The 461,373-nt window shown below is 54.6% G+C and carries 419 protein-coding genes, 2 pseudogenes and 1 riboswitch (2 of these 422 running past the window's edge); of the genes and pseudogenes, 187 read left to right on the top strand and 234 right to left on the bottom strand.

All coding sequences use genetic code 11. The annotated features are described in order from the left end of the window. Window positions 1-212, top strand: part of the annotated coding region (locus tag FHW17_RS14650) for an autotransporter domain-containing protein (RefSeq protein WP_182510186.1) (this coding region is incomplete at its 5' end). The annotated region extends 358 nt beyond the left edge of the window; 212 of its 570 annotated nt are in view. A gap of 77 nt (window positions 213-289) precedes the next feature. On the opposite strand, the gene ugpC (FHW17_RS14645) is transcribed toward FHW17_RS14650, so the two are convergent. From ugpC (FHW17_RS14645) to FHW17_RS14615, 7 genes are read right to left on the bottom strand one after another with little or no spacing between them, the layout of a single operon-like run. After that, window positions 290-1,378 carry a sn-glycerol-3-phosphate ABC transporter ATP-binding protein UgpC gene (ugpC, locus tag FHW17_RS14645; RefSeq protein ID WP_112527985.1) on the bottom strand — a complete coding sequence of 363 codons (1,089 nt, stop codon included), beginning with the start codon at window positions 1,376-1,378 and terminating at the stop codon, window positions 290-292. Between the two features lie 38 nt (window positions 1,379-1,416). Then, complete coding sequence (locus tag FHW17_RS14640) at window positions 1,417-2,469, bottom strand: carbohydrate ABC transporter permease (RefSeq protein WP_112527983.1); 1,053 nt, start codon at window positions 2,467-2,469, stop codon at window positions 1,417-1,419. Continuing rightward, window positions 2,462-3,430 carry a sugar ABC transporter permease gene (locus tag FHW17_RS14635; protein ID WP_113096515.1) on the bottom strand — a complete coding sequence of 323 codons (969 nt, stop codon included), beginning with the start codon at window positions 3,428-3,430 and terminating at the stop codon, window positions 2,462-2,464. Before FHW17_RS14635 ends, FHW17_RS14640 begins: the two co-directional genes overlap by 8 nt. Before the next feature lie 60 nt (window positions 3,431-3,490). Next, entirely contained in the window at window positions 3,491-4,768 is a 1,278-nt protein-coding gene (locus tag FHW17_RS14630; protein ID WP_182510185.1) for an ABC transporter substrate-binding protein, read from the bottom strand. A 44-nt stretch (window positions 4,769-4,812) separates the two neighbouring features. Further along, window positions 4,813-5,880 (bottom strand): Gfo/Idh/MocA family oxidoreductase, encoded by a 1,068-nt coding sequence (locus FHW17_RS14625; protein ID WP_112527977.1) that lies wholly within the window; start codon window positions 5,878-5,880, stop codon window positions 4,813-4,815. Continuing rightward, window positions 5,873-6,901: a Gfo/Idh/MocA family oxidoreductase gene (locus tag FHW17_RS14620; RefSeq protein ID WP_182510184.1), complete on the bottom strand. Its 1,029-nt coding sequence runs from the start codon at window positions 6,899-6,901 to the stop codon at window positions 5,873-5,875. Before FHW17_RS14620 ends, FHW17_RS14625 begins: the two co-directional genes overlap by 8 nt. Beyond that, on the bottom strand, window positions 6,902-7,945 hold the full coding sequence (locus FHW17_RS14615; protein ID WP_182510183.1) for a Gfo/Idh/MocA family oxidoreductase: 1,044 nt from the start codon (window positions 7,943-7,945) through the stop codon (window positions 6,902-6,904). It abuts the gene before it with no gap. A 137-nt stretch (window positions 7,946-8,082) separates the two neighbouring features. Between FHW17_RS14615 and FHW17_RS14610 the strand changes: the two genes are divergently transcribed. Beyond that, on the top strand, window positions 8,083-8,823 hold the full coding sequence (locus FHW17_RS14610) for a GntR family transcriptional regulator (RefSeq protein ID WP_112527971.1): 741 nt from the start codon (window positions 8,083-8,085) through the stop codon (window positions 8,821-8,823). Between the two features lie 17 nt (window positions 8,824-8,840). Here FHW17_RS14610 and FHW17_RS14605 read toward each other — a convergent pair whose 3' ends face one another. Next, window positions 8,841-9,929, bottom strand: coding sequence for a histidine kinase (locus tag FHW17_RS14605; RefSeq protein ID WP_210275892.1), 1,089 nt, complete (start codon window positions 9,927-9,929; stop codon window positions 8,841-8,843). A gap of 278 nt (window positions 9,930-10,207) precedes the next feature. Between FHW17_RS14605 and FHW17_RS14600 the strand changes: the two genes are divergently transcribed. Together FHW17_RS14600 and FHW17_RS14595 are read left to right on the top strand one after the other, a co-directional pair. Then, complete coding sequence (locus FHW17_RS14600; RefSeq protein WP_112527969.1) at window positions 10,208-10,882, top strand: GntR family transcriptional regulator; 675 nt, start codon at window positions 10,208-10,210, stop codon at window positions 10,880-10,882. Between the two features lie 96 nt (window positions 10,883-10,978). Next, entirely contained in the window at window positions 10,979-12,124 is a 1,146-nt protein-coding gene (locus tag FHW17_RS14595; RefSeq protein WP_182510182.1) for an alpha-hydroxy acid oxidase, read from the top strand. 16 nt (window positions 12,125-12,140) lie between these two features. On the opposite strand, the gene FHW17_RS14590 is transcribed toward FHW17_RS14595, so the two are convergent. Further along, the gene (locus FHW17_RS14590) at window positions 12,141-13,169 is read right to left on the bottom strand and encodes a GH25 family lysozyme (protein ID WP_112527965.1); all 1,029 of its coding nucleotides are present in this window, start codon (window positions 13,167-13,169) and stop codon (window positions 12,141-12,143) included. Between the two features lie 261 nt (window positions 13,170-13,430). Between FHW17_RS14590 and FHW17_RS14585 the strand changes: the two genes are divergently transcribed. Then, window positions 13,431-13,733, top strand: coding sequence for a DUF2809 domain-containing protein (locus FHW17_RS14585; RefSeq protein ID WP_182510181.1), 303 nt, complete (start codon window positions 13,431-13,433; stop codon window positions 13,731-13,733). A 160-nt stretch (window positions 13,734-13,893) separates the two neighbouring features. Here FHW17_RS14585 and FHW17_RS14580 read toward each other — a convergent pair whose 3' ends face one another. Beyond that, window positions 13,894-14,844, bottom strand: a complete 951-nt coding sequence (locus FHW17_RS14580) for an alpha/beta hydrolase (RefSeq protein ID WP_182510180.1) — start codon at window positions 14,842-14,844, stop codon at window positions 13,894-13,896. 78 nt (window positions 14,845-14,922) lie between these two features. Between FHW17_RS14580 and FHW17_RS14575 the strand changes: the two genes are divergently transcribed. After that, the gene (locus tag FHW17_RS14575; protein ID WP_112528003.1) at window positions 14,923-15,531 is read left to right on the top strand and encodes a TetR/AcrR family transcriptional regulator; all 609 of its coding nucleotides are present in this window, start codon (window positions 14,923-14,925) and stop codon (window positions 15,529-15,531) included. A gap of 107 nt (window positions 15,532-15,638) precedes the next feature. Here FHW17_RS14575 and FHW17_RS14570 read toward each other — a convergent pair whose 3' ends face one another. Then, window positions 15,639-16,481 (bottom strand): oxidoreductase, encoded by an 843-nt coding sequence (locus FHW17_RS14570; RefSeq protein ID WP_182510179.1) that lies wholly within the window; start codon window positions 16,479-16,481, stop codon window positions 15,639-15,641. A gap of 154 nt (window positions 16,482-16,635) precedes the next feature. Here FHW17_RS14570 and FHW17_RS14565 point away from each other — a divergent pair, with 154 nt between their 5' ends. From FHW17_RS14565 to FHW17_RS14545, 5 genes are all read left to right on the top strand, one after another. Further along, window positions 16,636-17,505 carry an AraC family transcriptional regulator gene (locus FHW17_RS14565; protein ID WP_112527959.1) on the top strand — a complete coding sequence of 290 codons (870 nt, stop codon included), beginning with the start codon at window positions 16,636-16,638 and terminating at the stop codon, window positions 17,503-17,505. A gap of 302 nt (window positions 17,506-17,807) precedes the next feature. Then, complete coding sequence (gene repA / locus FHW17_RS14560) at window positions 17,808-19,082, top strand: plasmid partitioning protein RepA (RefSeq protein WP_227989262.1); 1,275 nt, start codon at window positions 17,808-17,810, stop codon at window positions 19,080-19,082. Between the two features lie 8 nt (window positions 19,083-19,090). Beyond that, window positions 19,091-20,161, top strand: coding sequence for a plasmid partitioning protein RepB (gene repB, locus FHW17_RS14555; RefSeq protein WP_112527956.1), 1,071 nt, complete (start codon window positions 19,091-19,093; stop codon window positions 20,159-20,161). A gap of 206 nt (window positions 20,162-20,367) precedes the next feature. Next, complete coding sequence (gene repC / locus FHW17_RS14550) at window positions 20,368-21,711, top strand: plasmid replication protein RepC (protein ID WP_112527954.1); 1,344 nt, start codon at window positions 20,368-20,370, stop codon at window positions 21,709-21,711. Window positions 21,712-21,856: 145 nt separating this feature from the next. Then, window positions 21,857-22,930 carry a dienelactone hydrolase family protein gene (locus tag FHW17_RS14545; RefSeq protein ID WP_112527952.1) on the top strand — a complete coding sequence of 358 codons (1,074 nt, stop codon included), beginning with the start codon at window positions 21,857-21,859 and terminating at the stop codon, window positions 22,928-22,930. Between the two features lie 85 nt (window positions 22,931-23,015). On the opposite strand, the gene FHW17_RS14540 is transcribed toward FHW17_RS14545, so the two are convergent. The 10 genes from FHW17_RS14540 to FHW17_RS14495 form a co-directional block, all read right to left on the bottom strand. Beyond that, complete coding sequence (locus tag FHW17_RS14540; RefSeq protein ID WP_112527950.1) at window positions 23,016-23,804, bottom strand: transporter substrate-binding domain-containing protein; 789 nt, start codon at window positions 23,802-23,804, stop codon at window positions 23,016-23,018. Between the two features lie 49 nt (window positions 23,805-23,853). After that, the gene (locus FHW17_RS14535) at window positions 23,854-24,582 is read right to left on the bottom strand and encodes an amino acid ABC transporter ATP-binding protein (RefSeq protein ID WP_112527948.1); all 729 of its coding nucleotides are present in this window, start codon (window positions 24,580-24,582) and stop codon (window positions 23,854-23,856) included. Continuing rightward, entirely contained in the window at window positions 24,566-25,219 is a 654-nt protein-coding gene (locus FHW17_RS14530) for an amino acid ABC transporter permease (protein WP_182510178.1), read from the bottom strand. Before FHW17_RS14530 ends, FHW17_RS14535 begins: the two co-directional genes overlap by 17 nt. 10 nt (window positions 25,220-25,229) lie before the next feature. After that, window positions 25,230-25,913, bottom strand: coding sequence for an amino acid ABC transporter permease (locus FHW17_RS14525; RefSeq protein ID WP_091886614.1), 684 nt, complete (start codon window positions 25,911-25,913; stop codon window positions 25,230-25,232). 14 nt (window positions 25,914-25,927) lie between these two features. Beyond that, window positions 25,928-26,692 (bottom strand): 2-dehydro-3-deoxy-D-gluconate 5-dehydrogenase KduD, encoded by a 765-nt coding sequence (gene kduD / locus FHW17_RS14520; RefSeq protein WP_182510177.1) that lies wholly within the window; start codon window positions 26,690-26,692, stop codon window positions 25,928-25,930. Next, window positions 26,689-27,525, bottom strand: a complete 837-nt coding sequence (gene kduI, locus FHW17_RS14515) for a 5-dehydro-4-deoxy-D-glucuronate isomerase (RefSeq protein WP_182510176.1) — start codon at window positions 27,523-27,525, stop codon at window positions 26,689-26,691. Before kduI ends, kduD begins: the two co-directional genes overlap by 4 nt. Window positions 27,526-27,568: 43 nt before the next feature. Next, window positions 27,569-28,333: a GntR family transcriptional regulator gene (locus tag FHW17_RS14510; RefSeq protein ID WP_112527944.1), complete on the bottom strand. Its 765-nt coding sequence runs from the start codon at window positions 28,331-28,333 to the stop codon at window positions 27,569-27,571. Between the two features lie 408 nt (window positions 28,334-28,741). Beyond that, window positions 28,742-29,377, bottom strand: coding sequence for a LysE family translocator (locus FHW17_RS14505; RefSeq protein ID WP_112527942.1), 636 nt, complete (start codon window positions 29,375-29,377; stop codon window positions 28,742-28,744). Window positions 29,378-29,573: 196 nt separating this feature from the next. Next, window positions 29,574-30,203 (bottom strand): hypothetical protein, encoded by a 630-nt coding sequence (locus FHW17_RS14500; RefSeq protein WP_182510175.1) that lies wholly within the window; start codon window positions 30,201-30,203, stop codon window positions 29,574-29,576. 79 nt (window positions 30,204-30,282) lie between these two features. Beyond that, window positions 30,283-31,053: an AraC family transcriptional regulator gene (locus FHW17_RS14495; RefSeq protein ID WP_112527938.1), complete on the bottom strand. Its 771-nt coding sequence runs from the start codon at window positions 31,051-31,053 to the stop codon at window positions 30,283-30,285. A gap of 338 nt (window positions 31,054-31,391) precedes the next feature. On the opposite strand from FHW17_RS14495, the gene FHW17_RS14490 reads away from it, so the two are divergent. The 9 genes from FHW17_RS14490 to FHW17_RS14450 all read left to right on the top strand — a co-directional run bounded on the left by FHW17_RS14490 (window position 31,392) and on the right by FHW17_RS14450 (window position 40,120). After that, window positions 31,392-32,123 carry a FadR/GntR family transcriptional regulator gene (locus FHW17_RS14490; RefSeq protein WP_348643739.1) on the top strand — a complete coding sequence of 244 codons (732 nt, stop codon included), beginning with the start codon at window positions 31,392-31,394 and terminating at the stop codon, window positions 32,121-32,123. Further along, window positions 32,120-33,307, top strand: a complete 1,188-nt coding sequence (locus FHW17_RS14485; protein ID WP_113096499.1) for a PLP-dependent transferase — start codon at window positions 32,120-32,122, stop codon at window positions 33,305-33,307. Before FHW17_RS14490 ends, FHW17_RS14485 begins: the two co-directional genes overlap by 4 nt. Window positions 33,308-33,345: 38 nt before the next feature. Continuing rightward, complete coding sequence (locus tag FHW17_RS14480; RefSeq protein ID WP_182510207.1) at window positions 33,346-34,617, top strand: sugar ABC transporter substrate-binding protein; 1,272 nt, start codon at window positions 33,346-33,348, stop codon at window positions 34,615-34,617. A 114-nt stretch (window positions 34,618-34,731) separates the two neighbouring features. Continuing rightward, window positions 34,732-35,664: a sugar ABC transporter permease gene (locus FHW17_RS14475; protein WP_182510173.1), complete on the top strand. Its 933-nt coding sequence runs from the start codon at window positions 34,732-34,734 to the stop codon at window positions 35,662-35,664. Next, entirely contained in the window at window positions 35,664-36,512 is an 849-nt protein-coding gene (locus tag FHW17_RS14470; protein ID WP_091886596.1) for a carbohydrate ABC transporter permease, read from the top strand. Before FHW17_RS14475 ends, FHW17_RS14470 begins: the two co-directional genes overlap by 1 nt. Before the next feature lie 17 nt (window positions 36,513-36,529). Then, a complete protein-coding gene (gene ugpC, locus FHW17_RS14465; RefSeq protein WP_182510172.1) occupies window positions 36,530-37,609 on the top strand; it encodes a sn-glycerol-3-phosphate ABC transporter ATP-binding protein UgpC in 1,080 nt (359 codons plus the stop codon). A 186-nt stretch (window positions 37,610-37,795) separates the two neighbouring features. Continuing rightward, window positions 37,796-38,581, top strand: coding sequence for an amino acid ABC transporter substrate-binding protein (locus tag FHW17_RS14460; protein WP_091886590.1), 786 nt, complete (start codon window positions 37,796-37,798; stop codon window positions 38,579-38,581). A gap of 85 nt (window positions 38,582-38,666) precedes the next feature. Further along, the gene (locus tag FHW17_RS14455) at window positions 38,667-39,347 is read left to right on the top strand and encodes an amino acid ABC transporter permease (protein ID WP_091886587.1); all 681 of its coding nucleotides are present in this window, start codon (window positions 38,667-38,669) and stop codon (window positions 39,345-39,347) included. After that, window positions 39,347-40,120 carry an amino acid ABC transporter ATP-binding protein gene (locus FHW17_RS14450; RefSeq protein ID WP_182510206.1) on the top strand — a complete coding sequence of 258 codons (774 nt, stop codon included), beginning with the start codon at window positions 39,347-39,349 and terminating at the stop codon, window positions 40,118-40,120. The genes FHW17_RS14455 and FHW17_RS14450 overlap by 1 nt, the downstream gene beginning before the upstream one ends. A gap of 6 nt (window positions 40,121-40,126) precedes the next feature. Here FHW17_RS14450 and FHW17_RS14445 read toward each other — a convergent pair whose 3' ends face one another. The 3 genes from FHW17_RS14445 to FHW17_RS14435 all read right to left on the bottom strand — a co-directional run bounded on the left by FHW17_RS14445 (window position 40,127) and on the right by FHW17_RS14435 (window position 42,504). Beyond that, window positions 40,127-40,537 (bottom strand): VOC family protein, encoded by a 411-nt coding sequence (locus FHW17_RS14445; RefSeq protein WP_182510171.1) that lies wholly within the window; start codon window positions 40,535-40,537, stop codon window positions 40,127-40,129. A gap of 55 nt (window positions 40,538-40,592) precedes the next feature. Continuing rightward, complete coding sequence (locus tag FHW17_RS14440) at window positions 40,593-41,690, bottom strand: GSU2403 family nucleotidyltransferase fold protein (RefSeq protein ID WP_182510170.1); 1,098 nt, start codon at window positions 41,688-41,690, stop codon at window positions 40,593-40,595. Window positions 41,691-41,832: 142 nt separating this feature from the next. Further along, the gene (locus tag FHW17_RS14435) at window positions 41,833-42,504 is read right to left on the bottom strand and encodes a TetR/AcrR family transcriptional regulator C-terminal domain-containing protein (protein WP_112527922.1); all 672 of its coding nucleotides are present in this window, start codon (window positions 42,502-42,504) and stop codon (window positions 41,833-41,835) included. A gap of 196 nt (window positions 42,505-42,700) precedes the next feature. Between FHW17_RS14435 and FHW17_RS14430 the strand changes: the two genes are divergently transcribed. Continuing rightward, window positions 42,701-43,189: a RidA family protein gene (locus FHW17_RS14430; protein ID WP_112527920.1), complete on the top strand. Its 489-nt coding sequence runs from the start codon at window positions 42,701-42,703 to the stop codon at window positions 43,187-43,189. A gap of 248 nt (window positions 43,190-43,437) precedes the next feature. Continuing rightward, window positions 43,438-43,839, top strand: a complete 402-nt coding sequence (locus tag FHW17_RS14425; RefSeq protein ID WP_182510205.1) for a GFA family protein — start codon at window positions 43,438-43,440, stop codon at window positions 43,837-43,839. Window positions 43,840-44,017: 178 nt separating this feature from the next. On the opposite strand, the gene FHW17_RS14420 is transcribed toward FHW17_RS14425, so the two are convergent. Then, window positions 44,018-45,499 (bottom strand): sensor domain-containing diguanylate cyclase, encoded by a 1,482-nt coding sequence (locus FHW17_RS14420; protein ID WP_182510169.1) that lies wholly within the window; start codon window positions 45,497-45,499, stop codon window positions 44,018-44,020. Between the two features lie 257 nt (window positions 45,500-45,756). Here FHW17_RS14420 and FHW17_RS14415 point away from each other — a divergent pair, with 257 nt between their 5' ends. Both FHW17_RS14415 and FHW17_RS14410 read left to right on the top strand, forming a co-directional pair. After that, a complete protein-coding gene (locus tag FHW17_RS14415; protein ID WP_182510168.1) occupies window positions 45,757-47,148 on the top strand; it encodes an MFS transporter in 1,392 nt (463 codons plus the stop codon). 341 nt (window positions 47,149-47,489) lie between these two features. Then, a complete protein-coding gene (locus FHW17_RS14410) occupies window positions 47,490-48,215 on the top strand; it encodes an SDR family oxidoreductase (RefSeq protein ID WP_182510167.1) in 726 nt (241 codons plus the stop codon). A 32-nt stretch (window positions 48,216-48,247) separates the two neighbouring features. Here the strand turns inward: FHW17_RS14410 and FHW17_RS14405 are convergent, their stop codons facing one another. The 4 genes from FHW17_RS14405 to FHW17_RS14390 are packed head-to-tail and all read right to left on the bottom strand — an operon-like array spanning window position 48,248 to window position 51,472. Next, complete coding sequence (locus FHW17_RS14405; protein WP_182510166.1) at window positions 48,248-49,123, bottom strand: SMP-30/gluconolactonase/LRE family protein; 876 nt, start codon at window positions 49,121-49,123, stop codon at window positions 48,248-48,250. A gap of 2 nt (window positions 49,124-49,125) precedes the next feature. Beyond that, window positions 49,126-49,770 (bottom strand): 2-dehydro-3-deoxy-6-phosphogalactonate aldolase, encoded by a 645-nt coding sequence (locus FHW17_RS14400; RefSeq protein ID WP_182510165.1) that lies wholly within the window; start codon window positions 49,768-49,770, stop codon window positions 49,126-49,128. Window positions 49,771-49,781: 11 nt separating this feature from the next. After that, entirely contained in the window at window positions 49,782-50,708 is a 927-nt protein-coding gene (locus FHW17_RS14395; RefSeq protein ID WP_182510164.1) for a 2-dehydro-3-deoxygalactonokinase, read from the bottom strand. Further along, a complete protein-coding gene (locus FHW17_RS14390) occupies window positions 50,705-51,472 on the bottom strand; it encodes an SDR family oxidoreductase (protein ID WP_182510163.1) in 768 nt (255 codons plus the stop codon). The genes FHW17_RS14395 and FHW17_RS14390 overlap by 4 nt, the downstream gene beginning before the upstream one ends. A gap of 99 nt (window positions 51,473-51,571) precedes the next feature. Between FHW17_RS14390 and FHW17_RS14385 the strand changes: the two genes are divergently transcribed. Then, entirely contained in the window at window positions 51,572-52,354 is a 783-nt protein-coding gene (locus tag FHW17_RS14385; RefSeq protein ID WP_182510162.1) for an IclR family transcriptional regulator, read from the top strand. Between the two features lie 186 nt (window positions 52,355-52,540). Then, window positions 52,541-56,143, top strand: a complete 3,603-nt coding sequence (locus FHW17_RS14380) for an autotransporter serine protease (protein ID WP_182510161.1) — start codon at window positions 52,541-52,543, stop codon at window positions 56,141-56,143. 40 nt (window positions 56,144-56,183) lie between these two features. On the opposite strand, the gene pip is transcribed toward FHW17_RS14380, so the two are convergent. From pip to FHW17_RS14350, 6 genes are all read right to left on the bottom strand, one after another. After that, complete coding sequence (gene pip / locus FHW17_RS14375; RefSeq protein ID WP_182510160.1) at window positions 56,184-57,197, bottom strand: prolyl aminopeptidase; 1,014 nt, start codon at window positions 57,195-57,197, stop codon at window positions 56,184-56,186. Between the two features lie 440 nt (window positions 57,198-57,637). Next, on the bottom strand, window positions 57,638-58,264 hold the full coding sequence (locus FHW17_RS14370) for a nucleoside/nucleotide kinase family protein (protein WP_246706830.1): 627 nt from the start codon (window positions 58,262-58,264) through the stop codon (window positions 57,638-57,640). 34 nt (window positions 58,265-58,298) lie between these two features. Next, window positions 58,299-58,988: a D-lyxose/D-mannose family sugar isomerase gene (locus FHW17_RS14365; RefSeq protein WP_113096485.1), complete on the bottom strand. Its 690-nt coding sequence runs from the start codon at window positions 58,986-58,988 to the stop codon at window positions 58,299-58,301. Between the two features lie 16 nt (window positions 58,989-59,004). Continuing rightward, window positions 59,005-59,784, bottom strand: a complete 780-nt coding sequence (locus tag FHW17_RS14360; protein ID WP_113096484.1) for an ATP-binding cassette domain-containing protein — start codon at window positions 59,782-59,784, stop codon at window positions 59,005-59,007. Continuing rightward, window positions 59,784-60,866 carry an ABC transporter permease gene (locus FHW17_RS14355; protein ID WP_112527896.1) on the bottom strand — a complete coding sequence of 361 codons (1,083 nt, stop codon included), beginning with the start codon at window positions 60,864-60,866 and terminating at the stop codon, window positions 59,784-59,786. The genes FHW17_RS14360 and FHW17_RS14355 overlap by 1 nt, the downstream gene beginning before the upstream one ends. Before the next feature lie 92 nt (window positions 60,867-60,958). Further along, window positions 60,959-61,993 carry a sugar ABC transporter substrate-binding protein gene (locus FHW17_RS14350; RefSeq protein ID WP_091885563.1) on the bottom strand — a complete coding sequence of 345 codons (1,035 nt, stop codon included), beginning with the start codon at window positions 61,991-61,993 and terminating at the stop codon, window positions 60,959-60,961. Window positions 61,994-62,288: 295 nt separating this feature from the next. Between FHW17_RS14350 and FHW17_RS14345 the strand changes: the two genes are divergently transcribed. Genes FHW17_RS14345 through FHW17_RS14335 form a run of 3 tightly spaced genes read left to right on the top strand, consistent with a single transcriptional unit; the run spans window position 62,289 to window position 64,815 of the window. Beyond that, window positions 62,289-63,437, top strand: a complete 1,149-nt coding sequence (locus FHW17_RS14345) for an ROK family transcriptional regulator (protein WP_112527892.1) — start codon at window positions 62,289-62,291, stop codon at window positions 63,435-63,437. Between the two features lie 2 nt (window positions 63,438-63,439). After that, complete coding sequence (locus tag FHW17_RS14340) at window positions 63,440-63,886, top strand: RbsD/FucU domain-containing protein (RefSeq protein WP_112527987.1); 447 nt, start codon at window positions 63,440-63,442, stop codon at window positions 63,884-63,886. Then, window positions 63,883-64,815 carry a carbohydrate kinase gene (locus FHW17_RS14335; protein WP_112527890.1) on the top strand — a complete coding sequence of 311 codons (933 nt, stop codon included), beginning with the start codon at window positions 63,883-63,885 and terminating at the stop codon, window positions 64,813-64,815. The genes FHW17_RS14340 and FHW17_RS14335 overlap by 4 nt, the downstream gene beginning before the upstream one ends. A 10-nt stretch (window positions 64,816-64,825) precedes the next feature. Here FHW17_RS14335 and FHW17_RS14330 read toward each other — a convergent pair whose 3' ends face one another. From FHW17_RS14330 to FHW17_RS14290, 9 genes are all read right to left on the bottom strand, one after another. Continuing rightward, window positions 64,826-65,221 (bottom strand): type II toxin-antitoxin system VapC family toxin, encoded by a 396-nt coding sequence (locus tag FHW17_RS14330; RefSeq protein WP_112527888.1) that lies wholly within the window; start codon window positions 65,219-65,221, stop codon window positions 64,826-64,828. Beyond that, window positions 65,221-65,460 carry a type II toxin-antitoxin system VapB family antitoxin gene (locus FHW17_RS14325; RefSeq protein ID WP_112527886.1) on the bottom strand — a complete coding sequence of 80 codons (240 nt, stop codon included), beginning with the start codon at window positions 65,458-65,460 and terminating at the stop codon, window positions 65,221-65,223. The genes FHW17_RS14330 and FHW17_RS14325 overlap by 1 nt, the downstream gene beginning before the upstream one ends. Before the next feature lie 76 nt (window positions 65,461-65,536). Then, window positions 65,537-67,141, bottom strand: coding sequence for an ABC transporter ATP-binding protein (locus tag FHW17_RS14320; RefSeq protein ID WP_112527884.1), 1,605 nt, complete (start codon window positions 67,139-67,141; stop codon window positions 65,537-65,539). A gap of 1 nt (window position 67,142) precedes the next feature. Beyond that, a complete protein-coding gene (locus tag FHW17_RS14315; RefSeq protein ID WP_112527882.1) occupies window positions 67,143-68,273 on the bottom strand; it encodes an ABC transporter permease subunit in 1,131 nt (376 codons plus the stop codon). Beyond that, window positions 68,266-69,189 (bottom strand): oligopeptide ABC transporter permease OppB, encoded by a 924-nt coding sequence (oppB, locus tag FHW17_RS14310; RefSeq protein ID WP_112527880.1) that lies wholly within the window; start codon window positions 69,187-69,189, stop codon window positions 68,266-68,268. Before oppB ends, FHW17_RS14315 begins: the two co-directional genes overlap by 8 nt. Before the next feature lie 70 nt (window positions 69,190-69,259). Then, window positions 69,260-70,855 carry a peptide ABC transporter substrate-binding protein gene (locus tag FHW17_RS14305; protein ID WP_113096478.1) on the bottom strand — a complete coding sequence of 532 codons (1,596 nt, stop codon included), beginning with the start codon at window positions 70,853-70,855 and terminating at the stop codon, window positions 69,260-69,262. 63 nt (window positions 70,856-70,918) lie between these two features. Further along, window positions 70,919-72,511, bottom strand: a complete 1,593-nt coding sequence (locus tag FHW17_RS14300) for a peptide ABC transporter substrate-binding protein (RefSeq protein WP_182510158.1) — start codon at window positions 72,509-72,511, stop codon at window positions 70,919-70,921. A gap of 60 nt (window positions 72,512-72,571) precedes the next feature. Further along, complete coding sequence (locus tag FHW17_RS14295; RefSeq protein WP_182510157.1) at window positions 72,572-74,170, bottom strand: peptide ABC transporter substrate-binding protein; 1,599 nt, start codon at window positions 74,168-74,170, stop codon at window positions 72,572-72,574. Window positions 74,171-74,361: 191 nt separating this feature from the next. After that, entirely contained in the window at window positions 74,362-75,957 is a 1,596-nt protein-coding gene (locus FHW17_RS14290) for a peptide ABC transporter substrate-binding protein (protein ID WP_182510156.1), read from the bottom strand. Between the two features lie 574 nt (window positions 75,958-76,531). On the opposite strand from FHW17_RS14290, the gene FHW17_RS14285 reads away from it, so the two are divergent. After that, the gene (locus FHW17_RS14285) at window positions 76,532-77,329 is read left to right on the top strand and encodes a DUF1295 domain-containing protein (RefSeq protein ID WP_113096475.1); all 798 of its coding nucleotides are present in this window, start codon (window positions 76,532-76,534) and stop codon (window positions 77,327-77,329) included. A gap of 33 nt (window positions 77,330-77,362) precedes the next feature. Here FHW17_RS14285 and FHW17_RS14280 read toward each other — a convergent pair whose 3' ends face one another. Both FHW17_RS14280 and FHW17_RS14275 read right to left on the bottom strand, forming a co-directional pair. Continuing rightward, window positions 77,363-78,988, bottom strand: a complete 1,626-nt coding sequence (locus FHW17_RS14280) for a cisplatin damage response ATP-dependent DNA ligase (RefSeq protein ID WP_182510155.1) — start codon at window positions 78,986-78,988, stop codon at window positions 77,363-77,365. Beyond that, entirely contained in the window at window positions 78,985-80,004 is a 1,020-nt protein-coding gene (locus FHW17_RS14275; protein WP_112527868.1) for a ligase-associated DNA damage response exonuclease, read from the bottom strand. The genes FHW17_RS14280 and FHW17_RS14275 overlap by 4 nt, the downstream gene beginning before the upstream one ends. A 290-nt stretch (window positions 80,005-80,294) precedes the next feature. Here FHW17_RS14275 and FHW17_RS14270 point away from each other — a divergent pair, with 290 nt between their 5' ends. The 4 genes from FHW17_RS14270 (at window position 80,295) to FHW17_RS14255 (ending at window position 84,138) form a co-directional block, all read left to right on the top strand. After that, the gene (locus FHW17_RS14270; RefSeq protein WP_182510154.1) at window positions 80,295-82,814 is read left to right on the top strand and encodes a ligase-associated DNA damage response DEXH box helicase; all 2,520 of its coding nucleotides are present in this window, start codon (window positions 80,295-80,297) and stop codon (window positions 82,812-82,814) included. A 26-nt stretch (window positions 82,815-82,840) separates the two neighbouring features. Next, entirely contained in the window at window positions 82,841-83,527 is a 687-nt protein-coding gene (pdeM, locus tag FHW17_RS14265) for a ligase-associated DNA damage response endonuclease PdeM (protein ID WP_182510203.1), read from the top strand. A gap of 67 nt (window positions 83,528-83,594) precedes the next feature. Then, the gene (locus FHW17_RS25360; protein WP_112522394.1) at window positions 83,595-83,813 is read left to right on the top strand and encodes a type II toxin-antitoxin system PrlF family antitoxin; all 219 of its coding nucleotides are present in this window, start codon (window positions 83,595-83,597) and stop codon (window positions 83,811-83,813) included. Beyond that, window positions 83,800-84,138, top strand: a complete 339-nt coding sequence (locus FHW17_RS14255) for a type II toxin-antitoxin system PemK/MazF family toxin (RefSeq protein ID WP_182510153.1) — start codon at window positions 83,800-83,802, stop codon at window positions 84,136-84,138. The genes FHW17_RS25360 and FHW17_RS14255 overlap by 14 nt, the downstream gene beginning before the upstream one ends. A 26-nt stretch (window positions 84,139-84,164) precedes the next feature. On the opposite strand, the gene FHW17_RS14250 is transcribed toward FHW17_RS14255, so the two are convergent. Genes FHW17_RS14250 through FHW17_RS14240 form a run of 3 tightly spaced genes read right to left on the bottom strand, consistent with a single transcriptional unit; the run spans window position 84,165 to window position 85,199 of the window. Continuing rightward, window positions 84,165-84,446, bottom strand: a complete 282-nt coding sequence (locus FHW17_RS14250; RefSeq protein WP_182510152.1) for a type II toxin-antitoxin system RelE/ParE family toxin — start codon at window positions 84,444-84,446, stop codon at window positions 84,165-84,167. Beyond that, entirely contained in the window at window positions 84,436-84,681 is a 246-nt protein-coding gene (locus FHW17_RS14245; RefSeq protein ID WP_182510151.1) for a type II toxin-antitoxin system Phd/YefM family antitoxin, read from the bottom strand. The genes FHW17_RS14250 and FHW17_RS14245 overlap by 11 nt, the downstream gene beginning before the upstream one ends. Before the next feature lie 41 nt (window positions 84,682-84,722). Further along, on the bottom strand, window positions 84,723-85,199 hold the full coding sequence (locus FHW17_RS14240; protein ID WP_182510150.1) for an Lrp/AsnC family transcriptional regulator: 477 nt from the start codon (window positions 85,197-85,199) through the stop codon (window positions 84,723-84,725). Window positions 85,200-85,319: 120 nt separating this feature from the next. On the opposite strand from FHW17_RS14240, the gene hppD reads away from it, so the two are divergent. Next, window positions 85,320-86,432: a 4-hydroxyphenylpyruvate dioxygenase gene (hppD, locus tag FHW17_RS14235; protein ID WP_112522399.1), complete on the top strand. Its 1,113-nt coding sequence runs from the start codon at window positions 85,320-85,322 to the stop codon at window positions 86,430-86,432. Window positions 86,433-86,460: 28 nt separating this feature from the next. Here hppD and maiA read toward each other — a convergent pair whose 3' ends face one another. Genes maiA through hmgA form a run of 3 tightly spaced genes read right to left on the bottom strand, consistent with a single transcriptional unit; the run spans window position 86,461 to window position 89,441 of the window. Further along, window positions 86,461-87,105, bottom strand: a complete 645-nt coding sequence (gene maiA / locus FHW17_RS14230; protein ID WP_112522400.1) for a maleylacetoacetate isomerase — start codon at window positions 87,103-87,105, stop codon at window positions 86,461-86,463. 3 nt (window positions 87,106-87,108) lie between these two features. Further along, entirely contained in the window at window positions 87,109-88,128 is a 1,020-nt protein-coding gene (locus FHW17_RS14225) for a fumarylacetoacetate hydrolase family protein (protein ID WP_112522401.1), read from the bottom strand. Further along, the gene (hmgA, locus tag FHW17_RS14220) at window positions 88,125-89,441 is read right to left on the bottom strand and encodes a homogentisate 1,2-dioxygenase (RefSeq protein WP_162700298.1); all 1,317 of its coding nucleotides are present in this window, start codon (window positions 89,439-89,441) and stop codon (window positions 88,125-88,127) included. The genes FHW17_RS14225 and hmgA overlap by 4 nt, the downstream gene beginning before the upstream one ends. Before the next feature lie 83 nt (window positions 89,442-89,524). On the opposite strand from hmgA, the gene FHW17_RS14215 reads away from it, so the two are divergent. Further along, window positions 89,525-89,992, top strand: coding sequence for a MarR family transcriptional regulator (locus FHW17_RS14215; RefSeq protein WP_112522403.1), 468 nt, complete (start codon window positions 89,525-89,527; stop codon window positions 89,990-89,992). 15 nt (window positions 89,993-90,007) lie between these two features. Here FHW17_RS14215 and FHW17_RS14210 read toward each other — a convergent pair whose 3' ends face one another. The 5 genes from FHW17_RS14210 to FHW17_RS14190 form a co-directional block, all read right to left on the bottom strand. Continuing rightward, the gene (locus FHW17_RS14210; RefSeq protein WP_182510149.1) at window positions 90,008-91,477 is read right to left on the bottom strand and encodes a M81 family metallopeptidase; all 1,470 of its coding nucleotides are present in this window, start codon (window positions 91,475-91,477) and stop codon (window positions 90,008-90,010) included. Window positions 91,478-91,733: 256 nt separating this feature from the next. Further along, window positions 91,734-92,102 carry a RidA family protein gene (locus FHW17_RS14205; RefSeq protein ID WP_182510202.1) on the bottom strand — a complete coding sequence of 123 codons (369 nt, stop codon included), beginning with the start codon at window positions 92,100-92,102 and terminating at the stop codon, window positions 91,734-91,736. A gap of 19 nt (window positions 92,103-92,121) precedes the next feature. Beyond that, the gene (locus tag FHW17_RS14200; protein ID WP_162700297.1) at window positions 92,122-92,949 is read right to left on the bottom strand and encodes a carbohydrate ABC transporter permease; all 828 of its coding nucleotides are present in this window, start codon (window positions 92,947-92,949) and stop codon (window positions 92,122-92,124) included. Then, window positions 92,946-93,815: a sugar ABC transporter permease gene (locus FHW17_RS14195; RefSeq protein ID WP_091885482.1), complete on the bottom strand. Its 870-nt coding sequence runs from the start codon at window positions 93,813-93,815 to the stop codon at window positions 92,946-92,948. Before FHW17_RS14195 ends, FHW17_RS14200 begins: the two co-directional genes overlap by 4 nt. 203 nt (window positions 93,816-94,018) lie before the next feature. Next, window positions 94,019-95,248, bottom strand: a complete 1,230-nt coding sequence (locus tag FHW17_RS14190) for a sugar ABC transporter substrate-binding protein (RefSeq protein ID WP_182510148.1) — start codon at window positions 95,246-95,248, stop codon at window positions 94,019-94,021. 282 nt (window positions 95,249-95,530) lie between these two features. Here FHW17_RS14190 and FHW17_RS14185 point away from each other — a divergent pair, with 282 nt between their 5' ends. Genes FHW17_RS14185 through FHW17_RS14170 form a run of 4 tightly spaced genes read left to right on the top strand, consistent with a single transcriptional unit; the run spans window position 95,531 to window position 99,340 of the window. Beyond that, the gene (locus FHW17_RS14185) at window positions 95,531-96,322 is read left to right on the top strand and encodes an SDR family oxidoreductase (protein ID WP_112522533.1); all 792 of its coding nucleotides are present in this window, start codon (window positions 95,531-95,533) and stop codon (window positions 96,320-96,322) included. A gap of 1 nt (window position 96,323) precedes the next feature. Beyond that, window positions 96,324-97,391 carry a sn-glycerol-3-phosphate ABC transporter ATP-binding protein UgpC gene (gene ugpC, locus FHW17_RS14180; RefSeq protein WP_182510147.1) on the top strand — a complete coding sequence of 356 codons (1,068 nt, stop codon included), beginning with the start codon at window positions 96,324-96,326 and terminating at the stop codon, window positions 97,389-97,391. A 5-nt stretch (window positions 97,392-97,396) separates the two neighbouring features. Next, window positions 97,397-98,278, top strand: coding sequence for a MurR/RpiR family transcriptional regulator (locus FHW17_RS14175; RefSeq protein ID WP_112522409.1), 882 nt, complete (start codon window positions 97,397-97,399; stop codon window positions 98,276-98,278). A 3-nt stretch (window positions 98,279-98,281) separates the two neighbouring features. Further along, window positions 98,282-99,340, top strand: coding sequence for a D-TA family PLP-dependent enzyme (locus FHW17_RS14170; protein WP_182510146.1), 1,059 nt, complete (start codon window positions 98,282-98,284; stop codon window positions 99,338-99,340). Here the strand turns inward: FHW17_RS14170 and FHW17_RS14165 are convergent. Both FHW17_RS14165 and FHW17_RS14160 read right to left on the bottom strand, forming a co-directional pair. After that, window positions 99,337-100,044, bottom strand: coding sequence for a DUF3053 family protein (locus FHW17_RS14165; protein ID WP_112522411.1), 708 nt, complete (start codon window positions 100,042-100,044; stop codon window positions 99,337-99,339). The two genes, FHW17_RS14170 and FHW17_RS14165, sit on opposite strands and share 4 nt — an antisense overlap. 246 nt (window positions 100,045-100,290) lie before the next feature. Further along, complete coding sequence (locus tag FHW17_RS14160; RefSeq protein WP_182510145.1) at window positions 100,291-101,217, bottom strand: LysR family transcriptional regulator; 927 nt, start codon at window positions 101,215-101,217, stop codon at window positions 100,291-100,293. A 99-nt stretch (window positions 101,218-101,316) separates the two neighbouring features. On the opposite strand from FHW17_RS14160, the gene FHW17_RS14155 reads away from it, so the two are divergent. The 3 genes from FHW17_RS14155 (at window position 101,317) to FHW17_RS14145 (ending at window position 103,346) form a co-directional block, all read left to right on the top strand. After that, window positions 101,317-102,519: an MFS transporter gene (locus FHW17_RS14155; RefSeq protein WP_182510144.1), complete on the top strand. Its 1,203-nt coding sequence runs from the start codon at window positions 101,317-101,319 to the stop codon at window positions 102,517-102,519. A 134-nt stretch (window positions 102,520-102,653) separates the two neighbouring features. After that, a complete protein-coding gene (locus FHW17_RS14150; RefSeq protein ID WP_113094955.1) occupies window positions 102,654-103,076 on the top strand; it encodes a hypothetical protein in 423 nt (140 codons plus the stop codon). A gap of 81 nt (window positions 103,077-103,157) precedes the next feature. Further along, window positions 103,158-103,346, top strand: coding sequence for a hypothetical protein (locus FHW17_RS14145; RefSeq protein WP_182510143.1), 189 nt, complete (start codon window positions 103,158-103,160; stop codon window positions 103,344-103,346). Between the two features lie 2 nt (window positions 103,347-103,348). On the opposite strand, the gene FHW17_RS14140 is transcribed toward FHW17_RS14145, so the two are convergent. The 5 genes from FHW17_RS14140 to FHW17_RS14120 form a co-directional block, all read right to left on the bottom strand. After that, window positions 103,349-104,110 carry an ABC transporter permease gene (locus tag FHW17_RS14140; protein ID WP_112522416.1) on the bottom strand — a complete coding sequence of 254 codons (762 nt, stop codon included), beginning with the start codon at window positions 104,108-104,110 and terminating at the stop codon, window positions 103,349-103,351. Beyond that, window positions 104,107-105,033, bottom strand: coding sequence for an ABC transporter ATP-binding protein (locus tag FHW17_RS14135; protein WP_113094981.1), 927 nt, complete (start codon window positions 105,031-105,033; stop codon window positions 104,107-104,109). The genes FHW17_RS14140 and FHW17_RS14135 overlap by 4 nt, the downstream gene beginning before the upstream one ends. Before the next feature lie 222 nt (window positions 105,034-105,255). Beyond that, the gene (locus tag FHW17_RS14130) at window positions 105,256-107,445 is read right to left on the bottom strand and encodes a TonB-dependent siderophore receptor (RefSeq protein ID WP_182510142.1); all 2,190 of its coding nucleotides are present in this window, start codon (window positions 107,443-107,445) and stop codon (window positions 105,256-105,258) included. A gap of 156 nt (window positions 107,446-107,601) precedes the next feature. Then, window positions 107,602-108,483, bottom strand: coding sequence for an AraC family transcriptional regulator (locus tag FHW17_RS14125; RefSeq protein WP_182510141.1), 882 nt, complete (start codon window positions 108,481-108,483; stop codon window positions 107,602-107,604). A gap of 225 nt (window positions 108,484-108,708) precedes the next feature. Next, window positions 108,709-109,935 carry an MFS transporter gene (locus FHW17_RS14120; protein ID WP_113094952.1) on the bottom strand — a complete coding sequence of 409 codons (1,227 nt, stop codon included), beginning with the start codon at window positions 109,933-109,935 and terminating at the stop codon, window positions 108,709-108,711. A 131-nt stretch (window positions 109,936-110,066) separates the two neighbouring features. On the opposite strand from FHW17_RS14120, the gene FHW17_RS14115 reads away from it, so the two are divergent. Further along, a complete protein-coding gene (locus FHW17_RS14115) occupies window positions 110,067-110,894 on the top strand; it encodes a helix-turn-helix transcriptional regulator (protein WP_112522420.1) in 828 nt (275 codons plus the stop codon). On the opposite strand, the gene metH is transcribed toward FHW17_RS14115, so the two are convergent. The 16 genes from metH to FHW17_RS14035 form a co-directional block, all read right to left on the bottom strand. Further along, window positions 110,879-114,655, bottom strand: coding sequence for a methionine synthase (gene metH, locus FHW17_RS14110; RefSeq protein ID WP_182510140.1), 3,777 nt, complete (start codon window positions 114,653-114,655; stop codon window positions 110,879-110,881). The genes FHW17_RS14115 and metH overlap by 16 nt on opposite strands. A 145-nt stretch (window positions 114,656-114,800) precedes the next feature. Next, window positions 114,801-115,565 carry a precorrin-6A synthase (deacetylating) gene (gene cobF / locus FHW17_RS14105; protein ID WP_182510139.1) on the bottom strand — a complete coding sequence of 255 codons (765 nt, stop codon included), beginning with the start codon at window positions 115,563-115,565 and terminating at the stop codon, window positions 114,801-114,803. After that, entirely contained in the window at window positions 115,562-115,786 is a 225-nt protein-coding gene (locus FHW17_RS14100) for a hypothetical protein (protein WP_112522423.1), read from the bottom strand. Before FHW17_RS14100 ends, cobF begins: the two co-directional genes overlap by 4 nt. Continuing rightward, window positions 115,777-116,916 carry a ribonucleotide-diphosphate reductase subunit beta gene (locus FHW17_RS14095; RefSeq protein WP_113094948.1) on the bottom strand — a complete coding sequence of 380 codons (1,140 nt, stop codon included), beginning with the start codon at window positions 116,914-116,916 and terminating at the stop codon, window positions 115,777-115,779. Before FHW17_RS14095 ends, FHW17_RS14100 begins: the two co-directional genes overlap by 10 nt. A gap of 52 nt (window positions 116,917-116,968) precedes the next feature. Continuing rightward, on the bottom strand, window positions 116,969-119,848 hold the full coding sequence (locus tag FHW17_RS14090) for a ribonucleoside-diphosphate reductase subunit alpha (protein ID WP_182510138.1): 2,880 nt from the start codon (window positions 119,846-119,848) through the stop codon (window positions 116,969-116,971). A 103-nt stretch (window positions 119,849-119,951) separates the two neighbouring features. After that, window positions 119,952-120,179, bottom strand: a riboswitch (cobalamin riboswitch). A gap of 50 nt (window positions 120,180-120,229) precedes the next feature. Continuing rightward, window positions 120,230-121,021 (bottom strand): heme ABC transporter ATP-binding protein, encoded by a 792-nt coding sequence (locus FHW17_RS14085; protein WP_112522536.1) that lies wholly within the window; start codon window positions 121,019-121,021, stop codon window positions 120,230-120,232. 2 nt (window positions 121,022-121,023) lie between these two features. Continuing rightward, window positions 121,024-122,145, bottom strand: coding sequence for an iron ABC transporter permease (locus FHW17_RS14080; RefSeq protein ID WP_113094946.1), 1,122 nt, complete (start codon window positions 122,143-122,145; stop codon window positions 121,024-121,026). Then, window positions 122,142-123,047: a hemin ABC transporter substrate-binding protein gene (locus tag FHW17_RS14075; RefSeq protein WP_112522426.1), complete on the bottom strand. Its 906-nt coding sequence runs from the start codon at window positions 123,045-123,047 to the stop codon at window positions 122,142-122,144. Before FHW17_RS14075 ends, FHW17_RS14080 begins: the two co-directional genes overlap by 4 nt. A 4-nt stretch (window positions 123,048-123,051) precedes the next feature. Then, on the bottom strand, window positions 123,052-124,110 hold the full coding sequence (locus FHW17_RS14070) for a ChuX/HutX family heme-like substrate-binding protein (RefSeq protein ID WP_182510137.1): 1,059 nt from the start codon (window positions 124,108-124,110) through the stop codon (window positions 123,052-123,054). Window positions 124,111-124,134: 24 nt separating this feature from the next. Further along, window positions 124,135-124,275 (bottom strand): hemin uptake protein HemP, encoded by a 141-nt coding sequence (hemP, locus tag FHW17_RS14065; RefSeq protein WP_227989249.1) that lies wholly within the window; start codon window positions 124,273-124,275, stop codon window positions 124,135-124,137. Window positions 124,276-124,697: 422 nt separating this feature from the next. After that, window positions 124,698-125,642, bottom strand: a complete 945-nt coding sequence (locus tag FHW17_RS14060) for a substrate-binding domain-containing protein (RefSeq protein ID WP_112522428.1) — start codon at window positions 125,640-125,642, stop codon at window positions 124,698-124,700. 77 nt (window positions 125,643-125,719) lie between these two features. After that, window positions 125,720-126,730, bottom strand: coding sequence for an ABC transporter permease (locus FHW17_RS14055; protein ID WP_112522429.1), 1,011 nt, complete (start codon window positions 126,728-126,730; stop codon window positions 125,720-125,722). After that, entirely contained in the window at window positions 126,727-128,244 is a 1,518-nt protein-coding gene (locus FHW17_RS14050) for a sugar ABC transporter ATP-binding protein (RefSeq protein WP_182510136.1), read from the bottom strand. Before FHW17_RS14050 ends, FHW17_RS14055 begins: the two co-directional genes overlap by 4 nt. Window positions 128,245-128,433: 189 nt before the next feature. Then, a complete protein-coding gene (locus FHW17_RS14045) occupies window positions 128,434-129,606 on the bottom strand; it encodes a Gfo/Idh/MocA family oxidoreductase (RefSeq protein ID WP_112522431.1) in 1,173 nt (390 codons plus the stop codon). Window positions 129,607-129,624: 18 nt separating this feature from the next. Next, window positions 129,625-130,680 (bottom strand): sugar phosphate isomerase/epimerase, encoded by a 1,056-nt coding sequence (locus FHW17_RS14040; protein ID WP_113094942.1) that lies wholly within the window; start codon window positions 130,678-130,680, stop codon window positions 129,625-129,627. A 56-nt stretch (window positions 130,681-130,736) separates the two neighbouring features. Continuing rightward, on the bottom strand, window positions 130,737-131,753 hold the full coding sequence (locus FHW17_RS14035; RefSeq protein ID WP_210275905.1) for a LacI family DNA-binding transcriptional regulator: 1,017 nt from the start codon (window positions 131,751-131,753) through the stop codon (window positions 130,737-130,739). A 215-nt stretch (window positions 131,754-131,968) separates the two neighbouring features. Between FHW17_RS14035 and FHW17_RS14030 the strand changes: the two genes are divergently transcribed. Beyond that, window positions 131,969-133,006 (top strand): ABC transporter ATP-binding protein, encoded by a 1,038-nt coding sequence (locus FHW17_RS14030; protein WP_182510135.1) that lies wholly within the window; start codon window positions 131,969-131,971, stop codon window positions 133,004-133,006. A gap of 1 nt (window position 133,007) precedes the next feature. On the opposite strand, the gene FHW17_RS14025 is transcribed toward FHW17_RS14030, so the two are convergent. Together FHW17_RS14025 and FHW17_RS14020 are read right to left on the bottom strand one after the other, a co-directional pair. After that, the gene (locus FHW17_RS14025) at window positions 133,008-134,759 is read right to left on the bottom strand and encodes an iron ABC transporter permease (RefSeq protein WP_348643738.1); all 1,752 of its coding nucleotides are present in this window, start codon (window positions 134,757-134,759) and stop codon (window positions 133,008-133,010) included. Window positions 134,760-134,765: 6 nt separating this feature from the next. Continuing rightward, on the bottom strand, window positions 134,766-135,740 hold the full coding sequence (locus FHW17_RS14020) for an ABC transporter substrate-binding protein (RefSeq protein ID WP_112522435.1): 975 nt from the start codon (window positions 135,738-135,740) through the stop codon (window positions 134,766-134,768). 315 nt (window positions 135,741-136,055) lie between these two features. Between FHW17_RS14020 and FHW17_RS14015 the strand changes: the two genes are divergently transcribed. The 6 genes from FHW17_RS14015 (at window position 136,056) to FHW17_RS13990 (ending at window position 141,914) form a co-directional block, all read left to right on the top strand. Further along, window positions 136,056-137,165 (top strand): ABC transporter ATP-binding protein, encoded by a 1,110-nt coding sequence (locus FHW17_RS14015; protein ID WP_112522436.1) that lies wholly within the window; start codon window positions 136,056-136,058, stop codon window positions 137,163-137,165. Window positions 137,166-137,239: 74 nt separating this feature from the next. Further along, window positions 137,240-138,376, top strand: a complete 1,137-nt coding sequence (locus FHW17_RS14010; protein WP_112522437.1) for an extracellular solute-binding protein — start codon at window positions 137,240-137,242, stop codon at window positions 138,374-138,376. Between the two features lie 66 nt (window positions 138,377-138,442). Continuing rightward, window positions 138,443-139,264 carry an ABC transporter permease subunit gene (locus FHW17_RS14005; RefSeq protein ID WP_113094937.1) on the top strand — a complete coding sequence of 274 codons (822 nt, stop codon included), beginning with the start codon at window positions 138,443-138,445 and terminating at the stop codon, window positions 139,262-139,264. Beyond that, window positions 139,264-140,073, top strand: a complete 810-nt coding sequence (locus tag FHW17_RS14000) for an ABC transporter permease subunit (RefSeq protein WP_182510134.1) — start codon at window positions 139,264-139,266, stop codon at window positions 140,071-140,073. Before FHW17_RS14005 ends, FHW17_RS14000 begins: the two co-directional genes overlap by 1 nt. Window positions 140,074-140,083: 10 nt before the next feature. Further along, complete coding sequence (locus FHW17_RS13995; protein WP_112522439.1) at window positions 140,084-141,130, top strand: LacI family DNA-binding transcriptional regulator; 1,047 nt, start codon at window positions 140,084-140,086, stop codon at window positions 141,128-141,130. Between the two features lie 10 nt (window positions 141,131-141,140). Further along, entirely contained in the window at window positions 141,141-141,914 is a 774-nt protein-coding gene (locus tag FHW17_RS13990) for a phosphodiesterase (protein WP_182510133.1), read from the top strand. A gap of 44 nt (window positions 141,915-141,958) precedes the next feature. Here the strand turns inward: FHW17_RS13990 and FHW17_RS13985 are convergent, their stop codons facing one another. Next, window positions 141,959-143,140: a Hint domain-containing protein gene (locus tag FHW17_RS13985; RefSeq protein ID WP_113094934.1), complete on the bottom strand. Its 1,182-nt coding sequence runs from the start codon at window positions 143,138-143,140 to the stop codon at window positions 141,959-141,961. Window positions 143,141-143,272: 132 nt separating this feature from the next. Next, window positions 143,273-144,232 (bottom strand): helix-turn-helix domain-containing protein, encoded by a 960-nt coding sequence (locus FHW17_RS13980; protein ID WP_182510132.1) that lies wholly within the window; start codon window positions 144,230-144,232, stop codon window positions 143,273-143,275. Between the two features lie 319 nt (window positions 144,233-144,551). On the opposite strand from FHW17_RS13980, the gene FHW17_RS13975 reads away from it, so the two are divergent. After that, window positions 144,552-145,919 (top strand): dicarboxylate/amino acid:cation symporter, encoded by a 1,368-nt coding sequence (locus FHW17_RS13975; protein WP_182510131.1) that lies wholly within the window; start codon window positions 144,552-144,554, stop codon window positions 145,917-145,919. Window positions 145,920-146,341: 422 nt separating this feature from the next. Continuing rightward, the gene (locus FHW17_RS13970; RefSeq protein ID WP_182510200.1) at window positions 146,342-147,046 is read left to right on the top strand and encodes a L,D-transpeptidase; all 705 of its coding nucleotides are present in this window, start codon (window positions 146,342-146,344) and stop codon (window positions 147,044-147,046) included. A gap of 122 nt (window positions 147,047-147,168) precedes the next feature. Here FHW17_RS13970 and FHW17_RS13965 read toward each other — a convergent pair whose 3' ends face one another. Next, complete coding sequence (locus tag FHW17_RS13965; protein WP_182510130.1) at window positions 147,169-148,068, bottom strand: recombinase family protein; 900 nt, start codon at window positions 148,066-148,068, stop codon at window positions 147,169-147,171. A 441-nt stretch (window positions 148,069-148,509) separates the two neighbouring features. Here FHW17_RS13965 and FHW17_RS13960 point away from each other — a divergent pair, with 441 nt between their 5' ends. After that, the gene (locus tag FHW17_RS13960; protein ID WP_113094929.1) at window positions 148,510-148,863 is read left to right on the top strand and encodes a cupin domain-containing protein; all 354 of its coding nucleotides are present in this window, start codon (window positions 148,510-148,512) and stop codon (window positions 148,861-148,863) included. A 58-nt stretch (window positions 148,864-148,921) separates the two neighbouring features. Here the strand turns inward: FHW17_RS13960 and FHW17_RS13955 are convergent, their stop codons facing one another. From FHW17_RS13955 to FHW17_RS13930, 6 genes are all read right to left on the bottom strand, one after another. Then, window positions 148,922-150,745 (bottom strand): ABC transporter ATP-binding protein, encoded by a 1,824-nt coding sequence (locus FHW17_RS13955; protein WP_182510129.1) that lies wholly within the window; start codon window positions 150,743-150,745, stop codon window positions 148,922-148,924. A 22-nt stretch (window positions 150,746-150,767) separates the two neighbouring features. Beyond that, a complete protein-coding gene (locus FHW17_RS13950) occupies window positions 150,768-152,549 on the bottom strand; it encodes a gamma-glutamyltransferase family protein (protein WP_182510128.1) in 1,782 nt (593 codons plus the stop codon). An 18-nt stretch (window positions 152,550-152,567) separates the two neighbouring features. Further along, window positions 152,568-153,443 (bottom strand): ABC transporter permease, encoded by an 876-nt coding sequence (locus FHW17_RS13945; RefSeq protein WP_112522449.1) that lies wholly within the window; start codon window positions 153,441-153,443, stop codon window positions 152,568-152,570. Further along, entirely contained in the window at window positions 153,440-154,387 is a 948-nt protein-coding gene (locus tag FHW17_RS13940; RefSeq protein WP_112522450.1) for an ABC transporter permease, read from the bottom strand. The genes FHW17_RS13945 and FHW17_RS13940 overlap by 4 nt, the downstream gene beginning before the upstream one ends. Before the next feature lie 72 nt (window positions 154,388-154,459). Continuing rightward, a complete protein-coding gene (locus tag FHW17_RS13935; RefSeq protein ID WP_182510127.1) occupies window positions 154,460-155,965 on the bottom strand; it encodes an ABC transporter substrate-binding protein in 1,506 nt (501 codons plus the stop codon). 102 nt (window positions 155,966-156,067) lie between these two features. Next, window positions 156,068-156,799, bottom strand: a complete 732-nt coding sequence (locus FHW17_RS13930; protein ID WP_112522452.1) for a FadR/GntR family transcriptional regulator — start codon at window positions 156,797-156,799, stop codon at window positions 156,068-156,070. A 261-nt stretch (window positions 156,800-157,060) separates the two neighbouring features. Between FHW17_RS13930 and FHW17_RS13925 the strand changes: the two genes are divergently transcribed. Next, window positions 157,061-157,327 carry a hypothetical protein gene (locus FHW17_RS13925; RefSeq protein WP_112522453.1) on the top strand — a complete coding sequence of 89 codons (267 nt, stop codon included), beginning with the start codon at window positions 157,061-157,063 and terminating at the stop codon, window positions 157,325-157,327. On the opposite strand, the gene FHW17_RS13920 is transcribed toward FHW17_RS13925, so the two are convergent. The 10 genes from FHW17_RS13920 to FHW17_RS13875 form a co-directional block, all read right to left on the bottom strand. Then, window positions 157,324-157,953 carry a DedA family protein gene (locus FHW17_RS13920; protein ID WP_112522454.1) on the bottom strand — a complete coding sequence of 210 codons (630 nt, stop codon included), beginning with the start codon at window positions 157,951-157,953 and terminating at the stop codon, window positions 157,324-157,326. The two genes, FHW17_RS13925 and FHW17_RS13920, sit on opposite strands and share 4 nt — an antisense overlap. Before the next feature lie 184 nt (window positions 157,954-158,137). Then, window positions 158,138-159,586 carry a M20 family metallopeptidase gene (locus FHW17_RS13915; protein ID WP_182510199.1) on the bottom strand — a complete coding sequence of 483 codons (1,449 nt, stop codon included), beginning with the start codon at window positions 159,584-159,586 and terminating at the stop codon, window positions 158,138-158,140. A gap of 60 nt (window positions 159,587-159,646) precedes the next feature. After that, window positions 159,647-161,188: an ABC transporter substrate-binding protein gene (locus FHW17_RS13910; RefSeq protein WP_182510126.1), complete on the bottom strand. Its 1,542-nt coding sequence runs from the start codon at window positions 161,186-161,188 to the stop codon at window positions 159,647-159,649. Between the two features lie 22 nt (window positions 161,189-161,210). After that, a complete protein-coding gene (locus tag FHW17_RS13905) occupies window positions 161,211-162,842 on the bottom strand; it encodes an ABC transporter ATP-binding protein (protein WP_182510125.1) in 1,632 nt (543 codons plus the stop codon). After that, window positions 162,839-163,657: an ABC transporter permease gene (locus FHW17_RS13900; protein WP_182510124.1), complete on the bottom strand. Its 819-nt coding sequence runs from the start codon at window positions 163,655-163,657 to the stop codon at window positions 162,839-162,841. The genes FHW17_RS13905 and FHW17_RS13900 overlap by 4 nt, the downstream gene beginning before the upstream one ends. After that, a complete protein-coding gene (locus FHW17_RS13895) occupies window positions 163,654-164,598 on the bottom strand; it encodes an ABC transporter permease (RefSeq protein ID WP_091885327.1) in 945 nt (314 codons plus the stop codon). Before FHW17_RS13895 ends, FHW17_RS13900 begins: the two co-directional genes overlap by 4 nt. A gap of 184 nt (window positions 164,599-164,782) precedes the next feature. Further along, the gene (locus tag FHW17_RS13890) at window positions 164,783-165,691 is read right to left on the bottom strand and encodes a LysR family transcriptional regulator (protein ID WP_182510123.1); all 909 of its coding nucleotides are present in this window, start codon (window positions 165,689-165,691) and stop codon (window positions 164,783-164,785) included. 142 nt (window positions 165,692-165,833) lie between these two features. Then, window positions 165,834-166,106, bottom strand: coding sequence for a hypothetical protein (locus FHW17_RS13885; RefSeq protein WP_112522460.1), 273 nt, complete (start codon window positions 166,104-166,106; stop codon window positions 165,834-165,836). A 249-nt stretch (window positions 166,107-166,355) separates the two neighbouring features. Further along, window positions 166,356-167,057 (bottom strand): glycosyltransferase, encoded by a 702-nt coding sequence (locus FHW17_RS13880; RefSeq protein WP_112522461.1) that lies wholly within the window; start codon window positions 167,055-167,057, stop codon window positions 166,356-166,358. A gap of 30 nt (window positions 167,058-167,087) precedes the next feature. Then, the gene (locus FHW17_RS13875) at window positions 167,088-167,702 is read right to left on the bottom strand and encodes a hypothetical protein (RefSeq protein WP_112522462.1); all 615 of its coding nucleotides are present in this window, start codon (window positions 167,700-167,702) and stop codon (window positions 167,088-167,090) included. A gap of 470 nt (window positions 167,703-168,172) precedes the next feature. On the opposite strand from FHW17_RS13875, the gene FHW17_RS13870 reads away from it, so the two are divergent. The 3 genes from FHW17_RS13870 (at window position 168,173) to FHW17_RS13860 (ending at window position 172,147) form a co-directional block, all read left to right on the top strand. Next, window positions 168,173-168,691: a DUF992 domain-containing protein gene (locus FHW17_RS13870; protein ID WP_091885313.1), complete on the top strand. Its 519-nt coding sequence runs from the start codon at window positions 168,173-168,175 to the stop codon at window positions 168,689-168,691. Window positions 168,692-168,973: 282 nt separating this feature from the next. Then, window positions 168,974-169,825, top strand: a complete 852-nt coding sequence (locus FHW17_RS13865) for a formate/nitrite transporter family protein (RefSeq protein ID WP_182510122.1) — start codon at window positions 168,974-168,976, stop codon at window positions 169,823-169,825. A 21-nt stretch (window positions 169,826-169,846) separates the two neighbouring features. Next, window positions 169,847-172,147: an FdhF/YdeP family oxidoreductase gene (locus FHW17_RS13860; RefSeq protein ID WP_182510121.1), complete on the top strand. Its 2,301-nt coding sequence runs from the start codon at window positions 169,847-169,849 to the stop codon at window positions 172,145-172,147. 18 nt (window positions 172,148-172,165) lie between these two features. Here FHW17_RS13860 and FHW17_RS13855 read toward each other — a convergent pair whose 3' ends face one another. The 6 genes from FHW17_RS13855 to FHW17_RS13830 form a co-directional block, all read right to left on the bottom strand. After that, window positions 172,166-173,068: an alpha/beta hydrolase gene (locus FHW17_RS13855; RefSeq protein ID WP_246706844.1), complete on the bottom strand. Its 903-nt coding sequence runs from the start codon at window positions 173,066-173,068 to the stop codon at window positions 172,166-172,168. A 133-nt stretch (window positions 173,069-173,201) separates the two neighbouring features. After that, a complete protein-coding gene (locus tag FHW17_RS13850; RefSeq protein ID WP_112522466.1) occupies window positions 173,202-173,570 on the bottom strand; it encodes a response regulator in 369 nt (122 codons plus the stop codon). A gap of 99 nt (window positions 173,571-173,669) precedes the next feature. Beyond that, complete coding sequence (locus FHW17_RS13845) at window positions 173,670-174,299, bottom strand: response regulator (RefSeq protein WP_112522467.1); 630 nt, start codon at window positions 174,297-174,299, stop codon at window positions 173,670-173,672. Next, window positions 174,296-175,810, bottom strand: coding sequence for an ATP-binding protein (locus tag FHW17_RS13840; protein ID WP_112522468.1), 1,515 nt, complete (start codon window positions 175,808-175,810; stop codon window positions 174,296-174,298). Before FHW17_RS13840 ends, FHW17_RS13845 begins: the two co-directional genes overlap by 4 nt. A 100-nt stretch (window positions 175,811-175,910) precedes the next feature. Next, entirely contained in the window at window positions 175,911-177,275 is a 1,365-nt protein-coding gene (locus FHW17_RS13835; protein ID WP_113094914.1) for a sensor histidine kinase, read from the bottom strand. Further along, on the bottom strand, window positions 177,262-177,927 hold the full coding sequence (locus FHW17_RS13830) for a response regulator transcription factor (RefSeq protein WP_112522470.1): 666 nt from the start codon (window positions 177,925-177,927) through the stop codon (window positions 177,262-177,264). The genes FHW17_RS13835 and FHW17_RS13830 overlap by 14 nt, the downstream gene beginning before the upstream one ends. 115 nt (window positions 177,928-178,042) lie before the next feature. Between FHW17_RS13830 and FHW17_RS13825 the strand changes: the two genes are divergently transcribed. From FHW17_RS13825 to FHW17_RS13755, 15 genes are all read left to right on the top strand, one after another. Continuing rightward, window positions 178,043-178,819, top strand: a complete 777-nt coding sequence (locus FHW17_RS13825; RefSeq protein WP_182510120.1) for an ABC transporter ATP-binding protein — start codon at window positions 178,043-178,045, stop codon at window positions 178,817-178,819. Window positions 178,820-178,833: 14 nt separating this feature from the next. Further along, window positions 178,834-179,700: an ABC transporter permease gene (locus FHW17_RS13820; protein ID WP_112522472.1), complete on the top strand. Its 867-nt coding sequence runs from the start codon at window positions 178,834-178,836 to the stop codon at window positions 179,698-179,700. A gap of 43 nt (window positions 179,701-179,743) precedes the next feature. Further along, complete coding sequence (locus tag FHW17_RS13815; protein WP_112522473.1) at window positions 179,744-180,763, top strand: ABC transporter substrate-binding protein; 1,020 nt, start codon at window positions 179,744-179,746, stop codon at window positions 180,761-180,763. 252 nt (window positions 180,764-181,015) lie between these two features. Then, the gene (locus FHW17_RS13810; RefSeq protein ID WP_112522474.1) at window positions 181,016-182,188 is read left to right on the top strand and encodes an ABC transporter permease; all 1,173 of its coding nucleotides are present in this window, start codon (window positions 181,016-181,018) and stop codon (window positions 182,186-182,188) included. A 175-nt stretch (window positions 182,189-182,363) separates the two neighbouring features. Continuing rightward, window positions 182,364-183,386 carry a LacI family DNA-binding transcriptional regulator gene (locus FHW17_RS13805; RefSeq protein WP_112522475.1) on the top strand — a complete coding sequence of 341 codons (1,023 nt, stop codon included), beginning with the start codon at window positions 182,364-182,366 and terminating at the stop codon, window positions 183,384-183,386. A gap of 38 nt (window positions 183,387-183,424) precedes the next feature. Continuing rightward, window positions 183,425-184,378 carry a substrate-binding domain-containing protein gene (locus FHW17_RS13800; RefSeq protein ID WP_182510119.1) on the top strand — a complete coding sequence of 318 codons (954 nt, stop codon included), beginning with the start codon at window positions 183,425-183,427 and terminating at the stop codon, window positions 184,376-184,378. Continuing rightward, on the top strand, window positions 184,375-185,190 hold the full coding sequence (locus FHW17_RS13795) for an ATP-binding cassette domain-containing protein (RefSeq protein WP_112522477.1): 816 nt from the start codon (window positions 184,375-184,377) through the stop codon (window positions 185,188-185,190). Before FHW17_RS13800 ends, FHW17_RS13795 begins: the two co-directional genes overlap by 4 nt. Beyond that, window positions 185,187-186,188, top strand: coding sequence for an ABC transporter permease (locus tag FHW17_RS13790; RefSeq protein ID WP_182510118.1), 1,002 nt, complete (start codon window positions 185,187-185,189; stop codon window positions 186,186-186,188). The genes FHW17_RS13795 and FHW17_RS13790 overlap by 4 nt, the downstream gene beginning before the upstream one ends. 50 nt (window positions 186,189-186,238) lie before the next feature. After that, window positions 186,239-187,261 (top strand): phosphotriesterase, encoded by a 1,023-nt coding sequence (locus tag FHW17_RS13785; RefSeq protein ID WP_182510198.1) that lies wholly within the window; start codon window positions 186,239-186,241, stop codon window positions 187,259-187,261. Window positions 187,262-187,296: 35 nt separating this feature from the next. Continuing rightward, on the top strand, window positions 187,297-188,061 hold the full coding sequence (locus FHW17_RS13780; protein WP_182510117.1) for a glutamine amidotransferase: 765 nt from the start codon (window positions 187,297-187,299) through the stop codon (window positions 188,059-188,061). 47 nt (window positions 188,062-188,108) lie between these two features. After that, window positions 188,109-188,951 carry a BtpA/SgcQ family protein gene (locus FHW17_RS13775; protein ID WP_182510116.1) on the top strand — a complete coding sequence of 281 codons (843 nt, stop codon included), beginning with the start codon at window positions 188,109-188,111 and terminating at the stop codon, window positions 188,949-188,951. A 4-nt stretch (window positions 188,952-188,955) separates the two neighbouring features. After that, window positions 188,956-189,603, top strand: a complete 648-nt coding sequence (locus FHW17_RS13770) for a TenA family protein (protein ID WP_182510115.1) — start codon at window positions 188,956-188,958, stop codon at window positions 189,601-189,603. An 18-nt stretch (window positions 189,604-189,621) separates the two neighbouring features. Further along, window positions 189,622-190,521 (top strand): ribokinase, encoded by a 900-nt coding sequence (locus tag FHW17_RS13765; protein WP_182510114.1) that lies wholly within the window; start codon window positions 189,622-189,624, stop codon window positions 190,519-190,521. Window positions 190,522-190,702: 181 nt separating this feature from the next. Then, entirely contained in the window at window positions 190,703-192,853 is a 2,151-nt protein-coding gene (locus tag FHW17_RS13760) for a carboxy terminal-processing peptidase (RefSeq protein ID WP_182510113.1), read from the top strand. A 321-nt stretch (window positions 192,854-193,174) separates the two neighbouring features. Then, complete coding sequence (locus FHW17_RS13755; protein ID WP_113094903.1) at window positions 193,175-194,575, top strand: amino acid permease; 1,401 nt, start codon at window positions 193,175-193,177, stop codon at window positions 194,573-194,575. A gap of 142 nt (window positions 194,576-194,717) precedes the next feature. Here FHW17_RS13755 and FHW17_RS13750 read toward each other — a convergent pair whose 3' ends face one another. Further along, window positions 194,718-195,797: a porin gene (locus tag FHW17_RS13750; RefSeq protein WP_112522484.1), complete on the bottom strand. Its 1,080-nt coding sequence runs from the start codon at window positions 195,795-195,797 to the stop codon at window positions 194,718-194,720. A 233-nt stretch (window positions 195,798-196,030) separates the two neighbouring features. Between FHW17_RS13750 and FHW17_RS13745 the strand changes: the two genes are divergently transcribed. From FHW17_RS13745 to FHW17_RS13710, 8 genes are all read left to right on the top strand, one after another. Then, window positions 196,031-196,600: a nucleoside 2-deoxyribosyltransferase gene (locus FHW17_RS13745; RefSeq protein ID WP_112522541.1), complete on the top strand. Its 570-nt coding sequence runs from the start codon at window positions 196,031-196,033 to the stop codon at window positions 196,598-196,600. A gap of 440 nt (window positions 196,601-197,040) precedes the next feature. Beyond that, a complete protein-coding gene (locus tag FHW17_RS13740; protein ID WP_246706843.1) occupies window positions 197,041-198,633 on the top strand; it encodes an ABC transporter substrate-binding protein in 1,593 nt (530 codons plus the stop codon). Then, window positions 198,633-199,616 (top strand): ABC transporter permease, encoded by a 984-nt coding sequence (locus tag FHW17_RS13735; protein WP_182510112.1) that lies wholly within the window; start codon window positions 198,633-198,635, stop codon window positions 199,614-199,616. The genes FHW17_RS13740 and FHW17_RS13735 overlap by 1 nt, the downstream gene beginning before the upstream one ends. Beyond that, complete coding sequence (locus FHW17_RS13730) at window positions 199,613-200,515, top strand: ABC transporter permease (protein ID WP_113094899.1); 903 nt, start codon at window positions 199,613-199,615, stop codon at window positions 200,513-200,515. Before FHW17_RS13735 ends, FHW17_RS13730 begins: the two co-directional genes overlap by 4 nt. Further along, entirely contained in the window at window positions 200,512-201,327 is an 816-nt protein-coding gene (locus FHW17_RS13725) for an ABC transporter ATP-binding protein (RefSeq protein ID WP_182510111.1), read from the top strand. The genes FHW17_RS13730 and FHW17_RS13725 overlap by 4 nt, the downstream gene beginning before the upstream one ends. Next, a complete protein-coding gene (locus FHW17_RS13720) occupies window positions 201,324-202,265 on the top strand; it encodes an ABC transporter ATP-binding protein (protein WP_182510110.1) in 942 nt (313 codons plus the stop codon). The genes FHW17_RS13725 and FHW17_RS13720 overlap by 4 nt, the downstream gene beginning before the upstream one ends. A 15-nt stretch (window positions 202,266-202,280) precedes the next feature. Beyond that, window positions 202,281-202,757: a GNAT family N-acetyltransferase gene (locus tag FHW17_RS13715; protein WP_182510109.1), complete on the top strand. Its 477-nt coding sequence runs from the start codon at window positions 202,281-202,283 to the stop codon at window positions 202,755-202,757. Between the two features lie 17 nt (window positions 202,758-202,774). Next, window positions 202,775-204,715, top strand: a complete 1,941-nt coding sequence (locus tag FHW17_RS13710) for a beta-N-acetylhexosaminidase (protein ID WP_182510108.1) — start codon at window positions 202,775-202,777, stop codon at window positions 204,713-204,715. Window positions 204,716-204,751: 36 nt separating this feature from the next. Here FHW17_RS13710 and FHW17_RS13705 read toward each other — a convergent pair whose 3' ends face one another. Then, window positions 204,752-205,411: a TetR/AcrR family transcriptional regulator gene (locus FHW17_RS13705; RefSeq protein WP_113094895.1), complete on the bottom strand. Its 660-nt coding sequence runs from the start codon at window positions 205,409-205,411 to the stop codon at window positions 204,752-204,754. Window positions 205,412-205,585: 174 nt separating this feature from the next. Here FHW17_RS13705 and FHW17_RS13700 point away from each other — a divergent pair, with 174 nt between their 5' ends. Genes FHW17_RS13700 through FHW17_RS13685 form a run of 4 tightly spaced genes read left to right on the top strand, consistent with a single transcriptional unit; the run spans window position 205,586 to window position 211,932 of the window. Then, window positions 205,586-206,659, top strand: a complete 1,074-nt coding sequence (locus tag FHW17_RS13700; RefSeq protein ID WP_182510107.1) for an efflux RND transporter periplasmic adaptor subunit — start codon at window positions 205,586-205,588, stop codon at window positions 206,657-206,659. Next, the gene (locus tag FHW17_RS13695; protein WP_112522494.1) at window positions 206,656-207,741 is read left to right on the top strand and encodes an efflux RND transporter periplasmic adaptor subunit; all 1,086 of its coding nucleotides are present in this window, start codon (window positions 206,656-206,658) and stop codon (window positions 207,739-207,741) included. Before FHW17_RS13700 ends, FHW17_RS13695 begins: the two co-directional genes overlap by 4 nt. After that, on the top strand, window positions 207,738-210,827 hold the full coding sequence (locus FHW17_RS13690) for an efflux RND transporter permease subunit (RefSeq protein WP_182510106.1): 3,090 nt from the start codon (window positions 207,738-207,740) through the stop codon (window positions 210,825-210,827). Before FHW17_RS13695 ends, FHW17_RS13690 begins: the two co-directional genes overlap by 4 nt. Before the next feature lie 49 nt (window positions 210,828-210,876). After that, window positions 210,877-211,932 carry a CaiB/BaiF CoA-transferase family protein gene (locus tag FHW17_RS13685; RefSeq protein WP_182510105.1) on the top strand — a complete coding sequence of 352 codons (1,056 nt, stop codon included), beginning with the start codon at window positions 210,877-210,879 and terminating at the stop codon, window positions 211,930-211,932. A 45-nt stretch (window positions 211,933-211,977) separates the two neighbouring features. Here FHW17_RS13685 and FHW17_RS13680 read toward each other — a convergent pair whose 3' ends face one another. From FHW17_RS13680 to FHW17_RS13670, 3 genes are all read right to left on the bottom strand, one after another. After that, the gene (locus tag FHW17_RS13680) at window positions 211,978-213,078 is read right to left on the bottom strand and encodes a porin (protein ID WP_112522497.1); all 1,101 of its coding nucleotides are present in this window, start codon (window positions 213,076-213,078) and stop codon (window positions 211,978-211,980) included. A gap of 562 nt (window positions 213,079-213,640) precedes the next feature. Then, window positions 213,641-214,603, bottom strand: a complete 963-nt coding sequence (locus FHW17_RS13675) for a helix-turn-helix domain-containing protein (protein WP_113094892.1) — start codon at window positions 214,601-214,603, stop codon at window positions 213,641-213,643. Window positions 214,604-214,897: 294 nt separating this feature from the next. Beyond that, window positions 214,898-215,530 carry a TetR/AcrR family transcriptional regulator gene (locus FHW17_RS13670; protein WP_113094891.1) on the bottom strand — a complete coding sequence of 211 codons (633 nt, stop codon included), beginning with the start codon at window positions 215,528-215,530 and terminating at the stop codon, window positions 214,898-214,900. A gap of 166 nt (window positions 215,531-215,696) precedes the next feature. On the opposite strand from FHW17_RS13670, the gene FHW17_RS13665 reads away from it, so the two are divergent. Beyond that, window positions 215,697-215,951 (top strand): hypothetical protein, encoded by a 255-nt coding sequence (locus FHW17_RS13665; RefSeq protein ID WP_091883043.1) that lies wholly within the window; start codon window positions 215,697-215,699, stop codon window positions 215,949-215,951. Window positions 215,952-216,031: 80 nt separating this feature from the next. Here FHW17_RS13665 and FHW17_RS13660 read toward each other — a convergent pair. Further along, window positions 216,032-216,418: pseudogene (locus FHW17_RS13660) on the bottom strand (phosphotransferase); the annotation flags it as partial. A 531-nt stretch (window positions 216,419-216,949) separates the two neighbouring features. Between FHW17_RS13660 and FHW17_RS13655 the strand changes: the two are divergent. From FHW17_RS13655 to FHW17_RS13600, 12 genes are all read left to right on the top strand, one after another. Beyond that, complete coding sequence (locus FHW17_RS13655) at window positions 216,950-217,990, top strand: glutamine synthetase beta-grasp domain-containing protein (protein ID WP_112522501.1); 1,041 nt, start codon at window positions 216,950-216,952, stop codon at window positions 217,988-217,990. A gap of 492 nt (window positions 217,991-218,482) precedes the next feature. Continuing rightward, window positions 218,483-219,169 carry a hypothetical protein gene (locus FHW17_RS13650; protein WP_112551979.1) on the top strand — a complete coding sequence of 229 codons (687 nt, stop codon included), beginning with the start codon at window positions 218,483-218,485 and terminating at the stop codon, window positions 219,167-219,169. 167 nt (window positions 219,170-219,336) lie between these two features. Continuing rightward, the gene (locus tag FHW17_RS13645) at window positions 219,337-219,762 is read left to right on the top strand and encodes a hypothetical protein (protein ID WP_112522503.1); all 426 of its coding nucleotides are present in this window, start codon (window positions 219,337-219,339) and stop codon (window positions 219,760-219,762) included. 93 nt (window positions 219,763-219,855) lie between these two features. Beyond that, on the top strand, window positions 219,856-220,224 hold the full coding sequence (locus FHW17_RS13640; RefSeq protein ID WP_112522504.1) for a YbaN family protein: 369 nt from the start codon (window positions 219,856-219,858) through the stop codon (window positions 220,222-220,224). Between the two features lie 230 nt (window positions 220,225-220,454). Next, window positions 220,455-220,934, top strand: coding sequence for a GNAT family N-acetyltransferase (locus FHW17_RS13635; protein ID WP_112522543.1), 480 nt, complete (start codon window positions 220,455-220,457; stop codon window positions 220,932-220,934). A gap of 35 nt (window positions 220,935-220,969) precedes the next feature. Then, window positions 220,970-221,995 carry a glycoside hydrolase family 3 N-terminal domain-containing protein gene (locus tag FHW17_RS13630; protein ID WP_112522505.1) on the top strand — a complete coding sequence of 342 codons (1,026 nt, stop codon included), beginning with the start codon at window positions 220,970-220,972 and terminating at the stop codon, window positions 221,993-221,995. Window positions 221,996-222,027: 32 nt separating this feature from the next. Continuing rightward, window positions 222,028-223,680, top strand: coding sequence for an ABC transporter substrate-binding protein (locus FHW17_RS13625; RefSeq protein WP_112522506.1), 1,653 nt, complete (start codon window positions 222,028-222,030; stop codon window positions 223,678-223,680). Window positions 223,681-223,735: 55 nt separating this feature from the next. After that, a complete protein-coding gene (locus tag FHW17_RS13620) occupies window positions 223,736-224,713 on the top strand; it encodes an ABC transporter permease (protein ID WP_112522507.1) in 978 nt (325 codons plus the stop codon). 15 nt (window positions 224,714-224,728) lie between these two features. Further along, entirely contained in the window at window positions 224,729-225,607 is an 879-nt protein-coding gene (locus FHW17_RS13615; RefSeq protein WP_112522544.1) for an ABC transporter permease, read from the top strand. Next, a complete protein-coding gene (locus tag FHW17_RS13610) occupies window positions 225,604-226,419 on the top strand; it encodes an ABC transporter ATP-binding protein (protein WP_091883001.1) in 816 nt (271 codons plus the stop codon). Before FHW17_RS13615 ends, FHW17_RS13610 begins: the two co-directional genes overlap by 4 nt. Beyond that, window positions 226,416-227,342, top strand: coding sequence for an ATP-binding cassette domain-containing protein (locus FHW17_RS13605; RefSeq protein ID WP_182510103.1), 927 nt, complete (start codon window positions 226,416-226,418; stop codon window positions 227,340-227,342). The genes FHW17_RS13610 and FHW17_RS13605 overlap by 4 nt, the downstream gene beginning before the upstream one ends. A 136-nt stretch (window positions 227,343-227,478) precedes the next feature. Then, complete coding sequence (locus FHW17_RS13600; protein WP_227989148.1) at window positions 227,479-228,381, top strand: AraC family transcriptional regulator; 903 nt, start codon at window positions 227,479-227,481, stop codon at window positions 228,379-228,381. Here the strand turns inward: FHW17_RS13600 and ugpC (FHW17_RS13595) are convergent. The 6 genes from ugpC (FHW17_RS13595) to FHW17_RS13570 form a co-directional block, all read right to left on the bottom strand. Next, window positions 228,378-229,454, bottom strand: a complete 1,077-nt coding sequence (ugpC, locus tag FHW17_RS13595; RefSeq protein ID WP_112522509.1) for a sn-glycerol-3-phosphate ABC transporter ATP-binding protein UgpC — start codon at window positions 229,452-229,454, stop codon at window positions 228,378-228,380. The genes FHW17_RS13600 and ugpC (FHW17_RS13595) overlap by 4 nt on opposite strands. Next, window positions 229,451-230,386, bottom strand: coding sequence for a carbohydrate kinase family protein (locus FHW17_RS13590; protein ID WP_112522510.1), 936 nt, complete (start codon window positions 230,384-230,386; stop codon window positions 229,451-229,453). Before FHW17_RS13590 ends, ugpC (FHW17_RS13595) begins: the two co-directional genes overlap by 4 nt. A gap of 4 nt (window positions 230,387-230,390) precedes the next feature. Beyond that, window positions 230,391-231,413 (bottom strand): SIS domain-containing protein, encoded by a 1,023-nt coding sequence (locus FHW17_RS13585; RefSeq protein WP_182510102.1) that lies wholly within the window; start codon window positions 231,411-231,413, stop codon window positions 230,391-230,393. After that, on the bottom strand, window positions 231,410-232,255 hold the full coding sequence (locus tag FHW17_RS13580) for a carbohydrate ABC transporter permease (RefSeq protein ID WP_112522512.1): 846 nt from the start codon (window positions 232,253-232,255) through the stop codon (window positions 231,410-231,412). The genes FHW17_RS13585 and FHW17_RS13580 overlap by 4 nt, the downstream gene beginning before the upstream one ends. After that, window positions 232,255-233,136, bottom strand: coding sequence for a sugar ABC transporter permease (locus tag FHW17_RS13575; protein WP_112522513.1), 882 nt, complete (start codon window positions 233,134-233,136; stop codon window positions 232,255-232,257). The genes FHW17_RS13580 and FHW17_RS13575 overlap by 1 nt, the downstream gene beginning before the upstream one ends. Before the next feature lie 77 nt (window positions 233,137-233,213). Continuing rightward, complete coding sequence (locus FHW17_RS13570; protein ID WP_112522514.1) at window positions 233,214-234,452, bottom strand: extracellular solute-binding protein; 1,239 nt, start codon at window positions 234,450-234,452, stop codon at window positions 233,214-233,216. 216 nt (window positions 234,453-234,668) lie between these two features. Between FHW17_RS13570 and FHW17_RS13565 the strand changes: the two genes are divergently transcribed. Further along, a complete protein-coding gene (locus FHW17_RS13565) occupies window positions 234,669-235,883 on the top strand; it encodes an ROK family transcriptional regulator (protein ID WP_112522515.1) in 1,215 nt (404 codons plus the stop codon). Here the strand turns inward: FHW17_RS13565 and FHW17_RS13560 are convergent. After that, window positions 235,880-237,208 (bottom strand): aspartate aminotransferase family protein, encoded by a 1,329-nt coding sequence (locus FHW17_RS13560; RefSeq protein ID WP_112522516.1) that lies wholly within the window; start codon window positions 237,206-237,208, stop codon window positions 235,880-235,882. The genes FHW17_RS13565 and FHW17_RS13560 overlap by 4 nt on opposite strands. Before the next feature lie 149 nt (window positions 237,209-237,357). On the opposite strand from FHW17_RS13560, the gene FHW17_RS13555 reads away from it, so the two are divergent. Beyond that, window positions 237,358-237,906: a cupin domain-containing protein gene (locus FHW17_RS13555; RefSeq protein ID WP_112522517.1), complete on the top strand. Its 549-nt coding sequence runs from the start codon at window positions 237,358-237,360 to the stop codon at window positions 237,904-237,906. A 15-nt stretch (window positions 237,907-237,921) separates the two neighbouring features. Here FHW17_RS13555 and FHW17_RS13550 read toward each other — a convergent pair whose 3' ends face one another. Beyond that, window positions 237,922-238,509: a LuxR C-terminal-related transcriptional regulator gene (locus FHW17_RS13550; RefSeq protein ID WP_112522518.1), complete on the bottom strand. Its 588-nt coding sequence runs from the start codon at window positions 238,507-238,509 to the stop codon at window positions 237,922-237,924. Window positions 238,510-238,591: 82 nt separating this feature from the next. On the opposite strand from FHW17_RS13550, the gene FHW17_RS13545 reads away from it, so the two are divergent. From FHW17_RS13545 to FHW17_RS13525, 5 genes are all read left to right on the top strand, one after another. Further along, window positions 238,592-239,338, top strand: coding sequence for a CoA transferase subunit A (locus FHW17_RS13545; protein WP_112522519.1), 747 nt, complete (start codon window positions 238,592-238,594; stop codon window positions 239,336-239,338). A 1-nt stretch (window position 239,339) separates the two neighbouring features. After that, window positions 239,340-239,981, top strand: a complete 642-nt coding sequence (locus FHW17_RS13540) for a 3-oxoacid CoA-transferase subunit B (protein WP_112522520.1) — start codon at window positions 239,340-239,342, stop codon at window positions 239,979-239,981. 293 nt (window positions 239,982-240,274) lie between these two features. Beyond that, window positions 240,275-241,534 carry an efflux RND transporter periplasmic adaptor subunit gene (locus FHW17_RS13535; RefSeq protein WP_112522521.1) on the top strand — a complete coding sequence of 420 codons (1,260 nt, stop codon included), beginning with the start codon at window positions 240,275-240,277 and terminating at the stop codon, window positions 241,532-241,534. Between the two features lie 11 nt (window positions 241,535-241,545). Next, window positions 241,546-242,250, top strand: a complete 705-nt coding sequence (locus FHW17_RS13530; RefSeq protein WP_112522545.1) for an ABC transporter ATP-binding protein — start codon at window positions 241,546-241,548, stop codon at window positions 242,248-242,250. 2 nt (window positions 242,251-242,252) lie between these two features. Further along, entirely contained in the window at window positions 242,253-243,452 is a 1,200-nt protein-coding gene (locus FHW17_RS13525) for an ABC transporter permease (protein ID WP_112522522.1), read from the top strand. A gap of 707 nt (window positions 243,453-244,159) precedes the next feature. On the opposite strand, the gene FHW17_RS13520 is transcribed toward FHW17_RS13525, so the two are convergent. Further along, window positions 244,160-244,792 (bottom strand): outer membrane protein, encoded by a 633-nt coding sequence (locus tag FHW17_RS13520; RefSeq protein ID WP_182510101.1) that lies wholly within the window; start codon window positions 244,790-244,792, stop codon window positions 244,160-244,162. Between the two features lie 222 nt (window positions 244,793-245,014). Between FHW17_RS13520 and FHW17_RS13515 the strand changes: the two genes are divergently transcribed. Next, a complete protein-coding gene (locus FHW17_RS13515) occupies window positions 245,015-245,215 on the top strand; it encodes a hypothetical protein (RefSeq protein ID WP_182510100.1) in 201 nt (66 codons plus the stop codon). On the opposite strand, the gene FHW17_RS25460 is transcribed toward FHW17_RS13515, so the two are convergent. Further along, window positions 245,134-245,406, bottom strand: coding sequence for an ATP-binding protein (locus tag FHW17_RS25460; RefSeq protein WP_348643737.1), 273 nt, complete (start codon window positions 245,404-245,406; stop codon window positions 245,134-245,136). The two genes, FHW17_RS13515 and FHW17_RS25460, sit on opposite strands and share 82 nt — an antisense overlap. Between FHW17_RS25460 and FHW17_RS13510 the strand changes: the two genes are divergently transcribed. Beyond that, entirely contained in the window at window positions 245,334-245,501 is a 168-nt protein-coding gene (locus FHW17_RS13510; protein ID WP_182510099.1) for a hypothetical protein, read from the top strand. The genes FHW17_RS25460 and FHW17_RS13510 overlap by 73 nt on opposite strands. A gap of 47 nt (window positions 245,502-245,548) precedes the next feature. On the opposite strand, the gene FHW17_RS13505 is transcribed toward FHW17_RS13510, so the two are convergent. Together FHW17_RS13505 and FHW17_RS13500 are read right to left on the bottom strand one after the other, a co-directional pair. Then, on the bottom strand, window positions 245,549-246,511 hold the full coding sequence (locus FHW17_RS13505) for a DUF6454 family protein (RefSeq protein WP_182510098.1): 963 nt from the start codon (window positions 246,509-246,511) through the stop codon (window positions 245,549-245,551). Between the two features lie 65 nt (window positions 246,512-246,576). Beyond that, the gene (locus FHW17_RS13500) at window positions 246,577-247,149 is read right to left on the bottom strand and encodes a peroxidase-related enzyme (RefSeq protein WP_182510097.1); all 573 of its coding nucleotides are present in this window, start codon (window positions 247,147-247,149) and stop codon (window positions 246,577-246,579) included. Between the two features lie 471 nt (window positions 247,150-247,620). Here FHW17_RS13500 and FHW17_RS13495 point away from each other — a divergent pair, with 471 nt between their 5' ends. Beyond that, window positions 247,621-247,887, top strand: a complete 267-nt coding sequence (locus FHW17_RS13495; protein ID WP_091882948.1) for a helix-turn-helix transcriptional regulator — start codon at window positions 247,621-247,623, stop codon at window positions 247,885-247,887. Between the two features lie 88 nt (window positions 247,888-247,975). Here FHW17_RS13495 and FHW17_RS13490 read toward each other — a convergent pair whose 3' ends face one another. The 4 genes from FHW17_RS13490 to FHW17_RS13475 form a co-directional block, all read right to left on the bottom strand. Next, entirely contained in the window at window positions 247,976-248,800 is an 825-nt protein-coding gene (locus tag FHW17_RS13490) for an alpha/beta hydrolase (RefSeq protein WP_182510096.1), read from the bottom strand. A 112-nt stretch (window positions 248,801-248,912) separates the two neighbouring features. Continuing rightward, window positions 248,913-249,833 (bottom strand): ABC transporter permease, encoded by a 921-nt coding sequence (locus tag FHW17_RS13485; protein ID WP_112522527.1) that lies wholly within the window; start codon window positions 249,831-249,833, stop codon window positions 248,913-248,915. A 5-nt stretch (window positions 249,834-249,838) separates the two neighbouring features. Next, entirely contained in the window at window positions 249,839-250,621 is a 783-nt protein-coding gene (locus FHW17_RS13480) for an ABC transporter ATP-binding protein (RefSeq protein WP_113094973.1), read from the bottom strand. A 108-nt stretch (window positions 250,622-250,729) separates the two neighbouring features. Continuing rightward, entirely contained in the window at window positions 250,730-251,704 is a 975-nt protein-coding gene (locus tag FHW17_RS13475) for an ABC transporter substrate-binding protein (RefSeq protein ID WP_112522528.1), read from the bottom strand. Between the two features lie 117 nt (window positions 251,705-251,821). Here FHW17_RS13475 and FHW17_RS13470 point away from each other — a divergent pair, with 117 nt between their 5' ends. The 3 genes from FHW17_RS13470 to kynA are packed head-to-tail and all read left to right on the top strand — an operon-like array spanning window position 251,822 to window position 254,657. Then, window positions 251,822-252,565, top strand: a complete 744-nt coding sequence (locus FHW17_RS13470) for a GntR family transcriptional regulator (protein WP_112522529.1) — start codon at window positions 251,822-251,824, stop codon at window positions 252,563-252,565. A 20-nt stretch (window positions 252,566-252,585) separates the two neighbouring features. Continuing rightward, complete coding sequence (gene kynU / locus FHW17_RS13465; protein WP_113094972.1) at window positions 252,586-253,821, top strand: kynureninase; 1,236 nt, start codon at window positions 252,586-252,588, stop codon at window positions 253,819-253,821. Next, window positions 253,818-254,657, top strand: a complete 840-nt coding sequence (kynA, locus tag FHW17_RS13460) for a tryptophan 2,3-dioxygenase (RefSeq protein WP_112522530.1) — start codon at window positions 253,818-253,820, stop codon at window positions 254,655-254,657. Before kynU ends, kynA begins: the two co-directional genes overlap by 4 nt. A gap of 25 nt (window positions 254,658-254,682) precedes the next feature. On the opposite strand, the gene FHW17_RS13455 is transcribed toward kynA, so the two are convergent. The 7 genes from FHW17_RS13455 to FHW17_RS13425 form a co-directional block, all read right to left on the bottom strand. Continuing rightward, window positions 254,683-255,042, bottom strand: coding sequence for a hypothetical protein (locus FHW17_RS13455; protein ID WP_112522531.1), 360 nt, complete (start codon window positions 255,040-255,042; stop codon window positions 254,683-254,685). A 242-nt stretch (window positions 255,043-255,284) separates the two neighbouring features. Beyond that, window positions 255,285-256,601 (bottom strand): NAD(P)H-dependent oxidoreductase, encoded by a 1,317-nt coding sequence (locus tag FHW17_RS13450; RefSeq protein ID WP_182510095.1) that lies wholly within the window; start codon window positions 256,599-256,601, stop codon window positions 255,285-255,287. Window positions 256,602-256,668: 67 nt separating this feature from the next. Next, complete coding sequence (locus FHW17_RS13445; RefSeq protein ID WP_182510094.1) at window positions 256,669-257,691, bottom strand: aldose epimerase family protein; 1,023 nt, start codon at window positions 257,689-257,691, stop codon at window positions 256,669-256,671. Between the two features lie 2 nt (window positions 257,692-257,693). Continuing rightward, entirely contained in the window at window positions 257,694-258,668 is a 975-nt protein-coding gene (locus FHW17_RS13440) for an ABC transporter permease (protein ID WP_112526040.1), read from the bottom strand. After that, entirely contained in the window at window positions 258,665-259,663 is a 999-nt protein-coding gene (locus FHW17_RS13435) for an ABC transporter permease (RefSeq protein ID WP_112526042.1), read from the bottom strand. The genes FHW17_RS13440 and FHW17_RS13435 overlap by 4 nt, the downstream gene beginning before the upstream one ends. Then, window positions 259,660-261,198 carry a sugar ABC transporter ATP-binding protein gene (locus tag FHW17_RS13430; protein WP_246706828.1) on the bottom strand — a complete coding sequence of 513 codons (1,539 nt, stop codon included), beginning with the start codon at window positions 261,196-261,198 and terminating at the stop codon, window positions 259,660-259,662. The genes FHW17_RS13435 and FHW17_RS13430 overlap by 4 nt, the downstream gene beginning before the upstream one ends. A 99-nt stretch (window positions 261,199-261,297) precedes the next feature. Next, window positions 261,298-262,278 (bottom strand): ABC transporter substrate-binding protein, encoded by a 981-nt coding sequence (locus tag FHW17_RS13425; RefSeq protein ID WP_112526044.1) that lies wholly within the window; start codon window positions 262,276-262,278, stop codon window positions 261,298-261,300. Window positions 262,279-262,455: 177 nt separating this feature from the next. Here FHW17_RS13425 and FHW17_RS13420 point away from each other — a divergent pair, with 177 nt between their 5' ends. Continuing rightward, window positions 262,456-263,574: a LacI family DNA-binding transcriptional regulator gene (locus FHW17_RS13420; protein WP_182510093.1), complete on the top strand. Its 1,119-nt coding sequence runs from the start codon at window positions 262,456-262,458 to the stop codon at window positions 263,572-263,574. Here the strand turns inward: FHW17_RS13420 and FHW17_RS13415 are convergent. Continuing rightward, entirely contained in the window at window positions 263,571-264,932 is a 1,362-nt protein-coding gene (locus FHW17_RS13415; protein WP_182510092.1) for a sigma-54 dependent transcriptional regulator, read from the bottom strand. The two genes, FHW17_RS13420 and FHW17_RS13415, sit on opposite strands and share 4 nt — an antisense overlap. A 2-nt stretch (window positions 264,933-264,934) precedes the next feature. Next, a complete protein-coding gene (locus FHW17_RS13410; RefSeq protein WP_246706826.1) occupies window positions 264,935-266,791 on the bottom strand; it encodes an ATP-binding protein in 1,857 nt (618 codons plus the stop codon). A 244-nt stretch (window positions 266,792-267,035) separates the two neighbouring features. On the opposite strand from FHW17_RS13410, the gene FHW17_RS13405 reads away from it, so the two are divergent. Continuing rightward, complete coding sequence (locus FHW17_RS13405; RefSeq protein WP_182510090.1) at window positions 267,036-268,361, top strand: dicarboxylate/amino acid:cation symporter; 1,326 nt, start codon at window positions 267,036-267,038, stop codon at window positions 268,359-268,361. A gap of 48 nt (window positions 268,362-268,409) precedes the next feature. Here FHW17_RS13405 and FHW17_RS13400 read toward each other — a convergent pair whose 3' ends face one another. The 7 genes from FHW17_RS13400 to FHW17_RS13370 all read right to left on the bottom strand — a co-directional run bounded on the left by FHW17_RS13400 (window position 268,410) and on the right by FHW17_RS13370 (window position 275,545). Then, a complete protein-coding gene (locus FHW17_RS13400) occupies window positions 268,410-269,774 on the bottom strand; it encodes an FGGY family carbohydrate kinase (protein WP_112526052.1) in 1,365 nt (454 codons plus the stop codon). A gap of 1 nt (window position 269,775) precedes the next feature. Further along, on the bottom strand, window positions 269,776-270,099 hold the full coding sequence (gene rhaM / locus FHW17_RS13395) for an L-rhamnose mutarotase (protein WP_113095797.1): 324 nt from the start codon (window positions 270,097-270,099) through the stop codon (window positions 269,776-269,778). Then, entirely contained in the window at window positions 270,096-271,097 is a 1,002-nt protein-coding gene (locus tag FHW17_RS13390; RefSeq protein ID WP_182510089.1) for an ABC transporter permease, read from the bottom strand. The genes rhaM and FHW17_RS13390 overlap by 4 nt, the downstream gene beginning before the upstream one ends. Beyond that, on the bottom strand, window positions 271,094-272,092 hold the full coding sequence (locus FHW17_RS13385) for an ABC transporter permease (RefSeq protein ID WP_112526402.1): 999 nt from the start codon (window positions 272,090-272,092) through the stop codon (window positions 271,094-271,096). Before FHW17_RS13385 ends, FHW17_RS13390 begins: the two co-directional genes overlap by 4 nt. Before the next feature lie 11 nt (window positions 272,093-272,103). After that, window positions 272,104-273,624: a sugar ABC transporter ATP-binding protein gene (locus FHW17_RS13380; protein ID WP_246706825.1), complete on the bottom strand. Its 1,521-nt coding sequence runs from the start codon at window positions 273,622-273,624 to the stop codon at window positions 272,104-272,106. A gap of 67 nt (window positions 273,625-273,691) precedes the next feature. Further along, window positions 273,692-274,687 carry a rhamnose ABC transporter substrate-binding protein gene (gene rhaS / locus FHW17_RS13375; RefSeq protein ID WP_091882890.1) on the bottom strand — a complete coding sequence of 332 codons (996 nt, stop codon included), beginning with the start codon at window positions 274,685-274,687 and terminating at the stop codon, window positions 273,692-273,694. A gap of 45 nt (window positions 274,688-274,732) precedes the next feature. After that, complete coding sequence (locus tag FHW17_RS13370) at window positions 274,733-275,545, bottom strand: DeoR/GlpR family DNA-binding transcription regulator (RefSeq protein WP_182510087.1); 813 nt, start codon at window positions 275,543-275,545, stop codon at window positions 274,733-274,735. Between the two features lie 215 nt (window positions 275,546-275,760). Between FHW17_RS13370 and FHW17_RS13365 the strand changes: the two genes are divergently transcribed. The 7 genes from FHW17_RS13365 to FHW17_RS13335 all read left to right on the top strand — a co-directional run bounded on the left by FHW17_RS13365 (window position 275,761) and on the right by FHW17_RS13335 (window position 284,452). Next, the gene (locus FHW17_RS13365; RefSeq protein ID WP_182510086.1) at window positions 275,761-277,851 is read left to right on the top strand and encodes a bifunctional rhamnulose-1-phosphate aldolase/short-chain dehydrogenase; all 2,091 of its coding nucleotides are present in this window, start codon (window positions 275,761-275,763) and stop codon (window positions 277,849-277,851) included. A 20-nt stretch (window positions 277,852-277,871) separates the two neighbouring features. Beyond that, window positions 277,872-279,164 carry an L-rhamnose catabolism isomerase gene (gene rhaI / locus FHW17_RS13360; RefSeq protein ID WP_182510085.1) on the top strand — a complete coding sequence of 431 codons (1,293 nt, stop codon included), beginning with the start codon at window positions 277,872-277,874 and terminating at the stop codon, window positions 279,162-279,164. 144 nt (window positions 279,165-279,308) lie between these two features. Further along, entirely contained in the window at window positions 279,309-280,838 is a 1,530-nt protein-coding gene (locus FHW17_RS13355; protein WP_182510084.1) for an ABC transporter substrate-binding protein, read from the top strand. An 82-nt stretch (window positions 280,839-280,920) separates the two neighbouring features. Then, a complete protein-coding gene (locus tag FHW17_RS13350; RefSeq protein ID WP_182510083.1) occupies window positions 280,921-281,862 on the top strand; it encodes an ABC transporter permease in 942 nt (313 codons plus the stop codon). Continuing rightward, window positions 281,862-282,731 (top strand): ABC transporter permease, encoded by an 870-nt coding sequence (locus tag FHW17_RS13345; RefSeq protein WP_113095803.1) that lies wholly within the window; start codon window positions 281,862-281,864, stop codon window positions 282,729-282,731. Before FHW17_RS13350 ends, FHW17_RS13345 begins: the two co-directional genes overlap by 1 nt. A 2-nt stretch (window positions 282,732-282,733) precedes the next feature. Further along, complete coding sequence (locus FHW17_RS13340; RefSeq protein WP_182510082.1) at window positions 282,734-283,945, top strand: amidohydrolase/deacetylase family metallohydrolase; 1,212 nt, start codon at window positions 282,734-282,736, stop codon at window positions 283,943-283,945. 9 nt (window positions 283,946-283,954) lie between these two features. After that, a complete protein-coding gene (locus tag FHW17_RS13335; RefSeq protein ID WP_182510081.1) occupies window positions 283,955-284,452 on the top strand; it encodes a RidA family protein in 498 nt (165 codons plus the stop codon). 2 nt (window positions 284,453-284,454) lie between these two features. Here the strand turns inward: FHW17_RS13335 and FHW17_RS13330 are convergent, their stop codons facing one another. Next, window positions 284,455-285,267: an IclR family transcriptional regulator gene (locus tag FHW17_RS13330; RefSeq protein ID WP_182510196.1), complete on the bottom strand. Its 813-nt coding sequence runs from the start codon at window positions 285,265-285,267 to the stop codon at window positions 284,455-284,457. A 134-nt stretch (window positions 285,268-285,401) separates the two neighbouring features. On the opposite strand from FHW17_RS13330, the gene FHW17_RS13325 reads away from it, so the two are divergent. Together FHW17_RS13325 and FHW17_RS13320 are read left to right on the top strand one after the other, a co-directional pair. Further along, window positions 285,402-286,613, top strand: a complete 1,212-nt coding sequence (locus FHW17_RS13325) for an aminotransferase class V-fold PLP-dependent enzyme (RefSeq protein ID WP_182510080.1) — start codon at window positions 285,402-285,404, stop codon at window positions 286,611-286,613. Window positions 286,614-286,653: 40 nt separating this feature from the next. Then, window positions 286,654-288,504, top strand: coding sequence for an ABC transporter ATP-binding protein (locus FHW17_RS13320; RefSeq protein WP_112526070.1), 1,851 nt, complete (start codon window positions 286,654-286,656; stop codon window positions 288,502-288,504). A gap of 36 nt (window positions 288,505-288,540) precedes the next feature. On the opposite strand, the gene FHW17_RS13315 is transcribed toward FHW17_RS13320, so the two are convergent. The 3 genes from FHW17_RS13315 to FHW17_RS13305 are packed head-to-tail and all read right to left on the bottom strand — an operon-like array spanning window position 288,541 to window position 291,521. Next, complete coding sequence (locus tag FHW17_RS13315; protein ID WP_112526072.1) at window positions 288,541-289,737, bottom strand: extracellular solute-binding protein; 1,197 nt, start codon at window positions 289,735-289,737, stop codon at window positions 288,541-288,543. Between the two features lie 30 nt (window positions 289,738-289,767). Then, entirely contained in the window at window positions 289,768-290,787 is a 1,020-nt protein-coding gene (locus FHW17_RS13310; protein WP_182510079.1) for an N-acetylglucosamine-6-phosphate deacetylase, read from the bottom strand. Beyond that, window positions 290,784-291,521: a glucosamine-6-phosphate deaminase gene (locus tag FHW17_RS13305; protein ID WP_112526076.1), complete on the bottom strand. Its 738-nt coding sequence runs from the start codon at window positions 291,519-291,521 to the stop codon at window positions 290,784-290,786. Before FHW17_RS13305 ends, FHW17_RS13310 begins: the two co-directional genes overlap by 4 nt. 124 nt (window positions 291,522-291,645) lie before the next feature. On the opposite strand from FHW17_RS13305, the gene FHW17_RS13300 reads away from it, so the two are divergent. The 4 genes from FHW17_RS13300 (at window position 291,646) to FHW17_RS13285 (ending at window position 296,360) form a co-directional block, all read left to right on the top strand. Continuing rightward, window positions 291,646-292,824, top strand: coding sequence for an ROK family transcriptional regulator (locus FHW17_RS13300; RefSeq protein ID WP_112526078.1), 1,179 nt, complete (start codon window positions 291,646-291,648; stop codon window positions 292,822-292,824). 83 nt (window positions 292,825-292,907) lie between these two features. After that, entirely contained in the window at window positions 292,908-294,098 is a 1,191-nt protein-coding gene (locus FHW17_RS13295) for a glycine C-acetyltransferase (RefSeq protein ID WP_112526080.1), read from the top strand. Window positions 294,099-294,107: 9 nt separating this feature from the next. Further along, window positions 294,108-295,145 (top strand): L-threonine 3-dehydrogenase, encoded by a 1,038-nt coding sequence (gene tdh, locus FHW17_RS13290; protein ID WP_112526082.1) that lies wholly within the window; start codon window positions 294,108-294,110, stop codon window positions 295,143-295,145. A gap of 102 nt (window positions 295,146-295,247) precedes the next feature. Then, window positions 295,248-296,360, top strand: a complete 1,113-nt coding sequence (locus tag FHW17_RS13285; protein WP_112526084.1) for a (5-formylfuran-3-yl)methyl phosphate synthase — start codon at window positions 295,248-295,250, stop codon at window positions 296,358-296,360. 6 nt (window positions 296,361-296,366) lie between these two features. Here FHW17_RS13285 and fae read toward each other — a convergent pair whose 3' ends face one another. The 5 genes from fae to FHW17_RS13260 form a co-directional block, all read right to left on the bottom strand. Next, the gene (fae, locus tag FHW17_RS13280) at window positions 296,367-296,849 is read right to left on the bottom strand and encodes a formaldehyde-activating enzyme (protein ID WP_112526086.1); all 483 of its coding nucleotides are present in this window, start codon (window positions 296,847-296,849) and stop codon (window positions 296,367-296,369) included. 77 nt (window positions 296,850-296,926) lie between these two features. After that, complete coding sequence (locus FHW17_RS13275; RefSeq protein ID WP_348643736.1) at window positions 296,927-297,724, bottom strand: FkbM family methyltransferase; 798 nt, start codon at window positions 297,722-297,724, stop codon at window positions 296,927-296,929. Window positions 297,725-297,988: 264 nt separating this feature from the next. Further along, on the bottom strand, window positions 297,989-299,257 hold the full coding sequence (locus FHW17_RS13270; RefSeq protein ID WP_112526088.1) for a glycosyltransferase family 1 protein: 1,269 nt from the start codon (window positions 299,255-299,257) through the stop codon (window positions 297,989-297,991). Further along, on the bottom strand, window positions 299,254-301,374 hold the full coding sequence (locus FHW17_RS13265) for a capsular polysaccharide biosynthesis protein (RefSeq protein ID WP_182510078.1): 2,121 nt from the start codon (window positions 301,372-301,374) through the stop codon (window positions 299,254-299,256). The genes FHW17_RS13270 and FHW17_RS13265 overlap by 4 nt, the downstream gene beginning before the upstream one ends. 5 nt (window positions 301,375-301,379) lie before the next feature. Next, window positions 301,380-302,804, bottom strand: coding sequence for a capsular biosynthesis protein (locus FHW17_RS13260; protein ID WP_112526092.1), 1,425 nt, complete (start codon window positions 302,802-302,804; stop codon window positions 301,380-301,382). A 365-nt stretch (window positions 302,805-303,169) separates the two neighbouring features. On the opposite strand from FHW17_RS13260, the gene FHW17_RS13255 reads away from it, so the two are divergent. Further along, window positions 303,170-304,372 carry a Wzz/FepE/Etk N-terminal domain-containing protein gene (locus tag FHW17_RS13255; RefSeq protein ID WP_182510077.1) on the top strand — a complete coding sequence of 401 codons (1,203 nt, stop codon included), beginning with the start codon at window positions 303,170-303,172 and terminating at the stop codon, window positions 304,370-304,372. Continuing rightward, on the top strand, window positions 304,369-305,115 hold the full coding sequence (locus tag FHW17_RS13250; RefSeq protein WP_112526096.1) for an ATP-binding cassette domain-containing protein: 747 nt from the start codon (window positions 304,369-304,371) through the stop codon (window positions 305,113-305,115). Before FHW17_RS13255 ends, FHW17_RS13250 begins: the two co-directional genes overlap by 4 nt. An 18-nt stretch (window positions 305,116-305,133) precedes the next feature. Here FHW17_RS13250 and FHW17_RS13245 read toward each other — a convergent pair whose 3' ends face one another. Next, window positions 305,134-305,892, bottom strand: coding sequence for a class I SAM-dependent methyltransferase (locus FHW17_RS13245; protein ID WP_112526098.1), 759 nt, complete (start codon window positions 305,890-305,892; stop codon window positions 305,134-305,136). A 57-nt stretch (window positions 305,893-305,949) separates the two neighbouring features. Further along, a complete protein-coding gene (locus FHW17_RS13240; RefSeq protein ID WP_227989086.1) occupies window positions 305,950-306,717 on the bottom strand; it encodes an ABC transporter permease in 768 nt (255 codons plus the stop codon). A gap of 285 nt (window positions 306,718-307,002) precedes the next feature. Between FHW17_RS13240 and FHW17_RS25200 the strand changes: the two are divergent. Then, window positions 307,003-307,257 (top strand): annotated as a pseudogene (locus FHW17_RS25200) (Wzz/FepE/Etk N-terminal domain-containing protein); the annotation flags it as partial. Window positions 307,258-307,266: 9 nt separating this feature from the next. Then, on the top strand, window positions 307,267-308,097 hold the full coding sequence (locus FHW17_RS13235) for a hypothetical protein (RefSeq protein WP_246706850.1): 831 nt from the start codon (window positions 307,267-307,269) through the stop codon (window positions 308,095-308,097). A gap of 104 nt (window positions 308,098-308,201) precedes the next feature. Here the strand turns inward: FHW17_RS13235 and FHW17_RS13230 are convergent, their stop codons facing one another. The 11 genes from FHW17_RS13230 to FHW17_RS13180 form a co-directional block, all read right to left on the bottom strand. Next, window positions 308,202-309,029: a tetratricopeptide repeat protein gene (locus FHW17_RS13230; protein ID WP_182510075.1), complete on the bottom strand. Its 828-nt coding sequence runs from the start codon at window positions 309,027-309,029 to the stop codon at window positions 308,202-308,204. Beyond that, window positions 309,026-309,943, bottom strand: coding sequence for a hypothetical protein (locus FHW17_RS13225; protein ID WP_246706824.1), 918 nt, complete (start codon window positions 309,941-309,943; stop codon window positions 309,026-309,028). Before FHW17_RS13225 ends, FHW17_RS13230 begins: the two co-directional genes overlap by 4 nt. A gap of 37 nt (window positions 309,944-309,980) precedes the next feature. Beyond that, on the bottom strand, window positions 309,981-312,302 hold the full coding sequence (locus FHW17_RS13220; protein ID WP_182510073.1) for a glycosyltransferase: 2,322 nt from the start codon (window positions 312,300-312,302) through the stop codon (window positions 309,981-309,983). Window positions 312,303-312,460: 158 nt separating this feature from the next. After that, window positions 312,461-313,642 (bottom strand): Hint domain-containing protein, encoded by a 1,182-nt coding sequence (locus tag FHW17_RS13215; protein ID WP_112526111.1) that lies wholly within the window; start codon window positions 313,640-313,642, stop codon window positions 312,461-312,463. Window positions 313,643-313,700: 58 nt separating this feature from the next. Beyond that, window positions 313,701-314,405 carry an outer membrane protein gene (locus FHW17_RS13210; RefSeq protein ID WP_112526113.1) on the bottom strand — a complete coding sequence of 235 codons (705 nt, stop codon included), beginning with the start codon at window positions 314,403-314,405 and terminating at the stop codon, window positions 313,701-313,703. Window positions 314,406-314,553: 148 nt separating this feature from the next. Beyond that, on the bottom strand, window positions 314,554-315,702 hold the full coding sequence (locus tag FHW17_RS13205; RefSeq protein WP_182510072.1) for a hypothetical protein: 1,149 nt from the start codon (window positions 315,700-315,702) through the stop codon (window positions 314,554-314,556). Between the two features lie 8 nt (window positions 315,703-315,710). Beyond that, window positions 315,711-317,003, bottom strand: coding sequence for a glycosyltransferase family 1 protein (locus FHW17_RS13200; RefSeq protein ID WP_182510071.1), 1,293 nt, complete (start codon window positions 317,001-317,003; stop codon window positions 315,711-315,713). Window positions 317,004-317,096: 93 nt separating this feature from the next. After that, window positions 317,097-317,960 (bottom strand): FkbM family methyltransferase, encoded by an 864-nt coding sequence (locus tag FHW17_RS13195; protein WP_182510070.1) that lies wholly within the window; start codon window positions 317,958-317,960, stop codon window positions 317,097-317,099. Window positions 317,961-318,073: 113 nt separating this feature from the next. Next, window positions 318,074-319,336, bottom strand: coding sequence for a polysaccharide biosynthesis/export family protein (locus FHW17_RS13190; RefSeq protein WP_227989080.1), 1,263 nt, complete (start codon window positions 319,334-319,336; stop codon window positions 318,074-318,076). A 3-nt stretch (window positions 319,337-319,339) separates the two neighbouring features. Beyond that, entirely contained in the window at window positions 319,340-320,332 is a 993-nt protein-coding gene (locus FHW17_RS13185) for a helix-turn-helix transcriptional regulator (protein ID WP_112526123.1), read from the bottom strand. 492 nt (window positions 320,333-320,824) lie between these two features. Continuing rightward, a complete protein-coding gene (locus tag FHW17_RS13180) occupies window positions 320,825-321,097 on the bottom strand; it encodes a hypothetical protein (protein ID WP_112526124.1) in 273 nt (90 codons plus the stop codon). A gap of 430 nt (window positions 321,098-321,527) precedes the next feature. Between FHW17_RS13180 and FHW17_RS13175 the strand changes: the two genes are divergently transcribed. Together FHW17_RS13175 and FHW17_RS13170 are read left to right on the top strand one after the other, a co-directional pair. After that, the gene (locus FHW17_RS13175; protein WP_113095825.1) at window positions 321,528-322,427 is read left to right on the top strand and encodes an alpha/beta hydrolase-fold protein; all 900 of its coding nucleotides are present in this window, start codon (window positions 321,528-321,530) and stop codon (window positions 322,425-322,427) included. 27 nt (window positions 322,428-322,454) lie between these two features. Further along, on the top strand, window positions 322,455-323,213 hold the full coding sequence (locus FHW17_RS13170; protein ID WP_182510069.1) for a 4'-phosphopantetheinyl transferase superfamily protein: 759 nt from the start codon (window positions 322,455-322,457) through the stop codon (window positions 323,211-323,213). A 4-nt stretch (window positions 323,214-323,217) separates the two neighbouring features. Here the strand turns inward: FHW17_RS13170 and FHW17_RS13165 are convergent, their stop codons facing one another. Genes FHW17_RS13165 through FHW17_RS13155 form a run of 3 tightly spaced genes read right to left on the bottom strand, consistent with a single transcriptional unit; the run spans window position 323,218 to window position 328,839 of the window. Continuing rightward, window positions 323,218-324,564 carry a SidA/IucD/PvdA family monooxygenase gene (locus FHW17_RS13165; RefSeq protein ID WP_112526130.1) on the bottom strand — a complete coding sequence of 449 codons (1,347 nt, stop codon included), beginning with the start codon at window positions 324,562-324,564 and terminating at the stop codon, window positions 323,218-323,220. 36 nt (window positions 324,565-324,600) lie between these two features. Then, window positions 324,601-328,593 (bottom strand): non-ribosomal peptide synthetase, encoded by a 3,993-nt coding sequence (locus tag FHW17_RS13160; RefSeq protein WP_182510068.1) that lies wholly within the window; start codon window positions 328,591-328,593, stop codon window positions 324,601-324,603. Window positions 328,594-328,632: 39 nt separating this feature from the next. Next, a complete protein-coding gene (locus tag FHW17_RS13155; protein WP_227989078.1) occupies window positions 328,633-328,839 on the bottom strand; it encodes an MbtH family NRPS accessory protein in 207 nt (68 codons plus the stop codon). A 173-nt stretch (window positions 328,840-329,012) separates the two neighbouring features. Between FHW17_RS13155 and FHW17_RS13150 the strand changes: the two genes are divergently transcribed. From FHW17_RS13150 to fhuB, 7 genes are all read left to right on the top strand, one after another. After that, a complete protein-coding gene (locus tag FHW17_RS13150; RefSeq protein ID WP_246706822.1) occupies window positions 329,013-330,041 on the top strand; it encodes a GNAT family N-acetyltransferase in 1,029 nt (342 codons plus the stop codon). Then, a complete protein-coding gene (locus FHW17_RS13145) occupies window positions 330,038-331,474 on the top strand; it encodes an MATE family efflux transporter (protein WP_182510067.1) in 1,437 nt (478 codons plus the stop codon). The genes FHW17_RS13150 and FHW17_RS13145 overlap by 4 nt, the downstream gene beginning before the upstream one ends. Continuing rightward, window positions 331,471-332,658 carry a PLP-dependent transferase gene (locus FHW17_RS13140; RefSeq protein WP_112526134.1) on the top strand — a complete coding sequence of 396 codons (1,188 nt, stop codon included), beginning with the start codon at window positions 331,471-331,473 and terminating at the stop codon, window positions 332,656-332,658. Before FHW17_RS13145 ends, FHW17_RS13140 begins: the two co-directional genes overlap by 4 nt. Before the next feature lie 187 nt (window positions 332,659-332,845). Next, on the top strand, window positions 332,846-335,017 hold the full coding sequence (locus tag FHW17_RS13135) for a TonB-dependent siderophore receptor (RefSeq protein WP_182510066.1): 2,172 nt from the start codon (window positions 332,846-332,848) through the stop codon (window positions 335,015-335,017). A 12-nt stretch (window positions 335,018-335,029) separates the two neighbouring features. Further along, on the top strand, window positions 335,030-335,809 hold the full coding sequence (locus tag FHW17_RS13130; protein ID WP_091882769.1) for an ATP-binding cassette domain-containing protein: 780 nt from the start codon (window positions 335,030-335,032) through the stop codon (window positions 335,807-335,809). A 16-nt stretch (window positions 335,810-335,825) separates the two neighbouring features. Beyond that, on the top strand, window positions 335,826-336,695 hold the full coding sequence (locus tag FHW17_RS13125) for an ABC transporter substrate-binding protein (protein WP_182510065.1): 870 nt from the start codon (window positions 335,826-335,828) through the stop codon (window positions 336,693-336,695). Then, a complete protein-coding gene (gene fhuB, locus FHW17_RS13120; RefSeq protein ID WP_112526140.1) occupies window positions 336,695-338,692 on the top strand; it encodes a Fe(3+)-hydroxamate ABC transporter permease FhuB in 1,998 nt (665 codons plus the stop codon). The genes FHW17_RS13125 and fhuB overlap by 1 nt, the downstream gene beginning before the upstream one ends. Here the strand turns inward: fhuB and FHW17_RS13115 are convergent. Further along, window positions 338,679-339,197 (bottom strand): sigma-70 family RNA polymerase sigma factor, encoded by a 519-nt coding sequence (locus FHW17_RS13115; protein ID WP_112526142.1) that lies wholly within the window; start codon window positions 339,195-339,197, stop codon window positions 338,679-338,681. The genes fhuB and FHW17_RS13115 overlap by 14 nt on opposite strands. A 322-nt stretch (window positions 339,198-339,519) precedes the next feature. On the opposite strand from FHW17_RS13115, the gene FHW17_RS13110 reads away from it, so the two are divergent. Beyond that, entirely contained in the window at window positions 339,520-339,999 is a 480-nt protein-coding gene (locus FHW17_RS13110; RefSeq protein ID WP_091882757.1) for a class I SAM-dependent methyltransferase, read from the top strand. Here the strand turns inward: FHW17_RS13110 and FHW17_RS13105 are convergent, their stop codons facing one another. Next, entirely contained in the window at window positions 340,000-340,863 is an 864-nt protein-coding gene (locus tag FHW17_RS13105; RefSeq protein ID WP_348643735.1) for an FkbM family methyltransferase, read from the bottom strand. Window positions 340,864-340,922: 59 nt separating this feature from the next. Beyond that, on the bottom strand, window positions 340,923-342,656 hold the full coding sequence (locus tag FHW17_RS13100; RefSeq protein ID WP_112526144.1) for an adenylate/guanylate cyclase domain-containing protein: 1,734 nt from the start codon (window positions 342,654-342,656) through the stop codon (window positions 340,923-340,925). Window positions 342,657-342,921: 265 nt separating this feature from the next. Here FHW17_RS13100 and FHW17_RS13095 point away from each other — a divergent pair, with 265 nt between their 5' ends. After that, window positions 342,922-344,013, top strand: a complete 1,092-nt coding sequence (locus FHW17_RS13095) for a glycosyltransferase family 4 protein (protein ID WP_112526146.1) — start codon at window positions 342,922-342,924, stop codon at window positions 344,011-344,013. After that, window positions 344,010-344,783: a polysaccharide deacetylase family protein gene (locus FHW17_RS13090; RefSeq protein WP_112526148.1), complete on the top strand. Its 774-nt coding sequence runs from the start codon at window positions 344,010-344,012 to the stop codon at window positions 344,781-344,783. The genes FHW17_RS13095 and FHW17_RS13090 overlap by 4 nt, the downstream gene beginning before the upstream one ends. Here FHW17_RS13090 and FHW17_RS13085 read toward each other — a convergent pair. Beyond that, on the bottom strand, window positions 344,770-345,600 hold the full coding sequence (locus tag FHW17_RS13085) for an MBL fold metallo-hydrolase (protein ID WP_112526150.1): 831 nt from the start codon (window positions 345,598-345,600) through the stop codon (window positions 344,770-344,772). The genes FHW17_RS13090 and FHW17_RS13085 overlap by 14 nt on opposite strands. A gap of 200 nt (window positions 345,601-345,800) precedes the next feature. Between FHW17_RS13085 and FHW17_RS13080 the strand changes: the two genes are divergently transcribed. Continuing rightward, complete coding sequence (locus FHW17_RS13080) at window positions 345,801-347,570, top strand: metallophosphoesterase (RefSeq protein ID WP_112526152.1); 1,770 nt, start codon at window positions 345,801-345,803, stop codon at window positions 347,568-347,570. A 20-nt stretch (window positions 347,571-347,590) separates the two neighbouring features. Here FHW17_RS13080 and FHW17_RS13075 read toward each other — a convergent pair whose 3' ends face one another. From FHW17_RS13075 to FHW17_RS13060, 4 genes are all read right to left on the bottom strand, one after another. Further along, the gene (locus FHW17_RS13075) at window positions 347,591-348,040 is read right to left on the bottom strand and encodes a cyclic nucleotide-binding domain-containing protein (protein ID WP_091882740.1); all 450 of its coding nucleotides are present in this window, start codon (window positions 348,038-348,040) and stop codon (window positions 347,591-347,593) included. Between the two features lie 47 nt (window positions 348,041-348,087). Beyond that, window positions 348,088-350,802, bottom strand: a complete 2,715-nt coding sequence (locus FHW17_RS13070) for an ABC transporter ATP-binding protein (protein WP_112526154.1) — start codon at window positions 350,800-350,802, stop codon at window positions 348,088-348,090. A 258-nt stretch (window positions 350,803-351,060) separates the two neighbouring features. Then, window positions 351,061-352,386 (bottom strand): MFS transporter, encoded by a 1,326-nt coding sequence (locus FHW17_RS13065; protein WP_112526156.1) that lies wholly within the window; start codon window positions 352,384-352,386, stop codon window positions 351,061-351,063. Between the two features lie 32 nt (window positions 352,387-352,418). Next, entirely contained in the window at window positions 352,419-353,477 is a 1,059-nt protein-coding gene (locus FHW17_RS13060) for a histone deacetylase family protein (RefSeq protein ID WP_112526158.1), read from the bottom strand. Between the two features lie 714 nt (window positions 353,478-354,191). Between FHW17_RS13060 and FHW17_RS13055 the strand changes: the two genes are divergently transcribed. Both FHW17_RS13055 and FHW17_RS13050 read left to right on the top strand, forming a co-directional pair. Continuing rightward, window positions 354,192-354,872 (top strand): outer membrane protein, encoded by a 681-nt coding sequence (locus FHW17_RS13055; protein ID WP_112526160.1) that lies wholly within the window; start codon window positions 354,192-354,194, stop codon window positions 354,870-354,872. A gap of 86 nt (window positions 354,873-354,958) precedes the next feature. Continuing rightward, window positions 354,959-355,342: a VOC family protein gene (locus FHW17_RS13050; protein WP_112526162.1), complete on the top strand. Its 384-nt coding sequence runs from the start codon at window positions 354,959-354,961 to the stop codon at window positions 355,340-355,342. Here FHW17_RS13050 and FHW17_RS13045 read toward each other — a convergent pair. Then, complete coding sequence (locus FHW17_RS13045) at window positions 355,339-356,280, bottom strand: LysR family transcriptional regulator (protein WP_112526164.1); 942 nt, start codon at window positions 356,278-356,280, stop codon at window positions 355,339-355,341. The genes FHW17_RS13050 and FHW17_RS13045 overlap by 4 nt on opposite strands. A 113-nt stretch (window positions 356,281-356,393) precedes the next feature. On the opposite strand from FHW17_RS13045, the gene FHW17_RS13040 reads away from it, so the two are divergent. From FHW17_RS13040 to FHW17_RS13030, 3 genes are all read left to right on the top strand, one after another. Then, window positions 356,394-357,134 (top strand): SDR family oxidoreductase, encoded by a 741-nt coding sequence (locus tag FHW17_RS13040; RefSeq protein WP_112526166.1) that lies wholly within the window; start codon window positions 356,394-356,396, stop codon window positions 357,132-357,134. A gap of 49 nt (window positions 357,135-357,183) precedes the next feature. After that, window positions 357,184-358,089 (top strand): SDR family oxidoreductase, encoded by a 906-nt coding sequence (locus FHW17_RS13035; protein ID WP_112526168.1) that lies wholly within the window; start codon window positions 357,184-357,186, stop codon window positions 358,087-358,089. A gap of 71 nt (window positions 358,090-358,160) precedes the next feature. Further along, on the top strand, window positions 358,161-358,661 hold the full coding sequence (locus tag FHW17_RS13030) for a DUF1097 domain-containing protein (protein WP_182510064.1): 501 nt from the start codon (window positions 358,161-358,163) through the stop codon (window positions 358,659-358,661). 70 nt (window positions 358,662-358,731) lie between these two features. On the opposite strand, the gene FHW17_RS13025 is transcribed toward FHW17_RS13030, so the two are convergent. After that, window positions 358,732-359,784, bottom strand: coding sequence for a DUF535 family protein (locus FHW17_RS13025; protein ID WP_182510063.1), 1,053 nt, complete (start codon window positions 359,782-359,784; stop codon window positions 358,732-358,734). Between the two features lie 183 nt (window positions 359,785-359,967). On the opposite strand from FHW17_RS13025, the gene FHW17_RS13020 reads away from it, so the two are divergent. Beyond that, a complete protein-coding gene (locus tag FHW17_RS13020) occupies window positions 359,968-361,713 on the top strand; it encodes a cation:proton antiporter (RefSeq protein ID WP_112526419.1) in 1,746 nt (581 codons plus the stop codon). 39 nt (window positions 361,714-361,752) lie between these two features. On the opposite strand, the gene FHW17_RS13015 is transcribed toward FHW17_RS13020, so the two are convergent. The 4 genes from FHW17_RS13015 to FHW17_RS13000 form a co-directional block, all read right to left on the bottom strand. Further along, window positions 361,753-362,394 carry a response regulator transcription factor gene (locus FHW17_RS13015; protein WP_112526173.1) on the bottom strand — a complete coding sequence of 214 codons (642 nt, stop codon included), beginning with the start codon at window positions 362,392-362,394 and terminating at the stop codon, window positions 361,753-361,755. Between the two features lie 2 nt (window positions 362,395-362,396). Further along, window positions 362,397-363,824 carry a HAMP domain-containing protein gene (locus FHW17_RS13010; RefSeq protein ID WP_210275885.1) on the bottom strand — a complete coding sequence of 476 codons (1,428 nt, stop codon included), beginning with the start codon at window positions 363,822-363,824 and terminating at the stop codon, window positions 362,397-362,399. Between the two features lie 18 nt (window positions 363,825-363,842). Beyond that, on the bottom strand, window positions 363,843-364,181 hold the full coding sequence (locus FHW17_RS13005) for a hypothetical protein (RefSeq protein ID WP_112526177.1): 339 nt from the start codon (window positions 364,179-364,181) through the stop codon (window positions 363,843-363,845). Window positions 364,182-364,454: 273 nt separating this feature from the next. Beyond that, entirely contained in the window at window positions 364,455-365,156 is a 702-nt protein-coding gene (locus tag FHW17_RS13000) for a phosphatase PAP2 family protein (protein ID WP_112526179.1), read from the bottom strand. A gap of 188 nt (window positions 365,157-365,344) precedes the next feature. Between FHW17_RS13000 and FHW17_RS12995 the strand changes: the two genes are divergently transcribed. From FHW17_RS12995 to FHW17_RS12970, 6 genes are all read left to right on the top strand, one after another. Next, window positions 365,345-367,429 carry an FUSC family protein gene (locus FHW17_RS12995; protein WP_113095847.1) on the top strand — a complete coding sequence of 695 codons (2,085 nt, stop codon included), beginning with the start codon at window positions 365,345-365,347 and terminating at the stop codon, window positions 367,427-367,429. A 73-nt stretch (window positions 367,430-367,502) separates the two neighbouring features. Continuing rightward, entirely contained in the window at window positions 367,503-368,714 is a 1,212-nt protein-coding gene (locus tag FHW17_RS12990) for an RHE_PE00001 family protein (RefSeq protein ID WP_112526421.1), read from the top strand. A 147-nt stretch (window positions 368,715-368,861) separates the two neighbouring features. Further along, complete coding sequence (locus tag FHW17_RS12985) at window positions 368,862-369,956, top strand: siderophore-interacting protein (protein WP_112526183.1); 1,095 nt, start codon at window positions 368,862-368,864, stop codon at window positions 369,954-369,956. A gap of 209 nt (window positions 369,957-370,165) precedes the next feature. Next, entirely contained in the window at window positions 370,166-371,137 is a 972-nt protein-coding gene (gene exbB / locus FHW17_RS12980) for a tonB-system energizer ExbB (RefSeq protein WP_112526185.1), read from the top strand. Window positions 371,138-371,148: 11 nt separating this feature from the next. After that, complete coding sequence (gene exbD, locus FHW17_RS12975) at window positions 371,149-371,613, top strand: TonB system transport protein ExbD (protein ID WP_112526187.1); 465 nt, start codon at window positions 371,149-371,151, stop codon at window positions 371,611-371,613. Continuing rightward, complete coding sequence (locus tag FHW17_RS12970) at window positions 371,613-372,452, top strand: energy transducer TonB (RefSeq protein ID WP_112526189.1); 840 nt, start codon at window positions 371,613-371,615, stop codon at window positions 372,450-372,452. The genes exbD and FHW17_RS12970 overlap by 1 nt, the downstream gene beginning before the upstream one ends. Here FHW17_RS12970 and FHW17_RS12965 read toward each other — a convergent pair. Genes FHW17_RS12965 through FHW17_RS12940 form a run of 6 tightly spaced genes read right to left on the bottom strand, consistent with a single transcriptional unit; the run spans window position 372,449 to window position 378,660 of the window. Beyond that, a complete protein-coding gene (locus FHW17_RS12965; RefSeq protein ID WP_112526191.1) occupies window positions 372,449-374,047 on the bottom strand; it encodes a GMC family oxidoreductase N-terminal domain-containing protein in 1,599 nt (532 codons plus the stop codon). The genes FHW17_RS12970 and FHW17_RS12965 overlap by 4 nt on opposite strands. A gap of 1 nt (window position 374,048) precedes the next feature. Further along, the gene (locus FHW17_RS12960) at window positions 374,049-375,032 is read right to left on the bottom strand and encodes a branched-chain amino acid ABC transporter permease (RefSeq protein ID WP_112526194.1); all 984 of its coding nucleotides are present in this window, start codon (window positions 375,030-375,032) and stop codon (window positions 374,049-374,051) included. Window position 375,033: 1 nt separating this feature from the next. Further along, window positions 375,034-375,921: a branched-chain amino acid ABC transporter permease gene (locus FHW17_RS12955; RefSeq protein ID WP_091882678.1), complete on the bottom strand. Its 888-nt coding sequence runs from the start codon at window positions 375,919-375,921 to the stop codon at window positions 375,034-375,036. Between the two features lie 3 nt (window positions 375,922-375,924). Continuing rightward, on the bottom strand, window positions 375,925-376,635 hold the full coding sequence (locus FHW17_RS12950; protein ID WP_112526196.1) for an ABC transporter ATP-binding protein: 711 nt from the start codon (window positions 376,633-376,635) through the stop codon (window positions 375,925-375,927). After that, a complete protein-coding gene (locus FHW17_RS12945; protein WP_227989044.1) occupies window positions 376,628-377,449 on the bottom strand; it encodes an ABC transporter ATP-binding protein in 822 nt (273 codons plus the stop codon). The genes FHW17_RS12950 and FHW17_RS12945 overlap by 8 nt, the downstream gene beginning before the upstream one ends. 5 nt (window positions 377,450-377,454) lie before the next feature. Beyond that, a complete protein-coding gene (locus FHW17_RS12940; protein ID WP_112526198.1) occupies window positions 377,455-378,660 on the bottom strand; it encodes an ABC transporter substrate-binding protein in 1,206 nt (401 codons plus the stop codon). Window positions 378,661-378,965: 305 nt separating this feature from the next. Between FHW17_RS12940 and FHW17_RS12935 the strand changes: the two genes are divergently transcribed. After that, the gene (locus FHW17_RS12935; RefSeq protein WP_113095852.1) at window positions 378,966-379,877 is read left to right on the top strand and encodes a LysR family transcriptional regulator; all 912 of its coding nucleotides are present in this window, start codon (window positions 378,966-378,968) and stop codon (window positions 379,875-379,877) included. On the opposite strand, the gene FHW17_RS12930 is transcribed toward FHW17_RS12935, so the two are convergent. The 10 genes from FHW17_RS12930 to speB form a co-directional block, all read right to left on the bottom strand. Continuing rightward, on the bottom strand, window positions 379,859-380,983 hold the full coding sequence (locus tag FHW17_RS12930) for an FAD-binding oxidoreductase (protein WP_182510062.1): 1,125 nt from the start codon (window positions 380,981-380,983) through the stop codon (window positions 379,859-379,861). The two genes, FHW17_RS12935 and FHW17_RS12930, sit on opposite strands and share 19 nt — an antisense overlap. Beyond that, window positions 380,980-381,759, bottom strand: a complete 780-nt coding sequence (locus FHW17_RS12925) for a carbon-nitrogen hydrolase family protein (RefSeq protein WP_182510061.1) — start codon at window positions 381,757-381,759, stop codon at window positions 380,980-380,982. The genes FHW17_RS12930 and FHW17_RS12925 overlap by 4 nt, the downstream gene beginning before the upstream one ends. Next, window positions 381,756-382,556: an ABC transporter permease gene (locus FHW17_RS12920; protein ID WP_112526206.1), complete on the bottom strand. Its 801-nt coding sequence runs from the start codon at window positions 382,554-382,556 to the stop codon at window positions 381,756-381,758. Before FHW17_RS12920 ends, FHW17_RS12925 begins: the two co-directional genes overlap by 4 nt. After that, window positions 382,553-383,407 (bottom strand): ABC transporter permease, encoded by an 855-nt coding sequence (locus tag FHW17_RS12915; RefSeq protein WP_091882659.1) that lies wholly within the window; start codon window positions 383,405-383,407, stop codon window positions 382,553-382,555. Before FHW17_RS12915 ends, FHW17_RS12920 begins: the two co-directional genes overlap by 4 nt. Continuing rightward, window positions 383,404-384,441 carry an ABC transporter ATP-binding protein gene (locus tag FHW17_RS12910; protein ID WP_182510060.1) on the bottom strand — a complete coding sequence of 346 codons (1,038 nt, stop codon included), beginning with the start codon at window positions 384,439-384,441 and terminating at the stop codon, window positions 383,404-383,406. Before FHW17_RS12910 ends, FHW17_RS12915 begins: the two co-directional genes overlap by 4 nt. A 108-nt stretch (window positions 384,442-384,549) precedes the next feature. Further along, window positions 384,550-385,638, bottom strand: coding sequence for a PotD/PotF family extracellular solute-binding protein (locus FHW17_RS12905; protein ID WP_182510059.1), 1,089 nt, complete (start codon window positions 385,636-385,638; stop codon window positions 384,550-384,552). A gap of 70 nt (window positions 385,639-385,708) precedes the next feature. Further along, window positions 385,709-386,356 carry an amino acid ABC transporter permease gene (locus FHW17_RS12900; protein WP_112526213.1) on the bottom strand — a complete coding sequence of 216 codons (648 nt, stop codon included), beginning with the start codon at window positions 386,354-386,356 and terminating at the stop codon, window positions 385,709-385,711. Continuing rightward, window positions 386,353-387,021 carry an amino acid ABC transporter permease gene (locus FHW17_RS12895; protein WP_182510058.1) on the bottom strand — a complete coding sequence of 223 codons (669 nt, stop codon included), beginning with the start codon at window positions 387,019-387,021 and terminating at the stop codon, window positions 386,353-386,355. The genes FHW17_RS12900 and FHW17_RS12895 overlap by 4 nt, the downstream gene beginning before the upstream one ends. A 3-nt stretch (window positions 387,022-387,024) precedes the next feature. Next, the gene (locus FHW17_RS12890; protein WP_182510057.1) at window positions 387,025-387,834 is read right to left on the bottom strand and encodes a transporter substrate-binding domain-containing protein; all 810 of its coding nucleotides are present in this window, start codon (window positions 387,832-387,834) and stop codon (window positions 387,025-387,027) included. A 72-nt stretch (window positions 387,835-387,906) separates the two neighbouring features. Continuing rightward, window positions 387,907-388,971: an agmatinase gene (gene speB / locus FHW17_RS12885; RefSeq protein ID WP_182510056.1), complete on the bottom strand. Its 1,065-nt coding sequence runs from the start codon at window positions 388,969-388,971 to the stop codon at window positions 387,907-387,909. 221 nt (window positions 388,972-389,192) lie between these two features. On the opposite strand from speB, the gene gcvA reads away from it, so the two are divergent. After that, window positions 389,193-390,239, top strand: a complete 1,047-nt coding sequence (gene gcvA / locus FHW17_RS12880; RefSeq protein WP_113095857.1) for a transcriptional regulator GcvA — start codon at window positions 389,193-389,195, stop codon at window positions 390,237-390,239. 11 nt (window positions 390,240-390,250) lie between these two features. Next, a complete protein-coding gene (locus tag FHW17_RS12875; protein ID WP_182510055.1) occupies window positions 390,251-391,426 on the top strand; it encodes an aminotransferase in 1,176 nt (391 codons plus the stop codon). 40 nt (window positions 391,427-391,466) lie between these two features. On the opposite strand, the gene ggt is transcribed toward FHW17_RS12875, so the two are convergent. Then, on the bottom strand, window positions 391,467-393,212 hold the full coding sequence (ggt, locus tag FHW17_RS12870) for a gamma-glutamyltransferase (protein WP_182510054.1): 1,746 nt from the start codon (window positions 393,210-393,212) through the stop codon (window positions 391,467-391,469). A 149-nt stretch (window positions 393,213-393,361) separates the two neighbouring features. Here ggt and soxR point away from each other — a divergent pair, with 149 nt between their 5' ends. After that, complete coding sequence (gene soxR, locus FHW17_RS12865) at window positions 393,362-393,832, top strand: redox-sensitive transcriptional activator SoxR (protein WP_182510053.1); 471 nt, start codon at window positions 393,362-393,364, stop codon at window positions 393,830-393,832. A 57-nt stretch (window positions 393,833-393,889) separates the two neighbouring features. Here the strand turns inward: soxR and FHW17_RS12860 are convergent, their stop codons facing one another. The 6 genes from FHW17_RS12860 to FHW17_RS12835 all read right to left on the bottom strand — a co-directional run bounded on the left by FHW17_RS12860 (window position 393,890) and on the right by FHW17_RS12835 (window position 400,080). Beyond that, the gene (locus FHW17_RS12860) at window positions 393,890-395,029 is read right to left on the bottom strand and encodes a Gfo/Idh/MocA family oxidoreductase (protein WP_112526429.1); all 1,140 of its coding nucleotides are present in this window, start codon (window positions 395,027-395,029) and stop codon (window positions 393,890-393,892) included. A 14-nt stretch (window positions 395,030-395,043) separates the two neighbouring features. Beyond that, entirely contained in the window at window positions 395,044-395,790 is a 747-nt protein-coding gene (locus FHW17_RS12855; protein WP_182510052.1) for a sugar phosphate isomerase/epimerase, read from the bottom strand. A gap of 29 nt (window positions 395,791-395,819) precedes the next feature. Continuing rightward, window positions 395,820-396,920 carry a sn-glycerol-3-phosphate ABC transporter ATP-binding protein UgpC gene (gene ugpC / locus FHW17_RS12850; protein WP_112526225.1) on the bottom strand — a complete coding sequence of 367 codons (1,101 nt, stop codon included), beginning with the start codon at window positions 396,918-396,920 and terminating at the stop codon, window positions 395,820-395,822. 48 nt (window positions 396,921-396,968) lie between these two features. Then, window positions 396,969-397,871, bottom strand: coding sequence for a carbohydrate ABC transporter permease (locus FHW17_RS12845; protein WP_091882626.1), 903 nt, complete (start codon window positions 397,869-397,871; stop codon window positions 396,969-396,971). Then, window positions 397,868-398,761, bottom strand: coding sequence for a sugar ABC transporter permease (locus FHW17_RS12840; RefSeq protein WP_112526227.1), 894 nt, complete (start codon window positions 398,759-398,761; stop codon window positions 397,868-397,870). The genes FHW17_RS12845 and FHW17_RS12840 overlap by 4 nt, the downstream gene beginning before the upstream one ends. A gap of 74 nt (window positions 398,762-398,835) precedes the next feature. Continuing rightward, window positions 398,836-400,080 (bottom strand): ABC transporter substrate-binding protein, encoded by a 1,245-nt coding sequence (locus FHW17_RS12835; RefSeq protein WP_112526229.1) that lies wholly within the window; start codon window positions 400,078-400,080, stop codon window positions 398,836-398,838. A gap of 350 nt (window positions 400,081-400,430) precedes the next feature. On the opposite strand from FHW17_RS12835, the gene FHW17_RS12830 reads away from it, so the two are divergent. Then, window positions 400,431-401,507 (top strand): LacI family transcriptional regulator, encoded by a 1,077-nt coding sequence (locus tag FHW17_RS12830; RefSeq protein WP_182510051.1) that lies wholly within the window; start codon window positions 400,431-400,433, stop codon window positions 401,505-401,507. On the opposite strand, the gene FHW17_RS12825 is transcribed toward FHW17_RS12830, so the two are convergent. The 5 genes from FHW17_RS12825 to FHW17_RS12805 are packed head-to-tail and all read right to left on the bottom strand — an operon-like array spanning window position 401,497 to window position 406,883. Then, complete coding sequence (locus FHW17_RS12825) at window positions 401,497-402,264, bottom strand: SDR family oxidoreductase (protein ID WP_113095864.1); 768 nt, start codon at window positions 402,262-402,264, stop codon at window positions 401,497-401,499. The genes FHW17_RS12830 and FHW17_RS12825 overlap by 11 nt on opposite strands. Window positions 402,265-402,300: 36 nt before the next feature. Further along, window positions 402,301-403,158: a DUF296 domain-containing protein gene (locus FHW17_RS25455; protein WP_182510050.1), complete on the bottom strand. Its 858-nt coding sequence runs from the start codon at window positions 403,156-403,158 to the stop codon at window positions 402,301-402,303. Further along, window positions 403,151-403,954: an SDR family oxidoreductase gene (locus FHW17_RS12815; RefSeq protein ID WP_182510049.1), complete on the bottom strand. Its 804-nt coding sequence runs from the start codon at window positions 403,952-403,954 to the stop codon at window positions 403,151-403,153. The genes FHW17_RS25455 and FHW17_RS12815 overlap by 8 nt, the downstream gene beginning before the upstream one ends. Next, the gene (locus FHW17_RS12810) at window positions 403,954-405,855 is read right to left on the bottom strand and encodes a TRAP transporter large permease subunit (protein WP_182510048.1); all 1,902 of its coding nucleotides are present in this window, start codon (window positions 405,853-405,855) and stop codon (window positions 403,954-403,956) included. The genes FHW17_RS12815 and FHW17_RS12810 overlap by 1 nt, the downstream gene beginning before the upstream one ends. A gap of 11 nt (window positions 405,856-405,866) precedes the next feature. Continuing rightward, window positions 405,867-406,883: a TRAP transporter substrate-binding protein gene (locus FHW17_RS12805; RefSeq protein WP_182510047.1), complete on the bottom strand. Its 1,017-nt coding sequence runs from the start codon at window positions 406,881-406,883 to the stop codon at window positions 405,867-405,869. 225 nt (window positions 406,884-407,108) lie between these two features. Here FHW17_RS12805 and FHW17_RS12800 point away from each other — a divergent pair, with 225 nt between their 5' ends. Next, window positions 407,109-407,975 (top strand): IclR family transcriptional regulator, encoded by an 867-nt coding sequence (locus FHW17_RS12800; protein ID WP_112526435.1) that lies wholly within the window; start codon window positions 407,109-407,111, stop codon window positions 407,973-407,975. Next, a complete protein-coding gene (locus tag FHW17_RS12795) occupies window positions 407,972-409,579 on the top strand; it encodes an acyl-CoA synthetase (protein WP_182510046.1) in 1,608 nt (535 codons plus the stop codon). The genes FHW17_RS12800 and FHW17_RS12795 overlap by 4 nt, the downstream gene beginning before the upstream one ends. Here the strand turns inward: FHW17_RS12795 and FHW17_RS12790 are convergent, their stop codons facing one another. After that, complete coding sequence (locus tag FHW17_RS12790) at window positions 409,580-410,122, bottom strand: class GN sortase (protein ID WP_227989275.1); 543 nt, start codon at window positions 410,120-410,122, stop codon at window positions 409,580-409,582. Between the two features lie 74 nt (window positions 410,123-410,196). Continuing rightward, window positions 410,197-412,455 (bottom strand): marine proteobacterial sortase target protein, encoded by a 2,259-nt coding sequence (locus FHW17_RS12785; protein WP_182510044.1) that lies wholly within the window; start codon window positions 412,453-412,455, stop codon window positions 410,197-410,199. 179 nt (window positions 412,456-412,634) lie between these two features. Between FHW17_RS12785 and FHW17_RS12780 the strand changes: the two genes are divergently transcribed. Then, window positions 412,635-413,414, top strand: a complete 780-nt coding sequence (locus tag FHW17_RS12780; RefSeq protein ID WP_182510043.1) for a helix-turn-helix transcriptional regulator — start codon at window positions 412,635-412,637, stop codon at window positions 413,412-413,414. Here the strand turns inward: FHW17_RS12780 and FHW17_RS12775 are convergent. From FHW17_RS12775 to FHW17_RS12760, 4 genes are all read right to left on the bottom strand, one after another. Then, the gene (locus FHW17_RS12775) at window positions 413,411-414,379 is read right to left on the bottom strand and encodes a ribose ABC transporter permease (RefSeq protein WP_182510042.1); all 969 of its coding nucleotides are present in this window, start codon (window positions 414,377-414,379) and stop codon (window positions 413,411-413,413) included. The genes FHW17_RS12780 and FHW17_RS12775 overlap by 4 nt on opposite strands. Further along, a complete protein-coding gene (locus FHW17_RS12770; RefSeq protein ID WP_210275883.1) occupies window positions 414,376-415,890 on the bottom strand; it encodes a sugar ABC transporter ATP-binding protein in 1,515 nt (504 codons plus the stop codon). Before FHW17_RS12770 ends, FHW17_RS12775 begins: the two co-directional genes overlap by 4 nt. A gap of 91 nt (window positions 415,891-415,981) precedes the next feature. Then, complete coding sequence (locus FHW17_RS12765; protein WP_091883145.1) at window positions 415,982-416,881, bottom strand: substrate-binding domain-containing protein; 900 nt, start codon at window positions 416,879-416,881, stop codon at window positions 415,982-415,984. Window positions 416,882-417,089: 208 nt separating this feature from the next. Next, a complete protein-coding gene (locus tag FHW17_RS12760; RefSeq protein ID WP_210275882.1) occupies window positions 417,090-418,154 on the bottom strand; it encodes an FUSC family protein in 1,065 nt (354 codons plus the stop codon). Between the two features lie 275 nt (window positions 418,155-418,429). On the opposite strand from FHW17_RS12760, the gene FHW17_RS12755 reads away from it, so the two are divergent. From FHW17_RS12755 to arsH, 5 genes are all read left to right on the top strand, one after another. Beyond that, window positions 418,430-419,815 carry an FAD-containing oxidoreductase gene (locus FHW17_RS12755; protein ID WP_182510040.1) on the top strand — a complete coding sequence of 462 codons (1,386 nt, stop codon included), beginning with the start codon at window positions 418,430-418,432 and terminating at the stop codon, window positions 419,813-419,815. 81 nt (window positions 419,816-419,896) lie between these two features. Then, complete coding sequence (locus FHW17_RS12750; protein ID WP_182510192.1) at window positions 419,897-420,253, top strand: helix-turn-helix domain-containing protein; 357 nt, start codon at window positions 419,897-419,899, stop codon at window positions 420,251-420,253. 151 nt (window positions 420,254-420,404) lie between these two features. Continuing rightward, complete coding sequence (gene arsB, locus FHW17_RS12745) at window positions 420,405-421,466, top strand: ACR3 family arsenite efflux transporter (RefSeq protein WP_182510039.1); 1,062 nt, start codon at window positions 420,405-420,407, stop codon at window positions 421,464-421,466. Then, window positions 421,466-421,888, top strand: a complete 423-nt coding sequence (gene arsC / locus FHW17_RS12740) for an arsenate reductase (glutaredoxin) (RefSeq protein ID WP_182510038.1) — start codon at window positions 421,466-421,468, stop codon at window positions 421,886-421,888. Before arsB ends, arsC begins: the two co-directional genes overlap by 1 nt. Further along, window positions 421,863-422,591, top strand: coding sequence for an arsenical resistance protein ArsH (gene arsH, locus FHW17_RS12735; protein ID WP_182510191.1), 729 nt, complete (start codon window positions 421,863-421,865; stop codon window positions 422,589-422,591). Before arsC ends, arsH begins: the two co-directional genes overlap by 26 nt. Window positions 422,592-422,776: 185 nt before the next feature. Here arsH and FHW17_RS12730 read toward each other — a convergent pair whose 3' ends face one another. The 4 genes from FHW17_RS12730 to FHW17_RS12715 all read right to left on the bottom strand — a co-directional run bounded on the left by FHW17_RS12730 (window position 422,777) and on the right by FHW17_RS12715 (window position 427,514). Next, window positions 422,777-423,745 carry an ABC transporter permease gene (locus tag FHW17_RS12730; protein WP_112526263.1) on the bottom strand — a complete coding sequence of 323 codons (969 nt, stop codon included), beginning with the start codon at window positions 423,743-423,745 and terminating at the stop codon, window positions 422,777-422,779. Window positions 423,746-423,793: 48 nt separating this feature from the next. After that, complete coding sequence (locus FHW17_RS12725; RefSeq protein ID WP_182510037.1) at window positions 423,794-425,368, bottom strand: sugar ABC transporter ATP-binding protein; 1,575 nt, start codon at window positions 425,366-425,368, stop codon at window positions 423,794-423,796. A 32-nt stretch (window positions 425,369-425,400) separates the two neighbouring features. Beyond that, entirely contained in the window at window positions 425,401-426,393 is a 993-nt protein-coding gene (locus FHW17_RS12720; RefSeq protein WP_112526267.1) for an ABC transporter substrate-binding protein, read from the bottom strand. A 134-nt stretch (window positions 426,394-426,527) separates the two neighbouring features. Then, window positions 426,528-427,514, bottom strand: a complete 987-nt coding sequence (locus FHW17_RS12715; RefSeq protein ID WP_182510036.1) for an aldo/keto reductase — start codon at window positions 427,512-427,514, stop codon at window positions 426,528-426,530. Window positions 427,515-427,707: 193 nt separating this feature from the next. On the opposite strand from FHW17_RS12715, the gene FHW17_RS12710 reads away from it, so the two are divergent. Continuing rightward, window positions 427,708-428,619 carry a GntR family transcriptional regulator gene (locus FHW17_RS12710; protein WP_112526271.1) on the top strand — a complete coding sequence of 304 codons (912 nt, stop codon included), beginning with the start codon at window positions 427,708-427,710 and terminating at the stop codon, window positions 428,617-428,619. On the opposite strand, the gene FHW17_RS12705 is transcribed toward FHW17_RS12710, so the two are convergent. After that, window positions 428,616-429,209 carry a TetR/AcrR family transcriptional regulator gene (locus FHW17_RS12705; RefSeq protein ID WP_246706834.1) on the bottom strand — a complete coding sequence of 198 codons (594 nt, stop codon included), beginning with the start codon at window positions 429,207-429,209 and terminating at the stop codon, window positions 428,616-428,618. The genes FHW17_RS12710 and FHW17_RS12705 overlap by 4 nt on opposite strands. Before the next feature lie 313 nt (window positions 429,210-429,522). Between FHW17_RS12705 and FHW17_RS12700 the strand changes: the two genes are divergently transcribed. The 5 genes from FHW17_RS12700 to cysE all read left to right on the top strand — a co-directional run bounded on the left by FHW17_RS12700 (window position 429,523) and on the right by cysE (window position 435,677). Next, on the top strand, window positions 429,523-429,999 hold the full coding sequence (locus FHW17_RS12700) for a (2Fe-2S)-binding protein (protein ID WP_182510034.1): 477 nt from the start codon (window positions 429,523-429,525) through the stop codon (window positions 429,997-429,999). Beyond that, a complete protein-coding gene (locus FHW17_RS12695; RefSeq protein ID WP_182510033.1) occupies window positions 429,996-430,979 on the top strand; it encodes a xanthine dehydrogenase family protein subunit M in 984 nt (327 codons plus the stop codon). The genes FHW17_RS12700 and FHW17_RS12695 overlap by 4 nt, the downstream gene beginning before the upstream one ends. Next, complete coding sequence (locus FHW17_RS12690; RefSeq protein ID WP_182510032.1) at window positions 430,976-433,270, top strand: xanthine dehydrogenase family protein molybdopterin-binding subunit; 2,295 nt, start codon at window positions 430,976-430,978, stop codon at window positions 433,268-433,270. The genes FHW17_RS12695 and FHW17_RS12690 overlap by 4 nt, the downstream gene beginning before the upstream one ends. 257 nt (window positions 433,271-433,527) lie before the next feature. After that, a complete protein-coding gene (locus FHW17_RS12685; RefSeq protein WP_182510031.1) occupies window positions 433,528-434,859 on the top strand; it encodes an FAD-binding oxidoreductase in 1,332 nt (443 codons plus the stop codon). An 8-nt stretch (window positions 434,860-434,867) separates the two neighbouring features. Continuing rightward, on the top strand, window positions 434,868-435,677 hold the full coding sequence (gene cysE, locus FHW17_RS12680) for a serine O-acetyltransferase (protein WP_113095887.1): 810 nt from the start codon (window positions 434,868-434,870) through the stop codon (window positions 435,675-435,677). Between the two features lie 21 nt (window positions 435,678-435,698). Here the strand turns inward: cysE and FHW17_RS12675 are convergent, their stop codons facing one another. Next, complete coding sequence (locus FHW17_RS12675) at window positions 435,699-435,860, bottom strand: hypothetical protein (RefSeq protein ID WP_162700364.1); 162 nt, start codon at window positions 435,858-435,860, stop codon at window positions 435,699-435,701. A 289-nt stretch (window positions 435,861-436,149) separates the two neighbouring features. On the opposite strand from FHW17_RS12675, the gene FHW17_RS12670 reads away from it, so the two are divergent. The 8 genes from FHW17_RS12670 (at window position 436,150) to FHW17_RS12635 (ending at window position 444,943) form a co-directional block, all read left to right on the top strand. After that, window positions 436,150-437,124, top strand: coding sequence for a GAF domain-containing protein (locus tag FHW17_RS12670; RefSeq protein ID WP_112526285.1), 975 nt, complete (start codon window positions 436,150-436,152; stop codon window positions 437,122-437,124). Window positions 437,125-437,319: 195 nt separating this feature from the next. Further along, on the top strand, window positions 437,320-438,837 hold the full coding sequence (gene adh, locus FHW17_RS12665; RefSeq protein WP_182510030.1) for an aldehyde dehydrogenase: 1,518 nt from the start codon (window positions 437,320-437,322) through the stop codon (window positions 438,835-438,837). A 65-nt stretch (window positions 438,838-438,902) separates the two neighbouring features. Beyond that, window positions 438,903-439,259 carry a DUF779 domain-containing protein gene (locus FHW17_RS12660; protein ID WP_182510029.1) on the top strand — a complete coding sequence of 119 codons (357 nt, stop codon included), beginning with the start codon at window positions 438,903-438,905 and terminating at the stop codon, window positions 439,257-439,259. A 207-nt stretch (window positions 439,260-439,466) separates the two neighbouring features. Next, on the top strand, window positions 439,467-440,471 hold the full coding sequence (locus tag FHW17_RS12655; protein ID WP_182510028.1) for a LacI family DNA-binding transcriptional regulator: 1,005 nt from the start codon (window positions 439,467-439,469) through the stop codon (window positions 440,469-440,471). A 72-nt stretch (window positions 440,472-440,543) separates the two neighbouring features. After that, window positions 440,544-441,920, top strand: a complete 1,377-nt coding sequence (locus tag FHW17_RS12650; protein ID WP_182510027.1) for a sugar ABC transporter substrate-binding protein — start codon at window positions 440,544-440,546, stop codon at window positions 441,918-441,920. Between the two features lie 27 nt (window positions 441,921-441,947). Continuing rightward, complete coding sequence (locus tag FHW17_RS12645) at window positions 441,948-442,874, top strand: sugar ABC transporter permease (protein WP_182510026.1); 927 nt, start codon at window positions 441,948-441,950, stop codon at window positions 442,872-442,874. Then, window positions 442,867-443,718, top strand: a complete 852-nt coding sequence (locus tag FHW17_RS12640) for a carbohydrate ABC transporter permease (protein WP_112526296.1) — start codon at window positions 442,867-442,869, stop codon at window positions 443,716-443,718. Before FHW17_RS12645 ends, FHW17_RS12640 begins: the two co-directional genes overlap by 8 nt. A gap of 28 nt (window positions 443,719-443,746) precedes the next feature. Next, on the top strand, window positions 443,747-444,943 hold the full coding sequence (locus FHW17_RS12635) for a glycoside hydrolase family 172 protein (RefSeq protein ID WP_182510025.1): 1,197 nt from the start codon (window positions 443,747-443,749) through the stop codon (window positions 444,941-444,943). A 25-nt stretch (window positions 444,944-444,968) separates the two neighbouring features. Here the strand turns inward: FHW17_RS12635 and FHW17_RS12630 are convergent, their stop codons facing one another. Beyond that, window positions 444,969-446,009: a LacI family DNA-binding transcriptional regulator gene (locus FHW17_RS12630; RefSeq protein ID WP_113095896.1), complete on the bottom strand. Its 1,041-nt coding sequence runs from the start codon at window positions 446,007-446,009 to the stop codon at window positions 444,969-444,971. Between the two features lie 225 nt (window positions 446,010-446,234). Continuing rightward, the gene (gene pepT / locus FHW17_RS12625) at window positions 446,235-447,467 is read right to left on the bottom strand and encodes a peptidase T (protein ID WP_113095897.1); all 1,233 of its coding nucleotides are present in this window, start codon (window positions 447,465-447,467) and stop codon (window positions 446,235-446,237) included. Window positions 447,468-447,831: 364 nt separating this feature from the next. On the opposite strand from pepT, the gene FHW17_RS12620 reads away from it, so the two are divergent. Continuing rightward, window positions 447,832-448,221 carry a nuclear transport factor 2 family protein gene (locus tag FHW17_RS12620; protein ID WP_162700363.1) on the top strand — a complete coding sequence of 130 codons (390 nt, stop codon included), beginning with the start codon at window positions 447,832-447,834 and terminating at the stop codon, window positions 448,219-448,221. A 93-nt stretch (window positions 448,222-448,314) separates the two neighbouring features. Here the strand turns inward: FHW17_RS12620 and FHW17_RS12615 are convergent, their stop codons facing one another. Together FHW17_RS12615 and FHW17_RS12610 are read right to left on the bottom strand one after the other, a co-directional pair. After that, the gene (locus tag FHW17_RS12615) at window positions 448,315-449,769 is read right to left on the bottom strand and encodes an MDR family MFS transporter (RefSeq protein WP_182510024.1); all 1,455 of its coding nucleotides are present in this window, start codon (window positions 449,767-449,769) and stop codon (window positions 448,315-448,317) included. 208 nt (window positions 449,770-449,977) lie between these two features. Further along, complete coding sequence (locus tag FHW17_RS12610; protein ID WP_113095898.1) at window positions 449,978-450,523, bottom strand: hypothetical protein; 546 nt, start codon at window positions 450,521-450,523, stop codon at window positions 449,978-449,980. Window positions 450,524-451,019: 496 nt separating this feature from the next. Between FHW17_RS12610 and FHW17_RS12605 the strand changes: the two genes are divergently transcribed. Then, window positions 451,020-452,135 carry a branched-chain amino acid ABC transporter substrate-binding protein gene (locus tag FHW17_RS12605; RefSeq protein WP_182510023.1) on the top strand — a complete coding sequence of 372 codons (1,116 nt, stop codon included), beginning with the start codon at window positions 451,020-451,022 and terminating at the stop codon, window positions 452,133-452,135. 83 nt (window positions 452,136-452,218) lie between these two features. On the opposite strand, the gene FHW17_RS12600 is transcribed toward FHW17_RS12605, so the two are convergent. Then, window positions 452,219-453,364 (bottom strand): helix-turn-helix transcriptional regulator, encoded by a 1,146-nt coding sequence (locus tag FHW17_RS12600; RefSeq protein ID WP_182510022.1) that lies wholly within the window; start codon window positions 453,362-453,364, stop codon window positions 452,219-452,221. Between the two features lie 375 nt (window positions 453,365-453,739). Between FHW17_RS12600 and FHW17_RS12595 the strand changes: the two genes are divergently transcribed. Beyond that, a complete protein-coding gene (locus tag FHW17_RS12595; RefSeq protein ID WP_227989005.1) occupies window positions 453,740-454,429 on the top strand; it encodes a GntR family transcriptional regulator in 690 nt (229 codons plus the stop codon). 245 nt (window positions 454,430-454,674) lie between these two features. Beyond that, a complete protein-coding gene (locus FHW17_RS12590) occupies window positions 454,675-455,046 on the top strand; it encodes a hypothetical protein (RefSeq protein ID WP_182510021.1) in 372 nt (123 codons plus the stop codon). Window positions 455,047-455,098: 52 nt separating this feature from the next. Here FHW17_RS12590 and FHW17_RS12585 read toward each other — a convergent pair whose 3' ends face one another. Beyond that, window positions 455,099-455,623, bottom strand: coding sequence for a DUF1003 domain-containing protein (locus FHW17_RS12585; RefSeq protein WP_112526312.1), 525 nt, complete (start codon window positions 455,621-455,623; stop codon window positions 455,099-455,101). Between the two features lie 138 nt (window positions 455,624-455,761). After that, window positions 455,762-456,676 (bottom strand): LysR family transcriptional regulator, encoded by a 915-nt coding sequence (locus FHW17_RS12580; protein ID WP_113095901.1) that lies wholly within the window; start codon window positions 456,674-456,676, stop codon window positions 455,762-455,764. Window positions 456,677-456,763: 87 nt separating this feature from the next. Between FHW17_RS12580 and FHW17_RS12575 the strand changes: the two genes are divergently transcribed. After that, on the top strand, window positions 456,764-457,597 hold the full coding sequence (locus FHW17_RS12575) for an NAD(P)H-dependent oxidoreductase (protein ID WP_112526316.1): 834 nt from the start codon (window positions 456,764-456,766) through the stop codon (window positions 457,595-457,597). A 16-nt stretch (window positions 457,598-457,613) separates the two neighbouring features. Here the strand turns inward: FHW17_RS12575 and FHW17_RS12570 are convergent, their stop codons facing one another. The 3 genes from FHW17_RS12570 to FHW17_RS12560 all read right to left on the bottom strand — a co-directional run. Further along, on the bottom strand, window positions 457,614-458,291 hold the full coding sequence (locus tag FHW17_RS12570; protein ID WP_182510020.1) for a DUF2161 family putative PD-(D/E)XK-type phosphodiesterase: 678 nt from the start codon (window positions 458,289-458,291) through the stop codon (window positions 457,614-457,616). Window positions 458,292-458,381: 90 nt separating this feature from the next. Continuing rightward, window positions 458,382-460,007: a GMC family oxidoreductase gene (locus FHW17_RS12565; protein WP_182510019.1), complete on the bottom strand. Its 1,626-nt coding sequence runs from the start codon at window positions 460,005-460,007 to the stop codon at window positions 458,382-458,384. After that, window positions 460,004-461,373, bottom strand: partial view of an FGGY-family carbohydrate kinase gene (locus FHW17_RS12560; RefSeq protein ID WP_112526322.1) — the 3' portion only. The gene runs 160 nt beyond the window's last position; the window shows 1,370 of its 1,530 coding nt (coding positions 161-1,530); its start codon lies off the right edge, out of view; it ends in the stop codon at window positions 460,004-460,006. Before FHW17_RS12560 ends, FHW17_RS12565 begins: the two co-directional genes overlap by 4 nt.

Below are 461,373 nucleotides of genomic sequence, written 5' to 3'. Positions count from 1 at the left end.
GCGATATTACACCAAATTCGACGCTTGCCTTTGCCACCGGCAATGCTTTCTCGGTGGCGGGTGTGCCAATTGCCGAGGATACGGCGATGGTTGAGGCAGGTGTCGACGTCAAGCTCAGCCGCAATGCAACGCTCGGTCTCACCTATACCGGACAGTACGGCTCGGGTCTTACGCAAAATGCCGTTGATGCGAAGCTGAATGTCAGTTTCTAGGAAGACGGTTCGTCTCTCTGCTCATGGCGGTTGTTTTGCCGCCATGGCACATTACGCGCAACCGTCGAATGTCAAATTCAACGTCGAAGCGTCCCGCCAGTGTTACGCGAAAAGAGCTGAATTTTGCTGGTATCAAGTTTAAGCCCAATTGTGTCGCCGAGTGCAATCTCGGTTTGACCATCGACATGCACGGCTGTCGGGGTGCCGTCGGCGGCACTGATATACAGATGCGACTCTCCGCCCAGCTGCTCGATGTTTTGAACCACGCCTTTGATATCTGTTGTTTCGACAGGGCCGAGCGTGACATGACCTGGGCGAATTCCCAGTGTCACGGGCAGGCCATGGGACACAAGGAACGTCTCGCGGCTCACGGGAATGCGCTCGCCAGAGTTGAACTGAACAAAGGCCTCCTGGCCATCAGCGGCATGGATTGTTCCCTGAAAGAAGTTCATTTTGGGCGAACCAATGAACCCCGCGACGAAGACATTGGCAGGGTTGTTGTAAAGTTCAAGCGGTGCGCCGAACTGTTCAACTTTTCCACTGCGTAACACGGCAATCTTGTCAGCCATGGTCATGGCTTCGACCTGATCATGGGTAACGTAAATCATTGTATTACCGAGACGTCTGTGCAACCGGGCGATCTCGCCGCGCATTTCCACACGCAGCTCCGCATCGAGATTGGATAGCGGTTCATCGAACAGGAATATTTTCGGCTCACGCACCACGGCGCGGCCAATGGCAACGCGCTGGCGCTGTCCGCCCGATAGCTGCCCGGGGCGTCTGTTCAGCAAAGGCTCGATTTGGAGCATCTTTGCAACCTCAGCGATCTTCTGCGCAATCGCAGCCTTTGGTGTGTTGAGATTTTCAAGACCAAAGGACAGGTTCTGGCGAACAGACATGTGCGGATAGAGCGCATAGGACTGGAACACCATGGCAAGGCCCCGGTCAGCGGGCGGAACGTCGTTGACCACTTCATCATCAATGGCAATCTCGCCATCACTGATCGGTTCAAGACCGGAAATCATCTTGAGCAATGTGGATTTGCCGCAACCTGACGGGCCGACAAAGACACAAAACTCACCAAAGGCAATATCGAGATCAACACCCTTGATGACCTCAAGCCCACCATAGTTTTTCCTGACGTTGCGAAGCACAAGTCTCGACATTGGCGGCTAACTCCCCGTGGTCAGGTTGACGTTACGCATCATTTGCCACCCGTAGAGGCGATGCCGGTCGCGATGTATTTTTGCAGAAATGCGAAGACAATGGCGATTGGAACAAGCACCAGCACCGTCATGGCGAGCAGATTGCTCCACTGGGTTGTCAGCTGTCCCTGGAATGAATTGAGCGCCAATTGCAATGTGAACTTGTCGTTCTGGGACAGGACGATAAGCGGCCAGAGAAAATCGTTCCAACGCCACATGATGGCAAGGATGGCAAGGACAGCGATTGCCGGGGCACTGAGCGGCAGGACAATACGCCAGAAGATTTTCCACTCGCTGGCCTTGTCCATGCGGGCTGCATCGAGAATTTCATCAGGAATGGTGAGCATGTACTGACGCAGCAGAAACACGCCTGTGGGTGTCGCGGCGCCGGGAATGATGACACCCCAGAGACTGTTCAGCATCCCAAGCTCGCGGGTGATCAAAAAGAGCGGGACCAGCACCACAGTTTGCGGAACCATTAAAGTGCCGACAATCATGGCGAGCACGGTGCTGCGTCCGCGGAAATGATATTTTGATAGGGCAAAGGCGGCCATGGAATTGACCAGCAACATGATGAGCGTTGCCATGGTTGTGATAAACACACTGTTCCAGAGATAGCGCAGAAAATCAAAACGCTTGAACAGATCGCCATAGTTTTCGAAGGCAAAATCAATGCGTTCGACTGGTTTGCGGTCGGCCAGCGGCACCTTGATAAGGTCCTTGGGCGCTTCGGGTCTGACAAGCTGCGAGACAAGGCCAATGCGCCTGACCTGACCGGCTTGCTTGCCCGCAAATTCGCCATTGGTAATTTCGAACAGCGGGAGCGGTTTGTCGTACCCGTCAATGCTGATCATCTCCTGAGCATAGGGCAGGAGCGTGGGTGGAAAGCGTTGCAGCTCCGCTTCACTCTTGAAGGATGAAAGCACCAGCCAAAGCACCGGCCCGAACGTGATGACAATACCGAACAGGAGATAGGCGTAAGACGCCCAATCCGTCCAATGCAACCGGCCTATGCCACGGGTTTTCGTCAGGAAGGCAAAAATCTTACCCATCGGCTTTGCTCCTCGTGACAGAAAGCTGGATGAGGGTGAGTCCAATCAGGACGATCGCCAGCAGGATGGAAGCGGCGGCGGCCAGACCGAACAGACGCGGCGTTCCGGCGAAACCCGTTTCGTAAATATACTGGATAATGAACGTCGTCGCCGAACCCGGTCCGCCACCGGTAAAGGCATAGACCTCGTCAAAGGTCTGGACGCCCTTGATCAAGGCAAGCAGCAGGACAACAATCATGGTTGGCATAAGCAGTGGCAGCGTGATCCGCCGGAACGTCCGGAAGGGTGAGGCGGCATCCATGAGCGCGGCGTCGTAGACATCGCGTGGAATAGCCTGCAGCCCGGCAAGCAGGATCAATGTGTAAAAGCCCATATGGGCCCAGACTGACAGGAAAATTGACCAGATAAATGCCCAGTTCCGGTCAAGTAACCAGTTGTACGGGGTGAGGCCGAACGCATCCATTCCGGCGTTGAGAAGTCCCTCGCGCTGCAAAATCCACTTCCAGATCAGCGCAACCACCACCGGCGATAGAAGAACAGGAAAGAAGAACACGCTGCGGAAAAAGCCGCGCGCCCGTATTTTGCCATTCAGAACAATGGCCGTAACGAGAGACAGACCGACCATAAACCCGACCTGTAAGGTCACGAACCAGAGCGAATTGTAAATGGCGCGCCAGAACAGATCCTGCGTGCAGGTGTTCGGGTCAAGATGGTTGGTGCAGGTGGCCAGCGTTATGAAATTGTCGAACCCGGCAAATGTCCGGTCACTCAGCATGACCTGATCGGTTCCAGTCAGGGCATAGATGACGTTCAAAATGACAGGCAGAAAAGCGAATATCCCGAAGAGGATGAGATTAGGCAGAAGAAACACCCATGCGATGCGCCGCAGGCCAAGCCGCCTTTGAGCAAAGCGCATGGGTATTTCGATAATGTTCATGATCGCATTCAGGAGGGCGGTCATGTTGCACATCCCTTCACGGTTGATATTGCGTCAGGTCGGTCAGCGAGCAGTTTATCGGCGTTATTTGCCTGCCGACTGAATCGCCGCCGTCACATCCTGCTTGGCCTTTTCCATTGCTTCATCAATAGACATTTCGCCGACGATCGCCTGCGTCACGCGTTGCACCGTTATGTTGTACATGGTGCGGCTGTTCTTATAGCCCTGATAGGAATAAGCGATGGGTGACAGTTTGGCGATCTGGGCATTCCAGCCCTTGAGAGCCTTTGCCACGTTCTGCGAAGCATCTGAATAGGCCACACCCTCCTTTGCCACACCTTCATGGGCAGGGACGTTGCGGGTCTTGCCGATAAACTCGGCGTAATTGTCTTTCTGGGCGATATAATTAATGAGTTTGGCTACAGCCTCAGGGTTTTTGGTCTGCTTGAAGCCGACGAGACCCGAACCACCGGGCATGCCGGAACAAGCGGCAGGTCCACAGGGCGAGCCGACAACTTCCCAGTCGAAACTGTCGCCGATTGCCTTGTCGAGACGCTGAACCTGCCAGCTTCCGGAGTAGTAGAATACGAGTTGGGCATTGATGAATTCCTGCGCCGCATCCTGATAGCTTGTGCCACCGATACCAGCCCAGACATCCTTTGCCATGGTGCCGTCCTTGTTCCAGTCGACAAACTTGCGCATGAAGTCTGCAAATGGTGCGTCGACAAGAATGGGATTTCCGGCATCGTCAAAGATTTTCGCGCCGTTGGAAATGGCCGGACCCGCTATGCGATGTCCTGAGCGGTCCATTGCCATGGGGAATGGCACGCCTGTTGCCTTGGCAACCTGACGCGATGCCTCAGCCCATTCGTCCCAGGTTGCCTTTTCACCCGGCACCGCAACACCAGCCTGTTCGAACAGGGTCTTGTTGATATAGGCGCCGGTAATGGTCAACTGGATGTTCATGCCATAGATGCCCTTATCGTCAGGGCTGGTGCGTGACCACCGCAGCGTATTGCCAAAATTGGTGTTCCAGTAATTGGCGTCGACATAGGGCGTCAGGTCGAGAAAATACTTGGCCAGTCCGCCAAAATCTGTAACCAGCGCCATATCCGGGCCAGTACCCCCGGCAAGCTGGACAGGCAGGTTTTCCAGAATGGCCTTGTAGCCTACCTCATCGATAACAACGTGCGTGCCGGGATTGTCTTTCTCATATCGATCAAACAGGGATTTTAGCGTGGCACATTCATTGCCATCGGCAGCGCACATGAAACGAATATCATCCGCCGCCGCAGAGCCTGTCCACAAAGCAATGACCGACGCCAGAGCTGCACCAGTCCATTTGAGATTGCGCTTGTCCATCTGATATCCTCCCATATCGTTGTGAACATTGATCTGATTTTAGGCTATTTCGGTGTCCATCCCTTATAGAGCGGGTGTTCGTGGTTGAGCGGCAGCTCGGCAGTTCCTCCCGTGCGCGCCGTATGATAAATCGCCGTGACCATTTCAAGCGAGCGCCGCCCGTCCGCAACCGTTACTTCGTTTCCGCTCTGGCCTTCGATGGCATCGGCAAGAGCATCGAAGAAACCGGCAAAACCGGAATGCACCTCTGGAACAGCATTGACCACCGCATCGATTTCCGCCTGCCGTGCGGGGTCCCGGGCAAGAAAATGCCACGTATCTTCAGCCGGTGTATAGGGGGCTTTTCCGCTTTCGGCGGTGAAGCCTTCGAAGCAAAACCGGAAGTGGCTGGTATCATCAGCAGCGCCAAGTGTTATAGAGCTGGTAGCCAATGCTCCACTCTCCATTTCAAACACGATAGACGCGCAATCCTCTGTCTCGATGGGATTGACCCGCGTCGCGGCGAACGCCGTCAGGCGCCTGACATTGCCCATGACATAGCAGAGCAGGTCGTGATTATGGATTGCGTGGCTGAGAACAGCACCACCCTGTTCGCCCTTCCATGTGCCGCGCCATGGAATGTCATAATATTCAGCACGTCGGCACCAATGCGTTTCAATGCTTGATGTATAGGCTTTGCCGGCAAGTCCCTTGTCGATAAGCGCGCGCAGTTGGGCGAATCCCCGGCCAAAACGATATTGGAAAACAGGCGAAAGGATGCGCCCGGATTTCTGGACGGCCGCCGCGAGCAAATCCGCTTCATGCAGCGAGCTAACAAAGGGCTTCTCACAGACCACATGTTTTCGGGCGGCAAGCGCTGCCATCGACACTTTGAAATGCAGGTGTGGCGGCAGGCAAATATCAATGAGGTCGATGTTGGGATCAGCCAATACCCGGTCGAGATCCGGTTCAATTCGGATTGAGGGGTCAGCGCCCGCTACTTTTGCTGCACGCTCCTGATCAAGATCACACAGCACAGAAACCGTGAAGCGATCGGGGAGGGCTCGATAGCCCTTGAGATGGCTTGCGCCGATACCGGCACCAATGATGGCCACGCGAATTGGATTAGCCATGGCGCGCACCTGCAGTGGCTTCGGCTAGTAACTGTGCCTTGATGGCAAGTTCCATGACTTTGAACGCGTGTGCCTGTGGCATCGCATTGTTCGTACGGTTGCGGATATCATCCGCCAGCCTGGCAAAATAGGGAAGACCGGCATCGGACGCGTCGATCCTCTCGCAGCGCGTACCGTTGACGAGGTAGAGATGATCGGTGCCGTTGTCGCGTGCCACATCGACATATTTGCGAAGCTCAATATAGCCTTCTGTTCCAAGGATGGTCAGACGTCCGTCCCCCCAGGTTGGCAGGGCGTCAGGAGTGTACCAGTCAACGCGGATATAGCAGTGGCCCTTATCGCTGCGCAGCGCCAGACAGCCAAAATCCTGTAAGCCCGGATCATCCGGATTGGCGTGGTTAGCGACTTCGGCAAACAGGATTTCAGCGTCCTCAGAGCCAGTGAAAAACAGGAACTGGTCGATCTGATGCGAAGCGATATCGCAGAGAATGCCGCCATATTTATCCCGTTCAAAAAACCATTGCGGCCGCAGATGACGGTTAAGACGATGCGGACCGAGACCAACTGTCTGCACGACCTTTCCGATTGCACCGGCCTGCACGAGTTCGGCGGCTTTTGTCACGCAGGGAACTTCAAAGCGTTCTGAAAAATCGATTGACCAGATCCGTCCGGTTTGGTTGACGGCTTTCCGGATGGCTTCGAGCTGTTCCAACGTGGTGCAGCCCGGCTTATCAACCATGACATCTTTGCCGTGCTCCATGGCTTCAATGGCCCTGTCAGCGCGCCGCGACGGCACATCGGCAATCAGCACGAGATCAATTTCAGGATTGTTCAACAGTTCTTCACGCGTTGCCGCGCGCGGGATATCGGGAAACCGCTTGATGAAACTGTCGAGGGTTTCGGGTGTTCCCTCCGTCCACCAGCCGACAAATTCGGCTCCAACATTCATCATGTTTTCCGATTGGCCGAAAATGTGCCGGTGATCGATGCCGATGGTGGCGAATTTGAGAGGCTTTGACATTCATATATTCCACGGGGCGAGGGTTACGGAACGTTCGGTGTTTGCTGATGCGACAAGCGCATCAATCAAGGCGTGGACGGCAAGACCCGCTCTGCCTGAAATGAGCGGCTCGGTGTTGTTGGCAACCGCATTGGAGAAATCGCGGATAATCTCCTGATGCCATTCATGGGTGAAGGCCATCGGATTGGCACCGCCGCCGGTGCCTGCTTCTTCACCGAAAACATCAGTTTTGCCGGTGCGCCAGGTGACAATCAGTTGTCCCGCATCCAGACGCGCCGACGCCTTGTCACAATGAAGGGTGATGGTTTCGCCAGTGCCGGGAAAACTGGCTGTACTTGCAACGAGCGAGCCGATGGCGCCACTATCGAATTCCAGCCCTGCGGTAACGTAGTCTTCAGCTTCCATCTGGTGGAACGGGCTGGTTCTTGCCATGGCCTGCACTTTCCGTACTGGACCAGCAAGGGAGAGGGCAAGATCAAGCGAATGGATTGCCTGCGAGATAAGAACGCCGCCGCCGTCCCGGGCGTAAGTTCCGCGTCCCGGCGCGTCATAATAGGATTGTTCCCGCCACCACGGCACTATAATTTCTGCAATACGGATTGACCCGAGTGCCCCGGTTTTGAGCATGTCACGAAGCTGAATTGACGCCTGCCGGACGCGGTGCTGAAAGATAATGCCAAGCTTGACATGATGATCTTCACAAAGCCCCACAATCTCCTTCGCGCTTTCCAGCGTTCGTTCGATTGGCTTTTCCATGAGAATGGATTTGCCCGCAGCTGCAAGCGTCTTGGTCATCTCCAAACGCGCATTAGGCGGCGTTGCGACAATTACAAAGTCTATGGCGGGATCGCTGGCAATTGCTTCGACTGAAAACACCGGTTCGGGGCGATAGCCGAGAATGACAGCAGCCTCATCGGCAAATTGGGTGGTGCGCTCCCTGTTTCGACCACAAATGGCTTTGAGGTGGATGTCGGGTGTTAGCGCGGCAATCGCCCTGATGTGCGTGCTTGCAACCATACCCAATCCGATCAGGGCAATTTTCATCGGGCCTCCCTGCGCCAATGCCGGTGATGCAAAGTTCACCGATATGTCTTCGATAGCACACCGGTATACCGGTTGTAAATCCAGAGAATACCGGTATACTGGCTAAGCATATTCAGCATTCGCAAGGTAAACCAGACGTGTCAGATGGCACCAAATCTTCGGATAGTGACGTACCGGCTGGTGGACTGGCCAACATATCTTTTGGCCAGCTGGAATATGACCGGCCGACAGCATCCCAGATTTATCCTGTCCTGAAAAATGCCATTCTCAAAATGGATTTGGAACCGGGACGCCTGATTTCCGAGATGGAAGTCGGTGCGCGGTTTGGTGCCAGCCGCACGCCGGTGCGCGAGGCATTCGCCCAACTTCGCGAAGCCGATCTGATAACGACACGGCCAAGTCGTGGTACGTTTGTTACCAAGCTCAATCTCAAACGATTTCTCGAAGCGCACTTTATCCGGGAAGCTATCGAAATCGCCAATGTCATCAAATTGTGTGACGTCGGGCTGGCTCCTGAGTTTGAGCGGGAGCTTGCCGAACTCATCGTCAAACAGCAGTCGATGGTTGATCAGCACAGTGACCTCGCATTTCAGGCGCTTGACGATCAGTTCCATTTGACGCTGGCGCGCGCGACAGGTTTTGAGCGGGTTGCCGGGCTTTTGGAGCGGGAGAAGATGCCGCTTGATCGCTTGCGCGTGCTCTCATTGCGGAATGCCGACCACCAGCTTGTGTTGATCGAAGAGCATAAGCGCATGCTGGACACGATTGTCAGGCGCGACAAATCAGAAGCTATAGAGGCCACCCGCATTCATCTGGGATCAATCCTCAATGCCCTGTCCAGCCTTGCCAAAAAACACGCCGATTATTTTGACGAATAGATGAATTCTCATCCTGTTTAACCGTCCTCCATCCGCAACGGCATGTGCAATGACGCTCGAAACCGTCCCGCTGCAACGTGTTCTGCTACCAGTGAAGCCTCTCCGGGGAAATGCGCCTTAACGCGATGAGCAACGTTCGCCAATCCAATGCCAAGACTTTGAGCGCCCCTATTGACGATATTGGCAGCAACGTCATTTTCGACTGACAGATGCAGCGTCCGTCCGTTTCTCGCTGCACTGATGACAATTTCAACTTTACCGGGTGAGCGCCCCACGCCGTGTTTCACAGCGTTTTCGATGAGGGGTTGCAAGATCAGGCTAGGGACCATCGCGCCATCGAGTTCAGACGGAATGTCAAACCGTATGACCATACGATCTGAAAATCTTTCCTTCTCGATTTTGAGATACTCATTCTGCAAAGCCAATTCATCGGCTAACCGCAACTCCTTCATGGGGTCGAGTTCTAGGGTTGACCGCAGGAATGAAGAGAGGGACATGATCATACGCTCGGCTCTTTCCGACGCGCCTTCCTCAATCAGGCCAGTAACAGAGTTGAGCGTATTGAAAAGGAAATGCGGATTTACCTGATACTGCAACGCGCGCATTTGAGCTGATAATGCCTCTTCACGCGAGGCAATCAACTTCAGGTCACGATCACGAACGTCCAGATGGTTGAGCAGCGCGACGAACAGAAATGACCAGCCAAAGAAAATCGACATGCGGTAGCAAACTGCGTAGCCATAATCTGCCAGGCTGAACGGCACGACAGCGGGTAGCATGATCAGATAATAGAGATAGTAGTCCAACATCGACGTACACAATGATGCAACGAGCGACAGCAGGAAGCAGACGGTGATTTGTGCGACATAGCCTACACCTTTCATGCGAATAAGCAGGTGGGCGATGAACATAGCCACGAGCACAAAAACAATGGCGAGAACAAGTTTTCCAAGTGCGGGCTTGATTGGATTATCGCCGATGAAAAACCAGATTGGGCTACTGATCAGGTACTCCGCAGCCGTGTATATAAGGGCAAGTCGCAAGGTAATGCCACGCAATTGATTGGTGTCCAAAACACTGGTGGGTACTGTTACGGTCTGTCCCATGCGATATCCTGTACTGCCTGAATCCCGATGCAACCTAGTGCAGATCCAAGTTGATACGACAGGATGTCAGTAGAACACCATACTCATCCTCTAGGGTTTCTCGCCTCAATGCTGACCCGCCATCCGTCTAAATGGCTGTGGCTGCCGTCAATTGAATGGCGCTGCGTGGACAGCGGTTGATTGCTGAATTCGATAAAATCCAAATGCTTGCCCGGTTCTCGAGTTGACATTTAAGATCGAGTTTTGTCATGTGAAACCAAAGACGTGGGTAGGTGAGAATGAATTCGCTTGATGAAATTGCAGGCCGTCGGATGGTCAAGCCGCGGACGGCGGCTGATCATGTCGCAGATAGACTTCGCGAAGCGATCGTTAAAGGTCTCATCGAAGCCGGTACCGCTTTGCGGCAGGACGATCTGGCGACTAAATTTGGTATCAGCAGAATGCCTATCCGGGATGCGCTTCGCCTTTTGGAGGCAGAAGGCTTTGTTTCGATCCATCCGACGCGCGGAACCTTTGTCTCGCTGATTGATACGGGTGAGATTCGTGAAATTTTCATCCTGCGGCAATTGTTGGAATGTGCTGCCCTGCGGGATGCTTTCCCGCATCTCACTGCAAAAGTTCTGGACGATGCGGACCATATCCTTGATCTTATCGAGGAGAGTACTGATTTCAGCCAATGGGGTATGCTCAACCTCGAGTTCCACATGATCCTTTACCGGCCATGCAAGAACAAGCGATTGCTTGGGGTGATCGAAGCGCAGAACAACGCTGCCGAGCGCTATATCCGGTTTCTTTCCACGATCAGAGATTTTCGCGGCCGTTCCGGTGCGGAGCACCGTGATATTATTGCTGCCTGTCGTGAGGGAAATGAGACACTGGCGATCGAACGGCTGACATGCCATCTGCAGATAGGTTGCCTCACACTCACCGACGCGGTCGAGAACCGACCTTAAATTTACGGGCAAGCCTCGTCATTTCTGTACATTTATGCGTCAGCAACTATTCAGATATATCTATGGATTTGAATCAACTAAGGATTGAAGCGAATTATGCGTCTGCGCGATTGCCACAATTTCCATGATTTCAGACGTTTGGCCAGGCGCCGGCTGCCGGGACCGATCTTCAATTATATTGACGGCGCAGCCGATGATGAAGTCACCTATCGCCGCAATACGGAGAGTTTTGAACATTGTGATCTGATTCCAAACGTTTTACGCGGGGTCAAAAATATCGATACATCCGTCACTGTGATGGGGCAGAAGCTTGCGGTGCCGTTCTACTGTTCGCCAACAGCGCTGCAGAGATTGTTTCATTATCAGGGCGAGCGTGCGGTTGCCGCAGCGGCCGCCAAATACGGGACAATGTTCGGAGTGTCCTCGCTTGGCACGGTTAGTCTTGAAGAGCTGCGTAAGTCCCATTCCGGACCACAGGTTTATCAGTTCTATTTCCACAAGGATCGCGGTCTGAACAGGGCGATGATGCAGCGCGCCAAAGATGCGGGTGTCGAAGTGATGATGCTGACTGTGGACAGCATCACCGGGGGTAATCGCGAGCGCGATCTGCGCACCGGATTTTCGATCCCTTTCAAGCTTAATCTGGCGGGCATGTTACAATTCGCAATCAAGCCGCAATGGGCTTTGAATTATCTTACCCATGAACGCTTCAGTCTGCCTCAGCTTGACGAGCATGTGGACATGGGCGGGGGCGCCATGTCGATCAGCCGGTATTTTACCGAAATGCTCGACCCATCGATGACTTGGGATGATGTAGCCGAAATGGTTCAGTACTGGTCAGGACAGTTCTGTCTGAAAGGTATCATGTCGGTGGCTGACGCCAAGAAGGCGGTTGAGATTGGATGCACGGGTATCATTCTGTCAAACCATGGCGGGCGGCAGCTGGATGGTTCGCGTGCAGGTTTCGATCAGCTCGCCGAAATTGTTGATGCTGTTGGTGATAAAATCGATGTGATCATGGATGGCGGCATCCAGCGTGGAACGCATGTGATCAAGGCGCTTTCTCTGGGCGCCAAAGCCGTCGGCGTAGGGCGCTATTACCTTTATCCTCTTGCCGCCGCGGGTCAGCCCGGTGTGGAGCGCGCGCTCGGCCAACTGAAAGTGGAGGTCGAGCGCGGGATGAAGCTTATGGGTTGCACCTCGGTGGATCAGCTTAGCCGCGAGAACCTGAGGCTAAGATAGGCCCCGGAATTATCAGCTATCGCGCAGTCACCCAATCATGCCATTCGTCTTCGCTGCCATGGAATACATTGAGGTCGATCCGGCCATCGACGCCATGCGACAGGCCCGAGCCTGAATATTGCCAGAAGAGCCAGCGCCGTCCGGGATAAACTTTGGACGGATGTTCTGCTACGGCGCGCAGCCAGAAGTGATAGTTGGGAAACGCATCCTTCAGATTGTCCCGATAGAAATCCGGAGCGGTATATATGATTGGGCGCTGGCCGTAATGCTTCTCCAGCTTGTCCATGAATACCTGCATTTTTTCCAGCACAACTTCGCGTGAAGGGCGCCGCTTGCAGCTCGACTCGCCATTCCATTCGACATCGATTGCCGGCGGGAGGGCCCCAGCCTCGCGGGGTACATTGCGAATGAACCAATCGGCCTGTTCACCTGCCGTACGGCACCAATAGAAGAAGTGATAGGCACCGCGTTTCAGGCCAGCCTCTTTGGTATTGCGCCAGTTCGTCCGGAACATGGGGTCCATATGATCCCCACCATCAGTGGCCTTAATGTAAGCGAAGTTCGCGCCCTGCGAGCGCAGGTTTACCCAGTCGACGTCACCCTGCCAGCGCGAAACATCGACGCCATGCACAGCGAGTTTCCTTGGCGATGCCCGGCCGAAATTGATGGGTTTTGCGTCGCGGAAACGGCGACTGTAAATCTGCATACGGCCTTCCCGGGCCGGGCGCATTGTGGGGTCTGCCGGGATAAGCTGTGCGACTGTCTTTTCCGGAGGAGCCGGGACAGCAATTATCTTGGCGGGCGGTATGAATGCCGTTGGTTCTGGTACAGGTCCGGCCCATGCCAGCATCTCCTGCCGATGCACAGGCGGGGAGGTGACGGTTCTCACATCAACCTGAGGCACAGGATCGCGTGGCCTGACAACCGAACTGGTTGTTTCCCGCGAGGGGCGCTGTATCGCAAGGTCATCAAGGCTGGAGCTTGATCCGCAACTCGCCAGAACCAGGCACGTAAGCATGACTGTTAGCACACATGGAACACGCATAAGCACCCGTACTCGAAATAGCGATCAATGACCCAAAAGAACCCGGCTGGATTCATCAATCTCAATTGCTATCAGTAAATTACTAGGAAAAGCTGAATCCCAATCTTAACCATAAATCGCGATGAAAATGCGCTACGGCGACCGATGAGAATGACCAATAAGCAAAGGAAACTGTTGGTCATTGGCGCAGCTGGTAACATTTAGATGGTGTACCCAGTCTGACAGATGGACAGAGGGACTATCACCCGTTAGACACCTCTCATGATACTCCGCTTTGATCGCACGTCATTTACTGTGGCCGTCTTCCTGCTTTTTGTGCTGGTGCTTCTGGCAACATTCGGAGCACAGTTGGGATGGATAAGGAGCTGGGCAGGGGATGTTCTGGCGACCATCTGGCTGTATTTTGTCTTCAAATCCGTGATCGAAGCGCGGCTAGCCTATCTTGTTTTTCTGGCGTTTGGATTTGGGGTGGCCATCGAACTGGCACAGTACCTCACCGTTTATTTTAATATCGCTATTTCCAATCGATTATTGAGAATTGTTTTCGGAGCCACCCCCGATTAGTGGGATGTTCTGGCCTATGCAGTCGGAGCGTCGATTGCCTGGATTGCTGAGATTTTGTTTCGAACTGAAAATCCTGACAAAAACATCTCCAGACTGCACGGTACTGTGGACCAATCGTAAGCAACTCACTGATGCCAGACTTGTGGCTTGCGCCAAATATCTAGTTGTTCGCACTTAGAACGAACGCTTTAAGATCATGTCCGTAACGTTCCGGCTCTTCGAAAAAGGGGCTATGTCCGCTATTCTCATAGAGTTGCAATTTACTGTCAGGGTGAAGATCGCGAACACGTTCCGAGGTGGCAACGCGAACGAGCCTGTCATGCACGCCGTGAGTAAGAAGAATGGGACCGCTATAAGTCTGAAAGATCGGCAGAAGATCGGTGAGTGATGTTTGAATAAAACCTTCATTGACGGCTCGTGCCGTCATGCCATTGATGACAAGCATCTTATCAAACTCTTCTGGCGTAGGCTGTATGTTAAAGCAGCTTGCCAGAAATTCGGCGGTCGCTTTGCTGCGAACAGCAAGGTCACGCGACGTCGCCGTTTCGGAGAACTGACCCGCCAGAGGTGTTAGAAGGTCCGGGGACAGCTTCACCACCGCATCGACAAGGTTGATGCCCGCAATATGCGAACCGCCATATCTATTAAGATATGCGCCGGCGACGTAACCGCCGAGGGACCAGCCGACCAGAACCGGACGGTGTAATTTCGCGCCATCAATCACAGCCTTGATATCATCGGCCCAAAGCTTGGGGTCCGAGTAGCTTTCGGGATCTTCCGGTTTCCCCGAATCCCCGTGTCCCCGAAGGTCAAAACGCACGAGCCGAAAACCTGACAACGTCGGATCGTCAAATTGTTTGTCCCAGCTAAGCCCGCTTTGTCTCAGGCCATGAATGAAGAGAATTTCCGGCGCGGCTGGATTCCCTTTCGCTTCCACCGCAAGCATGGTGCCATCGGAAGATCTTACCGAGAATCTTTCCACAGTGCTGACCTGTCCCGCGGAAACATTGGTTGAGGTCACTGCTTCCGCTGCCACGACATATGGCGAGGCTAGAATCGGTGAGATCAGGATAGCGGCAGCGACGAGCGCTGATCTGAGAGAACTTTTCATAGCACTTCCTATGTTGATTATTGATCACTAAACAACATACCTTGACCGATGCTGTCAATATGTTGTTTAGTGATCGATATGAAACATACACTTGACGATAAGCCGCGCGGCGGCAGGCCCTGGAGTTTTGATCGCGACAAAGCGCTGCATATGGCGATGACTCTCTTCTGGCGTCATGGCTATGAAGGCGTTTCTCTTGCCGATTTGACAAAGGCGATTGGTGTTGCGCCGCCAAGCCTTTATGCCGCGTTCGGAAGCAAGGCTGGTCTCTACAAGTCTGTACTGGACAGATATGAGGCAGGGGCAGGCTATCTTGATGTCGAGATTACCAATTCGGCAGGCGGCTTGCCTGACGCGGTGAAACTACTGTTGGAGGCAGCCGTAGCGATCGCAACAAGACGTGAAAATGAACGTGGATGCATGGTTTCCACGGGCCTCATTACCTGTCATCCCGATAATGACGAACTGGCGCGTGACCTCGCCATGCGACGTGAAAAATCATTGCAGCAGCTCGCCGATGTGCTGGCCCGTTTTGCATGCGGCGAGAAGACGAGGCGCATTGCCCGGCATGTCCTGTCTGTCATGCAGGGGATTTCCATACAAGCCCGCGATGGTGCGACTGTGGAGGAACTTCACGAAATTGTTGATGAAGTTGTATGGGGGCTTAAAGAGCGTTTCGATGCTTGATTGGATCAGCGAAGGGACATGTGTCAATTCGTTCGGTGTAGTGGCGCGCGCGTCACAATGCGCGCACCAACACACATGGCGGTGGTGAAATCTACCTATGGAACCCTTCAGCTTTCAAAGTCGACGCTCGTCGTCACATCTGCCCAAGCCTCGAACTGTGCCTTGAGCGCGTCCAGCCGTTCGATGGCAATTTTGAGAGCAGAGGCTCCAAGGAGCAGCCGAAGCGGCGGTTGTTCGGCGTTGACCGCTTTGATGATGGCTTCTGCAGCCTTTCTTGGATCTCCCGGCTGCAAACCGGAGACGGCACGCGTTGCGGCCCGCCTTTTGCCTGCCGTTTCCGCGTAGTCGTCAATGACGGTCGTTGATTCAAGCATAGACCGGCCTGCCCAATCGGTCCGGAAAGCACCCGGCTCTACGATAAGCACCTTGATGCCAAGCGGCGAAACTTCCTTGAACAATGATTCCGAGAGGGCTTCCACGGCGAATTTGGTGGCGTGATAATATCCAGTTGCCGGAAATGCGACCAATCCACCGAGCGACGAGAAATTGACAATACATCCGCTCCGCCGAGCGCGCATGCCAGGAAGCACGGACTTGGTAACAGCGAGCAATCCAAAGACATTTGTCTCGAACTGTGCTCGTACTCCATCGTCCTCACCTTCCTCGATCGCAGCCAGATAGCCATATCCCGCCGCGTTCACCAGTACATTTATTCGACCAAAGCGCTCTTCGGTCTGTTCAACGACCTGCTTGATCGTTTCGGGGTCGGTCACATCAAGCCTTGCTGCAACAGCATTTTTTGGAAATTTCTCAACAAGATCGTCGAGTGTTGTGATATTTCTTGCCGCGACCACGGCAGTGTTTCCCGCTTCAAGGACTGCCTCGGCAAGAGCGCGTCCCAAACCTGATGATGCTCCCGTGATAAGCCAAACTGACGTTTCTGCTGGCATGGTTTTCTCCTTTGCGTCTTCCGGGATATCGACGATCCCGCTGACAGGGAGATAAGCTAGAAGCAGCGATCCGCTTAGACCTATCATTCCAGAGTTTTGCACAATCCTACCATTCTTGTTACTTTGCCTGTTCGTGAACAGAGGTCCGAAAAAGATGGATGCAGTGCGGCGGCAATTGATCGAGTTGGTGAGTTTCCATTGTAAATCGGACAAGCAGACGACCGTAGTCCCCGGTCTGACGCTGTTTCGCAGCGAACGCCCAACCGCCCCGGTCCGCAGCCTTTACAATCCTCGCCTCTGCGTTGTCTTGCAGGGCAAAAAAGAAATCATAATTGACCGAAACCTTATTGAGATCAGTCCGGAGGAATATCTCGTGGTCGTTCTCGACCTCCCGGTGAGCGCCCGGGTTTCGCAGGCCAGCCCCGGATCACGGCACTATGCGGTAACTCTTGATCTTGATCCGCAAATCATTGCCGAGATTGTCGCTGGTGACAGCGATCAATCATCGCCGATCGCGAAAACGGCAGGTGCTGCGACCTCTGCCGTGACGCGCGATATTCTTGAGCCACTCGAGCGGTTGACGCGGCTTCTGGATCGGCCCGAGGATATAAAAACAATGGCACCTCTCATCTACCGGGAACTCATTTACCGGCTTGTTCAGGGGAGTCTTGGTGACATGATTGTTCAAAGCACAATTGCCACCTCTGGTCTTGCGCGCATTGCACGCACCACTGTCTGGATCAAATCCAATTTTGACAAGGCGCTCTCTATTGCCAATTTGGCTGAGATGGCGGGTATGAGCCAGACATCATATTATCGTGCCTTCAAGTCTGCGACAGCGATGAGCCCACTGCAATTTCGAACGCGCCTGAGGCTGCATGAAGCACGGCGCCAGCTCCAACTCGGTGGCGTTAAAATCGGCACGGTCGCATATGCTGTGGGATATGAGAACCAATCCCAATTCAGCCGGGAATATCGCAAGCTGTTCGGCAATTCGCCAAAAAATGACCTGCATCCACATTAGCCAGACCCTACTCATGCAACTAAGCTGTCGCCTGCTGCAAACAGCTATCACCTGCCTTAATGGTTAATTTGCGTTAACTATAAAGTGCTTGACGCGACTCGGTTCTTTGCGCAGTTTACTTACGGTTTTAAGGGGTATCCTGCGATATAAGCGTTACACGTAAATCTGAATGTTAGTGCCCTTTTACGGCGTTAAACTACCAACCAGCGTTACCCTTTTGGTTTTTCTATCGAATCGGCGCATCTTACCTTGCGCTGATGCGATTCTTTTGAACAGGCGCACAGGATCAATACGTGACTATGATGAACGCGGTACAGACAACACAAACGGATGGTGCGCAAATAGCGGCTGTACCACAGCCATCCGCTGCCTTGACCGCTGACCGGGCTATTGCTGCTGACGCCGAAATGCTGTCGGCACAGCTGCAGGCAATGCGTAACCGGTTGTTTCCACCGACGGCGCAAAAGACACTGCGCAAGTTCACAAGTGGCGAGGCTGCCAAGCTCATTGGTGTTTCAGACGGTTATTTGCGTCAGCTTTCCATCGCAGGAGAGGGCCCGCAGCCTGAAACCGGGGCAAATGGCCGCCGGCTCTATTCGCTCGCTGAAATCAATGCGCTGCGTCATCATCTCGCCGATGCTGGCGGACCAAAGGCGAAAACCTATCTGCCGCATCGCGATCCATCTGCCAATGAACATATGCAGGTGATTGCCGTCACCAACTTCAAAGGCGGTTCCGGCAAGACCACCACCAGCGCGCACCTTGCCCAGCATCTGGCCATGGCAGGTTTTCGTGTGCTTGCGGTCGATCTTGATCCGCAGGCTTCCATGTCAGCCTTGTTTGGCTATCAGCCGGAACTCGATCTGACCGGTAATGACACGCTCTACGGTGCCATTCGCTATGATGGCGAACGGCGGCTGATGCGCGATATTATCCGCAAGACCTATTTTGACGGGCTTGATCTTATTCCGGGCAATCTGGAATTGCAGGAGTTCGAGCATACCACGCCGCAAATGCTTGCTGACCGCCAGCATGGCGCGCAGCAGAGCATCGAACAGCAGCTTTTCTTTGCCCGCGTTCAGGCAGCACTCGATACAATATCGGATGATTACGATGTGGTCGTCATTGATTGCCCGCCGCAGCTGGGCTTTTTGACGCTTTCTGCACTTTGCGCCGCGACATCGGTTCTCGTCACCGTGCATCCCCAGATGCTTGATGTGGCGTCCATGAGCCAGTTCCTGTTTATGACAGCCGATCTTCTGGCCGTTGTGCGGGAAGCAGGCGGTGAACTTAATTTCGATTTCATGCGCTATCTGATTACCCGCTTCGAACCCAATGATGCGCCACAGCAGCAGATTGCCGGCTTTTTGCGCTCCCTGTTCGGTGATCGGGTCCTCACATCGGCTGTTGTCAAATCAACCGCCTTCTCTGATGCGGGCCTGACCAAACAGACCCTTTACGAAGTCTCGCGCGACAGTTTCACCCGAGCCACCTATGACCGGGCGATTGAATCGCTGTCCTCCGTCAACGCTGAAATCCAGAGCCTGATCTTCAAGGCCTGGAACCGGCCTGTGTGAGGTGAGCGATGACTGACAAGAACCGCAGGGATCAACTCAAGGCACTTTTTGGAACGGTGGATACGGCTCCCCAGCCGGAGCCCAAACCGGTCAATCCGGCTCCAGTGGAAGACAATTTACCAGAGCAACCAAAGCAGCGGACAGCTTCTGGTGCTATTAAAGCTATGGGCCTTTCGCTCGGGGGTATCTCGCGTGAGCTTGAGGATGCCCGCAAGATTAGAGAAAGTCTTGAAGGTTCGGAACGGGTCATCGAGATTGATCCCCAGCTTATTGAGTATTCTTTTGTCGAAGATAGGCTGAGCCACAATTTCGGCCTCGATGAGACCTTCCGGGAACTGGTCGAGAGCATCAAGCTGAACGGTCAGCAGGTGCCGATCCTTGTCCGCCCGCATCCGGAGCGGCGCGGCTACTATCAGACCGCCTATGGCCATCGCCGTTTGCGGGCTGCAGCCGAGCTTAAGCTGCCTGTGCAGGCGATTGTCCGTGAACTGAGCGACGCCCAACTTGTGGTGGCGCAGGGCAAGGAGAACGCCGAGCGCCGCGACCTCTCGTTCATCGAGCGTGCGTTCTTTGCCCGCAATCTGATTGACCGGGGGTTTAGCCGCTCGGTCGTGCAGGATGCCCTTGCTCTGCATAAGGCAGAGATGACCCGTTATCTGCAGGTGGTGGACGCCATTCCGAAGCCGATCCTGCAGGCAATCGGGCCTGCGCCCAAGGTGGGTCGGCCGCGCTGGGTTAAATTGGCTGATATGCTGAGAAAGCCCGAAGGGCGCGATGCCGCTCAAAAAGTGGTTCAGCAGGATCATTTCAAGTTGCACGGCAGTGACGGTCGCTTCGATGCGGTGTTTGAGCGGTTGCTGGATCTCAACAAACCGGCTGCCACAAAGGCGGGAAAGACTGATCCTGCTGCTGCAAGGGACATATGCGACGGCAATGGTGATGTCATTGCGCAGCTCCTGAACAACAAAAAGGAGCGATCTATCGGTTTTGCAGACACGGTTCCCGAAGGCTTCGTGGATTTTGTGGCTGGCGAGTTAAACGGGCTTTTGCAGCGCTACAGAAGCGAGCGAAAGGCCTGAACTACGCGTAATCTGGTTTTGTGTAAGCGTTGAACGGAAAGAACAGAGAGAAGGAACAACGGCAAGAAAAAAGGCCCCCAGAACGTTACCGCCCCGGAAGCCCTCTTCAATGTAGCAATTTTAGAGAATCACTTCCTACCTGACTTGTCAAGAGTCGGACGCGTTCCGGCAACACCTTTCCCTTGCCTCAATTTGAGGTAGAGAAAATGACTGATCGTTTTGCAACGACGCCTTTTGGCGGGCGATCGCTGTCCCATGCCATGTTCGCAGTGCAGGAAAAGACAGCCCGTGCCCGTGAAAAGCTGGCGGGTACAGACGCCAATCACCCGGAAAAATGGGCGCTTTTGCGTGAATTAACGCAGGCGCGCGCGGCATTCTTCCTTTCGGATCGTACGATTGCCGTGCTGGAAGCCCTTCTAAGCTTCTATCCGGAGACCCTATTGGACGGAAGCACGCCTGTGGTGGTGTTCCCATCCAATGCGGAACTGTCGATGCGCACGCGTGGCATGTCTTCTGCGACTATTCGCAGGCATCTCGCGGCGCTGGTGGAAGCGGGATTGATCATCCGGCGCGATAGTCCAAATGGCAAACGCTATGCCAGGCGCGGCGAGGGTGGAGAAATCGAACATGCATTCGGTTTTGATCTGTCACCATTGGCGCTGCGCGTTGATGAAATCAGTGAACATGCGGCAGCTGCACGGGATTTGGAGCGGGCTATTCATCGTGTCCGCAGCGAAATCACCATTCATTTGCGTGACGTTTCCAAAACCATTGATGCGGGTCTCAGTGAAGAACGCTCCGGCGATTGGGAAGCCTATGCGGATGAACTGGCAGCCCTTTCGGGGCGCGTGAGCAGGCATCTGCCATTGGAGACGATGAAGGTGAGGCGTGATGCACTTGCCACCCTCCGCAGCAAGGTGGAAAAAGCCTATCTGGATACACTTTCAAACGAAGAAATGAGCGGCACTGACTCCTTTTTTGAGCACCATATTCAGAATTCAAATATAGAATCCCATTTTGAAAGGGCTTCCGAAAAAAGCCAGAAACAAACGGCAGCGCCTGAAACTGAAGATATGCGGAATGCTGAATCCGGAAAGAACAAGACGGAAGCCGGACGCAGCCAGGCAATGTTGAAAATGCGCCAGCGGTTGCTGGATGCCAAACTGAAACGCGGGCAGCACCGGGATGCAATGCCGGGAGAGTTGCCCGCGGGGCAAATGAAGACGGCCGCATTGCCTTTGGGCGCGGTGCTGGAAGCTTGCCCGCAAATTCGCGATTATGCCCGCAATGACATTGCAGATTGGCGCGATCTGATGCAAACGGCGGCTTTGGTCCGCTCGATGCTCGGTATTTCGCCGGATGCATGGGAAAGGGCGCGTGACACCATGGGCGACATCAACGCCTCGATCACGATTGCCGCGATATTGGAGCGCGCAGGGGAAATTCGCTCGCCGGGCGGGTATTTGCGGGTACTCACCGACAGGGCCGAGATTGGTCAGTATTCGGTTGTTCCCGTTATCAAGGCACTGAATGGCGAGGGGCGTGTTTGAAGGCTGCAAAATCAGTACCGAATAGTTCGGAGAGGGTGGCTATCTGCGTTTAATTACGACCTTGAACGTGATTGAGGACGCAAGGGAGAAGAAAGTGGCGCCAAAGTGAGCGTGTTTTAAACAATGTTCAACTTTGGAGATATTGATGAAGTTTCTTTCTCTTATGCTCGGCCTGTTTTGGAGCGTAACCGCTACCGCTACGGTTTTAGCGGATGGCCATATTGGTGTGACACAGATGACTATTGCGTCGCTGGAGCGTGGAAGAAATCTTTCCGTCACGATTTGGTACCCTGCTACTGAAGGTGGCCAAGAAATATTATTGGCGGAAAGCAAGTTGTTTGAAGGAACCAGAGCTTTTCGTGACGCGCCGATCGCTGGTGGTCGATATCCGCTTATCGTCGTTTCTCATGGATCGGGTGGACGTATTGAGGATCTGGGATGGATTGCTTCCCACCTCGCCGAGGCCGGATTTATCGTTGCCGGGCCAAATCATCCGGGCACTATGAGCCGGGATTCGACACCTGCGGATACACCTAAACTTTGGGAACGTACAAACGATTTGTCAGAGGTCGTAAGCGCGTTAACCGCCGCAGGGCAATGGAGCGGTTCTATAGTTAAGGAGCGCGTTGGAGTGCTTGGTTTTTCACTTGGTGGGGCGGCGGCTATGGAACTTTCAGGCGCCAGAGCTAATCTTGAAGCCTATGCCCGGTACTGCGACACTTATAAAACGATGTCGGATTGTACTTGGTATGCTGGTGGCAAGGGTTATGTGAACGGCGAAGCAGTTTCTACGGAAGTTGTTGACTTGCGGAAGATTGACAAAGTGCGTTTCGAGCAATCCAACCTTGACCCGCGTATCAAATCAGCGGTGCTCATTGATCCTGCGTTGGCACAAGCTTATGATGTAGAAAGCTTGAAGAAGATAGGCATACCGACGCATTTCATAAATTTGGGCAGGGTGGGGGGTGTTCCAGTTGCCGTTGCCGCGCAAAAGCTGTCCGAACTAACGCCCAATAGTGAACTGATCAACGTGGATGATGCTGTTCATTTCAGCTTTCTTGCTAATTGCAGGAGCGGTGGCCCTCAACTGCTGAAATCTATCGGTGAAACGGACGCCCTTTGCGACGATGGAGGCGGCAGGTCTCGAACTGATATCCATGCCGAGTTGGGCGAGATCATAGCTGAGGCTTTCGCTCGAACCTTAAAGGACGTGCGGTAAAGATTCATAAACAGCTCAATATAAGTGAGCAGAGGCGTTGAAATGCCTCTACTCTTTATAGGTCTCTATAGAAACCAAGCTCTAATTAGCGCGAAGTCAGATCATCAGGCAGATCACGGTTGTGAAACTCTTTGAACACAGTCCGCAATGTGCCATTGGCAAAGTTGGTTTTTACCCAGTTGTTCAGCCAATCCTGCAAAGGCTTTTCTCCCTTCGGAAGGGCGATGCCGAGATTGGTTTCCTTCTGGGTAAACTTCAGTTCAAGCGGGTTGCCTGTGCGTTTTTTATTGAGACCGCCAAGCACGGCCGACTGGCTGGAGATAATGTCGACCTGGCCGGATACGGCGGCGGTAATCAGTGTTGCGTCGTCTTCGAAGCGCACGATTTGCGCGCCGGGCGCGTTCTGGGTGATGTCCATGTCGTTGGTGGTCGCGCGGGTAACGCCAATGCGCTTACCGGCAAGATCGGCGTAGTTTTTGATCTCGACGGTTTTGGGCGCGGCAACAATGAGGCTGAGTGTTGCATAGGGTACGGAGTAATCGATGGCCTTCTTGCGCTCGTCCGTAATGCCGAGGGCGGAGACGAGCAAATCGGCTTTTCCGGTCTGAACGGTCGGAACACGGGCGGCGTTGGTGATCTCGATCAGTTCCAGTTTCACGCCAAGATCTTTGGCAATGAGGCGCGCGGTCTCGACATCGGAGCCGGTCGCCTTCAGATCGCCGTCGACATAGGAATATTCAGGGCTGCCCATGGCGACAGCAATGCGGACTTTGCCGGATTTCTTAATGTTTTCAAGGATATCCGCCTGCGCCGCGGTTGCGACTATCATGAGTGCCGCTGTAGCAGCGACGGCAACTTTCATTATGGTTTTCATGTTCTCTCTCCCAGTTGATTTCAGTCTCGCCGGACAAGCCGGGTTGATGTCAGAGGCCGTTCGCCAGAAAGTCCTTCAGTTCCTGGGTTTCAGGCCGCACGAGCATGTCACCAGTACCGGTCTCCCAGACCCGGCCGGTGTTCATGTAGATGACGCGGTTTGCGACCTTGCGCGCGAAAGCCATTTCGTGGGTAACAACGATCATGGTCATTCCGCCCTTGGCGAGATCCTCCATCACGCGCAGAACTTCGCCGGTCAGCTGTGGATCGAGTGCGGATGTGACCTCGTCAAACAACATTACTTTGGGTTGCATGGCGAGTGAGCGGGCAATGGCTACACGTTGCTGCTGCCCGCCGGATAGTTGTTCGGGGTAGGCGTCGATTTTCTGAAGTAATCCGACCTTTGCCAAGACTGATTTTGCTGTCTCCATGGCCTCGGCGCGGCCGACATTCTTGACGCGGCGCAACGCCAGCATGATGTTTTCAGCCACATTCATATGCGGAAACAGATTGTAGCTCTGAAATACCATCCCAACATCTTGACGCAGGGCACGAATGCTCAGATCGGGTGACTCTACGCGATGACCACACACTTCAATCGACCCGCCCTGAATTGTCTCAAGCCGGTTGATGCAGCGCAGGGCAGTGCTTTTCCCCGAACCCGACTGGCCGATGAGTGCCACCACTTCCCCCGGTGCGACATCGAAAGAGACCCCCTTGAGAACCTCGACGGTACCGAAACGCTTGATGACTTCGTGGAGTTTAACGGCGGCCGACATTCAGTTTCCTCTCGAGAGAACGGCTCCAGACCGAAAGCGGATAGCAGACGCAAAAATAGAAGGCGGCAGCGATGCCAAAGATGAGAAATGGCTGGAACAGCGAATTATTGATGACCTGCGCCGCACGGGTAAGCTCAACAAAGCCGACAACCGACGCAAGTGAGGTGTTTTTGACGAGCTGCACCATGAAACCGACCGTTGGCGGGGTGGCGATGCGCAGGGCTTGCGGCAAAATTACGTCTGTCAGCACCTGCCAGCGCGTCAGGGCGAGGCATTCGGCAGCTTCAAACTGGGTTCGCGGCACGGATTCAACGCAACCATGCCAAATTTCACCAAGATAAGCGCTGGAATAGATCATCATGCCAACACCAGCAGCCATGAGGGGCGGCAGTTCGATGCCGATGACGCCGAGGCCGAAATAAATGACAAACATCAGGATTAAGAGGGGTGTTCCCTGAATAATCTGAACATAAACAAGGGATAGGCGCCGCAGCCATCGCATGGTTGAGGTGCGGGCGAGCATGACAAAGAATCCCGCAATGCCACCCAATGCGAAGGCGAGGGCGGAAAGGACGACTGTCCAGACGAGCCCGTTCAGCAAATAAAAGAGATGATTTGTGGTGAAACCGTCGGTCATGGCTGGTTCCTCACAATGGTGTGCCGAGCTTGCGGCGGCGTGGGAAAATGGCGAGCGCAATCGCATAAAACCCGAAGCGGAGCAGATAGGTGATCATCAGATAGATCACGGCGATGACGATATAGGTTTCGAACGAGCGGAAGGTGTAGGACTGGATATTGTTGGCAACGCCGGTCAGCTCCTCCGCAGAAATCTGCGAGGTGATCGATGTCGATAGCATCATCAGGATGAATTGGCTGGTCAGGGCGGGATAAACCCGCTCGATCGACGGCATCAGGATGATGTCGCGATAGATCTGGAAACGGGAGAGGCCAAGTGCTTCCGCCGCTTCAATCTGGCTGGGATGCACGGCTTCCATGCCCGCGCGGACGATTTCGGCGGTATAGGCCCCGACATTGATGACCATGGCGAAGACCGAGGCGAAAAACACCGGCATGGTCAGGCCCATGGAGGACAATCCGAAGAATATGAAGAATATCTGCACGATAAACGGCGTATTACGCACGGTTTCGATGTAAATGCCGACGAGGAAACGCAGCCATGGATAGGCGCTGCGCCGGGCAATTGCACAAAGAACGCCGATGACGAGCCCGATGGCCACCGCGACGATGGTCATCTGGATTGTTGTGATCGCGCCCTGAAGAAAGCTTTGCCAGTAGGGCAGGAGCGCCTCAAAATCAAACTGGTAATTCATGGCGCTTTTCCCACTTATCGTGCCAGCCAGCCGCCATCGACGGGCAGAACTGTTCCATGCACATAGTCGGAGGCTCGGGACGCCAGAAAAACCGCGGCGCCACCAATATCCGAGGGATCACCCCAGCGACCAGCTGGAATGCGAGCCAGAATCTGGGAGCTTCGGTCTTGATCTTCCCTCAAGGCTGTTGTGTTGTTGGTGACGAAATAGCCGGGGGCGATAGCATTGACGTTGACGCCTTTTGCAGCCCATTCGCATGCCAAAAGTCTGGTAATTCCGGCAAGCCCGCTCTTCGAAGCCGTATAGGAAGGGATACGGATGCCGCCTTGAAATGACAGCAGCGAGGCAATGTTGATGATCTTGCCCTGTCCCGATGCAATCATATGTTTTCCGGCTGCCTGAGACAGAAAGAACGCCGATTTGAGATTGGTGTCGATAACCGCGTCCCAATCTTCCTCGGTGAAATCAACCGCATCATTGCGCCTGATAATACCGGCATTATTGACAAGGATGTCGAGGCCGCCAAAGGTTTTCAGCGTTTCCTCAACGATGGATGCCATGGGGGCAATGGTCGCAAGATCAGCTCTTATTGCGTGGAATTGAGCCCCGGTTGCTTCAACCAGAGCGCGCGTTTCATCCATTGATGACCGACCAACGGCGGCAATGGATGCCCCGGCTTGTGCAAGCGCCAGTGCAATGCCCTGTCCGATGCCCGTATTGGCGCCGGTAACAATGGCAATTTTATCTGTCAGATCAAAGAGTTGTGCCAATTTATTCACCGTAGGGAACTGATCGGGATATGATCCATATCCGTAAAGCTCTTATTGTCACCGCCCATCGCCCAGATGAAGGCATAGTTCGCGGTGCCAACGCCCGAATGAATGGACCAGCCGGGGGAAATGATCGCCTGTTCATTGGCAACGACCAGATGGCGCGTCTCGGAAGGATCACCCATCATGTGGAAAATTCGCTGATCGCTTGGCACGTCGAAATAAAGATAGGCTTCGGAACGCCGGTCATGGGTGTGGGAAGGCATGGTGTTCCACATATTGCCGGGTTCCAGCTGGGTCAGGCCCATGACAAGCTGGCAGCTGTCGCATACGTCAGGGTGAATATACTGGAATATGGTGCGCTTGTTCGATGTCAGCTGATCGCCCAGCTTCACCTGTTTGGCCCGATCAGGCTTGATGAGCGTGCTTGGATGGGCAGCGTGGGCAGGTGTCGACAGAAGATAGAATTTTGCCGGGTTTGCTGTATCGGTGCTCTCGAATATGACGTTGACCACACCTTTGCCGATATAGAGACAATCTCTGGATGCGAGTTCATGCACAGCGCCGTCCAAGGAAATGCGACCCGCACCCCCAATGTTGATAACGCCCAGTTCGCGCTGCGCAAGAAAGAACTCCTGTCCGATTGCCGTTGGCGCGCTCAAAGTCAAAGGCTTGGTTGCGGGCAGGGCGCCGCCAATGACAAGGCGGTCGATATGGCTATAGGTAAGGACGATTTCATCCGTTTCGAAAATGCTTTCAATCAGAAAGTGACGGCGCAAATCATCTGTGCCATAGGCGCGGACCGCGTCGGGGTGGGAAACCTGTCTGACTTCGATTTTCATGTCTTACCTTTATTCTGTTCTGTAAATTGTGCCCGTGAACGGGCTATACATCGTCGATGAAGTAACTCGGATTGACGTTGCGCATTTCTTTCACTTCGTTGAGCATTTGGCCGAGATGGAAGCCCATCGCCTCGATAGCGTGGGCGGTGTCGTGTCGGCGGATGCCGTCGAGAATGGCTTCATGTTCGTCAATCACACGGGTCAAGCGTCCGCGCTGCGGCAGAGTCAGTCGCCGATAGCGATCGATCTGCATCTTTACCTGCTGGATGACATTCCAGATGCCAGGAAACCCCGCTATCGCATTGATTTGAAGATGAAAACTTGTATCGGCTTGGTGAAACAGTTCATTGTCACTTACAGCCTCGGCCAGAGCGAGATCAGTAATGCTGGCTTCAAGGCGCTTGATATCAGCGGCATTTGCCTGTTCAGCCGCCAGCTTCACAGTTGTCTCCTCAAGCGATTTGCGGATGAGGATGGCTTCGTAAAGCGCGCGCCGCGGGATGCGGGAGACAAAGGTTCCTGACTGCGGAAAAATGTCGATCAGCCCATCATCGGCCAGACGCAGCACCGCCTGATGAACGGGCGTGCGGCTGACACCGAAATGTGCCGCAATCTCCTTCTCGGAAATAGGCTCCATCGGCTTGCGCCGCAGGGAAATAATCTCTTCCAGCAGTTCTTTATAAATGTGTGTCGCTGCGCGCGGTGTCGCGGCGCGTTGCTGCACATAGGCTGTTTGAGATGAGGAAAGGGGATGCGTCCGGTCACGCTTCCTGTCGGTATCATTGGTTTTTTCGTCATCTGTGAGCATGCCGGTTGTCCTTTGGTTCTGCAGTGGTTGAGCACCGCCTTCTGGCAATTCTGTTCCACTCGTATTGAGCGGTTTCTCACAGCTTTTCGCAAGTCACGATCGCGAGTGAAATATAAATATTCTAATATTTCAGTTTTGACAAGCGGCTTCGATTTGGTTTTGCACAGGAGAGCGCGACACCCGGAAAAAGGTGGCGAGAGAGAAGGGATATTCAGCAAATGCGCGCGCCGAAGCCTGCGTTTAGCCGGGTTCGACAAGGAAGTATTCGACCCACCGGGCACATAATGACAGGTTCCCGCTTGACGAAATCACGGATAGCCCTTTCGGGAAGCTGTTGATATCGGCAACCAATGTTTTGCTCTAGTGGCCTGAATAAAGACAGCTGCGCGGCTATCACCGATGTTGCTGTCACCCTCTTAGGACGATAGCACCGGCAATACCGAGCAGAACAAGTGCCGAAATACCGTCTAGGGCCATTCGGAGCCTTATGCTCTGAAAGCGCTTTGCTGCACTGGAAGCCGCAAACGCATATGCAAGGAGAACGGGTAATTCTACGATGATTGAGATTATGCAAAGTACGACAAACTGTGGTGTTGCACTTTGCGAAGGATCTATGAATTGGGGAATGATCGAAAGGAAAATGATGATTGTCTTTATGCTGGAAGCTTGTACAGCTATGGCCGAGAAAAGCGCGTCGGTTAGTCCTAAGCCCCGAATGTCCTTATTTTCAGGCACAATTATCTGATCTTTGTAGCCCGCCGAGTGCATCTCTCGTGCAATACCAATAGCGCTCCACGTTAAATAGGCTGCCCCACCATATTTGAGGGTTGCAAATGCAACTGGCGCAGCCGCAAGGGCCGCGCCAACACCAAAAGCTGACAACAAAAAATAGAGTATATTGACAGCAATAACTCCGATGGCTGCAACCGCTCCTACCCAAAATCCTTTTCTCATCGATTTGGAGATGACAAGGAAAACCGCCGGTCCTGGTGCCAGGCTGAAGACCAATTCGACCAGCGCAAAAGCAAATAATTTCTCATACATGAATGGTAAACTTTCGAGGGTATCTGGCCCCGGAGTACAGTTCAAGGTCAGTGTTTGAGCCTATGTCTGCTCTTTCAGGCGGCGCTAATCTCAGGAGAATAAATCGCCTCCATCGTCTCATGCGAGATACTAGTATCCGTCATGTCCGACAACGAGGCATAGGTGAAAACGATAACCGTCCGCTGTGTTTGTCCAGTCAATGGCGCGACCCGATGCAATGTCGTATTTGCACGCATGAGGTAGCAGGTTCCCGAATTGACATATATCTTTTGACTTCGCGAGAAGATAATATGTCGGCAAGATTCTTCTCGGGATTTTCTTTGTCCCAAACGGTGTCGTTAACATATTCGATACGTCCACCACGGAGTGGATGAGGAGCGTCAACGACCCAGATCAGGGCGAATGCGTAGTCATCCCAGTGCCAACCATGGGTATCACCAGATTTCTCCTGCGAGTTGATTATGTACTCCTCGGGTTCGTAGGGAACCTTATTCAGATTTTCGTCAGCAATATTCGAAAGATAACGGCGAATTTCTTCGGATTCAAAGAAGGTTGTAATTATGCCGTTATCGGCGTAGACCACATCCCGCCCAACGCTGCGGTAGTGACGCGGAGTATTGCCAGTTGATGCCAGATTGAGATCGCGCCTTTTTGCGTTTTCATTCAAGAGGCGTTTTGCTTGTGCATGCATTTCAGCAGCAATATCGGAAGGAACCAATTGTTCAATCTGAACAGTCCCTTCTCGTTTAAACCGCTCTTTCAGCGCTTTTTGCAGTTGCGGCGATAATGAGGAAATATGATCTTTCAATCTTTTGTCAAAATTCATACTACACCTTTGAAGCTAAGACACTGTATGTTTTCCAATGGCTCAGCTGTAGGGGATGCGGTGATCAGAATCTTGAACGCTATTGCTTTTTGGCGAAACGAGCAGGTGTGATACCATACGATCGTGCAAACCATCGCGTTAGATGTGCTTGATCGGCAAAACCTGCTCGATAGGCAACATCACTTGGTGAAAAGCCTTTTCTGAGGAGATCGCGTGCGAGTTCGATCCGTTTCGCTCGTTGCCAAGTCATTGGCGGTACGCCAGTTTCCTTTGTGAAGGCGCGTACAAGCGATACCTTATCGATAGCCATTTGCGCGGATAACTCAGTTAAACTCAATTCGGTATCTATATTCGACAGCAGTATTTTCTGGGCTTTCATCGCAACACTGGTGAGTGCAATGGATTTATCGACCGTATGAGAGGCAATACCGCGACAGGAGGTGTGATCTATTATGGTGAGAATCGTCTCGTCGATCACTGGAGAAGCGTCCTGATCAAACCCAAGAGAGATCAAATTTCGAAACAATCGTCCTATCTTCCGGTCACAGATTAGGGGCTTTTGGAACTCAAACGTGCCGTTGAATATCTGTGCGCTCTGAAAAAATGTCGTGCTGAGATAGATGCTCACAATAAAATCGGCCCCATCGCCCGATTGTATCTGGCCCGGATTGTAGAAAGTAGTGCTTCCTTGTGGCGCATCGATCTTAACGCGATCCAACTTGAGCCGCTCGTGACCGGAAATATTATGGCTTAGAACATATTCATCGTGACTGTGCGGTGAAAACGAAATGCGGTCGGACCAGATCACGGCTACCTCATAGTCATTACCGACAAATCGCTTCTGCTTCATTTACAAGAACTCCGCTCCGGGGAGGGCATTGATCAATGCCAAACGCAATATTTGTAGTTCTGTGCAACGTCGTTCAAAAATACATTGGTATCGGCCCAGTCGGGGCACAATGAGATACACCCGCTTGGGAAATAGTAGACATGTTTCCGAGGGTGCCGAACAATAAGGCGTATTGTATTCGCAAGAGGGGTGACCGCAACCCTGGAATTGCGATTATCATCTTCCGCCGCGCTGTCTCAACCATTCCCGTGCAAAAATTGTGACCCGGCATTTGACACGGCTCTACTTCCATGCTGAATTGGCACAATGGTCCAACCAATTATACAAGGCGTTTCGTGATCAATCCGATCCTTTCACCGGTTCACACATCATCGCGCGATGACGCGGTGCTGAATGCATTGGTGGATTTTGTTGCCAGCGAGGGGTTGAAACCCGGCGACCGTTTGCCGACCGAACGGGTGCTTGCGGAATATCTGAAAGTCAGCCGCACAACGGTGCGCGAAGCGCTCACCCGCTGGCAGGAACTCGGACTTGTCGAACGGCGGCAGGGCAGCGGCACCTATCTGCGTTCAGCGGTGACGCGGAACATGCTGCATATGCCCCTGACATTGCCATCGGGCAATGATTTCAAAAGCCTGATGCACACATTGGAAATTCGACGCGGGCTTGAGGCGGAAGCAGCGGTTCTGTGTGCGGAACGGGCGAGTGATGAAGACATCGCCTTTATCGAACAGAAGCTGATTGTTATGGAAGAGGCATTCCACGCCCGCGAAGGCATGTCGGCTGAAGAGGACTGGGATTTCCACCTTGCCGTCTTCCGCACATCCGGAAATCCACTCTTCGAACAGATCATCGCCGCCATGTATGAAATGTTTCACCGGTTCTGGGAGCATCCGCTTGGCGTGCGTGACTTTGGCCACGCCAGCTTTCCCTATCACCGTACCCTGTTCAACTGCATTGCAGCGCGTGATCCCGTTGGAGCACGCGCCGAGGCATTGAAACTTATTGCCACTGTCGAAAATGACCTTCGGCGCGGCGCCGCAAATCTCAAGAAGCAGAGCAAGACATGAACGACAATCCCTTTTTCTATGATCAGGATATGATGGCGCAGGCCGCAACTTTGCTCGCTCATGATGACCCGTTTCCCGGAGGGTCGGTCGTTCCGCCGATCTATCAGACTTCGCTCTTCACCTTCGAAAACTATGCTGACATGGCCGATACCTTTGCCGGTCGCAAACGCCAGCCGATCTATTCACGCGGCGACAATCCGACCGTGATGGAATTTGAAGGCAAGATCGCAGCACTTGAGGGGGCCGAAGCTGCCCGCGCTTTTTCGAGTGGCATGGGCGCGATCAGCGCCACGGTGCTCGCCTTTGTTGGAGCAGGGGACCGGATCGTTGCCGTGCGCAATTGCTATGGCGATGCGTATCGTCTGTTTGAGCGCCTGCTGCCACATCTCGGTATCAAGGTCGATTATGTCGATGGTTCTGATCCCGATGCGGTTGCTGCGGCGCTTCCCGGTGCCAAGCTGCTTTATCTGGAAAGCCCAAGCTCGATGATGTTCGAGCTGCAGGACATTGCGCATTATGCGCAACTGGCCAAGCAGCATGGTGTTGTCACCACCATTGATAATTCCTATGCGACACCGCTGTTCCAGAAGCCGATCAGCCATGGCATTGATCTCGTCCTGCATTCCGCCTCGAAATATCTCGGTGGGCATAGTGATACCGTGGCCGGTGTGGTCGCGGGATCGCGCGAAATGATCGACCGGATCAATGGCCGCACCTATTCTTATCTTGGCGCAAAGCTTTCACCCTTTGAGGCATGGCTTTTGCTGCGCGGGCTGCGCACGCTGACCCTGCGCCTGCCGCACCATATGAAGAGCGGCCTGACCATCGCCGAGCGTCTGAAAGGACGCGGCGATGTCGAGCGGGTCATTCACCCTGCCTATTCCAATCATCCGGGTAAGGCGACACTTACCGGATATACCGGGCTGTTTTCCTTCGAAGTCACCGATGAGATCGATGTGCCGACATTCGTCGACGCACTCAAGCTGTTCCGCATCGGTGTCAGCTGGGGCGGGCATGAAAGCCTCGTCGTTCCGGCAATGGCCTCGTTGCAGCAAACACCTGACGCCAATTCAATCGGGCGCTTTGGTGTGAGCCCGCGAACCATCCGTCTGCATGTGGGACTTGAAAATGTAGAGGAGCTGTGGGCCGACCTTGTGAATGCCCTGGATAAAGCAAAACGCTAAACAGAAAACTGAAGTGGGAGCATAAAATGCAAAAAAGAATGGGAACATTTCTTGCCGGTGCGATGGCCGCACTGGCGATGACCGTATCGTCAGCCTTCGCTGACACGACCATCAAGATGGTCGAAGTGATCACAAGTCCGCCGCGCACGGAGCTTTTGAAAAAGCAGATTGCGAGCTTTGAACAGGCCAATCCGGGGGTCAAGGTGGAGCTTGTCTCGCTTCCTTGGGGTCAGGCATTCGAAAAATTCCTGACAATGGTTCAGGCCGGTGACACGCCCGATGTGGTCGAAATGCCGGAGCGTTGGATGGGCCTTTATGCGAATAATGGCCAGCTTGAAGATCTCGGGCCTTATGTTGCCAAATGGAAAGATGGCGGCACATTGGGTGAGCGCGCCAAGCAGTTCGGCTCCGTCGTCGATAACAAGCAGTACATGATCCCTTACGGCTATTATGTCCGGGCGATGTTCTGGAACAAGAAACTATTTGCCGAGGCAGGGCTCAAGGAAGCGCCAAAGACGCTTGATGAGTTCATGGAAGCCAACAAGAAGATTTCCGCGATCAAGGGCAAGTATGGCTATTGCCTGCGTGGCGGTCCCGGCGGTTTCAATGGCGTCCAGATGTTCATGAACATTGCCAATGGTAAGGGTGCTTATTTCAATGGCGATGGCACGGCGACCCTGAACGAACCGGGTTCGGTCAAGGGCCTCGAGATGCTCGCCGATATTTACAAAAAGGGCTACGCGCCGAAGGACAGTGTCAGCTGGGGCTTCAACGAAATCGTCACCGGCTTTTATTCCGGCACCTGCGCGATGCTCGATCAGGACCCCGATGCGCTGATCGGTATTGCCGAGAAGATGAAGCCTGAAGATTTCGGCGTTGCGCCGATGCCAACGGGACCCAACGGCAAATCCTACCCGACGCTTGGTTATGCCGGCTGGGCCATGTTTGCCAATTCCAAGGTCAAGGACGATGCGTGGAAGCTGATGGGCACTTTGCTGGCCCCGGCTGATAATCTCGAATTTGCCAAGAATGTCGGCGTTCTGCCCATTCACAACGGTGCGGATAAGGACCCGTATTTCGGTTCAGAAAGCTTCAAGGGCTGGTTCCAGGAATTGAGCGATCCAAAGACGTTCGAGTTCGTGACGCCGCCGACCCATCTGGAAAATCTCGGTAACTTCTACGACTCCGTATCAGTGAAGAATTTTCAGGAAGTATTGCTCGGCCAGAAGACTGCCAAGCAGGTTGCTGATGACTGGTCTGCGTTCCTCACCGAACAGCAGCAGGCGTGGATGGCCAAGAACAAGAAATAATGAAGTGCGATGCCCTGGTACGGATGTGCCGGGGCATCTTTCCCATGACTTTCGCCAATCCGTGAAATCGGAGGCGAGGGGTGGGGGACCATTGGCAAAAGAGGGGCCGTACACATGGCAATGCAATCAACAGCGGCAATGACGCCGCAACAGGAGAGAAAGGCCAGCAGCAAGCGTCGCTTCAGCGCCGCTTTTGAGCCATGGCTTTATCTCAGCCCTGCACTTGTTCTGCTGCTTGTCGTTCTGGTGGTACCGCTGATCTTCGGTGTCAGCTATTCCTTTCGCAAATTCTCGGCCTTCAAGTCTGAATATGTTGGGCTGGCCCAATATAAGGCTTTGCTGTCTGACCCGGTTCTTGGTCAGGCGCTGATGAACACCTTGTGGTGGACCGTCGCCAGCCTGTTTCTCCAGTTCTTTCTCGGCCTGGGGCTTGCCTTGCTGCTGGACCGTCCCTTCTTCGGCAAGAAGGTGGTACAGGCGATTGTGTTCCTGCCATGGGCTGTGCCGTCATTTCTTTCGGGCCTTACATGGGCATGGTTGTTCAACCCGATTGTCGGGCCGTTGCCGCACTGGCTTTTCGCGCTTGGCCTGAAATCTGAACCCACCAATATTCTTTCCGATCCGGCCACGGCGATGTGGGGACCGATTGTTGCCAATGTCTGGTTCGGTGTGCCGTTCTTTGCCATTACTCTGCTGGCTGCGCTGAAATCCATTCCTTCCGAGCTGCACGAAGCCGCCGCTATTGATGGTGCCAATCCATGGCAGCGTTTCATCAAGGTGACACTGCCTTTCCTTGCGCCAACCATCGCGATCACCGTGATGCTGCGCACAATCTGGATCGCCACCTTTGCCGACCTCATCTATGTCATGACCGAGGGTGGTCCGGCTGGTTCGACCAATACGGTTGCGACCTACATCTATGTCAGCGCCTTCAAGACCCTGGACAAGGGTTATGCTTCGGCGGTTGCCGTGCTGCTTCTGGCGCTTCTTATCCTTTATGCGGTCGTGCTGATCCGTATCCGCCGCTCGCTCGTGAGGTATTCGTGATGATTGCTGGCCGTTCCCGCAAAGCCCGTATTCTTGGAAGCATCGGCCTCTACACTGCCGTTGCCGCCTATGTCATCTTCGCGCTGTTTCCACTGTTCTGGACCCTGAAGATTTCGGTGACACCGCAATCGCTGCTCTATTCCGAGGGCATTACCATGTGGCCTTCATCGGCCACATGGGAGAATTACAAGACCGTTCTGAGGGCAACCGACTTTCCGCGCTATTTCCTCAACAGCGTGATTGTTTCTGTGGTGACTGCGGTGCTCGTCACCATTATTGCTTCGGCTGCCGGATATGCCCTGTCGCGGTTTTCGTTTCGCGGGAAAACCACTGTAGCGGTGATTTTGCTGCTGACGCAGACTTTCCCGCTCGTGATGGTCATTCCGCCGATCTACCGCATCATGGGCGAGCTTGGGCTCACCAACAGTCTCACGGGCCTGATTATCATCTATACGGCGTTCAATATCGCCTTTGCCACCTTCCTGATGCAGTCATTCTTTGACGGCATTCCGAAAGATCTGGAAGAGGCGGCGATGATTGATGGATGCAGCCGCAGTCAGGCGCTGCGCCGCGTCATCATTCCGCTCACCCTGCCGGGTATGGGCGCAACGCTTGGTTTTGTCTTCACCGCCGCATGGAGCGAGCTGCTGTTCGCGCTGATGCTGATCAGCAGTGACAGCCAAAAGACATTTGCCGTCGGCCTTCTGACTTTCATTGGAAAATTCGCTGTCGACTGGGGACAGATGATGGCGGCTTCAGTGCTAGCGCTGATCCCGGCCTGCCTGTTCTTCGGCTTCTTGCAACGCTACCTCGTGACTGGCCTCACCGCCGGTGCCGTCAAGGGATAATCGAAAGAGATAAGCTCATGGCTTCCGTCACCATTACCAATGTTCAGAAAAATTATGGCGCGATGAACGTGCTGTCAGCCGTGGACCTTTCCATTGCCGATGGCGAGTTTGTGGTGCTTGTCGGGCCGTCCGGGTGTGGCAAATCTACCCTGCTGCGCATGATCGCGGGTCTCGAAGAAATCTCGGCCGGTGAAATCCGTATCGGCGAGCGCGTCGTCAATGATGTCGCGCCAAAGGACCGGGATATCGCCATGGTGTTCCAGTCCTATGCGCTTTATCCGCATATGGATGTGGCATCCAATATGGGCTTCAGCCTGATGCTGCGCAAAACCGCCAAGGAGCTGGTGTTCGACCGGGTTGGCGCTGCCGCCAAGCGGTTGGGGCTGGATGTTTTCCTGCAGCGCCTGCCACGCCAGCTTTCAGGCGGTCAACGTCAGCGCGTTGCCATGGGCCGCGCTATTGTGCGCGATCCCCAGGTGTTTCTCTTTGATGAGCCGCTGTCCAATCTGGACGCGAAACTGCGTGTTCATATGCGCACCGAGATCAAGGCGCTGCACCAGCAGCTGAAGACAACATCTGTCTATGTCACCCATGATCAGGTTGAAGCCATGACCATGGCCGACCGCATCGTGGTGATGCATGATGGTGTGATCCAGCAGGTGGGCACACCGCTTGAGCTTTATGACCATCCGGCCAATCTTTTTGTGGCGGGCTTCATCGGATCTCCGGGCATGAATTTTCTGCCTGCCGTGGTCAGTCGCAACAATGCCGAAGTCGAGGCGCAGCTTAGCGATGGCCAGACAATTGCCATTGATCCGCGATTGCCTGTCGAAGACGGCGAGCGGGTGACAATCGGCATTCGCCCGGAAAATATTGAAGTCGGAAGCGCCGATGCTTTGAAGGCCAAAATCCAAGTTATCGAGCCTCTGGGCCTCTCAACCCAGTTCTACACAACTCTGGCTGATTTGCAGGTTTGTATCTATGCGATGGGACGAACCGACCGGAAGCCGGGTGATACAATGAACATCGGGATCAAGGCCGGGGATGTGCATGTTTTCAATCCAGCAACAGGGCAGAGGATTGATCCTGCCGCCTGAGGTTGAATCACTGTTCTCACCTCATTCCATGCGAGGAATTATTTTTCCTTGTATTGGCCGTTTGTGGTATTAAATTCACAAATTCGCGTCTTGCGACAGCGAATAGTGCCTATGCATCCTCAAGGCAAAGTGACATTTTCCAATCATCCGCCGAAAGGCTTGAAAACTCTGGATGGAAACAAAAAAATGAATTGGCTCAAATCTCTACTCGTTGTTGGTGCAATGCAGGCTCTGGCCATCGTGCCAATGCAGACTCAGGCGCAGGCGCAATCGAACCTTGAGCAGATCAAGACAGCCGGTGTACTGAAGATCGGCACGGAAGGCACCTATGCGCCGTTCACCTATCACGATGCTGCCGGCAAGCTTGTCGGCTTCGATGTGGAAATCGGCGAAGCCGTTGCCAAGAACCTCGGCGTGAAGGCAGAGTTCCTTGAAGGCAAATGGGATGGTCTGATCGCTGGCCTCGATGCAAAGCGTTATGACACCGTGATCAATCAGGTTGGTATCACCGACGCACGCAAGGCGAAGTATGATTTCTCCGAGCCCTATATTGCCTCCAAGGCCGTGCTGATCACCAAGGGCGATAATACCGATATCAAGACCTTTGCCGACCTTAAGGGCAAGAAGTCTGCCCAGTCACTGTCGAGCAATTTCGGCAAGATCGCGCAGGCCAATGGCGCTGACCTTGTTGGCACCGATGGTTTTGACCAGTCGATCCAGCTGCTGCTCAGCGGCCGCGCCGATGCCACGATCAATGACAGCCTGTCCTTCCTCGATTTCAAGAAGCACAAGCCTGACGCTAACGTGAAAATCGCGGCAACGCAGGAGAATGCTGATTTCTCCGGCATCATCATCCGCAAGGGTGAGCCGGACCTGCTTGCAGCCATCAACAAGGCGCTCGAAACCATCAAGGCTGACGGCACGTACAAGCAGATTGCCGACAAGTATTTCGGCGCGGACGTTTCAAAGTAAGACTGTTTACGCTTCGAAAAAAGTACGCTCTAAGAGGGCAGGGGGATGATACTCCCTGCCTTTGCCTTTTGAGGGAGACGCGGCCTTGTCCCATTGGCTGACACTGATGCTTGAATCGCTTGGACCGTTGCTGTGGGCCGGGTTGATTTTCACCATTCCGCTGACACTTCTGTCGTTTGTACTTGGACTGGCTGTGGGCTTGATTGCAGCGCTCGTTCGGCTGTTTGCCGCCTGGCCCTTTGCCGCCATCGTCAAGTTTTACGTTTGGATCATCCGTGGCACGCCGCTGCTGGTGCAGCTCTTTCTGATTTTCTACGGACTGCCCAGTGTCGGCATCGTGCTTGATGCCTTTACCGCCGCATTGATTGGTTTCACCCTCAATATCGGTGCCTATACGTCGGAAATCCTGCGTGCGGTGATTTCATCCGTGCCGCGCGGACAGTGGGAGGCTGCTTATTCCATCGGCATGACGTGGTCGCAGGCCATGCGCCGCACGATCCTGCCGCAGGCGGCACGCGTTGCTGTGCCGCCATTGTCGAACACGTTTATTTCGCTCGTCAAGGATACGTCGCTGGCAGCGGCCATCACGGTTCCGGAAATGTTTCAGGCGGCACAGCGCATCGTTGCCACCACATATGAGCCGCTGATCCTCTATGTGGAGGCGGCGATTATCTATCTCATCCTGAGTTCGGTTCTGTCGTCACTGCAGGCACGGCTTGAAACGCGTCTCAATCGTTATGGCGGATTTCTGGAGGCACGGTCATGATGATTGAACTGAAGAATATCGAAAAGCGCTTCGGCGATCTGACGGTGCTTAAAAATGTCTCGCTGAGTATTGCCGAGGGCTCTGTTATGGCGCTTGTCGGGCCATCGGGTGGTGGCAAAAGCACGCTGCTGCGCTGCATGAACCTTCTGGAAATTCCGACATCCGGGTCGGTGGAAATCGATGGTGACAGACTGGAATTTCAGCCGGGAATTAAAGTCACGACCAAGGCTGTTCAGTCGGTGCGCCGGCATTCGGGCATGGTGTTCCAGAACTTCCAGCTTTTTCCGCATCGCACCGTTATCGAGAATGTCACCGAAGGCCTCACGACCGTTTTGAAATGGCCAAAGGAAAAAGCGCGCGAGCGGGCCATGATGTTGCTTGAGAAAGTCGGTCTGGCGCATAAGGCTGACGTCTGGCCATCAACGCTATCAGGCGGGCAGCAACAGCGCGTGGCGATTGCCCGCGCTTTGGCACCGTCGCCGAAAATCCTGCTCTGTGACGAGCCGACATCGGCGCTTGATCCGGAACTATCAGGTGAAGTCGTTGATGTATTGGCCCAGCTTGCGCGCGAAGGCACGACCATGGTTATGGCAACGCATGATTTGCGTCTGGCTTCGCGCATTGCCAATCAGGCGATTGTGCTCGATGGCGGCGTTATTGTTGAAACCGGCACGTCGCACGATATCTTCACGCAGCCGAAGCAGGAGCGCACAAAGCGCTTTATTGCGACATTGACCCATGAAGGGCAACATATGCATGGCGAGGGCATCTGAAGCTGGTTAGTCCGCTTTGGCCTGTGTCGGGACATTGATCATCCATTGCACGCCAAACTGGTCTGTCAGCTTGCCAAAGAAGTCGCCCCATACTTGCAACCCGAACGGCGTGGTGATCGTTCCGCCAGCAGCCAGACGTGTGAACAGTCTTTCCGCTTCATCGCGGTCGTCTATGACAAGCATATGGGCGGAGCCGCGCATGGGTTCGGCATCGTCATTGTCCGAGGCGTAAAAGAGAACGCCGGGACCCTCGAAGCGTGAATGCATAATCTTACCACGCATGGCTTCGGTGCGCACAGGCATGCCGTTTGCGCCATACCGCAGTTCTTCGGTGATCCGGCCTAGTCCACAGTGAGTGTAGAAGGCGAGGGCCTGTTCGCAAGACGTTGTAAAGAAAAGATAGTTTGACAACAGCATGACCGGTACTCCGGGCGTTGAATATTGATCATTCTTTATCATAACATGTGGTGGCCTAATTGATATTGAGCCCGTAGCTGGCAGGGTCCAATCCTATATCGCCCATGCCCTTCGCCAGCCCGGTGATCAAATCTGCCCTTTGCCGTTCTGCGATAAAGCTCCAGCCGCGGGTGATGCCTTCCTGCCATGCTTGGCCCCGTTCCCAGGCTTCGGCATAGGCAATGGCCAGATCAGATTGGCGACGGGTGGTTATCAGCGCTTCACACAGCAAGGCGGCCTGCTGCGCATCCTTATCGCGCTTGCTGATGCCGTTATCATCGCTCCGGCGGCGCGATGCGACGATAAGTTTGTGAACCGCATAGCGTTCGGGGGCGGGTACATTCACCGATACGCCGCTCTTGTGCAGCAATACGGTGCGCACGGGTTCATGGATCAGATAGTCGAGAAAGCGCAGTGGTTCCGCCGCCGCACCGCCGAGTGCCGGCATGCTGGCGGGCTTACTGGCAAAGTCATCGCTTCCGGTGTTCGGCGTGAGAAACTCCACCTTGTACTTTTTTGCGTTCTCAAATTGCGTTGTGAGATTGCCGCTTTGATGCGGGACTTTGCGAAAGGACGGATCAATCTGACGCAGGACGTCGAGAACTGGCGGAATAGTGTCACCGACAGCCGTGGAAATCGAATGAAACTGGGCAAAATCGGCGTCACCCGTTTGCATGGCCGCTGAGGGCAGCTTGATACCAAGGACGCCAGAGTATGTCTGGAAGGCGACGGTTCCTACAAGGACTGACCTTAGTCTGAAAAGTCCGGCATCGGCCAAAACTTCCACAATGTCTCCGGTGAACCGTTCCGGTGATGTCATTCCGGCGTCTCGTGTCAGTGTCGAAACCAGTTTCCGCCGGGCCCGCAAATCATCTTTGATTTCCTTAAAGGCAGCAACGCGCTTTGAGATTTCCGCGTCGCTCTTGGGGCCAACATAAGTCCGCTTGTCGCCACTGTCTGTTGGCGTGTCAAAATACCAGTACTCATTGCCCTTGACGGTTACGGTTACAAACCGCCCCGTGATCGCAAAGTCTGCCTTGAAGTTCGCATCGAGTGTCCGCTGCCCAAGTTCTGCGAACATCGTCCGATAGACCAGATCGATCTCTTTGAGCATGATACTATCCAGTTATAATGTTTCCGCAAAAACATTATAACTTATTGGCAGGCCTTCGCAAGTCGTTATAATGTTTTTGTGGAAACATTATAACTTCGAGCCTTTACTGTTTCGCCGCGTAACCGAAGGCAGTCTATCGCATTTATCTGGGAAAGAGGCCGTCGAGCAGGAAGTCGAGGCCCTTTCTGAATGCACCATCCCAATCATTATCCAACAGCAGACGAGAGCGTTCGATTGTCGGGTAGTGTTCACTGAGACGTGTGAGGCGTTGCTGCCCGGCAGCCATGTCATCGTCCGTAAGGTTGAAACTCGCCCGGGTGATGGTGGCGCCCATCACATAGTTCCAGAGCGACCATATCGCAACGTTCAGATCTTCGTCCGCTATACCGGCTCCGGACAAGATCTTGCTCAGCAGTTCCAGACGAGCGAGGATGTTCGGGCCGAGCGCCCGGCGCGGCAACAGCGATGCCGACCAGGGATGGCGCAGCATTCTGGCGCGCCAGTCTTCGAGCATGTGAACGACTTCTGCGCGCCAGTCTTGCGACTTATCCACTTGCGGCAGTTCGTGATATTCAAGCACAAGATCGAGCGCCAGATCAAAGACATCTTCCTTGTTGTCAACGTGCCAATAGAGGCTCATTACGCCCGAGCCGAGGCGATCAGCCAGCTTGCGCATCGTCAATCCACTGACTCCCTGAGCGTCCAGCATTTCCACCGCAGTCGTCGCAATACGTTCCAGGGAGAGGGGAGGTTCGATGCGATCCTGCATGGGCTGAGCCTGCTTGCCCGGAGTACCGCTACGTTTGTCAGCCATCTGTCTTCCTCACTGTCCTGAACGTCGATTTTGACTGGCAACACGACGAATGTCGATCATGGATGATTGACTCGTACATTGTACTATATAATGTATAGTACAATGTACGAGTCTTTATATGGCGATATGGGTCAAAGTTCAATCATACCTGCCGCGAGAGAACATTGCTCGCAGCCAGCAAAGCCAAGAGAAAATCATGTCACGCGCAATCAAGAAGCTGCTTATCGGAGGGCTAATCATCATGACCATGGGAATTCCCACGGCGGCGACAGCAAATGAGAATGATCTCAAGCTGACCATCGTCAATCCACAAAACCTCTACGATCCATCCCCCAATGGCTATAGCACAGCGGTGATCACGCCGCGCGGAGGCCGTGTGGCCTACATCTCCGGGCAGGGCGGTCAAGACAGCACCGGAGCCCTATCGCCTGACTTCGCTGTTCAGGTTAAGCAGGCCTACGCAAATCTGCACGCCGCCCTCGATGCGCTCGGTGCCAGACCGGATCAGGTCGCCAAGCTCACGGTTTTTGTGGTCGATCATGATGTGTCCAAGCTTGAGGTGCTGACCCGAAACGTCAAGGAGGTGTTCGGTGAGGCACTGCCGGCGCAGACTCTGATTCCCGTTCCCAAACTGGCAATTGACCCCATGTTGTTCGAGGTGGAAGCGGTGGTCGTGCTCGATTAGCGGGGGCGGGCAAGAAACTTACAAAGACTTTGTGCTGTCATATGCCGATAACGGATCAGGGCTGGGCAACCCCATCCGTGGCGGAGCCTTGTTATTGACAGTTCCGTGAAGCTGGATAATCCTTAGTGTTGCGCATCCTGATCCGCGACGGGTCACTTTCACGCGCCGCCGACCTGCAACGGCGGTTTGCACTGCGCCTCATCTCACATCCCAAAAAGCAACTCATCGAGAAAGACGGAGGATTTTCCATGGCCAATGCCCAATGCGTATGCGGAGCACTCAGACTTGTAATGCGAGAGCCAGAAAAACTGGTTGCCGTGTGTCATTGCCTAGCCTGCCAACGGCGAACCGGCACATCATTCAGTGTCAACGCGTTCTATGCGGCTGATACCGTCGAGATTTCGGGAGCTGCTACAGAGTTCAATCGCGTTGCCGAAAGTGGCCGCAATGTACGCATGTATTTTTGCCCGATCTGCGGTTCGACAGTCTATTGGAAGCCTGACGCTGCACCCGCAATGATTGGCGTCGCTGTCGGTGCATTGGCCGATCCAGATTTCCCGGCGCCAACCCTATCAATCTTCGAGCAATCCAAACATCATTGGGTAACTCTTGCAGAAGAGGTCAAGCGCTTTGACGCCAGTCTGATCTGACGCGAAGGTCAACTTTGCAGTCTCTTGTGCTCGGGTCGAGCAAGGCAATATTCAACGCTGCCAAAGTCGCACTTCAGAATAGAACCCACCCGGCTACACACAAAGATCGCATAAGAGTTGTTATGGAACTAGATACTGCCACCAAGATCCGGCCATTGCTGGCGTATGGTCATCACTATCAGCGTGGTTCGTTCTCAGGCTTGTTGTTGCGCCAGCCGCTTTCAATGGTTGAGTAGCGCAGGCGTTTGTCCTGATACATCAACAGATCGGCGCGCTTGGCAACAGCTTCCAGCTTTTCGCCGGTAGCGCTTGTGGCCCAGCCAATCGAGAAGCTCAAAGGGATATTCGAATAGTACTGGTTGTTGATTTCGATCAGGCTTGAAATCTCCTCGACAACCGCCACCGCACCGGTCTCATCAACGGCTGGCAACAGCACTGCGAATTCATCGCCGCCAATGCGCGCGGCGTAATGCGGGGGTTTCACCGCTTCGCTGAGGATTTCACCGGCGCGGCGAAGCAGACTGTCACCAACCCCATGGCCCCATTGATCATTGGTGATCTTTAGTCCGTTCAGGTCCAGAATGATGATGGAAACCGGGAAAAACTCTCTGCGTTCCAGCCGGTTAAGCTCGTCCACATAGAATGCACGATTGTGCAGGCGCGTCAGAACGTCATGCTTGCCGAGATATTCCAGATAGGCTTCGGCCTTCTTGCGGGCGGTAATATCGGTCAGCGATATCTGGACCAATGACCAGTCATTCTCATGTCCGGGCAATACCGAGAACTGCAACAGCACATGCCGTTCGGACCCATCAAGGGCGTAATTGACCGTCTCGCGCTGATGGAACAGCTTGCCGTTCCACAGATCAATCAGCTGCTCGCGGAAATGGATGTTCATTTCATCGCGGAAAACATCGGGCAGACGACGCAACAGCGTCATTGCATCGGGCGCCTGGAAGAGCTTCAATGTTTCGCGATTAACATCAATGACCCGGATTTCACTCGCGCATTGCTGGACGAACTCCGGGTGAACATCGGTAAAGACCCGGAAATCTTCGATACCGCGTTCGCGAAGACCATTGAGCAGCTTCCTGATTTTGCTGAAATCTTCCACCCATAGAGAGACGGGAGAGTGTTCAAAAAGTCCCTCGGCATATTGCTGACTTGCGGCATGCTGTCTTCTGGCATCTTCCCGGTCGGTGACATCCTCGATCGAAATCAGGACCTTTTCCCATGACGCTTCATACCCTGGCAGTATTTTGCCGCGTAGCTGGATGTCCAGCCGCTTGCCGGAAAGCGTATAATTAACCGTATTGCTGGAGAACTCACCCTTGCCGGACCAGAGCTGTCCAAGTTCCTGAACATGCGTTTGCAGCATGTCATCACGGAAAATAGCGCCGAGATTGGCGACCAGCTCGGCGAAATCAGCGGCTTCAAAAAGCGAGAGTGTCTTCTTGTTGACCTTCTGCACCCGGATCAGCCTGGCACATTCGCGGATACGGGCTTCGTCTTCCCGCAGATAGGCAACGATGTCATCAACCCCTGCCCCGCGCAAGGAATCGAAGAGTTCTCGCACCGCGCTGAAATCTTCCAGCCACAGCGAAATCGGAGCAAGATCAAATGCGTCTATTTCGTCCTGATGCAAATTGAACTTGTCCATGGGATGAAATCTCTCGGCCGGGAGGAACATGGTTAATATTCCCGCCTGATTGGCAGCTTTGCGGCTATTGTCAACTACCCTAGGTTGAGTTCCGCATGAATTCGCAAGGGTTGCTGCGCGGTTCGCGCCGGGTGTTGCATGATCGACATCAATACACGTGTGTTTTGGCATAAGGAAGCAAGGAAAACGGGCAGCTTCTAGTCCATTGGTCTAATTTTCACGCATTTTGATTTGATGTAGCTTGTTTATGTGAGGCTATGCATTTCGCCTATGGACGGTTGTCCAGTTGGGTTCAGACTGAACCGTCTTTGATTTTAAAATGGAGCGATACGACACTGACAATGCCGGACATTCTACAGGCGAAAATCCGGTCAAAATATAGCGTCTTTCGGTCGCGCTTGTTGCCTGCAGACAAGACAGTCCGTGTACTCGCCATTGCACAAACAATGGGGGCCGTTGCGGCAGGCCTCTATTTCTCCAGTTCTGCTTTGTTCTTCTCCCGAGCTTCCGGCTTGGCACCACTTGAAATAGGCCTTGGCTTGACGATATCAGGGGTAGTCGGCCTGCTGGTGCCATTGCCCTTTGGCATTTTGGCCGATCGCTGGAGCGCACGGAATATTGCCGCGTGGCTGACCGTCGGCGTTGGTCTCAGCTACTGGCTTTTTCTGTTGGTCAATGGATTAACAGCTTTTATTATAGCCACCTGTTGTTTTGCCGCCTGTCTGCGCGGTGCCATGACTGCGCGTATGGCGATGATTGGGTCCCTGATCGACGCCAGCCACCGTACGCAAACGAGTGCGTACCTTCATGCGCTTGGGAACGGTGGTCTATCTGTGGGCGCTTTAATTGGTAGCCTAGCTTTGTATTTCGACAGTTTGCTGGCCTATCAGTTGGCCTTTGCTATTGGAGGCGCAATTTTCCTCGTCGCGGCTCTGGTATACCGCTCGCTGCCAGCCAAGGCGCCAGGGCTTGCCCCTATCAGACAAGGCGCAACTCTCGCGGTGCTAAGGGACCGGCCCTATGTGGTCTTGGCGTTACTCAACACGATTATTCTTCTCTACATTCCACTTCTCAATATGACGCTACCTTTATGGATCGCCTTGCATACCAAAGCTCCTCTCTGGATCGCTCCCGTTCTTTATGGGGTGAACACCATAGGTGTCATGCTGCTGCAAGTTCGATTGGCGCGGGGTGTCGCGACAGCCAAGGATGCGCGCAGGTCGATTTTTTCTGCGACACTTCTATTATCCGCCGCTTGTCTCGCATTCGCCGCGATGGCCATGTCATCGACAGTATGGCTCGCTGTACTGCTCGCCGTCTTCGGTGCGCTGCTCCACGTATTTGGTGAGATGATGCATATGGCGGGAGCCTGGGATCTCAGTTTCCGTCTGGCGCCGCCGGGGCGGCAGGGTGAGTATCAGGGTTTTTTCAACACCAGTTCTGCAACCGCTGAAATGCTCGGGCCATTTCTGCTGACTGCTTTGCTGGTGAGTTGGGGCGCCCCGGGCTGGCTGGTTCTGGCACTTGTCTTTCCCGCCGCTGGCTTTGCCATCATTGCCTTGTTCGGCCGCCAAGCTTACCTTGAGCGAGATTGTCAAATTCCGGATGAAGGAAAATCTGGAAAAGCAAGCGGCCAAGTCGAAGGGTAATAAATCATAGCCTGATGGCGTGATCTCCCGCCCCTTCGATCAAAAAAGTATCACCGCATTGGGGACGGTGTGGTGTCCGGTCTCGCTTCCAGCGTGATAGGTTGCTGCCACCGACAGAGCGTCGCTCTTCCGATGGATGAGCCGGGGAAGGAAGGGCCGTTGCCATACGGCTTGAATATATCCCGCTTTGCGCAGCCGGAATTCCTGTGAACGTTTCGGTCTTCGAACCGGCGTTGATCAGAAACTTTTAACTTTGGTCGCGTCGATCCTGTGGTGGTCGATGCGCATCGAGTTCGTATTTTCGACCTGATAATGGTCAAGCGGATTTAAGGAGATTTGACATGGAATTCGCGGGGAAGAGGGTCATCATTACCGGTGCGGGTAAGGGGATCGGCCGTGTGCTCACGCAGATGCTAAGCGCCCGTGGGGCATCCGTCATTGCGCTTACCAGAAGCGCCGGGGATGTTGAAGCACTGCGCGATGTGCCCGGATGCACGGCAATCGAAGTTGATCTGAGCAATGCGCAGGCGACGCGGCAGGCGGCGCGCCAAGCCCTGCCGGCTGATCTGCTCGTGAACTGTGCAGGCACCACCGATCTGCAGTCATTCGTCGAGACCTCGGTCGAATCCTTTGATCATCTGATTGCGGTCAATACGCGGGCACCCATGATCGTCGCGCAGGAATATGCCCGGGATCTCATTGCGAAGGGGCAGAAGGGGGCGATTGTCAATGTCTCCTCGGTAGCCTCCTTTGTCGGCATAGCTGACCATGCCGCCTATTGTGCTTCAAAAAGTGGGCTCGATGGGCTGACGCGGGTAATGGCTCTGGAGCTTGCCCCCCACGGTATCCGCGTGAACGCGGTCAACCCGACGGTGACTCTGACGCCAATGGCAGTGAAAGCGTGGAGCGATCCAAAAAAATGGGCGGGAATGCTCAATCGCATTCCAGTCGGCCGTTTTGCTGAACCCGTTGATGTGGCCGAGGTGATCCTTTTTCTTCTGTCTGATGAAGCCGCAATGGTCAATGGAATCGCCATGCCTGTAGATGGCGGGTACATGATCACCTGAGCATCGGCTTGGTCTGTTGCTTTAGTTTGAAATCATAGGCGGACGGGCGGATCAAACCGCCCCTTCCCTGCCACCTCGATTAAAAAGGTCTTGCCAGCATTGGGGTCGGAGCGGCGCTGGGTTTCGCTCATATCGTGATAGGCTGTCGTTACCACCATGGCTGCGGAGTCTTCATCGATGAAGGCCGGGCATGAGGGTTGGCGCGCCGGAGTTGCGATGGATCGAATGCGCTTTCCATCGGGCGAATAGACATCGATATGCGCACGGCCCCAGCAAGCGTTCCAAAGGTTGCCCTCGCGATCAACGATGGAGCCATCGATGCCACCGGCATCCTTATGCTCATAGAACACAGCCGGTTCGCCAAGCGGTAAACCGGTTTCAGAATCCGTATCAACACGCCAGATGATGTTCTTCCGGGTATCGGCGAAATAGCTTACGCGCCCATCGGGAGAAAAGCAGATCGAATTCGTGATGGTAATATCGGTGAAGAGCGTGCGCAGCTGCCCTTCCCTGTACCAATAAATCGAACCAGCACCCTGTTGTGATTTCTTGCCCATGGTGCCGATCCAGAATGCACCAGCTGGATGGACACGCGCATCATTCGACCGGGTGATCGGGTTATCCGCCTCAATGGGCTGGTGCATAACCGTGTGGCCAGTTTTGCGATCGCGGATGAACAGGCCCGTCTCCGTCGAGATCAACTGGCGGCCCGCATCGATCACCGCAAGGGCGCTTGCCATCTGGCCCAGAGGGTGGACATCGACCACACCTCCGGCACGGGCTTTTTCAAACAGCCGACCCGTAACAATATCAAACCACCACACGGTTTTTGTCAGCGGATCATAACCCGGACCTTCACCCAGTTCGCAGGGAACATCATGAAAGACACGGATATCTGGTTTATCCATCATCATGCTCCGGCTGAAAATATCCGGTCATAGGCCTCGACGGTTGCCCGTGCCCGCTCGCCAACATAGGCAGCCGATGCGCCGACCTTGTAAAGGCTTGAGCCCAAACCGAAAGTGCGAACGCCAACCTTGGAATAGGCAGCAAAGCTGTTTTCATCCACGCCGCCAACAGCTCCGATAATCGTACCCTTAGGCAGAATGGCGCTGATCGCCTTGATGCCATCAGGACCCAGCACGCTGGCCGGAAAAAACTTGAGGCCCGAAGCGCCCGCTTTCAATGCGGCCAAGGCCTCTGTTGGCGTGAAAACGCCGGGCATTGTCACCATCTTTGCCTTGGCTGCGGCGGCAAGCACGGCAGCATCGACATTCGGGCTGATCATCAGGCGGCCACCTGCCGCGTCAAGGCGTGTTACGTCGGCAGGATCGAGCACCGTGCCAGCGCCAATCAACACATGCGATGGCAAGCTTTTCGCCAATAGCTCAATGGACTGGAACGGCTCGGGTGAATTGAGCGGGACCTCGATCACATCGATACCGGATTTCACCAGTTCTTCGCCAATCGCGCCTACTTCATCGGGCTTGACGCCGCGCAATATGGCGATCAGATCGCGCTTGAGCTTGGGCCAGGGAGCGGAAAATTGTGTCATTATCAGTGTCCTTATGCTTCGGCTGGCCAGATTTTGGATGCGGCAACAAACAGCCCCTTGCGTACGGCTTCATCCGCATCGACGACGTCGAAAGTAAGTCCCGCAACGGTCAGTGCCTTGGCATAAAGCGCAGCCATTGTGCCTGATGCGACAAGTGCGATTTTGGCTGCCGTGCCATATTTTTCCTTGGCACCGGCGACCTCAGTGCCGATAAGCAGGCCGGATAGCCGCGATGCCGCCGCATCCGGTGTAAGATTTTCCAGCAGCATGGCAGCGCGGATACCAAAAAGCTCGCCAAGCATACGCCGGTTGCCAGTAAGCATCAGTTCAAGCCCCGCAATAAATTGCGGATGTTCTGGCGTGGCCGCATCGGCGGCATTGCCGATGGAATGGCGCAGGATCGAATGGCCAGCCAGCAACGCATAGAGTTCACCGGTCAGATAGGTCGAAAAAGATTTTGCCCTGCCCTCTTCCAGTTCCACCCATTTTGAATGGGTGCCGGGCATGGCCACCAGACCGCTGCGCAGATTGCGGGCCAACATGGCGCCAAGCAGCTGGGTTTCCTCCCCCCGCATGACATTGGGCGCGCTGCCCGATTGGGACAGGCCCGGGATGATCCTGACATCGCGGGTGATCCCCGCAATTTTGACCGCTCCGGAAAGTATCGCCGTGAGATCCGCCGGTACTGGTACGTAATTGGCTTCGACCCACCCTTGCCGCGAACCGGCCATACCACAGATGATTACAGGCAAATCTGCGGGTGCGCGAAGACCGGTCAGATGATCTTCGAGCGTTTCGGCAAAACCGCGCGCACGCGATGTATCCAGACCATCATCCGAACGGCGCTCGGCGACGACATTGCCTTCCTCGTCCAAAAGCCAGAGACGGAAACGGCTCGTTCCCCAATCGGCAACGGCATAGGTTGCTGTCCTGCTCACAGATAACCTCCATCGACAATCAGTGTCTGGGCGGTGAGCATCCGGGCCGCATCCGAAGCGAGGAACAGGCAAGGCCCGACCATATCGCCGGGCTGAATTTCCTCCTTCAGTACCTGTTTGCCGATATGAGCCTTGAGGCTGTCATCAGTCACCCAAAGTTCCCGTTGACGTTCCGTGATGACCCAGCCCGGCGCTATTGCATTGACGCGGATGTTCTCCGGTCCAAGACGACCGGCAAGCCCTTTGGTAAGGCCAATAATTCCAGCTTTTGCAGCGGTATAGGAGGGAAAGTTACCCTGATTGATCATGAAAGATGTGGAGGTGAAGTTGACGATCGAACCGCCGCCCGATTGCCGCATGCCCGGAGCAACCGCCTGCGCGGCAAAGAACTGCGGACGCAGGTTGATGGACTGGTTTTTGTCCCAATATTCGACCGTGACATCGTCAATATCGTGCCTGTCATCCCAGGCCGCATTGTTGACGAGCACAGTTACTGGACCGTGAGCCGCAATAGCCTTGGCCACAGCGGCTCGGAGCGCTTCGATGTCGCGCAAGTCCGTGTTCAGGTAAAGCGGCTTGTTGCCATATTCCTTGTCCAGACGCTCGACGAGTGCGTGGGAGGCATCATCAGCAATATCAACGAAGGCGACGCGCGAACCTTGCCGGACGAACCCTTCGGTCAGGGCCGCGCCAATGCCGGACCCTCCCCCGGTTATAAGTACGGAACGGGTTTTCAGATCAGGGAAAATAGCTGAGGGCATCATGGTCAGAATCTCGCTGTGAGTTCCATTATTTGGAACGCAATTTGACTATATAGAATAGTCATCCTAGAGTGCTGAAAGTCAAGAGGTGGATGTCATTCAATGGACAAGACGAAGGAAAACTCAACGGGAACCTTGGGGAAAGCCCTTGAGGTTTTGAACATTGTCGCTTCTTCGCCGGTGCCGCTCCGTTTCACGGACGTGCTCAAACTGTCCGATCAGCCACGCGGCACACTGCACCGCCAAATATCAAATCTGATCGAGGAAGGTCTGCTCACCATGAATCGCGATCATTCCTATGGCCTTGGTCTTCGCCTGCTGCAGTTTGCTTCCAGAGCATGGTCCAGCAACGAGTTTCGCACCATTGCCGAACCTCACCTGCAGACACTGCACGAACAAACCGGTGAAACGGTTCATTTGGGTGTTTTACGCGGTATCGAGGTGATCTACCTCGACAAGGTGGAAAGCCGCCAGAGTGTTCGCATGTATTCGCAGATCGGCAATACGGCTCCCGTTTATTGCACAGGTGTCGGCAAAGCCGCGCTATCCGCCCTTTCAGACGAGGAACTCAATGCGCGTATTGGCCTGATTGAGTTTCGACGTTTTACTGCAGGCACCTTGCCTGATGCAAAGGCGCTGCTGAAGGAAATCGATCACATCAGGATGGAGGGCAACGCCTATGATCGTGAGGAGCATGAAACGGATATCTGCTGTGTTGCAGCGCCCATATATTCCCATAACCGACATTTCGTTGCGGGCATTTCCGTGACCGGTCCCGCCTATCGTATTACGCCCGAGATTCTCACATCCTGGGCGGGTATTACCCGTGCTGCGGCAGCGGCAATTATGGCAAATATGGCAACGCAACTTTCGCCGCGTGCATAACCATTTGTTTTTACTTCGGAATAAATGTTGCATCTAACCGATTGAATTTCGGTTCCTGCCTTACTTTTCAAGAAATCAACACAAATAATTCATAATTCGTTCTGTGAGCGCTTGACCTCACACATATAAAAATTTCAGTCTCCCCCAACTTTCGTATTAGTTGGTCTCAATACTGGAGGATTTTATATGTCTTTTCGCGACATCAGCGCGGCTCATTCCGTGCGCAATTGTCACCTCTCCCGGTTCCGCAAACACCTCAAAACAACTGTTTTTACAACAATACTCCTCTCGACTGCTGCACTCACAACGGGCGCACTGGCACAGGAACTCCCCAAATATTTCAACGCTGATGGCACGCGAACGAACGATTTCGAGGCGGCAAGGAAAACATGGCGTGCCGACAAGGAATTCAATGGCAATGTTGGTCTGAAGGCAATTAATGCCGATGCGGCCTACGCCATGGGGTACACAGGCAAAGGCGTCAAACTTGGCGTGATCGACCAGCCGGTTTGGGCAGGTCATCCGGAATTTGCAGGCGCTGGCAAGCTGACATTCCTCACCAATACCGGCATCCGTCTTTACACCGATCCCAACATCCCGGTTAAGGCTGGCGATCCATTCGTCGCCGATGGCAAGCAGTTCATTGATGGCTTGGGCGGCATTTCGGAACATGGAACGCACGTTGCTGGCATTGCCGCGGCGAACCGCGATGGCAAGGAAATGATGGGTGTCGCGTTTGACGCCCATATTTTTGCCGCCAACAATTATGATGCGGGCCCTGAAGACGGTATCGTGCTTGGCAATGATGGCGCTGTCTACGGCAAGGCCTGGGACTCCATGATCAATAGCGGTGTTGATATCATCACCGACAGTTGGGGTATCGGTCTTTCCAGTTCATCCTGGTCCTATCAGCAGGCCTACGGACAGTTTCAGGAGATCAAGGCGATTCTCGACAAGCCGGAAGGTGGCGCTTACAGCGGCGCTCTCAAGGCTGCGCGAAGCGGCATTGTCGTTGAATTTTCGGCGGGTAATGATGGTGGACTGGAGCCGGATGCTCTGGCAGGGCTTGCCGCTTTTGCACCCGATGTGGAGAAACATTGGCTGACGACGATGAGTGTCGTTGCGGACCCTGAGAATCCGCAGGGTTATTCAAGAAGCAGCTTTTCCAGCAATTGCGGCTATTCCAAATATTTCTGCGTGGGTGCCCCCGGAACGCAGATCTACAGCAGCATTCCAACCGGTGATATTACCGGTTTCAAGATCGGTGATGTCTTCACCGGGGAATTGAAACCCGGCTATGCCAAGTTCAATGGCACCTCCATGGCTGGCCCCTTTGCTACCGGCGCTTTTGCTGTGTTGAAGCAACGCTATTCCTATCTCGCCAACGGCGAGGTTAATGAGATTCTCAAAACGACATCCACCGATCTCGGCGACGCCGGTGTCGACAGTGTTTACGGTTGGGGCCTGATCAATCTCGACAAGGCACTCAAGGGCCCCGGGCAGTTCATGAGCCAGTTTACGGCCAATCTGCCCGGCACCTATGTCGGCAAGAATGAAGAGGTCTGGAGCAATAATATTTCTCAGGACGCGTTGAACCAACGCAAGACCGAAGACGCCAAGACAATCGCAGACTGGGAAGCAAAGAAGGTTACGGAAGGCTGGCAAAACGGCGTAACCGACGCCAGCAAGGCGAAAATCAAGGATCAGGTCGCGATTGATTTCCCGACCGCCACTTATCCGGCTGCCATCGATCTTGTGACAAAGCGGTATGCAGCGCTGGATAAAATCACTCTTGCGCAGGTGCCTCCATTGACGGAAGCAGAAGCAGAGGCTGCCAGTGCAGCGTTTGATAAGGCCGATGCGGATATGCGCAAGAATGCAACCGCAACTGCACTGTGGAACGCCTTCGTGGCGACTAACCCTGACACAAGCAAGCCGCGAGAGAAGCAATTTGTAACCTTCTCGACGACGCCTGCTTCCAGTCTGGACACCATTCGCGGTACGATCACCAATGATCGCATTGCCAGTGCCGTGGCCGAGTTCACCGCGTATGAAGCGCTGATTCCAACCTTGCAGACTAAGCTTGGCGATCCCAACAATTATATAGGCGGGTTGACCAAGGGCGGCGCGGGTACACTGCGACTGACCGGCAATAATACCTATTCGGGTGATACCGTCATCAATGGCGGATTGCTGGCCGTTGATGGTTCGTTGACGTCTAAAGCTGTGGTCAACAATAGCGGTACATTGGGCGGTAACGGCACCGTTGGTGGAATCGTCGCCAATGCAGGTGGTACCGTTGCGCCGGGTAATTCCGTCGGCACGTTGACGTCAAAGGGTGATGTGACCTTTAATGCAGGCAGTAATTTGCATATTGAGGTCAACGGGGAAGCGGCTGACAAGCTGGCAGTAAACGGGAAAACCAAGCTGCTGGGTGGTGTAGTCGTTGTGACACCAGAAGCTGGAGACAGCAAAGCCCCGATTAGTGGTCGGGGTTATGGCATCCTTTCTTCAACCGGACCGATTGATGGAAAATTCGAGAAGGTCGCTACATCGTATTTGTTCTTCGATCCCTCGCTAGCTTATACGCCCAATGATGTAACTGTTACCTTGGGGCGCAACAGTCTCGGCTTTGATGATCTGGGTAAAACTCGAAATCAAAAGGCAGTTGGCAAGGCGATTAACAACCTTGGTGCCGGTAACCCGCTTTACGACAAGGTTCTTGCTTCAACCCTTTTCGACAATCTCGCTGGAGGGTATCAATCTCTGACGGGCGAAATTCATGCCACGCTGAACGGGGTCCTCCTTCAGGATGGTCAGTTCATCAGTCAGGCGGCAACGGATCGTGTTCGGGCGGCATTTGACGGCGTTGCCGTAAAACCGCAGCCAACAATGACGCCGTTGGCCTATGGTCCGGATTCCAAGTCGAAAAGCGGCGAGGCTTTTGCTGCGGTTGAGCCGGTCCCGGCTTCAACGGCGCTATGGGGACAGGCCTACGGAGCTTGGGCCCACGCTGATGGCAGTGGCAATGCCTCCGGTTACAATCGAGATACGGGTGGTTTTGTCACCGGTCTTGATGGTGTGATTGCCGATGTATGGCGGTTTGGTCTGCTGGCAGGCTATGGCAATACATCGTTGCACAGTGGCGGCGACAAGGCTTCGGTCGATAGTTATCAGGTCGGTGTCTATGGCGGCCGTCAATGGGATGCGCTTGGGCTACGCCTTGGCCTCACGCTTGCCCATCATGAGATTGACACCAACCGGCGTGATACTTTCGGTGGTTCTGCCGGTGGGGCGGATGTTTCCTACACCGCCCAGACCGTGCAGGTCTTTGGTGAACTTGGCTACCGTATTGATACGTCTTACGCCGCGTTCGAGCCCTTTGCCGGGGTACGATACGCGCATCTGAAATCTGACGGATTTCAGGAAAATGGCGGGATAGGCAATGTATCGGTTCATTCGAACTCAAGTGACGTGACCACCACGACGCTTGGCCTTCGTGCCTCGCATGACTTCGCACTTGGCGAAAGCACCATTCTCACCGCACGCGGTATGCTTGGCTGGAACCACGCCTTTGGCGATGTCACTCCGGAGCAGACTCTGGCCTTTGCCGGTGGTCAGCCCTTCACCATTGAAGGTCTGCCGATTGCCGAGGATGCCCTTGCGGTGGAAGCAGGCTTTGATGTCGGTATTGGCAAGAACACCTCGCTCGGCCTGACCTATACCGGTCAGTTCTCCAGCGAGAACAATGACAATGCCGTCAAGGCGGATCTGACGATCAAGTTCTGAAACTGACGATGGGGTTGGCGCCATGCCAACCCCATTTTGCTCACATTCGAAGCGTGTGCGCAAATCTGTCTGTTGCTGTAACGATGGCTTCACTCATGCCAATGTCGGTTGGTGAATGCCCGGCATTGGGAACAATAACCAACTCGCTATCCGGCCAGACCTGCGACAGTTCCCATGCGGTCACGAGCGGCGCTTCCAAATCGAAACGACCCTGAACCATTATGCCAGAGATTCCATTTAAAGCACTGGCCTCGCGCAATAAAACACCATTTTCCAGCCAGGCATTATGATGGAAATAGTGTGTGATGATCCGGGCACGCGCCAGGATATAGCGATCATCAGACCATTTTGAAGATAGGGTTGCAGCAGGATTGATAAGGATCGACGCCGCCTCCCAGTCATGCCAATCGCGGGCCGCTTTCAGGCGAACATTCGGATCCGCATTGTTCAACAGGTGGTAATACGCGCTGACAAGATCGCCATCCCGTTCTTTAATAAGTTCATCCCCCTCCTTCATGGGTGTTATGTCGAACCCCGCACCAGATGCCCCAGCTCGGAATTCTACCCACTGTTCCGGGAACAGAGGCGCGATATCACGATAGAGCCAGTCAATCTCCGATCGCCGCGTGGTGGTCACACCCGCGAGGACCAAAGCAAGCACGCGGTCAGGGTGTTTCTCGGCATAGGTAAGCCCTAATGTGCATCCCCATGACATGCCGAATACAAGCCAGCGGCTGACATCAAGGTACTGGCGTAAACATTCGATATCAGCAAGCAAATGCGCTGTTGTATTAACCGACATATCGGCGTCCGCATCACTGGCATGGGGTGTACTGCGACCACAACCACGCTGGTCGAACAGAATGATCCGATAACGATCAGGGTCAAAGAAACGCCGTGCATTTGTGGAACATCCGGAACCCGGACCACCGTGAAGGACAAGCGCCGGTATCCCTTGCGGATTGCCGCATATTTCCCAATAAATGCTGTTGCCGTCGCCAACGGCAAGCATGCCGTGGCTGTAGGGCTCAATCTCCGGATAGAGGTTTTGCATTGTCCTGCCTGTAAATGCCGAGACCGGTGTCGTTCGAGCCCATCGCCTTTTCCTGTTACATCAGAATGACAGTGGTTGCGCGTTCATGGCCATATAGGCGGCGGGACGTGAATTGTGCGCGTGGTTCGACATAACAACCATGAGGGAGAGTGAGGATGCAACGATAATCGCAAAGATTGCAGAATACGCGCCCTACAAACCATCTCTCTCCGTCATCCTCGGGCTTGACCCGAGGACCCATGGTTAAGGAGGTTAGATGAACCCGGACTTTCAGCACTTTTGAATTGTGGGTCCTCGGGTCAAGCCCGAGGATGACGGAGAGAGATGGTTTGTAGGGCGCGTATTCTGCAATCTTCGTGATTATCGTTGCATCCTCACTCTCCCTCATGTGAGCTTGTCGAACCGCGAACCACGAATAATAATTATGCCAAGCAATCGTGCTAGTTCATCACCGTATAGTCAGCGGGACGTGATCGGGACAAGACAAGATCTGCATTAGGGATATCATTGGACAGGGCGCGTTGCTGCGCGGAACCGACATTGTAGCCAAAGCCAAGCCACCGCTGAACAAGGCGATTTTCCATTTCCACGCGGTCCACCTGCAGGAACACGGTGATATCAAAAAGCGGTGCCAGTCTGTCCCAGGGCGCTTCATCAAGCAGAAGATAATTGCCTTCCACCAAAAGAATGCGCTGATCTCCACTCACCACAGCAGCACCTGCGCGAGCCAGATCAAGCTTGCGGTCAAAAAGGGGAATGACGACATCATTCTCCCCTGCCCGCAGCCGTTTCAACAGGACTTCAAAACCGGCACAGTCGAAGGTGGGTGGCGAGCCCTTGCGCTTGCGCTGGTCGCGGGCATCGAGAATGGCATTGTCGAGATGAAAGCCATCCATGGGAACGACCATGGCTGCGTCATTCTCCTTGGCGTTGATTGCCGCGCAGATTGCTGCGGAAACGGTCGATTTGCCGGCCCCGGGAGGGCCGGCAATGGCAACGATCAGACGGTTGGTTTCTGCGGCACGGGCCAGAATGGCCGTCACCAGATCATCGGTCGTTATCATCATCGGATGTTGCCCGTTACCAAAACCGCTGGATGCTTCAGGCAAGCCATTTGTCATAATCGGAAACAAGAAGATGTACCGGAGCCTCATCCTCTTCGATGGACGAAAAGCGGCCAATCGGCTCACGGAAGATATTGTCGGTCAGATCGTCATTGACGGTCGAGACTTCGCCGATCAGTACATCGCCGCCCTCGCCCCAAAATGCATGCCAGTTTCCCGGCAGCAGCGTGACGCTCTCGCCCGGCTGCAATTTCAACAGACCACCGGCCTTCAGCTTGACGATGCGTCCATCCGTTGCCACTTCCACATCGGTCCTCTCATCGACACTGCCATCGGCATTCGAGTTGAAAAGCTCAAGCACAAGTGTGCCGCCGCCGCGGTTGATAATGTCCTCGGCTTTGACGATATGGCGATGCATCGGCGAGAGCTGCTTTTCGCGCGAGATCATGATCTTTTCCGCATAAAGCATGCCGCCGCCCTTTTGCAGGTCGTCGGCATTGCCGTTGCGGGTGGTAAAGAGGAACAGGCCAAGTTCATCGAACTTGCCCTGTCCGTAATCGGTGATATCCCAGCCTAGCCGTGCCTTGAGAATAGCTTTCGCATCGCTTGATGTACGGGCCTTCAGCTCTTCCGGCGACCAATAGGCAAATGGCGGCATGACATAGCCGAAGGAGCGGATGAACTTGTCGCTTTCACGGATGATCGCGTTGACTTCTGAACGTTTCATTTTTGCAATTTGTCCTTCATGCAACAAGACTGGCGGGTGGCTCTTTGGCTCCCGTCATGAATGCCACGGCATCCGACATCGTGTATTCCTTTGGGTTGATGACACAAAGGCGTTTGCCAAGCCGGTGAATGTGGATGCGATCAGCCACTTCGAAAACATGTGGCATATTGTGTGAGATCAGCACAATCGGCAATCCGCGCTTTTTCACATCCTGAATGAGTTCCAGAACGCGGCGGGACTCTTTGACGCCAAGGGCCGCCGTTGGTTCGTCCATGATGACGACCTTGGAGCCGAAAGCAGCCGCGCGCGCCACGGCAACACCCTGCCGCTGACCGCCCGAGAGCGTTTCAACCGCCTGACTGATGTTCTGGATGGTCATCAGGCCAAGCTCAGTCAGCTTGTCGCGCGCCTGCTTTTCCATGGCTTTGCGATCGAGCATACGCAGCCAGCTGCCAAGAATGCCCGGCTTTCTGATTTCGCGGCCAAGAAACATATTGTCGGCGATCGACAGTGCGGGGGACAAAGCAAGGTTCTGGTAGACGGTTTCGATACCCGCATCCCGCGCTTCCATCGGAGAGCGGAAATTGATCACCTTGCCATCAAGCTTGATTTCGCCCTCATCAGGATGAACGGCACCTGATATCGCCTTGATAAGTGAGGATTTTCCCGCGCCGTTGTCGCCGATGACGGCGAGGACTTCGCCGGCATAAAGATCGAAATCCGCATGATCGAGAGCCGTAACGCGGCCATAACGTTTGACCAGACCACGGGCTGTAAGAAGGGGTTCCTGTGTCATCAGCCTGCTACCTTTCTGATCCATTGATCAATTGCCACGGCCGTTATGATCAAAACGCCGATCATCAAATAGGTCCATTGGACATCGGTGCCGTACATGCGCATGCCGAAGGAGAAGACACCGACGATCAGTGCGCCGAAGAGCATACCAAGGATTGATCCGCGTCCGCCGAAGAGCGACATGCCGCCGATAACCACAGCGGTGATGGATTCAATATTGGCGAACTGGCCAACCTGTGGTGATACCGAGCCGTTACGACCGATCTGCGCCCAACCGGCCAATGCACAGATGAAACCTGCCAATACATAGACCGAAATCAGAACGCGCTTGGTGCGCACACCAGCAAGTTCCGCCGCTTCCGGATCATCGCCGATTGCATAGAGATGGCGACCCCATGCCGTGTGGTTGAGCACGTACCAGAGAATGGCAATCAACAGGATCATTGCAAACACGCCATAGGTGAAGGTGGCGCTGCCGATCTGGATTTTTTCGCCGAAGAACTGAAGCATCCGCGCGTTGGTTTCGATGTCCTGTGCCCGGATCGTCTCATTGGCGGAGTAGATATAGGTTGTTGCCAGAAAAATCTGCCATGTACCGAGCGTGACAATGAAGGGTGGCAGCTTCACATAGGCAATCAGCACGCCGTTGATGAGGCCGCACAATCCACCCAGAGCAACGCCGCACAGAATGGAAAGCTCGACCGGCAATCCATAGCGGAACGTGAACTGGCCCATGACGACTGACGTCAGAACCATGATCGCGCCAACCGAAAGATCAATACCGGCGGTTAGAATAACCAATGTCTGCGCTGCGCCGACAATACCGACAATCGCCACCTGTTGCAGGATCAGCGAGAGGGCAAAGGGTGTGAAGAAGCGCGAACCGACGATGACGGCGAAAACCACCAGAGACAACACAAGCACGATCAGCGGAACAGCTGCCGGGCTCGAGTGAAGAAAGTGGCGTGTTCGCTCAACAAGGCTTTTCTGTTCACTGTCGAAATTGGCAACGGCTGTCGCGCTCTGCGTGAGCACGCTCTCAAATTCCTGCTTGGGTTGTGATCCCGGATTGGTTTCGGTCATGAGTTGGTTCCCCGAAATTTGCGCAGTTAGGAGAGGACGGTTTATACCGTCCTCTCCTTGTCTGCTTGCTTTTCTGTCAAATCAGGCGGCGATCAGCCCCAGCACTTGGCAAGGCCGCTCTTCACATCGATGGACTCGACGCCTTTGACCGGCTTATCGGTGACAAGCGAAACGCCTGTGTCGAAGAAATTCTTGCCTGCTGTCGGCTTTGGCTTTTCTCCGGTATCAGCGAACTTCTTGATCGCTTCAATACCAAGCGAAGCCATCATCAAAGGATATTGCTGCGATGTCGCGCCGATAACACCGGCTTCAACATTCTTCACGCCGGGGCAACCGCCATCGATGGAAACGATCAGCACGTCCTTTTCCTTGCCGAATGCCTTCAGCGCCTCATAGGCACCGGCAGCAGCAGGTTCGTTGATCGTGTGAACGACATTGATGCCCGGGTCCTTCTGCAGAAGGTTTTCCATGGCCTTGCGGCCACCTTCTTCATTGCCATTGGTGATGTCGTGGCCAACAATGCGCGGGTCCTTTTCGTCACCGATCTTGTTGATGTCGACAACATCAATGCCAAACCCCTTCATAAAACCCTGATCGCGCAGAACGTCGACCGATGGCTGTGACGGTGTCAGGTCGAGGAATGCAACTTTTGCATCCTTGGCCTTGTCGCCCAGGGTTCCTGCAGCCCATTTGCCAATAAGTTCGCCCGCCAGAAGGTTATCGGTTGCAAAAGTGGCGTCAGCCGCGTCGACTGGATCAAGCGGTGTGTCGAGGGCAATGACCAGAACACCGGCATCGCGTGCCTGCTTAACCGACGAGACGATACCCGCTGTGTCTGATGCTGTGATCAGAATACCCTTGGCACCATCGGCGATGCAGGTTTCGATAGCCGCGACCTGGCTTTCGCTATCGCCGTCGATTTTGCCCGCATAGGTCTTGAGATCAACGCCGAGTTCCTTTGCCTTGGCAACAGCGCCTTCCTTCATCTTGACGAAGAACGGATTGGTGTCCGTCTTGGTGATAAGGCAGGCGCCGACGCCTGCAGCCTGTGCCGGAGCGGCGAAAGCGGCGATGGCCACAACAGCAGCGCCCAGAATGGTTGATTTGAGATAAATGCTCTTACGCATGTCACTTCCTCCCAGAGTTTAATCATAATGCGACGTGCCGCCGATGGGCAGCATTCGTTCGCTTGAACACCTCGGACAGTTATCCTCCCGGCCAAGTGCTGCCCTTAGAAAATACCAGCCTCGCCAAGCTGTCAACATTAATAAATCACTCTTATTTATTATTGACAGCTTTGCCCGATGGTTCCATTGTCGCGCCGATATCAGGGAGGACGTCCTTTTGGGCATCAGACTATCGGAGCGCCACGGTCCGGGAGGAACACGGCCGCCGCTCCATCAGGGAACAAACCAGAGCGGTATGCGCGACCACAATGAGCGGGTCGTGCTTTCGTTATTGCGCCAGCATGGCAGTCTGGCCAAAACCGCCATTGCGCGGCTGACCGGTCTTTCCGCGCAGACAATCTCGATCATCATGCGGATGCTGGAAGCCGATGAACTGCTTTCGCGCGAAGAACCATTGCGCGGCCGTATCGGTCAGCCATTGATTCCCATGTCGCTCAATCCGGAAGGTGCCTTTTTCATTGGCCTCAAGATTGGCCGTCGCAGCGCAGATCTTGTACTGATCGATTTCGTCGGACGCATCCGGTCAATGCTGCATATGCCCTATGCCTATCCAACGCCTGACTCCGTGATGACCTTCGCCAAAGATGGCATCAGGAAAATGCTTGATGGGCTTGATGACAAACAGCGTTCGAAGGTGGCTGGCCTTGGCATCGCTGCGCCATTCGAGCTATGGAAGTGGGCCGATACGGTTGGTGCGCCACAGGAAATTCTCGACCAGTGGCGCCGGTCTGACATCAAAGCATCGATTGCCGCAATCTGTGATTTTCCGGTTTATTTACAGAACGATATCACCGCTGCCTGTGGTGCCGAACTCGTCTTTGGTGGAACCAAAGACCTTAATGATTTTGTCTATTTCTATATCGGTTCGTTTATTGGCGGCGGCATTGTTATCAATGGCAGTCTTTATGCGGGCCGTTCAGGCAATGCCGGGGCGCTTGGTTCCATGCCCGTGCCCGGACCGGATGGCACAACGCAACAGCTGATCGATATTGCATCGATCACCGCTCTGGAGCGCATCGTCACCGGTCTTGGCCGCGACCCCTCCCCCTTATGGACCTCGCCTGAAGATTGGGGCGAGATGGGCGACGAACTGGATGGATGGATTGATCGTTCGGCCAAGGCCATTGCACAGGCGGTGGTTGCTGCATCCTCAGTGGTTGATTTTGAAGCTGCGGTTATTGACGGCTGGGTCCCTGCTGCGGTGCGCACGCGGATCGTCGAGGCGGTGCGCGATCATGTTGGAACGTTTGATCTGGAGGGTATCGAATTGCCCGTTATCGTCGAAGGCACGGTGGGGATTCACGCCCGCGCTTTGGGCGCCGCCAGTCTTGCTCTCTCAGACCGGTTTCTTATCGGACAGAAAATATTCAGAAAGGTTGATTGAGCGTGCTGATTGGTATTCCGCCCATTTTGGGCCCGGAGCTTCTGGCAACACTGCGTGCCATGGGGCACGGTGACGAGATCGCATTGGTTGATGGAAATTATCCTGCATTGGAACATGCCCGCAGGCTCATTCGCGCCGATGGCTTGCCGCTGATCCCCATGCTTGATGCGATCCTGCAAGTGATGCCGGTGGATGATTTTGTTCCGACGGCGTTGTTCCGCGCGACGGTGAAGGGAAACCCGGATCTGCTCGATCCCGTGCATCAGGAAATGGCCGAAGTCTGCGCCCGCCGGGCACCTGGATTTTCGCTCTTGCCGCTGGTTGGCGATGCATTCTACACACGGGTGAAGAATGCCCATACCATCATCGCGACGAGCGAACCCAGACTTTACGGCAATATTATCGTCCGCAAGGGCGTCATCTATCCATCGAAAGAAACTGACAAATGATCCTATGTTGTGGTGAAGCACTGATCGATATGTTGCCGCGCACGAGCGAGGGGGGCGAACCGGCTTTCGCACCCTATGTTGGCGGTGCGGTGTTCAATACCGCCATTGCCTTGGGCCGCCTCGGTGTGCCGACGGAATTTTACTCCGGTGTTTCCTCGGATTTCTTCGGGCAGATGCTGCGTGATAGCCTTGCCGCCAACCATGTCGGCACACGCTATGCCCATATTTCACCCCAGCCGACCACGCTTGCCTTTGTGCGGCTGACCGATGGTCAGGCGAGCTATATTTTCTACGACGAGAACAGCGCGGGCCGTTCTCTGGCAATCACTGATCTGCCGGAACTGGATGAGAATGTCACGACGCTGCAATTCGGTGCGATCAGCCTCATTCCGGAGCCTTGCGGGTCTACCTATGAGGCGCTGATGGCGCGCGAACACGAAAAGCGTGTCATTGTTCTTGATCCCAATATCCGGCCCGGTTTCATCCCGGATAAGGAAAAGCATTTGGCACGCATGCGCCGCATGATCGCCATGACCGATATCGTCAAGATTTCCGATGAGGATATGCGCTGGTTCGGTGAAAGTGGTTCAATGGAAGAGATCGCCCGCCGCTGGATTGTCCCGGCATCCCAGCATGGGCCAAAGCTCATTCTCGTTACGCGCGGTGCCGAGGGCGTCACCGGCTATACCAAAGATCTGGCCGTGCATGTTGCCGCACAAAAAGTATCCGTGGTCGATACGGTCGGCGCTGGCGATACATTTACGGCGGGTGTACTGACATCATTGCAGGAAGCCGGCCTGTTGGCCAAAAGCGCCCTCACCTCCATAACCGAAGAGCAAATCCGCCATGCCCTGCTGCTTGGTGCCAAGGCGGCGGCAGTGACTGTATCGCGTGCGGGTGCAAACCCGCCATGGCGCTCGGAGCTTTAAGCCGAGCGTCTTAAGCCACTTCGATATCCGTATATGGGAAGTCATTGCCCTTGAACAAAAGAGGCAGGTTATTTGTCTTTGCACAGGCATAAGCAAAACAGTCACCCATGTTAAGGTCGGCCTTGTGCCGGCCTCGACCGTACTTACGGGATGCTTTCAGAGCTTCAACACCAATATTGGAACTGATATCGAGGATGTGCGCTCGCGTCTCCTCGACAAAGGCATCCACCAACTGCTCTGCCATTTCTATGGGGCAGGCTCGTTTGCGAGCAAGGCCCGTTACGGACTCATAAATTACAATCGGTGACAAGTAGATTGTGGAAGCCTGTGCCAAACGTGCTGACAGCGAAAGTGCATCGTCTTCGCCACTTATTATTGAAACAACCGCAGATGCATCGACAAACATCACAGATCTCCGGAGAGATCGTCGAAAAATGTCTTGTCCGCGTCCTGTCCGGTTTTGGGATAGGCGTTGTAACGTTGGGAGAGCGCTGCTAGCCGCTCTTGCAAAGGGATTTCTCCCTTGGTTCGATTATATTCATTTACAACAGCCTCACGAATAGCATCCGTGAGGCTGGTGTTCTTTAATTTTGCAAGGCGCCTGACTGCAGCATCTGTAGTCTCGTCTTTAATGGAAAAAGCCATTCTACAGCTCCTTGTCTATATAGATATACACTTCGGTATATAGATGGCTATTCCCTAGCTAAATGCAAGATACATTCTAATCCAGATCGAAAGCTGCTCCGATCAGCGTCTTGGTATAGTCATGCTGAGGCGCGTCAAAAATATCGTCTGTCTGGCCTTCTTCGACGATCTTTCCGCTTTTCATCACGATGACATAATCCGACATCGCCTTGATAACGGCGAGGTCGTGGCTGATGAAAATATAGGACAGATCGTGTTTGGCCTGCAGATCGCGCAAGAGTTCGATGACCTGCCCCTGCACCGACCGGTCAAGCGCGGATGTCGGTTCATCCAGAATGACGACTTTCGGCTTCAGGATCATCGCGCGTGCAATGGCGACACGCTGGCGCTGTCCGCCGGAGAACTCATGCGGATAACGGTTGCGCGCAGTTGGATCGAGTCCCACTTCCTTGAGTGCTGCAATTGCCCGCTTGTCGCGGTCAGCCCGTGATAATTGCGGCTCGTGAATGAGCAGGCCCTCGGTGATGATTTCACCAACCGTCTGGCGTGGCGACAACGATCCGTAAGGGTCCTGAAACACCAGCTGCAATTCCCGGCGCAAGGGACGCATCGCCGAGCGATCGAAGCTGGAAATGTTCTTTTTCTCAAAATGATACTGGCCGCTGCTCGGCAGCAGACGTAGCAGTGCCCGGCCAAGGGTTGACTTGCCGGAACCGGACTCACCAACAATACCGATGGTTTGCCGCGCCTTGAGCTTCACCGTCACGCCGTCCACTGCGCGGAAATGCGTGTGTGCGCTGGAGAAAAAGCCACCACCAATGGAGAAGTCGACAATCACATTGCGCCCTTCCAGCATGATTGGCGCCTTGTCTTCGGGCGGCGATTTGCTGCCGCTTGGCTCGGAAGCCAGCAGCATTTTGGTGTAGTCTTCTTTCGGGTTCTCAAAGATGTCCTTGATCGTGCCTTTCTCCACCACTTCGCCGCGCCGCATGACAACGACACGCTCGGCAAAGTGTTTGACCACGCCAAGATCATGGGTGATGAGCACGATGGCCATGCCGAAACGCTTCTGCAAGTCACGCAGCAGATCGAGGATTTGCGCCTGAATTGTCACGTCGAGCGCGGTTGTCGGCTCATCCGCGATCAGAAGATCAGGTTCATTGGCAAGTGCCATGGCAATCATGACGCGCTGGCGCTGGCCACCGGACATTTCATGCGGGTAGCTGTTGATGCGTCGCTCTGGCTCGGGAATACCGACCAGTTTCAACAGTTCAAGCACGCGAACCTTGGCCTGCTTGAAGCTGATGCCCTTGTGATGAACAATGGGTTCGGCAATCTGCCGGCCAATCGTGTAGAGCGGGTCAAGCGAGGTCATTGGCTCCTGAAAGATCATGGTGATCTTGGAGCCGCGCACCTCATTGAGCGCCTTGGTTGGCAGGCCAACCAATTCCTTGCCGCGATATTTGGCCGAACCCGTCACGCGGCCATTCTGGGCGAGAAGGCCCATAATGCCCATCATGGTCTGGCTCTTGCCGGAGCCGGATTCACCGACGACTGCGAGGGTTTCGCCCGGCCGGACATCGAGATCGATGCCCTTGACGGCTTTCACATCGCCATCCGGGGTGGTGAAGTCAACTTTCAGTCCGCGTACGGACAATACAGTATCTTTGTTGTCCGTCATTTTAGCGGTCCTTCGGGTCGAGAGCATCACGCAGGCCATCACCGATGAAGTTCAGCGAGAACAGGGTGATGACAAAGAAAATGGCAGGGAAAATCAGCAACCAGGGTGCGGACTGCATCTTGTTTGCGCCTTCGGAAATCAGCGCGCCCCAACTGGTCAGCGGTGCCTGAACACCAAGACCGAGGAAGGACAGAAAACTTTCCAGAAGAATGACTTTCGGCACCACGACCGTAACGAACACAATAACCGGACCAATCGTATTGGGGATGATATGACGGCGGATAATCTGCCAGTCTGTCAACCCCAAGGCCTGCGCCGCTCCGATGAATTCCCGGCGTTTGAGCGCAAGGGTCTGGCCGCGCACGATACGTGCCATATCAAGCCATTCCACCGCACCGATCACCAGAAAGATCAGGATAAAACTTCGCCCGAAGAAGACGACGAGAACCACGACGAGAAACACGAAGGGCAGTGAATAAAGAATTTCGATAAGGCGCATCATCACATTGTCGACGCGGCCGCCGAGATAACCTGAGATCGCCCCATAGGTGACACCCACGGCAAGCGAGACAAGACTGGCGAGAAAGCCGACAGCCAGCGAAATCTGTCCGCCCAGCATGACACGAGCCAGCATATCGCGGCCATTGGCATCCGTTCCGAAGAAGAAGTATTCGCGGTTGACCTTGCCGGAGAGTTTCAGGGTCTTGCCATCATCTTCCGTGGCGGCAACCTGCGTATCGTCGAACTCGTTTGCACGATCAAAATAGCGGGTTGTGCGCGGATCGATGGTCTGGTCCGCATGGATGGTGGCTGTGAATGTATTGCCGTCAACGGCAAATTCCTTCAGCTCCACCTTGGCCCGGCTTGCGACGCCCTTCATGACATCGCCGAGCGTGTCAGCTTTTGGAAGCGGCTCTACGCTTGGCGGGATCGTGACATAGGACGAGAAAACCTGATCATAGGTGTGGGTCAGGAAATACGGCCCGAAGAACGAAAAGATGGTGATGAAGAACAGCATGACGCAACCAGCCATCGCTGCTCGGTTGCGGCGAAAGCGGAGCGTTGCCAGCTGAAACAGGCTGCGTCCCTTGGATTCTTCCTCTGGGATGATTGTTGTGGACACATCAGTCATGGCGAACCCTCGGATCAAGAAGGCCGTACAGAATATCGACCACGAGATTGAAAACGATAACGAAAATCGCCACGAGAACCACGGTTCCCATCACAAGCGTATAATCGCGATTGATAGCGCCCAGCACGAAGTAGCGACCGACGCCGGGAATGGTGAAGATGGTTTCGACCACAGCCGAGCCTGTCAGCAAGGCGGCTGCGCAGGGTGCGAGATAAGAGACCACCGGCAGCAGCGCGCCGCGCATCGCATGGGTGATCACGACTGTCCTTGGCGGTAAGCCGTAGGCGCGTGCAGTGCGGATGTGATCCGTGTGCAGACCTTCAATCATCGAGCCACGCGTGAGGCGGGCAAACACCGCAAGCTGCGGCAGTGCGAGAGCGATCATCGGCAGTATGAGGAAGCGCCAAGAACCATCGCCCCAACCGCCCGCGGGCAAGAGAGACAAAAGCACCGCAAAGATCAATGTCAGCACCGGACCGACAACGAAGTTCGGAACGGTCACGCCGATGGTCGCGACGGACATGATGAAGAAATCGAGAATGCTGTTCTGCCGCAGGGCGGCGATCGTTCCGACGATCACACCGCCGAAGAGCGCGAGCAGCAGGGCATAAAAGCCGAGTTCCACCGAGTAAGGCAGACCCTTGCCGATCAGCTCGGCAATCGTATTGTCCTTATAGATATAACTCGGTCCAAAATCGCCGGTCACTGCATTTTTGAGATATTGCAGATACTGGTTCCAGAGCGGCTGATCCAGATGGTAAGCCTTCATCAGGTTTTCCATCGTCGCTGGCGGCAGCGGTCTTTCAAGGTTGAAGGGACCGCCCGGTGCAAACCGCATCAGGAAGAATGAAATGGTGACGACAATAAACAATGTCGGCACCGCACTCGCCAGTCGGCGAAGGACGAAATGAAACATGGAGATATACTCTCTCTTCTGTGCAGCTTCCGCAGTAGCTGCACCTACTCACTCTATTGGACCCGGCTCATTATTCCGCAAGGCTCAGATATTTGCTCAGATGTTCGTTGGTTGGATTGTCGCCCCAGCCTTTGACCTTTTTGGAAATCAGCCAGAGATTGGCGCTGTTCATCAGCGATGCGATGGGCTCATCGCGGGTCAGCAGGGCTTCCGCCTCATGCATGATTTTTGACCTGACATCAGGATCGCGCTCGTCATAGGACTTTTTCATCAGCGCGTCATAGTCCGGATTGTTGTAATGGCCATAGTTGAATGTCTTGTTGCTGCTGACATTCAGGGCAAGGAAGTTTTCAGCGTCGGCATAATCGGCGAACCAGCTGGCCCGGGCGACGTTGAACTTGCCGCCCTCCTGCAGGTAGGCATAATGCGATGACACATCGAGGTTCATCAGAGTGACCTTTGCGCCGAATGCCTTTTTCCACATATCGGCAACAGCCGTGGCAACCCGCTCATGATTGGCATTGGTGTTATAGCGGATTTCGATGTTGAGCGGCTTGCCGCCTTCGCCATAGCCAGCCTCTTTCATCAGGGCGGCGGCCTTGTCGTCGCGGTCAAGCTGCGACATGTCAGCGTAAGCGGCTTTGGATGGTTCGCCATAGGTGGCAAGGCCCGGAGGGACGAGCGAATAGGTTGGCAATTGCGCGCCACTATAGATTTCCTTGGTAAGGAAATCGCGATCAATAGACATGGAAAGCGCGTTGCGTACACGAACATCATTGAACGGTTCGGTACGGCTGTCGAACGCATAATAATACGTCGCCAGCGCTGGTGTGACGTGAACCTGATCACCCCATGATTTGCGCAGCCGTTCGATCTGGTCAGCCGAGAAATTGTAGACTGTATCCAGCTCGCCTGCCTCGAAGCGGCGAACCGCCGCTGCATCATCTTCAAGTGGGTAGAAGATGACCTTGTCCAGTTTGACGTTGGCCGCATCCCAGTAATCGGGATTCTTTGCGACAGTCAGATGATCGTTGAGCACATGGTCGACAAGTTCAAACGCGCCGTTTGAAACCATCTTGCCGGGTTTGACGAAATCAGGGCCATTCTTTTCGTAACTGGCTTTGCTGATGGGCAGCGCCGTCTGGTGCGCCATCAACTGGATAAAGAAGGGCGTCGCACGTTCCAGTGTGATCTCGACGGTCTTGGCGTCGACAGCTTTGACACCAAGTTGATCGGTCGGCAGTTCGCCCTTGTTGATCTTTTCGGCATTTTTGATCGGATAGAGAATGTTGGCGTATTTCGCTGCTGTTTTCGGGTCCTCAATACGGCGGTAAGAGAACACGAAATCTTCTGCGGTCACTGGCGTGCCATCGGACCAATTGGCATTGGCGCGCAATTTGAACGTATAGACGGTGCCATCGTCGGATACTTTCCAGCTTTCCGCTGCACCGGGTATGATAGCGCCGTGGGCGTCATAAACGGTTAGACCTTCATAAAGGTCTTTCACTACAAAGGCTTCAATATCGATGGATGTCTGCGCCTGATCAAGCGTGTTGGGCTCGCCCGCATTGCCGCGATGCAGAACCGCTTCAGCAAGGGCCGGACTGGCCGTCAGCATAAGCCCGCCCAAGAGCGCCGCGACACGTAAATTGAACTTCACAGACATCGTCTACCGTCCTTTCTCTTCTCTATCTGAACACGCTGCCCAAGGCACGGCGTGCAGCGGTTGCTATTCAAGGCTCAGAAATTTGCTCAAATGTTCGTTTGGCGCGTTATCAACCCAGCCTTTGACTTTGTTGGCGATAAGCCAAAGGTTGGCACTGTTCATCAGTGTGGTGGTTGGTTGGTCCCGCGCCAGCAGGGCTTCCGCCTCGTGCATGATTTTGGAACGGGCCACCGGATCGCGCTCGTCATAGGATTTCTTCATCAGCGCGTCATAGTCCGGATTGTTGTAATGTCCGTAATTGAAGGTCTTGTTGGTGCTCATGTGGAGCGCGAGGAAGGTTTCAGCATCGGCGTAATCAGCAATCCATCCCGCCCGCGCGACGTTGAACTTGCCGCCCTCCTGCAGGTAGGCGTAGTGCGATGACACATCGAGGTTCATCAGGGTGACGTTGGCGCCGAAGGTTTTCTTCCAGTTATCAGCAACCGCAGTGGCGATGCGCTCGTGGTTGGCATTGGTGTTATAGCGGATTTCAATGTTCAGCGGTTTGCCACCTGGGCCATACCCGGCTTCCTTCATCAGGGCGACTGCCTTGTCGTCACGGTCCAGCTGGGACATGCCGGCAAAGGCAGGTTTTTCCGGCTCGCCATAACTGGCAATACCCGGAGCGACAACGGAATAGGCTGGCAGCTGAGCGCCGCTGTAAATTTCATTGGCAAGGAAATCGCGGTCGATTGCCATGGACAGCGCATTGCGCACGCGAACATCGTTGAATGGCTCGGTGCGCGAGTCAAAGGCGTAATAATAGGTTCCAAGACGCGGTGAAATATGAACCTGCTCACCCCATGATTTGCGCAGGCGCGCGATCTGATCCGCCGAGAAATTGAAAACGATATCCATTTCCTTGGCTTCAAAACGCCGAAGCGCCGCCGCATCATCCTCGGTTGGATAGAAAACCACCTTGTCGAGCTTGACGCTGGCAGCGTCCCAATATTCGGGGTTCTTTCCAGCAGTCAGGTGATCGTTGGGCACATGTTCAAGCAGCTTGAATGCGCCATTGCTGACCAGCTTGCCCGGCTTTACGAAATCAGCGCCGTTCTTTTCGAAACTCGCCTTGTTGATGGGCAGCGCGGTCTGGTGTGCCAGCAGTTCCAGAAAGAAGGGTGTTGCCCGCTCCAGTGTGACTTCGAGCGTCTTCGCATCAACAGCCTTCACGCCAAGCTGATCAATAGGCATTTCACCCTTGTTGATCTTTTCGGCATTTTTGATCGGATAAAGAATATTGGCGTATTTGGCTGCTGTCTTCGGGTCTTCAATGCGGTGATAGGAGAAGACGAAATCCTCAGCCGTAACCGGCGTGCCGTCAGACCAGTTGGCCTTGTCGCGCAACTTGAAGGTGTAAATGGTGCCATCATCGGAGACTTTCCAGCTCTCCGCTGCACCGGGAACAATCTTGCCGCTGGCGTCGTAGATTGTCAGCCCTTCATATAGGTCCTTGACGATGAAAGCTTCAATGTCGATGGAGGTCTGTGCCTGATCGAGCGTATTGGGCTCGCCGCTATTACCACGATGCAGAACCACTTCGGCAAGCACGGGACTTGCAGCGAGCATCAATGTGCCCAACAGCGCCGCAACACGAAAATTGAATTTCACAGACATTGTCGACCGTCCTTTCACTCTCTATCCAAACACGTTGCGCATTGCGCAGCGGCCAAGCGGTTACTGTTCAAGGCTAAGGTATTTGCTGAGATGATCGTTGGTGCCGTTATCTGCCCAACCCTTTACCCGGTTGGAGACGAGCCAGAGCTGGCCGAAATTCATCATCGGGGCGACGGGCTGTTCACGCAGCACCAATGCTTCTGCTTCATGCAGGATTTTGGAGCGGGCAGCCGGGTCTTTTTCGTCATAGGACTTTTTGACGAGGGCATCGAATTCCGGGTTGTTCCAGCGGCCATAATTGAACGTGGTGTTGGTGCTCAGATTAATGACCATGAAGTTCTCGGCATCGGCATAATCAGCCGTCCAGCCGGCACGGGCGACATTGAATTTGCCGCCTTCTTTCAGGTAAGCGTAGTGGGCGCTGACGTCGTTCTGCAGCAGGGTGACGGTGGCACCGAATGCCTTCTTCCACATATCCGCAACGGCAATCGCTACGCGCTCATGGTTGGGATTGGTGTTGTAGCGGATTTCGATATTGAGCGGCTTGCCGCCCTCGCCGTAACCAGCCTCTTTCATCAGTTCGAGCGCTTTATCTTCGCGGTCAAGCTGGGACATGTCGGCAAAATCTGACTTGGCGGGTTCGCCATAACTGGCAATGCCGAGCGGCACGAGCGAATAGGCGGGAAGCTGGGCGCCCTTATAGATTTCCTTCGACAGGAAATCGCGATCGATGGTCATCGACAATGCGCGGCGCACACGCACATCGCTGAAGGGTTCAACGCGGGTGTCAAATGAGTAGAAATAGGTCGACAGCGCCGGAGTGATGCGAACCTGATCACCCATGGATGCGCGAAGACGTTCGATCTGGTCAGCCGAGAAATTGTAGACGAGATCCAGTTCCTTGGCTTCGAAGCGGCGCACCGCTGCCGCCTGATCTTCGGTCGGATTGAAGATCACCTTGTCCAGTTTCACATCCGCCGCGCCCCAGTAATGTGGGTTCTTGGCCGCTGTCAGGTGATCGTTCTGTACGTGTTCGGCGAGCTGGAAGGCTCCGTTGGAGACAAGCTTGCCGGGCTTGATAAACTCAGCGCCGTTCTTTTCAAGGCTCGCCCTGTTAACCGGCAGCGCGGTCTGGTGCGCCAGCAATTCGACGAAGAACGGTGTTGACCGTTCCAGCGTGATCTCAAGGGTTTTGGCATCGATTGCCTTCATGCCCATCTGGTCGGCAGGCAGTTCGCCCTTATTGATCTTTTCGGCGTTTTTAATCGGATAAAGCATATTGGCGTAGCCAGCAGCCGTCTTTGGCTCTTCGACGCGCTTGAACGAGAAAATGAAATCATCCGCGGTAACGGGCGATCCGTCAGACCAGTTGGCATTGGCTCTGATCTTGAACGTGTAAACGGTACCATCGTCAGAGACAGTCCAGCTTTCGGCGGCGCCCGGAACGATCTTGCCAGCGGGATCATAGCTCGTCAGACCCTCATAGAGGTCTTTCAGGATGAAGGCCTCGATTTCAAGCGATGTTTGCGACGGGTCGAGCGTTTGCGGTTCACCGCTGTTGCCACGGTGCAGAACAGCTTCGGCAAGCGCCGGGCTGGCAGCCAGAAGCAGCGATCCGGCAAGCAATGCGGCGGTAAAATTGAACTTTACAAACGTCATCTGGCTGTCTCCTCACCAATGATTGGTCAGTGATCGGTATGAAATGGCAATGTTCTCCCGTTCACTATCCGGTGAAAGAATAGCGGCGGGTCGATCAGGTTTTTGATTTTGCGGTCGGAAAAGTGGCACATAACGAGCCGGGCAAATGAAAGACGCGCAACCTGCGAGTGCAGATTGCGCGTCAGACTTTGCTATTCAACGCTGAGATATTTGCTCAGATGTTCGTTGTTGGGGTTATCGCCCCAGCCCTTGACCTTGTCGGCCACGAGCCAAAGGTTGGCGTCATTCATCAAAGGCGCAATCGGCTGGTCACGCATGATCAACGCTTCTGCTGCATGCAGAATCTTCGAGCGTTCTGCCGGATTGCGCTCTTCATAGGATTTCTTCATCAGCGCATCGAATTCCGGATTGGAATAATGCCCATAATTGAAGGTTTTATTGCTGCTGACATTGAGGTTGAGGAAGTTTTCCGGGTCCGCATAGTCGGCCGTCCAGCCTGCACGGGCAACGTTGAATTTGCCGCCTTCCTGCAGATAGGCGTAGTGCGATGAGATATCGAGATTCATCAGCGTCACATTGGCGCCCAATGTCTTCTTCCACATATCAGCAACAGCCGTTGCCACACGCTCGTGGTTCGGGTTGGTGTTGTAACGGATTTCGATGTTGAGCGGCTTGCCGCCTTCGCCAAAGCCCGCTTCCTTCAACAACTTGACGGCCTGATCATCGCGATCAAGCTGTGACAGGTCGGCAAAATCGGCCTTGGATGGTTCGCCGTAATTTTCCATGCCCGGAGGAACCAGAGAATAAACGGGCAATTTGGTGCCGTTGTAGATGTCCTTGGCGAGGAAGTCGCGGTCAACGGCCATGGAAAGGGCGCGGCGAACGCGAACATCATCGAATGGCGCGGTACGTGTATCAAAGGGGTAGTAATAGGTCGCCATCGCCGGGGTCACGTGGACCTGCTTGGCGTTGGCAGCGCGCATGCGTTCGATCTGATCGGAAGAGAAGTTGTAAACGAGGTCGAGTTCACCCGCTTCGTATCGTCGGACGGCTGCCGCCTGATCTTCCAGAGGATAGAAAATCACCTTGTCCAGTTTGACGTTTGCCGCGTCCCAATAATTCTCGTTCTTGGCAGCTGTCAGATGGTCGTTTGGTACATGCTCAAGCAGCTTGAATGCGCCATTGCCAACCAGCTTGCCCGGTTTGACGAAATCAGCACCATTCTTTTCAAAGCTTGCCTTGTTGATTGGCAGCGCTGTCTGGTGCGAAAGTAGCTCGATAAAGAATGGGGTTGGACGTTCGAGCGTGATTTCAAGAGTCTTGGCATCAATTGCCTTTACGCCGAGTTCTTCAAGCTTTGCATTACCCTTGTTGACCTTCTCGGCATTCTTGATCGGATAAAGAATATTGGCATATCCGGCAGCTGTTTTCGGGTCTTCGACGCGGCGCATCGAGAAGACAAAATCTTCAGCTGTTACAGGGGTGCCATCGGACCAGTTGGCCTTGTCGCGCAGTTTGAAGGTGTAAACTGTGCCATCATCGGAAACTTTCCAGCTTTCGGCGGTGCCCGGAACGATCTTGCCGTTGGCATCATAAATCGTCAGGCCTTCATAGAGGTCCTTGACGATGAATGCCTCGATATCAATCGAGGTCTGAGCCTGATCGAGCGTCTGCGGTTCACCGCTGTTGCCGCGATGCAGCACGGTCTCTGCCAGTGCCGGGCTTGCGCCTATCATCAGCGATCCAAGCAGCAGTGCCGCACGGAGATTGAGTTTCATCAATGACATTTTTTTAGTCCTTCCCCTTTGAAGAATTATGAAGGCATGAACAAAAGCCAAAATTTGGCCAAACGCAAGCCGTCGATTTTCCGAATTATGCGAATTGTGCGAGTCGCCGAAATGACCTAAATCGAGTTAAGAGCGGGAATAAGCAGCATTTTCAGGCTGTTTGGCGTAGAACCCAATTTTACGAAAACGTCAAAAAAAATGTGCATGATGTGGACCGTCGGGCCAATTCTCGCCTTTTTCTGATCAAAAATCGTCGTTGAGGCGCTATCGCACCACCTGTTTCGGCATTTTTCATGAAAATCGAAATTTGGTTATCGAAGCGTTTCGGATGCTGTTCAGATTTTAACACTAGTGATCAGAGCTGGCTGTCTTGCTATCTGATATAAGACTAAAGGATGAGGAAAATTTCCACCCAAAACGTCGCTTCAAGACACCGCAAACTTCCGTTTCGGGCTGCGGACAAAATTGGGTCCTTTTCGTGTTGTGATTTGCCGATTGGAAAAATCCTGTATGTTGTGTCGTCCCGCCTTTTTGAACATCAGCCAAACTCCATCGTGAATAACAGGTCAAATGCATGACGGCTCCGGTCATTCTCATCATTGCAGCTGTCGCCCTTTGTGTTGTCATGGGCTGCGCTTTCCTTGCATTGCGTTTGACCGGCAATAGCGGGTGGGCTGACACTTTCTGGTCGTTCGGTGTGGGCGCTATTGGCATTCTCTCGATTCTGTTTTCAGACGATATGGTCTCGTCATCGCGAAAATGGCTGGTGATCATTCTGCTCGCGCTCTGGTCGTTGCGGTTGGGTGGGCACATCCTCCTTCGCACACTCAACAGCGAGGACGATCCGCGTTATGCACGCTTGCGCCGGGAGTGGGGTCCCGCCGCCAATTCGCGCATGTTCTTTTTTCTGCAAAGCCAGGCATTCGCCGGAATTCTGCTTGTTATCAGCGTCTATATCGCCGCTGCCCGGCCCGACATAGATCTCGAATTTCCAGATTATCTTGGGTTCGTCCTCATGCTTATCGCGCTTGCGGGTGAAGCAATTGCCGATTGGCAGCTCAAGCGGTTTTCCCGCAATCCCGCCAATCGTGGCAAGATATGTGACACCGGCCTCTGGCGCTGGTCGCGTCATCCGAACTATTTTTTCGAATGGCTTGGCTGGGTGTCCTATGTGCTGATTGCGGCGGATTTCGATGGCGATTATGTACATGGCTGGCTGACGCTCGCCGCGCCTGTGCTGATGTACATACTGCTTCGCCATACGTCAGGTGTGCCGCCGCTGGAGGAGCATATGCTGGCGACACGCGGTCAGGCTTTCCGGGATTATCAGCAGCGCACCAGCATCTTTTTCCCCATGCCTCCGCAGAAATAACCGGAGCGGAAAAATACTCAGGGGCAAGGCAGATCAATCCACAGGATCGGCATTGCGCAGCAAGGCTTCCAGAGTTTCCAGCCGGTCCGCCTCAATCGGCGGCTTGTCCCAGCGCAGGCGTGAAATACGCGGAAACCGCATGGCAACACCGGATTTGTGACGTTTCGACCGGTTCAGGCCCTCAAAAGCTATTTCCAGCACGAGCCCATGATCCGGCTCCGCCCGCACAGACCGTACCGGGCCAAAACGCTCCGTCGTGTTGTTGCGCACATAGGCGTCGAGCTGTTTCAACTCTTCGTCGGTAAAGCCGAAATAGGCCTTTCCAACGGGCACAAGATGCGGGTTCTCGTCGGGCCCGGTCCACACGGCAAATGTATAGTCCGAGTAGAAGCTGGATCGCTTGCCATGACCGCGCTGTGCATAGACCAGCACGGCGTCAATGGTGAAAGGATCGCGTTTCCATTTGAACCATGGCCCTTTCGGACGTCCGGGCACGTAAGTGGAATCGCGACGCTTCAGCATCAATCCTTCGATGATGGGATGCGGAGGGCTTTTTCGCAGCTCCACCAGATCATGAAACGTTTCATAGGGCACGAGCGGTGACAAATCAAAACGCGTAGCGTCGAGTGTGGCGACAAACCGCTCAAGTTTTTCCCGGCGCTCAGTGAAGGGCAAAGCCCGGATATCATCCGCGCCATCAAACAGCAGGTCATACAGTCGCACGAAAGCCGGATGACTTTCCATTTGCTTGGCCGTGACAATTTTGCGGTTGAGCCGTTGCTGTAGATCACCGAAGGCACCGATCTCTATCGTGTCGGTGCTACTGCGTGCAACGAGCAGCTCGCCGTCCAGTGTGCCCTCGAAATTCATGGCATCGGCAATATCAGGAAAGGCATGGGAGATATCATCGCCCGTGCGCGAATAAATGCGGCGCTGCCCGGCCTCTGTCGTCAACTGTACGCGGATGCCGTCCCATTTCCACTCCGCCGCATAATCCTCTGCGATGATTTTCGCGTAATCGGTTTCTTCAAGCGGGGTGGACAGCATGACCGGCCGGAATGGCGCAGCGGCAAGACTTACCGGCTTTTCCGCTTTTCCTTCAAGCCAGGCGAACAGCGACTGATAGGGCGGCTTCAGCCCATGCCAGAGTTCTTCAATCTCACCGACATCCACTTTGCCGAAATCCGCCAGTGCCTGCTTGGCCAACCTTGCTGAAACGCCTATGCGCAGACCACCCGTAACCAGCTTCAAAAGGGCATAGCGGGCTGATGCATCGAGCTGATCGAGCCATTTTTCCACCAGCCTGATCGCATCGCTGCGTGAGGCGCGTGCCAGTGAAGCGACGACATCACCAAGGGTCGGAATGGCGTTGGCGCGCGATGGCTCTCTGGCTGTCCAGGCAAGAGAAATGGTTTCGGCAAGATCGCCGACATAATCATAGGAATAGGCAAAAAGCTGCTCATCCATACGCTCGGCAATGAGCCCCCGCAGCATGGCGGGTTTGACATTGGCTATGTCGAGATCACGCGTAATCGCCGCCAGGGCAAGGCCCCGGTCCGGGTCTGGTGTCTGCCTGAAATAGTCGACGAGCAGCGTGATCTTGCCATTGCGCTGCGGCGTCAGCACCAGCCGGTCAAGCAGCGCGGCAAATTCCTTCATCCATCTCCCTCGTCCTCATAGCCGACAAGATTGAGCGGCCGTGCGGCAAAACCATTCAGCTCGCACCATCTGACAAGCGCCTCTTCGCGTCCGTGGGTGACCCAGATCTGCGACGGCGCCAGCTCCTTGATTGTACCGGTAAGTTCATCCCAATCACAATGGTCTGACAGGATGATCGGCAACTCGACGCCCTGCTGGCGCGCCCGCTGGCGAATGCTCATCCAGCCGGATGCAAAGCATGATACGGGATCAGGAAAACGTCGCGCCCACCGGTCAAGGAAAGCCGATGGTGGCCCGACAACCACGCTACCGGCGAAATCCTGCGGTGTGCCCGTTTCCACGGTCGCGGAGGATAATGGTCCCAGATCAATACCCTGCGACTGGTAATAGTCGCAAAGCTTTGTCATTGCGCCGTGAATGTAGATCGTCTTGTCATAGCCCGCATCACGCATCATGCGAATAACGCGCTGTGCCTTGCCAAGTGCATAGGCGCCGACAAGGTGCGACCGCTCTGGAAACTGTGCAATCGATTTCAGAAGCTTGGCGATTTCGTCCATGGCATTGGGATGACGGAACACCGGTAGGGCGAATGTGGCTTCGGTGATGAACACATCGCAGGGCACCAGCTCGAAGCCAAGACAGGTGGGATCAGCCGCCCGTTTGTAATCGCCTGAGCAGACAATACGCATGCCATTTTTCTCAACCGCAATCTGGGCAGAGCCGAGCACATGCCCTGCCGGATGAAAGCTGACTTTCACGCCGTTGATCTCAGTGACAACGCCAAGTTCGGCTGTCTGCGTGGACCCGGCAAAATCATCGCCATAACGTATGCCCATAATATCAAGGGTCTGACGGGTGGCCATGACTTTCCGGTGGCCTGATCGCGCATGATCCGCGTGGCCATGGGTGATCAAAGCGCGTTCAACCGGGCTGACCGGATCGATATAAAAATCCCCGGCTGGTGAATAGAGGCCTTCCGGCGTTGATCGCAAAAGTTCTTCTGGGCGGGTCAGCATGGCTGGCACCCTGATACGGTGTTGCGACACCGCCCTCTGCCCTGTCGGCCTCCGGGACGAGCCACGGGTCTCGCCCGTCCTTTGGACCCCCCACAAGGGGGGAGATCACATTGACACGAGCGCTTTCCCACAACCGGAAGCATTGCAGATTGTGCAAAGGCAGTAATACAGCTGATCTCCCCCCTTGTGGGGGAGATGTCCGACAGGACAGAGGGGGGTGAAACCAACAACATGTCCTCCATGCTAAAGAAAACTTGGCGCTTTTCCCGCGCATCATTACATTCGCTCTTGTGAGCACCAAGACAAAGCCCCTTTTTGCTGAAGACAGCACACTCCTGCCAAAACCTTTCCTGGACTGGTTCCAGGCCAAGGGTTGGTCGCCCCGTGCGCATCAGCTGGAACTGCTTGAGGAGGCTGAGGCTGGTCATTCCGCCCTGCTCATTGCGCCGACGGGCGCTGGCAAGACGCTTGCCGGTTTTCTGCCCGCGCTGGTTGATCTTTCAACGCGCGGCAAGAGCAATACTACCAGCCGCGGCGTTCACACGCTCTATATCTCGCCGCTCAAGGCGCTGGCGGTTGATATTGAGCGCAATCTCGCCCGACCCATCGAAGAGATAGGGCTTGATATCACCATTGAAACCCGCACCGGCGATACGCCTGCCCATAAGCGGCAGCGCCAGAAGCTTATCCCGCCCGATATCCTCCTGACCACACCGGAACAGCTTGCTTTGCTGATCGCCAATAAGGATGCCGGCCGCTTCTTCTCGGATTTGCGCTATGTAATCTTTGATGAGCTGCATTCGCTGGTGACATCCAAACGCGGTCATCTTCTGTCGCTGGGATTGGCACGGTTGCGAAAATTGCAGCCGGGACTGCAAACAATCGGCCTTTCGGCAACGGTTGCGGACCCTGATGCTTTGCGGCGCTGGTTGCTGCCGCAGGTGAACGGCATGCCAATGGCCAGTCTGGTCAAAGTTGAAGGGGGTGCCAAACCCCATATTACCATCCTTGAATCCTCAGATCGTATTCCATGGGCTGGCCATTCGGCTGTTTATGCCCTGCCGGGTGTTTATGAAGCGATCAAACGGCACAAGACGACGTTGATCTTCGTCAATACCCGCAGTCAGGCGGAGCGCCTGTTTCATGATCTCTGGATGGCAAATGATGACAATTTGCCGATAGCGCTGCACCACGGCTCGCTTGACGTCAGCAAGCGCCGCAAGGTCGAAGAAGCGATGGCCAACAACGCGCTGCGCGCCGTTGTTGCCACGTCGACGCTTGATCTTGGTATCGACTGGGGCGATGTCGATCTGGTCATCCATGTCGGCGCACCCAAAGGTGCGAGCCGCCTCGCCCAGCGTATAGGCCGGTCCAATCACCGCATGGATGAACCGTCGCGGGCTATTCTCGTCCCGGCCAATCGGTTCGAGGTGATGGAATGTCAGGCAGCACTCGACGCAAACTATCTCGGGGCGCAGGACACACCGCCGCTTGGTGACGGTTCGCTAGATGTGCTTGCCCAGCATGTGCTGGGAATGGCCTGCGCTGAACCGTTTCATGAACAGGCGCTTTTTGATGAGATCACCACAGCCCTGCCCTATGCAACCCTCCCATATGAAACGTTTCATCGCATTGTCGACTTTGTGGCAACCGGCGGCTATGCGCTGAAAAGCTATGAGCGCTTTGCCAAGATACGGCAAACCGCCGATGGTACGTGGCGCGTCACCCATCCCCGTTTTGCCCAGCAATACCGGCTTAATGTCGGTACGATCATTGAAGCGCCCAGCCTCAATGTGCGCCTCACCCGCCAACGCGGCAAGGGCGGCAATGCGCGCGGTGGGCCGGTGCTTGGCAAAGTCGAGGAGTCGTTTCTTGAGGCACTGTCGCCGGGCGATACGTTCTTCTTTTCAGGGCGCGTGCTGCGCTTTGAGGGCATCCGCGAGAATGAATGTATCGTTTCAAATGCCGAAGGGTTTGACGCCAAGATCCCCGCCTATGCGGGTGGCAAATTCCCGCTGACCACCTATCTCGCCGATCAGGTACGCTCGATGCTTGCGGACCCTGATCGCTGGGGCGCCCTGCCCGATCAGGTCAGCGACTGGCTGCGCATCCAGAAGGAAAAATCCGTGCTGCCCGATCCCGGCAGTTTGCTGGTTGAAACCTTTCCGCGCGGCGAGCGCTATTACATGGTGGTCTACCCCTTTGAAGGCCGGCTTGCGCATCAGACGCTCGGCATGCTGCTGACGCGGCGGCTTGAAAGGGCAAAGGCCCGGCCTCTCGGCTTTGTCGCCACGGATTACGCCCTGTCGATCTGGGGATTGCGCGATATGGGCCGCATGTTCAGGAATGGCGAACTCCCCCTCTCCGAGTTTTTCGATGAGGATATGCTGGGCGATGATCTTGAAGCGTGGCTGTCTGAAAGCTGGATGCTCAAGCGCACATTCCGCAACTGTGCGCTGATTTCCGGCCTCGTTGAAAAGCGCCATCCCGGACAGGAGAAAACCGGGCGGCAGGTCACGGTCTCGACTGATCTGATCTATGACGTTCTGCGCACGCATGAGCCTGACCATATCCTCATTCAGGCCACACGCGCCGATGCGGCTACCGGGCTTCTCGACATTCGCCGCCTTGCCGATATGCTGGCACGAATCAAGGGTCATATCATTCATAAGGATCTCGACCGGATATCACCGCTCGCTGTCCCAGTGATGATGGAGATCGGCAAGGAACGCGTTCCGGGTGAAGCTCACGAAACGCTTCTGGAAGAGATAGCAGACGAGTTGACCCGCGAGATGATGGAAGGCAAATGAATCTGGCGGTTCACACAACAAGGACAATGCTGCACGGCGCTGTTGAAATTGACATCGCCGGGCACACGGCCATCTGTGATCCATCCGGAGCGCTTTATCTCGAAGCCGACCGCATCCTCATCGTGTCGGACCTGCATTTCGAAAAGGGTTCATCCTTTGCCCGGCGCGGCATGATGCTGCCGCCCTATGACACGGCTTCCACACTTAAAACGCTGGCGGCGTGTATCGCCCGTTATCACCCCGCCTGCGTCATCAGCCTTGGCGACAGTTTCCACGATGGCGATGCCGCGGCCCGCCTGCCTGAGATTTATGCGCAGCAGCTTGCAGCACTCATGCAGGGCCGCGACTGGATATGGATCACCGGCAATCATGATCCTGACCATCCTGCTGATCTTCCCGGTGATACCTATACGGAACTTGCCTTCGGCTCGCTGGTGTTTCGCCATGAACCGTCCAAGGGCTCACCTTTGGGCGAAATCGCCGGACATCTGCATCCCGCGGCAAAAGTCGTCAGGCGTGGCCAGGCGGTGCAGCGGCGTTGCTTTGTCAGCGATCATGCACGCATGATCATGCCTGCGTTTGGCGCCTATACCGGCGGTTTGAATGTTCTTGGCCGGGCCTTTCACGGCCTGTTTGATGGCACCAACCTCAAGGCCTATATGCTCGGTCATAACAGGGTTTATCCCATGCTGCGCAAGGCTTTGTACCCCTGATTGATGTTCGTAACGCACTTGTATGAGGTAAGGAAATTCCTTACATTGTGCGATAAGGAGCCTCATTATGATCACGAGCAAAATGACGAGCAAGGCACAGACAACGATACCGCAGGCGGTGCGCACGGCGCTTAAACTGAAACCGGGCGATGAGATCGCCTATCAGATCGAAGATGGCCGTGTGATTCTCATGCGCACGGAAACCGGGGTGGTCAATGACGACCCATTCGCAACCTTCTCGGAATGGGATGGCGATGCGGACAGAAGTGCCTATGCAGACCTTTAAAGCGGGAGACATTGTTCGTGTGCCTTTCCCCTATACGGATCGGAACACGCGCCAGCACAGGCCAGCACTCGTTATTTCCAACGGCACTACCGGCGAGAACAAAGATTTTCTTTGGGTGCTCATGATTACGAGTGCTGAAAACAAGCGATGGGAAAATGATGTTCCAATCCCATTGCATCATGAGGCGGGATTGCCCGCGCCATCTGTTATTCGACCATCAAAAATAGCCACTATAGAGACCGCGCATGCTGATCGTCTGGGGCAGGTAAGCGAAGTGATTTTCGAGCAAGTGAAGCTAAAAGTAGCGGCAATCCTGAAATTATAGCCGATTTATTTCCACGCCATCCCCACTTAGCGTTTCCTAGCGAGATTATAGAATTCGCTACGTTCCCGTTTCCCTACGGTCACGACGAGCACCGTTATGGTTTCGTCATTGACCCGATAAACCAGTCGGTAGCCCACCTGTCGCAGCTTGATTTTGTAATGATCGGGCATGCCATGCAGGGCGGCATTGGGGACGCAAGGTATCTCGAGCCGCTCCCTTAGCTTCTTGACGAGTTGCTGGCGGATCGTCGCACCCAGTTTGCCCCATTCCTTGCGGGCGGACGGAAGGAACTCAAGCTTAAAGGTCATCAATATCGACGGATATGCCCTGTTCGTCCGCGCGGGATTTAATGATTTCAGCCAGATGAATATCATCAAGCCGATCAAGCATGGCCTCGTAAACATCCGCCGGGACCATATAGGCCATGACACGATTGTGATTGAGTACAGCCACCGCCTTGCCCTGCGCCTCATTCATGATGGCGGTCGGACTTTTCTTGAGGTTTGATACGGTCACCGCCACCGAGGCTTCGACACGTTGCATGGCAATCTCCATTAGTATGAAATTTAGTACTTATATAAAGGTCAAAATCGAGCGTGATCAATTGGCAGGCGGCCATCTTCCTTGAGTGTATCAAGCACAATGGCGGTTTTGACGTTCTGTACGGATTCATGCGGTAGCAGCACCTCATTGACGAAGGCGGAAAGTGCGCGCAGGTCTGGCGTGACCACTTTAATGAAATAATCCATCTCGCCGGTGAGCGCATGGGCCTCCATCACCTGCGGCAGTTTTGAAATCAGCTCGGAAAACCGGCGGGAGTTGTCGCGATTATGGGTCGCCAATGTCACCGAGATGATGTTGACAATGCCAAGGCCGAGCTTTTCCCGGTCAATCTCCGCCCTGTAACCTCGGATAAATCCCTCTTCTTCCAGCCTTGAACGGCGGCGGGAGCACTGGGAGGCCGACAGGTTGATCCGTTCGGAAAGTTCGTTGTTCGTGAGTCGTCCGTCCTCCTGCAGGGAAAACAGTATTTTGCGGTCAAATGCATCAAGTTGTTCCATTCATGCATTCCTTATCAATTACATGCACGATACATGCATATTATGTCTCCGGCGAGCGTCGAAATGCAAGCACTTTGCATGTGCTTTGCGCGATAATGCTGCGAGCCAGAGGAGGATGTTATGGGCCCATTTCCGCACGACGCACCTGTTGCCACCATCAGCAAGGATAATCCTGCTGGAACCGATGGCTTTGAGTTTGTCGAATTCGCGCATCCCGAACCGGAAAAGCTGGAAGAACTTTTCACCCGCATGGGCTATAAGCCCGTTGCCCGGCATCGTTCCAAGAACATAACGCTGTGGCGCCAGGGCGATATCAATTACATCCTCAATGCTGAACCGGGTTCCCATGCGACGAAATTCGTTGGGGAGCACGGTCCCTGTGCCCCATCCATGGCCTGGCGCGTGGTTGATGCCAAGCATGCCTTTGATCATGCGGTTGCCAAGGGTGCGACGCCTTATACTGGCGACGATAAGACCCTTAATGTTCCTGCTATTGTCGGTATTGGTGGCTCGATGCTGTATTTCATCGAGAAGTATGGCGAGAAGGGCTCTGTCTATGATGATGAGTTCGAATGGCTGGGCGAGCGCGATCCGAAACCTGAAGGTGTCGGTTTCTACTATCTTGATCACCTCACCCATAACGTCTATCGCGGCAATATGGATAAGTGGTGGGCGTTCTACCGCGAGTTGTTCGGCTTCAAGCAGATTCACTTCTTTGATATTGCAGGCAAGCTTACGGGGCTTGTCTCCCGCGCCATCACCTCGCCATGCGGCAAGATCCGTATTCCCTTGAATGAGTCGACTGACGACAAGAGCCAGATCGAGGAATATCTGCGCAAGTACAAGGGCGAAGGCATTCAGCACATCGCTGTTGGCACCGAAGGCATTTACGACGCGACGGATAAGCTTGACGAAAATGGTCTCAAGTTCATGCCGGGTCCGCCCGAAACCTATTACGATATGTCGCATGACCGTGTGCATGGCCATGACGAGCCGATTGAGCGGATGAAGAAACACGGCATTCTCATCGACGGCGAAGGCGTTATTGATGGGGGCATGACAAAAATCCTGCTGCAGATTTTCTCCAAGACGGTCATCGGGCCGATTTTCTTCGAATTCATCCAGCGCAAGGGTGACGAAGGCTTTGGCGAGGGCAATTTCCGCGCCCTGTTCGAGTCAATCGAAGAAGACCAGATCCGCCGCGGCGTCATCAAGGTTGATGCAGCGGAATAAATCTCAAAACCGCGTGAGTAGTTCCTGCTCACTCACGCGGCTTGGCCTTATCCGGGTGTGCCGCTGCAAAAGCCTTCAGCTTTTCGCAGCGTTTGGTGATGGCATTTACGCGCTTCAACCCTGAAATATCCGCGCCCCAGCGGCGGGCATTATAGACCTGTGGCACAAGGCAGAAATCCGCCATTCCCGGCTTATCGCCATGACAGAACTTGCCGGTATCAGGATTGTCCAGAAGCCTCTCAAAGGCTTCCAATCCTTCCCCAATAAACTTCTGCATCCATGCGCTGCGGGCAGCATCGCCGCCGCCGGTGATCTCCATGACATGTGTGACCACCCCCGTATTGCAGGTGGGGTGAATATCCATCGCAATCGCATAGGACAGTGCGCGCACCCGCTGTCTGCCAGCGGGATCAGGCGGCAGGAATGCGGCATCAGGGTAAATCTCATCGAGATACTCAATGATTGCCAGCGACTGGCTCATCATCCGCCCATCCATCGCCAATGTTGGAACCAGCCCTTGCGGATTGCGGCTGAGATTATCAGGGTCCTTGTGTTCGCCCTTCAGCAAATTGACGGGAACGGTCTCATATTCAAGCTTGAGGCTCTGGAGTGCTATGCGCACCCGGTAGCTTGCCGATGACCGCCAATATTCAAAGAGGATGAGTCCGCTCATTCCTCAGTTCCCCGTTTCGTAGCGTGTGACCTGCTGTTCGATCGCTCCAAAAATGGAGTGACCAGCCCTGTCCTTCATTTCGATGCGCACCGTGTCGCCAAATTTCATGAAAGAGGTCTTGGGCGCGCCGTGATTGATCGTTTCGATCATGCGGATTTCCGCAATGCAGGAATAGCCCGCTCCGCCTTCCGCAACAGGCTTACCCGGTCCGCCATCAAGCTTGTTGGAAACCGTGCCCGAGCCAATGATTGTGCCTGCGGCAAGTGGTCGGGTTTTCGCCGCATGGGCAATGAGAACAGGGAAATCGAAGGTCATATCGATACCCGCATTGGCTCGTCCGAATGGCTTGCCGTTATAATCAACACTGAGCGGCAGATGTACCTTGCCGCCGTCCCAGGCGTCGCCGAGTTCATCGGGCGTCACAGCCACTGGCGAGAAAGCGGAGGAAGGCTTTGACTGGAAGAAACCAAAACCTTTTGCCAGTTCAGCCGGGATCAGTCCGCGTAGGCTCACATCATTGACCAGCATGATGAGGCGGATGGCACCCCGTGCCTGATCTGGTGTTGCGCCCATCGGTACATCATCGACAATAACGGCTACTTCACCTTCCATATCGATGCCATAAGCTTCATCAGCCATCACGATAGGCGCGCGCGGGGCGAGAAAACTGTCGGAGCCGCCCTGATAGATCAGCGGATCGGTCCAGAAGCTGTCGGGCATCTCCGCGCCGCGTGCCTTCCGCACAAGTTCGACGTGGTTGACGTAAGCCGAGCCATCGGCCCACTGAAAAGCGCGGGGCAGCGGCGAAAGCGCCTCATGCTCATGAAAACGCTCCGATGGCACCGAGCCATGGTCGAGGCTTTCGGCGAGTGCCTCCAGATGCGGAGCAATCCGCGCCCAGTTGTCGAGTGCCGATTGCAGCGTGGGGGTCAGAAACGATGCGTCGGTAAAGCTGGTCAAATCCTTGGACACGATGACGAGTTTGCCGTCGCGGGTTCCATTGTTCAGTGATGCGAGTTTCATTCGGACCAGTCTCCCTCGGGTGTTCCATTGAACCGCTTTTTCAGGTCCGTCCAGCAATCGGCATAATTATCCTGCAGCGATTCCAGCTCCGCCGCAAAGCGGGTCAGATGCTGCGGAAAACGGGTTTCGAACATGAAGGCCAGCGTATTTTCCAGCTTGTGCGGCTTGAGTTCCACGGTTGATGCCTTGTTGAATCCCATTGTATCCGGCCCATGTGGCAGCATCATATTGTGCAGGCTCATACCGCCGGGAACGAAGCCCTCTTCCTTGGCGTCATACTGACCATAAACCAATCCCATGAATTCCGACATGATATTGCGATGGTACCATGGAGGGCGGAAACTATGCTCGGCAACAAGCCAGCGCGGCGGGAAAATAACGAAGTCGACATTGGCAGTTCCCTCCTCACCCGATGGGGCGGTGAGCACCGTAAAGATCGATGGATCGGGATGATCGAAGAGAATGGCACCAACAGGTGAGAAGGTGCGCAGATCATATTTATAAGGTGCGTAATTGCCGTGCCATGCCACGACATCAAGCGGCGAATGGCCAAGGCCTGTTTTATAGAACTTGCCACACCATTTTACATGCAGGCGGCATGCTGTTTCCTTGTCCTCATAGGCGGCAACCGGCGTCTTGAAATCGCGCGGGTTGGCAAGGCAATTGGCGCCAATCGGCCCGCGATCGGGCAGCGCGAACTTTGCGCCGTAATTTTCGCAGATATAGCCGCGGGCTTCGCCGTCGATTGCGGCAACCTTGAACACCATGCCGCGCGGGATGATGCAGATTTCCGACGGCTCGATTTCCATGATGCCCATTTCAGTGAACACGCGCAGACGGCCCTTTTCCGGCACCAGCAGCATCTCGCCATCGGCGTTGAAAAAGTAGTCATCGTCCATATCGCGGTTGAATGCATAGACATGTGCGGCCATGCCAACCTGACCATGCACGTCGCCAGCTGTCGTCATGGTGCGGATGCCGTCTATGAAATTGACCGGCTCCTTTGGCATCGGCGTCGGATTCCAGCGCAGCTGGCCGATCGGGAGTTCATGATCATCGAGATTGGGCGCGGTTTTCCAGTCTTTGCGAGACGTTGGCGTAAAACGCCCGGAGTGTTTCACCGATGGACGAATGCGGTAAAGCCAGGAGCGTTCGTTGATCCCGCGCGGTGCGGTGAAGGGCGACCCCGAGAGCTGCTCGGCGTAAAGCCCATAGGCGCAGCGCTGCGGCGAATTTTGCCCCTGCGGCAGCGCGCCGGGAAGAGATTCAGTTTCGAAGTCATTGCCGAAGCCCGGCATGTAATGAAGGGTCATGATCAGTCCTCCCGATCTTTCGAAGATATTTAGTTGCATTTGTGACGATCTATTTTGTAACTATCAACGGTAAAGGAGATCAAATGACGGTTAAAGAGAACGAGGCGGGGCTGCCGCCACTCATTCTGGAGGATTTCATACCCTACCGGTTGAACAAGGCGGCTGAAGCGATCAGCCAGCGATTTGCCAGCCAGTACCGGGATGAATATGGGCTGACGCGTCCGGAGTGGCGCACGCTGGCGACACTTGGCCAGTTCGGTGCTTTATCCGCCACGGCGATTGGCGCGCATTCTTCAATGCACAAGACGAAAGTCAGCCGCGCAGTATTCTCTTTGGAACAGCGCCATTGGCTCAAACGCAAGCGCGATGATGCCGACCGGCGCACGGAACATCTCGAACTGACACCGGCCGGACGCAAGGCGTATCAACGCCTGACGACGCTCGCGCATAATTACGAGACGGAGCTTTTTGCCCGGCTTGGTGAACGGGGAGCAAGGGATTTGAAGGCAGGGCTTGCGGCACTTGAGGCCTATTACCGGCAAGGCCGATAACAGGTCTCTGTCCTATCAGAATGGCATTTCAATTCGTGGCCAGATTTCGCGCGACAGTTTCCGGTAATCGGTTTTCTTCGGGTTGGACGGATAGGGTGCGCCCGCGTCGATATAGATGATTTCTGCCGCGACCGGCTCAAAACCCGCGTGGAAATGATTGGTGGATTTGACCAGCAGGATGTCTTTTGAAGCAGGCTCGATGCCGAGATTGGAGAAAATATCCGGCTCGAACGTCTGGGTGCGGTTTGTATTGAGGATGACCTCGATATTGGTGCCCTCAAGCCGGATCACAGCCGCCGGTCCAAGCGTGACGCGGCTCTTGCCAAAGCTCTGCCAGCCCTCCTGCACGGCTTTCAGCACTTCAACGCGCGCATCGAGAGGTGCGCCGCCATCCGGTCCCGCCTTGCCGCCAAAGCGGAGCTGAATTCTGGCGCCCTCGCCTGCTGCCAGACAGAAAGTAACGGCAATCGGGTCCCAGATCGTGGCCACGGCAACATTATCGATGCCGCGCTCGATCATGCGGCGCAGGATCAACGTGCCATCTCCAGCTACGCCGCCACCGGGATTGTCCCAGACATCGGCAACAACAACAGGCTTGCCACTTTTCGTTGCCGCAAGTTCGACGGCTTTGTCGAGGCCAGCTTCCGTATCAAGCATCGGCATCGCCGTCCGGCCGCGCATTCCGAAAATTTCCATACCGAGCGATTCAGCCAATGCCGCACCGCGCGGCGCGTCATTATCGGTGACGACCATGACCTGCGTGCCAAGCTCAGGCACATCACCGGCCATGAAACCGTGAATAAGGGAAATCGAGAGAATATTGTGGTGGCCCTGCAGGGCCTGAATGCGATCGACAAAAGAACGCATCGGTTCGCGGCTGGTCGGGAAAACGCCGATCATGCGGCAATCGAAGGTAGAAATGATGGGTTTGATTTCACCGCGTAAGGTGCGCAGGGCCAAATCGACCACATGCTCGCCGCGCTCGTAAAAATCCGTATGCGGAAATTCAAGGAAAGCGGCGAGAATGTTGGAATTTTCCACCCGCTTGCGCGTCAAATGGCTGTGTGGATCAAGTTCAGAAGCTATCAGCACATCAGGCCCGACGATTGAGCGGATGCGCTCCAGAAGATCGCCTTCGCAATCATCATAGCCCTGCGCAACCATGGCACCATGCAGGCCGAGGATTACACCGTCGACGGGCAAAGCGGCTTTCAACTGATCAAGAATTTCATCGCGCAGCCCTTCATAGGCCTGCTGTTGCAACAGGCCGCCGGGCTCCGCCCATGTCGCGGTGCCTTCAATGAGTTCAAAACCTTCTTCCCGCGCACGGCGGCGCAACACCACCATGGGCGCGGAGCAGAGTGTCGGCGTATCAGGATGCTCGCCGGGTCCCGCATAGAACGCCATTTCAAAACTGGCGCGGTCCGTCGGGACGGGTGAAAACGTGTTGGTTTCCGTGGCGAGGGACGCGGTGAAGATGCGCATTTTGAGCTTTCCAATAGCAGACTACAGCTTTTCAGCTGCGATATTCGGTTTGCATGATGGTGGTTCTCCAGGTTCAGTTTGCATGAACAAAATGCGTGGTTCGACAAGCTCACCATGAGGGAGAGTGGTGCTGCAACGATAATCGCCACCATTGCAGAACTTGACTCCCTGCAACCCACCCATCTCCCTCATGGTGAGCTTGTCGAACCACGCATCGTGTTATTGCAAAGTGCCCCCTTAGGACCACGCTTCACATTCACAGCGGCTTATAGGCGATGGCTTCGATCTCGATCTTGATGTCGATCATAAGGCGCGATTCAATGGTTGTGCGTGCTGGCGGGTTCGCAGTGAAATAGGTGGCATAGGTTTTGTTGAACGCCGCGAATTCACGCGCGTCTTCCAGAATGACGAAGGTCTTCACCACGTCGGAAAGTTCCGCACCCGCCAATGCCAGCGCTGCCTTGATATTTTCCATCACCTGTTTGGTCTGGGCTTCAATACCGCCAATGATGACAGTGCCATCGGCTCCAACAGGAACCTGACCGGAAATGTAGATGAAATCCCCGGCGCGAACGGCTGGTGACAGCGGCACATGCGATGATCCGAAATGTTGTTTTGTCATGATATTCACGTCCTGTATTTGATTATTTGACGGCGCCAATGGAAAGACCGCGCACCAGATAGCGCTGCAACCAGGCAAAGAGAATGGCCACCGGAACCGATGCTACAAATGCCGCAGCCATGACGTAGTGCCAGTCGACGGTGTAACGCCCGGCAACGAGCGAGAGCACGCGGATGGGCAGAGTATAATTCTCTTCCTTGCGCAGCATGGTGAGGGCGATGACGAACTCGTTCCACGCATTGATGAAGGTAAAGATGGCAGTGACGACCATCGCCGGGACGGCAAGCGGCAGGAAAACGCTGCGCAAGGTGCGCCAGCGATTGGCGCCTTCCATCCATGCGGCTTCCTCAAGATCGCGCGGGATGGTGGAAAAATAGCTTTGCAGCATCCACACGCAGAAGGCGATGTTGAAGCCCGTATATATAATGACGAGCACATTCAGATTGTCGATCATCCCGGCATTGGCAACCAGCCGGAACAGGCCGATGACCAAAACGATGGGCGAGAGCATCTGCGAGACAAGCAGAAATTGCCGGTAGGCATTGCGCCCGGCAAATTCGTAGCGGCTCAGCGCATAGGCGGCTGGAATGGAAACGATGATCGTCAGGGCCGTTGAAAGCGTGGAGACATAGAGCGAGTTGGCGAGAGCCGAACCAACGCCCGATGTTTGCCACATCTCGGAAAAATTCTGCCAGTGCAGCTCTTCCGGCCACCAGGTTGGATTCAACACCTCTGTTGCTGATTTGAGCGAGGTGATGGTCATGACCGCATAGGGGAACAGGATTACCACAATGATGGGCGAGAGGCACAGCCAGAAAAGCAGCGAGCGCTTGAGTTTCTTGTTCATCATGCCTTCTCCTCGCGCATGGCAAGCCGCACATAGATCAGGGTGAAGACGAGAAGAATCGCGAACATGATCAATGAGATGGCCGCAGCATCGCCAAGCCGGCCAAGGCGGAAACCAAGCTCGTAGAGGTAGGTCACCAGAATATGGGTCGAATTGGCAGGGCCGCCCTGTGTGGTTACCCAGATGATCGGGAAGGAATTGAAGACATAGATGGTGTTCAAAACGAAAGCGATGTTGATGAATGGACGCAGCAGCGGCAGCGTAATCAGACGAAACTGGTCCCAGCGCCCTGCCCCTTCGGTGGCGGCGGCTTCGTAGAGGTCTTCGGGAACCGATGAAAGACCGCCCAGAAAGATGGTGACAGTAAACGGGACCGAGACGAGAATGCCGATGAGGATCTGCATTGGAAAAGCGGTGGAGGCTTCGGCCAGCCACTGGATATTGCTGCCGATGACACCAAGATCGCGCAGCGCTGAATTCAGCATACCGCTTTCACCGTTCAGGGCCCAGCGCCAGACGACAGCGGTCATGGTCAATGAGATCGCCCAAGGCAGCATGATCAGGATGCGGGCAATGCCGCGACCGTAGAAATCCTCATTGAGGATCAGTGCAATGGGTACCGATACAATGAGCGTACCAAGCACAACACAGGCGGTCCAGATCAGCGTGCGCCATGTGGCCGCGATAAAATCAGGGTCAGCAAAAAGAACACGGAAATGCTCCAGTCCGACGAAATCACGAAGGATGCCGAAACGGTTCACATCATGCAGTGAGAGCGAAACAATCTCTTTCAGCGGCCAGAGGATAATGGCGGCTGCCAGAAGAAAGCTCGGCAGGATCAGAAAATAGGGGGCCGTTGCCCGTTGCATAAGCGTGCGTTCCTTCGATCGGGTTTCCTGGTGTGATCCGTGAAGACCCTCACCCCATCGCTTCGCCCCGATCCTCCCCACAGAGGGGAGGGCAAGGCCGCGGCAAACTCGGTGATTGTCTTCACCCTCCCCTTATCGGGAGGGTCGGAGCGAAGCGGCGGGGTGGGGTGAAACAACACACCCGCCCCTCGCGCCATCTCACATTACTTCAGCGTTGCGTTGATCTTGGCTGCCGCCTCTTTCAACGTCGCCTCAGCTTCACCCTGTCCGAGATAAATCTTCTGCACGGCATTGGAGGTTGTCTTGGCAATATCCTCCCAGCCCGGAATAACCGGAGCAAAGCGGGCATTGGGCAGAAGCGATGTGAACACTTTCAGATCGGCATTATCGGCAAAGTAAGGGTCTTTGGCTTCTTCCGCATTAACCGGCAGGAAGCCCTCGATCTTGTCGAACTTGGTGCGCTGTTCGGCGGTGAAAATGAAATCAAGGAATTTCCACGCGGCTTCCTTGTTCTTGGAGTTTTCGAACAGGACGATGGAATCGGTCACACCATAGGTACCCTTGTCGCCGCTTGGGCCTGCTGGAATTGGCGCAACGCCATAATTCAGCTTCGGCGCTTCCGTCTTGATCTGACCCGACAGGAACGGAGCCGTGATAACGGTTGCCACCTTGCCCTGCTTGAACAGGTTCTGCACGTCTTCACGCGAATAGGAGGTGACGCCCGGCTGGGTCAGGCCGCCATCGATAAAGCTCTTGTAAAGCTTGGCCGTTTCAATGGCGGCCTTGGAATCAAGTCCGGATTTGCCATCCTTGACGATCTCGCCGCCATTCGACCACATGCCATAATAGAAATAGACGTCGGTCTCGATTTCCTTACCCTGCAGGCCGAAACCATAGGTCTCACCGCCAAGCTTCTTGATCTTTTCCGCATCGGTCTTGAAATCAGTCCATGTTGCTGGTGGTGCGCTGATGCCAGCCTTGGCGAAAATATCCTTGTTGTAATACATGGCGCGGGCCGAGGCGGCGATTGGCAGGCCGTAGACTTTGCCGTTCATCACCGATGGCGTAAGGAACGTATCGATAAAGCGGGCCTTGAACTCGGGCTTGATGTGCTCATCAAGCGGTGCAACGATGCCCTCGGACACATAGTCGAGCAGCCAGCGTGTGCCGATGATGGAAAGATCGGCATTGGCACCGGCTGAGATATCGGTGGTCAGCTTCTGCTGCAGGCTGTCCCATGGCACAACTTCAATCTGGATTTTGACGTCAGGATTAGCCGCTTCAAATGCCTTGGCAGCTTCCTGGAAATAGGGTCCTGTGCCCTTGCTATATTCGGCGATGGTCACGCGCACGGTGCTCTCGGCAAAGGCGCTGCTGCTGAAAGCAACGATGCTTGCTCCAGCAAGAAGGCAAAGTTTCTGTCTGAATGTCATTGTCATTCCCCTTGTTATCACCGCGTTCGGCGGTGTTTGTTTTGTCATGAACCATCTATAGCGGGTGCGTCGCTGCGCTTCCCGAAAAGACGGTCCTCTCCAACCAGCCCATCTATCTTCAAATGTAATTTAATTTCATGCAAGCGAATTTTTAGGTTTGTTTCGTGTATTTTTATGTTGCTTTTTTTCATATCTGGCCGTTAGCTTGATGACAAGCGGGCAGAATCCGCAAAAAATCGCCCGTGAAAGCGGGCCAATAATATGGGAACAGACGAACGGACGATGACCTCACCTCATTTGCATGATTTCTATGGCCTCAAGGGCAAGCATGTCCTCATCACCGGCGCTGGCGGTGGCATTGGTCAGGCGCTGATATCAGCGTTTGATGCAGCCGGAGCAATTGTTTCCGGTGCGGACCAGACCATTGAAGCCCTTGAAACGTTGCCGCTCGCTCACCGGCTGGTTTTTGAGCTGACAGACCGCGCAGGAACAGAAAAGGTCATTGGCGATTTCATCGGGGCAAATGGTGCGCCGGATGTGTTGATCAACAATGCCGGATTTACCCGCGGCGAAACGCTGGATCAGGTGGACGGCGATGTCTGGGATCGCGAGATTGCGATCAACCTGAATGGCGCATTCCATGTAACCACCCCCATTGTCGAGGCCATGGCGAAACGCGGTGGCGGCAATATCGTGTTTATCTCATCGGTGAATGCCCTCTCACATTTTGGCAATCCTGCCTATTCAGCGGCTAAGGCCGGGCTGATTTCCTATGTGAAGGCGCTGGCAGTCGAACGCGGTGCTTACGGCATCCGTGCCAATGCGGTCTGCCCCGGTTCAGTACGCACACCCGCATGGGATCACCGTCTTACCGGCCATCCCGAGCTTCTGGCAAAGGTCCTGCCGCACTATCCGCTCGGGCGGATGGTGACACCGGAAGAAGTGGCGAATGCCACGCTTTTTCTGGCCTCTTCGGCGGCATCGGGCATAACGGGTACAGCGCTCGCCGTGGATGCCGGATTGACAGCGGGCAATCTGCGTTTCATCAACGAAGTTCTTGCAGGGAAAAACTGATATGGCCGGATTGCAGATCAAACAGCTTGTCAAATCCTACGGTGCCATGAGTGTCCTGCACGGCATCGATCTTGACGTACACGATGGCGAGTTTCTCGTGCTTATCGGCCCCTCAGGCTGCGGCAAGTCTACGCTTCTACGAATGATTGCTGGTCTCGACGATATTTCATCCGGTGAACTATGGATTGGTAATCGCCTGACCAATGGTCTTGCGCCGCAGCAGCGCAATATTTCCATGGTTTTCCAGAGCTATGCCCTGTTCCCGCATATGACCACACGCAAGAACATCGGTTTTGGTCCGAAAATCCGCCGGGAGGCGGGTGATGTGATTGATGCGAAGGTGAACAAGGCAGCGGAAACGCTCAACCTGCACGATTACCTTGACCGCCTGCCCCGTCAGCTTTCCGGTGGTCAGCGCCAGCGCGTTGCCATGGGACGGACGATTGTGCGTGAGCCGGACCTCTTCCTTTTCGACGAGCCGCTTTCCAATCTTGACGCCAAACTGCGGGTGCAGATGCGCACGGAAATCAAGGCGCTGCACCAGCAGCTTAAAACCACCATTGTCTATGTCACCCATGATCAGATGGAAGCCATGACCATGGCTGACCGGATCGTCGTCATGAACGGTGGCCGCATCGAACAGATTGGTTCGCCGCTGGAACTCTATGACCGGCCTGCCAATAAATTTGTTGCCGGATTCCTCGGTTCGCCCGCCATGAGCTTCATTCCGGGTACATTGGAGCGCGGTGATGGCGTAGCGCGTATGCGTACCGCCGAAGGCTTTATCATTCCGGTTGGAGATACAACTGCCGCTTCAGGACAACCGGTCGAACTGGGCATCCGTCCAGAGCATTACCGCCTTGCGGCAAGCGGTCAGGGTTTCCCCTATAAAGTGGCGGTGGTGGAGCCCACCGGTTCGGAAACCCACCTCTTTGGCACGATTGCCGGGGTTGGCGTTCGTGCGGTCTTCCGTGATCGTGTCGCGCCTGAACCGGGTAGTCAGATGATGCTGACAGTCAATCCTGATAAAGTTCATGTCTTTGACGGGAAAACCGGAAACCGGATTTAGAGCACATGGCCTCGCCGCATTTCGACATCGTTGCGCGGTTGCGGGAGATCGCTGAAAACGGTCAGCGATCCGATCAAAGAGTGGCGGCTGCCGTTCTGGCCGATGCGGATTTTGCCACGCACGCTTCGATAGAGCGGCTGGCGGAAAAAGCGGGGGTAAGCGAGCCGACGATTACCCGCTTCTGCCGTATGCTTGGCTTTGAAGGCACCCGAGACTTCAAGGTCGGGTTGGCGCAATCGCTGGCGATCGCCGGGCGGTTCATTTCCGTCAATCCCGCCGATAGTTCTACCGGTAATGGTGTGCCTTCCATCATTGCAAGCAGCGCTATGAACGCAATCGAGACGGTAACGGGCCTGATCAATCGTGCCGATCTTGACCGAGCAGCCGCAATCGTTGCCGGTGCTGGCATGGTTCGCGCCTATGGCTCAGGCGGTGCATCCTCAATGGCGGCAACAGAACTTGAAAACCGGTTGTTCCGGCTTGGTCTTCTGGCGTCATCACATATTGACGGTGAGATGCAGCAGATGACGGCCGCCACCAGCAACAAGGATACGGTTATTGTTGCCTATTCGCTTTCCGGCGAAGTGAAACCGGTCATTGATGCCGTGACCATTGCTGGACGCTATGGCGCAAAAACGATTGCCTTTACAGCGGCGAATTCCTCGCTGGCTGCGGCGGCGCAGCTGGTCTTGCCCTTTCACATTGAAGAGGGCACGAATATCTATCGGCCCTCGCCCGCCCGTTACGCGCTGCTTGCCCTTACCGATATGCTTGCCATGAGCGTGGCGGAGAAGATTGGCGCACCGGCGGTGGAACGTATGCGCCGGATCAAGAACCTTCAGGGCATGCAAAAAAGCGATGCGCCGAACCTTCCGCTTGGAGATTGAGAATTGAAACTGTCCGAACTTGATACACCTGCCGTCCTTATCGATGTGAACAGGGCCGATGCCAATCTGCAGCGCTTCCAGACCTATGCGGACAAGCATGGGTTGGCCGTGCGCCCACATATCAAGACACATAAATTGCCCCGTTTTGCCAAGCGTCAGGTGGAACTCGGTGCTGTCGGGATCACCTGTCAGAAACTCGGTGAAGTCGAGGTCATGGCTGATGCGGGTCTCACCGATATCTTTATTCCCTATAATATTATCGGCAAAGCCAAGCTCGATCGGCTTGTGGTGCTGCATCACCGTATCAAGATAGCTGTGACAGCCGACAGTGCAGCAACGGTCAGTGGTCTTTCCGCTGCGTTCGCCAATTCGGCAAAACCGCTCGAAGTTCTCGTTGAATGCGATACGGGCATGGGCCGCTGCGGTGTGCAAACGCCCGATGAGGCCGTGGCATTGGCAAAGACAATTGATGCCGCCAGCGGTCTTACCTTTGCAGGTTTCATGACCTATCCGAAAGCGGGCGCTGTTGCAGAGAATGAGGCTTGGCTGGCAACAGCAAAGCAGAAAGCCATTGATGCGGGTCTTAATCCCGGCATTATCTCCAATGGCGGCTCACCCGATATGTGGCATGCCCATGAGGTGACAACTGCCACGGAACATCGGCCCGGCACCTATATCTATATGGATCGGTTTCAGGTGGCAAAGAATGCGGGCACCTGGGACGATTGTGCTTTGACTGTCCTTGCAACCGTTGTCAGCCGCCCGACGGAAAATCGTGTGGTTATCGACGCGGGATCAAAGTCGCTGTCGAGCGATACATTTGGAATGGAAGGTTTTGGCCGGATCGTGGAGTTCCCGGAAGCGGTGATCACATCGCTGAGCGAGGAACATGGGACAATCGATGTGTCGGGTTGCAAATCCAAGCCTGAGATTGGGGACCGGGTGCGGATTATCCCCAATCATGCCTGCGTGGTGTCGAACCTGTTTGACAGCGTTGTACTGATTTCAGGCGACGAGGTTGTCGAAATTGCCCCCGTCGCCGCGCGTGGCCGGGTCGATTAATTGCCGTAAATTGCTGCGCGCATTTTCCTCTGCGCTTCAGACATGGCCTGACCCTTGGCATTGACCTGTTCAAGCAGCGTGTTCAGTTGCGCTTGAACAGTGGGATCGGACACCTCGAACATTGAGCCCGAAATCGTGATCTTGTCCTTATGCTGGTCAACGAAATCGACAACCTTCAGGAGAATGTCAAAGGTCTCGCTCGTGGCGGGAAAGATCTCCTTATAGGTGTTGGCGAGATTGCTGACGGTCTTGTCATAGGCCTTGTCAAAAACGGGCTTGAGGTCCTCCGGCTGCTTCAATGCCGCATGAGCCTTATCCGCAGTGGCCTGCTCTTCATCCATGGCGGTGCGCAGGGCACTCAGGCCAGCAAAGGCAGCCTTGATGTCTTCCTTGCGATTCATGGCATCGTTAATCGATGTAATTGCGCCCTTGGCAGTAAGGGCTTCCATCGGCTTGCTGATCTTTTCATTCATGGCCGCGTGAAAATCAGTGATGACCTTGTACTGAGCAGCATAGGCACCGAGGGATTTGGTTTCTTCTGCCGTAAGCTGCGGAACGCTCACACCCTTCTTGTCGACAATGCGTGTCTGCAGAAAATCGATGAATGCCTTGCGCTGGGTGGCCTCGCTGTCCGAGCAGGCTGAGATTGTCAGGGCCATGAACACGGTCATGACAGCCGCAATGGCAAAACGGAATCCTGGCATTTTGTTACTTTCCTTTTCTTTTCTTAATTCCACTCAGGCAAAAGCAGCCCGAGCAGTTGGGCCTGTCGGCCATTATTGCTTTCCACGCTGGTGCTGCAGAATTTGGGCATCAGCGCGGGCAAAGCATTATATTTCCCCCAGAGAGTGCGTGTGTTCGCGGTTAGCACCTAGTGCAGAACAGGGGGCAGTACAACCGTAGAGGAGTCCCAAAGTGGGTTTTCCAGAAGCAATGGCAAAGCGGGACATTCAGGGCGCGGATATTTTTTCCTGCTGAACCTGCTCGATAAGCGCCTTGCGAAACAGCCGCGAGGCAGGCCCCAACGGCTCATCGGAACGGTGTGCAATATAGGCGCGCAGCATGGTTTCGCCCTTCTGGCCATACTCGGCTGTGGGCACCCGCACCAGCTTTCCCTCGTTCAAATCCTTTTCAACCAGCCAGATTGGCAGGTTGCCCCAACCAATGGCTTTCAGGATGAGAACCCGCTTGGTGTCATTGTCACTGACCCGCCAGGTTCGCGGCGACAGAACGTGAAAATCGCGGCCCTCTGTCAGGTGCGAGGGGTCCTCACCAACAATCTGGACATGATCGGCAAGCTCCGCCGCAGTGACCGCAGGTCCAGGTGCAGCACGTAGCGCCAGTGGATGGTGCGGCGAGACGACGGCAACGCGCCAGAGAAAGGCAAGCTCTTCCAATTCTATCATCGGGTCAGGCATGTCCAACGCCATGATGGCCATTGTGCATCGGCGCTCGCGCAAGGCTGCAATTGGCGTTCCCATGGGGGCGATGGTCAGCCGTACACCAACGGAGGGATAGGCATCCTGTACCGCTTTCAAGGCGCTCGCCACAAGTTCAACCGGAAATTGCGGATCAAGCGCGATGGATATGCCAAGTTCGAGCCCCTCACCCAATCCCCGCGCCCGGGCCCGCATCGTATCCACCTTCAACAGGATCGCTCTGATATCGGCAAGGAGTGCTTGCCCCTCTGATGTCAGAACTGGCCGATGGCCCGAACGGTCAAACAGTGCAAGGCCGAGTTGTGTTTCCATGCCTGCGATTGAGTGGCTGATGGCAGATTGTACGCGTGACAGCTGAGTTGCCGCCGCGCGAAAGCTGCCGGTCTCGGTGACAGCAACAAACATGCGCATCTGATCAAGTGTGAGTGCATCCAACATGATCTATTTAATCGATCATATTGAGCCATATTTTGTCAATATCATCGATGGAATTGGCATGCGATGATGCGGGCAGTGCAATTCTCCCGGATATCTGTCGTGACTGAAATCAGTAGCCTGTCCGCCCTTAAAACCGATCGTCTCTCCACAATCCTTGTTATCGCAAGCGGTGTCGTTGCCGCGCTTCAGGTGGGGAAAGCGGCCATTGCCATTCCCGCATTGCGCAATGATTTTCACCTGAACCTTGGTCAGGCCGGATGGGTGATGTCGATCTTCGCCTTGCTTGCGGTGGTGGGCGGTATTCCTGCCGGAGCGGCCACAACGCGCTTTGGCGACAGAAATCTGATTGTCGCTGGGCTTCTTGGCATTGCATTGGGCAGCGCAATTGGCGCATCGACCGAAACCTTCAACATCCTGCTGGCGGCGCGTGTTCTGGAAGGAACCGGTTTGCTGTTCGTGGTCATTGCCGGGTCTGCCATCCTCAATCGCATTGCCGCGGCACAGGATCGCGATCTCGTTTTCGCATTCTGGAGTTGCTACATGCCGGCTGGAATCGCACTGGCGATTCTGCTTGGTCTTGCCATTGATGGCTGGCGCGTTTTCTGGTTCGCCAATGCGATTGTCGCCTGCCTGTTCGCTCTCCTGTTGCAAATCCTTGTCCCGAAAGAGAAATCACCTCGGGCAAAGCCTTCACTGAACACGATAGCGAAGAATGCAGGCAAGACAGTTACGTCAGCTGGTCCGCTGCTTCTGGCCATGATGTTCGCCATGTATGGCCTGCAGTTTTTTGCTCTGTTCAGCTTTCTGCCTGTCCTTCTGGCCGAACGGATGGGTGTATCGAGTACGGCTGCGGGCATGATGACCGCCTTTGCCATTGTGACCAACATTCTGGGCAATATTGGCGCTGGTATTGCACTGCGTCATGGTGTGCCGCGCTGGTTACTGCTTGCCGTGGCAAGCGCTATCATGACAATGACAGGTGTCGCTGTGTTCACCCTTTCTGGACCAACATGGCTGATTTTCAGTCTCTGTGTGGTCTTCTCAGGTGTGGGCGGTTGTCTACCCTCAGCGATGATGGGAGCTGCCCCACGGGCCGTGCCGGAGGCGCAACTTGGCGCCATGTCAGTCGGTCTTGTCATGCAGGGCAGCAATTTAGGCCAGATGATTGGTCCAGTCGTTGTCGGCAGTCTTGTTGATGCCGTTGGCTGGAAAGCCGCAGCCATACCCGTCGCAATCGCAGGTGTTATTGCCATTGGAACTGCCCTTACCCTGCAAAAGGTCTTCCGTCGCTTTGCCCTATAAGATCAAAGCCCTAACGCCCGTTCCTGAAGAATGCTTTGAACGATGCTCCGCAATATTCCGATTGTGGGTGGTCCCATATGATCATAAAATGAGCGGGCACGGGCTACAACATCAAGGCTTGGGAAAGGAATGCCATGGAGGAAGATGCTGCCGAGTTTGCTCATCATTTGAGGCACCGCGCCATAACCTATGGCGTCCTTACCTGCATACTTATGGTCGGCACCTCCATTATCGCGGACAAGGGCGGCGCTCTGTTTGCCGGGCTTTGGCCCCTCATGATGATTGGCGGATTGATCACCCTGTTTTTAACAGGCTATCTTCTATTCGACGCGGCGCTGTTCCGGTTCATTGCCTCACATGAGGATGAGTTGGATGGCTGCAAGGCGCTGGATGATATATTGGCGCGGATGCGCCTGCGTGCGCGCCCGGAGAAAACCCGGCCATTGAATGCGCGTATATCGGGAACCAAAAGTGTTCTGGTAAAACTGCATATTGCTTTTGCAGCTTTCGTTACACTGTTCGTGGCTTTGGTCGTCTATGGACTCTGGAGCCGCTGAAGGGACTCGACTCTCAGCCGGTTTTGCCTGCATCATACACGTCGTGGGTAGTGCGTACGATTTTAGGTACGGGGAACGCGTATGGGTCCGACAGTGAGAATATTGTTCAAACCATCCACGCCAGATAGCGGCGCCGCCTATGGCGCTGTGTCTGATCAGGATGGAGGCCTGCTGCTGAAAACCGACGAGATTTCAGCTGACTTCCTCAGCAGCGAGGAGCGCAACCATACGACCGATGATCGCGATCCGTCGCAACGTTGGGAAGAATAGGCTTAGCTTTTCAGCCTGTATCCCGTCTTGAACATCCAGCGCACAATCAGAATACAGACGACGAGGAACACTGCCGTCATCCCAAGGCTGGTTCCGATATGTACGTCCGATGATCCGTAGAAACTCCAGCGGAAGCCACTGATAAGATAAACGACCGGATTGAACAGGGTAACGGTGCGCCAGAATTCCGGAAGCATGTTGATGGAATAAAAGCTGCCGCCGAGAAATGTCAGCGGCGTGACGATCATCAGCGGCACCAGCTGCAGCTTTTCAAAACCATCCGCCCAGATACCGATAATGAAGCCGAACAGGCTGAAGGTCACTGCCGTCAGCACCAGAAACAGCACCATGACAAAGGGGTGGTCGATCCGCATCGGCACGAAAAGGGCGGCTGTTGCCAGAATGATCACCCCAAGGATAATCGATTTCGACGCTGCTGCTCCGACATAGGCAATGACAATCTCGAAATAGGAGACCGGCGCGGATAGCAGTTCGTAGATCGTTCCCGTGAATTTCGGAAAGTAGATGCCGAAGGAAGCATTGGAGATGCTTTGTGTCAGCAACGACAGCATGACCAGTCCCGGCACGATGAATGCACCATAGCTGACACCGTTGATTTCAGGGATGCGTCCCCCGATTGCCGAGCCGAAGACAACAAAATACAGGCTTGTGGAAATAACGGGCGAGATGATGCTCTGCATGATCGTGCGCCATGTGCGATGCATTTCAAACAGATAGATCGCGCGGATCGCATAAAGGTTCATTTGCGTTCTCTCACCAGATTGACGAAGATTTCCTCAAGCGAACTTTGCTTCGTCTGAATGTCGTTGAACCCTACCCCAGCCTTGTCCAGATCTTTGAGCAAGGCGGCGATGCCGGTTTTGTCCTCATGGGCGTCATAGCTGTAGATCAGCTCGCAGCCGCTTGGCGTCAGTTCAAGGCCATATTTGGCCAAAGCCGCCGGTATGGTTTTGTGCTCTTCCTGCAATTGCAGCCGGAGCTGCTTCTTGCCGAGCGAGCGCATCAACTCGTTCTTTTCTTCGATCAGGATGATCTCGCCTTTGCTGATGACACCGATACGGTCTGCCATCTGCTCGGCTTCTTCAATGTAATGGGTTGTCAGAATGATGGTGACACCGGACTCGCGCAGCGCCCGCACTACATTCCACATGTCACGGCGCAATTCCACATCGACACCTGCCGTGGGCTCGTCGAGAAACAGAATTTCCGGTTCGTGCGACAGTGCCTTGGCAATCATCACACGGCGCTTCATGCCGCCTGACAGTGTGATGAGCTTGTTGTCTTTTTTGTCCCACAGCGAAAGTTCTTTCAGAATTTTCTCGATATGGGCAGGGTTGGACGATTTACCGAACAGACCGCGGCTGAAACTGACAGTATTCCAGACACTCTCAAAGGCATCCGTTGTCAGTTCCTGCGGGACGAGGCCGATTTTCGTGCGCGCCGCGCGGTAGTTCTTCTGAATATCGTGGCCATCGGCAAGGATCGTCCCCGATGTTGGATTGACGATACCGCAGATGGTGCTGATCAGCGTCGTCTTGCCAGCACCATTCGGTCCGAGCAGTGCAAAGATCTCGCCGTGATGGATATCGAGGTTGATATTCTTCAGTGCTTCAAAACCCGAACCATAGGTCTTGTACAGGTTGGAAACAGATATGGCTGATGACATGAGACTATCCGAACGGAATTTTCGGTCGCGGCGTCTCCAGACGAACGAACCGGAGATGCGAACCATCATTGGAAGAATTGTTTTCCTTATATGGTGATCAGAACAGGTTTTCAAACCACCTCCTGACAAATCGAGTCAGGAGCACCAGCAAAGAAAAACACCCGCCATGCACTTGCATCGCGGGTGTCGGGACTCGACCATTCTATAGATAGCGTTTTCGCGTCACCACTTGGTATGGGCGGAAAGCGTAAACGTCCGGCCATCGCCATAACCGCAGACTGCCTCACCGTCGCAGCCCTTCACATAGGCCTTGTCGAAAAGGTTGGTGACATTAAGAGCGACGCCCCAGCTATCTTTTTCATATCGGATCGCCGCATCAAACAGCGTCGCACCGGGCACTTTGAGGGTATTGCTCTTATTGGCGTAGGATTCACCCTGATAGCGAACACCTGCACCCAGATTGACACCTTCCAAGGGACCCTGATCGACTGTGTAATCCAGCCAGAAAGCAGCCGTCACTTTGGGGACGATTGTCGGCCAGTTGCCAATCAGCTTTGCGTCTTCATCCTTGGTGATTTCCATGTCGAGGACGGTCAGTGATGCCAGAGCTTTCCAGTTCTGGTCGATATTGACCTTGCCTTCCAGTTCAAGCCCGGTTGATGTGACCTCGCCCAATTGCGTGTCGATGAACGTACCCGGAATACGCGACAGAGCATTCTGTTTGGTGATCTGGAACACCGATGCAGTCAGCAGGCCATCAACAAAGTCAGGTACATATTTGACGCCAGCTTCAAACTGATAGCCCTCCTCCGGTTTTAAAGGATCGCCCAATGTTACGCCGATCACCGGGTTGAAGAATGTGGCGGCACTGATATAGGGCGTCACACCGTTGGAAAATTCATAGCCGAGGCCGATACGCCCGCTGACAGCGCTCTTATTGTATTCATAAGTCGGACCCAGCGGGAAAAAGGGACCTTCAGCCGAATCCGATTGGATTTTCACATAATCGTAGCGGCCATTCAGAGTGACCAGCCAGCCATCGCCAAAGCGCACCTGATCCTGCGCATAGACGCCAATCTGGTTCATCTTCAGAACCTGATCGAGATAGACGCTGGTTGAGCCCTGCGGCGCCCCATAGACCGGGTTGTTGGCACTGATCGGTGTTGCGCCCCCTGACGCCTGCACCTGATCGATCTTGAAATATTTGTAGTCGACGCCAAACAGGAAGTTGTGCTCAAGCGCTCCGGTGGTGAATTCCTTTTCGGCGCGGTTGTCCATCAGGAATGTATCGACCTTGGTGTCGTGATTGAAGCCAATGCGATACAGCAGATTATCCGGTGTTGTCGGGTTCGGGCCACCACCAAAGGGGAATTTTGGATCAACATAGCCATAGGGATAAGGATTGGTTTCCTGTTTGCTCAAATGGCTGTAGCGGACATTCTGGCTGAGTTTCCAGCCACTATCGAATGTGTGCTCGACTTCGTAGCCGATCATCGCCTGCCTGTATTTGCCATCATCGATGCCGGGTTCAGTGAAATTCGCATCGCGGCTGATCTTGCCGAATGGCGCATCGACAACCGTGCCCACATAGGGAAGAAAGTTGCCGCCCGCATGGGTCTGATCGAGAGCCGAGAAATAGCCATGCAGGGTAATTTTGGTATCGGCTGATGGTTCATAGGTCAGCTGCGGTGCGATAATGCCGCGCAGGTCCTCGGCAAAATCCGTCTGCTGATCGCCGCCCGCTATCCGGCCAGTAAAGCGATAGGTCCACACCCCGTTTTCGTCGATCTTGTCGCCGACATCGACACCGAGATAAGCATTGCCGTACTGGTTGATGCCGGTTTCGATACGGCCGAAGCGGTCCTTCTGTGGACGCTTGCTGACCATATTGACGATGCCGCCGGGATTGGCGCCGCCGTAAAGCACGGATGCCGGGCCTTTGAGGACTTCAACGCGCTCAAGCATGAACGGATCGACCTGGAAGCCGCCGAAGCCGTAACCGTAGAGCGGCAGGCCATCAAGGAATATGCCTGTCTGGGTTGCCTGAAAACCACGAATGAAAATCCAGTCCGTGTCAGGGTCTTCGCCGAAGGGCGATGCGGTGATACCAGCCGTGTAACGCAGGGCTTCGTCCACTTTCTTGACGCCGCGGTCCTGCAACTCCTGTTGGCCAACGACCGAAACGGACTGCGGGATAGCAGTGATCGGCATATCTGACTTGGAGCCAGCCTGGGTTTTCTTGGCTACATATCCATTCACGGGACCGGTTGCCGAGCCATTGCCGCCATCAATGACGATTTCCTTCAGGACGATGGGCTCTTGAGCGCTTGCAGCATTCGGCATAATTGAAATGCCCAGTGTCGTGCTGGCAAGCAAAAGACTTGCCCAGCTGGTCCGGTTGTTTCTTGTCATTGTGTCGCCCCAAAATACAATGATCCCGCACGCCGCTGCACCCGCGCTGGTATCATCATGTGCCTGAAAGATATTATGAATATTTAACTCAACTATATGGTGGGGTCTTGTCTGAAACCGCGGATTTTTGAACGTTTTGGGGCTAAAGTCCGCCGGTTACTTCTGTGCGCGTTGCCATGCGGCTGGTGTGACGCCGGTGTGTTGGCGAAATACGCGCGTGAAATGAGCCTGATCGGCAAAGCCCGCAAGTTCCGCAATGTGATTGAGACTATGGTTCGAGCGCAGCAGCATCTCCTCGATGCGCCGCACGCGGACACTCATCTGCCATTGATGTGGCGGCATGCCTGTGGAAGCTTTGAAGGCGTGGCCGAAATGCGATTGTGACAATCCGGCCAGCTCCGCCAATTCCTGCAGACGGATCGGTCGCATCCAGTTTTCCTCGAGATAATCGGTGACACGGCGCAATTGCCATGGGGCAAGCTTGCTTCGCTTGCGTTCCGCCTTGGCCTTGATGTCGAACAGCACCGAGAACACGGAGATTGCCAGACTCTCCCCGTAAAGCTGGTGCAATGGCTCCGGATTACAACATTCTCCAGCAACGAGATTGGCGAGCGCCAGAATACGCGCGTCGGAAAACATCAGGCGTGGCTGGGCCATGACACCGAGGTCAACATCTTCGCCAAAGCGTTTAACCAGAGATTTTACATTGAAATGCAGGTCAATGTGGCGGATGTGCTTGACCTTGTCGAGACGGGACCAGAGCGGCATGCCCGCCGGGACATAGCACATGGGGTTGGCTACCCCTTCATGGCCGAGATCTTTGCTTTGCGGGTCCAGTTTCACGTTGAAGGTGCCGGTCTTCAGCCCATCAAGGATGATGAAAAGCCGGGGGTCTCTCGCTTCGTACTGGCCACTCGCATCCGCTGCACAATCGACGCTGAAAAGATCGGCGGCAATGCCATCCCAGGAGCGCTGTTGCAGCCCTCCCACAACCGTAAAGCCATTGATCTTGGTGTTCATGCGCGGTTGAAACGTCATACTTTTGGATAATATGGTGTGAAATAGCGCGCAACAACAATGATTTAGAACGCTTCCAGAAGGTTTTGCACTAAGTATAAAAATGTGAATAAAGAAATCATGTTTAGCTGTTGAAATCATTCGTCCAATTGAAATCAGGTCCGGAACATGACTGTTCCGGACCTGACGTCGTCGTGATCTGTTATTTCAGCGACTGTCGCCCTATGGCAACAATAGCGCTGCCTGTTATGCCGGTGCGAGCACCGACTCTCCCTTCAACTCACGCATACTCGGCAGGAAGATGGTGAGGAGGCCAAGGAACGGCAGATAGGAGCAGATCATATAGACAAAGTCGATGCCTTTGCTGTCGGCAACAACACCGAGAACCGCAGCCGCAATCCCGGCCATACCGAAAGCGAAGCCGAAGAAGATACCGGCAATCATCCCAACGCGTCCGGGCACCAATTCCTGCGCAAACACCACGATAGCCGGGAAGGCAGAGGACAGGATGAGGCCGATAAATACGGTCAGCACACCGGTCCAGAACAGGTTTGCGTAGGGCATCAACAGCGTGAACGGCAGGACGCCAAGGATTGAGAACCAGATCACGGTTTTGACGCCGATCTTGTCACCGACCAGCCCGCCGCCAATGATGCCGACAGCCGCTGCACCAAGGAACAGGAAGAGCATCAGCTGCGACTGTTGCACGGTGATGCCGAATTTATGGATCACGTAAAACGTGTAGTAGCTCGATATGCTGGCCAGATAGATGTTCTTGCTGAAAACAAGCAATGTCAGAATGATCAGCGACATCGTTACCTTGCGGCGCGGCAGTTTCAGGGCGCGGCTTGCAGGCGGCTTTTTCGAGTTGGCGGCGCGATAGCGCTGATACCAGTTGCCGACCTGATAAAGGATGATCATGCCAATGAGTGCAGCTGCGGAAAACCAGGCAATGCTCTGCTGGCCGTGCGGCAGGATGATAAAGGCTGCCAGCAATGGGCCAAGTGCCGTGCCGAAATTGCCACCAACCTGAAACAGCGACTGGGCAAGGCCATGACGCCCGCCGGAAGCAAGACGGGCAACGCGCGACGATTCCGGATGGAAGATGGACGAACCAATACCGATAAAGGCCGCCCCGATGAGCAGCATCGAATAGTGCGTGGCAATCGACAGAAGGCCAAGGCCGACAAGCGAAAAGCCCATGCCAACAGGCAGGGAATAGGGCATGGGGCGTTTGTCGGTGTAAGTGCCGACGATAGGTTGCAGCAGCGATGCCGTGACCTGAAACGTCAGGGTAAGAAGACCGATCTGTTTGAAGTCGAGCCCATAATTGGTCTTGAGCATCGGGTAGATAGCCGAAAGCATTGATTGCATCATGTCATTGAGCAGATGGCAGAAGCTGACAGCAAAGATGATCGCGAAGGCGGTGGTTTCAGCGCTTGAGCGCTGCAAAGGCAAGGACGTATCGGTCATATCGGGCGTTCCATCGGAGAATGAGGGGGTGAATCGCGACCGCCGCGTCCCCTTCACCTCTCTGATATACTTGTTGCGCAGAACCCGCCTTCGTGGTTTGGTCTATTTCTTTCGCAAGTGGGCCAAGTCCGATGCTCTATCTGAAATTTCCTGAAGCAAGCTTCTTTTCAAAAGATTTTCTACGGCTTCACCTTCAAAGGCTTGAATGGCTTGAGCAATCCAAGGGCGATGTCGTTGCGGGCCTCGCGCACTATCCGTCCGGCTGCCATATCCCTGAACATCGCCATAGCCTGTCGCAGCTTCTGCACGCGATGACCGGTGTTGCGATGGTGACAACGAAGTTCGGCCGCTGGATGGTTCCGCCCCATCACGCTTTATGGCTTCCCGCAGGAATAGGACATGCGGTGGATATGCATGGTGATGTGGCCATGCATTCCATCTATGTGCGGCCTGACGCGGTGGAGGGGCTGAAGAGCCATCTGCACGTAACCAGCCTGACGCCCTTGATGGACACGCTTATTCGTGAAGTGGTTGCTTCACCGGAGCAGGAACAGGTAAGCCCGCGCGCCACCTATATGATGGGATTGCTGCTGCATGAAATTCCCATGCTGGAAGAGCAGCCGCTTGGTCTGCCCTTTCCTGATGATACGAGACTTGCAGCGCTCTGCCGGAGCTTTCTGAAAGACCCTTCACCGCGCACAAATATAGACGATTGGGCCGATCGCTTGGGTATGAGCCGCCGCACCTTTACGCGGTTTTTCCGGCGCGAGACGGGATTAAGCCTCTCGACATGGCGGCAACAGGCCTGCCTTCTATCCGCCTTGCCCCGCTTGACGGAAGGCGAACCGGTAACGAGCGTTGCGCTTGACCTTGGCTATAACAGCGTTCCCGCTTTCACCACCATGTTCAAGCGCATGCTGGGAGCGCCTCCCCGCAATTATCTTCACTCGGCCGCTTGAGCCCTTGGCGCCGGAACATAATTGAGGATCGGGCCAAGCCAACGCTCGACGTCCTCGACAGGCATGTCCTTACGCTCGGAATAATCCTCGACCTGATCGCGCTCCACCTTGGCGACGCCGAAATAATAGGATTCCGGATGGGCGAGATAAATCCCTGACACCGAAGAGCCCGGCCACATGGCATAGCTTTCGGTGAGGCGGACATTGATCTGCTTTTCCGCATCGAGCAGGCTGAACAGTGTGTCTTTTTCCGTATGGTCAGGCTGGGCCGGATAGCCGGGTGCCGGACGGATGCCGCGATAAGGCTCGCCGATAAGCTCGACGGGTTGCAGGCTTTCATCAGACGCATAGCCCCAGAATTCCTTGCGTACCTTCTCATGCATCAATTCGGCGAAGGCTTCGGCAAAGCGATCTGCCAGAGCCTTGACCAGAATGGAGGAGTAATCATCATTGGCCCGCTCAAAACGTTCCGCAATGGCGATCTCTTCTATACCCGCCGTGACAACAAAGCCGCCAATGTAGTCCTGCTTGCCACTGCCTACCGGCGCAACGAAATCCGACAACGCCACATTTGGCCGGCCATCCCGCTTCGAAAGCTGCTGGCGTAAAGTATAAAGAGTGGCAAGGTCTTTCGCGCGCGTCTCATCAGTGAACAGACGGATATCGTCGCCGACCGTGCCCGCCGGCCAGAAGCCGATGACGGCTTTCGGATTGAACCATTTTTCGTCAATGATTTTGGTCAACATTGCCTGCGCATCGGCAAACAGCTGCCGCGCCGCTGCACCCTGATGTTCATCTTCGAGAATAGCGGGATAACGCCCCTTCAGCTCCCAGGTCTGAAAGAAAGGTGTCCAGTCGATATAGCGCGACAGTTCCGCAAGATCGTAATTCTCAAACACCCGCGTTCCCAAGAACGAAGGCTTTGGCGGTTCATAGCCGGACCAGTCAATCTTGTGCGCATTGGCCCGGGCCTTTTCCAGCGATAGCCGCTGCTTGTCCGCTTCGTTGCGGGCATGGGTCTCGGCGACCTTGGTATATTCCTTGCGGATATTGTCAACGAAGCCGCCCTTGGTGTCAGGCGACAGAAGATTGGACACCACACCCACGGCGCGGCTTGCGTCGGTGACATAAACAGTCTGGCCGCTGTGATAGCGCGGATTGATCTTGACCGCCGTATGGACGCGGCTTGTCGTTGCGCCGCCAATCAGCAGCGGAATGTTAAAGCCTTCCCGCTCCATCTCGGAAGCCACATGCACCATCTCGTCAAGCGAGGGCGTGATCAGACCGGACAGGCCAATAATATCGACATTCAGCTCTTTTGCGGTCTGAAGAATTTTGGTGGCGGGCACCATGACGCCGAGATCAATGATCTCGTAATTGTTACAGGCGAGCACGACGCCGACAATGTTCTTGCCGATATCGTGGACGTCGCCCTTGACGGTCGCCATCAACACTTTACCGGCGCTTTCGCGTTCGCCCGTGCCGCCATTGGCAAGCTTTTCCGCTTCCATATGGGGCAGAAGCAGAGCAACGGCCTGTTTCATCACGCGGGCGGATTTCACCACCTGCGGCAGGAACATCTTTCCGGCACCAAAAAGATCGCCGACAACATTCATGCCCGCCATCAACGGGCCTTCGATCACATGCAGCGGCCGCTCGGAACCGAGCCGGGCTTCCTCGGTGTCAACATCGATAAATTCGGTGATACCATTGACGAGGGCATGGGAAATGCGGTCGGCGACGCTCCATTCGCGCCAGGCAAGATCGCGTTCGCGCGCCTCCTTGCCCGCCGAACCCTTGTAACGTTCGGCCAGATCAAGCAGGCGTTCGGTCGCATCGTCGCGGCGGTTGAGAACCACGTCTTCGCAGGCATCGCGCAGTTCCGGATCAATGGATTCGTACACTGCCAGCTGTCCGGCATTGACGATACCCATATCCATGCCAACCTGAATGGCGTGGTAGAGGAACACGGCATGCATGGCTTCGCGCACCGGTTCATTGCCGCGGAACGAGAATGACAGGTTCGAAATACCGCCCGAGATATGCACATGCGGCAGCGTTTCGGTGATCTGGCGCGTGGCTTCGATGAAGGCAACGCCGTAGCCATTGTGCTCCTCGATACCCGTGGCAACCGCGAACACGTTGGGATCAAAGATAATATCCTCAGGCGGAAACCCTGCTTCCTTGGTCAGAAGCTCATAGGCGCGGGTACAAATCTCAACCTTGCGCTCCAGCGTATCGGCCTGCCCCGCCGTATCGAAGGCCATGACCACGACGGCAGCACCATAGGCGCGCACGCGTTTGGCATGATGCAGGAAGGCTTCCTCGCCCTCTTTCATGGAGATCGAATTGACGAGCGGCTTGCCCTGCACGCATTTCAAACCGGCCTCGATGACATCCCATTTGGAACTGTCGATCATCACAGGCACGCGCGCAATATCGGGCTCGGCGGCAATCAGGTTGAGGAATTCGACCATCGCCTTTTCGCTGTCGATCAGGCCTTCATCCATATTGATGTCGATGATCTGCGCGCCATTGGCAACCTGATCGCGGGCCACATCAAGTGCGGTGGCGAAGTCACCTGCGGTGATCAGTTTGCGGAACTTGGCGGAGCCGGTGATGTTGGTGCGCTCGCCCACATTGACGAAGGGGATATCCTTGGTCAGCGTGAATGGCTCAAGGCCGGAAAGGCGCATATGAACCGATATATCGGGGATCTGGCGCGGCGGATATTTTCCAACAGCCTCGGCAATCGCCCGGATATGCTCCGGCGTGGAGCCGCAGCAGCCGCCGACGATATTCAGCAGACCTTCCTGAGCAAAGCCCTCAAGCTGTTCTGCCATAGCTTCCGGGCTTTCGTCGTACTGACCGAATTCATTCGGCAGTCCGGCATTGGGATAGGCGCAGACGAAGGTATCGGCAACGCTGGAGATTTCTGCCAGATGCGCGCGCATCGCATTCGCACCAAGGGCGCAATTCAAGCCTATCGTGAAAGGTTCCGCATGGCGGACGGAATGCCAGAAAGCGGTTGGTGTCTGCCCGGATAGCGTACGGCCCGACAAATCGGTGATCGTGCCGGAGATCATGATCGGCAGCGTAATGCCCTTTTCCTCGAATACTTCCTGCGTGGCGAAAACGGCTGCCTTGGCATTCAGCGTATCGAAGATCGTTTCAATCAGGATGATATCGGCACCGCCATCCATCAGACCGCGCACCTGATCCGCATAGGCAATGCGCAGATCATCAAAAGTAACAGCGCGATAGCCGGGATTGTTCACATCGGGCGAAATGGAGGCTGTACGGTTTGTCGGTCCAAGCGCGCCGGCAACGAAGCGGCGCCTGCCATCCTTCTGTTCAGCCTTGATCGCAGCACGGCGCGCAAGGCGCGCACCATCACGGTTCAGCTCATAGACCACCTCTTCCATGCTGTAATCAGCCTGGGCAATGGTCGTGGAAGAGAAAGTGTTGGTTTCAAGAATATCAGCGCCAGCCATGGCATAGGCGTAGTGAATATCCTCGATTGCCTGTGGCTGGGTCAGAATCAGAAGGTCATTATTGCCCTGCAGGTGGCAAGAGCAATCCGTAAAGCGGTCGCCGCGAAAATCATCCTCGTTAAGGCTCAGCCCCTGAATCTGCGTGCCCATGGCACCATCGAGAATCAGGATGCGTTCCTGCGCCGCCTTGGTCAGCGCTTCAAACACTTCCGAGCCGTCCCGCGGAGCGCCCATGGGACCAAACAGATTATCGACTGCAATATTCATCGTACAAACGCCTCTTGGCCATCTTGGGATGGGAGGCGTAAACTCACATAAAGATATCTTTATGTCAACAAATCAATTCTATTGGCGGCAAATTCTGTCGCAGCTGCGGCGTCTTGTCATGCTGCTGCAAAACCGTCCCTGGCCGTTACTTTTCACCCGTTCGTTTCAAGAGGTATGTATCCATGATCCAGCCTTTTTGTTCGCGCGCCACGTTGCGCAATCGTTCGATCTCATCGACCACATCGCGCAACCGGCCCGATAGAAGAATCTCGTCCTCCGTTCCGACATAGGCACCCCAATAGATATCGACGTCTTCCTTGATATTTTTGAAAGCGCCCTCGCCGTCGAGCATGACCACAATGCTTTCCGAGTTGTTGGGAAACCCCTCTTCCAGCTTGCGGCCTGTCGTAATGGTGATGGATTCGCCGATACGATTGAGCACGACCTTATGCTTGGCTGTCAGCGCCTGAATGCTTGATATGCCGGGGATCACATCATATTCGAGTTCAAAGCCACCTTTGGCATTGAGCCGATCCAGAATGCGCAATGTGCTATCATAAAGAGATGGATCACCCCAGACGAGAAACGCCCCGCACTCGTCATGGCCAAGTTCCTCCATGAGCAGATGCGCATAGGTCGCCTCCACCTTGTCGTGCCAATCCTCGACACTGGCGCGATAGGTCGATGATGGCTTGTGGCGAACGGGCGTTTCAAAATCGACTATGCGATAGTCATGATCCATGATGAAACGCTCGCAGATCTCGCGGCGAATGCGCGACAACTGTTCCTTTTCGACGCCTTTATCAGGGATAAAGAAGACGTCGGCCTGATTGAGCGCATTCACAGCCTGAATAGTCACATAGTCAGGATTGCCTGCCCCGATGCCGATAATGAGGACTTTCCGCTTCATTGCCGCAACTGCGATGTTTTTGGGCGCATCCCTGCTTCCTTTGCGCTGATCAGAGCACAGAAGAGATCATGCAGCCGCTTGGCACCGGGATGACTGGCATGGCGGCGCAGCCGTGCCACCTCGACACTGGCGGCCGCCACAAGATCGGCGTTCTTCGGTTGCTGCATCAGCCAGGCAACGAAGACATCCTCCGGCAATGGTGTAGGGTTCATCAATCCCATGCCAGTGCTCCGCCGCTCTGATATTCAATGACGCGTGTTTCGAAGAAGTTCTTTTCCTTCTTCAGATCCATCGCTTCCGACATCCACGGGAAGGGATTATCCGTATCGGCAAAGACCTGCGCGAGGCCAAGCTGGGCGCAGCGGCGGTTGGCGATGAAGTGCATATAGGTTTCGCACAACGCGGCATTCAGCCCGAGAAAACCGCGTGGCATGGTATCGCGGCTATAGGAGGCTTCGAGTTCAGCGGCATCCCGGATCATCCCGCGCAGTTCTTCAGTAAATGCCTTCGTCCACAGATGCGGGTTTTCGTGACGAATCTGGTTGATCACGTCGATGCCGAAATTCATGTGAATGCTCTCGTCGCGCAGGATATATTGATACTGCTCGGCAATGCCGACCATTTTGTTGCGCCGTCCGAGCGACAGAATCTGGGCAAAGCCCGTATAGAACCACATGCCCTCGAAAATCACATAGAAGGCGACAAGATCGCGCAGAAACGCCTGATCCATCTCGGGCGTTCCGGTTTTGAAGTCCGGATTATCAAGGTTCTGCGTATGCTTGAGTGCCCATGCCGCCTTGTCGGTAATGGAAGGCACTTCGCGGTACATGTTGAACAGTTCACCCTCATCGAGCCCAAGACTTTCAACGATATATTGGAACGTATGGGTATGAACCGCTTCCTCAAAAGCTTGACGCAGCAAATATTGACGGCATTCCGGATTGGTCAGGTGGCGATAGATGGCGAGCACGATATTGTTGGCGACAAGCGACTCCGATGCGGCAAAGAAGCCGAGATTGCGCTTGATCATGCGCCGTTCATCATCGGTCAGGCCGTCCTTGGATTTCCACAGCGCAATGTCAGCCTGCATTGAGACTTCTGTCGGCATCCAGTGATTGTTACAGCCGTTGAGATATTTCTCCCAGGCCCAATGATATTTGAGCGGCAGGAGCTGGTTCACATCGGCGCGTGAATTGATCATCGCCTTGTCATCAACACGTACACGGCCACCGCCGCGCACGATATCGCCAAGACCCGTGGCGTCAGTGGCAGGCGCCTGATCGGGCGCGAGGGCAGGATGGATAGCGCGGGCCGCATTGGCGGCAGCTTCGGTATTGGTCCAGTCAAGCATGGTTGTCTCCTTCAATTCATTGCAAAGCGTGGTGTGGCAGGCGCGTGCGCGCTTACTGGCAGGCTTCACAGTCAGGATCGTTGATGGAACAGGCATTTCCAGCCGGTTCCGACAGAATGATGGGTTCAGCAATCGGCTTGGCGGCAACCGCATTCAGCTTGCCATCCGTGCCTTTCAGCGTGGATTTTTCCACATGCGAGGCAGATCGCGAGCGCAGATAATAGGTGGTCTTCAACCCGCTGTTCCAGGCGAGGCGATAAAGCTCGTCCAGTTTCTTGCCGCTTGGGTTGGCGATATAAAGATTGAGCGACTGCGCCTGATCGATCCATTTCTGCCGGCGCGAGGCCGCTGCGATCAGCCATGCGCTGTCGATTTCAAAGGCAGTGGCATAGAGCGCCTTGAGATCGTCAGGGATGCGATCGATCTCGCCGACCGAGCCATCGAAATATTTGAGGTCCGAGATCATCACTTCATCCCATAGCCCGCGCGCCTTCAGATCATGCACAAGCGCGGCATTCACAACGGTGAAATCACCGGACATGTTGGATTTGACGAAGAGGTTCTGATAGGCGGGCTCAATGGACTGGGCGACGCCGCAAATGTTCGAGATGGTGGCGGTTGGTGCAATCGCCATAGTGTTGGAATTGCGCATGCCCGATTTTTTCACCCGCTTGCGCAAGGCTTCCCAGTCAAGGGTTGTGCTGCGATCCATGGAAAGCCTGGCACCGGTTGCTGTGCGGGCCTGATCGAGCAACTCAATGGAGTCGATGGGGAGAATTCCTTTCGACCACAGCGAGCCGCTGAAGCTTGGATAGCTGCCGCGTTCGCTGGCGAGGTCCACCGACGCGGAAATGGCATGGTAAGAGATCGCTTCCATGCTCAGATCGGCGAAAGCCACGGCCTCGCTGGACGCATAGGGAATGCGCAAGGCTTGCAAGGCATCCTGAAAACCCATCAGCCCAAGGCCAACCGGACGGTGACGCAGATTGGAATGGCGCGCTTCCGGAATGGTGTAGAAATTGATGTCGATCACATTGTCGAGCATCCGCATGGCTGTTGCCACCGTGCGGGCCAAACGTTCCAGATCAAGCCCCTGACTGCCAATGTGATTGGCTAGATTGATGGAGCCGAGATTGCAGACCGCAACTTCGTCCCTGGATGTATTAAGCGTAATCTCGGTACACAGGTTCGAGGAATGCACCACGCCGACATGGCCCTGCGGTGAGCGGATATTGCAAGGGTCCTTGAAAGTCACCCATGGATGGCCTGTTTCGAACAGCATGGTCAGGATACGGCGCCACAGGTCCAATGCCCTGACGGTGCGGAACACACGAAGTTCACCGCGCGCAGCCTTGGCTTCATAGGCCTCATAGGCGGATTTGAATTCTGCACCATAGAGGTCGTGCAGATCAGGCGTCTCATCGGGCGAGAACAGGGTCCATTGTTTATCCGCTTCCACACGGCTCATGAACAGATCAGGCACCCAGTTGGCCGTGTTCATGTCATGGGTACGGCGGCGGTCATCCCCGGTGTTCTTGCGCAGATCGAGAAACTCCTCGATGTCCACGTGCCATGTTTCAAGATAGGCGCAGACCGCGCCCTTGCGCTTGCCACCCTGATTGACCGCGATGGCCGTGTCATTGGCAACTTTCAGGAATGGCACCACGCCCTGACTTTCGCCGTTGGTGCCTTTGATGTGGGCACCAAGGCCGCGTACCGGCGTCCAGTCATTGCCAAGACCGCCGGAATATTTCGCCAGCAGCGCATTATCCTTCACCGCCTTGAAGATACCGTCGAGATCATCGGCAACGGTGGTCAGGAAGCAGGAGGATAGCTGCGGGCGCAACGTGCCCGAGTTAAACAATGTTGGCGTGGACGCCATGAAGTCGAACGACGACAACAGATTGTAGAATTCGATGGCGCGGGCTTCACGGTCGATCTCGCGCGACGCAAGTCCCATGGCAACGCGCATCAGGAACGCTTGCGGCAGCTCAAACCGGATGCCGCGTGTCTGCTGGAGATAGCGATCATAAAGCGTCTGCAAGCCGAGATACTGGAATTGCAGGTCGCGTTCCGGTTTCAAGGCAGTGGCAATCTTTTTGAGATCGAAACGAGCCAGTTCCGGGTCGAGCAGTTCGGCTTCAATGCCAGCTTTTACATAGGCCGGAAAATAATCTGCGTAGCGTTCCGCCATTTCTTGCTGGGTTGCCTGTTCAGACCTGCCGAAAACAAAACTCAATGCTTCGCGGCGCAGCTTGTCGAGCAGCAGACGGGCGGTAACGAAGGAATAGTTCGGCTCGGTTTCAACGAGCGTGCGCGCTGCCAGAATAGGCGCAAGCGACAGCTCATCGAGCGTGATGCCGTCATAAAGATTACGCTGGGTCTCGCTCAGAATGGGAGTAGCGCTGACCCCCTCCAGACCTTCACAAGCCTCATTGATGATACGGGCGAGACGGATGTCATCGAGCGGAGCCTTGGTGCCGTCGAGCAGGGTGACATTGAGTGACGGGCCGGTTTCAGCCACGGGCTCAACCAGTTTGGCGCGTTCCCGCGTACGCTCTTCCCGGTAGAGAACATAGGCGCGTGCAACCTTGTGGTTCTCGCTGCGCATAAGGGCAAGCTCAACCTGATCCTGCACATCCTCAATGTGAAACAGACGGCCCTCGCTGCTGCGGCGTTTCAATGTTGTCACGATGTCGGAGGTCAGACCTTCAACCACATCATGCACACGGCGCGAGCCAGCGGCGACATTGCCTTCAACGGCGAGGAAAGCCTTGGTCAAGGCGACAGTGATTTTCAGGGGATCAAACGGTGTTACCGAACCATTGCGGCGGATGACGCGGTAGCCGGGTTCTGTCGAGGATGATGGTGTGTCGCCAGAGCGAACAGGTGCTTGACCATCGGTACGGGTGGTTTCAAGAGAAAGAGACATGTGCTTATACCCCAAATGTTGGGGGCAAAGGTCGAGCGCACGCGTGCAAGGAATAGGTCAGGGACTGACCATTGCAAGCGACACACCGGGACACCCCGCCCGTGGACGTTCATCATGTTATGGCAGGTCTCCTGGCTCACAGGTCGGCGCTGGTGTCGGCCTTCCCGAAGCGATTGCACCTTGAGGGCGCAGCTTCAGTGGCATTATCGACAACAACTCGCTGTTTACAGTTGCGGGGGCAGCGCCGGCATCAATGTCAACGACACCTCACCGGCTTCCCTCTTAGCTCCCGGTCTTGCGACTCGGTAGAACCATAACATCTATATTTAGTATCAAATCGCCATCCGCAGTCAATAGGTAGATGGTGATATCTTCGCTAACTCAGAGCATCGCGGATTGGGGCAAAACAAATGGTACGGATTTGCCGGGCAGGCCACCCACTTTCAGCGCGCATTCATAAACACGCAAGATGCGGTCATCCGTCAAGACTTGCTCAGGTGTACCCACAGAATCAGCATGGCCCCTGTGCATAACCACAATACGGTCGGCAAACATGGATGTAAGATTGAGGTCGTGCAGGATCGCGATGACGCCGCCACCACGATCAGCAAAATCACGGGCAATCTGCATGATAATAAGCTGGTGTTTGATATCGAGGCTGGAAACCGGTTCATCCAGAAAGAGGAAGCGGGGCTGGCCATCAAGCACCGGTTGCCAGACCTGGCAGAGAACGCGCGCCAGTTGCACGCGCTGTTGTTCGCCGCCGGAGAGTTCCTGATAAAAACGTCCGCCAAAGCCTGCAAGGTCGACCCGTTCGAGCGCGTCATCCGGCAGGGTATCCACGGTATGACGAGGCGCGCCGGAACGGCCGCTGGTCATTCCAAGCTTGACGATTTCCCGCACGGTGAACGGGAAAGACAGCGAGGTTGATTGCGGCAGGATCGCGCGCATGGCCGCCATCTGCCAGAGTTTCAACTGGGTGATCAGGGTGCCATTGATGCTGATTGTGCCCTCATGCGGCAGATCACCGGAGAGAGCACGCATCAATGTCGTTTTCCCCGAACCATTAGGGCCGACGATGACGGTGAACTCACCTGCCCCAGCATCAAAGGATACATCTTTGACAATCTTGCTTCGTCCAAGTGACACGGAGACATTGGAAACGCGGATCATGGTCATAGGTCCAGAATGCCGCGACGACGCAGCAATATCCATAGGAAGAAGGGAGCACCAACGGCAGCAGTGACAATGCCGATGGGCAGTTCTGATGGAGCAACGATTGTGCGGCTCACAGCATCGGCAATCAGCAGCAGGCTTGCGCCAAGCAGCGCAGCCGCTGGCAACAGGTAACGATGATCCGGACCAATTACGAGGCGCAGAAGATGCGGGACAACTACGCCGACAAAGCCGATACCACCGCTGACGGCAACCGATGCGCCTGTTGCCGCTGCAACCGTGACAATGGCAATGCGTTTGAACCGCTGGACGGGAATGCCGAGATGGCTGGCTGATGCCTCTCCCAATGCCAGACCATTGAGGCCGCGGGCGAGGAAAGGTGAAATGACAAGTGCGAATGCAATCAACGGCCCTGATGCAAGTATCTTGATCCAGCTGGCACCGGCAAGCGAGCCGAGGCTCCAGAATGTCAGGTCACGTAACTGCTTGTCATCGGCGACATAAACAAGAACCCCGATATAGGCAGCGGCCATGGCACCAAGCGCAATCCCCGCGAGCAGCATGGTGGCGATGGATGTTTGTCCCCGCCGCGTTGCCACACGGTATAGAATAAGGGTGAAGGCCAAGGCGCCGAAAAAAGCAGCAAGCGGTAGTGCATAAAGCCCAAATAAAGCGACAACAGGCGCAAAAATGGTTCCGCCCAATACGATCACGCTGACTGCACCCAGACCCGCACCCGCCGATACGCCAACAATGCCGGGATCTGCCAGTGGATTGCGAAAAAGGCCCTGCATGACCGCACCGGACACGGCAAGCGAAGCTCCAATCAATGTGCCGAGAATGACGCGCGGCAGCCGGATATCATAGATAATGATGCGATCTCTGACAGACAGTGCGCTTTCCGTGCCGTCAGCGCCCGAAATCAGGGACTTTACGACAGCGATAACAGACGCATCGGAGGCGCCGAACGCGAGGCTAAAAATGATAGTGGCGATGAGCACCACGCCAAGACAGGCAATCACTGCACGCGCAAGCGCGGATCTGTCACCATCAGGACGCAGTTTTTTGCCGCCCTGCGCGGAGGCAAGGACGGCAGGTTTTCTCAAGATTGCCTCGCTCATTGGCTTAGTTCGTTGCCGTATATAGCTTCTGCCAGTTCATGGATCGCCTTGGGCGCACGCGGGCCAAAACCCAGCAGATATTGACCGCCCATACGAATGATCTTCTTGTCCTTGCCAGCCGGTGTGGCTGATATTGCCGCATTGGCAAGAAGGTCGGCATTGTCTGATGAGTGATCGCCGCCGCGGTCCATGACCAGAATGACATCGGGCTTGGCAGTGATGATCGCCTCATCGGTCAGCGGTTTGTAACCCGGATATTCCGTGATCGCATTGTCGGCACCTGCGAGGGCTATGATACCATTGGCCGCCGTCTTGGTACCGGAAGCCATGATCTTGCCGCCTTGCGCACTCAGCACAAACAGAACGCGCTTGCGGTTTTTGATGTTCTTCGTCGCGTCTTCGGATGTCTGCAAATCCTTTTCGACCTGCGCGGCCAGCTTTTCGGCCTTGTCATCGACGCCAAGCGCCGCGCCCACGACGCGGATTTTCGCGGTGATACTTTTGCCCGTATAGTCCTCAGGTACGAAAACAAAAGGAACGCTGGCCTTTTTGAGAACGTCGATCGTCTCTTTCGGGCCACTGCCCTCGACGGCAATAATGGCTGTCGGGTTGATGGAGAGCACGCCTTCGGGTGAAAGCGCACGCATATAGCCCACGTCGGGCAACTTCCGTGCCGCTTCGGGATAGATGCTCGTCTGGTCGCGCCCGACCAAATGGCCCTCCTCACCCAGTGCATAGACAATTTCAGTAATGGAATCGCCGATGGAAACCACGCGGCTTGCATCGGGAAGGCGTCCGGTTACTTCTTCTGCTGAAGCGATGCCATGGGACAAAGACAATGTCAGCAACCCGGCAAACGAAGCAGCAAGGGGCAGTTTTCGGTTTCTGGAAAACATGTTCATTTCCTTATGCCGCCGAACGCATGATGCGGGGCATGCTCTCCACGAGCTGGCGCCAGTCGGCGCGCTCTCCCGAGCCCTCATGCCGCTTGCCAAAGAACTGGATGATCATCTCACCTTCGGCACCATAGGCTTCGAGCGAGGTTACATGACCGTCCTTCGTCGGTTTGCGAACGGCCCAAACTTCCGCGATGTGATCAAGCCGCAGATGCATATGAAACGTTTCATCAAGGATATTGAGCCAAGGACCCATTGATTTGATGTTTTCAATCGGCCCGGAGTGAATCTGAATGCAACCGCGATTGCCGACAAAGCACATGATCGGTATCTGCTCCTGCACCGCATGATGCATCATGGCACCTAGAGCATCGCGGTCGAGGGCCCAGGCGAAATCTTGCCCGATCACCTGCACCGCCTGATGGCGTGTCATTTTCAGTGAGCGCAGGATGCCAAAGAATTCATGCACATCCTTCATCTGGGTCCAGCGATCCCGCAGGCCATCCGCATCGAGTTCATGAATTTCGGCAGTTTTTTCTTCAAGCTTTGGCAAGGCCTTCACTTCGATGCTCTGTGACTGGTCATCGAGGCGCAGCTTGGCGACAAGCGCGTGATAGGCTTCAAGATCGGACGCCGGGCGCAGATGAATTTTGTGGATCGCTTCGCCAGCCGCATCGAAGAACTGCAGGCTGCGGCGGGTAAATTCGCCATCCTGTTTTTCCACCGCGAAGCCATGGGCCCAGCTATCGGGAAAGAGACGCATATCGATCTGCTCGCCGAGAAGCATTGAGGCATGTTTCCCGACGACAGGCTTGTCGTAAACACCGATCTTCTCGTGGACGGCGCTTTCATTGCGCGTCAGCGCCATGACCTCACCCAAGGTCTGGATTTCGGTCAGGAACGTCTCGATGCGCGGCGTGATGCGAATGACATTGATACCGCAGAATGCGGCAACCAGATCAGCCTCGGTAATGCCGAGTTGCTGGGCAAGATCGCGCTCGCGCATTTTTGGATTATCAGCCCGTGCCTGGCGAATGTGCTGGGGTGTCGGCTTTTGGATATCGGTCATGGTCTCTGGGTGCCTATCAATGCGTTACTTGTTGAGAATGAGCTTGCCCTGGCGGGTGATTTTGAGACGGTAAAGCGACCCGGCATGCTCGATGCCCACCTCAGTGGTGCCGTCGAACAGGATTTCGCTGCCGTAGACCCGCATATCGGATTGGGAGATCGGCATGATTTCCCGCGCTATGGGTGCAAGCCTCGGAAGCCGGACTTGCAGGTCGATGATTTGGCGTCGTGACATTGTGGGCCGCCTTTTCGTGCTGTCGCTCCCGGAACAGTCCGGATGCGGATAATCAAACTTGACTCTTATGGTCATATTTATTACTCAACATAAAGAGGAGTCAACGAGTCAAGTTAGTTGACGCTTGAAAAATTTGATAAAAATTGCGTGTGTGTTGCTCGGGAACCGGGAAATCCACCAAGAAATGAGTTTTTTGCGGCAGGCATTGGCCGTAGCATGACCGCTGCTTCCGCCATGTATATTCGTGCCGCAACAGGGTCGGCGTCGGGGCAAGAGTCCTCCCCCGGCGCCAACCCTGACATACAAAAGAAAAAGGCCCTTGCGGGCCTTTATCCATTGTCATGCCGTTCAGATCAGAATGGCGAATCCGGGAAGTAGAATTCCTTGGCATTCTCCTTGGTGACCAATGTGGCATCAAGGATGTACTTGCCGCGCACCGGAACCTGATCGTAGAAATTGGCGACCGTCAATTCGAGGGCCGTTGCGATCATGGATGGTGGATAGAGAACATTGATTGGTGTCATGGCGTCGCCGTCACCAACACGCTTGATCATGTCCTTCATGCCCGCGCCGCCAATGACCATCTTGATATCGGTACGCTTGGCCTGGCTGATGGCTTCAAGCACACCAACCGCCATGTCGTCATCCTGACACCAGACCGCATCGATCTTCGGGAACTTGGTCAGATAGTCCTGCATGACCTTGAAAGCGTCATCGCGTGACCAGTTACCGAACTGCTTGTCGAGAACCTTGATGCCGCTTCCGGCAATGGCTTCGTCAAAACCCTTCTGGCGCTCTTCATCAATGACGATTGGCAGACCGCGAATGACGACAACATCAGCGGTGCCAAGCTTGTCCTTCAGATATTTACCGGCGACACGGCCAAGTTCCGGATTGTTGCCGGCAACGTAAAGGTCCTGAATGGTTGGATCAGACAAAGCACGGTCGACAACAGTGACGAACACGCCCTTTGATTTGACCTGACGGATCGGGTCGGTCAACTCGTCGGAATTGTGCGGCAGCGTGACCAAGGCATTGATGCCCTGTGTGGTCAGGTCTTCAAGCGCATTGGCCTGCGATGCACCATCGGGCGAGGTCTTGATAATGATCTTGAGGCCCGGATGGTTGGCTTCAAGGATCTTTGCCGCCCGCTCCGCGTGATAGACCACGCCGCCCGTCCAGCCATGATCGGCGGCCGGAATGGAAACGGCGATACTGACTTTCTTGTCTTCGGCGTGAGCCAAGGTCATGCTTGACGCGAGCAACGCGCCGGCAAGTCCCATGATAAGTTTACGCATATCTCTCTCCCAAATATTCTGCGGGCCTTTCCTTCGAGGTCGGCGGGTGGCCCATTCTCCCCCTCCCAAACTTTATTCTATCCCTTGCGCTGCAATGTCCTCTGCACAAGCATGGCGATGATGATGATAACGCCCTGTACGGCACCGATCAGATACTCGCTGACGAAGTTCGAAAGCACCATGATGTTGCCGACGATCTCCAGCATGAATGCACCGCAGATCGTGCCCCATATCCGCCCGACACCGCCTTTCAGCGCCGTGCCGCCAATGACAACGGCGGTGATGGCCTGCAACTCCCAGAGCATACCGGTTGTGGTGGTCGCAGCACCCAGTCTTGGCACATAAACAACAACCGCGATGGCAACACAGATGCCTTGAATAATATAGGTCATGGCGCGAACGCGGTTGACGTGGATACCGGAATAGCGCGCCACATCCTCATTGGAACCGACCGCGATGACATGCCGTCCAAAGGAGGTCTTGTAGAGAATGAAAGCCCCGAGCAGACCAACGGCAATGATAATCCAGACGGGAATGGGCAATCCAATGAATGTTCCCGTATAAACAGGGCGGAACAGATTGCGCATCTCGTTGGATTTCATGGCAATGGAGCCGCCATTGGCCAGCCAGACGGTGACAGAGCGATAGATGGCCATGGTGCCAAGCGTGACGATAAATGGCTCGATCCGCCCGATTGTTGTTACAGCCCCATTGATCAGACCGGCCCCAGCTCCAACACCAATGGCGACAACGACACCGACAGCCAGCATAGCGAGATTGCCGTCGATTGCTGCCGAGTTCAGGAACAGGATCATGATACCCGCGACAAGCGCGGCCATCGATCCCACCGAGAGATCAAGCCCGCCTGCCGAAATGACGAAGGTCGCCCCCACCGCAATGATCGCAATGAAGGATGAGCGGGTCAGCACGTTCAATATATTGTCAATTCCGATGAAGCTTGGATTGACCAAAGCGCCCAGAATGAACAGCACAGCCAGTGCGAGGAACGGCGCAACCGCAGTCATGTCAATATCTGCAATCTTGCGGGCGAAGCCACGCGTGTCGGTGGTTGGTTGTGTATCGCTCATGCGGACCCCGCTGCGTAAAGTTCTGCTTCGTTTGTTTTGACGCCGGTGGCGTAGACGACGATTTCATCTTCGGTCATCGCCTCGCCCGTGACCTCGCCGACAATACGCGATGAGCGCATGACGAGGATGCGGTGGCAGATGCCGATCAGCTCCTGCATTTCCGAGGAGATGACGATGACCGATTTCCCTGACTTGGCGAGATCGGCGATGAATTTGTAAATCTGTTCTTTGGTGCCGATATCGATGCCGCGTGTCGGCTCATCAATGATGACGATGCTTGGATCTAGCAGCATCATCTTGGCAAGCAACAGCTTTTGCTGATTGCCGCCGGAGAGCTGACCCGCAAGCAAATCGCGGCGGCGGGCCCGGATGTCGAATTCGGCGATTGCCTTGTCCAGCCCCTGCTCCTCGCGTTTGCGCTCGATCAGCGGGCCTTTGGTGAATTTCTCCAGCGAGGCAAGGGTGAGATTGGTGCGCAGATTCTGCGCCAGAAGCAGGCCTTTGCCCTTGCGGTCTTCGCTCAGATAAACAATCCCCGCGGCCATGCTGTCGCGCACCCCGTGAAAGCGAACCGGCTTACCATGGAGCTTGATCTGGCCATGGCCCGCACGCAGCCCGACAATGCCCTCAAGCAATTCCGTGCGCCCCGCCCCGATCAGCCCGGCGAAGCCAAGGATTTCACCTTTGCGCAGGGTAAACGACGCTCCGCGCGCATAGTCAGGAACATCAAAATTGGTGACTTCAAGAATCGTCTCGCGCGTCGCCGTCTCTTCCCGCTCGGGATAAAGCTTCGACATATCGCGCCCGACCATCAGCTTTGCCATATCAACAGGCTGCAATTCCGAAGCGTTGCGCGTTGCAATCAGTTTGCCGTCGCGCAGTACGGTGATGCGGTCGGCAATGGCGGCGACTTCAGGCAGGCGGTGCGAAATGTAGAGGACGGCGACATTCTGGTCGCGCAGGTTGCGAATGACCTTGAGAAGCGCTTCCGTTTCAATCGGCGTGAGGGATGCTGTCGGTTCATCGAAGATCACGACGCGGTGTGGCACCTGCAGGGCGCGGGCGATCTGCACAAGCTGCCGCCGTGCAATGGAAAGCCGCGATACCGTCGTCGTGGGATCAATATCCGCACCAAGTTTACGCACCGCTTCCGCCGCCAGCCGGTTCATCTCGCGATCATTGACCATGAGGCCACGCTTCAGCTCACGGCCCATGAAAATGTTCTGTGCGACAGTCAGATGCGGTGCGAGTAGAATTTCCTGATGCACCAGCACGAGACCGCGATGTTCCGCATCAACAGGGCCTGCAAGGTGTACATCCTGACCATCCATCGCAACCGAACCGCGCGTTGGTTGCAAATGGCCGCTCAGAAGCTTCATCAGCGTGGATTTGCCAGCACCGTTTTCGCCGATAATCGCATGCACCTCACCGGGTTGAATGGTGAGGCTGATATCGGTGAGCACCTCCACCGGCCCGAAAGCCTTGGCAATGCTGCGCGCTTCAAGGACACTCATTGTATAGTTCCCCCCTCCCCGGACCTTTGGTCCGACCCTCCCCACGTCGGGGGAGGGTAAGCGGTTGTGCCTTCTGCGTGCGCCCGCTTATAGATAATTTAATATGGCGGGCTCCCCACCCTCCCCCTTGTGGGGAGGGTCGCTGCAAAGCAGCGGGGTGGGGGTAAATATGGTCCGCCAGTTCTTGCATCACACCTTCGTCCACACACCACCGGCCTTGGATGATTTCACCGCCGCTTCGATAAATTCCATACCCGCAAGACCATCCTCGACCGTTGGATAGATCACATCCTTTGGTGTCTTCTTGCCTGTACGGGCGGCGATGATGGCCTGTGCGGCCTCGGTGTAGATATTGGCAAAGCCTTCGAGATAACCTTCCGGATGGCCACCCGGAACGCGCGTTACGCGGGCAGCTTCAGGATAAGCCCCTGCCCCGCCGCGGGTCAGCAACTGCTTTGGTTTGCCGAACGGCGTGTACCAGAGATAATTCGGGTCGGCTTGCGTCCATTCCAATCCGCCTTTCGTGCCATAGACACGCAGCTTCAGACCATTCTCATGGCCGGGTGCAACCTGACTGGCCCACAGCATGCCCTTTGCACCACCGTCGAACCGCATCAGGATCTGCACATCATCATCAAGCTTGCGCCCTTCGACAAAACTTGTCAGCTCGGCACAGAGTTGCTTCAGCGTGAGACCGGAAACAAAGCAGGCAAGGTTGTAAGCATGGGTACCGATATCGCCGATCGCACCGCCAGCGCCAGAGCGTTTTGGATCGGTGCGCCATTCCGCCTGTTTTGATCCGCTGTCTTCGGCTTTTTCGGTTAGCCAGTCCTGCGGGTATTCGGCCTGCACCAGACGGATCGTGCCAAGCACGCCCTTTTCCACCATGGCGCGCGCCTGCCGGATCATCGGATAGCCGGTGTAATTGTGGGTGACGGCAAAAATCTTGCCTGATTTTTTCACCAATGCCACCAGTTCTTTGGCGTCCTTGACCGTGGTGGTCAGCGGCTTGTCGCAGATCACATGGATGCCAGCTTTCAGAAAAGCCTTTGCGGCGGGTGCATGCATATGGTTCGGCGTAACGATTGCCACCGCCTCAATACCATCAGGGCGTTTGGCTTCCGCTTTCGCCATTTCCTCGAAAGAACCATAGGCACGGTCTTCCGCGATCCCAAGTTCCTTCGCCGAAGCCTTGGCTCGATCAGGATCAGAGGAGAGCGCTCCGGCGACGAGTTCATACTGGTCGTCGATACGCATGGCGATACGGTGTACGGCGCCGATAAAGGCACCCTGCCCTCCTCCGACCATGCCGATGCGAATACGCCGGGTTGCTGCCTTTTGCTTGCCTGCTTCAATAGCCATTGCCGCTTCCTTCCGTTCTTATACCAGACCAAGGATACGGCGGTTGGCCGCGTCGTCGGTTCCTGCGCCAGCGAAGTCATCGAATGCCCTCTCCGTTACGCGGATCAGATGTGCGCTGATAAATTCTGCGCCTTCACGCGCGCCATCCTCGGGATGTTTGAGTGCGCATTCCCATTCCAGCACGGCCCAGCCATCAAAGTCGTGGGCAGTCAGCTTGGAAAACACGGCACCGAAATCCACCTGCCCGTCGCCAAGCGAACGGAACCGGCCGGCCCGGTTCACCCACGACTGGAACCCGCCATAGACGCCCTGCCGCCCGGTTGGGTTGAACTCCGCATCCTTGACGTGAAACGCTTTGATACGCTCATGATAGATATCGATGTAGTCGAGATAATCGAGCTGCTGCAGCACGAAATGCGAGGGATCGTAAAGCAGATTGGCACGCGGATGGTTGTTCACGCGCTCAAGGAACATCTCATAAGTCACGCCGTCATGCAGGTCTTCGCCCGGATGGATTTCATAGGCCGCATCAACCCCCTGCTCGTCGAGGTAGTTAAGAATCGGCGTCCAGCGTTTGGCCAGTTCATCAAATGCCGCTTCTACCAGACCGGCAGGCCGTTGCGGGAAGGGATAAAGGAATGGCCATGCCAACGCGCCGGAGAAAGTTGGCATGACTTTCAGACCGAGGTGTTTTGAGGCGCGCGCTGCCCGCTTGACCTGATCAACCGCCCATTCCTGCCGCGCTTTCGGATTGCCATGCACTTCAGGCACAGCAAAGCCATCCATCAACTCGTCATAGACAGGGTGAACGGCAACAAGCTGACCCTGCAAATGGGTTGAAAGTTCGGTGATGGTGAGGCCGTGCGACTTGGCGATACCGGCGATTTCATCGCAATAAGTCTTGGAGTCGGACGCTTTCTTGAGATCGAACAGACGTGCATCCCAGGTGGGAATCTGAACACCCTGATAGCCCAGCGATGCCGCCCATTTGCAGATCGCATCGAAAGAATTGAACGGTGCTGCATCTCCTGCGAACTGTGCGAGGAAAATGGCTGGTCCCTTGATCGTCTTCATATCTCGTCTCCTCCAATTCATTGGACGCCTCGGGTAGGCGCCGCTCGGGTCGGTCCTCAGGGCATATTGTCCCTGAGAAAAATATCGATGCGAATGTGCTCCTGGCCCTGCACAATGGGACGGCCCTCACGCAGGGCCGTGAGAATACGCGCCGTGCTGCGCGCCATATGGCCGACATCCTGATTGATCAGCGCATCCACAGTGCCGCGCACCAGATGACGGCGGGTTGAGGCTGTCAGTTCATGTGCCACGAAAATCACATCGGATACATGGCCCGTCGCTTCAAGCGCCTTCACGACACCTGCCTGACCACCACCGGCATTATAGATGGCGACCAGATCAGAGTGATCGCGCAGGAGCGAGCGGGTGACAGCCTCGACGCGCGCATTCTCATCGCGCGCCTCGCGCACAGGCAAAACTTCAAGGTCAGGATATTCGCGGGAAATGACCTGTTCGAAACCGAATTGCCGCTCCACATGGTCGCGTAGTGCAAGAGAGCCGGCAATCATGCCGACCTTTCCCTTGCGCGGTCCAACAAAGCGGCCGATCAGTGACGCGGCGGTACGGCCAGCCGCATAATTATCGATGCCGACAAAATGGGCGCGGCGCGAATTGGGGACATCCGAGACCAGGGTCAGAACCACGACACCGGCGTCGGCAAGAGTGTTGATGGCTTCGGTTACGGCAGGATGGTCCAGCGCCACAACAGCGACGCCATCAATGCCGGAGGGTAGCCGCTCCAGCGCCAGTGCCAGCGCTTCGCCGTCAAAAGTATCCACATAATGAATGGAGAGACGCACGCGTTCCAGCAATTGCCGTTCACGGGTCGCGCGGAATTCCGCATCGAGCGCCTGCATGAATTCATTTTCGCCCGTCGGCAGGATAATGCGGAAATCATAGTCACGTCCACGCGCAAGCCGCGACGCGTGCTGGTCCGGGTGAAATCCAAGCAGTTTGATAGCCGCGTTGACGCGCTCAATGGTGCGCGCATGCACACCATTCCTGCCGTTCACAACACGATCAACCGTTGCAAGACTGACACCGGCTTCTCGGGCGACGTCTTCAAGCGTCATCTTTACCACGAGAATTCTCCTCCGCCTGATATGCTAGATCAGGGAAATGAGGTGTGCAACTCTTTTTGATTGGTTTTGATGGGAATTTTGACGATGCCCCTCAAGGGCCTTATCCGGCAAAAGAATCTCAGAGCCCTCGCCTGCTCGTCACATGGTTGTAACGCGGCTGGCGCATAGGCCGTGTCAAAGATCAAAAAGCATTGTAAAAGCGGCGCATGACAGACATTCACATTCAGAATCTGACGAAGCGCTTTGGCGAGACGATTGCGCTCAAGGATATCTCCATCGATTTCCCCGCGGGCTCGTTCACCTCGCTGCTCGGGCCATCCGGTTGCGGCAAGACAACGCTGCTGCGTCTCATTGCCGGGTTCGAAGCGCCGGATGATGGTTCCATTGCCTTCGGCGATGAGCGGGTGGCGGATGCCCGCCGCCAGAAAACGCCCGAGGAACGCGGCGTCGGCGTGGTCTTTCAGTCCTACGCCCTGTGGCCGCATATGAATGTTGCCGAGAATGTTGCCTATCCGCTCAAGACCCGCAAAATCGCCAAGGCCGAAATTGCAAGTCGCGTTAAAGCTGTGCTGGACAGTGTCAGTCTTGATGGTTTTGCTGATCGCCGCATCGAGGAACTCTCGGGTGGTCAACGGCAGCGGGTTGCGCTGGCACGCTGTCTGGTGGCTGATACAAAAATCATTCTCTTTGATGAGCCATTGGCCAATCTGGACATGCATCTGCGCGCGTCGATGATCGAGGCATTTCGCGATATTCACAGACGTACGCGCGCCACCATCGTCTATGTCACGCATGATCAGGCCGAAGCACTGGCTCTGTCTGATCGAATTGCGGTGATGAGTGCTGGAAACATCCTGCAGATTGCATCGCCAACGGAAGTATACCACTCACCCGCGGATCAGCGTGTGGCCGGGTTCATCGGTAGCGGTACTCCGGTATCAGGCACCGTGGTCGAACGGCAGGAAACATCGGTGATCGTAGAGGTAGCAGGTTTCCGTCTGCCTGCCCGCGGAGTGGCGAATGGCTTCGATACCGTCAAATTGCTGTTGCGTCCGGAATCTCTCAGTCTTGCTGAAAAGGGACTTGCGGCACGCGTACAGGAAAGCACTTATCGCGGCGCTGTTTATGAAACCCGGCTCGAACTTCCCAATGGCGAACGCCTGACACTCGATAGTGCATCGGCGCTGCGCCTTGGCGACACCGTGCATATTGCCATTACCGATGCATGGATTATTCCCGGCTAAGCTAGCGCCAGGGCAACACGCCTGATGGAAGCTTTTTACCAAGATGATCAAGCACGGCCAGAAGCCCCACGACAATGATGATGGTTGTTACGGCGATCGCCGCTGCATGGGTGCCGAGCCCGGCTTCTTCCAGACTGAACAGGACAACGCCAAGCGTTTCATGGCCACTCGACCAGAGCAGTGCTGAAACCGTCAGTTCATTGAAAGCGCTCATGAACACAAGCAATGCGCCCGCGACGGCAGCGGGTGCTGTCAATGGCCCGGTGATGGTCAGAAGACGGCGCAGCGGACCGGCACCTGATACCGCAGCAGCCTCATTAAGATCGCGCGACACTTGCCCAATCGCCGTAGTGACGGGTTTCATGGCCAAGGCAAAGAACCGCATGAGATAGGCAACAAGGATAATCCATGCGGTGCCATAGAGACTGCCGATCAATGGCAGCGGGCGCAGGAACAGCAGGATACAGGCGATAGCAAGCACGATTCCCGGCAAGGCATAGGGCAGTTCGATGGCCCCATGCAGGATACGTTGTGACAGGCGTGAAAACCGTTCCAGACCGACCGCAATCGGAATGGAGCCGATGGCGAGGATCAAAGCAGCGGCGCCCGCAAGCGTGGCAGAGTTCCAGAAGGCGCGGCTGGTCGATGCCTGGCGGAACAGAACTTCCTCAAAATTGGAGAATGTCAGGGTTGACCAGTTGAGCGGTACACCAAAAGACGGGATCAGTGCAGTGCTCACCAGCGCAAGCACTGGCAGGATCAGCATGAACAGGATCGCGAGCCAGCAAAGCGCTGCGAACGGCCAGCGATAACTGCCGAGAGCGAACCGCGCTGGCGTTCCTGCCGTGAAGCGGTGGCTGACTTTCTTCAGTGCCAGCGCCTGAAGAACAACGCCGAGCAAAGCGAGTATGGCAATGAGAACTGAAAGCGCGGCGACCTGTGGCAGTACGCTCGGGCCAAAACTGGCAATGCGCTGGTAGATCATCGTGGTCAGGGTGAGGTAATTGACCGGCATGCCGAGCAGGGCGGGAATGCCGAAATTACCAACGCCGGAAACGAAGGCAAGAGCGGTAGCGGCAACGAGGTAGGGGCGTACCATCGGCAGTATAATCGTCAGAAGAACGCGCATTGGCGATGAGCCGGAGGAGCGCGCTGCCTCAACCAGATCGCGTGGCACGCGAGTCAGTCCGGCGCGCAGTGTTATAAAGACTATGGGTGCGTGCTGGATCGCATAAAGGAGAATGATCCCGTTGCGGCCAAGCAATGGATTGGATGTGCCCGGCGGCGGCGCCAGCCCAAAAGCACCAAGTAGTGTGCTTGATGGTCCAAACAGATGCAGCCATGACAGTGCCATGACCTGCGGCGCGATCATCAATGGCAACAGCAAGAGGAAGCCGAGGGTTTTACGCCCCGGCAGATCAGTTATTGCGATGCCCACTGCAAAAGGTGCTCCAATCAGCAGCGCCAGCAACGCGCCGAAGAACGCCGTATCCAGCGTGTTGAGCGTGGCGCGCATGACAGAGACGGTGGAAAGCCGTGCCGCGAATGAACCGAGATCAATCTCGCCGCCCGGTGCAATAGCTGTCACCAGCAGCCGCAACATCGGCAGGAAGCTGAGAACAAAGATAGCGACCAGTACCAGCAGGGCAGACAGCCGACCGTTTTGCCTGATAGTCTGCATCAAAGCATGGAAAGAGCCCGCATCAACTGACGCGGGTTTTCCGGATTTGTGTATGGATTGGATAACAGCCAAGAGTGTTTACTGTCCCATCACTTCGCTGAACTTTTCCTTGTTCTTGGTCTCGTTGGCAAGGGCTGCTGCAGCATCAAACTTCATGACCTTGATTGAGGCGCGGTCGGGATAACCTGCCGGAAGTGCGACATCGGCACTTGCCGGAATATAACCCATCTTGGCAGCCAATTCCTGACCATCCTTGGACAGAAGAAAATCGATGAAGGCTTTCGCAGCTTCCGGATTCTTGGCTGTCGACAAAATGCCAACTGGCTCGGTAACTGCGGAAACACCTTCCTTCGGGAAGACGAATTCGACCGGAGCACCCTTGGCCTTTTCACGGATCGGCATGTAGTCGACAATCATGCCATAGAGCTTGTCGCCGCCGCTGACCGCTTTCAGGATATCGCCATTGCCGCCAGCTGCCTGCGCGCCATTCTTGGCAAGCTCCGCATAGTAGTCCCAGCCCTGTGTAAGGTTTTCGGTGAGGGTCACCGTGTGGATGAGTGCTGCACCTGAAGTCAACGGACTAGGCATGGTGACAAGGCCCTTGGCTTCAGGCTTGGCAAGATCGGCCCAGCTTGTCGGTACAAAAGGCGCCTTGGTGTTGTAGACAATGCCCGTGGTGATCAGCTTGGTGGAGAAATAGGTTCCGTCCTTGTCGAAAAGGGCAGCGTCAATGCCTGACGTTTTGGCATCCTTGAAGGGCAGCAAGCGGCCTTCCTTCTTCAAGCCTTCCATGGTGACTACATCGGCGATCAGCAAAACGTCGGGCTGGGGTTGGCCAGCTTCGATTTCAGCGCGCAGCTTGGCCATGATTTTTGGCGTTCCGTCACGTACCCACTCAACCTTGATGCCGGGGTTTTTTGCCATGAATGCATCGGCTGTCTGCTGGGCATCTGTGTTGGGCTGACTGGTATAGAGAACCAGTTTGCCATCGGCGGCAAACACCGGTTGGAGCCCGGCGGCGAGCAGGATGGAAGCTACGAGAAGTTGGCGCATGATAACCCCTATTGTTTCTGGACGAAACGAGCCCGCTTTGATTTATGCTGGCTCATGATGATCGGCTACCCCTATACAAGCCGGATAACGGTTCGATGACATCTATACAAAAGTTGTAATGTATAGGTCGAGTTTTCATTCAGCAGTTGCGTTTGAAATTTCAGGATTTTGAATGTGAGATCTAACCTCCTGCCAGACGTTTTTCGTGGGATGAATTGATCCGGTGAACGTGTCAAAACTTTTCACTTGTCATCCCGTTGTTATAAACAGACAGTACAAAGAAAAAAATTGCACAGCTGCGCAATGGGGTGGAAAATGACTGGACAAGCTTTCCTCAAAGTCGAGAGAATGAGCGTCGGCTATGGCCCGACGACTGTACTCGACAATCTGGACCTCGATATTCACAAGGGTGAATTCGTGGCGCTTCTTGGCTCGTCCGGTTGTGGCAAGACGACATTGCTGCGCACGATCGCCGGCTTCTCGAAACCTTTCAGCGGTTCCATTCAAGTTGCGGATCGCGATGTCACGCAAATGCCGCCAGATAAACGCGGCATGGCGCTGGTCTTCCAGTCCTACGCGCTGTGGCCGCACATGACCGTTGCACAGAATATTGGCTATGGCCTCAAACTGCAGAAGCATTCGAAGGATATCATCGAGGCTCGCGTCAATGAGATGCAGAATCTGCTTGGGCTCGGCGGTCTTGGCGCACGCAAGCCGGCTCAGCTTTCCGGCGGGCAGCGCCAGCGTGTGGCATTGGGCCGGGCACTTGCCATTGATCCGGAAATTCTGCTTCTCGACGAGCCTCTTTCCAACCTCGATGCCCGTATCCGCCTGACGGTGCGTCACGAGATTCGCTCGTTGCAGAAGCGGCTTGGTATCACGGCCATTCACGTTACCCATGATCGCGAGGAAGCCATGGTGATGGCTGACCGCATTGTCATCATGAATGCCGGGCGCATCGAGCAGCAGGGCACCCCTGAGGACGTCTACAACAAGCCCGCCTCCCCTTTCGTTGCTGCGTTCATGGGCGCGGAAAATCTTCTGTCAATGCAAGCGCGTGTCCACGGCGAACAAGTTGAACTGGCAGAAGGTGCGTTTAATCCATCAACGATCACTGCACGGTCCGGTCGTCCGCTCGCCACTGGTCCAGTACAATTGCGGTTTCGCGCCGAAGCAGCCCGCCTTGCCGGGAGTCGCGATACGGTTTCGGCAGAGCCGGGTTCGCTTGAATTGCGCGGACAGATTGCCAGCGTCAGTTATCCCGGCGGCCATTGGCGCCACGCGGTGCGGCTTGGCGACGACGAGATACTCGTCGATGCGGAGAGAGCCTTTGCCGAGGGAGAGACTGTGAAAGTGCATATCCCCGCGCAATCCCTTTTCATTTTTAACGCACCGCCGATTTCCAGCGCTGCGCCTACCCATTGAGGACAGACGGCTTGATAAGGCCGCTGCCCCATAGACTGCCAAAACAAAACATCCATGCTCAACGGGAGTTCACGATGAAAACAATATTACAGGCTTCTCTTATTCTCGGGCTTGCGGCGACACCTGCCGCTGCCGGTGATCTAACAGTACTGACAGCGGGCGACCAGAATATGGTCGACTACGTCAATGATTACCTCGCACCCATTTTCGAAAAGGAGAATCCGGGCACCAAGGTGCGCGTGGTTGGCACAGGCCCCGGCGACGCCGGTTCGCAGAAGATTGTCGAGCGTTTCGATGCACAGTCCAAGGCCAACACGGAAAAGTGGGACGCGGATGTTGCCGTCGTCCATGAAAAATTTGCCGGTCCTATGGTCAAGGAAGGCTATCTCGAATCCTACCGCGCAAAAATTCCTTCAGGCGCAATGGTAACAAGTGACAAGGCCAAGATGGCGCTCGGCGCCAATGTTGACGGTTACGTCATGCCGATGTTCTCCAGCCAGACAGCTATCGCCTACAATCCTGCGCTGATCCCCAATCCACCAAAGAGCTATGAAGAGCTGGTTGCCTGGGCCAAACAGAATCCAAAACAGTTCGGCTATAATGGCATTAAAGGCGGCGCATCTGGCGTCAGCTTCGTCATGGGCTGGATTTATGCCTTTGGTGATGGCGATGCCAAGAAGCTGATGAATGGACCTTTCGAGGAATCTGAAACCAAGAAGTGGGACAAGGCTTTTGCTGGTCTGAAGGATTTTACCACCAATGCCACGCTGACACCTGGTAATGCCGGTACGCTCGACATGCTGAGCCGCGGTGAAATCGCCATGGGCCCGGTCTGGGTTGATATGTTCTATTCGTGGAAGGCTGACGGCAAGTTGCCGCCAGAAATGAAGCTGTTCCTCCCGGCTCCCGGTATGCCCGGCCAGCCTATGCATTATGTCATTCCGGCAAAGAGCCCGAATACGGAACTCGCCGAGAAGTTTGTCGCACTTGCCACGAGCCCGAAAGTTCAGGCTGAAGGCATCGTCAAGCGCTTCAACTGGTATCCGGGCATCGATGCAAAGTATGTGCAACCGGAACTCGACAAGGCGAGCTGGGACAAGCTGTTCGTCGACATTTCGCCAGATGATCTGGCGACCAAGGCAAAGCCCTTCCCGATTGCCAAGTACAATTCTGCAATTCTCGAAGCATACGAGAAAAATGTAGCCAATTAATAGCGCGTACTCTTCGGGACCACTGACTTCGGTCAGTGGTCCCCTCCCCTTCTCTGGAATGTTCCGATGCAGAAACGCCTTCTCGCTATCCTTCTTGTGATCCCGGCACTGGTCATGATCGTGCTGTTTTTCATCGTGCCGCTTGGCGCCTCGATCATCGGGGCTTTTGTGGTCGGGGATAGCTATGGCCTCGGGAATTTCACCAAATCCTTCGAACTCTATTCCAGCGACATGATTTTTACGCTGCTGATTGTCGGCGTATCCACTCTGCTCATCGGCCTCTTCTCTATCGCCATTGGCGGTTATCTCACGCTGGGCGAAAACCCCCGCGCTGTTGCCGTCCTGCGATGGCTCTATCGCTGGCCCATGTTCATTCCATTTATTGTTGTCGGTCAGGTCCTGCGCACTTTCCTTGCCAAGAATGGCCTGATGAACAACATCCTTGTCAGTCTTGGGGTGCTGACGCCGTTGCAAACCGTCGGCTTTCTTGACTGGCGCGGCATTGTCATCGCCTTCGTTTGGAAGCAAACGCCCTTCGTTACGCTGCTGGTTGCGGGAGCCATGGCCTCGCTTGACCGCAGCACCATTGAAGCGGCGCGCAATCTCGGCGCATCACGCCTGCGCATTCTGATCGAGATCGTTGTGCCGCAAATCGCTGGCACCCTGCTCGTCGGTCTTATCCTCTCATTCGTCACCATGATGTCGGTGCTTTCGGTGCCGCTGATGATCAACGCCCAATCACCCACCATGCTGACGGCAGATATTGCCTTCCGGATCAATGCCCATGGTGATTACGGCGTTGCCAATGCACTTGGTATGATATCGCTGCTGTTAACCGCCGGGGTTGCGCTCATCTATCTGCGCCAGTCGGTGAAGGAGCGTTCATAATGGCTCGCATTGATTTCTGGTGGTTGCCGCGCGCGCTTGTCCTTGGTTTGCTGGCTTTTGTCATTTTTGGACCACTGACCAATCTGCTGCTGTGGACCGTGGCGGAGAAATGGTATTTTCCGCATATGTTGCCGCTGGAGTATGGTTTCAGCTTCTGGCAACGGGTATTTTCGCCGCGCGGCAATGCGATGGAATCGCTGTTGACCAGCATTGTGGTGGCAAGCCTGACGGTGGTGGTGGCGCTGGCGCTGGCGGTGCCCGCCGGTTACGCCCTGTCCCGGCTGAAACTACCGTTCCGCAGCCTGATCCTGCTCGCCTTCCTCATTCCGCAGGCTTTTCCCAATCTGCCCGTTTACGTGAATATCGCCCGCTTCTTCTACCAGATCGGCCTGAACGGTACGATCATGGGGGTTGTGCTTGTTCATGTTACCCATGGTCTCGTCTATGCAGTCTGGATTGCGACGGCGGTATTCTCCGCCGTACAGGTTGATCTGGAGGAAGCGGCGCGATCCATCGGTGCAGGTCCCATGCGGGCTTTTCGCGATGTAACACTCCCCCTCGCCGCCCCCGGACTGCTCGCCAGCGCGATTTTTGTGTTTCTGGAATCTCTTGACGAGTTCACAGGGAGCTATTTCGTCGGCGCCCCTGATGTGAATACTCTGCCTTTGCTGCTCTATACGGCGGGGTCGGGCGGCAACTATCAGATTGCTTCGATCACCGCCCTGCTGCTACTCATCCCGTCTATCGGCTTTATGCTGGTGGTGGAACGATTCTTGCGGGCCGATGTATTGTCCAAAGTTGGTCACTAAAGGAATGAGCATGGATTCGAACGGCGACGAACCATCGAAAAAAACACAGCATTACGTCAGTGCTGTCGAGGTGGCGAAAAAAGCTGGTGTTTCCCGTTCCGCGGTGTCGCGGGCGTTTACACCCGGTGCCAGCGTTTCGGCCAAGAAGCGTGAAAAGATCATGGCTGCCGCTGAAGAGCTTGGCTATCAGGTCAATGATCTGGCGCGGGGCTTGCTGGCGCGAACAAGCCGTCTCGTCGGGCTCGTTGTTACCAACCCGGAACTCGGCTATCGCTCACATCTCGTCGCGGCTTTGACCAAGGCGCTGATCCATCGCGGCAGTGTACCGATTGTTATCAATACCGGCCGTACGGAAGAAGAACTGGTGGCGGCGCAGAAAACGCTGTTCGGTTATCGTGCCGAGGCGACAATTATTCTGTCGGGCTCGCCGCCCTCATCTTTCGTTGAGCTTGCCCGGCGTAACGGTCAGCCCCTCATCGTGCTTGGACGGTCGGAAACCGGTGCCGATGACGTCAATATCGATAATGAAGGCGCAGGCCGCGAGGCTGCCCGGCTTTTCCTTGCCAATGGGTTCAGGACATTGGGTTTTGCCGGAACGGTTTCCCGTACACCCACCACCGTTGAACGCGAGAACGGTTTTTGCCGGGAAGCAACAGCCCATGGTGCAAAAGTGATCATGGGTCATGGTGGCAATTCGGACTATGCCGGCGGGCAGGAAGCGGCCCGGCAGCTTTTTGCTGGCAATGAGCGTCCGCAGGCGGTGTTCTGTGTCAACGATCTGGTGGCCTTTGGTCTCATTGACCATGTTCGACGGCATACCAGTCTGAACATACCTGACGATCTCTCCGTCATCGGTTTCGACGACATACCCGAGGCCGCGTGGGATACCTACAATCTCACAACCTTTCGTCAGGACCCCGCTCTCATGGCTGAACACGCCGTGGCACTTCTGGATCAGCGGCAGTCTGAACCGGATCGTCCGCCCGTACATGATCGTCTGAGCACACACATTGTTCTGCGCGGCAGCGCCCGCATTTCTGCATCAACCAAACCCTGAGCTTCTTCCCATGAAAATCATACAGGTTACAGATCTCCACCTTGTCACGCCCGGCGATATGCTGTGCGAGCTTGATCCCCTGAAAAATCTGCAGGCCTGCATTGCCAACATCAATGAGAACCATGCGGACGCCGAATTGGTGATCTTTACGGGCGATCTCAGCGATACGGGCGGTGACGACACGTATCGGGCATTGGCTGGCGAGTTGGAAAAGCTCATTCCGCCATACAAGCTGCTTCTTGGCAATCACGACGATCGCAGCGCTTTCCTCCGGGTCTTTGGTTCAGTTACACCGGAAGATGGTTTCGTCCAAAGTGTTGTCAATACTGCAGAAGGTCGCCTGATATTCCTCGATAGCCTGTCAGAAGGCTTTGTCGAAGGGCGTTTGGACGAAGCACGGCAGGCATGGCTGAAGCGCCGATTGGCCGAGGCTGCCGATAAGCCGGTGTTTCTCTTCCTGCACCATCCTCCCTTCCCCATGTTTATGCCGTTAATTGACGGGCTGGGTCTCGTTGAAGCGGATGCGCTTTATGCCTTGTTGCGCGAGCATGGCAATGTCAGGCACATTTTTGTCGGGCATGCTCACCGGCCGGTGGCTGGTAGCTGGCGCGGTATTCCTATCAGCGTCATCAGGGGCACGAACCATCAGAATGCCCTCGATTTCACGCCTGACAGGATCATGACGACCCTCGAGCCACCGGCCTATGCCATTGTTTTCATTGATCGGGATATGGTGATTGTGCATTCTCACGACTTCCTTGATCGCACTGCCGCCTATCGCTAGAGAAAGATAGCGGCAGAACGCCGACCCATACCTTCTGGTCTAACTCATTGTATTCGCTTATAAAAAGGAAACACATTGACCGTTGATTCCCGGGATATTTCTTTTCTATCCTTGAAGTAGCCAAGTTCGCCTGCGCGCTGCTCCAGCGCTGTCTGGATACTGTTGAGGACTGAGCCGGAATAAACCGGGGGGTAGCAGTGGATGGCCTTTCTGGAGCTGGCAGGGGCGGTAAACATGAGCGTTCCCGGTTCCAGAAACATCGCTTTGTTGCCGAGATCGAGATAGCTTTCAACATAGGCACCTTCCGCGATCAGTATGTCGTGCCGTTCGAGTTCAATGTGGTGATAGGTGAAGGGCTCGAGTGTTGCAGTCTGTGTTATGGATCTGCCGTTGACGAGAAATTTCGCCGGGATCAATGTTCCGTTCAAAAACAGACAATGGTCTGGAGATACGTAGAGGTCGCGGTTCGGTGTGCCATGATCGAGCGCTCCGGGGCGAATGCGAATGGGCACATGCTCACGCAATCTGTCGACGGCTTTGGGATTAATGGTACGCCGTCCAGCCCAGATGATTGGAACGGCATTGCCATTCATCGTGTAGACAAGATCACCTTTCCCAAGCTTTTCAACCGGAACCTCTCCCAAAGGTGTTGCGATGAGTGTGCCCGAGAGAAAGCAGGGTATTTTAATGGTGACTTCACCGTCTTTCTGGACAAATGCAAAAGTTGCATTCGGATCGATAGCAAACTTGACCGTTCCGCCAAGACCAAGCAGCCCGCTCGTGCGAAAAACGAGTTCTTTGCCGATAATCTTAGCTGATGTCGCGCCATCAACCTTGATCTTGTCCCCTTGGTGAAGATTGATGAGTTTAATGGGATCGGCCAGAGCGAGTGCTACGTCACTGGGCTTATACTCAAGAACGCCTGTACCTGCAGATTCATTGAAATCGATGGTTGTCTTGTTCAAAATATCGACTTTTACACTTGGTTCCTTCAGTACCAGCTGGCAATTGTTTCCTATCCCATAGGTGATATTTGTTAGTGCTTTGATGCCAAGAGCCGTTGAATTTACCGTAAGTTGCGCTCCGTTGATCAAATCTATTCTTGCGCTGTTAAGCGCGCCGACATTGATCAGTCCGTCTGAAGTGATCTGCGCACCATCGATTGTAAGAGCATTCCCTCCGCCCAGATCCAGCTTAATCGGCGGTTTCTGTGGTGCTTTCGCCATGGTCGTATTCCTTCTTAAAGTGATTTGGTGATTGAAAAGCGGTGGGCGCTGTTAAAGGGAGTTATCGAAATATCCTGTGCGAAATTAACTCATCGGTTGGTCTGGAAAGCTTGCGCAACGCACGCTTGGATTTCATTGCGCGTTGTAAAATCTGATGACTGCTGATGGCTTTTGACCGTAGGCTTCGCGGTACATGACGGCAAAGCGTGCCGGATTTGAAAATTGCAGATTGGCAGCCACATCAGTCACGGTTCTCGCCTTGCCACTGACCATGAGGTCGTGCGCTTCCGCAATTCGATAACGGCATAGAATTTGGATGGGGGTCGCATCGCGAAAGTGTCTGAATATGCGTTGCAAGGTTCTTGTGCTGCAACCTGCTGCCCGAGCTATGTCGTTGATCGCTATGGAGACATAGAGATTGTTGCGCATGAAGTCCTCGGCGTAACGGAGTTGCCGGGGACAAGGGGACTGAAAGCTGGCATTTCCGCCATTAAGATTATGCGGAGCCATTGCATAGAGCTGGGTCATGAGCAGTTGCTCATAGCTCGCGTCCAACAGGGATCTTCCCCCCTCCCCTCTTTTAACAAGCAGAAGCTCGAGTGTTTGATAAAGACCGGACACCGGATGGTTGTGAAAATCCGGAACAGTTGAAAATTTGGGAGTCTGAAAGCAAAACTTTCTCGACCATATCCCAAACTGGCTTCGTACGAGCGAAAGCGGCACCCGGAAAGCCAGCCAACGACACCCTCGCCCCAGTTTGAGTATTGTAGAGGCATGGTTGGTGATAACCCCAGCTGACCCCGCTCTTAGCACGGTTGATATATGGGTCTGGGTATTGTGGCTTTCGACAAGACCACTCACGATGAAGATGTAGAAAAGCTGGTCGGCCAAACCATTCGATTTAACGTCGATTGGGCTGTAGGTCGAACCGCAGATGACTTGGGTTTCTTTGAGATGATGCACCCTGTCGAGGGGTAGATTGTAGAATTCAGCGCTGCGAAATAGAGGCAGCGCCTCTATGGTCGCAGGCGGTGCCGGACTGTGCAGAACAGGTTTGCGGAGCGGATAGCTATCCGTAAATTTATCGAACATTGCTTCAATTCCAGGCTTAAAATTGAGACGTGATTGAAATTGGCGGGCAGGATTTAAATGCAAGGTATGATAGAAAAATTCTTGTATGTAAGTTTAGGTTGTATTGCTACTTGAACATTCCCGACGCGTAAATACGACTTTAGTACGGAGGCATTCCTGTGCTTGCGATGACGGGATTCTGGAAAGAAATAGTTGAATAGCAACAGAATTCGGGAATTGGTTGTTCTTGGCGATCTATTGTTGGTGGTAAGCTGGCTGTCTTCTGACGAGTCGCGGGCGCGACTGTTTTCACAGTGTTCCCCTTAGCGAGATTATTGAAATGACCAAAACATCGCCTGGTTCTTCCTCCGCCAACCCAAAACCATTCTATCGTTCGTTCGGGTTTCAGGTAACGCTTGCCATGATTGCCGGGCTTGTTCTGGGCCTCATCGCGCGTGATATCGGGAAAGATGTTGTCGGCAATGCAAACTGGCTCGCCGTCACGCTGCAAACGGTGGGTTCCATATTCGTGCAATTACTGCGCGCGCTCGTGCCGCCTTTAATCTTTACGGCCATTGTTGCGAGCATCAGTAATCTTCGTGCTCTGAACAATGCGGCCGCGCTCGTCTGGCAGACTTTGCTATGGTTCGCGATAACGGCACTTGTCGCAGTGGTTATCGGAATCGGCCTCGGGCTCATTATTCAGCCGGGGATCAACTCCGCTGTGCTTGCTACTACGGCTGCTGTCCCTTCCTCGACGGGATCGTGGCTGGACTTTTTGAAGGGGCTTGTGCCGTCCAATATGCTGGGCCTTCAGGCGTCAACAAAAGTCTCCGATGGGAGCGCCAGCACCTACCTGTCCTTCAACGTGCTGCAAATTGTCATCATTTCGATTGTCGTGGGTGTTGCAGCACTGCGCGTTGGTGCCGTGGCCGAACCGTTTCTCGATTTCAATAAAGCACTGCTGGCGGTGGTGCGGAAGATATTGTGGTGGGTTATTCGCTTGACGCCGATTGGCACCGTCGGACTTTTGGGAAATGCGGTTGCACAATATGGCTGGGAAACTCTGGCTCAGCTCGGATGGTTTTCTGCAGCGGTTTATATCGGGTTGGGTCTGGTGCTCTTCATTGTCTATCCGATCGTGCTTTTGGCGAATGGTCTTAACCCGGCAAGATTTTTCGCCGGTGCCTGGCCCGCAATTCAGCTCGGTTTTGTTTCGCGCTCATCCATCGGAACACTGCCTGTGACGGAAGCTGTCACTGAGGGCAATTTGGGGGTTCCGCGCGAATACGCGGCTTTCGCGGTTCCACTGGGCGCCACGACAAAGATGGATGGCTGCGCTGCAATCTATCCCGCTATCGCGGCAATTTTTGTTGCACAGTTCTATAACGTGCCACTGGGTATGCAGGAATATGTTCTGATTGCTTTTGTCTCAGTGATTGGTTCGGCGGCAACGGCGGGTCTTACCGGCGCTATTGTTATGCTGACACTGACACTGTCGACATTGGGTCTGCCTTTGCAGGGTGTTGGTCTTTTGCTGGCAGTTGATCCAATCCTTGATATGGGTCGCACCGCGGTGAATGTTGCAGGGCAGGCTTTGATCCCGACGATCGTTGCCAAACGTCAGGGCATTCTTGATCAAAGCCGTTATGACAGCACGACAACGATAGATGTCATTGATCCGTCTGCGGTCGCTTCGGCTGCTTGATCAGGTGATGAGGATATTGAGGCGCGGTGGAAATGCCGCGTCTCTTTTGTTGTAAAGTTGACAGCTGTCAACTCGAATGTAGGGAAGAGCCGAAGCCGCCCAACGGGATCACTCGACGAGCTATTGTAATTACCGCATGACGATCTGCGCGTAACTTCTATTCTCATTTCACGAGCAACTCATCCTACACGGGCTGGTCACCCGATGCTTCGAGGAGTGGCCGATATGTCAATTAAACTGCGATTCCGATGCGAGTTGACAGCTGTCAACTGCCCGCATGATTCCTTCACAAGTATTATGGTTAAAATGGTCCGGTTCCGATTCACTCTTTATAAACCACATTTCCATAGAGTTTTATCCAATTGCCACAGTTGTAAGCGAGTACCGAGTTGTCCAAGCGTAATCAGGCAGTCATCAACAGTCTGCAGACCCCAGCCATTTCCCGCCGTCATCTTTTGCTAGGCGCGGGTTCACTTGCCGTCCTTGGTGTGTCGGGCTGTTCACAGACATTCGAACTTCCGGATATGGGTATCGATAATACGTCAACCGGCAGTATTCGTCCGCAAATCAGCATTGATAAATCCGTGACGGTCCCTGACGTGATGTATGCGGCAGTGCAGGAGGGGCCTTATTCGCTTCCCGCCATTCCATATCAGAAAGTACCGGCCCAATTCCGCCGTCAGATCGTCGTTGATCCGACGGGCGAACAGCCGGGAACAATCGTTGTGCGGCTGCAGGAGCGCTTCCTCTATCTGGTGCAGCCGGGGGGCGATGCTATTCGTTATGGCGTCGGCATCGGCAAGGCTGGCTTCCTGTGGAGTGGCCGCGCCAATATTCAATATAAGAAGGAATGGCCGCGTTGGACGCCGCCGCGCGAAATGATCCAGCGCAAGCCTGAACTCGTGCAGTATCAGAATGGTATGGAGCCGGGACCGCAGAATCCGCTGGGAGCACGCGCCCTCTATATCTACAAGGACGGTGCTGATACGGGTTATCGTATTCATGGCTCGCCCGAGTGGTGGTCGATTGGTCAGTCGATGTCGTCGGGCTGCGTGCGGTTGATCAATCAGGATATTATTGATCTTTACAGTCGCGTGTCAGGCAAGGCAACCGTCGTGGTTGGCTAGGGCAGGGTACGGCGCTTCTGTCGTCCCTGCAAAATCAACACCAAACCGGAGCGGCAAGCCGTCTCCGGTTTTATCTTTGCCGGCCAATTGTCTCTGCCATGACGAGAGACACAACTGTATTGTCAAGAAGAAACGAGCCCAAGTTTTCTGGCTCTATCCAGAAGGTTCTTGACGGATGACGCCGCCCATCGGGAAGCGCCGCGCGAGGTGCGTTCATGCATGGCTTCAAGCTGGCTGGCGATTTCCCGAAGCGTCAAATCCGGGTTGGCATTTGCAATGCCGGTTACAAGCATCAGCAATCGATCTTCTGGTGTGCGGCGAGGGGAGGGGCTTATCAATCCGGTATCGGCAAGCCCTTCATTCACCAGCAACCTTACGGCGCGGCGCAGGCGGTCGACATTCCACTTCTGCCCCGTCTGATGCTGTATGCTGCGCGCAACATCCTCCCATGGATGCTCCGGGCGCATGCGTTGCACGATTGGAAGCCAGGATGGCATGGCTGCGACGAGATCCGCCAGATGTCCGCGCTTTCGCGCCTTCGAGAGTTTGGCGAGCGCCTCGGGGCGTTTCTCACGCAAGCCGGGATTGCCAGGAAGTTTGCCGCGTGCGCGGGCGGCGTTAATGCCAGCTTTGGTGCGTTCCGAAATCAGCGCGCGTTCCAGCTGAGCCACGGCGCCAAGCACCTGCAGGGAGAACATGCCTTGCGGTGTCGAGGTGTCGATCGGATCGTGCAGTGAACGAAAATGAGCGCCCTTTTCTTCGAGCTGTTCGATGACCGCGAGCAGATGGCTTACCGAACGTGCCAACCGGTCGAGGCGAACAACAACAAGAACATCTCCGGGACCGATCTCGCGAAGAAGGCGGGCCAGAACCGGGCGAGCCCGCGATGCACCGGAGCCGTGTTCCTCAAAGATTAAGGTGCAACCTGCAGCTTTCAATTCGATCAGCTGCGCATCATTGGCCTGATCGTCTGTCGATACGCGGGCATAACCAATTCGGGCGGGTTTGGGGGGAGTGCTCATGTCACGATTCTAGCAATCACCAGCAGACTTACAATGGCAATAACGTGTTGGTTTATTCATCTCGGCTGAGACCTCTTCGCGTGGGGGAGGGGAGAGCGAAATGAACCGAGCCCGACGATACGACGCGAAGATGGGTATAAACACAGACATTTATCCACACGCTGACGCAAATATGCTAAGATTTTCCTGTATTTAAGTCCCTCAAATCATGGATAAAGTCCATGCTGTGGCATCTAAACCAATTTTCATTGCCGAATTGATAAAATTATTCAATAAAAACAATTGAGTATCTTAAGGATATTCCTTTCAAGCATTCAGCTATTAAAGGTCCACGCTCTGAAATGGGTGGGAGAGATGGTTGTAATGAATTGCTGTGTTGAACACACACTCTATTAAAGCATGGCCGACAATGATGAGCTGGCGGGGATGAGAGGATGATTGATGCAAAAGAAAGCTACAGTGCTTGATCGTGCCCAATGGGCTGAGGAATCAGACGTGTGGCAGGGCGAATTTGAAGGGATGCGCTTCGGCACTGGTGTGTCGGTGATGTTCTACACCACCGATCAAATCGGCCACGGCCCGAAACTCCACCGGCATCCATATGATGAAGTTTTCATCGTCCGGGAGGGGCGCGCATTGTTTACGATTGGAGAGCAGCAGATAGAAGCGAAAGCCGGTCAGATTGTGTTTGGTCCTGCTCATGTCCCTCACAAATTCGTAAACCTCGGCCCAGGCCGTCTGGAAACGACTGATCTTCACGTTACAGAAGCCTTCATTCAGGAAGATTTGGAATAGGCGAAGATTGGGGCATGTATTTTGCGGGTTGGGGTTCGGCACCGGGCGCCAGCCACGATCATCTTTGAACAAAGTGTCCTTTCGTCACCTCCTGATATTCGCGCTGCGGCGATTCATACCCCACGGGTCGCACCGGGCTTTTCAATTCATTGATTGTGGCATTACGCCTGATTGCCCGGCGCGCCGGGTCGGGTACAGGAACCGCATTCATCAGGGTTTTCGTATAGGCATGTTGCGGATTATCGAAAACTGCAGCGCGCGGACCGATCTCGACGATTTCACCAAGGTACATGACGGCCACGCGATGGCTCACCCGTTCGACAACGGCCATATCATGCGAGATGAAAAGAAATGATAGGTTGAAACTCTGCTGGAGGTCGAGGAGAAGGTTAACCACCTGCGCCTTGATCGACACGTCGAGCGCCGAAACGGACTCATCCGCAACGATGACCTTAGGATCAAGGGAGAGGGCGCGGGCAATGGCAATGCGCTGGCGCTGGCCGCCGGAAAATTCGTGTGGATAGCGTGTGAACATATCCGCCGTCAGGCCAACCCGTTCAAGTAAGTCTATAGCCTTTTCGCGAGCCTGCTTCTGTGTCCCGAGACGGTGAGCGATGAACGGCTCTGCAATCGTTGCGCCGACACTCATACGTGGGTTGAGGCTGGCAAAAGGGTCCTGAAAAATCATCTGGATACTTTTGCGCATAGTGCGCAGGGCAATCGCATCGAGGGCAAGGACATTGTATCCGTCCAGAAGAACCTCACCGCTATTGGGCTGCACGAGACGGGTGATAGATCGGCCTGTGGTGGATTTTCCGCAGCCGGATTCGCCGACCAGCGATAGGGTCTCACCCTGGAACAGGTCAAACGATACGTTCTCCACCGCATGGATAGCGCCCGTTTTCCGCGAGAACAGACCCGAACGAATATCGAATCGCGTGGTCAGATTCTTGACTTCAAGGATTGGCGTTCTGCGTCTGTCGACTGTATCGGCTACCTCGGCCGGAACGGTGGATTGCCCGGTTTTGATATCGACAATCGGAAAGCGCAACGGCCAGTGCCGATCCTTCATGGAGCCGAGGCGGGGCACAGCTGCAAGCAGCGCTCTCGTATAGGGATGCTTGCCGTGATGGAAAATATCGGCGGTGGGGCCGCTTTCCACTGCCTCGCCGCGATACATCACAATGGTGCGATCCGAGACCTCGGCGACCACGCCCATGTCGTGGGTAATGAAAAGGACGGCCATGCCTTCCTCTTCCTGCAGGACCTTGATCAGATCAAGAATCTGTCCCTGAATGGTGACATCCAAGGCAGTTGTCGGTTCATCGGCAATCAAAAGCTTCGGCCGGCTTGCAAGCGCCATTGCTATCATAACGCGCTGACGCATTCCGCCTGAGAATTGGTGCGGATATTCGTCAAAGCGTGCTGCTGCATTGGGTATGCGCACTTTCTCCAGCAGGCGTATTGTCTCGGCACGCGCTTCCGTCTGTGAAATGGTGCTGTGACAGGTCAAGGCTTCGGATATCTGCCGCCCGATCGTGAAAATCGGATTAAGGCTGGTCATCGGCTCCTGAAAGATCATCGCAATATCATTGCCGCGAACATCCCGCATCTGCCTATCGGACAACGTAAGAAGATCTTTGCCGTTGAGGACAATGCTGCCTTCAATGCGAGTGGATGCTTTTGCCAGAAGGCGCATGACAGAAAGCGATGTGACGCTCTTGCCTGAACCGGATTCGCCAACAATGGCGACGGTTTCTCCCGGCATGACGCTGAAAGAGACATCGCGCACCACGCTTTTCCACATACCGTCAACGAGGAAGGATGTGGTTAGCCCTTCGACAGACAGCACCGGATTGGCGTGGTTCGTTTCGGGGACCATCACAGGGTTTACCTTCATCCCGCTATCGCCCTATTGCATAGGCTTGCATAAGGCGCGGTGTTGCCGCGGCCCGCAACAGCCCGTCAGCGTCGCGTTTTGCTGCCGTTAAACGACCAACCGACCACGGGTCGGCGGCGGTGATTTCGTGCCCCTTCTGACGCAGGGCATTCAACACGTCTGTGCCAATGCTGGTTTCGATGGTGATGTTTCCCGGCTCGCCCGTCCTTGGATAGAAGGAACTCGGAAAGTGCGTAGTATGGAACAACGGTTGATCGATAGCTTCCTGAAGGTTCAGGCCGTGATGAATGTGGCGCAGGAAAAACGGCAATTGCCATTGGTCCTGCTGGTCGCCGCCGGGCGTGCCGAAGGCCATTGTTGGTCGCCCTTCAAAAAGCGCGATAGTCGGCGTCAGTGTCGTGCGCGGGCGCTTGCCCGGAGAGAGCGATGTTGGCAATCCCTCCTGCAACCAGAACATCTGCGCGCGCGAATTGAGACAGAAGCCAAGTCCGGGAATGATTGGTGACGACTGGAGCCAGCCGCCTGACGGAGTAACCGACACCATATTGCCTTCGCGGTCGATCACATCGATATGAACTGTATCACCACGTTTCTCCGAAAGGTGCGACATGGTTGGCTCATAGACTGCGCCATCTCCCATGCCCTTTAACATGCGCGTGGTGAGATCATACTGCGTCTCAAAGCCGGGGATTTTTCCCGGCCGAAGCTCGTGGGAAGCCTGCGCTGTTATCAATTTGCGGCGTTCGTGGGCATAGGTGTCAGACAGAAGATGCTCTATCGGCACATTGCAATGATTTGGATCACCGTAATAGACCTCGCGATCCGCATAGGCGAGTTTCAGGGCTTCAACCACCGTGTGAACGAATTCTGCGCTGTTCGGGTCCATGGCCGCAATATCAAAGCCCTTCAAGAGGGCAAGCGATTGCAGCAGCACGGGCCCTTGGCCCCATGGCCCTGTTTTGGCGACCGTCCAGCCATGATAATCATAGGTTTGCGGCGCTTCGACTGTCGCGTGCCAATTGGCCAAATCGTCAGCCGTCAATACGGCTTTGTGGCGGCTGCCGCTGGCATCCATCACTTCGGCACTTTCCAGATAGTCGGCAATATTTTCGGCAACAAAACCGCGGTAGAACGCATCACGCGCCGCCTCGATCTGATTTTCGCGGCCATTCCTGCTTTCAGCCTCAGCCACAATGCGTTGCCATGTTGCGGCAAGCACAGGATTCCTGAAATTTGAATGCGGTGCAGGAGCACTCCCGCCGGGCAACCATGTCGCGAAGGATGCGGGCCACTCCTTGCGGAAGAATTCCCCCAATCCGCTGATAGTATCCGATACGCGCGGCAAAACGGGATGACCGTTTTCGGCATAATAGATTGCGGGTTCCAGTACGTCGCGGACCGTCATCGTGCCATAGTCCCGAAGCATGACCATCCAGCCGTCAAATGCGCCGGGTATCACCGTTGCCAGAAGGCCATCACCGGGGATCAGGTCCAATCCCTCGCTCTTGTAATGCTCAATCGTCGCGCCCGCTGGTGCCGGTCCCTGCGCACAAATGACCTCTATTTTGTCCTTCTTCTTTGAATAGAAGATCGCAGGCATATCGCCGCCCGCGCCATTCAGATGCGGTTCCACCACCTGCAAGACCATGCCTGTTGCGACGGCCGCGTCAAAGGCATTGCCGCCTTTTTCAAGAATGCTCATACCGACTGCTGTGGCGATCCAGTGTGTTGATGCGACAACGCCGAAAGTTCCAAGAATTTCGGGCCGGGTGGTAAAACGGGTCATTGAATTGTCCTTTCAGAATTATGCTTCGCGCGGGTCGAGGGCGTCGCGCAATCCATCGCCAAGTAGGTTGAAGCCGATAACGACAAGAAAAATTGCAGCCCCCGGCCACATCGCCATCCATGGTGCCTGGGACAGGAAGTTCTTTGCCACATTGAGCATCGAGCCCCAGCTGGGAGCGGGAGGCTGCTGACCAAGCCCAAGAAAGGAAAGGCTGGCTTCTGCAATAATTGCAGTGGCGATGGTAAGGCTGGCCTGGACGAGCAGGGGGGAGAACACATTTGGCAGGATGTAACGGGTGATGATCCTGTAGTGGCTGAGCCCGACAGAGCGCGCGCCTTCCACATAATCCTCGGTTTTTACAGTCAGCACCTGCCCGCGCGTCAGCCGCACAAAAAGCGGCATGGCGGAAAAGCCGATGGCAATCATCGCATTGCCAAGGCTTGGTCCAAGAAAGGCAGCCAAAGCAATCGCCGTGATGAGGAATGGCATGGCGAGAAATGCCTCGGTAATGCGCGAAATGACAATGTCGATCCAACCACCGAAGTAACCGGCAATGAGCCCGAGCGGAACGCCGACTGCAACAGCAATGCCAACGGAAAATACACCGGCCATCAGCGAGGCGCGCGCGCCCCAGATCATGCGTGAGAGAATGTCCCGGCCAATATCATCGGTCCCCAGCCAATGTGCAGCGGAGGGAGCCTTGCGGATTGCAGACCAACTCGTAGCGACGGGGTCGGCTATGGGCAATAGAGGTGCGGCGACGGCAAGGATCAGGAAGATGCTGATGATGATGAGACCAGCGAGAGCGCTTTTGTTGGCCTTCAGTTTTTTCCATGCCCGGTTGTTTGAACGGCTTTGCTGTGGTGCCATCGGCATTGTTTGCGGCATGGTCATAGCGCTGCCCTCATTCTTGGGTTGAGGAGAAGGGAGAGCACATCCGCAACGAGGTTCATCAGGATGAAACCTGCTCCGGTGCAGAGCACAACGCCTTGCACAACCGCGTAGTCACGGTTGAAAACGGCATCGACGATCAGTTTGCCGAAGCCGGGAATGGTGAAAATCTGTTCTGTCAGCACGGCGCCCGCCAAAAGTTCGCCAAAGAGCAGAGCAGTCATTGTGATGATCGGAAGAAGCGCGTTGCGGAACGTGTGGCTGAGAATGACCGAGCGCTCCGAAACGCCTTTGGCGCGGGCTGTGCGGATGTAATCGGCACCCAGCACGGTCAGCATGGAGGAACGCGTATGACGCATGAGCGTCGCTGCCAGTGCCAGTCCGAGAACGAAGGCTGGCATGATCATGGTTTGCAGGGATCGGACGGGGTCCCTGAAGAACGGTTCGTAGCCCGACGCCGGAAGCCAGCCAAGTTTCACCGAGACGAGCAGAATGAGCATGATGCCCATCCAGAAATTGGGGACGGATAGACCGGATAAAGCAACGATGTTGGCGATATAGTCGACGACGGTGTTCTTCCTGACCGCAGCGAGTATCCCAATGGGAACGCCGATGGCAAAGGCAAAAGTCATGGCCATGATCGCCAGTTGAATGGTCACAGGTAGTTTTTCGGCAATGAGCGAAAGCACGGGCTGGTTGGTGCGCAGCGATATGCCGAAATCACCCTGGAGGACAGAACCGATCCAATAGAAATACTGGAAGATGACAGGATCATTCAGACGGTATTTGTCGCGCAGGAACTCCAGTACCTGCGGATCGCGCTCCTCTCCTGCCATGGCAAGGATCGGATCGCCCGGCAACAGCTTTTGCAGGGAGAATGCAAAGATCGATATGATGATCAGTGTCGGTATGGCCAGCAATAGCCGCTTCCCGATGTAAGTATACATGGCCTGAAAATCCTGACGTGTCGCGTGGCGGCAAAGCTGCAGAATCCCGCAGCTTTGCCCATCGCTGTTTCGTTAGCTCTTCTTGACACCCTGCAGGCGGATCATGCCGTCGGGGGAGGGCACGAAGCCCGTCACATTCTTCTTGAGTGCCCAGATCCATGCCTGATGGCCAAGATAGATGATGGGCAGGTCGTCATTGAGAATTTGTGCCGCCGCGTCGTACTTCTGCTTGCGCACCGTATTGTCAGTAGACGCGCGCGCATCGTTGAGAAGCGTGTCCACTTCGGGGTTGCAGTATTTGGTATCATTGATACCGCCCTTGCATGTGACAAACTGATGTAGATTGCCATCAGGGTCGACGCGTCCAGACCAGTCGGAGCGGCCAAGCTGATAATTGCCCGCTGTCTGTTCGGACAGAAGCGTTGCGAATTCCGTCGTCCTCAATTTGACGTTGAACCCGGCTTCCGCGACCATCGACTGGATGATCTGCATCATCTGCATTTGCACAGGGTTGTTCGCGATCTGCAGATCGATATCGAGCGTTTCAAAGCCAGCCTCCTTCATCAAGGCCTTGGCTTTCTCGACATCCCGCGCGGGTACGGGAATATCCTTGTCGTACCAGGGGCTGTTTGGCGGAAAGGGCTGGTTGCCGGCAACCGAGGTGCCTTCATAGACAACCTGATTGACCGCTTCGCGATCAATGGCCAGAGAGAAAGCCTGGCGTAGCCGCTTGTCCTTGCCGAATGGATTGTCGGCGCGCGGGCCATTGGCGATGTTGGTATAGAGGGCTAGATATCCAACGCCAATTGCATCGGCATAGGTCAGGTTTGAATTCGCTTTCACGGCTGCGGCATCCGTAGCGGCAAGCCGTTCCAGCATGTCAAGATCACCCGACTGCAGGTTGGCAAGCCGAACGGTCGAGTCGGGGATCGGCAGGAAAGTTACCTTGTCGATGAATATATTGGCCGCGTTCCAGTAATGCGCGAATTTCTCCAGCACGATACGATCCTGCTGGACCCGTTCGACGAATTTGAACGGACCTGAGCAAACCGGCTTATTGCCGAAATTGGCTCCGAGTTCCTTGGCCGCTGTCGGCGAAACCATCATGCCGCTGCGATCCGTCAGCTGCGCGAGCAACGAGGCGTCCGGACTTTTCAGCGTGAATTTGACCTGATAGTCGCCGGTTGCCTCGACGCTCTTTACCGAAGAGAGTTCGCTCTTGCGGCGAGACTCAGGCAAGGTCTGTGACCGCTGGATGTTGGCAACGACAGCCGCTGCATTGAACGGCGTCTCGTCATGAAAGACCACATCCTTTCGCAGGTTCATGGTCAATTCAGAACCATCATCCGACCATTTCCAATCCGTTGCCAGTTGCGGCACGATCTCAAGCGTGGGGCTCACATCCACCAGCTTGTCGCACAATGCCGTATAGACAATGCGGCCAACGAAGGTTCGCGACTGTGCGGGGTCAAGCACATCGGCATCGTCCTGAAGGCCGATACGCAAGTCAGCGGCACTAGCGGGGGCAGCGATAAGAATGCCAGCGACCAGGGTTGCAAGAAGCCTTGCCTTTTTCATCGAAGTTCTCCTCTTTTGTCAGAGCGGTGAAATCCGCTTGTTTGTTCCGTGTTGATGGCCGGTTATGCTCCGATCCTTGTCGTAAAGTAGTAACGAAATGCGTTAGGGTGCTTCGCCGATTTGGTCCGTTTCGGCTCCATCCATTGAAGTCAACCGGATCAGCCACTCCTGCAGCATCAACAAATGCTGACGCATCGCTTCACCGGCTTTCAGCGGGTCGCGGGCTTCAATGGCATCAATGATGATTGAATGCTGGGTGTAAGACCTTGATCCGGAGTTGTTTCCGCTGCGCGCACGTTCACGGATGACTTGCCATGCTTCGTCAGAACGCACCCGGTTGATCACGTCAAAGATTGTCAGGAAAAACTGATTGCCAGCGCTCTGGGCAATTTGCCGATGTAATGCGCCATCCCATAGTTCATGCGAGTCAGGGTCCTGACTTTCGCTTGATTTCTGCGCCAGCTCGCGCATGCGAGCGATTTCAGAAGCCTTGGCGCGCATTGCTGCCAGTTGAGCCAATTGAGGTTCTATCCTTAACCGAACTTCCATGATCTCCATGAAATCAGTACCGGCAATAATTGTCCCGACATGCTCTCCCCAGCCATCGGGTTTACGCCCCGCAAATGTCCCATGACCCTGACGGCGCCATATCTGGCCTTCGGCTTCCAATACTTCAAGCGCGCGGCGGACCGAACGGCGGCTGACGCCCAAGGAGTCAGATAGCGCCCGCTCTGTGGGTAGCTTGCCGTCTTTTTCGAACGCCTCCGACATCAGAAGATGCCGCAGCCGATCAAGCGCGTAGTTGGAATTCTCCTGGGACTGATTGCTTGCCATGTGCGATTGGTTCGGACCAATTGTTGGATTGGTTCAGTCGACGGCATTTTTGATACGGCGTCAAGACGGTATTTTGAGCAATTATGTTACTGCACAAAATCTGTGCATAAGATTTATTGGCTGGTTCATTCGATTCAGAAGTGTTTTCAATGAAACATTTGTTAGCAGGCTGCCACTTTCAGGCCATGTTTTTTACATGGGCCTGACATGAGTAACTGGTACGAATCTCTCACCGAAGCGAAACTGAATCGGTGATGGGAAATGCACTCGACAGCAGATCAATGGAACCCGCATTGGGCCGTACACCCCGGCGAGCATCTCGCCGTTTGCATCAGTGCGCACGGGTTATCCCGCGAGAATTTTGCCCGGCTCGCGGAAATTCCTGTGGAGACCATTGAGGCGATCATCGGCGGACAGCATCCGATAACGCTCGATATTGCCGTGCGTATAGAGCACTCGCTGGGGATCATGCCGGATCTTTGGTTTATCCTGCAATCAAAGTGGCATCGGCTTCAGAAAAGTTTCTAGCTCTGTCTGGCCAGACGTTTGCGGCGCAGGCTGAAAAACAGAATGATTGAACCTTCAGCAACGAACAGAATTATCGATGCCCAGAATCCAACATGGATTGGATCATAGGGGGTTCCCCGCAGTGCATAGCCCAGGCACAGGAATGGCGTATTCCAAAGGAAAGTACCAACCGTCGTTGCCACAGTAAATGAGCGGGGATCAAGCCGAAGGACTCCAGCGGGCAGGGCAAGATAGATCCGGACTGTTGGGATAATCTGTCCCGTCAGCGTTACCCAGAAATGATTGCTGCGATAGGAGTTTGTCAGACGTTCGTAGAAGGCGGGCTTCAGGAAAACATACTTGCCGTAGCGCGCGACGATCCCTTCGGCCCTTGTTGGCCCAAGCAACCAGCCAAGGGAGAACCAGCCCAACGCACCGATTGCAGACCCGATTGTGGTAACGAGAATAGCCAGTCCCAGCCCGCCGCTATCGGGCACAGTCATGCCCAAAAGCATGAACAGCACGTAAGACGGGATAACCGGGATGAATTTCTCAAGGAGTGCCAGTGATCCAAAGCCGACGAGACCAAAGCTCAGAAGTGTGGCAATGGCTCCGGGCGCTTCGGCGGCTATGTTGGCTGCAGGCATTCAAGTTCACGATCTTTTATGCCGAGGTAGGGCAGTACATTAATCTTGCCTCCAACAAGGCCTTCGGGCCTCGTTGCGCCAGAACCTCTACGGCAAATATGCCATAACTTCCAGAGCAATGTGATCGCTGCCGTCAGAGGTTACTGGGTGTAACTGGCTAGATAGTGATGGCTTGCGGTGAAGTCTAGGGCTTGCCGATCTTTGGGCCTATATGCGCTGGAATAGGGCATTGATATGGGCGACCCTCGGTTTTTTCCCGCCATTCCGCCTTTGCTTGAGCCAGAAGATCGGGATTGAGAATGAGATCAAGACCCGTGGCGGCCAGAGATTTTGCGGCATGAACAAAAGCCTTGTGTGCAGCTGGGCTCTTGCCTTGAGCGACCACCTGCCACGTATGTGGCGCAGTACCGATAGCCCATGCCGGAGCCCAACACTGCGCCGTTGGCGTGATCCAGCTTACATCGCCAACATCGGTTGAACCGGCGCGGAAATGCGATTCGCCCTCGAAGTCGCGCAAGCCGAGATGCAACGGGCTTAATCCATCGACCTTGCCATTGAGGAACACGTCGTTTTTGATCTGGTAAAGCCTGACACTGCTTTTGACCGCTTCTAGTGTCAGTGTGTTCTGTATCTCCTGCGCGAAAGCAATGTCTGCATTGTCAAATGGTACAGGACCCAGGTCAACCATATTGGCGTGGATAGCGCTCTCAAGCGCGATGTTGGGCAGAAGATTTGTTGCTGCCCGGTCAAATACGATTTCAACCTCTGTATCCGTCATCATCGCTGCACCCTTGGCAATCCGGTCAACACGGGCGGCAAGGTCGAGTGCGATCGGCAATTCCGGCGCACGAACAAGGTAAAGTGCTTCGGTGCGCGACTGAACCACATTGGCCGCCTTGCCGCCGGCATCGGTGATGGCGTAATGGACGCGGCAATCCTGCGGCATGTGTTCACGCAGGAAATTGACGCCGACATTCATCAGTTCGAGTGCGTCAAGAGCGCTGCGTCCGAGATGCGCGCCATTTGATGCATGGGCGGCGATGCCCTTGAAACGGTAGTAAATCTCCAGCACCGCCAGATTGTTGGTGGACCGCACGCCGTTGAACGGGGCAGGGTGCCAGGTCAGCGCCGTATCCACATCATCAAATGCGCCTGCGCGGGCCATGAATGTCTTGCCAGATCCGCCCTCTTCGCCGGGGCAGCCATAATAGCGGATGGTGCCTGGCAGATTGTTTGCCTTCAGATGTTTTGCCAGAGCGACAGCGGCCAGCATTGATCCCGTGCCAAGCAGATTGTGCCCGCACCCATGGCCAGTGCCGCCTGTTTTTTCCTGCTGTTCGATGGCAATGCCCGCCTTCTGGCTCAGCCCCGCAAGTGCATCGAACTCTCCGAGGAAAGCAATGATCGGCTTGCCCTCGCCAGACTCGCCGATAAAGGCGGTTTCAATATCAGCGATTTCGCGCTCAATGCGAAAGCCGTGTTTTTCCAGCATGGAAATCTGTGTCTGTGCCGATTGGTGCTCGGAAAAGCTCAGCTCCGCATAATCCCATATAGCATCGCTCATGGCTGCAAATTCAGGCTGCAACTGGTCGACAGCTGCGGCTATGGCCGCAACAGTTTGCTTGGTCGTCATCATTTCTTCCTTCCGGTCCTTCAATGCCCGGACACGGATGCCCGGCAATAAACCTTCGAATTAATCGTCGAGCGATACTTCCCAAACGCGTGCGTTCGACTGCCATACGGGTGTACCGTGCAGTTTTTTCGATGCGCCCCACAGATCCATGAGATCATAGAGAAAGATGCCGGGAACCTCCTGCAGCATGAGTTCGTGAAACTGATCGAATATGGCCTGACGCTTAATCTGGTCCGCTTCCTTGTAAGCTGCATCCATGAGTTCGATCGCCTTGGGATTATCCCACATGAGCGAAGCGTTCTTGTCCTTGTTGCCCACATAGAAACTGTACATCAGCGCCGGATCGAGACGCGGAGTGACGGACTGGGAGATAATCTGATAATTGCCGCTGCGGCGCCGATCGACCTGTGTGGCATAATCGAGAACTTCGATCTGCACATTGAGGCCCACCTGAGCCATCATCGCCTGAGCAACAACAGCCACCGGATAGCTCGGAACATTGCCGCGCTTGTTGGCAATGATCTTGATTGGTTCGCCCTTGTAGCCGGAATCCGCAAGTTCCTTCTTCGCTGCTTCGAGATCTGTGGCAATCCGCTTTTTCTGAACATCGGAATAGTAGATTGAGTCCAGCGAAACCATGGAAGCATTCGCGGTCCCTGTGCCATTGGAAACAGCTCCGACCAGATCATCCAGATCAAGCGCTGCCGCCATGGCACGGCGCACGCCAACTTTGCTCAGGACCGGATCGCGAGTCTGGATATAAAGAAGGTTTTTGCCGTTGTTGCGCTTCATGATCAGCTGTATGGCGCTGTCCTTCAGTTCCGGGACGAGATCGGCAGGTACTTCAGCCGCATCAAGCGCACCTGCGAGCAATCCGGCCTTAACCGTTGAAGCATCGGGAACCGCTGTGAATTTTACCCCATCCACCAGTGGTCGCTTGGAGCCGACCATGCCATCGGGTTTGCCCTCATTTGGCGGTGAGACATAGGCATCGAATTTTGCCAGCCGCACATATTCGCCGCGCTTCCATTCACCCCATTTGAATGGTCCTGTGCCGATAGGCTCAACGAAACTGCCGTCAGCCGCTATCGATTTGGGGCTTATAATTCCGGTATAACCGCATTCGGGCCGTGCCATGAGCCCGAGAAATACAGCGGAGGGTGCTGCAATCTTCATGGCAACAGTATGGGGATCGACAGCTTCAATACCAGTGACTTTGACGGTTCTGCTGCCATCGAAATCCGCACGGCAAGTCCACTTTGTGTCCTCCGCCATATAGCGGTTCCAGTTCCATACGACATCTCCAGCCGTCAGTGGATCGCCGTTGTGGAATTTCACATTGTGGCGTAGCGGGAAAGTATAGGTCAGGCCATCCGCTGAGACATTCACGGATTGCGCGAGAAGCGGCTTCACGTCACCATTTTCCGTATAACCAACCAATCCTTCCACCAGATGGAAGATAACCGAGTCCGTATTGCCATCACGGTTAACGCCGGGGATGTTGCTGCGAATATCCGAACTTTGCGCGATATTGATGTCCCGTGCCTGAGCCAGACTAACAGCCGTTATCAGGATTGTTCCTGCGAGAAGTATTTTCTTCATGTTCCACCCTTTTTTCATTGGTTCAGGCGTCGAGCCGCCATTTGAGTTTGACGCCGCCATTGTCGTTGAGGTCCAGCGCGGGAATGGCCGAAAGCAGCTTGCGGGTATAGGCTTCCCTTGGAGTATCGAAGATCGCGTTCCGGTCGCCCTGCTCGATGATCTGCCCGTCCTGCATGACGATGACACGATCGGCGATCTGCTCGACCACACCAAGATCATGGCTGATGAACAAACAGGAAAAGCCATACCGTTTTTGCAGGTTGGAAAAGAGGTCGAGAACCTGCGCACGCACGGTGACATCAAGTGCTGAGACGGGCTCGTCCGCGATCAGGAATTTGGGACGGCGTGCAATCGCCCGCGCAATGGCAACACGTTGCCGCTGGCCACCGGAAAGCTGGTGCGGATAACGATCAGCAAATGCTTTATCGAGACCAACCTCTTCAAGTGTCTCGGTGGCGCGTTGTCTCTTCTCGGTCGTTGTCAGATCGGGGATGAGCCTGAGCGCTTCTTCGACCAGAGCCATGATCGTCATGCGCGGGTCGAGCGATGAATAGGGGTCCTGAAAGACCATCTGGCAATTCATGCGGTAATCAAACCAGTCACTTCGGCGGCTCTTGCCCTGAAACAGGATTTCACCGCTGGTCTCCTTGACCAGTCCCGCAATCGTGCGGCCGAGGGTGGTTTTTCCCGAACCCGAGCCACCGACCAAGGCCACCACCTCGCCGGGATGAATGTCTATGCTGATGCCATGCAGGGCGCGCTTTGCCACGCCTTTCTTGAACAAGCTTTTGCGCCCCGGATAATCAACGACGATATCGCGCGCGGAAACTATGGGCCCCGCAGTGGTGTCGATCGAGCGGATATCTCCACGGAACGGCAGGGAAGACAGAAGCTTGCGGGTATAGGGATGCTTTGGAGCCGACAGGATTTCCTCCGTCGTGCCCTGTTCGACAACGACACCGCGTTCCATCACGACAAAACGATTGGTGTATCGTGCGACCATCGGCAGATCATGGCTGATCAACAGCACTGCCGTGCCCTGTTCTTTCGTCAATTCCACCATGAGTTCCATGACGTCGCGCTGAACAACGGCATCCAGTGCCGTTGTGGGTTCATCGGCGATCAGCAGGGCCGGCTTCAGTAGCATGACCGAGGCAAGCATGATGCGCTGACGCATGCCACCGGAAAATTCATGCGGATAGGCGGTCAATGCGCCTGATGGGTCTTTCAGGCCAACACGGGTCAGCATGTGCAGAATATTGGTGCGGCGTTGCTCGGATGTTTGTTTGGTGTGGAGAATAAGTCCCTCTTCCAGCTGGCGACCAATGGTCATCGAGGGATTGAGGGAAGTCATCGGTTCCTGAAAGACAACACCGATTTCACCACCACGCAAGCGCCGCAGCGCGCGATCACCGGCCTTGAGGATATCCTGCCCCTTATAGAGGATTGAACCGCTGGTATGGCGGATACCGGGTGCAATCAATCCAATGATGGCGCGAGTTGCGAGGGTTTTTCCAGATCCGGATTCACCAACGATACCGACGATCTCACCGGATGAAACGTCGAAGCTGACATTTTTGACGACTGCGCCATTATTATGGATGACTTCAAGGGTAAGCCCGCGAACGCTGAGAAGGGTGTTCTGACTGCTCATTTCAAACCTCTCATGCGTGGATCAAGCTTGTCGCGCAGGGCATCGCCAAGCAGGTTGATGCCAAGAAGGGTGAATGCGATGCACAGTCCCGGGAAGAAGCCGAGCCATGCGGCCTGTTCAATGAACGGACGACCCGCTGCAAGCATATTGCCCCAGGTTGGCGCGGGGGGCGGAACACCAAGACCGAGGAAGCTGAGGGCGCTTTCGGAAAGGATCGCCCAGCCAAACATGGATGTGGCAAGGACGGTGATCGGTGCGAGACAATTGGGAAGGATGTGGCGAAGGATCGTGTAGATCTCGCTGTTGCCCATAACCTTTGAGGCTTCAATGAATTCCCGCTCACGCAGGGATAAAACCGCACCACGGACAATGCGTGCCATGGAGGGGGTGTAGGCGATACCCAGCGCAAAGATGATGCCATACTGGTTGGCACCGAAAACCGCGAGGAGACCGAGCGCCAGCAAAATGCCGGGAAATGCCAGAAGGGCATTGTTGAATGCCATGATAATCCCGTCTACCCAGCCACGCAGATAACCGCTGGTCAGACCGATTAAAGTACCGAACAACACGGCAAAGCAGACCGTTGCGAGGCCGATCCAGACGCTGGCCTGCGCACCAACTATCAACCGACTCAGAACATCGCGGCCGAATTCGTCTGTTCCCAAAAGATGCAATCCATTTGGGGCAGCAAGGCGCGCGGAAAAACTGAGCTTCATCGGATCAAATGGCGTCCAGACCATGCCGATGGCGGCAACCGCAAACAGAAGGGCAATAATAGTCCCGCCGATAACGCCGTTGAATGTAAGCTTTTTCATTCTGCCACCACCCGTGGATCAAAGAGCGGATAGAGAAGATCAATGACGAGATTGACCAGCACATAGGCGAGGGCGACGAGGAGAAGACAGCCCTGAATGACGGGGTAATCGCGCTGGAAAATACTGTCGACCAGCAAGCGGCCAAGGCCGGGTATCGAGAAGACAGTTTCGATCACAGCAATTCCGCCCAGCAGATTCCCGAGGATCAGGCCAATCATTGTCCATGTGGGACCAAAAGCGTTTTTGAAGGCATGACGCCAGAGGACAGCCTGTTCGGAAAGCCCTTTGGCGCGCGCATGGGTGATGTAGTCGAGGCGCAGGACTTCCAGGGTTGAGGCGCGTGCCATGCGGATGATGACGCCCATCTCGTGGATAAAAAGCGTGGCAACCGGAAGGGCCATGTAAATGAGCCCGGCTTTCCAGTCGGTTGTTACGGAGACGTAGCCCAGCACCGGTACCCAGCCAAGTTTCAGGCCAAAGAAGAGCAGCAGCAAAAGCCCAAGCCAGAATGTCGGAATGGACAAAAGAACCGTTGCCGTACCGACAAGGGCAAGATCCGTGAGGCTGTTCTGTTTCCATGCCGCAATAACACCCGCCGGAACGGCGATCACACTTGCGATGAAAACAGCAAGCACAACGATCTGGGCACTGATGAAGAATCGGGACAAGACGAGATGCAGGACAGGTTCCCCCGTAACAATGGATTTACCAAAATCGCCTTGGAACAGATGGCCGACCCAGATCATGAACTGCACGGGGATGCTCTGGTCGAGACCCAATGTCGAACGTAATGCTGCGATCTGTTGCGGGTCGGCGAGGTCCCCCAGCATAAGGGCGGCCGGATCGCCGGGTATGAAGCGTATAAGGGTGAATACTGCAACTGCCACAATGATAATCGTGGGCACAGCCATCAGCATTCGGCTGAGTATAAATTTGATCACGTTGTTCCCGTTCTGCTCTTTTGACCGATGGTATGTATCCAGCGGTTGTCTGGCCATTGAGTGCTGGACTATGAGCATATGTGGAAAGTATGCGCAATATTATGAGTAAATGTCATAGTGTTATGCATGAAGATGCGGATGTTCAGCGGGAGATCACGAGTGTTGTCGAATAAGGCCCGCTGGCTCAGATTTTGATGTCTTGCACCGCAAGAAGCATTTCCTTCATCCGATTGTTCAAGGCTTCAGCGGCAATGGAAAGCGGAACGCCTGCCGCCTTGGCCAGACCGAAGCTTTGCCGCAACGCCGGCTCAAAGGGGCGGATCACAACTCGTGGGTCCTTGCTGAGATTGGCGAAGAAACTGCTGATGATCGTAACACCAAGTCCATGGGCCGCGTAGGCAAATGCAGAGTTGTTGCTGTGTGTTTCGATCTTGACCGTTTGCGTGACGCTGGCTCGCCGGAAAATTTCATCAAGTTTCATGCGATTGGGCCGGTTACGACCTGTCAGGATCAATGGAATATTCCGCAGATCTTTAGGGGTAATCACCTCCAGATCGGCCAAGGGGTGGCCAACTGGAATGACACATACTTTGCGGCCACTGACGATCACTTCCAGTTCAACACCAGCACTTTGTTGCCCCTCATAGCGAAGGAAACCAAAATCCACGATGCGCTGTTCGATAAGCCGCGTGATAGCCATCGATGTATCAAAGAAAGTCTCAATGCGTACGCGTGGAAAATCCTTGTCGAAGGCTGCCAGAAGATCGGGGGTGAACTGATCTGCAAGGCTGTTGGGCACAGCTATGCGTACGGATTCCGGCCCGACCGCACCGCTGCGCAAATCCTGCGCAAGATTGGTGAACCGGTCTATTCCCGCAAGGACGAGTTCTGCATCATAGGCTAGTTTTTCAGCTTCCGGGGTTGGGATCAACCGGCCTTTGTCCCGCGCAAAAAGCTGCATCGACAGGTCGGATTCAAGCTGTTGCAACAACCGGCTGATGCCTGACTGACTGAGACCCATGGCGCGCGCCGTTGCTGTCGTAGAGCCTGTGACAAGCAATGTGCGAAGAACTTCAAGCTGCCGAAAATTCATTGGATTCCCATAGTTCCGGTTGTTATGGCCATCTTAGATGGTCGTTTCAACTGCAGCTTCTGGGATGAAAATTGTCAATCGATTAAGTAACTGCTCTTTTCTGATACACGAAGAGTCTGGATTGCAGCGAGGCTCAATATTGTCAGCTGGACAGGCACGTAACGAATACGACAACGGCAAATAGGGCCGCGAAGATTGCGGCTTGCGCTGCTTTTGCATTCGCCAAGCTCTGTGCAAGGGTGATGTTGAGGACGTCATCGAGTACGTTTCGCCCATCAGACAGACCTGCGACTTCGTCCCTCGTCAATATCTCGGTAGAGGCGTGCCAGTGCCAGGCAGCTTTCAAAGCACTGAGGCTGGCACCTATGGTGGCCAGGATCACAAACCAATCGCGGGCAGATAGTGCAAAAAGCATTGAGTATATTCTCCGAATAGCCGCTCAGCAGACGCGTTTTCCGGTTGATTGCTCCTGCCCGCACAGGAGAATTCAAACCGGATACATCACAGCTTTTATCAGAGATGGCTGAGTGGAGAATTATATGAGGCTGAAGCGAAACTGAAATCAGCGTGCGCGCATTTGATGGCCGTCAATTTCAGCCTTCTCAAGGGCAAATAAAAAATCCCGGCGCTGGAAACGCCGGGATTTTGATGGGTTATGATTATCTCAGATTGGTTTGAAATCGGGATCGATTTTCAAGGCTTCTTTGCGCCAGACATCGCCATACTCGACGTCCTGCCAATCTTTGAACCAGGGTCCGCCATTGGTAAAATGAACCGCATTTGGTGTTCCGGTCGCTGGCTTTTCATTCCAGCCCTCAAGCCAATTCCAAGCCGTTGGAATTTCTCCGATCTCATCATCGGCTGCCCATTGCATCCGGTGAAGATAGGCCCCGCTTTCCCGATTGATAAGCTCAGGCGTGAGCTTGCGAACGGAAGGATGCTCGCAATTGAAAAGCATGAATGATGACCAGTTTTTCCGGGGATAGCTGGTCTGGACCTTCCCGTCCATTTTCGTGCCTTCCTTGGGTGTGTAATCATGTTTTACGCAGTAAACGGCCTTCTGCGGATCACGATATTGCAGCAAATCGGCAACATCAGAAAAGAACAGGAAATCGCAGTCGCAAAACAGCGCCCAACCCTTGTAGTCAGCGAGCCACGGCGTGAAAAAACGCGAATAGGTGAACTCGGTCGAAGCAAGCGGATCGATGTCACGCGTGTAGGCATTTCTGCTCACCAGATTTTCAAGCACAATAGGTTCGACGCCAACCGGAATCGAGGCGTGTTTCAATATTGTGCTTTTCGCCACTTCATAGGCTATCGGTTCGCGTGAATCCCACCCTACGTAGATGTCGAGTTGTTCCGTCATGTTGCATTCCTTCCGAGAGACGTCACTTTATTAGTCGATGACAGATAACAATTTTCTATCGACCTTGTTCCTTACCCATTCCTGCTCATTCGCCCAGGCATGGCGTTTCCATCCCTGCCAGCTGAAGCCACAGACCGATATGTCCCAGCCCGCATAGTCAGGATGGTTGAGAATATAATAGATGCCGAAGAAACCGGTGCTCGGGAAAACCTCAGCCATTTTGGATTCCGGCAGTCCAAGTTCCCGGCAACCATCGAGATAGAACTGTTCCGGCAGAACAATGTTTGTCTTGCCTACCCCGCCCAATGATCTGATCGTTGCCATCGTCCAGTCGGAACGGCGGCCTTTGATGCGCGATAGGATATTCGGCTTCGGAAAATACCGGTCGATAATGAACGGATGATAGGCCAAGACAATCTGGCTGGCTGCGCGGACGATTGGGGATTCAATAAAGTGCGGATCGGTCAGTCGCCGCTGCATCGGCTTACCCGCATTGCACATGAAAAGTATATCCGTCTTTGTCCCGGACATACCAATGGAACTCTTGGGTTCGTTGAAGCGCACAACAAAGTCAGACCCGTCGATATCGGCGGACAAATCCTCTTTTATTGGTCCATTGCCGACAATGTACATTTTCTTGGTCATAAAGGGCAGCCTTGGTATCCACGAAACGGACCGAAACAGAATGTGTAGGGAAAACCGGTTGAACGGAAAATACAACTGTGTCGTTGCAAATCGTGGCGAAGAGATCAATCTAAAATTGTAATTTGGTCCAGTTCGGATGAAGTTGGATAATGAAATATCCGTTACCGCAGACAATATTCACAGCTTTGCGCCTGCCGTGGCAAAGGCGCAACGGTCAAAGGAATAACTCCTGACTGCCAAGGCTAAACTGTTAATTTTGTGTAAAGATTTTCCGCGATGCCTTCAAAATGTCCCATTATGAGGCGAGTTGTAGCTCGTCTGTCACTTGCGCATTCCGGCACGCCTCAACATGTGCTGCGTCAGTTGCGTCGATTAAAATCGCTCTGCGAAATCGTCCGTAATCTGGTGCTGAATTTGTTGGCTGGAGGATCGATAGCGGTGCACCGGTCACAATTTTGAAGGAGAGAATGATGAAGAAGACACTTGCTATGGCACTTGCGACCACAGCTTTGGCAATTGCTGGCGTAACGGCTGCCACTGCAGCTGATATGCAGACGCGCTACCAGGAAGAAGACGCACGCAACGGTGTGCGGATCGGATATCTGACGTGCGATATCGATGGCGGCGTTGGCTATGTTCTTGGCTCGGCCAAGGAAGTTGATTGTGTCTTCCGGTCGACTGTTGGCCGTGAGCGTTCGGATCACTACACCGGCGCGATCAAGAAGCTTGGTGTTGATCTCGGCTTCACAACACGCAGCCGTCTTGTCTGGGCAGTATTCGCACCGACAGCAGGGTACCATCAGGGTTCGCTGAGCGGCGTTTATCGTGGTGCGACAGCGGAAGCGACACTCGGCGCCGGCATCGGCACCAACGTTCTGTTTGGCGGCACTGCTGGTTCGGTTCACCTGCAGGCAATCAGTGTAACTGGCCAGATCGGCCTGAACATTGCTGCTACAGGTACATCGATGACACTTGCATCGGCAAACTAAGACAAGCTTTTTTACTTGTTTGAATGGGCACCACTGAATGCGTTTCGGTGGTGCCCATTTCTTTTTATACGAAAATGCTTTCTGGCATCTGTTCGCCCGCTTGCAACAGCGCCGTAGCGACAGAATTTCATGCATGATTTCCGGTTTATTTTGTAGGCCTATACCAAAGTATAGGGTTGCCGAAACCAACATCCGATATCCCGGTTGAAGGACGCGGCATAGGCTCGCGCTTGTGCAAGTCGATCGCTTTTACGCGAATTGTGATTTCGCAAGGAAACTATCATGTACGAAGACACTATCAGCAGGCTTGCTCAGGCAGGTCACTCCAAATCCGTCACACTGAAATACAATTCACTCGCATTCATCGTGGGCTCGGCCATGGCCGGTGCTTATATCGGGTTCGGTGACATCGTTATGTTCACGGTCGGCGCCCATGCCGACCCTGCCTGGGCTCATCTGGTGATGGGTGTCGTCTTTGCCGCAGCTTTGACAATCGTCATCTTCGCGGGCTCCGAACTTTTCACCGGAACGGCCATGTATATGCCGCTGGCGCTGCTGAGCAGGCAGGTAAGTTCCATGGACACGCTGAGAGTTTGGGCGGTCTGTTGGCTCGGCAATCTGCTTGGCGCTTTCATGCTTGCGTGGCTTTTCAAGCTTGGCGGTGGGGGCGTCCTGCTCGGCGATGGAAACACGGCATTTATCACAGCGGTTGCTGCCAAAATGAATGCGCCCGCATCAGAATTGTTTGCACGCGGGCTGATCTGTAACTGGCTTGTCTGCCTCGCCATCTGGATGACCTATCGCACGCAGAATGACGCGGCCAAAGCCATCCTTATTTTCTGGCCGATCATGATCTTTGTTGCTGCGGGCTTTGAACATTGCGTGGCCAATATGTTCGCTTTTTCATTGGCACTTTTAAGCACGCATCCCGTAAACATTAGCGTGGGTGGCGCTTTCTACAATCTTGCTTTCGTGACATTGGGAAATCTGTGCGGTGGCGCGGTGATGATCGCTCTGGGATATTGGGTGCAGGCCTCCGCGTCTCAGCAAAATGCACCATCTTCAGACGACATACAGCACTCAAAAGCTCTATTATCTGCTACAACGAAACCCAACATATCTGCCAATCGTTGATTAAGTTCCGAGGAGTTTGAAATGGCCAAAAAGAGACCCGAAGGTATTGAGCGCTATAATGCACCGGCGGGTGGCTGGGGGGCGTTGAAAGCGGTCGCGGAAAGTCTCGCCCAGCAGCAGATTGTCGCCCAAGGCACGGCAACCTTGCTCAAGGCCAACCAACCGGATGGGTTCGATTGTCCGGGCTGCGCATGGCCGGACCCGAAACATACCTCTTCTTTCGAATTCTGTGAAAATGGCGCAAAGGCAGTAACTTGGGAGTCGACGGCGAAACGTGTCGGGCCATCCTTCTTTGCATCGCACACTGTTACGGAGCTGTGGGATTGGTCGGATCACGACCTCGAAGATCAGGGCCGGCTGACTGATCCACTGATTTATGATGCAGCAACGGACACTTATGTTCCCATAGGATGGGACAGAGCTTTCGAGACTATCGGCGCTGCATTGAATGCATTGCCTGATCCGAATATGGCCGAATTCTATACATCAGGGCGGGCTTCGAACGAGGCTGCGTTCCTGTATCAGTTGTTTGTCAGAGCCTACGGAACCAACAATTTCCCCGATTGTTCGAACATGTGCCATGAAGCGACAAGTGTCGGCCTGCCGCATTCGATCGGTGTCGGCAAAGGGACGGTTACGCTGGAAGATTTTGACCATGCCGATGCCATTTTCAGCTTTGGACATAATCCTGGCACGAACCATCCGCGCATGATGACAACATTGCGAGAAGCAGCAAAGCGTGGAGCCCCCATCATCGTTTTCAACCCGTTGAAAGAACGCGCGCTCGAACGCTTTGCTTCGCCGCAAAGCCCCGTGGAAATGGCCACACTCGGCTCAACGGATATTGCATCAGCCTATCATCAGGTCCGCATTGGCGGCGATGTCGCGGTGCTCAAGGGCATGATGAAGCGGGTGTTCGAGCTTGACAGGCTGGATCTGGAACGCGGCGGTAACGGCGTGCTTGATCGCAGTTTCATTGCAGAGCATACGGACGGCATTGAGGCTTTGAGGGATGATATCGAGGCGACCAGCTGGGATGATATTGAACTCATGTCCGGCCTTACCCGTGCCGCTATCGAAAGCGCCGGGGATGTCTATGCCAAATCGGAAAATGTCATTCTCTGCTATGGCATGGGCATCACCCAACACAGGAACGGTACCGCAAACGTCCAGCAGATTGCCAACTTCCTGATGCTGCGTGGCAATATTGGCCGTGAGGGCGCGGGTATCTGTCCTTTGCGCGGCCATTCCAATGTTCAGGGCGACCGCACGGTTGGCATCACCGAAATTCCCAATGCCGCCCTGATTGACGGCATGGAACGGGCTTTCGGTTTCAGACCCTCCGCCGATAAGGGTCACAATGCCATCGAAGCCATTGAGGCAATTATTGATGGCCGGTCCAAGGCGCTGATTTGCCTCGGTGGAAATCTGGCTGTTGCCATGTCGGACCCGGATGCCACGTTCTCCGGAATGCGCAAGCTCGACTTTGCGGTGCATCTGACGACCAAGTTCAACCGTTCGCACTTGCTGACAGCCAAGACCTCCATCGTCTTGCCGGTTCTTGGCCGTACCGATGCCGATGTTCAGGAAACAGGCCGTCAATCGGTTACGGTGGAAGACTCCATGTCAATGGTGCATGCCTCGCGCGGTTTTCTTAACCCGCCAAGCGGTGATATTCGCTCCGAACCAGCCGTGATTGCGGGAATGGCTAAGGCAACTTTGGGTGATCGTTACGGTATCGAATGGGACGCCATGATCGCAGACTACAGCCGCATACGGGACAAAATCGAAGTTGTTTTCCCTGATTTCAAGGATTTCAACGCGCGTATCAGAGAGCCGGGTGGTTTTCGCCTGAGTGTCCCCGCATCGCATCGCGAGTGGAAAACGCCGAACCAGAAGGCATGTTTTCTGGTGGTCAATGGCCTGAATGAAGACCCGCGCATTCTGGAACCCAATGTGCTGACGCTCACAACAATCCGCAGCCATGACCAGTACAACACGACAATCTACGGCATGGATGACCGCTATCGCGGTGTGTTCGGGCGGCGTGACGTGATCTTTCTGAACGCCGACGATCTGGCCGACCGGGGATTATCGGATGGCGATACGATCGATATCGAAGCGGCCCGAAATCCTGGCGAACCCGATGATCGGCCACGCCGCGTCAAGCGTGTGACAGCTGTGATGTATAATATTCCGCGCGGTTCTGCTGCCGGTTATTATCCGGAGATGAACACGCTGGTTGCCTTGTCACATTATGACGAGCGCTCGGGAACACCATCGTTCAAATCGGTTCCGATACGCATCACGCGTGCCGCCTGAAACGGATCGTCAATGGTTTCAGCGGTGTTGTTGCGCCGCTGAAACATCGACCTTTGCAAGCCAGGTGGCGAAATAATCCGGCCACATGCCCGTTGGCGCGTCTTTTTCTCCCATTCCGAAGCCATGACCTCCGCTTGCCAGTTGATGAAGCTCAACTGGAATATCGGCCTGTTTGCAGGCGTCCGCCATAATGCGGGTGTTTGCGGGATCGGAAATCGGATCATCCTTCGCTTGAACCAGAAACATCGGTGGACATTGGCTGCGAACATGGGTTTGAACCGACCATTCCGCGCTTTCCGCAGGACTTGGATGTTTGCCGATCAGAATACGGCGGCTTGACGTATGATCATAGGGCGCCTCCAGCGTGATAATCGGATAGATCAGGCCTGAAAATATCGGCCGTGCTGAAAGACTGTCTGTCATATCGACAGCGTTATAGGACGAGAAGGCCGAACGCGTGGAAGCCAGTCCGAGGAGATGGCCACCGGCAGAAAATCCGAGCACGCCAATACGTTCCGGATCGATCCGGAAGCGACTGGCATTTTGACGGATCAGCCGCAACGCGCGTTGTGCGTCCTGCAACGGTGCAAGCGGCCCATCGCTCCAACCCTCTCCTGGCAACCGGTAGGTGAGCACAAAAGCCGTGAATCCCCGGTCTGTCAGCCATTTCGCTGCGGGAATGGCTTCCTTTTTCATTTCAATCTGCTTGTAACCGCCGCCTGCTGCTACAAGCACCGCAACGCCATTCGGCTTTGCGGGTTGAAAAATTTCGATCGAAGGGACCGCAATATTGCTGATAGCGCCTTTGGCATTTTCGCTGACGGGGCCGTTCGGACCGCCTCCGCCGGGTGGCGTTGCTGGCCATAATGGAAGGACCGTGTTGGCGGCGTTCGCAAGAAGTTTTGTGGGGAGGACGGTCATGATGCCGATTGCTGCCAATACCATTCGACGGGTCAACATCGCCTGCTTCCTTCGTGTTCAAGGGCTCCATTCTATCGGATGTTGAACAGGCTTTAAGCCGATTTTAAGATGCAAATTTCAATGCGGGCAGCGCTTAGTGGGTCAGGGCGCGCTCGATGCAATCAATCAGTGATTTGCTTTCGAAGGGTTTGCCCAGAAAGCCAATGGCACCGGCTGCCATAACACGGTTACGTATCCGTTCATCAGGAAAAGCCGTGATAAAGATTATCGGCGTTTTGACGCCGCTCTCCCACAGGATTTGCGACAACTCGACGCCACTGATCCCGTCCATTTGTACGTCGGTTATGAGGCAATCGATCTCGGTGTCTCCGACGGAAGCAAGGTAGGATTCAGCAGAAGTAAACTTGCAAACTTTGAAACCATAGGAGCGCACCAGATTCTCGGTAGCGTCCAGCATCGACGCGTCGTCGTCTATAATGGCTATGGATTTTGCTTCAGACACGACCCGTCCTTTTGATGGGATGCGCAATATAGCTCACGCCTGCTGAAGATGCGCTTTTCAGGCACTGAATCATATCATACAGAGGTTTAGGTCGCGGCTTTATTTGCCCAGAACGGGCCGAAGCGCCTCATAGATCTTGACCAGTTCAGCAAGCGTTCTGACACCCATTTTTTCCATCAGGTGGCCGCGATGGATCTTTACGGTAATCTCGCTCACGCCCAGCTTTCCGGCAACTTGCTTGTTCATCAACCCGGTGGTTACCAAGGCGATAACGTCCCGTTCGCGCGCTGTCAGGCTCTCATAACGTGACTTCAGGTTGGAAAGTTCGCCATCCGTCGCGCGGCGCTCCCGATCAAGCGCAAGAGCGTTCGAGACGGCATCCAGCATATCCTGATCCCGGAATGGCTTGATAAGAAAGTCCAGCGCTCCTGCTTTCATCGCGCGCACCGACATCGGAACATCACCATGACCGGTCATGAAAACAATTGGAATATTATTGCCAAGTTTCGCAAGCTGGCTCTGAAAATCCAGCCCGCTTACGCCGGGGAGGCGGATATCCAGCACAAGGCAACTTTCGGTCGCCACTACCGGCCCGCGTTCCAGAAATTCTGACGGTGAGCCAAATAGCTCGACCTGCATCCCGACTGATCTGAAAAGACTGCCCAATGCTTCGCGCAATGAGGCATCGTCATCAACAACAAACACCAATGGCGGCGTGTTCTGGATCATGACACAACTTCCTCTTGCAATGGAATGGTGAACTCGAAGATGGCACCTTTGCCAGGTTCAGAGCTTGCAATGATGCGCCCGCCATGCGCAACGACAATCGACCGGCAGATTGATAGTCCCATGCCCATGCCGTTGGACTTGGTCGTATAAAAGGCATCGAACAGGCTTGCAGCTGTCTCAGCGGCAAAACCCGTTCCGGTGTCACGAACTTTCGTTACAGCCACGCCACCGGCAATGGCGGTTTGGACCAGAAGTTTACGGGTCCTGATTGCCGGGTCAGACATTGCCTGAACGGCATTGAGGATCAGATTGATGATGACCTGCTGGAGTTGTATGGGATCGCCGGAAATCGATGGAAAATCAGCGGCGAGTTCCAGCTGCAGATCTATCCGCTGGTTGGTCAATTCCCGTTGAACCAGCACCACGGTTTCCCTGATGACCTCGTTGAGATTGACAGGGATCGTCTGCGAGGTCGCCTTGCTCGACAGCGCTCGCAAACGTTTGATAACTTCGCTTGCCCGGCCGGCGTCGGCGATCATGCGCTGCATCGAGGTTTCAACCTCGCCGAGATCAGGCTCGCTTCGTTTGAGCCAGCGCAAACCCGCTCCTCCATTGGTAACGATAGCCGCGAGCGGCTGGTTGACTTCATGGGCGATAGACACCGTAAGTTCCCCCAGCGTGGCAACACGGGTGACGTGTGCCAGTTCCGCATGGGCTTGATGCAATTCGTTTTCAGCCTCATGCCGTGCTGTTACGTCCACGATACTCACCAGCACCATGTCAAGCGATGGACGGTCATGCGGCATGGCAACATTGTAAAGGATAGAAATGCGGTTTCCATCGAGGTCGTTCATCATCGTTTCGGATTCGAAGGATGCGTTGGAGTCCCATATTGCCTCGAGCAATGCCCAGACTGAACCTTCCATTTCCTTGCCGATAAGTGCTGGCAAAGCGGTCTTGAAAGCATCAAGGTCCTTTGCCTTGAAAGTGGTCAGGGTGGTGTTGTTGACGTTGGTCAGCCTCATCATCCCGATAGCGGCGCGCGCAAAGTCGGGATTGACCTCTGCGGCTGTCCGCAAGTCAGTGAAACCATCGGCTTTGAGACGTTCAATCGCAGCCTTAACGGCGGTAAAATCCATTTCGAGGATAGCAACGCCCGTTGCAAGAAAGATGGTCCGGTATCTTTGTTCGCTCTCGCCAAGCACAGCGATAGCCGTTTTGACCCTGTATGCCAGCAAAGTGGTGATGCCGATGGCGGCAAGGCTCACGAAACACCGGGCGGTAGAATCCGACGTGGGATTTTCGCCGTGGGAAACGGCGAAGCTGAGCAGTGTCAGGCCTATGCAAATAGCACCGATAAACAGAAGTCCCTTTCTTGTGGCAAATGAGAGGGAAAGGAGCACAACCGTGACGTAGAGCACGGCGATGGCCATATCAAAGGTCGTCAGCGTATCCAGGGCAAATATCACAACCGCAATCAGTATTGCGGCGAGTGGCGAAAATCGCGACATGCCGTTCCCCGTACAAGAGATGTTGTGAAACTGGCAATAGCAGATCAATCCGGTCTCTTGCGAGAAATAATGCGAACGTTCGCTACGCCCTTGCCCTCAATCAAAGTGGAAAGGTCAACCGAACACAAAATGCGCCCGGTGCATTGCTGAAAGTAAGTTCTCCACCATGTGCTTTTGCTACCTCCACAGCAATTGCAAGTCCCAGACCGGAACCGGATGTATGGCCAAGCCCTGTTTCGAATGGTTCCAGCACCCGCTCTTGTTCTGATGTTGCAATGCCTGCTCCGTCATCGCAAACATTGACCCAGGCCCTGCTGGCATCGCGGTTGATTTCGACCGATAATCGGGTCAATGCACCGTGAATCAAGGCATTCTGGATGAGATTTGTCAGCGCCTCCCGGATACTGATCACATCGCCTTGAATATGGAGTTCTGCCGGGCTGGGCGTGAATGCAATCGTGACCTCGCGTTCGAGAGAAAGCGGCACCGACTGCGCCAAAGTGGTTTTGGCCAAGCCATTCAGCTCAATCGGGGTAAATGCAACCGTACCGGCACGATGGATGACCATGGCGTGGTCCAGAAGCTGGCTGGTGAGATTGCCAAGTTCGGTTACTTTGGCGCCAAGCCTGTCAATCTGGTTCTGCAGTTTGGGGTCGGCATCATTCGAGAGGATTTCAACCTGCGCGTTAAGCTCTGCCAGGGGCGTGCGCATCTGGTGGGCTGCATCGGCAATGAAACGTTGCATCAACGCAATGCGGTCTGCGAGACGGCGCATGAAGTCGTCAAGAACACTGACCAATGCGCGGATTTCATGGGGAGGCGTAACGCGGATCGCGCGCAGATCGTCAGGTTTGCGTGCTGCAATTTCCCTTTCGATACGCGTGAGTGGTTTCAATGCGATGCGAACGGAAATGGCTCCGGCAATCAAGGCAAGCAGGCTCATGATGGCAATCATTCCAACAGCTTTGCCAGTCAGATCCCATGCAAGTGACTGTCGTGCCCGCAATGTCTGTGCCAATACGATTTCCACCCAGCCGCTACCCGAGGGCGTATCGATCTGTTTGCCAATGGCAGCAATGCGAACCGGTTGCCCCTGATAAATATCATCGGCGAGAACCACACCCTTACGGATTTCCTCCGACGGAATTTTCGGTGCGAGATCACCATAACCGGCCACAACGACCCCGCGCGGATCGGTGACGCGATAGAAGACAAGATCATAGGCGGAAAGTGTGGCGAAAGCAGCTGCAGGAGGGTCGAGCGTTACAACGCCGCCCTGAACATAGACGTTTTCAGCAACCTGTATTGTGCCGCCGATCAAGAGCTTGTCATAGGCATCGCGCGCCGCGATCCCCGCATATTGCCAGGCGGCAAAGGCTAGGACGATCGCACCCACACCCAGAATGAGCGCGATGAATACAATGATCCGGACGTGGAGCGAATAACGGATATCACTTGATTGCAAGCTGGTAGCCCAATCCTCGTGTGGTGCGAATTTCGACTGTTGTATCGGCCAGTTTACGCCGCAGGCGCGTTACATATTGCTCAACCGCATTGGCGCTTGGCTCCTGATCAAAGTTGAAAAGCTGTTCCACCAACTCCTCCTTGGAGATGAAGCGCTTTGGCCGTGCCGCAAGAATCTCCAGCACGATCAGTTCGCGGCGGGTGAGATCTAGGGCCGTACCGGCAATGCTTGCCGTGCGTCCGGCCTGATCGATGACAAGATCACCAAATCGCAGCGCATTGTCAGACATCCCCGCGCTTCGGCGCAGAAGTGCTCGGGCCCGCGCTTCCAGCTCGCGAAAATCGAACGGCTTGGTCAGATAATCATCGGCTCCCAGATCAAGAACATCAACGCGGTCATCGACAGCAGAGCGCGCAGTCAACACCAGAACCGGCGTTTTGTCCTTGCGGCCACGCAGTCCTTTAAGAATCTCAAAGCCGTCTGCTCCGGGCAGCATCATGTCGAGGATAATGAGGTCGTAGTCCTGCACCAGCAGCACTTCGCTGGCGGTGCGCCCATCGTTTTCACAGTCAACCGCATGTCCGATTTTTTCAAAGCGCTGGGCAATTGCCTTGGCGATATCGGGCATGTCTTCCACGACAAGAATGCGCAAATCGTGTCCCCGAAACTTGAGTCAGGTATGTGTCAGCTACCGCAAGTACAGTTGGTGCGGGAGTTTTGTCAACGTTACTGCGTTGGGCAAAAGAGAAGACGCACTGGGAGGAAGTATGACTTTGCATCAGTCGATTGATGCTCGCGGCGCATTGCTGAGCATTGAGGGCGTCACATTGCAATACAAGACCGAGGATGCGCTGGTTACAGCCACACATCGCGTCGATTTTCAGGTTTTTCAATCCGATCGCTTTGTCCTGCTTGGACCATCAGGTTGCGGCAAGTCGACCTTGCTGAAGGCAATTGGCGGCTATCTCACGCCAACTGAAGGCCAGATAAAACTCAAGGGCAAGGAAGTTACGGAACCCGGCCCTGATCGCATGATGGTGTTTCAGGAGTTCGACCAACTTCTGCCGTGGAAAACGGTTGGCGAGAACGTTGTCTTCGCGCTTACTTCAAGCGGTCGTGCAAAGCCAGCGGAAGCCCGCGAGCGCGCACGCAATTACATCGACAAGGTGGGTCTCACAAAATTCATCGACAGCTATCCTCACATGTTGTCTGGCGGCATGAAGCAGCGTGTCGCCATTGCGCGCGGCATGGCTATGGAGCCGGATGTGCTTCTTATGGACGAACCGTTTGCTGCGCTCGACGCTCTGACGCGCCGCAAGATGCAGGATGAGCTGCTGCAGCTGTGGGACGATACGCATTTTACGGTTCTGTTCGTCACACACTCCATCGAAGAGGCAATCCGCATCGGGACGCGCATTTTGCTGCTTTCGCCCCATCCGGGGCAGGTCAAGGCCGAGCTGAACAGCATACCCCCCAGCGAACTTGGAACTGGTACGCAGGCAGCTCTCGAAACCCGCATCAACGACATGTTGTTTGCCAGCTGAGATCGGATTAGACGATGACCGAAGTTCTCTACACACGACCGGAAATTCTGCGTGGCGACAGCAAGAAGGATTTTCTGCAGGTCGAAAAGACGCTTTCCGGCTTTGAACGCATCTACCGTATCGGCGCGGTGCGAAAGGCGTTTATCCTGCTCGTTCTGGCTATCGCCTGGGAGATGTATGGCCGCTGGCTTGGTAATCCCTTGCTGTTTCCGAGTTTTACGCAAACGTTCTCTGCCTTTGTCTCCAATATTGCTGACGGGACCATTCCAGCCAGAACGCTGGCATCCCTGAAAACCCTGCTTATCGGGTATGGCATCGGCATTGTGCTTGCTTCACTTTTGACCACGCTGGCGATTGGGTCGCGCATTGGTGCTGATCTGCTCGAAACCTTGACGTCCATGTTCAATCCTCTTCCGGCTATTGCATTGCTGCCATTGGCGCTGATCTGGTTTGGTCTCGGACAGGGAAGCGTGATCTTTGTTCTTGTGCATTCGGTGCTCTGGGCGATTGCTTTGAATACCCATGCCGGTTTCAAATCCGTATCCAACACGATGCGGATGGTGGGTCTCAATTATGGCCTGCGCGGCCTCAAGCTTGTTCGCCACATCCTGATACCCGCCGCGTTTCCGTCTATCCTGACAGGTTTGAAAGTGGGTTGGGCGTTTGCATGGCGCACGTTGATTGCAGCCGAACTCGTATTCGGGGTGTCCTCGGGTTCGGGTGGTCTTGGCTGGTTCATCTTTGAAAACCGCAACCAGCTTGAAACCGCCAACGTCTTTGCGGGCCTGTTCACCGTTATCCTGATTGGCCTTGCCGTTGAAAACCTGATCTTCGCCACGATTGAAAAGAAGACCATTCGCCGCTGGGGAATGCAGGCTTGACTCTAAACCGCCGGGAGCCGGTATCTATAAAGGGAGGAATACAATGAACATCTTGAAACAATTATGTGCCGCCGCGCTGGGCGTCGGACTTGGATTGGCAGGTGCAGTTGCGCCCGTGCAGGCTGAGGTCAATGAGGTAAGGATTTCCAAAGGCTACGGCATTCTCTACCTGCCGCTGATTGTTATGGAAAATCAGAAGCTGATGGAGAAGCAGGCAGCCAAGGCAGGTCTTGGCGATGTCAAAGTCACATGGCTGATGCTGGACGGCGGAAATGTGATCAATGACGCCATGATGGCGGGTTCGCTCGATTTCGCGGGAACCGGAGCGCCGGGTTTTGTTACCCTGTGGGCAAAGGCCAAGGGGATTCCCAATGTTGAAGTTATCGGCATCAGCGGGCTAAGCGCCACATCGCTCTGGCTCAATTCGAATAATCCTGAGGTCAAAACGCTGAAGGATTTGACGCCCAAGGACAAGATTGCCTTGCCGGGGATCAAGACATCGCTTTCGGCTGTTGTTCTGCAGATGATGGCAGCCCATGAATTTGGGCGTGAGAATTATGCAAAGCTCGACCCCTTGACGGTCAGCCTGCCGCACCCGGAAGCCTTGGCAGCGGTGACGAGTGGCCAGACTGAGATTACATCGCACTTCACATCGCCTCCCTTCTCCTATCTGGAGCTGAAAGACCCGAAAATCCATCGTGTCGTCAATTCGGTTGATGTTATCGGCAATATCACGCTGGATGTTACCTTCGCGCCCAAAAAGTTTGTCGATGCCAATCCGAAAACCACGGATGCATTTCTGGCCGCGCTGGATGAGGCCAATGCTTTCATCGCTGGTAACAAGCAGGCTGCTGCGGAAATCTTTGCCAAGAGTTCAAAGGTAAAGGTATCTGTCGACGAGGTTCTTGAAATGCTGAATGACAAGGACTCGCAATTTTCCACAACACCAAACGGCGTGATGCAGTTTGCCGAATTCATGAACCTTGCCGGTACGATCAAGGTCAAGCCCGCAAGCTGGACCGATCTGTTCATTCCGCAGCTTCATTCCCGTAGCGGTAGCTAATTACACAGCGCCATTACGGACAGAAAACCGAAAGCCGGTTGTTACCATGTGTGACAACCGGCTTTCTCTTATTGCCTGACCCTGTTTCGATAGGAACAGGTGCTGGAATGCATCGGTCACGGAAATGTTTCGCAAGCCATTGAAGGCCAGAGGCAATTTGTTTTGGGTTGTGCTTGCCAGAACCGAACAGGCGGTGGATAAAGCAGCCTGCTTGTTCGAACAGCAAATTCAAAAATCGAAAGTATTTCGGCCATGGTTGATGCGACACACGAATCCGGCGTTTCTGGGCAGCCCCTCAACGTTAGTTTCAGTGCCAAGAATGACCAGGCAACAGTTGTGCTGGCAGGTTCTTGGATCACTCGCTATGTCGGGCGCGTCAATGCGCAGATGCACAAGATCGAGCGCCGGAAAGAGTTCTCAAGTGCGGTCATTGATCTATCGGACGTGGACGCTTTGGATACAGCAGGTGCCTGGCTGGTGGACCGGTTGCGTGTGTCCCTTGAGGGTGCGGGTAAACAGGTGGAAATCCGGGGCTTGAAGAAGCACTGGGAAACTTTGTTTGATGCAGTCGGCAAAACCGCGTCCGCGCCTGCGGATGCCTATGCGGCGCCACACAAGATGAATATCGGGATTCAGATTCTCGATACGATTGGCAGGACAGTTGTCAATTTCGGCGACGATTTTATCAAATCAATGCATGTGTTGGGTGCTGTGGTGACAGGCTCCCAGGTGCGGGCCGGCAAGGGTGGCCCGATCAGGTATCCCGCATTCTTTCATCAGATTGACCGGCTGGGTGTTGGTGCAATTCCGGTCGTGGTCCTTATCTCGTTCATTATGGGCGCGATCGTTGCGCAGCAGGGCGCTTATATGCTCAGCACCTATGGAGCCGAGGCCTATGCGGTCAACCTTGTTGGCGTGCTGGTGCTGCGTGAGACAGGGGTTCTTCTGACCGCAATCATGATTGCCGGTCGCTCGGGTAGTGCGATCACGGCCGAGCTTGGGTCCATGAAGATGCGTGAGGAAGTTGATGCTCTTCACGTCATTGGCCTCAATCCCATCAGCGTGCTGGTATTTCCCCGGCTGGTCGCGTTGAGCATCTCCTTGCCGCTTCTGACGATTATTGCCGATTTCGCCGGGCTTGCAGGTGGTGCTGTTGCCCTATGGCTTTATTCGGACGTGGCACCGGGTATCTACATAGCCAATCTGCGCGATGCCATCAGCGTCCAGTATTTTCTGGCCGGTCTGATCAAGGCGCCTTTTATGGCCATGATCATCGGGACAATTGCTGCGGTTGAAGGCATGAAAGTTGGCGGCAGCGCTGAATCGCTGGGCCTGCGCGTGACCGCATCTGTGGTGAAATCGATTTTCATCGTTATCGTGCTGGACGGCGTTTTTGCCATCTTCTACGCATCCATCGACTTCTGATTTCGCTGTTCTTGGATGACTAGAACTTGCTCGACATATTGAAATTCAAGTTCTGCACCTGATCGTCGTCAACCTTCAGCACGGGTAATTTTTTGAATCCGGTTGACATTGGAGATCAAGTGATGTTGCTTTGTAAAGCGTTTTACTAAACCGCTTTACAAATGGGAATGCGCACGTGATCAAGAAGACAACGCCAAGTCTGAAAGATGTTGCCGCTGCCGCCGGTGTGTCCGTGACCACCGTTTCCCGGCTTGTGAATGGCAGTCTCGATCTGCCGTATCACACCAAAAAGCGTATTGAAGATGCGATCAAGTCGCTCAACTATATGCCTAATCCGCATGCGCGCCGTCTGAGCATGGGGCGCTCGGATACTATCGGTCTGGTTGTTCCGGAAATTGCCAATCCGTTTTTCTCGACCCTGGTGGCTGCCGTGGAGCAGGCGGCCGACGAGCGGAAGCTGGCGGTCTCTTTGCATGCCACGCTCAATCGTCCGGGCCGCGAGATTGAGTATCTGCAGCTGATTGAACGCAATCATGTGGATGGGCTGATCTTCATCACCAATCACCCTGACGATGGGTCACTTGCCAATCTTATCAATCGTTCGGGAAAGGTCATCATCGTCGACGAAGATGTTCCTGGCTCAAAAGCGCCCAAGCTCTTCTGTGACAACGAGAATGGCGGCTATCTTGCCGGTATCCATCTTGCGGAACGGGGACATAGTCATGTCCTTTTCGTAGGCGGTGATGAGCGTATGATCAGCGCACGCCGCCGCTTCGATGGTCTGATGCGTGCGCTGCATGAGCGGCATGGCGATGTGGCAAAGGTTGATCGCTATGCCGGTGAATACACCGTCAAATATGGGCGGGAAGCGGCCCTCAGGTTCCTTGAAGAGCGACATGAGGCAACAGCCATCTTTGCCAGTTCCGACGAAATCGCCATTGGTCTGATCGAGGTTTTCAAGGATAGGAATGTTTCGGTTCCCGATGATGTCTCGATCATTGGCTTCGATGATGTCGGGCCCCTTCACCTCTTTGGGCCTCCGCTGACGGTTGTTCGTCAACCAGTCCGTCAACTCGGTCGCCGCGCGCTGGAACTGCTTTTGGAAACAAACTGGCAGGAGTGGAAGCCTTCCGCCTCGGAAGAACTTCTGCCTGTTGAAATCGTCGTGCGGAACTCCGTTGCTCCGCCTGCGAAATAACAAATGTGACGGTAAAAAAACCAACAGAGGATGAGAACATGACTTTGAATTTGAGCAGGAGAACACTGATCGCTTTGGCTGGCTTCACTGCATTGGGTTGTGCCAGTGCGTCAATGGCCATTGCACAGGAAAAAAAGACAATCGCGCTTGTGCAGATTAACCAGCAGGCACTTTTCTTCAACCAGATGAATCAGGGTGCCCAGAAGGCGGCAGATGCTGCGGGCGTGAAGCTGGTTATCTTCAATTCCAACAACGAACCGACGGCACAGAACAGCGCTATCGAAACCTATATTCAGGAGAAGGTTTCCGGTCTTGCTGTCGTTGCCATTGACGTCAACGGGCTGATGCCTGCCGTCAAGCAGGCTGCCGATGCAGGTATTCCGGTGGTTGCCATTGATGCGATCCTGCCTGATGGCCCGCAGAAGGCGCAGATCGGCGTGGACAATGCCAAAGCTGGCGCTGATATGGGCAAGTTCTTTCTTGATTATGTGAAAACCAATATGGGCGGCAAAGCCAAGATCGGCGTTGTCGGTGCGCTCAATTCCTACATTCAGAACGTCCGTCAGGATGGCTTTGAAAAGACGGTCAAGAGTGCCGAAGGCATTCAGATGGCTGGCGTGGTCGATGGTCAGAACGTACAGGACAATGCCTTGTCTGCCGCAGAAAACCTGATTACAGGCAATCCCGATCTGACCGCTATCTATGCGACAGGCGAACCTGCCTTGATGGGGGCAATTGCTGCCGTGCAAAGTCAGGGCAAGCAGGACACGATCAAGGTGTTTGGCTGGGATCTGACCGCAGAAGCCATTGCTGGTATTGATGCAGGATTTGTCGCCGCCGTTATCCAGCAGGACCCGTCGGCAATGGGCGGCGCCGCTGTCGACGCCCTGCTGAAAGTCTCAGCTGGCCAGAGCGTTGAAAAGAACATTGCTGTTCCCGTAACGATCGTGACCAAGGCGAATGTCGATCCGTACAGGGCCGTTTTCAAATGATTCAGGACGGCCAGCAAAGTTCAGCTGCCGCAAGCGCCGGAGGGGGAAACCTCTCCGGAAGCGCCAGCGGTACGCAATCCGCCCCGCGCATTTCCCTGCGCGGTATACGCAAATCATTCGGCTCGCATCAGGCGCTGCGCGGCGTTGATCTCGATATCTTTCCCGGCGAATGCCTCGGCCTTGTTGGCGACAACGCGGCGGGCAAGTCGACGCTGACAAAGATCATCTCCGGTACTTACATTCCGGATGGCGGCACCATGACCATTGAGGGCGAAGAAGTCCGTTTGTCAGGACCAGCCGATGCGCGTAACAGACATATTGAGATGGTTTTTCAGGATTTGAGCCTGTGTGATCAGATTGACGTTGTCGGGAATCTCTTTCTCGGGCGGGAGCTTAGCAAGGGCATATTCCTCGATAGCAAGACCATGCTGGCAGAAGCGCGCAAAATGCTGGACGCGCTGGAAATCCGTATCCCGAAACTAACCGGCAAGGTGGCCCAGCTCTCCGGTGGACAGCGTCAGGCAATCGCCATTGCCCGTGCCGCATCCTTCAAGCCAAACGTTCTGATCATGGACGAACCTACATCCGCACTTGCCGTGGCCGAAGTCGAAGCAGTGCTTGCCCTGATCAATCGCGTCAAGGCCAACGGTGTTTCCGTGATCCTCATCACGCATCGCCTTCAGGATCTCTTCCGGGTCTGTGATCGTATAGCGGTCATGTATGAGGGCACGAAAGTCGCCGAACGCCAGATCGGCGGGACCAATCTGGAAGACCTCGTGAAACTGATTGTCGGCGAAGGAGCAAGGCAATGACCGTCTATACCGAGCGCGGTCACGGATCGCGCGTTGCCGATTTCTTCGGCGAGCATGCACAGGTTCTGTCCATCGCGATTTTCTTTGCTGCCTGCATGGTCTTTTTCTCTGTTGGCAGTGACACGTTTCTGACCGCGGGAAATATCCTGAATATTGTGCGGCAGGCTGCGCCAATATTGATTGTTGCGATTGCCATGACTTTCGTGATCATCACCGGCGGCATTGACCTGTCGGTTGGCTCGCAAGTGGCTCTTATCAATGCCGTTGCCGCCGTCGTCATGGCGATGGGATATCCTTGGCCATTGGTGGTCGTCGCAATGCTTGTTCTGGGGGGTGGTCTCGGCTTCGCTCAAGGCTGGTTCGTAGCCTATCAGGGCATTCCCGCGTTCATTGTTACACTTGCGGGTCTTTCTATCCTGCGCGGCTATGCGCTCTATCTGACGCAAGGCTATTCCATACCCATTCAGGACGCGCCGGGTTTCTTTGCCCTTGGTCGCGGTGTTGTTGGCGGCATTCCCGTGCCCGCCATCATTGCCGCCGTCGTGGCCGTTCTTGGCTATGTGGCAATCACTGCAACGAAATATGGCCGTCAGGTCGTGGCTGTGGGTTCCAATATGGAGGCGGCCCGGCGTGTCGGCATGCCTGCCAAATGGATCATCGCATCTGTTTACATTATTTCAGGCGTTGCATGTGCCGTCGCCGGACTGCTGATCGCAGCGCGATTGGGATCAGGCTCTTCCAATGCGGCCGTGGGTTTCGAATTGCAGGTTATCGCCGCGGTTGTTCTCGGGGGAACATCGCTCATGGGCGGCCGTGGCACCATTCTTGGAACAGTTCTCGGGACATTGACCATTGCGGTGATCGGTAATGGTCTGATCCTCATGCACATCTCGCCGTTCTTCACCCAGATCGTGACGGGCGCGATTATCCTGATCGCCATCTGGCTGAACACACGGATTTTCACCGCAAACTTTCGCTTCGGCGGTAAGAAGAGGTGACAGCCGTGAGCAATGAACTATCTGAAGGGCATATTCGCTCCGGCAAGGTGATGACCGTCAATGGTCCCATCGCTGCGGATGCGCTCGGCATTACCTTGATGCATGAGCATATTCTCAACGATTGCCGGTGCTGGTGGCATGCGCCCAAAACACCTGAGCGACAATATCTTGCCGGTGGTTTCGTCTGCATCGAAATTCTCGGCGAATTGAAGCAGGACCCCTTTGTCAACAAGCACAACATCACGCTTGATGATGAACCGCTGGCGATTTCAGAACTGCGCGCCTTTGCCATCGAAGGCGGGCAGACGGTGGTGGAGCCGACATGCCGTGGCATTGGCCGCAACCCATTGGCTCTCCGGCGGATCGCGAAGGCCGCAGGTCTCAATGTGGTAATGGGCGCGGGTTATTATCTTGGTTCGTCCCACCCCGATGAAGTTGCTGCGATGACTGTTGAAGATATCGCCAGTGAAATTGTGCGCGAAGCAGTGGAAGGTGTTGACGGAACCGATGTCAAAATCGGCCTCATAGGGGAGATTGGCGTTTCCTCGGACTTCACCACGGAGGAAGAAAAGTCACTGCGTGGCGCTGCACAGGCACAGCTGCGAACGGGACTTCCGCTCATGGTACACTTGCCCGGTTGGTACAGGCTTGGCCACCGCGTTCTTGATATTGTGGAGCAGGAGGGGGCCGATATCAGGCACACTGTTCTCTGCCATATGAACCCCTCGCATGATGATTTTGCCTACCAGAGCGAACTTGCGTCGCGTGGGGCATTCATTGAATACGACATGATTGGCATGGATTATTTCTATGCGGACCAGCAGGTACAATGTCCAAGTGATGAGGAAGCAGCGCGAGCCATCGTGCGTCTGGGGGAAGCCGGTTATCTCGACCGGATTCTTCTGTCTCATGATGTCTTCCTCAAGATGATGCTGACCCGCTATGGCGGCAATGGTTACGCCTATATCCTGCGTCATTTCCTGCCTCGTCTTGAAAGGCATGGCCTCGATAGAGCGGCTCTCGATCAGATGATGCGGGCAAACCCACGCGCCGTCTTTGACGCCGGAACCTGAAGCAAATCCCATTTGAAATGAAAGAGTAATTACCCATGACAAAGAAAGTACTTCTCGTTGGCGAAAGCTGGGTCAGTTCGGCCACCCATTACAAAGGTTTTGACCAATTTGGCAGTGTCACCTTTCATCTGGGGGCAGAGCCGCTGGTCAAGGCATTGGCAGGCAGCGAGTTTGACCTGACCTATATGCCTGCGCATGAAGCGGTTGAAAAATTCCCGTATGAAATGGCGGGTCTGGATGCCTATGACGTCATTATCCTGTCGGATATTGGCGCAAACTCGCTGCTTCTGCCGCCGGATGTCTGGCTGCATTCGCGCACTGTTCCGAACCGGCTCAAGCTCATCAAGGCCTGGGTGGAAAAGGGTGGGGCTCTTCTGATGGTCGGTGGCTATTTCTCCTTTCAGGGCATTGACGGCAAGGCGCGTTGGCGGCGGACGGCTGTCGAAGATGTGCTTCCGGTTACCTGCCTTCCCTATGATGACCGCGTTGAAATCCCCGAGGGTACAACGGCGAAAATTCTCATGGCCGATCATCCTGTCATGGCCGGTCTCAGCGGGGAGTGGCCGGTGCTCCTCGGTGTGAATGAAGTCGAAGTGCGTCAGCACGCAGACGTCGAAGTCATTGCGACTTTGCCTGACGATCAGGGCGGCCACCCGCTTTTGGTTCTTGGACGGTTTGGCAACGGTAACACAGCTGTCTGGACATCCGATATCGGGCCGCATTGGCTTTCACCCGCCTTCTGCGAATGGGCAGGCTACGGCAAGCTTTGGAAGAACATTCTGGCTTGGCTCACGCGCTGATTGCCCGCAGACGCCAACCACTCAAAAAGCATATGAAAGGGAACCACATGCAGGAAATATCGGATCGAAGCTCCAATGCCGTGCAGGAGATTTTCGGCACAAACAAGGTGCTGATAGGGATGATCCATTGCCCGGCTTTCCCCGGCGCACCGCGGTATAACAGGGCGAGTATGGACTCAATCTACGATACCTGCATGCGGGATGCCAAAGCCTGTGTGGAAGGCGGTCTGCATGGGCTGGTTATCGAAAACCACGGTGATATTCCTTTCTCGAAACCCGACGATATCGGCCCGGAGACGACGGGGTTCATGTCCGTCGTCACAGATCGTATTGCCCGCGCTGTTGGTATTCCGCTTGGGATTAACGTGCTGGCCAATGCGCCAATCCCGGCCTTTGCCATTGCCATGGCTGGTGGTGCCAAGTTCATCCGTGTCAATCAGTGGGCCAATGCCTATGTGGCCAATGAAGGCTTTATGGAAGGCCGTGCGGCGGAGGCCATGCGCTACCGCTCAATGCTGCGGGCCGAACATATCAAGGTCTTCGCCGACAGTCATGTGAAGCATGGCAGCCATGCCATTGTGGCGGACCGCACGATCGAAGAATTGACGCGCGATTTGGCATTCTTTGATGCCGATGGCGTCATCGCAACAGGACAACGCACCGGCAATGCCGCGACGATTGAAGAGATCGAAGAAATCGGCTCGGCCACGCATCTGCCGCTATTGGTTGGCTCAGGTGTCAACCGGGACAATATCGTGGAAATTCTCAGCCGCACCAATGGCGTGATTGTCGCCTCGTCATTGAAACATGGTGGTGTCTGGTGGAACCCGGTGGACGTTGAACGGGTCAAGGCATTCCGCGCCGCTGCCGAGCCGGGGCTGGAGCACTAAGCGGATGACAACCGAAAGCCTCTCCGACCGTATACTGCGGGAAAACGCTATTGTTCTCCAGACGATGCTCGACCATCGTTTTGTCAGGGACATCAAAAACGATGCGTTGAGCAAGGATGTGTTTGATCGCTATCTTGTTTATGAGGGTGCTTTCGTTGATACGGCAATTTCCATCTTCGCCTATGCGGCGGCGACGGCGCAAACCATCGAGCAGAAGCGCTGGCTCATTGCTGTTCTTGATGCGCTTGCCAACGAACAGATTGTCTATTTTGAGCGAACTTTCGCACTGCGGTCTATCGATCCATCAGCATTCGACGTGAATATACAGGCGGTTGATGCGTTTTGCTCCGGTATGCTCTGCATTGCAGCCGAGGGCGGGTTTCTGGATATTGTCGCCGCGATGTTTGCGGCGGAATGGATGTACTGGTCGTGGTCCAAGGAGGCATCTGTCTGCCGCATCAGCGATCCCTTGCTCAAGGAGTGGGTTGATCTGCATGTAAGCCAGGGTTTTGCCGAACAGGCCTTATGGCTCAAGCGGCAGCTTGATCTGGCTGGCGAAGGCCTTTCCGAACAGGCATGTTCGCGGTTAAGTAGTATTTTCAGCCACGCGATGCAGCTCGAAATTGATTTTCATGACGCGCCTTATCTTTAGCTTTCCGAGGGTACCCCAATGCGCGCCTATGTAATCGGCAATGTTACCATTGATGAAACAATCGCCGTCGATGCACTGCCCACGTCCGGCGCCTCTATCCTTGGCGAAATTGAAGCGCACGACCTCGGAGGCAAAGGCACCAATCAAGCCGTCGTCATGGCGCGCTGCGGTGTTCAGACGACGTTGGTCGCTCCTGTCGGCAATGATGTTCGGGCAGCAGCAATTCGCGAGCGCCTGCTGGACGAGCCCCTTATTGCCGAACTGGTAGAGCTGGAGGGAAAATCCAGCGACGTTTCCATTATCTTTCGCCTGCCTGATGGTGAAAATGCCATTGTCACAACAACCGGGTCCGCCCAAAGCCTGACTTCATCTGATGTGGCTTCAAAACTGCAAGCCGCTGAACCTGATGATCTTGCGATTCTGCAGGGGAACCTCTCGCACAGGGTGACGCGCGAAATCCTTGAACGGGCCAAGGCTCTTCAGATGGCCACGGCTTTCAACCCATCCCCGCTGCGCCCGTATTTCGCCGATCTCTGGGGCTTGATTGATGTGGTGTTTCTCAATCAGGGAGAGGCGTTGGCCCTGACGGGAACGACGGGTGAGGCGGCAGCTGAATATCTGCTGCAACAAGGCCTGCGTGAAGTTGTTCTGACCCTCGGCAATAAGGGGGCGATCCTCGCGAATGAGCAGGCCATGATTACGGTTCCGGCCCATCCCTCCGTCGTCGTCGATACAACCGGCGCGGGAGATACATTCATGTCCGTTGCCTTGGCGTCATCTGTAAAGCGCAATTGCCGTCTTGACCGGCTGGCGATTGAACATGCGGTAAAGGCCGCAGCCATCACGGTATCAAGAAAGGGGACACAATCCGCTTTCCCAACATCCCAAGAACTTGAGATTCTGCTGGCATCGCGCTGAGCGGTTTTTTTGTAAACGCCAACAATCGGTGTTGGGTAAATCTGCTGCAGCACCGTAGCGGAAAAAGAAATTATTAGGACGGGCACAGGAATAATCTGGCGTTCGGTTGCCAAAAAACCATAATTGTTCCAACAACATTAAATAACGAAACCTGAACGTTCAAAATCGGATCGAAGCTTTAATGCGTATGAAATATGGTTTGCTCTGTGTGTTCCTGGCAATTGCGCCTTCTGCCTATGCGCTGGAAGCCGGTACACCCCCGACCCTGACGCCGCTGCAACAACAGGCGCAGGCCGCTCGTTTGAGCGCCCAGTTTCTGACGCGTTATCATTACAAGCCTGTTCCGTTGGATGATGCGCTCTCCGCCAAGATCATGGACCGGTTCCTCAAAGCACTTGATCCGGACAGGTTCCTCTTTGTGCAGGCCGACATCGACAAGTTCATGGCCGACAGCACGAAGATTGACGATGGCATTAATCAGGAAGATCTGCGGATTCCCTTTTCGATTTTCAATGTCTACGAGCAGCGTGTTGTTGAACGCCTGACCTATGCGCGTTCGCTGCTGAAGCAGGGTTTTGATTTCAGCGTCAAGGAAGATTATCCGTTCGTGCGTGACAAGGAGCCTTGGCCGCAGACAGAGGCGGATAGCAATGAACTCTGGCGCAAACGCGTCAAGAATGACTGGTTGCGCCTGAAGCTGGCCGGTAAAGCCGATGCTGGCATTCGCGACACGCTCGACAAGCGCTACGAAAACTCGCAGGAACGCGCTTACAAGTATAAGAGCGACGATGTGTTCCAGATTTTCATGGACGCCTACACCACGTCGGTCGAACCACATACGGACTATTTCGGTGCAACGGCTTCGGCCGAGTTTGATATTTCGATGAAGCTGTCGCTGGTTGGTATCGGTGCCGTCTTGCAGGAGCGGGACGATTACACGACGATCCGTGAACTGATGGCCGGTGGTCCCGCGCAATTGTCAGGCAAGCTCACCGTTGGCGACCGTATCATTGGTGTTGGTCAGGGTGAGCGCGGTGCTATCAAGGAAGTTGTCGGCACGCGTCTTGATGAAGTTGTCAAGATGATCCGCGGCGCCAAGGATTCGGTTGTACGGCTGGATATATTGCCTGCCGATGCCGGGCCGGATGGCAAGCATCGCACGATCAGCCTCGTGCGCGACAAGATTACATTGGACAAACAGGCAGCCAAGAAGACGATTCTATCGGTCAAGGATGGTGATGCCACCCGCAAGATCGGTGTGATCACGCTGCCTGCCTTCTATGAAGATTTCGAGGCGCGCCGCAAGGGCGACAAGAACTACAGAAGTGCCAGCCGTGATGTGGCCAATCTTCTGGCTGAACTGAAGCAGGACAAAATTGATAGCGTCCTGATTGACCTGCGCAACAATGGCGGTGGTTCTCTCGCTGAGGCGATTGATCTGACGGGCCTGTTTGTGGGCAAAGGCCCCGTCGTACAGGAACGCAACGCCGGTGGTGAGGTAAACGTCGAGAGCGATACTATCCCTACACCCGCATGGACCGGTTCCGTTGGTGTATTGATCAATCGCGGTTCAGCGTCCGCGTCGGAGATTTTTGCCGCTGCGATACAGGATTACGGGCGCGGCGTGATTGTTGGTGAACCCAGCTTCGGCAAGGGCACAGTGCAGACCGTGGTTAATCTCGATCAGCTGGCGCACAACACCAAGCCGAAATTTGGCGAGCTGAAAATGACCGTTGCGCAGTTCTTCCGCGTCAATGGGGGTACGACACAGTTGCGTGGTGTGACGCCTGACATCAGCCTGCCGGGATTCTCGGACACCAAGACTTTTGGCGAGTCGAGCTATGATAATGCTCTGCCTTGGACACAGGTTCCGCCAGCAAATTACACACCTTCGGCTGATCTGAAGGCATTGCTTCCTGAGCTGCAAACCCGCCACGACGCGCGGGTGCAGAAGGACCCGGATTTCCAGCGTTTCGTCGATGATATGGCCAATCTGAAAGCCCAGCGCGAAAAGCGGGTCATTTCGCTCAACGAAACCGACCGTCGCAATGAGATGAATGAACAGGCAAAGCGTCTCAAATCACGCGAGAAAGTTAGCGATGGTGCGGGAACGGGCGAGGATGATGATTCTGCTGATCTGACAACACAGGATGACGGCTTGCAGGCCAATGAACGTAGCCTCAGCGCTGACATCGCCATCGAAAAAGCCCGTAAGAGTGCAAAAGATGTGCTGTTGAATGAAGCTGCCAATATTGTCGCCGACGAAGCAACCCTGTTGACGGGTGTTCCGAAGGTGGCAGCACAGCAACCGGGAGCCACTCCGGCAAAATAGTCAGAGCAGCGTTCTGAACAAAACGCCTTCGGGCGGATGGTTCCAGTTGAGCATCCGTTGCTCTCGTTTCGGGCGGTTGGATTGTCATGTGGCAATTGCCGCCCGTTACCTTGGCATTCAATCGGTTTAGATTGATGGCTGCAAAACAGGCTATTTCACTTGGTTTTTTATGCGCACAAGTGTACATCAACTTAGGTTTCAATAGGTCAATATTATTGACCTACAGCAGGCTCCCGCGTTCCCCGATCCATGTAATATCCCGCCGACTTTAGAGTCGTATCGACGATTGTACCATGACATTGGCCAGGAGGAGGGACCGCTATGACTATGTCGAGCCAATCAGAAAATTTGCCTGAAGATGGCGAACTGGCGCGCAAACTCAAGAGCCGCCATATTCATATGATTGCTATTGGCGGCGCTATAGGCGTTGGCCTGTTCCTTGGATCGGGTAAAGCCATTTCAATGGCTGGACCGGGATTGTTGCTGAGCTACGCCGCCGGCGGCATTGCGGTTTTCTTTATCATGCGTGCGCTGGGTGAACTGCTTCTGCACAAGCCGGTGGCAGGTTCTTTTGCAACCTATGCGGAAGAGTATGTTGGACCCTTTGCTGGTTTTGCCACGGGCTGGTCGTACTGGTTCATGTGGGTCGTGATCGGCATGGCTGAAATCACAGCCGTTGGCGTCTATATCCACTACTGGCTGCCGGATGTGCCGCAATGGGTGCCGGCTTTGGTGACTTTGGCGGTGCTATATATCGTCAATGTCGTTGCTGTCAGGCTGTTCGGTGAACTGGAATTCTGGTTCGCGCTGATTAAGGTCATCACAATTGTAGCACTGATCCTCGGCGGCCTTGCCGTGATTATTTTCCGTATCGGCGCCCTCGGGCAGCAGGCGAGTTTCTCCAATCTTTGGACGCATGGCGGCTTTCTGCCTTTCGGCGCTCTTGGCGCTGTTCTAGCCCTTCAAATGGTGATGTTTGCCTATCAGGGTGTGGAACTGATTGGTGTCACGGCCGGTGAGGCGGAAAATCCGGAAGAAGTCCTGCCCCGCGCCACGAATGGCATTATCTGGCGTATTCTGATTTTCTATCTGGGTGCTCTGGCCGTTATCATGGCACTTTTGCCATGGAACCAGCTTGACCCAAATACCAGTCCGTTTGTTTTCGTCTTCGACAAGCTTGGGCTCAGCATCGCGGCTGATGTGATCAATTTTGTTGTTATCACGGCTGCCGCATCCTCCTGCAATAGTGGCATTTTCAGCAATGGCCGCATGTTGTTTACTTTGGCGCGTGCCGGGCAGGCACCACGCATATTTGGCCGCGTCAACCGTAACCACATACCATTCGCTGGTATCACAGCGTCAACGGCGGTCATGTCGATCGGCGTGGTGTTGAACTATGTGGTGCCGGAGCAGGCCTTTATCTGGATTACCAGTATTTCGCTGGTTGGCAGCTTGTGGACCTGGTCGATTATCATGATTGCGCATCTTGGCTATCGCCGGGCAGTCGCGAGGGGCGAGGCCAAGGCCGTGCATTTCCGTATGCCTGGCGCTCCGGTTGCCAATTGGCTGATTGTCGCTTTCCTGTTGATGGTCGCCGTATTTCTCAGTCTTGATCCGTCTACGCGGGTCGCGCTGTATGTTGCCCCCATCTGGTTTGCTCTGTTGGCCATTGCCTATCAGTTCATAAAGCGTCAGCGGGTTGCCGCTTTCAATCCATCCTGATGGGTCTTGATACCGCTATAAAATAAAAAACGGCGAGCTTTGCGGCTCGCCGTTTCTGCAAAGGATTTGACTGGAGATCGTATCAACTTTGCTATCTGGCGATGTCGCTTCAATCGCGGCATCGCCAAATTTTTGTCGGGTATTAGAAGTTGCGCTGGAAACGAATGGCTCCGCCAAATGCGTCATCATTGCCGCCGTGAGCAATTGAGTAGTCCTTACGGGCGCCATCGAACTTCGTGTAGTTGACTTCAGGCATGATCATGAAACCGGGGACGATTTCGTAGCCCACGTTCAAAGCAGCAGCAACAGTGCCTTCGGATTCGTATGCAACCTGTGCATTGACAGTTGCCTTGTCTGAAACCTTGGCAGCAATACCACCCCAAACGGCATAGTCGCCTTCCCAGGTACCAAACCAGTTGCGTTGACCGAGAGCTGCATCGTCATAGTTTGACTGATAGCCACCCATGACCCATGCAGAAACAGTGTCCGTGAACTTCACGTCCAGGCGCAGCTTGCCGGCCCATTCCTCGATCTTGGAGTCATAACCGACGATACCGGAAATCTTACCCCAGGACTGTTCGTACTTTGCACCGGCGAGCACATGCGGCATGTAATCGTCGATACGATAGTCGTAGTTGAAATAGCTGGCCGTCTGTGTCTGACCTTGTTCAGCACCAATGATGGCGGAGAAGCCATTGCCAGCATTGAACGTATAGCTGACCTGGTTGCTGTAACCGGACTGGTAGTTGATGACATCATCGTTGATGACGTTGCCGGCATCACCTGTCCATGTACCGAAAATTTCGTCAACTTCACCGATGCGGAAACCGCCGAGTTCAATGAAAGCCTGCGGGATCGTGCCGCCGCTGTTGGAACCGTTCGTGTAATCGAAACGTGTTTCGATGAAGGAACGCAGTGTACCAAGCTCGGTTTCTGTACGAGCATCGAAGCGGAGCGTGGCGCGCGTCTTCTTCTGCCATGTTCCGAATTCGCCGCCCTTGTAGACATCATCGCCGCCCTTGGCATCGTAACGCAGATATCCACCGATTTTCAGACATGTTTCCGTGCCTGGGATATAGAAAAAGCCTTTGCCGTACGTGTCGCAAACGCGAACATATTCAACGGCTTCTGGTTCAGCTACAACAACTGCATCAGCAGCGCGAGCGCCAGTTACTGCAACCAGAGCTGCAGCAGAGCCGAGAAGTAAGCTCTTGATGGTCATGGGTGATCTCCACACAATCTATTGGAAAGTTGCTTGGCCGAATTGCTTCACAACGGACAGTAGGAATCGCTGTCTGCCTCGTCGGTAATAGAGTTATGTAACGGTTTTATCACGCAACTGATCATGCTCGCGGAAAGCGTGTGTTTTCGTTTAAACCCGAGCGATTGGTTGTGTCGCTGTGGCATTTCGGCAATAGTTTAGGCCTGCAAATTCTGTGGGGAGGCACAAAGATCATGAAAGTATATCTGGCTGGCCCTGAGGTCTTTTTGAGCAATGCAAGAGAAGTTTTGGCACATAAAGCTGAATTGGCACGCGTGGCCGGATTTACGCCGCTTGCGCCCGATGATCTGGAAATTCCGCCCACTAACAGCAAGTATGAGCGTGGACTTGCGATCAGTGCCATAGATGAAAGGCTCATGCAGGCTTCCGACTTGATCATAGCGAATCTGACGCCATTTCGCGGTATCAGCGCCGATGTTGGAACAGCTTTCGAGCTTGGCTTTATGTGTGCCTTGGGCCGGCATGTTTATGGCTACACGAACGTCGCTGAAAGCTATCTCGAGCGCACCAGCAGGAATTACTACAAGGGAAAAGTCATCTCCGACGCGGAAGGCAGGCTGACCGGCGCCGACGGTTTGAGTGTCGAGGACTTTGACATGGCTGACAACCTCATGCTGGATGGTGGCATCGTTTCGCGTGGTGGCGTATTCATTAGAAACACTGTCTCGGATGCCGACATTCTCACAGACCTTACGGCTTTTAAAAAGTGCCTCGCGCTGGCTGCGGAAAAATATCTGCGATGATCAATCTCGAATAGACACCTTCTTTCAAACTGTAATTGGATGATCTCGCGGCACCATTATCCGGATCTCCATGATGATGATGCGGAAATGATCCGGCCAAGTGATTCTTGGCAGGCTATCGATCATCGGTTGGTCACTTTCCGCCATTTTCCCCGAAATCCGGCGTTGGATTGTGTGGCAAAATTGTGGCTGTTGACAAGCGCATATCTCCATGCCTAGCATTAAATCAAATTGATTGACCTAAAGGGAACAAAACGACGCCAATCATTTGAAAATGGGGATGAGACATGACCTTGAACAGGAATGCCGTAACACGCCGACTCTCGATTACTTCCCGACTAACGCACTTTCTTCCCGCAGCGGGCATTATTGGCCTCGCGCTTCTTGCCGCCAGCCCTTTGACAGGCACAACGCGTGCCTCCGCTGAAGCGCTCCTCACCATGCACATTGAAGAGCAGACAAGCTGGGTGCGCAACTTCAACCCGTTTGATGTGGGCGGCCGCCGCCAGAGTACTCTTGATTTCGTTTATGAACCGCTTGTCGTGTTCAACGAACTTGACAATGGCAAGCCCTCCTATCGTTTGGCGACGGGCTTTAAATTTGCCGACGATCTGAAATCGATCACCTATACCATTCGCGAAGGGGTGAAGTGGTCAGATGGAAAACCCCTTACCGCTGCCGATGTAAAGTTCACGATTGAGCTTATGCGTAAAAACCCGGTGCTTGATTTTGTAGGGGTAGCCGACAGCATTGCTTCCGTGGAAGCGCCATCGCCAACTGAGGTCAAGATCACTCTCAAGGATGTCGATACGCATTTCCCGGAATCGCTATCTGATCTGCCTGTCGTTCCAGAGCACATCTGGAAAGACATTGCCGACCCGCTTGCCTTCAAGAATGAGAATCCCGTCGGCTCCGGACCAATGACCGAGATTCGCCGCTTCACACCGCAAGTCTATGAACAGTGCCGCAATCCCAACTATTGGGATGCCGCATCGTTGAAAATCGATTGCCTGAAACTACCGCAAATCTCAGGCAATGATCAGGTTCTGGCTACCCTGCCTGATGGGCAGATGGATTGGTTCGGATCATTCATCCCGGAAATTGAAAAGACCTACGTTTCGCTCGACCCGAAGCACAATCACTACTGGCAGCCATCGGCTGAAACCGTTGCCTTCCAGATGAATCTCAAGACGACCAAGCCCGGCAATGCCGCTGCGTTCAATGATATCGCATTTCGTCATGCGATCAGTTTGGTGATGGACAGGACAGCAATGGTCGACATTGCAGGTTTCGGTTATCCCGTGGTCAATCTGCATGCCAGTGGCCTTCCGCCGCGCTTCGACAGCTGGCGCAATCCTGATGCTGAAAAAGCTCAGGATGAATGGATGGCCTATGATATCGACAAGGCCAGCAAGGCGCTTGATGATGCCGGATATGCCAAAGGCGCAGATGGTTTCCGCGCGACACCAAAAGGCGAGCCGATTGCGTTTTCAATCATGGTCCCCAATGGCTGGACCGACTGGATCGATGCCGTGCAGATCGCTGCCGAAGGCCTGCGCAAGGTCGGGATCAATGTTTCCGTCACCACGCCGGAATATGAGCAATGGGGCAAACAGATCGTCGAGGGTAATTTCGATACTCTGATCAATTCACGCGCCGATGGACCAACGCCTTTTCGCGGTTACTATCAATCGCTGGCAACAGCGTTTGGTGGCCGTATCACCGGCGCACCATCCCGCTATTCCAATCCTGACCTCGATAAGCTTTTCAGCGATTACAAGCGAGCAACGACGATCGAAGAACGCAAGGCGATCTTTAACCAGATCCAACTGGTCGTTGCTGATAACTTCCCGGTTGTGCCCCTCTTCAATGGTCCGACCTGGTATCAATTTTCCACAAAACGCTTCACCGGTTGGGTTTCAAAAGATGATCCAGCATTGAACCCGGAAAACCACGAGAACAACAGGATGCGGCTCATCCATCTTTTGCGCCTGCATCCGGTAGATGAGAAGGCTGGCGGGAGCAACGGCTGATGCGGCTCCCTCTGCACCGGCTTGCTATCTATGGCGTAGCGTTTCTATTTGCCATTGTTGTCAATTTTCTCGTTCCCCGGCTGATGCCGGGGAGCCCTGTTGATGGAATGATTGCGCAGCTTGGCCCGCGTGCGACACCGGCTGCAATCGAAGCGATCAAGGCCCGGTTTGGTGCGGTACAGCAGCCCCTGTGGGAGCAATTCCTCGACTATCTGAAAGGACTGGCCACGCTCGATCTTGGGGTGTCGGTAAAATACTATCCACAGACCGTGGTGGAAGTTCTTGGCCGTTCTGCCGGATGGACAGCCTTTTTCGTTATTACAGCCATAATCTTTTCCCTTTGCATCGGGACAACATTGGGAGCGCTGGCCGCATGGCGGCGAGGGGGACGGTTTGATTCCATCGTCTCACCGCTTTCCATCATGATGATTGCCGTGCCGCCCGTCGTCATCGCCCTGGCCACACTTTTCACTTTCGGTGTTGCTCTTCGCGGGCTTCCGGTCGGCTATGCCTACAATCCCAATCTCGACCCCGATTTAAATTTTACGTTCTTCGGCAGCGTCTTTCTTCATGCAATCATGCCGGTTCTGACACTCTCGCCTTATCTCATCGGTGAATTCCAGACGACCATGCGAACCAGCATGATTTCAGTGCTGGGCGAGGATTATGTCACCATGGGCCGCGCCAAAGGCCTGAGCGAAACCGCTGTTATGTTTGGTTATGCCGCTCGCAACGCCATGCTGCCCGTGCTGACCAATCTTGCCCTCATGCTTGGCGCGGTATTCGGTGGCTCCATCGTTACCGAAATTGTCTTCAACTATCCCGGTCTTGGCCTCACGCTTTATACGGCAAGTGTGGCCCGTGATTATCCGGTTATTCAAGGGCAACTTCTGCTGATGACTCTGGCTACTCTGGGAGCAAATCTGCTGGTTGATCTCATCTACGGCGTCGTTGATCCGCGCATCAGGGAGGCACGCACATGAATGCCGGACTGAAACTCCTGTTACGCCAGAAGAAGGCCGTCGTTGGTCTGGCTATCGTCATCGCATTGTGCCTGATGGCTCTGTTCGCGCCGATCCTTGCCCCGAACGATCCAGCTGCGCGTGTCGGTCGCTCGCATCAGCCACCCAGCATTGAACATGTCATGGGCACCACAAAAATGGGCCGTGATGTTTTCAGTCAATTTGTCTGGGGTGCCCGGTCATCCCTGACGATAGGCTTTGCAACCGGAATATTCATCACCGTACTCGGTACATTGATCGGCCTTGCCGGTGGTTATTTTGGCGGACGCACCGACAATATTCTCGACCTCCTGACCAATGCGGTGCTTGTCATTCCCAATATTCCGCTGTTGATCTTGCTGGCATCGTTTGCTGGTACAGTAGGACCTGTTGCCATCATGGCGATCATCGCTCTGACATCTTGGCCGTGGGGGGCACGCATGACGCGTTCTCAGACATTGGCTTTGCGCAACCGCGAATTTGTTGTCGCTGCGCGTATGGTGGGTGAGCCGAACTGGCGGATCGTATTTGTCGAGATCGTGCCTAATCTCCTGCCACTCATCGCGCTCAATCTTGTCGGCAGTATTATCTATGCCATCGTTGCCCAGACGACATTGGAATATCTTGGCTTTGGCGATCCATTGAATGTGACGTGGGGCACCATGCTTTACAACGCACAGAACTCGTCGGCGATTATCGTTGGTGCATGGTGGGATATCGCAGTGCCCTGTGCTGGCATCGTTCTGGTCGGGCTTGGGCTTTCACTGCTCAACTTCACCTTTGACGAAATCGCCAATCCGCAACTGCGTTCTGGTCCGGCACTTCGCCGCTGGTTGCGGCTCAATCGTCTGCGCACACGCGAATTGGAGGCTGCACGATGAGCAATGCGCTTCTGCAAATTCGCAATCTCAGTGTTGATTATCTGCTCGACAAGGGCGTTTTCAATGCTGTGAAAAATGTGTCTTTCGACATTGGCCGCGGCGAACTTTTCGGTCTTGCCGGGGAATCGGGCTGCGGCAAGAGCACAATAGCCTATGCGATCACGCGACTTGCCAAACCACCGGCATGGGTGGCGGGTGGAGAGATACTGCTTGATGGACAGGATCTGCTCGGTATGACCGAGCGGGCACTGCAAGCGGTGCGATGGAAACGCATTGGCATGGTGTTTCAGAGCGCCATGAACTCGCTCAATCCCTTGATGCGGGTCGAGGCACAATTTCATGATGTGTTATCTCGCCATACCGGTTGCAACCGCGAGAAGTCGCGGGCGCGGGCGGAAGAAATGTTTCGGCTTGTCGGTATTCCTGTTGACCGGCTTTCCAACTATCCGCACCAGTTCAGCGGCGGCATGCGCCAGCGCATTGTGATAGCCATCTGCCTGGCTCTCAGCCCGGAGCTGATCATCATGGACGAACCGACAACGGCGCTTGACGTGGTGGTGCAGCGGGAAATCCTTGAACAGGTCGTGGACCTGCAGAAGAGCCATGGTTTCTCGGTATTGTTCATAACGCATGATCTGCATTTGATGGCCCAGATATGTCATCGGATCGGCGTGATGCTGAAGGGGAAACTGGTTGAGGTTGGCGATGTCAAGCAGGTCAGCCGTGCGCCTGTGCATGACTATACCAAACGATTATGGGGCGCGATTCCCAGCCTGCCCAGCATGAATGCCATGGAAAGGAGGCCCGCATGAACGCCATTCCTGACATTAAGGGCGCTAAAGCAACCGAGACATCATCGGTGATTGCGCTTGAAGATATCACGCGATCCTTTGGTCTTGTTCATGCTTTGCGCGGTATATCCTTTTCATTGGTGCCGGGCAGGGCGCTGGCGCTTGTGGGTGAGTCCGGCTGCGGAAAGACAACCTGCGCGCGCATTATCGCACGGATGGATCGGCCCACATCGGGCACGATGCTTTTCCGCGGCAATGATGTCACTACTGTTGGCTCAGGAACTGAGGAAAAGTCTTATCGCCGTGCCGTGCAGATGATTTTTCAGGACCCATTTGCCTCACTCAATCCTGTGTTTTCAGTGGGACATCATCTGGTTCGACCGCTGAAACTGCATGGTCATGTCAAGGGTAGAAAGGGCGCAGCGGATGGTGTCGACGCCTTGCTTGAGAGCGTGGGGCTTGATCCGATTTTGACTGCACATAAGTTTCCGCACGAACTCTCCGGCGGGCAGCGTCAGCGGGTGAACATTGCACGCGCTCTGGCCGTGCAGCCGGAAGTTCTTGTGGCTGACGAGCCAACGTCGATGCTCGATGTCTCGATCCGTCTCGGTATTATTGAACTGCTTTCAGGCATAAAGCGTGAGCGCAACCTGGCCCTGCTTTACATCACCCATGACATAGCAACGGCGGCGCATGTAGCCGAAGAAATCGCTGTGATGTTTGCCGGACAGATGGTCGAGTGGGGAGATACAATGTCTGTTATTACTGATCCTTGTCATCCCTATACCAAGCTGCTGCTTTCGGCCGTGCCCGATCCGTATCAGCCGTTCGTGCCGGGCGACAGCGTGCGGTTTCTCCAGCATGCGGAAAAAATCCGTCAGATATCCCGGCCATCATCCGATGGGGTGGATAAGGTTGGTCCCAACCATTTTGTCCGCACACTTGGCGAAGCAGGCTGATCAAAGGGGTATCAGATGGACCTTCTTGTCAGACTATATGCGCTTGAACCAAAGCCGGAACTTGATCAGCGTCTGGCTGATGCAGGCATTGCGGTTCGCCGGGTGCTCGCTCCTGAACTCGGTCTTGTTTCAGACTGGATCAAAGAGGAATTTGGACCCGGCTGGGCAAGCGAAGCCACCATTGCCTGCACCCGGCAACCATCGGCCTGTTTCATTGCGACCAAGAATGGCAAGCTCGTCGGCTTTGCCTGTTACGATGCCATTGCGCGCGGTTTTTTCGGACCAACAGGTGTCAGTGAGGAGGCACGGGGCGCAGGCATTGGCCACAGCCTTCTGCTTGCCTGCCTGCTCGATATGCGCGTGCAGGGCTATGGCTACGCGGCGATCGGTGATGTCGGTCCCGTCGATTTCTACGTCCGTGCAGTCGGAGCAACGCCGATTGCCGATTCCGAACCCGGCGTTTTTGCCGGACTGCTCAGATATCCAGATTAAATCCTGAAAGCTTACCCATGACATCACGATATGCATTCCGACTGGCAACCGCATGGCATCCTGCCAAGGACGATGAACCTCTTGCCTATGTGCTGACCCTTACCAATCTCTCGGATGAGCCAATCCGGGACTTCCGCCTTTGTGTGAGTGGACCGGGCCGTATTGATCCGGCTGCTTCTGTGGAAGGTGCAACACTGACAGCCCGGCTTTCCAATCATTCGGAATTCGCACCGCCGGTTGATTTTGTGCTTCAGCCCAAAACATCATGGACAATCACAGCGCGAGGATTGAGCTATCCTCTGCGCCACTGGACCGATGGGGGCACCACCGCTTATCTCGTTCTTGCCGACGGAACGACCGCGCCCGTTGCAATCACACCCACCCGGGCCATCGGTGATAATGCACCATTGAAGCGTGGCGCCGAAATCTATCCTGTTCCTGTGAGTGTCGACGTTCCGCTTTCCATTGTGCCATGGCCGCAAGCGGTCTCGATTTCCGGCCGCCGTTGCGTGCCTTTGGGACTTGCTTTGCTGCCGCGAGATGATGAAGCCGAGCGCGCCGCTGACACTTTTGAGACCTTGGTGCAGTCACTCTTTCCTGTTGAGGGTATTGTTCGTTCGCAGGCCGAGGGCGGTCTGCCCGTGACGCTTCGGGTTGCAGAAGGGTTCAAAGCGGAAGCCTATGCGATCCGTTTTGGCGATCAGACAGAAGTGACAGCCGGAAGCCGTTCGGGTCTGCTCTATGGCCTGATCACTCTTGGTCAGATTTTGCGGGGAGCACGGCTCCATCCGGAAACCTTTGTGTTTCCACTCGAAGGTGAAATCCGCGACGAACCAACCATGCGCTGGCGCGGCACACATCTGGATGTGGCGCGGCAATTCTATGGATCAGCGGAGATCAGCCAGTTCCTCAACATCCTCGCATGGAACAAGCTCAATCGCTTTCACTGGCATCTTTCGGATGATGAAGCGTGGCGTGTGGAGATTGATGCCTATCCGGAACTCGTTTCCATTGGTGCGTGGCGTGGCCATGGTCTGCCGATCCCGCCATTGCTGGGCTCTGGCCCGGAAGCAATGGGTGGCTATTACACCAAGGTTGCTATTCGCGAGATCATCCGTTTGGCCGATGATCTCGGTATTGATGTCGTACCTGAAATCGACATGCCGGGGCATTGCTATTCCGTCCTGCAATCGCTGCCATGGCTGTGCGATCCGCAGGAGACAGGCGAGTATTTTTCCATTCAGGGCTTTCCGGACAATTGCCTCAACCCCGCGCGCGAGGAAACCTATCAGTTTGTCGAGACCATTCTGGATGAGTTGCTCGAACTTTTCCCCTCGAAGACAATTCATGTCGGAGCGGATGAAGTACCCGCCGACGCATGGACTGGTTCACCGCAAGCAAAGGCACGGCTTGCCCAATTGGGCAGCGACAATGCGGCAGTGCTTCAGGCGGATTTTCTGAAGCGGGTGCAGGCATCGCTCACCAAACGGGGACGTATCACCGGCGCATGGGAAGAGGCGGCCCATGGCGGCGGCATCGATAAAAACCACTGTTATCTTAATGGCTGGCACACGGTCGAAATCAGCGCAAAGCTTGCGACGGAAGGCTATGACATCGTGGTCTGTCCCGGCCCGGTCTACTATCTCGATATGGCCAATAGTCCTGACTGGTCGGAGCCCGGTGCCGGTTGGGCGGGTTGGTCAGAACCGGAAAAGCTTTATAATTTTGATCCCGTCGAAGGTTGGAGCACATCGCAAAAGGAACGTTTCCTTGGTGTCCAGACCTGCATCTGGTCTGAACCGATGACGGATCGTGCGGTTTTTGACCGGCTGGTCTTCCCGCGTATTTCGGCGCTGGCAGAGACCGGGTGGACAAGGCCAGAGGCCAAATCCTGGAGCCGCTTCAAGGCTTTGGCCGGATTGATGCCCATTCTTTATGGCTTTCGATCGGAGGCGTGATCTACGCAAGCACGCTGGTATCAATGGCAAAAAACTCTAGTTGCGGACGTTGCGCATGATCATTTCGTAATGGGCATTCACATAGTCGCCAAGCTCGGGAAGGTCGGTCTGACAGTCCAACAGCTTGTCGATTGTCAATGTCAGCGCCGGGCTGAGAAGAATATAGCTCATTTGGCTGGCGGCCGCTTCCGGCCGGAAAATACCTTCCCGAACGCCTTTCTCAAGGATGTGTTGAAGCATTGTCAAAATTGGCCGGACAAATTCCTCGTAATGCGATGCGGTCAAATCCGGAAAGCTCCGGCCATCGGAAATCAGGAACCGGAGGATTTCACGGGAGTAGGGGTTCACGGTCATATGTTCATAGACCGTATCCAGATACAGCCGCACGAGTTCATCGCTCGGGCGGTTCTGATGCTCTTGCCAGAACTGTTCCTCGTTGAAAATTGGCTGTGACAGCTTGCGCACGACGTCCTGAAACAGCTCTTCCTTGTTCTGGAAATAGAGATAAATCGTGCCCTTGGTAACACCAGCCCGGTTGGCGACATCTTCGATGCGGGTTGCCGTATAACCGCGCTCCACAAACTCATCGAAAGCAGCATGCAGAATTTCCTGCGGACGCTGGGCCTTGCGGCGCGCCCTCACTCCCGGTGCAGTCGCACCTACCTCGGCGCTTGACGCCTCTTTTATTTCAGCCATGATTTCTTCCAATGGAGCATTGAAGCCGTTTGAATGAGATTATACATTGACTGAACAATCAGTCAATAATATACCCGTCACACCTTTGCATGGATTGGTAGAACGATGCGGCCTGACTTTTACTCCCCGAAATTGACGGTTGAGCGCCAATCATGGCGGCGCGATAACCCTTTCATGCGCAAAGCGATTATCATGGTTTTTGGGCTTGCCCTGTTGGCGGGTTGTCAGCCTGAAAAAGCTGCAGATCAAAAACCACCAGCACAGGTCAATGCGGTCAAGGTAGAGTTCACGGACTATTCGCAAAGTGTTTCGGTGACAGGCGAAATACGCGCCAAGATCGACAGTAATCTATCGTTCCGGGTAAGTGGCAAGGTAACAGAGCGGCTCGTTGATGTGGGTGATCATGTGGCGGCGGGCGACGTGCTTGCACGTATCGATCCGACGCAGCAAAAGGCTGATCTTGACGCTTCGGAAGCTGCTGTGCGTTCCGCAGAGGCGCAGGTCAGGCAGACCACATCCGCTTTTGACCGGCAGAAGGCGCTTCTTGCACAAGGGTTCACCACAAGGAGCGCCTATGACAGCGCCGAAGAAGCCCAGCGCACGGCGCAAGGATCACTCGATGCAGCCAAGGCTCAACTCGATACATCGCGCGAAACCCTTTCCTATACGGAGTTGAAAACGGATGCCTCGGGTGTCGTGACCGCCCGCAATATTGAGGTGGGGCAGGTGACCCAGATCGCGTCAACTGCATTCACAGTGGCGGTCGATGGGCCGCGCGACGCGATCTTCAATGTGTATGAAGGGCTGGTAACGCGAAACATCGGCAACCATCAGATTCAGATTACTCTGCTCGATGATCCCACTATCACAGCCACGGGCACGATCCGCGAGGTTTCGCCAACCGTTGATGATGCTTCTGGCACGGTGCGTGTAAAAGTGGCCGTGCAAAACCCGCGGCCTGAAATGGCGCTCGGCTCTGTGGTGATCGGAACGGTGAAACTGGCTGCCGTCAAAGCGGCTGTTTTACCATCATCGGTGATGACATCGGATAATGGCAAGCCGGCCGTATGGGTGATTGATCCGCAGACAAAAGCGGTCAGCCTGCGCAGCGTGACGGTGACGGCCTATGAGTCCTTGAACGTCGCAATTGGTGGCGGCCTACAGGCGGGTGATCAGGTCGTAACTTCAGGTGGAACCCGGTTGCGTCCGACCGAAATTGTAGCAGTCAAGAATGGTGATCCATCATGAGGCGTGTTCTTGTTGCAGGTACAGGTCTTGTCTGTCTGACCCTTGGTCTTGCTGCTTGCCAAAAAGAAGATGAGGCTGGAAAGCCCGAGGTTATCAGGCCAGTCCTTTCCACCATCCTTAAATCGCAGTCCGTGCAGGTGCGTGGCTTTGCTGGGAAGGTCGAGCCGCGTTTTGAAACCAAGCTTGGGTTCCGCACGCTTGGGCGCATTGTTCGCCGAGACGTTTCGGTGGGTGATCAGGTCTCGAACGGGCAGGAGATAGCGGCAATCGATCCACTGGCGCTCGAGCTGGCGGTGCAGGCGGCGGAAGCGAGTCTGTCGTCAGCCAAAGCCCAGCTTGCCAATGCGGCGTCGACGGAAGATCGACAGAAAGCACTGCTTAGCCAGAGTTCGGCGACGGAAGCGACTTTCGATCAGGCACAGCAGGCACATGAAGCGGCACGGGCATCGGTCGTGCGCGCCGAGGCTGACCTGACCAAAGCACGGGAAGAGCTTGGTTATGCGGTGCTGCGCTCCGATTTTGATGGCGTGGTTACGTCGCTGCAAGCGGATGTGGGGCAGACAGTGACAGCAGGTCAACAGATTGCCGTGGTTGCGCGCCCTGATGTGCGGGAAGCCGTTGTTGATATACCGGAAGCCGTCGCCAACCCCATTAAAATCGGTAGCAAGTTCGGCGTTTCGCTCCAAACCGATCCGACAATCCAGACGTCAGGTGTTGTCCGGGAAATAGCCCCGCAGGCCGATGAAGCCACACGCACGCGCCGTACACGCATTACCCTGGAACAGCCACCGGAAGGGTTTCGTCTGGGGACAACCGTGACCGCCTATCTGACGACAGCGGCTGACCCGAGAATACGCATTCCAGCGACCGCCATTTTCGACAAGGACGGCAAGACGTTTGTCTGGCTCATTGACAGCAAGCAGGCAACAGTTTCCGCCAAAGAGGTTAAACTGGAAAACCGCACCAGCTTCGAGGCAATTGTCGTGGATGGTCTGACGGACGGGGACCGGATAGCAACGGCGGGCGCACACAGTCTTACCGATGGCCGAAAGATCAAGCTGACTGACGGGAACCCACTATGAAAAAGTTCAATCTTTCAGAATGGGCGCTCGATCACCGGTCTCTCGTCTGGTATTTCATGATCGTTTTTACGATTGCGGGGATTTTCTCCTACCTCAATCTTGGCCGCGAGGAAGATCCGAACTTCACCATCAAGACCATGGTGATCTCGGCGCAATGGCCGGGAGCCTCCGTTGAGGACACGACAACGCAGGTCACCGAGCGGATTGAAAAGAAGCTCGAGGAACTGGACACGCTGGATTATACCCGCAGTGTCAGTTCGCCGGGCTCGACAACGATTTTCCTTAATCTCAAGGACACGGTACGTGGCGATGCGGTCACGCAAACTTGGATTCGCGTCCGCAATATGATCCGCGATATTTCACCGCAATTTCCGCAAGGTGTGGTCGGACCGTTCTTCAATGATCAGTTTGGCGATGTCTATGGCAATGTTTACGGCTTCACCTCAGATGGACTAAGCCAGCGGCAATTGCGTGATTACGTTGAAGACGTCAGGCGGAAAATCCTGACTGTCCCCGATGTTGGCAAGGTCGAACTTGTCGGGGCACAGGACGAAGCCATCTATCTGGAGTTTTCCCCCAAACAGGTGGCCGCTCTCGGGCTGGATCAACAGGCCATTATCAGCACCTTGCAAGCCCAGAACGCGATTACCCCATCGGGCGTTATCGAGACTGGACCCGAACGGGTAATGATCCGGGTGAACGGCCAGTTCGTATCGGAAAAAAGCCTTCAGGCCATCAATCTGCGCGTCAATGACCGGTTTTTCCGTTTGAGCGATGTGGCGCGGGTTACCCGCGGCTATGCGGACCCGCCGACCAGTCTGTTCCGTGTGAATGGCAAGGAAGCGATCGGGCTTGCCATCGGTATGAAGCCGAACGGCAATCTGCTTAAATTTGGCGAACATCTTAAAGCGCAGATGCAGCAGATCACAGCGGATTTGCCCGTTGGCGTCGGTGTTAATCTGGTTTCAGATCAGCCGCAGATCGTCGAAGAAGCGGTTTCCGGTTTCACTCGCGCATTGTTCGAGGCCGTTGCCATCGTGTTGGCGGTCAGCTTTGTCAGTCTGGGAATGCGCGCCGGCTTTGTCGTTGCGCTGGCCATACCGCTTGTTCTGGCGATCACCTTCATGGTGATGGAGTATATGGGCATTTCGCTGCAGCGTATCTCGCTTGGTGCTTTGATTATCGCGCTTGGGCTGCTTGTGGATGACGCCATGATCGCGGTCGAGATGATGGTGGCACGGCTAGAGTCGGGAGATGATTTACGAAAAGCCGCGACCTATGTTTATACCCACACGGCTTTTCCGATGCTGACAGGCACGTTGGTGACAGTATCGGGCTTCATTCCCGTTGGTCTGAATAGCAGTGCGGCGGGCGAATTCACCTATACGCTGTTCGTGGTGATTGCCGTATCTCTGGTTGTCTCGTGGATCGTGGCCGTGGTTTTCACGCCGCTGCTTGGCGTGACTTTGCTGCCAAAGACAATGAAGAACAAGCACGAGAATCCCAGCCGGTTTGCCACGCTGTTTCAACGCATCCTTTTGACTTGCATGCGGTTTCGCTGGGTGACAATCGCCGTTACGGTGGGCATTTTTGCCCTGTCGGTCTACGGTATGGGCCATGTGCAACAACAGTTCTTCCCCAATTCCGACCGTCACGAGCTGATTGTCGACTGGAACTTGCCGCAGAACGCCTCGATTCTTGAAACCAAGGCACAGATGGACAAGTTTGAGGCAGAGCAACTCGCTGGGAACGCCGATATCGATCATTGGAGTTCCTATGTCGGGCAGGGCGCAATCCGTTTCCTTCTGTCGTTCGACGTGCAGCCATCAAATCCCTTCTTCGGGCAGACCGTTATTGTAACAAAGAGTCTCGAAGCGCGTGACCGGCTGCGAACGAAACTACAAGCGTGGCTGAAAAACGAGTTTCCAAGCACCGATGCCTTTGTGCATCTGCTTGATATCGGACCGCCGGTCGGACGTCCGGTTCAGTATCGTGTCAGTGGGCCCGATGTTCAGAAGGTCCGCGATTATTCCCATGAGATGGCCAATCTGATTGCAGGCAATCCATCCATCGGCGACATTACATTTGACTGGAACGAACCATCACGCGTCATCAAGGTGGACGTGCTGCAGGATAAGGCACGGCAACTGGGGATCACCTCGGAATCGATCGCCTCGTCGCTCAATGCGGTCGTCGGTGGCTCCACAATCACGCAGGTCAGGGATTCCATCTATCTTATCGATGTGATCGTGCGTGCCCGTGCTGATGAGCGTGGATCAATCGATCAGCTGCGCAATATCCAGCTGACAACCGCCAATGGTCAGTCCGTGCCGGCAGCCGCTGTGGCAAATTTCCGCTATGAACTTGAGCAGTCCGTTGTCTGGCGCCGTGCGCGCCAACCCACCATCACACTCAAAGCCGGTGTTTTGGGTGATCTGCAGCCAGCGACGGTTGTCTCACAGCTTGCCCCGAAAGTAGTGGAGTTCACGGAAAAACTGCCACCCGGTTATGGGATTGTCGTGGGCGGTGCCGTTGAAGAAAGCGGCAAGGCCCAGGCTCCAATCGCTGCCGTCGCACCTTTGATGCTGTTCGCCATGGTGACGCTGCTGATGATCCAGTTGCAAAGCTTCCAGCGGCTGTTCCTGGTGTTTGCGGTTGCGCCTCTGGCAATCATCGGTGTTGTTGCCGCTCTGCTCTCCAGCAATTCACCGCTTGGCTTTGTCGCATTGCTCGGCGTGCTGGCTTTGATTGGTATTCTGATCCGAAACTCGGTCATCCTCGTCGTCCAGATCGAGGACCTGCGAAGTGAGGGCAAAGACCCATGGAGTGCTGTTGTCGAAGCGACGGAGCATCGAATGCGTCCCATCATGCTAACGGCTGCGGCTGCAAGTCTTGCGCTGATCCCGATTGCCCGCGAGATTTTCTGGGGACCGATGGCCTATGCCATGATGGGGGGAATTATTGTTGGAACTGTGCTGACGCTGCTCTTTTTGCCAGCGCTCTATATTGCCTGGTTCCGTATCAAGGCTCCCGATCATAATGCGCCGCCCGAGGAGCATCAGGAACCCGCGGGTGTTAACGCGTGATGGATGATAAGGTGGGAGCCGGGTGCTCCCATCAGACAACAGGAATGTCATGAGCGAACAGGCACCGGGAAATCCCCTTCACACACTTCGGGTTGTCGAGTTTGAGGGAATTGGCCCCGGGCCGCTTGCCGGGCTCATGCTTGCCAATCTTGGGGCGCAGGTGACAGTGATTACGCGTCCGACACCACTAAAAATCATGCAGGAATTCGGAGGTGATGCGGGGAACAATCCCCTTCGCCAAAACAAACGGATTGTTGCTCTCGACCTCAAAACAGCTGCCGGTGTCGAGCAGGCGCTTGAGCTGGTCGCCGTTGCCGATGCATTGATCGAAGCCAACAGGCCCGGCGTCATGGAACGCCTTGGCATTGGACCGGACGAATGCGCTGCCCGCAATCCGCGGCTGGTTTACGGCCGGATGACCGGTTGGGGCCAGACAGGTCCTCTGGCGCAAAGTGCCGGTCATGATCTGAACTATCTCGCTTTGACGGGGCTACTTTCTCTCTCTGCGCGTTCGGGAGAAGCGCCCATAGCGGCGCCAACCGTGATGGGTGATGCCGCTGGTTCTCTTGGTCTGTGTTTCGGTATCGTCAGCGCTGTGCTGGATGCCAGAATATCAGGTCAGGGAAGAGTGGTGGATGCGGCAATTGTCGATGTGGTGGCGATGCTTGGAACAATCGTGCAACTCGCGCGTGCAAGCGGGCAGATTGACGGGGCTGAGCCAAGCCCGTTTCATGACTCGCCATTTTACGACAGCTATATCTGTGCTGATGGGCACTTCATTACTGTCGGGGCACTTGAAACGCAGTTTTATGCGATATTGCTTGCCAAACTCGGACTTACAGATGTCGATCCAGCTTCGCAATATGACCGCAAACAATGGCCTGCTCTGAAGGCGCGTTTCGCTGAACTATTTGCCAGTCGTCCACGTGATCACTGGTGTGAAATTCTGGAAGGAAGCGATGCCTGCTTTGCACCGGTTCTGAACATTGCTGAAGCGGTAAACCATGCACATAACAGGGCGCGGGGCATCTATAGGGAGACGTCCTCGGGACTGATCGAGACGGCACCTGCGCCGCGGTTCTCGGTTCTCAATCCTGCCAGATAATAAAAATCCGGGATCTTTCGACCCCGGATTTCTTGTTAGCGATACTTAGAAGTTGCGCTGGAAGCGGATAATGCCACCAAAGGCATCGTCGCTGCCGCCATGGGCTTCTGAGTAGTCCTTACGCGCACCGTCAAACTTGGTGTAGTTGATTTCCGGTGTAATCGTGAAGCCGGGAACCAGTTCGTAAGCCACGTTCAAAGCAGCAGCAATCGTGCCCTGTTCTTCGTAGGCAACCTGAGCGTTGACAGTTGCCTTGTCGGATACCTTGGCAGCCAAACCACCCCAGATAGCATAATCACCTTCCCACGTACCGAACCAATTGCGATTCAGATTGGTGTTGAATGATTTGTCGTCATAGTTGGTCTGATAGGCACCCATGACCCAGGCGGACACTGTGTCAGTAAACTTGACGTCCAAACGAGCTTTGAAGCCCCATTCTTCGACAGCTGAGTCATAACCAGCGATACCGGAGATTGATCCCCAACCCTGTTCAAACTTGGCACCGATAAGGGCATGAGGCATGTAGTCATCAATACGATAGTCGTAACTCTGACCATTCAAATTCTCAGCTTCACCCTGTTCAGCGGCGATAATAGCAGAGAAGCCGTTTCCAGCGGTATACGTATAGCTCACCTGGTTGCTGGCAAAGCTGTTGTACTGGATCACGTCGTCGTTGATGATGTTACCTGCATAACCAACCCATGAACCGAAGATTTCATCGGCAACACCGATGCGGAAGCCGCCCAGTTCGATGAAAGCCTGTGGGATGGACGCGCCGTCCTGATTGCCGTCAGTGTATTGGAAACGTGTCTGGATATAGGAGCGGAGTGTGCCGAGTTCGGTTTCCGTACGTGCATCAAAACGGACTTCAGCGCGGGCACGCTTGTACCACGTATCATTTTTGCCGCCCATATGACCACCCAAATAGGGGTCGTCACCACCGCCGGCATCATAACGCATATAGCCGCCGATTTTCAGGCATGTTTCTGTGCCGGGAATATAGAAGAAGCCAGCGCCATACGCGTCGCAGACGCGCACATATTCCACGGCTTCCGGTTCGGCCACGACGACTGCATCTGCAGCGCGCGCGCCCGACACCACAACAAGCGCAGCGGCGGTGCCGAGAAGAAGACTTTTGATATTCATGTCGATCTCCAGTTAAGGATAAATTGTTAGAGGCAAGCCAAAGACGCAGTGCCGCACTTATGTCTTACTTTGGCACCCTTTTCGTCAAAGGACATAACTGGTGGTATCATGCTACCAATGCTAATGTTGCCTTTTTGCTACAATCTATCGGGTTTAAAACGCCAAGACTGACGGCCCGGGATGACGTCATTAGCCCAACAAAGTGGCCAGCCGACTTACTGTTTTCGTGCGAAAATCAATGTTTCTGAGGACATAAACCCCATGAGGGCTCACCGGCGAGGATTTGTCGGCTGGATCAGTTTTTCGCGTAAACATCTTTGTGAAATGGCTTGCCAGCAGAAAAACGGATCTTAAAATGGTAGCAAAATGCGACCAGTTATGTCCTTTGACTGCCTTGAAAATCGGATGCAACGTAACGATGCATATTCTCGTTGACGTAGAAGGACTGCGCTTCAACAAGAAGGCAATTGAGTTCAGTTGATCTCCAGTCAATGCTCAAAAGGCCCTGCTTTTAAAGGCAGGGCCATTTTATTTGGGCCTGTTAACGCGGAATTCTTGCTTTTCAGACGGCGTAATAGTCAGGCGTTCGATCTATGGGCAACAGATCGTAATCTTTGTTGGCAAGGTGAATATCGAACTGGGCGCGAGCGATATGCGCGGCAACCATATTCTCAAAAACATCATTGAGTGGAGGCAAGATATCTATCCGTCGGCCTCCATCTTCCAGCAGGCGCACAAGGCCTTCTGCCTCCGCTCGCTTCATTAAACGGCGAATGTGTGTGCGGGAAACACCGTAGAGATGACCGATATCATCATAGGGAAAGCAGACAGTATTTTCAGTAACTGTTGATGGCTGTCCCTTCATTGACATAAGTTTGCAAAGCAGGATGCCGCCCCCGTCGCTGATCGCGAACAATTTCGAACTGTGCAGTTTGGAGATCATTGTGCTGATGTTCAGCAGCGAGTGCAGGCTGGACGCGAAATAGCGTTCCACAAAATCATCCGACCCTTCAATCAGCTGTTTGTAATGCCGTGAAGGGAACAGTTTGTCCGCTGCGCTGAGGGCTATGCCGGTAATTCTTCTGATGCCGAATATCATCTTGTTGGTTGGTTGGATCAGGTGATTCCTGTGATCACTTTCGTCCAGCACACGGGTAACAAGTCCTATGTTTTCTAAAAGGTCGATCGTAGCAGCAGTGGTGTTTTTGCTGCATAGCTTTAAACCCGACGTTATGTTCTGAATGCTGGATATTGTTGCGCCGTGATTTCCATTGCTGCGTGTAAAATGCAACGCCAGAATGGACATACAGATCACCTGACGAGCAACATTGGCCATGACTTTGTTGGCCATATATCGACCTTCGAAAATCCTGACGGCACCGTTTGCGTAGTCAGTGGCAGCGGTCCCGAAATTGGGATTTCGTCTCAGGATAGCCACTCTTTGCAGTAGCCACTTTGAACGCGTTTCATGACTGATGCAGGGAAGAGTTTCCGGCACGCCGTCGTTCATAAATGCGATTCCCATGCGATTGACTCTCCGTCTGGGTTTTACCAGGACAAATACACCCTTTACGGGCAGCTCTTTTGGCGGGGTGTCGGGGAGCCCTCTCCTGATTACGCAATCTACATGCTTTGGCTGAAGACACCGATAACAAGTGCGTGAATCCGGGAAGGGCTTTTCGTGATAGTAAGTAGGGTATCCGTTGATTGTTGATCACCACGATGAATGTCGTGCTGCTGGTCGTTGGGCTTAATCCAGTAGGTTGTATTCTCTTTCAACATAAACAATTGGATCGGGCACCAATGATATGGGCGTAAGCTAATCCGAGGAGTAGGCGGCAATCATTGCGTCGCAGGCACGTTTCAATTGTTGTTGAGGGCCTTCTGCGCCAGCGCTTTGGCTGCATACCCGCGCCCCCTCGACGAGTAGCATCAGTGCATCGGCCAATTGCTCCGCCTGTTTCACTCCAGCCTGCCGGCAAAGATCGGTCAGGCGGTCCATATGCGCTTTTTTGGCATCCACGATCACCTTGAAAGCCGGGTGATTGGCTTCTTTCAATTCGACAGCGGCATTTGCGAGATCGCAACCGCGCCGGTCATTGAATATGCATTCCGCAGCTTCTTCAATCCAGCCGCGTATCTGGGCAAGTGGATTGTCAGGGAAGGTTGCTTCCAGATCACGCCAAATTTGTTCCCGGCGCTCGGACACCTGTTTGAGGCATTCGCAGATCAGATCATCCTTTGATCCGAAATGGCGATAAAGCGTCATCTTGTTGGAATCAGCGGCCTCTGCAATCGCGTCAACACCAACACCCTTGATGCCTTGCTGGCGAAACAAATCAATGGCGCTGGCCATGATACGCGCGCGCGGCGGCATGCGGTTGCCTTCGGATTCCACCGATATAACAGTCTCGTGAGGCTTTGATATTTCTTGCGTTGGTGCGCTTGACATGGATGTTACCGTCCAGTAACTATTGGCTTGTTACTTACCGGTAACACGCATTTGGTTCGTGTGTCAATTTTATTTGAAATTGGTTCCGGGCTGCCGCCACAGAAAAGTACGGATTGAAGTTTCTATTTGAAAACGCGGCAACGACGCCGCTGAGAAGGAGTGCATCATGCCACAGACATATGCCGATCTTACCCTTGCTGAAGCCCTGTCAGATCCCCTGATCAACGCTGTCATGAGCGCTGATCATGTGACCCGCAGCGAGCTCGAACTCCTTATGAAGTCTGTGGCACGCAAAAATTTTGAAGCCACCGCTTCCACCAATTGGCAACGACCCTTTACAGTCGATGGGCCCGCAGTGACCAAAAGTCTGGCTGCCATAGGCAACCGCATGGCATCGGCTTGTTGCGGAAGTGCAGTCTAGGGTTCGTCAACTGTTCGATTGCTGTTTTGAAAAACCGGCGGCCTCCATGAGGGCTGCCGGTTTTCTTTTAGCCAGCGCCGTCAGACAATTTTCATATAATCTTTCCAACGGGGATCACGCATATAGCTGCGGGCACGCATGTGTTTCCACGCGCCATATTTATGGAAATCAAAGTCAAGCGCGGACACTTCCCTTTGGACCATGGCCCATGTGGACCATTTAATATCGGCGAGCGCTTTGTGGACATAGAGCCGGGCATACATTTGCGGATCGAAATGGCCGAAATACTCCTCGATCACCTCGTTCTCTATGGTGTTGGAGAAAAACATCTCGCCGCACCAGATACCTAGATCGTAGCATCGGTCGTTGTTCGACGCGTATTCGTAATCAATGAGCATGATCGTCTTGGCGTTATCGACCATAAAATTGCCCGGCATGGGATCATTGAAGCAGGCGACAAGATAAAGCGGCCAGCGGTAAATATTTTAGCAGAAGCCACAAAACCACATATCAGAGAATTATACGGCAGTTGCGATTTGCCAAGAGAAGTACGACTGCGGCGTTTGAGAGATTCCGACGGTAAGCAAGTATGATGAGTTCGTTTGCCAAGCTGTATTTGAGTCATATGACACGCTTGTCACCAGCCTTGTATCTGCACAGGATTTTCGCAACTGCCCAAAATATCATCATGAAATGTTCAATTGTTGGGCTGGCAATCGTTTAGTACGCGTCGGGCAGATTGTTTTTTGACGCAATGCGAACCGGAAATTCGATGGAATAAAGCGTGCGCATTTGAACGCCTGTCAAAATCCTCTGCGGTTTAGTTCGTTGGCAAGCTAAAATTTCGGTTTTTTGGCTTTTCCAACACGGGCAATTCTCTTGATTGCAAAAGTGGCACGCAACTTGCTTTGGAGAAAATATCCGCAGGTGGCGGCGCACGATTGGGCGTTGGGACCTGCAAGATTAGCGCGCACAACTAGGTAGTGAGAGAAGCCACAATGACAAAATACAAACTCGAATATATCTGGCTCGACGGTTACACACCGGTCCCAAATCTTCGCGGCAAGACGCAGGTCAAGGAATTTGACGCTTTTCCAAAGTTGGAACAGCTGCCGCTCTGGAACTTCGACGGAAGTTCGACTTTGCAGGCCGAAGGCCGGAGTTCGGACTGTGTTCTGAAGCCTGTTGCGGTTTATCCTGATAGTGAGCGCAAGAACGGCGTTCTGGTCATGTGCGAAGTTATGATGCCCGACGGCAAGACACCGCACCCATCCAACAATCGCGCAACCATTCTTGACGATGAAGGCGCATGGTTCGGTTTCGAGCAGGAATACTTCTTCTACCAGAACGGTCGTCCACTCGGCTTCCCTGAAACCGGCTACCCAGCGCCACAGGGTCCTTATTACACCGGTGTTGGCTATAGCAATGTTGGTAGCGTTGCCCGCCAGATTGTCGAAGAGCACCTCGATATCTGCCTCGCTGCTGGTCTGAACCATGAAGGCATCAATGCTGAGGTGGCCAAGGGTCAGTGGGAATTCCAGATTTTCGGCAAGGGCTCGAAGCGGGCTGCCGACGAAATCTGGATGGCTCGCTATCTCCTGCAGCGCCTGTGCGAAAAGTACGGCATTGATGTTGAATACCATTGCAAGCCACTCGGTGACACCGACTGGAACGGTTCCGGCATGCATGCCAACTTCTCGACTGCGTTTATGCGCGAAGTCGGTGGCAAGGACTATTTTGAACAGGTCATGGCTGCATTTGCCGATGCCTGCGATGACCATATTGCCGTGTATGGACCAGACAACCATCTGCGCTTGACCGGCAAGCACGAGACTCAGTCCATTCATCAGTTCAGCTATGGTGTTGCTGATCGTGGTGCGTCGATCCGCGTGCCACATAGCTTCGTGAACAGTGGCTATCGTGGTTATCTTGAAGATCGCCGTCCGAACTCGCAGGGTGATCCCTACCAGATCGCTTCGCAGATTCTGCGCACCATTGCGTCGGTTCCGGAGCCTGTTGCCGACACACTGGCTGCCTGACTTTAATGCTTCCGGCATGGCGCGGGTTTCTGCGCCATGCCGTTTTTCTTTAGTGGGCCTTTAGGCCTTTGCACAATATGTGCGCGATTATCCGGTCCAGTTGCCGACGGACCCGATACCAATCTCAAAAGCAAATCGCCGATCACTCAACCCGCATGCCCTCTCGGGTTGATGGTTGTTTCGATACGCCTATGCGTACTCAGGGTGGAATGTGATCTCACTTGCAATCTTTAGGCGAGAAGATCATGCTGTCTTTGCAATGCCATCGACTGCGACTCTGGGGTAAATTTGATGCGCAATTCACCTGCAAATATTCCTGAATTCGAGACATTTTCAGCCACAATCGAAGTGCAGATTCCGCGCGATGACTTCGAGTGATGCGTTGAACGCGTTTCATTCAATAGGGACGGGAGCCATCGAGGCATTGTTAAACCGGAACGCATGGTGCGTACCGGGGGAAACGCGAACCATACTCGCAAGGAACACATGAAAATGAACCAGTTTCTTACAAAGACGCTCGCCGCATCGGTGATTGTTGGCGCCGGAATGACCTTTTTTGCCCTCCCGGCATCTGCAGCCAGCACTGCGGCCCAGTCCGTCACCAAGGAATGCAGCACTCAATATCAGGCAGCCAAGGATGGGAACAAGCTGAATGGCCAGACATGGCCACAGTTCCTCTCAACCTGTAGTGCCAATCTGAAGACAGACGCAGCAGCACCTGCTCCCGCTCCGGCGGTGAAGGCGAAAGACGCCATGAAACCGGCAAAGGCACAGACAACGGCGGCAGCACCCGCAGCTGCGGGCGCGATGTCCGGAAAGGCTGTAACCAAGGAATGCAGCACGCAGTATCAGGCAGCCAAAACAGCTGGTACACTGAATGGCCAGAAGTGGCCGCAGTTCCTTTCGGCTTGCAGTGACAGCCTGAAGTCGGATCAATCCGACGCGACGCCGCCGCCGGAACCAACCGTTGCGCCAACCAAAGCTGCTGCCAGCAAGGCTGCCACAGCACCGGAAACATCCGCCAATGGCAAGCCGCTGTCCCCCGGTGAGATTGCGTTCCGCTCGCGCATTCGCGAATGCGGCGATGAATGGCAGAAGGCAAAGGCTGCCAACAAGGTTGCCGGTCAAACTTGGCCGCAATATTGGAGCGCATGCAACACGCGCCTGAAGGCCGAATAACAGCGAACAGACATAGAGCGTTTGCTCTTTGAAACTCTAGAAACGCCCGGATAGGACGATCTCCTGTCCGGGCGTTTCAGCTTGCAACCTCCAGCCTTTTCTGGCGTCATCCAATTCCCATAGAGAATGGATAATGTTCAGTTCTGCGCTCGCAAAAGGAGAATCCCATGCCGATACAAGATCTGGTCAACACGATAGCAACGGAAGCCAATCTTGATCCGCAGGTGGCGGAAAAGGCGGCGGGCACTGTGCTTTCCGTGCTTCAGCATGAAGCACCTGAGCAGGCCGCAACTCTGTTTGCCAACATACCCGGCGCGGCGCAGCTGGCGCAGAGCTTTGATGTCATGGCTGCGGGCAATCAATTGGGTGGTTTACTGTCCAGCATAACCGGGTTTCTTGGTGGCGCTGCGGGTGAAAAAGTCGGGGCAATCGTCAATGGTGTCGCGACGCTCAAGGCGAGCGGTTTGACAGTGGAACAAATTCAACAGGCTGGTTCTGCGGTCGTTGCCCATGCCAAGGCTTCCGCTGACCCGGAGCTGATTGACAAGATTGTAGCCTCTGTTCCCGGGTTAAAAGGCCATTTCGGCTTCTGAAATATACGGGCGGCAAGTGTACAGGCTGACATTGACAGCCTTTCCGGTTAAACCGCTCCTTTACCGTCAATGTGAGGCGGAGGAGCGGATGAAATGAACGGGACACGACGTGCGGTTTACTTTGCGCTTGGATGGGTGATGGTCGCGCTCGGGTTTATCGGGGCGCTGCTTCCCGTCATGCCTACGACCATTTTCCTGATCATCGCCGCGTGGTGCTTTGGTCGCTCTTCCCCACGCTTTGAAAAATGGCTGCTGGAACATCCGATCTTTGGGCCGACATTGGTCCAGTGGCAGCGCCATGGTGCCATTCCAGTCCGGGTGAAATGGATTGCCTGTGGCGGCATGGCATTCGGCTATGGTTCGTTCTGGTATTTTGCCCGGCCGAGCCCGCTTCTCGGCGCGGTGGTCGCTTTGTTCTTCATCGCCTGCGCCTGGTATGTCGTGTCACGTCCAACTGTCTAGCAAAACGATAACCATATTGGTCCGAATCGAAGCAGCGACCTCCATTCGGCCCAGAACCATTCCATACCGCTGTTGTTCAGGATCATTCCCAGCCCAGTAATTGCTGGAACTGGCGGGACGCCAGATGCCACAGGCAAAAACCAGTTGACAAGCCCATTCAAAAATCCAACTCTATTACATTAAAAGGGGATATATTCCATTATAATGGAAATACTGAATAGGGAGTGGCGGTGGCTGATTTACTTGTAAGCTTGTACACGGACAAGCTGGCGGAGCTAAAAAACAAAGCTGACAATGTCGCTGTCACGATCCGCCCTGTGCTTGCGCCAGAAGCGCAGCTGGTCACAGATTGGGTTCGTGAGCATTTCAGCGCAAACTGGGGCAGTGAAGTTGCCGTTGCCATCACGCGCCAGCCCTCCGCCTGTCTTATCGCGATTGAGAACGGCGAGCTTGTGGGATTTGCCTGCTATGATGCAACCGCGCGCGGCTTTTTTGGCCCCACCGGCGTTCATCCTGACAAACAGGGAAAAGGCATTGGCCTTGCTCTGTTTTCGGCCACCCTGCAGACAATGAAAACACTCGGTCATGCCTACGCGTTTATCGGCGATGCGGGGCCTGTGGACTTTTACGCCAAGGCAGCCGGTGCCATTGAAATCCCGGCCAAAGACAAAGGCATTTATGAGGGCATGTTGCGCGCCAAGCGCACCTGACCCCGTTTCCAATCAGATCTTATGGAGTAAATACAGTGTCCAGCCAATTGCCTCTCGCCCTGTTTGTCGGCATTCCGAACACAACCTTGTCTTCAGACGAAATTGCGCTGTTTCGCGAGACCAATCCGCTTGGCCTCTTCGTTGGTCGCCGCAATCAGCGCGAGCCGCAGCAGGTCAAGGCACTGATTGAAAGTTTCCGTGAGGCTGTCGGCCGCGAGGATGCACCTGTCTTTACTGATCAGGAGGGCGGACGTGTGCAGCATCTGGATGCAGGTCCTTGGCCACTGTTCCGCAGCTTTGGCGAATTTGCAAAGCTGGCCCATCACGATCTTGAACTGGCGCGCGAAGCCTTGCGTCTTTCCTCCCGCGCCATGGGAACCATGATGACCGAGCTTGGTCTTTCCAGCGGCTGTTCGCCAGTGCTTGATCTGGTGTTCGACACGACGAGCGATGTTATTGGCGCGCGTTCGTTTGGTTCTGATTCCGAGCTTGTCACCATTCTTGGCCGCGAAGTTGTCGATGGACTTCTCGAAACCGGCAACATGCCCGTGATCAAACACATTCCCGGTCATGGCCGCGCGACGCTTGATTCCCATAAGGAGCGCCCGGTTGTTGACGCCAGCAAGGAAACTCTTCTGGCTACCGATTTCAAACCCTTCATTGATCTGAAGGATACGCCATGGGCTATGGTGGCCCATGTGGTCTATTCCGCCTATGACAAGGAGCAGCCCGCTTCCGTTTCGCCTGTCATGCTCGATGTGATCCGCAAGGATCTGGGTTATGAAGGCGTGCTCATCTCCGACTGCATTTTCATGAACTCATTGACGGGCACAATGCCTGAACGCGTCGCACAGGTTCTTGATGCCGGTTTTGACATTGCGCTGCACAGCCATGGCGATCTTGCCGATAGTGAAGCGGCTGCAAAGGCTTCCCGCCCGCTGACTGAAGAGGCGGCCCGCCGCATCGCTGCTGCCAATGCCCGCCTTGGTTCGTTGAAAGTTGATGTCAAAGCTGCCCATGCGGAAGTTGAAGACATGTTTGCCAGCGCACTCGTCAGTTGAACGCGTTTAACAATAAAAACAGGGGAATACGCATGTCGAGAAACCGTCTGTTTGCAGCAGCATCTGCAATGCTGTTCTTGTCAGCACCTGCCATGGCGCAGAGCGTGCTGACCGTCAATATCGAACCTGCCACCACATGGGTGCGCAATTTCAATCCGTTCAATCAGACATCAGCCCGTCAAAGTACGCTTGATTTCATCTATGAGCCGCTTGTCATTTTCAACCGCTTTGACAATAACAAGCCGAACTTCCGTCTGGCCGAAAGTTTCAAGCTGGCCGATGATCTGAAGAGCATCGAGTTCAAGTTGCGGCCTGATCTCAAATGGTCGGATGGCAAGCCGTTCACGTCTGCTGACGTGAAATTCACCTATGACTATCTGAAGAAATTCCCGGCACTCGATTTTGTCAGCATCTGGAAGTTCATCAGCAGTGTTGATGTCGTGAATGCACAGACGGTGCGTTTCACACTGGTCAATCCAAGCTCGCTTGCGGCTGACCAACTGGTGCAGGTGCCAATCATTCCGGAGCATGTCTGGAAGGATATCGCCGATCCCGTGACCTTTGCCAATGAAAGCCCTGTTGGTAGTGGCCCGATGACTGAGATTGTCAGGTTCACAGGCCAGACTTATGACCAGTGCCGCAACCCGAACTACTGGGATGCAGCCGATCTCAAGGTCGATTGCATGCGCTTCCCGCAATTGGCTGACAACAATCAGATACTGACGGCGACCGCCAATGGCACACTCGATTGGGGTGTCTCGTTCCTGCCTGACGTGGAAAATACCTATGTCGCCAAGGACCCCGCGCATTTCCATTACTGGTATACGCCGGGTAGCATGGTGGCTTTCCTGTTCAATCTGGAAACGGCAAACGAGAATAACCGCAAAGCGTTCAATGACGTGAAATTCCGCCGTGCCGTCAGTATGGCGCTCGATCGTCAGGGGATGATTGATGTGGCTGGTTATGGCTACCCGACCCTGAATGATGATCCATCAGGCATGGGTGAACTCTACAAGAACTGGTCTGATCCCTCCGTCCTCGCGGACTTCGGCAAATATGGAAAATATGACACGGATGCCGCCAAGGCTTTGCTTGATGAAGCCGGTTATGCGGATAAGGATGGCGATGGTTTCCGCGACAATCCTGATGGGTCAAAGCTGTCATTCTCGCTGATCGTGCCCAATGCCTGGACCGACTGGATTGACACGGTTCAGATTGCCATTGAAGGCATGCAGGCGGCGGGCCTCGATGTGAAGATTGCCACACCGGAGGAGGCTGTCTGGTCTGGTAATCTCATCAATGGCTCATTCGACATGGCCATCAACAGCCTGCCGGCCGCCGCATCGCCCTATTACCCCTATCAGCGCGCCTTTAACGAGACCGACAAGGGCAAGACCCGCTTTACCGCGCAGCGATGGTTCAATCCCGATCTCGTCAAACTGCTGGTTGATTTCACCCGCACCGCCGATCCGGCGGCCCAGAAGGATGTGATGAACAAGGCGCAACGCATTGTCGCGGAAAACCTGCCCATGATGCCGGTGTTCAACAATCCGAACTGGTACCAGTATAATACCAAGCGCTTCACCGGCTGGTCGACAAAGGAACATCCATTCGTCAATCCTTCGATCACGCGCAACAATCCGGCGCGTCTCATTCACCTTCTGGCGCTTGAGCCGGTCAAATAGGCATCGCAACAGGCGAGGGCGGTTTTAGCCGCCTTTGCCGCGATGGGGGATGCATATGGCTTTTTTGCTTCGACGCCTCGGATTCTATCTGGCAGCCTTCATTGCGGCTGCCACGATCAATTTCTTCCTGCCGCGCCTCATGCCGGGAGATCCGATCCAGATCATGTTTTCCAGCACCGGCACCGAACTGTCGGCGGAGAATCTTGAGTCGTTGAAACTGACATTTGGCTTTGTTGACGGGCCGCTTTGGCAACAATATCTGACCTATCTGCAGAGCATCTTTACCGGCGATCTCGGCCGCTCGATCAAATATTTCCCGCTGCCTGTAACCGAAGTTCTCGGCCATGCGTTGATCTGGACGGTCGCTCTGATGGGAACAGCAACCCTCATCAGTTTCACGCTCGGAACGTTTCTCGGCATTCTCGCTGCATGGCGGCGGGGCAGTGTTTTCGATGTGGTCGTATCCGTTGGCGCGATCTTCGCTACATCGGTTCCGGCGGTTGTTACATCGCTGATCGTGTTGTTTTTCTTCGGGTTCACGCTCAACTGGTTTCCAACAGGCTATTCGGCTGATCCTGCGCTCGATCCGTCTTTCTCGTTCACCTATATCGCGAGCGTGCTCTATCATGGCATTCTGCCAATGGTGACGCTCTGCTCGGTGCTCACAGGCGGATTTGCCGTGACCATGCGCAACAATATGATCAATCTCCTCGGCGAGGATTATATCGTCATGGGGCGAGCAAAAGGCCTTTCCGACAATCGGGTGATGATCTGGTATGCGGCGCGCAATGCGCTTTTGCCAACCGTCAGCAGCCTAGCCATCGCCATTGGCACCGTGCTTGGCGGCTCACTGGTAACTGAAGTTGTGTTCAACTATCCCGGCCTCGGCAATATTCTCTATCAGGCGATCCTCGCCCGCGATTATCCCGTCATTCAGGGCCAGCTTCTGATCATGACCATCGCCATGCTTATCGCCAATTTCATCGTGGATATCAGCTATGTGCTGCTCGATCCACGCCTGCGGAGGACATGAGCCATGAAACCACTCATTGCCGGACTTGTCCGCAACCGCAAAGCACTTGTCGGGATGATCATCCTCCTGATCATTGTACTGATCGCCCTCGCGGCACCACTTTTGACAGAATATAATCCCGCCGCGCGTGTGGGCAGACCGCATCAGCCACCTTCGGCTGACCATTGGCTTGGCACGACGCGCATCGGGCAGGATGTCTTCGCCCGCCTGATTTACGGGGCGCAAACCTCGCTTGCGGTGGGCTTCGGGGCCGGACTAATAATCACGGTGCTAGGCACTGCGCTTGGTATTATTGCCGGTTATCGCGGCGGCAAGACCGATGAGATCATCAGCTTCTTCACCAATATGGTGCTGGTTGTTCCCAATCTGCCACTGCTTCTCGTGCTTGCTTCATTCATAGGTCAGGCCAGTCCGCTGGTGATCGCTGTTATTCTTGGGCTTACATCCTGGGCGTGGGGTGCCCGCGTGACGCGTGCGGAGACGCTTTCCGTCAAGCAAAAGGATTTCGTCAAGTCCGCCGAGATGATGGGCGAGCCGCGCTGGCGCATCATGACCTTCGAAATCTTCCCGAACCTGATTTCCATTGTCGGTATCAATTTCATCGGCAGTGTAATCTTCGCCATCATCACCGAGGCGACGCTGGAGTTCCTTGGTCTCGGCGATCCCAAGACCGTGTCATGGGGTATGATGCTTTATAACGCGCAGAAGGCATCCGCCCTGTCGGTTGGTGCGTGGTGGGATATTCTAACGCCCTGTTTCGCGCTCGCGCTTCTGGGCATCGGACTTTCCCTGTTGAATTTTGCCGTGGATGAGATCGCCAATCCGCGTCTTCGGACGGGCAATAGCATGAGCCGCTGGTCCGCACTCATCCGTTCCGGGGAGGGCCGCCTGTGACCACACCTCTGCTTCAGGTGAAGAACCTCACCATCGACTATATCGGCGACAAGACAGATTTTCGTGCTGTGGATGATGTCAGTTTTGATGTGGCCCATGGTGAGACGTTTGGACTTGCCGGTGAATCCGGTTGCGGCAAAAGCACGATTGCATTTGCCATCAGTCGCTTGCACAAACCTCCGGCACTGATCCGCTCCGGCCAGATATTGCTGGAGGGCAGGGACGTCCTTGACCTCAATCCGGCACAGCTGCGTGATTTTCGCTGGCGGGAGGTTGCCATGGTATTCCAGAGCGCGATGAATTCACTCAATCCGGTGCTGCGTGTTGAAGCGCAGTTCTATGATGTGCTGCGTACCCATCAAGGGATGAGCAAGGCGCAAGCACGCGAGCGCACTGCGGAAATGCTGCGTCTTGTCGATATCCCGCCGGATCGTATGAAGGATTATCCGCACCAGTTTTCCGGTGGCATGCGTCAGCGTATCGTCATTGCCATCTGCCTTTCGCTGAACCCGAAAATCGTTGTCATGGACGAGCCGACAACGGCGCTCGACGTGGTGGTGCAACGGGAAATCCTGCAACGCATCAATGAGCTACGCCGCACGTTCGGCTTTTCGGTATTGTTCATCACCCATGATCTCGGTCTGATGGTGCAGTTCTGCGACCGTATCGGCATTATGCTGGCGGGCAAACTGGTCGAGCAGAATACCGCCGAGAAAATCTACGGTGATCCGCAACACGATTATACAAAGAAACTTTGGGCTTCCTTCCCGTCGCTACATGGGGAACCGGTTATGGAAAGGGTGCCGACATGAGCGAGCCGCAGACCGCTATCCTTGCGCTCGACCGGGTATCAAAATCCTTTGGCCGCCCGCCATTTCAGGTGAATGCCGCGCAGTCGGTTTCCTTTGAATTGCATGCGGGCAGAACCCTTGCGCTTGTCGGGGAATCCGGCAGTGGCAAGACCACCTGTGCGCGGCTGGTGATGCGGGAATATACACCGAGCGAAGGCCAGTTGCTGTTCAAGGGCAAGCCTGTTTCAACGGATAATGCCAAAGCGCTCGCCGCCTATCGCCGTTCAGTCCAGATGATTTTTCAGGACCCGTTTTCCTCACTCAATCCGGCTCATACGATTGACTATCATCTGCGCCGTCCATTGCAGCTGCATCGGCGTGATCTCAGGGGTAAACAGATCGATGCGGCGATTGAAGAGTTGCTGACGCGGGTCAAGCTTGATCCGAAAATCGTTGCGCAGAAACACCCGCACGAACTCTCCGGCGGCCAGCGTCAGCGTGTCAACATCGCTCGTACTCTCGCCGTTGGTGCGCAAGTGATTGTTGCCGATGAGCCCACCTCCATGCTCGATGTTTCGGTGCGGCTTGGAGTGCTCAATCTGCTTAATGAGATGAAGCGCGATATGAAGCTGGCGCTGCTTTATATCACCCATGATATCGCCACCGCCCGTTATGTCGCGGAGGATATCGTCGTCATGTATGCGGGACAGGTCGTCGAGTGGGGTAACGTCAACAAGGTCATCGATAATCCGCAGCATCCCTATACCAAGCTTCTCCTGTCAGCCGTGCCGGACCCGGAAATGCGGTTTGATGATCCAAAGGCCCAATTGAAGGCTTCTGATGTGGAAGAGGTCAGGCGTTTGTCCGCCGTTCCGCAGGACCGCGTCATTGCCATTGATCAGGACCATTTCATCCGTCAGGTGGCAAGCATGCGTGCGGCGTAAAACGCCTCCTTGCGATTGACTGAAACTGCCGGATGATTGCACAATCCTCCAAATCGAACCAAAGCCGATGTTCCGGCTCTGGTTCGCGTGCGTGATAGTACCTAGATTGGGCGGGTGTTATCCGAGGAGACCTGCCGTGGACAAAATCACCGAACTTGCACAATTGATCGAAAAGCATACGGGCGCCGATGGCCTGTTTTCGACGGATATTCCGCGTTTGAATCTCGCGCGGGCCACGGCCCCGACTGAACCGAACCATGTTGTCCACGAACCTGCCGTCTGCGTCATCGCGCAAGGTCGCAAGCGGACAATGCTTGGCGATGAAGTCTATTACTACGACAAGGCAACATACCTGACCGTATCTGTTGACCTTCCCATTGTTGGTCATGTCATCGAGGCATCGGAGGACGAGCCTTATCTCTCCATGAAACTCGATCTTGATCCCACCATGCTCAGCGCATTGCTGCTTGAAGCGCCGAAAGAAAGTTTCAGCAACCAGCTTCCAGACCGGGGCATGTCGCTCAATCCGATGGGGCCGGAACTGCTTGATAACGTTGTGCGCCTCATTCGCCTTTTGGACTCGCCAAAAGACATTCCGATGCTGGCACCGCTTACCGAGCGCGAGTTGCTCTACCGGTTGCTGACCGGTGAGCAATCAGGGCGTTTGCGCCAGATTGCCCAGTCCGAAAGCCGTCTGCATCAGGTGAACAAGGCAATCGGTCTGATCAAGCGCAATTTCCGTAAGACATTGCGCATCGAACATGTGGCATCCGAAGCCAATATGAGCCCGTCTTCGTTCCACCAGCATTTCAAGGCGGTCACATCGATGAGCCCGCTGCAATATCAGAAGCAGCTTCGCTTGCAGGAAGCGCGCCGGTTGATCCTCAGCCAGTCGCTGGATGCTGCAACGGCAGGTCATACGGTTGGCTATGACAGCCCGTCGCAGTTCAGCCGTGAATATGCGCGCCTTTTCGGTCAGCCGCCACTGCGTGATATAGCCCGGTTGAAAGACATGCCCGACTATCTGCTTGAAGGCTAAAGTCGCTTGCCGGTCGCCTTGTCAAAAATATGCAGGGCGCCGGCATCGATGGCGAAACGTTGGGCAACCCCTGCCGTGATGCTGGATTTTGGCGGCAGGCTGGCGGTCAGGCGCTGATTGCCGATGGTCGAGGTGACGACCAGTTCCGGGCCTGTCAGTTCGACCACTTCCACCATCGCATCAATGCCTAGCGCCGTATCTCCTGATGCTGCGATGCTTAGGCTTTCCGGGCGGATGCCGATAACGACATCACGCACCTGACCGGCCTTTTCCCTGACCTCTTCCGGCAAGACGAAACTGCCGATCGACCCGTCAATATGGGCCACTCCGTCAGCCACGGTTGCTTCCAGCATGTTCATTGGCGGCGATCCAACGAAGCTTGCGACATAACGGGTAGCCGGGCGGTTATAGACTTCATCGGGTGTTGCCAATTGCTCGATCTGGCCGTCGCGCATCACCGCGATCCGCGTTGCCAGCGTCATCGCCTCGATCTGGTCATGGGTCACATAGACAATCGTGGTTCCCAGCATCAGATGCAGACGCTTCAACTCCGTGCGCATTTCCATGCGCAGTTTGGCATCGAGGTTTGAGAGCGGCTCGTCAAAGAGAAATATTTGCGGATTGCGCACGAGCGCCCGTCCGATGGCAACGCGCTGGCGCTGGCCGCCCGAGAGTTCGGAGGGTTTACGCTCAAGCAGATTTTCGATCTGCAGGATTTTCGCAGTCTTCTGGATGGCCTCCGTGCGCTCTTCTGCCGGAACCTTGCGCATTTCCAGCCCGAAACCGATATTGCGTGCCACGGACATGTTTGGGTAGAGCGCGTAGGACTGGAACACCATGGCGATATCACGGTCTTTCGGATGCACACCCGTCACCGAGCGGTCGCCAATACGAACATCACCTTCCGTCGCCTCGGCCAGTCCGGCTATAATATTCAGAAGTGTGGATTTTCCGCAGCCGGACGAGCCAAGAAGCACCAGAAACTCACCGCTTGCCAGCGAGAGATCAATGCCTTTCAGGGTTTCTACAGTGCCGTAGCGTTTGCGGATGTCGATAAGTTCAAGGGCGCTCATAGCGCATTCTCCGGCATGGTATCGAGGTCATGGCTGTCATAGCGGCGCGGTACGGTTGAAATGGCTTTGGAAGCCACATGGACACCGGCGGCGATGCATTGCTGCAACGGCATTTCTCTGGCGAGAGCGGCCAGAAAAGCCGCGTTGAAAACATCACCAGCACCTATCGTATCGGCAACGAAAACCAGCGGTGCATCGGTTTTTACCAACTCATTATCCGAGCCAACGGCCAATGCCCCATCCGGTCCGCATTTGACCACGACAATCGCATTGTCCGGCATCAGCGCCTTGAGTTTGTGTGCAGCTTCAGCAGGCTCAACACTATTGGCAAGGCGGGTTGTCTCCACCTCATTGAACAGGGCGCAATGGCAGCGCGATAGCCATTTGCGGGTCGCCGCGCGATTGGCTTCTGTCCAGCCGCCGATTGGCCAGCCCGTATCCAGTGCAATGCGAATATCGTTGGCATCGGCCCAATCGAACAGCGCATCATAATCTGCGACCAGTGTGTCGGTCAGGAATGATCCGCATAGAAGGATGTAACCACCACGCAACTGCCTGACATCGAGCATATCAAGCACCTCCGGCCATGAAAGCGCGCCGAGATGTCCGCGCGTGGTGAAAAATGTGCGCTCGCCATTGGGATGCGTGATGCCGACCGAAAGGGTGGTGCCCGTTGGAGCAATCGGCCAGCGCTTACCCCTTTCCCCGAATTCCTTGTGCAGCCATTCGCCGAACTGGTCAGTCCCGACATTGGCGGCGATCTGGAAATCAATGCCTAGTCCTTCCCACGTCAGAGCCGAATTACCGGCAGAACCACCGACACGCAGTTCGTCATAATCAACCATGATCTCGGTTCCCGGCGTCGGCCAAGGATCGGCAGGACCGAGGATCAGGTCAACATTCACATTTCCAATAACAGCCAGCGGACGCATGATCTCACTCGCTCCGTGTAATCTTGGTCGAGCGAACGGGCGTTCCCACATCCGCTACGCGCTCACCGGCAAAAGCGATCATGAAACGCTGGGCGGCAGGCAGAAGAGCGAAGATGGCTGCGACACCGGCAGCTTCACCAATATCTACCGTTGTTGCTCCATCAATTGGAGCCTCGCCTGATGCGTCAAACACGATGACAGGTGATCCCGCTTCGGATGCAGATATTGCCATTCTTGCGACGAGTTCAGCGGTGGTGTCCTTGGCGCGAAACAGCACGACACCAATCTTTGGCCCGAGCATCTCCATCGGGCCATGGCGTAGCTGACCGCCTTCCAATGAAAAGCAGGGAATGCGTGACAGTTCCGTGAGGCCCAGAGCAATGGCCTCGGCAATGCCCTGCAAACGGCGACCGGATGTGACGATGGATGAAACTCCGCTCAATGTCTTAACGGCAGCATCAATGTCGGGTTTGCCACCTTCTCCAAGGAGCTTAAGTGCAGTCGACGGATCGTCGCCAAGCGCGGCCAGAACGGCAAGATGCAGCGCAAAGCTTACGGTGAGACTGCGGGTCGCAGCGAAAGCGTTTTCTGTTCCACCGGCACCAACCAGTGAAGGCACGGTGCGGGCCAGAGTTGATCCGCCTTCGAGCGTCAGCCCAAATGTATCAGGGACAATCCCGGCTTCATCAAACCAGCGCAGCACTTCAGCGCTTTCGCCTGACTGGGAGGTCACAAGAATTGTTTTACCGGCAATCGGCACGGGCTGACCGAGCTGCTCTGACAAAGGCATGGCGACGGCATCAATACCCAAGCTGCGATAGAGCGGCTCAACGGCACGGCTGACAGCGTGAGAACCGCCCATGCCAAGCAGCAGAAGGCGGCTGGTCTTGCGTAGCGATTGGGCGATTGTTGCGGCAAGCGACGCTGCGGTCTCGAAGGAAGCAATCGCATCTGCATTCTGCCGTGCCATTTCCTTTTCGATTGCCACAAGACCCGCTGGCCGGTTTGTATCAGAAGTCATACTCATCCTTTGACGCCGCCATTGGTCAGGCCCGAAATCAGGGCACGCTGCATGAAAAGACCGATGATCAGCGGCGGCAGGGCGGCCAGCACACCCGCTGTAGCAATCAGTCCGTAATCAGAGACCCGCCCGCCCGCCAGATCGGCAATGGCGACGGTGAGAGTCTTGGCCCGCTGGTCAGAGGTGAACAGCAGGGCATAGAAGAATTCATCCCATGCAAGCAGAAAGGCAAAGAGCGCAGCGGTTGCCATGACAGGAGCAGCGAGCGGCAGGGTGATCAGGCGCAGGATCTGGTCAAGTCGCGCGCCATCAACGGTAGCGGCGCTCTCAATTTCGCGCGGAATGGAATCGAAACCGGATTTCATCAGCCATGTGGTGAAGGGCGCAAGGATCGTAAGGTAAACCAGCGCCAGCCCGAAAACATTGTTGAGAAGGCCGAGCCACGACAACGCCATGTAAAGCGGGACGGCCAAGGCAACCGGCGGCAGCATATAGGTGGCGATAACCGCGTAGAGCGACCAGCCGACGCTTGGCGTGCGCGATACCGCCCATGCGGACGGAATGGCCACAAGAAGCGCCGCCGCGGTTGCCATGCCTGCCACCTCGAGGCTGTTGAACAGCGAAGCAACGAATGCTTCACCCGCACTGTTGGCAGCACTCGACAGGAGCACACCATAACGCGACAGATCGATGGTCTCAGGCCACCAGCGCAGGGGCTTGGTAATGAGGTCAGTGGTCGAGGAAATGCTCATGATGAACAGCCAGAGCACAGGCGCAAGAATAACTGCTGCCAGCAGCAGGGCCGCAATATAAACAAAGATGGTGGCTGTCAGGCTGCGGCGTTCCATCAGGAGGCTCCTGCACTTTTGCGGATCAGGGCCGCATAGGCCACGGCGAGAACGGTCACGAGAAGCGTGACAATCAATGCGAGCGATGCGCCGGAACCTGCGCGTTGGAATGAAAATGCTTCCTGATAGACGAGGATCGACAGGGTGCGGGTGCTATTGGCAGGCCCGCCACGGGTCATCACCCAGATAATGTCAAAGACCTTGAAGGCTTCAATGGTGCGCAGGACCAGCGCGACCATCAGCGGGCCTGCGAGATAGGGCATGATGACAAAGCGGAAGCGCGACCAGGCACCGGCACCGTCCACCATGGAGGCGGCGGTGATATCGCGAGGCACTGCTTGAAGTGCCGCCAGCGCGATCAGGGCAACCAGTGGAAAATTCTTCCAGCAGTCGGCAACGATCAACGCGGTCAAGGCAGTGCCGGGTTCGCCCAGCCACGACCGGTAGGTATCGAGAAGGCCGATCTGTGTCAGCGCAGCGTTGAGGGCACCATATTCAGGATTGTAGATCAGCCGCCACAAAGTAGCATTGACCACCGTTGGCAATGCCCATGGCAGGATCATCAGCGCTCGCAGCACGGAGCGGCCATAAAACTGCTGGTTCAGGAGCAGGGCGGCGAGGACGCCGATCACCATTTCCGCCGCAACGGAGAGAACGGCAAACAGCGTGGTGGTGATCAAGGTGCGCTGGAAATTCGAGCCGGACAGGATTTTCACGTAATTGTCGATACCGACGAAATTGCCTTCGGTGCCAACCAGTTTGGCATCGGTGAAGGACAGGCGCACCGTATCGACAAGCGGCCAGCCGATAATCGCGATCATGACGATGAGGAGTGGCAGCATCAGAAGCCACGCGCGGGTCGTAATCCAATTGCTCGTCATAAAAATCAGCCTGCCACAATATCAATCATTGAGAAAGATACGGGCGGCAGCAATGTTCTGCCGCCCGCATGGTTGGATCAGAGTCCGCTGTTCTCGGCGGCGGTTTTCAGCGCATCCTCAGGCTTGCTCTGGCCCAGAAGCGATTCCTGAACGGCCTGCTGCAGCGCGGTCGACAGTTCCTGATATTTCGGCGTTGTCGGGCGTGGATACATGGCGGCAAGGCTCTGCTTGGCCGCTGCAATCAGTTCTTCCTGACCCTTGGATACAGCCGGGTCCGTATAGGACGATGCCCAGATCGGCAGGCTCAGCTTGGCATACTGGTTCTGCGTCTGCTGGGAGGTCATGAAAGTGATGTACTTCCACGCTTCGTCAGGATGTTTGCTGGTTGAAGTGATGCCGAGACCCATGGAGCCATTAACGGCTGAAACCGTGCTCTTGCCATCAATGCCGGGAGCGGGGACGACACCGACCTTGCCCGCGACCTTGCTGTCCTTCGGATCATTGGCCATGTTGTACATATAGGTCCAGTTGAGCGCGAAAGCGGCTTCGCCATTCTGGAATACCCGGCGCACATCCTCCTCAAGGAATTCCTTGGAATTGGGGTTGGTCAGGCCAGACTTATAACTGTCGACCATATAGTTGAGTGCATCAAGACCGCCGCCCGTCTGGAAAACCGGTTTGCCATCCTTGATGAAGCTGCCGCCATAGGCGCTGACCAGCGTGGTATAGTCGCAAATGGCCGCTTCCGCCTGCGACCAGCTCCACGCGATCGGCGTTGCCAGCAAACCCTTGTCCTTGATGACCTTGGCCTGTTCGGCCAGTTCACCCCAGGTCTTTGGCGGCGTCTTGATGCCGGCCTTTTCGAGGATTTCCTTGTTGTAGAACAGATATTTGGTATCGAGAATCCACGGCATGCCGTAGCGCTTGCCCTGATATTCGACGGTGGTCCATGCGCCGGGGAGAACGCCCGTTTTCATGTCGCCGGTGATCTTGTCCGATACATCGAGCAACACCTTGTTGGTGGCATATTCGGCAGGCCAGATCACATCGAACAGAACGACATCGTAACCGCCGCCCGAACCCTGCGCCAGAACGGTCTTGTCGTGCAGACCTTCATAGGGAACGAATTCAAGATTGACCGTCACATCAGGATTGGCCTTGGTGAAGGCTTCCGTCATCGCGCGGACATCCGCCTCGCTATAGGCGGCCTGTGCCATGAACAGGGCGTTGATCTTGGTTTCCGCATGGGCAGGAGAGGCGAGTGCCGCTCCCAGAAGGGTCGCGCTTAGAAGCGCTGTCTGGATAGATTTCAACATGATACCTCCTATTGGCTTATAGCTCGCGCACCATCCATTATAGACAGCGCCGATTGGTCGTCACAGTCCGGGAGCTTTTCTGTTCAGGATCTGCCCGTGACGTGTTACGTCCAGCCAGCGCTCACATTCCCCAAGACTCTTGTGGTCTTTTGCATTAAATCAATTGTCTTGACTTATTTCTTGATCAATATTGTTCTGGTGTCAAGAGGGGACAGAATGGACGCGAGAAAATCGATCCGGGCCAAAAGTGGAACCAATCTGGGTGGTGCGAGTGCGCACAACCGGCGCATCATGATTGATGCTTTGCGGGTGAATGGTGCGCTGTCCCGTGCCGATCTCGCGCGAGCGACCGGACTGACGCCGCAGACAGTCTCCAACATCATTGAAGAACTGGCCAGTGACGGGCTGGTGCAATCGCAGGCCAGCGTCCGCAAAGGGCGCGGCCAGCCCGCGACGCCGTATCAGCTTGTGCCCGAGGGCGCCTTTGCCATCGGCTTGCAGATTGACCGGCACATCACGCGAGCGGTGATTGTCAATCTTGTTGGCGACGTGTTGGTGCAGTTTGAGTCCAAACTACCGGCGGGTGGCCCATCCGAAGGTGTTGTCGTTATTCTTGATCTGGTTGAAAAGGCCCGTGAAGCGCTCACGTCCCAGTTCCCGCAGGCGCGAAGAAAGCTCGTCGGCCTTGGCCTCGCCATGCCCGGTCCGTTTGGTATCAACGAGCTTTATGACGATCCATGGATGATGACAGCATGGCAGAATTTTCCGCTGGTTGAGCGGATTGCCGAAGGCACGGGCCTTGAAGTTGCCTTGCAAAACGACGCCTCTGCGGCGGCGACGGCGGAGCGGTTGATGGGTGCAGCCCATGGCCTTGATCATGTGGTCTGCATCTATCTTGGCTATGGCCTTGGTGCCGGGTTGATCCTCAACGGCGAAATTTATGGCGGTGCTTATTCCAATGCTGGCGAGATCGGCATGATGCTGGCGCTGGCACCCGGTGACGGTGCGGATGTGGAGCCCTTGGAGCATTACACATCCATGGCCTCGCTATGCAATGTGCTGGGGCTCGATCGATCTGATCCCAAGCTGTTCGAACTTGTCACCGATGCGGTGGTCAAGGGCGGGCCTGCCGTGGAGCGCTGGATCGACAATGCTGCGGATCGCCTGCGCCGGACGGTGCAGATGCTGGAATCCATCTTTGATCCGCAAACCACGATTCTGTGCGGCGGAGCGCCGAAGGTGTTGATCGACAGCCTTATCACGCGCATGGAACCCATTCTGCCGTCTATTGCCGACCGGGCGCTGCGTTACCCGGAGCCCCGCCTGCAGGCAGGGCTCGCTGATCCTTGGTCGGTCGCCTTGGGAGCGGCAGCGGAGCCGATTGCGCGGGCTTTCGATCCACGCTTCTCGGCAATCCTGAAAACCCCTTAAGCCGCGTCTTTGATCGCGTCACCCAGCATCGACACAATGGTATCGATCTGTTCTTTCTCGACGATCAGTGGCGGCGAAAGAGCGATGATGTCGCCAGTGACGCGCACCAGCAGACCCTTCTTGAAGCAGTCGGTAAACACATCATAACCGCGCCCGCCGATGGCATCAGGACGTGAGGCAAGTTCAATACCGGCGACCAGACCAATTGTGCGAATGTCAACGACGTTCGCAAGACCCTTGAGGCTATGGAGCGCACCCTGCCAATGCTCAGCCATGTCAGCGGCACGGGTGAGCAGGCCCTCCTCTTCATAGACTTCGAGGGTTGCCAGACCGGCGGCACAGGCAACAGGATGCCCGGAATAGGTATAGCCGTGGAAAAGCTCAATCTGGCTTTCAGGTCCGTGCATCAGCGCATCGTGAATGGTTTCACTGGCAAAAACAGCACCCATCGGCACGGCACCATTGGTCAGACCTTTGGCGGTGGTGACGAGATCAGGCACAACGCCAAAATAATCGACCGCAAAAGGCGTTCCGAGGCGACCAAAACCGGTGATGACTTCATCAAAAATCAGGAGAATACCGTGTTTCTGGCTGATCGCCCGCAGCCGCTCCAGATAACCCTTTGGGGGCAGGAGAACGCCGGTTGATCCGGCAACCGGCTCGACAATGACGGCAGCAATGGTCTCGGCGCCATGCAGCGCAACCAGCCGCTCCAGATCATCAGCCAGATCAGCGCCATGTTCAGGCAGACCTTTGACGAAGGTATTGCGAACCGGATCATGCGTATGGCGGATATGGTCGGTGCCCGGCAGAAGCGGGAACACGCGGCGATTATTGACCAGCCCGCCGACGGAAATGCCGCCAAAGCCGACGCCGTGGTAGCCGCGTTCGCGGCCAATGACGCGCGTGCGGGTGCCCTGACCGATGGAGCGCTGATAGGCGATGGCGATCTTGAGCGCCGTATCAACCGACTCCGAACCGGAACCGGTGAAAAACACTTTCGTCAGTCCAGCCTTCTTGCCGCCGGGGGCGCGTGCTGCGAGCTTTTCGGCAAAGTCGAATGCGAGGGGATGTCCCATCTGGAAGGAGGGCGCATAGTCCATAGTCACCAGCTGGCGCGCTACCGCATCAGCGATCTTTTCGCGGCCATGGCCAGCATTGACACACCAGAGGCCCGCCGTGCCATCGAGCACCTGTCCGCCATCGACATCGGTGTAATACATGCCCTTGGCGGAGGCGAGCAGGCGTGGTGCCGCCTTGAACTGCCGGTTCGCCGTAAATGGCATCCAGTAATTTTCGAGTGACGGGGTATTGCTCATCAGCATGGTGGAGGCTCCTCTTCTACGGATAGGGAGCCATGCTTTCTATTTGCCAACAAGTCCTTTTCTACGATTCGATAACATATTGATTTTATTTATATCATACTCCATAAATTTTCTATATCAAACATGTAGAACAGCTGATGAGGCAGGATATGCAAATTGATCTGGGCGGGCGGCTCCGGTATCTCAGGCAAAGACACGATCTCTCGCAGCGTGAACTTGCCAAACGGGCCGGTGTTACGAATTCCACGATTTCGCTGATCGAGTCCAATCAGACCAATCCGTCGGTTGGCGCACTGAAACGCATCCTCGATGGCATTCCAATTGGTCTTTCCGAGTTCTTTGCTATCGAGCCCGATCTCAAGCAAAAGGTGTTCTACGAGGCGGGTGAACTGGTTGAGATCGGCAAGGGCAATATCTCTTATCTCCAGATTGGCGAAAACCTGTTTGGCAGGGCGTTGCAAATCCTCAAAGAGCGGTATGAACCGGGCGGCGATACTGGCCGGGTCATGCTTGTACATGAAGGCGAGGAGGGCGGTGTCGTCATCAGCGGCAGGATTGAAGTGACTGTGGATGACCAGCGGCGCATTCTTGGTCCGGGCGATGCCTATTATTTCGAAAGCCGCCAGCCGCACCGCTTTCGCTGCGTTGGTCCAAACCCTTGTGAAATTGTCAGCGCCTGCACGCCGCCGACGTTTTGATCAGTGTGAAGGAGATTATCGCAGCGATGAAAACCAGGCGATCAATTCTGCGCTGTTGTTCAATCCGAAAGCGCGCATGATGCGGGCACGGTGTGCTTCTATGGTTCGTTTTGACAGGCCGATTTCATGGGCGATCTGCGCATTGGTCTTGCCCTGCGAGACAAGGGTGAGCACCTGTCTCTGCCTGTCCGAGATCAGGCTGGCATTTCCAGCCACAGTACGGTTCATCGGCTCAAAGCAATAAAGCGCTTCGGCAAAGGGATCGGCATGATTGCCGCTGCGCCCGCGCACCCGGCACCAGAAACTCGCCCCATCACGCCGCCGCATCACCCGTTCGTCGTAATAGACACGCCCGCCAGCGAAATTTGTTCGCCACATTTCTCCGGTACGAACAAAGTCGGTGATCTTGGGATAGAGACGGCTGAAGCTCTGGTCGATCAGTTCGCCGCGTTCGTAGCCGAAGGTCTCGGCGAATTCGAAATTGCAATCGCGTATGATACGGTGTGTCGCATAGACCATCGGCACCGGCATGTCGGTTAAGATGAAGCGTTTTGCGCTTCCTGAAACGGCAATGTCGGAGATAGGAAACTCGGCTGCGGTCATGCAGTATTAATACGACTACCTGTGCCACCAAGACAAGCCATACCGTTGCGGCAACGGCAGCGTTGAAAACCCGCCGCAGTGGATGGAGAACAATGGGAGAGTGTTCTTGAAAAAAGTTCGTTCAGATGTAAGCGATGCGCTGGATGGCGTGCTGTTTGACGGCATGACCATTATGGCCGGAGGCTTTGGCCTCTGTGGTATTCCCGAAGCCCTGATCTACGCAATCCGGGATTCCGGTGTGAAGGACCTGACGGTTATTTCCAACAATGCGGGCGTTGATGGTATCGGCCTTGGCGTTCTCTTGGAAACCAAGCAGATCCGCAAGATGATCTCGTCCTATGTGGGTGAGAACAAGCTGTTTGCCCAGCAATATCTGTCAGGCGAACTGGAGCTGGAATTCAACCCGCAGGGCACGCTTGCCGAGCGTATTCGTGCCGGTGGCGCGGGTATTCCGGCATTCTTCACCAAGACGGGTGTTGGCACCATTATTGCCGATGGCAAGGATGTGCGCGAATTTGACGGCGAATCCTATGTGATGGAGCGCGGCCTGTTTGCCGATCTTTCCATCGTTCACGCCTTCAAGGGTGATACGGAAGGCAATCTTGTCTATCGCAAGACCGCACGCAACTTTAACCCGATCATGGCCACAGCCGCCAAAATCACGGTTGCCGAAGTTGAAAATCTGGTGGATGCGGGCAATATCGATGGCGACCATATCCATACGCCCGGTATTTTCGTCAAACGCATCGTGCATGTGCCCAATCCCGTCAAACATATCGAGCAACGGACAACCCGTCCGCGTCTTGTCGCTGCAAGTGAGGTGAACTGAGATGGCCTGGACACGTGATCAGATGGCCGAACGGGCCGCAAAGGAATTGCAGGACGGTTTTTACGTCAATCTGGGCATCGGTATTCCGACGCTTGTTGCCAATTTTATTCCGACAGGCATGAGCGTTCAGCTGCAGAGCGAGAACGGCATGCTCGGCATGGGACCTTTCCCCTATGAGGGCGAAGAAGATGCCGACCTTATCAATGCCGGTAAGCAGACAATTACGGAGCTGCCAACGACAAGCTATTTTTCCGGTGCCGACAGTTTCGGCATGATCCGCGGTGGCCATATCGATCTGTCGATCCTTGGTGCCATGCAGGTTGCCCGCAATGGCGATCTGGCCAACTGGATGGTTCCCGGCAAGATGGTCAAGGGCATGGGCGGTGCCATGGATCTGGTGGCCGGCGTCAAGAAGGTTGTCGTTGTCATGGAACACGAGGCCAAGGGTGAGGCCAAGCTTCTCGAGGAATGTACGTTGCCGCTTACCGGGCAGCGTGTCACCGATCTCGTCATTACTGACCTTGGTGTTTTCACAATCGAGCGGCGCGGCGAGCCGAAGATGACGCTGATCGAAATTGCGCCCGGTGTTACGGTGGATGAAATCAAAGCCAAGACACAAGCGACTTTCGACGTCGCCCTGTAATATAATTTTGCATTATGCCTAATGGGAACCGGTAGAGGATAATCCTCCGCCGGTTTTTCTCTTCTTTAAAGCACACCTCTCCGTTTCAGCCCATTCTATCGGCATTTTCTCTGCAATGCTGACGCAATCTGCCCCTGCAAATATCAGCTACTGGATTGAATAGTATCCGTTCACTTATATTGCATGGCTGACAGCAGAAGGGCTTACCGCATTGAAGTCTGATTTTTATGGGCTTATGTCACTCAAAGCGCTTTGGCGCATCATGCAACCGATAAAGCGAATGGCGTAACAGCGTGGACTCTTCGACAAACCAACCGGACCTGAGCAAAACACTGGCTTCCATTGTCGACAAGAGGGGCAAGCGGAATGTTTTTCGCAGACACCCCTTCCTGTGGGGCGGCGGTCTTCTCATTGTCGCAGTTCTGGCAGCCATGTCGTGGTATTCTCGTGGTACGCAATATAGCTATACCGAGAAGCCGCTGACCAAGGGCATGCTTTCCATCACCGTATCGGCAACGGGAACTGTGCAGCCTACCGAACAGGTGGACGTGTCCAGCGAACTTTCCGGCACGGTTCGCACCGTGCTTGTTGATTATAACAGTTTCGTCGCCCGGGGTGATGTGCTGGCAACGCTCGATATCGACACGATCAACACCAACATCGAGAGTTCGAAATCAAAGCTTCTGGCATCGCGTGCCCGTGTCGTGCAATCACAGGCAACACTCGCGGCCAAAAGGAATGCGTTTGAACGCATGACGGCACTGCAGGACAGCAGGGTTTCATCCGTGCGCGAACTTGACGTTGCCAAGTCGGAATACGACTCGGCCGTTGCCGCGCTTGATGTGGCGAATGCTGAAGTGGCCGTTTCGGAAGCGGAACTGCAGGTCAATGAAACCTCCTTGCGCAAGTCCAAGATCATATCGCCGATCGATGGTGTCGTGCTGAGCCGCTCGGTCGATCCGGGTGCGACGGTTGCCGCTGCTTTTCAGGCGCCTGTTCTGTTCAAGCTTGCCGGCAATCTGAAAAGGATGGAGTTGCAGGTGAATGTCGACGAAGCCGACGTTGGTCTCGTCAAGCCGGAACAGGACGCGACGTTCAATGTGGATGCCTATCCGGATCGCACATTCCCGGCCAAGATCGTCAACATCCGTTTTCAACCCGAAACAGTCTCGAATGTTGTCACTTACAAGGCCATGCTGGCCGTTGACAATGAAGACCTTGCCTTGCGTCCGGGTATGACCGCCACGGCTTACATTAATGTCAAGGAGGTCAAGGATGCGCTGCTTGTCCCCAATGCGGCATTGCGATTTACACCGCCCAATGAACCGGCAAAGGCCGAGGCGGCAACTCCGGCTGACCAAACGCCAGCAACGCCGGATGCTGTGAAGAAAGAGGCCGGGGCGCTGCGTAATGTCTGGGTGCTGCGTGGTGGCAAGCCAGAAAAGCTTGAACTGCGCACCGGCGCGACAGACGGGCGCAACACGATCGTTCTTTCCGGCGAGATCAAAGCAGGCGATCAGGTGATCGTGGCTGCAAGCACGCCGCCAAAATGACCGCGCAGCCCATGCAAAAACCGGTACCATTGATCGAGTTCCGTGGAGTGACCAAGAGCTACGGCGAGGGTGAGGCCGCCGTTCACGCTTTGGCTGGTGTCAACTTTGCCATTGAGAGGGGGGATTTCGTTGCGATCATGGGGCCATCAGGGTCTGGAAAGTCAACGGCCATGAACCTGATTGGCTGCCTCGACCGGCCAAGCACTGGACAATATCTGTTTGGCGGCACCGGCATCGACCAGCTCGACCGGCATCAACAGACAACGTTGCGGCGGGAGTTGCTGGGCTTTGTTTTCCAGGGCTTCAATCTTCTGCGCCGCACATCTGCGGTTGAGAATGTTGAACTGCCGCTGATCTATCGTGGCATGGGCCGCGCAGAACGGCGGGAGCGCGCTTTGGAAGCTCTGCGGCAGGTGGGTCTGGCAACGCGTGCCAGTCATGTGCCTTCTGAACTGTCAGGTGGCCAGCAGCAGCGTGTAGCCATAGCGCGCGCCATTGTCACCAATCCGCAGGTGTTGCTCGCCGATGAACCCACCGGCAATCTCGATACGAAAACCAGTGCCGAGATCATGGATGTTATCTCCGGTTTTAACAGAAATAATGGCATCACTGTCATCATGGTCACCCATGAGCCCGATATTGCCGCCTATGCCCGGCGTATAATCCGCTTTGTCGATGGTCACATCCAGAGCGATGAACGCAGACAGGATTTATAACAATGCTGCTTGAAGCGTTCCGGCTGGCACTGCATTCCATGTCACGCAATATGATGCGTTCGTTCCTGACGATGCTGGGCATCGTTATTGGCGTCGGTGCGGTGATCGCCATGGTCACCGTCGGCAATGGCACGCGGCAGCGGGTTACGGGTGAAATTTCAAAACTTGGTACTAACCTGCTTTTCGTGTCGCCCGGCAACCCCGAGCGACGCTCAACCCTCGCACCACGTACCTTTGATGTCAGGGACGTTGACGCGATCCGTGATCAGATTCCAGGCATTGCCGCCGTCGCCCCCTTTGGTCAGGTATCCGGCACGGCCATCCGGGAGGGCAATAGCCGGACTGTATCGGTTATTGGCTCAACCAATGACTTTTTCACCACGATGAACTGGCAGCTGGCATCTGGACGCAATTTTCTGGAGTCAGAAGAGCGCAGCGGTCGATCCGTCTGTATTATCGGTGGAACGGTGCGAAAGGTCCTGTTCGGAGATACTATTCCGGATGGGGACCGTATCCGCGTCAATCGCATTTCCTGCGAGGTCATAGGCACGCTGGTTTCCAAGGGCAAAGCCATTGACGGGCAGGATCAGGACAACATGGTTCTCATCCCGTTCCGCATGTTCCAGCGCCGGATTGCCGGTTCCACCGATGTGTCGCTGATCACGGTTTCGGCCAAGGATGGTGCGACGGGCCCGGTCAAGACTGCACTTGAGGACCTGTTCAAGGAACGGCGCAAAATCCGAGAAACGGGTGATCGGGATTTTGAAGTCACCGATCTCAGTCAGATCCTCGGAATCGTCTCAATGACAACGGTGATCCTCACCGGGCTCCTGTCTTCTATTGCGGCGGTCAGCCTGCTTGTCGGTGGTATCGGCATTATGAATATCATGCTGGTTTCGGTGACGGAGCGAACGCGCGAAATCGGCGTGCGCCTCGCCATCGGTGCGACGGAACGGCAGGTTCTGACCCAATTTCTGGTGGAAGCCATCGTCCTGTGCCTGATTGGCGGTCTGATCGGCATGATCATCGGTCTGGTACTCGCCTATACGGCGGTCAGCCTGATGAGCGTACCCTTCGTGGTTGATCCATCCATTGTGCTGATCGCTTTTGGCTTCTCCGCTTTGATCGGTGTGATTTTTGGCTATTTCCCGGCGCGCCGCGCTGCGCGGATGAACCCGATTGATGCCCTGCGCTATGAATAATCAATTAAAGTGATGATGCACTAAATATTTAACTAAAATTAGGTGGTCAAATACAGCCAAAAACATGCGGTTAAAACAAAGTGGTTCAAATTTAATAGTAAAGACGAATGATAACAATTTATTAGTAAACAATTACACGTCTGATAATAATGATAGCGCTGACTTACTTAATCGGGAGGACATTTAGATGTTCGGAGATCTTCTTAAGCACCTTCTTGAAGCTGTCGTCAACCTCATCGCAGGTTTACTCGGTAGTTTGCCTATCTAACATATTACACCCGGATGCTCATTAAAGAGCATCCGGGTGTATTTCTATTTATTAATACTTATAATAAAGTATAAATTTGTTAAGAAGTGCATTAATTAACGAAAACTTTACTGCAGAATGTTCCAAAGAAAATTAGCTCAATATGATGCGAGATCGGGGCGATCCGCCCCGTCTAATCTTTCTGACATGATGGTAGAAATGGCCGGTCTGCACGGCCTTAGCCCAAGTGCGAACGGAGAGAAAACAGTCTTTAGGGCGGGCAGAGACTGATGGGCGGGATCGCTACCGGCGCTGCAAACCATTTTCTCTCCGAACAGCGCCCATCACGGATAGGCACTTCTACACCGCACGCATGTGAACGGGACTAGTATCCACATTCTCGCGCAGCGTAGTCCGGGTGCGATCCCGGCGGCTTACCTGCCGGGATCGTACTTTATTGCTAGAACCGGTAATTGAGACCGGCCTTGAGTTCATGGCTTCCAATGTCGGTTTCGCTACGGCCAAGAGCCGAGGTCGCCTTCACATTGGGTGTGTGGATGTAGTTGTATTCGATCTTGGCCGAGAGACCGCCGGCGAAAGCCTGTTCGACACCGCCGCCGACGAGGTAGCCGGTCTTCCAGCCACTGGTATCCCGCACCTTGTCACCGGCATCGAACTTGGTCAGGGCCACACCGGCGGTACCAAAGACCAGTGTCTGATTGAATGTCAGACCGGCTTTGGCCTTTGCCGCCGCGCGCCATTTTTCTTCAATCTTGCCGCCGCGCACCTTGTGTTCTGCGCCACCGAGATAGGAACCTTCAAGTTCAGCACCGAGAACAGCCGGTCCCATCTGGATGTTGTAGCCGCCCTGAATACCACCGCTCCAGCCGTTTCTGTCGGCAAAAGGGTTGGGCATCTTGGTGAAGGCCGTACCGCCATGGGCGCCGATATAGGCACCGCTCCACTGGAACGCGGGCGGGTCGTTATAGGCCGGGGCGGGATTATAATAATCGGCTGCCATCGCCGTCCCGGTTGTGAAAGCCAGCAGCGCAACCACGCCAGCCAGCAAGACAGTCTTTCTTTGAGAGGACATTCGCATTACTCCAAACATACAAGCGCATGATCCACCGAACTGTCCGGCGACATGTTGCGCGGTTCAACTCCCGAGAGCCTGATACACTTGGGCTGATCACGCTCTGATACGGATGTCTTCCGGCGCGATGATCGCCTGATCTATGAGCTGGCCACCGAAACTGACGCAAAACCCCTGCAATCGACCACCCCACTTCCTGCGATATCCATTGCGCCGGAAGACATGGTTTATTTTGCAATTGAAGATTGCACCCACATTGCACAAAACGGAGAAATGAAAGATTTTATTATATATTTCAATAATTTACGTGATTTTTATTTACGTTTTTTTAAGAAATATGGTCAGGCTGGCTTTACAAGAGGGATTGTGATGCGAAAGCAGGCGCCGCCACCAATATCTTCCACCACTGCCACATGGCCTTGACGGCGGGTGATAATCTCCCTCACTACATTAAGGCCAAGGCTGGCTCCCCGCTCGCGTGGATGCAAACGGTAAAACGGCTCAAAGATTAACTCGCGTTCCGCATCGGTATTCCAGGTCCTTGATCCGCGACCTCGATAATGCCGCCCTGCTCGACGCGAATGGGCGCGAGGTCTGCAGCAACGCGCTGACAAAGTTTGACCAGATTCACACGATGAAACGTTTCACCGGGCCGATTGATCCGCTGCAAATCCAGTATCTCCTTCAAGGTATTATGACCGCATCATAACACACACCATTGTCCGAAGATGGTGCAAGTTGGGAGAGGGACGACTGCTATTTGCCCTGCGCTTCATAAATATAGATCGTGGACTTGTCATCTTCGGGCATGAAGTAGGCTTTCAATCCCTTGTCTGCGGGTTCGATCCAGAAGGGGTTCTGGGTCATGGGCAGCCCCGCTTCCGTCCAGAGTTGCACGGGTACCTGATAGACGGGCTGATTGGAGGCAAGGTTGATGATCTCAAGCCCGCCCAGCGAAAATTTGGGACCATCCTTCTTCGTCTGGTAAGCAGTCAAACCGCCACACAGCATTTCGCTTGCCCCGAGATATTTGCAGTCCTGATAATCGATGTAGTGCGAGGGATTGAGCTTGGCCAGCTTTGTCCGCTCCACATCCGCGTTGGTGACTTTGCCAGCGTTGTCGAACGTGAACGCATAGAAGCGCCGTGATCCCCAACTGACCGCATTGAGCGTCTTGTTCTCGGTGTCGTGAATAACTCCGCCGAGATGATCCTTGTAACGGAACACCTCCTGCGGTTTCATGGTTTTTGGATCGACTTTATAGATAATGGCGGCGCTGTTCGGACGGTATTCCGCGACGGGAACAAAGATCGAGGTACCATCAAAGTCGATCCCACCGGGGTGATAGATCGATCCTTCACCCAATGCGAGGTCTTCAAGCAGATTGCCCTTGGCATCCACTTTGAACAAATGCCCCTTGCCTTCACCCGTATCCCGGTCATAGCCGTCGCGCGGTTGGTCATACTTGATCGTGGGTTTGGTGATTTCGACGGAGGTTATGTAGAAGACATCACCGATTTTCACCATTCCCTGCGGATGGAAGGTCGGGAAGTTCAAGGTGATCTGCTCAACCGGTTTCCAGACGGTATTCCTGTCGAATGTCTTGAGACGCTCGCTGATCGTACGTCCGGCTTGAATGATTTCAGCGTTTGCGGATGAATCGGCAATCGTCGTGAATATGGTGATTGCTATGGCAAGTGTGTTTCGCATTGCAGACATGATGTCATCCTCCGGCAGATTGTGCTTCAGGCCTAGCGCGTCACGATGACAGGGGCGTGAAGCACCTATCCGCGGCCCATCACATAAAACTCGTCGTTGGGGCGCATGTCTGTTGCGTTGGCGAGGCGATTCGACATGGCAAAGAAAGCGGAGATTGCCGCTATGTCCCACATATCGTCCCGAGAAAACCCATGGGCTTTCAACTGCTCGTAATCGGCGCTCTCGACCTTGTAGGCTTCCACGGAGACCTTCATGGCGAAATCCAACATCGCCCTTTGCTTGGGCGTAATATCGGCTTTGCGGTAGTTGGTTGCGATCTGGTCGGCGATCAGCGGGTTCTTGGCGCGGATACGCAGGATCGCGCCATGGGCAATGACGCAGTACTGGCACTGGTTGGCGGCGCTCGTTGCCACCACGATCATTTCCCTTTCGGCCTTTGTCAGGCCGCCCGGCTTGTCCATAAGGGCATCATGATAGGCGAAAAAGGCGCGAAACTCGTCCGGACGATGGGCGAGCACCAAAAAGACATTCGGGACAAAACCGGACTTCTCCTGTACGGCGAGTATCCGGTCGGCGATGTCCTGCGGCAGGTCAGCGATGGAAGGTATCGGGAAACGGCTGATAGACGGGATTGACATCGTTGCGGCCTCATCAGGGCTTAACGCGTCTTCCTTACCTCGCAAACCGGGCCCCTGTCCGGATGGCGTGCATCCGAGTCGGTGCAGGTCGCATCATACCGGAATGTGTCATAGTAGACACCGCCGGCACATCCTGTCAGCAGGGGAATTGTTACAATAAGAGGCAAAAATGCCAGTCTGAAATATTTCAAGGTGTGATGGTTCATTTTCGTCTCATCGCTCCTATATATACCCTGTCATAACTGACACAGTGGCGTAACAATCCACTGATATTCTTTAGGAATTGGTCGAGTTAACATTCCGCGAATTACAGTATTGTACAGAGATCTGGTGCCTAAATAAGGCATGTTCGGACGGAGCTTTACGATCACGTTTTATGTGATTGCAGATAAAAGGCTTGATCCAACAGGATGGACGTATAAGTTCTGCCTTCCGATTTGTTAACCAACCATTCACGTTAGGAGCAAAGCGATGAGCACAACCGTCGGCGACTATTCATTGCCAGAAGCCATTTCCACGGCGATAGCCAATGGTACAAACATTGTTAGGGCGTTCCGCGAGCAATTCGGATATTCCGTAGAGGATCTGGCCGTTGCGTGCGGTCTTACGACCCTCGAAATTGATACAATTGAAAGCGGTCAGAATTCCGACCCGACTAAATTGGAACGCATTGCCCATGCCCTCGGGCTGCCGGCAAATGCTATGACGCCTGAAGTTTCAAAGCGTCTAAGTGCATGAGATAATTGATTTATTTAAATCAAAAAATCACAAAAGACTGCCAGAGCCATATCCCAACTCTGGCAGTCTTTTGATTCGATCTACTGAATTATAGGCAGAGCAGCGTGCGTGTCAGCGCATGATCCGCATCGGCAAGTCCGTCGATCACGTTAAAATGGTGCTTTTCCGGCTCTACTACGACATTCACATTACACTCGAAGCCTGACCAGATATTGGCCAGCAAAGTGCTCTGCCGGACAAACTCAGGCCGTTCTGCACCACCGACCCATGCCGTGATGTCAACACCTTCCTGCGGCTCAAGCAGAGAAGGGCTTTCAAGGCGCGCTTCCACAGCGTCGAGATGAAACGTTTCATTCATCCGCGTCTTCATCAGAGGGCGCAAATCGCCAAGGGTAGATATGGCCACCGTCTTGCGGATACGGTGGCGAATCGGCTGGCTGAGCGGCGAGGTGAAACACGCCATGCGGGCGACCAGATGCCCGCCCGCCGAATGCCCTGTCAGATGAACAGGACCGGGAACTTCCGCGGCGGCGTGGGTGATGGCAGTGGCGATCTGCACGGTAATGTCACTGATACGCGCTTGCGGACACAGCACATAGGAGGGGATGGCCACGGCAAATCCGTGCGCGAGCGGGCCCTTTGCCAGATGTGACCAGGTTGATTTGTCGAAACTCATCCAGTATCCGCCATGCACGAACACGACGAGGCCTTTGGCTTCACCGCGCGGCATGAAGAGATCGAGAGTGTTGCGCTCATGCGGGCCATAGCTGATGTCAGCGCGCAGGCGGCCAGCGGCAGCGATCTCCGCTCGAAATTCGGCGGCCAGGTTCTTCCATCTGGGCGGGAAGTCATTTCCACCCGGAATATAGGCGCCATTGGAATAGGCAGCGTCCCAGTCGAATTTCTTCGTCATATCCGTAACAGTCCCCCCTCAAATCCGGCCGTCGCGCGGATCAAGCCTGCTTGCTCCAGATTAGCAGAGGCCGGGCGCGGATCAAAATCTCCGTCCCAACAATGCGGGCCTGTTATTCCCGCACCTTTTCGCGAATTTGCGTGCCTCCGCCGGATTTGCGCAGGTTCGGCAGAGCCAGCATGAGCAGAACGAATGCACCTGTGGCAAACTTCAGATCAGCAGGTGCCAATCCGAGTGTCAGACAGAAGGAAATCAGCTGATAATAGACAATGGAGCCGACCACCGGTGCCATCACCTGACGCAGGATCGATTGCCGCCCGGTGACAGCCTCACCGATGATCAGAGCTGCAAGGCCGTTGATCAGGATGCCAAAACCCATATTGACGTCCACGAAGCCCTGCGTCTGCACCATGATGCTGCCGCCGGTTGCTGAAAGCGCGCTTGCTGCACCAACGCCCAATATGGTGGCGATGCCGACATTGATGCCCTGTGCCTCCGCCATATCAGGGCTTGCTCCAACCGCGCGCATGGATGTGCCTTTCTCCGACATGAAGAAATACAGCATGGCACCAACGACCAGCGCGATCAAAGCACCGACGATCAGGATTTTGACCCAGGAAACATTGGCTGATGGTCCTGCCAGAATGGTGAAGACCGTATCATAGGTGAAAAGCGGAATATTGGTGCGGCCCATGATGCGCAGATTGATGCTGTAGAGCATCGTCATCACAAGAATACCGGCCAGCAATGTGTTGATCTTGAAGCGCAGATGGATGAACGCCGTCGTACAGCCCGCGAGAAAGCCGCAGATCAGCGCGACGCCGCATGCCAGAAACGGATTGACTCCCATTGTAATGAGCGTGCCGCAGACGCAGCCTCCGAGCGGAAAGGCACCTTCCGACGTCAGATCGGGAAAATTCAGGATGCGGAACGGCAGCATGACGCCAAGCACGACAAAGGCGACGATCAGGCTCTGGGCGATGGTGACGGGAATGAGGGCGTAGAAGCTGGTGAGGGTGCCAAGAATATCCATAGTACTCAACTCCCCTGCAACGCGATGGCGTCGGACTTGGTGTGAAACCGGTCGATAAGATCAGGCACCGTGATGCCGCGCTTTTCTTCCTGTCCGATTTCAAGCAGAACCTTGCCCGCATCCATCATGACGATCTTGTTTCCGTATTTGATCGCATGATCCATATTATGCGTCACCATCAGCGTGGTGAGGTGTAATTCCTCGACGGCCCGCACTGTCGTATCCATAACCAGCTTGGCAGTGCGCGGATCGAGCGCCGCCGTATGCTCATCAAGCAACAGAAGTTTCGGGCGTGTTGAAACAGCCATCACCAGCGATAATGACTGGCGCTGGCCACCGGACAGGAGTCCGACCGGCATATCCAACCGGTTTTCAAGGCCAAGATTGAGTTCCGACAACTGCTCGCGATATTTTGCCCGGCGGCTCGCCGTCAATCCGTAGGAGAACCCGCGCGGTTTGCCGCGCAGCTCCGCCAGAAGCATGTTCTCGCCAATCGTCATGGTGGGCGCGGTGCCGATCATTGGGTCCTGAAAGACGCGGGCAATGAATTGGGCACGCCTATGGGCGTTAAGCTTGGTGACATCCAGTCCGTCAATACTGATACGGCCGGAATCGAGTGGCAGCTTGCCGGAGACCGCATTGAGGAAACTGGACTTTCCGGCGCCATTGCTGCCGATGACAATGCAGAAATCAGCAGGTTTGAGCGTAATGTTCAATCCATCAAGCGCCCGGCGTTCATCCGGTGTGCCGCGATAAAAAATCTTTGTGCCGCCTGTAACGGCAAGCATGTCGGTAGTCATGTTTGAGCCCCTCAAACCGGAGCTTTTTGCTCCGTGTCAAAAGTTCCTGCGCCTGTTGGCGCAGGAACTATATGTTTGCAGACGATAGGAGAAGGCTTATTTGACGAAACAGCCGCAATCTTTGAAAGTATCCGGAACTTTCTGTCCAGTTTTTGCCAGAACCTTCTCGTTGATCAGCGCGGTGTGATCCTCATAGGATGGCTTGATCGGTGCAAGGCTGGCAGGTGACTTGCCTGCAATGATTTCGGATGCAAGCTTGGCGGCGTTCTGTCCGACCTTGGTGTAGGACACTTCAAACGCCGCAGCGACAAGACCATCACGCACAGCCTGCGCCGATGCGTTGACGATCGGAATGTTGATGCTGAGCGCTGCAGCGGCAACAGCAGGAACAGCTGGCTGTACGAGGTTTGATGCCGGCACGTAAATGACGTCGGCCTTGCCAGCGAGCGAGCTGACACGGATCGGAATGTCGTTGGTGTTATCAAGACCAACTTCCACAACCTGCAGGCCCTGAGCTTCAGCGGCTGTCTTGACCAGTTTCAGCACAGCAACGTCATTGTCTTCGCCGGGATTGTAGAGATAGGCGAGGCGCTTTGCGTCAGGCAGCAGCTTCTTGATGAATTTGACGACCGAATCCACATCCTGCAAATCCGATGCGCCTGTCATGTTCTTATCGCCTGCTTCCCATGAAGGGGTGAGCTTGGCAACGACAGGGTCAGTCACAGCAGCGAAAACAACTGGGGTTCCGGTGTTCCCGACGATCTGGCGCGCGCCCTGCGCCACTGGCGTTGTGACGGCAAGAATCAGTTTTGGATTGGCCGAGGTCAGCTTTGTAACCATCTGCGGAATGAGCGTTGCATCAAAATTGACCTGCAACTCATCGAAAACCGCATCGGCAATGCCGAGTTTGACCAGTTCAGCCTTGAATGCCGTAACGGTTTCATCGAGCTGCGGATGTTTGCCGAACTGCGCGATGCCGATTTTTGTCTCTGCATAGGCTGCGCTGAGCCCAAGCGTCATTCCCAGTGCTGCAGCAAGCGCTGTCCGCACGACATATTTTGCACCGATCATTTATTGTTCTCCACTTTTTGTTGGCTTTTTATTGGCCTCGCCTCCTCAGGCTTGAAAATAATATAACAAACGTGAAATGATATACAAATAGAAAATGGCAAAGGCCGAGGGAACACAATGGCCGAAAACATCAAGTCTGAAAACCTTTATACAGCGTTGCGCTCGCGCATCCTGAATGGGGATTTGCAGCCGGGGCAATCCCTGCGCCTGCGAACGCTCGCCGCGGAACTCGGTAGCAGCGCGACGCCGGTACGGGAAGCGCTGAACCGTCTGCAGGCGGAAAGTTTTGTGACAACCGAGGCGAATAAGGGCTTTCGGGTGGCTATCGTTACGCTGGAGGAGCTGCAGGACCTTGAAGCGGCGCGCTCTGTCATCGAAACGCAATTGCTTGTCAGTTCCATCGAGAATGGCGATCGCGACTGGGAAGCCAATCTTGTTGGTGCGCATTACCGCCTGTCGAAATGCGATGTGCCCAATTCATTCTCGCAGTTCGAGGCGATTGATATCTGGGATGCAGCCCATACGGAATTTCACATGGCACTCATTGCGGGTGCCTCGTCCAAATGGCTGTTGAATTTTGCCCAGCAACTGCATGCGCAACTGCATCGCTATCGCCGCCATATCATCCTGCGGATTGATCATCTGACCCGGGCCGCGCAGGAGAACAGCGACAAGTCGCTCGGCAATCTTTCGCGCGAAGCCTTGGGCATTGATGCACATTCAGCCCTGATGGAAGCCGCGCTTGCCCGCGACAAAGTCAGGGCCGAAGCGCTGATGCTGGATCACGTCCGGCTTGCCAAGGATGCCTTTGTGAAACTCGCCAAAGCCAGCGGCATTGCTGGCTTTGATACCGCTGCCTGAAAACCAAAGAGACAATGACGATGACACGAATCGACGCGACGCATCAGGACGAAACGGACACTTTGCGGCATTTCCGGGAGCGGTTCGAACTGCCTGAAGGTGTCATCTACCTCGATGGCAACTCCCTCGGGGCCTTGCCCAAGACCGTAAAGGCTCGGGTTGCCAGGACCATCAGCGAGGAGTGGGGCGAGCAGCTTATCCGCAGCTGGAATACCGCCGGTTGGGTCCATCTGCCGCAACAGGTCGGCGGCAAGATTGGTCGTTTGGTCGGCGCACAGGACGGGAGCGTTGTTTCTGCTGACAGCACGTCTATCAATCTGTTCAAGGTGCTGTCGGCGGCGCTCAGTCTCAATCCCGGCCGAAGCAAGATTGTTTCGGAGCGGGAGAATTTCCCGACTGATCTTTACATCGCGCAAGGCGTGGCCAGGCAGATCGGTCAGGATCACCGGCTGGTGTTATCGGAAAAGCCCGCCGATATTCCGGCGATGCTTGATGAGGACGTGGCCGTACTGATGCTGACCCATGTCAATTATCGCACCGGTTATAGGCACGATATGGCTGCAATCACCAAGGCGGCGCACGAGAAGGGCATTCTTGTCATATGGGATCTGGCGCATTCCGCTGGTGCCATGGCGATTGATCTGGCGGGAGCCGGTGCGGATTTCGCCATTGGTTGCGGCTATAAATATCTGAATGGTGGTCCCGGCGCTCCGGCATTCCTCTATGTCAATCCGCGGCATCAGGGCGGTTTCCGCCAGCCTTTGTCCGGCTGGTTCGGGCATCGTGCGCCTTTCGCATTCGAAGCGGCCTATGCGCCATCGAACAGTATCGACCAGTATCTTTGCGGCACGCCGCAGGTGCTTGGCATGGTGGCGATGGATGAGGCGCTTGCCTTGTGGGAAGAGGTCGATATGAATGCGCTGCGGGCAAAGTCCGTGGCACTTTGCGATTTCTTCATTCAGGAGGTCGACAGCTTTGCCGATGAGTTCGGCCTGAAACTGGTCACACCGCGCAACCCCGACCAGCGCGGCAGTCAGGTGTCCTATTCGTGCGACAATGGCTATGCCATCATGCAGGCACTGATTGCACGCGGCGTTATCGGCGATTTCCGTGCCCCTGACATTATCCGCTTTGGCTTCACGCCGCTTTATCTGAGCTTTGCCGAAGTGTCCGAGGCGGTGGCCATTCTCAAGGAAATTCTGGCGACACGCGCATGGGATGCGCCGGAACACAAGGTGAGGGGAGCCGTGACATGAGCCGCACGCCTTACAATCCGGAGACTGAGGGCGCGCAAATGTCCTTCGACGGGCGCATGTCCTATGGGGATTATCTGCGTCTCGACAAGATTCTCACGGCACAATCGCCGCTTTCCGATGCGCATGATGAGATGCTGTTCATTGTCCAGCATCAGGCTTCGGAAATCTGGATGCGGCTTGTCATCCACGAGTTGATGTCCGTTTGCGAACATATCGCGAAAGATGATCTGGCGCCGTCGTTCAAGATGCTGAGCCGGGTGTCGCGCATTCTCGATCAGCTGAATTCCGCCTGGGATGTGCTGAGAACCATGACGCCGAGCGAATATACGACGTTTCGTGAAGCGCTTGGCATGTCCTCCGGTTTTCAGTCGTTCCAGTACCGCGCAATCGAATTTTTAGCGGGGAACAAGAACGCCGCCATGATGCGCCCGCATGCACACAAGCCCGATATCCATTCCTGGCTTGATGGTATTTTGCATGCGCCAAGCATTTACGACCAGTCGATCCGCCTGCTGGCGCGCAAGGGCTTTGCCATCGACAAGGCTATGCTCGAGCGCGATTGCTCTTTGCCCTATGAGGCCAATGACAGTGTGCGGGATGCCTGGCTTGCAGTCTACCGCTCACCCGAAACCCATTGGCCACTCTATGAACTTGCGGAAAAGCTTGTTGATTTCGAGGATTACTTCCGGCGATGGCGATTCAACCATGTGACCACGGTGGAACGCATCATTGGCTTCAAGACAGGCACGGGCGGCACATCCGGCGTCAACTACCTGCGCAAGATGCTGGATATCGTGCTGTTTCCTGAGTTGTGGAGCATGCGGACCGAGCTTTAGGCCGGTCCGCCCTAGATACTCTAATTCATGCCGCGTATTTGTCGATGGCAACGCAATCCATCGCCGATTTTGCGTGAATATGGTTGCTATGGGTAAAACCATGCTTGGCAATCGCCGCAAGGTCGTCATCCGGCATAATTGGCCGTGACCACCAATTGTCGTTGAGAACCCAGCCCTTGGCCGTCGCGCTTTCGACTTCCTGACTGTCAGGGCGAAGAACGCATGATTCATGCATGATACGCGCATTGGGAGACCGTTTGCTCATCAACCTGCGGCCTTCGGCGAGCGCTGTTGCTTCGTCGTCGGCAATGACAAGTTGATGAAACAGATGGCGTGTCTGTTTATACTTGGTCAGATAGGCAAATTTGACTTGATACGCTGGCACTGCATTCTCCTGCACCAAAGACTCAGTCGTTAACCAATTATTAATATTGGCGCTTGACACGGTTTTTTCAAGGAGATGCAGGTTTTATACAGATTTATTTGCATGGGATTATTGTTGCCCATGCTCTCATCAAGTCTTTGTTTTGCAATGACAAAGTGAATTTATTCCATACTCGCAATAAAAAGCCGCTCTGATCTTGGATCATAACGGCTCAATAGTGGCGTCATCTGGCTTGACCCGAATCAGCCATAAACGAGCTTGTCCTGACGCTGCCTGAGTTCGACGATCTTTGAGCCTGCAATGGGTGCAGCATTGGCGCTGGTGATGAGTTCGCCCTTGGCAATCGGTGCTGTCACCGTGCCGCCCTGCAGAAGGCCGCAGGGTATCGCCCTGGCATCGCGTGCCTCCTGCGCCGTCATGATCCAGGCGCGGTAGCAATATTCGCCGATCGCATCGAGCTTCTCGCCGACCTTGAGGTCCTTTTTGGCAACCGCACAGACTTCCGCCACCGGCTTGGACAGCGGCACCATATCCGCCTTGCCGTAAAGCACGACGCGGGCACAGGTCAGCGGTACTTCCAGCGATGTCAGGTGATAGGGCCGGTGGAAAGTAAAGTATGGACCCTTGCCCATCTTCAGATCTTCCATGCGCTCCGATATGCGCGGATGCGACATGTCGGCAACGACGAACACGCCGGGGGCAACACCCTTGCCGATGGAATAATCGACAACACCAACGCGCGACAGCAGCCCGCCATCCTTTTGCGGGATCAGCGTCTTGTTGAGCTGGTCGAGCGTTGCCGCCGGACCATGCATACCAGCCTTGTCAGGCACCAGTCCGGTGGCATTGGCAATCGCCGCCATTTCAACCATGGTTTTCGAACCATCGACGAATTCCACCAGCATGCGCACATTCATATGGCGGCGGGCTGCCTCTTCCTCATAATCATCAGGAATGGCATCGATGTTGAGCGGGTTGTTCTTGCCCTTGCCGGCAGCGACAATCGGATGGCCCATGGCCGAGACGAACTCGATCAGTTCCATGCAGGAGGATGGCTCGTCACCAGCGCCCAGCGAATAGGTCACGCCAAGGCGATCCGCCTCGCTTTTAAGGTATGCACCGATGGTGACATCAGCCTCGACATTCATCATGACAAGATGCTTGCCATGCTCCATGGCGCGAAGCCCGATTTCGGCACCGACAGCCGGAACACCTGTTGCATCGATCACCACATCGATCAGATCATTCTCAAGGATCAGATCCGCATTGTCGGTGACGGCAATCCTGCCGCTTTCCATGGCTGAGGTCAGCGCCGAAGCGGTATTCACCTCGCGTGCATGGCCCGGTTCCTGATAGGCGATATCGACGGCCTTCAGGGCATTGGGCAGGTTCAATTCGGAAATCGCCCCGATTTCGACGCCGGGCATATGGGCGACGCGGGTGACGATATCCGTGCCCATCTCGCCCGATCCGATCAGACCGATGCGAATTGGACGCCCCGCATCCGCACGCGCCTGCATATCCCGCGCCAATCCCGTCAATGCTACATTGCTCGCCATACCTCAAACGCTCCTCATCTGGCTGCTTTGCTCCGGCATAGGACGGGAGAGGGCGCTTGGCAACAGGCTAGCGATGTAGGAACCGGAATTCCGTGTGCTGCCGGTAAGTCCCATCAGGGCGAAGCACCGCACTTGGAAAATGCGGCTGATTGGGGCTGTCAGGAAAACGCTGCGCCTCAAGGCACAATCCGGCATGCGGGCCGTAGCGTTTGCCGTCAAGACCGATCAGCGAAGGGTCGATCATCCTGCCATCGTAGAATTGCAGACCGGGCTCGCTGGTGTGAACCTGCATTTGCAAGCCGTTCTGCGCCGTCAGCGAAGCGGCATGGCACACACCGTTCTTCCCATCGCCGTTCAAAACCCAATTATGATCATATGTCGATGATGAGTGCGCGCCAATCAGTCGAGTTTGACGAAAATCAAACGGTGTCTGATCAACAGGCAGAATTTCGCCGGTGGGAATAAGATCGTCTGACACCGGTGTGTAGCTGTCGGCAAAAATCTGCAACTCATGGCCGCGAATATCATCCGAACCATCCAGATTGAAGTAACTGTGCTGGGCGAAACTGGCGACGGTCAACGCATCGCTTGTCGCCTCGATGTCCATGCGCAGCGTTGATCCGGTGCTGAAACTGTAGGTGCAGCGCACATTCATCGCGCCGGGAAAACCCTGATCTCCGTCAGGCAATTGCAGTTCGAGCGTAACCGAAGAGGTGCTCCAGCCGGTAATCTGCCAAAGGCGCTGGGACGTGCCGTTCGACCCGCCATGCAGGGTCTGTTTTCCACCTTCATTGCGATCAAGCACATAATCCTTGCCGTCGAGAGTAAACCGGCCATAGGCGATCCGGTTGGCGTAGCGCCCGACCAGTGCGCCGAAATAAGGTGACTGATGCGGATAAGGATCGAATTGATCGAAACCAAGGACAACCCGTTGCAATGTGCCATCCGTCAAAGGGATTTGTAGATCGCGGATGACTGCGCCCCAGCTCAGAATATGCGCTGTTGCCCCCGATGCGGACTGGATTGTCGCCTGAAACACCGGTTCGCCCGAAAACGTGCCGAATGGCTGGGGCCCCAGCACCGCATGCATGTTCAATGGTCCTTCACGGCATTGCCGCGCGAGGACAACTTCGCCTGCAAGATGACCACTATGAGCAAGAACAGGCCGCGAATAACCGATTGCCAATAGGCGGAAAGCGAAATCCAGCCCTTGCCGTTCTCAAAATTCAAGACGTTAAAGAGAATACCGAGCAGGAGCACACCTGCCAATGTCGCACCGACGGAACCGACGCCGCCTGTCAGCAAGGTGCCGCCGACAACCACAGCGGCGATGGCAAACAATTCCCAGCCCACGCCCTCAATCGGCTGGCCTGCGCCGAATTGCGAAGCGAGGATCACGCCCGCGAGGCCAGCCAGACCGCCACTGGCAAGATAGACCAGAAATTTAATCCGATTAACCGGCAGGCCCATCATCCGCGTTGCATCTTCATTGCCGCCAACTGCAAGCACACCGCGTCCTGTACTGGTGAAATTGAGAATGATCCAGCCAACGATATAGGCGCCAAGGGCAATCCATGCGGGGATGGGGAAACCGAGGAAATTTTCCTGCCCTATGGTGGTGAAGCCACTGTCATAGGACACGGAAACCGACTGATTGTCCGCGAGCAGCAAGGCGGTACCGCTGGCCGCAAGCATCATTGCGAGTGTGGCGATGAAGGGCATGATTTTGAGCCGCGTCACCAGCGTGGCATTGATAAGGCCAACGCAGAGCCCCGCGCCGACACCTGCGCCGAGCCCGATCCACGCGCCTTGCGGGCTGAAAAGCGCTGCGACCACGCTGCCAAGCGCGGCTGTCGAACCCACTGAAAGGTCGATACCGCCGGTCATGATGACGAAGCACATGCCAAGTGCCACCAGCGCAAACATGGAATTGTAGCGCAGCACGCTTGTGATGTTGAAAAAGCCGAGGAAGTAATCGTAGCGCGCCCAGCCGAACAGGATCAGCAGCAGGAGTGCCAGCACCACGCCGTAACTGCCAAGCAGGGATATGTATTTTGCTCTGGTCATGCGTGTGCCCTGCCTTGTTGCTGAATCCAGACGGCGAGCACGATGATCCCGGCTTTGACCACCAGTGCAGCGGCATCCGGGACGCCATTGGCCAGCAAGGTGTATCGCACCAGCTGGATTGTCATGGCGCCGATCAGCGTGCCGATGATGGTTGCCTTGCCGCCTGATAGAAGTGTGCCACCGACGGCGACGGCGGCGATGGCATCAAGCTCCATGCCAAGACCGACCTGATTGGCGTCGCTGGATGAATTGATGGCGATGACCACAAGCCCGGCTATACCGGCGCAAAGACCGCTAATGGCGTAGACGAGCAGTTTTACCTTGGCGACAGCAATGCCGGAGAGTTCAGCCGCCCGCTCATTGCCGCCAATGGCGATAATCTGGCGGCCAAAGACAGTGCGTTTCAGCATCCATGCGGCAGCAAGCACAATGATCACCATCAGGATCACCTGTACGGGAATGCCGAATATCCGGCCAAGTCCGATAAACTGGAATTGCGGCACACGGAATGTCTGAAGATTGCCGTTGGTCATGACCTGCGCAATGCCGCGCCCGGCGATGAATAGCACCAGCGTGGCAACGATCGGCTGAATTCGAAAGGCTGAAATAAGCCAGCCATTGAACAGGCCAAACAGTCCGGCCACGGCAATGGAAACGATCATGGCGGTGGCAACAGCCAGATAGATATTGTCGATAGGGACAATCTTACCAAGAAAGATCATTGGTGCCAAAGCGCCTGAAATGGCCATGAGCGAGCCGACGGAGAGGTCAATGCCGCCAGTAGCTATAACCAGCGTCATACCAACTGCGACGATAACAATGGTGCAGACCTGCGTGAGATTCACATTCAGGGTCTGGATCGTGGCAAAGTTGCGCGTGAATGCCAGATTGAACAGGATGAGCAGAAGCAGGGCGATCAGCGTGCCATAACGTGCGAGAAACTCGAATGCATCGAAACGCTTGTTTGTGTGTGCGGTTTGCGGCGTGTCGGTCATGTCAGGGCCTTTTCGACAACAGGCGCATTGCCATGCGCCATGGCACCCATAAGCGCATCTTCTGTGGCGGCTGATCGGTCGAATTCGGCAACGCTGACGCCGTCGCGCAGAACAAACACCCGGTCAGCACCTTCAATGACTTCTTCCAGCTCCGAAGAGATCATCAAGACGGCCAAACCCTGATCCGCCAGAGATTTGATCAAGGACTGAATTTCGCCCTTGGCGCCGACATCGATCCCGCGCGTCGGCTCATCCAAAATGAGCAGGCGCGGGTTCATCGCCAGCCAGCGGCCAAGCAGAACCTTCTGCTGATTGCCGCCTGACAGTTCACGCACCTTCTGGTCCGGCCCTGAACATTTGATACCGAGCTGCTTGATAAAGCGCTCGACAATGTCCCGCTGGGCTTTCTCGTCGATAATACCCGACTTGCTGAGTTTCGGCATGAGCGCCAGCATCATGTTTTCGGCAACGCTCATATCAGGGACAATGCCTTCGCTCTTGCGATCCTCTGTGCAAAAGCCCATGCCCGCTGCTATGGCATCGGCTGGTCGCCTCGGTTCGAATGTCCTGTCGCCATAGGTCATGGCACCTTTTTTCAGCCGGTCGATGCCAAAGACCAGCCGCGCCGTTTCCGTACGGCCTGCGCCAAGCAATCCGGCAAAGCCTGCAATCTCGCCGCTGCGGATATTGAACGAGACATCCTGAACAATCTGCCCCACGGCCAAATTATCGGCGGAGAGCAGGATTTTTCCGATGTTCTTTTCATCGCGCGCGGTAAAAGCCGTGGCGTGGCCCTCTGTCTTTTCAATGCTGCGGCCAAGCATGGACGAGACAAGATCGATTTTTCCGATTTCGTCCATGCGGGCGGTTCTGATTGTCTTGCCATCGCGCATGATCGTGACGCGATCACACACGGCATAAAGTTCATCCAGCTTGTGGCTGACGAACACAACCGAAACGCCTTCCTGTTTCAATTGCCTGATAACATTGAAGAGGACACCGACTTCGCGCTCGTCGAGCGACGATGTGGGTTCGTCCATGATGACGAGTTTGGCCGAAAAACCAATGGCGCGGGCAATCGCCACCATCTGCTGGGTTGCCGTGTTGAATTCCATCAGGGGACGGCGAACATCGACCTTGATATTGAAACGCTGCAATAGACCTTCGGCCTCGCGGTGCATGCTCGCCCAGTCAAGAAGGCCGAAGCGGCGCTGTTCGCGCCCAAGGCAAATATTCTCGGTCAGGGACCGGTAGGGAACCAGATTGATTTCCTGATAGATGGTGCTGATACCGCTCGCCTGCGCCTGTTGCGGCGAGAAGACTTCAAACGGCTTACCATCGAAAGTCACTTCGCCTGCGTCGCGCCGGTGATAACCGGTCAGAACTTTGATGAGTGTTGATTTTCCAGCGCCGTTCTGGCCGATAAGCGCATGCACCTCGCCGCGTGCCACAGTGAACGAAGCAGCTGATAGGGCGGGGATTCCGGCAAAACGCTTGTCGATACCTGTCATCGATAGAAGATTATCGGTGTCCATTGCAAAGCCATTTCTGAAATCGTCTGAAATTTGTGCGGCGCAGAGATACGTAGACGTGGAAAAGCCAGCGCCCCATTGGAGCGCTGGCTTCGTCAAATATCAATAGGCAGAGCTTAACAATTTCGCCGCATTGCTGGCATCGTAGAACTGATCCGGATTGATGATCAATGCAGGGATTTTCTCTCCAGCAGCGTAGGCCGCAGCGGTGTCATAGGCCTTGGGGCCGAAGCGTGGATTGCATTCAACCACGGCGGCAATCTTGCCATCAACAACAGCCTGCACGGCTTCCTTGCCGCCATCAATTGACAGAACAAGGATGTCCTTGCCCGGCACTTTGCCAGCAGCTTCAATGGCCGAGATCGCACCAATGGCCATTTCGTCATTGTGGGCATAGATCACGTTGGCATCGGGGTGTGCCTGAAGCAGGGTTTCGGCAACCTGACGGCCCTTGTCGCGGGCGAAATCGCCCGTTTGTGAGGCAACAATCTTGAAGTCCGAATGCTTGGCGATGACGTCGTCAAAACCCTTCTTGCGATCATTGGCTGGTGATGAACCGGTGGTGCCTTCGAGTTCAATGATCTTGGTCTTGCCCTTGGCATTTGCGACCAGCCATTCGCCGATACGCTGGCCTTCTTCAATGAAGTTGGAGCCGATGAAGGTCACATAATCATCGCCAGCCTTGGCAAGGGATGCATCGACACTGCGATCAAGCAGGATGACCGGGATACCAGCATTTTTGGCGGCCTTGATCGCTGGAATCAGCGGCTTTTCTTCACGAGGTGCTAGGAAAATCAGGTCGACGCCCTGTGCGATCATCGAATTGACGTCGGCAACCTGCTTGGCTGCGGAACTTGCCGCATCCGTATAAACAAGCTGCCAGCCGCGCTTCTTGGCTTCTTCCTGCATACTGGCGGTCTGGGCAAGACGCCATGGATTGTTGCTTTCGGTCTGGGCAAAGCCAACCTTGTAGGTATCTTTCTTCTTCAATGGCGGCGAAGCGGCAAAAACACTGCCCGCTGCCAGCGCTGCAACGAGGCCAGCGGCGGATGTAAGCAAGAGGGTACGACGGGTAATAGACATACGAATTTTCCTCCCAGAAATTCAGAGCGTGGATATTCCACTGGCTTGATCATCTTCATTTATAAAAATTAGTCAATAATTATTTATGTTGATTAGTCGGTGGTTCGCTGCATAATCAACCGGATGCAGCTTCATCGATTCAGATGCGTCTGAGCATGGCAAAGGGCTATTTTCGACATGAACGACACAGTGGATGATACGACCACTGACAAAAAAAAGTCCGCCCGGATTTCAGCCCGGCGCAAGCGCGTGAACAAGCGGGTGACGATGACGGATATTGCGCGCATCGCCGGGTGTTCGCAAGCGACGGTTTCTTTTGTTCTGAACAAAACACCGGGTATCAAGCTTGCCACCGAAACGCGGGAGCGGGTGATTGAGGCCGCGCGTTCGCTTGGTTACGCGGCGCCGAATTTTGCCCATCTTGATGCCAACGACACCTATGTGCCAGCTGTCGACGGTAAAATCGGTTTTGTCGTTGACCAACTGGCAACCAGTCCGGAAGCGGTGGTTGCGATCGAGGGCGCACGGCAGGCGTCATGGAATGCAGGCAACATCATTCTGGTTGCCCAGACATTGAATGATCCTGAGATGGAACCGCGCACCATCCGCGCCTTGCGTGAACAGGGCATATCCGCGCTGATCTATATGGCGATTTTCACGCGTGAAGTGACCTTGCCTGATTATCTCTATGATCTCGATATCCCGCTTATTCTTTTGAATTGCTACACCTCGGACTATGCATTTCCGGCTGTTATTCCAAGCGAGATTGCCGGTGGTCAGCATTCGACCCGCCATCTGATCCAGCATGGCCACAAACGTATCGGCATCATCACAGGGGAGCCATGGATGGAAGCAGCGCAAGACCGGCTGCGCGGCTATCGCCGGGCATTGGCGACAGCGGATATTCCGTTTGATCCTGAGTTGGTCATAGAGGGTGACTGGTCAGCAAGCGCGGGGTACAAGGCCACCCGGTCGCTTCTTGCGCTGAAAGACAGGCCTACTGCCATTTTCTGCCAGAATGACCGAACCGCCATCGGTTGCTATGAAGCGTTGAAAGAGGCGGGTATCCGCATCCCGGAAGATATTTCCGTCATTGGCTATGACGATGAAGAAATCTCGCGGCACCTGCACCCGCAATTGACCACGTCGGTTCTGCCGCACCGCGCCATGGGCCGCTGGGCCATCGAGCAGTTGGATACATATGTGCCCGGTAGCGGCACGCGCTATCCCATTACCAAATTGGAATGTCCATTGGTGGAGCGCCTCTCGGTGACGGATTGTATCGAACAAATCTAATCTTGAGCGGCCTTTGCCTTGATGTAGTCTGCGCGATCAATGCCATGACGCTGCAGTTTGTCATAAAACGTCTTACGGGGAATCCCCAGCGCCTCGATCGTCGTGCGCACATCGCCATTATTGCCTGATAGCGCGTCACGAATGAGCTTGGCTTCGTACTGTTCCATAGCCTCGGGCAGATTAACGGGTGTCGTGGTGGGCGCGGCAACCCGTTCGCCGCCCATTTCCCCCAGCCCAAGGGCGACCCGCTCGGCGAAATGCGCCAGTTCGCGCACATTGCCGGGCCAGTCATGCTCCATCAGCCGCGCCCGCATGGCTGAAGTCATTTCCTGCGGTTCGGTCTTGAAGCGAATGGCTGCGCGGTGCAGGAAATGTGTGAATAATAGCGGAATATCCTCCTTGCGCTCGCGCAAAGGCGGTATCGATACCGTCACGACATTCAGACGATAGAAAAGGTCCTCGCGGAAATTGGCCCGCTGTTCAGGGCTGCCAAGGTCCACCTTCGCGGCGGCGACCACACGCAGATCAACGGGGCGATGCTCATTGGTGCCAAGCGGCGTGATCTCGCGCATTTCCAGCACACGCAGGAGTTTCACCTGCGTTGCCAGCGGCATGCTCTCAATTTCATCGAGAAAAAGCGTTCCGCCGCTAGCATATTCTATCCGGCCGATGCGCTTTTTCTGAGCACCTGTGAAGGCTCCCGCCTCATGGCCGAACAATTCGCTTTCGATCACAGACTCCGGCAATGCGCCGCAATTCAGCGCAACAAAATTACCTTGCTTGCGCCGGCTCCATTCATGCAGAAGCCCGGCGGCGACGTCTTTGCCGCTGCCGGTCTCACCGGCAATCAGCACATCCACATCCGCAGTGGCCACATGACGTAAAGTCTTGCGCAGGTTTTGCATGACAGGCGTCTGGCCAATCAGCGGCACAGCTTCATCGGAAGCTTCCATGATTTGCCGCAGCTGGCGGTTTTCCATAACGAGGTGGCGCTTGTCGGCAGCACGGCGAATACTTTGGACAAGACGTTCGGCGGGATAGGGCTTTGCGATGAAATCGTAGGCACCTTCCTGCATGGCCTGAACGGCCATCTCAATGTCGCCGTGACCCGTGATCAGAATGACCGGCAGGTCCGCATCCATCTCGCGCAAGCGCCGGAAAAACTCCACGCCATCAATATGCGGCATGCGTACATCGCTGACGACCACCCCGGCAAAATCCGGTGTCAGAAATCGCAGTGCGCTCATCGCGTCGGCAAAGGGAACCACGCTGAAACCGGCCAGCTCCAATGTTTGCCGGTTGGCATTGCGCAGGTCATCATCATCATCGACAAACGCAATGTGAGGTTGAAAATCCATGATCAAACAACCCTCTTGAGATGAACGGTAAATTTGGTTCCTGCGTTGTTGCTCTCCACTTCAATGCGTCCGCCATATTCGGCGACGATGTCGTGGCAAATCACCAGCCCCAATCCGAGGCCGCGGTCTTTGGATGTATTGAAAGGGGTAAAAAGGGCCTGCATAATTTCCGGGGGGATGCCGGGGCCATTATCGGCCACCGTCAACTGTACCTCGTCATCGGCAAGCGCATAGCCAACGCTGATCCGGCTCGATGGCCCACCTTCGGTTGCCTCAAGCGCGTTTTGCATCAGATTGATCAGAACCTGTTCCAGCCGGATACGATTGCCATGGACTTTCACCTCTACAGGCGGTGTCTCGGTGGTGATCTTGCCAACGGTCTGTCGGAAGCGGCTGCCAAGGAGGAGCAACGCACCTTCGATAACGTCGCTGACCGCCGCCGGGCCAGCATCGCTGGTGCCCTTGCGGGAGAAGGTGCGCAATTCGTCGGTAATGCTGCCAATACGTTCTGTCAGACCAGCAATCGCCGAGAGGTTTTCCTTCACCGGCTCCATTTGATTGCGTGACAGAAAGGTCTTGGCATTGTCGGCATAGGAGCGGATGGCGGCCACCGGCTGATTGATCTCGTGGGCCACGCCTGCTGTCACCTGCCCAAGAATGGCCAGGCGGTTGGCCTGCACGAGTTCCTGTTGCACGGTTTGCAGTTTGTTTTCTGTCTTCTGCCGCTCTTCAGCCTGCATCACCAGTTCAGCATGGGCCGTACTCAGCGCTTCCGTACGTTCTGCCACGCGGCGCTCCAGCTCAAGGCGCGCCTGTTCCTGATAGTGTAAGCGCCGTAATGCGCGGCCCCGGCGATACAGGAAAAAGGCAGTGAAGCCGAGGACGGGTGCAAGGACGGCCAAAGCGGCGAGTTGTGCGGACCGTATGGACTCGGTCACTGCCGCTCCGGCAGGAGCCAGCAACTGCAATGACCAGCTTGTGGTCGGCACAGGGACGCGAACGCGAATAAATTCCGCATCCTGATTGGAACCGGGCAGTTGCGCCGTTACCCGGTCGGGGCTTGATTGCGTCAATGCCGGGGTGACACTCAAGGGAGCAAGCGGCGCAGCGCCAAATTGCAGGCTTTCACGAATAGGGCCAACCTGATCTGGTGGTATCGGCGCCTGCGCCATGAACCGCCATTCGGGAAAGCTGGTGATCAACACAATACCGCGGGGGTCGATCACATAGGATGGATCGCTGCTTTTTCGCCAGTCGGCTTCAAGTTCATCAAATTCGACCTTCACGACGATCACACCAAGCAAGCCTGAAGGTCCATCAATCCGCCGTGAAATATAAAGACCCGGCCTTTTGCTGATCGTGCCAAGCGCATAATGTTCAGCGCTTCCGCTTGCCAGGGCGCGCAGATAATAGGGGCGGAAACTATAGTCTATCCCGACAAAGCTCGTCGGTTCCTGCCAGTTGCTGGCCGAAAGTGCCGTGCCTTTGGCATCGAGAAGATAGATAACCGACGCGTGTGTTCCTTCGATCAGGCTTTCCAGCTTGCGGTCCACAAGATGCAGCATGCTTTCACTACGCGATGTCAGCGCGCTGATGAGATCCCGGTCCTGTGAAAGAACAAATGGAAGCGAACGCTGCTTTTCCAGCACTGTCCGCAGGAGAACAGCGTTAAGTTCCGCAGCGCTTGTCGCTCTCGTTTCAAGTGTCTGGTAGGCACGATTGCGGCCATAATCATTGGCAGCCAGCAATGCACCAAGGATCAGGAACACCGCGAGCGCCCCATAGATCAATTTGGATATGGCGCTCGACCCTGCCACCACGGGCAGTGTATCCACGTCTTTCTCAACCGAACTTTCCATATCTGATTTGTGCATATATCCGCACGATTGACAATAATTTTGTGCGTAATTTCGCACATGTGAAGATTGAAGATTTCTTCGCGCAGAATAATATTATTAGAAATCAGATAGTTAAAGAATATCTTCTAATTGGCACGGCCCTTGCTAATGAGATTGAAGAGAATGCGTAGGTTGTTCTCGAGAACGAGGGCCCGGGAGGCTGACAGGGTTTCTGCCAGACGCGGCTCGCACCATGGAGGAAGACATGAGTCCTGCGAACATCAGCGCAGCGCCAGAGCCGCGCGTCAAGAAACCAATCTATACCCATCTGTATTTTCAGGTCATCGTTGCCATCACCATCGGCATCGCGCTTGGCCACTATTATCCCGATATTGGCACGAGCATGAAGCCGCTCGGCGATGCCTTCATCAAGCTGGTGAAGATGATTATCGCTCCGGTAATCTTCCTGACCGTGACAACCGGTATTGCCGGAATGAGCGATCTGCAAAAGGTCGGGCGTGTTGCCGGCAAGGCGATGATCTACTTCCTGACCTTCTCGACACTGGCGCTGATTGTCGGTCTCATCGTTGCGAATGTCATCCAGCCCGGCGCGGGCATGAACATCAATCCATCAACACTTGATCCGGCTGCCGTAGCCACCTACACGCAGCAGGCGCATGAACAGAGTGTTATCGGCTTCCTGCAAAACATTATTCCAACAACCATTGTCGGTGCTTTCGCATCCGGCGATATCCTGCAGGTCCTGTTCTTCTCGGTTCTCTTCGGTATTTCGCTTGCTATGGTTGGCGAGCGCGCCGAACCCGTCACGAACTTCCTTCACACGCTGTCAGCACCGATTTTCAAGCTGGTCGCCATTTTGATGAAGGCCGCCCCAATCGGCGCCTTCGGTGCAATGGCCTTCACCATCGGCAAATACGGCATTGCATCGGTTGCCAATCTGTTGATGCTCATCGGCACATTCTACCTGACGTCGATCCTGTTTGTGGTGATCATTCTGGGTGCCGTTGCCAAATATAACGGCTTCTCCATCTTCGCCCTGATCCGTTACATCAAGGAAGAATTGCTCCTCGTTCTTGGCACCAGTTCCTCGGAAGCTGCCCTGCCAACCCTGATGGCGAAAATGGAAAAAGCGGGCTGCAAGAAGTCCGTCGTCGGTCTTGTTATTCCAACCGGCTATTCCTTCAATCTGGATGGCACCAATATCTACATGACGCTGGCTGCCCTCTTCATCGCGCAGGCAACCAATACACCCCTGACCCTCACCGATCAGGTTCTGCTGCTGCTCGTTGCCATGCTCAGCTCAAAGGGCGCTGCTGGTATCACCGGTGCTGGTTTCATCACCCTTGCCGCAACGTTGTCAGTTGTTCCGGCTGTTCCGGTTGCCGGTATGGCGCTGATCCTCGGTATCGACCGCTTCATGTCGGAATGCCGTGCCCTGACCAATCTGGTTGGCAATGCAGTGGCAACGATTGTCGTCGCCCGTTGGGAAGGCGAACTGGATAAAGGCATGCTTGATCGTGCGCTGCATGGCGGTGTCAGCGAAGAAGAGGCTCTTGCCTTCGCCGGTTGATGATCTGGTAAAGAATGAAATGGAAAGGCGGGCTCAGGCCCGCCTTTTTCATGCGAGATGGTCTCGCCATGCCTTCGCATAGGCATCGAATCCGTTGTCGAGAGGTTGAACATTTCCGGTGTTCGTCGGCGCGGGGATTGTCGCGCCCGCAAGCAGGGCAGCCCCAAGGCTGGTTCCTGTCGAACCACCCGGCAGCGATATTACTTCCCGTTGTGTCAGGTTGCATAATGCTGACAAATAAAGTGCGTTGCGGGAGAAGGGGCCTTCGATGATTGTGGCTCCCGCCGAACCGATCAGCTCCAGACTGATCGCGGTCATCATCGCCGCATAGAGTGAAGCAGCGGCGGTTCGTTCTGCCGGGTTGCCTGGTTCGCCATTGGGCCAGTTCGCCACCCGGTTCGGATACGGGCCGGTGCCTTTGGCAAGACCTGGCAGAATCATCACCTGATCGCGAATAACGCGCTGAAGCGTTTCCGCATCGGGAGCAACGGCATTCCCGCCGGTCAGAAGATCAAATTCACGCCCGCCCATAAAACGGGCTGATGGCACTGCCTTGCCATAGGCGTCGACATTGGCAAGCGTATCGCGTTGCTGATCGAGTTGATCCAGATGGCCGCCCACGGCAAACAGAACAACCCATGTCCCCGTTGAAACGACGGAAAACGGCGAGGTGCGTGTCATCAAATGCGGCAGCAAGGATGCATTTGAATCATGAATGCCGCAGAACACCGGTACTGATCTGTTGATACCGATCTGAGTTTTCAGGGGTGCGAGCAAATCTCCGATATGATCGAAAGCCGAACGGACGGGAGGCAAAAGCGGGCGCAGTTCCAGCTTGTCGACAAGGCTGGAATATTCACCGTTTCGCGGATTCCATAGATCCGTATGGCAGCCAAGAGATGTTACTTCGTTCACTGCGGTTCCGGTTAACCGCCAGACCCAATATTGGGCATAGGTCAGGACAGTTTTTACGCCTGCGAACAATGCTGGAAATTGTGTTTTCTGATAGTGAATCTGCGCACCGACATTCAGCCCGCCAGCCAGATAGGGAGAGCCGGTCTCGGCAAAATCAGGCCGTAGCTGCGCATAGTCCTGACGCACGGCATCGGGATAGATATGCTCATAATCAATGACAGGCATGGCCAGCCCGTTTTCGCCAAGCAGCGCCGCCGCAGCGCCATGGGCCGTAACGGATATGGCATCAAAACCGGGTGTTTCGGCAAATTCTGTCAGCGAGTGCAGAAAGAAGTGCCACAGCACGTCAACATCATAATGCGGGTAGGGACCATTGCTGACCACGCGATTGGGTGTGCTGCGTACGGCAAGTTCCACACCGCTTGCTGCATCAACCACAACGAGTTTGGCATTGGTCTTGCCAACATCAATGACAGCAATATGGCGTGGCTTGGTCATATCAGGCCATATGAAACAGACAGACCAGATCGGACTGTACGGGTGAATGATCAGGGTTGGTCGCCATGATATCGGCCATATACACCCACCATTTCTTCATCACAGGATGGTCAGGAAGATCAGCCATTGTATGCCCGGCAGGGCGACTCAATACGCCGAAAAGCGTATTGGTTTCGCGATCAAGATGAATGGAATAATCCTGCACACCCGCGTCGCGCAGGAGGTCGACAAGCTCCGGCCAGATGGCATCATGCCGCCGCCGATATTCCTCTTCCATGCCGGGGTTGAGCATCATCTTGAACGCATATTTCTCTTGAGCGTTCATGCGTGCTTCCTGTGCCTGACGCGGCGGATGATAATCGGCAATGTTATGGTGATAATCAGAAGCAGGCCGATGAAGATTGACATGACAATGCCCGGTACATTGAGCAGTCCTAGGCCAAATGTAACCAGTCCCATCACGAAAGCCGCGATGACCACACCGCCAATGGTGCCGGAGCCGCCAAGAATGGAGATGCCACCCAATACGACCATGGTGACGATTTCTAATTCCCACCCTTGTGCAATGGAGGGGCGGGTCGAACCCAGACGCGAGGTAAGACAGACCGCAGCAATGCCGGACATCAGCCCGGTCATTACGAACAGGGTAAACTTGATCCGTTCAACGCGGATGCCGGAGAAGCGCGCCGCAAATTCATTGTTGCCGATGGCATAGATGCGCCTGCCAAAGTTTGTGGCGTGCAGCAGAATGGCGAAGAGAACTGCCAGTACGGCGAACAGGACAAATTCGAAGGAAAACACCCAGAAGACGTAGCCTTGTCCGAAATAGGCAAAGGAAGCGGGATAGCCGCCATAGGCTTTGTCGCCAAGGACAATATAGGCGATGCCGCGAAACAGGCTCATTGTGCCGATGGTCACGACAATGGAGGGAAGCCGCAGTCCAGCCACCAGAATGCCGTTGATGACGCCGCATCCCACGCCAACCGCAATACCGATGGCGACGAGCCCCGGAGTTCCAACACCCGCCTGCGCCGCAGCACCCATGGCTGTTGCGGCAAGGGCAATGATAGCCGCGACAGAAAGATCAATTTCTCCAGCAATAATCAGCAAGGCCATGGCGAAAGCGACCATCGCTTTTTCGGTGAAATTGAACGTGGCGTCCGAGAGGTTCCAGGCATTCAAGAAGTAAGGTGAGGCAAAGGAGTTGGCGATGAAAATCAGGATCGCCACAACCAGAAGCAGCGCTTCCCAGCTGGCAAACAATCGCGTCGCAGATGTACCCAAACGATCCGGGATATGACGTTTTTCGCTTGTGATACTCATGCGATACCCTCGATCTTTTCCGATGCCCCGCGATCCCGCAGAATGATGCGGCCGCGCCGTTGTTCCTGCCGCGCATTGAAAATCACCGCTGCAATGATGACGCCGCCTGATATGGCCATTTGCGAGAAGGGTGAAATGTTGATGACGGGCAGGGCATTCTTGATAACGCCGAGGAACAGTGACCCGAGAACTGCACCCGCAACCGAGCCAATGCCTCCAAGTGTCGAGATACCGCCGATGACGCAGGCGGCAACGCTGTCAAGTTCAAACCCCGCGGCGATATCGACATAAGCCACGGCATAGCGCGACACCCAGAGATAGCCGCACAGACCGGCAAGCGTGCCAGATATGACGAAAGCAAAAAACCGGGTGCGGCCCACATCAATGCCCGCATATACAGCCGCTGTCGGATTACCGCCGGAAGCATAGATCGCGCGGCCGAGGAAGGTGCGCGACATGACGATATAAATGACAGCGACAATGACGATGGCTGTCCATCCGAGAACAGGCAGACCAAGAAAGACATGACGCGGTGTTTGCAGGAAAGGCTCGGTCATCTGATGCGCGTTGACCCAGCCGCCGCCTGACAGGACGAAGGCCATGCCGCGATAAATGGTAAGGGTGCCAAGCGTGACAACAATTGAGGGAATGCCGAGCTTCCACACGAACAGACCATTAATTGCGCCGAGGATCGCACCAATGCCAAGCGCGATGACAACAATCAGCGCCAATGGCAAATCCGGATGAGCAGCATTCAACATGGCAACGGCCATGCCGGTAAAGGCAACATTGGCCGCAACGGAAAGATCAATCGATTTCGTCAGGATCACGGTCATCTGGCCGAGCGCCAGGATGATCAGGATCGACGTATCATTGAAAATATTCGAGAGGTTTGACGGGCTGGAAAAGCCGGGTGAACGTGAGGAAAAAATCCCAAGCAAGACGGCGATGATCACCACCAGCAGCATCTCGCGAAATTTGAAAAGCTTTTTAATCATCTCGCTCCTTACGCGTTGCCGGTTGCGGCGCGAACCAGTATCTCGGCGTTCATATCTGCACGCTCGAAGAGACCGGCAGACAGACCCTCCCGCATGACAAGCACGCGGTCGGACATCCCGAGTATCTCCGGCAGTTCGGATGAAACCATGATAATGCTGAGACCTTCGCCTGCGAGTTCGCTGATAAAGGCATGGACGGCAGCTTTCGAGCCGATATCGATGCCTTTGGTCGGCTCATCAAGAATGAGGATTTTCGGTTGTGTGGCGAGCCACTTGCCGATGACGACCTTCTGCTGATTGCCGCCGGACAGCGTACCAACAGGCACCGACAAGGCGGCCGCGCGCAGGTCAAAACGTTCGGCATATTTGCGCGCCAATGCCAGTTCTTCCGCGGCACGCAAGAAACCAGAGCGCGAGGTTTTCCCAAGGGAAGGCAGCGAGATATTCTGGTAGATCGGTAATTGCAGCACGGCGCCGTGGCGTCCGCGCTCCTCGGGCACATAGACAATGCCCGCATGAACCGCCTCGCCGGGCGAGCGTATCTGGATTTCCTTGCCGTCCAGTTCCAGCCTGCCATGCGATGGCCGGGTGACACCGAACAGGGATTGGCAAATCTCCGAACGGCCAGCGCCCACCAATCCATAGATGCCAAGGATTTCGCCTTTGCGCAGTTCGAAGGAAATATCGCGGAACTCCGTCGGGTGGCTGTAATTCTCGACCTTCAGAACTGTCTCCCCACGCGGAATATCCACTTTTGGAAAGGCATGTTCGATGGAGCGGCCAACCATCAAGCGGACAATATCGTTCTGATTGATGTCGGCGAGCGCCCCGCTGCCCACAGCTTTGCCATCGCGAAACACCGCATAATTATCGGCGATCTCATAAACCTCATCGAATTTGTGGCTGATGAAGAGAATGGCTTTGCCTTGAGCCTTCAGCCGCCTGACGATCTGGAAGAGATCATCGACTTCCTTGCGTGACAGGGCAGCCGTTGGTTCATCCATGATCACGATGCGCGCATCGACCGAAAGCGCGCGGGCGATGGCAACAAGATGGCGCTGGGCGATGGAAAGATCCTTCAGCCGGGCGCGCGGGTCGATATTGCTTTCGAGCGAATGAAGCAGGGCGAGCGCCCTTGCATTCACGCCCTTCCAGTTGACCAGACCGAAAGACGTTTTTGGAGCATGACCGATAAAGATGTTCTCGGCGACGGACAATTCGTCAAACAGCACGGTTTCCTGATGAATGGCCGTCACGCCATGATCGATAGCATTCTGTGCGTTGCCAAAGGCGACCGACTTGCCATCGATATGAATCTCACCTTCATCGGACTGATAAATGCCGGTCAAAATTTTGACGAGGGTAGACTTTCCCGCACCGTTTTCGCCGATCAGCGCCGTCACTGTGCCCGGATAAAGGGAGATATTGACGTCGTTCAGTGCTTTCACACCGGGAAACGACTTGGAGATACCCCGCATTTCCAGAATGGGGACAATTGGTGATGGCTCGGCAAGGGCGGCGTTCATCATGGACATACCAATGGGTTGAAAAATGCCCGGCAGAAAATCTGCCGGGCTTTATGGCGCGGTTGCCGGATCAGAAAATCTTGGAGAACTGATCGATATTCTTCGCGTCATAGACGAAGGGGTCAGCCATGGCGGCCTCACCATTGTCGCCGATCTTGATCTTGCCCATGCGTCCGGCTTCAATCTCGCTGCCGGGTTTGCCGTCCGTGTCGCCCTTGACGAGGCGATAGGCGATCTGCGTGGCGGAATAACCAAGATCAATCGGGTTCCAGATGGCAAATTCCTTGGTGGCACCGGATTTGATGGCACCGGCCATTTCCGATGGCAGGCCAAGGCCCGTTACATAAACCGAACCAATCTTCTTGGCATCTGCCACCGCCTGCGAGGCGGCGAGAACGCCAACTGTCGTTGGAGCAACGATGACCTTCACATTGGGCTGCGAGGTCAGGAGACCCTGTGCTTCGCGATAGCTCTTATCAGCAAGGTCATCGCCATAAACGGTTGTCACCAGATTGAGGCCGGGGAAACTTGGCAGCTGCTTTTTCATTTCGGCAATCCAGGTGTTCTGGTTTGTCGATGTGGTCGTTGCTGAAAGGATAGCAAAGTCGCCCTTGCCGTCGGGCAGATGGGCAGCGGCGAGTTGCAGGCACATCTTGCCGATCAGTTCGTTGGACGAAGGGTTGAGATGGACGATGCGGCCTTCCTTGGCCACGGCCGAGTCCCAGGAAATAACCTTGATGCCGCGCGCCATGGCCTTCTTCAAAGCCGGTACAACCGCGTCCGGATCGTTGGCAGAAATGGCAATGGCATTAACATTCTGGGCGATCAGTGCATTGATGACCTCAATCTGGCCTTCAGCTGTCGTTGATGTTGGTCCTGTATAGATGACCTCGACGCCGCCGAGTTCCTTCGCCGCTTCCTGCGCGCCTTTGTTGGCTGCTTCAAAGAAGCCATTGCCAAGGGATTTCGCGACGAGGCCGATCTTGATGGTTTCTGCCTGTGCCTGTGATGCGAGCATGGCAAGTGCCAGAGCCGACCCCAGTGCAAGTTTCTTCAATACGTTCATTTTTCTTCCTCCCTAGATTGAAAATAGCCGCTCCGGCGCTGGTTTTTATGCGATCGAAGCGGAATCCCTTGATTTGTCCTGAGCATTCACTTTGGCAATGATCAGCTCGACCCCGGCGTCCTCCACCATTTTCCGGTCTGCGTCCGAAATGCCGTCGTCCGTTATAATTGTCGCGACCCGCTGCAATGGGCAAAGGATCAGGCTTGAACGGCGCGCGAACTTGGTTGAATCAACCAGCAGCACCAGTTCATCCGCCTGATTGATCAGTTTCTGTTCGCCCTGAATGATCAGTGGATCAGATTCCATAGCCCCGAACGGGCCCACACCAACCGCACCCATGAACATGCGTTTGCCGTAGAAATTGCGGGTGACGTCATTGTCGAAGGGCGAGAGGATCATGCTCTGCTCGCGGTAAATCATGCCGCCGGGTATGATCACCGTACTCTTGGAGTTCTTCACCAGATGTTCAGCGATGGCGAAGGAGTTGGTCATGATCTGCAAACGGCGCGCGGCGAGATAATGCACCATCTGAAATGTTGTCGTGCCGCCATTCAGAATGATCGCATCACCTTCATTGCAAAGGTTTACGGCTTCGCGGGCGATTGCTCGCTTCTTGTCGATATTCTCCGCTTCGGACACCCGAAATGGCCGGCCGGCAAGCGCTGTCTGTTGTGGCGGGTGAATGGCTTCTGCGCCGCCACGGACCCGGCGCAGCTTGCCCTGTACATGCATGGAGGCGATATCGCGCCGGATCGTTGCCTCCGACGCTTCCGTCAATTCGGCAATGTCCTGAATGGTGATGAACGGTTTTTCCTGAACAGCACTCAGGATAATACGTTGGCGCTCACGTTCGTGCATTTTTCCCTCCACTGTCGCAAGCATTGCGCAAAATAACATGCAGTGTCAATCAATATCAGTCAAATATATTCATATTGCACTGCACAATTGCAATTTTATGATTGAATTTGATCATTTGTGATTGACACGAAATCACACTCTGCTCCATAGCTAGAGAAAATTCACATGGCTGTGGCGCGATGTCCGGCCATCTTATGATTGATCGGGAGGCAAGTATGGCGGGCAAGGTCCAACTTCTGGATAATCGTTGGGACGATCAAAAAGCTGCCAAGCTGGATGAACCGGGCAAGCTGCTCTATCGCTCCAATCTGCTGGGTGCTGACAAGCGCATTACCAATTATGGCGGCGGCAATACCTCTGCGAAAGTATTGGAAACGGACCCGCTGACTGGCAAATCCGTTGAAGTGCTTTGGGTAAAGGGTTCGGGCGGTGATGTGGGCACCATTAAGCTCGATGGCTTCGCCACGCTTTATATGGAAAAGCTGAAATCGCTGAAATCCATTTACACGGGCATTGCCGACGAAGACCGTATGGTGGGTTTCCTGCCGCATTGCACGTTCAATCTCAACGGTCGCGCCGCGTCAATTGATACGCCATTGCACGGTTTTGTACCGTTCAAGCATGTCGACCATATGCACCCCGATGCTATTATTGCCATTGCGGCATCAAAGAATTCGCGTGAGCTGACCAAGGAGGTCTTTGGGGACACAATTGGCTGGCTGCCATGGCGTCGTCCGGGTTTTCAGCTTGGTCTTGATCTCGGTGCCTATGTGGCTGCCAATCCCCATTCCAAAGGCGTGGTGCTTGAAAGCCATGGTCTGTTCACTTGGGCCGATGATGCCAGGGAATGCTATGAGTTGACGCTTGATATCATCAACAAGGCGATTGTCTGGTTTGATGGCAAGACTGCAGATAAGGCTGCCTTTGGTGGAGAGGCAACAAAGAGCCTTGATGCAGCTACACGTCGTGCTATCGCCGCGCGGCTCATGCCTGAGATTCGCGGGAAGATCGGGGTATCGGAACGCAAGCTTGGCGATTTTGATGATCAGCCGGCAGTTCTGGAGTTCGTTAATTCCAAAAACCTGCGTCCCCTCGCGTCTCTCGGCACCAGTTGCCCAGACCATTTCCTGCGTACGAAAATTCGCCCGCTCGTGCTTGATATCGATCCGGTCAATCTCGATGCTGCCGGTGATGCGCTTGATGCTGCGCTTGAAGCCTACCGCGTTGACTATGCCCGCTATTATAACGCCTGCAAGCACGCCAATTCGCCTGCCATGCGCGATCCCAATCCGGTCATTTTCCTCATTCCCGGTGTTGGCATGCTGTCCTTTGCCAAGGACAAGGCGACCGCCCGTATCGCCGGTGAATTCTACGTCAACGCTATCAACGTGATGCGTGGCGCTTCATCCGTCTCTGAGTATCAGGGGCTGCCGGAACAGGAGGCGTTCGACATTGAATACTGGTTGCTTGAGGAAGCCAAATTGCAGCGTATGCCCAAGCCCAAATCATTGGCAGGTCGTGTGGCATTCGTAACGGGTGGTGCCGGTGGCATTGGCCGTGCGACGGCCGAGCGGCTGCTGGGGCAGGGTGCGTGCGTTATTCTTGCGGATATTGATGCGGAAGCATTGAAGGCTGCCCGTCAGGATTTTGCCGAGCGCTACAGCACCGATGTGGTGCGTGGTGTACAGCTTAATGTGACAGACGAGGCGGGTGTGATTGCAAGCTTTGCCGAGGCTTCGGTCGAGTTTGGCGGCATTGATATTCTTGTCTCCAATGCGGGCATCGCCTCGTCAGCCCCGATTGAAGTCACGGAACTTGCCATGTGGAACCGCAATATGGACATTCTGGCAACGGGCTATTTCCTCGTCTCCCGGGAAGCGTTCCGCCTGTTCCGGCGCCAGAAGATTGGCGGCAATGTGGTGTTTGTTGCCTCCAAGAACGGACTTGCTGCTTCCCCCAATGCCAGTGCCTATTGCACTGCCAAGGCTGCGGAAATTCATCTCGCCCGCTGCCTTGCGCTTGAGGGGGCGGAAGCCGGTATCCGCGTCAATACTGTCAACCCGGATGCGGTGTTGCGGGGGTCAAAAATCTGGAATGGCGAGTGGCGGGAGCAACGTGCAGCCTCCTCCAATCTGCAGGTGGAAGAGCTTGAAGAGCATTATCGCAAGCGGTCGCTGCTCAAGCTGAATGTGCTGCCTGAGGATATTGCCGAGGCAATCTATTTCCTTGCCTCCGACGCCTCAGCCAAGTCCACGGGTAATATTATCAATGTCGACGCTGGCAACGTGCAAAGCTTCACGCGATAAAGCGGTCTGGGGAGGACATCATGGCTGAACTGCAAATTTCCGGCGATCTTATTGCGTCCGAAAATGACAAGCGCGCTGCGGCACAAAAGAGCGATTTTGAAGCGCTGGGAGCCCATCTCGCCCGCCGCAACATCGATATCGAGGCAATCACCGCAAAGGTGCTGGATTTCTTCGTCGCCATTCCATCGTGGGGCGTTGGCACTGGCGGAACCCGCTTTGCGCGTTTTCCGGGGCAGGGCGAGCCACGCGGTATTTTTGACAAGCTTGATGATTGTTCCGTCATTCATCAACTGAGCCGTGCGACACCCACAGTCTCGCTTCACATACCCTGGGACAAGGCCGATCCGAAACAGCTGAAAGCCCATGCGGATGCGCTTGGCCTCGGCTTTGATGCGATGAATTCCAATACTTTTTCCGACGCACCGGATCAGGCGCATTCCTATAAATATGGTTCGTTGAGCCATGTGGATGCGGCAACCCGTAAACAGGCTATCGCGCACAATATAGAGTGCATCGAAATCGGCAATGCTATCGGCTCGAAGGCTTTGACTGTATGGGTTGGGGATGGATCGAACTTTCCGGGCCAGAGCAATTTTGCCCGGTCGTTTGAACGCTATCTCGGTGCCATGGCCGAAATCTACAAGGCGCTGCCGGATGACTGGCGCATCTTCTCCGAACATAAAATGTTCGAACCAGCCTTCTATTCCACCGTTGTGCAGGATTGGGGCACCAATTATCTGATTGCCCAGACCTTGGGGCCAAAGGCCTTCTGTCTGGTTGATCTTGGCCACCACGCCCCGAACAGCAATATTGAGATGATCGTTTCGCGGTTGATCCAGTTCAAGAAACTTGGCGGTTTCCACTTCAACGATTCCAAATATGGTGATGATGATCTCGATGCGGGGTCGATTGATCCTTACCGGCTGTTCCTCGTGTTCAATGAACTCGTTGATGCACAAGAGCGTGGTGTCGAGGGTTTCCATCCGGCACACATGATCGATCAGTCGCACAATGTGACTGATCCGATTGAGAGCCTGATCTCCAGCGCCAATGAAATTCGCCGCGCCTATGCGCAGGCATTGCTGGTGGATCGTGATGCGCTGGGGGGCTACCAGGACAGCAACGACGCGCTGATGGCGTCGGATGCCTTAAAGCGCGCCTACCGGACGGATGTGGAGCCCATTCTGGCGGAAGCACGCCGCCGGGCAGGTGGTGCCATTGAGCCAATCGCGGCGTATCGAACCAGCGGCTACCGGCAGAAGGTCGGGAAAATAAGACCCGCCAGCACAGGCGGCAGCGGCGGCATTATCTGACCGATCCCTCCTACAACAGCATTTCCAAGGCAGCGCCATCAGCGCTGCCTTTTTCTTTTTTGTTTGACAGCGCTCGATACATTTGGTCTTATTCTACTATAACACACTATATAACATAATAGTGGAATAACAAAGGGGACTGTCATGAAATCACTGAAACTCGCACTCCTATTGGGTTCGGCGCTGGTTGCCTTCAGCCCTGCTGCCTTTGCCCAGACCAAGGGCGGCGTTATCAACGTTGCCACCATTGGCGAGCCGCCGACACTTGATGCCATGGCATCGACAGCCGATCTTGTCGGCATTGTTTCGCAGCATATTTTCGAGACGCTCTATACATTTGACGCAAACTGGAACCCGACACCGCTTCTCGCCGCCAGCCTCCCCGAGATTTCGGCCGATGGCAAAATCTACACGATCAAACTGCGCACGGGCGTTAAGTTCCATGATGGCACCGATATGGATTCCACCGATGTGGTTGCCTCGCTAAAGCGCTGGACACAGATTGCCTCGCGCGGCAAGCAGGTCGCGTCGCTCATTGCATCCATTGATGCGGTTGATGCCTCAACCGTTCGCATCACGCTCAATGCACCCCATGCACCGCTGTTGTCGCTGCTGGCATTTAACAATGCCGCAGCGATCATCCTCCCAAGTGAAAAACAACAGAACCCGATGACCGAACCGGTGGGCACGGGACCTTACAAGCTGAAGGAACGCAAGGCTGATCAGTATATTCAGCTTGTTCGCTTCGATGGCTATAAATCCCCTGAAGGGAACGAGAACGGCTATGGCGGCGCACGCCATCAATATCTTGATGAAATCCGCTTCGCGCCCGTACCCGACGCAAATACCCGCGTTGAAGGCGCGATATCCGGCCAGTTCGATTATGCGGACAGCCTGCCGGTTGAAGCCTATGACCGTGTGAAGGGCCAGAAGGCAACCGAACCCGTTCTGTTGAAACCCTTTGGCTGGCCGGTCTTTGTGCTGAACACCGCGCAGGGATTGACCAAGAACCAGGATATGCGTCTGGCTATCCGTGCCGCGCTCAACATGGAAGACATGCTGGCGGCCGCCTTTGGTAGCACGGATTTCTATTCGCTCAACGGATCGTTCTATCCAGCCTCTTATAGCTGGGCAACCGATGCGGGCGTCAAGGATGGCTATAATATTGGCGATCCTGAAAAGGCCGCCGCACTTTTGAAAAAGGCCAATTACGACGGCAAGCCCGTCCGCATTCTCACCAGCCGCCAATATGAATTCCATTATAAGATGGCGCAGGTCGCCGCTGAATATCTGAAGGCAGCCGGGATCAATGTCGAATTGCAGGTGGTCGACTGGGCAACGCTGACGCAGCGCCGTGCTGATCCCGCTCTATGGGATATCTATATCAGCCATAGCCCGTTCCTGCCGGAACCCGCCCTGATCGGTGCTCTGTCAACCAGTGCGCCCGGCAATTGGGACACGCCAGCGCGCAAGGTGGCTGTTGATGCCTTCAATTCCGAAACCGACCCGAAGAAGCGTATTGCACTGTGGGCGGAGGTTCAGAAAGTGATCTACGCGGAAGCACCCATCATCAAGATTGGTGATTTCAATGCTCTATCGGCCAAGTCACCCAAGGTGGAGGGTTTTACGCCAGCGCCATGGCCATATTTCTGGAACGTGTCACTCAAACAGTAATCGGAACAATGCATAGCGCGGACAGATCATCACTGTCCGCGCCGCATCGTCTACCCCCTGTCAACAGGATTGAACCGACCTGATGCTCCGTTACATATTCCAACGCTTTATCGGCATGATTGTCGTGATGTTTCTGGTGGTGACCATCGTGTTCATCATTGTGCGCGTCACGCCGGGTGATCCCGCTGCCGTCATGCTCGGGCCGGAAGCAACCGCTGCCGATATCGCGCAATTGCGGGCAGCGCTCGGGCTCGACCGGTCCATTCCCGTACAATATGTCTATTTCATCGGCCAGTTGTTGCAGGGTGATCTCGGGCGTTCCATCTTTCTCGACCAGCCGGTGCTGACGGCTTTGGCGCAGCGCGCCGAGCCCACCTTCTTCCTCACCATTTTCTCGATCCTGATCGCCAGTGTCATTGCCATTCCCATTGGCGTCTATGCGGCCTACAGGCGTGGGTCGATTTTCGATCAGGCCGCAACAGCGCTCGCCATGCTCGCCGCCAGTATTCCAAGCTTCTGGCTGGGGCTCATTCTGATGCAGGTCTTTGCAGTGCGGTTTGGCATATTTCCGGTTTCCGGCTATGGCGGTCCGGATACAACCTTTGGTGAGCGGCTTTATCATCTCGTGCTGCCAGCTTTTGCTCTGGGAATCGTTTCATCGGCCCTGATCATGCGCTTTACCCGTGCTTCCATGCTGGATGTGCTGGGTGATGACTATATTCGCACCGCCCGTGCCAAGGGCGTTGTCGAGCGCAGCGTCGTGCTCAAACATGCGTTCAAGAATGCGTTAATCCCGATCATAACAGTCGTTGGTTTGACCGCAGCCGTGCTCATTTCCGGCGCTGTGGTTACAGAGACGGTGTTTGGCCTTCCCGGTGTCGGCAATCTGGTCGTGTCGGCGGTGTTACGCCGCGATTATCCGGTCATTCAGGGCGCGCTTCTCGTCATCGCCGGGCTTTATGTCCTCATCAATTTTGCCATCGACATGCTTTACCTCGTCGTTGATCCAAGGGTGCGCTACTGATGACCGATATTGCTTCAACAGCCCCCGTCAGTGAGCGCAGCAAGTTTTTCCGCGTGCTCATCCGCCGCAAGACCGTGCTTTTTGGTCTGATTGTTCTGGCAATTTTCATTGCGCTTGCCGTTCTGGCGCCGCTCATTGCGCCTTATGCGCCGAACAAGCTTTCGATCGTCAACCGGCTGAAGCCGCCAAGCGCCCAATGGATTTTCGGTACGGATGAATTTGGGCGCGATGTGTTCTCGCGTACGATCTATTCGGCCCGATTGTCGTTGCTGGTTGGTTTTGCCGTGGTGGTTCTGGCATCGCTGATCGGTGTGACACTGGGCATTCTCGCCGGGTTCTTCCACAGGCTCGATGCACCGATCACCCGCCTGATCGATGCGATGATGGCGTTTCCGGATATCCTGCTTGCCATTGCCCTGGTAGCCGCGCTGGGGCCGTCGCTCACCACTGTGATTATTGCACTCAGCATTGTCTATGCGCCGCGGCTTGCCCGCGTGGTGCGTGCCTCAACGCTTGTCATTCGCGAGTTGCCCTATGTGGAAGCCGCCCATGCGCTTGGGATATCGACGCCGCATATTCTGACACGGCATATCCTGCGCAATCTGCTCTCGCCCATCCTCGTTCAGGGAACATTCCTGTTTGCCCATGCCATGCTGGCAGAGGCAGGCCTGTCCTTCCTTGGTCTTGGCGTCAGCCCCGAAGTGCCCACCTGGGGCACGATGATTGCCGCCGGACGGCAATATGTCGGTCAGGCCGACTGGATGACCCTCTTTCCCGGTATTGCCATCGTTCTCTCCGTTCTCTCGCTGCAAATGGTGGGTGATGGCTTCCGTGACCTCCTCGACCCACGCCTCAGAAAGGATCTCTGATCATGCCCGCCTCCTCTGCAACCGATGGTCGCCTGTTGCTGACCAATGTCAAAGCGGTTGCCTTTGGCCCGAATACCCCTTCCGGCGCTATCGATATTCTCATTGGTGCAGACGGAAAAATTGCTGAATTTGGCCCCTCGCTAAATGTCGCCGGAGATATCAGGCGCGTTGATATGAAAGGTGCGTGGATTTCGCCCGGCTGGACCGATCTGCATGCCCATGTCTGGCATGGCGGCACTGATATCTCCGTGCGCCCGCAAATCTGCGGTGTGGAACGCGGTGTGACGACAATCGTCGATGCGGGTTCGGCTGGTGAAGCAAATTTCCATGGTTTGCGCGAATACATCATCGAACCGGCGAAGGAACGCATCAAAGCCTTCCTCAATCTCGGCTCTATCGGTCTTGTCGCCTGCAACCGTGTCAGCGAACTCAGCGATATCAGGTCCATCGATCTTGATCGCACCGTTGCATGCGTCAATGAGAACCGCGACCACATTGTCGGCCTGAAAGTACGTGCCAGCCACGTCATAACGGGTTCTTGGGGTGTAACGCCTGTCAAGGTTGGCAAGAAGGTCGCGAAAATCCTGAAGCTTCCGATGATGGTGCATGTGGGTGAACCGCCCGCGCTCTACGACGAGGTACTGGAAATCCTCGGGCCGGGTGACATCATCACCCATTGCTTTAACGGCAAGGTCGGCAGCAGCATTATCGAAGATGATGATCTGTTCGAACTGGCGGAACGCTGTGCCGGCGAAGGCATCCGGCTCGATATCGGCCATGGCGGTGCATCATTCTCATTCCGTGTGGCAGAAGTCGCTATCAGCCGTGGTCTTTTACCATTCTCCATCTCGACGGACATTCACCTGCACAGCCTGAACTATTCCGTCTGGGATCTTGGAACAACCATGTCAAAGCTGCTCAGCGTCGGCATGCCGTTCGAGAAGGTTGTAGAAGCCGTCACGCTTTCGCCAGCATCGGCAATCGGCCTGCCAACAGAAAATCTTCTGGAGGTCGGCAAGCCAGCTGAATTCACGATTTTTGAGCTAGTGGATTCAGACCTCAGCGTTATCGATTCACTCGGCTACAAGGCGACGCTTCACAAACTGTTCGAGCCGCGCATGGTTGTTCTGGGGACAGAGACCATTGCGGCCAGCCGCTATCAACCGGTGAACCCTGAAATGGTCAATCACCGTCATACCTATTCATACCGCTAAGGAGCTCGCGTGAACCATTCATCCAGTCCAGCCATTGAAGCTGGCACATCTCCTTACGACAGGCTGAAAGCGCTGGGTATTGTATTGCCTCCGGCACCGCGTCCGATTGCCAACTTCGTCACCCATATTCAGGAAGGCAATATGCTTTACCTGTCGGGCCAGGGGCCGCGTGAGGATGACGGCTTTATGCACACCGGCAAGGTTGGCGATACCGTCAGCGTTGATGATGCCTACGCCCATGCAAGGCTGACAGGGATCAACCTGCTGGCGGTTCTGCATGCGGCTTTGGGTGATCTTGGCCGGGTCAAGCAGGTGGTCAAACTGCTCGGCATGGTCAATGCCGTGCCCGATTTTGCGGATCACCCGCTTGTCATCAACGGATGTTCCGATCTGCTGATCGATGTGTTCGGCGATGCGGGACAGCACGCCCGCTCGGCTGTGGGCTTTGGCTCACTTCCGGGCAATATCACCGTGGAGATCGAGGCGATCATCGCCTTGAAGGAATAGGATCAGGAATGACTGCGCCAGCCCATCACGGTTTCGATCCGTTCCGCAGATGCCTTGACCTCGGCCGTATAGCGCACGGGGTTATCGGCAATCTTCTGTTCGGGCAGAACGATGGAAATGGTGGCAACGCAGGTGCCCTTGTCGTCGCAAACCGGCGAGGCAACACAGGCGACGGCGTAGTCCGATTCACCAGCCTGAATGGAGATGCGCGATTGCAGCGCGTCTCCGGCAGCTTTCGACAGCGCAGCCGGTTCGATGACGGCACGGCCCGTAGGCGAGGATTTGGCGCAGCGCTTGAAAAGCTCCAGCCGTTCCGCTTCCGGCAGATGACCGACAAGCAAACGGCCCGAAGCGGTCCAGTTCAAGGGAACGCGGGTGCCGACGCGCGAGGTGACGTGGAAATGACCAGGTCCGTCGGCCATGGCCAGAACCATCATATGGTCGCCATCGCGACCGCAAACCTGCACGGTTTCGCCGGAAATGCGGCTGAGATTGTGCATCTCGTGATTGGCCACATCGAGAAAATCCAGCGAGCGGGCATAGGCAAGGCCATAATGGTAGAGCCGCGCGCCGAGCCAGACGGAACCGTCATTGTTGCGCGAGAGAAGGTTTTTTTCGACCAGATCATCAATGATGACGTAAACCGTGGAAAGCGGCGCGCCGATGGCCTTGGCGATCCCATAAACACCAGCCGGGCTACCGGTTTCATACAGATGATCCAGAACCTGCAAGGCGCGATCAATGCCGCTGACACGCGAACGGCGAGCGGCGGCATCAGGTTTTTCAGTTTTCTCAAAATCGCGGGTGGCATCCATGTCTGATGTCTTTGCGTCCACGTTCAGGCTCCTGGCAGGATCGATTGGTCTTCAAACGGTATATTACATTATAGTGGCATATATGCCTGACAAATGGAATGCGTTGCAAGCGGCAACATTTCGAGGAGAACAGCATGACCGACTCTCATAACCCCGACGATATCCGTGAAACGCTCGGGTTGCGACCCGTTATCAACGTCTCCGGAACGATGACATCGTTGGGTGCTTCGATTGTGGTCCCAGAGGCTGTTGCCGCCATGACGGCGATCCTGCCGCAATTTGTCGAGGTGAATGATCTGCAGAAAAGATCGAGCCCTGTGATTGCCCGCCTGACGGGCGGCGAGGCGGGCTTTGTTACCGCGTCCTGTTCCGCTGGCATCAGTCTTGCGGTGGCGGCGGCCATGACCGGCAATAACCTTGCCGCCATTGAACGCCTGCCCGATACGACGGGGTTGAAGGACGAAGTCATTATCCAGATGGGCCATGTGGTCAGTTATGGCGCGCCGGTTGATCAGGGCATCAGGCTTGCCGGTGCCAAGGCGATTCTGGTCGGTCAGGCAACGTCCTGCTACCCCTACCATCTTGATGGGGCGATCAATGAGCGGACGGCGGCGGCTGTCTTTGTTGTCTCGCATCATACGGTTCAGTATGGCCTCGTTGCCCTGAAGAAATTTGCGGAAGTCTGCCACGCACGCGGCGTACCTGTTATCGTTGACGCGGCTTCCGAATATGATCTCAAAATCTTTCTGGAACAGGGCGCGGATATTGCGCTTTATTCCTCGCACAAATTTCTTGGTGGCCCAACAGGCGGTATCGTTGCCGGTGCCAAGGATTTCGTCCGCAACACTTTCCTGCAGAACATGGGCATTGGCCGCGGCATGAAGGTGGGCAAGGAGAGCATTCTCGGAACCATCGCTGCGCTGGAAGCATGGGAAAAACGCGACCATGCGGGTATTCGCGAACGGGAAACCGGCTATCTCAATCTCTGGCAGCAGACGCTTGCGGGCAAGCCGGGTGTGACCACCATTATCGAGGCCGATCCAACAAACAATCCGCTCGACCGCATCCGCGTTATCATCGAGCCACAGGCTGCGCATATCAGTGCGTGGGATCTGGCCGACGCACTGGCGCAGGGATCACGCCCGGTGATCGTGCGCGATCATGAGGTCGAGCACGGTTATTTCTACATGGACCCGTGTAATCTGCACCCCGGTGAAGAAACCATTGTGGCAAGCCGTCTGGTCGAGGAACTCGGCAAGGCGCGCGCGTCAAACGAGATCATCTCGACCCCTGTTGAAAACCGCTACGCCCGCCGTATCGCCGGTCTCATGCGTTGGCCCGATTAACCAGCGCCTCGTCATCTGCCAGCGGAAAGGATTTGTATTCATGGAAAATCGTCAGCCTTCGCATACGGACAATAAGAGCAATCCATTCGCCCCTGTATTGTCCGTCTCCAATCTGACGACATCCTTCCAGTCCGATGGCAAATGGCGGCCTGTCGTGCGTAATGTCTCGTTTGACGTGGCGCCGGGAGAGACGGTGGCTATTGTTGGCGAATCCGGTTCAGGCAAGAGCGTGACATCTCTGTCAATCATGCGGCTTCTGCAAAAGGACAAGAGCCGCATCGAAGGCAAGATCATGCTTGGTGGCAAGGACATTCTTGCCCTTCCTGAAAACCAGATGCGGGCTGTACGTGGCAATGATGTTGCCATGATTTTTCAGGAGCCGATGACCAGCCTCAACCCGTTGTTCACGGTCGGCCAGCAGATCAGCGAAGCCCTGCTTTGTCATTCCTCCATGTCCCGAGCGGACGCGAAAGCTGAAACCATCCGGCTTCTGGAAAAAGTTCGTATTCCCGCAGCGAAATCGCGCTTTGATGAATATCCGCACCGGTTTTCCGGCGGCATGCGCCAGCGCGTGATGATTGCCATGGCACTGGCCAGCAAACCGAAACTTTTGATCGCAGACGAACCCACGACCGCTCTCGATGTGACCATTCAGGGCCAGATTCTCGATCTTATCAAACTGTTGCAGGAAGAGGAGGGAACGTCGGTTCTCTTCATCACCCATGATATGGGCGTGGTCGCTGAAATCGCCGACCGCACTGTCGTCATGTATAATGGCGAAGCGGTGGAAACAGGGAAAACCGAGGACATATTTGCGCGCCCCGAGCATCCCTATACACGCTCGCTTCTCTCGGCCGTTCCCATTCTTGGATCGATGAAAGGACTTAAGCGTCCTTTGCGTTTTCCCGTGGTTGATCGTGCAACCGGCACCTCGGACATTCCCGTTGAGGCAGCGGATACCGTCAAGACCGAAGTCAAACCATTGCTCGAAGTGAAGAACCTCACCACCCGTTTCAATATTCATTCTGGGATGTTCGGGCAATTGGAAGGCCGCGTTCATGCGGTAGAAAACCTTTCCTTTACCTTGCAGCCGGGTGAAACACTGTCACTCGTTGGCGAATCCGGATGCGGGAAGTCAACCACTGGTCGTTCCATCATGCGGCTGGTGCAGCCGCAAAGTGGTGAGGTTCTGCTGAACGGTGAAGATGTTCTAACCATGGAACCGAAGCGGCTGCGCGATATACGCCGCAGCATGCAGATGATCTTTCAGGACCCGTTTGCCAGCCTCAATCCGCGTATCCCGGTTGGTGCTGCGATTGCCGAACCCTATCTTGAACATAGGCTCGGAACGCGGGCGCAGGCGCGGGATCGCGTCGCCGATCTTCTGGAGCGCGTCGGTCTGCATGCCGATATGGCCAGCCGCTACCCGCATGAGTTTTCCGGTGGTCAGAGACAACGCGTATGCATTGCCCGGGCGCTGGCGCTTGATCCCAAGCTGATCGTTGCGGATGAATCGGTCTCGGCGCTGGATGTTTCAATCAAGGCGCAGGTGATCAATCTGCTGCTCGACCTGCAGGCGAGCCTGAACCTCGCCTATCTCTTTATCTCGCACGATATCGCCGTGGTGGAACGGGTCAGCCATCGTATTGCCGTCATGTATCTCGGTGAGATCGTTGAGATTGGTTCACGCGAAGCCATCTTTGAGAACCCGCAGCATCCCTATACGAAAAAGCTGATATCCGCTGTGCCTGTACCTGATCCATCGCGGCGCGGTATCAAGCGGCCTGTCTCCAATGACGAGATCAAAAGCCCGGTGCGCACACCCGATTTCGTTGTGCCTGTGAGGCAATACAATGAAGTCTCAGCCGGACATCTGGTTCAAGTGCAATAGGGATCACGGCAGTTGCCCGCCATGATCCCGTGGCGTTTACTTGGATTTCTTTGATCCGACCAGTTCGTCCCATTTGCGGAACGCGACGACCATCTTGTCTGGTTTCAACGGCAATTCGATGGGGTTGTTGGCGATCAGCCCGGCATATTCTTCCCGGCCAAACTGCTTGATGACATCCTGACTGTGTTGCGGCGCCATCGACAGGGGTACGTTTTTCACTGCAGGACCGGGATAGAGATAACCTTCGTCATAGGAATAAGCCTGCGCCTTTGGCGTGAGCAGGAAGGCCATAAGGTCAAGGACAACTGCTGCCTTGTCATCAGCTATGCCCTTGGGCATGCACATGAAAAAGGCGTCTGAAACCCAATGGAAGCCTTTGAGGGTTCCGATCTTGGCGGTTTCAGGCACAATGCCAAGCGCACGCGGATTGATATCCCAGCCGGTGGTGCTGATGATGATATCACGCGATCCTTCGCCGAATTCCTTCATCGTGGCGCCAGTGCCCGCAGGGTAATAATCAATATACTGGCCAAGATCGGCGAGATAAGCCCATGTCTTGTCCCAGCCATTAACCGGGTCCTGCGGGTCCTTGTCGCCGAGAATATAGGGCAGGCCCATCATGAACGTGCGACCCGGACCGGAATTGGTCGGGCGGGCATACATGAAACGTCCGGGATTTTCCCTGGCGTAGGCAAGCAGCTCTTCCGCGCTGGTCGGCACCTTTTTCACGCGCTCGGGATCATACTCGATCAGGGGACCGGAGGGGTAGTAGTTGACGACGACGCCAAATCCATCTCCTTGCGCCTTATGCAGGGCGAGCGCTGCCGGTTCGTAGTTTTCCTCGATGCCCGGAAATTTGTCGGCAAAATCCGGCAGGATCTTCAGCCACGTCTCATTGGCAAGCCCAGCGGCCAGGCCATCGCTGCCCGTAAGCACAATATCAATATCGACGCGGCCCGCGCTCTGCTGCGCCTTGAGCTTGCCAGCAAGCTCCGTGACCGGCGCTTTGGTGAAGATGATCCGCGATGCCCGCTCCGGATAGGTCTTGGCATATTCTTCGAAGGCTGGCTGCATCAGCGCGAGCGCGCCGCCCACATCCATCACCGTAATGACAACGGGTGCTGCGGGCAGGGCGGGCGACTTTGCCCATGCCGGTATCGCGCCTGCCATTGCGGATGCTGTCATGCCGCCGAGCAGTATCCGGCGGTTTATTCGAAACTGGTCATTTCCCATTTGCATTCCCCTTTATTGTTCTTGGATATTTCAGTTGTAATGCTTGACCTCTGCGCCGATACGGACGCTGCGAACGATCATTGTCTCGGACCATTCAATCTCTGTATGCGGGAGGGTGATGTTGCGGGCGCGTAACACTGGCTCCAGTGCATCCAGCAATCGCGTCGAGGCCATTTCGACCGCCTGTTCGAAGCTTGCTATGCCCCAATGCACGAGATTGCGAACTGCGTCATCCAGACGGAGAGATGACCCGGCGAGGCCAACCGTACCGGGCAAACGGACAGTGCCATCTTCGGTGCGCTCAATGCGCATGCCTGCAAAATCATAAGTACCGGTCAGGACTGCGGCGGCAGCAACGGCGTCAGTCACCAAAGCGCAGCGTTCAAAGCCTTTGGCGCGCATCAGCGATTTCAGCGCTTTGGGCGGAAGATGAATGCCATCGGCGATGAAAGTGGCCAGAAGCCGGTCTTCAGCCAGTTGTGCAAAAAGCGGATTGTTGAGCTTTGCCATTGTCTGTGGCAGGCCGTTGCCGAGATGGGTGGACATGGTTGCACCCGCTGTTGCTGCCGCCTCAACCATGGCGAAATCAGCCGATGAATGGCCAATCGCAACCAGAATATTTTGCGCCGTCATAGCCCTGATAAAGTCGAGACCGCCGGATATTTCAGGTGCGACGGTGACGAGAAGGATCGGTCTTTCGATCTTGCTCTGAAGATGAGCAACCAGCGCCGGGTCCGCTGCCGTCATGGCGCCAGCCGGGTGACACCCGGAAAAACCCTGTGCGGGACTAAGGAACGGACCTTCAAGGTGATATCCCGGACACATTGAAGGCCCGAGTTGGCTTGAATTCACGCACTGATCCAGCGCAGCAAAACGTGCCTCCAGTTCATTAGGATAAGCAGTGATAATCGTTGGCAGGCATGTGGTAACACCTGTCGCCCGCATTGCCTCCAATGCATGATCGAGTGCTCCAGGCGTCAGCTGGGTGGAGTTGAAATCCACGCCGGCAAAACCATTCACCTGAATATCGACAAGACCGCCTGTGATCATGCAAGTCTCGACGCTGAATCTGGATCGAGCAAAAGGATTGTTTGCGAATGGCTCTGGATGATTGAAGCCGGGAAACGCGGATCAACCGGGCCTTCAAGCGCGTCCTTCACGGCCTGTGATTTGCGCTCATCAGGTACAGAAAGGATGATCAAGCGGCTTTTAAGAATTTGCCTGATGCTCATGGAGATTGCCTGTTGCGGCACTGCTTCCAGAGACGGAAACCAGCCTTCACCCATTTGCTGCCTGCGGCAGGCTTCATCCAGCGTCACGACGATATAGGGCTGATCCGTATCGAAATCTGCGGGCGGGTCGTTGAATGCCAGATGACAGTTCTCGCCGATACCGGCGAAGCACACATCAATATCGTGCCCGGCAATGATTTTGCTCAACCGCTGCACCTCTACCTGCGGATCAACCTCGGCATTCACTGGATAAAACGTAACCTTGCCGCCCAAGGGGGCAATAAATCGCTCCTGCAGATATTTGCGAAAACTCGCGGGATGCGTGATGTCCATGCCGACATATTCGTCAAGATGGAATGCAGTGACGAGCGACCAATCAATATTCTCAGCCGCAACGAGGCTTTGCAGCAGCTCGAACTGGCTGGCGCCTGTCGCAACAATGATTGAAGCTTTGCCCTTCTGCTTGATTGCCTGCCGGATCGCGGCCGCTCCCAACTCGGCACCTGTCGCACCGAGTGTGCGTTTGTCCGATAAAATACGCGTATCAACCATGGGCTTTACCAACCTTCTTGCATATGCTTCTCACCGTGCTGGCCATTGTAAGCATAGCTATCCATGGCACTGCAAGGTATTTTAGAATAATATTATTCAAAAATAAGATCGAGGCCGTTCCCCCATGATTTTAACGATAGACGAAACGCACTATGACGACGCCCACCAGCGCGATTGTGCCCGCGTCATTGCTTTGATTTCAGATGGCAACCAGCACTCCCGGCCCGGTATTGCCGAAACGCTCGACATGACTTCGACCACCACATCGAAAGTGGTGAGTGATCTGATTGCGCGCGGCTTGCTGGTGGAAAAAGCCGGTGAAAAAAGCGGGCGGGGGCGGCCCGCGATCCAGATCGGTCTCAACGTCAAACGTTTTGGGGCAACGGTCATTCACGTATCGAGCCGATCACTGCGTGGCACTCTTGTTGATTTTGGCGGGCAGACGCTCGCACGCGAAAGTCTTGATATTCCATCCAGTGTGGACCGCGACCGGATGACAGCCGCAATGCAGGAACTGGTCCAGTTATTGGCAAGCAAATGCCCATTGGGGATGCAGCACATCGGCACATCCGTGTCCGTATCAGGTGTTGTTGATGTGAAAGCCAAGATTTGGCTGCTGACATCACGCTGGCCTGATCTCCGTGATTTTGACATTGCTGCGGCGCTCGCCCCTGTGACACCTGTGGTTCTCGTCTGCCGTCACCTCGATGCGGAACTCAATGCGCGCGTATTGCAGGACCCGGTTTATGGCACGGACAATACATTGCTGCTGCATTGGGGTTGGGGCATTGGTCTGGCCTATAGCGTCAATGGCGATCCGTTCATCCGTGCCGGAGGGCCGTTTGGCGAAATTGGCCATTGGCGCTTTAATCTGCTGGAAGACCGTCCTTGCGGTTGTGGCAATCATGGTTGTTTGGAGACTGCAGCGGCCTTATGGGCCCTGCTGCCACAGATGCGTGAAATCTGGCCGGATCTTTCGGAGGATGAAGAAGTGCTGGCGGGGCAGATGTCCGGCCTGCCATTGCTCGAACTCGCAGATATTCAGACGGGCTTAAAACTGATGGCGCGATCTCTCGCCAATGTTTGCCGCCTGCTTTTTCCAAAACGGGTTATCGTGACCGGTCCTTTCATTGCCAACGCCGATGTTTGGAAAGCGTTTGAGAGCGCCTTTCAGGCGGAAGGGCTGATCGGAACACTCGAACTGCCCGTTCTGGTCGCCGACAAATCGAGCGAGGATTTTGCTATTCTTGGTGCTGTTCGTCCGCTGTTCAATCTGGGGCTTGAGACATTCATCCGATCGTGAGATGACACTGCCTGCGAATATCCGAATACGCACAATCGCCACGGCCCGTTGCCGGAAGAACCAAGCAGGACACCATACGGATCATGACACAGCAATTCATTGATCACCTTACGACCGAGCTGAAGGGCTTGAAGGAATCGGGGCTTTACAAGTCCGAGCGCGTCATCACCTCCAAGCAGGCGGGGCAAATTCAGGTTTCCAGTGGTGCGAAGGTTCTGAATTTCTGTGCCAACAATTATCTTGGCCTTGCCAACAATGAAGAACTGGCAGAGGCCGGAAAGGCAGCGCTCGACCGTTATGGTTATGGCATGGCTTCGGTTCGTTTCATCTGCGGCACACAGGAAGAGCACAAGCAGCTTGAGTCGCGTATCTCCAGCTTTCTCGGTCTTGAAGACACAATACTCTATTCCAGCTGTTTCGATGCCAATGGCGGTCTGTTTGAAACGCTGCTGGGCGAAGAAGATGCGATCATTTCCGATGCGCTCAACCATGCCTCCATTATTGATGGTGTCCGCCTGTCAAAGGCGAAGCGTTTCCGCTACGCCAATAATGATATGGCGGCACTCGAAGAAGAATTGAAGAAAGCCGAAGGCAGCCGGTTCAAGCTCATTGCCACGGATGGCGTATTCTCCATGGATGGTATTATCGCCAATCTTCAGGGCGTTTGCGATCTCGCTGAAAAATACGGCGCGATGGTCATGGTCGATGACAGCCATGCGGTTGGCTTCGTCGGTAAGAATGGCCGTGGTTCGGCTGAATATTGCGGTGTGGAAGGCCGGGTCGATATCATCACGGGCACGCTGGGCAAGGCTCTGGGCGGCGCTTCTGGTGGTTATACGTCGGGTAAGGCAGAGGTGGTGGATTGGCTGCGTCAGCGCTCGCGTCCCTATCTCTTCTCCAATACGCTTGCACCGGTTATTGCTGCCGCATCACTGAAAGTATTCGATCTGATCGATCAGGGTGCCGAGCTGCGCGGGCGTCTCAGCGCCAACGCCGCACATTTCCGCAAGGATATGACCAAGCTTGGCTTTACGCTTGCCGGTGCTGATCATCCGATCATTCCCGTGATGCTTGGCGATGCATCGCTGGCACAGGAAATGGCATCGCGCATGCTTGATAAAGGCGTCTATGTTGTCGGCTTTGCCTTCCCGGTCGTGCCAAAAGGTCAGGCGCGTATCCGCACGCAAATGTCTGCTGCCCATACAACTGAAGATGTCGCCCGCGCTATAGACGTCTTTGCGGAAGTCGGGCGTGATCTCGGCATCATCAAATAGGAAAAAACCATGTCGAATATGATGAAGGCACTGGTAAAGGCAAAAGCCGAACCTGGCATCTGGATGGAACACGTTCCTGTGCCGGAGCCGGGTCCCAATGACGTGCTGATCCGCGTGAAGAAATCCGCGATCTGCGGTACGGACGTTCACATCTACAATTGGGATCAGTGGGCGCAGGCGACGATACCCGTTCCCATGGTTGTCGGGCATGAATTTTGTGGTGAGATTGCCGATATTGGCTCAGCCGTTACGAAATACAAGGTTGGACAGCGGGTTTCCGGTGAAGGCCATATTGTCTGTGGTACGTGCCGCAATTGCCGGGCGGGCAGGGGGCATCTTTGCCGCAACACGCTTGGTGTTGGTGTACACCGGCCGGGTTCATTCGGCGAATATGTCTGTATTCCCGAATACAATGTTGTGCCTATTCCGGATGATATTTCCGACGAGATCGCCGCGATTTTCGATCCGTTTGGCAATGCTGTCCATACCGCGCTGAGTTTTGATCTGGTTGGCGAGGATGTTCTTGTCACCGGTGCTGGACCTATCGGCATCATGGGCGCGCTGGTTGCCAAGCGCTCCGGGGCGCGCAAGGTTGTTATAACCGATATCAATCCCGTTCGTCTTGCACTCGCCAAGAAGCTTGGTATCGACTACGTCGTTGATGCCTCATCGCAGAACCTGACGGATGTGATGCGCCAGATCGGCATGACGGAAGGTTTTGATGTGGGGCTCGAGATGTCCGGTGCTGCTCCGGCGTTCCGCGATATGATCGACAAGATGAACAATGGTGGCAAGATTGCCATCCTTGGTATCGCACCGACCGGCTTTGAGATTGACTGGAACAAGGTCATCTTCAAGATGCTCAATCTGAAGGGTATCTACGGACGTGAGATGTTCGAAACCTGGTACAAGATGATTGCTTTTGTGCAAGGTGGGCTCGATCTCAGCGAGATCATTACCCACCGCCTGCCGATTGATGATTTTCAGTCCGGGTTCGATGCCATGCGCTCGGGAAATTCAGGCAAGGTTGTCCTGAGCTGGCACTGAAATAAGCGCCGTGTTTCGCAATGACGCCATTTCATGGCGCCATGATCGGCGCAACAATGCGCCGATCTATGTAGTTCATGGTGCATCCGGAGGTTTTTGCCCATGACCAAGATGCTCGTGACCGTTCATAGCCTTGAAGAGACGGAGATTGTCCTTCAATGCGGCGCTGACGTGATTGATGTGCCGATATCTGATCCGGAGGCATTGCGACTCTATGCAGATGCGATTGGAGACAGGGCTCTCCTGTGTACAACACTGGCATGGGCAGCGCTCACATCGCATGCGGCCGAACTGCGGGCACTTGATATCGATTTTATCAAGCTTCCCATAGACGTTTCGGCACCTCCCGGCTCACTGCCTGATTTTGGCAAAACCAAGTGGATCGCCGTTGTTCATGCGGATATCACTGATGATCTGCCCGATGTTTCAGGGCTGGTGGCGCAGGGTTTCCATGCTGTTATGCTCGACACTGGCAATGGATCGCGACTGCTCAACCATCTGTCTCTTTCAAGCATCGACGCCTTTGTGCGCCAGTCCCATGCACTTTCAATGCCGGTTGGCGTGGCCGGTGCGCTGGAAACGCCTGACATTCCGAGGTTATTGAGTTTTCAACTCGATATACTGGGTTTTCGCGAAGCGCTTCTTGACCCGGCGAACTCAGGCGCAATCAGTGCGCAAACAGCAATCAGAATACGCGAACTCATTCCGGAAGAACGCCAGACCAGTCTTGCTCCCGGTGTTGATTATCAGCTGCTGGCGGCGCGGGGCTATTTTCCCGATCCGGCGGAAGAAGGACTTGGCACCGACAAGATTTTTGTCCGCGATTTCGTATTGCCCGTTCATATCGGTGCTTACAGTTTCGAGCATGGCATCGCTCAGAAGGTGCGGTTCGATGTGACTGCCGAAGTCTTGCGGGTGACACGCAATCCTGAAGATATGCGCCACATCGTTTCCTACGATCTTATCATGGATGGTATTCGTACGATTGTTGCGCGCGGGCATATTGAGCTATCGGAAACGCTCGCGGAGCGCGTGGCAGCGTTCATTCTGGAAAATCCGCGTGTGATGCGTGTGATCGTTCGCGCTGAAAAGCTTGAACTTGGACCCGGCGGTGTTGGCGTAGAGATCGAGCGAAAACGCGAGGCACAGATCGCTCCCGTCAAACCCGCATTGCCAACGGTGCCCGCATCGCAGCGTCGCCGCGATCATCAATAGACTGCCTCAGCCAGCCGCTGCCAGTGTTTCCGCAGCGGTTGGGTGGCCTGATACTGCCCGTTGGATGGCTTCTCTGGTTGCCTGATAATTATAGTCGTGGATCTTGGCATCATCCCGTGCTTGCCAATGGATGAAAACGCCAACGCAGATGAAAAGATTGTCTGCCTCGTTCTGCGGAATGATGCCGTCCGCGACGGAATCACGAACTGCCTTGGCAATGCCGGATTGCGCTGGGCCGAATAGCTGGACGGCCTGTCCCGCGCCCCGGATCGTCACCTTATTATACATCACGGTGTTGGGCTTGCAGGGCAGATTCGGAGCGATCACCGCCAGAACAGAAGTGAAACCGTCCTTGTTGTTGGTGAGAGCATTGCAAAAAGCAGTTTCCACCGCACTGCCACGCGGGCCGATCAACAGGTCGATATGGGCAACTTCGTTGCCTTCGCCAACAAGAGATTCTCCAACCATGACCCTGTTAATGATTTGCATGCCGATTCCTCCATCTTGCGCAGCTATAGCCCAAGATGGAGAGATCAGGGAAGAAATGTATCAGGTGGTTTTGGTGGTCAGAGCGTGAGGTTGAGTGTCTTTAGCCGTTCAGCGACGTCGCGCTTGCGATCGGGATGAATAGCCAGAATGTTCGCGACACGTCCAGCCGGGAAAGCCGTGTCGATAGCCTGAGGCGTTGGTAATTGCCGCACCGAATCTTCCAGCACTTCCCAGACCTCGTAACCCCAGCCTGCCAACCGGTCAAAAATCCTGCCGGGGGTGGTCTTGGAGAGCGTGGCAAGCACTTCCCGGTTGACCTCGACAAGCATTGTCGGGTTCGATGCCGGAATGGTTTTGACAGCGCCAGCGAAAAACAGGCCTTCTGCACCTTCAATATCGATCTTGATGGAATCAGGCTTCAAACCTTTTGCCATTGCATCCAGTGTTTCCACTTTCGTGCTGCGCTCGGATTTTGTGTTTCCGGAACCAGCGATAAGACTGGTCGCTCCAGCATTCACCGTATGCTCGGCGGTGTTCAGTTCCATGGTTCCCGGTGCATCGGCAAGTGCCAGTTTGTGTACCGTGACGATTTTCGAAAGTTTGTTTTCGACGATTGACTTGCTGAACAGATTCCAGAGATGCGGCAAGGGCTCAAATGAAACGATCTTGCCGGAGAAATTGGGTTTGGTCGCAACGGAGAGCGAATAGTATCCGACATTGCCGCCCACATCGAAAAACACGCCCTTGTCGGGTGTTACAGCCTTGATGATGTCGATATCAAATTTTTCGTACTGGCCATTAAAGATGCCAAACGTCATGTGATACTGGCGCAAATCCAGATAAATCTTGAAGTTGTCCTTTGTTTCGTAGAGCACCTCAATGCTCTTGCGAACGAAGTTATTAAAAATAACCTCTGCATGTCTTTGATGGAACTCCGTAGAAGACAGGAATCTCCTTCGATGTTCGCCAAACGGAATATCCGAGATATTAAGCAGGTTCTCGGATATTATTTTTTGTTCTTCAGGGTTTGCTTCACGTCCAAGGATAAATTTGTAGCAATTTAAAATATCATTGTAACTCGTCATGACGCCTTCACATTCATTGGAATTCATCTGCTACATCAAGTGAAACTCAGTCTGTTACCGTGAAGTTTGCACGGCACCCGCTAACAATTCATCCAATACTTTAAAATGTCCATTCCAATCTTGTGATGTATGGCGCGATTTGTTGCGATATTCACTGGTATGGGCATCAACCGCAGCGCGCCAGCCAAGGCCATCGCTGGGATCAAGCAGTATCGCTTGATCGCCTGTAATTTCCCTGTGGGACGGGATGTCGGATGCGATGACCGGTGTACCGGTTGCCATGGCTTCTGCGACAGGCATGCCATACCCTTCGACAAAGGAAGGTGCCAGCAGGGCAGCGGCTCCCGCCATCAGATCGGCCAATGCAGCGTCCCCGAGGTCTGATACTTCAATCACCATATTGCGCAGTTGCGGGCATCGATCCAATGTCGCGAATACCTGTGCATTTTCCCATCCGCGTTTGCCCGCAATCACCAGACGCGGCGCGTCTGCTCCATCCCGTTCGACGAGCCAGCGCCACAATTGCAGCAGCAGGATGTGATTCTTGCGCGGTTCGATCGTGCCGACAATGACAAAATAGGGATTTCTTGTGCGCGGTGTTGCTGTTCGACTCGCGTGGCGAAAGCTATTTTCGATACCCGGCGGGAGAATGGCAATGGGCGGCGCAGTGCGTCCGCGTTCTTCGGCAAATGAACGCAGTGAGCGGGCGGTTGTCTGGGAATTACAAAGCACCAGACCCGCATGACGCAAGACGGTATCCATCCTTCGGAGGTGCCGTTGCGGTTCTCTTGCCCGGACGAATTCCGGATGGGTAACAGGAATAAGGTCGTGGACGTAAAAGACACCGCTTTGCCGCTTCGCGTCGAGCCAGGAAAAGGCTGCAGGTCTATCGAGATTTGTATGTGAGACATGCACAAAAGGTGCATTCCGTTCCATCGGGCCTGCCGGAAGAAATGTTCGCAAGGCCTTACCCGCTGCAAGGCTCCACTGCTTTACCTTGGTCGGTTGCGCGGTATTGGAAGCGCCTTTGATATCACACCAGGATATGCGCCCATCAATGGCCGCATAAATCTTTTCAAGCTCCGTCGATTGCTTCGGGCTCAACGCCGTTCCTGACCACCGCGCGCTGAGATCGGTGATAAGCCCTGTTGCGCGGCCCTGATTGATCGCTATTGGTTTGTTGCGCCCCATTTCGACAAAGAAGGAACTGCGAGCCTTGGCCCAATGGGCATATTGCAGCTCAAAGCGATCGATACCCGTTGGTGTCGAGTAATGTGATCGACCAATTAGCCGGGAAATGTCCATTGAAATTGCGTTCATCATGCCCACCCCATCCGGTGCAATGACCGGCGTACAAGACTGCGTTTTTTGTTTCGTGCTGCGTGAATTTCGTCGATGACGTCTTCGACCTCGCAGGGCAGTCCGGTTTCGCCGGACAGATAATGCGGGTAGACAATGAGTACCCCCGCAATCAGCTCATCGAGCGAAAGCGTACGGCGCGGGCGAAGCGGGGTTACACCGTCATGGGTCAGGCCCCAGCCCGCATAGAACGGCAATCCGTAACACCAGACCTGACGTCTCCGGATCAAGGCTTCAAAGCCCAGCTGTGATGTCGCCACATGCACTTCATCGCTGGCGTCGAGAAGGCGATCAACGGCCACGTCGCCGACAACCAGATCGGCAGTTTCGCCAAGAACCGTTGCATCGGAGAGCCCCTTGCGCTTCCCGGCAAGGAGATCCGGGTGTTCCTTGTAGACAAGGAAGGCATCCGGGCGTCGTTTTCTGACGATTTTTAGCAGTTCGATATTTGAAACGCCGTTGGTAAGACCGAACCGTAACGAGGCGTCATCGGGCACTTGTCCTGCGACCGTAATGATAGGGCGGCCTGCCGCCAGCGCATGATAGTCGGGTGATATCATGGACCGCAGATTGTATTTGGTGATCCCATGCTCGATAATCCGTTGGCGCAGACGTGCGGCTCTCTCCAGCAATGACTGATCAAACTGCGCTGCCCGGAGTAATTTCTCCAATCCGCTCTGGCGGGTTGCATCGTAATAGACGGCCTCCCGGTCGATACACATCGATGAGGCGGGTGTCAGCGCCGAGCCAAGGCCGGCTGATCTGATAAAGCCGTCTTCCATGCGAAGAACTGGTATCGCAGCCGATAGCTTTTCTTCCGATGCAAGCAGGGTCGCATTTTGGCCCCAGCGCACAAGGTAATCAGCCTTTTCTAACTGTTTCTTATCAGGATTGCTGCCGCAAAAGGTAACGCTCGACCAAGGTCCTGCGAGCATGTGGCGAACGGTGGATCGCTTATGACGTGAGAAACCTGCGCAGAGATAATTGCCCTGCCGCTCAAGCGCGTGGCGACGCCAAGCCACAAGCCGGTCCACGGCTTTTTCGGCGGTTGTTGGCCGTTTCGTCACCGGGTCCACATAGAGCGGGTATTGCAGCAACGTTGCCGCAACAAATGCATCAAGGCTGATTTTGCGCGTGCGACGATGCAATGCTCTGGTTGCAATCTCTCCTTCGGCCCAATCACGGGTGAGACCCCAGCCAGCGTAGAAGGGCACGCCAAACGTCGTCACGGGCACAGAGCGCAATATCGCATCGAAGCCGAACTGACTTGAAACCGTCCAGACTTCGTCCACCACATCAAGCAGCGCATGCGGTGAAACGCTCTCATTAATAAAGTGGACATTCGGTTGACCGGCAAGGTGGCTGAGATAGCCTCTGGCGTAGCCTGCAACACTATCCGGATGGCTTTTGACGAGGACGCTTGTACCGGGCACGGCACGAGCCTCGTTCCACATGCGCAGAAAGGCGTGTTCGTCAGCACCAGCGCCCGGCACCGAGTAATCGCCCGCAACCTGATCAATGAGCAGGATGCGTCTGCCACGGCTTGCAGGCAGGGAAATCTTGTAATCCAGCAGGTGATTGTATTTTGTAAGCCGGTGTTCGATGATCAGTGCGTGCAGATTGCGTGCCCGCTCCAGATCTGGTTTCTCTGCGCCGCACTGTAGTAATTCTTCCAGACGTGACGGCTTTGCTGCATCGAAATAGACGCCGAGATCGTCGGCGACCATGGAGACCGGCGGTGCGCCCGCTTTGCCGAGGCCGACGGAACGGAGAAAGCCATCTTCCAACGACCAGTAGGGAATATTGCGCATGGAAGCCAATCGCTGGGCCATGCGTGCGAGAGGCTTTACACCCCAGCCCACAACACCGTCGGCCCGATTCCACATTAGCTCTGCCGATTTGATAGCAACCGCATCAAGGGCTGGTCCGATGAGGGGAAAACGAAGCCGTGTCGGCAGAAATGCCAGAAGTTCTGAACCTTGCGGCGGCAACCAGCCGGTCTGTTTTGCTTTCTCGGCTAAAACACCGTCAAGATTGATTTGAACTGTCTCGGGAAGCGGGAACGTTCTTGCAAAATTCATGGCAGTCAATTCGGAAGGTCAGGGGACAATGAGGAAAGTACGTCCTGTTGTTGCACTGCTCCTTTTTTCCCAATGGGACTTTCCGCCAGATGTTCAGATTCTATCGAAGGGATATCGACAGAGATGACCTTCAAGTCAGCCTGAATGCGTCGCACGACGCGCTTGGTCGTGATGTCGATCAAGTTGCGTAGATAGAAGCTGCCATTAACAAGGCTTTCTTCATGCATCCGCTTGTTGAAGGCTTTGACTGCATCGCGCTTGGGCGGCATTGGCGAAAGCCAGAAATCGTCGATCCCGGCTGTTGCGTCCAAATCATTGCTATATCTGCCCCAGACGAGATCGCGTCTGTTATAGATGGCTTCGCCGAGGGAAAGCACCGGCTTGCCATGGTTCAGTGCGAGCAGGCCAGATGTGCTATTGACCGTCACCAGCCCGAGGGAATGGCGTATCAATAGGCCAATAGAACCATCATCGACGATATGCACCCGGTCCGCACAGCCGGCAATCCGGGCCAGCTCCATTGCAAATGGGCGGTAGCTTTTATGTCCGCGATCCATTGGATGGACTTTGATCACGAGATGATGCGCCGGTGATGCAAATCGCTTGAATGAGCGGATGCTTTCGGTAATGAGCTTTTCCATCGTCCAGCCGCGGCCATGCCGCAACAACTGCTGGTCGTCGTGAACTTGCAGCGCGACCACGAAATACTGGTTTTCAAGGTTCTCGATCAAATTCAACATCATCTCGTTATTTGCCGGATAATGGCGAATCTTGCGGTAAAAATTCCGGGTCCAGAGAATGGACTCCGACAGGATTCCACGGCTTCGATGATGCACATTGCCGCGAAAGAAGACGGCTCCCGCGGTCTTGGCCAGATAGTAGCGAATTGCGAACAGAGTCATGGCCCGAAACAGATTGCCCTTTACCGGCTCTACAGCTTCTGGTGCAGGATTCTCATGGTGCGCAGGCTGCGGCCTGCGCAGGGGTGAAAGGGCATTGTTTCCATCCCATTCGCAGGTAATGAAATTGGGGCGCACATAGCCTTCTTCAAAAGACGAAACAGGCACTCCAGCGCGTAAGGCAACCATGATTGCCTGACGGTGATAGGGGCGGCTGTCACCGAAAAGCACGATAGCTTCGGGCCGCCTGCTGCGAATGAACGTATCAAGCCAATCCGACCAGGCATCCATTGAGCCGCAGAAATTAAGCGTGCCGGGGCCATGGGAAAACAGCCAGTCTCCGCCGTTGAAGTTGATTTTGAGAACGTCAAAACCTTCAGCTTCAAACGAGGCGGCAAGCGTACGGAAAAACGGTCCTACAGGACCCTGTAATAAAAGAACAAGCGGTTTTTCTGAAGTAAAGCAGCGAATTGCACGTCCGCGGATCGGAAAAGGAACGATTATACCAGATTGCCCGGATTTCTCCCTCACAGGTCGTCAAGCCCCTTCGCAATCGGTTCCTGTTTGACGTTACGCCACCAGAACCCAAAACAAACGCAATTTCAGATAGTTATTTCACTCGGTTTTTTATGGCGCTATACTAAATCCGCCAGAACAAGTATATTTACGACAATAAGATAGGTATTTGTTTTTGTATGGTTGCTAACGTACATTTGTATTGTGATAACTTTAATTATATCAATAGTTCCATACAGTTATAATTGCAGAATGTTTAGTTTCACTATATCTTGTGACGTAGTAGACATCTCTGATGCGGTTGTGGAGATCAGTATGAGGTTGGCATTGCCAAGCAAACATTGCAGAATCTGCCCTTCGACCTGTGAGCGCGTGATTGCATGACGCGACTCAGTCCCAACGAAGAATTCCTCGACTACATGACGCTTGTTGACCTTGGTCAGTCCGAGGTTGGCGATGCACACAAAGGCAAGCGGCTTGATCGTCTGATTGCATTGTTGCGCAGACATGTGCTGCTTATCCTGATGGTCGTTCTCCCGACGACCCTTGCCACCATTTACTATGGCGTTATCGCATCACCCCAATATGCATCCGAGACGCGCTTTGTTGTGCGCAGTCCAAACAGAAACGCAGCGGGTATGCTCAGCGGATTTCTGCAAAGCACCGGCTTTGTTCGTGCGCAGGACGATAGCTATGTTGTGATGGAATATATTGAATCGCGCGCGGCCGTTGCCACGCTGGAAGAGAAGAGCGAGTTGAGGGATTTGCTTGCCCGCCCCGAAGCGGATTTCCTCACCCGGTTTCCCCGTCCCTGGAGCGACACGACCGAAGAGGCTCTTTACAGGCACTATCGCAGGATCATGACTATTGATACGGACTCGAGTGGCGGCGTCACGACACTGGAAGTGCGTGCATCCCGTCCTGAGGACGCACAGAAACTCACCGAAGCGCTGCTTGTAGGCGCCGAAACGCTTATCAACCAGCTTAATGAACGCGCACGTCAGGATGCGATTCGGTATGCGAAGCTCGAGGTTACTGACAGCGAAAGCCGCATGGCAGACGTTCAGAAGTCATTGACCGGCTTCCGCAACAAGGTGGCGATGATCGATCCGAGTAAACAATCCGCTGTGATGCTCGATATGATTGCCAAATTGTCGGATGATGTGGCCAAGAGTAAGGCTCAATATACGGCACTCGTTCAACAGGCTCCCCAAAGCCCGCAGGTTCAGTCACTTCGCAGCAGCATTGACGCGATGGAAACGCAGATCAGTACGGAGCGCGCGCGCATTGTGGGCGGTGATGCCTCCATGGCTCCTCTCATCGCCCAGTATGAGCAACTGCTCCTGCAACGTGAACTCGGCATGAGAATGCTGGAATCCTCCGCCACATCGCTGGAGAATGCAAAGATCGAAGCGCAAAGACAGCAGCTTTACCTGGAGCGAATCGTCAATCCAAACCGACCGGATTATGCGCTATATCCAAAACGCCTCTATTCAATTCTGCTGATCTTTGCACTGTGCTTTTCGGCATTCTGGATTGTTCGGTTCCTGATCAACCAGATTTATGATCACGCTGAAACATGACAAATCCTGGAACCATTGTTTTCAAAGACTCCGATGGGGTGCCGGCACAATTCACCACCAATGTTCCGGCTCAAGATGGGTTGTCGAAAAATGGTGTTGTCGGCGCTTACAATCTCGTCAAGGAATATCCAATTCATGGCGGAACCCGGCGGGTTCTGGATAATATCAATTTTGAAGTGCGCGCCGGTGAAAAGATTGCCATTCTTGGCCACAATGGCGCGGGCAAATCCACGTTGGTGAGATTGATCGCCGGAATTGAAATGCCGACATCTGGTCACGTGGCACGGTCCATGTCCTTGTCATGGCCAATCGCATTGAGTGGCGGCTTTGGCGGCTCAATGACCGGCTTTGATTGCATGCGGTTTCTATCGCGAATCTACAACAGGCCGTTTGACGAAATCCGTGATTGTGTGGAGACGTTCAGCGATCTCGGCAAATATCTGAAAATGCCGATCAAGACCTATTCCTCCGGTATGCGCGCGCGCTTATCCTTTGGCCTGTCTCTCGCAATCGATTTTGACTGCTACCTGATTGATGAAGTGATTGCCGTTGGCGACCAGCGCTTTCAGCGCCGGTCGTTCGATGAATTGTTCGTAAAACGGAAAAACCGGGCGATGATCATCGTTGGACATACCCTCGATATCATCGCCGATCAGTGCAAATCTGCCCTTGTGCTGAAAAATGGCCGGGGGCGAGTCTTCGACGACGTCAAATTTGCCTTTGATATTTACGCATCGCTATAAGTCGAGCAACACTCAAGCTCAGTCACGCCGGGCAATGAAGTGGTAAGCGTGAATACCCGTCGTTGAACGATCATGCAAAAGGTGGACATTGGTCATCTGGTTCTTGTGAAACAGTGCCATGACCGTGTTCGCATCATAATCATACATCTGGATATCGGGATGACCGTAATTGTCCCTGTCGATAAACACGGTTTCATTTTTGTAGTAGTCATTGCGGAAGTACATCATCCGGTCGTTATAATATTCTGCACGATTTGCCGTTTTGAAAAGCGGGATGTGCAATGACGCAATGCCGCCGCTCTTAACGCATTGCAAGAGATCGTTGATGATGAAGTAGCCACGGCGCGGTTCAATGTGCTGCAAAACAATATAGCTGTTGAGCCAGTCAACCTTGACCCCTTCCTTGACGAGAATTTCCGGGGTTTCCACGCAGCGGACATTGTTGAGCCCGTGACTGGCAACATTTTTCAACGTAATGGAGCGCATCGTTTCCGATATGTCGATGCCAATGGCGGTGGTGGCTTGCTCGGCGAGGGGTATAAGCAGTCGCCCGACCCCGCAGCCGAAATCAATGACCGATTCCACTGGTGTCGAAAAGTCAGGAATAAGGCCTTTGATTTTTGTAGTAAGGTTTGCAATGTCTGCGCGGCCAGTCGCAAAAAATGCATTCATATGTTTCTTTGTAAGTTTCTTCGGCCTGAATTCATCTTCCGTCAGTACAGCCCAATAAGCATTGTCTTGTGCCAATTTTTCCCAATCTTCATTCGTGTCGCGCATAGGTATCCTCCACTGGCACTGTTTGGATTAGTTCACTAACGACAAGCTCCCTTGAGCCTATTCGAATTTGATATGTTTTCTAACATGTTCAACGAGGTAAAGGCCAACTGCCGTGGTGATCAGACAGCAGGTGAAAATGTATGAGACGTCATAATGAGCCTTGATGGCATTACCAAATGTACCCGCGCGAAACATTTCGAAACAATGAACCGTTGGAACGTAGAGCGCGAGTTTCTGTACGCCATGCGGTAGCCAGGAAACCATGAAAAACATGCCGGAAATTGGCAGCATCAGATATTGGAAAGGTGGCACAAGTTTTTCGACAACCTCAAATATTTCCGAAAGGGCCGCCAGAATGAGGCCCGCCGCAAACGAAAACCAGGCCATGAACAGCCAGCCAGCCAGATTAAGGCCGATATCTTCAAATGGATCGATGAATCCTGCCAGATATGCGCCAGAATAGACGACAAGCAGTGCGAAGGTCGTACCGCCAATTTCAAGCAGCGCGCGCGCAATCAACGCATCTGCTAAACGGATCTGCCGATGATACATCAGGGGAATGTTGTGACGCAGACAGGACACCATGTGTGAGGAAATGTGACGCCACAGGGTGAGGGGCATATACCCGCTCAGCACGAAGGCGATGACCGTTAGCCCATGTGCCTCGTGCTTCATCAAAGTCCACAATAGCATGACACCGCATGTCAGAATCATGGGCTCCAGAATCAGCCATAGGAAGCCGATATTTTCACGTCCGTACCGCGTTATCATCTCGCGCATGACCAATGCGCCTAAAACACGCGCTTGTGCGCGCAGGCCTGTCATAAAAACTGAATTCTTATTAGATTTCGACGGAACAGCTTCCATTCAATGTCTTCTTTAAATTATAGTCACTAAGCGACAATATGAACAATATACGTTCTTTTGATCAACGCAAGGATGATCCAAGTACTTCACAACTCATATATTTTAGACCTATAATCATTTTTCTTCTCTTGGAATGAGAATGATGCGTTGCATACTTTCGTATCAATTCCATAAAGGATTAAGATCATAAATAGTCTGGCACCCAATTCTTTCGTTCCGGCCGCAAAGAAGACTAGACGAGGATTGATATCCAAGCTTTGGCGAATGCGCTTTGCTTTGATCATCATTGTCATTCCGGTTCTCTCTGTCAGCATTTATTATTTGTTTATAGCAGCTCCGATTTATGTTTCTCAGTCTTCCTTTGTTGTACGCGTTTCTGCGCCGCCTTCATCATCCAGTTTTGGCAATCTATTGCAGAACAGCGGGATCACACGGTCGCAGGATGACACATTTTCTGCACAGGAATATATCCGGTCTCGCGACGCCTTGCTTAGGATGAGTGATGATTTGCCAATACGAGGCTATTTCGACCGGCCTGAAGCAGATGTCTTCGCGCGATTTCCCGCACCCTGGCAGACGGGTTTGTTCGAAGAACTCTATAGATATTATTCGCAGCGGGTGCAGGTCATTCATAATGACACAACCGGTATAACCGTTCTCAAGACATCGGCTTTCCGGCCGGAAGATGCCTATGCGATGAATGTGAAACTGCTTGAACTTGGCAGCGACCGGCTTTCCAAAATGAATGAGCGGGCGAGGGGAGATGCAATCCGCTTCGCCACTGCTGAAGTTGGGAATGCCGAGCAACGGATGATCGATGCGCAGAAGGCAATTACCCTTTTCCGCAACAAGGAACTGATGATCGATCCCGGGCAAAATTCGGTATCGCTTGTCGAACTGATGAGCCGGCTGAGTGCTGAATTGGCGGCGTCGCGTGCGAATCTCGCCGAGACGAAGGAAACTGCACCTGATTCCAGTTCCATTCCCTTCATCACCAGCCGGATCAGCGCACTCGAAGAGCAATTGAAGCTTGAGCAGGGAAAAATTGCCGGAACAGATGGCTCCATCGCTCCGCGAATTGCCGATTATGAAGCGTTGATATTGCAAAGGGAGTTTTCCAACAAAGCACTTCTTTCTGCACTCGACTCCCTCAAGACGGCAAGGGCGGATGCCAGGCGGCAGCAGCTCTATCTCGAGGTGGTGGTCCCCGCCAACCGTCCTGATAAGGCGGAACTACCAACGGAATTGAAGAACATCACCATCGTTCTGCTCGTTACGTCTATTGGATACCTGCTCGCCTGGTTGCTGCTTACGGCAATCCGTGATCACAGCAGTTAGAGCCTTTCCGGCAGAACGATTCTATTCAAACTGGAAAAGCTGGAGCTGCATATATCAGCTGCCAGCCAGGCGATTGTCAGGTCCGTTCATTCCAGAACATTGCCCTAAAAACAGGTGTAAATCTCGCTGATGCATCCCTGAATTTCGCGCTCATATGGCGAGGTCGAGTCGACATATCCCATACGTTCAAACTGGAGATTGCGCGCTTTGATATAGAATGTCAGAGCTGATCGGTAATCGCCGGTTATTTTGTGCAGATGGCCCAACTGAACTTCCACATCTTCCAAACTGTCGGGATTGAAAGCCGTCGCATAGTCGCGATATTGACCATAAAGCTTTGACGCCTCGTCAAAATCACCATCTTCCTTCGTAACATTGGCATAAACGGCGATCATGTCGATCTGGCCATTTTCGACCACCAGTTCACGCAAAGCCGCGCGGGCTTTTGACCAATTGTTTTCTTCAACAAGGCGCATGGCGTCGCGCCGGTTCTGTTCAAGACCCGGCCTGCTGGAACCGTTGCGGGCGATATTCACATGCCGCGCGATCTCCATATCATCAGGTGAAAGTTTGAGAGCCTTCTCATACCAGATGAAAGCCGTCTTCAGGTCGCCTTTTCGATTGAACAAATGGCCAAGTTGCACATGTATATCCACATCGCGCGGATGGAGACCTTGGTATTTGCGATAGGCCGTCTCGGCCTGATCATAATTCCCTGCCTCTTTTTCGCTATGTCCAAGCTGTACCAGCAGATCCGTTCTGGCAGGATTGTCAGCAACAGCTTGCCTGTAAAACGTGGCAGCGGTTTGCCAGTCGCCGCGGTTGCGCGCGGCATCCGCCTGAGCCACAGCCGTTCGCTTTGGTTCCAAGCCGCTTTCTGCCAGTTTAAGGGCTTGCTTTGCAGTCTGTCCGGAAAATGGTAGCCGGATCATGGTTTCACCTCGCGGATCATCGAGATATCCCGAATGCGAACCCATGAAACTTCATTGCCCGTATCGATGACTTTTACACGCAGTTCAACAAAGCGGTGTTCTGGGCGGATTTCGGTGGCAAGATTGCCAGCGAATGCTCCTGCTATCGTGACTTCCTGCAGGATATCCAGACCGGAATTGGCAACCAGCTGGATCGCAAGCTTAGCATTTAATTCTTGAATGAGGTCGATTTGAACGCGCCATGATCCGGCCTGCAGGCTGCGTTTGGGACCGGCAAAAAGCCAGCCAGGGCTTACTTTCCAGCCATCGTCCACGACGTTGATCGGTTGGCGCAACAAATCAGGACCGATCATCCAACCAGAGCCGGGAACTTCGCGAACGAAAATCAATGTCTCCTGACCATTCAGATCGTAGGAAAGGCCAGCGGGTATGGTGCGCGCTTCGCTGTTGTCCACTTCACCGGACAAAGGGTCTGTCTCATCAAGCGTATCCCAAAGCGAGATGCGCCCATCACGCCGGGCAATGCCGACTATCTGTTTTACCGCCTGTTCACGCGTTCGCGTGCCACGTCTCAGATCAAACTCGAAAGCAAGGCGTTCTTTATCCGTTGGTTCGCGCCCAAGAATCTTGGAGAAACTGTACCGGAGGAATGCCACGTCGCTATCAGGCGCGAAACGGGTGAAGTTCTCGATCAGTGCAAATTGATCGGCCGGACGGCGCACGACCTGTGCCGAGAAATCGCCAATCTTCTCATTTGTCTGGGGGGATGCGGCCCGCAGAGCATCAATAACTTTCATTCGGTTGGTTCCATCGCGGATGGCCTGCGCCAGATTATGTCTTTGGTCAGCATTCAGATCAGTCTCGGCGAGATTGAACGCCGATGCCCAAGCGTCAACAAATGCGTCAGCTGGCAAGGAAAAGACATCCTTTGGCAAAGCTTGGAGAGGGATCTTATGCAGCTCGGCGATTGTCATATTTGCGCCCTAACATCTGTTCGATAATCACAACATGCCGCGCAGCAACGCGCGGATACGAATTCCACTGTGCTGCCTGACGGCGATCGGCATCACGCAGACCAAGAAGGTCCGGATTCTGCGCAAGGCTTACGAGCGCCTCAGCAACGCAATCCACATCGACGGACCGCACAACGTGACTGATTGGCCACATGTCGCGCAGTACCTGCGAGCGGGAGCATAGCAAGGGGCGGTCAGCAGTCATGGCTATCCGCGCTGCACCCGTCGCTGTTTCGGTCGACGCGCCGTAGAGAAAGCCGAGCAGGTCGCATCGGGAAAGTTCATTGCTCAGCTCTGTTTCATCAATGAAATCAAATCTTGCCGTCGCAACATTGTGCAGGTCGAAATGGTTCAACAGATTTTCGATCAGAACTCGTGATGCTCGCGATTCGTCGTTTGGAACCATGCAATTGAGGAGTTTGAGCCGCAGACGCGGTTCAAAGAGGCGCGCCTTTGCGAAACCTTGTACGAGAACGTCAATATTCTTGTGCGGCATCAAAAAGCCGAATGAGCCTACCGTGAATGTCGATGGATCAGGCTGCAGTGCGGCTTCTGACGCTTCGCGCACGCCATGAGGTACAACAACCGGATTCGGATGGCCTGCCTTGGCCAGAAGGCCGGCATCTTCTGCGGAATGAACAAACACGACATCAAAGCCTTTTGTCCATTCCAGATTCCCGCCACGGAGGGTTTCCTTGACACTGTGCATGGTAATGACGCGAAGTTTATGATTGACCTGCTGCAGCGTCTTCAGCAGCAATTCCATATCCGGCGTAGAAAAATGCCCCGGATGATGCTGCATCCACAGCACATCTCCCTTTGCGTTCTCGATTTCCGCGATAAACCGCGTCAATGAAGCAAGATCATAGCCCCAGGGCCGTGTTGTAATGGCAGCCGTTTCAGCAATCTGGCCAGCAGCGCTTTCCGGTAGCTCGTCGTCAACAAATCGACGCGCATAGATGTGCGAAAAACGACCAGCGAGTGCCGGGGTCGAATAGAGGTGTCCCGAATAGGTCGCCAAGCCGCATTGCTGTTGCCAGGACGAGACAAGATCAATTGTCCATGGCTGCCTGGAAGCAACCAACTGTTTCACAGGTTTGGCGATAGCCGCTAGGACCCTGCCGGCAACCGAGTTCCATCCGGTATGCTCGTCCAGAAACCTTTGCGCATTTTTGCTGCGCATGCGTGCCTCCTCCTCATTTGTAAGTGCTGCCCGCATTTGCGTTCCAAGATGTGCAACGGATGGTTCAGCCCACAGACTTAATGAGCCAGATACGTGTGCCACTGATGGCGCCATGTGGTAGTCAACCAGCCATGCGGTCTCGGGAGTGCAAAAATCCACCTGACCGCTGTACCCGGTCGTCACCACGGGTATTCCCAGCCGCATTGCCTCAGCCAATGGCAATCCAAATCCTTCACCTCTGCTCGGTGCGACAACGAGCGAGGCAGTGCGATACAAGCCAAGCAATTGCTCCGGGCTGCAATATTCTTCCATAAGAATAACGGGCGGCGCGCTCTTTAACTGCTCGTCGAATTTGGCCATGACCGTTTTGAGGATATTGTCAGGATTAGGAAAGGTCTTGATGACCAATTCAACCGGTTCTTCCTTGGTAAACGTTTGGGCGTAGGCCTCGATAAGCACATCAACGCCTTTGCGGGGAAAGCATGAAGAAACGTGCAAGATGCGAGCCTTGCCATTCGGGGGCAAGGGAGAATCATCCACAAGTCCGGAATGCGGTTTTATATGGTCTGTTCCATTACCAACGACCTCGACCGGAATTGTAAGCCCTGATTGCTCAAACGCTTGTTTCACGAAATTTGATGTGACCATCACGAGATCAAGATCGCGGTTAAAGCGCGAAATCAGATATTGTGGAACTTCGAGTTCTTCCCAAGCGAAATTGACGTAGGCATTGAATCTTCCGAGCATATCATGCGTAGCCGGAGGCCAGGTATTGCGCAGATGCACGTCGTAAGTCTCACCAGCCGGATACTGAGCGAGCAACCGACGCTTGACTTCGGGTACAGCATCAAGCCGAGCATCAGTCAGCCAGTCTGGCTCGGGCGTATAGAGAGAAATCTCAATGCCAGTAGCGATCAATGCCTGTGCGAGGAGGCGGTTAACAATGGCAAGGCTATAGTCGCCCTTGAAAACACCATCAAAAAAAATGCGCTTGCCCGCGAATTTTCCAAGCAAACTTCTGAAATCATACTTGTTTTCATCGAGCGTATAAGGTGAAGCCAATAGTTCACTACGCATTCATTGCTCTCCAAAGCATTTATAAAAACGATTTCATACTGAAAAGGGTGATTTGTAAATGGGATATATATTATCTTAACGAGAGATTATTATTGTGAATGGTTAAAATTATAGACCGCACCTGGATATTCAGGCGCGGCCTATACTATGTTTCAATATTAAGACGCTTTTGCTTCGTCTGTATTATATCCAAGAGCAACTTCGCGTTCTGCGAGAAGTGCGCGTGCGCTGTCGACCGCAGGCCCCCAATAAGCAAGAGGATAGCAAGCCTTAGCTTCCTTCGCTTTTACCGAAGTAAACTGCAGAACACCGGGCTCCAAGAATACATTTCTGTTTCCAAGATCCAGATAAGTTTCGGCTTGAGCGCCTTCTGCCCAAATCACATCATGTTCTTCGAGCTCAACGTGGAAATAGTCGATTGGGCTAAGAATGATCTCCTGCGTAATGGTTGTGCCATTTATCAGGAGCTTTGCCGGGATGAGTGATCCATCGATAAACATGCAGTGATCCGGAGAGACGAAGAGATCCCGATGAGGAACATTCTCTGCTATGGCACCAGCACGGATACGCACAGGTAGCTCATCACGCGGTTTGTCCATTGCCTTTGGGTCAAGTCTGCGGCTGCCTGTCCATGTGACTGCTACAGTGCCATTATTCAGGCTAAGGATAAGATCGCCCTCTTTTAGATATTCTACCGGCACTTCACCTTCAGGTGTTGCAATCATTGTTCCGCGAACGAAGCAAGGAGTGACGAACGTGATGGTGTCGTTGGCATTGTTGAATGTGTATGTCGCGCCGGCAGGAATTGTATAGGTTGCTAGTGTAAAGAGGTTACCAAGTCCGCCGTGGAATGTAATGACATTGCCAGCTTGGGTCACGGAGCCTGCCCCCGTTACGGTTACTTGGTCGCCTGCACTGGCGTTAACAATGCTTGGCGTGGAGCTCAACGAAAGGTTGAGTGTTGGTGGAATGTAAGTGAAATGTCCGGTGCCAGTTGACCCGAGGAAATCCACGGTAGTCGTTTGGAGGACATCGACACTCACTGCCGCAGCATTGATTGTAAGAGAACTACCTGCGCCGACGTTGTAATTAAAAGTTGAACCGGCGCCGATAGCCGCAAGTTGTGCATCCACGGTAAGGTCGGCGCCGTTGATTACCTGAAAGCTGGTGTTTGTAATACCTGTTACACCTGCGAACGAGGTAATATTAACGTCAACCCCATCAACAATCAAAGTAGCACTGGAAACCAGACCGAGGTTTACTGTATCACCATTAGTCGCGTTGCCAGAATTAATCGTTGTCGTTTGGTTTTGAAGAAGCTGAACATTTAGCAAGGCCATAGCAAATCCCTCTCTGTTAAGAGCTGAGTGTTTATTCTTGTATCTTCAGAATACGTTGTCAGAACTTGTAGTTCAGGCCGACGCGAACGCTGTGGAAGTCAGACGTCGCCTCGGTAGACAGCACATTGTCTCCAACAGTGCGGCTGCCCAAGTTGATGTACTGATATTCAAGCTTGGCAGTCAGGTGATCCGTAAAGGCATGTTCCACGCCAGCGCCAGCAACCCAGCCTGCCCGTGTCTTGCTTTCATCAATGTAGTTCACGCCATCGACATCAACCGAATATTTGACGTTGCCAAATGCAAGACCGCCTGTGCCGTAGATCATCGTGCGATCCCATGCGTAGCCAAGGCGCGGCCGAACCGTTCCAAACCAGTTAATCTTTGAATGGGCGTCAACGTCAGATCCCAGGAATCGCGTCGATAGATCATCATTGATATCGGCACCCTGGAAATCTGCTTCGAGGCCGAGAACGAAATTGTTCATCTGGTAGTTATAGCCGATCTGAGCGCCGCCAAGGAAGCCGCTGTTTTCCAGCTTGCCGATGTTGCCAAGGAATACACCGCCACTGCGTAGGCCAACACGGTCATCGCCAGCGAAGCCATATCCAGCGTTCACACCCGCATAAAAACCTGTCCAGGTAAATGCCGGTTCCGTGAACACTGCTTCTGGAGGAGCGGTATCGCTGACAGCATCTGCAGCGTAGGCATTGCCCGCCAATACTGTAGCTGCGAGGAACAAACCGATAGCACCAAATTTCTGCATGACTTCCACCTTAAAAAGACCAACTTTCAAAGGGAAGAGTGACATAGAATATATATACTGGATATACTTTAATTATCGAGAAATACCTAAATATAGTCGCTGAATGTCTATGTGTGGCGTATTATGTATTGCATTGGCGAAAGCTACATTATTCTGGGTAGTTAACGGTTTCTTTAGACGTTGCTATCGCATCTTGATCGTGTTCCAAAGCCACATCCGTAGCGTGTTCAGAATCAGGTGTGCTCAAATCGATAGGGCTTAATTCGACAGACCAATAGGCAATCGAACCTTCGATAGAGCCACTATCCGTAAAGAGGCGAATTTCGATTGGAGTCTTCGGGCTATCGATATGGAACGCCGCTTCAGCGGCAAAGGAACCAGTTCCTGACGGTTTCACGCGAATTTTGCTCAACAGCCCATCGCTATGGACCTCAATCGTGAAGATTTGTCCGTAAACATTATGCTCAATACCGAGGGAAAACTTGGCGTTCCATTCACCTGAAGGAAGGTGAAAATAGGGGCCGTAGACCAGGCAGCGCGCCCGGCCGACAAGTTCAATCTCGCCCTCGGAAGGCTCCCCCCCTTTGTCCGCCAGCAGGAAGCTCTCCTGGGGCCATATCAGTGACGAAACCCGATCCTTTATCAATTTGCCATCGAACGGTTGAACGACGCTTCGGGCAATCTCCAGTAGATTTTCCGATACATTTGTCGGATTTGCTCCGGGAGCCGCATAAAAAGGATTGATTTGGGCTGATTTTTCCAAGGTTGGTATCTGGTCAACTTGTGTTGCCGAATCCACATTGTCCATGCCGAGTTGCTTCAGACACCGCACCATAGCTGATGACGTCAGGGAAATACGAAGCTGGCGGCATATCTGGGCTATTATACGATGAATTGGAACTGCACCGAGCTTCTCGCGATCCAAATTAATCAGGAAGGGATGCGCGCGCACTTGGGAGATGCACGCAATACTCGCGGATACTGAGCGGATAAGTCCAATGTCCTCACGCGCAAGCTGGCGAGCGAGATAGGAAACGGAATCGACCGCGTTTTCGCTGAAAACCACATAAGGGGCATTTGTTTTCAATAAAAATGCTGACAATCCGGCATCCAGATAGTGCGATGTTATAATGACATTCTCACTGGTGCGGCTCTTCCACGCATTTTGGATGTCTTCCAGCGTTTCCACATGGAACATGCAATGATCGTCGAACACTTCGCTTGCGATGACGCTGAGGGCAAAATTGCCCCAGAACGACATGATACCTGGCATCCCCAACGCGACCAGAAGAGTCATCGGTATATTTACACTCCTCCATTGAAGAGGCCGTCATAAAGAGAATTGACAGCCTGAGAGTAGCGCGCTGGCGAAAAAAGTTCAGCCTGTTTCGGCCCCAATGTAGCGAGATGGTCACAAAGATCGCTGTCGCGGGCAAGTGCTTTAACGGCATTGCGCAAAGAATCTGTGTCATAGGGGTCAATCAACAGAGCAGCATCGCCTGCAATTTCGGGGACAGATCCTTCTGTGGACGTCAGAACCGGTGTTCCGAGCTGCATCGATTCAAGGACGGGAAGCCCGAAGCCCTCATACAAGGAAGGAAAGAGAACCGCACGCGCGCCGCGTACCAGACTGATGAGAAGAGAATAGGACACAAAATCAAAGCGATGAATGCGGCGGCCGGGGACAATCCGGTTTTCAGTCTGTGCATAAAAGCGAAACCGCTCGTCGTCGATCAAAAGCTGCGTCTGATCGCCCTTCCAGCCGGGGGCGCCAACGATGATCAACGGCAGATCAACCTTGGCTGAAAGATAAGCCTCTACCAGTCGCGAGAGATTTTTCTTTGGTTCAAAAGCTCCAAAAAACAGAAAATATTTCTTCCAGTCGAGATTGAAAATACCTGCAATTTCATCCGCTGCCACATCCTCAGGCTTATCGCGTAAATCGAGCGGCACGTGGACGGATTGATATGTATTGGTGACACGTTTTTCATCGACACCAAGAATCTTCACGATGTCCCGTTTGGATGTTTCGGAGACCGTAACGATGTGGTCTGCCGATTTTGTCAGATGCCGCAGAAGCTTGTAATGATATCGTTTATTGTCTTCTGTCAGGTAGGGCAGGCGCAGGGGTACGAGATCGTGAATGGTGCAGATATTCAGGCCTTTGCGCGCCCTGAGTGGTAATGGATAGGTGCAATGAAGAAGATCCGGGGCCTTGTCGAACGAAAGCGGCAGGCTTTTCCCGAAGGCCTTGAAGTGATGGCGGGCAAGGGCAAAAAGGTCGTTATTTGCATAGAGAAATTCTGATCCCATCAGATTTCCCTGCAATGACTTTACAATCACCGTGCCCGTTAGCGGTATGGGTGTTGGGGTGACACCCATTGGCGCCGCAATGCGTCGACGCATCCAGCGTCGCCCAAGTGCAACAGGTGTAAGTTTCCGGTTTGCATTGTCATCAAAGAGGACCACTTCCCTAAGCGCCGGGTCTTTCGGGAGTTTTCCCTGAACGGAATGAACGATGCCGGTTTTGTATTCAAGTTCGCGTGCGGTTTGAATCAGGCCGCGGGTGTAAGTGGCAACGCCGGTTCCCTTTTGCATGGATAGATTCAGACCATCATACAATATGGTTTTTACCAACGGGCTTCCTTTCGGGATAAGGGCATTAAGTCGTTCACGTGTGAAATTCCCAGCTCACGCCGGCTCCTGTGCCGAGACTACAAGCAGCCAGTCCTCGCCAACGTTTTTTGTAAGAAGCTCCTGAGGTGACACGATATGTGTTTTCCCCTTGAAATCCAGTCGGCGCAATGTGCCATATACAGCTGTCAACCGGCTGATGAATTCCTCACTGTTTGTGTACCTCTCGACATTGAACTCCACCACGATCATCGGTTTGTGGCGGGCTATAGTTTCTTCCATGGCACCGAAAATACGCTGTTCGGCACCTTCCGCATCAATCTTGATGAAGTCGACGCGATCATATGATTTACAGAGCTGGTCGACTGTCGTCACCGGAACATCAATGATGGAACCAATCAACGGGTTCGCAACAAAGTGAGGTTCCACAACTGTTGCATTTTTTGGCTCGTGATGCGGCACGAACAAGGGTGCGGCACCTGTTCTTTCATCGCTGAGAATGCTTTGCTCGAAATGTGTCCGGCGTAAAAAGCCATTGAGATCAATGCTGCGTTTCAAAAAATCCATGGCATGCGGGTTAGGCTCAACCGCTATGAGCTTTCCTGTAGCGCCAACAAGTTCCGCGAGCAGGACGGAATAATAACCGAAATTGGCGCCTACATCGACAACGACCATTCCCGCCTGAATGTTGCGTGCGCAAAATTGCGTCAGCCAGATTTCCCAGTAGCCGTCCAGAAGGAGATGTGATCCGAAACCACGATCGCGGGTATCAATGTAAAATTTGTAACGCCCGAGGATACGTACAATCGCAGTATAATCGCCCAGATATGCACTGTGTGCGAGATTTTGAACCGCTATTTCCAGGTCTTGGCGCTTGAAATTTGCAATCTCGTGGAGATGGAGCAACGACTGGGATGGCATGATGCATTCTCACTAGAGCTGTTCCTAAACGGGAAGCATAGGACAGTGATAGTTTCAGTTATGTTAGTATCCCACAAGACGGATGCTTAGAATGTAATCTCCTTAATTATGGTTTATCGCCCTGCAGCCGCTGCACTTATACCTATTGATGTGGCCGACATGGCAGGCGAAGCGATGCCCTGGAAGATTGCCATAACTTTTTGCCATTCGGCGCCGGAAGCATTGGCAATATAAATGACATCGCGGGGCTGCATCTCAAAGCGTTGCATGGCCAGTAATGTGCTCGTGTCCTTCATGTTGAAGCGATAAACGACAGGAACATACTCACCGGAGTTGAGCAGTGGATTGCCCGCAGCAAGGAACCTGCGCGCGACAGATGAGAGTTCATAGCGCAAGACGAAAACGCCATTGGCGTCGGCGCGATTGTCATTCAGGCCTGCTGCTTTCGCAAGTGCGTCAGCCATCGAGATACGGGACGCTTCAAATGGAATTTCAGCGTTGCGACCGGCGGCACCCAGCACGAGGATAGTGCGCGGTTCACGCACAACGGTAATGAGGTCCCCGGATTTTAGCCGGATATTCTCCGCGGGATTTTCGATAAGCACGTCAAAGGGAATGCGGGCTGTGGTGCCATTGCGTGTCAGCCTGATGATGCTCTCACTTGCCGCCGCCCTGATACCGCCGGAAGAGGCGATGGCATCCAGCACACGCTCTCCCGCGCCTGATAGGGAAATACGTGCGCCAGAAGCGACCTCTCCTGTCACTGTCACTGAGTTTGCCGTACTTCTCTGGATTGTCACGAGAGCCTGAGGCTGCACGGCTTTGCCTTCAAGTGCTGCTGCAATCTGGCGCTCTACTTCCGAAGGTGTCCGGCCTGCTACCGTAATGCGTCCTGCGTAGGGAACGGCAATGGTGCGGTCCCCCGAAACCGTTTGCGGGGGGATGGCCGTTGATCCGCCGGTCGACTGTTGCAGACCAGATGATGTGATGCTGCCACCAAAGAGACTGCCGGGAGGGGCTTCCCAAAGATTGACACCAACCACGTCACCGACAGCAATACGCAGATCGCTTGTTCGTGGTCCTGCACCAAAGCGATTGATCAGGCTCTCGCGAGGACGTGTCGCCGCATAAGAAAGAACGGCATCATTGACATCAACCATCGCATAATTGGTGCGGGTCTCGGTTTTCCGTTGCTCAATAACCTGCTTTGCTGAAGGGCCGGAACTGGGGAGGGCGCAGCCCGACAGAGAGAGTGCAATCGCCGTTGAAATAAGCAATCCTGCCGAGACTGATCTCTTTGGTCCAATATGCCGGAAAAGGAGATACTGTGGCACCGCGTCTATCGGGAGTGAAAGTCCAACTCGCATTCTCAGCATGTCTTACGCGCTCTTTTCATGGAATCTCATCATTGCCGATGGACTCATTCCATATGCATTCCGGTACAGGGACGAGAAGCGCCCGGGATTTGAAAACTGAAGATGCATGGCCAGATCAGTTACGTTCCGGGCACTGCCGCTGACGATTGCATCATGTGCCGCCGACAATCTGTATTCGCACAGAATGTGCATGGGGCTGGTGTCCCGATATTCCTTGAACATACGTTGCAGGGCACGTGAACTGCATCCTGCCGCAGCCGCAATGTCATCGAGCGTTATCGAATTATGAATGTTTTCTCGCATGAATGCTTCCGCACTCTGCAGATAGCGGGGCGAAATTCTACGTGAGGATTGATTGTTCAATGCGCTGACATTGTCAGGCTTGGTCATGAACAGTTTGGCAAGCAACAACCGTTCATATACGCCAGCGAGAACTTCCCGCCCGGAACTGGTAGCTGCAGCAATGTCTTCGCTGACATAGCAAAGCGTCTGATAGAGTGCAGAAGCGCTACCTGTACGGAAATCGTGCAACGGCGAGAATGCCAGTTCCTGAAAGTATGGCCGCCGCATCAACCGTTCGAAATGTTCACGCAGGGTCGGTACCGGTACAAGATATGTCACCCAGGTGCTGCCGGGATAAAATTTTGCCTTGACGCCAGGTCGATCAAACACACTGGTTGCGCTTCCAGCGGCAATATTTTGTACTTTCCGGTTTTTTGTATCGATAAGATCAATCGCGCCTTTGAGCATAAATACGAAGCTCAATGTTGCGCCTACACCATTTGAAACAACTTCAAGACGGCCGCTTGTCTCGCCATACACAATAGATGTTTGCTGTAAGGTGCATATTTGACGCTTGAATCCATAACGGCCCTGCTCATCCGGGAAACTAGACCAGCGCCAGTTATCATCAATCTTCTCAATGTTACTGGATATGTCGTCACTTGAACTCGAAAGAGATCTGTATTCAGAACGTTCCATAGGATTTTTATACATTTCTCCCCCGAAAAAACCCAAATACCTTCAAGCAACTTCTAGAACGAAAGTCCATGATAAACTTTAGACATTCAAGGAATTCCAGATTACGAGAAACTTTGCAGAAATAGCAACTAAAGAAATATGTCTTCCAAGTTTTTTAGCTTATTTGATTAATGTGAAATTTAAAGACAAATTTATCTATCCCATACAATACAAAACAATTGTTTCATAAATTAGAGGTTTGAACATTATTTTCAACATGTATATTGACTAAAACGTTAGAAAACTGGCGTTTATAATAGATGTTTGTCGTGATGTGTATATTTTTACAGAAACGAATGAAGCGCACGACAGATAAAAGCCTGCCATCTTGTATGGATCGCGCGTTAATCAACGCAAGCCATAAAGAGGACAGGCCAATGGCAGCCAAAGGGCTGTATCGTGGATGAATCTGCCTTTCAGCAAGAGCAAGTGCTGCATTGCAACACTGATTCTCCTGATTGCTGCGAATTAGAGCTTGCCGTTTGGATTAAGGGGGGAGGCATCAACGGCGGCCTGAATAGTTCTCGATGTCACGGATGGCCGCGCTCGGTTAGCCGCATCAATCATCTCGTTGGTGGGGTCCCGCATAACGCTATACACTATGGGCAGCGCGGCTTTCGCATATTCCCGGTACGTTTGGCGGACGAAATCCGGAATACTGTCCCAGCTTTGGCTGCCAGTATACTTCTGCGCATGGATCGCCTTTGCGATGGATTCTATAAGTTTTTCATGTGTATTCATAAATCGCATCTCACTTCGTTCGATCATTCCAAGGCAAAACCATTAGTTACTATGTAAACCATATATATAATTGAAGAGAGAAGGTTTTCAAATCAGAGTAAACATCTGAAATTAACTGCTTTGCTGCAAGAGATTTTCAGAATCGCTTTATGGGAAACGAATATATGGTTAGCGGGACTGGTTTTCATAGCAAATCTTATGTTCTTGGGGCATTTAAAAATTGTGTGATCGCAAACAGGCTGATAACCGGCGATTGCCGTGAATCTTAAGTGATTGTGTCAGCTATGTTCCGTTGAAAAGTGACGTTCAACGGCGCAGAATAAATATTGACCATTATGTTCATGTTTAATAACAGGATAACCAACCAAAGCGTTCTGCGCCGTTAAGCGGTGGAAGGACCAGTCCTTCGAGCCTCGCAAGATATGGAATAATGACAGCATTTCCCAATTCATCATTGGTCACGATTGGCGATACCACCTTTCACGACGTCGTTTCGAATCAGAATGGCCAGACTTACCGCATTTTCGTTTATCGCCCGGGCGGAGAGCCGCCAAAGGATGGATGGCCAATACTCTATATGACCGACGGCAATGCCGTCATCGGCACTGCTGTTGATGCGATGCGGGCACAGGCATGTTATCCCACGGGGACCAATGTGTGTTACGGTGTCATTGTTACGATCGGTTATCCGGTTGATGGGGCCTATGACCCGTTGAGGCGCTCATGGGACCTCGGGCCGCCACCTGGACAGAGCTATCCGCCATTTTACGAGAACAGCCCGGAAGTCAGAACCGGAGGTTCAGAAGAGTTTTTGACGTTTGTCGAAGACCAGATAAAGCCCATGATTGAGGCCGATATTCCGATCGATCGGAATCGCCAGGCGATTTTTGGCCACTCCTTTGGCGGGCTCTTCGTCCTCTACAGCCTCTTTACACGCCCGGCAGCCTTTACGACCTGGATTGCGGCAAGTGCTTCCATCTATTGGGAGAATTGCGCGATTAACGAATTTTTGCCTCGGTTTGAAGCGGCGCCTGCAACGCGGCCCGGTGCCGAACTCTTTCTTTCGTGCGGGGAGTATGAAACGGACAAACTGGCACCGTTCCAGCGAGGCGCTGCTGACGAGGCTGATCGGTTGACGCAAAAGAAGATCACGCGAAACAATGATTATTCCGTCGAACTTATGAACCGCTTGAACCGTTTGCCGGATAGTCCAATCCGGACAGAATTCGAGATTTATGCGGGTGAGAATCACATGTCACTGCTGCCGGTCGCGGTCAATCGTGCGATTCAGACGGCCTTTGCAATTGTGAAACCACACCTGATATCGTAGTGCTACCAAGGGAAGGATGCAGGCGAGATGCTGCCATATGATCTTCTCTTGGATATGCCCGAAGCGAGCGCAACGCCCACTCGAGAACACCATCCGGCAATTGATATCTGGTGGTGGCCCCATACGAGTGGCCAGACCAATTGGGTCAAGATCAAGTCGCGCTTAACGCGTGAAGAACAGGACCGAGCGGCGGCTTTTCGATTTGAGAAAGATAGTATCGGTTTTATGGCCGGTCGCTATCTGCAGCGCAGCATATTGTCGTCTTACACAGGAATAGCTGCTGAGGATTTGCATATCGCGGTTGGAGAGCACGGCAAACCATACCTTGCAGACAAAACCGCATTGACGTTCAATCTGAGTAATACGGAAGGTCTATCAATCCTTGTGATCAGTCGAGATTGTACCATTGTTGGTATAGATGCCGAAATACATTCTACGTTACTTGAGGAAGAGACGGCGCAACTCATCTGTTCTGCCAGCGAGCTTGCAACGTTATCCACGCTCCAGGGAGCAGAGCGTCAATCATTGCTGTTGACGTACTGGACCCTGAAGGAAAGTTTTTTGAAAGCTACGGGAGACGGGCTGATCGTTGACCCGAACCGTCTGAATGTATGGCTCGAACACGGTACAAAGACCATTCACGTTGAACAGAATCTATCAAGTGATGACACCGGTTGGCATCATCGTCTTTTTCGTTCGCCCGGCGGCCACTTGATCGCTGTTTCCGCACAATCGGAGCGGGCAGCACTGGTATTTCGCCAGCACCGCTTTTCCGATCAGATTTGATGACCTAGTAATCTACGGCGATGGACTGACCGAGTGTCTCGTGACCACTCGACAGCCAGTTGACCTGCGAGTCATGCGGCTCCAGATCAAAGTGCTCTTGCCCGGTCAGCGTATTGATGATGTGGGCGCTGCGCCACGCCATCAGGCTGAGTTGTGAATCGGCAATACCGTGGCTATAGCGTCCGGCATTCTGGGCAAAAATGCGATTCTGCTTCGGCCCATTCCAGTTGAGGCAATACTCGTCATTGAGTGCTGGACGGCTGTTCCTATCGAACTGGATACGGTCCTGCAATCCGGATAGCGCTTCTGGCAGCTTGAACTGATAACCCGTCGCCAGAATGATCGCATCAGCGTGAGCAACCTCGACACCGCCATCGAAGCGGTTACGTACGATCAGACGATAGCCGTCCTTGTCCGCCTCGACCTGAATGACATCACGATTGGGCGAGAGCTTTGCATCGATGTTACGGCCTTCGAGATAGCGCAGGCTGTAAAGTCGGCGATAGATTGAGTTGATAGTGGAATGCGAAAGGCCGTCGCTGGTGAGGATTGACGCTTTGAGTGCTTCCAGCTTCTGGTCATTGTTCAAATTGAGATAGGCGTAGACATACTCAGGCGAAAACACCTGATTGGAAAACGCGGTATCGTTGATTGGCTCAAAGTTATGCCGACGGCTGAACCAGTTGAGTTCCTTCAATCCTGCTTTCGCATTAAGCAGAGACTCGACAACTTCACCACCGCTCTGGCCACCACCAATAACGGCAACCCGCTTAACATCGAGATCAGGCAGACGGAATTTGGCCTCGGAATTGTGGAAGCAGCGCTCGCCAAGGAATGGTGTTGCCCAGGACGGCACGAATGGGCTTGTTCCTGTTCCCAGAACAATGTTCTTGGCGGCGACGCTGCCCTTGTCGAACTGTACAACAAACCGGTCCTTATCGTGCTTGACCTCGCGAACAGTGGCATCAAAGGAAACATTGTCGAGCTGTCCCGCCACCCATGCCAGATACTGCGCGAATTCGCGTCGGGGTACAGCGTCGTAATGGGCATTCAGAAAAGCGTAGAGGCGCTTGTGTGCCACGAGATAAGCTACAAAGGACCAGGGATTGGTCGGCATGACGGGGGTGACAAGATCCTTGAGGTAGGATGATTGCAGCTCGACATCGGGCAGCATCATGCCGGGGTGCCAGTCAAAACTGGCCCGGCGTTCGTAAAAATGCGCCTTTACCTGTCCCACACTATCAAGCAGGGCAGCAAGGCTCAGGTTGGAAGGTCCGACACCGATACCCGCCAGATCGAGGGTTTCGTTCGGCTGACGCAGATGATCATTGTTCGCAAACATGGCAGTCATCAGAATTCCTTTCCGTGATCTTGATTCCAAAGGGCCCTATCGGGCCTCGTCCAGCCGGTGGGAGAGACGGCTGTGGAATGCCTGTGATCCGATTACGTGCAGATGGTTGGTGCCAGAGATAATTTCCGCCGGATTGGCCCGCGGTGAGTAGCGCCGCCAGTCGATCAGGTTGAGACCCCGATTCAGGCTGTCATCGGCCGCCCATGAATGGATCGGCACATCATGCGGCTGCAGTTCGTGACGCCTGAAAATCAGAGCGTTGTCGATGAGAATCCAGAACGTGTGTTCGCGGCTGCTGATGTCGGGACCGTCTGTTGGTAACTCATCCTTTTCGTCGCCAACAAAGCGCAGGAACTGCTCATAGGTGTCTTCATCCATGACGTTGAGCAGGCGGTCCCATTCACCGCGCATGGCTGTTCGTGACAACCATTCCTGTACCGTGGCGTGCAGCTGATCGCGTTCACCTGGCTTGAAGCGTGGCTTGGCGCCGATGGCGAATTCCGTGCCTAGATCGCAGACATCAACCATTGTGATCAGGCGCAGATCGATCTCATCGCCAAGCTTGCGCGCGGTTTCATAGGCAAGCAGACCACCCCATGACCAGCCGAGGAAATAGCAGGGCTGGCCTTTGCTTTCGCGGCGGATGTAATCCACATAGCCCTGAATGATATCGTCAACCGACGAGCCGATTTCCTTCTGTTCGGAGAGCGAATAGCAGATGAAACCGGTGGCGGGCTGATCGGCACCGAGATAGTCGACAAGCTTGACATATTCGCGCGTGCTGACCAGCAGACCGGGGAAGCAATAGAGAACCGGCTTGGTTCCCGATGCGCGCAGGACAATTACTTCACTGCCCGCCTGATCATTGCCGTTTTCAACAATTTGGGCAAACGAACGGATTGTCGGATTGTTGAAGAGATCGGCAATCGTTGTCCGGTTCTGCGGCTTGCGCTGGCGCAATGTTGAGAGAATACGGATGGCACCCAGCGAGTTCCCGCCAATCGCGAAGAAGTTGTCTTCGACGCTGATCGGGCTGATCTTCAGGATTTCCTGCCAGATATCGCGGATTTCTTCTTCGGAGGCATTTTCCGGTTCGATAATGTTCCGCTTCATCGGCGTTGGTGCTGGAAGTGCGAACCGATCGAGCTTGCTGTTCGGGTTGATTGGCATCGCCTTAAGCGGAACAATAGCTGAAGGCACCATATAGGCGGGAAGCATACGTTCCAGTGCCGAATGCATGTCAGCGACATCCAGTTCGATACCCTGCTTTGGCACGACATACGCAACCAACATTTTCTGTTTGGTTGCATCGTCATCCCGCAGCACAACCAAAGCTTCGCCAACGCCATCCAATTGAAGCAGGGCCGCTTCGATTTCGCCAAGCTCAATGCGATAGCCGCGCAGTTTGACCTGATGGTCAACTCGGCCAACAAATTCGACTGTGCCGTCTTCGCGCCAGCGTGTCAGATCGCCGGAACGGTAGAGGCGGCCACCTTCTTTGGAAAAGGGATCGGGGATGAAACGGTCAGCTGTCGTATCGGCCTTGCCGATATAGCCGCGCGCCATGCCTTCGCCCGCAATGAAGAGTTCGCCCGTTACGCCGATGGGGCAGGGGTTGAGATCAGGATCGACCACATAGACCCGGCGGTTGCCGACGGCGCGGCCGATTGGTGCATAGGTGCCTTCGAACTTCTGTCCGGCGCGCACCTTCCACACCATCGGTGTCATGATGGTTTCTGTTGGCCCATAGCCATTGATCAGCCATTCGGATTTCAATGCCGTGGACAGAAGATCAAATGTCTGCTGGGCAAGGCCCTCGCCACCAAAGGAATAGAGGCGCATCGGTGGAGCGCTGTCGGTCAGATCAGCCCATTCCGCCAATTGCTGCAGATAGGTTGTTGGAATGCTGGCATTGTTGGCCCCATGCTTGCGCATGGCGGTCAGGGTTTCTTCGGGTGTCCACAATGGCTGATCAGGCAGAATGATGCTACCGCCTTCCATCAGCGGATTCATCCAGCGTTCGTGCCCGCCATCGGAGCTGAACGGCAGGAAAGGCAGCTCGCGCGATTCTTCGCTCATGCCGTAAACGCGCGAAGTGTTCTGCATGTGATGGGTCAGCGGTCCATGTTCGACTGCTACACCCTTTGGCAGACCAGTCGAGCCGGATGTGTACATGATGTAAGCAAGCTGATCCTTGTGAACTTTCACATCTGGAACGCTGTCCGGTTCTTCTGAAAGATCAAGCTTGTCCAGCTCCAGAATAACCGCATCAAGCCCTTCCGGAATGCGATCAAGCAGCCAGCTATGGGTCAGAATGACTTTTACGCCGCCGTCGCGCAGGATGTGATGGTTGCGGCTGGTTGGATGATCAGGCTCGACGGGAATATAGGCGCCGCCAGCCTTGAGCGTGGCAAGAATGCCAACGATTGCTTCAGGAGAGCGTTTGACCGCAATTGCAACGCTGATATCAGCGCCAACGCCAAGTTTGATCAGCCGGTGCGCCAGTTTATTGGCGCTACGGTCAAGTTTGCTATGGCTCCAGATTTCATCGGCAAAGATGACGGCTGTTTTGTCAGGCGTCCGTTGTGCATGGGCAGCGATATGTTCATGCACGGCGCGGTCATCATTAATGCCGTCATCTTCATAGGGGGCGGAAAGAATAAGGAGTTCGTCATCGGTGATGAGTTCGATATCCTTGATGCGAACCTGCTCTCCAGCAATAGCCTGGGACAGGATACGGCTGAAATGAACAGCCGCGCGCTCGATTAATGCGGGTTCATAAATATCTTCGGCATAATCGAACAGACCGGCAAGTCCGCCCTGTGCGCTTGGCGTGAGAACCAATGCAAGTTCTGCGTCCGAGCGTGGGGCAATGGATGACGCATGATGGTCAGCCAAAGCCGAATGCAGCACCGGCTGACGGAATTCAAACAGGGATTTGACGATGGCATCCTGTTCCCGCTCTTCATGCGTCTGAATTTCCTGAACAAGGCGTTCGAAGGGAACAAGATGGTCTGTTCCGGCGGCGATGGATGAGACCAACGCTTTGCACACATCAAGAAATACGGTCCGTGAGGTGAACTCAAATTTGAGCGGTAGAATCTGTTCTGTGCGTGCAATCGTTGACCGGTCGATCTCATTGCCGGAGCCAAGCAATGTGCCATATTGCAGGGCATAGTTTCCGCTGTAGCGCGCCAGGAGAACGGCAAAGGCTGCAGAAAGCAGGTGTTCAGCTTTGAAGCCTTTCAATTGGGCATAGGATGCAATGCTGGTCCACAAATCAGCACCCAAAGCGAAAGAGGCATGCTTGCGCTTGGCACCGGCATACCCTGTTGCATTGAAACGGGTAGGCAGTGTCGTGGCATTATATTCTTCGCCAATCAGATCACGCCAATGGGTGAGTGCCGCCGAGAATTCCGGCTTATCCAGCCACTCCTCTTCGCGCACGCCGCGTTGAAGAGTGTCCTCGGAAAGGGCTGGCAATTCCTTGCCTTCGACCAATGCAATGAGATCGTTGCGCAGGATCGCGAGCCCCGCTTCGTCACAGACAATCGGATGCAGGACGATGGTCGACACCAACTGGCCCTTGCTTCCAACAATCAGTTGATAGCGGGTGGAAACTCCATTCAGGAGATTGAAGGGACGGGCAACAAAACCGCCTTTCGCATCTTCGATTTCCGTCTGGGTTAAAGGATTGCTGTCGCTGCCGATAATCTCATTCGATGGAAGATCAGCCGGAATGGAGAACTGCTCGATGCGGCCACCGGCAAAACGGCGGAAGCGCGTGCGCAGGGCACTATGGCGTTGTGCCAAGGTGCTCAATGCGGTCTGCAATTGATCCAGATCAACCGTTTCATTCCATTGCAAGGAAAGAATCTGAAACGGGAAGACTGTGCTGTTGCCGATCTGCTCAAGTGACCAGATGCGCTTTTGTGCCAGTGTCAGCGGAAAGCTTTCGACAGCGCCATTGGCAATGTCCTCGATGGAAGCAGGCTCATTAGTATCAGGTTGAGCGAATAGTTTGTTCATATCGTCACCGATCTGTTGTCTGAAAAGGTTATCCGGCAATCACGCCATTGCCTGCCGCAAGGCGAGCGGCCGCGGGTCAACCCAGATTTTCTTGATTTCGCTCAGGCATTCCTCGCGGGTGCCGCTGAAGCTTTCCTTGTTCCAGCCAACCGGCAGAGCCTTGTCATTGGACCAGACGGAATAGCGGTGTTCCTGATCGCGAACGATGCTCCAGGTCTCTGGTGACGTGTCGACATTCGACATCATGCGGGCTCCTTGCAGAATAAAGACATGACCAAGAGACGGATGAGCCCGCGTCCGATTTAAGCGGAATAGGAGAAAAATTTTTTAAAGTTTTGGCTAAATCGAAAAGCGCCCCAGCCGTCTCTATGGAAATCACTTTGTCAAACGATGGCAGCGAACATGCTGCGGAGTGCGCCATGACTCTTGTTTCCAATATTTCCAAAGAAGCCAATGTTTCGCGGTTTCCCACACCCGGCTCCTCGTGTTTTCTGAAATCAGCGGAGATGAAAACGCCGGGCCAATTGGTAATTGCAACCGGCGCCGGTCGCTATCTCGTTGACGTCGAATCCAGGGCGGACAGTGTCCAGCTACGTTTGCCTGACCTGAATGCGGGTGAAACCGTACCGGTATTGGCCTCAGCCATCGAGTTCCTGTCGGCGCAGTCGCGGAATATCAATCTGGTTGAAATCAACAATGTGCAACCATCGGATTTCCCGCTTGGTTTATACAACGGAAATTCGTTGACCGTTGATACGCGGGAGTTCTGGCAGTGGCCAATGCCGTGGATTGCCAATCCGCCCTATCCGCATCCGCAAGTGCATACACTCACCAATGGCCAATATCATCCCAAGCGACCGCGCAAGCCTGTCGGCATTCTCTACGAGCGTTACATTCCTTGGCTCGATCAGACGCTTTCCTTCCGCGCCGCTGATCCGGAGACTGATCTCGACCATTTCCACCGTTGGATGAATGATGAACAGGTCAATGTGATCTGGGAAGATGGCGGCGACAAGGATAAGCACGCAGCCATTCTCGAGGAGCGGCTGCATGATCCGCATATCCTCGCCTTGATCGGTTGCTTTAACGGGGTTCCGTTTGGCTATTTTGAAGTCTATTGGGCCAAGGAAAATCGTCTCGGACCTTACTACGATGCGCAGGATTACGACCGGGGCTGGCATGTGGCCATTGGCGAGCCCGATTATCGCGGCAAGCAGTGGATTACCGCTTGGCTGCCATCACTGATGCACTTCATGTTTCTCGATGATCCGCGCACGCAGCGCATCGTTGGTGAGCCGCGTGCCAGCCACGAACAGCAAATCCGTAATCTCGATCGCTCCGGATTTTCCAAGGTGAAGCACTTCGATTTTCCGCATAAGCGCGCCATGCTGGTGATGCTGCTGCGCGAGCGCTTCTTTGATGACAGGCTTTGGGTTCCAGCGCCATGAAGCCCGATGCAGGCGGGCCTTCAAAGCCCAAACGCGCTTATTTCGCGCCGGATGATCTGAACGATCCGGCGCTCACGCGTTTAATCTTCAGATTGGGTATGCCAGCAGTGGCTGGTCTGTCTATCAATGCTGTTCATCACACCATTAACATGGTCTTTGTCGGGATGATCGGCAGCCATGAAATCGCTGCCATCACGGTTGTCCTGCCGATCCTGATGATGATCGGTGCGATCGGTGAGGGGCTTGGCGTTGGTGTTGCCACCGCTGTTGGGCGTGCGCTTGGCAGTAACAACCCACAGCGCGCCAATGTGACCGCCTCGACATTGATGGTTTTAGCCGTGCCGCTCGGAATTTTCCTGACGGTCGGTATTCTCTTGTTCCGGCGTGAGCTTCTCGGCCTGTTCGGTGCCAGCGGGGCTATCATGCCGCTTGCCGAGCACTATCTGATGATCGTTGCCTTCTCGGTGACGCTGACAATGCTGCAAATCCTGTCCGATTTCATTGCCATATCGGAAGGCAATACGCGCTTCAGCATGTGGACGCTGCTTGGGTGTTTTGCTCTCAATATTGTTCTCGATCCGATCATGATCTTTGGTTTCGGCTTCGGACTTGCCGGCGCGGCTTTGGCAACCATCCTGTCGCAGATTGCAGCACTTGGCGCCTATGCACTCTACTTTCGCAAGCGGGTTGGCACATTGCATTTGTCGGCGCGATTTGCCGCGTTCCGGGCGGATATACTGAAACCTGTATTCTCAATAGGTCTGCCCACAACCCTGACCAGCATGTTGAGCAGTATCAGCTTTGCCGTTCTGTTTACCTATGCGGGCTTTTACCGGGGTGATAGCGGCATTGCTGGTGTTGGTATTGCGCTGCGTGTTCTCACCCTGGGTATGCTGCCCATCATTGGTTTGTCGCTTGGCGGTCAGGCGGTGTTGAGTTTTGCCTGGGGTGCCAGGAATTCGACCCGATTGCTTGCGGCGTCGAACATGCTTCTGGCGCTGACATCGGCCTTTGCAGTGATTTACGGCCTTGGTGCTGTTTTCCTGCGATATCCCATCGCCGCCGTGTTTACGAACGATACCGAAATCGCGCAAACGGCGGCACTGACGATTATCGTCACGCATGTCCCTTTTGTCTTTTTCGGCATCCGTCAGATTCTCGTTGTGCTTCTGCAAGCACAGGGCAGGGCACGGCTGGCTGCCACGATCAGCATTGCCCAGAATGGTTATTTCCTGCTGCCACTGCTGTTTGTCCTGCCGCACCTGTTCGGTTTCAACGGGCTTCTTGCGAGCCTGTTTCTGGCTCCGGCACTAACCGCACTCCTGTCGGTAATTATCCTTTTCACTGCGCTGCGCCAACTGCGCGGCACCACGACTGCATCATCTCTTCCCATCACAACTTTCAACAACACAGTGTCTGAGAGGGCATCATGAACAAAGCCATGCCACCCCACGAATTCGGCTCAATGGAAATGCCGGATGATCTGTTTTCACCCGTCGATACCGCCGCATTTAATGCGGTTTCTCCACCCATCTTCCAGACGTCGCTCTTCACTTACGATACTTATGAAGCGATGGAAGACGTATTTGCCGGTCGTTCGCGCAATTACATCTATTCGCGTGGCGATAACCCCACCGTGCGTGAGTTTGAGCTGCTGACAGCGCGGCTTGAAGGCGCTGAGGATGGCCGTGGTTTCTCGAGTGGTACTGCCGCAATCACCGCAACGATCCTTAGCCTTGTCGAAGCCGGTGATCGTGTGGTTGCCGTTCAGCACCTTTACAATGATATTTATCGTCTCTTTGTAAAAATGCTCGCCCGGTTTGGCGTGACGGTGGATTTTGTTGATCCGTCCAATCTTGACGAAGTGCGGGCTGCCTTGCCGGGCGCCAAGCTGCTTTATCTCGAAAATCCGACATCAATGGTTTTCGAGTTGCAGGACATCGAAGCCTTGACGACGATGGCCAAGGAATATGGCGTGACAACGGTCATCGACAATTCCTGGGCAACGCCTCTGTTCCAGAAACCGATCCAGCACGGTGTCGATATTGTCATCCACGCCGCTTCGAAATATCTGGGCGGTCACAGCGATACGGTGGCGGGCGTTGTTGTCGGCCCGCGCGATCTGATCGCCAAGATCAACAGCTCGACCTATCCCTATATCGGCGCAAAGCTTTCACCCTTCGAGGCATGGCTGTTGTTGCGTGGTATGCGCACATTGAAGGTTCGGCTGAAGGAGCACATGCACAATGGTCTGGTGCTCGCCAAGCATCTGCAACAACACAACGATATTGAACTTGTCCGCCATCCGGCTTTTTCGGATCATCCGGGCAAGAAGACGCTGACGGGTTTCTCCGGCCTGTTTGCCTTTGACCTGAACCCGGACATCGATGTTGCGCGCTTCGTCAATGCGCTTCGCCATATTCGTCTTGGCGTCAGCTGGGGTGGGCCGGAAACACTTGTTGTTCCTGCCAAGGCCGCTTTGCAGATTCCTGACCGGATGACGTCGTTTGTTCGCTTCGGCGTTAATCCTCAGACGATCCGTTTCGCTGTCGGTTTGGAAGAGCCTGAAGTCATCTGGAACGATATCCAGCAGGCGCTCCATACCGCCAAGTTGTAGATGTGACACAGGCAAAACAAACTTGGTTGAGGCGGGTTGAAAAAGACGGATATTTCGTCAAACCCGCCTTGACTCCACTAAGATGACAAATGTAGTCATGTTTTCAATATGAGAATAATACTCATATTAAATATCAAATAGTCTCAGGGTTTTAGCAGGGGTGTGGTTCATGCGGGGTTGCAGGGCGATGATTTGGAACGGGGTCAATTCAGCGGCGCGCAAGCGTCAATATCGTACCGGTTTGCTGATGACCACATCGCTGGCAACATTATTCGCCGCCAATCTTGCTTTTGCACAGCAGGCGCCAGTCATTGAGCTGAACCCGATCATCATTAACACTGGTGACGATGCTACCGGTCCCGGCAATGGTTATCTTGCCAAGAACACCAATACCGGAACAAAGACAAGCACGCCGCTGCGGGAAATACCGCAATCCGTATCTGTTATCACACGCGAACAGATGGATGACCGGCCTTCGCAGCGCATTGAGGATACACTGGCGTATACGGCTGGTGTTACTGTCTCACCTTGGGGTGTTGACGATCGGTATACGCAGGTCAATATCCGTGGCTTCGATGCTGGCTCCAACTCCCTGTTCCGGGATGGTTTGCCGCAAAAGACGCTGGATTTCTCGGGTTTCAAAATTGAACCCTATGGGCTTGAACGTGTCGAAGTATTGAAAGGCCCGGCATCCGTTCTCTACGGGGAGAACGAGGTCGGCGGTGTTATCAACGCAACGACCAAGCGCCCGACAAAGGACCCGCTCTACAGTGCCTATGCCTCCTACGGATCGTTCAATACTTACGAGGTCGGGTTGGATGCAGGGGGCCCTCTTGATAAGGACGGTGTGTGGACATATCGCTTGACCGGCCTGTTCCGCGATGGGGAGCAAGAAAAGAAATTCTCCGAAAATGATCGGGTGTTTATCGCACCTGCTATTACGTGGTCGCCAAGCGCCGATACATCCTTAACGGTTCTGGCGAATTACCAATGGGACAAGTTAACACCCAATTACTTTGTTCCATTGGCAGGTGTTCAGTATCCTGCATCCTACGGCAAGCTTTCGCGTAGTTTTACAACGGCTGATCCGAATTTCGATCGGTTCCATGCCAATCATGGTTCCATCGGTTACGATTTTGAACATAACTTCAATGATGCGTGGACTGTGCGCCAGAAAGTACGTTACTCGGCTGAAGATACTGATTACCGTCACCTCTACTACAGCAACAGCATGATCGATGGCCGGTTAATACCAAGAACCGCTTTTACCGTGGATCAGAAAGCCACCGAGTTCAGTGTAGATAATAATGCTGAATATACATATGAAGCCGGTCGCTTGAAGAATACACTTGTGGTTGGGCTCGATTACAACCGGTATACAGTGGACGGAACGAAGGGTTTTGGTAACGGCCCGAACCTTGATATTCTTAATCCGGTCTACGGACTGGATATAGCCAACCCGCCAATCTATGAGAATTTGCGGCAGACGATCAGTCAGGTTGGGCTTTATGCTCAAACACATGCCAAGATTGATGATCATTGGTTGATTACGCTTGGTGGTCGCCAGGCCTGGATTGAAAACAAAACCAATAACCGGCTTGATAGTACGGCGAGTACATCCCAGTCCGATCAAGCATTTACCGGCCAGATTGGACTTGGTTATCTTTTTGACAACGGCCTTACCCCCTATGTCAGTTACTCCGAGTCCTTCAAAACAAATATTGGGGTTGATGCAAACGGCCAGACGTTCAAGCCGACAAAGGGTAGTCAGTATGAAGCAGGCGTAAAATATGAGCCTGACTTCTTCCCGGGCACCCTGACAGCTTCCGTATTCCAGATTACCAAGTCCAATATCACGACACCTGATCTGTCAAATCCAATGAATACAATTCAAACCGGTGAAGTCCGGCATCGTGGCTTTGAACTGGAGAGTATTGTCAATCTCTTCCACGGGGTAAGCCTGACAGGAAGCTACACCTACCTCGACGCCGAAATTACATCAAGCAATACGGCTGGCGAGCAGGGGAACAGCCCTTCGCTGGTGCCCGAACATCAGGCGTCTTTGTGGGCAAAGTATAATTTCGATACCGGCGTGTTACAGGGCTTGAACGTTGGTGCAGGTGTTCGTTATGTCGGCAGCAGCTTCGGTGACAACGCAAACAAAATCAATATCGGCGCCTATACACTTGTGGATGCTGAACTGAGCTACGAGAAGAACGGTTGGAAGGGCTCGATCAAGGCGAGCAACCTTTTCGACAAAACTTACTATGGCAATTGTTCCGCGGATGCTGCCGGTGATCCAATGTGTATCTATGGCGAGGGTCGTGTGATCAAAGGCATCCTGTCAGCCAAATTCTAAGGTCAGTAATAAATGAACGGAACATCCTTTTCTCTCAGCGGTGTCGGTTTCGATATTGACGGAAGAACTTTACTTCATCCGCTGACTCTGGATGTTCCCAAAGGGGAGGTTGTCGGCATTCTGGGACACAATGGTTCCGGAAAGTCGACGCTTCTGAAAATCCTCGCGCGTTTTCAGGCGCCGACACATGGGCAGGCTGACTATCAGGGTCAGCCTCTCGCATCGTTCCGCCCGAAAGATTATGCCAAAAAAGTCGCTTATCTGCCGCAGCAGACGCCCGATACGGATGGTATGACTGTGCGGGAAGTTGTGTCGCTGGGCCGGTACCCCTGGCATGGTGCGCTGGGGCGGTTTTCTCTGACTGACCGGACCAAGGTAAGCGAAGCGCTGGAACTCACCGGCCTGACGCCGTTTGCGGATCGTATCGTCGACACTTTGTCAGGCGGCGAGCGTCAGCGCGCCTTTTTGGCCATGCTCATTGCGCAGGATACGGAATGTCTTCTGCTCGATGAACCAATCTCGGCTCTCGACATCAACCATCAGATCGAAGTGATGAGTCTCATCCAGACGCTTGCGCATGAGCACAACCGTTCGGTTCTGATTGTCCTGCATGATATCAACATGGCCGCGCGCTACTGCGACCGGCTGATCGCCTTGTCGGGCGGCAAGCTTGTGGCGCATGATGCTACGGATGCGCTGATTACAGCCGACAAGCTCAATGCCATTTATGGCGTTCGCATGGGCATTTTCCGGCATCCGGAAACGCAATCGCCCATCAGCTACGTTCTCTGAGATTGGAATTCTTGTAATGGCTGCGCTGCGTCGACGTGATTTCCTATTCGGCTCGACCGCCGCGTTTGCATCATTCATGTCGGTCAGATCAGGGAAGGCGGCCGAACCGCGGGTCGTGTCGCTCGATTATGGTCTGGCGCAGACATTGATTGAATTTGGTGCCCCGCCGGTTGGCCTCATTGATACTCAGGGCTGGTACGACTGGGTGATGGAACCGCCACTGCCGGCGGGCATTGCCAATGTCGGTTCCAATTATGAAATCAACATGGAGATGCTGCAGCTTCTGCAGCCTGACCTGATTATTTCAACGCCTTACCTTGAGTGGATCAGGCCCCTGCTTGAGACGATCGCACCGGTTAAATCCTTTCCCATCCATGCGCTTGGGTCCTCGCCATATCCGCATATCGTGAGTGCAACACGGGAGCTTGGCCAGATTGTGGGCCGACCTCAGCAAGCACAGGATCTGATTGATCGAACCGAACGTGGGCTTGATGCAGCCAAAATTGCGACCCGCCGTCTCGCTGAGCAAAAGCTTGCTATCATAACTTTTCTCAACGCGCGTAACATCCGCGTTTATGGTCCGGGCGGCATTTTTCAGGATGTTTTCGACCGGCTTGAGCTGCAGAACGCCTGGACAAAACGCACCAATGAATGGGGTTTCGGCGATGCCGGCCTGGCTGACCTGATTACCATGGGCGACAGCCGCGTTTTTTACATGGACCCGGTCCCACCCGACGTGCTTGCCGGTTTGACGGGCAGCCCCTTATGGCAAGCCATGTCCTTTGTTCAAACGGGACACGCGCAGCGCATGGCAAGTGTGCTGATGTTCGGCGCGCTGCCCTCAGTCTCGCGCTTCGCGCGTCTTCTGGCCGAGGTTAAAGTGTAATGCTGCGTACATCCTCGTCACAACGCCTGATCTGGACCAGCATTCTTTGGTTGCTTGCATTTGGCATTGCAGCTCTCAATCTGTGGCCGATAATCAGCAGGCTTGGGGTCGGGGCTGTTTTTCTGCCGCCTTCGGCTAGCGATGGTCAGGCGGTCCTTCTGCATTATAGCCTTCTGCCGCGCCTTGCCATGTCTGTTGTCTGTGGCTTTGCGCTTGGGCTTTCAGGCACGCTTTTCCAGCATATATTGCGCAATCCGCTGGCGTCGCCCTCGACATTGGGGGTTGAAGCTGGAGCCCAACTGGCACTTGGCGTTGCGATATTGTGGTTTCCGGCACTCCTCGGCTGGAATCGTGATCTAACCACGGCAATTGGCGGTTTCACTGCAATGGCAATTGTTTTTGCCGTGGCATGGCGTTTTCAGTTTCAGCCAGTGACTGTCATTCTGACCGGTCTTGTCATGGGCCTCTACTGCACGGCGATCGTGACCATTCTGGTGCTTATGAATGATCATTATCTCGCAGGTTTGTTCGTCTGGGGCGGCGGTTCGCTCAATCAGAACGATTGGCGCGATGTAAGCGCACTCTGGCCAAAAATTGCTGTCTTTACGCTCTTTGCCTTTCTTCTGGCGCGGCAACTGAATGTGTTGACGCTTGGTGATGCGGCGCAAGGCTTGGGTATGAAATTGCATACAACCCGCGCGCTCACCCTTGCGGTTGCCGTTGCATTGACGACGTTCACGGTCAGTGTTGTCGGGATTATCGGCTTTCTGGGTCTCGCATCGCCGGCCATTGCGCGTGCAATTGGCGCGCGGCGTATCAAGGACAGGCTCATTATAGCTCCACTTGTCGGTGCCGGTCTGCTTGTTCTCATCGACCAGCTCTTGCAGTTGCAGTCGGCAACCACGGGCATTGTGCTGCCAACCGGTGCCGTGACGGCGCTGATCGGCGTCCCGGCATTGTTGATCGTCATGTTGCGCCGCAAGGCTATTGGTCAACCCACCACCGCATCGCCATCGATCCGCAAGAGCCAGCACCCGGCATTGCTGCTATCCACACTCGCCGCGCTTTTGCTCGTTGCCTGTGTCGTCGCAATCTTTATCGGGCGAGGAATCGATTCTTCATGGGCTGTTCACACCGGCAAGGTGTTGGAATCCGTCTTGCCGTGGCGGCTGCCAAGACTGGTTGCTGCACTTTCGGCAGGAATAATGCTCGCTCTTGCGGGCAGTCTCCTGCAGCGGTTGACAGGCAATTCCATGGCCAGCCCTGAAGTGCTTGGCGTCAGTGCAGGTACTGCCTTCGGACTGCTTTGTGTCCTGTTTGTCGTTGCCCAGCCTGATTATGGTCACAGGCTGCTTGGTGGTTTTCTTGGTGCAGCCGCAGTCCTTGTCGCGTTGTTTGCCATGAGCTGGCACAAAGCGCAGTCGGGCAACCAGTTCCTCATTATTGGCGTCTCGTTGAGCGCGTTTCTCACTGCACTAGTTTCGGTCATTCTCGCATCGGGTGATCCAAGAGCCATGTCACTGATCAGTTGGATGACGGGCTCCACCTACAGTGTCAGCAGTTCTACGGCGATCATCTCACTCATCTGCGCCCTAGTTGCCATGGCCACCGTTTCAGTCTTTCTCCGACCCCTGCAGCATTTTGCCTTGGGTGAAGCGTCGGCGCATTCGCACGGGGTCAACGTTCGAACATTCCGAATACTCATTCTTGGTTTTGCGGCTCTTCTGACGGCCATCGCCACACTTGTCGTCGGGCCACTGAGCTTTGTCGGCCTTATGGCGCCGCATCTGGCGCAGCGTATGGGGCTGACACGCGGCTTCCCACATCTTCTCGGTACGGCTCTGTTCGGGGCCTTGTTGATGGCCGTTGCAGATTTTATCGGCCGCACCGCCTACTTCCCGTGGCAATTGCCAACGGGGCTGATCGCCACGCTTTTGGGTGGTCCGGTCTTTGCGCTGCTGCTTCTGCGACCGCGAAAAGCTGCTAGGCAGCTTTGAGTGATTGTTCGCAGTAGCGGTGCGCATCCTTGATCATGAAATTGACGAGGGTGCGCGAGACGCCAAGTTCTTCCGCGATATCTTTCTGCGGAACACCCTCAATACGATGACGGATGAATGCGTCATGGGTGCGCTTCGGCAAGTCCTTGAGCGACGCCATCACCTTGTTCAACGCTTCCGCCATAACGATACAGTCCAGCGCGTTGACACATGGGGCCGGCACTGAATCAACACCATCCATCGGCATAAGATTGTTCTTCTCGTATTGCCGTTTGCGCGCCTCATCAAGCGCAAGATTATAGACCATCCGACAGGCATATCCGACAGGGCAGTGGATGCAACTCGTCTGCATTGTGCAAGCTTTCACAATAGCATCGTGAAATATATCTTCTGCTTGCGCGTGGGAGTGCAATACACTTTCGGCAATAACTATCAGTTTATTTTTGTATTTAACCAATGCGTCGATAAGAACATTTCCATCATGAAGACCTTGTTCTTTTGGCATGATCTTTATTCTTTTTGATATTGGATTTTATTTTCTTTTGAGCAAGCGACAGCGCGGCCATATTTATTTCAAATATTGAAATAAACAGGCCTGCAACCATTGCGCGAACAGCTATACAAGAACATGAGAAAAAGAGTCAAGTTAAAGAAAGCGCGATTTATAACAGCATTCGATAAGTCGTTGAAAATGATCAAATGAAATGGTTCCGGTGCGTCTGATCAAAAAGAATCTACCGGATATGTCGTTGCCTGTGGTCGACCCGATTGCGACAGCCTGATAAGCCGGGCTGGCATAAAACTGACAATATGGACACATGATAATCATGAGCCGCCTAGACAGCTTCATTCGCCGCATGACGGCCCAGCGCGATATCCTCAATCATATTTCGGACAGTATCAGGGAATTGCCGGGGCCTTTGCTCGAACTTGGGTTGGGTAATGGTCGCACATATGACCATTTACGTGAGCGCTTTCCTGACAGGCGAATCATCGCGTTTGACAGAGCCTCCCATGCTTATAAAAGCTCAACTCCTGATCCGGAAAATATGGTGATTGGCGAAATCAAGGAAACGGCTCAAAGCTTTATCGGGATTGATGCGGCGCTCGTTCATGCGGATATCGGCACGGGTTATCCGGATGTTGACGCGATCACACTTACATGGTTGCCGCAACTGGCGGCAGGTTTGCTGGCACGTCACGGTATTGTTGCCAGTGGACTGGCACTTGATCATCAGGAACTCGAACTTCTGCCTCTGCCGCGCAGCGTCAAGCCGGGGCGCTACTTCCTGTATCGCCGCAGGTAATCAAGCGAAGAGCAGCACGTCAAATTGCCCCTGATCGATTGGAAGGGCGCTGACTTTCATCGCCAAAGGCTTGTCATTCAGAAAGGCGAGACAGTCGTCGTAGAACCCAGCCAGATAGCGTATGAAGGCTGCAGTCTCATCCTGCCCATAAAAGTTTGGTGAAAACTCGAGGTAGAGTGGAACCTTGCGCATCATCAATGTTTCCATCGAGCGGCAGGCCACCGGTTCATAACCTTCAATATCCATCCATATCAGCCCGATCTGATCGGGTGTAACGGCTGCCTCTGCGAGAATATTGTCAACACGGCGCACCGGAACAATGATTTTGGTGTCCGCCTTGCTCTGGCGGCTTGTGCTGCTTTTCCCGTGATTGCTGCAATGCTGAAAGAATTCGATTTCGCCGTCGTGATCCCCCGCCGCGCAATTGACGGATGTCACCCGGTCTTCCATCGAATTCTGCGCAATGTTCGACGTCAACAATTGGAAATTACGCGGGTCGGGTTCTACGCTGATAATATGTGCGAAAGAACCGCTCAGGCTGAAATAGATCGTCTGGGTGCCGATATTGCCGCCCAGTTCAAGCAATGTGGTGCCTTCGCGCAGAAGTTGCTTCTCCTTGAGGATCGATAGCAAACGGCTGACATGATGCCGCTCAAAATGGCCCTTCCGGAAGATTTTCCTCCCGATATAGTCATTCGGCGAGAACGTCATGACATGATCACCACAATCAACGGTCATGGTAAGTACACGCGCATCCATTGCACTGATCATCAGTTCGCGGCCGTAGCGTGTATCGAAAAATTGTCCTGCCGCGCGGTTTCTGGCTTTTTGGAAGCCCCGACGCCATGCCTTTATATTTATCACCGTCCGCCCCAAACTCTTGTGATATAGCCACTCTCCGGTGAGGAGAATATCAGGCTCTGTCACACGAAGCGAACACTGCTTTCCTGTGGGACGATATAAACGCGCAGCGGCAGGGCGCGCCCGCGGATTGCTACCTCTCGCACTTCAAGGCCAGCTGTATCGGAACCGGCAAGCATAATTGCAGGTTCCGAAACCACGAGCGTTACATCAAACTCCTTGGCAACAGTTTCCAGTCGGCTCGCAACATTGACCGTATCGCCTATGGCCGTCAGGCTTTTGACTGCGCCATAACCCATCGCCCCGACAATAGCGGGACCGGTATGGATGCCGATGGCAACGCGCAGGGGAATGCTGAGTTCACCAGCCAGTTCGTCGTTGAGCCGTTCGATTTCCTTGACGATGATTGTCGCGGCCTTCAGCGCATTGCTACAGGCGTCCGCCGCTGAACCGTTCAAACCGAACAGAGCCATCGCACCGTCACCAATGAACTTGTCAAGCCGCCCGCCGGAGCGTTCGACGGCCTGACCAACAACAGCAAAATACCGGTTGAGCAGAAAAACGATGTCATAAGGCAACCGTGCTTCGGTTAGCATGGTGAAGCTGCGGATATCGCAAAACAGGATAGCTATTTCGCGTTCTCGTCCCGGACTTGTCTGCTGGCTGCCTGCCGGGACGATGCTTTCAAGGCTTGGCACAAGCAGTGGAACAACGCTGATACTGCTTGTGGGATGCAGCTGGCACGCCAGCCGCACGCCATGGTCGGCACCGATACGGGTTAGCGTGGCCTGCTCGATCGGCTCTGCTGGAGGCAGCGTTTCAGCGCCTTCCAGAACCTGAATGCGGCAGGTCGAACATCGCCCTTTGCCGCCGCATACGGCATAGTGCGGTATGCCACCGAGGCGGCTTGCTTCCAGCACACTGAAGCCAAGCGGTACGCGGACGCTTTGACCATCGGCGTAACGGATCTCGATCTGGCTGGCCCTCTCGCGCCAGCGCCTGTAGACACGCAGGACAAGAACCAGTGCAAGCCCGCCGGCAAAGGCACCATACAGGCCAAATTTGATGAGGAATTCATCCTCTTTAACCTCGGTGCGCTCAGCTGGAGAGGAGTAGCGCGTGGAATTGTAATTCTTGTGCCCCTGATAACCCGATGACGGATATTCACCATAACCGGATGCTGGGGACATATTGGCAATTGTCCGGCCGGTATTGGCAAAACCAAGCAGCGCAAGCACCGGCAGGAGTATGGCAACCGTCAGCAATACGGGCGCCGCACGTTGATACCATTGCCGGTAGCGCAACCAGAAATGTATGCCAATGCAACCATGACACCAGATGACGATCAGGGCGACGGTCTGTTTGATGCCATTGAAAGGGGAGGTGATCCAGAAGCCGCGAATGACGGTTTCATAGCTGTCATAGTAATTGGATATCTCATAGCGGATGCGGGTGCCGACCACATGTTCGATGATCAGAACGGGGATAAGCAATCCTAGTATGATCTGCAGCGCCTCGCCGAGCGGCATATGCAATGTGCGACGCATATAAAGTGATCGCATCACGAGCATGACGTGTGTGATCGCTGCGCCGTAGAAGATCACGGTTCCCACCGGATTACGCCAGATGAAAAGGAACCAGCGGCGACCTTCTTCCGCAGCGGAAAGTGAAATGAGATTGAGTGAATGATTGGCGAGATGCAAAGTCAGGAATGTGAGCATGATCAGGCCTGATGCCAGACGTGCCCGGCGCAAGAACCGCTCGGAAAGCATGGGTGCAGTCGCTGCTATTGTCATGAATGCTGGATCAATCCCCGCCCTTTAAAACATGGGACTTCCCATGTCATTCCCATCTTCGTCTGAATCTTATTCGAGCCCAGCTGATTTGGCGAGCCATAGGCGCGGGATCAAGCGCAATGATGGCTTTTTGACAAACGGTTCTGTGATAGCCGATCAAAAGATTGTTAGTGTCGGGAGGCAAGAACCAGCTATAGATTTGCAGGACTCGGCGAGTTTTTGCTGAAATAGTTGAAACCATTGTGAAATACTGGATTGCTTGCGCATGCAGGTTGCCTTTTACGCCCCCTTGAAATCACCCGATCATCCGGTTCCATCGGGTGATCGGCAGATGGCTCGCCTGCTGATTGCTGCACTGCGCATGGCAGGCCATTCCGTCGATGTGGTGTCGGAACTGCGCAGCTTTACGAAACTGCCGAATTTTGAAGACCGGGAGCGTGTCGCGGTGTCCGCGCGACAGGAGGTCGAGCGTCTTTCCAGTCTTTGGCAGGCAAGCGGGAAACCTGATCTCTGGTTCTGTTATCATCTTTACTACAAAGCACCGGATTTGATTGGCCCAGTTTTAGCCGCCGCGTTGGATATTCCCTATGTGACGGCAGAGGCATCCTATTCACCGCGCCGTAATGCTACCGGATGGGCGGAAACGCAGATATTGGTGGCTGAGGCAGTTCGCAATGCAGCGGTCAATATATGTTTTACACAGCGCGATATGACTGGACTTGCAACGAACATCCCGAGCGCCCGGCTGGAGCAGTTGAAGCCCTTCATCGATACGGCATCGTTTCATCCAGACCCTATTGCGCATAATCCCATTCGCCTTGTCACCGTGGCGATGATGCGGCCGGGCGACAAGCTTCATAGTTATGAGATGCTCGCGGCAGCCCTTGCACTGCTCGATAAAAGGCCGTGGACCTTGACGATTGTCGGTGATGGCCCTGTGGAGAATGAAATACGGGCGCTGTTTTCGGCATTTGGCGACCGGATAAGCTGGCTTGGCCAACGGAACGCGGATGAGATTTCCGCGTTGTTGAGTGAGGGAGGTATCTATGTCTGGCCCGGTTGCGGAGAGGCTTACGGTATCGCTTATCTGGAGGCGCAGGCGGCGGGTTTGCCCGTTATTGCACAGGCAACAGCAGGTGTCCCCGAAGTAGTGCAGAATGGTGTCACCGGTTTTCTGACACCGGAGGGAAATGTACAGGCCTACGCCGATTCTATCGCCAGCCTGCTCGATGATAATGACTTGCTGGTCTCAATGGGCGCTGCGGCCCGGCGTTTTGTAATGGAAGAAAGATCGCTTGAGATCGCTGCGCGACAGCTGGATGCACTGCTGCGAAACTCAATGGGAGGAAGCCGATGACGGAAGATCCAATCTGGCAACCCCTGCAAGCCGAGCTTGCACGCTGGATTCATGCCAACCGCAGCGCCAGATTCTGGTTGCGTGATGACGACACTGTCGAGCCAACGGCAGCGCTGGATCGGCTTCTCCAACTCGCTGATGATTTCAAGGTACCGACGGCACTTGCGGTGATTCCTGTTCATACCGGGGAACCATTGGTCAAACGGCTTGAAACCGAACGCTGGATATCTGTGCTGGCTCACGGTTGGTCACATCAAAATCATGCGGCAAAGGACAAGAAGAAACAGGAACTGGGCCCTGATCGGCCGCGCCCGTTGATTCTTGAACAATTGCGCGATGGTTGCTCGCGTCTTGCAAAGCTGCATCCGTCACGATTTGTGCCGGTTCTTGTGCCGCCATGGAACCGGATTGACCCGGCGCTCCTGCCATATCTCGGTGATTGCGGATTCGAGGCGCTTTCGGTGTTTGGCGCAGCAAAACCGGCGGCAAATTCGCTGCCTGCAATCAACACTCATGTCGATCTGATGGACTGGCACGGAACAAAGGGGTGTCGTGATCATGCGGAACTCGTGGCTGCGATCGTGACGGAGCTACGGCAACGATTTGATGGAAGTGCAGAGCCAATCGGGATTTTAACGCACCATCTCGTTCATGATGAGTCGGCATGGATTTTCCTGAAGAAGCTTTTTCAGGTTGTGGCGAAGACGCCCGGCGGACGCTGGCTCTCCATAAGTGAACTGATGAAGAGCCAGAAGCCTAGAGATCGATGACCTGACTGTCGCGAGCCGCAAAAGTCCCGGCGAAGTGTTTTTTTGCCAGTGCTTCAAAGCGGTCAATCTCGTCATCCGTACGCGATGGCGCATGGTGAAACAGTGCGAGCTTGCCAATTTTACCCGCTGCCGCCAGTTTCACACCCTGCTGCCAGGTGGAATGCCCGTAGCCGAAGCGCCGTGGCATTTCATCTTCCGTATAGGTGCAGTCATAAACAACGAGATCAGCGCCCTCGATCAGTCGCAGCACCACAGGATCAAGAACACCGGCTTGGTGTTCCGTATCGTAAATGAGCGCAAGCACTTTGCCTGCCCATTCAATGCGATATCCAATACAACCGCCGGGGTGGTTCAGACTATCTGTGCGGATCGTCATGCCCTCGCGCGGTGTCAGGACATCGCCTGATTTAAAATCGCGGAAGCCAAGGCTTGCCTTGCAGATATCAGGCTCAACGGGAAACCATGGTGGTCGCATGAACTGCTTGACCATTTCGCGCGTGGTCATGATACCAGCAAGATGGCCGGACCAGAGGCGCACATTCATCATCGGATTATAGAGTGGGGCGAAATAGGGCAGGCCGATAATGTGGTCATAATGGCAATGGGTGAAGATAATATCGATCTTGTCGATACCTTCACCGGACAGCGCATCACCTGCCTGACGCAGGCCGGAGCCTCCGTCAAAGATCAATCTGTGTTCGCCGCAGCGTACTTCGATACATGACGTGTTTCCGCCATAACGTTCAAATTCGGGGCCGGATACTGGTACGCTGCCACGCGTTCCCCAGAATTTCACCCGAAATACATCTTCGCTCATACGTTTCTCACACCCAAGTCCCCGTTTTTTTGGTCATCGTAACCAAACTGCAGACGTTATGCGAGGCTTGGATTTTGTTTTATTGGCTAAGTGCGCAATAAAAGTCTGCCATTCAGTATATGTAGGCGATAGCGATTTGTTTTTTAAGCTTTATGACAATCGCTGATACAAATGTATAAAATCATCGGAACATCTGATTCATGTCCTCGGCCCAATTTCCGTCCATAGCAGTTATCGCAGACGCTCATTTTCATGATCTTTACGGCGATTATGACTTTGCCGGAGTGGCGGTTGGCGGCCTCAACATGACTGCCCGGCGCCTGACGGATACAGTGCGCTCCACCCGTGTTTTCAACGAAAGCTATTTTGCCCTGCGCACCGCCTTGGACAAGGTAGTGCAGCGCGGTATCAAGCATGTCATCTTACTTGGTGATTATTCCGATGACGGACAAGTCTCCACGCTTGGTGCGCTTCGACGATTGCTTGATGGGTACTCCGAAACGCATGGGCTTATATTTACGGCGGTGCCGGGAAACCACGACATTTTTGGCCCAAAGGGCAGGCACCACGCCAAGCGGTTGCTGAACCCGGACGGCACTTACACAATTGTAGCGAGCGACAGCGCTTTCATCGATGAAGATGCCGATGGCATGGTTGTGACAGACAAAATGTATTGTGAAGGATATCCGCAAGGATTGCAGATGCTGCCTGACCTTGGCTTTTTCCGGCGATCCAGCGACATCCATTGGGAGACGCCATTCGGTCAAGATGATGCTCCTGCCAAGCGGCTTTACCCTGTTCGATCCGCCGATGGTACCAATGAATATCAGCTCATGGACGCGTCATATCTGGTCGAACCGATTCCTGGCCTCTGGCTGCTGATGATCGATGCCAATGTCTTCGTGCCCCGGGACGGTGAATTCGAGCGTGGCGATTCCGGGGCCTTCGTTGACAGTACAAATGCTGGCTGGAACGGCATGCTGGATCACAAGCGTTTTGTCATTGACTGGATGCAGGATGTTGCGACGCGGGCAAAAGATGAAGGTAAGATGCTGCTTACCTTCTCGCATTATCCAATGCTCGATGCTCTTGATGGTACCCATGATGATGAAGGGCATTTGATCGGCAATACCAGCGCCGTCAAACGGACGCCCTCGTCCGAAGTCGCCTCAACCATGATGGATGCTGGCATACGGATACACTTTAGCGGTCATCTTCATGTCAATGATACGGCAAGGGCAGAGAAGGGCTCATCCTGGTTGGTTAATATCGCGGTGCCTTCGCTCGTAGCTTTCCCGCCGGCCTTCAAGGTTGTGAGTTTTGAAGAGCGAGGTCTGAAAGTTGAAACGATCGGTATTGATGAGCAGATTATTGATCAAACCCTGAACGACCAGTATCGCACCGAAATCAGCCTGACTGGCAAGAGGGTCGGGACCATGCTGGATGCTGCGGATTACGGAGCATTCATCTCGGAACATGTCGATCAGTTGGTCGTGCATCGCTATTTGCGGCGCGAATGGCCGAAGGACATTGCCCGCATCCTGCCAATGCTTACCCTCGGTGATCTGCTTGCGCTCAGCCTCATCGAGCAGCCTGTTGATATCGACGCGACAATCATTCTTGTCCACGCCGAACGCGGGCGGATGGAAACCATCGCCAAGATACAGGCACTCCTTGCAGATACTGATACCGGACTTGAGCAGTTCGACAAGATTGCAGCACAGGAGCTTCTGGGCGATTGGTATCGCCTGCGAATGGGAAGTGAAATGGCGCTGGATCGCATATCGGCGGCACGGTTGGAAATCTATCGGGTGTTGATCGATATTTTCGCTGGTTCCAATGCAATGACGACCGGCGGCGCACAGGCGCAGTTTGCCCTGATGTTGCGAATGATGGAACGCTACCTCTCAGGGCTGCCATCGCGCAATTTTATGATCGATCTTGCAACCGGCCGGATTGAAAAAGTTTAATGGGTTAGGAAAAGCACGGATCAGTGTTTGCTGCGCTCTTCGGAAAGTTCCGCGGTCGTGTGGCTTAGCCTGCTCGCCAGAACCCGCATGATTTCGATGGTCATCTCCGGATAGTCGCTCAGCAGCTTGAGGAAATGTTCCTTGCTGATGCGCAAGGCTTCGAGAGGTGTCGATGCGGTAACAGTTGCCGTGCGCTGTACGTCGCAGAGAATTGCGATCTCGCCCACGATGGAATCATGTTCGACTTCAGCCACCTTGATCAGCCCGTTGGGTGTATCAACGCTGACATCAGCCGTGCCGGAGAGAATAACATAGGCCGCATCGGCCATATCGCCTTGACGGAACAGAGCCTGTTCAGCGCGGTAGCTGACACGATCCGACGTAAACGCCAGAAGCTTGAGCTTTGCTGGCGCCACACCCGAAAACAGCGGAATCCGCCGCAACATTTCGACTTCGTCTTTCAGAAGCATGAACGTCCATTACCCCCAAAGTGCTACTCTACCCAGAACGCAGAGTATTACGATACTAGCTCTTTGAATATACCGTTTTTCTCCAAAAGAGTCGCGTGTGTTCCGTCTTCAACCAAAGTACCACGGTCGAACACAAGGACGCGATCAAACAAGTTTGCCAGAGAAGAATTAGCCAACACCCAGATGATTGCAGGTGCGTGGCCCTCCACATGCAGGTCTTGCAGGATATTACGCATGATTTGATCCTGCACACGCTGATCGAGGGCGGGCAATGGACGGTTGAAGATCACATAATCGGCACGCTTGAGCAACGCTCTGGCGACGTTCAGCTTCTGTCGCTGCACATTTGTGATCCGTTTGCCGCCTGAGCCGACATCGAAATCCAGACCGATCGACAGCACGCTGTCATAAAGACCGAGCTTATCGAAAAGATCACGCAGGATAACGCGAATGCGCTCCGGCCCGTCTGCTTGGGTAAATCCAATCCTGCCGAAGAGAACATTGTCCATTAGATTGGCCGATGTGATGAACTTCTTGGCATCATAGCGTTCAACCACAGCTTTAAGATCATCCGGCAGGTTCTTGTGGAAGCGAAGCCGCGCATCGACAATCTTAGCCATAAGCTCATCGGTCAAAAGACCAAAACGGTGTCTTGGCTCAATATAGGCAAAACTCAGGCGGATGATGCTCGACCGTTCATCCGGCGAAGCCGCATCAAAATCGCGTCCCTGCAGCTTTTGCAACAGCAATTGATAGGTCGGAATGTCATCCGCAGTCATGAACGTCAATTGCTGGAAGAATGGATGATCTGGTGGCAAGTCCTCGAACAGTTCAATCGCATTGGCCGCGATTTCCAGGCCCATATTATAGAGATCGATGTTCAGGCCGCTGTCCCGCAACACGGAACGGAAATATGGATGGGCGGCAAGCTTCAGGTTGGTCATCATGGGGCGTTTCACCGTGCCGAAAAGCAGGTTCTCGCCGATGGTTGCCTGTGGGTTGTAGGCCTTCGGTTCAAACGGCACGACGAGCCCGTCGAGGTCCTCATCCTTGAGGCTTTTGCGCAAGGCCTGGCGCAATTCCACGATGCGGCTTGTAAGATCAGCATGCGTTGCAGTATCCACCTGCGAGCGAAGTGCCAGATCGACAATATCCTGCGAGATCATCACCGCTTCCAGCACGGGTCTTACCACGGTGAAGAGATCATGCGGGCCTGTGACACCCGCGGACTGGTAATCCACCCAATCGCTGTTGAGATCAAGATCTGGATTGCCCGCAAGGCGGGCCTCATTGATGTTCCACTTGTACTTGGTTGCCTTCGCGCCTTCATACTCGACTTTGGTCAGGGGAGCATGTTTGAGGCCATAAAGAAGATTGTCGCGCAGTGTCCCATGGAAGAAATAGGCGTCCGAGGCAGCATAGGCGATACGGCGACCGGTGATGGATTCCGGCAGTTCGAGAATATCCTTACCATCAATGGTGATGCGGCCGGAATCAGGCCACAGGAGACGGGCAAACGCCTCGGCAATCGCCTCACCACCGCTGCCGCTTGTGCCAACAATGGCAGCTGTTTCGCCAAGTTTGATTTCAAGTGAAACATGCTCGACGATGCGTGCGCCGCTATCGTCCGAAAGTGTGAGATTCACTGCATTGAGAGAGTGTTCGAGCTTGCCGACAGGTTCATGAACAACCGCCTGAATATGCGGGTCAACGAGCATATCGACATTGAACTGTTCAACAACCTGCGCATATTTAACCTGAACATCCTGACGCGACTGGTCCCAGTCGATCAGTTCCTTCAGTGGTCCCGGCAGATCCTTATAAGCATTGATGACAGCCACAAGCTGACCAATATCGAGCCTTCCCTGCAACGCGAGAACACCGCCGATGGAATAGAACAGGAAGGGCGTAACCTGTGCGAGGAAGTTGTTGATGAATTTAACCAGAAACTTCCACTGATAAAGATCATAGCGGATGGAGAAGATAAGGCCGAGACGTGCTGCAATATCAGCGCGCTCGTAATTGGAGGTGTCATTGCCGTGAATGGTGCCGATACCATCAACAATCTCGCCAACACGGCCGGAAAGTTCGCGGGCTGTTAACTGGCGCTGACGCCCAAGCTCCAGCAATCTTTTGCGCATGCGAGGAATGACGACGCCTTGCACGGCGACGATACCTGCGGCGATCATACCAAGCCAGAAATTCTGTAAAATGATGAAAACAAGCGCCGTAATGGCTTGCCCGCCGAGAAGGGCCGGCTGGACAAAAGCATCGCCCGTGAAGCCACCCATCGGCTCCACCTCGTCCTTGATCATCGTGGCAATTTCGGCTGATTTCACCCGCTTGAACTGGCTGGGTGGAAACCGCAAAACGCGATCAATCAATTCAAAGCGAATGCGGCGCAACATGCGTTCGCCAAGCCGGCCCTTATACGTGTTGATATAGAGCTTGAAGAGACCGTTGATAACAACGAGCAACAGAAATACGAGGCTCAGGGCCATCAGCATCTGAAAGCGCGTCAGTTGCAGGCCTTCGAAAAACATCACTTTGCCAAAATAGGGCAGGGTGTACTGGATGCGCATGAAGGTCTGTGTCGCACCCTCCGCTTCAAATCCGGTGCCCTGTATGGGGCCGTTGACAATCTGTTTCGGCAAATCGAACGACAGGAAATAGGGGATCATCGAGGCCGCAACGACCGTCAATATCCATATTTGCTGGAACCGTGTGTTCGACCAGATGTAGCGTGTTAGACTTTTTTCCATGGGTAACCGTAAGCTGTCAAATAAGCTGAATTCTGAACAATTCTAATAGGTTGTGTTTGGGTGAGATCCTCCTTCTGAAACCATTAGGTGCAATGAATTGGAGGGCAAAAATGGATGGCAGCTGGTAAATTTTATGGGACTGGCAGGAATCCCCCGAACCTTTCAGCTACCCAGTTTACAACACAGGGTAGCTGAACGCTATATGCTTGCTCCCAATTGTATGGGGGCAAATTTGGCTATGGGTGTCAAACATTTAGATCAGGCGCTGCTTTGAACAGGATCTGGTGCCGGGATTGCACGCGCTTCCGCTGCGCTGTCATCCACAGGTAAGAGGAGACTGGATATAAAACTCGCTCCAGCAATGAATATGAACAGGAAAGCCAGCGGGGCCCATTGCACACCATATTTATGCACGAGCCAGACACCGATGACGGGTGTCAATCCGCTGAAAATGGCGCCGCTCAGGGAAGAACACAGCGAAATACCCGTGTAACGCAGATGCACGGGAAAGGCGCGCGTCAGGAACGGTGCCATGACAGCGTAATGAGCCGCGAGGAAGACAGTTGCTCCAAGGATAGCGATATAGATGTTGGTCAGATTGCCAGAAACGATCAGCATCATCATCGGAATGGCAAAGAGCAGAGCCGCACCGGCCATTGCCACCAGCAGGAAGCGTTCGCCATATCGCGTGGCGATGTAGGAACCGGCGGGGAAGGCGAACAGTTCGACCACCCCAACCCAGGAAATCAATACCAGCATATCGGAACGATTGATGCCGAGTGATGTGGTTGTAAATGTCATCATCAAGGTGGTGATGAAATAGAAGCCAGCGACACCCAGCAGGCACAACCCCATGCCAAGCAGCAAGGACATTTTCTTTGTACGGAATATTTCCTTGGCCGGGATAACGCTTTGAACAGATTTCTCCTTTAGCCGCTCCAGAAGTTCCGGACTTTCATTGATACCTGCACGAATGATGAAAGCGAAGATGATCAGAACGCCGCTCAGGAGGAACGGCACGCGCCAGCCCCAGCTTAGAAAATCCTCCTGCGGCAGGTCGGAAACCGTACGGAACGCGAGCGTAGCAAGAATAAGACCAACGGGACTGCCATATTGTGGAGCAGACGCCAGAAAGGTTCGCCAGCGCGGTGGTGCATGTTCCGCTGCGATAAGAACGGCACCGCCCCATTCCCCGCCGACTGCAATGCCTTGAACGAGACGCAGCGCCACGAGGAGAACTGCAGCAGTCAGGCCAATAGAATGAAAGCTTGGCAAGAGACCAATCAGAACTGTTGCAACGCCCATCAACAGCAGAGTGATGATCAGGGATTTCTTGCGGCCAACCTTGTCACCAAAATGACCGAAGAGCAAAGCGCCGAAAGGGCGGGCCACGAAGCCAATCGCAAACGTGCCGAGAGATGCGAGGATGCCCATGATCGGGTCGGTGGATGCAAAGAACACATCGCCGAAAACCAGAGCCGCCGCTGTTCCGTAGATATAGAAATCATACCATTCGATCATGGTGCCGACGAAGGCTCCCAAGGCAGCCCGGATTGGTTGCCTCTCAATGGTTGCTTGTGTCATTCTTTCGTCCCCGCTCGTGAAAATGGTTTCGCCTACGACTTGTCCCGCACTTCCTGATAAGCAGCCATGAAACGGGGCGCCGCTTCGGCAACGGCGCTCAATGAATAGCCGCCTTCCTGAACAATAACGGTTGGCAGGTCGACTGCGCCCCATATGGTCCCGATTTCCGCATAGGCCTCCGTCGTCACCTTCAGTTTTGACAGAGGGTCGTTGTGGTGTGCGTCCCAGCCTGCTGATATCACCAATGCTGTTGATCCATGCTTGGCAACCGCATTGGCCAGCCTTCTGTTGGCCTCGATAAATGCATCATCTCCGCTGCCTTCGGACAAAGGCAGATTAAGATTGGCGCCTTGGCCCACACCGGCACCTGTCTCGTCCGCATAGCCACTGTAATGCGGATAGTAGTTTGAGGTATCGGTGTGTGTGGACCCAAAAAACACATCGTCGCGGCTATAGAAAATGGCCTGTGTGCCATCACCATGATGCGTGTCAAAATCGATGATCGCCACGCGGTCATATTGCTGGCGCAGGCGTTGGGCGATAATTGCCGCGTTGTTGAAATAGCAAAAGCCCGCTGCGCGATCCGCATAGGCGTGATGACCGGGCGGGCGGCAAAGCGCAAACGATGCCCGCGCACCATTCAAGACAGCATCGGTCGCGGCAATAGCTGTTTGTGCTGATGCATAGGCCGCCGCATAGGTATGTTCCATCATCGCGCAGGAGAGCCCATTGATGTACCAGCCAGCTTGACCCAAAACGCCTGTTGGACGCGGGCGCGAACGTGCGGCCAGATCGTGGCCAGCGCCCTGATACGCACTGACATTCGGCAGCACTTCCGGCCCATGGTTTGGCAACTGCATGAACCTGTCATAGGCGGTTCGCAGGAAATCGACGTAGTGATCAGCATGCACAGCGTGGATGGGATCAAGCCCCGCATCGCCGGGCTCTTCCTGCGAAAATCCCAGTTTTGTCAAAGCATCGATCAATGTGTGGGCACGTGCCGGATTTTCGAGTGGATCGGTAATCCGGCCATTGATCATATATTGTTTGGGCTGGTGTGCCATTTGCTGGCTGGCAAAGAACAGTTTCATGAATTCCGCTTCTTGATCAGGTTGCGGTGAGTCGTATTCAAAGCTTATTCGCTGTTGCGCGCAATGCAATCTGGAAGGTTCGATGCACCCTCAGCGTCACCAGTCCTGATGGCAAATGCTGTGGGCCCAGCCCACATTTTTCCGCTTCATTTCGGATAATTCCGGATCGTGTTGCACGGCGCAAAACATCGCTTTGTAGTGCGATCGGGAATGAAAGGAGCTGTATCCAATCAACCATGTGCAGGCAAAAACAAACAGAGCTATGGGGGCAACCCAGAGAAAGGTGCGGAAGGGATCGCGCGGCGTCATGCTCACCAGTTGCTGGATGGCCTGTCGGAAAATGACACTCCCAATTTATTGTGGTTCTTGACGTTCCGTCAATCGAAGATTCCATAATTATGGAAGAATATGACTGCAAGAACGGCCAAGCCACATAACCAACGGCACCATTACGAAAAAGCCGACGAGATATGGCACCAAACTGGTGAGGTATGGCGCATATTCACTCATATTGTCCTGCTCGTCGTCGTGCATGAGGCAACACCTGCAGACACAAATCCAGCACAGGATTGATATACCAATTTCGCGTTCAAATCCAGTTGCTGTGTCTGGCATGCGCTTTTCAATATTATGCTTAACCAGAACTTAACGGGCTCAACCTAAAGTACAGGCAACGGAAGTTTCCCTCTCTGACGATCATCTCGGGATTTCACGATGCGTTTGAACATAACAGTCCTTTCTGCCGCCTCTTTACTCTCAATCTTTGGAGGACCTGTTCTTGCTGCCGATCTTGGACAAGCCTATCCACCGGAGGCCCCTGTATATGCGCCGCTTGAACAAGCGTCAGGCTGGTATCTGCGCGGCGACGTGGCTTACAATTTTAAGTCCGACGTGAAAGCCAAAGTTGACTTTGTTGGCGGCAGTTCTCCAAGTGACTATGAAATGAAACGCGGATTTTCGCCGTTTATCGGCATTGGCTATCAGTTCAATGATTATCTGCGTGGCGATCTCACGGTCGGTTACAGCCAGCGCGATACAACCTATTTTGAAACCACTGCCGATCTCTGGGAAGCCATGGCGAACGCCTATGTAGACCTTGGAAAATATTACGGCATTACGCCCTATGTCGGTGGCGGCATCGGCTTTGCCAATGTCAATTACGACTTCCAGGGGCCTGTCTATCCGGGTCTCAAATCCGGTGACACCAATCGCTTTGAATGGGCGCTCATGGCCGGTGTTGCCATTGATGTGACGCCAAGGCTAAAATTGGATCTCGGCTATCGCTACGCGAACATTAACGGTGCCGACCTGTACAAGAACGGCGACGTGACTGTTAGCGATGACGGGATCAAAACGCATCAGATTCGCGCGGGTGTTCGCTTCAATACGTGGTAGGCAGTCAATAAACATTGCTTGAGCGTGCCAGAGCCATGACAAGCCAAGTCATATGTATGGCATTGGCCAGCGCACATAGGAATCCCATGTTTTCACGCTTTCATCACGTCGCAGTCATTTGCAGCGATTATGACCGGTCAAAGGCGTTCTATATTGAGAAGCTCGGTTACGAAATTATTGGTGAAAACTGGCGGTCAGATAGTCAGTCGTGGAAGTGCGATTTGAGGTCTGGCGATACTCAGATTGAGTTGTTTCATTTTCCGCACTCTCCGGCCCGTCCGTCGCGGCCTGAAGCGTGTGGCCTTCGGCATCTCGCATTTGCCGTTGAGTCCGTAGCCGATACTCTGGCTTTGTTGCATGAGAGGGGCGTCGAGACTGAGGCTGTACGGATTGATCCCTATACCAAGCGCGCCTTCACATTCTTTGCTGATCCCGATGGCCTTCCCATCGAGATCTATGAGGTCGGTTAGCGCTGCGGAACCCCGACGATCGCCTGACCATCCACGTCTGCTACTGCGGCTTTTCGGCTGGCAAATTCCTGCGATATCCAATCAATGAACACCCGCACGCGCGGCGAAAGCTGGCGATTGCGTGGATAGAGTAGGGACACCGGGGTTGGTGAAAGCGGAAAGTCCGGAAGAATGTGAACAAGCGTTCCAGCAGCAAGATCAGCTTCCGCATGATAGCGCGGGATCTGGATTAGTCCGAGCCCAAGTCGAGCCACGGTGACGAAGCTTTCCGCTGCATTCACCCAGACGGGTGCGGGCAGAGTGACATTGCGGATGTGGCCATTCACAAGGAATTCAAGCGGCAGAATCCCCCCTGTCGCGGTCGAGCGGAAGCCAATCATCTGATGTCCGTCGAGTCTGTCCGGATGCTCGGGCATGCCGAATTTCTCTATATAGCCTGATGAGGCCAATGTTATTTCTTCAAGCATCCCTACGCGTTTCGCTATCATATCACTGTCGGACAGATCACCGACGCGCAGCACGCAATCGACACCTTCGCGCACGAGATCCACGAGCCGATCCCCTTCGCTCATATAGAATTGTATCTCCGGGTATTTTTGCAGGAATGCGGGCAGTCCGGGCAGCAGGAAGTACCGGGCCAATGTTCCATGCACATCCACCCGCAGCGGCCCTTTCGGTTTTGCACCGGCAAATGCACCCTCGGCATCCTCAATATCGGCCAGAATGACCAGACAGCGCTGGTAATAGGCTTCGCCATCCAGCGTCGGACTGACGTGCCGCGTGGTCCGTTGCAAAAGGCCAATGCCCAGCCGCGCTTCCAACTGTTGGACTGCATTCGTCACGGTTGAACGCGGCAAGCCAACATCTTCTGCCGCCAGCGTAAAGCTGCGACGTTCTACAACGCGGGCGAAAACCCGCATGGCGTCCAATGTATCCATTATTCTTATATCCCGAATAGTGATGCCAACTATCGCATGATTATCCGGAAATACAAATAGTGCATGGTGCCTTCATCAACAGCGCTGCGGCGCGAACATGAAGGAGAAAGACCATGACACAACCACAAAAAAAGATCGCAATCGTGACTGGTGCATCGCGCGGTATCGGTGCTGCCATTGCACAGCGCCTCGGCTCCGACGGTTTCACAGTCGTCATCAACTATTCGGGCGATGCTGTACCAGCTGAGGCATTGGCGCGTCAGATCGAAGACAATGGCGGCATTGCTTTGACTGCCAAGGCAGATGTGAGCGATGCAGAGGCCGTTGCCCGAATGTTTGATGCGGCAGAAGTTGCTTTTGGCGGCGTGGATGTTCTCGTCAACAATGCCGGTATCCTGAAGGCGATCCCATTGGTCGAAACCAGTGACGCCGAATTTGACCGCCATTTTTCTATCAACGTCAAAGGCACATTCAACACGCTGCGTGAAGCAGCGAAACGCCTGAGGGATGGTGGCCGGATCGTCAATTTCTCCAGCACGACCCTTGCGCTGAACATGCCGGGTTACGCGGTTTATAACGGCACCAAGGCTGCGGTCGAAGCCTTCACCCATGTTTTCGCCAAGGAATTGCGCGGTCGCAATATCACCGTCAATGCGGTGGCTCCCGGTCCTATTGCAACGGAGCTGTTCTTCACGGGCAAGAGTGATGAGCTTGTCGCCCAGTTTGCCAAGATGCCGCCACTCGAGCGCCTGGGCCAGCCTGACGATATCGCACGCGCTGTTGCCTTCCTCGTCGGCCCCGACGCCGGCTGGATCAATGGCCAGATCGTCCGCGCCAATGGCGGCGTTGCCTGATTGAGCTTTTCTCACAAACAACATCAAGAAATTCAGAAGGAATATCATCATGAGCAGGCAAGTTATTGTTGTTACTGGCGCTTCCAGTGGTTTTGGCGCTCTTACAGCCCGCGCTTTGGCGCAGGCAGGCCACACGGTTTATGCCGGAATGCGCGTGACGGAGGGGCGAAATGCGCCGCAGGTTGCAGACGCAGCTGCCTTTGCCGCAGAACATGGCGTTGACCTGCGCTCGGTCGAACTGGACGTCGCTTCCGATGCTTCCGTGGAAGCAGGCATAGCCAAAATCATTGCCGAAGCGGGTCATCTCGATGTGATCATGCACAATGCAGGTCATATGTCCTTTGGTCCAGCCGAGGCATTTACACCGGAACAGTTCGCCGAACTTTACGACATCAATGTGCTGTCCACACAGCGCGTCAATCGTGCCGCGCTGCCCTATCTGCGCAAACAGGGGAAGGGACTTGTTATCTGGGTCTCCTCATCAAGTACCCGCGGCGGCACACCGCCATATCTGTCGCCCTATTTCGCCGCCAAGGCAGCGATGGATTCCCTCGCCGTATCCTATGCGGCGGAACTCACCCGCTGGGGCATTGAGACGGCGATTATCGTTCCAGGCGCTTTTACAAAGGGCACCAACCATTTTGCCCATTCGGGTTCGCCCGCCGACAAGGGGCGCGCTGCGGAATACAATGAAGGTCCCTATGCCGGTGTTCCTGACATGGCACTAAAAGGCCTCGCTGCTCTGGAACCCGTCGATGCGGATGCCGGTGCCGTTGCAACGGCGATTGTCGATGTGGTTGGCATGCCCTTCGGAACGCGCCCATTCCGCACCCATATTGATCCATCGCAGGACGGAGCCGAGATCGTCAACGGCGTCGCTGATCGTGTCCGGGCCGAATTGTTCCGTCGCATCGGTCTTGAAGACCTGCTGAAGCCAGCAAATACCAACACGTAAATCCACTTCACCGCTATCGGCCAGCCCTCAAAGGGTTGGCTGTCAGCCGACAACCTCCAAAGGAGAACATCATGACTTCGCAACCAAAAGCCACACTGGCGCCTACCTCCATGCAGTTCAATATTCTCACTCTGGCTGCTGCCATTACAGCCGCCATAGCCGCCACCACTGCCGCCAGCGTCGGTTGGCCTGTCTGGGCAATGTTTATGGGCTGGGTCGCATTCTTCACCCGGGGGCACTCGGCGAAAGAAGCGCTATTCAGCTATCTGTGCCTCGCCATCGGCGTGGCATTCGGCATGGGCGCTGCGCTGGCAGTAGGCCAATTGGTGCCGCTGATCGGACCATTTGCATTCGGTCTCGTGGTCTTTGTGGTTGCCATCATAGTGGTGTCGCTGCGCGCCGTTCCGCATCTGAACAATGTGCCGAGCTATTTCCTCGGGCTGATTACGTTCTTTGCAGCGCACCTTGAACCCGGTGTTCTCGCCTTCTCCGAACTGGCTGCTGTCAGCGGACTCGGTTCTTTTGCCGCATGGCTCGCCCACTCATGGCAAACGAAGATCATGCGCCGATAACGTTCATCAGACAGAAGGATGGAAAGCCGGAGCGTTCCCGGCTTTCCATGTCAAAACTGTGTACCCGCTCTCATAGCTCTGAGATATCGTGGTACTTGGCCAGCCTGTTGCCAGCCTCCCAAAAATCCTGCTTGGATTTCTCCCTTCTTTTGGCACCTTCGGCAGAGAATGTACTGAGCACCGGCAGGCTGAAACCGAAGGGCTCGCATGGGCTGCCGCTGCGCTCCAGCCAGTATGCGTCCAGATTGGCGAGCATCATCCGCCGTCTTTTTCGCCGCCGCTGATTAATGGCATGTTTGATGTTCGACACAGCCATTATTTCGGATATTTTGCTCTTTGCGGCCATCCCCTGAAGCACCAGCAGAATAGCGTCCTTTGGGCGTAATCCATTCAAAGATCGGGTGGCGGTTATCAGGGATTGCTTTGCCATCTCCCCTTTGGGGCCTTGCATTCCGCCAATGACGATAGTTGGGCCAGAGTGATTGTGATCCGCAAAAATGAAACTTGCGGTCCATAGCGCATGATTGTCCCTTTCGCGCAGCAATTGAGCAGCAAAGACCCCTTCGTGACGCCCGCCGCAATGGTCGGCAAGCCTTAGTCTCACCCTGTATCGTTCATGACGCCCTTCAACCATTCCGCCATCGACGGTCTCACCGCTCCAAAGAGTTCGCAAGTCATTGACGTGAAGCAATCGTCTCGAAAGCCGGAAATGATCCATCAGCAAATGCAGGCGGGCACGGTTGGAGGCTCGATGGAGGAGGAATGTACCGACGGATTTTCTCAGCAAATCATCATTCGGGCGACCCAATGATAAATGGTTGGCATAAATGCTCAGGAATGAGAGCCATCGAATGGCAAGAATGGGATGGTAGGCAAAGCGCAGGCAGAAAACCGTTGATCGTTTAAGAGTAATGCGGGCACCCAGACTTAACGCTTGGCGCGTAATGGATTGGGAGTGCCGATCATCGTTGAAATGTGCGCGAACGGTGTTTTCCTGGGCTCTTGCATTCTGCACAAAAGCCGATGCAGCGAGTCCAGTCTTGGGCATGTGAGATTCCGGCATGGAATGGTCCGGCTCCAGTTCATTCATGGATGCGTGATTGCGCAAATCTGGCGCTGTCATGGCCTAATGAAAGGAGATTGCGCGGACGTTACCCGACAATGTTCAATGGACAAATTGAAACGAACTCATCTCGCCCGATGTGATTTTGGGCTTTGTTCCGTGCAATCTAACTTGTATGGGTTGAAGTCGGGCCAGCCGCGCTGGCCTGAGTGGGAAATCATCAAAAAGAACAAAAGGGCGGACGTGCATCACGAAGTTTCTTTAATTGCCACGGTAGCAGTCAGTTTTGTTTTTGCAGCCGTGTTTGGATATCTCGCGGATCGTCTGCGCCTGCCTCCGCTGGTTGGATATCTGGTTGCCGGAATTCTGATGGGACCGTTTACGCCGGGGTTCATTGCGGATGGCGCTTTAGCATCACAGCTTGCGGAAATGGGCGTCATTCTCCTGATGTTCGGGGTCGGATTGCATTTCTCGGCCAAGGAGTTGCTGGCCGTTCGCGGCGTTGCGGTTCCCGGTGCCATTGCCCAGATCGTGCTCGCTACATTGCTCGGTGTTGGCTTGAGCGAACTATGGGGATGGGGAATTGGTGCCGGTCTGGTTTTTGGCCTCAGTCTCTCCGTTGCCAGTACCGTTGTTTTGCTGAAAGCACTTGAAGAGCGCAATCTGGTCAATTCCGCGAACGGCCGTGTAGCGGTTGGTTGGCTTATCGTCGAGGATTTGGCGATGGTGCTTGCCTTGGTACTCCTACCGGCTTTGGCGCAGATTCTCGGAGCACAGGGAACGGGCGCGGCGGCAGGTGCTGCGGGTGGAATGCCACTCGTGCTGACAATTGCCATAACCTTGCTGAAGGTCGGAGCTTTCGCGGTCATGGCGATCTTCCTTGGGCCGAAAGTGGTTCCCTGGTTGCTTACTCTGGTCGCCCGCACGGGATCGCAAGAGCTGTTCACCCTCTCCGTTCTTGCTATCGCGCTTGGCATCGCGTTCGGGGCGACAGAGATTTTCGGCGTGTCATTCGCGCTGGGGGCTTTTTTTGCCGGTGTCGTCATGAGTGAGTCGAATCTCAGTCACAGGGCCGCCGCAGATTCGCTACCTCTACAAAATGCATTCTCGGTCCTCTTCTTTATTTCAGTTGGAATGCTGTTTGATCCGTCCATTCTCCTGCGGGAGCCTATGGCTGTGATAGCTGCGCTCGCGCTCATCATCTTTGGTAAATCGCTGATCGCGTTTTGCATCGTGCTTTTGCTTCGCTTCCCGGTCGGGATGGGACTGACCGTGGCAGCCAGCCTCGCGCAGATCGGGGAATTCTCGTTCATTCTGGCTGGTCTCGGTGTCACGCTGGGGCTTCTACCGCGAGAAGGTCAGGATATTATTCTGGCCGGAGCAATCCTCTCGATCACGATCAATCCGCTTGTGTTTTGGGGCGCCGAGGTTTTGGAGAAAGGCTTTCACTACAAATGGCCGTCATTCTTTGCCAGTTACGGCAAGAAAAGGCATGACGTCCTTGCTCGCGAACTCGGTGATATCAGGGCATTGAGCGATGAAAGAAACAGGCAGCATCAACTCAAGATGCAGCAGCTGATCGATACTTTCCCGTTGTTCGCGCAAGTGGATGAACATTCACAGGAAGAACTCCTGCTGCTGTTCAAACCCAAATCGGCATCGCCGGGTGAGCGTATCATCCGCATCGGCGACAGAGGCGACGGGATGTACTTTATTGCGTCCGGAGCGGTGGAGGTCCAGCTTGACAGCGACCCCGTGCGCTTGGAGCCCGGAGCATTTTTTGGCGAGATGGCACTCCTCAGCGGCGGGCGGCGCACGGCAGATGTTGTCGCTATCGATTTCTGCGAATTTCTGGTGCTTGATCGCCGCGACTTCAACATGTTCATGTCGCGGCATCCGGCATTACGCACGGCCGTCAGCAATATGGCGCGTGAAAGGGCTGAGATGAACACTTTGCGCCGCAATCCGGATCAAACTGGGACAGCTTGATCGATCAAACTGGGACAGTCTGAAGGCTAGCGAGCAAGGTTATTGCTTCATCAGGCCTGCGCGCCAGGCAAGGGCGACCGCCTGGGTGCGGTCGGTCAAATCCAGCTTTGACATGATGCTTCCAAGGTGAGCCTTCACCGTCTTTTCGGTGATATTGAGCTGTGCTGAAATCTTCGCATTGCTGCCGCCTTCTGCAAGGCATCGCAAGACTTCAAGCTCGCGCACGGTCAGGTCTTCAAACTGGCTTGTCTGAGGATTGCGAATGGAATGCAGAAGACGCTGGGCTACCAAGGGATGGAGTGTTGGTGTGCCCTTACCAGCCGCGTGAATGGCATTGAGCAAATGTTCACCACGCATGGACTTGAGCAGAAAGGAATGGGCACCGGCTTCGATGGCCTTGAAGGCGAGCCGGTCATCATCGCTTGATGTCAATATCATGATGTGGGTATCGGGGCTCGCCTTGCGAATAATGCCAATCATGGCTTCGGCGGCGTCACCCATTCCCGGCATCATGAGATCGAGCAACAGAACGTCGGGCCGATGCTCCCGTACCATCAATATGGCTGTCTCGCCATTCTCCGCCTCCGCCAGAACCGTGAAGCCCGGATCAATGCGCAGCAAGCCACGAATGCCCTCGCGGACCACGGCGTGATCATCGGCTATGACTATGGTTGTGCTCATGCTTACATCGCCGCGGGTGGTTTGAAAGACACGTCAACGGATGTGCCTGACGGTTGGGACGTGATCGTTATGATCCCGCCCGGCAATGTGTTCGCACGCCAGCGCATGTTCGACAACCCCATGCCAAAAGGCGCGCTGCCAATATCAAATCCCTGACCGTCGTCGCTGATATTCCAGTGCCATCGGGGTCCCGGTTTGCACTCGATGCGAATAGCATGACATTGGGCATGCCGCAGCGCATTGGCAACGGCCTCATGCATAATCATCAGCAACTCCTGCGCCGTTTCTGGAGCTGAATCGAACGCGTCTCTTGTATCCTGTGGCCAATTGATGGACCATTGAATACCTGATCCCGATAGCAGATCGCCAACGCTGCGCAACAATGTTTCGTATAAACCAAAATCAGCAATGGCAGGCAGGTTGAAGCCTGAAACAACGTTCTCAAGGTCCTGCTGCAGATGATCGGCAAGGCGCCGGGCAGATTCCACGGTTGGCAGCAAGGGTGCGTGTCCTTGCGCCTCATATTCCAGTTCCGTGAGTTTGAGGCCAAGGACGAAGCTGCGCTGCTTGGCGGTGTCATGCAGATCGCGCGCGATGCGGTTGCGCTCTACCGATATTGCCAGTGCTTTCTGCATATCAAAGCTCTTCGATATCGCATCCGCCATATTGTTGAAGCGCTCGACCAGCCGGCCGAATTCATCCTTTGAACCGTCTTTGATGCGCGCCCGCAAATCGCCATCGGCCCATTGATCGGCTGCGTTGGTTGCCCGTTTGATGCGGCGATAAAGCCGCCAGACAAATAAAGCGGCAACACTCGCGCCCATGGAGCCGATCAGGATGAACGTGCGGATGTAGTCGTACACGGTGGCGCTGGCAATTTCGTCGTAGAGCTGCCATTGCGACCAATAATGAAATCCTATGAGTGCCTGGGTATTGGCTGCATTGGGCAGGCTCACCGGAGTAACCATAGCCCAATCTTCGTCATCCCGGTAAACTGGGATGGGTTGGGGCGATTGCCGCGCCTCAGTCATGGCCTTTGTCAGAAGCGGAGTTGCCTCGGGGAGCGTTGCGCAGAGAAGCCCCTGACTATCAACGATCTGGACCTGCAATCGCCCGCTATAGAAATCGGAAAACATCACCCCGAAGTCGGAAACGCCTTTTATGCCAGCCTGAACGGTGTTCCAGAAAATCTTGCTCGCCAGCGCATTGCAAGCATTTCTGTCGCGTGGATCAACACCCGTGGCCAGAGCATTCAATTGTTGCCGGTCCAGCCCGTTGAGGAAGTCGCGAATACTGCTTTCATTGCGGCTGGAGGAAAACTGGCTCATCACCATACTGACCAGCAACAGCGCGGAAAACCCAACGATAACAAACATCAATACCAGCTTGACGAACAGGCCTCTCAAGCGAAGAGCGTTTAGCAATCCCAAGTTGTCATTCCTTGCCGGTTACTTATGCCGGCGTCTTGCTGGCCGGGCCCTTGTTCCATACCACTCGGCAGAACGAATGCCAGCTTTGCTTTCATATCGTGCCTTTGGCATCGTGCGGTGAGCCCCCGATGCTTGGCCGGGCCTGCGGATCGGTTGAGGCATTGCCTCGGATTGCTTTGGTGTCTCATCGATGCGAGGCGCCTTGCCTTGGAACAGTCCCGTCAAATGCAGCAGAGCGAGCGCGGTGTTGCGCAGCATGCTCCAGAATGAAGGTGATAGGATAGGAATGAGTACAAGCCCGAGCAAAAGCGACAAGGCAATATACTCAATGGAGAGCAGCGGAATCTGATAGCGCATGATCACCCAACCACCAATATGAGGTAAAGGGCATCTTGCTTGACGTGCGGCTCAGGCAATATCGGGTTCAGTTTGGACATGTTCTTCTTTCCATCATCACACGCTATCGAAGCGTATGGCTGGAAAGTAGGCCCATTTGAAACGTCGCGCATCGGGCGAAGGTCAGCCCGGTATCTACGACAAAAGTCGTACTTGTTATCCAGATGAACAGACACCCGTCACGCATCTGATACGGCGTGACGGGCCTATTTTATAGGTTTATGGCGATTATCATCAAGCGCCGCCAAGACCCAAGGCCGCACGCAGTTCGGCTTTTGCAGATTCGTACTCAGCCTTGAAGTCATCATGCTTCATGATCGTAGCGGCAATGACGCTGCCCGAGATTCGGCCCATCTCCACATCAGAGCGATAGTGTATGCCACCAACGATCCGGTTGTTGCCATATTCCCAGGCACGGGCCATGATCTCGGCCTTCTTCTCGGGAACCATGTTGGACAATTCAATGCCCATCAGAGTGCCAAGCGTCGTGTGACCGGATGGCCATGCACCCGAATTGGAGGGTTTTACTGCCGGTTTGACAAGGTCGCTCAACTGATGCGGGCGAGGGCGCTTGAACACATCCTTTGCCGGATCAACCACCGCGCCTTCGGTCTCAACGATGCGATCGAAGAACGCTGCCAGTTTCGGCAATTTGTCCTTGTTGAAATCCGGGCCCATCACATCTGCGAAACGCCAGACATTTTCTTCCGCATCGGCTTGCGCGCGCGCAACCATTTCCGGTGTCCGTGTTACCTGCAACGTCAGAATCTCTCCCAATTCTGCCTTGGTCTGTGGAGAGTCATTGGCAGGCGGTGGTGGCAAAATCGTCAGGAGATCAATCTCCTTGTTATCGGTGAAAGGCTTTGCGTCGCCAGCATAGGCAGCGGTTAGGCCAACAAAAACAAATGCTGTCAGCAGGCTGAGAAATCTACGCATGAAATGGTCCTCGTTAGGGTGATCGCGGGAGATCAATCATGCGCTTGCCGGATGTCACGCCTGTGACACAATCGGGCGATCTGTGGCATATCCGGGTGGCAAGAAGACGCATGGAGAGACAAGCTGTTTCCGTTGTGCGGTCCGCCCACGAAAGATAATGAGAGGCGCTAGCTGTCAGATCGGACGCCATGATTCAATACATTGAAAAGTTGGTTGAACATCCAGCCTGGCCCGGTAGGACGGCTTGGATATTTGCACTCAGAACCAATGCTGCAGCGCTTGTCGCGCTCATGGCAGCCTTTGCATTGAACTTACAGCAACCGCAATGGGCAATGATGACGGTCTTTATCGTGTCGCAACCCATTGCCGGCATGGTCATCAGCAAAGGCCTGTTTCGTCTTGCCGGAACCTTGATCGGTGCGCTGGCCGCCATCGGGATAACCGCGGCGACGGGCGATATACAATGGCTGTTTGTGGTGTCAATCGCGCTCTGGGTGGCCCTATGCACCTTTGCGGCGTCGATGCTGCGCAATCCGGAATCCTATGGTGCTGCACTTGCGGGCTATACCGCCGTCATTATTGCTTTGCCCGCCTTTGGCCAGTCACATCTGCTGGTTGACGTGGCCTATGCCCGCTGTGCGGAAATCATGCTCGGCATTATCTGTGCCGGTATTGCCAGCCGTTTCTTTCAGCCGCAACTTGCCCGAACCGCGCTGGTTGAAGGGTTGGAAAATTGTATTGCGGATCTCGCGCGATATACCAGTGACGCTATTGCCGGTGGCGATTCTGTCCAATTGAAAACCGCCCACAGAAAGCTGATTGCCGATACGCAGGCACTGGCGGCGATGCGTGCCCATGCGCGGCTCGAAGCGCCAAGTCTCGTTACCCATGGGCGGCACTCGCGCCATACGGTGGGCCATCTTATGTCCTGCCTGTCCATTGTGAATATTCTCGTGGCACATCGTGTCTCATCCGATGAGACATGGCGAAATTTGCGCGACAAGCTTGGAAAACTGCTCGATGCCATGGCTGGTAATTTCAAACTCGATGCGACTGGGCTCTGGCTCGACAAGCTCGATGCCTTCGCCGCAGAGGTTGCGGAACTGAAAGGCAAGCCGTGGGGCGATGACCGGATTGGCATGATGGCTCGCTTGACACTGCTCGGGGAGTTTATTGACAGTCTGAAAGCAACTTTGGACGGACTTTCAGCCTTGGGAAGCCGTTCGCAATATATTTCTGGAAGCAGGAAGCCACCGGCTTTGCCTGTTTATCGCGATCACAATACGGCTCTTGTCAATGCCATCAGGGCAATTGTCGCGACAGCCCTGATGACCGCCTATTGGATGCAGACCAAGCACTCAGATGCCGCTGCGGCAGCAATCATCGTGGCGGTCGTGTGCAGCCTTTTTGCATCAATGCCCAATCCGCTTCAAACGAGTTGGGGTTTTTTCAGGGGCACCCTCTATGCCGTGCCATTTGCATTTATTCTCAGCCAGTTGGTCCTGCCGCATTTTCCGGGGCTGTTCTGGTTCGCTGTATTCATCATTCCGGTTCTGGTGCCAGCTGCGATCCTGATGGCCGATCCACGGCATGTCGGCCCAGCCACTGCTTTTTCCATCAACTTCATCGTCTTCCTGAAACCTCATGAAAAAATGGCGTTCGAACCTGCCATATTCATGGAAACCTCGCTTTCGGTGCTAATAGGTGTTCTGATTGGGATTCTGGTTTTCATTGTCGTTTTGCCGAAGCGGCCCCTTGTGACGGTGAACCGTATGATGAATGCGCTGCGGACGGATATCATTCGGCTGTGTCTGCGTGACCGCGTGCCAAATGCCTCTGCGTTCAACAGCCTCGCTTATGATCGGATCAACCAGCTGATGCCGATCCTGCAAACAATGCGGGAGACAGGCGAGACATTGATGGATGATGCATTATCTTCGGTCACATTAGGGGCAGAGATCATCCGGTTGCGCCGATTGTTGCTGTGGGGGCGGCTGGAACACGGCATAGCCGACCGCGTATCGGAAAACCTAACGCAGCTGGCAAAAATCATAAGCCTGCAGACACAGGACCCCGGCCTTGTGGCAGAATATGTTGTCTCAGCGCGATCGCTGGCGGCAGATATTCCAGAGGGTTCGGACCGTCCGTTGGTATTGCAGGCCGCTGCATCGTTGCGTTTGATTGCAGTTATGATCGAGGATCACCCGTCTCTGGCTTTGGGAATGAAGCCGAGCGAAGGCAGAAAGGGCTTCTTCCGGTTGCCATCGCTCTGATACCTGTGTTTGCAGCATCCATTTATCTCAAGGGCAATAGCTTCACTTTCACTATTCGCCTAACATGATTTCAATGACTTATGATTCTGCAAATTACTCCCTGAAAGATCTGCTTCGCCCTATTGCGGCGGCGGAAGATGCCTTGGCGCGGCTGGACGAGCGGGTTGCGCGCAAGGGTGACTTTGGCGAATTGAGTAGCCGTCAGTCGAAGGACGGGTTGCTTCGTGAGAACGAAGGCTGGATCGCGCGCTCGCATTTCATGGAGGCCTGCAATGCGCTCTGGCTGGCAGGCGAACTCGTTCACGTAGAAGATCTGGTTCTCCACGACGCACGAATGGATATCAGAACGCCGACACATGAACTGACGCGCGCTCATGCGATCTTGCGAACGCGGCGCCAGATTGCCGCGAGCCCGGCGCAATGGGCATTGAGTCCCAAGGGCATAGCCAGTTTGCGCGGCCGTTGGGGTGCGGACGCACTTCTTGCACCTGTGCCAAGCGTACCGGTAAGGCGACCTGAACTCGAAATTGCCTCAGAAGCTGGATCTGAGGCGGAAAATGCCTTTGAAGAAGAATTGGCACGGCTGGATGCCTTGCTCAACCGTTCCGAACGCCTGTTGAACCAGCCTGCCGAGAAATCTCCACCGGAAGCGGATAGCAAGCAGCAGGTCAGGCGGAGGGCTTCACCCGCCGGGGATTTGACGCCTGATGGCGATCCCCTGGTTTATGATCCGGATTGGGATGAAGATGGCCGCATGGACCAATGGTTCGCAGTCATGGATCGGACCCGTGATCTGCCTCCTATGCTGGCAGCAGCCTTGCTTTGGGATGCCTGGGAAGAGATTGAACCCTTGCAACACCAGCATTGGCTCGGCCCCATGCTGGTCGCCGCAATGCTGCGTGAGCGTTTGAAGACACGGGCGCATTTGGCGGCATTCAATGCGGGTCTGCGAGCGATACCACGCGATCGCCGCCGTGCCCGTAATCCCAATACGCGCCTCACTGCCTTCCTTGAAGCTGCACAAACATCGGCGATTGCCAGTTTGAAAGAGATTGATCGCTTGAGCCTTGCCCGTGTCCAGATGGAGAGAAAGCTGAAGGACCGGCGCTCGACATCCAGTCTGCCGGGTATGATCGACCTGATCCTGTCGCGGCCTATGGTTTCAACATCATTGGTAGCAAAAGAGCTAAAAGTCTCGCCGCGTGGCGCTTTGAATCTGATTACCGAATTGGGCGTTCGCGAGATGACAGGCAGAGGACGTTACCGTGCCTGGGGTATCGTCTGACATCCCATTTTTGTGATCGGTACAAGAGCAGAAATTTCTCCTATTAATACTTGACTAAATTGGTCATCTTTTATTAGGGTCCCGGCGACCTGTCCTGCGATCCTCTTTATGGACGAGCGGCAGGAAGAAAGTGCCAGGAGAATGCCAATGTCCGCCACGTCGAATGTTCTGAGCAGCTCTGCTGCGGTTAAACTCTTGGCGCCCGGTGTCATGCTCGACAAGCTTTGCAATGTATTTGCCGAACATGCACATGTTGAGCGGGATGATCTGGAAGGGCGGATTCAGACGCCCTATGGCAAAGCGCATCTGACAATCTTTGGCGACGTACTTTCCCTTGATGTTGAAGCCGACGACGAAACCTCGCTTGCTTATGTACGCATGGTGCTGGCCGATAATATTCTGGACATTGCCGGTAATGAGAAGCCGCAATTATCCTGGGTAGGCGATGGCTTGACCAGCTCGGAGCTTCCTTATTTCCGCGAAATGCGTGTGGTGAGTGCCCAAGACCTTACCCCGCATATGCGACGCATAAGATTACGTGGTGAGAATTTGGCCCGTTTTGCCATCGGCGGTCTGCATATCCGGCTCCTGTTCGTACCCGAGGGCAGGGCTCCGAAATGGCCAACCATGGGCCGCGATGGCCGACCCGTGTGGGCGGGCGGCGAAGATGCGCTGATCGCCCGCGTTTATACGATCCGCAATATCGATGTGGACCGGGGCGAAGTCGATATCGATATGGTCGTTCATCCCGGCGAGAGTACGCCGGGTGCAACATGGGCGCTGAACGCCAAATCCGGTGATATTGTTGGTATGACCGGACCGGGCGGAGGCGGCATATTGGCCGCGCCGCAGCAATTGCTGATTGGCGATGAAACCGCCCTGCCAGCCATTGGCCGTATTCTGCAGAATTTGCACGCCCAGACCAAAGCAACGGTCATTCTTGAGGTTGACGGTCCCGATGACCGGCAGCCATTGCAGTCGCCTGCGCAGGTTGATGTTCGCTGGATGTATCGTCATAGCGCACCGGCAGGAACAACCGGCAAGTTGGCCGATATTGTTGAGGAACTGGATGCCTCCGCTCTTTCCGCTGATACCTTCGTGTGGGCCGGTTGTGAATTTAACGACTTCAAACGAATCCGCGCCCATCTGCGTAAAAAACTGAAACATGATCGCGAAAAACACCATGTGGTTGCCTATTGGCGGCGAGGCTTTGATGGTGACAACGCCCGGCGGAGCGATTGAAAAGCTCAAAATGCAAAGCATTTAAAACCCGGGGTTGCAGAAGTTAATAGTTGATTATTATACTCATGAATATTACAGCCGCTCCAACAGACCATGCGCCACGCATCGGAGCCTTGGATAATGGATGCATTATCGCGACGAGCTGGCCGGGGCGGCGGAAGAAGCGAAAGACAAAAGTCATGCGGAAAAATACAGACAGGTTTTCACCAATGCAGAATGTTTCTGTAAGAATCAGGGCGGTGGCGATTACCTCCGGGCTTCTGTTGTCTTTGATTTCCCCTGTGATGGCACAGGAAACCGCTCCTCAGGCACCGCAACCTGCACAACAGAGCCCTGTTGAAGCCGCGCCCGTGCCTCAGCTTGCCCCGGCACCCGCCGCTCAAAGTGCTCCTGCGCCTGCTGTAACCCCTGCACCCTCACGAATTGCCTCGACACCAGCAGCACCTGCGGCAGTAAACAAGGCCAACCTGCCACACAATTTGTCACCATGGGGCATGTTCATGGCCGCAGACTGGGTGGTGAAGGGTGTCATGATCGGCCTGGCCTTTGCTTCGCTTATCACCTGGACTGTCTGGCTTGCCAAGACGTTGGAACTTGCTGGTGCGCGTGTTCGCGCTTATCGCGCCCTTAATGCAATTGGCAATGCCCGCACGCTGCGCGATGCGGAACAGGTGCTTGAAGGGCGTGGTGGACCGGGCGTGCAGCTGGTCAATGCGGCGCGCGAGGAAGTGCGCATGTCGCAGGAAGCGCGCAATTATGCCGGTGCGGACGGCCTGAAAGAACGCGTTGCCTCGCGTCTGTCGCGTATCGAGGCACAGGCTGGGCGCCGGATGAGCCGTGGCACAGGTGTCCTTGCAACAATCGGTTCAACCGCTCCTTTCGTTGGCCTTTTCGGCACGGTCTGGGGCATCATGAACTCCTTCATCGGCATTTCAGAGTCGCAGACAACCAATCTTGCCATCGTGGCTCCCGGTATCGCGGAAGCTCTTCTGGCTACGGCGATCGGCCTCGTCGCAGCCATCCCCGCAGTCGTGATCTACAACGTGTTTGCCCGGTCGATCACCGGCTACCGGCAATTGCTTGCTGATGCGTCGGCTGGCGTTGAGCGTCTTGTCAGCCGTGATGTGGATTTTGCGCTTGTACCCCAGGTGCATCAGGCACGCCCTGCAGCGGCAGAATAAAGGTACAGATCATGGCTGGCGGTATCAGACACAACGTTTCTGACGACGATTTGCAGGAAAACCACGAGATCAACGTGACGCCGTTCATCGATGTCATGCTGGTTCTGCTGATCATTTTCATGGTGGCAGCGCCCTTGGCAACCGTCGATATCAATGTCGATCTGCCGGCATCAACGGCAGCCCCCGCTAACCGTCCTGACAAACCGCTTTATCTCACTTTGAAAGAAGATCACACCATCGCAATCGTCAACGACATGGTGACAAAGGAAACGCTTGGCGCGTTCCTTGATCAGAAGACGCAGGGCGACAGGGAAACACGCGTGTTCCTGCGCGCCGACCGCGCTGTGGATTATGGCGCGCTGATGGATCTGATGAATACCTTGCGCGCCAGTGGTTATCTCAAGATCGCGCTTGTCGGGCTTGAAAGCGCACCGTTGGCGCCAGCCATGCCTGCACCAACAGGAAGCGCGCAATAATGCCAGACAGGCCAGTAGCGCGCGTGGCAGGCCAGTTTCAAACGAACTGGCGTGAAATTGGCTTGTGGTCCGCAGCGGCCATCGTGGCAATTGGTGTTCATGCGGGAGCTGGCTGGTACGGATATAGCTACCAGTCAGACACAAGTGGCGGTGAAGTTGCTGCTGCCGTGATGATCGATATGGAGCCTTTGCCAGCGCCGGTCGTGCCTGAGGCTGTTGCTGAACTACCGCCTGTCGAACCGGAAAAGGTGACACCGGAGCCTGTTCAACAGGAAGCTGCTGCTCCCGAAATCCAACCGGAAAAGCCAGTTGAGCCGGAACCTCAACCAACGCCGGAGGAGCAGGTTGTGCCAGAGGAAGTGCAGCCGGAGGAAACGGTTGAACTGCCGAAGGTTGAAGTGCCGCTTCCTGTTGTCAAACCGGAACCGAAGAAGCTAGAGCCTAAAAAGGATGTGCCAAAAAAGATTGTGCGTAAAATCGCGAAGGCACGGGCAACTGATGTGAAAAGCGATACCGTGGTGGAGGCAAAGGCAGCGCCAGTTATGGCACGCTCCGCCTCGGCGTCTGAGGCTCGCGCGTGGGATGCCAAGTTGAATGCTCATCTCGCCCGATATAAACGAACCGTTCGCATTGGTGGGTCTGGCGGTACCCGATTGAAGGTTCGTATATCTATTGCGCTTGATGGAAGTGTGCAATCTGCAACGATTGCGTCGTCTTCGGGTAATCCGGACTACGATAGGGCGGCGATCACGATGGTGCAAAGAGCATCCCCATTGCCCACTCCACCAGAGGGAATGAGTAGGGGGGATTTGGTAAGGGTTTTACCGTTCACCTTCTAATTATTGCCCTGCTGGATCATCTCGGCTGCCTTTTCGGCAATCATGATTGTCGGGGAATTGGTATTGCCCGACGTGATCGACGGCATGATCGAAGCATCTGATATACGCAGGCCTTTGATGCCGCGTACCCGCAATTGCGGATCGACCACGGACTCCTGATCGGCGCCCATACGGCAAGTGCCAACGGGATGAAAGATCGTCGTGCCAATGGCTCCCGCCGCTTCAATCAGTTCCGCCTCGTTTTGATATTGCGGGCCCGGCTTGAATTCTTCCGGCCGGTAGCGCTGCAACGGCTCCTGCGCCACGATGTTGCGGGTGATGCGGATTGAATCCGCTGCCACGCGACGATCGCTATCCGTTGCAAGATAATTCGGACGGATAGCCGGATGTGCGCGGTGGTCAGGCGATTTGACATGAACCGAACCGCGGCTATCGGGCCTGAGATTACAGACACTGGCGGTAAAGGCAGGGAAGGGGTGAACATTTTCTCCGAACTTTTCCAGTGACAGCGGCTGTACGTGATATTGTAGATTTGCGGTCGCGAAAGACGGGTCCGAGCGGGTGAATACACCCAGTTGGCTTGGTGCCATCGACATAGGACCAGACTGGTTAAAGAGATACTCCAAGGCGATGGATGCCTTGCCAAGCAAGCGATTGGCTTTTTCATTGAGTGTCGGAATACCACTGACCTTATAGGCGCAGCGCAGTTGCAGGTGGTCCTGAAGATTTTCGCCGACAGAGCGCCGTTCAAGAACGGGCGTGACCCCGGCATTCTGCAGGACGCCGCCGCGTCCGATGCCCGACAATTCAAGAATTTGTGGTGAGCCCACAGCTCCGGCAGCAAGGATCACTTCACGGCGGCAGTTGATCGTGTGGATCGTTCCCGCCTGTTCGATTTCCACGCCCTTGGCGGTCAGGTCATCGATAATAAGCTTGCGCACATGGGCACCGGTCTCGACCCTGAGATTGGGCCGTTTCATAGCCGGACGAAGAAATGCCTTGGCGGTATTCCAGCGAATGCCGCGCTTCTGATTCACTTTGAAATAAGAACTGCCTTCATTGTCGCCGCGATTGAAGTCGTCCGTGCGCGGAATACCGGCTGCCTCGGCGGCATCACGAAAGGCATCGAGTATATCCCAATGCAGCCGTGCTTCTTCCACGCGCCATTCGCCGCCCGATCCATGGAAATCATCGGCACCCAGATAATAATCCTCCGATTTACGGAAGTAGGGCAGAACATCATCCCAGCCCCAACCGGTACAGCCATCCTGCCGCCATAGATCGTAGTCGCGCGCCTGACCGCGCATATAGATCATGCCGTTGATCGAAGAACAGCCGCCCAGCACTTTTCCGCGCGGATAGTTCAGGACACGTCCGTTGAGGCCCGGCTCCGCCTCGGTTGAAAAGCACCAGTCTGTACGCGGGTTGGAGATGCAGTAGAGATATCCGACCGGAATGTGAATCCATGGATAATTGTCCTTGCCACCCGCCTCGAGCAGAAGAACAGACACATTCGAGTCTTCCGACAGACGGTTGGCCAAGGTACAGCCTGCCGTGCCCGCCCCGACGATGATGTAGTCATAACTGGCTGTCATGTCAGTGCCCGGAGCTGCTCTCGAGTTTCTTGCCAAGGCGTGAAGCGTAGAGTTCACCGATGACGCCGCGCCGGAACACAAGCACGCAGACCATGAAGATGATGCCTGTGATGACGGTGACAGGAAATTCCGAAGTGGCGAGATAGTTTTCCAGCGCGGAGACAAATCCTGCACCGACGATCGGACCAACCAGCGTGCCAATGCCACCAAGCAGGGTCATCAGAACGACTTCACCGGACATCTGCCAGCTGACGTCGGTCAATGTCGCGAACTGAAAGACGATGGCTTTCAGCCCGCCCGCCAGACCTGTAAGGGCGGCGGACATGACGAAGGCTGCAAGCTTGTAGCGGGCAACCGAATAACCCAGCGATATGGCGCGGTTCTCATTTTCCCGGACGGATTTCAGGATCATACCGAATGGCGAATTGATGATGCGCCAGATGATAAAGATGCCGATCAGAAACACGGCGAGCACAAAGAAATACATATTGAGCGGATCATTAAGATCGATGAAGCCAAGAAGCTTGCCGCGCGGCACGCCCTGAATGCCGTCCTCGCCCTTGGTGAAGGATGCCTGCAGGCAGAAGAAAAAGAACATCTGCGAGAGGGCAAGCGTGATCATCGTAGAGTAAATACCCTGACGCCGAATGGCAAAGAAACCGATGATGAGGCCCAGAATACTAGCGCCGAAGACACCGAGCAGGATGCCAAGCTCAGGCGGAAAGCCCCATTCCTTGACCGAATGGGCGGTAAAATAGGCCGCTCCGCCAAAAAAGGCGGCGTGGCCAAAGGAGAGAATACCCGTATAGCCAAGCAGCAAATTGAAGGCGCAGGCAAAAAGCGCAAAGCACAATACCTTCATCAGGAAGACCGGGTAGAAGTGGAATGGTGCGAGAACAAGCAATGCAACGCCGATCAGGATCAGCACCATTTCAACAGTGAAGAACTTGCTTTTCTGAACGGAAGAAACTGTTGTATCGGTCATATCAGACCTCCTTGCCGAACAGGCCTGCCGGACGGACAAGCAGAACAATCGCCATGATGACGAAGATCACGATATTCGAGGCTTCCGGGTAGAACACCTTGGTCAAACCTTCGAAAATACCGAGCATATAGCCGGTGACGATGGCCCCAAGAATGGAGCCCATGCCGCCCACCACGACGACAGCGAACACGACGATGATGAGGTTCGACCCCATCAATGGGCTCACCTGATAGATCGGTGCTGCCATAATACCGGCGAGACCGGCAAGGCCTGCGCCCAGACCATAGGTAAAGGTGAGAAGCAGTGGCACGTTGATGCCAAAAGCCCGCACGAGGGTTGGATTTTCCGTGGCAGCGCGCAGATACGAGCCCAGCCGTGTCTTTTCGATCAGCAGCCACGTGCCGATGCAGACGGCAAGGGATGCAATCACCACCCAGGCACGATATTTCGGCAGGAACATGAAGCCGAGATTGTAACCACCGGCGAGCGCTGATGGCACCGCATAGGGTTGACCCGCTGCACCGTAGTAATAGCGGAACGTGCCTTCAATCACGAGCGCAAGGCCGAAGGTGAAGAGCAGCCCATAGAGATGATCGAGATTATAGAGACGCGAAAGTGCCACGCGCTCAACGATTGCGCCGGCAACGCCGACCACAATCGGCGCGAGGAGGAGGGCAGGCCAATAGCCGATACCAAGTTGTGCCAGCAGAAGATAACCGATGAAGGCACCCAGCATGTACTGGGCGCCATGGGCGAAATTGATCACGCGCAGCAGACCGAAGATGATCGCAAGCCCAAGGCTGAGCATGGCATAGAAGGAGCCGTTGATCAGACCGATGAGCAATTGTCCGAGAAAGGCCTGTAGCGGAACGCCGAAGATCATTGTCATGGATCAGACTCCCAGCGCTTCATTGAGCATGGTCATGCGGTCCGGCAGTTCCCGGACGTGGAAATTATCGATGATCTTGCCGTGGTCTACCACATAGAATCGGTCTGCAACCTTGCTGGCGAATCGGAAATTCTGCTCGACAAGCAGGATTGTCATGCCGCGTTGTTTCAGGGTGACAAGCACTTCGCCGATGCGCTGAACGATAACAGGCGCAAGACCTTCAGTCGGCTCGTCAAGCAGCAAGAGCTTCACGCCGGTGCGCAGGATGCGGGCAATCGCCAGCATCTGCTGTTCACCGCCGGAAAGTTTTGTACCCGGGCTGTTGCGCCGCTCTTTCAGATTGGGGAACAGGTCGTAAATCTCGGCGATGGACATGCCACCCTTGGCAACAATAGGGGGCAGGTTGAGATTTTCGTCGACGGACAGCGTTGCGAAGATGCCGCGTTCTTCCGGCACAAAACCAATGCCCGCATGGGCTGTGCGGTGCAATGGCACGCGCATCATGTCTTTGCCGTTAAACGTGATGCTACCGGTACGTTTGCGAATGATGCCCATGATGGAACGCAGGGTCGTGGTTTTGCCCACACCGTTGCGGCCAAGAAGCGTGACGGTTTCGCCCTCGTGAATATCAAGATTGATGCCATGTAGTGCGTGGCCTTCGCCGTACCATGCGTGGAGATCGCGAACGGCGAGAAGAGGTTTGGTGTCACTCATGTTCGGTCCCCATATAGGCGACACGCACCCGTTCATCCTGACTGACGGTCTGGTAGTCGCCGGAGATGAGGATTTCGCCGCGCTGCAAAACGGTGACCTTGTCGCAAAGGTCTGCAACGACCTTCAGATTGTGTTCCACCATGAGAATAGCCCGGTCGCGGGCAACTTCGCGGATAATGTCGGAAACGATGTGTACGTCCTCATGGCCCATACCGGCCATGGGTTCATCCAGCAGCAGCACCTTGGGATCAAGCGCCAGCGTGGTTGCAATTTCCAATACGCGTTTGCGGCCATAAGACAGGTCGGCGGCAAGTTTGTTGCGCGCGTCCTGCAGTCCCACAGCGCTGATCAGCTCCATGGCGCGGTCATTCAGACGGTTGAGCGCACTGGTTGGCAGCCAGAATTGGGTGGACAATCCACCGGGGCGCTGCAGGGCAACGCGCACATTGTCGAGGACTGTCAGATGCGGGAAAACCGCAGAAATCTGGAACGAGCGCACCAGCCCCATCCGGGCAACCTTGGCCGGGTCGGTTCTGGTGATATCGTGATCAAGCAGGGTGATTGTCCCGCTCGATGGTTGCAGAAATTTCGTCAACAGATTGAATACAGTGGTCTTTCCCGCCCCGTTCGGGCCGATCAGCGCATGCACTTTGGCATGATGAACATCCAGATCCACATTGTTGACGGCAATAAAGCCGCCAAAGTCCCGTCGCAGGCCACGGGCGGAGAGAACCACCCGGGACGCAGCGTTGTCGGCGTTGCCGGGAGAGGTCTGTCCTCCCCCGAAAGCCGTGCCTGTTAGCGAAGCCGTCATACGGATTACTTGGCCAGATCGCAGCCGCTTTCGGCTGGCTTCATGTAAGCTTCATCACCGGGAACCGTGGCAAGAACCTTATAATAATCCCATGGCTCCTTGCTTTCCGAGGGCTTCTTGACTTCCATCAGATAGACATCGCTGATCAGGCGGCCATTGGCACCAACCTTGGCACCCCGTCCGAAGACGTCGTCAACGGGCATTTCATGCATTGCTGCGGCGACCTTTACCGTATCGTCGGTTCCAGCTTTCTGGATAGCCTTCAGGTATTGCATGACGCCGGAATAAGTGGCGGCCTGAATCATGTTTGGCATGCGGCCGGTGCGCTTGAAGAACTTGCGTCCGAACTCGCGCGACTGGTCATCGCGATCCCAGTAGAAGCTTTCCGTCAGCGTCAATCCCTGAGCTGCTTCAAGACCAAGACCATGTACTTCGGCAAGCGTGAAGAGCAGGGCTGCCAGACGCTGGCCACCGGATACGATACCGAATTCGGCTGCCTGCTTGATAGCATTGGCCGTATCAAGACCGGCATTGGCAAGGCCGATAACCTTCGCGCCCGATGACTGTGCCTGTAGCAGGAACGAGGAATAGTCGCTGTTTGCAAGCGGATGGCGCACGGAACCAACAATCTTACCGCCCTTGGAGGTGACATATTTGCTTGTCTGCTCTTCCAACGAATAGCCAAAGGCATAATCGGCGGTCAGGAAAAACCATGTATCGCCGCCCTGCTTGACGAGCGCACCGCCGGTACCAACTGCCAGAGCATGGGTGTCATAAGCCCAATGGAAGCCATAGGGTGAGCACTGCTTGCCGGTCAGTTCAGCTGTCGCCGCACCGGTTACAAGATCGATCTTCTTCTTTTCCTTGGAGATACCCTGCACGGCAAGCGCAACGGATGATGTAGTCAGCTCCATGATCGAGTCGACCTGTTCGGTATCATACCATTGGCGGGCGATGTTGGAGGCAATATCAGGCTTGTTCTGATGGTCAGCGGTAATGATCTCGATCGGTGCATCCAGCACCTTGCCGCCAAAATCCTCGGCAGCCATCTTTGCCGCTTCATAGGACCACTTGCCACCGAAATCCGCATAGACGCCGGACTGATCGTTCAGGATGCCGATCTTGACCTTGCCGTCGGAAATCTCCGCGCTTGCCGCTGGCATGACGGTTGCTGCCATAAGGGCTGCGGTTGCTATTGCCAATAATTTCATTCTGTTCTCCTCCCAAAGAAATGCCGCTCACAGGATCATCGTATGATGGACCGTCGCGGGCTTGATTGTCTCGATTGAAAATGACCCGGAGACATGACGCAGATATGTCTGCGCACAACCGGTTCGGTTCTCCCTCCCTCAATCCGGTCAGCCATTCTCTCTGCCGGATAATTCTTGCCCCTATGATTGTCCCGTTTCTTCTGACGGGCAACCACTCTGTTGAAAAAACTGTAGCATTGACAAATAAGTACACAAACACCTATTTTCGAACAGAATAAGTACAAAAATGTACATTAAGGTAGGCCGTGCGGCAATATACGTGGGACGATCTTCAGTATTTTCTGGCCGTGGCGCGCACTGGCCAGCTTACGACAGCCGCCCGCCGTCTGCGCACCAATCATGTCACCGTTTCCCGCCGGATTGACCGGCTGGAGGAGGCACTTTCGGCGCGTCTGTTCGAACGCAATCCGCGTGGCTATATCCTCACGGCGCTGGGCGAAAAGCTGATTGAATCCGCTGAAATCATGGAGCGTGAAGCGGAACGCTTTCAGAATGAGGCATCCGGCGGCACGATTTCGCTGAGCGGTGTTGTGCGTCTCAGCATTCTCGAGGGCATTGCCAATTTCTTTCTGGCGGATCGGCTGCCGCGCATGGCGCAGGCCTATCCCAGCCTTTCCGTGGAGATGGTGACGATCCAGCAGATTGTTTCGCTTTCGCGCCGCGAGGCTGATTTATCGATAACATTGAATGCGACACGCACTGGCCCCTACCATCAGGAAAAGCTGATGCCGTATCGCCTGTTCATCTATGGCGCAAAGAGCTATCTGGCGAAACATCCGGCAATCCGGCAGCGGTCGGATCTCTCTGGCCACCGGTTCATTGGTTACATTGAGGATATGATTTTCACGCCGGGGCTCGATTATATGCGCGAGATTCTGCCGGGCCTGCGGCCTGCCTATCAAAGCTCAAGTATCTTTGCCCAATTGAGCGCGGCACGTTCCGGTTTCGGCCTTTGTATCCTGCCCTATTTCATCGCCTGCAATTACCCGGAGCTGGTGCCCGTTTTGGCAAAGGAGATGCATCTCAATCGCGATTACTGGCTGATCTGCCATGAGGATATCGTCAATACGCCGCGCATCCGCGTGCTCAGCGATTTCATCAGGTCGGAAGTGGGCAGCCAGACGGACATCTTCGGGGGCTACCCATTGCTCGGCTGAAAACGGGCAGCAGAAAGGCGCGGGGCGATTTGTGCCAGTGCATCCGGCAGCGATTCTTGGCGGATAAGCATTGCCGTGAATTGCGAGAGGGCCGGCGCCGTCTGGATACCATAGCCGCCCTGTCCGGCTAGCCAGAAGAACCCGTCAAGTTCAGCGTCAAAGCCCGCAACGGGGGTACGATCAGGCGCGAAGGTGCGAAGGCCAGCCCAGCTGCGCTCGACGCGATTTACAGGCACCGTCACCGCCTGTTCATAGCGATAGAGACCCTCAGCCAATATCATGTCATCGACATAGGCGTCGTGCGGTTCAACCGGAGTTTCATCACAAGGCGAGACGAACAGCCTCCCGCCGTCGGGCTTGAGATACCATGCTTCATTGGCGTCATCGACAAGCGGCCAGCCTCGGGTGTCATAGCCTTCAGGTGCTGGAAGAACTGCGATTGAGCGGCGCAACGGCGTAAGGCCAAGCGGCTTGCCGCCGAAAATACCCGCTATGACATCAGCCCAGGCACCCGCAGCATTGATAACAGTTTGAGCCCGGAATGTCTGATCAGCTGTTTCAACGAGCCAGAAGCCGCTCGAACGTCTGGCGCGGATAACCTCCGCATTTGTGCGAAGGTCTACACCGAGGCCTGTGGCCTTGCGCAGCCAACCCTGGTGCAGGGCGTTCACATCGATGTCCTGTGCCTCAGCCTGATAGCAGGCTGCTTTGATGTAATCGCGATTAAGAATCGGAACCATTTCAACGGCGCGATCGGCACTGATTTCCTCGACATTGACACCGTTCTTGAGCAGGTCTTCGCAATGTTCGATGCCGGTATCATCGGCAACAGTTAGAGAACCGCGTAGCGTCAGCAGCGGTTCAGGAAATAGCTTTGTATCGCGCTGCATGAACATTGGCGCGCTGGCGCGATTGAGCGCACGAATAACATCATTGCCGTAATTGGGCAGGAATATCGCAGCGGAACGTCCTGTCGAATGATAGGCTGGCTGGCTCTCCCGTTCGAGAATGATGACCTTGTGGGTGCTGGACAACTCGGCGGCGGCTCCAACACCGGCAATGCCAGCGCCGATTATGAGAACGTCGGTATCGATTATGTCGGTCATAGCAGTGCGAGGTCTTTCAGATAGGGATTATTTTCGATGGAAGCGGCAAACATGTGCCTGTTTATATCGGCAAACAGCAGCTGTTCCCTCGCATCGGTAGAGGCCGCAATCAGGCTGCCATCGGGTGCCGCAATGCGTGACAGACCGGCAAAACTAAAGCGTCCGTCATCACCAGCATGGTTGACATAGGCGACGAATATCTGGTTCTCGAAGGCGCGCACCTGAATCATATGGCCCGCGATGAACGTGCCGGATGGGCCCGCAGGAAGAGCTGTTGGCACAATGACCATCTGGGCTCCAGCCTGTGCAAGGCGACGCACATTCTCAGGAAATTCCACATCGTAGCAGATGAGTATCCCGAGCTTTAACCCGGCTATCTGGATGATACAGCTTGCTGGTTTTTCCGGGGTGAACAGGGCCCGCTCATAATCGCCATAGAGATGCGATTTGCGGTAAATTACGGGTTGCGCATCGCCGCAGACATAGGCTGCACTGTTATAAACATTATCGCCATCACGCTCGGCAAAGCCAGCGATGATCGCTATGGCATTTGCTTTGGATATTGCCTGTAACTGGCTGATCTGACTGCCATTTGCAGGTTCAGCCAATGCGGTGATTGCCTCGCCAGCACCATAGCCTGTCAGAGCTAGCTCCGGCACGACCAGAAGGTCGGCACCGGCTTTTGCTGCATCCATGGCGGCCTGTTCGATACGCGCAAGATTGGCATCAACATTGCCACAAACCGCCTGCATCTGAAGTGCTGCAATGCGCATCATTTGTCATCCGTGGCCATGGCGCCGAGAAGTTTTGGCAGATCGCCGAATTTGGCAACCAGCGAGAAAATCACCGCCGCAGTCGCGACAAAGAGGATTGTGACCGACGCCATGGTCGGCGTGTAGCCATAACGCAGTGCATTGAAAATTTTGATAGGCAAGGTTTCCAGCGTGAAGCCCACGGTCATGTAGGCAACGATATATTCGTTGAGCGACAGCACGAAAGCAAAGGCATAGCCCGACACCAGATAGGGCAGGATTAACGGCAGGATCACCGTGCGAAAAATGGTGCGGTCATTGGCACCCATCGTAGCGGCAGCTTCAACGAAAGAGCGATCAATAGCGGAAAAGCCAAGCGACAAGGTAACGAGCGGCAAGGTGACGAAGAAGATCGCATGGCCGATGACGGCGGTCCATGGCTGGCCGTAGAAACCTGTGGTGGCCCAGAACGTCAAAAGGCCAAGCGCGGTGATGACGGGTGGCAGCGTGAACGGCGCGATGCCAAGGACCTGAAAGATGTTGGCCCATGGCGCAATCCGCCGCCAGAGAAACCATGAAAGCGGTAGCGCGATCAGCACGGCCAAAGCCGCCGAAGTGGTGGCAAGCAGAACAGAGGCGAAAAGAGCGCTACGCCATTCCGGGTTGAGAAAAATCTCGCCATACCAGCCGAGCGAAAAACCTTGCGGCGGGAAGGCAAGGGTCTGCTTGGCATTGACCGATACGCCCGCGACCACAATCAATGGAAGCGCGAGAAAGAGGCCAATCGCAAAGAAGTAAAGACGACGGAGCCATGTGGTCATGCCTTTTCTCCCTTGCGTCCGATGAGCAGCGTCAGCGCCACAAGACCAAGTGTGACGAGTACCAGAAACACGGCCATGGCAGCGGCGAATGGCATATTGGACTGATAAATCGCCTGATCGGTGATGAGGACTGAAAGCGTCCAGTGTTGCGGCCTGCCAAGAATCTGCGGCAATAGATAGGAACCAAGCGCAAAAATGAACACCATAATAAGCGTTGCCATGATCGTATTGCGCAGCGCTGGTACAAGCACGTTGAAGAAGGCGCGCAGCGGCGATGAGCCCAACGTTCGCGCCGCTTCCATCAGGGTCGGATCAAGCCTGACAAGGGCGGGGTAAAGCACCAGCACCGTATAGGGCAGGGCCTGATAGACCATGCCTGTCAGCACCGCGCCGAAGCTGGGCGAAAGCGCGACGGCCTGTTTCATCAAACCAAGCTGTACGAGAATATTGGTGATCCCGGCTGTACGCGAGAACAGAGTGGACCACGCAAAGCCGATAATGACTTCCGACAGGGACAGCACGGAAAGCAGGGCGACGAGCCAGATCACCTGTAAGCGGCGTGGCAGCTTGGACAAGAGATAGGTAAAAGGTAGTGCAAGCACGACGCAGCATATGGCGACCGTAATTGCCAGCATGAGGGAAAACCCAAGAACGCCGCCAAAGAAAACGCTGAGAAAGCGCTCGTAATTGGAAAAGACGAAAGCGGGTGTATAGAAGCCACCCTGTTGGCGTTGGAAAAAGCTGACAGCGATCATCGTACCAAACGGCACGACAAAGAAGACGAGCAGCATACCGGCTGGGAAAAACAGCGGACCGTAATCGGCTACGGATTGCGGGGCTTCGCGCTTCATTGCTTCAGCACCACGCAAACGTCAGGCGCAAGCACGATGCCAACCTGTTGTCCGGCGGTGACTTCAGGCCGGGCACGCGGTGTTGAAACGGCAACGATCTGCTTGCCGCCTGCTTCGACAAAAGTTTCAATTGTGCCCCCGAGATCGCGCACAAAGGTCACGATGCCTTTGATCGCTCCGTTATCCGGCGCGGTCAGATGAACGTCTTCGGGGCGAACGGAAATCGTTGCCTTCTGCATACCGTTTGGAAGTATCAGGCCGGGAACCTTGTTTCCGAAAACGGTCGCTGCGCCGGAACTGTCAGCTGTGGTTTCGATGAGATTTGTCGAGCCGATAAAATCGGCGACGAACGTATCGGCGGGCTTGCGGTAAATTTCGATTGGCGAGGCGGCCTGCCGGATGTGGCCGCTATTCATCACGACGACCGTATCGGCCATGGTCATCGCTTCGCGTTGGTCGTGGGTGACGACAATGGTGGTAATGCCGAGCTTTTGCTGCAACTGCCGCAGTTCCACCTGCATTGCCTCGCGCAGCTTTGCATCAAGCGCTGAAAGCGGCTCATCCAGCAGAAACAGCTTTGGCGAAAGTGCAAGGGCGCGAGCTATGGCCACACGCTGGCGCTGCCCGCCCGATAGTTTCGAAACGGGTCGGTCTCCATAGCCGGGAAGGTGAATGAGGGCGAGAAGCTCATCAACACGCTTCTTCTGTTCTTCGCGGCTTTTGCCGCGAATGCGCAAGGGGTAGGCGATATTCTCACCAACGCTCAAATGGGGAAACAGGGCCAGCGACTGAAACACCATGCCGAGATTGCGCTTGTGCGTCGGGACCTTGGTAATGTCTTCGCCGTCGAGCAGAATGGAACCGCCTGTGGGATCATCAAGGCCCGCAATCATGCGCAGCAACGTGGTCTTGCCGCAGCCTGATGGCCCGAGCATGCAGACAAACGTTCCGTGCGGCACGGAAAGCTGCACATTTTCTACGGCGGTAAATGAACCAAATTGCTTGGTTACATTGTTGAGAACCAGTCCGGACATCAAGCCCCCATTTCATTGGTCTTATTCAAGGGGAAACCCGGTTTGGAATAATCCGGGTTTCCCACCAATACAGTCTAGCAATCTGCAGCCACCGGCCGCCAGTTGCAATCAGCCGACAATCAGCTCGGTCCATTTCTGGTTGAGGAAATCGGCCTTGGTCGTCAAAAGATCGTAGCGCGGCAGGATCGGCTCGATATCCGATGACACCGCGGCGAATTCCTTGTCGTTCAGATCGAGCAGTTCGCGCTTGACCGTTGGCGCGGTTCCCACTTTGCGCGACAATGTCGCCTGAATGGCTGGCTGGCTCATATAATCGATGAAGATATGAGCTTCATCGACCTTCTTCGACGCGCGTGACACTGCCCAGCAACCGGAATCCTGAATGCCGCCTTCTTTCGGGAAAGTCGAGCGAACCGGATGCCCTTCGGATGCGGCAAGGCCCGTAACATCGTGATAATACTGGCCCATTGGAATTTCGCCTGATTTCAGCGCCTGTTCGAACTGCGCTTCATCGCGATACCAGAGGCGGACATTCGGCTTCACTTCGGCCAGTTTATCGAAGACCTTGAGGATACCTTCTTCGGTATCGAGGGCATTGGTGCCCCCAAAGAAGGTCTTGGCAGTCACTTCCAGAAGGAATGAGTTGGAAACGAGCGCCAGCAGACCGAGCTTGTCAGCATTTGCCGGGTCCCAAAGTGCCTGCCATGAGGTTGGCGCTTCCTTGTAGACGTCGGTATTGGTGACAAGGGTGATGTACCACGCAACGGCACCGATACCGGCGACACGCCCGTCAGGGTATTTGTTGATGAAACGGTCAATCAGGTTCTTGGAGTTTGGCAGCTTCGATACATCGAGGGGGGTCCACAGATTTGTCGACTGTCCCTTGATCATCGACACCTGCGACATCATCGAAATATCAGCCGGTGCGGCGCCAGCCTTGGCGGCCTGCTCAAGCTGAACCAGCCATGCTTCGCCTGTTGGTTCGGCGACGGACTCAACGGCTATGCCGGTTGCCTTGGTGAACTCAGGGAAAATGTTCTTGTCGAACGAATTCTTGAAATAGCCGCCATAGACGCCAATCTTCAGCGACTTGTCCTGCGCGCGCAACAGGGATGGCATGGCGAGCATGGCGGTGCCTAGAGCGCCCGCACCAAGCACGGTCCGCCGGCTAATGCCTTTCTTGAGAATTTTATCCATAGTCCGATCTCCTTTTCTATTGCCAGTTTCTGGCTGATTCCCACTCTTTTTACCAACAGCCGCGCAAGCTCTAACGCTGTGCGGCACGAAGCTCCAATTTCTTAGTGTAGCGCGTCAGCGGATAGCACAGAACAAAATAGATCAGCGCGACCAGCCCGTAGACAGTGAAAGGTTCGAATGTTGCATTGTTGATGGCGTTCGAGGTTCGGACCAGTTCCTCAAATCCAATGATCGAAGTCAATGCCGTGCTCTTGATCAGCTGCACCAGAAAACCCACCGTCGGCGCGCGTGTGATCGCGAAGGCTTGCGGGAGGATAATCAGGCGCAACTGCGCGACATAATGCAGACCGAGACTGCTCCCGGCGTCCCACTGTCCGTTTGGCAGGGATTGCACGCCGCCGCGCCAGATTTCGGCAAGGAAAGCGCTGGCACAGAGCGTCAGACCAAGCACCGCTGCCGTCCATGCCTCAATGCGGAAACCGAGGAGGGGCAGGCCGAAAAACAGCAGAAACAGCTGCATGAGCAACGGCGTTCCCTGAAACAGGCCGATATAATATTCAGCGCTGCGCCTTAGCCATTTCCGTTTTGAGATACGGGCCAGGAGGATTGCGACACCGACTATAGCACCTCCAGTAAAGGCAACGATGGAAAGCAGTACCGTCCAGCGGGCGGCCAGCAGCAGATTGCGCGCTATGTCCCAGAAGGTGAATTCGATCATGCCATGCCTCCGGCAATCGACCGGCGTCCAGCGGCATAAAGCAGTCTGCGCAGTCCGATACTCAGCCCGAGATAAACGAGGGTCACGATAAAATAGGTCTCGAACGCGCGGAAAGTGCGTGCCTGAAGCATATCTGCCTCATACGTCAATTCCCGCACGGCAATTTGCGACACCACGGCAGATTCCAGCATCATGATGACGATTTGGCTGGTCAGGGCAGGGAAGATGACCTTCAACGCCTGCGGCAGGACGACTTTGATGAAGATGATCCTTGGATGGAGGCCGAGCGCCTTTGCCGCTTCCGTCTGTCCTTTTGGCACGGCATCCAGACCAGCACCAACGATCTCGGTGCTGTAAGCCGCCATATTCATGGTCATGGCAAGGATCGCCGCCGTCACCGGATCAAGGCGGATGCCGAAACGCGGCAGCCCGAAGAAGATGAAGAACAGCTGTACCAGAAACGGCGTGTTGCGGATCAGTTCGACGTAACCCGCAACGAGCTTGCGCAAGATCGCATGACGGCTGCGACGCCCGATGGCACCGAAGATGCTCAGCACCGTGCCAGCGACGGAGGTCACGACGATCAGGAAAACCGTCATGCCCGCGCCGCTGGCGATCATGCCGATCGCATCATTCAGCCAGCCGAAATCGAGCGCATAGCCCACCGGTCAGTCCTTGAGGTTCGCAGGATTGAGCGGTGTCTTGAGCCATGCTTCGGAGCTTTTGTTCAAAGAACCATCGCTAAGCATCTTGGCAACGGCATCGTTGATCGCCTGCTTGAACCGGTCTTCTTTCTTGTTCAGGGCGATATGTGACGGCGAGGTCAGAAGCTGGAATTTCTGCTCCGGCGCAAGCGCTTCCTGACGGGCAAGAACCTGCGCGCCCACATCATTGCCGACCACCATGAGCTGGGTCTGGCCCGCAATGAAGGCCTGAATGACAGCATTGTAATTGTCAAAACGTTTTACATCGGCGGAGGCTGGAGCTGCGGCCGTTAGGGACGTGTCTTCGAGTGTGCCACGATTGACGGCTATGCTTTTGCCGGCAAGATCATCCTTGCCTTTCACTGCAAGCGCCTTTGGGCCGATGACCGCGATGTAATAGGGCGCATAGGGCGCAGCAAAATCAATGACCTGCTCGCGTTCCTTGCTGTAACCGACGCTCATGAGCAGATCGACGCGATGTTCGGTGAGATACGGAATACGGTTCTGGCCGGTGACGCTGACGGTCTTGAGCTTCACCTTCAACGCATCGGCAAGAGCCTGCGCCACATCGATATCATAACCCTTGAGGGTCATATCGGCGCTGGCTGAGGAAAAGGGTGGAAAGTCAGCGAAGACGCCAACATTGAGAACCCCCGCCTTGGTGATGTCGTCGATGGCATCGGCCCGAGCTTTACCCGTAGTGACGCCAATTGTTGCGCCGCCCAGCAGCAAAAGCGCGGCAAAAGATGATTTGAGCGTAGTCTTGAATGTCATGTTGGTCCCCATTTTTATTGTTGACGGTGCGGAGTGTTCTCACCGCACCGTTGTCAGGTGTAGGATTGCCCGTCAGTCGCGCGTGCCTGTTACAAACGGGCTGAATACCATCAAGCTCAGAATCTCGAAGAGCACCTGTGCGCCCGCATGGGCGGTGTTGGCTGTTGCATCATATTGCGGGGCAACTTCCACCACATCGCCGCCAACGATGTTGATACCCTTGAGACCACGGATCAGTTCGAGTACCTCGCGGGTGGTCAGGCCGCCCACTTCAGGCGTGCCCGTGCCCGGAGCAAAGCTTGGATCAACGCTGTCAATATCAAAGGACAGATATGCCGGGCCATCACCGATGATCTTGCGGGCTTTCTCAATGATTGCGGGCATGCCGAGGCCAGTGACTTCTTCCGCATGGATGACGGTCATTCCGGATTCGTAAGAGAACTCCCACAGATACTCCGCCGACCCACGGATGCCGATCTGGATTGTGCGGGTGGGGTCGAGAACGCCGTCGAGCACCGCATTACGGAATGGTCCGCCGTGGTGGAACTTTGTCTGGTCGAAGGCACCGCCCGTATCGCAATGCGCGTCGATGTGGATCATGCCAACCGGGCGCTTTTTGCCGACCGCCTTGAGAATTGGATGGGTGATCGAATGATCGCCGCCAACGGCAAGTGGTACAACACCTGCATCGACGATCTGGTTGAAACGGCGCTCGATATCGTCATGGCTTTGTTCAAGCCGGTAACGGCTGGCAAACGGAACATCGCCGATATCGGCAACACGCAGATCGAAGACAGGCGCGCATTCAAGGACGTGATTGTAAGGGCCGATGCGCTCAATGGTGCGTAGTGCGCGTGGGCCAAAACGCGAGCCGGGGCGGTTGGTAACGCCGAGATCCATCGGGACGCCGACAATGGCAACCTGCAGATTTCCAAAATCAGGTGCAGCCGCATCCACCGGCATGTAAGGCGCAGTCAGAAAAGTCGGCACACCCGCATAGGGAGCAAGCCGTGTGCCGCTTTTGGAGAAAATCTTGTCTGCGACCTTGCGAAAGGTCGGGTCAAACAGTTCGCCGCCATGGCTTTCACCATATTTGGCACGCAAATCACTAAGCTTTTTCTCATCCCATGATGCCATGACGCTATCCCGCTATCTGAAAGCCGAGGGGACATAGGTGCGGATTGGCCCATTCGAGCGATCTAATCTGCTCCGTATCTGTATGTTCCCCTGGGCTTTTCGCCTCTATTCCCGGCATTATCGATACAAAAGCGATAGAAAAGCAATTGACATTGTTATAGGGTTTTATGTGAGAAAATCTCACATGACAAATATGCATTTGATGTCTATTGGAGTCTCCCATGACACTTGGCCGGTTGCCTCCGTTGAATCCTTTGCGTGCCTTCGAAGCGACGGCGCGGCATGGCTCCGTGACTGCGGCAGCCCGGGAACTCAACGTGACCCACGGCGCCATCAGCCACCAGATCAAGGCACTGGAAGCAACGCTTGACGTGCAACTGTTTGAACGCGGTGCGCAGCGGCTGAAACTGACGGCGCAGGGGGCTTTACTCTTGCCAACGGTGTCGAAGGCGTTTGAGGATATTGCGACAGCAACGGCCTTGATGAAGCGCCCGACGACGAAGGGCGAACTCACCGTTACCTGCGTGCCCGCGCTGCTTTCCCTCTGGCTCATTCCCCGTTTGAACCAGTTCACCGAGCAATATCCTGATATCAGATTGACATTGAACGCCACGAACGAGGCGCATCATCTGCAATCGCCCGATGTGGATGTCTGCGTGCTTTATGGCGATGGCAAGTGGACCGATTGCTGGTCGCGTTTGTGGAGCACGCTGAAACTCTTTCCGGTGGCCAGCCCCACATTGCTCAACAGCCGGCCACTGCGTTCAGTGCGTGACCTGCGCAATCATGTTCTCCTGCATGGAGACGACGGGCGCGAGTGGAATACGTGGCTGGCCGCTGCCGATGCCACTGATCTCGCGCGCGGGGCTCAGCACTTTATGAGCGATGCGCGGCTATCAACGGAAGCGGCACTTTACGGGCAGGGCGTTTCGCTCGGTGATACGATCACCGCGAGCAATCTGATTGCCAAAGGTGAACTCATCGTTCCCTTTGACCTGACTGTTCCCGCCAATGATGCATTCTACGTCGCCTGCCGTAACGAGGTGCGCAACGCGCCTATCGTCAGGGTGTTTATCGACTGGCTCTTTGCTTCACTTGAGTCCGAAACGATCACCGAACCGCAGACTTCGGCGCGCCGTATCATCCGTCGGCGCAACGGCAAAATAAGCGCGCCCGAACGGTTGACAGCGCCCCCATCCATTCCCACAACACGGCCCAAACGGCTTGATCGCGCGCAAAAGCGCCGGGCCAAGACCGATATCCGATAGGACCATCATCCATGACCGCTGCTCTGCTGAACTCGCTCGTTACCCGTTTGTCGCCGCCGCCAATCCCGGCGGTGCAGGCATGGGGTAAGTCCTATACGGGCGGCCACGGTCCGTTGATCGATCTGTCGCAGGCGGTTCCCGGCTATCCGCCGCATCCCGACATGTTGCGCTGGCTAGGAGAGGCCGCATCGTCGGTTGCTTTTGCCAATTATGGGCCGATCGAGGGTGAAACGGTTCTGCGTGATGCCTATGCTACGCATATGTCGGAGCTTTATGGCTCGAAAATTGGTGGCCAGAACGTCCACATTACATCAGGCTGCAATCAGGCCTTTATCTGCGCTGCCATGGTCGTGGCAGCAGCGGGGGAGACGGTGCTTGTCACGGACCCATTTTATTTCAATCACGAAACCACCCTGTCGATGCTCGGCATTAAAACGGGCTTTGTCGGCTGCGATGCCGAACATGGCTTTGTGCCGACGGTGGAAGCCGTGGAAGAAGCATTGGTGCCGGGCGTGCGGGCTCTGGCCCTGGTCACACCGAACAACCCTACGGGCGCGGTCTATTCTCCTGAACGGCTGAAGGCAATTTTTGATGTCTGCAAAAAGCGTGGCATCTGGCTCATTCTGGATGAAACCTATCGCGACTTTCTGGCAGAGGGTTCAGGCGCGCCGCACGGTCTTTTCACTGTATCAGGTTGGGAAGACAATCTGATCCAGCTTTACAGTTTTTCCAAATCCTTCTGCATTCCCGGGCATAGGCTCGGAGCGATAACGGCGGGTGAAGCGGTTGTTACTGAGATCGCCAAAATCATGGATAATCTGCAAATCTGCGCGCCACGCGCGCCGCAAATCGCTGTGGCGCGGGCACTTCCGGCGTTGACTGATTGGCGCGCTGGCAACCGGCTCGAAATCGAGACACGGGCCAATGCGCTGCGCGAAACGATGACCAATCTGGGAGGTTGGGAACTGGCCGCTATTGGCGCTTACTTTGCTTTCGTCCGCCATCCCCTCGCGGATAAAACGTCGGTGGAAGTGGCCGAACAACTGGCCAAACAAGCGGGCATTCTGGCAATTCCCGGCGAATATTTCGGTGCGGGCCATACCCGGTTTCTACGCTTCGCTTTTGCCAATGCGGACGCTGCAACCATTCGCCAATTGCGCAGCCGGATGGTCGCTTTCAGTCTCTGAAAAAGAGAGGCTGGCATCAACGCCAGCCTCTTCACCTATTTTAGTAGCCTTTTGCCTCGCCTGAGCTGGCGCGGCTGTCGATGGCACCGTTGTAACGGGAGCCGTCACCCTTGGCGATTTCGGAAAGACTTTCGCCGCCAACGAGAATGCCCGCGGCCTGACCCCAGATCGACCAATCCTTGTCGATCTGAACGTCATGTCCCATCTCCGTCAAAACCTTTTGCGTATCGGCTGATAGCGCATAGGGTTCCATATAGACTTTGTCTGGCAGCCACTGATGATGAACGCGCGGTGCATCAATGGCTTCCTGAATGTTCATGCCATGATCGATCACATTGAGGATCGCTTCCAGCGTGATGGTGATGATGCGCGAGCCGCCGGGACTGCCGATAACCATGAACGGCTTCCCATCCTTGGAAATGATCGTTGGGCTCATCGAGGAGAGCGGCGTCTTCTTCGGGGCAATGGCATTGGCTTCACCTTGGACAAGACCGTAGAGATTAGGAACACCGGGCTTGGAAGTGAAATCATCCATCTCATTGTTGAGAAGAATGCCGGTTCCGGGGGCAACGACACCCGCACCGAACGAGCCGTTCAGCGTGTAAGTGACGGCAACGGCATTGCCGTCACTGTCGATAATCGAATAGTGGGTGGTTTCTTTGCTCTCGCCAAAGCCCTTCGGCATCAGGTCTTTTGAGACGCCAGCCTTGAACGGGCTGATTTTCTCGCGAATTTCCTTGGCATAGGCCTTGTCGAGCAATTTCGACACAGGGTTTTCCACGAAATCAGGATCACCCAGCGCCGCGTTGCGGTCGATATAGGCATAGCGCATGGCTTCGACCATCGCGTGAATGGTCTCTGCGGAACCGTAGCCGAGATAGGAAAGCGGATAGCCTTCCAGAACGTTCAGGATTTCACAGATGATAACACCACCGGAGCTGGGTGGTGGCGAGGATACGATGTCATAGCCGCGGTAATTGCATTTGACCGGCTCCAGTTCGCGCACCGAATACTGCTCGAAATCCTGCTTTGTCAGAATGCCGCCCTTGTCCTGACTGGCCTTGGCAATGGCATCCGCCGTCGCGCCCTTGTAGAATGAATCCGGCCCCTTGTCGGAGATACCGGAAAGTGTGGCGGCGAGATCGGTCTGGACGAGCGTTTCACCGACCGCATAGGGCTTGCCATCGGGCTTGAGGAAGATTGCGGCAGCAGCGGGGTCCTTGGCCAGCTTCTTATTGCCCGACTTCAACGAATTGATATCGCCTTGAACGAGTTCAAAACCGTCCCGCGCCAGACGAATGGCCGGGCCTATCAGTTCCTCGCGTGATTTCGTTCCATATTCGGTTCGGGCCAGCTCAAACCCGGCAACGGAGCCGGGCACGCCAACGGCGAGATAGCCATCCGTGCTCAAACCTTTGACGATATTGCCCTTGTCATCGAGATACATTGTCTTGGTGGATGCGAGCGGCGCGCGCTCACGGAAATCGAGGAAGGTGGTTTTACCATCCTTGAGGCGGATGGTCATGAAACCACCGCCGCCCACATTGCCCGCGGTCGGATAGACAACCGCAAGGGCATAGCCAACAGCCACGGCAGCATCGACGGCATTGCCGCCATTCTTCAGAACATCCACGCCCGCCTGCGTAGCAAGATGCTGGGCTGTGACGACCATTCCATGCTCAGCCTTTGCCGGTTCGGGCGAGGCTGCCATGACAATACTGGGTGAGATGGTGCTCAGGGCGAGCGAAACGGTGAAAGAAACCACCGTTGTGAAACGGGTCTTCATACTCTTCCTCCTACTGGCAATTTATGAATCGCTAAAGGAACCGGTCTGGCGCTGCATGTCCAGCCAGAAATGCGACATGTCCCGCAAATTTACAATGCTCGCGCAGTTTGCTATGAACCTGAAGTAATATTGAGGTTGAGGTGCGAACCATGACAATCAAACCGAGTGAGCGACACAGACAGCTGACGGTCGGCGAGGTAGCTGCGCGCAGCGGGGTTGCGGTTTCGACGCTGCACTTCTATGAAAACAAGGGGTTAATCCAAAGCGAACGCAATCGCGGCAATCAGCGCCGCTATTCGCGTGAGGTCCTGCGCCGGGTTGCCGTCATTAAGGTGGCGCAGCGAACGGGCATACCGCTGGCATCCATCGCAGAAGCCCTGTCGACACTACCGCAAGGGCGCGCACCCACTGCCGCGGATTGGCGGCGGCTTTCGGCTGGCTGGAAAGAGGATCTGGATGAGCGGATCAATAAACTGATCGGCCTGCGTGACCAGTTGAACACCTGTATTGGTTGTGGCTGCCTGTCGATGCAGGACTGTCCACTGCGTAATCCGTGGGATGAATTGTCAGAGCAGGGGCCGGGACCAAGACTGCTCGACCCCGTAGCGGATGCAGATTGAATTCGAGCCAAGCCCCTCTGCCATGCCGGGCAGAGGGGGTGAACGGCCTTGGGAGGCTTATTTCTTCCTGAGCAGGGATTTGGCTTCCTTGATCCCAAGCGCTTCTGGCCGCGTACAACTGCTCTTGATATCGATGAACTTCTTTTCCTCGCCGGAGCGCAGGATTGAAACCATCACATCAACACCGTGCAGTGCCCGGTCGATGGAGCAGCGGATATCACGGCCTTCAAGTATCGCCGCTGCCATATCCGCAAGACCGGCTGTACGATAATTGGCCATCATGCCAACCGAATGCTTCTGGTTCGGAATGCCAAAGGGATGCGACCAGCTCTTGAGCGATTTTGCCTTCTTGCCGGGCTTTGCCAGTTTGACATCGCCGCCAAAGAAGTTCGGATCGGGAAGGAACAATGAACCTTCCGTCCCGTAAAGCTCCATATTGGGGTGGTGATGAGCCCAGACATCCCAGCTTGCCGAAAGCGTGATCGAGGCGCCGCTTTCGAATTCAAGCAGAGCCTGAATAGTAGTCGGTGTTGTCACCTGAATGGTTTCACCTTTGCGCGGTTCACTTGAAATGGTCCGCGTCGGTGTTGCCATTGAAGTCAGCGCAGCAACCCGTTTTACCGGCCCTATAAGATTGACCAGATTGGCGATGTAATAGGGTCCAAGATCAAGGATCGGGCCGCCGCCCGGACGGAAGAAGAAGTCCGGGTTCGGGTGCCAGTGTTCCATACCGTGGCTCATGACATGGGCCGTTCCAGATGTGATCGTGCCGATCTGACCATCATCAACGGCTTTGCGCGCCAGCTGATGAGCGCCGCCCAAATAAGTGTCGGGAGCGCAGCCTGCTTTCAGGCCTTTCTTGTTGGCAAGCTTCTGTAGTTCAAGCCCATCTTTAAGCGACAGGGTGAGAGGCTTTTCCGAATAGAGGTGCTTGCCTGCCGAAAGGATTTGCTGCGAAACATCGAAATGCGCGTCCGGCACAGTCAAGTTGACGATGATGTCGATGTCATCGCTTGCCAGCAGCTTATCAATGCTGCGGGCTTCGACGCCAAATTCCTTGGCGCGTGCCTCTGCCGCCTTCTTGTTCAGATCAGCCACCGCCCGCATTTCGATGCCCTTGAAGAGTGGGCCGAGCCTTAAATAAGTGGCGGAAATATTGCCGGCACCGATAATGCCGATACCAAGTGTTTTAGCCATGATGCTGTCTTTCTTCAAAATGCCTTGACGGTCGCAATGGAGCGGCGGGCAAACCGTTCGTCATCCGACGGGTTGTCGTGTTCCATGACAAAAAACTGGACTGGTGTGCCTTTCAGCGCGGCAAACAATGCTTTCCAGTCAACGGTGCCGTAACCGACGTCTGACCAGCCATCTTCATTGGTGTTTTCACCCTTGGGCGCAATGTCCTTCACATGAACCGCGCTGATGCGGGAGCCGTAATCCTTGATCCACTGGAACGGGTCTGCACCGCCGCGAATAACCCAGGCGATATCCGCTTCCCATGAGATGCTGGGTGCCGCATCGAGGATGAGTTTCTGCGGAATAGAGCCATCGGCCAGCGCCTTGAACTCGAAATCATGGTTGTGCCAGCCGAAAATATATCCGGCCTTGCTGTAGGTCGCATAGACGGCCTCCAGTCGCTTGCCGAAATCCGACCATCCCGAGGCATCAGACGGGCGCTGCTCGACCGCCAGATGCGGGCAATAGATGGCCTTCAGGCCAAGTGTACCTGCTATATCGAGCACCTTGTTCGGCTCGTTTTCCAGAACATCGATGCTGAAATGGCCTGATGCCATGGTAAGTCCATGGGCGTCGAGGGCCGCCCGTGTTGCTGCCGCATCCGTGTAGACACCGCCATATCCTTCCACCTGCGCATAGCCATTCTTTTGCAGGATCGGAAGTATCTTTTCGAGCGGAGGAAAGTTGCGGGAACTGTAGAGCTGGTAGGAAAAGTCAGTCACGGTCATTACTCCATAGGGTTTTGGGAGGACTAAATTCGATCTTCGGTCTGGGAGTCGAAGAGGGAGGCGAGGGCGGGGTCAAAGGTCAGATGCACGGTTTCGCCGTTCTGGTAGCGCCGTCCGGAATCCACACGGACTGAGACGGCTTTGCCAGCGACTTTCAACCAGACGAGGCTATCGGCCCCCATGGGTTCATCAAGATCAACGGCGGCCTGACAGGAACGGCCAGCCGGGCCCGGTTGATCAGTGAGGGCAATATGTTCCGGGCGGAAACCGAAAATGACCGAACGACCAGCCTTCAAGGGTTCCTGTGCGCCATAACTATCCAGAGACACATCAAGATCGGCGACACGGAAAACCGGCTTGCCATCTTTCTCCGCAATCTCACCCTTCAGGAAATTCATCGAGGGTGAACCGATGAAGCTGGCAACGAACAGATTGCGCGGCTTGTTGTAGATGGTCAGCGGCTCGTCCAGTTGCTGGATCAGGCCGCCCTTCATGACGGCGATGCGATCCGCAAGGGTCAAGGCTTCGATCTGGTCATGCGTGACATAGATCATCGTATTGGCGAGTTTTTGGTGCAGCCGTTTGATCTCAACGCGCAGTTCGGAACGAAGTTTTGCATCGAGATTGGACAGGGGTTCATCAAAGAGAAACACATCGACGTCACGCACCAATGCGCGCCCGATGGCGACGCGTTGGCGCTGGCCACCGGAAAGTGCGCCGGGTTTGCGCTGCAAAAGCGGCCCGATCTGCAGGATGTCTGCGGCATTGGCAATGCGCTTGTCGATCTCGGCTTTTGGCAGTCCTGCAACGCGCAGACCAAAGGAGAGATTCCTTTCCACTGTCATCTGCGGATAGAGCGCATAGGACTGGAACACCATGCCAATGCCACGGTCCTTTGGTTCCTTCCATGTCACGTTCTTGTCTTTGATAAAAATCTGTCCATCCGAGATTTCGAGCAGACCGGCAATGCAATTGAGCAAGGTCGACTTGCCACACCCCGATGGTCCGAGCAGTACAAGGAATTCACCATCGGCCACGTCGATATTCAGCTCTTTGAGCACGCTCACCGAACCATAGTTGAGCGAAAGATCCTTGATCGAAACGCTGGGGCTTTGCTGGGTCATACTGATCCGTTCCCTCGTGGCTGATGGTGACAATCCTTGCATACGCAATCATCCTTTGACGGCGCCAGCGGCTATGCCCCTGACGAAATATTTGCCTGAAAAGAAATAGACGAGCAGCGGCACCAGACCGGTGAGAATGGTGGCTGCCATGTTGACGTTGTATTCCTTGACGCCCTGCGTCGAGTTGACGATGTTGTTGAGCTGCACCGTCATCGGCACGTTCTTGGTACCGGCGAAGACAACGCCGAAGAGGAAGTCGTTCCAGATACCTGTGACCTGAAGAATGATAGCGACAACAAAGATCGGCGCAGACATCGGCACCATGATCTGGAAAAAGATGCGCCAGAATCCTGCACCATCGACACGGGCAGCCTTGAACAGTTCCACCGGCAGCGAAGCGAAATAATTGCGGAAGAGCAGGGTAAGGATCGGCATGCCAAAAATGGTGTGGATGACGATGATACCCGGCAATGTTCCGAAGATACCGAGATCGCGTGTGATGATCACGAGCGGATACAGCATCACCTGATAGGGAATGAACGCGCCAAACAGAAGAATGCTGAAGAAGACTTCCGATCCCTTGAAGCGCCAGTTCGCCAGCGCATAGCCATTCACCGAGGCGATGAGGATCGAGATGATCACGCTTGGAATGGTAATCTTCACCGAATTCATGAAGCCGACTTTCAGGCCCTCGCAGTACAGGCCAGTGCAGGCCGTGTCCCAGGCCGTGCTCCACGACTGGAACGTGATTTCCACCGGCGGCGAAAAGATGTTGCCGAGGCGGATTTCCGGCATGCCTTTCAATGATGTGACAATCATCACGTAAAGGGGCAACAGGTAATAGACCGCAGCCACGAACAGAATGCCGTAGATCATGATTGTTGCCGGTGAAAAAACCCGTGTGGGACGTTTGCCGCGTGGTTCGATTGTCGTCTGGCTTACAACAGTCATTTGCGTTTACCCTCGCGGAATTCCATCAAGGCCCACGGAATGAGAATGATGAGAACGGTGGTCAGCATGATGGTGGATGCGGCAAGGCCCTGTCCGAGATTGGCGCGCCGGAACATGAATTCGTAGACATATTTGGCCGGGACTTCGCTGGCGTTGCCGGGGCCGCCATCGGTGAGGGCTACAACCAGATCGTAGACACGGACGATGCCTGCCGCGGTCAGGACGATTGTGGTGATGAAGACCGGCCGCATCATCGGGATGATGATGAAGAGGTAGGTCTTCCATGTGGGAATGCCGTCGACCCGCGCGGCCTTCCAGATTTCCTCGTCAATGTTGCGCAGGCCTGCCAGCATCAGCGCCATGACAAGTCCGGTGCCATGCCACAGGCCGGCAATAACGATCGCATAGATGGCGTAACGCTGATCATTCAGGATTGAGAAGGTGAAGTTCTCAAAACCGAGATCGCGAACCACTTTCTGAATGCCAAAAGTCGGTGTGAGTATCCACTGCCAGATAAGCCCGGTGACGATGAAAGACAGGGCATAGGGGTAGAGGAAGATGGTGCGGAACGTATTCTCAAAGCGGATTTTCTGATCCATCAGGGCAGCCAGAATGAAGCCGATGACGGATGAAAAGCACAATAGACATACACCGAAGATTGCCAGGTTTCGCGCGGATATGTTCCACCGGGGCGTATTGAAAAGCCGGGCATATTGGTCGAACCCGACAAATGTCATTTCCGGCAATGCCCGCGATGCCGTGAAGGAATAAACAACAGTCCACAATGTGCATCCGATGAAAACCACGAGAACTGTCACGATCATCGGCAATGCCGCAACCTTGGCATTGAGGTTCTTGAAAAGCGTGTTGGGCCGCGCCGTGGAACTCATTGTGTTCTCCGTCAATCCTCGGTTGGCCACCGATTGCCTGTGCAACCAGCGGTCCCGAGGGTGATGTCAGTGGGCTATTGGGCTTGCTTGATGATTTCGACGAAGCGTGCCTGCGCGTCATCGACAGTCATATTGGGGTCGGCGAAGAATTCCTTCGTCAAATCCTCAATCTGTCCCTTGGTGTCCGCAGTCAGATTCTGGTTGAGCGAAGGCAGAATATTCTCGGGGCTTTTGAGAATTTCGATACCCTTCTTCATGCAGGCATTTGCTGCTTCAAGATCAACATCCCCGCGCACGGGCAAAGAACCTTTGGCGAGATTGAACGCCACTTGCGTCTCTTTCGAAAGCAGAAGGCTTGCCAGCTTCAGCTGTGCCTTGGTTATTTCGGGGTTCTGGTTCTTGGGGAAATAGAAGGCATCGCCACCCGTATCGAGGATGGCATTGCCACCAAGTCCGGGTAAGCAATCATAATCAGTCCCGGCCACCTTTTTGGCGAGGCCAAATTCTCCCTGTGCCCAGTCGCCCATAACCTGCGCTCCGGCCTTGCCGGTGATCACGAGATTGGTTGCCTCATTCCATGATCGACCGACATATCCGGGGTCAACGAGGGTGCGTGCCTGTGCGAAAGAGTCCCATACGGCCTTCATTTCCGGGCTTGCTGCCGCTTCGGGGTCCTTAAGCTCATAAACCTTGCGGAACAGTTCCTTGCCGCCGAGCGAAGGGATCATGACATTGAAAATAGTATTGACCTGCCAGGCTTCGCCTGTGGCGAGCGGGATGATGCCCTTTTCTTTCAGTGTAGGTGCTGCGGCGACGAATTCTTTCCAATTCGTGGGAACTGCTACACCGGCTTCCTTGAAGGTATTGGGATTGATCCACATCCATTGTGCCGAATGGATATTCACAGGCACACAATAGATTTTGCCTTCATATTTGCAGGCATCGAGCAGTTTTTTGGGGCGGATGAAATCGGCCCAGCCTTCCTTGGCTGCAAGGTCGGAGAGGTCGGTCATCATGCCGGCCTTCACAAGGTCTTCGGCATCACGTCCCGTATTGAGCTGTGTTGCACCCATGGGATTGCCGCCAAGAATACGGCTGACGATGATAGGTGTTGCTGTTGAGCCGCTGCCAGCTATGGCGCCATCGACCCACTTGTCACCGCCCTGCTTGTCAAAGGAATCGGCAAGGACTTTGACCGCTGCAGCTTCGCCGCCGGATGTCCACCAATGGGTGACTTCAAGGTCAACAGCGCTGGCAGAGCCAGCAGTCCACAGCAATGTAGATGCAGCCAATATGGCCAGTGATGTCCGGTAACGCATCGTATCCTCCCAAATCTGAAACGTTACAGGTAGCGTAGTCGAAAAATTTTAAGGGCGCAATTCCTGATGACGGATTTTTTTCGATGGCCGATATAATGTCGTGGAGAGTGTATTTTATATAGTAATATCAAATATCTAACACGATTATGGTGTGCGGTTGCGGATGCGAAAGTCTGGGTTTTTCGTTTTCGAAGATCGAAACACTGCGCCAATCCATCCTTGCAACATCATGGTCGGGGAAATATTTTTTTATATAATCTGAAACGTTACAGAAAATTTGACGTGCATCTTGAAGATACGCGTCGGCAGGTCCATACAGGGGGAAAGCACCTGCAATCGGTTGAATTGGAATGAACGATAAACGGCATATTCCTCTTGATGGGGAAAAGGCGGCAACTCTCAGCGAGGGCGAGCGGCCAACGTTGAAAACCATAGCCTTTATGGCTGGGCTCGGTGTGACTACGGTCTCGCGCGCACTCAAGGACGCTCCGGAAATCGGGCAGGCGACCAAAAACCGTGTGCAGCTGATTGCCAGACAGATTGGCTACAGGCCCAATCGTGCGGGCGTGCGTTTGCGGACAGGCAAGACCAATGTGATCAGCCTTGTGCTCAATGCGCAGAGCGAGATCATGGGACTGACGTCCAACCTCGTTTATGGCATTTCGGAAATTCTGGCGGAAACGCCCTATCATCTCATTGTCACGCCATACTCGCCTGAAAATGATCCGATGCAGCCGATCCGTTACATCTTCGAAACCGGATCGGCGGATGGAATTATCATGTCGCAGACAGAGCCTTCTGATCCGCGCGTCCGCTACCTTACGGATCACAACTTTCCTTTCGCCACCCATGGTCGCACGAGGATGGGTATCGAACATCCATTCCATGATTTCGACAATGAGGCCTATGCCTATGCCGCAGTGAAAAGCCTTGCGGAACGGGGGCGTCGCCGGATTGCCATGGTTGCGGGGCCTAGTCCCGCCCATACCTATTATTGGCACCTCGATGATGGTTTCAGGCGTGGTCTGCAGGAAAGCGGTGCCACCGCAGTTCCGCTTGATCACTGGAATGGCACGCTCTCACTCACCGATGTGCGCAATTTGACGGAAATATTCATGCGTGAACCCAATCCGCCGGATGGTATCATCTGTTGCACGGGTGGTTTGGCAGTGGCTGTTGTTGCCGGTATCGAGGCAACTGGCTTAAAGCTTGGCCGGGACGTTGATCTGGTGTCGAAACAGACGACGAATTTCCTGCAATGGTTCCGGCCGGAGGTCATCGTTTATAATGAAGATATCCGGCATGCGGGGCGTGAACTTGCCCGTGCTGTCTTGCGCCGGATTGAAGGTGTTGACCCGACGCAGTTGCAGAGCCTGAGCTATCCGGAAGCTGATCAGGGCGAGCGCATCGGAATTTCTAGCCGATAAGACCACCGGCTGTGAAACCGCCATCCACGGCGAGCGTCTGCCCCGTCACATAGCTCGAACGGCTCTCATCCAGAAGAAAGGCGATTGTGCTGGCGATTTCCTCAGGCTGGCCGTAGCGCCGCTGCGGCACGGTCTGGCTCCAGCCTTCGCGTATTTCAGGTGTGTGCAAAGCAGCCGCCATGGGAGTCTCGACGGGGCCGGGGGCAATTGCATTGACACGGATATTGTAGGGAGCAAGCTCAACCGCCATCACTTTGGTGAGGTTGATGATTGCACCCTTTGACGCTCCGTAAGCAGAGCGCCCGATGTTGCCGCGCATACCTGATATCGAGGCGAGATTGACGATTGCGCCACCGCCATTGGCAGCCATAATTCGCGCCCCTGACTGTGTGACCAGAAACGTACCGATCACGTTGATCTCATAGATTTGCCGGAACATGTCTGCGGTTGTGTCGAAGAAGGGGGTATCGCGGCCAATTCCTGCGGAGCAGACGATACCCCGGATGGGGCCAAATTCCGCTTCCGTCTCCGCTGTCAGGGCTTCGACCGCCTGTTCGTCGGTAACGTCAAGTTGGGCAAACCGGACGCGATCGGGATAGGTTTGGTTGAGTTCAATCTTTATCGCTTCCTTGACATCGCGGTCAGCGACCACAACCTTCCAGCCGTCACTTGCCAGAGCATGGACCGTGGCAAGACCGATCCCCGATGCGCCGCCGGTAACAAGGGCTGTCCGCTCGTCAGTATCGAATGTCGTCATGGTGCTGATCCTCTCTGTTGTGAGGGAAGAGGATAATCAGGCCTCTTCCAGACAAAGTTCAAAGGTGATGCAAACGGGGTTGTCGCCGCGGACAAGCTCTCCCCGGGTGATGCCGCCTTTGGTATCAACCATGGTGATTTCAACGCTTGTTTTGCTGGCGTCTGCTGAAACAAACCCGCCCGTGATGAAAACCTCGGTCGCAATATCGTCCACGCGGGTACCATCCAGATACCGCGCACCGATCAGGCTGCCGACACCGCCACGAAAGTGTGCGCCAGCAAAGCCATGCTTGCGGCAGATGACTTCCAGCGCTCCGATGATATCCTCGTTCGGTCTGACGCGGGCGATGATTGTTCGCGGACCTGCCGCATTGCCGGAGGGTTCTTTGAACGGCACAGGATGAAAAATGGTGAATGCCGTTTCGGCATCCGGCTCGGAAACCATCCTGATCTCTTCAACACCCCATGCGGTGGCGCGGATTGGCTGGCTGACGATTGTCTCGTGCGGCAGGATATGACCGGCACAGTGTCTGCCATCCGGTTCGATCCATGTGGCATGGCAGTGGATGAACGGAGCACCATCCCGCTCACCGAATGTAACATTGCCGCGTTCCAGCTGCGTTTCGCCTGGGGGGGAGAAGGTGTCGCTGTACCATGCGGCATGAAGATTATCCGCAGACAGTGCGGGCATCAGATAGTGAAAGGGCGCAAGAGCACCGCCTTCAATGACGAGTGCTGCGGCGCGCATATTAGCCGCAACGAGCGGTCTGGCGATTGCCTCGTTGATGCTGAGACCCGGCTGAAGTTCAAAACTGAATGTTCGGCCAATTCCGGCGAAACTTTCGAACCGTTCGGCCATTGCCGGGCCGGGTTGCTGCAACCGACGCTCAGGCACCGACCACCGCCGAGCAGCTTTGGCCGCCATCCACGGGCAGGCAAATGCCGGTTATGAACTTCGCTTCATCGGAGGCAAGGAACACTGCCGCATTGGCCACATCAAACGCACTGCCCATTTGGCCCAATGGTACGAGGCGATTGCGTGCAGCCACCATTTCCTCATTGGATTCATAATTGCCTGATATCTGCTTGTAGATCAGGGGCGTGTCGATCATCCCCGGCATGATGCAATTGGCGCGGATACCATGTGGCGCATATTGCATCGCAAGCGCCACGGTCGCCTGATTGACCGCACCTTTGGCGGCGTAATAGGCGAAATAGGGATAGCCAGTCCAACGGATCGCCGCGAGTGACGAGATGTTGATAATCGCACCCGACTTTCGCCCCTTCATGTGGGGCAGGACCGCCTTGGCCGTGCGGAAAACCGAGCCGACATTGATATCAAGCGAGATGCGGAATTTTTCGTCATCGAGTTCTTCCGGGCCACCTGATGTAGCAACGCCGACATTGTTGTGCAGGATGTCGATATGGCCATAGCGCCTGATCGTGGCGTCGACTGTTTCCGTAACGGATGCACTGCTGGTGACATCCGATTTAATGGCAATCGCGGAAAAGCCTTCCGAAATAATAATTCCAGCTGTTTCCTCGGCAGCTTCCTGTTGCAGGTCGACGCATATGACCGTCGCGCCTTCCCGTGCATAGGCAACAGCGGCTGCCTTGCCATTGCTCCAGCCGGGGCCGGAAGAGCCTGCCCCGAAAACGATGGCGATTTTGTCTTTCAGTCTTTCAGTCATTACAGGAAGCCAATCGAAATCCACGGAACGGCAGCCACAAGAATGATGCCGAGAATAAGAGCTGCGAGATAGCCCCATATGGGCCGCATACCCTCATCCGGGTTGACCCGGCCAATAGCGCAGGCGGCGTAGTAGCCAACGCCGAAGGGCGGTGCGAAAAGACCGATACCCATCGAAAGGATAACGACCATCGCATAATGCACCTCATGCACGCCAACCTGCCGGGCGATAGGGAACAGCAATGGTCCGAACAGAACGATGGCGGGAATGCCTTCCAACACGCTGCCAAGAATGATGAAGGCAACAATTGAGACTGCAAGGAAGGTGATGGGTCCACCGGGCAAGCCGGTCATTGCGGCGGCGAGATCGCGAGAGAATCCGGATTGCGTCAGCGCCCATGCCATGCCGGTTGCGGCACCAATGATCAGCAGGATTGCGCCGGAAAGCGATGCCGTATCCACAAGCATCGGTTTCAACCGCGCCCAATCAAACTGCCGGTAGATGAAAAGCCCAGCCAGCACTGAATAGACAATGCCAATGGTGGACACTTCGGTGGCTGTCGCCACCCCTTCAACCACGGAAGCGCGGATAATGAATGGCAATGCAAGGGCGGGCAGGGCAATAATAAATGCCCGGCCGATTTGCCGTCCCGTTGCCCTTGTCACATGCGACAGGTCTTCATGGCGATAACGCCGCCAGACGACAAAGCAGAGCATGACAGCCAGAACCACGCCGGGCAAAAGGCCGCCCGTGAAGAGCGCAGCGATAGAAACGCCCGTCACCGAGCCGATGGTGATCAGCACGAGGCTCGGCGGAATGGTTTCGGTCTGCGCGCCGGTGGCCGATAGCAGTGCAACGAGGTCGCCGGGCTTGGCTCCGCGGGCTTTCATTTCGGGAAAAAGGACGGGTGCGACGGCGGCCATATCGGCAGCTTTAGCGCCTGAAATGCCTGACACAAGATACATCGCGCCTATGAGCACATAGGAGAGGCCGCCACGCACATGCCCGAGCAGGCTTGCCAGAAATTGTACCATGGCGCGTGCCATGCCGGTCATTTCGATGAGTACGCCGAGAAACACGAAGAGCGGTACAGCCAAAAGGATGAGATGCGACATGCCTTCATCCATGCGGCCAATCACGACAATCATTGGCACATTCGTGGTCAATGCCAGATAACCAAAGGTGGCAAGACCGAAGGAAAAGGCGATGGGGACGCCGCTCAGAACAAGCGCTGCAACCACGCCAACAAAGAAGATCAGAAGATTGATGTTGCCGAGCGGTTTGAAGAAAGGGCCAATCAGCCAGAATGCCAGGGTCAGGCCGCCTATAAGCGCAATTGCCGTCACCACATGGCGCAGGTTTGACACCTGAAAGAGTTTGATCAGGGCCGAGATGATCATGAGGCCAGCACCTACAGGCAATGCTGCCGCGCGCCACGCATTGGTTATCTCCAGTGCCGGGGTAGTGATGTAGGTTTCCTCATGGGCGTAGTCATAGGCGGGATAAACGATGAGCAGCAGAAATGCCATCGCGCCGACAATGGCAATCACATCAAAAAAAGCGCGGCGCTGCGGGCTCATCATGCCGACAAGCGCCGTCATGCGCATATGTTCGCCGCGCCGGAACGCGACGACGGCGCCAAGCATGGCGAGCCAGAGAAACAGGATTGAAGCCAGTTCATCCGACCAGATCAGCGGCTGATGCACGACATAACGGGCGATGATACCGGCGAAGAGAATGACCACTTCTGCAACGACAAGAATTGCCACTGGAAACTCGACGAGATGGCCAAGCAGCCGGTCGAGTCTGGAGGCAATCGAGTGATCATTGCGCGGCGGCGGCGAAAGAATGCTTTCACCTTCCGCCGCAACGGTGCCTTCGGTCAGTCTGATCCCTGCCATCGGGTTCGCCCCTATGCCAGCTGGCCGACGACTTTTTCCAGAAGGCCCCAGGCCTCTTCGCCATATTTGCCCTTCCATTCGGAATAGAAACCCGCCTTGCGCAGGGCGTCGCGGAAAGGAGCGGAATCTGGAGTGTTGAATTCAAGGCCCTTTGATTTCAGGTCGGCCTGCAAAGTCTCGGTGAGCTTTGCGACATCATCGCGCTCGGCAAGACCGGCAGCATTGATATGTTTGGCAACGACAGTCCTGATATCATCGGGCAGTGATTCCCAAGCACGGCGGTTCGAAAGGAACCAGAAACCGTCCCACATATGGCTGGTAAGCGAACAATATTTCTGTACTTCGTAAAGTTTCGCTGTGGAGATGATCGCAAGCGGATTTTCCTGACCCTCGACAACCTTGGTCTGCAGCGAGGAATAGACCTCATTGAAATTGATGCTGGCTGGTGAAGACTGGAAGGCCGTGAACATCGATGTCCAGAGCGGGCTGACCGGAACACGGATCTTGAAATTCTTCAGATCGTCAGGCGTTACAATCGGCTTGGTGCTCGATGTGATGTGACGGAAGCCATTGTCCCAGATTTTTTCCATGGCAACGAGGTTGGATTTCTCGATCTGCTTGCGCACATGGGCGCCGAGTTCGCCATCCATCGCTTTCCAGACGGTGGCGCTGTCAGGAAAGGCGAAGCCAATACCATTGATGGAAGCGGCTGGAACCAGCGTGGACAGAATCAGGCCTGATAGCGTGAAGAATTCAACCGCACCGGAGCGAAGCTGGCTCAGTGTATCCGTGTCCGAGCCGAGTTGGCTCGACGGGAAGATCGACAGCTCAAACCGTCCACCGGTTTCTTCCTTGATCTTATCAGCGGCTTCCTGCGCACGCAGGTTCATCGGATGTGTAACCGGCAGGTTATTGGCATATTTATAGGAAAACTCGGCCGCAGCAGCCGGACGCCTGAGGATGAAGGGGCTGGCAACGAGCGTTGCGGCAGTACCGATCAATACCTTGCGGCGTGACAGATTATTCATGTGATTTCCTCCCGAACAGCGTGATGCATTCTCGTGGAACTCATTGAGCGGGTGCAACCTCCATTGCATTAGCTCAACTCATAGGTCCATATTGTAGAATGCAATTCCTCCTTGAATTGGATAAAACCATAAACAAATGCTGGCATCTTGCAATAATTTTTATGTCATTGTTCAATAGATCGGCAAAATGATCCACAATATGGATCGACAGACATGTGGGGGAGCATGGAGGAACGGATCACGGCACCAGCCAGTCTCAGCGGATCGCAAAGCGTCGACAGAGCGTTGGGCCTCCTCAGCCTTGTCAGCTATTTCGGCGATCAGGGTGGATCGTTGAGCGAGATTGTTGAGCAGAGCGGTCTGAACAAACCGACGACGCGCCGGTTGTTGCTGGCTCTCATCCGGTCCGGTCTGGTAGAGCAGGATGTGCAGACGCGCCGCTATTATCTTGGACAGGAAGCCTATGTGCTTGGAACGCTGGCAACCCGCCGCTACGGATTGCTGCAGATCGCTCGCGACAGTCTGAGCATTCTTTCGGCCAAGACGCAGGACACAAGCTTTCTATCCATCCAGCGCGAAACCTATACCGTGTGCCTGCATCGGGAGGAGGGGACCTATCCGATCCGCACCCATGCGCTACAGGCGGGTTATCGCCATCCTCTTGGTGTCGGCGGCGGTTCTCTGGCTATTCTTGCCACAATGCCCGATGACGAGATCGATATTATTCTGGCGGCCAATGAGACAGTGCTTCTGGCTGATTATCCCAATCTTTCGCCACGACAGATCAGGGAAGATGTCGCAACGGCACGGGAGCAGGGTTTTGCTCTTAACCCTGGGCGCATTCTTGCCAATTCCTGGGGTATCGGCCTTGCGATCCATTTTCCTGATGGCAGAGCTGCCGGTGCGCTGAGCATAGCGGCCATTGACAGCCGAATGCAGCCCGAACGTCAGCTGGAACTGGCGGAGCTTATGCGTATTGAAGCGAAAAAGATCGAGGCACGTCTGGCGCATCTGCAGCCACTGAGCGACCGGCCAAAACGCCCGGTAACACCCGCAATGAAATCCAGAAGACCGGAACGGATGAAGGTATGAGCAGCAAGGATGCAATCCTGATTACGGCCATGTCAAAACGCGTGATGAACCTGTCGGGCTTTCTGGCGCAAACCGCGCGCCGCCTGCCTGAGGAAATCGGGTTTGTCTGGGGCGAAAAAAGCTGGAACTGGGGGACGTTGCAGCGACGTGTTGATGCCATGGCTGCGGCGCTGCAAAGCGAATTCGGTGTGGTCAAAGGCGACCGAATTCTGATCCAGTCACAGAACTGCAATCAGATGTTTGAATCCATGTTCGCCTGTTTCCTGCTGGGCGCGGTATGGGTGCCGACAAATTTTCGCCAGACGCCCGATGAGGTGGCCTATCTTGCCAAGGCGAGCGGTGCCAAGGGCATGATCTGCGGTCATCTTTTCCCTGAGCATGTGACTGCAAGCCGGAACATGAACTCTGATCTTGGCTTTGTCATTGCCATTGGTTCGGCGGAATTCGGCGAGGATTATGATGACATCGTTGCGCGCTTTGACGGTCAGAAAGTTGCAACTGCTGCGGTTGATCACGATGATCCCTGCTGGTTCTTTTTCACATCAGGCACAACGGGACGGCCCAAGGCCGCGGTCCTTTCTCACGGCCAGATGGCGTTCGTTATCACCAATCACCTGTGCGATCTCATGCCTGGCACGACGGAAAAAGATGCCTCGCTTGTCGTTGCGCCTCTTTCCCATGGTGCTGGCATTCATCAATTGACGCAGGTTGCGCGCGGTTCAAAGACGATCCTGCTGCCGACGGAAAAGTTCGACATTGCCGAAGCGTGGCGGCTGGTGGAAAAATGGCGCGTGAGCAATATGTTCACCGTGCCGACAATCCTGAAAATGCTGACGGAACATCCGGCTGTTCATGAGCGTGACCACTCATCGCTGCGTTATGTGATCTATGCCGGAGCGCCGATGTATCGGACCGATCAGATTCATGCCTTGAAGACACTGGGTCCTGTGATTGTCCAGTATTTCGGCCTTGGCGAGGTAACGGGCAACATCACGGTTCTGCCGCCCGCCTACCACGCTGTTGAAGATGGTCCCGATGCCCGCATCGGCACCTGCGGCTTTGCGCGGACGGGTATGCAGGTTACGATTCAAGATGAAACCGGACAGGAGGTTGGTCCGGGTGAAACCGGCGAGATTTGCGTTATCGGTCCAGCGGTGTTTGCTGGATACTTTGACAATCCGGAAGCCAATGCGAAAGCCTTTCGCGATGGCTGGTTCCGCACCGGTGATCTCGGCCATATGGATGAGGCCGGTTTTGTCTACATCACGGGCCGGGCGTCGGACATGTATATCTCTGGTGGTTCCAACGTTTATCCGCGGGAGATTGAGGAGAAGATCCTGACCCACCCGGATATCAGTGAAGTGGCTGTTCTCGGTATTCCTGACCCGGTTTGGGGCGAAGTTGGGCTGGCCGTCTGCGTAGCCCGATCCGGCAGCGCGCCGGATGGTGACGCGATCACGGCGTGGCTCAACGGCAAGATGGCACGTTATAAACTGCCGAAGCGTTTCGTCTTCTGGCCGGAGATGCCGAAATCCGCCTATGGCAAGATCGCGAAAAAGCTGATCAAGGAAGAGCTGATCCGCCGCAATGAATGGGATGGGTAGTCACTCAACGATCTGTGCTTTTACCAGATAGCGCATTGGACCCGAGGTCGTGGCATTGAACGGCCAGCAGGTGGCGAGAACCAGATTTTTGCCAGCGGCATTGCTATCAATGCCCGATTGATCCCAGCGCACAACAGATGTTTCCGTGACCTGATAGGAAAAGGCTTTGCCGTCACGCCGGGTAACTTTGATCTTATCTCCGATCTGCACATTCTTCAGAAAGGCAAAATGCGTGTCGCGGTGCGCTGCATAAACAGCCGTTCCGCTCTCACCGGCCTCGGCACTGCGATCCACATGACCGGGGCCAAAAGCCAATGCCTGCCCGCTTGCGCCACGCAGGGCAATGGATGTTTCACCAATGCGCGGAAATTCAATACGGGCAACCGGCCACGTATCGGCCCATGACCAGGGCTTTACCGGCTGACCGGTCTCGATGCTCTGGGTAAAGGCACGATCAAGAAGCACCTGCGCCAGAATGGCTTTCGCATGAATCCAGATCCCTTGGCTGAACAACAGAAAGCCAAACAAAGCCATCGCAATCATTCCAGCCCGGAGGGCAGGGCGGATAACCGCCCCGCCTTTCTGCTTTGAACCATTATTGACTGTTAAGGTCGCACTCATGATGCTTTCCCGGTTGTCTTGCGTGTGAAGAAGAACAGCCCGGCGCTTGCGAGCAACAGCATCAGGCCAGCGATCATGCGCAGTTCCGCATCGGTTGCTGTCTGTGGCAGAGGGAGTTCGTCGGCAGGTGCCTGTTTGGCTACCGGCTTGTTACCCTGAACCAGCTTGGCCAACTGGATATTCGTGTCGCTCTCAAGAGCGGCCCTGCGCGTGGTCTGCTCACCAAACACCTTGTCGAAATCCCAGCCTGCAGGCAGGTTGAGTGGAACATCGGCACGGGTCAACGGCTTATCCTGTGAGCGGGTTACAGTCTTGTCGACGGCAACCAGACTTGTCAGGCGCGAAACGAGGCTGTTTTCAAGGGCGAGTTTGAGGATGCGCTTATCGGCTTCTTCGCGGCTGATTTTGCCAAGTGTGCTTTCCACTTCCGCATCGGAAATCTTGCGGCGTGCCCAGAGTTTTGACAGGCCTTCACCATCGGCAGCCTTGGCAACTGGCAGGGTAACTTCCCATGGCTGTTTGCCGATCATGCCCTTGATTGTCAGCGTACCAGACAACGAACCAAGCTTGGCAGCAATAACCAGAGGCTCGCCGCGATAAAGATCGGGTAGAATGGCCGGCGTTACGTCCGCATTGCCAGCAGAGAACGTTGCAACGAGGTTGGTGATCACAGGGCTTTCCAGCTTGGCGAACAGATTGCGCATGCGCTCATCCACCTGATCGGTCGAGCCGATGGAAGTGAAGGTGCCCCGGCCAAGTTCAGCGGCGCGGTTCATCAGGTAATTGTTGGGTGCAGAACCGATGCCGACCATGAAGACCCGCGAACGGCCAAGCTTGGCAGCAATCGTATCAAGCAACTGCTGTTCATTACCGATCGCGCCGTCGGTCAGGAATACGATCTGGCGAATAAAAGCCTGATCATTGGGGCGTTTGTCATTCAACGCTGCTTCGAGCGGTGCGAGCATTTCAGTGCCGCCGGATGCTTCGAGATCGCCGACAAATTCGCGGGCAGTGGAGACGTTATCGCGGTTGGCAGTGACTGTATCCTGAAACAGCGCGGTCATGGTGTCGTCAAACCGGATGACGTTGAATCGGTCGGCTGGTTTCAGACGGCTCAAGGCATAATCAAGGCTGGCCTTGGCCTGATCCATGGATGTGCCACCCATCGAGCCTGAGTTATCGATGACAAAGACGATCTCGCGGGGACGTTCTTCCTGCTTCTGCTCGACAACAGGCGGTGTGACATAGGCGAGAGCATAATCGTTCTTGCCTATGGTTTCGCGAAACAGGCCAACAGCAGGGGCTTTGGAATTCTGTGGCTTCCAAATCAGTTCAAAGTCGCGATCCGCATGGTTTTCACCGGTCAGCGCAACGATCTGCGTCTGTGCGTCAAAGGCTTCTGTTCTGATGGAATGGTGCGGGCTTTTGACTTCACCCAAGGCAAAACCGGCCTGCAAGCGAACCTTGATCGTAACCGGATTGACTGGTGCATTGATACGGGGATCAAGTACGGACGGGGTGATTTTATCACGATCGGGAACCGGATCGGCTGTTGTGCCCCAGCCGGAACCATCGGCGGCAAGGTCGGCAGTTTGTGTTATCGGATTTGGATTGTAGCGAGGCGCTACGACAAGCGGCACGCGCAGGGAGAATTCATCGCCGGAGAGGCGGACGGGTTCCTGATAGTCGATCTGAACCACAACCTGCTCATGCGGACCGATATTGGCGACGGAGTTGGTGAAGAGGTTGGGGCGCTCCTGCTCAACAAGGCTGGCTTTCTGGCCTGCAGCCTTAGCCGTTTCGTAAATTGCCTTGGCTTCCTTTTTCTCTTTGATATCGCCAATGATCACACGCTTGCCGACGACCATTTTAAGGGCATGGACGGCGCTTTCTTCCGGCAGGGGATAGGCATAAACAGCCTCCACCCAGCCATTGGAAGGGTTGGTGAAAATCTGAGTGATACGGGCGCGCGCAGTCGGGCCGCTGACGATGATATCAACATCGGTGGCAACGCGCGGGGCCTCGATATAGCGGCCAGCTTCGGAACTCTTCAGCAGCAGCGTACCGGATTTGACCTCATCCATGGTGACAAGGGGAGATTGGGCTGTTTCGGCGCGGGCTGGCCCGGCAAGCAAGACAGCCAGAAGCGCCACGAGCGGCAAAACAATAATGTTGATGAGCCAGACGGCCTGGCAGGTGTAGCGCAGCCAGCTTGGCAGGGGTTGCGGGGAAGGTGAGAGGGATACGGTTTTCATCGGGAAAGCTCCTGTTGGTGCTCCCATCGGGAAGCTTTCCCCATTTCATACATGGGCCTTTTCTGCGCCAGCGTAAGCTTCGGGAATGTTCCGCACGGCTGCGTCACATCATGTCTTGCTCCTGATGGACTTGTGTGGATATGTGAAGAAATGTACGTGATTGGGAAAGCAGGGGCATCATGGCCGGGGATATAGACAGCCAGTTATCGGAACGTCAGAACGATACGGTCGCCACGAAAATCCGTGAGGAAATGGCGCGGCGGCGGATTTCGCGGCAATATCTGGCTGATCAGGCGAAAATCAGCCTTTCCACGCTGGAGAAGGCTCTGTCAGGCCACCGTCCATTCACACTGGCAACAACGATCAGGCTTGAAGAGGCGCTTGGCATGCGTCTGCGCGGGGCTGATGGTTATGATAACCCGCCGCTGCCAAGCCATGGCCACGCCAGTGAGGATTTTGGTGCCTATTCCCGCGCCGCCGTCGGGTGGATTGAGGGCCGTTATCTGACCTTGCGCCCCTCTTTCGGTGATCCGAAAGCCATCTTTGCCTATTGCACCGAAATCGGCTGGAATGACACCGCGTCCAATCTGCGTTTCATCGAAAAGGAACGGTTGGATGCGGCCTTCACCCAGCAGGGTACAGTGGCCATTCCAAACCTCTCCGGTCATATCTACCTTGCGACCAATACATCAGGGCAGCATCGCCTGATCATCATCTCGCGTCCGTCCATCACGGGGGAGATGTATGGCATCCTTACCACATTGCAGGCCGGGCGCGGTGCGCAACTGACACCGGTTTCAGCGCCAATTGTCCTCATTCCGATGGGGTCGGCACCGGATGCACAGTTCGGGCGTATCGCCCCTGATCATGCCAGCTACGCATCCTATCTCGCTTATCTCAAGCGCACGGTGGAGGAACCCTTTGCCGTGTTCCTCCCCGGACCAACTGTAGTCGATTAAGTGCGCATCGACTTGCTGCGCACATCGAGCCAGACAGCAAAGAGAATAACGATACCCTTGAAGATGAGCTGGTAGAAATACGGAACGGCCAGCATATTCATGCCGTTGTTGATAACGCCGATAATCAGCGCGCCAAGGATGGTGCCGACCATTGTACCCACACCACCGGCAAGACTGGTGCCGCCAAGCACAACGGCGGCAATGGCATCCAGCTCATAGCCCATGCCTGCATTCGTCTGCGCCGAGGAAAGCCGCGACGACAGCAGGATGCCGCTGATTGCCGCCATCACGCCGGAGATCATGAAAATGATGATCTTCAAACGGTCAACACGAATGCCCGAATAGATAGCAGCCTCGCGATTGCCACCGGCGAGATAGGCGCGGCGGCCGAAAATCGTACGCGACAGGACAACGTGATTGATCGCGAAGAGCGCAATGACAATCCAGATGATAATGGGCAAGCCAAGCCAGCTTTCGCTACCAATCGCCAGCCACGTTTCATTGTCGATGGAAGCCGGCGCGCCATTGGTCGGCAGGCTGACGGCTCCGCGATAGATACCCATCGTGGCGACCGTAACGATGAATGAAGGCAGCATGAGTTTTGCCGAGAGAACACCGTTAAGCCCGCCCATGATTGCACCAGCTGCAAGCGTTATGAACACTGTTGGGACAAAACCAAAACCCATGGAAAAGGCTTGCGCAGCGACCATGCCCGCCACGGCAATGATCGAGCCGACGGAGAGGTCAATATCACCAAGCAGGATCACATAGGTCATGCCATAGGCAGCAACGGCAATTACAGCTACTTGCTGCATAATGTTCATGAAATTGTTGAAGGCAAGGAAGCGAGGGCTGATCGTTGAAAAGACCAGGCACAGGATGATCAGCGAGATGACAATGCCACCATATTGCCGGATGAGGGGGGAAGCCAGAAGCGCCTGCTTCGTCTCGGTAGAATTGGTCATTGGTGTATTCCTGCTGCGTAGGTCATAACGGTTTCCGGGCTGAGGCCCTGCGCGTCCAGCATTTTTGCCACGCGCTTGTTGTGCATGATGACGAGCCGGTCGCTGAGGCCGAGCACTTCGGGTAATTCTGAGGATACCATCAGGATGGCGGTGCCAGCGGCGGCAAGCTCGCGGATAATGCGGTAGATCTCGAACTTGGCACCGACATCGACACCGCGCGTCGGCTCGTCAAGGATCAGTATTCTGGGTTGGGTCTGCAACCATTTGGCGATAACGATTTTCTGCTGGTTGCCACCACTGAGCGACCCGGCGGGCGTTTCCATCGATGCGGTCTTGATGGCAAGACGCAGGATTTCCGTCTTCGCTGCGGCGCGTTCACGGGCAGGGCGGGTGAAGCCGAACTGTCCGGCGAGTTGACCCAGCGCAACCATGTTGATGTTGCGCTCGACACTATGCTGCAGCACGAGGCCTTCTTCCTTGCGGTTTTCGGTCACGAAGGCAATGCCGTGCCGGATGGCATCGGCGGGGGAGCGCAGATGCACCGGATTACCATTAAGGCGAATGGTGCCGGTCGGTTGCCCGAAACCGAAGAGTGCCTTCATCACATCGGAACGCCCGGAACCGATCAGACCGAACAGGCCAACAACTTCGCCGGGGCGGACATCGAGCGAAACATTCTCAAACCTGCCTGCTTCCGAGAGATTCTCAACCGCAAGGACAGGCGCGATTGCAGACGAGGGACGCTCGACCAGACGCGGCGGATAGATATCCTTCATCTCGCGTCCGACCATCAGGGCGATCAGGCCCTCAATGCTCGTGTTCTGCTTTTCTGTCGTTGCCACAAAGGAACCATCGCGGATCACTGTAATATCATCGGAAATCCGCATGATTTCTTCCATGCGGTGGGAAATATAGATGATCGCGGTACCCTTGGCCTTCAGCCGTTCGATAATGGTGAAAAGGATTTCCGCTTCGCTGTCCGAGAGTGAGGATGTCGGTTCGTCAAGGATGACCACATCGGCGGGACGGCTAAGCCCCTTTGCAATTTCAACGAGCTGACGCTGGGCAATGGAAAGGTCGCCCACTTTGGTCCTCACATTGACCGGCAGGCCAAGCTCCTGAACAATCTGCGCCGCTTGTGCATTGAGATCACGCTCATTGATGAAGCCAAAACTATTGGGCTCATGCGTGGCCAAAATATTCTCGGCAACCGACAGATTGCGGCAGAGGCTAAGTTCCTGAAACACGATGCTCAACCCCAGCGCTTTCGCCTCGATGGGGTTTTTCGGTGCATAGGGTTTGCCATGCAGGGTGATCGACCCCGAAGTTGGCTGGAACAGACCAACAAGAATTTTCATCAGCGTGGATTTGCCCGCGCCATTCTCACCGAGCAGCGTATGAACCCGTCCGCTCCGGACGGAAAGGTTCATGCGCTTGAGCGCTGTCACCGGACCAAAAGTCTTGGCAACATCCTTGATTTCAAGCACGGGGGCATTGGGCGAAGCGATCATGAACGACAATCCTACCGGAGGTCTTTCCATACGGCCACCCGCGAAGATGTATTCGCGCGGGTGGCATGAGTGAGTAGAGACCTTTGCGAGGTTACTTTTCTTCGCCAGCCTTGGTGACGACACCAGGAACGATTGGCTGCTTGGCTTCAACGGTCTCGCCCTTGATGATCTTGCCCGCGGTCTCGACCGCGACTTTGCCCATCTGGTCCGGATACTGCGCAATAACGCCAACCATAACAGGGTCGTTCTTCACCGCGTTACGGGCTTCTTCCATGCCGTCAAAACCAATGACCTTGACCTGCTCCTGAAGCTTTGCCGATTTCACAGCGGAAGCCGCCGCGAGAGCCGCATCGTCGCCAAAGCCGAAAATGCCGACCACATCAGGATTTGCCTGCAGAATGTTCTGGGCAGCGGCTAGCGCCTCCGGCCGGGTAATGCCGGTCTGGATGGAGACGATCTTGATATCGGGATGTGCAGCAATTGCCTTCTTGAAGCCTTCGACGCGATCCACGACAGATTGCACCGTCGGGTAGTCGATAACCGCAACATTGCCCTTGTCGCCGATCTGCTTGGCCATCAACTCGCCCGCCTTGACGCCGCCGGTGTAATTGTCGGTGCCAACATGCGAAGTCACTTCAACGCCCTTGGCAGGAACGTCCACGGTGATGACCTTGATGCCCGCCTTCTGCGCCTTGGTGATGGCGGATTTTACGCCCGTGCTATCTACAGGGGAAATGATGATGACACTGACGCCCTTGGTGATGAAATCTTCCACATCGGCGAGTTGCTTGTTCAGATCCTGATTGGCAATCGCAATTTCAAGCGGCACGTTTTCCGCCTTGGCTTCTGCGGTCATGGCGGAAGCAAGCGAGATGTAGAATGGATGCTGCTGTGTGAGCAGGGAAGCGCCGATGCCTTCAGCATAGGCACCTGTAGCCATGAGCGCTACTGCGCCGGCAAGAAGCAGTTTGGTAAAATGGGTGCGGATCATTGTTCCCTCCAGAACAGTTGTTTTCTCGAAATCCGGCGGTTGGGCATTGGCGCAATATTGCCGGACACTGCACAGCCTGTTTGCCGTGCTCAAGTCCATTGGCGATGGCCATGCTCCTCCCACCTTCGTCCACCGCATGGATGTGCAATTTATATTGCTATGTCAATATAAAAATTGTCGCGCGTAAAGTTTTGCGCAAGAATGTGGCTTACTCGTTTGATGATGGCTGCTTCATCTCGATGCCGTCATTCCCTGGGTGATCGCGAAACAGATAGTGGGAGGCGAGCAAAACCGGTTCGAGAATAACCACACCAAACAGGATACCAGCAAGGCGCTCCATGCCGGGTTCCAGCGCCGCATTGGTATAGGTATCAGGCACAAGCACAACAAGAAAAGCCAGAACAAATTGCGTGCCGATATAGCTGATCGACGAGTTGCTGTTTTCGATATGCCGCCCGACAAGAACACCGATACAGACACCTATTGTCATGAGAATGGGTGACTGATGACTGCTCAGCAGAATTGCGGTGGCGATCAACCCACCCACGCTGCAACCGATGAATCGCAGGATCAGCCGCGATGTGATCGGGTTCAGCACACTGGTTGATAGGCTGGTCACGGGGATCATCATCACGGCCATGATTGTGATGCTCGACTGGCTCAGTGAAGTGATGCCGGTCCATACCCATATCCATGGAATGAGCCCGAGAGCGATTGCCGCTTGCACGGAATGCTTTGCTGCGCCCTTATGCCAGACGACGGAGTGCCTTATGGCCGCCTGAACGGGTGTTTCCTTTGATTGCCGTGGTAATCTGCGCCTGATTGTGAAGGTCGAGACGGCACTGACAAGAATACAGGCGAGGGTTCCCGCAAGGATTTCGACAAGACGCGATTGGGCAAAGGGTAAAACTGACTCTGATGGGTGCTTCATGCCATCAATCAGCACCATGCAGAATGTGAGGCCTGTGAACAGCCAGGCGTAGCTGCGTTTTCCAACAAGCGCGAAGTAGAGCGTGACCCCACCAAAAATGATAAGGGACAGGCTTAAAAGTAATGGATTGGTGATAACGAAAGGTGCCAAACCCAGAGCCGCGCCTGCGCCTGCTGACGTTCCGATGATCCGCAAAATCCCTCTGGTGAGACTTTCCGATACATGGGACCGCATAACCATGTAGCCGCTGAAGGCAGCCCAGCCGACATTCTGTGCGCCCAGAATATGCGCGAAGATGATGGCGAGGAGAACGGATACAACGCACTCAAATTCATCGACCATCCGTGGTCCGGGCTTTGCTAGTGACCGGAGTTCCCTTAGGCTTGTCATCCCGAAAATGGTAAGGCTGGCTATGGCTTGCCTGACATAGTTCATTGTTTGCTTCTAACAGAATGTGGATTGGCTTGCGCAGATGGGGCCATTGTCTTTTTGCTGTTCTAAAGGTGTTGCATACGGGTGTCGATACGTTCACCCCGCAGCATGAATGCCGGACCACGCCTTTCAAGGCGACCTCACTGTTGCTACCCTATCCCAATCTTTCTTGATGGAGCATTGCCATGAGCCAGTCATTTGACGCGATCATTATCGGTGCAGGACAGGCGGGACCATCTCTCGCGGGCCGGCTGACCGCTTCGGGTATGAAGGTGTTGATGGTCGAGCGAAAACTGTTTGGCGGTACCTGCGTCAACACCGGATGCATGCCAACAAAGACGATGGTTGCCAGCGCCTATGCGGCGCATCTCGCCCGCCGTGGTGGGGACTACGGCGTTGTCATCGAGCAACCCATTCGGGTTGATATGCAACGGGTGCGGCGAAGGGCCGATACCGTTACTCTTAACGCCCGCACAGGTGTCGAGAACTGGCTGCGCGGCATGAAGAATTGCACTGTTGTTGAAGGTCATGCCCGGTTTACTGGCCCACATACAATCAGCATTGACGGGGCGCTCTTTGATGCTCCGCGCATTTTCCTGAATGTGGGCGGGCGCGCCAATATTCCTGATATGCCGGGTATCGGTGATATCGACTATCTTACCAACGCTGGCATGATGCAGCTTGACGTCCTGCCAAAACATCTGGTGGTGATTGGCGGCAGTTATATCGGCCTTGAATTTGCGCAGATGTATCGGCGTTTTGGTTCAGAAGTCACGGTTGTCGAAAAAGGTCCTCGCCTGGTCGGGCGCGAAGACGAGGATGTTTCCGAAGCCATAAAGGATATTCTGGAAAACGAAGGTATTTCCTGCCGCCTTAACGCAAACTGCATCGCGTTCAAACCCCATGAAAGCGGTACGGAGGTTCACCTTGATTGCGACTCTGACAAGCGCAATGTTGTCGGTTCGCATGTGCTTCTGGCGATTGGTCGCCGTCCCAACACTGACGATCTCGATCTGGACAAGGCGGGTATTGCCACCGACGAGCGGGGCTACATCAAGGTCGACGATTATCTCGCAACAAGCGTTGAAGGCATCTGGGCTCTTGGAGATTGCAATGGCAAGGGTGCTTTCACGCACACGGCTTATAATGATTTCGAGATTGTCGCGGCCAATCTTCTGGACGGGGAAGACCGCAGGGTTAGCGAGCGCGTGCAGGGCTATGCCCTCTATATCGATCCGCCACTCGGCCGGGTGGGAATGAGCGAGACGCAGGCCAAGGCAACGGGTCGCCCTGTTTTTGTATCCAAACGACCGATGACGCGTGTTGGCCGCGCCGTGGAGAAAGGCGAAACGCAGGGTTTTATGAAGATCGTTGCTGATGCTCAGACAAAGCAGATTTTGGGCGCAGCTATTTTAGGGACAAGCGGTGATGAAGCGATCCACGGAATACTCGATGCCATGAGCGCGAAGATGGACTATCCAACGCTCAAATGGGCAGTGCCGATACACCCGACAGTCTCCGAGCTTATTCCGACCGTCTTGGGTGATCTGGCTCCTTTGGATCATACATAGCAAGGCGTCTGACCGGTCATTGTCTAATGCTTGCATGGGATTGACTTGACAGTCGGACCATATATCGATAAATCCAGATATATGGAAAAAGAGCAGACCATTCAGGCATTTTCGGCCCTTGCACAACCATCACGCATGGATGCATTCAAGCTGATTGTCATGCATGAGCCGGAAGGAATAGCAGCAGGAGAGATATCGCGACTGCTGGATATTCCGCAAAACACGATGTCGGCGCATCTGGCGATATTGTCGCGCGCGGGACTGATCTCTTCTGCCCGCCACAGCCGTTCCATTATTTATCGCGCGAGGTTCGAAAATCTTCGCGCTGCGATCAGTTATCTGCTGAAGGATTGCTGCGCAGGTCATCCGGACATTTGCACTCCGCTCATCACTGATATCGTTCCATGTTGTCCGCCTAAGGAGAAGTTCAATGGCTGATCGCGTCGATGATGTCCTGATCCTGTGGAGAGGCAATTCTGCACGATTCAACAGTGGGTGCCGTTTGACCTTCTGCCTGTGCCGCAAGTCCAGGGGCTGTGTCTGGCCTCAATATCCATTTTGACGCGATCCGTTTTCTATAGGAAAGCCAATGTCTGTCTTTGAACGCTACCTCACTCTGTGGGTTGCCCTATGCATTGTTGTTGGGATTGCGCTTGGCCATTTTATTCCGGGCGTGTTTCAAGCTATCGGCTCTGCCGAATATGCCAAAGTGAACATTCCGATGGCGGTTCTCATATGGTTGATGATCATTCCGATGTTGCTGCGTATCGACTTTGCGTCGCTGCGCATGGTAGGCGCTTATTGGCGTGGAATTGGTGTAACCCTGTTTATCAATTGGGCTATAAAGCCATTCTCCATGGCGTTGCTTGGCTGGCTATTTGTGGGCTGGCTCTTTCGCCCATATCTGCCTGCTATCCAGATCGATTCCTATATTGCTGGGCTGATCATTCTAGCGGCCGCACCTTGTACAGCCATGGTTTTTATCTGGTCGAACCTCACTAAGGGCGAACCACATTTCACCTTGTCTCAGGTGGCTTTGAATGATGCGATTATGGTCGTTGCCTTTGCCCCTATTGTGGGTCTGCTTCTTGGTCTTTCTGCAATCACCGTACCATGGAATACGCTTATCCTATCGGTGGTTCTATACATCATTGTTCCGGTCATCATAGCCCAGATCATGCGTCGATGGTTGCTGGCCAATGGAGGCAAGGCGGCTTTTGATCGATTGGTCGGTGTTCTTCAACCGCTATCGCTTGTGGCATTGCTGACAACATTGGTGATGCTCTTCGGCTTTCAGGGGGAGCAGATTATCGCTCAACCGCTGGTGATTGCGCTTCTAGCCGTACCGATCCTGATACAGGTCTATTTCAATTCAGGCCTTGCCTATCTGCTTAATCGTATGAGTGGTGAGCAGCATTGTGTCGCCGGTCCCTCCGCGTTGATCGGGGCAAGTAACTTCTTCGAACTGGCGGTAGCCGCTGCAATTAGCTTGTTTGGTTTTAACTCCGGGGCCGCACTCGCTACTGTCGTCGGTGTTCTGATTGAAGTGCCAGTCATGTTGTCGGTGGTGTGGATCGTCAACCGTAGCAAGAATTGGTACGAGCGGGGGGCCGCCGTCCGGAACCTTCAAAAAGCGGAAAGGGTCGTCTAATGACTGTCACCATTTATCATAATCCTGCCTGCGGCACGTCGCGCAATGTGCTCGCAATGATCCGGAATGCAGGTATTGAGCCAACCATAATCCAGTATCTGAAGACACCTCCAGCACGTCAGGAACTGAAAGACCTCATTCGAAGAGCGGGGTTGACGGTGCGTGAAGCCATTCGCGAAAAGGGCACGCCCTATACGGAGCTTGGGCTCGATGACCCGGATTTGACAGATGAACAACTGCTGGATGCGATGGAGGCCCATCCGATCCTGATGAACCGCCCGTTTGTGGTGACTGAAAAAGGCGTGCGCCTAAGCCGACCGTCTGAAGTCGTCCTTGACATACTCCCGAATCCACAAAAGCGCGCTTTTACCAAGGAAGATGGCGAAGTTGTCATTGATGCTAAAGGAAAGCGCATTGTCTGATTTAGCCAATACTTTATCCGAGGCCCTACAGATTCCCGATCCTGAAAAGTTATCTGTTCCGCTCTCGGTACACTGGCCCCGTATCCTGTTGCTTTACGGCTCCATCCGGAAAGTGTCCTACAGCCGCTTGCTAACGCAAGAGGCAGCGCGCCTGTTGGAGCATTTTGGTGCGGAGACTCGTGTCTATGATCCAGAAGGATTGCCTCTGCCCGATGACGCGCCCGTTGATCATCCAAAGGTGCAGGAACTGCGCGACCTTTCACTCTGGTCCGAAGGGCAGGTCTGGACCAGTCCCGAGCGGCATGGTGCCATGACAGGCGTCATGAAATCACAAATCGACTGGATACCGCTTGCCATGGGCGCGATCCGTCCTACGCAGGGACGAACGCTTGCGGTCATGCAGGTTTCTGGCGGGTCACAGTCGTTTAATGCAGTCAACCAGATGCGGGTTCTCGGGCGCTGGATGCGTATGGTCACAATCCCGAACCAGTCGTCGGTTGCCAAAGCCTATCAGGAGTTTGACGAAAACGGCCGTATGAAACCATCGGCCTATTACGATCGCGTTGTGGATGTCATGGAGGAGCTTATGAAGTTCACGCTGCTGACACGCGACGTGTCGGATTATCTCACCAACCGTTATAGTGAGCGTAAGGAAAGTGCCGTGGCTCTTGCACGGCGCGTTAATCTCACGGGTGTCATATGAGCCTGTTTCTCCGCCGCATCCTGTGACAAGCGGTCGTCTCTATAGGATAGAACGAGGTCTGGGAGTATCGAAGGATGAAGTTCCACGATCGCTCGACCAGACCTCTGACGAAAGCAAGAGCTCTCCCAAACTCGCTCTCGGTACTATAGAAACCTTTGAAACGGTCGAATGTTCCCGAATAACGCCTATCTTCGCCTGCGGCGGAGCTGATCGAAGTACACAATAACAATGATCAGAACGCCTGTTATAACCCGCTGCCAGAAGGAATTGACGTTGAGGAGGTTAGCGCCGTTGTTGATTGTCGCCAGAATGAACGCGCCCAGCAGCGGCCCATGAATGGAACCTACAGCGCCGAAAAGACTGGTGCCGCCGATAACCGAGGAAGCGATGGCTTGCAGTTCCCATCCCTCCGCCTGTGTGGCATTGCCAATGCCGATACGGGAGGCAAGCAGCAATCCTACGAATGATGCGCAGACGGCTGATAATGTATAGGCGAGATAAATGGTCCCTTTGACATTGACGCCGGACAGACGCGAGGCTTCTGCATTCGATCCCACGGAAAACAGATAGCGTCCCCAGCGGCTGTGACTTAGAAAGATGTAGGCGGGAATGCCGACAAGGACCACCATCCAGAACAGGTTGGGTATTCCGGCAAAATCATTGCGGGAGAATTCGGTAAACGGGTCATTATCGATCGAAATCGTGGCACCGTTGGTAATCAGCAGGCCGATGCCGCGCAATGATGTAAGCGTTGCGAGTGTGATGATGAAGGGTGGAAGCCCGAGACGCACAATGCCAAAGCCATGAAACAGCCCGATACAGACACCGATACCCAGCGTGATCAGGATCGCCGCCCAGACGGGAAAGCCATGTGCCAACAACCAGGCGACGATGACGCTGGTGAAGCCGACGATCGCGCCGACAGACAGATCAATGCCGCCGGTAATGATGACGAAGGTCTGGCCAATGGCGAGGATCGCAATCATCGAGCCTTGGCGTAGCAGATTGGCAATATTGTTTCCGGTCCAGAAACTATCTGTTGCGAGACTAAGGACCAGCCAGAGTACTAGCAACAGGGCAAAAAGCGTCAGTCCGAACAGGACATTGAAGCGCCGCTTCGGGGTGGTGCCAGTGTCTTTGGTTTCAAGGCTCATCGGGCCAAATCTCCAGATAGTCGAGGCGAATAATCGTGGCGGAACAGATCAATTGTGCGTGCTGGCGTCGGCTGATGCTGAGCCGAGCGCTTGGGTCAGGATGTCTTCATGCGTAACGGATTTGTGGGGATGGCTTGCCACCAGATGTCCACGCCTGAAGACATGCAGCGTATCGGCAAGCTCAAAAACTTCGGGAAGATAGGACGAGATCAGAATGATACCGGCGCCGTTTTCCAGAAGGGTCGAGAACAGCCGGTAGATTTCAGCTTTTGTGCCCACATCGACACCCACTGTAGGTTCGTCAAAAATGAAAAGCTTGGCACCATGGTTAAGCCATTTGCCGATAACAATTTTCTGCTGGTTGCCGCCGGAAAGGCTGGCAGCACTGGCACTGCGCGAGGACGTTTTGATGCGAAGGTCCGAGATCTGATTGTCGGCATGTCTGGCTTCTTCGCGGTGCGAAATCAGAGCATTCCTGCTGAGCTGCTTGTAGATCGGCAGATTGAGATTGAGTGACACCGGCAAGGACAGGCATAGGCCCTGATCGCGGCGGCTCTCCGGCGCCAGAGCGATGCCGAGTTTGATCGCATCGCGCTCGCGCTCGATACGCACCTCTTTGCCGTCCCAGAGAATTTGGCCTGAAGTTTTCGGGTGCCGTCCAAAGATGGTTGTCACGAACTCACTGCGGCCCGCGCCAATCAAGCCGTAAAGCCCGACAATTTCGCCCTCACGCACGCTAAGGCTGATATCTTCAAAGCCATTGCCGCTGAGATTTTGTGTCTCAAGGATTGTCTTGCCAAAGGTAAAGGGTACCTTGTGATAAATCTGTTCGATTGAACGATTGATCATCAGGCCGATCAATTCATTCTCGTTGGTTTCCTCGATGTTGCGCGTGCCAACCAACCGCCCGTCGCGCAGGATCGAAACCCGGTCGGCGAGTTCAAACACTTCCTCCATGCGGTGGCTGATATAGACGATGGTGACGCCGCTTTTCTGCAGACGGCGGATCAGCGCAAAGAGCTGCGCCGCTTCCTCGCGCGTCAGATAGGCAGTTGGTTCATCGAATATGAGGAAACGTGCGCCGCGTGTTGCTGCGCGCGCCGTTGCGATCAGTTGCTGCTGCCCGATGGTCAGGTCGCTCAGCAGCGCATGGGCTGGCAGCGCAAAGCCAAGATCATCAAGGATTTTCTGTGCTTCCCTGATCATATGGCGGTGCTGCAGGAGACCGAAACGGCGCTGCTCTTCACCCAGAAAAATATTGGCGGCGACGGTCAGATGCGGGCAGAGCACGACCTCCTGATGCACGGCATTGATCCCATGCTGGATTGCTTCCAGCGGTGTCGTCAATGCCACCGGTTCGCCCCGAAACAAAATCTCACCGGCGGTGCGGGGAATGACGCCGGTCAAAAGCTTGATCAGCGTCGATTTTCCTGCGCCGTTCTCACCGACAATGGCGTGAATTTCTCCAGCCTTGAAAGCGAGATCGGCGGGTTTTAGCGCGTGGGTTCCAAGATATTGTTTCTCAAGCCCACGCAATTCCAGAATAGGCAGGTGAGCCGCCGCTGCGGATACATCTTCACTTTGCCCGCTGCTGGAGCGATGCGAAATATCATGATCTGTCATGGCGGCCCCACTGACTGTTGAGCAAATCTGGATCAGTCCAGCTTGGGGTTGAGCAACTCCTGCGCGCGTTTGTCGTTCATATTGGCCTTGGTGATCAGGTTTGCACCGGTATCGACATTGGCCTCTGTCTTTTCGCCTTTTGAGGCGGCCAAAGCGGTTTTGATGCCATCATAGCCCATGCGGTAGGGGTCCTGAACGATCAACCCGGCCAATGTCCCGTTTGACAGAAATTTGACCAGCTTTTCATCGCTATCGAAGCCGATAACCTTGATCTTGTCCTGCGCCTTGTTTTCGGCAATGGCCTGACCCGCGCCCTGAGCCATGATCAGATTGGATGTGAAGATACCGCGCAGGTTGGGATTGGCGGTGATCAGATCAGTCGTGATGTTAAGCCCTGTCGTGGCTTGGCCATCAGCAACCTTGTCGGCAATCAGCTTGAGACCGGGATATTTGGCTGCCAGCTGTTCTTTAAAACCTTTGGCGCGCTGGTCGAGTGAGCCAACGCCGGGAAGGGCCGTGATGAGAGCCACTTCGCCTTCAGCCTTGCCATATTTTTCTGTGATCGCAGCGGCGAGACCGTCGGCTGCCACACGTCCACCCTGTACATTGTCCGTTGTCAGGAATGAGGTGAAGGCCTTGGAATCCGCAGCGGAATCGATACCAATGATTTTGACGGATTTCGCCGCTTCATCAATGGGCTTGCCGAGAGCTTTAAACTCGGTGGGGGAGATGACGATAGCAGCCGGTTTGCCGGAGACGGCATTTTCAAGAATGGAAATCTGGCCGTTAATATCGGATTCAGCCTGGGCTCCAAGCTCGGGTACTTTAACACCAAGATCCTTGCCCGCCTTGCGCGCACCGGCAAGGACGATCTGCCAATAGAAAGATGTCGTGTCCTTGACGATGATAGGGATGGTTACATCCGCGGCACGAACTGGTGCCACGGACATCATTCCTGCCAGCAGAGCCAGAGCGGCGGTACCAAGAACGGTTCTGCGATTGATGCACTTTCCTGTAGAAATCATGGTTGTGTTCCTCTCGTAGCGCCGGTTTTATTTGCTTATGTCCGGATTGAGAGGGCGCTTTTCAATCCGCTCTTTATCGATAAAAAACATCGATCATGCGAAGCTAATTTAAATGCCTGTTCTTTGCAAGCATCTCAGCGGATCGTGAAGGGCTCACATTCTGCGTAGACGCTTTCAGGGACTTTTGTCGAAAGAAGCTCAATATTTCTGGTCAGACTCGACGGTTTTGCCGTGCCAATCAGCACATTCGCCACCACCGGCTCGCGGAACGGAAACTGAAGTGCCGCTGCCGCCAGCGGAACATTATGGTTCGTTGCAATTGCCTGCATGGAGCGCACGCGATCCAGAATGTCCTGTGATGCGGGCCCATAGTCAAAATTTGCACCGGGAACCGGGCCGGTTGCCAGAATGCCCGAGTTAAAGACGCCGCCAATCACCAGTGATATTTGTTGTTTCCGGCAGATATCCAGCAAGCCGCGTTCGGCAGAACGGTCGAGCAGGGAATAGCGCCCTGCAAGCAGAATGCAGTCAATCGGGTGTCTGGCGGCGACCTCAAGGCAAACTTCAACTTCATTGACGCCGAGGCCATAGGCCGAGATCGCACCTGAAGATTTAAGTTTCTCCAAAGCCTTCAGTCCGCCCCCAAGCAACTGGGCCATGTAGACGGCATTTTTTTCGGCGCCGTGGGTGTAGGCGCCAATATCATGCACGTAGAGTATATCGATCCTGTTCAGGCCCAGCCGCGCAAAGCTGAACTCGAAGGACCGCATGATACCGTCATAGCTATAATCATAGTCGACGGTGAAGGGCAGGGGATTGACGTAGGAGTGATCGGGGACCTGATCTTCCGGAACAGGTCGCAGAATCCGGCCAACCTTCGTTGAAAGAACATAGGTTTCACGCGGTTTATCGCGCAGAAAATCACCTGTTCGCCGTTCTGAAAGGCCGAAACCATAAAAGGGGGCCGTATCGAAATAGCGTAATCCAGCATCCCACGCGGCCTGCAGCGTTTCCATCGCCGCGTCACGCGTGCATTCACGATAGAGCCCGCCAATAGCTGCCCCACCAAAGCCGATCGTTGTCACGGCCAGCGGCGTTTTACCAATCTTCCGGATATCCAACTGTTCCTCCCAGAACAAACCAATGGTGCGAGCACTGAACTAACATGTCAATATCTGCACAATTCGTCTTTTATCGACAAAATACATTTTGCCGTCAACGCCTCTTGCGGATAAAACACAGATCAGATCGAACTATAGGTGGAACTGCAAGTCCCGGTCGGATTGGGTCGGTTCGGGATAATGAAAGAATAGAATGTCGAAGCAGAATACGGTGTTCAAGGAGGGCTACAACAGGTGTCTTCGCCTTCTCAAAGATATTGAGGAGCTTCCATCAGAACCCGAGCTTGGAACACGCCTCAGCATCAGCCGGACCACGGTTCGCGCCATTCTTGGTGCCCTGGAGGAAAATGGCCTGATCGAATGGACAAAGCGCAGCAAGACAGTCCTGCGAAAACCAGTCAAATCGGACTATTTTCCCGATGAGGAAACCGACTCCTTGTCGGAGATTATCGAGCGTAGTTTCATGCAGCGCATTCTGGCTGGCGGGGCCCAGCCCGGAATGCAGATCAATGAGCTTGAGCTTGCCCGCGATATTGGTGTCGGCACGTCAAGCGTGCGCGAGTTTCTGATCCGGTTCAGCCGGTTCGGTTTGATTGAAAAACGTAAGAACAGCCATTGGGTCCTGAAGGGATTTACCCGCTCATTCGCGCTCGAACTCTTTGAAATCCGGGAGATTTTTGAGCTGCGTTCCGCCGTTGCTTTCCTGAACTTGCCCGATGATCATCCTGCCATTCAGGAACTGGATGTTCTGGAGGCTGACCATCTTGCGCTGCTACGCGATATCGATACGCGCTATATGGATTTTTCCGCGCTCGATGAGCGGTTTCATCGCATGATCCATTCCGCTTCGCGCAATCGCTTCGTCATTGATTTCTATGACGTCATCGCGATCGTATTTCACTACCATTATCAATGGAGAAAGGTGAACGAACGGGCTCGCAACGCCAAGGCTCTGGAAGAGCATCTGGCTTATATCGATGCCTTGCGTTCGCGCGATGCGGCAAAAGTTGACATTGCCTGCCGTAATCATCTTCGGTCCGCTCGCGAAACGCTGCTCCAGTCCATGCCTGCCGATGAGGCCGTATCGGACGCCATGGAGTCCTAGCCATTGCGAGGGCTCTCATCGCGTTGGGCTGTGGCCTTGTCACGAGCACCCCACCGCAATCCGTCCATCAGCAGCTTCACCAGGCGGCGCGACCGGTCACGCCAATCGGGAGCATCGGGGATGGAATAGATTGTAAACAGCGCGTGCAGCAGATCAGTGCTGTCAATATCCCGGCGGATAAGATCGTCATTGGCCGCGGCTTCGACAAGATTTCGAAGCGAGATGGCAACCATGCCCGAACTTCCGGCAAACAGTTCGGAATTGCTGGTAACGAGTATGCGCAGACTGTTTGCCATGCCACGTTTTGCAGCGATATATCCGACAAAGCGATGCATCCATTCTTCAAGCGCAGCATCCGGCGGGTGATGCAGCGATAATTCGCCCGCTGCCGCACAAAGGTTCTCAACCTCGCGTTTGTAGACGACCTCCACAAGATGTTCGCGGGTCGGGAAATGCCGGTAAAGCGTGCCAATGCCAACGCCCGCTCGCCGGGCGATATCTTCAAGAGAGCCTTCCACGCCATGTTCGGAGAAAACCACGGCCGCCATTTCGAGCAGTTTTTCCCGGTTGCGACGCGCATCGGCGCGCATACCTTTTACACTCAAAGGCGGTGGCCCGGCATTCTCTGATGGCTTGGCGACCAAATTCTGCTCCACGCTCATGGGGGCTTGACCACGAGCAACAAGTTCTTAAGATAAGCGGAGGCCCCTCCGTTTAAGTGGAGTCCTTTTGCCTTCTTATCGCAGAATGGGTCCCAATGTCATGTCTCTAAACACAGGTAAACTCGATTCGACCCATCTGACAGGTAGGTAAAGCGCACAGCGATGTGAACTTCTCCTGACGCTTGGCGTTTGGGTATCGGGCTGTCGAATGAATCTGCATTCGCAAAGCAGGAGCGATATAATGACCGGAACAATCAACTTGAAGCTGGATATAAATGGCAGGAGTCGAGAGCTTGCCGTTGAACCGCGCGTCACTCTGCTGGATGCGCTGCGCGAGCATCTTGACCTTACCGGAACCAAAAAGGGCTGTGATCAGGGCCAGTGTGGTGCCTGTACTGTTCATGTCGATGGCAAGCGGGTGCTTGCCTGCCTGACCCTTGCGGCACAGGTTGAAGGGCGGGCAATCACAACGATTGAAGGTCTCGCCGAGGGCGATGGTGGCTTGCATCCCGTTCAATCTGCATTTCTTGAGCATGACGCCTTTCAGTGCGGCTACTGCACCCCCGGCCAGATCATGTCGGCGGTTGCCTGTATCCGCGAAGGCCACACGAAATCCGACAATGAAATCCGCGAATATATGTCCGGCAATCTTTGCCGGTGCGGTGCCTACTCGCACATCGTGGCCGCGGTACGCGAAGCAGCGGAGGCAGCATCATGAAGAATTTTTCCTATCTTCGCGCTCATTCTGCCGATGAAGCCCGCAAGGCCGCCGCGCTGGCTGGCAATATGGTGCTCGCGGGCGGCACGACGCTGCTGGATCTGGCAAAATGCGGGATTGCCGAACCTGACACCGTTGTCGATATCACCCATCTCGCTGGTCTTGACGGCATTGAGGTTGATGAGACAGGGGCATCCATCGGGGCGCTTGCCCGCATGAGCGCGGTGGCTGATCACCCTGCCATTCAAAAGGCTTTTCCGGCTGTGGCGGAGTCTCTGGCGCTGGCCGCCTCGGCGCAAATCCGCAATATGGCAACCATTGGTGGTAATCTGTTGCAGCGGACGCGCTGTTCCTATTTCCGCGATGCGGCGGTGTTTCCCGCATGCAACAAGCGTCATCCGGGTTCCGGCTGTTCTGCTCTTGGGGGTGCCACCCGCAATCATGCGGTTCTGGGGACGAGCGATCAGTGCATTGCTGGCTATCCCGGCGATCTGGCCGTTGCGCTGGTGGCTTTCGATGCAATTGTGCATCTGGGCGAAAGACAAGTGGCCGTGGATGATTTCTTCAGGCTTCCGGGAAATACACCGGATCGCGAGCATGCGTTTGAGCGCGGCGAAATCATTACGGCAGTAACCATACCCGCCTCGGTCGCTGCGCGACGCTCGACTTATCTTAAGGTACGCGACCGGCAATCCTACGAGTTCGCCGCTGCCAGTGCAGCGGTAGGGCTTGAATTTGAAGCGGATGGCAAGACTGTCCGTGACATACGCATAGCCCTTGGCGGCGTTGCAACGAAACCTTGGCGAGCCCGCACGGTTGAGGCAGCGTTGATTGGCAAAGTGCTGGGGCCGGAATTGGTTCGCAAGGCCAGTCTGCTTGTCATGGAGGGGGCGATTGATCACGGTGCGAACCACTACAAAATCGATCTTGCTCCGCGTGTTATCACGCGTGCTGTCCTGAAAATGGGAGGTCTGGCATGACTTTCGTAACGCCCAAATCCAAACATGGTGATGCGTCCGATGGCAATCTCGGCGGGCGCCTGTCGCGTATCGATGGACCGGCAAAGATCACCGGCGGCGCCACCTATGCGATCGAACATCAGATTGAAGGGCTGGTTTACGCCGTCACCGTGCAGAGCACGATTGCTGCCGGGACAGTGAAATCGGTTGACAGCAAGGCAGCGGAGGCGTCGCCCGGCGTCCTGTTGGTCTTGACACCAGATAATATCACCCACCTGAAATCAGCGACGACATGGGCCGGCACACCGGGGCCAGACGGCCCGTTTCTGGCACTGCCGAAGACTGTCAGCTTCAATGGTCAGCATGTTGTGGCCGTTGTGGCGGAAACACTGGAGCAAGCCACGGCTGCAGCCGCCCTCATCAAGGTAAGCTATGAGGAAGCGGAACATGTCTATGGTCTTGAGGACCCAAAGGCAGGTGAGGGCGTGCCAATTGATCGTATGACCATGTCCTGGGGGGATGCAGAAAGAGCATTCGCCGAAGCGCCCGTGCGTATTGAACAGGAATACAAAACCCCGCGCGAATACAATGTTGCTATCGAACCGCATGGCATTATTGCGCAATGGGAGGGTGACAGGCTGACCCTCTGGGAGCCGAGCCAGTGGGTGGATGGCATGGCCCGCTCCTATGCGGAATGGTTCGATATACCCTTTGAAAATGTGCGGATGATTTCGCCTTACATTGGTGGAGGTTTCGGTTCGAAAGCACTGTCGCTGCCGCATGGGGCGGTGGCTGCAATTGCTGCGCGCATGCTCGGCAAGCCGGTTAAACTTGCGGTCACGAGGCCGCAGACGTTTACGGCTTATGGCGGCCGTCCGGCCACCCGTCAGACATTGGCGCTTGGCGCGACAAAGGAAGGGAAACTACTTTCCATCGTCCAACACGGTGTCAATGAGACATCGATGCTTGGAATGGCAGTCGAGCCGCTGGGATCAGTCACCGCGATCATGTATGCGGTCCCCAATTTCAGTTCCCGGCAGAACATCATTCCACTGAACACGGTTACTCCGGGGGCCTTGCGGGCACCGGGCGAAAACCCGAGTGCTTTCGGCATTGAATCGGCAATTGACGAGCTTGCCTATGAAATCGGCATTGATCCCCTTGAAATCCGGCTGCTGAACTATGCTGAAGAGGACCCGCATGCAAAAATACCGTGGTCTACACGGCAATTGCGGGAAGCCTTTTCTGAAGGCGCAAAAGCCTTTGGCTGGTCGAAACGCACTCCGGCGCCAAGATCAATGCGGGACGGAAACCAGCTTATCGGCTGGGGTGTTGCGGCTGGCACCTATCCGGTGCGGCGCACACCGGGCGAGGCTCTGGTGCGCATTCTCGCAGATGGTACGGCGGAGGTGGCAAGCAGCAGCATCGATATGGGGCAGGGAACCTATACAATCCTCGCCCAGACAGCAGCCGAAGTTCTGGGTATTCCGGTTGACCAGATCCTTGTGAAACTTGGCGATTCTGCATTGCCACGGGCGCCTGTGGCGGGCGGCTCGCAACTTGCCAACCTCATGACCGGTGCGGTGCATAAGGCAGCGCTTGCCGCGCGAGAGGAATTGATTGGCCTCGCGCTCAATCATCCCAACTCGCCGTTCCTCGATCTCCAGTTGAATACACTCACTATCGCGGATGGTACGATCTCGACACCGCGCGGCGAACGGGCAGATATTTCAATCGCCGATTTCATGCAGCATATCGGTCAGGAAAAGATTGAGACCCTGCGCGATACCCTGCCGGAGGAGAAAAAGAATACCGAAGATCGCTATAATAACTTTACGACCATGATGGCGATGAAGTCACCAACGGAAGGCGGCTACTCGCTTCACAGCTGGTGCGCGCACTTTGTCGAAGTACGGGTTGACGAGGATTTTGGCACGGTCCGGGTCTCGCGCATGGTGTCGGCGCTTGATTCAGGCCGCCTGTACAACCCCAAACTCGCCGAAAGCCAATGGCGAGGCGGTATTATCATGGGTATCGGGCAGGCCCTGCTGGAGGAAGGAATTATTGATCCGCGCAACGCCCGGGTGATCAACAATAATCTGGGCGATTATCTGGTGGCGACGAATTCGGATATTCCCGACCTGCAGGTAATTTCTGTCGGCATTCCGGATCACCATGCCTCGGTGCTCGGGGGCAAAGCCGTTGGTGAATTGCCCATTGTTGGCGTAGCGCCAGCCATTGCCAATGCGGTCTTCCACGCGACAGGAAAACGCATCCGCGATCTGCCGATCACGCTCGACAAACTTCTCTAAACCTCACTCAGCGCTCGATGCTTCGTATCCTTTCGGAGTGTCGGGCGCTGACAGGAAATCTGAGCGCGAGAAGCCTTTATTTTGAGCATGTTTCCACTGAAATAAGCGTTTATTCGCAAAAAGATGCCTCCCTTCACGATGGTTCTGCTCTACCTTCCGGCAGCGGGGATAGAGAGGTACGATTGGAAGTGCCTGCGCACGCCTTGCAATACTGATACAGCTGCGCAATCGTCCATTCGTAAAGAGGTACTCATTCAATGCCCGGCCCCTATGTTGTGCGTGTTCACGGTGATGAAGAAATCCCGGAGAAAGTGGATGTTGTTATTATCGGTGGTGGTATTATCGGGGCGTCGACAGCACTGGAACTGGCAGAACGCGGCCTGAAGGTCGCACTTTGCGAGAAGGGCGGTATCGGTCAGGAACAATCGAGCCGCAATTGGGGCTGGGTGCGCATCTCTCGCCGCGATCCGCGCGAAGTACCGCTTATGGCCGAAGCACTGCGTCTATGGTCAGGTTTTGACAAGCGCCTTGGCCGCGATACGGGTTACAAGCGTGCGGGCATTCTGTTCACATCCCCCGACGATAAATCCTATGAGGACAATGAGCGCTGGCTGCAAAACCTTGAGGATTATCAACTGGAAAGCCGTATGGTCAGCGGCAAGGAACTTGATGATCTGCTGCCGGGCGGCAAGATGAACCTCAAAGGCGCGCTCTACACACCTGTTGATGGCCGGGCTGAGCCGCAAAAGGCAGCGCCAGCAATTGCCGAGGCGGCGCGCGACAAAGGTGCTTCCATTCTTACTGAATGTGCGGTGCGCGGCATCGAGACGTCAGGCGGCAAGATCTCCGGTGTGGTCACAGAGCGCGGAAGGATTGGCTGTGACGCTGTCGTGCTTGCGGGCGGTGCCTGGTCCAACCTGTTTTGCGGTCTTTACGGGATTGATCTGCCACAGCTTAAAGTGTTGAACACTGTTATCCGCACCAAACCGCTGGAGGGCGGTCCTGAATCAGCACTCTGGTCCAAAGATTTTGCCATCCGCAAACGGCAGGATGGCGGTTACACCATTGCGTCAGGTGATGAGAACATTGTCGATATTGTACCGAAATCATTCCGCTACGCGTTCAAATTCCTGCCAGCCCTGAAACTGGAATGGAGTTCGCTGTCTTTTCGCCTTGGCGGGCGCTTTTTCGATGAAGCGCGTATTCCGACAAAGTGGAAAATGGATGAGGCAAGTCCGTTCGAATATAACCGCGTGCTTGATCCCAAGCCGTCGCTCAATCTGTCAGACAGATTTTTCGATAGTCTGAAGGCCGCATTTCCTGTGTTCAACCAAGCCGAGATCGCACAGCGCTGGGCCGGATATATTGATGTTACTCCCGACGCTATTCCTGTTATCTCCGCTGTTGACGCGGTGCCGGGCTTTCATATTGCCACCGGCTTTTCCGGGCATGGCTTCGGAATTGGGCCTGCTGCGGGTCGCTTGATGGCCGACATCGTAACGGGACGCTCGCCTGTCGTTGATCCAAAGGACTTCCGATTTTCGCGTTTCAGTGATGGTTCAAAGATCACGCCACTCACCGGGTTTTAAGGTGCAACATGACCAATGCAGCAGTGACGTCAAAAAGCCGATCCCTGTGGTCGCGTATCCTCTCCGAGGCGGTTGCAACGGGTGAACGTGAGCCGACACTGGCTCCGGTCCTCCAGCGTTCTGTGATACGCTTTGACAGGCTGGAACACGCCTTGTGTTTTCAGTTGGCAGAGGTCTTGGCCGGCCAATTGGTGACGAGCGAAAGATTATTCGATCTTTTCAGTGATCTGCTGCAACAGGACCCTACGGTGCTCGCCGGTGCTGAGAGAGATATCAATGCGGTTCTGGAGCGGGACCCAGCGACCAAAAGCGCCCTGCATGTATTGCTCTATCTGAAGGGTTTTCACGCCATCCAGATCCATCGGTTTGCTCATCTCCTATGGGGAACAGGCCGTGAGGACCTTGCCGCCTATTTGCAATCGAGATCATCGCGCATTCTGCAGGTCGATATTCACCCGGCTGTACGGCTGGGAAAGGGCGTCTTTTTTGATCATGCCACCGGTATTGTCATTGGGGAAACGGCTGTCATCGAAGACAATGTTTCCATTCTGCAGGGCGTCACATTGGGCGGCACGGGAAAAGATACCGGCGACCGGCACCCCAAGGTACGACATGGTGTTCTCATTGGTGCCAATGCCACGGTGCTTGGAAATATCGAGATCGGCGTCAATTCAAAGATTGGTGCCGGATCGGTTGTACTCAAATCCGTTGAGAACAGGAAAACAGTAGCGGGCGTTCCCGCCAAGGTCATTGGCGGCGTACAGGAAAGAGAGCCTGCCCGTTCAATGAACCAAATTCTCTATGATGTCGGGCTTTGAGACCGGAAAAGCCAAGCGAAGCTATTTGATATCGGAATGCCCTGCCGGATTGTCGTTGGCTGTGCCGCGATTATCGGGTTCTTTCAACCGCGCCATCGAGAACTTCAGAACGTTTTGTATGACATCGAGTTCATGGCGCCCGGTGGATGTAGCACCCCGCGCATTTTCAGTGAGCTTCAGCATCTTTCTGAACAGCTCGCGAATTTCCAATTCGGACAAAGTCGCCGTCGATTGAATGTCTTTTATATGCATCATCCTGCCGTAACAGTCGTCAAACACTTCATCGCCATTGAAATACTTTTAGATGTGCCTGTCTGGATATGAGATTCCCTAACTTGCTCAAGAACTGGAAATTTTATCTTTCGGGAGCGATTAGACCAGATGACAGCGGCATCGATTGCCTTGACCAGAACGTCAAGTAGCTTAACGTAAGGGAACGCATGAAGGGCGCCTGGACTTTGGGAGGAGACCAATGGCTACGCGACATGATGGACAGCATGCCGAACAAATTCAGGCCGCGCTTACCGGAAGTGCCGCTGCGCAATCCGCGCTCGTGGCATCCTGGGGGCGTTCCATGCGCCTTTATGGCTTGAATCCGGAAGAAGGCGCACCACCTGATTTTCTCGGTGAACGTGAGCTTGCTGATGCCCGCGAGCGCTTGGGGTCGTTGATCACGACTGCGCAAGCAACGCTGGACCGGCTTTATTCCGCCGTTGGCGGTGCCGGGTGCTGCGTGCTTCTGGCGGATAAGGATGGCGTGCCGGTTGATCGCCGCGGCAGCGTGTCTGACGATGACACCTTCTGCAAGATCGGCCTTTGGACTGGCGCTGTCTGGAGTGAAGAGCGTGAGGGCACGAACGGCATCGGTACTGCGCTTGCCGAGCAACGCGCCCTGACGATCCATAGGGATCAGCATTTCCGCAGCCGCAATACGGCGCTATCCTGCACCGTTGCTCCCATATTTGACCATTGCGGACGCCTGATGGCAGCAATCGATGTTTCGTCGGCCCGCCGGGATCTCACCGAAGACTTTGTCAAACTGATTGCTGTTGCTGTTGTCGATGCAGCGCGCCGCGTGGAGGCAGAGAATTTCAGTCTGGCTTTCCCAAAGGCACGGATCATGCTGGCAAAGCTTGGGCCGGATGTGAGCTATGAACGCAGCGCAAGCGCGCTGATTGCCGTGGATGAGGATGATCTCGTTATTGGCGCGTCCCGGACTGTCCGGCATTATCTTGGCCTCACGGATGAAACCTTGAGCAAGCCGCTGCCTGCCGCCAATCTTCTCGGGCAGAACATGGGAATAGATCAGGGATTTGCCGCAGCCGAGCGCAGTGTCATCCAGCGCGCCCTTGCCAATGCGGGCGGCAATATATCGACCGCCGCCACCATGATGGGAATGGGCCGTGCCACGCTGCACCGCAAGCTGAAAAAGCTCGGGATTAACTGAAGCCCAAGCTGCCTGCGGAATCCAATCCGGCATTGTCTCAAAAGTGAGACAACGGGCTAAGCCCGATCATTGGCGCAGGGTGACACATATCTATCCGCGCGCGATCCTTCCTCAGCCGCAGGAGGCGGCATCAATCAGTGCGCATAGACGTGCGGAGCTTTTGCTTTGCAAGCCTCTACGCCAGGGAGGAACACAATGAACAAGGTAGAATTCAACCGTACAGTTCGCCCCAATTTCAAGAAGCGCTACGGCAATTTCATCGGCGGCAAGTTTGTCGAACCAAAGTCCGGGCGTTATTTTGACAATACCTCACCAATTAACGGTCAGGTCCTGTGCGAAATCGCGAGGTCCGATGCGAGCGATGTTGAGGTCGCACTTGATGCCGCCCATGCGGCCAAGGATGCCTGGGGCCGCACAAGCGTTGCCGAGCGCAGTGTCATCCTGAACAAGATCGCGCAGGTGATGGAAGACAATCTCGCTTTGCTGGCACAGGCCGAGACATGGGACAATGGCAAGCCAATCCGCGAGACAACCGCCGCCGACCTGCCTTTGGCCATTGATCATCTGCGTTATTTTGCCGGAGTTGTCAGGGCGCAGGAAGGCGGGATTTCCGAAATCGACCACGACACGGTGGCCTATCACTTCCATGAACCGCTGGGCGTTGTTGGCCAGATTATTCCGTGGAATTTTCCACTGCTGATGGCAATCTGGAAGCTTGCCCCGGCACTCGCCGCCGGAAACTGCGTCGTGTTGAAACCGGCGGAACAGACGCCAGCTTCAATTCTGGTACTGGCCGAGCTTATCGGCGATCTTCTGCCGCCGGGTGTTCTGAACATTGTCAACGGATTTGGCTTTGAAGCGGGTAAGCCACTGGCATCCAGCCCGCGTATCGCCAAGATTGCTTTTACCGGCGAGACCACAACCGGCCGTCTGATCATGCAATATGCCAGCCAGAATCTTATTCCGGTGACGTTGGAACTGGGCGGCAAATCCCCCAACATCTTCTTCAAGGATGTGACATCAGAAGATGATGATTTCTTTGACAAGGCGATTGAGGGTTTTGTCATGTTCGCGCTCAATCAGGGTGAGGTATGCACGTGCCCGAGCCGCGCTCTGATCCATGAATCCATCTATGACGAGTTTATGGAGCGTGCGCTCAAGCGCGTTGAGGCGATCGTTCAGGGCGATCCGCTTGATCCTGCCACAATGGTCGGCGCGCAGGCTTCCAGTGAGCAGCTGGAGAAGATCCTTTCCTATATCGATATCGGTAAGCAGGAAGGCGCCGAGATTTTGACTGGCGGTGAACGCAATATGCTGGCGGGGGATCTCGCCGGTGGCTTCTATGTAAAACCGACCGTGTTCAAGGGCCACAATCGTATGCGGGTCTTTCAGGAAGAGATTTTCGGGCCCGTCGTTTCAGTCACCACCTTCAAGGACAATGATGAAGCGCTGTCGATTGCCAATGACACGCTTTATGGCCTTGGCGCGGGTATTTGGAGCAGGGATGCCAATACCTGTTATCGCTTTGGCCGGGCCATTCAGGCCGGTCGTGTCTGGACAAATTGCTATCATGCCTATCCGGCGCATGCGGCGTTTGGCGGGTACAAGCAGTCGGGCATCGGGCGGGAAAACCATCTGAAGATGCTGGATCACTATCAACAGACCAAAAACATGCTGGTGAGCTACAGCCCGAAGAAGCTCGGCTTCTTCTGAGCATTGTAGAGTTATAAAGCTGGTGGCGCTCGCGTGGCGCCGCCGGCTCCATCTTGGAGGGCATCATGAAAAATCAGGTCAGCGCCACAAATGCTGCTCTCGATCTCATAAAGACACTGCAGGCTGAGTACGGACCGATCATGTTTCATCAGTCCGGTGGCTGCTGTGACGGCTCTTCACCCATGTGTTACGCGCAGGGCGATTTTATTGTTGGTGATAATGATGTCTGCCTCGGTGAGATTGGCGGCGCACCTGTTTATATCAGTGCATCGCAATATGATGTCTGGAAGCATACCGAACTGATTATCGATGTCGTCCCCGGCAGGGGCGGTATGTTCTCGCTGGATAATGGCCGGGAAGTGCGGTTTTTGACGCGCTCGAAAATCTGCGTTGTTGATACGACTATCTCAGCAGCAAAATAGCAATCGCTTCGATTGCTGAAAATCCAACGAAACGAAATGCGGTATGGCGTCTGGGAAACCGTCGCGCCAACGCGCATAAAATCATGAAACGTTTCATCGTTGCCTTTCCTTGAAGAAGAATGATGTGATTTATCACGCGATGAGTTTATCGGGATTTATTTTGCAAATCGATTTGCAAATGCATTCAAAGCGCGATATTTTGCAGTTATGAGCACAATAGCGGAAGTTGCAGAACGCGCAGGTGTATCAAAGACAACGGTCTCGCATGTCATCAACCATGCGGATCGCGTGTCGAAATCGCTGCGGGAACGCGTTCACCGCGCAATCGATGAATTGGGTTACGCTCCCAATCCGCAGGCCCGCAGCTTGAGGACTGGACGCACCAACATCATCGCGATGCTCATTCCTGACATACGCAATCCGTTCTATCCGGAGCTGGTAAAAACCGCGCAATCGGAGCTTGAGGCAATCGGCTTTGACATGCTGATTTTCAACACGGATGTTCCCGGCGGGCGGTCGCAGGACCATGGCCGGGAATATCTCAGCCAGATCAGCAACAAACGCGTCGACGGACTTATCGTCGGTGATTTCGCTTTGCATGGCATGCACGATGCGCTGCTGAAGATCGATATTCCATCCGTCTTCATTGGGCATCTTCCAAATCAGGCAGTCGACAGCGTCAAAATCGACGACCACGGGGGTGGTTATCAAATGGGGGAATATCTTGCGAAAAAAGGCCATCGCCGTATTGCTCATGTTACCGGTCCGTCCTTTTTCAAGGAAGCAATGCAACGGGCAGAAGGATTCGAGCAAGGCTTGCACGATTATGGAGTTCCCCTCATCGAAGGGATGCGTTACGAGGGTACGTATCTCACACCCTCCGGCAAAGACGCTGCCCAGTGGCTACTGGCCCGTCATGCGGCAAACCTTCCTTCGGCTGTTTTTTTCGGCAACTACCTGATGGCGGCGGGCGCGCTGGCAGAGTTCTATGATCGCGGCATTCGCGTGCCTGAAGATATTGCGGTTGCCGTGTTCGGCGACCAGCCTCAGCTTGAATATATCAGGCCCAAACTGACCCGAGTGGGCAATAGTCCGGCGGTTCTTGCGCGCCGCGCTACCGAAATGCTGATCGATCGTCTCAATGGAACCTATGACGCAGAACCGCGCACGGAGGTGGTGCCCTGTATCCTGCATCCTTTTGATACGGCCTGATCTGACAAAGCACGGGCGATCACCGGTGGAGGAGCATCGGCGTTACGTCTGACAAGGAAGAGGGAGGAAATCATGAGCAATAAATTCAAGGGACACGATAAGCGGTTACGGACTGATCTTTCGCGCCGCAAGATACTAACCAATGCCTCGGCGTTTGCCGCTGCCGGGCTGATCGGTGGTGTCACGGGTTTCCCGTTTATCAACACAATGGCTGTCCGGGCGCAGGACGCCCCGCTCAAGTTCTGGCAGTTCTATGCGCCCGGTGGTCAGGTTCCATCCCAGATTGCCTGGTTCGAGAAGACAGTGGCCGACTGGAACGCCAGCCATCCACAGAAGGTTGAACTCGAATTTGTGCCCAATTCTGAATATATCAACGGCACCAAACTGGCGACGTCGTTTGCCTCGGGTGATGGACCCGATATTTTTCTGATCTCGCCGGGTGATTTCCTGCGCTATTACAATGGCGGTGTGCTGCAGGATTTGACGCCGCATATCGATGCTGCGGCTCAGGCAGACTTCCCGGATAGTGTTCTTGCGAGCCGAAAGGTCGATGGTAAGATCTACGGTATCCCGATGGAAGTCGAGCCGATGGCTATGTACTATTCCGTCAGCGCTTTTGAAAAAGCCGGGCTCAATGAAAATGATGTTCCCAAGACATGGGACGAACTGCTTGAGCTTGGCAAAAAACTGACGACGCCGGAACGGTTTGGTGTCCTGTTTGAGACCAACCCCGGCTACTACCAGAACTTCACCTGGTATCCCTTCCTGTGGCAGGGTGGCGGTGCCTTTCAGGGCGCTGACGGCAAGAGTGCCTTTGACTCTCCGGCGACTGTTCAGGCGCTGAAATTCTGGCAGGACGCAATCAATCTTGGCGTGGCTCCAAGGCAGGTGCTGGGCTACGGCGCCAATGACGTTGTTGCCAATCTCGGCTCCGGCTATGCGGCGATGCAGAATGTCGGTATCTGGGCTATTTCTGCCATGCAGAACAATGCCAAGGATGTTCCCTACGGCATTTTCCGATTGCCGACGCCTGCCAATGGGAAATACGTGACCGTTGGTGGTGGCTGGGCGTTTGTTGCCAATGCCAAGGGCAAGAACCCTGATGCTGCCGCTGCGTTTTGCGCTTGGGCTCTGGCGTCCATGGATCAGGGGTCGGTCGACCGGGTGGTCAATTGGTGTACGGTCGGAAAATCCGACATGCCGCCACGCAACAGCGCGCTCAAATCAGGGGGCGAGGTCTACAGCAAAGGCGGCATGGGCGTCTTTGCCAAAGACATCCATCCCGGCACCAGAGCAGAGCCGCGACTTCCGCCTGAAGTTTACAAGATCATCTCGGATGTCATTCAGCAGACCCAGTTGAACGGTGCCGATCCGCAGGCCACCGCAACGGCGGCGTCGCAGCAGATTGATGCGTTTCTTGCTTCCTATAAGGGCGCGCCGATCCTTTGATGTGCGGACAGGAGGGGAGCTGTATCGATGAATGACCGGACTCCCATCAGCAGCAGGCGTCACGGTCTGTCGGCAAAGCATCGTGAGTGGATCGCGGGCTATCTGTTCGTCTTGCCGGATGCGCTGGGTCTTCTCATCTTTCTTGGCTTGCCAATGGTCCTGTCATTTGTCATCGGCTTCTTTGAAGTCGATGGCTTTGGTGCATACACGTTCACAGGGTTCGGAAACTACGCCCGTATGATCAGGGACCCGTTTTTCTGGTCGGCAGCGAAAGCCACGGCACTTTATGCACTTATGCTGGTGCCCTCGCTCTATGTCTGCGGGTTGGGTCTGGCTCTGCTGATCCAGAAACCCGGACGTTTCAATGCCGTTATCCGCGCGATGTTCTTTGCCCCGCATATGGTCAGTCTGGTTGTCGTGGCGCTTGTCTGGCAATTCATGGTTGTCGACAAGATTGGTGTCATCAGTCGGTTGCTGCCTAAATTCGGATTGCCTGCCATCTCGTTTCTTGGTGATCCCAGTTTTGCCCTTGTCGCTGTGGTGGTCGTCAGCGTCTGGTTCCTGATGGGTTTTTACATGCTCATTTTTCTGGGCGGATTGCAGGACATCCCGGCGGAGTTTTATGAGGCGGCGGAAATAGACGGCGCAGGGCAGGTTGCCCGGTTCTGGTACATAACGCTGCCGCTGCTCAAGCCAACAAGCTTCTTCGTTCTGCTGGTCTCAATGGTGGCAGCCGTTGCGGGCGCGCAGGCCTTTGACATCATCTATGTGATGACGCGGGGCGGCCCGGCCAATTCCACCTCTGTGCTGATCGTCTATATCTATCAGCAGGCATTCAGCCTCGGTGCCTTTGGTTATGCCGCAGCCATGGCCTCAACGCTGATCCTGTTGTTGATGCTGTTTACGCTGCTGCTCTTCCTGTTCACGCGCGGAGGGCGATTTGAGCATGAATAGTTCGCATCAAGGTTCAGCCTATTTCGCCCGCTCCCAGATCACCCTTGTACGGATTATCTGGATGGCCGTCGCGGCGGTTCTGGCGCTCATGACGATCTTTCCGCTGTTATGGATGGTGTCGATTGCCTTCAAACCTACCGCAGAAACGTTCTCACCCAATCTCATTCCCGGCGCGCCAACCTTCGACAATTTTATCTATGTGCTGACCGGCGTGCCATTTCTGCGCTTCATGTTCAACAGTCTCTTCGTCTCTGCGGCTGTTACCATTATCGCGCTGTTCTTCCACTCCATGGCCGGGTATGCACTGGCGCGGCTGCGGTTTCCGGGACGGGAACTGATTTTTCTTACGATTTTCTCGACGTTTCTGGTGTCGCTACCCGTCATTATTGTTCCGTTGTTCATCATCGTAAAATGGCTCGGTATGCTCAATTCCTATGCGGGGCTCATCATCCCTGCTATTTTCAATGCCTTCGGTATTTTCCTTTTGCGCCAGTATTATCTCTCGATCCCTCGCGAGATGGAGGAGGCAGCGCTGATGGACGGCGCCAGCTATTGGCGTATTTATTGGAATATCATCCTGCCGCTCAGCCGTCCGATCCTGTCAGCTCTGGCAATCCTGTTCTTTCTTGCCAACTGGAACTCATTTCTCTGGCCGCTGACCATCACCTCTGACAGCAAGCTCTGGATGGTACAGGTCGGCATCGCCAACTTCAAAAGCCAGTACGCGGCGGCATGGAACTACATGATGGCCGCGTCGACGATCGTCGCCATTCCGACGCTTGCCCTGTTCGTGATTTTCCAGCGGCAAATTATCAATTCCATCAAGACCAGTGGCCTGAAATGACCGCGCACCATTCCACAGGAGAACCAGCATGACCGATGCCGCACTTTCACCGCTTCGCGGTCTGGCAAAACTGCGCAAGGCCAAAACCCGCCGGTTCTCGAGTTTTGACCGCACGGGAGGGAATGATGATCGTCTGCATATTGAGCCCGGCGAGACAGTGGTCATTGCCGAACATGCCGGGGCCGGTATTATCACACACATCTGGTCAACCCTTGCCTGCGAAAGCGAGAGCTTCCTGCGCAAAATCGTCCTGCGTGCCTGGTGGGATGGTGAAGCGGAGCCAAGCATTGAAACCCCCATCGGAGATTTTTTCGGGATGGGCCATGCGCAAACCCGCAATTATGCGAGCTTGCCGATGCAGGCCAGTCCGGAGGATGGCAAGGCTTTCAATTGCTATTTTCCCATGCCGTTTGCCTCACACATGAAGTTCACGATCACCAACGAGGCGGAACACGATCTCCTGTTTTATTACTATGTCGATCTTGAGCTGCACGAGACGCTTGACGAGGATATGGGACGTTTCCATGCCCAGTACCGGCAGGACCGGCCGCACGCGCCAAGCGAGGAAGGAAGGACGAACGAGCAGGTTTTGTTCGGCAGCGAGAATGTCGATGGCAAGGAGAACTACACCATCCTGAATGCAACAGGGCATGGTCACTATGTCGGTGTTCTCTTCAGCGTTTATTCGCGCAGGCGGTCCGCCGTCTGGGACTGGTACGGCGAGGGCGATGATATGATCTTCATCGATGGTGAAGCCGGAATCTCGGTCCCCGATACGATCCGCAAACCCGATCCGCGTATTGGTCCCAAAGCGAAGCTGATTGCAGATCGCGCTGAATCTGTGCCGGGTGCGAATGACGCCTGGCCGCCGACCCTGCATGGCACGGGGACCGAGGACTATTTCAACACGGCATGGTGCCCGACCCAGACCTATAGCGGTCCCTATCATGGCATCATTGCTGCGGGTGGACCCAACTGGACAGAGCCGGTTACGCTCTATCGCTGGCATATTGAAGACCCGGTTATCTTCCACAAAAGCATCCGCGTTACGATTGAACATGGCCATGCCAATGGCCGTTCGGATGACATCTCTTCGGTGGCTTTCTGGTATCAATCGGAACCGCACCAAAGCTTTGACAGGCTACCGGGAGTTGCCGAGCGCGTGCCAACATTCCGGGCGCCATACCGCAATTGGTCTGCCGTGGTGAACAAGACAAGAAGCTGATCACGCGGCACGTACTGGCATTCGGCTATTCTTCTGCTTGAACACCCGCATCATTGGCGGCCAGCCGTTGCGCCCGGCGGTGGCTGGCACGGGGCAGAAATTCCACCGGATGGATTTCCTGCAGGGCTTCCGGGGCTTCTCCGTCAATGGCCCGTAGCAACAGCGAGGCTATGCGAACGCCAATATCGTCGCCCGTCACACGCATGGTTGAGAGGGGCGGATCGGTAAACGCACTCATTGGCAAATCATCATGGCCGATAATGCTGACCGCATTTCCGCAGGCGACTTCGCGCAAGGCACGTAAGGTGCCTACGGCCATTTCATCGGTAGCACAAAGAATGGCTGTCGGTTTGATTGAAGCGCTCATCAGGGCTTTTGCGGCGGCATAACCGCCTTGCTCGGTTGGATCGCCCTCTGCCAGAAGCGCCGATGACAATCCGGTTTGGCCAAGAGCAGCTTCCCAACCCATGCGGCGATGGTGGGCAAACGAAAATGCCTGTGGCCCCGCAATATGCCCGATATGGGTATGACCATCGGCGATGAACCGCAGCGTCGCATCGCGGAAGCCAGCAAAGCCGTCGCCGTCGAGGAAAGCGTGGGGTTTGGCAGATTCTGTCCGGCCCAGCGTAACAAACGGGATACCGCGCGACTGAAGCAATTCCACCCGTTCGTCATTGCGTTTGGTGCGCACCAGCAGCATGGCGTCGACACGCTGGCCATCGACAAAGCGCTGGCACATTTCCAGCTCGCTTTGGCCGCGCGGGACGGGAGCAATGACAAGGTTAAGGCCGGATAGCGCCAGATGTTCCGCACATGCCGAAAGGATGTCGAGAAAATGCGGTGGTCCGATATGACCGGGAGCCGTTGGGAGCGTAACGGCGACAAGTTCGGCACGTTGACGGCGCAAACGGCGGGCGGCTACGTTGGGCTGGTATCCAGACTTGGCAGCGGCTTCCAGAACCCGCGCCTTCGTTTTTGCCGATACGTCCGAATAGCCGTCCAGAGCCCGTGAAACCGTGGTAATGGATAAACCAAGCGATTGCGCCAGTTGTTTAAGATTGGACATGCCCCCTCCCGGAAACGCTCATTTTATAGTTTTCCGAAACGTTTTGGAAGTCAACTACCAAAGCTATGCTAGCAATTTCAGGGGAACGGATGGGAAACATGGAAGGCGAGAGGTGGCGCGGCCGGGACTTGGGCCGGGGATAAAGTGAATAGCCCCAACGGATCATAAGCCGCAGGTCTTCCGCAATCGCTCAATAACTTGCGGAAAACCTGCGAAAAAGGATAATCAGGCGCGCTCTTCCCAGATTTTCGCCAACTCGACGAGCGTCTTGACGGCTCTTTCCATATCCTGCCTGCTGACCCATTCGAGTGGTGAGTGAAAGGCGTGGCCGCCCGCAAAGATGTTCGGGCAAGGCAAACCCATAAAGGACAGCCGGGAGCCATCTGTGCCGCCCCGGATACTGCCGCGCACCGGTTCCATTCCTGCACGGCGTACCGCTTCAAGTGCGTTCTCGACTATCTCCGGATGCTGGTCGAGAATGACTTTCATATTGCGATATTGCTGCGTGACCTTGAAGGTGTAGGAAGAGCCGGGATATTCAGCAATGACCTCTTTCACCACCGTCTCAATCAGGGCTTCCTTGGCGGCAAGCCCATCATCATTAAAATCCCTGATGATGAAACTGAGAGCGGCCTTTTCCATCGAACCGGTCACACCTGTCGGGTGAATAAAACCGTCTCTGCCGGATGTCGCCTCTGGTGCAATATCCTTCGGCAAGCGATTGATGATCGCACCGGCAATCTTGATCGCGTTCTCCATTTTACCCTTGGCAAAGCCGGGATGGATGGCAACACCCTGAATGGTAACATCTACACCGTCGGCAGAGAATGTCTCGTCTTCGATATGCCCGGCGGTTTCACCATCGACGGTGTAGGCGAACTGTGCGCCAAGCTTTTTAAGGTCGACTTTATCCGCACCACGCCCGACTTCTTCATCGGGGGTGAAGAGGAGCTTGATGGTCCCGTGTTTGATATCAGGATTATCAATCAGGAATTGGGCCATGCTCATGATCTCGGCAAGTCCTGCCTTATCATCGGCACCAAGCAGCGTTGTCCCATCGGTTGTAATAATGTCATTGCCGATCTGGTCATGCAGCACCGGATTGTTGGCGACACGAATAACCTGTTGCGGATCGCCTGAAAGCTGGATGTCGCCGCCAGCGTAATTGCGCAGGATTTGCGGTTTGACATTTGTACCGGTGAAATCAGGCGCGGTGTCCATATGCGAGCAGAAGCAAATGACCGGCACCGGTTTGTCAACGTTCGAGGGAACCGTCGCGTAGACGTAGCCGTGCTCGTCGAGATGCGCATCGGACAAGCCGATTGCCAGCAGTTCTTCGACCAGAAGCCGTCCCAGATTCTTCTGTTTCTCGGTGGTGGGCTGCGCGGATGACTTGGGGTCCGATTGAGTATCGATAACCACATAGCGGAGGAAGCGATCGAGGACAGTGTCAGTCATAGGCAGATCCAATCTTTGCACGAGAATGATGCGCTGATGTAGCCTCTATCGCCGTCGCCGTGAATAGATTTTCATTTGTTGGCGTGTTTTCCACCGGGCAATACATAGCCGAATTGCGCGCGGTATCTCCCGGCTCTGCACGGAATGTCGCAACGGAGTTTATTCCAGAGAGTTTTTATGGTTAATGCCTTGTTCAGGTATGGCAGGTTAGCTTTTATGCGCTGGCCTCTGCCGAGGCCCGGTAAAAGTCCGGTCCACTTTGGTATTGAGTATCGGGTGAACAGGATTATAGATTTTGCTTTTACGGTTCAGTCCATAGCCTCCATGGCACGGGCCGATGCGGTATATGGGAGGGGATAACACGATGACCATCGCATCCGACACTATTGATGAAGCTGTTATTGAACAATGCGAAGAGCGTCTGCGGCTTGCCATGTTGGCTGGCGATGTCGAGGCGTTGGACACGCTGCTGGCTGACGATCTGATTTTCATTGATCATCAGGGTCGCCGTGCCAGTAAGGCAGACGATCTTCAAGTCTACCGCAGTGGTGTTCTGGAACTCGTGCAGATCGAGATTCTTGATCGTATCATCAAGCCGCTCGACAATGCAGCGCTGGTTTCATTGAGAGCGCGGGTCGCCGGAGCCTATTACGGTGAAAAGTTCTCGGAAAAATTGGCCTATACGCGCGTCTGGAGCCGTACATCAGGCGCTTGGACCATCATTGCAGCCCATTGCTCCCGTATAACGATGTAACAGGCCAGACGGATTGCCGTTGTGGCTCTTCAAAAAATAAGCCCACGATTTAAGTATCGTGGGCTAATTCGTCTCATGACAATCAACGGTTGGTTATGCCGCAGGCTTCTTGACGAAGAAGGATGCCAGAACCGCACCAAGCGAAATGATCGCCCCGCAAAGAAACGCTGTTTTGATGCCGCCGGTTGTTGCGGCGAGGATATCGCCACCGCCAGCGCTGACACTCGCTGCACGCAAAGTCATGATGGCAACAAACAGCGCTGTACCAGCGGCACCGGCAACCTGTTGGGTGGTGCCGATCATGGCACTGCCATGGGAATAAAGTTTGGGTGGCAGTGATCCCAGGCTGACGGTGAACAGCGGCGTAAACATCAAAGCAAGCCCAATGCTCAACACGATATGCGCGATCAGCAGCATCCAGTACGGCGTATCCTGCTGCACGAAGATCAGTCCCCACATCACCAGACTGAGCAGAATTGCACCCGGAATAACCAATGGTTTTGGCCCATATTTATCAAACAGGCTGCCGACCTTTGGCGCGCAGAGACCCATGATCAACCCACCCGGCAACAAGAGAAGCCCGGTTTGCAAAGTGGTAAGCCCCAGCACATTCTGCAGATAGATCGGCAGAAGAATGAAGACGCCAAACATCGACATCATCAAGATGGCCATCATGACCACCGCGATCGTGAATGTTTTTGTCGTCAGCGTGCGCAGGTCAAGAAGTGCCCGGTTCTGCTTTTGCAGTTGCAGCTGACGCAAAACAAAAATTGCGATCACGGCTGCACCGATCAGGAGCGGAATCCACGGCGAGACGACAGGAGGATGAAGCGCTGCTTCACCCAGTCCACTGAGACCATAGACAAAGCTGCCAAAACCGATGGCAGAGAGGAATATGGAGAGGACATCGATTGGTGCTGTCGTGGGCACTGTAACGTTCTTTATCCGCGAGGCACCCAGTGCCAGCGCGCCAAGTGCGATTGGCAGCACCAGAAGGAACAGCCAACGCCAGTCGAGCGCTGACAGGATCAAGCCCGAGATTGTCGGCCCGATTGCCGGTGCAACCGAAATGACAATCGAGATGTTTCCCATGGTTTTGCCACGCGTTTCCGGTGGCACAAGGTTCATCACCGTTGTCATAAGCAGCGGCATCATGATCGCTGTGCCTGATGCTTGAACAATACGCCCCACGACAAGCTCGGCGAAACCCGGCGCAAGCGCTGAAATCAGTGTGCCGGCACTGAACAAGGACATGGCAAGAATGAATACAGGACGTGTATTGAGGCGTTGCAGCAGATAGCCGGTAACAGGGATGACAACAGCCATCGTCAGCATGAAAGCTGTCGTGAGCCATTGGGCGGCGCTGGCGGTAATGCCAAGGTCGGACATCAGGTGCGGTAGTGCGACACCCATGATCGTTTCATTAAGAATAACGACAAATGCCGATACCAAAAGCAGAGCGATGACAAGTTTATTGCGAGCACTGTGGTCTTCGACAACAGATTCTGGTGCCGATGCATCGCTATAGGTGGAGGAGTCATTGGTCATGATATTGCCTTAACTGGACTTCGGACAGAGATAACGGCAATCGTCTGAATAGCCAAACGATTGATGTATCCTGATGATGACGAACGGGCTTAGTCGTTTCCGACAGATGTGACTGATTATTTTGACCACATCGTGAATAAAGGACATGACGGCATGGAGAACATGCCATCAGACCCCATGAAAACGGGTTTGATTTACTCGGTCTTGACTAACGAAGGTAGCCAGCCAGTGCGCCGATACCCATGCCAGCCTGGAATCCTACATTAACACCGCCCATAATCAACACAGCCGGTGCGCGCCAGATGGCGAATTGCGCGTACATCATCATGAGGGGATTGGTCAATCCGATGATCAATGGCAATGGATCTATTCCCAAGATCATTGCGGAGCCACTAAAGCCAGCGACAATGCCTGCTGCCGCGTCGATATAGACAGTCGCCCCCCGAATGTCCGATTCGGCCAATTCGGTGCCTTTGAAGGCGTCAGTCATGTAGACTTTGCCCCAGCTTGGGTAGGATGTCAGTGACCCCGCAGCCCCAACCGATGATCCTTTGATCTTGAAGGTGGGTGCTTTAAATTTGCCGAGTCTGGCTTCCTCGCCAATTCCGCCCCCCAGACCGCCATACCAGAAGCTTTTCTGTACTCCCGAAGGATCGTGCAGGAAAATCTTGCCGCCAGAACCAACCGCGTAACCGATAGCCAGACCACCGGTGGACCCTGTTTCGTAACTCCAGGCGCTTGATCTTAAAAACATGGATTTATCCCTTTCACATGACAATGGTTGGAACGGTCCAGTTGAAACACTGGCAAACCATGGCCTTTCTGGAGAAACTGGTGATGCTGGGGTAGCCGCCCGAATAGCTCTTCTGGGACGACGAGGCGTTCGCCTTCCAATAGGAAATGCTTCATGTCCGAACCTCTTTGCGAGAGTCTGAGTTTTCTCTCAAGCAATGCTAGGGGACGTTTTAGGTAAGCCGCGAATTCTGTACAGTTGTCATATGCCAATGATGAGCCAATTAAAGCCATTCGGCGGGAATTTTGCCGTGCTGCTCGCAATGTATTACGCAGCTGGCATCAATGGCGACGCTGAATAATCATATGGATGGCATATGCCAACTGTTCAGAACTCACCGCAATCGTAAAAAGTTAGCCATTCTCGCTGCGCCTTCCAAAGAGCGCGGATGCGAAATGGCTGCCGGGTAAAACCTTGCCAGACCAGCCAATTATTAACATTGAATCTGGAGTTCAAGATGAAGACGTCATTACTATCGGGTGTTGCGGTCGCCGCAATGTTGGTGTTGGGCGGAACGGCATATGCGGATCTTTTGGTCGGTATCGGTGCTCCTCTGACTGGTCCAAATGCTGCTGTCGGTGCTCAGATCCAAAAAGGGGCTGAAGCCGCTATTGCCGAGATCAATGCTGCCGGAGGCATCAATGGCGAGAAGGTCAAGCTTGTGCTCGGCGATGATGTTTCCGATGCAAAACAGGGTGTCTCGGTAGCCAACAAGTTTGTTGCTGATGGCGTCAAATATGTGATTGGCCACTATAATTCCGGTGTTTCCATTCCGGCATCCGAAGTCTACGCGGAAAATGGCATTGTTGAAATCACGCCCGGCGCAACCAACCCTGTGTTCACAGAGCGCGGCCTTTGGAACACATTCCGCACCTGCGGTCGTGATGATCAGCAGGGTGGTATTGCTGGCGAATATATTGCCAAGCATTTCAAGAATTCGAAAATTGCTGTTATCCATGACAAGACGCCCTATGGACAGGGGCTTGCCGATGAAACCCGGAAGATGCTGGAAGGCAAAGGGATCAAGACAACCCTTTATGAAGGTGTGAATGTTGGCGACAAGGATTTCTCCGCGCTTATCTCCAAAGCCAAACAGGCGGGGGTCAGCGTCCTTTACTGGGGTGGTCTGCATACGGAAGGCGGTTTGATCATTCGCCAATTGGCTGATCAGGGCTTGAAGGTTACATTTATATCAGGTGACGGCATTGCAAACACCGAACTGGCTGCGATTGCAGGTGACGCGGTGGCGGGAACGCTGAACACATTCGGTCCTGATCCACGCACCAATCCTGCCAATAAGAAGATTGTCGACAAGTTCCGTACCTCTGGTTTTGAACCTGAAGCCTATACGCTGTATTCCTATGCGGCGGCTCAGGTTCTTGCCGCAGCAGCAACAGCTGCCAAGACCAATGATCCGGAAACTGTTGCCAAGACCCTGAAGACCAAAGGACCATTCAAGTCGGTTCTGGGAGAGATTGCCTTTGATGACAAGGGTGATCCAAAGCTGCCGGGTTACATCATGTATGAATGGAAAAAGAACAAGGACGGGGCTTACACCTACGTTCCGCAATAAGCGGTGATCTTCCCAAGCCAGCCGTGAAGATGCCCGGTCGATTGACCGGGCATCTTTTTTCCGCAAGCCGTTAAACTCCTGTTCTAATGCCCATTCTTCAGCAGGACAGGCGCAGCATTCTTGAGCAAGGCCACCAGCTGGCTTTGCTGATGGGTGCCGGTCTTGTGAAACAGGCGCTCGAGATAAGCGCGGGCCGTACTGTTCTTCAGACCTGTTTCCATCGCCGCGTCCTTCAGGGAATAGCCGCTGGCGAGCAGCGCGGCCAATCGGGATTCCGAGGGTGTCAGTTTAAAGATTGCCCGGATCTGCTCATCGAAACCATCAGGATTACCCATGTCGATCTTCTTGATGATGACAATGGCGCAGCGACCGCTCGTCAATCCAGCAAAGGGCGAATCAAACACGGGCGCAATTTCCAGCACGTAATCGGCCACCTGCCCGGCATCCCCGGAGGATTCGATAATGACACGACCACCTGAGCCGACCACGCCGTTCATGTGAAGGCCACATGCTTCAGCTACCAGCTTTTTCAATTGACGCAATGACTGGGACTGGACTGTCAGAAAGCCATTACGCCGCGCCAGCTCAGCATGGCCCGTATCCAGCAGCACTCCGGCCGGGTCATTCATTTCGAGAATGCGCAGATCCGCATCCACCACCACGGCGCCAAAGGGCAAGCGGGAGAAGGTTGCCGTCAAGGCATTGGCAAGCCGCATCTGTTCGTTGATCTGGCTTGCCCGTTCGAAGTGTGGAGTCAGAAGCGCAAAAAGCTCCGCTTCGCTGTTTTCGAAAGATGGCTGGTTGGGCCCACGTCTGATGTCAACGAATGTAAGGCCCGTCGCTGTGTGGTTAAGTTTGCAGCATAAGCCGTCATACATATCCTGCGGCTTCATCCATTCGTTCCAGAAGGTGCTGCGCCGGAACGTATCCACATCGAAAAGATTTCTGTCAGCGACGATGCGATGCAATGGTCCCGCCGATAGCGAGGTCACATAGGGATTTGTCTGGGTGTGTTCTTCGACATATTTTCGAAAATAACCCTCATCCTGATCGGTATTGAAGGCCCAGGTTGCTGTTCCATTGTTGGCGTGATTGGTGAGGCATACGGCCGAACTGTTGAGCAGTTGGCGCGTTGACTGAATGGCTGGCGTCCATTGCGTTGGATCGAAGGCGGCCAGATAAATCTGGCCAATCAGCCCAGTAATCTGCGCTAGGGATGTTTCAATCATTCTCAATTCCTTCTGATCCCGACCGCTCGCTGCGTCATGAATTCCGCAAATGCTGGAAGCTACGAATTCGCTGAACAGGGCGGCGAGCGATCAAATCTATTGTGAATATGGATACCGAGATTCTCGATCAGCCCAGTCCTCGCGATCTTTTCTGGTCGCGATGGTGTGAACGAGCGAGGTGACATGCTTGAACCTTTTAAGTCTGTGAAATCGGCATGGATGGAGATGAAACTTGAATGGCCCGGAGAGACAAGGCCGTCTGAAGTTGCGTCATTCTCTACGCCGGTTTAATTTGGGATACTCGTATACAAGTTCGTGAGTTGACATTCAATAGCCCTCTCAGGCATGTCCAGATGAAAAGTATAAGGGGGTGAAATGAGTCCGTTGGACAAGCTGTTCGGCAGCGAGATGAAGAAGCCGCAAACGGCGGCAGACCAGGTTGCCAACACTTTGCGGGAAGCTATCGTCAAAGGTACGATTTTATCAGGTGCTGCATTGCGGCAGGACGATCTGGCATCGCGATTTGGTGTCAGCCGTATGCCTGTTCGTGATGCATTGCGATTGCTGGAGGCGGAGGGATTGGTTTCCATTCATCCGACGCGTGGGGCTTTCGTCGCGCAGATGGATGCGGTGGAAATAAGCGAGATTTTCACGGTTCGGGAGTTGCTTGAAAGCGCGGCCTTGCGTCTGGCCTTTCCCTTTTTGACCACCGGGATTTTGGATCAAGCAGAACGCATACAGGACCAGATTGACGAAGAGCCCAATATCAGCCTTTGGGGCACGTTAAATCTGGCGTTTCACATGACACTGTACAATCCATGCCACAACACGCGGCTGCTCTCGCTTATTGAAGCCCAGCATGGTGCCGCTGACCGCTATGTTCGCATCTTCATGTCAAATATCGATTTTCGAGGTATTTCGAACAATGGACATAGGGGAATTATAATGGCGTGCCGTCAGGGCGATGAATTGCTCGCAGTACAGAAATTGACGGAACATCTTCAGGACGGGCGTCACAAACTCATTGGTTCCGTCAAGAACCTGTCAGAGGCAGCGGCCCGATAACGGGCGGCTCTCTAATCTCTCTCAGCATACGGCGATCCAACCAAACAGGCTTATTTGCCGCGCAACTGGCTGGCAAATGACAACTGTTCACACCCCGTCGCTCTCGGGCAAAGACAGCACATATGACGAAGAGGCGCATCATATTCCCTGAAGGAAAGGGGGGATGCATTGCCTCGGTCAACACAACAGGCTCGCCGCCCGCGATATCATTTTCGCGGTGCGGCAGCACAACAAGAGAGCGCATCATGCCACGGATTTCGCAACTGTATTTTAAAACCGCAACGATCCTGTTTCTGGTTGGCATCGTCATGGGATTGCACATGGGGATATCGGGCAATCACAACACCTATCCGGCTCACGCCCATCTCAACCTGCTGGGCTGGGTCAGCAGTGCCATTTTCGGCATTTATTTTGCGCTTAATCCAGCGAAGGCTGGCGGCAGGCTGCCGATGATCCAGTTTGTCGTTTACACGATTGGCGTCATCGTCATGACCGTTGGACTTTATCTGATGTTGCAAGGCAATCCGGCAATGGACGCGTTGGTTGGCATCGGGTCGTTTATTGTGCTTGCCGGGGTTCTGCTTTTCACGGCAATCGTATTTTCCCGGGACGCGTGACCCCGCAGTCCAGCCATGCTTACATGGCTGCACCATCCCGTTCATGCTAAAACTATTTACCAGCTCTTTGATCACAGAGACGCCGGACTTCCTCTATGAGAGACAGGACTTCCTTCTCTCTTAGAAAATCGATCTTCTGGTGCAGAAGCTCCATCTTCTCGTGCAACAATTCGATCTCAAGTTCAGCTTTGATATTGATCTTGTAATCGTCTTCCGCATCTCTCCGATCTATATCCTGTTGGCGGTTCTGGCTCATCATGATGAACGGTGCCGCATAGGCCGCCTGAAAAGAAAGGGCGAGGTTGAGGAGAATGAATGGGTAGGGGTCCCAGCGCTGTACATAGGCGGTGACATTCAGCACAACCCAGACAAACAATATTACCGTCTGAATGATTATGAAGGGCCACGACCCCATGGTTGCGGCAACCTGATCGGCTATCCTCTGACCCGGAGTTAGATTGGGTACCAGTTTGGCAGGCTTGAGATCGCGGTTTTTTCGCCGGTGTATTCTCAAGTGACTCAAGAGCTTTCGATCGCTGTCGCCGAGGGCTCGTTTTTCCGGTTCGGTTTCTGTCATTCCATCACACCTCTTGGACCGCCCCGACGGAGCGGATTAAATAATCTTGCTGCGATGGGATTTAGCACAAAGGGATAAAGTTTGACTAAAGCGTGAAGGGCGGTAAGTCGCTGGCCCAGTTTGCCTTACGCGCCGTTATCACGCGGGGCCGGGATCGCCGGTCGCAATTGCCGCGATCTTCTCCCGCAGCCAGCGTTGCACGGGATGCGTCGTCGTCCTGTCGTGCCAGACCATCGCTATACTGAAGCCCGGAACGATCAGTGGCGGCTCCAATATTTGCAGGCGCTGCGAGCGATCCCGCGCTATTCGGTAGGGAACCAGCGCGATCATATCCGACCGCTCAATCAGCTCCGGCACCATAAGAAACCCCGGAGTGGACAGGACAACACGCCGGTTGCGACCGACAGCTTCAAGTGCCTCATCCGTCGGTCCGGTAAAGCCGCCGCCCTGCGGCGAGACAATGACATGATCAAGCGCGCAAAAAATGTCCAGATCGATACTTCCCCGCACGATTGGATGGTCAGTGCGGACAATCGCAACATAGCGTTCACGGTAGAGTTTTCTCATCCGTAGCTGTTCCGGGGCGATATCGGGCGTGATAAGCGCCAGATCAACCTCGCCGCGTTCCATCGGCGGTATAAGCTGCGACGCTTCAATGGATCGCCAGGCGATCCTCACTCCAGGTGCTTCCGTGCGCAATGCGGCGGCAAGAAGCATCAATATGGAATATTGCACGTAATCGCTGGCGACGATGGATATCGTGGCGACCGCTGTGGATGGCTCGAACGAAGCGCCTTCCGCAACAACCCGCCGAACACTTTCCAGTGCCTCATGCAATGGCGTCTGCAACTCCAGCGCGCGCTGGGTCGGCACCATGCCGCGCTGAACCGGTAATAACAGCTGGTCCCCGAGAATATCCCGCAACCGGGCAAGTCGCGCCGATAGAGCCGGTTGGCTGAGATTGAGCCGCTCGGCTGCACGGGTGACGTTCCGCTCGGCAAGCAGCGTATCCAGCGTAACGAGCAGGTTCAGGTCGAGACGGTTGATATCCATGTAAGTTATACCAGCACATTAAAACTTCGATTTCAAGAATGGCAGAGTTTGGGCCACATAAAGTTCATTGAAATCAGGAGTAAGCCAATGAGCAATGTTCTAATTATTCACGCGCATCCCGAACCAAAATCCCTGACCAGCGCTCTGAAAGATCTGGCCGTCGAAACCCTCATTGCGCAGGGGCACGACGTGCAGGTCTCCGATCTTTATGCCATGGGCTGGAAGGCTATCGCGGACCGGCAGGATTTTCTTGAGGAGGCCAAGCCTGATCGACTGAACTATATCGCCGAGTCTCGCCATGCTCTCGCATCAGGCACCCAGTCTCCTGACATCGCAGCCGAACAGCAAAAGCTGTTATGGGCGGACGCCGTGCTGTTCAGTTTCCCGCTATGGTGGTTTGGAATGCCCGCTATTTTGAAAGGCTGGGTTGATCGGGTTTTCGCTTTTGGCTTTGCCTATGGCATCGGTGCCCATGGCGGTGAACGGTGGGGCGATCGTTATGGCGAAGGCACTCTTAGCGGGCGCCGGGCCATGCTTGCAGTCACGATTGGCGGCCGGGAACCGCATTACAGCGAGCGCGGTGTAAACGGGCGGATTGAGGATATTCTCTGGCCTATCCAGCACGGAATGCTTTTCTATCCGGGTATGGAAGTGCTGCCGCCCTTTACAATTTACCAGAGCAACAGGCTCTCCGAAGCCGATTGGCCTGCGACTGCCGAAGCATACAAGCTCCGCATTGCAAACCTGTTCAACGAGCAACCTATCCCGTTCCGCACCCAGAATGGCGGGCATTATGATGGCCAGCAGGTTCTGAAATCGGGATTGGGCGCTGGAACAAGTGGTGCGAACATCCACCTTGTGCAACCGGGAGATCCCCAGCAGATTCTCGACAGCGCCGTGCCGGAACTGGAACAGGCATAAGCCTATTAAGTTCGTATTATTCGGGCAGATTGACTTCGTTCACCGGTCGCGGCGGCCAACGCTTGAGAGCTTCGACACCCAGCTCTGTCAATGCGTAAACGCCGCGATCGACACGCTCGAACCAGCCGTAAACATTCGTCAGCAGAATCTTTGCCGCATCGGGCGCCGTGTCACGCAAATCGCGTGGGCGCAATTGACCTTGCTGCAAAGCCTGAGCGCAGGCGAGGGCGCGCTGACGGTAGGCCGTCATGATCGGCTTGCGGGTTCCGCCGCCTAACGTCGGATCGCCCTTGCGTCGCTGATGTTCCCTGACAAGACGCGATCGTTTACGCGCATTCTTTCGAGGCATCGGCGCTTCAGGGCTCACAATGACGCTGACGACGTCGTTATCGGCAACGCCAAGCATGCCAAAACCGAGGCGACGGCAGAGGTTGCGAAAACGGCGATCACTTTCGCGTCCCTTACCCTTGGCTGAAACCCGTGCTGCGATCCAGACTTCATCGCTCGCCGTGGCGCGGTCGACAGCCTGTAAAATAAGCTCAAGATTGAAACTGACTTTCAGTTCGCAAATGACAACAAGCGGCGGTTCGCCGTCGGACAGGGCGACGATGTCACAGCCAACGATTTCGCCCTTTACATTATAACCGGCCTCTTCGAGGAAGCCTTTGATGGGAAGGTAAAGCTCCGTTTCCAAATCATGTCCTTTGTCTTGGGCGGCAGTTTACAGCTATTCGTGGAAGATTGTCTCCATGTCGCAATACTTCACAGACAAATTTTGACGCTTTCAGCTTCGTTCCAGAATAAGATCGGCGGCCTTTTCTGCAATCATGATGACAGGCGAGTTCGTGTTGCCGGAGACAATTGTCGGCATGATGGAGGCGTCGACAACGCGCAATCCTTCCAGCCCATGCACCCGCAAATCAGGACCAACGACAGCCCGGTTGTCATTGCCCATCTTGCATGTCCCCACGGGATGAAAAATCGTTGTGGCAATATCTCCGGCGCGATGGATCAACTCATCATCACTCTGATATTGCGTGCCCGGCAGCATCTCAATCGGCTGATATTTCTCCAGAGTTCTTGTTGCCATGAGATTGCGCGCATGGCGGATCGATCCGGCTGCGAGCAATCTGTCACCGGCAGTGGACAGATAGTTTGGCCTGATATGAGGTTGCTCACCCGCATCTCGTCCGGAGATATGCACCGTACCGCGACTTTCCGGGCGCAGATTGCACACTGAAACCGTCACAGCAGGATAGCGGTGCAGTGGTTCACCAAGCCGATCCGTGCTGAGCGGCTGGACATGATATTCAAGATCGGGCGTCAGCAATGCCGGGTGGCTCCTGGCAAAAATACCGAGCTGGCTCGGTGCCATGGAGAGGGGACCGGAGCGGCGAAGAATATACTCCAATCCCATCCCTGCCCGTGTGAAAAGGTTATGGTAAAGCTGATTCAGTGTCTTCGCGCCTTCAATGCGGAAGACCGTTCGTATCTGCAAATGATCCTGCAAATTCTCGCCAACACCGGGAAGGTTGTGGACGGGCTCAAGTCCCGCTTCCTTGAGTATCTCGGGCCTGCCAATTCCTGAAAGTTCAAGGATTTTGGGCGAGTTGATCGCACCAGCGGACAGGATGATTTCCCCGGTAGCCGTTACCTTGCAAAGCCGCCCATCCTTTTGGTAGCGGACAGCCGTTGCGCGCTTGCCGGTGAATTCCAGCTTTTGGACCTCCGCACCCGTCAATACGCGAAGATTTGGCCGCTTCAGAGCCGGGCGAAGAAACGCTTTTGTCGTGTTCCAACGAACGCCGCCACGCTGATTGACTTCAAAGTACCCTGATCCTTCATTGTCGCCTGAGTTGAAATCATCGGTCTTCTTGATCCCAAGCTCTTCGGCTGCATCGCGGAACGCATCAAGGATGGGCCATGAAAGCCGCTGTTGTTCCACGCGCCACTCACCGCCAGCGCCGTGCATGGAAGACGAGCCACGGTAATTGTCTTCGGATTTCACGAAGTAGGGAAGTACATCATCCCAACCCCAACCGGTATTACCCGCCTGCCGCCAGCCATCATAATCGGCCGCCTGTCCACGCATGTAGATCATGCCATTGATGGACGAACAGCCGCCAAGCACCTTGCCGCGGGGGTAGGGAAGCGAGCGTCCGTTGAGACCGGTTTCCGCGTTGGTTTTCATCATCCAGTCGGTTCGCGGATTATCCATGCAATAGAGATAACCGATGGGCACATGAATCCAGTGATATCGATCGTTACCACCCGCTTCGAGCAGGAGAACGCGGTTCTTCGGGTTTGCAGATAGCCGGTTGGCGAGCACGCAACCCGCTGACCCCGCTCCAATAATGATAAAGTCATAGACGCCTTCATCTACTGCCGTTTGACTGTGTCTCCCGTTCACGCGGCTACTCCGGTCGCTGTGGGTTCATGCGCAGCCATGCGCTTCCAGATCGGGGCCATTGCATCGGCAATATCCCGGTAGAGTTGATAGCGGCGGGCATAGTGAACCGCCCGTGTTGCGTCAGGTCGATAATGGCGATCGGCGCTAACCATCGCACCGGCACCAGCCTCAAAGTCAGCAAATATGCCGACGGCCGTGCCCGCTGCTATCGCCGCACCGAGTGCCCCAGTCTGGCTTGACCGCGCCACTGTGACGGGGACACCGAGTACATCCGCGAAAATCTGTGGCCAGAACAGGCTGCGTGAACCGCCACCTGAAAGCACAGCTTCATCAAAATTTGCACCGGCGGCTCGCAATGTCTCGATATGCTGGCGATGGCCAAATGCCACGCCCTCCAGCAAAGCGCGGATCAGATGGCCTTTGGTGTGCCACCCGGCAACACCATAAAAACCTGCCCGGGCATTGCCGTCCTGCTGGGCTCCATAAAGGAACGGATGATAGATCGGGTCGTTCGCGGCTGGTTCTATCGTCGATGCCAGTTCACAGCAGACATCGAACGGCGAGCGCCCGTCCGGCTGTTCCCCATGGAAGAACTCGCGCACGAGCCATTCAAGGTTGGCCGCCGATGTCGCACTCGACTCGATTGCCATATAACGCTCGCGATCAAAGGTTGATGACATGAAGAACGGTTCATCAAGGCGAGGCGTATCGACAACCACCTGATTGATGCTCCATGTGCCGGCGATGATTGAGGCTGCACCTGTTCGGGTTACGCCCGAGCCAATCGCCGAAGCGATGACATCGAAAAGCCCGCCAATAACTGGCGTTCCGGCGGCGAGACCTGTCGCTTCCGCTGCTTCCTGCGTCACTGTTCCGGCTATATCTGCGCTTTCAATGAGCTTTGGCAAAAGATCCATGCATTCACCCAAGCCAAATGCGGTCATGAGTTCCTGATCATAGCGGCGTTCCGCGACGTTCAAGAGACCGCAGCCCGCCATATCGGACATCTCGCTCACCCGCTTGCCCGTCAATCGGTTGACGATGAAATCCTTGCAGAGAAAGACGGTACCGATCTTGCCAAATGTTTCGGGCCGGTGGCGCTTGATCCAGGCGAGAAGCGTCGGCGTCTGCGATGGCCATGGCCGCTGCAAGCCAATCGGATAGGTGCGCTCGCCAACGCCCTGCGCCTGCCATTCTTCCACCAGATCGGCTGCGCGTGTGTCGAGAGACTGGATGGCGAGCAGGGGTTTGCCCGCGCGGTCGAGTGTGTACAGTCCATTACCGTGTCCGGCACAGCCGATTGCAGCAATCTGCTCCGGATTTATTCCAGCCTCGTTGATGCATCTTTGAATGACTGTTCGGGCAT

The sequence above is a fragment of the Phyllobacterium sp. P30BS-XVII genome, from assembly GCF_014138335.1.
GTDB classification, from domain to species: Bacteria; Pseudomonadota; Alphaproteobacteria; order Rhizobiales; family Rhizobiaceae; genus Phyllobacterium; species Phyllobacterium meliloti.
Note: the sequence above shows the minus strand (reverse complement) of the source record. Positions and strands in the feature narration are given on the sequence as shown.

What these genes read in the sequence shown, in the direction of transcription:
- ugpC (WP_112527985.1), bottom strand. Translation starts at nt 1,378, where the DNA reads ATGTCGAGACTTGTGCTTCGCAACGTCAGGAAAAACTATGGTGGGCTT.
- FHW17_RS14640 (WP_112527983.1), bottom strand. Translation starts at nt 2,469, where the DNA reads ATGGGTAAGATTTTTGCCTTCCTGACGAAAACCCGTGGCATAGGCCGG.
- FHW17_RS14635 (WP_113096515.1), bottom strand. Translation starts at nt 3,430, where the DNA reads ATGACCGCCCTCCTGAATGCGATCATGAACATTATCGAAATACCCATG.
- FHW17_RS14630 (WP_182510185.1), bottom strand. Translation starts at nt 4,768, where the DNA reads ATGGACAAGCGCAATCTCAAATGGACTGGTGCAGCTCTGGCGTCGGTC.
- FHW17_RS14625 (WP_112527977.1), bottom strand. Translation starts at nt 5,880, where the DNA reads ATGGCTAATCCAATTCGCGTGGCCATCATTGGTGCCGGTATCGGCGCA.
- FHW17_RS14620 (WP_182510184.1), bottom strand. Translation starts at nt 6,901, where the DNA reads ATGTCAAAGCCTCTCAAATTCGCCACCATCGGCATCGATCACCGGCAC.
- FHW17_RS14615 (WP_182510183.1), bottom strand. Translation starts at nt 7,945, where the DNA reads ATGAAAATTGCCCTGATCGGATTGGGTATGGTTGCAAGCACGCACATC.
- FHW17_RS14605 (WP_210275892.1), bottom strand. Translation starts at nt 9,929, where the DNA reads ATGGGACAGACCGTAACAGTACCCACCAGTGTTTTGGACACCAATCAA.
- FHW17_RS14600 (WP_112527969.1), top strand. Translation starts at nt 10,208, where the DNA reads ATGAATTCGCTTGATGAAATTGCAGGCCGTCGGATGGTCAAGCCGCGG.
- FHW17_RS14595 (WP_182510182.1), top strand. Translation starts at nt 10,979, where the DNA reads ATGCGTCTGCGCGATTGCCACAATTTCCATGATTTCAGACGTTTGGCC.
- FHW17_RS14590 (WP_112527965.1), bottom strand. Translation starts at nt 13,169, where the DNA reads ATGCGTGTTCCATGTGTGCTAACAGTCATGCTTACGTGCCTGGTTCTG.
- FHW17_RS14585 (WP_182510181.1), top strand. Translation starts at nt 13,431, where the DNA reads ATGATACTCCGCTTTGATCGCACGTCATTTACTGTGGCCGTCTTCCTG.
- FHW17_RS14580 (WP_182510180.1), bottom strand. Translation starts at nt 14,844, where the DNA reads ATGAAAAGTTCTCTCAGATCAGCGCTCGTCGCTGCCGCTATCCTGATC.
- FHW17_RS14575 (WP_112528003.1), top strand. Translation starts at nt 14,923, where the DNA reads ATGAAACATACACTTGACGATAAGCCGCGCGGCGGCAGGCCCTGGAGT.
- FHW17_RS14570 (WP_182510179.1), bottom strand. Translation starts at nt 16,481, where the DNA reads ATGCCAGCAGAAACGTCAGTTTGGCTTATCACGGGAGCATCATCAGGT.
- FHW17_RS14565 (WP_112527959.1), top strand. Translation starts at nt 16,636, where the DNA reads ATGGATGCAGTGCGGCGGCAATTGATCGAGTTGGTGAGTTTCCATTGT.
- repA (WP_227989262.1), top strand. Translation starts at nt 17,808, where the DNA reads ATGAACGCGGTACAGACAACACAAACGGATGGTGCGCAAATAGCGGCT.
- repB (WP_112527956.1), top strand. Translation starts at nt 19,091, where the DNA reads ATGACTGACAAGAACCGCAGGGATCAACTCAAGGCACTTTTTGGAACG.
- repC (WP_112527954.1), top strand. Translation starts at nt 20,368, where the DNA reads ATGACTGATCGTTTTGCAACGACGCCTTTTGGCGGGCGATCGCTGTCC.
- FHW17_RS14545 (WP_112527952.1), top strand. Translation starts at nt 21,857, where the DNA reads ATGAAGTTTCTTTCTCTTATGCTCGGCCTGTTTTGGAGCGTAACCGCT.
- FHW17_RS14540 (WP_112527950.1), bottom strand. Translation starts at nt 23,804, where the DNA reads ATGAAAACCATAATGAAAGTTGCCGTCGCTGCTACAGCGGCACTCATG.
- FHW17_RS14535 (WP_112527948.1), bottom strand. Translation starts at nt 24,582, where the DNA reads ATGTCGGCCGCCGTTAAACTCCACGAAGTCATCAAGCGTTTCGGTACC.
- FHW17_RS14530 (WP_182510178.1), bottom strand. Translation starts at nt 25,219, where the DNA reads ATGACCGACGGTTTCACCACAAATCATCTCTTTTATTTGCTGAACGGG.
- FHW17_RS14525 (WP_091886614.1), bottom strand. Translation starts at nt 25,913, where the DNA reads ATGAATTACCAGTTTGATTTTGAGGCGCTCCTGCCCTACTGGCAAAGC.
- kduI (WP_182510176.1), bottom strand. Translation starts at nt 27,525, where the DNA reads ATGAAAATCGAAGTCAGACAGGTTTCCCACCCCGACGCGGTCCGCGCC.
- FHW17_RS14510 (WP_112527944.1), bottom strand. Translation starts at nt 28,333, where the DNA reads ATGCTCACAGATGACGAAAAAACCAATGATACCGACAGGAAGCGTGAC.
- FHW17_RS14505 (WP_112527942.1), bottom strand. Translation starts at nt 29,377, where the DNA reads ATGTATGAGAAATTATTTGCTTTTGCGCTGGTCGAATTGGTCTTCAGC.
- FHW17_RS14500 (WP_182510175.1), bottom strand. Translation starts at nt 30,203, where the DNA reads ATGAATTTTGACAAAAGATTGAAAGATCATATTTCCTCATTATCGCCG.
- FHW17_RS14495 (WP_112527938.1), bottom strand. Translation starts at nt 31,053, where the DNA reads ATGAAGCAGAAGCGATTTGTCGGTAATGACTATGAGGTAGCCGTGATC.
- FHW17_RS14485 (WP_113096499.1), top strand. Translation starts at nt 32,120, where the DNA reads ATGAACGACAATCCCTTTTTCTATGATCAGGATATGATGGCGCAGGCC.
- FHW17_RS14480 (WP_182510207.1), top strand. Translation starts at nt 33,346, where the DNA reads ATGGGAACATTTCTTGCCGGTGCGATGGCCGCACTGGCGATGACCGTA.
- FHW17_RS14475 (WP_182510173.1), top strand. Translation starts at nt 34,732, where the DNA reads ATGGCAATGCAATCAACAGCGGCAATGACGCCGCAACAGGAGAGAAAG.
- FHW17_RS14470 (WP_091886596.1), top strand. Translation starts at nt 35,664, where the DNA reads ATGATTGCTGGCCGTTCCCGCAAAGCCCGTATTCTTGGAAGCATCGGC.
- ugpC (WP_182510172.1), top strand. Translation starts at nt 36,530, where the DNA reads ATGGCTTCCGTCACCATTACCAATGTTCAGAAAAATTATGGCGCGATG.
- FHW17_RS14460 (WP_091886590.1), top strand. Translation starts at nt 37,796, where the DNA reads ATGAATTGGCTCAAATCTCTACTCGTTGTTGGTGCAATGCAGGCTCTG.
- FHW17_RS14450 (WP_182510206.1), top strand. Translation starts at nt 39,347, where the DNA reads ATGATTGAACTGAAGAATATCGAAAAGCGCTTCGGCGATCTGACGGTG.
- FHW17_RS14445 (WP_182510171.1), bottom strand. Translation starts at nt 40,537, where the DNA reads ATGCTGTTGTCAAACTATCTTTTCTTTACAACGTCTTGCGAACAGGCC.
- FHW17_RS14440 (WP_182510170.1), bottom strand. Translation starts at nt 41,690, where the DNA reads ATGCTCAAAGAGATCGATCTGGTCTATCGGACGATGTTCGCAGAACTT.
- FHW17_RS14435 (WP_112527922.1), bottom strand. Translation starts at nt 42,504, where the DNA reads ATGGCTGACAAACGTAGCGGTACTCCGGGCAAGCAGGCTCAGCCCATG.
- FHW17_RS14430 (WP_112527920.1), top strand. Translation starts at nt 42,701, where the DNA reads ATGTCACGCGCAATCAAGAAGCTGCTTATCGGAGGGCTAATCATCATG.
- FHW17_RS14425 (WP_182510205.1), top strand. Translation starts at nt 43,438, where the DNA reads ATGGCCAATGCCCAATGCGTATGCGGAGCACTCAGACTTGTAATGCGA.
- FHW17_RS14420 (WP_182510169.1), bottom strand. Translation starts at nt 45,499, where the DNA reads ATGGACAAGTTCAATTTGCATCAGGACGAAATAGACGCATTTGATCTT.
- FHW17_RS14415 (WP_182510168.1), top strand. Translation starts at nt 45,757, where the DNA reads ATGCATTTCGCCTATGGACGGTTGTCCAGTTGGGTTCAGACTGAACCG.
- FHW17_RS14410 (WP_182510167.1), top strand. Translation starts at nt 47,490, where the DNA reads ATGGAATTCGCGGGGAAGAGGGTCATCATTACCGGTGCGGGTAAGGGG.
- FHW17_RS14405 (WP_182510166.1), bottom strand. Translation starts at nt 49,123, where the DNA reads ATGGATAAACCAGATATCCGTGTCTTTCATGATGTTCCCTGCGAACTG.
- FHW17_RS14400 (WP_182510165.1), bottom strand. Translation starts at nt 49,770, where the DNA reads ATGACACAATTTTCCGCTCCCTGGCCCAAGCTCAAGCGCGATCTGATC.
- FHW17_RS14390 (WP_182510163.1), bottom strand. Translation starts at nt 51,472, where the DNA reads ATGATGCCCTCAGCTATTTTCCCTGATCTGAAAACCCGTTCCGTACTT.
- FHW17_RS14385 (WP_182510162.1), top strand. Translation starts at nt 51,572, where the DNA reads ATGGACAAGACGAAGGAAAACTCAACGGGAACCTTGGGGAAAGCCCTT.
- FHW17_RS14380 (WP_182510161.1), top strand. Translation starts at nt 52,541, where the DNA reads ATGTCTTTTCGCGACATCAGCGCGGCTCATTCCGTGCGCAATTGTCAC.
- pip (WP_182510160.1), bottom strand. Translation starts at nt 57,197, where the DNA reads ATGCAAAACCTCTATCCGGAGATTGAGCCCTACAGCCACGGCATGCTT.
- FHW17_RS14370 (WP_246706830.1), bottom strand. Translation starts at nt 58,264, where the DNA reads ATGATGATAACGACCGATGATCTGGTGACGGCCATTCTGGCCCGTGCC.
- FHW17_RS14365 (WP_113096485.1), bottom strand. Translation starts at nt 58,988, where the DNA reads ATGAAACGTTCAGAAGTCAACGCGATCATCCGTGAAAGCGACAAGTTC.
- FHW17_RS14360 (WP_113096484.1), bottom strand. Translation starts at nt 59,784, where the DNA reads ATGACACAGGAACCCCTTCTTACAGCCCGTGGTCTGGTCAAACGTTAT.
- FHW17_RS14355 (WP_112527896.1), bottom strand. Translation starts at nt 60,866, where the DNA reads ATGACCGAAACCAATCCGGGATCACAACCCAAGCAGGAATTTGAGAGC.
- FHW17_RS14350 (WP_091885563.1), bottom strand. Translation starts at nt 61,993, where the DNA reads ATGCGTAAGAGCATTTATCTCAAATCAACCATTCTGGGCGCTGCTGTT.
- FHW17_RS14345 (WP_112527892.1), top strand. Translation starts at nt 62,289, where the DNA reads ATGCGCGACCACAATGAGCGGGTCGTGCTTTCGTTATTGCGCCAGCAT.
- FHW17_RS14335 (WP_112527890.1), top strand. Translation starts at nt 63,883, where the DNA reads ATGATCCTATGTTGTGGTGAAGCACTGATCGATATGTTGCCGCGCACG.
- FHW17_RS14330 (WP_112527888.1), bottom strand. Translation starts at nt 65,221, where the DNA reads ATGTTTGTCGATGCATCTGCGGTTGTTTCAATAATAAGTGGCGAAGAC.
- FHW17_RS14325 (WP_112527886.1), bottom strand. Translation starts at nt 65,460, where the DNA reads ATGGCTTTTTCCATTAAAGACGAGACTACAGATGCTGCAGTCAGGCGC.
- FHW17_RS14320 (WP_112527884.1), bottom strand. Translation starts at nt 67,141, where the DNA reads ATGACGGACAACAAAGATACTGTATTGTCCGTACGCGGACTGAAAGTT.
- FHW17_RS14315 (WP_112527882.1), bottom strand. Translation starts at nt 68,273, where the DNA reads ATGACTGATGTGTCCACAACAATCATCCCAGAGGAAGAATCCAAGGGA.
- oppB (WP_112527880.1), bottom strand. Translation starts at nt 69,189, where the DNA reads ATGTTTCATTTCGTCCTTCGCCGACTGGCGAGTGCGGTGCCGACATTG.
- FHW17_RS14305 (WP_113096478.1), bottom strand. Translation starts at nt 70,855, where the DNA reads ATGTCTGTGAAGTTCAATTTACGTGTCGCGGCGCTCTTGGGCGGGCTT.
- FHW17_RS14300 (WP_182510158.1), bottom strand. Translation starts at nt 72,511, where the DNA reads ATGTCTGTGAAATTCAATTTTCGTGTTGCGGCGCTGTTGGGCACATTG.
- FHW17_RS14295 (WP_182510157.1), bottom strand. Translation starts at nt 74,170, where the DNA reads ATGACGTTTGTAAAGTTCAATTTTACCGCCGCATTGCTTGCCGGATCG.
- FHW17_RS14290 (WP_182510156.1), bottom strand. Translation starts at nt 75,957, where the DNA reads ATGTCATTGATGAAACTCAATCTCCGTGCGGCACTGCTGCTTGGATCG.
- FHW17_RS14285 (WP_113096475.1), top strand. Translation starts at nt 76,532, where the DNA reads ATGACGGCTCCGGTCATTCTCATCATTGCAGCTGTCGCCCTTTGTGTT.
- FHW17_RS14280 (WP_182510155.1), bottom strand. Translation starts at nt 78,988, where the DNA reads ATGAAGGAATTTGCCGCGCTGCTTGACCGGCTGGTGCTGACGCCGCAG.
- FHW17_RS14275 (WP_112527868.1), bottom strand. Translation starts at nt 80,004, where the DNA reads ATGCTGACCCGCCCAGAAGAACTTTTGCGATCAACGCCGGAAGGCCTC.
- pdeM (WP_182510203.1), top strand. Translation starts at nt 82,841, where the DNA reads ATGCTGCACGGCGCTGTTGAAATTGACATCGCCGGGCACACGGCCATC.
- FHW17_RS25360 (WP_112522394.1), top strand. Translation starts at nt 83,595, where the DNA reads ATGATCACGAGCAAAATGACGAGCAAGGCACAGACAACGATACCGCAG.
- FHW17_RS14255 (WP_182510153.1), top strand. Translation starts at nt 83,800, where the DNA reads ATGCAGACCTTTAAAGCGGGAGACATTGTTCGTGTGCCTTTCCCCTAT.
- FHW17_RS14250 (WP_182510152.1), bottom strand. Translation starts at nt 84,446, where the DNA reads ATGACCTTTAAGCTTGAGTTCCTTCCGTCCGCCCGCAAGGAATGGGGC.
- FHW17_RS14245 (WP_182510151.1), bottom strand. Translation starts at nt 84,681, where the DNA reads ATGCAACGTGTCGAAGCCTCGGTGGCGGTGACCGTATCAAACCTCAAG.
- FHW17_RS14240 (WP_182510150.1), bottom strand. Translation starts at nt 85,199, where the DNA reads ATGGAACAACTTGATGCATTTGACCGCAAAATACTGTTTTCCCTGCAG.
- hppD (WP_112522399.1), top strand. Translation starts at nt 85,320, where the DNA reads ATGGGCCCATTTCCGCACGACGCACCTGTTGCCACCATCAGCAAGGAT.
- maiA (WP_112522400.1), bottom strand. Translation starts at nt 87,105, where the DNA reads ATGAGCGGACTCATCCTCTTTGAATATTGGCGGTCATCGGCAAGCTAC.
- FHW17_RS14225 (WP_112522401.1), bottom strand. Translation starts at nt 88,128, where the DNA reads ATGAAACTCGCATCACTGAACAATGGAACCCGCGACGGCAAACTCGTC.
- hmgA (WP_162700298.1), bottom strand. Translation starts at nt 89,441, where the DNA reads ATGACCCTTCATTACATGCCGGGCTTCGGCAATGACTTCGAAACTGAA.
- FHW17_RS14215 (WP_112522403.1), top strand. Translation starts at nt 89,525, where the DNA reads ATGACGGTTAAAGAGAACGAGGCGGGGCTGCCGCCACTCATTCTGGAG.
- FHW17_RS14210 (WP_182510149.1), bottom strand. Translation starts at nt 91,477, where the DNA reads ATGCGCATCTTCACCGCGTCCCTCGCCACGGAAACCAACACGTTTTCA.
- FHW17_RS14200 (WP_162700297.1), bottom strand. Translation starts at nt 92,949, where the DNA reads ATGATGAACAAGAAACTCAAGCGCTCGCTGCTTTTCTGGCTGTGCCTC.
- FHW17_RS14195 (WP_091885482.1), bottom strand. Translation starts at nt 93,815, where the DNA reads ATGCAACGGGCAACGGCCCCCTATTTTCTGATCCTGCCGAGCTTTCTT.
- FHW17_RS14190 (WP_182510148.1), bottom strand. Translation starts at nt 95,248, where the DNA reads ATGACATTCAGACAGAAACTTTGCCTTCTTGCTGGAGCAAGCATCGTT.
- FHW17_RS14185 (WP_112522533.1), top strand. Translation starts at nt 95,531, where the DNA reads ATGACCTCACCTCATTTGCATGATTTCTATGGCCTCAAGGGCAAGCAT.
- ugpC (WP_182510147.1), top strand. Translation starts at nt 96,324, where the DNA reads ATGGCCGGATTGCAGATCAAACAGCTTGTCAAATCCTACGGTGCCATG.
- FHW17_RS14175 (WP_112522409.1), top strand. Translation starts at nt 97,397, where the DNA reads ATGGCCTCGCCGCATTTCGACATCGTTGCGCGGTTGCGGGAGATCGCT.
- FHW17_RS14165 (WP_112522411.1), bottom strand. Translation starts at nt 100,044, where the DNA reads ATGCCAGGATTCCGTTTTGCCATTGCGGCTGTCATGACCGTGTTCATG.
- FHW17_RS14160 (WP_182510145.1), bottom strand. Translation starts at nt 101,217, where the DNA reads ATGTTGGATGCACTCACACTTGATCAGATGCGCATGTTTGTTGCTGTC.
- FHW17_RS14150 (WP_113094955.1), top strand. Translation starts at nt 102,654, where the DNA reads ATGGAGGAAGATGCTGCCGAGTTTGCTCATCATTTGAGGCACCGCGCC.
- FHW17_RS14145 (WP_182510143.1), top strand. Translation starts at nt 103,158, where the DNA reads ATGGGTCCGACAGTGAGAATATTGTTCAAACCATCCACGCCAGATAGC.
- FHW17_RS14140 (WP_112522416.1), bottom strand. Translation starts at nt 104,110, where the DNA reads ATGAACCTTTATGCGATCCGCGCGATCTATCTGTTTGAAATGCATCGC.
- FHW17_RS14135 (WP_113094981.1), bottom strand. Translation starts at nt 105,033, where the DNA reads ATGTCATCAGCCATATCTGTTTCCAACCTGTACAAGACCTATGGTTCG.
- FHW17_RS14130 (WP_182510142.1), bottom strand. Translation starts at nt 107,445, where the DNA reads ATGACAAGAAACAACCGGACCAGCTGGGCAAGTCTTTTGCTTGCCAGC.
- FHW17_RS14125 (WP_182510141.1), bottom strand. Translation starts at nt 108,483, where the DNA reads ATGACGTTTCAACCGCGCATGAACACCAAGATCAATGGCTTTACGGTT.
- FHW17_RS14120 (WP_113094952.1), bottom strand. Translation starts at nt 109,935, where the DNA reads ATGACCGATACGTCCTTGCCTTTGCAGCGCTCAAGCGCTGAAACCACC.
- FHW17_RS14115 (WP_112522420.1), top strand. Translation starts at nt 110,067, where the DNA reads ATGCTCTATCTGAAATTTCCTGAAGCAAGCTTCTTTTCAAAAGATTTT.
- metH (WP_182510140.1), bottom strand. Translation starts at nt 114,655, where the DNA reads ATGAATATTGCAGTCGATAATCTGTTTGGTCCCATGGGCGCTCCGCGG.
- cobF (WP_182510139.1), bottom strand. Translation starts at nt 115,565, where the DNA reads ATGAAGCGGAAAGTCCTCATTATCGGCATCGGGGCAGGCAATCCTGAC.
- FHW17_RS14100 (WP_112522423.1), bottom strand. Translation starts at nt 115,786, where the DNA reads ATGGGATTGATGAACCCTACACCATTGCCGGAGGATGTCTTCGTTGCC.
- FHW17_RS14095 (WP_113094948.1), bottom strand. Translation starts at nt 116,916, where the DNA reads ATGCTTGACTGGACCAATACCGAAGCTGCCGCCAATGCGGCCCGCGCT.
- FHW17_RS14090 (WP_182510138.1), bottom strand. Translation starts at nt 119,848, where the DNA reads ATGTCTCTTTCTCTTGAAACCACCCGTACCGATGGTCAAGCACCTGTT.
- FHW17_RS14085 (WP_112522536.1), bottom strand. Translation starts at nt 121,021, where the DNA reads ATGATCCGCGTTTCCAATGTCTCCGTGTCACTTGGACGAAGCAAGATT.
- FHW17_RS14080 (WP_113094946.1), bottom strand. Translation starts at nt 122,145, where the DNA reads ATGAGCGAGGCAATCTTGAGAAAACCTGCCGTCCTTGCCTCCGCGCAG.
- FHW17_RS14075 (WP_112522426.1), bottom strand. Translation starts at nt 123,047, where the DNA reads ATGAACATGTTTTCCAGAAACCGAAAACTGCCCCTTGCTGCTTCGTTT.
- FHW17_RS14070 (WP_182510137.1), bottom strand. Translation starts at nt 124,110, where the DNA reads ATGACCGATATCCAAAAGCCGACACCCCAGCACATTCGCCAGGCACGG.
- hemP (WP_227989249.1), bottom strand. Translation starts at nt 124,275, where the DNA reads ATGCCGATCTCCCAATCCGATATGCGGGTCTACGGCAGCGAAATCCTG.
- FHW17_RS14060 (WP_112522428.1), bottom strand. Translation starts at nt 125,642, where the DNA reads ATGCGTAAACTTATCATGGGACTTGCCGGCGCGTTGCTCGCGTCAAGC.
- FHW17_RS14055 (WP_112522429.1), bottom strand. Translation starts at nt 126,730, where the DNA reads ATGAGCGATACACAACCAACCACCGACACGCGTGGCTTCGCCCGCAAG.
- FHW17_RS14050 (WP_182510136.1), bottom strand. Translation starts at nt 128,244, where the DNA reads ATGAGTGTCCTTGAAGCGCGCAGCATTGCCAAGGCTTTCGGGCCGGTG.
- FHW17_RS14045 (WP_112522431.1), bottom strand. Translation starts at nt 129,606, where the DNA reads ATGGCTATTGAAGCAGGCAAGCAAAAGGCAGCAACCCGGCGTATTCGC.
- FHW17_RS14040 (WP_113094942.1), bottom strand. Translation starts at nt 130,680, where the DNA reads ATGAAGACGATCAAGGGACCAGCCATTTTCCTCGCACAGTTCGCAGGA.
- FHW17_RS14035 (WP_210275905.1), bottom strand. Translation starts at nt 131,753, where the DNA reads ATGACGCTTGAAGACGTCGCCCGAGAAGCCGGTGTCAGTCTTGCAACG.
- FHW17_RS14030 (WP_182510135.1), top strand. Translation starts at nt 131,969, where the DNA reads ATGACAGACATTCACATTCAGAATCTGACGAAGCGCTTTGGCGAGACG.
- FHW17_RS14020 (WP_112522435.1), bottom strand. Translation starts at nt 135,740, where the DNA reads ATGCGCCAACTTCTCGTAGCTTCCATCCTGCTCGCCGCCGGGCTCCAA.
- FHW17_RS14015 (WP_112522436.1), top strand. Translation starts at nt 136,056, where the DNA reads ATGACTGGACAAGCTTTCCTCAAAGTCGAGAGAATGAGCGTCGGCTAT.
- FHW17_RS14010 (WP_112522437.1), top strand. Translation starts at nt 137,240, where the DNA reads ATGAAAACAATATTACAGGCTTCTCTTATTCTCGGGCTTGCGGCGACA.
- FHW17_RS14005 (WP_113094937.1), top strand. Translation starts at nt 138,443, where the DNA reads ATGCAGAAACGCCTTCTCGCTATCCTTCTTGTGATCCCGGCACTGGTC.
- FHW17_RS14000 (WP_182510134.1), top strand. Translation starts at nt 139,264, where the DNA reads ATGGCTCGCATTGATTTCTGGTGGTTGCCGCGCGCGCTTGTCCTTGGT.
- FHW17_RS13995 (WP_112522439.1), top strand. Translation starts at nt 140,084, where the DNA reads ATGGATTCGAACGGCGACGAACCATCGAAAAAAACACAGCATTACGTC.
- FHW17_RS13990 (WP_182510133.1), top strand. Translation starts at nt 141,141, where the DNA reads ATGAAAATCATACAGGTTACAGATCTCCACCTTGTCACGCCCGGCGAT.
- FHW17_RS13985 (WP_113094934.1), bottom strand. Translation starts at nt 143,140, where the DNA reads ATGGCGAAAGCACCACAGAAACCGCCGATTAAGCTGGATCTGGGCGGA.
- FHW17_RS13980 (WP_182510132.1), bottom strand. Translation starts at nt 144,232, where the DNA reads ATGTTCGATAAATTTACGGATAGCTATCCGCTCCGCAAACCTGTTCTG.
- FHW17_RS13975 (WP_182510131.1), top strand. Translation starts at nt 144,552, where the DNA reads ATGACCAAAACATCGCCTGGTTCTTCCTCCGCCAACCCAAAACCATTC.
- FHW17_RS13965 (WP_182510130.1), bottom strand. Translation starts at nt 148,068, where the DNA reads ATGAGCACTCCCCCCAAACCCGCCCGAATTGGTTATGCCCGCGTATCG.
- FHW17_RS13960 (WP_113094929.1), top strand. Translation starts at nt 148,510, where the DNA reads ATGCAAAAGAAAGCTACAGTGCTTGATCGTGCCCAATGGGCTGAGGAA.
- FHW17_RS13955 (WP_182510129.1), bottom strand. Translation starts at nt 150,745, where the DNA reads ATGGTCCCCGAAACGAACCACGCCAATCCGGTGCTGTCTGTCGAAGGG.
- FHW17_RS13950 (WP_182510128.1), bottom strand. Translation starts at nt 152,549, where the DNA reads ATGACCCGTTTTACCACCCGGCCCGAAATTCTTGGAACTTTCGGCGTT.
- FHW17_RS13945 (WP_112522449.1), bottom strand. Translation starts at nt 153,443, where the DNA reads ATGACCATGCCGCAAACAATGCCGATGGCACCACAGCAAAGCCGTTCA.
- FHW17_RS13940 (WP_112522450.1), bottom strand. Translation starts at nt 154,387, where the DNA reads ATGTATACTTACATCGGGAAGCGGCTATTGCTGGCCATACCGACACTG.
- FHW17_RS13935 (WP_182510127.1), bottom strand. Translation starts at nt 155,965, where the DNA reads ATGAAAAAGGCAAGGCTTCTTGCAACCCTGGTCGCTGGCATTCTTATC.
- FHW17_RS13930 (WP_112522452.1), bottom strand. Translation starts at nt 156,799, where the DNA reads ATGGCAAGCAATCAGTCCCAGGAGAATTCCAACTACGCGCTTGATCGG.
- FHW17_RS13925 (WP_112522453.1), top strand. Translation starts at nt 157,061, where the DNA reads ATGCACTCGACAGCAGATCAATGGAACCCGCATTGGGCCGTACACCCC.
- FHW17_RS13920 (WP_112522454.1), bottom strand. Translation starts at nt 157,953, where the DNA reads ATGCCTGCAGCCAACATAGCCGCCGAAGCGCCCGGAGCCATTGCCACA.
- FHW17_RS13915 (WP_182510199.1), bottom strand. Translation starts at nt 159,586, where the DNA reads ATGACGACCAAGCAAACTGTTGCGGCCATAGCCGCAGCTGTCGACCAG.
- FHW17_RS13910 (WP_182510126.1), bottom strand. Translation starts at nt 161,188, where the DNA reads ATGAAGAAAATACTTCTCGCAGGAACAATCCTGATAACGGCTGTTAGT.
- FHW17_RS13905 (WP_182510125.1), bottom strand. Translation starts at nt 162,842, where the DNA reads ATGAGCAGTCAGAACACCCTTCTCAGCGTTCGCGGGCTTACCCTTGAA.
- FHW17_RS13900 (WP_182510124.1), bottom strand. Translation starts at nt 163,657, where the DNA reads ATGAAAAAGCTTACATTCAACGGCGTTATCGGCGGGACTATTATTGCC.
- FHW17_RS13890 (WP_182510123.1), bottom strand. Translation starts at nt 165,691, where the DNA reads ATGAATTTTCGGCAGCTTGAAGTTCTTCGCACATTGCTTGTCACAGGC.
- FHW17_RS13885 (WP_112522460.1), bottom strand. Translation starts at nt 166,106, where the DNA reads ATGCTTTTTGCACTATCTGCCCGCGATTGGTTTGTGATCCTGGCCACC.
- FHW17_RS13880 (WP_112522461.1), bottom strand. Translation starts at nt 167,057, where the DNA reads ATGACGGAACAACTCGACATCTACGTAGGGTGGGATTCACGCGAACCG.
- FHW17_RS13875 (WP_112522462.1), bottom strand. Translation starts at nt 167,702, where the DNA reads ATGACCAAGAAAATGTACATTGTCGGCAATGGACCAATAAAAGAGGAT.
- FHW17_RS13870 (WP_091885313.1), top strand. Translation starts at nt 168,173, where the DNA reads ATGAAGAAGACACTTGCTATGGCACTTGCGACCACAGCTTTGGCAATT.
- FHW17_RS13865 (WP_182510122.1), top strand. Translation starts at nt 168,974, where the DNA reads ATGTACGAAGACACTATCAGCAGGCTTGCTCAGGCAGGTCACTCCAAA.
- FHW17_RS13860 (WP_182510121.1), top strand. Translation starts at nt 169,847, where the DNA reads ATGGCCAAAAAGAGACCCGAAGGTATTGAGCGCTATAATGCACCGGCG.
- FHW17_RS13855 (WP_246706844.1), bottom strand. Translation starts at nt 173,068, where the DNA reads ATGACCGTCCTCCCCACAAAACTTCTTGCGAACGCCGCCAACACGGTC.
- FHW17_RS13845 (WP_112522467.1), bottom strand. Translation starts at nt 174,299, where the DNA reads ATGATCCAGAACACGCCGCCATTGGTGTTTGTTGTTGATGACGATGCC.
- FHW17_RS13840 (WP_112522468.1), bottom strand. Translation starts at nt 175,810, where the DNA reads ATGTCGCGATTTTCGCCACTCGCCGCAATACTGATTGCGGTTGTGATA.
- FHW17_RS13825 (WP_182510120.1), top strand. Translation starts at nt 178,043, where the DNA reads ATGACTTTGCATCAGTCGATTGATGCTCGCGGCGCATTGCTGAGCATT.
- FHW17_RS13820 (WP_112522472.1), top strand. Translation starts at nt 178,834, where the DNA reads ATGACCGAAGTTCTCTACACACGACCGGAAATTCTGCGTGGCGACAGC.
- FHW17_RS13815 (WP_112522473.1), top strand. Translation starts at nt 179,744, where the DNA reads ATGAACATCTTGAAACAATTATGTGCCGCCGCGCTGGGCGTCGGACTT.
- FHW17_RS13810 (WP_112522474.1), top strand. Translation starts at nt 181,016, where the DNA reads ATGGTTGATGCGACACACGAATCCGGCGTTTCTGGGCAGCCCCTCAAC.
- FHW17_RS13800 (WP_182510119.1), top strand. Translation starts at nt 183,425, where the DNA reads ATGACTTTGAATTTGAGCAGGAGAACACTGATCGCTTTGGCTGGCTTC.
- FHW17_RS13795 (WP_112522477.1), top strand. Translation starts at nt 184,375, where the DNA reads ATGATTCAGGACGGCCAGCAAAGTTCAGCTGCCGCAAGCGCCGGAGGG.
- FHW17_RS13790 (WP_182510118.1), top strand. Translation starts at nt 185,187, where the DNA reads ATGACCGTCTATACCGAGCGCGGTCACGGATCGCGCGTTGCCGATTTC.
- FHW17_RS13785 (WP_182510198.1), top strand. Translation starts at nt 186,239, where the DNA reads ATGACCGTCAATGGTCCCATCGCTGCGGATGCGCTCGGCATTACCTTG.
- FHW17_RS13780 (WP_182510117.1), top strand. Translation starts at nt 187,297, where the DNA reads ATGACAAAGAAAGTACTTCTCGTTGGCGAAAGCTGGGTCAGTTCGGCC.
- FHW17_RS13775 (WP_182510116.1), top strand. Translation starts at nt 188,109, where the DNA reads ATGCAGGAAATATCGGATCGAAGCTCCAATGCCGTGCAGGAGATTTTC.
- FHW17_RS13770 (WP_182510115.1), top strand. Translation starts at nt 188,956, where the DNA reads ATGACAACCGAAAGCCTCTCCGACCGTATACTGCGGGAAAACGCTATT.
- FHW17_RS13765 (WP_182510114.1), top strand. Translation starts at nt 189,622, where the DNA reads ATGCGCGCCTATGTAATCGGCAATGTTACCATTGATGAAACAATCGCC.
- FHW17_RS13760 (WP_182510113.1), top strand. Translation starts at nt 190,703, where the DNA reads ATGCGTATGAAATATGGTTTGCTCTGTGTGTTCCTGGCAATTGCGCCT.
- FHW17_RS13755 (WP_113094903.1), top strand. Translation starts at nt 193,175, where the DNA reads ATGACTATGTCGAGCCAATCAGAAAATTTGCCTGAAGATGGCGAACTG.
- FHW17_RS13750 (WP_112522484.1), bottom strand. Translation starts at nt 195,797, where the DNA reads ATGACCATCAAGAGCTTACTTCTCGGCTCTGCTGCAGCTCTGGTTGCA.
- FHW17_RS13745 (WP_112522541.1), top strand. Translation starts at nt 196,031, where the DNA reads ATGAAAGTATATCTGGCTGGCCCTGAGGTCTTTTTGAGCAATGCAAGA.
- FHW17_RS13740 (WP_246706843.1), top strand. Translation starts at nt 197,041, where the DNA reads ATGCACATTGAAGAGCAGACAAGCTGGGTGCGCAACTTCAACCCGTTT.
- FHW17_RS13735 (WP_182510112.1), top strand. Translation starts at nt 198,633, where the DNA reads ATGCGGCTCCCTCTGCACCGGCTTGCTATCTATGGCGTAGCGTTTCTA.
- FHW17_RS13730 (WP_113094899.1), top strand. Translation starts at nt 199,613, where the DNA reads ATGAATGCCGGACTGAAACTCCTGTTACGCCAGAAGAAGGCCGTCGTT.
- FHW17_RS13725 (WP_182510111.1), top strand. Translation starts at nt 200,512, where the DNA reads ATGAGCAATGCGCTTCTGCAAATTCGCAATCTCAGTGTTGATTATCTG.
- FHW17_RS13720 (WP_182510110.1), top strand. Translation starts at nt 201,324, where the DNA reads ATGAACGCCATTCCTGACATTAAGGGCGCTAAAGCAACCGAGACATCA.
- FHW17_RS13715 (WP_182510109.1), top strand. Translation starts at nt 202,281, where the DNA reads ATGGACCTTCTTGTCAGACTATATGCGCTTGAACCAAAGCCGGAACTT.
- FHW17_RS13710 (WP_182510108.1), top strand. Translation starts at nt 202,775, where the DNA reads ATGACATCACGATATGCATTCCGACTGGCAACCGCATGGCATCCTGCC.
- FHW17_RS13705 (WP_113094895.1), bottom strand. Translation starts at nt 205,411, where the DNA reads ATGGCTGAAATAAAAGAGGCGTCAAGCGCCGAGGTAGGTGCGACTGCA.
- FHW17_RS13700 (WP_182510107.1), top strand. Translation starts at nt 205,586, where the DNA reads ATGCGCAAAGCGATTATCATGGTTTTTGGGCTTGCCCTGTTGGCGGGT.
- FHW17_RS13695 (WP_112522494.1), top strand. Translation starts at nt 206,656, where the DNA reads ATGAGGCGTGTTCTTGTTGCAGGTACAGGTCTTGTCTGTCTGACCCTT.
- FHW17_RS13690 (WP_182510106.1), top strand. Translation starts at nt 207,738, where the DNA reads ATGAAAAAGTTCAATCTTTCAGAATGGGCGCTCGATCACCGGTCTCTC.
- FHW17_RS13685 (WP_182510105.1), top strand. Translation starts at nt 210,877, where the DNA reads ATGAGCGAACAGGCACCGGGAAATCCCCTTCACACACTTCGGGTTGTC.
- FHW17_RS13680 (WP_112522497.1), bottom strand. Translation starts at nt 213,078, where the DNA reads ATGAATATCAAAAGTCTTCTTCTCGGCACCGCCGCTGCGCTTGTTGTG.
- FHW17_RS13675 (WP_113094892.1), bottom strand. Translation starts at nt 214,603, where the DNA reads ATGGGAATCGCATTTATGAACGACGGCGTGCCGGAAACTCTTCCCTGC.
- FHW17_RS13670 (WP_113094891.1), bottom strand. Translation starts at nt 215,530, where the DNA reads ATGTCAAGCGCACCAACGCAAGAAATATCAAAGCCTCACGAGACTGTT.
- FHW17_RS13665 (WP_091883043.1), top strand. Translation starts at nt 215,697, where the DNA reads ATGCCACAGACATATGCCGATCTTACCCTTGCTGAAGCCCTGTCAGAT.
- FHW17_RS13655 (WP_112522501.1), top strand. Translation starts at nt 216,950, where the DNA reads ATGACAAAATACAAACTCGAATATATCTGGCTCGACGGTTACACACCG.
- FHW17_RS13650 (WP_112551979.1), top strand. Translation starts at nt 218,483, where the DNA reads ATGAACCAGTTTCTTACAAAGACGCTCGCCGCATCGGTGATTGTTGGC.
- FHW17_RS13645 (WP_112522503.1), top strand. Translation starts at nt 219,337, where the DNA reads ATGCCGATACAAGATCTGGTCAACACGATAGCAACGGAAGCCAATCTT.
- FHW17_RS13640 (WP_112522504.1), top strand. Translation starts at nt 219,856, where the DNA reads ATGAACGGGACACGACGTGCGGTTTACTTTGCGCTTGGATGGGTGATG.
- FHW17_RS13625 (WP_112522506.1), top strand. Translation starts at nt 222,028, where the DNA reads ATGTCGAGAAACCGTCTGTTTGCAGCAGCATCTGCAATGCTGTTCTTG.
- FHW17_RS13620 (WP_112522507.1), top strand. Translation starts at nt 223,736, where the DNA reads ATGGCTTTTTTGCTTCGACGCCTCGGATTCTATCTGGCAGCCTTCATT.
- FHW17_RS13605 (WP_182510103.1), top strand. Translation starts at nt 226,416, where the DNA reads ATGAGCGAGCCGCAGACCGCTATCCTTGCGCTCGACCGGGTATCAAAA.
- ugpC (WP_112522509.1), bottom strand. Translation starts at nt 229,454, where the DNA reads ATGAGCGCCCTTGAACTTATCGACATCCGCAAACGCTACGGCACTGTA.
- FHW17_RS13590 (WP_112522510.1), bottom strand. Translation starts at nt 230,386, where the DNA reads ATGCGTCCGCTGGCTGTTATTGGAAATGTGAATGTTGACCTGATCCTC.
- FHW17_RS13585 (WP_182510102.1), bottom strand. Translation starts at nt 231,413, where the DNA reads ATGAGTATGACTTCTGATACAAACCGGCCAGCGGGTCTTGTGGCAATC.
- FHW17_RS13580 (WP_112522512.1), bottom strand. Translation starts at nt 232,255, where the DNA reads ATGGAACGCCGCAGCCTGACAGCCACCATCTTTGTTTATATTGCGGCC.
- FHW17_RS13575 (WP_112522513.1), bottom strand. Translation starts at nt 233,136, where the DNA reads ATGACGAGCAATTGGATTACGACCCGCGCGTGGCTTCTGATGCTGCCA.
- FHW17_RS13570 (WP_112522514.1), bottom strand. Translation starts at nt 234,452, where the DNA reads ATGTTGAAATCTATCCAGACAGCGCTTCTAAGCGCGACCCTTCTGGGA.
- FHW17_RS13565 (WP_112522515.1), top strand. Translation starts at nt 234,669, where the DNA reads ATGGACGCGAGAAAATCGATCCGGGCCAAAAGTGGAACCAATCTGGGT.
- FHW17_RS13560 (WP_112522516.1), bottom strand. Translation starts at nt 237,208, where the DNA reads ATGCTGATGAGCAATACCCCGTCACTCGAAAATTACTGGATGCCATTT.
- FHW17_RS13555 (WP_112522517.1), top strand. Translation starts at nt 237,358, where the DNA reads ATGCAAATTGATCTGGGCGGGCGGCTCCGGTATCTCAGGCAAAGACAC.
- FHW17_RS13550 (WP_112522518.1), bottom strand. Translation starts at nt 238,509, where the DNA reads ATGACCGCAGCCGAGTTTCCTATCTCCGACATTGCCGTTTCAGGAAGC.
- FHW17_RS13545 (WP_112522519.1), top strand. Translation starts at nt 238,592, where the DNA reads ATGGAGAACAATGGGAGAGTGTTCTTGAAAAAAGTTCGTTCAGATGTA.
- FHW17_RS13540 (WP_112522520.1), top strand. Translation starts at nt 239,340, where the DNA reads ATGGCCTGGACACGTGATCAGATGGCCGAACGGGCCGCAAAGGAATTG.
- FHW17_RS13530 (WP_112522545.1), top strand. Translation starts at nt 241,546, where the DNA reads ATGCAAAAACCGGTACCATTGATCGAGTTCCGTGGAGTGACCAAGAGC.
- FHW17_RS13525 (WP_112522522.1), top strand. Translation starts at nt 242,253, where the DNA reads ATGCTGCTTGAAGCGTTCCGGCTGGCACTGCATTCCATGTCACGCAAT.
- FHW17_RS13520 (WP_182510101.1), bottom strand. Translation starts at nt 244,792, where the DNA reads ATGTCCTCTCAAAGAAAGACTGTCTTGCTGGCTGGCGTGGTTGCGCTG.
- FHW17_RS13515 (WP_182510100.1), top strand. Translation starts at nt 245,015, where the DNA reads ATGGTTTATTTTGCAATTGAAGATTGCACCCACATTGCACAAAACGGA.
- FHW17_RS13505 (WP_182510098.1), bottom strand. Translation starts at nt 246,511, where the DNA reads ATGTCTGCAATGCGAAACACACTTGCCATAGCAATCACCATATTCACG.
- FHW17_RS13500 (WP_182510097.1), bottom strand. Translation starts at nt 247,149, where the DNA reads ATGTCAATCCCGTCTATCAGCCGTTTCCCGATACCTTCCATCGCTGAC.
- FHW17_RS13495 (WP_091882948.1), top strand. Translation starts at nt 247,621, where the DNA reads ATGAGCACAACCGTCGGCGACTATTCATTGCCAGAAGCCATTTCCACG.
- FHW17_RS13490 (WP_182510096.1), bottom strand. Translation starts at nt 248,800, where the DNA reads ATGACGAAGAAATTCGACTGGGACGCTGCCTATTCCAATGGCGCCTAT.
- FHW17_RS13485 (WP_112522527.1), bottom strand. Translation starts at nt 249,833, where the DNA reads ATGGATATTCTTGGCACCCTCACCAGCTTCTACGCCCTCATTCCCGTC.
- FHW17_RS13480 (WP_113094973.1), bottom strand. Translation starts at nt 250,621, where the DNA reads ATGCTTGCCGTTACAGGCGGCACAAAGATTTTTTATCGCGGCACACCG.
- FHW17_RS13475 (WP_112522528.1), bottom strand. Translation starts at nt 251,704, where the DNA reads ATGATCGGTGCAAAATATGTCGTGCGGACAGCGCTTGCTGCAGCACTG.
- FHW17_RS13470 (WP_112522529.1), top strand. Translation starts at nt 251,822, where the DNA reads ATGGCCGAAAACATCAAGTCTGAAAACCTTTATACAGCGTTGCGCTCG.
- kynU (WP_113094972.1), top strand. Translation starts at nt 252,586, where the DNA reads ATGACACGAATCGACGCGACGCATCAGGACGAAACGGACACTTTGCGG.
- kynA (WP_112522530.1), top strand. Translation starts at nt 253,818, where the DNA reads ATGAGCCGCACGCCTTACAATCCGGAGACTGAGGGCGCGCAAATGTCC.
- FHW17_RS13450 (WP_182510095.1), bottom strand. Translation starts at nt 256,601, where the DNA reads ATGGCGAGCAATGTAGCATTGACGGGATTGGCGCGGGATATGCAGGCG.
- FHW17_RS13445 (WP_182510094.1), bottom strand. Translation starts at nt 257,691, where the DNA reads ATGCATGCGGTGCTGGGGCCCCAGCCATTCGGCACGTTTTCGGGCGAA.
- FHW17_RS13440 (WP_112526040.1), bottom strand. Translation starts at nt 258,668, where the DNA reads ATGACCAGAGCAAAATACATATCCCTGCTTGGCAGTTACGGCGTGGTG.
- FHW17_RS13435 (WP_112526042.1), bottom strand. Translation starts at nt 259,663, where the DNA reads ATGACCGACACGCCGCAAACCGCACACACAAACAAGCGTTTCGATGCA.
- FHW17_RS13430 (WP_246706828.1), bottom strand. Translation starts at nt 261,198, where the DNA reads ATGGACACCGATAATCTTCTATCGATGACAGGTATCGACAAGCGTTTT.
- FHW17_RS13425 (WP_112526044.1), bottom strand. Translation starts at nt 262,278, where the DNA reads ATGTCTATTACCCGTCGTACCCTCTTGCTTACATCCGCCGCTGGCCTC.
- FHW17_RS13420 (WP_182510093.1), top strand. Translation starts at nt 262,456, where the DNA reads ATGAACGACACAGTGGATGATACGACCACTGACAAAAAAAAGTCCGCC.
- FHW17_RS13415 (WP_182510092.1), bottom strand. Translation starts at nt 264,932, where the DNA reads ATGGATTTTCAACCTCACATTGCGTTTGTCGATGATGATGATGACCTG.
- FHW17_RS13410 (WP_246706826.1), bottom strand. Translation starts at nt 266,791, where the DNA reads ATGGAAAGTTCGGTTGAGAAAGACGTGGATACACTGCCCGTGGTGGCA.
- FHW17_RS13405 (WP_182510090.1), top strand. Translation starts at nt 267,036, where the DNA reads ATGAGTCCTGCGAACATCAGCGCAGCGCCAGAGCCGCGCGTCAAGAAA.
- FHW17_RS13400 (WP_112526052.1), bottom strand. Translation starts at nt 269,774, where the DNA reads ATGACCAAGCCACGCCATATTGCTGTCATTGATGTTGGCAAGACCAAT.
- rhaM (WP_113095797.1), bottom strand. Translation starts at nt 270,099, where the DNA reads ATGAACGCTCAAGAGAAATATGCGTTCAAGATGATGCTCAACCCCGGC.
- FHW17_RS13390 (WP_182510089.1), bottom strand. Translation starts at nt 271,097, where the DNA reads ATGAGTATCACAAGCGAAAAACGTCATATCCCGGATCGTTTGGGTACA.
- FHW17_RS13380 (WP_246706825.1), bottom strand. Translation starts at nt 273,624, where the DNA reads ATGATGAACGCCGCCCTTGCCGAGCCATCACCAATTGTCCCCATTCTG.
- rhaS (WP_091882890.1), bottom strand. Translation starts at nt 274,687, where the DNA reads ATGAACGTATTGAAGAAACTTGCACTGGGGTCGGCTCTGGCACTTGCC.
- FHW17_RS13370 (WP_182510087.1), bottom strand. Translation starts at nt 275,545, where the DNA reads ATGCACGAACGTGAGCGCCAACGTATTATCCTGAGTGCTGTTCAGGAA.
- FHW17_RS13365 (WP_182510086.1), top strand. Translation starts at nt 275,761, where the DNA reads ATGGCGGGCAAGGTCCAACTTCTGGATAATCGTTGGGACGATCAAAAA.
- rhaI (WP_182510085.1), top strand. Translation starts at nt 277,872, where the DNA reads ATGGCTGAACTGCAAATTTCCGGCGATCTTATTGCGTCCGAAAATGAC.
- FHW17_RS13355 (WP_182510084.1), top strand. Translation starts at nt 279,309, where the DNA reads ATGAAATCACTGAAACTCGCACTCCTATTGGGTTCGGCGCTGGTTGCC.
- FHW17_RS13350 (WP_182510083.1), top strand. Translation starts at nt 280,921, where the DNA reads ATGCTCCGTTACATATTCCAACGCTTTATCGGCATGATTGTCGTGATG.
- FHW17_RS13345 (WP_113095803.1), top strand. Translation starts at nt 281,862, where the DNA reads ATGACCGATATTGCTTCAACAGCCCCCGTCAGTGAGCGCAGCAAGTTT.
- FHW17_RS13340 (WP_182510082.1), top strand. Translation starts at nt 282,734, where the DNA reads ATGCCCGCCTCCTCTGCAACCGATGGTCGCCTGTTGCTGACCAATGTC.
- FHW17_RS13330 (WP_182510196.1), bottom strand. Translation starts at nt 285,267, where the DNA reads ATGGATGCCACCCGCGATTTTGAGAAAACTGAAAAACCTGATGCCGCC.
- FHW17_RS13325 (WP_182510080.1), top strand. Translation starts at nt 285,402, where the DNA reads ATGACCGACTCTCATAACCCCGACGATATCCGTGAAACGCTCGGGTTG.
- FHW17_RS13320 (WP_112526070.1), top strand. Translation starts at nt 286,654, where the DNA reads ATGGAAAATCGTCAGCCTTCGCATACGGACAATAAGAGCAATCCATTC.
- FHW17_RS13315 (WP_112526072.1), bottom strand. Translation starts at nt 289,737, where the DNA reads ATGGGAAATGACCAGTTTCGAATAAACCGCCGGATACTGCTCGGCGGC.
- FHW17_RS13310 (WP_182510079.1), bottom strand. Translation starts at nt 290,787, where the DNA reads ATGATCACAGGCGGTCTTGTCGATATTCAGGTGAATGGTTTTGCCGGC.
- FHW17_RS13305 (WP_112526076.1), bottom strand. Translation starts at nt 291,521, where the DNA reads ATGGTTGATACGCGTATTTTATCGGACAAACGCACACTCGGTGCGACA.
- FHW17_RS13300 (WP_112526078.1), top strand. Translation starts at nt 291,646, where the DNA reads ATGATTTTAACGATAGACGAAACGCACTATGACGACGCCCACCAGCGC.
- FHW17_RS13295 (WP_112526080.1), top strand. Translation starts at nt 292,908, where the DNA reads ATGACACAGCAATTCATTGATCACCTTACGACCGAGCTGAAGGGCTTG.
- tdh (WP_112526082.1), top strand. Translation starts at nt 294,108, where the DNA reads ATGTCGAATATGATGAAGGCACTGGTAAAGGCAAAAGCCGAACCTGGC.
- FHW17_RS13285 (WP_112526084.1), top strand. Translation starts at nt 295,248, where the DNA reads ATGACCAAGATGCTCGTGACCGTTCATAGCCTTGAAGAGACGGAGATT.
- fae (WP_112526086.1), bottom strand. Translation starts at nt 296,849, where the DNA reads ATGCAAATCATTAACAGGGTCATGGTTGGAGAATCTCTTGTTGGCGAA.
- FHW17_RS13270 (WP_112526088.1), bottom strand. Translation starts at nt 299,257, where the DNA reads ATGATGAACGCAATTTCAATGGACATTTCCCGGCTAATTGGTCGATCA.
- FHW17_RS13265 (WP_182510078.1), bottom strand. Translation starts at nt 301,374, where the DNA reads ATGAATTTTGCAAGAACGTTCCCGCTTCCCGAGACAGTTCAAATCAAT.
- FHW17_RS13255 (WP_182510077.1), top strand. Translation starts at nt 303,170, where the DNA reads ATGACGCGACTCAGTCCCAACGAAGAATTCCTCGACTACATGACGCTT.
- FHW17_RS13250 (WP_112526096.1), top strand. Translation starts at nt 304,369, where the DNA reads ATGACAAATCCTGGAACCATTGTTTTCAAAGACTCCGATGGGGTGCCG.
- FHW17_RS13245 (WP_112526098.1), bottom strand. Translation starts at nt 305,892, where the DNA reads ATGCGCGACACGAATGAAGATTGGGAAAAATTGGCACAAGACAATGCT.
- FHW17_RS13240 (WP_227989086.1), bottom strand. Translation starts at nt 306,717, where the DNA reads ATGACAGGCCTGCGCGCACAAGCGCGTGTTTTAGGCGCATTGGTCATG.
- FHW17_RS13230 (WP_182510075.1), bottom strand. Translation starts at nt 309,029, where the DNA reads ATGATCCGGCTACCATTTTCCGGACAGACTGCAAAGCAAGCCCTTAAA.
- FHW17_RS13220 (WP_182510073.1), bottom strand. Translation starts at nt 312,302, where the DNA reads ATGCGTAGTGAACTATTGGCTTCACCTTATACGCTCGATGAAAACAAG.
- FHW17_RS13215 (WP_112526111.1), bottom strand. Translation starts at nt 313,642, where the DNA reads ATGGCCTTGCTAAATGTTCAGCTTCTTCAAAACCAAACGACAACGATT.
- FHW17_RS13210 (WP_112526113.1), bottom strand. Translation starts at nt 314,405, where the DNA reads ATGCAGAAATTTGGTGCTATCGGTTTGTTCCTCGCAGCTACAGTATTG.
- FHW17_RS13205 (WP_182510072.1), bottom strand. Translation starts at nt 315,702, where the DNA reads ATGACTCTTCTGGTCGCGTTGGGGATGCCAGGTATCATGTCGTTCTGG.
- FHW17_RS13200 (WP_182510071.1), bottom strand. Translation starts at nt 317,003, where the DNA reads ATGCAAAAGGGAACCGGCGTTGCCACTTACACCCGCGGCCTGATTCAA.
- FHW17_RS13195 (WP_182510070.1), bottom strand. Translation starts at nt 317,960, where the DNA reads ATGCCATCCCAGTCGTTGCTCCATCTCCACGAGATTGCAAATTTCAAG.
- FHW17_RS13190 (WP_227989080.1), bottom strand. Translation starts at nt 319,336, where the DNA reads ATGCTGAGAATGCGAGTTGGACTTTCACTCCCGATAGACGCGGTGCCA.
- FHW17_RS13185 (WP_112526123.1), bottom strand. Translation starts at nt 320,332, where the DNA reads ATGTATAAAAATCCTATGGAACGTTCTGAATACAGATCTCTTTCGAGT.
- FHW17_RS13180 (WP_112526124.1), bottom strand. Translation starts at nt 321,097, where the DNA reads ATGAATACACATGAAAAACTTATAGAATCCATCGCAAAGGCGATCCAT.
- FHW17_RS13175 (WP_113095825.1), top strand. Translation starts at nt 321,528, where the DNA reads ATGACAGCATTTCCCAATTCATCATTGGTCACGATTGGCGATACCACC.
- FHW17_RS13170 (WP_182510069.1), top strand. Translation starts at nt 322,455, where the DNA reads ATGCTGCCATATGATCTTCTCTTGGATATGCCCGAAGCGAGCGCAACG.
- FHW17_RS13165 (WP_112526130.1), bottom strand. Translation starts at nt 324,564, where the DNA reads ATGACTGCCATGTTTGCGAACAATGATCATCTGCGTCAGCCGAACGAA.
- FHW17_RS13160 (WP_182510068.1), bottom strand. Translation starts at nt 328,593, where the DNA reads ATGAACAAACTATTCGCTCAACCTGATACTAATGAGCCTGCTTCCATC.
- FHW17_RS13155 (WP_227989078.1), bottom strand. Translation starts at nt 328,839, where the DNA reads ATGATGTCGAATGTCGACACGTCACCAGAGACCTGGAGCATCGTTCGC.
- FHW17_RS13150 (WP_246706822.1), top strand. Translation starts at nt 329,013, where the DNA reads ATGACTCTTGTTTCCAATATTTCCAAAGAAGCCAATGTTTCGCGGTTT.
- FHW17_RS13145 (WP_182510067.1), top strand. Translation starts at nt 330,038, where the DNA reads ATGAAGCCCGATGCAGGCGGGCCTTCAAAGCCCAAACGCGCTTATTTC.
- FHW17_RS13140 (WP_112526134.1), top strand. Translation starts at nt 331,471, where the DNA reads ATGAACAAAGCCATGCCACCCCACGAATTCGGCTCAATGGAAATGCCG.
- FHW17_RS13135 (WP_182510066.1), top strand. Translation starts at nt 332,846, where the DNA reads ATGATTTGGAACGGGGTCAATTCAGCGGCGCGCAAGCGTCAATATCGT.
- FHW17_RS13130 (WP_091882769.1), top strand. Translation starts at nt 335,030, where the DNA reads ATGAACGGAACATCCTTTTCTCTCAGCGGTGTCGGTTTCGATATTGAC.
- FHW17_RS13125 (WP_182510065.1), top strand. Translation starts at nt 335,826, where the DNA reads ATGGCTGCGCTGCGTCGACGTGATTTCCTATTCGGCTCGACCGCCGCG.
- fhuB (WP_112526140.1), top strand. Translation starts at nt 336,695, where the DNA reads ATGCTGCGTACATCCTCGTCACAACGCCTGATCTGGACCAGCATTCTT.
- FHW17_RS13115 (WP_112526142.1), bottom strand. Translation starts at nt 339,197, where the DNA reads ATGCCAAAAGAACAAGGTCTTCATGATGGAAATGTTCTTATCGACGCA.
- FHW17_RS13110 (WP_091882757.1), top strand. Translation starts at nt 339,520, where the DNA reads ATGAGCCGCCTAGACAGCTTCATTCGCCGCATGACGGCCCAGCGCGAT.
- FHW17_RS13100 (WP_112526144.1), bottom strand. Translation starts at nt 342,656, where the DNA reads ATGACAATAGCAGCGACTGCACCCATGCTTTCCGAGCGGTTCTTGCGC.
- FHW17_RS13095 (WP_112526146.1), top strand. Translation starts at nt 342,922, where the DNA reads ATGCAGGTTGCCTTTTACGCCCCCTTGAAATCACCCGATCATCCGGTT.
- FHW17_RS13090 (WP_112526148.1), top strand. Translation starts at nt 344,010, where the DNA reads ATGACGGAAGATCCAATCTGGCAACCCCTGCAAGCCGAGCTTGCACGC.
- FHW17_RS13085 (WP_112526150.1), bottom strand. Translation starts at nt 345,600, where the DNA reads ATGAGCGAAGATGTATTTCGGGTGAAATTCTGGGGAACGCGTGGCAGC.
- FHW17_RS13080 (WP_112526152.1), top strand. Translation starts at nt 345,801, where the DNA reads ATGTCCTCGGCCCAATTTCCGTCCATAGCAGTTATCGCAGACGCTCAT.
- FHW17_RS13075 (WP_091882740.1), bottom strand. Translation starts at nt 348,040, where the DNA reads ATGCTTCTGAAAGACGAAGTCGAAATGTTGCGGCGGATTCCGCTGTTT.
- FHW17_RS13070 (WP_112526154.1), bottom strand. Translation starts at nt 350,802, where the DNA reads ATGGAAAAAAGTCTAACACGCTACATCTGGTCGAACACACGGTTCCAG.
- FHW17_RS13065 (WP_112526156.1), bottom strand. Translation starts at nt 352,386, where the DNA reads ATGACACAAGCAACCATTGAGAGGCAACCAATCCGGGCTGCCTTGGGA.
- FHW17_RS13060 (WP_112526158.1), bottom strand. Translation starts at nt 353,477, where the DNA reads ATGAAACTGTTCTTTGCCAGCCAGCAAATGGCACACCAGCCCAAACAA.
- FHW17_RS13055 (WP_112526160.1), top strand. Translation starts at nt 354,192, where the DNA reads ATGCGTTTGAACATAACAGTCCTTTCTGCCGCCTCTTTACTCTCAATC.
- FHW17_RS13050 (WP_112526162.1), top strand. Translation starts at nt 354,959, where the DNA reads ATGTTTTCACGCTTTCATCACGTCGCAGTCATTTGCAGCGATTATGAC.
- FHW17_RS13045 (WP_112526164.1), bottom strand. Translation starts at nt 356,280, where the DNA reads ATGGATACATTGGACGCCATGCGGGTTTTCGCCCGCGTTGTAGAACGT.
- FHW17_RS13040 (WP_112526166.1), top strand. Translation starts at nt 356,394, where the DNA reads ATGACACAACCACAAAAAAAGATCGCAATCGTGACTGGTGCATCGCGC.
- FHW17_RS13035 (WP_112526168.1), top strand. Translation starts at nt 357,184, where the DNA reads ATGAGCAGGCAAGTTATTGTTGTTACTGGCGCTTCCAGTGGTTTTGGC.
- FHW17_RS13030 (WP_182510064.1), top strand. Translation starts at nt 358,161, where the DNA reads ATGACTTCGCAACCAAAAGCCACACTGGCGCCTACCTCCATGCAGTTC.
- FHW17_RS13025 (WP_182510063.1), bottom strand. Translation starts at nt 359,784, where the DNA reads ATGACAGCGCCAGATTTGCGCAATCACGCATCCATGAATGAACTGGAG.
- FHW17_RS13015 (WP_112526173.1), bottom strand. Translation starts at nt 362,394, where the DNA reads ATGAGCACAACCATAGTCATAGCCGATGATCACGCCGTGGTCCGCGAG.
- FHW17_RS13005 (WP_112526177.1), bottom strand. Translation starts at nt 364,181, where the DNA reads ATGCGCTATCAGATTCCGCTGCTCTCCATTGAGTATATTGCCTTGTCG.
- FHW17_RS13000 (WP_112526179.1), bottom strand. Translation starts at nt 365,156, where the DNA reads ATGCGTAGATTTCTCAGCCTGCTGACAGCATTTGTTTTTGTTGGCCTA.
- FHW17_RS12995 (WP_113095847.1), top strand. Translation starts at nt 365,345, where the DNA reads ATGATTCAATACATTGAAAAGTTGGTTGAACATCCAGCCTGGCCCGGT.
- FHW17_RS12990 (WP_112526421.1), top strand. Translation starts at nt 367,503, where the DNA reads ATGACTTATGATTCTGCAAATTACTCCCTGAAAGATCTGCTTCGCCCT.
- FHW17_RS12985 (WP_112526183.1), top strand. Translation starts at nt 368,862, where the DNA reads ATGTCCGCCACGTCGAATGTTCTGAGCAGCTCTGCTGCGGTTAAACTC.
- exbB (WP_112526185.1), top strand. Translation starts at nt 370,166, where the DNA reads ATGCAGAATGTTTCTGTAAGAATCAGGGCGGTGGCGATTACCTCCGGG.
- exbD (WP_112526187.1), top strand. Translation starts at nt 371,149, where the DNA reads ATGGCTGGCGGTATCAGACACAACGTTTCTGACGACGATTTGCAGGAA.
- FHW17_RS12970 (WP_112526189.1), top strand. Translation starts at nt 371,613, where the DNA reads ATGCCAGACAGGCCAGTAGCGCGCGTGGCAGGCCAGTTTCAAACGAAC.
- FHW17_RS12965 (WP_112526191.1), bottom strand. Translation starts at nt 374,047, where the DNA reads ATGACAGCCAGTTATGACTACATCATCGTCGGGGCGGGCACGGCAGGC.
- FHW17_RS12960 (WP_112526194.1), bottom strand. Translation starts at nt 375,032, where the DNA reads ATGACCGATACAACAGTTTCTTCCGTTCAGAAAAGCAAGTTCTTCACT.
- FHW17_RS12955 (WP_091882678.1), bottom strand. Translation starts at nt 375,921, where the DNA reads ATGACAATGATCTTCGGCGTTCCGCTACAGGCCTTTCTCGGACAATTG.
- FHW17_RS12950 (WP_112526196.1), bottom strand. Translation starts at nt 376,635, where the DNA reads ATGAGTGACACCAAACCTCTTCTCGCCGTTCGCGATCTCCACGCATGG.
- FHW17_RS12945 (WP_227989044.1), bottom strand. Translation starts at nt 377,449, where the DNA reads ATGACGGCTTCGCTAACAGGCACGGCTTTCGGGGGAGGACAGACCTCT.
- FHW17_RS12940 (WP_112526198.1), bottom strand. Translation starts at nt 378,660, where the DNA reads ATGAAATTATTGGCAATAGCAACCGCAGCCCTTATGGCAGCAACCGTC.
- FHW17_RS12930 (WP_182510062.1), bottom strand. Translation starts at nt 380,983, where the DNA reads ATGACCGACATAATCGATACCGACGTTCTCATAATCGGCGCTGGCATT.
- FHW17_RS12925 (WP_182510061.1), bottom strand. Translation starts at nt 381,759, where the DNA reads ATGATGCGCATTGCAGCACTTCAGATGCAGGCGGTTTGTGGCAATGTT.
- FHW17_RS12920 (WP_112526206.1), bottom strand. Translation starts at nt 382,556, where the DNA reads ATGACCACATGGCTCCGTCGTCTTTACTTCTTTGCGATTGGCCTCTTT.
- FHW17_RS12915 (WP_091882659.1), bottom strand. Translation starts at nt 383,407, where the DNA reads ATGAAGCGCGAAGCCCCGCAATCCGTAGCCGATTACGGTCCGCTGTTT.
- FHW17_RS12910 (WP_182510060.1), bottom strand. Translation starts at nt 384,441, where the DNA reads ATGTCCGGACTGGTTCTCAACAATGTAACCAAGCAATTTGGTTCATTT.
- FHW17_RS12905 (WP_182510059.1), bottom strand. Translation starts at nt 385,638, where the DNA reads ATGGATAAAATTCTCAAGAAAGGCATTAGCCGGCGGACCGTGCTTGGT.
- FHW17_RS12900 (WP_112526213.1), bottom strand. Translation starts at nt 386,356, where the DNA reads ATGATCGAATTCACCTTCTGGGACATAGCGCGCAATCTGCTGCTGGCC.
- FHW17_RS12890 (WP_182510057.1), bottom strand. Translation starts at nt 387,834, where the DNA reads ATGACATTCAAGACTACGCTCAAATCATCTTTTGCCGCGCTTTTGCTG.
- speB (WP_182510056.1), bottom strand. Translation starts at nt 388,971, where the DNA reads ATGGCATCATGGGATGAGAAAAAGCTTAGTGATTTGCGTGCCAAATAT.
- gcvA (WP_113095857.1), top strand. Translation starts at nt 389,193, where the DNA reads ATGACACTTGGCCGGTTGCCTCCGTTGAATCCTTTGCGTGCCTTCGAA.
- FHW17_RS12875 (WP_182510055.1), top strand. Translation starts at nt 390,251, where the DNA reads ATGACCGCTGCTCTGCTGAACTCGCTCGTTACCCGTTTGTCGCCGCCG.
- ggt (WP_182510054.1), bottom strand. Translation starts at nt 393,212, where the DNA reads ATGAAGACCCGTTTCACAACGGTGGTTTCTTTCACCGTTTCGCTCGCC.
- soxR (WP_182510053.1), top strand. Translation starts at nt 393,362, where the DNA reads ATGACAATCAAACCGAGTGAGCGACACAGACAGCTGACGGTCGGCGAG.
- FHW17_RS12860 (WP_112526429.1), bottom strand. Translation starts at nt 395,029, where the DNA reads ATGGCTAAAACACTTGGTATCGGCATTATCGGTGCCGGCAATATTTCC.
- ugpC (WP_112526225.1), bottom strand. Translation starts at nt 396,920, where the DNA reads ATGACCCAGCAAAGCCCCAGCGTTTCGATCAAGGATCTTTCGCTCAAC.
- FHW17_RS12845 (WP_091882626.1), bottom strand. Translation starts at nt 397,871, where the DNA reads ATGACTGTTGTAAGCCAGACGACAATCGAACCACGCGGCAAACGTCCC.
- FHW17_RS12840 (WP_112526227.1), bottom strand. Translation starts at nt 398,761, where the DNA reads ATGAGTTCCACGGCGCGGCCCAACACGCTTTTCAAGAACCTCAATGCC.
- FHW17_RS12835 (WP_112526229.1), bottom strand. Translation starts at nt 400,080, where the DNA reads ATGCGTTACCGGACATCACTGGCCATATTGGCTGCATCTACATTGCTG.
- FHW17_RS12830 (WP_182510051.1), top strand. Translation starts at nt 400,431, where the DNA reads ATGAACGATAAACGGCATATTCCTCTTGATGGGGAAAAGGCGGCAACT.
- FHW17_RS12825 (WP_113095864.1), bottom strand. Translation starts at nt 402,264, where the DNA reads ATGACGACATTCGATACTGACGAGCGGACAGCCCTTGTTACCGGCGGC.
- FHW17_RS12815 (WP_182510049.1), bottom strand. Translation starts at nt 403,954, where the DNA reads ATGACTGAAAGACTGAAAGACAAAATCGCCATCGTTTTCGGGGCAGGC.
- FHW17_RS12810 (WP_182510048.1), bottom strand. Translation starts at nt 405,855, where the DNA reads ATGGCAGGGATCAGACTGACCGAAGGCACCGTTGCGGCGGAAGGTGAA.
- FHW17_RS12805 (WP_182510047.1), bottom strand. Translation starts at nt 406,883, where the DNA reads ATGAATAATCTGTCACGCCGCAAGGTATTGATCGGTACTGCCGCAACG.
- FHW17_RS12800 (WP_112526435.1), top strand. Translation starts at nt 407,109, where the DNA reads ATGGAGGAACGGATCACGGCACCAGCCAGTCTCAGCGGATCGCAAAGC.
- FHW17_RS12795 (WP_182510046.1), top strand. Translation starts at nt 407,972, where the DNA reads ATGAGCAGCAAGGATGCAATCCTGATTACGGCCATGTCAAAACGCGTG.
- FHW17_RS12790 (WP_227989275.1), bottom strand. Translation starts at nt 410,122, where the DNA reads ATGATTGCGATGGCTTTGTTTGGCTTTCTGTTGTTCAGCCAAGGGATC.
- FHW17_RS12785 (WP_182510044.1), bottom strand. Translation starts at nt 412,455, where the DNA reads ATGAAAACCGTATCCCTCTCACCTTCCCCGCAACCCCTGCCAAGCTGG.
- FHW17_RS12780 (WP_182510043.1), top strand. Translation starts at nt 412,635, where the DNA reads ATGGCCGGGGATATAGACAGCCAGTTATCGGAACGTCAGAACGATACG.
- FHW17_RS12775 (WP_182510042.1), bottom strand. Translation starts at nt 414,379, where the DNA reads ATGACCAATTCTACCGAGACGAAGCAGGCGCTTCTGGCTTCCCCCCTC.
- FHW17_RS12770 (WP_210275883.1), bottom strand. Translation starts at nt 415,890, where the DNA reads ATGATCGCTTCGCCCAATGCCCCCGTGCTTGAAATCAAGGATGTTGCC.
- FHW17_RS12765 (WP_091883145.1), bottom strand. Translation starts at nt 416,881, where the DNA reads ATGATCCGCACCCATTTTACCAAACTGCTTCTTGCCGGCGCAGTAGCG.
- FHW17_RS12760 (WP_210275882.1), bottom strand. Translation starts at nt 418,154, where the DNA reads ATGGTCGATGAATTTGAGTGCGTTGTATCCGTTCTCCTCGCCATCATC.
- FHW17_RS12755 (WP_182510040.1), top strand. Translation starts at nt 418,430, where the DNA reads ATGAGCCAGTCATTTGACGCGATCATTATCGGTGCAGGACAGGCGGGA.
- FHW17_RS12750 (WP_182510192.1), top strand. Translation starts at nt 419,897, where the DNA reads ATGGAAAAAGAGCAGACCATTCAGGCATTTTCGGCCCTTGCACAACCA.
- arsB (WP_182510039.1), top strand. Translation starts at nt 420,405, where the DNA reads ATGTCTGTCTTTGAACGCTACCTCACTCTGTGGGTTGCCCTATGCATT.
- arsC (WP_182510038.1), top strand. Translation starts at nt 421,466, where the DNA reads ATGACTGTCACCATTTATCATAATCCTGCCTGCGGCACGTCGCGCAAT.
- arsH (WP_182510191.1), top strand. Translation starts at nt 421,863, where the DNA reads ATGCTAAAGGAAAGCGCATTGTCTGATTTAGCCAATACTTTATCCGAG.
- FHW17_RS12730 (WP_112526263.1), bottom strand. Translation starts at nt 423,745, where the DNA reads ATGAGCCTTGAAACCAAAGACACTGGCACCACCCCGAAGCGGCGCTTC.
- FHW17_RS12725 (WP_182510037.1), bottom strand. Translation starts at nt 425,368, where the DNA reads ATGACAGATCATGATATTTCGCATCGCTCCAGCAGCGGGCAAAGTGAA.
- FHW17_RS12720 (WP_112526267.1), bottom strand. Translation starts at nt 426,393, where the DNA reads ATGATTTCTACAGGAAAGTGCATCAATCGCAGAACCGTTCTTGGTACC.
- FHW17_RS12710 (WP_112526271.1), top strand. Translation starts at nt 427,708, where the DNA reads ATGTCGAAGCAGAATACGGTGTTCAAGGAGGGCTACAACAGGTGTCTT.
- FHW17_RS12705 (WP_246706834.1), bottom strand. Translation starts at nt 429,209, where the DNA reads ATGCGCGCCGATGCGCGTCGCAACCGGGAAAAACTGCTCGAAATGGCG.
- FHW17_RS12700 (WP_182510034.1), top strand. Translation starts at nt 429,523, where the DNA reads ATGACCGGAACAATCAACTTGAAGCTGGATATAAATGGCAGGAGTCGA.
- FHW17_RS12695 (WP_182510033.1), top strand. Translation starts at nt 429,996, where the DNA reads ATGAAGAATTTTTCCTATCTTCGCGCTCATTCTGCCGATGAAGCCCGC.
- FHW17_RS12690 (WP_182510032.1), top strand. Translation starts at nt 430,976, where the DNA reads ATGACTTTCGTAACGCCCAAATCCAAACATGGTGATGCGTCCGATGGC.
- FHW17_RS12685 (WP_182510031.1), top strand. Translation starts at nt 433,528, where the DNA reads ATGCCCGGCCCCTATGTTGTGCGTGTTCACGGTGATGAAGAAATCCCG.
- cysE (WP_113095887.1), top strand. Translation starts at nt 434,868, where the DNA reads ATGACCAATGCAGCAGTGACGTCAAAAAGCCGATCCCTGTGGTCGCGT.
- FHW17_RS12675 (WP_162700364.1), bottom strand. Translation starts at nt 435,860, where the DNA reads ATGCTGAAGCTCACTGAAAATGCGCGGGGTGCTACATCCACCGGGCGC.
- FHW17_RS12670 (WP_112526285.1), top strand. Translation starts at nt 436,150, where the DNA reads ATGGCTACGCGACATGATGGACAGCATGCCGAACAAATTCAGGCCGCG.
- adh (WP_182510030.1), top strand. Translation starts at nt 437,320, where the DNA reads ATGAACAAGGTAGAATTCAACCGTACAGTTCGCCCCAATTTCAAGAAG.
- FHW17_RS12660 (WP_182510029.1), top strand. Translation starts at nt 438,903, where the DNA reads ATGAAAAATCAGGTCAGCGCCACAAATGCTGCTCTCGATCTCATAAAG.
- FHW17_RS12655 (WP_182510028.1), top strand. Translation starts at nt 439,467, where the DNA reads ATGAGCACAATAGCGGAAGTTGCAGAACGCGCAGGTGTATCAAAGACA.
- FHW17_RS12650 (WP_182510027.1), top strand. Translation starts at nt 440,544, where the DNA reads ATGAGCAATAAATTCAAGGGACACGATAAGCGGTTACGGACTGATCTT.
- FHW17_RS12645 (WP_182510026.1), top strand. Translation starts at nt 441,948, where the DNA reads ATGAATGACCGGACTCCCATCAGCAGCAGGCGTCACGGTCTGTCGGCA.
- FHW17_RS12640 (WP_112526296.1), top strand. Translation starts at nt 442,867, where the DNA reads ATGAATAGTTCGCATCAAGGTTCAGCCTATTTCGCCCGCTCCCAGATC.
- FHW17_RS12635 (WP_182510025.1), top strand. Translation starts at nt 443,747, where the DNA reads ATGACCGATGCCGCACTTTCACCGCTTCGCGGTCTGGCAAAACTGCGC.
- FHW17_RS12630 (WP_113095896.1), bottom strand. Translation starts at nt 446,009, where the DNA reads ATGTCCAATCTTAAACAACTGGCGCAATCGCTTGGTTTATCCATTACC.
- pepT (WP_113095897.1), bottom strand. Translation starts at nt 447,467, where the DNA reads ATGACTGACACTGTCCTCGATCGCTTCCTCCGCTATGTGGTTATCGAT.
- FHW17_RS12620 (WP_162700363.1), top strand. Translation starts at nt 447,832, where the DNA reads ATGACCATCGCATCCGACACTATTGATGAAGCTGTTATTGAACAATGC.
- FHW17_RS12615 (WP_182510024.1), bottom strand. Translation starts at nt 449,769, where the DNA reads ATGACCAATGACTCCTCCACCTATAGCGATGCATCGGCACCAGAATCT.
- FHW17_RS12610 (WP_113095898.1), bottom strand. Translation starts at nt 450,523, where the DNA reads ATGTTTTTAAGATCAAGCGCCTGGAGTTACGAAACAGGGTCCACCGGT.
- FHW17_RS12605 (WP_182510023.1), top strand. Translation starts at nt 451,020, where the DNA reads ATGAAGACGTCATTACTATCGGGTGTTGCGGTCGCCGCAATGTTGGTG.
- FHW17_RS12600 (WP_182510022.1), bottom strand. Translation starts at nt 453,364, where the DNA reads ATGATTGAAACATCCCTAGCGCAGATTACTGGGCTGATTGGCCAGATT.
- FHW17_RS12595 (WP_227989005.1), top strand. Translation starts at nt 453,740, where the DNA reads ATGAGTCCGTTGGACAAGCTGTTCGGCAGCGAGATGAAGAAGCCGCAA.
- FHW17_RS12590 (WP_182510021.1), top strand. Translation starts at nt 454,675, where the DNA reads ATGCCACGGATTTCGCAACTGTATTTTAAAACCGCAACGATCCTGTTT.
- FHW17_RS12585 (WP_112526312.1), bottom strand. Translation starts at nt 455,623, where the DNA reads ATGACAGAAACCGAACCGGAAAAACGAGCCCTCGGCGACAGCGATCGA.
- FHW17_RS12580 (WP_113095901.1), bottom strand. Translation starts at nt 456,676, where the DNA reads ATGGATATCAACCGTCTCGACCTGAACCTGCTCGTTACGCTGGATACG.
- FHW17_RS12575 (WP_112526316.1), top strand. Translation starts at nt 456,764, where the DNA reads ATGAGCAATGTTCTAATTATTCACGCGCATCCCGAACCAAAATCCCTG.